A 461,373-nucleotide genomic window follows, 5' to 3' on the forward strand; every position below is an offset into this window, starting at 1 on the left:
CGGCATCCCCAACGAGGTCGCGCAGGTCATGTTCGGCGTCCCAGGGACGGCCTCGCTCCAGCTCCACAACGAGCTGGTGCGCGGCTGGCGGCGAAACTTCTTCATGGTGCTGCGCAACTACTTCTCCTGGCTGCCGGACAAGGCGCTCACCACGGTACTGAAGCCTGACCCCATCGAGGCGGGCAAGACCGAGGACACCTTCATCGAGGACCACGCCGACGACGACGCGGACGGCGACGCGCCCGCGAAGAAGCGCTGAGCCCTCGCGCTCGCGTCAGAGATTGAAGCCCACGTTGCCCACCGAGATGCTGGGTCCGAAGATGAAGGACCAGCGGCTGGAGGGCACCACGCGGTCGGTGCTGGGGTCGCCATTGGTGCGGCGCGTGATGTCGCCTCGGAACTCGCGCGCCACCCACGCCTGCACGCCCACGGACGCGCCGGGGCCAATGGGCACGCGCAAGCCCAGGCCCGTCACCGCGGCCAGCGTGGGCGGGAACTGGATGTCTCCGGACTGCGGCACCAGCCCCAATCCCATCAAGCCCAGCTCCAATCCCACCAGCCGCTCCTGCCCCTCGTTGTTGAGGAAGACGAGCCGCGACAGCACGCCGAAGTTGAGCGTGAGCTGGCCGCTCGGAGACGTCGCGCGGTAGAGGCCCGCGGGGATGGTGGCCATGGTGTACAGGCGCATGAGGCCGCCCTCGATGGTGGCGGTCCACTGCGCGGACGGCAGGCCCGTGCGGTCCGAGGCGCTGAGCGCATAGCGCGACTCGTCCGCCACGTGGGAGACCTGCACGAGGATGCGGTCGTACTGCCCCAGCGCCCCTTGGATGGGAATGGAGCGAGGCTCACCGCGAGGACGCAGGACCATCCGCTGCTCCACGTGGCTCTCGGTCCGCGCCGAGCCGTCCGGCTTGGTGACGTCGACGCGCAGGACAATCTCCTGGATGCCGCGCTCGGGCGTCACGCGCTCGCGGTGCACGACGACGCGGCAGGTGTTGCGCAGCTCGAAGGAGATGCGGTGCGGCCAGCTGGGCGCGAGCACCTTCTCCTGGCCCTGCTTGTCCGCGCAGACGAACTCCACCAACTGCTCCACGGGCGTGGGCACGCTGGCCTCGCGCACCGCGCGCTGCACGCGCTCGCTGACCACCACCAGGTCCGCGGTGGCCAGCTCCGCCGGCAGCGAAGGCAGCCGATATCCGAAGCGCAGGGACACGAAGCCGCTCGCGGTGGGCTCGCCCTGGAGCAGCGTCGTCGAGTCGCGCACCGTGACGGTGTAGACGCCGCTGACTGGACGCGGCACGAAGCGCCCCACCGCGCCCGTGTTGGAGGACACCTTCACCTCCGCGGGGCGATTGGTCGGGATGAAGTCGATGGTGCCCTCGCCCGGCAGCTCCAGCGTGGCGCGCGCATCCGGCAGCGGCTCCGTCTTCGCCGTCTCCGAGGCCACCACGGTCCGGTCGAGCCGTGAGCTGGTCGCGGTGATGGTGACCTGCGGCTCCGAGGTGCCGCTCGTGCGCACCAGCACGTAGACGCCATCCGAGCCCTTCGCCACGCGCTCCACGCGGGCGCGCTCGCCGTTGACCGACCAGAAGAGGGTGCGCGGGTCGTGCGCGCATGAAGCATCGAGCCGCAGCACCAGCGCCGGACTCTCCGCGTCGCGCAGCACCGTGCCCTCCACGGCCGTGAGTCCACAGGCGAGCACGGGGAGGGACTCGGTGACCACCTGCTCCAGCGCATCGCCGCGCGCGAACAGGATGCGCGGTGCGAGCCGCAGGCGCAGCGTCACGTTCGCATCCTCGCCCGGGACGTTGCGCACGCTCACCGCGCCGTCATTCACCTCGCAGCGCGCCAGCCCGCAGTCCACCGAGGCGAGCGCCTCCGAGTGGCTCACCGCCACCGAGCCCGGGCCCTTGGACAGGTCGATGCCGCTCGACTGCACGAGCGGGCGCGTGAGCACCACCCGCCCCGGTCGCAGCCGGAAGACCTGCGGATCCACCACGTTCCCCGCGGCGTCGTAGGTGATGACCTCCGCGCCTCGGCGTCCATGCGGAGGAATCCACGTCAGCACCGCGTCCGTGGGCAGGCCCGGCGTGACGGGCACCACGCACTCACCGGGCCGCACCCCGGAGTCGGGCGGAAGACAGACATCCTGGCCCTCCATCACCCCGTGCGCGCCGGACTCTCCGCGCGGCGTGCCGGACCAGGCCAGGCCCAGGTCCTTGAGGTTCGCGCCTTTCAGCTCCACGCGTCCGTCATCGGGAAAGAACGTGGAGGTGGCTGCGTCGATGCGCGGCAGCGGTCCCGTGGCAATCACAGTCACGGAGTCCTGCGCGGTGGCGCACGCAGCCGCGTCGTCGGCCACCTTCAACTCCAGGCTGCGCGCGCCATCCTCCACCTTCGCGGGCGGTCGCACGCCGTGCCCATCCGGCGTCAGTGCCCAGCCCCCGCGAACAGGACCGCAGACGACACCCTTCGCGGAGACCTCGACGGCACGTCCACCCTCGGGCACCTGAATCACGGGAGCGGCGGCGGCGAGCCCGGCGAACAACAGCCACCCGACGCAGAGAGCACGCACGAAAACCATGCCCTCACTAACGACGAACGGACGCGCCTCGGTCAAGCGCCGCGCACTGCACCGCTGAGCACAGCGTGTTTCACCCGCAGACGCGCGCGCTCGGGGGCCTCAAGGGTTTCCCGTCTCACACAATCCCAGGCCCATCAGCTCGGAGGGTGCGTCCTTGCCCTCGCCCGCAGCGCAGAACGGGCGCACCGCCTCGCGCGCCTCGGCGTCGCGGCCCTGGGCGAGCAGCGCGCGCGCCAGCACCTCATGCAGCTTCAAGGGCAGGCGAGCGCCCGCGAAGAAGTGCTCCAGGACCTCGCGCTCGGCCAGGGCCACGCGAATCTCGCGCTCCGCCCCCGACGCGTCCCCTGCGTCCAGCATCACCGCCGCCTGGAAAAGGTGCGCGCGTGGATCCCTCGGGTAACGGGCCACCAATCCCGGCGCCACCGCGGGCAGGTCATCCGCGGGCGTGGGCATGGACTCCGCGGGGATGAGCGCGTTCTCCAGCCGCGCGAGCGTGTGCACGCGCGCCACCTGCGGCCCGGTCGCCACCAGCGCCACGCACACCAACGCGCCCAACGCACCCACCCACCGCGTCCCCGGCGGCACCGCGTCTTGCTTGCGCCACACCCGCGTGAGCACGAAGCCCACCAAGCCTCCGACCAGCGCTCCGCCCAGGTGCGCCGCGAAGTCCACGTGGTCGCTCGTGCGCGTGGTGGCCAGGGGAATCAGCGAGGGCACCAGGAAGCGCAGCGCGCCCATCTGAAGCTGCACGCGGAGGGGGCCCGCTGGAGCCCGCTGACTGAGCACCAGCACGGCCGCGAGCAAGCCCATGATGGCGCCCGACGCGCCCACCGACACCACGCCCACGGGGTTCACCGCCAAGGACAGCAACCCGCCGCCCACGCCGCCCAGCACGAACACGAGCGCCAGCCAGGCGCGGCCGATCTGCTTCTCCAGCATCCACGCGGAGAACCCCAGACCGATGCCATTGAGCAGCAGGTGGAAGACATCCGCGTGCAGCAGCGGCGCCGTCAAGAGCCGCCACCACTGGCCTTGTTCCCACACGGAGGTCCAGTCCAAGCCCCCCAGGCCCCACAGCGTCTGGACGCTCGGCCCGAGCAGGCCCACGCCCTCTCCCGCGAGGGGAAAGAGGTGCTCCGCGCCGAACACCGCCACGAGGGCCGCGAGCAGCGCCACGGTGAGCACGGGACGTCGCTCGGGAGGCGGCGCCACGACCTCCGGCGTGGACTCCACGCGCGGAGATACCAACAACTTGCGCAGGTAGCTGGGGCGCGGCGCGGAGCGAGGCCAGCCCTCGTTGTGCCAGACGTCACACGCGAACGTGTCGACATACGAGGCGCTCACGCGAGCGCGTGAGAAGAAGCCCGTGCGGTAGCCCTGGAGGCGCTCGCGGTCCGCGGTGGAAGGCGGCTCCTTGCCCACCTCGATGAGATGAAGTCCCAGCGGCAGCTTCGCGCCGTTCACGCGGCCCGTGTACTTGAGGCAGTCGTTCGCCACGCGCGCCACGACCTCCGGCGACACGGTGAAGCGCCGCGACGGATCCCGCTCGCGATCCATGATGCAGACGATGCAGCAGCTCATGCCATCCGAGTACGTGAGCACCGCGTCCGATGCCGTCACCAGCGCCTGGGCCTCGGGCACCGTGCCCGGGTGGTAGCCCTTGTCGGTGAACAGCTTGCGCGTGAGATAGACGGCGAACGACTCCGTCGTCGGGGGCGCGGCGTCTCCGGAGGGCGTGGAGGCTTCGGGGACGGACAAGGCGGGCTCCCAGGGCGGAATCCCCGGCAGCCTGCCCGAAACCCAACGACTCACGCCAGCTTCGCGCCCGCGCGACGCGACCGACTCCGAGCGCTCAGTAGTGCGCCCGCCGAGGCGCCTTGCCCGACGTCAGCACGGTGGTGGACGCGGAGGCCACGCTGTCTCCACTGCCATTGCGACGCTTCAGGCGACGCGCCTTCTCTTCCATGCGCTCGTAGTGCTGCATGATGGCCACGAGGTGCGCGTCCGCCACCTTGCATTGAATGGCGGACACCTCCTGGTGACGGCGTCCCAGCTCCTGCCACATCGCCACCGTGGATTGGTTTCCCAACAGCCGCGTCTCCACCGTGTCGAGCGCCGCGTCCATCTGCTTGCCCTCGCGCTCCAGCGTCGCCATCCGGACGTCCGCGTCCTCAGGAGGCGAGGTGCATCCCAGGGCCGCCGCCACGCTCACCGTCACCGACAACCCGAGCCACATCCGCCGCATGCCCACGTCGCCTCCCTGTGGTGTCTCGCGCCGTCCATCGGCAACCGTCGTTGCGCAAGGTAGGGAGCGACATGGGGGGCGACAACCCAGGCGGCGGGCTCGGGTCCGAGGCCTTTCGACGAGCCGACGTTTGTCCGCGCCCGCGCCGCGAAGTGTTGGGTCGCAGCGCGCGCGGGCCTCGCACGCCAGGGAGGTGTGACTTGTCAGCGAGCGCGGCTCGCCCTACTTGGGCACGGCCTTCAGCGATGCCTTGCCGTCCTTGATGACGACCTTGAACTCGACGGCCTTCGCGTTGTGCTGCTTGAGCAGCTCCGGCACCTGCTTGCGCAGCGTGGCGGCCACGGACTCGAAGGACAGCTTCGACGTGTCCTCCTGGCAGCGGCGCTTCGCGGTGACGTAGGCGTCGTACACGGCACGCAGCTTGTCGTCGCTCATGCCACCGGACCCGGTGGCCGCCGGAGGCCGAGGCGCGGCCGTCGCGGCCACCGGACGTGGCGCGGCACCAGACGCGGGAGGCGCCACCGCGGGAGGCTTCGCGGCCATGCCCGGAGGCGTCGCGGGCGCGCGCGCAGCGGGAGGCACAACCGCCGCGACAGGCGGCACCACGGCCGTGATGGAGGGCATCCCTCGAACAGCGGGAGGCACCGGCGCGGCGGCCACGGGCGCGGGGCGAGCAGGCGCCACCGCGGGAGCCACGGGCGCGGGGACGACGGCGAGCTTCGGCTCGTTGGGAATCACGCGGCCCGCGAGCTCCTCCACCTCCTCGTAGTCGAGGTCAGTGAGCTCCTCGGCCATGTCCGTCGTGCCCTTGCGCGCGGCGGCGCTACCCGGGGCGTCGCCCTTGCGAGCATCGGCGCGACGGCGCGCCTTGAAGACATCGCGGCGGTAGGTGCCCGCCTCCATCTCCTGGAGCGTGCGGGCCCAGAGCCGCTCGTAGGTGAGGTACTTGTTGTGCAGGGACTGCGCGCGGAACTTCGCCGCCGTGCTGCGGATGAAGGCGCCCTTGAGCTTGAGCAGGCGCTTCTTCAGGTCATCGTGCGCGCGCGTGGGCGCCTGCCGCTCGGTGCCCAGGAAGTACTGCTCGTAGGAGTTGCGCAGGGCCGCGAGCAGCGCTTCCAGCGCCTCGCACTCCTGGAGGATGGCCTCGCTGGAGTTGGCGTCCTGCCCCGGCCTGGCGTTTTCGTTCGGCGGCATGTCGTCTCTCGAGTGTCCCCAACCGAAGCGCGGCGATCAACCTCACGCCGCCGAGGGTGTCGGCCCCACGCCGGAAGGCACCGCGCTCGGCGGGCTCCGGCGGGACAGCAGCACCGCACCGAACGTGAACATGCACAGGGAGATGAACTGGCTGGTGGAGATGTTGTACCAGGCCTCCAGGGGCACCGCGTCCGCCAGCCCGCCCAGGTCCAGGGACGCCAGCAGGCCGTGCAGCGTGCCGCGCTCCACGTCGCCTCGGAACAGCTCCACCGTGCTGCGCAGGACCGCGTAGGCCATGAGCCACTGGGCGAAGACCTGCCCGTGGAACCGGCGGAAGCGCCGCGCGTAGAGCAAGGTGATGAACAGCACGAGCTGCCCCACCGACTCGAAGAGCTGCGTGGGGTACACCGGCAGCGTCGTGCCGTGGCTCGCCACCCAGTCCGAGATGCGCACCGCGTCCGGAGTGGCGTGGTGGAGCACCTCTCCCGTGGACTCCACGACATAGCGCGCGTCCGCCGCCTGCGAGCTGTACGCCAGGCTGGTGATTCCGGCCACCCGACCGAACAGGTCCTGCGCGAGCCCCGAGCCCGGGAAGTGCACCACCCAATGCGCGTGGCTGCCCGCCACGTCGCCCCAGCAGCAGCCCGCGGAGAAGCAGCCCAGCCGCCCCAGGCACTGCCCCAGGGACACCGTGGGGATGCACACATCCGCCAGGCGCAGGAAGTCCAGCTGGTGCCTGCGCGCGAAGACGAACGCCGCGAGCCCCGCGCCCATCAGGCCGCCGTAGAACACGAGCCCGCCGCCCAGCGAGAACACCTGCGTCCAGTCGCGGGCGTAGTCCTGCCAGTTGACCAGCACGAACAGGGCACGGCTGCCCAGGAGTCCGCCCACGAGCACCCAGAACGCCATGTCGAGGACCAGCTCGCGCTTCTTCGGGCCCTCGGTATCCACCCAGCCCTTGCCCTCGATGAAGGACACCTTGCGCCACTCGTCCTGCGCCAGCCGCGACGCCACGGTCACCGCCGTGATGAAGCCCGTGGCGAGCAGCACGCCATACGTGTGGATGGGGATGCCCTCGCCGCGACCATCCGGGAACGCCTCGGCCGGCAGCGCGTACTTGAGGCCGAAGTACGCCAGCATTCCGCCCAGGGCCGCATAGGACGCGGCGCGCACCAGGCGGTCCGTGGTCGTGGGCGGGCGCGGGCCCTTCTTCCCCTCCGGAGTGCCCTGCGCGCCGCGCCAGCCGTTGTAGGCAATGGACGCCAGCGTGGCCACGGCCACGGCGTACAGCAGCACCTGCGTCCACAGCGTGGTGAAGGTGAGGCGGAGGAGGACCGGGAGCATGGAGACCTGCCGGAGCGGAGGCGGGGACTCGCGAAGGCTAGCGCCTTCACGCGAAGAAGGGGCGCGGACGGAGGGACGAGGTGCCGGCTGTCCACCCGCGGGCCGAGCGCGAGAGCGTCAGGCCTTGGAGGGCGTTCCCTCGGTGGCCCGGGGCTTCTCCTTGCGCACGATGGCATCCACCAGGAGCATCCCCACGCCCACGCAGATGGCCGAGTCCGCGATGTTGAACGAGGGCCACGCGGCCTTGTCGAACCAGTGCGCTTCCAGGAAGTCGATGACGAAGCCGCGCGCGAGCCGGTCGATGTAGTTGCCCAGCGCGCCGCCCAGCACCAGCGGCAGTCCCCACAGCGCCCAGCGCTCCGTCGGATCCGTTCCGGACAGCTTCCGGAAGTAGAAGACGATGAGGCCCACCGCGCCCAGGATGACGACGTGGAAGAGCGGCCCTCGCGTCTCGCGCGGCAGGCTGCGGAACAGGCCCCACGCCGCGCCGGGGTTCTCCGCGTAACGGATGCGGAAGAAGTTCTCGGAGACCTCGATGTGGCGACTCGGCTGGAAGTGCAAGCCGTTGAAGCCCTGCGGGGGCGGCTCACTGTAGAGGGCCGAGAGGCGCTGACCCAGCGAGTCCAGGCCATCGAAGCGCGTGGTCAGGTCCTGCACGACCAGGTACTTCGTCCACTGGTCGAGCGCGATGACGCCCAGGGTGACGGCGAGAAGGAGGATGTATTTGCGCGGCACGGGGTGCGTTTATAGCACCCCGCCCCACCCGTCACGGGTTGGGGCTTTCCGTCAGCGGCGCGGCGGGAGCGGGCTCGGGGCGGCTCGCCTTGGGCGACTCCAGGAGCAGCAGCGCCACGCCCACGCAGATGGCGGCGTCCGCCACGTTGAAGGTGGGCCAGCGCATCCCCGGCTGGTTGCGCCAATGCCAGTCAATGAAGTCGATGACATAGCCGCGCATCAACCGGTCGATGAAGTTCCCCAGCGCGCCGCCCATCACCAGCGCCAGCGCCGTGCGGGCCAGCCACTGCTTGGGCGTGGTCCGGCGGTACATCACGAAGATGAACGCCAGCGCCGCCAGGCTCACCACGGGGAAGAAGGCCTTGCGCACCGCATCCGGCAGGCCACCGAACATTCCCCAGGCCGCTCCCGGGTTCTCCACGTAACGGAAGTGCCAGTAGTCCTCGATGAGGCGGTACGCCTGGGTCACCCGGCGCCGGCCACCGTCCTGGGGCGGGTCGTTGTCCAGGTTCTGCTCGGTGACGAAGGCGGAGACTCGCGCCAGCCCGCTGTGCCCCTCCAGGGCATCCGTCAGCCGGGAGACGGCCAGATACTTGGTTCCCTGGTCAGCGACGACCACGGCCAGGACCACCAGAATGAGGGTGCGAAGGGAGGCTTTCATGGCGATGGCCCGACCTCTAACCCGTGCCCGGAGGGCTGACAACCCATCCATCCGGCGAGGCTCGTTCTCCCACCGAACAAGCGTTTGGGGCATGGTGCGCCCATGCCGCCTGTTGAGCCGGACGTGAAAGCTCCTGTCTCCGACACCTCCCCACAAACGCTCCCCGCCGCGCCCCCCGCGAAGCCCTCCCTCATGGAGCGCTTCAAGGCCTTGATGGTCGACTACGGCCCGCTGGCCGTGGTGGTGAACTTCGCCATCCTGGGGGTGGTGATGGCCGGCTTCTACGTCGCCTTCCGCTTCGGCTTCCAAGCGGAGAGCTCGGGGGCGAAGGCCGGGACGCTGGCGGCGGCCTATGCGGCGGCGCAGGTGGTGAAGCCGATCCGGCTCGCGGCCGTGTTCGTGCTCACCCCGCTCATCGCGCGCATTCCGCCGGTCGCGCGCTTCCTGGCGCGCAACCGGCACAAGTGGAACTTCTGAAGCTCCCCTTCGCGGCTCGCGGGGAGGGAAGACCTCCAACCCCGCGAGCCCCATCCCGTGACTAGAAGTTCGGAACGCTGAACGTCTTCACGACGCCCATGTGCTGCATGTTGGTGGCGCCGCTGTCGCCCGACTGAACCGGAGCAATCTCCGACAGCGGCGAGTACACGCGGCTGTCGAGCACCAGGCCATTCTTGTAGACGCTGTTCCCGATGACCGTGTCGGTCTTGTACTGGTTCAGGTCCGCGTCCACGAGCACGTGGTCATACGGCTTGCTGCGGCCGAAGTTGGTGCCGCCGTTGTTGTTCTGATCCACGGGGTACGGGCTCGCGGTGACGAGGATGGGCGAGAACGATCCGAACAGCGGCTCGGAGCGATTGTCCGAGTTGAAGTCGCCGCCGACCGTGAGGTAGTCGCCGTCGGGCACGTTGGCCTTGATGAACGTGGTGAGGTTCTTGGCCTCGGTGTTGCGGACGGTCGCGTTCGCCGTGAGCAGGTGCACGCTCACCGCCCAGAGGTCGCGCGGTCCCGGCAGGTCGATGCGCGCCCAAGCGAAGCTCCGGTTGGAGACCTGGGTGTCGACCCAGTTGCCCGAGGCGATGATGGGCCAGCGGCTGATGATGCCGTTGGGGATCTGCGCGCCGCTCTCGCGGAAGTACGAGAAGGACGGGCCGAACGTGGTGTCCACCATCTGGCGAATCGCCGTGGCCGAGTTGTTTCCGTAGTTGAACTCCTGGATGAGGACGACGTCCGGCTTCACGCCCTGCATCAAGCGCATGCCGTGGCCCGGGTCGTAGGACTGGTAGTTCCCGCTCGAGGTGTTCGACGCCATGATGCGGACCTGCGTGTAGGTGGGGACGGTGCCCGCGTCGGAGCCCGTGCCCGCGTCGGTGCTGGTGCCCGCATCGGTGCTGGTGCCTGCGTCCGTCGCCGAACCCGCGTCCGTGCCGGTGCCCGCGTCGAAGTCAGTACCCGCGTCGGTGCCGGTGCCCGCGTCGAAGTCAGTACCCGCGTCCGTCACCGTGCCGGCGTCGAAGTCAGTGCCCGCATCCGTCGTCGTGCCAGCATCCGTCGTCGTGCCAGCGTCCGTGGACGTACCCGCGTCCGTCGTCGTGCCAGCGTCCGTCGTCGTGCCAGCGTCCGTCGTCGTGCCAGCGTCCGTGGACGTGCCCGCGTCCGTCGTCGTGCCAGCATCCGTGGACGTACCCGCGTCCGTCGTCGTGCCAGCGTCCGTGGACGTACCCGCGTCCGTCGTCGTGCCAGCGTCCGTCGTCGTGCCGGCATCCGTGGACGTACCCGCGTCCGTCGTCGTGCCAGCGTCCGTCGTCACGCCTGCATCAATCGTCGTTCCGGCATCGACCTCCGTGCCCGCGTCGACGGTCGTTCCGGCATCGACCTCCGTGCCCGCGTCGACTCCGGTGCCACCGTCCGTGCCCGCCTTGATCCGCTCGCACTCCTCGACGGGCAGGCAGTATCCGTCCTGCGTCGCCTCGTCGCTGCCGCCGCAGCACGCCGTTCCCGGCTGCTGGCACGGCTTCGCGGAGTCACAGATGGCCGCGCAGAACGCGCTGCCAAAGACCTCGATGGGACGGCAGGACCAGTTCGGTCCGCAGACGCCAGCGTCCTGCAGCTCCGGATCACACTCGGCCCAGTCACCCGCATCCAGGCCCGCATCCACTCCGCCATCCGTTCCAGCATCCCGCACCCCAGCGTCGGGGATGTACGGGGGGACGGGGATGCGAACAGGAGGCTGCGAATCAGGGCCACATGCGATCGCGATCGCGATCAGCGCGACGACTCCACCCAAGAGAGCTGATGACTTCTTCAACATGCGCGTGAACCTGAATCCTTGCTCCCGAGGGGGGTAGGAGAGCGGTCTGTTGGCTAGGACACAGCACCAACCGGGCTATTATAGAAGATTTCAGTGCAGCGGTCGTCTGGCCCAGTGCTTTCCAGGCGGATTGGAATCTCGGAAAGCCAGGGACAGTGCGAATAAAATCCGGGTAAAAGCCCACGAGCCCGCAAGCGGCGCCCCGCCGAGCCCGGCGATGCAACCTCAGGAGTCAGCGATCATGAGCGAAGCGGGCGAGGCGAAACGAGCGATCAGCGTGCGGTTCCATGGCGCGTTGAACGACTTCCTGCCGGCGGAGCGGCGCGACGTCACCTTCACCCATGTGTTGCAAGGCAGTCCCTCGGCCAAGGACCTCATCGAGTCGCTGGGGCCGCCGCACCCGGAGGTCGACGTCATCCTGGTGAACGGCGTGGCGGTGGACTTCTCGCACCGCATGGCGGCCGGGATGCACGTCATCGCGGCGCCCGCGTCCTATCCGCTGGAGGTACCCGAGCCCGCGCTTCGAGTCGGTCCTCCGCTGCCGGACATGCCGCGCTTCGTGCTCGACGTGGGCTTGGGGCGACTGGCGGGCTTCCTGCGGATGCTCGGCTTCGACACCCTGTGGCGCAACGACTTCGAGGACGACGAACTCGCGCGCATCTCGCATGACGAGTCGCGCGTCGTGCTCACGCGAGACCTGGGCGTGCTCAAGCGCTCGGAGGTGGTGCTGGGTTACTTCCCGCGCGCGACGGAGCCCTCCGAGCAGCTCGTGGAGGTGGTGCGGCGCTTCGCGCTGACCTCGCGCATGCGCCCCTTCTCCCGCTGCATTCCCTGCAATGGCCCGTTGAACTCCGCCGAGCCCCACGCGGTGAAGGACCAGGTCCCCGAAGGCGTGGCCGAGCGACACACGCGCTTCCAGCAGTGCCCCGACTGCCGCCGCGTGTTCTGGCCCGGCACGCATCACCAACGCATGGAAGCGATCGTGGAGGCCCTGCGCGCGCGGGAGCAGACCGAGCCCCCGCGCAACGCACCCGAGGCTACGCGCGAGCCGGAGCCACCGGGCCCAGCGCGTCCTGGCACTTGAGGCACACCTCGCCCGCGGTCCCCACTGCTTCCGAATAGGTCCAGCAGCGCGGGCACTTGCGCCCGTGCGCCGGCAACACACGCGCCGTCACCCGCGCCCCCTCACCCAAGGCCTGCGTCAGCTCCAGCGCGGTGGCGCCTTCGGCTGGCGCATCCTCCAGCTCGACCTGGCTGGTGATGAAGAGGCTCGGCAGCTCCGCGAGGCTCGCCTGAAGCAGCGCGCGCGCGGAGCCCTCCGCGGTGAGCACCACCCGGGCCTCCAGCGACGCGCCGATGCGCTTGTCGCGACGCGCGGCCTCGAGGACGCCCTGCACCGCCGAGCGCACCGCGAGCAGCTTCCCGTACCGCTCCGCCAGCGCCGCATCCAGGCTCGCCTCCGCGACCGGGAAGTCCGCGAGGAACACGCTCGGCGCAGTCCGTCCGGGCAGCACCTGCCACGCCTCTTCCGCCGTGAAGCTCATCACCGGCGCGAGCAGCCGCAGCAGCACCGAGGCCACCTCGTGCAGCACCGTCTGCGCACCTCGCCGAGCCGGCCCGTCCGTGCGCGACGTGTAGAGGCGATCCTTGAGGATGTCGAAGTACACCGCGGACAGGTCGCCCGCGCAGAAGTCCACCACGGTGGCGTAGACAAGGTGGAACTCGTAGTCCTCGTAGGCCTTGCGCACGCGCGCCACCACCTCGGCGAGCCGGCCTCGCGCCCACTGGTCCAGCGGAGACAGCGCCGAGGCCGCCACCGCGTCCCGCGCCGGGTCGAAGTCGTAGAGGTTGCTCAGCGCGTAGCGAACCGTGTTTCGAATCTTCCGGTAGCCCTCGGACAGGCCCTTGAGGATCTGCTCGGACAGGCGCACGTCGTTGCGGTAGTCGCTCGCCGCCACCCACAGCCGCAGCACCTCGGCGCCGTGCTGCTGGATGATCTTCTCCGGCGCGACGGTGTTGCCCAGGCTCTTGGACATCTTCTCGCCCTTGCCGTCCACCACGAAGCCGTGGGTGAGGCAGGCCTTGTAGGGCGCCACGTCGCGCGTGCCCACCGACACCAGCAGGGACGAGTGGAACCAGCCGCGATGCTGATCACTCCCCTCCAGGAACAGGTCGGCGGGGATGCGCTGCCGGCGCTCCAGCACCGCGGAGAACATGCAGGCCGAGTCGAACCACACGTCGAGGATGTCCGTCTCGCGGCGGAACTCGCCCTTGCCGCAGCTCGGGCAGCGGAAGTCCGCGCCCAGGAAGTCCTTCACTGGCGTGCGGTACCACACGCCCGCGCCTTCCTTCTCCACCGCGTCCGCCACGGCATGCATCAACTCGGGGGACACCACGGCCGCCTCGCAGCCCTCGCAGTACGCGATGGGGATGGGCACGCCCCAGCTCCGCTGTCGGCTGATGCACCAGTCCGGCCGGCCTTCGAGCATGCCGCGGATCCGGCTGTGTCCCCACGCGGGCACCCAGCGCACGCGGTCCACCGCGTCGAGCACCCCCTGCCGATACGTCGTGTCCCCCTGGAGCGGGCGGTCCAGCGGGATGAACCACTGGTACGTCGCGCTCAGGATGACCGGGTTGTGGCAGCGCCAGCAATGCGGGTAGCTGTGCTTGACGGTGTCTTGCTTGTCATTGAGCAGCGCGCCCTTCTCCACCAGCAGGTCGATGACGAGCGGGTTGGCCTCGAAGACGCGCTTGCCCGCGAGCGGCTCGCCCACGCTGTCGTCGTAGCGGCCATCCGGGCGCACGGGGTTGTAGATGTCCAACCCGTACCGGAGGCCCACCTCGTAGTCCTCCTGGCCATGGCCCGGAGCGGTGTGCACCAGGCCCGTGCCGGCCTCCAGCGTGACGTGCTCGCCCAGCACCACGCGCCCGCGCCGCTCGAGGAACGGGTGCTGATACGTCACGTGCTCCAGCTCCTCGCCGCGCGCGTACGCGAGGATGCGCGAGGGGTCCACCAGCGCCGCCGCGGACACGTCACCGCCCGGCAGGGGCACGGTCTTCACCGCCAGCTCGTCCGCCTTCACCTCGGCGAGCACGCGCGGCAGCAGGTCCTTGGCCACGCACAGCACCCGCTCACCGAGCTGGTAGAAGACGTACTCGAACGAGGGGTTCACCGCGATGGCCAGGTTGGCCGGCAGCGTCCACGGCGTGGTCGTCCAGATGACGAACGACACCTCGCGCCCCTCCAGCGAGGGCACGCGATCCGCCAGCGAAGGATCCGCGCGGAAGGCCACGTAGACAGACGGGGACGTGTGCTCGGCGTACTCGACCTCCGCCTCGGCGAGCGCCGTCTGGTCCGTCAGGCACCAGTACACCGGCTTCTTGCGGCGGTAGAGCATCCCGCGTCGCGCGAACGTGGCCAGCTCGCGGATCTCCTGGGCCTCGTAGGAGAAATCGAGCGTCTTGTAGGGCGCGTTCCAGCTCCCGAAGACGCCCAGCCGCTGGAACTCCGCCTTCTGGATCTCCACGAACTCCAGCGCGTATGCCCGGCAGTGCTCCAGGAAGGCGTCCTTCGACAGCGTGCGCTTGTCGATCTTCTTCTCCTTCAGCCGCTTCTCCACCGCCTGCTCGATGGGCAGACCGTGCGTGTCCCAGCCGGGGATGAAGTCGCAGTGGCGCCCCGTCATGTTGCGGAACTTCACCACGATGTCCTTGAGGACCTTGTTGAGCGCGTGGCCCGCGTGCAGGTGGCCGTTCGCGTACGGCGGACCATCGGGGAGGACGAAGGGCTCGGCGCCGGTGTTCTTCTGGAGGATGCGACCCCAGACATCCTGCTCGGCCCACCACCCCAGCATGCGAGGTTCGAGCTGCGCGAGGTTCCCCTTCATGGGGAAGTCGGTGCGAGGCAGGTTGACGGAGTCCTTGTAGTCCTTCTCCTCGGGCGCGTCGCTCATGGGGGGGCCCGTAACATGGGTGCTCCGCGCCTTCAATCCGAGCCAGACCCGACCTATGCTCGCCCGCCCGGAACGCGCGTCACGCGTCCGAGAACCTCCCCACCCCGAGGCCCCATCCATGAGGCGTTTCGCTCTGCTGTTCACCTGTCTCGTCGCGACCCTGCTCCTCGGCAGCCCGGCCCAGGCGGAGCGCCCGCCGTTCGGCGCGGAGCCGCAGGGCATCTCGCAGCAGGAGGAGGACCATGACGACCACGGCGGACACCGCGCGCCGGGCGGCGGGAAGATCACCACCGAGGACGGCCACACCATCAACACGCCGGACGCGCCCGCGTGCGTGAAGAAGTGCGAGTCGGTCACCACCTCGTGCATGGGCAGTTGCAAGCCAGGCAACCAGAAGTGCTACTCGCTCTGCGGCGCCAAGGTGGATAAGTGCATGAAGGCCTGCGAGAAGAAGCACCGCTAGGCCCACGGCCTCACCGAGGCTTCATCCCCTTCGTGTCGAGCTGATACTTCTTCACCAGCCGCTCGATGGACTTGCGATGCAGGCCACTCTCCCGCGCCGCGCGGGAGAGGTTGCCCTCGCAGCGTGACAGCACGGACGTGACGTACTCACGCTCGAAGTTCTCCAGCAGGTGCTCCTTCGCGTCCTTGAAGGACAGGTGCTCGTTGAAGGGCAGCGGCCCCTCGCGCGCCTGTCCTCGGACTCGCGGCGGCAGGTGCGTGGCGAGCACCTCCTCGCCCTCGGAGAAGGTCAGCACGTGTGACAACACGTTGGTCAGCTCGCGGATGTTGCCCGGCCACGAGTAGGCCATCAGCAACCCCAGCGCCTCGGCCGAGAACCGCTTGCGCCCGTGCTTGTCCACCACCTCCGGCTCCTCCAGCGCCCGCTTGAGGATGAGGGAGATGTCATCCCGCCGCTGCCGCAAAGGCGGGAGCTGGATGTTGATGACCGACAGACGGAAGTAGAGGTCCTCGCGGAAGTTGCCCGCGGCGATCTCCTTCACCAGGTCGCGGTTGGTGGCGGCGATGACGCGGCAGTCCACCTGGATGACATCGTTGCCGCCCACGCGCCGCACCTCGCGGTTCTCCAGCGCGCGCAGCAACTTCGGTTGCAGATCCAGGCGCAGCTCGCCCAGCTCGTCCAGGAAGATGGTGCCGCCCTGCGCTCGCTCGAAGGCACCGGGCCGGCTGGACACCGCGCCCGTGAACGAGCCCTTCTCGTGGCCGAACAGCTCGCTCTCGATGAGGTTGGGCGGGATGGCGCCGCAGTCCAGCACCACCATGGACTCCTTCTTGCGCCCGGACAGCTCGTGGATGGCGCGCGCCACCAGCTCCTTCCCCGTGCCCGTCTCGCCCTGGATGATGACCGGGACATCCATGGGGGCAATCTTGCGGATGAGCCCGAAGACGCTCCGCATCTTCGCGCTCTGCCCCACCATGCCGCACAGCTCGCCATCGCGATCCGGCTCGACCGCCACCTCTTCGTCCAGGGGCGCGAAGGTGATGATCGACGAGCCCGCGCGAATCTGCGAACCCGCGGACAGATACGCCCGCTCGATGCGCCGGCCGTCCAGGAAGGTGCCGTTGGTGGAGTGCAGGTCCACCAGCAGGTAGCCACGCTCGGTGTGCTGCACCTCGAAGTGGTGGCGGCTGGCGGTGCGGTCCTCCACGAGCACCAGGTCATTGCCCGGATGGGCGCCGCAGCGCAGGCGCTCCTTGTCACTCACCCGGGAGCGGCCCGCATCCGGCCCGGAGGTCACCACCAGGCGACACTTGTGGAGCTTGACCATGGCCCGGGGGTCCACGATGAGCGTCTCACCGAGCGAGGGAGCATGCGCGAGCTCCTCGTCGACATCGCCGGGGCTGGTGTGGATGTCGTCGGGATGCGGGTCGAGGGGGCTCATCTGCGTCCGAGGATAGCAAAGCGCGCCCACGCGCCATGCGCTCCCGATAGCCCGTGCTAGGCTCCCGCGCCCCGCATGTCCCCCCGCAAAACCCAGCCGAAGCAGGCGCCCCCGTCTCCCGGCGCGCCGGCGCCCGTGCGTGCCTCCGCGCAGCGCCCGCGTCGCGTCCGCTCGAAGAAGACGGTCGCCATCCTCTCCCGCAAGCGCTCGCTGTACTCCACGCGACGGCTGGTGGAGGCCATCAAGGAGCGCGGCCACCGCGCGCTCGTGTTCGATACGCTGCGCTGTTGTCTCCTGCTCGCTCAGGGCCAGCCGCGCATGACGTACCGAGGCGCGGAGGTGCAAGGCGTGGACGTGGTCATTCCGCGCATCGGCGCATCCATCACGCCCTATGGCCTCGCGGTGGTGAACCACTTCGAGATGATGGACGTGCCGGTGCTCAACCCCGCCACCGCCATCGCGCGCAGCCGCGACAAGCTGCGCGCGCTCCAGTTCCTCTCGCGCGCGGGCCTGGACATCCCGCGCACGGTGATGGCCAACGACCGCAGCAACGTGAGCCGGCTGGTGAAGGAGGTCGGCGGACTGCCCCTCATCATCAAGCTCATCCGCGGCACGCAGGGCGTGGGCGTGATGATTGCCCACACGCTCCCCGAGGTGCAGACCATCCTCGACACCTTCTGGGACCTGGGCCAGGAGATCCTCCTCCAGGAGTTCGTCGCGGAGAGCGAGGGCCGCGACGTGCGAGCGCTCGTCGTGGGCGACCGCGTGGTGGGTGCCATGCGACGCAAGGCCAAGAAGGGCGAGTTCCGCTCCAACATCCACCGCGGTGGCGAAGGCCAGGCCATCGACCTGTCACCGGCCTACGTGGAAGCCGCGGTGCGAGCCGCGCGCATCATCGGGTTGGAGGTGGCGGGCGTGGACATGTTGGAAGGACATGCAGGCCCTCGGCTGATGGAGATCAACTCCAGCCCTGGCTTCGAGGGACTCGAGGGCGCCACGCAGCGCGACATCGCGGGCGCCATGGTGGACCACGCCATCGTGTACGCGGAGCGCCGGGCAGGCGAGCTTCGCGCGCGCGAGCGGGGTGGCTGAGACCTCGCGCGTCATGCCTGAGGCATGCGCTGGAGTGGAGAGCAGGCGGGCGGGCAAGTGCGCGCGCACGGTGCCTTGCATGCTCCTCAGGAACTCAGGAATGCCTTTCGTGGCCACGTGTCGTGGGGTGTTGGCATCCGCATCGGGGGCCTTCTAATCTCAGTCCCCTCGATGAAAACGCTGCACAAGCCGCTGCAGATCACCGTCTACCAGGATGTCCTCTGCGCCTGGTGTTACCTCGCCGACCTGCGCCTGGAAGTCCTGCGGCACGAGTTTGGCGACGCCGTGCGCTGGAGCGTGCGGCCCTATCCCCTGCGCGTCCAAGACGTGCTGCCCACGGAGCGCGAGCTGCGCGGGCTGGTGGAAGAGGTGCAGCGCGCGCAGCGAGAGCCCGATGCGTTGGCGCGTCAGCTCTCCGCGGACTTGTGGCAGGGAGGAGATCCTCCGCGCACGAGCGTGCCGGCCTTGGCGGCGCTGGAGGCCGCGCGACTGCAAGGCCCGCAGGCCCGTGCGTTCCTCGCGCGCGCCATGCAGCGAGCGGCGCTGGAGCAGGGCGTCAACGTGTCGCGCTCGGATGTGGTGTTCGAGCTGGCGTCGCGCGTGGGCCTGGCGATGAACGAGTTCTCCGCGGCCTTCCGCTCCGAGGAGACGCGCCGCCTCATCCTCGACGAGCACCGGCTGGCGCAGAGCCGCGGCGTGCGCGGCGTGCCCACGCTCGTGATTGGCGGCCGGTGGATGCTGTGCGGGCTGCGAGACCTGACCGAGTACCGCGAGCACATCCTCGCGTGCCTGGGTCGACTGTCGGCGCCCCGCTCGGGATCTCCCGAGCGGGTGGTGCACTGAGCGGAGCGCCGAGCCGCGCGAGGACTCAGCCCAGGTCCTCGGACTCACGACTGACGGCCAGGTACATGCCCGCGAACAGCACCTGGATGAGCGCCACGGCGGGAATCAGGCCCACGCAGCACGCGAGCAACCCCGCCAGTGAGATGACGACCATCACCATGCAGACGCCCAGCATGCGCAGGCGCTGTCCGTCGGCGTAGCGCCAGCAGCGCTGCAGCACCTCCAACGGAGACGGAGGGTCGTCGCGGAAGGCGAGCTCCGGCTGGATGAGGTACATCGGAATCAGCAGGTACGAGCCCAGGAGGAGGATGGGCACGCTGACCAGGCTCACCACGGCGAGGATCGACCCAGGATTGTCGAACAGCACCGCGGGGTGGCGCAGCGCCTCCACGCCCCCCATGCCCAGCACCACCGCCACGCCCACGCCCGAGAAGAGCAGCAGGGCGGGGATGAACAGCACGAGCACCATCACCACCATCGTCATCGCGTAGGGCACCAGCTTGTTCATCTGGCTGAAGAGGCGCGCCAGATCCACGCTCCGCCCATGCAGCACGTCGAACGCGACCCGCAAGAAGCCGAGCTGCACCAGTCCCTGCACGAGCATCTGGGCGATCATGACGATGAGCGTCAGCACCACGGTCAGCGCGACGCTGTTCGATGCGCCGCCGATCGCCACGACGAGGTTCATGAACACCTGCGCGCCGCCGCTGACGCCCATCAGGATGAGCGCCGCGACGCTGAGCATCCCCCACTCGCGCTGGAAGGCGGCCCAGCACAGCTCCCACAGCGAGCCGATGGTCCAGTTGGAGCGGTTCAGCGGGAACGCCGTGAAGCCCTCGCGATCGCGGCACGCCAGGCACAGGGAGCGCATCCCCCGCTCGGAGCAGATGTCGCACATGAAGTTGCCACACCGACCGCAGGCCCTCGTGGCATCCCGGTCCGGGTGGACCGGACAGGGAGTCCCCGACCCCTGCCCGTAATCACTGCTGTCCGACATGTATCCGCCTCCTGGGCGCGACGCGGCGCGCCCGGCCCTCATATCAGCGGCGCTGTCTGCTCGCCGACAGCGACCAGCCAGGCGGACGGGCGTGAATTTCTCGCTGGGGGAGACGTCGGGAGCCCAGAGGTTGCGAAGACGGACGGTTGCAGGTCCACTCCGCCCCGGGAGAATCATCCATGCGTCGTCTGCTCACCCTGACCTTGCCGCTCGTGCTCCTGCTGGGGACGGGCTGTGTCGTGGACGGTCACTATCACCGGCCCTACGGCTCCTATGAATCCGCCCGGGTGGAGTTCCGATTCTCCGGTGCCCACCCCATCCCCGATTCGTACGGCGGCGGCTGGTGCCCCGAGGGGCATCTCCACATCCACGACTACGAGCCGCCCACCACGTACTACACGTACACCAACGACGTGTATTACTACCGAGGCCCCACGGTCGTCTGGTACTGGGACTACCACCCCATCCCGAGCGGCGGTTACTGCAGCAACCACGGTCGCCACTCGCACGGCTACTACCCGCAGTCCTGGGGCAACACCTACGCCTACGACCGCGGCCGGGGCTACGTGTGGAACAACACCCACGACGCCTCGCCGGGCTACGGCTCCCGCTCCGGTTCCAGCTACACCCCCGCGCCCTCGCGTCCGGCGCCCGAGCCCAGCAGCGGCACCAACTGGGGCCGCCGTCCTCCTCCGGGTGGCACGGGCTACTCCACCAGCCCGCCCCGAGGCTCGCCGTCCCATGACGACCGCGGCTGGGGCAACGACAACCGCGACAACAACAACGGCAACAACGGCGGCGGCCATGGCGGTGGTTGGGGCAACGACAACCGTGACAACAACAACGGCAACGGCCATGGCGGTGGCAACGACAACCGCGACAACAACAACGGCAACAACGGCGGCGGCCATGGCGGGGGTTGGGGCAACGACAACCGTGACAACAACAACGGCACCGGCCATGGCGGTGGCAACGACAACCGCGACAACAACAACGGCAACAACGGCGGCGGGCGCGGTGGCGGCTGGGGCAGCCCGCCTCCGGGCCGAGGCAGCTCGGGCAACAGCGGCGGCGACCGTGGCAACGACGACAATCGCGGCGGTGGGCGCGGTGGCGGCTGGGGCAATGGCGGCAACAGCGGCGGTGGCAACGGTGGCGGCAACGGCAATGGCGGTGGCAACGGTGGCGGCAACGGCAATGGCGGCGGACGCGGTGGCCGAGGCTGGAGTTCGGGCAACAACGGCGGCTCCAACGGGTCCGGTGGCAGTCACTGGTAGCCGTTGAGTGAACGGCGAGCGGGCGAGCATCCTGGTGCCGCCCGTTTCCGTTCAGCGGTAGGTGGGCGCGTTCTCCAGGGGACGAAATCCCCTGCCCCACGGATTGCGACTCCGGCGAGGCGTGAAGATGTTGCCCGCCGATGACTCGCCCCCTCTGGCTGACATGCGGCGCAGTGCTGAGTCTCGGACTCGCGGCGTGCAGTACCACCACCTCCGCGCCGGATCCGGGTGTTCGCACCGAGGACGCCGGGGTGGTGGACCTGGATGACCTCCACATCAACGTGAGCGGCCGTGTCGCGGTGCTGCCCGAGGCGCAGACGCTGCTCCAGGCGCATGGCCAGGCTCCGCTCTCCATCGACGGCGCCCCGCTCACCATCGAAGAGCCCCTTCGCGTGGCGGTGCACGACACGAGCGCCACCGTCGGCGCGGGAACGCTGGCGAGCGACGGCGCCTTCCACGTGACCCACGTGTCCGTGCGCGACATCCATCAGGGGCTCGCCGTCGGCGTGTCCCACGAGGGGCTGGCGCACTGCACGTCCATCATCTTCGACACGGCCTTCACGGGCACCCGGCCGCACACGGACTTGGTGGACGCGCAAGCCTGGGTGCTGCCCACCGCGTTCGTGCAGGCGCTGGACACGGCGATCGGCGAGACCCGCCTGCGCGCCCACACCGAGGGCCGCGCCTCCACGTTGGAGGAGGCGGGCTTCATCATGGGCCGCGTGGTGGACACCAGCGGACACCCCGTGACGGGTGTGCGCGTGGTGCCGGACCGGACCGAGCTGTCGGACCGCGTCTACTACCCGTCCGAGGACCTGAGCACCGTGAACCAGGACGGCACGTCCGGCAGCGGCTTGTTCGTCTATGTCCACACCGCGAAGGGCCTCAGCGCGTTCCACCTGAGCGTGGAGGGCGCGGGCAACTACGTGCCTCGCAACGTGGGCGCGTCCGCCGGGCTGGGCATCGTGCTGACGATGTATCCCGGGCGCTTCCCGCCCCCCTGAGCGTCAGCGCTGGACGAACCAGCGCGGCAACCAGTCCGCTCCCTTCGCGGTGGTGAGGCGCGTCTGTCCGGTGCCGTCCGCGCGCATCAGGTACAGGTCCACCTCCGCGTCGCGCTCGGAGACGAACACCAGGGACTTCCCGTCCGGACTCCACGCGGGCATGTCGTCGCGGTGCGTGCCATCCGTGAGCGCTCGAGGCGCGCCGCCGGATGCAGCCACCACCCAGATGCGACTCTTCCCTTCCGGCAAACGGCTCACGTAGGCCAGCCGCTGACCGTCCGGACTCCAGGCCGCCTCGCGCTCGTCTCCCGCGAAGGCCTCGCCGGAGATGGCGCGCAAGTCCGAGCCATCCGCACGCACGCGGTAGATGCGCTCGCGCTGCTCACGGTTGCTGACGAAGGACAGCCACTGCCCATCCGGACTCCACTGGGGCGTGCGGTCCTCTCGGTAGAACGTGGTGATGCGACGCGGGTTCGTCCCATCCGCGCGCGCCACGTAGATTTCGGGATCGCCTTCGTCGCTGCTGCACGCGTAGGCCACTTCGGCGCCGCTCGGAGAGACGGCCGGCTCGAAGCAGCCCTGGGGCACGTGCGTCAGCGGCAGCTCGGGCGCGTCGGCGCGCGGCGACAGGCGCACCACGTCGCTGAAGCCCTTCGCGTCCGACTCGGCCACCAGCCACGCGCCATCCGGAGACCAGCTCGCGTTGCGCGAGCGCGTCCGCGGCAGGTGCAGCGCAACCTCCGGCCCGCCCTCCAAGGGAAGCACGCGCAGCTGCTGGAAGCTCTGTCCCTGGAGTTCATTGGACGAGATGACCAGCAGCGCGTGCCCGTTCGGCGAGGCCGGCCCGGGGTACTCGTCCTCGGGGCCGTGTGTGAGCTGGCGCTCGACGCCCGAAGGCGTCACCAGCCACACGTCCTTCTGCCCCGCCCGCTCCGAGAGGAACGAAATCACGCCCGGCATGGCGCGCCGCTCGGAGTCAGACAAGGGCCCGGTACCGGACGCCCCGGAGCCACAGCGGCCCGCGGGGCATCCAGCGACCAGCACAGCGAGCGCGGCGAAGCACCGCGCCCATCCAGGCCCGGAACCCGTTCTTCGTTCAAGGCCTGGAGACATCACGTCAGCGGATCCGGATGGCGTCGGCGATGACGACCGAGGAGGCCTCGCCCGTCCACCGGCTCAGCATGACCTTGTTCCAGCCCGCCGGGAAACTCCACGTGCCCAGCGTGTTCCACTGGCTGCCGTTGATCTGCTGGCTCACCTTCACCGTGGCCACCGTGGTGCTGCCGGCCACGATGAGGAAGGGCGCCGCCGCCGAGCGGTTGGTGCCCGCCACCCACCACGCGTCGATGGTCTTCGTCCCCGCCGCCGGCATGTAGAAGTAGAAGTCCGCCGTGTCGGAGATGGCCTGCGTGGACGCGTACCAGTAGCCGCTGCCGTAGTAGCCGGCGCTCGTGCCGTCCACCCAGTTCGCGGACACGTTGATGTAGCCCTTGGCCGTGTCGTTGTTGGCGTTGTTGCTGTCCACCACGATGGTGCTGCTGGTGGTGCCGCAGTAGCTGTTGATCTTGCTGATGTACGAGGACCACGGCCAGTTGGGACCCGGATCCGTGCGCGAAGCCGGCTGCAAACGGCCGTGCGCCACGATGTGGTAGCTGTCCTTGGGGATGGAGTTGTCGCGCGCGATGTCGCACGACAGCTTGGCCGAGGTATCAATCTGCCCGGCCGGGAAGCTCGACTGGCTGGCGAAGCCACCGTGCTCGATGCCGACCGCGAAGTGGTTCACCGACACGCCGTTGAGTCCGCACGACGTGTTGCCGTTGAGCGAGCAGTCATACGTGGCGCCCACGTGCCACGCGCGGTCCGCCTCGCGCACGAGCTGCGACACCTCGCTGCCGGACTCGTTCACGACGTAGTGCGCGCTGACCTGGGAGGCGGAGTTCACCAGCCAGCCCCAGCACCCCGAGTACTCGCCCTCGCACGTGTGGATGACGATCATCGACGGGGAGTAGCCGCTCGGGCGCGCGTTGTAGTTGGGCGATGGGCGCCACACCGCGGCGGCGTAGTTCGGGCCCGCGGCCTGCGCCTTCACCGGCGGCGCCTCGAACTGGGCCTGGACGTCCACCGGCTCCAGCGTGGCCGCCGACGAGCCGTCCTCGTTGATGGCCACCGCGCCCTGCCGCAGCGTCGCGTACAGCCCGCGGTGGATATAGGTCGCCAGGGCCTCGGAGTCGGAGATGCCGCTGAGTCGCGCGGCCACCGGCGCCCAGGCGCCCAGGTCCGAGCGGTCCAGCTTCAGCTCGGTGGCATAGGCGGACAGCAGGGCCGCGCCCGCGCGCAGGTGAGCGCGCGCGTCCGTGCGCACCGCGTCCACGGACTCGCCGGACAGCGACGCCGCCTCGGCCAGCGCATCACCGCGAAGGGCGAGCAGACCATAGGCCGGGGCCATGCCCGGGAACTCCTCGGAGCCCTCCACCATCTGCCAGTGCGTCTGCGTGTAGGAGATGGCCTTGAGCAGCGACTCGGGGACGTTGAACTCCGCGGCGGCCTGCGCGAACAGCGGATCCAACTCGCGCGGGGTGCGCTGAGCCGTGGTGCTGGACGGAGCCGGCGTCTCGGTGGGGGTGGGAGCGGGGGCCTCGGGCTGCGGCTGGGGGCCGCAAGCGGCCAACGCCAACGCCGCGGCGGCCGCCGCGAGGGGGTTGCGAATCGCGTGCATGAGTACTCCTCGAGGGGGAGAGGTGCATCGGCACGCCCCGCTCGCGCGGAGACGTGTCACGCGGTGCGTGAGCAGCATGCGTGCCAGCCCCGTGCGCCGCTCCCACGCGCTCCGGTAGGAGCACGCATGCACCACTTCCCTCGCGAGCCTTCCGCTCCCGCGCGACAAACCAAGCCACGCTCGAGGGCCAACCCCGTGAAATCACGAAGGGCGGGCCTCACCGGGCAAGAAATTCTTACGCGTTAGCAGTACTGGTCCATGGATGTCTCACTGACGCATTTCTGGACACTCAAACTGTAGGCAAATTTTACAGTTTTTACAGCTTTATCAGCGCTTTGTCGCGGGGGTGGCGGACTGGAATCGGGCAGGCAGGCGCGCGAGGGCCGACAGGGGGCGAGGCATCCGCTATGAGGGCGGCATGCGGCTCTTCGGCATTGGCGACACCCACCTTCCCTCCACCCGTCAGAAGGACATGCACCGCTTCGGCTGGACGGACCATCCCTTGCCGCTCCAGCGCGCGTGGGATGAGCGGGTGCGGGCCGAGGACGTGGTCATCGTGGCGGGGGACATCTCCTGGGCCACGCGGACGCACGAAGTGCAGGAGGACCTGGCCTGGCTGGACGCGCGCCCGGGCCGCAAGGTGCTGGTGCGCGGCAACCACGACTACTGGTGGGGAGACTCCGCCTCCAAGCTGCGCAAGGTGCTCGAGCCCTTCCGGACGCTGGAGGGCTTCCTCCACAACAGCGCGGTGGTGATGGGGCCGTGGGTGATTGCCGGCAGCCGGCTGTGGACCGCCCCCGAGGCGCCGCCCATGCCCGGCGGAGAGATGGGCGATGAGCCCTCGGACGCGGGCTACGTGGAGCGGGAGACGCGCCGGCTGGCGACGTCGTTCGAGGACGCGCGCAAGAAGGAGCAAGCGAGCCCCACGCCCCTCATCCGCATCGCGGCCGTGCACTTCCCGCCGCTGTACGCCAACGAGAAGCCCACCGCGTTCAGCGCCCCCATCGAGGCCTTCGCGCCCAAGGTGTGCGTCTACGGTCACCTGCACGCGGGCGGAATTCCCGCGGGCTTCACGGGCGACCACGGGGGCGTGCGCTACGTGCTGGCCTCATGCGACGCCGCGGGCTTCGCGCCCGTGCTGCTGGACGAGGTCTGAGGCCGAGCAGTTGGAAGCAGTGAGGCCAAGCCACCCCGCCGCGAGCACCGTGTGAGCAGCCAGGTCGGACGGCGCGTGCTTTTTCGACACGGCGCTCGGTGTGGCTACACTGCGTGAGGCATTCCGCCAGCGCGCGCGAAGCGCAGGAGTGAGTCATGCCGTCCAACAAGGCCGAACTCGCCGCCCGCCTCGCCGCCGCCCAGCCCGGGGACTCCGTCCGCGGCCTGTTCTTCAAGGCGGTCTTCAACCTGGTGCAGCAGCACGGGGGCCCCTCGGCGCTGGAGCGTGTGCGCGTGGGGGAGCTGGCCAAGGACTACTCGGACCTGCGCACGTACCCGGTGCAGGACTTCCTCGCGCTGCTCTACGCCGCGGCGGACGCGCTGGAGGACACGCTGGGCACCGAGCACGCCGTCTACCACGCGTGCGGAGAAATCAGCATCACGCGCTACTCCACGGGCCCGGGGATGCTCATCTTCGGCATCATCTCACGCGGGGATCCGCAGAAGCTCTTCGCGGGAGCGCAGATGGGCTACAGCGCGGCCGTGACGTACGGCAGCCGCGAGTACCTCACCACCGGAAGCAAGTCCGGCACCCTGCGCGTCCGCCGCGACATGCTGCCGCCCGCGTACCACGAGGGAATCCTGAGCGGCGCCCTCAAGGTGCTCGGGCTGAAGGGCACGGCCAAGGCCAACCCTCAGGGCATCGACCGCGTCGACTACGACATCCAGTGGAGCTAGGTCCGCGTCAGTCCACGCGGGAGAAGGTGACCTCGAGCTGCGCGACCACGCGCTCGCCCACCGCGGCCCAGCAGCTGAAGGACTGATCCGACCCGTTCGCCGCGGTGCGGTTCGCGCCGAACACCACGTCCTGGCCGGCGTACGCGAGGCTGTCCGCGCTCAGCTTGACGTCCTTGGCCACGAAGCGGGCCTCGGGAGCGCCCTCGAGCGCGCGGGCCAGCGCCGTCGCCACCCGCGTCATTCCGCTGGCGACGATGGCCACCGGCATCACCGGGTGCATGGCGAAGTGGCCCTTGCACATCTCCGGGGTGACGGTGCCGAGGTTGGCGCGCAGCGACGCGCCGTCGCGCTGCCAGTCCCGCAGGTCCAGCGGCTTGCTGTACGGGTTCTGCCGCAGCTTCGCCCACTCCTCCGGGGTGCGCTGCACGGTGTCCGCGGGGCGGGGCGCGCTGCGCATCTCCTGCTTCGCGGCGCCGAAGAGGCGGGTGAAGGCGGCGGCGGACAGCACGTTGTAGTCCACCTCCAGCTTGAACAGCGGCGTGCCATCCGCGGCGGACAGGAGCGTGCGCGCCGTGGCGGTGCGCTTGCCCGTGTACTCCGCCTGCGCCAGCGCCCACAGCATGTCCGAGGCGCGCTCCTGGGCGCGCGGCTCCAGCCACTGACCGCGGGCGGCGCACGCCAGGTAGAAGTGCTGCCCGTCCTTGGGCGCCACCAGCGCGGACGCGCACGAGCCGAGGATGGCCAGGTGCCGGCCGGACTCCGCCAGGCTGATGGGCATGGCCTCGGCGTCGGGCGCCAGCTGCACCGGAACGCGGGCCACCACCTCACCCGGCGCCAGCACCGTCACGTCCTTCAGCGCGAAGTACGGGTCGCGCACGCAGATGCGCGGGTACAGCTCCTGCGCGCTCAACACCGTGTACGGCGACACCTGCTGAGCGCCCCACGGCATGGCCGGGAGCGCCGAGGGGGCGACAGGGGCGACGGCGGGGGCGACGTGCTCGAGCATGGGGCTGACCTCGGTTGAGACGCTGGGTGTTGGGGGACACCTGACTGCAGTGTACTGGAGTCTACTTCCGGAGCTACAGAAATTTCTCTGTTCGCTGGAAATATTCTCGAACCAACAGCTCAGAAGTTGCTGCCCGCCGGTATTTTTCTACCGGAATCGGAAATCCAGGGGGAGGTCGCGCACAGATGAGCAGGCAGCGGCGGGAGAAAAACCGCACTTGTCGCACGGTGTCAAGCCCCCCTGGGGTATGACCCACCCAGGGAGCCCTCAAAACATCGCTGGAAAATCAGGCGCTTACAAAAGCGTAAGTGTCCGAAAGCGAACACCCTGATTTCCAGGCGATTCGGCCAGGGGTCAAAGCTCGACCTGGCTGCCCAATTCCACCACGCGGTTGGGTGGAATCCGGAAGTAGGCGGTGGCGCTGCGCGCGTTGCGGCTCATCCAGGCGAAGAGGGCCTCGCGCCACACCGCCATGCCCGGCTTCTTGGTGGGGATGAGCGTCTCGCGGCCCAGGAAGAAGCTGGTGCCCATGAGCTGGAACTGGAGCCCCTTCTCGCGGCAGCGCTTGAGCACGTCCGGAATGCTGGGGTTCTCCATGAAGCCGTACTGGGCCACCACGCGCACGAAGCCCAGCTCCAGAGGCTCCACCTCCACGCGCTCGGGGGCGGGCACGTGGGGGACCTCCTCCGAGAGGATGGTGAGCAGCACCACCTGCTCGTGCAGCACCTTGTTGTGCTTCAGGTTGTGCAGGAGCGCGGGCGGAGTGCCCTCGGCGTTGCCCGTCATGAAGATGGCGGTGCCGGGCACGCGCACGGGCGGGTGGTCCCCGAAGCTCTCCAGCAGCTCGCGCAGGCTGATGGTGGAGGCGCGCAGCTTGTTGGCCAGGATTTCCCGGCCGCGCTTCCACGTGGTCATCAGCGTGAAGATGCAGACGGCCAGGAGCAGGGGGAACCAGCCGCCGTCGGCGATCTTCACCGCGTTGGCACCAAAGAAGGACAGGTCCACCAGCAGGAACACGCCGGCCACCGGAAGGGCCAGGGCCCGGCTCACGCCCCAGCGCTCGCGCGCGACGATGTAGGCCAGCACGGTGGTGATGGCCATGGTCGTCGTCACGGCGATGCCGTACGCGCTGGCCAGTGCGCTCGCCGAGCGGAAGCCCAGCACCAGCGCCACCACGCCCAAGAGCAGCACGCCGTTGAGGCCCGGCAGATAGATTTGCCCCATCTCCTCGGCGGAGGTGTGCACCACCTCCATGCGCGGGCTGTAGCCCAGCTGCATGGCCTGGCGGGTGATGGAGAACGCGCCGGAGATGAGCGCCTGGGACGCAATCACCGTGGCGCCCGTGGCCAGCACCACCAGCGGGTACAGCGCCCAGTCCGGGGCCAGGAGGTAGAACGGGTTGCGAGCCGCGGACGCGTCACGCAGCAGGAGCGCGCCCTGCCCCAGGTAGTTGAGCATCAGCGCGGGCAGCACCAGCGTGAACCACGCGAGCTTGATGGGACGCCAGCCGAAGTGGCCCATGTCCGCGTACAGCGCCTCGCCGCCCGTCACCACCAGGAACACCGAGCCCAGCACCAGGAAGCCGTGGCCGCCGTTGCGGATGAAGAACAGCGCTCCGTGCCAAGGCGACAGCGCGCCCAGCACCACCGGGTTGTGCACCAACTCCTTCACGCCCAGCACCGCCAGCGTGAGGAACCACAGGCACATGAACGGCCCGAACACCGCGCCGATGCCCGCCGTGCCGTGCCGCTGCACCAGGAACAGCACCGCCAGGATGACCAGCGTGATGGGGATGATGTAGGGGTCGAAGACGGGCGTGGCCACGTTGAGGCCCTCGACCGCGCTGAGCACGGAGATGGCCGGGGTGATGAGCCCGTCTCCATAGAGGAGCGCCGCGCCGAAGATGCCCAGCGTCACGAGCACCGGCCGCGCCTTGTGCGCCGCGCCCCGAGGCCGCTGCATCGCCAACGCCATCAGCGCCAGGATGCCGCCCTCGCCCCGGTTGTCCGCCCGCATCACGAAGATGAGGTACTTCACCGACACCACGATGATGAGCGACCAGAAGATGAGGGACAGCACCCCCATCACGTTCTCGGGCGTGGGCACGATGCCGTGCGGCCCCGTGAAGCACTCTCGCAGGGCGTAGAGCGGACTGGTTCCGATGTCTCCATAGACGATGCCCAGGGCCCCGAGGGCGAGCATCGCGATGCGCTTGGAGGTGTCCATGGACGGAGCCACGGCACCCGGTGCTTCCGAGGTAGCGGTCACGGGCCCCGCTTTAGCCGAACGCCATGCCGTCGCAACCCAAGCCGCGAGGCCGCTCTGTGTTTTCCGACGCCAAGGTAGGCAAATGTAACCCCTGCCACGACGTCTCTTCAGGTGCGACACCGGGGAGCAGGCGAAGCGTTGAGGGCGAACAATCCGGAGGGCCGGGTGTTGTCCATCCTTGATGTGCGGGGCGAGCGCCTGCCCCGGGCCGCCGCGTCCGTGCTCCCATGACCCAGGTGGGGGCGTGATGACCATGGCGGCTTCCAGGCTCGGCGAGGGACGGCAGTACGGGGCCCACGCTCCGGAAATCGAGGAGCGCCTGGCCCTGCTGGCCGAGGCGTCTCGAGTCCTGGCCGACGCGAGCCTGGAGTCTCCGGCGGTCATGGAGCGGTTGTGCGGGCTGGTGGTTCCACTGCTGGGCTCGGCGTGTGCGCTGCGGTTGCTCCTGGAGGATGGGCGGTGGCTGCGCACCGTCGCCTCGGCGTCGTGCGTGCCGGAGGTGCGTCCGCTGTTCCAGGCGCTCACCGCGCCGCTGGTGCGCGCGGACGAGGGCGTGGCCGGTGAGGTGATGCGCTCGGGTGAGGCGCTGGGCGTGGAGGACGTCACCGTGGAGGACCTGCGGCGCGTGCTGCCCGGACCCTACCCGGGCGCCATGGACCGCTTCCCTTTTCATCACTTGCTGGTGCTGCCGCTCCGCGCGCGGGGGCACACGTTGGGGACGCTGACGGTGTGGCGCGAGGAGCAGGAGCGCCGCTTCGACGGCGGAGAGCGGCTGCTGCTCCAGGAGCTGGCGGACCGCGCGGCCATGGCGCTGGACGTGGCGCGCGCCTACGCGGCGGAGCGACAGGCGCGACAAGCGGCGGAGGTAGCCGCGGGGCGACTGGCCCGGCTCCAGCACGTCACCGCGGAGCTGTCCGAGGTGCTCACCGCGTCGCGCGTGGCGGAGATCGTCATCGACCAGGGGCTGGAGGCGGTGGGCGCGCGCAACGGTGGCCTCTGGCTGCTGGAGCCGGGCGAGGCCCAGGCGCGGCTCCTGAGGTGCGCGGGCTACGCCCCGGCCATGACGGAGCTGTTCCGCATCGTGCCCCTGAACAAGCGCACGCCCATGCGCGAGTGCCTCCAAGAGCTGCAGCCCGTGTGGCTGGAGGGCCCGGACGAGCTGGCCGCGCGCTTCCCCGAGGTGGATGCCCGCGGTCCCCACTTCGCCCTGCAGCAGTCCCCCTCGTCCGCGTGCCTGCCGCTGGTGGTGGATGGCCGGGCGCTGGGCGCGCTGCTCTTCGCCTTCGCCCTGCCCCACCGCTTCGACGACGACGAGCGGGCCTTCCTCCTGCTCGTGGCGCACCACGCCGCCCAGGCCCTGGCGCGCGCGCGGCTGCTGGAGCAGGAGAAGCGCGCTCGGGCCGCGATGCGGCAGGCGCACCAGACGCTGGAGGCCGTCATCCAGGCGAGCCCGGCGGCCATCATGCTGCTGGACCCGGATGGCATCGTGCGGCTGTGGAACCCCGCCGCGGAGCGCATGCTGGGGTGGACCGCCGAAGAGGTGATTGGCCAGGTGCTGCCCGCAGTGCCCGAGTCCCGCCAGGAGGAGTTCCGCCAGCATCTGGAGCGGGTGACGCAGGGCACGGTGCTCGCGGGCGCGGAGACGGAGCGGCTGCGGCGCGACGGCGGCACCGTGCAGGTGGCGCTGTGGACGGGGCTCGTGCGCCCCGCGAGCGGTCCCCCCCAGTGCCTCAGCGTGGTCGTGGACATCACCGAGCGCCAGCGCGGCGAGGAGATGCAGCGCTTCCTCGCGGAAGCCGGCGGCGTGCTCGCGGGCAGCCTGGAGCAGGAGGAGACGCTGGAGCGCGTGGCCCACCTGGCCGTGCCCGCGCACGCGGAGGCCTGTGGCGTCTTCCTGGCGGATGGGCTGGGCGGCGTGCGCTGCGTCGCCACCGCGTCGACTCCCGAGGCCGCGACCCGCCACGGGCCCACCGGCGACATGCCCGCGCCCGGGCTGACGGTGGTGTCGCGGGTCATCAGCTCGGGCAAGCCGGAGCTGCGCTCGGGGCCCTCCGAGACCGAGGGCCGCTGCGACTATCTCTGCGTGCCCTTGCGCGTGCGCGGCCAGACGATTGGCGCGCTCTCCTTCGTCACCTCGCGGCGCGCGTATGACCCGCAGGACCTAGCGCTGGCGCAGGAGCTGGCGCGTCGGGCGGCGCTCGCCATCGACAACGCGCGCCTGTACCGCGAGGCCCGGCAGGCCATCCGGCTGCGCGAGGAGTTCCTCTCCATCGCGAGCCACGAGCTGAAGACGCCCATCACCGCGCTCCAGATGCAGGTGCAGCGGCTGCTGGCGGGGCTGGGCCACTCGGGCGGCGTGCCGTCTCCGGAGCGGCTGCGCCGGGGCCTGGAGATGGTGGAGCGGCAGGTGAAGCGCCAGACGCAGCTCGTGAACGACCTGCTGGATGTGTCGCGCATCAGCGCGGGCCGACTGGAGCTGCGGCCGGAGCCGCTGGAGCTGGGGGCGCTCGTGCGCGAGGTGGCGGAGCGCTTCGAGCCCGAGCTGGCGCGCACCGACACGCCGCTGGACCTGGTGCTCTCCCCCGAGGCCACCGGCGAGTGGGACCGGCTGCGGCTGGACCAGGTCCTCACCAACCTGCTCTCCAACGCCGTGAAGTACGGCCGAGGCAACCCGGTGCGGGTGGCGCTGGCGTGCTTCCCCAAGAACGTGCGCCTGGAGGTGCGCGACGGAGGCATCGGCATCGCGACCGAGAACCTGTCACGTCTGTTCCACCGCTTCGAGCGCGCCGTGTCCGAGCGCAACTACGGCGGCTTCGGGCTGGGGCTGTGGATTGCCCGCCAGATTGTCGAGGCGATGGGCGGGCGCATCACCGTGCACAGCGAGCTGGGGGTGGGTTCCACCTTCACCGTCGAGCTGCCACGCGGCTGAAGCAAGCAGGCGGGAGTGCGCGGCTGCCTGGACGCGCGCGCCCGCGCGGCTCTAGCGTCCGCGCGACTTCCACCTGTGTCCAAGGACCCTTTCATGATTCGCCGTCTTGCCATCCTGGCGCTGCTGGCATGCGCAGGCTGCCCCTCCACCGAGGAACCCCTCGAACCCGATCCCCTCACCGGCACGGTGCAGGGCACATTGACGCCGTTCCGCTCGGGCTCGGCGGGCGCCGCGGTGGTGTCGCCGCGCCTTCCGGAGTCCGAGCTTCGTGACCTGACGGGCGCCGTGCACCGCGCCGTCGCCGCCCGCGAGGTGACCCACGCCTCGCCGCCGCCCCAGGACTCGCTCATCCCCGGGGAGGTCATCGTCCGCTTCGACGAGGCCAACCTGTCGAAGGACGCGGCGCTCGCGCGAGCGCGCATGCCCGGCTACCGCGCGACGCACCTGGGCTTCATCAGCGAGTACCTCCACGTGCTGCGCTACTCGCCGGACGTGGTGCAGGCCCAGTCCGGCGCGGCGCCCGTGCGCGCGCTGGCGCGGGACGAGCACGAGGGCATCGTGAAGCAGCTCTCGGTGACGCCCGGCGTGCGCTACGCCGAGAGCAACCTGAAGGTGACGTCCTTCTCGGTGCCGGATGACCCCTACTACGCGCGCCAGTGGCACTACGCGAACATGAACCTGCCGGCCGCGTGGGACATCACCACGGGCTCGGACTCCATGGTGGTGGCGGTGGTGGACACCGGCATCACCAAGCACCCGGACCTGGACGCGCGCATGCTGCCGGGCATCGACCTCATCTCCAGCGGCAGCGCCGCCGGCGACGGTGACGGCCCCGACAACGACCCCACGGACATGGGCAACGACGGCCCGAGCGGCAGCTCGTCCTTCCACGGCACGCATGTGGCGGGGACCATTGGCGCCGTGTCCAACAACAAGCTGGGCGTGGCGGGCGTCACCTGGAAGGGCAAGGTGCTCCCCGTGCGCGTGCTGGGCACCAACGGCGGCACGCTGGCGGACATCGCGGCGGGCATGAACTGGGCCACGGGCGGCGTCGTTCCCGGCGTGCGCGTGAACACCACGCCCGCGCGCGTGGTCAACCTGAGCCTCGGCGGCACGGGCTCCGCGCCGCAGTCCGTGCAGGACATCGTCAACACCGCGGTCAACTCGCGCAACGCCATCTTCGTCATCGCCGCGGGCAACGAGAACGTGAACGCCTCGGGCACGTTCCCCTGCAACATGCAGAACGTCATCTGCGTGGGCGCGGTGCGCTTCGACGGCCGGCGCGCCAGCTACTCCAACTTCGGCTCGGTGGTGGATGTCATGGCCACCGGCGGCCAGACGAGCGAGGACCGCAACGGCGACGGCTTCCCGGACGGCGTGCTGTCCACCCTGCCCGACAGCAACAAGCAGCCCTCGTACGGCTTCTACAACGGCACCAGCATGGCCGCGCCGCACGTGGCCGGAATCGTCGCGCTGATGTTGTCCGTCAACCCCGCGCTCACCGCCACGGAGGTGGAGAACATCCTCAAGGACACGGCCGACACGGCCAGCCAGTGCGCCGAGGGCTGTGGCGCGGGGCTCGTCAACGCGCAGGCCGCCGTGCTGCGCGCCAAGGGCGGCGGTGACCCCAATGCTCCGCCCAAGCTCGCCATCGGCACCACGCAGATGTCCTTCACCGGGGGCGGCACGCAGCAGCTCTCCGTGCGCAACACGGGCGGCGGGAAGCTCCAGGTGGGCGTCACCATCGCGGGCACGCAGGCCTCCGCGGTGTCCGTCTCCTCCACCGCGCTGTCCGTGGACGCCTACAAGTCGACCCTGTTGTCCGTCACCGTCAAGCCGGGCTCGCTGCCCGTGGGCGACTACCTGGCGCAGCTCACCCTCACCGCGACGCCAGGCGGCAGCGCCAACGTGCTGGTGAAGTTCAAGGTGGGCAGCCTGCAGGACAAGGACGCGCTCATCGCGTTCGCCTACCAGGACAAGACCGGAGCCTGGCAGGTGGACAAGGAGGCCGTGCTCGCGGTGCCCGCGACGGGCGGCTACCACTACAGCGCCAAGCTCACGCCCCACACGTACTACGCGCTGGCGACCATCGACGAGGACGGCGACGGCGAGCTCTTCGAGGACGGCGAGCGCGTGGGCTACTGGCGCGACGCCACCGAGTTCGAGTCCTTTGACCTGAAGTCGGGCGTCACGGTGCAGGACATCAGCTTCTCGCTCGCGCCGGGCAAGTCTTCCGAGCCCGAGCCCACGTCGCTGGTCGGTCAGCCCTGCACGAAGGACAGCCAGTGCGGAACGGATGGCATCTGCGCCACCAACTACCCGAGCGGCTACTGCACCCTGAGCTGCGTCTCGTCGAGCTGCCCGTCCGGCTCCAAGTGCTACGCCACCAGCGGGGGCACGAACGCGTACTGCTTCGCCACGTGCAGCGGTATCGGCACCCAGGGCTCTTGTCGCACCGGCTACACCTGCGCGCCGGACAGCGCTGGCAACGGCGCCTGCGTCCCGCAGTAGCGCGCTTCAGGGCCTCGGCTCGCTCCGGGTGGGGCGAGCCGGGAGCCCCTCGGCGATGACCGCGCAGCCCCTCTGGCGCGTGGTCGGATCGAGGACGTGACATCGCTCGGGCGCGGCGCAGTCCGCGTCCCGCTCACACGGGCGCAGGCAGTAGCCGCTGCGCTCGTTGCAGGACAGGCCCTTCGAGCAGGCATGGCTCGCGTCGCAGCGGGCACGACACTCGAAGGCCTGGGTCTCCAGGCTCGGCTCGGCGAAGCCCCTCAGACAGGACTGGCCCTCGGCGCAGGGCTCGCCACCGAGACAGTCCGGGCCCACGAAGCGGTGACAGATGGGGATGCCTCCCTCGCTCACCGACTCACAGCGCGTGCCGCGTGGACAGGGCTGCTCGCGACACGATGCCACGCACGCGCCCGTCACGCGGAATGCTCCCGGCGCGCACTCCCATCCCGGAGGACACGCGTCCGGAGCGTGCACCGTGCACGGCGTTCCGCAGCGCTCCCACACGCACGAGAGTCCCGGCTGGCAGGCCTCCTCCGGCGAAGTCTCGGACGAGGTGCAGGACTCGCCCGCGCGGCGCTGACCATCCACCCGACAGCGGCGCACCGCGGCCCCGGAGGCAGACGTTCCCTCGGCGTGGCACACCTGCCCGGTCTCGCAGTCGCGCGCGCGCTCGCACAGGTGGATGCGGCGCTCGCACGCACGATGACCGAAGAGAGGATGCGTCACGCACAGCGCGCCCCCGGGACAGTCCTCGTCGGACGTGCAGTCGTCTCGACACGCGAGCGAGCCCGCGTCATCCGGCTCACAGCTCGCGGGGACATTCGGCAGGCGGACGCCATCGCGGAGCGTGACGTCTCGCGACGGCTGGGCATTGGGGAAGGACTGGAGCAGCGGCTCCGGGAGGACAGGCTGCATGCGCAACGGCGGCGGCGGACGCCCCAGCCAGATGCCTACCCCCACCGCCACGGCGGCGGCGGTGAGGGCGATGCCAATCGACAGCGTGCGAGGATTCACCCGAGCGGCCTCCCCGACGCGACACAGGAACTACAGCGCCAGCAACAGCACCGCGACCTGCTCGGCGATGGGGGCCGCGAGGAAGTCATCCGGCAGCGAGATCTCACTCGCTGGGACGGTGAGGCTGTCGCAGCTCCGGCGCCCTTCGTAGACGCGCCCCGGCTCCTTCGCCTTCAGCGTGTAGGTGCAGTCGCGCACGTACACGCGCAGCGCGTCGGGGGACAGCCGCAGCTCCGCGGGGCGCCCCGCGAAGCCCCCTTCCGCCACCAGCGCCGAGCCGTCGCGCTTCACCTTCAGGTTCACCGGCTGCACGCCCACCACGCCCGTCACGGTGGTGTCGGTGAGGGTGAGGTGCACGTCTCCCAGAACCGTCCGCCCCCGGAGCACGCCCGGCTTGCGTGCGAGCTGGAACTCCGGGCCAGAAATCGCATCCTGCGTCATCACCAGGTTCCAGGCCTCCCGGGCGATGTGCAGCCCGATGGCATCCGGGCGGCTGGCGGCCAACGCCACCCCGGCGCCCACCAGCACTCCCAGGACTCCCACGCCTCGGCGCAACTGCCGCATGACACGCTTCATGGCTGCCCTCCTCTGGGGACGCGAAGCCCTCTACCGCTCAGCGGCCGTCTTTCTTCCCAGGAGCGTCATCCGCTCCCAGGTACTTCTCGAAGAACATCGCGGCCGTCACCTGCGCGTAGTCGCGGTTCTCCTTCTTCTGGAAGCCGTGGCCTTCGTCCGTAGCCAGCAGATACCAAACGTCCGAGCCCTTCGCGCGTACTGCCTGGACGATCTGCTCGGCCTCGGACTGGGGCACGCGCGGGTCGTTGGCGCCCTGCTGGACATAGAGCGCCGCGCGAATCTTCATCACCGAACCCAGCGGGGAGATGCGCTCCTGAACCTGACGCACGGCCGGGTCTCGTTCGTCGCCATACTCCGCGCGTCGCAGGTCCCTCCGGTAGGCCTGCGTGTTCTGGAGGAACGAGGGCAGCGAGGAGATACCCACCACGTCCACCGCCGCGCGCACGCGCTCGGGGAAGAAGGCCACGGTGGCCAGCGTCATGTAGCCACCATACGAGCCGCCGTACACGCCCACCCGCGCGGCATCCAGGTCCTGGCGCGTCCCGATGAAGTCCAGCGTGGCGCCGATGTCCGCCAGGCTCTGCTCGCGCTTCACGCCGTCATCCATGGCGCGGTACGCCTTCCCGTAGCCGTCCGAACCCCGCACGTTGGGCACCAGCACCGCCATGCCCAGCTCGGTCGCCAGCAGTTGGATGAAGGTGTTGAAGCCCGGCACGCTCTGTCCCTCGGGGCCGCCGTGGAAGACGACCACCACCGGCAGCTTCCCGGTGGCACTTCGCGGCTTGTAGAGGAAGGCCGGCACCCGCACGCCGTCCGTGGACGGGTAGCGCACCAGCTCGGGCTCCACGAAGGTCTCCGGGTCCAACCCGCCCACCTCGGAGCGCGTCCACCGCGCCGTCTTGCGCGCGCGCAGGTCCACGGAGAAGACGTCCAAGGGCACGCGCGCGGACATCAGCGAGAAGAACACCGCGTCCGAGCGCGACGCGGGGAACACCACATCGCCCATCACGCCACGCGGCAGCTCCACCGGAGCCAGGGCCTGGGTGCGCGTGTCGAGCAGGTACAGCCGGCTGTAGCCATCCTCGTTGACGTGCACCGCCAGCCGGCGCCCATCCGCGGACAGCGAGACGTCCTTCACGTTCCAGTGCAGCGACGCGGTCAACGCGCGAGGCGCGGCGGTGCCGGGCGCCTGGGCCACGTCCAGCCGGTACAGCTCGGCGAAGTCGCTGTAGCGGTCCGTCACCAGGTACACGGCCTTGCCATCTTGGGAGAACACGGCGCTGTCCACGCTGCCCTTGCCCTCCTTGGGCGTGAGCGGGCGGCGCTCGCCCGTCTTCACGTCCACCACGTGCAGGTCCGCGTCATCCGCGGCGCGGTACTGACGCACGAGCAGCTTCGAGCCATCGCGCGAGAACTCCAGCGGCGTCCAGTTGCCCTCGGCCTCCGTCACGCGCCGGGCCTGCTTGGGGTCCGCCGTGGGCGCGACGTACACGTCCGTGTCCTTGCCGTTGCGGCCCGTGCCGCCGTACGCCAGCCACCGTCCATCCGGCGACACCCGCAGCGACTCGTGCCGGCTCTTGCCGTCGGTCAGTCGCTCGGAGCGCCCCGTGTGGCGATCCAACCGGAACACCTGGAAGAACTCTCCGCCGCCCTGGTCCTGGAGGAAGAAGAGGACCTGCGGATTGCCGGGCAGGAACTTCGCCTGGTTGATGGGCTCGCGCGTGAAGGTGAGCTGCGTGCGCATGCCCAGGGGCTGCTCCACCACGTGCAACTGATTGGTGTCCGCGAAGCGCGTGCTGATGAGCACCTGCTTGCCATCGCCCGACACGTCCAGCAGCGCCGCGGCGCGGGACTCCAGATATTGGCGCGCGCGCTGGGACAGCTCGGGTGAGACGGGCGGGACCTGGCTCACCCACAGGTTGGGCTGGCCAGGGAGCGGCGCAATGCCCGCCACGCCCGAGGGAGACGACGCAGGCGCGGGCGGCGCGGCGAACAGGAAGGCGAGGAGAGGGAGGGCTCCAAGGGTCATCATGATTCCACCAAACCTAGCAGAGCGGCCCCGATGTCCCCGACATGTCCGGTCGCGAGCCTCGAAGTGGACCTCGACGCCGGGACGAGCAAGTGAGCCTGCTCGCCCGCACTCAGCGCCCGGTCACCCGACACGCGACGCACCGCCTTCGCGGGTTCGCGCCCTTGCGGCGTCCACTCGCGCACAACGCCCCGAGTCGCCGGTCAACCCTCCCCATCGGGACACCTTCGGAGACGCGTCACGCCTGCCTAGCGTCCTAGGACCGAGGCACGTCGCGCCCGTGCGCGATGTCCTCCACAAGAGGGGGACAGAGCATGAACCGCACGCGCTGCTGGAAGGCCCTGCTCGTCACGGTACACATGGGATTGATGGTGCTCGCGGCGGGCTGCAACCGGACCGAGGTCGCCGCGCCGGCTCCCGCGCCACCGCCGCCTGTACCAGAGCGCCCGCTCGTCCCCGCCCAGGTTCGCGTGCTCCATGCCTCGCCGGACGCGCCGCCGGTGGATGTCTACGTCGAGGGCAGCACCCGGCCGTTGGCCGTGCGCGTCGCGTATGGCTCCACCACGACCTACGCCACCCTGCCGCCCGGCGACATCACCGTGGAGCTGAGGGCCTCGGGCTCGGCCGCGACCACGCCGCCCCTGCTCACCACGCACGTCACGCTGGAACAGGAAGCGCGCTGGACGGTGGTGGTCGCGGGCCTGTTCGCCGGACATGACCCGGCCTCGGTCTTCCGCGCGCTGTCCCTGCGCGAGCCACCGCGCGACGAGGTCTCCATCGAGCAAGCGCAGGTCCGGCTGGTGAACGCGGGCGTGGACGCGCCGACGCTCGGCTTCGACGTGGGCGACGACGGCACCGTGGACACCGAGCTGCTGGAGCGCTTCGCGAGCACAGGTGATGCGACAGGCAATGTTCCCGCGGGTGAGTCACTCCAGCTCGGCGTGGTGATGGGCGCGAATGGCGAGCGCGTGACGGCGTTCACCCTGCCGCCGCTCGTGGCCGGCACGCAGACGCTCATCGTCGCCACGGGCCTGATGACCGAGCCCGCGCGCGCGGGCAATGGCTTCTCGCTGCTCATGGCAGGACGCGACGGCACGCTCGCCATCCTGCGACAGAATCCCGTGGTGTACGCGGTGCACGCCTCGCCGGATGCGCCGACGATGGAGCTGTTCACCGGAGCGCGAGCCCTCTTCGCCCCGCTGTCCTTTGGAACGATGTCCGGCCCGGTGCAGGTGCCGCCCGGCGAGTACACGCTCGATGCCTTCGGCGTGACGCTGGACCACGTCCGTCCCGCGGGCTCGCCCGCCGCGTCGTCTCGCACGCCGGAGCTGGTGGCCGGTGAGCGCTACCTGCTCGTCGCGTCGGGCTACCTCGCGCCGCCCACGCCGCAGTCCCCGGCCTTCACGCTGCTGCCGTTCGCCGAGGGCTTCTCACACGACTCCAGCAACGTCCTCGTGCGGCTCGTGCACGCGGCGCCGGGCAGCCCCGCCGTGGACGTGGGCCTCGTGGGCCCGGAGCAGCGCGTCCTCCAGGATGCGCCCTTCGTCGATCAATCTTTCGGCGGCGCGTCCGCGGCCTCGGGCCTGCCGCTGCCTCCAGACAGCCTCCTGCTGGGAGTGACGCCCTCCTCCGAGGCCAACCGCTACCCGCGCGCCCGCTTCCACCTGGACTCGGGCACGCGCGTGGGTCAGCGCCTGTTCGCCGTGGCCGCCAATCCACCGGGAGGCGCGGGCGCGTGGAACCTGCGCTTGCTGTTGGTGGATACCGCGCCCACGCCGTGGACGCTCGGCGCGTTGCTCCCGGAGAAGTAGCGACGCGCGACGAAGCCCCGCTCCGCGAGCGCCTGTGGAACAATCCGCGCGCGACACGGCACGACGCATCAGGAGCGGGGCATGAGCGGGACGGAGCAGGAGGGAGTGCGGGGGACGGACGGACAGGTGCGCTGCGGCTGGGCCGGCATCGCCCCCGAGCTGGAGCCGTATCACGACACGGAGTGGGGCTTCCCCGTCGTGGACGACACGCGCCTCTTCGAGAAGCTCTGCCTGGAGGGCTTCCAGTCCGGGTTGAGCTGGCTGACCATCCTCCGCAAGCGCGGGGCCTTCCGCGAGGCCTTCGAGGGCTTCGACTTCGAGAGGGTCGCGCGCTTCACCCCGAAGCGCGTGGAGAAGCTCCTGGGCAACGCCGGCATCATCCGGCACCGGGGCAAGATTGAGTCCGCCATCCACAACGCCAAGCAGGTGCGCGCGCTGCGCGATGAGTTCGGCTCGCTCGCGGCGTACTTCTGGCGCTTCGAGCCCGGGCCTCAAGCGCGGCCTGCGCGCATGACCCGCGCCGTCGCCGCCTCGCTCACGCAGACTCCCGAGTCCCAGGCATTGGCCAAGGACCTCAAGAAGCGCGGCTGGACCTTCGTGGGGCCCACCACCGTGTATGCCTTCATGCAGGCGATGGGGCTCGTGAACGACCACCTGGACGCCTGCTGCGTCCGCGCCGAGGCGGAGCGCCGCCGCGACAAGCTGAAGCGCCCGAAGTGACACTGGCGCCATGTCAAGGCGGACCCGCGTGCTCCGCGGGTTCACCGCCATTCGAGCGGCATCCGGCCGGGGCTTCCCACCGCGCCGGTAGATTCGCGGCATGAACCGAACCCTCGTCCTGCTGAGTCTGCTGTTCACCGCTCCCGCGCTGGCGGAGAGCGCCGAGGAGAAAGCCATCCTCCAGGTCGAGCGCGACTGGTGCGCCGCCGCGCTCCGCAGCGATGCCGCGGCGCTCGAGCAACTCCTGCTCGACGACTACACGCTCACCGGCTCCAACGGCGTCATCACCACCAAGGCCAACGACGTCACCGAGGCGAAGCAGGGAGACCCCAAGTACGAGGTCTTCGAGAACCGGGACATGAAGGTGCGCGTGCACGGCGACACCGCCGTCGTCACCGGGCGCACCCACGTGAAGGGCGTCTCCGGGGGCAAGGCCTTCAGCGCGGTGTTCCAGTTCACCGACACCCTGGTCAAGGTGAAGGGCAAGTGGCGCCCGCTCGCGGGCCACGTGTCGCGCATCACGGATGCGTAGCCAGAGCACGCCGCGCGGCACGCGGTGACACTTTCAAATCGGTCCGGTGTTGCACGGCCCGAGGAACGCCGGCCGGGTGCGTTCCTGGAGCACCTCGGGCCTGCACCCGTGGCGACCCACCGGCATGCGACAGGTATTCAAGGACCCATCCTACGAAGCGGCGTGGCAGCGCTTTCGCTGGCGTGCGCGCGCGCACCTCGGAGCCCTGCTAGGTGGATTCCTCTCGGCCGCGCTGATGGCCTTCACGCGCGGCGCCGTCCTGGGAGGGCCGGGCGCCTGGCTCAAGTACCTGGGCCTCTCGTGGTTCATCACGCTGCCCATCACCTCGCATCGGGTGACGCGCTGGCCGTGCCCGCGCTGCGGACACCCCTTCCATCAGCGGGGCGCCGTGGCCCTCTGCACCACCCCGAGCTGCCTCCACTGCGGGCTGCCCAAGTGGGCCGGCTCCGCCCACGCTCCATCTTCCGGCTGACTTGACACAACCCACCACGCCCCGAAAGACAAGCTCGGGGCGTGGCGCGATGACAGCGATTACTTCTTGCTCGCCTCGACGAAGCCGGCAGAGTCCTCGTAGAAGTGGTACTCGAGGATCTTCCCATCCTTGACCAGGACCTTCAGCGCCCAATCGCTGGCGTAGGGCTTGCCCGTCGAGCGGATGTTGTGCACGAAGGCGCCGCTGGCGTACGCCACGTCACCATCGCCGATGAGGTGCTCCACCGAGAACGCCTTGGTGTCGAAGTTCTTGCCCAGGTTGGTCACGAACTCCTTGGCGCCATCCTTCCCCTTGTAGCTGCCGTGGAGCTGCTCGCCCTTGCGGTCGCCCTTGCGCACCGCGACGATGAGCGCGTCCGGGTGGAAGGAATTGACGACGCCGTCCGCGTCGCCCTTGCCAAACGCGTCAAAGAAACCCTTCAGGACGTCAGCGGAAGTCTTGGTGGTGGTGGCCATGGTCTTGCTCTTCGGGGTGGTTGAGGTTGCGGCGGCGGCGGTCTTGGTAGGCTCCGCAACAGCCTGGGTGGAAAGGGTCAGCGCGAAGACGACAGCGGTCAGGGAAAGACGAGCCTTCATGGTCGGATTTGCTCCCGGGTGTTGTTGGGATGAGCGGCGTCCAACCTATGGACAACCCACGCTACGAACAATGAGCGGAACGCTCGATTTTCAGTCCAAACGTCTCGCGGGCGTGGATGCGTGGCGAGATGGCGTTATGCTCCAGTCCGTTCGTATTCACACGGGGTGAACACTCATGGATGTGCTGGCGAACGTGCTCGGCGTCACGCAGCTGGGCAACACGATGCTGTGCCAGTCGGAGCTGGTGGCGCCCTGGGGATTGGACATCCATGCCCATACCAAGACCGCCGTGCACATCGTCCAGCGCGGGGTCTGCTGGCTCCACCTGGAGGGTGAGGCAGAGCCCATGCGGCTCGTCCCGGGCGACCTCGTGCTGGTGGGCTCGGGCATCCGCCACCACCTCACGCACGCGCCCCACGGGGCCGTGGAGCCCTGGGAGCAGGCCCTGACGAACATGAAGGACCGGCTGGCCGCGCTGCCCGCCTCCGCCAGCGCGGACGCCACCGCGCTCTTGTGCGCCGCCTATGAGTTCGAGCAGGACGGCCAGCACCCGCTCCTGGCGCTGCTGCCCCAGCTCATCCGCCTGCACGTCGACACCTCCGACGAGAGCGGCCAGTTCCACGCGCTGGTGCGGCTCTTGTCGCACGAGTCGGGCCGCAAGCTGCCGGGCTCGGACATCATCATCCCGCGGCTGGTGGACAGTCTGTTCGTCTTCATCGTGCGCGCCTGGCTGGAGAGCCAGCCCGTGGGCGCGGGCGGCTGGTTTGGCGCGCTGAGGGACCCGCAGATTGGCAAGGCCCTGTCCCTCATCCACGAGAGCCCGGAGCTGCCCTGGACGGTGGAGAGCCTCGCGGCGAAGGTCGCCCTGTCTCGGGCTGCCTTCGCGCGACGCTTCGTGGAGCTGGTGGGAGAGCCGCCGCTCAAATACCTGACGCGCTGGCGGATGAGCCTGGCGGCGAAAATCCTCAAGACGACCAGCGAGTCCGTGGATGAGATTGCCACGCGGGTGGGCTACGACTCATCCACGGGCTTCGGCAAAGCCTTTCAGAGACACCTGCGCGTGTCCCCCGGACGCTACCGCGCCACCGCGCCCACGGATGCACGCGGGCGGGTGGCGCAGTTCGCGGAGGGCTAACCTCAGAGCGGCGAGTACTGGAGCCCCAGCGAGACGCTCTTGGACACGCTGGTGCCCAGCCACTGGCGCGCGCCATCCACGCCAATGCGGAGGTTGTAGCCAATCAGGTGATAGGCGAGCGACAGGTCCACGGACTTGAGCACGGAGAGCTGCGGCTGGAGCACGCCGGGCGAGGCCTGCTCCCAGCGCACGCCCACCTGCGTGATTCCAGGCCCCAGCTTCACGGCGGGCACATACGCCCCCGTGACGGCGAACGAGCGCCGGTACGGGCGGTGCTCGTCGTATTGGTAATACGCCGCGTCGAACGTCACAGTGCCGTTGCCGCCGAGCTTCTTCTCCGCGAAGGCATCCGCCGTCACTGCCCACAAGTTACCCACCGCCTGGGGCGCGGCCTGCGCCGCCTCCACCCCGCCCACGAGGAGCGGCAGGACGGTGGACGTGGCGGACACCGGCGCCGTCCACGTGCGGCCGTCATGCTGATACTGCATGGCCACGCCCACCGAGACGACGTCCTTCTCTCCCAGGTAGGAGCTGTTGACGAAGTACCCAGGCTCCTTGTCCAGGAAGCTCATGCTCACGCGGCCCGTGAAGCGCGGCGACTTGCCGCCCCCGTCGAGCTGGTGCGCCATCAGGTGATACTTGAACAGGCCCTGGTTCACCGAGCCCCACACCCCGAGCCCGGTGTCTCGACCGAACGGGCCGTTCTCCCCGCCAATGCGTCGCACGCCGCCGTAGATGCCGGGGTAGTTCCAGATGAGGTTGCGGAACGGACCGCTCAGGTTGAAGCGGTCGAACGGCACCACGAAGCGGCCCACCCAGATTTGCAGCGGGTCCGCCAGCTTGAACATGCCCACCGAGTCCAGCACCCGGGGCTGCGCGCTCTCGAACGTCTGGGCATACGCCACGGCGCTGAAGGCATACGAGAACCACGGGGTGAGCTGGCCGCTCACCCCGGGGACCACCAGGATGGAGTTGAGCGCGTAGTCATCCTGTCGCGCCTGCGGCTTCATCTGGAACAGCGAGTCCACCCGCGCCTGGAACCGGAACACCACGGGCGACGGCGCGGGCGGCCCGGGCGCCACCGGCACCACGGGGGGCGCCGGAGGCACGGGCGTGGGCGCCGGCACCGAGGGGGCTGCCGGCTGCTCCGCGGGACTGGCCTCCTCCGCGAGCGCGCTCGCGGGAGCCACCACGCCCCAGGACAACGCCAAGGGAACCGCCAGGACTCGGACTGCCTGAAGTGTGTTCATGACCAAGCGCGAGGTGCGAAAGGGAAAAGGCAGCCGCTCAGACCGTCTTGAGCTTCATGACCTGGGTGCGGTCATTGAGGCCCTTGGTGAAGTAGGCGCGCGTGTGGTCCTTCTCCATGTGGACACGCAGCGCCTCCCGGTCCTGGAAGATTTCCCAGAGCACGAACGTGCCCGGGCGCTCCAGGTCCTCCAGGATGCGGAACAGGATGCAGCCCGGCTCCTTCACGGTCTCCGCCACCAGCTCCCGCAGCGCGACCCGCATCTCCGCTTCCTTGCCGGGCTTCGCCGTGAGGAACGCCGTCATCTCTACTCGTTCGTCAGCCATCGTCACCGTCTCCAATTCCTAGCGTCCAATGCCCTTCATCGCGGCTTCCGGATAACGCGTCCCCACCACCTGGCTCGCGTCCACGGCCTGGGTGATGCGCGCCACCTCGCTCGCGCTCAACCGGAGCGCGCCCGCCGCGAAGTTGTCCCGCAGGTACTGCTCCCGGCGCGTGCCCGGGATGATGTGGATGTGCTCACCGCGCGCCAGCACCCACGCGAGCGCGAGCTGCGACGGCGTGCACCCGCGCTCGGCGGCGATCTTCTTCAGGTCCTCGAGGAGCGCCGCGTTGCGGTCGAAGTTGTCCCCGGAGAAGCGCGGCATGAACTGCCGCACGTCCCCGCTGCGCTTCAGGTCCCCCGCGTTGAGCGACGCGGTCAGCAAGCCCCGGCTCAGCGGGCTGTACGCCACGAAGGCCACGCCCAGCTCCTGGCACGTCGGCAACAACTCCATCTCCGGGTCGCGCGACAGGAGCGAGTACTCCGTCTCCAGCGCGGCGATGGGATGCACCTTGTGGGCCCTGCGCAGCGTCTCCACGCTGACCTCGGACAACCCCAGCGCGCGCACCTTGCCGGCCTTCACCAGGTCGGCCATGGCCCCCACCGTCTCCTCGATGGGAACCGCCGGGTCCTTGCGGTGCACGTAGTAGAGGTCGATGTAGTCCAAACCCAGACGCGCCAGGCTCCGGTCACACGCCGCCTTCACGTACGCGGGGCTGCCATCCACGCTGCGCGCCAGCCCGCCCGCCGCGTCGCGGACGATGCCGAACTTGGTGGCCAGGAACACGCTCTGCCGCGGCACCGACTTCATGAACCGGCCGAGCAGCTGCTCGTTGGTGCCATTCCCATACATGTCCGACGTGTCCAGGTGCACGTAGCCCAGCTCGTGCGCCAGCGCCAGGATGCGCAGGTTCTCGGCCTCGTCAGACGGACCATAGAACTCACTCATGCCCATGCAGCCGAGCCCCACCCTGGGAAGGTTGGCCTTGCCCAGGGTGCCCAGCGACACCTTGCCCGCAACTCCAGTCATGTGTATTTCCCCTCGCGCGCGCGTCGGGCGCGCAATGGCGCACTCAATACCAGCTCAAGCTTCGCTTCGCACCAGCCGAGGGCGAGGACTTCCCAGCGCGCCAAGCACGAGCGTTCCCAGCGTGGCGGCGCCCGCCGCGGCCATGACGCCTGTCCAACCCCAGCGCTGCCAGACGGAGCCCAGCACGTAGCTGCCCAGGCTTCCTCCCGACAGACAGCTCAACAGATACAGCGAGGAGGCCGCGCCCATCTGCTGCGGTTGGATGGCCGTGGTGACGTCGTAGAACACCGCTGGCTGGCAGGCATACACGCCTGTGTACAGAATCAACACGCCCGCCAGCACCGCGATGACATTCTGGAATGCCACCATGATGCCAAACGCGGCGAGCACCAGGATGACGCCCGTGCGCACCACCACGCTGGCGCCATAGGACTGCGCCAACGCGCCAGCCTTGGGCGCGATGAGCGCGCCGCCCACACCCGCCAGGCTGAGCCAGCCAATCTGCGCCACGGACAGGCCAAACGGAGGAGCGACGAGATAGAAGGTCAGGATGGTGAGCGCGCCCAGGTAGGCGAAGAAGAGCAGGAAGCCCGCCAGGTAGCGCCGGACAATCTGCGGCATGGTCAGCAGCTGGAGCGCGCGCGCGTACTGCCCCGCGAGCGAGGGCTTCTGGCCCGGAATGGGCGCGAGCACCCGCGCCTGGAAGAGCGCCAGCGCCACCAGGACCGCGGGCACGCTGTAGAGCATCATGGCGTGACGCCAGCCAATCAGCCCCGTCAGGATGCCAATGACCGTGCGGCCCACGATGAGGCCCGTCACCGTCGCGCTCAGACACAGGCCCAGGTAGGCCCCCGCCTTCCCCGGCGGCGCGATGCGCGTCATGTACGGGAACATGGGGCTGACCAGCCCCGCGGCGAACGCGCCAATCAGGCCCATGCCCAGGTTGAAGAGGATGTAGCTCCGGGACAGCCCGCACAGCGCCACGCTGGCCGCCAGCCCCAGCGCGCTGAACATGGCCATGCGGGTGAGGTTCACCCGGTCCGTCAGGGGCCCCAACAGGAAGAACGCCACTGCGTACGCGAGGCTGCAGTAGCTGAACGACACGCGCACGTCCGTGATGGGGAGCCCGAAGTCAGCGCCGATCTGCTGGAAGATGGGCTGCACCATGACGATGGAGCCCAACGCCAACAGGATGGCGGAGAACGGCGTGAGCGGCGCCCACTTCGAGTGCTGTTCGGTGGTCATGGGCCCGCGCCTAGCCTCTCGTCTCGAGCTTCTCGAAGGGCACCGGGCCCGACTTGAGCTGGGCATGCACGTCGCCGCCCAGGCCGTGATGGCCAATGGCGCCGCCGTAGTTCATCTGCGAGCTCATCCAGAGCACGATGACGTCGATGAGGCGGTTGGAGTCCTGCCCCGGCGGGAACGGATCCGGGATGCGCGCCGAGTACGTCGCCTTGCCCTGCGCGTCCGCGATGAAGACGTTGGGGATGCCCAGCGGCCCGGGGCGCACCGTGCCCTTCGGGCGAATCTCATGACGGCGCAATCCCATCACCGTGTAGAGGCTGTGAGGAATCATCCCCTCGAACTCGAAGGAGAAGTCCGCGTAGTCCTCCCCCACGTCGATGGTCATCGTCCCCCGGGCCTTGCACCACTGGCTCAAGGTGATGGGCGTGGTGATTTTGCGCCCGTCGATGGGCCGGTAGTCCGGGATGTAGGCCTCGTGCAGCGGGAGCGACGGCCGCACCACGCTGTGCGCGTGAGGGGCCTGGTCCGGCGCGAACACCTGCGAGTAGTTGTTGCAGGGCAGCGGCAGGGAGACCGTGTAGAGCACCTCGTCGCTCGTCGCCAGCTCGTCCGAGGAGATGTGACGGACCACCTTGTACGGGGCCAGCTTGCCGAACTCCGGCAGCGGACTCTGCGGCGACACCACCGCCGAGGTCCACTTCATCGTCAGGTCATCCTGGATGACATTGCCAATGACAATGAAGTTGCCGTCCTTGTCCATGATTTCGCTGGGCGGATAAGGCGGCCCCTGCGTGGTCAGCTTCAGGGCGTGGACGTATTTCTTGGTGGACATGGCTCCCCCTTCAGTTCGCCGCCAGGACGCGCCAGTTGCGCTCGCGGGCCACCTTCAGCATGCCCGGCGAGTCCCCCACCACGACAGGGTTGCCCACCTTCTCCATGAAGCAGATATCCGAGACGTGGTCGCCGTACGCGTAGCAGGAGTCGAGCTTGACCTCGCGCCCCGCGATGTAGCGGGAAATGACCTCCCACTTGCCATCGCCAATCACTTGCTGGAGCAGGCGGCCGGTGTAGATGCCGTCCTTCACCTCCAGCTCCGAGCACAACAGCCGGTCCGCGCCCACGTAGTTGACGATGGGGCCGAGGATGTCCTTGAACGAGCCGGAGACGAGCACCAGCTCCGCGCCGCGCGACTTGTGCTCGCGCTGCTCGGTGAACGCGGACGACACGAAGAGGTCGCCCCGGTCGATGATCTCCTGCATCCAGGTGCGCGCCGCCGCCTGGAGCTCCGCCTGACGGATGCCCGCGAACATCTCGTAGAAGCGCTTGTTGAGCGCCGCGCGGTCCGCGGTGGGCGTGTTGGCCTCGTTGATGGCCTTGAACTCCTTGCGCTTCTCCTCCACCTCCGGCCGGGTCGCGTAGGCCGTGTGATAGAGGAAGTAGTCCATGAACGTGATCATGCTCTTGAAGCGGATCAGCGTCTCATCGACGTCAGAGAAGACGATGTAAGGACTGCTCATGGTGCGGTGCTCCTGATTCAAGCGTCGGATTCGTTGAGCGGAGAGAGGCTGGGCGCCAGCTTCACGAGCGCCAGCCGGGACAGCAGTCCCTCGCGCGCGCTGAGCAACGCCTTGTCGAAGGCGGCGTACTTCACGAAGACCTCCGTGATGCACACGCCCACCTGGAAGAACTCGACCTTGATGTCGAGGAACACCGCCCCCGTCTGGCGCGAGTCACCCCGCTCCTCCACCACCTTCATGGTGATGTCGGTGGGCAGGGGGAAGCCAAACGTGTGGTAGGTGATGTTGTACTCGTTGAGCACGAAGTAGTACGGGCGCCCGAGCTGCTTCAGCCAGAAGCGCTCCGTGGCCGCCAGCAGCATCTGCCGCGACGCCTCGAAGAACACCACCCCCTGGAGGTGGTGACCGGTGACGTGGTCGCTCATCTCCGCGCAGTCGTCATCCAGGACCAGATAGGAGCGGTAGAGATTGGCCGCGTCGTCCTTCTGTGGCGTGGTGATGATGGTGTTGCGGTCGAAGTGCTTGTGCGTGTACTTGCCCGAGCAGCGGTCCCGGATGCGCGCCTCCTGGATGGAGACGCGGTCATGGGCGGCGCTCCTTTGGAGGCGCTCCTCCAGCACGGCCAGCCGCTCCAGGGAGACTCCCTGACCGACAATCAGCGCGAGCGGCCGCTCGATGGCGTTCTTCTCGAGCAACCGCTCCAGGTGGGACACCGTCATCACGCCCGGGTTCTCACCCGCGAACGCGACGAACTTGTCACCCACCACGTGCAGCGGCTGCGGCGCTTCGAGTCCCCGGCGGGTCACCTGCTGGAGTGCACCGCTCGCCCCATCGGCGGTGATGTCTCCAAGTTCCGTCAGGGACGCCGGGTGGCGTGGCTGATCCAGAGTCAACATGGGAGTCCCCCTCCTGTTGTTCAATACTGCGCAGTCTGTTTGCTATGGCCGGCCCCCGGACGCACGCACACCCGTTTATGTCCTCCGCGGGATGACACGGCGCGGAATGGAGGGTGCCGGGGCGCCCGCGTCTCAAATAACAATTCCCAGACATCTTTCTGTAACAACTCATGTCACACGAACGCTGTCTTGCGTCATCGCGCGGATGACATGAACAGGTGCGCGTGATGCGCCGACGAAATGATTGGTATTGGACGCCACGCTTTGAAGACGCCCATGGGGATGGGCTGTCTTTCAAGAAGAGGGGTGAGTCACATGCTTGGGGAAAAGCCTGACGTGCAGTGGGTGCTGGAGCGCCTGGAGTCTCATGGCTCGCGCCCCGCGATGTTCTGGGAAGGCAACGAGGTCACCTACGCCGCGCTCGTCACGCGCGTGAAGGCCTGGCAGGAGACGCTGGCGAAGCACGGCGTGAAGCCAGGCCACTCGGTGGCGCTCCGCGGGGACTACAACCCGGAGACGTGCGCGCTGCTGGTGGCCCTCATCCTTCAAAGGACCATCGCGGTCCCGCTCGCGCCCAGCGTCAAGACGTTGGAGGAGTTCCTGGCCATCGCCGAGTGCGATGCCCTGTTCGAGTTCCAGGGCACCGAGCTGAAGAACGTCCGCCGCCTGGAGCCCCAGACGCACCACTCGCTCATGGCGCACCTGCGGACGCAGGACGTGCCCGGCCTCATCCTGTTCAGCTCGGGCTCCACGGGGAAGAGCAAGGCGTCGCTGCTCGACTTCGAGCGCATGCTGCGCAAGTTCAAGAAGGCCCGCGCCGGCAGCCGCACCCTCACCTTCCTGCTGCTGGACCACATTGGCGGCATCAACACCCTGCTCCACGCGCTGATGTCCGGCGGGACCATCGTGCCGCTCCTGGAGCGCACGCCCCAGGCCGTGTGCGCCGCCATCGCGAAGCACCGCGTGCAGCTGCTGCCCACCACGCCCACCTTCCTCAACATGCTGCTCATGTCAGAGGCGTACCGGCAGCACGACCTGTCCTCGCTGGAGATGATCACCTACGGCACGGAGCCCATGCCCGCGGCCACGCTGAAGCACCTGCATGAGGTGTTTCCCACGCTCAAGCTCAAGCAGACGTATGGCCTGTCCGAGCTGGGCATCCTCCAGACCAAGTCCAAGGACGACGCGTCCCTCTGGGTGAAGGTGGGCGGCGACGGCTACGAGGTGAAGGTCATCGACAACATCCTGTGGATTCGCGCCGAGTCCGCGATGTTGGGCTATCTCAACGCGCCCTCGCCCTTCAACGAAGAGGGCTGGTTCAACACCGGCGACGCGGTGGAGGTGGACGGGGAGTACCTGCGCATCCTCGGCCGCAAGTCGGAGATCATCAACGTGGGCGGGGAGAAGGTGTACCCGGCCGAGGTGGAGAGCGTCATCCTCCAGCTCTCCAACGTGACGGACGTCACCGTGGTGGGGCGTCCCAATCCCATCACCGGCAACGTGGTGTTCGCGCGCGTCACCGTGAAGGAGCCGGAGGACCCGTCCGCGCTCACCAAGCGGCTGCGCCAGTTCTGCCGCGGCCGGCTCGACTCATTCAAGGTCCCGGTGGCGGTGGAGGTGGTGGAAGGCCGCCTGCACGGAGACCGGTTCAAGAAGGCGCGCGTCGGCTGACAGGCATTCCGAGGGGGAAACGGTGTCAACACAGACAGAGAGTCGTTCCAAGGTCGTCATCATCAGCGGGGGCAGCCGGGGCCTCGGCCAGGCGCTCGTGACCCACTGCCTCGAGCGGGGCCACACGGTGGCCACGTTCAGCCGCTCCGAGAGCCCGTTCGTCGCGCAGCTCAAGGCGAAGGACCCCGAGCGCCGCCGCTTCCTCTGGGAGCCGGTGGATGCCACGGACCCGGCCGCCCTGAAGTCCTTCGTGCATCAGGTGGCGGAGACGTATGGGCGGGTGGACGCGCTGGTGAACAACGCGGGGGTGGGAATCGACGGCATCCTCACCACGATGCGCGGCTCGCAAATCGAGCAGGGCATCGACCTCAACCTCAAGTCCGCCATCTATCTCATCCAGGCGTGCGCCAAGCAGATGCTGCTGCACCAGGCGGGCAGCATCATCAACGTGTCGTCCGTGAACGCGGTGCGCGGCCACTCGGGCGTGGCCGTCTACAGCGCGACGAAGGCGGCGCTCGACGGGCTCACCCGCAGCATGGCGCGCGAGCTGGGCCCCAAGCACATCCGCGTCAACTCGGTGGCGCCCGGCTACTTCGAGAGCGAGATGGTCGCGGACCTCACCGCCGAGGCCAAGAACCGCATCATCCGCCGCACCCCGCTGGGACGCCTGGGCACCGCCGACGACATGGCTCACGTCGTGCTGTTCCTGCTCTCGCCCCAGTCGTCCTTCATCACGGGCCAAACCATCGTCGTCGACGGGGGAATCACATGCTGAACCAGCGTCCCAGCGTGCAGGAAATCCAGAAGCTCATCGCGGAGCACATCGGCCAGATTCTCGAGGAGAAGGCCACCCAGGAAGGCAAGAGCAAGGAGGTCGGCCACGCGGACAGGCTCGGCGCCGACCTTGGCCTGTCGTCGCTGGATTTGGCCCAGCTCGTCGCCTCGCTCGAGATGCGGCTGAAGGCAGACCCGTTCCAGGAGCTGGTGCCCATCACCAGCGTGCGCACCGTCGCGGACCTCTGCGGTGCCTACGAGAAGTTCTTCTCCGGTGACACCTCGGATGGGGGCGCGTCCGAGGCCCTGCTCGAAAGCAAGCGTCGCGCCGAGGCGCGCCGCCGGTAACGCACACCGTCCCGCCTCGCGCCACTCCACCCTGGCTCCCGCCGTCGCACGGAAGAACACGTCATGAGCACGTTGGACAACCTGAAGGGCGTTGCAATCATTGGCATGGCGTGCCGGTTCCCGGGGGCCCGGGACCTGAACGCGTTCTGGAAGAACCTGTGCGAGGGACGCGAGTCCATCACCTTCTTCACGCGAGAGGAGCTGGCCGAGGCGGGCGTCCCCGCCCACGTCATGGACACGCCGGGCTTCGTGCCCGCGGCGCCGGCCCTGGAGGGCGTGGACCAGTTCGACGCCGGCTTCTTCAGCTACACGGGGCGCGAGGCCAGCTTCATGGACCCGCAGCAGCGCCTCTTCCTGGAGGTGGCGTGGGAGGCGTTCGAGGACAGCGGCTACCACCCCGAGTCCATCCGCTCCCCGGTGGGCGTGTTCGCCGGCTCCGGCGGCGTGGTGACCAGCTACCTGGCCGCGTACCAGCAGCGCGCGCCCGAGCTGCTGGGCCCCACGGGCAGCGTGCAACACATTGGCAATGACAAGGACTTCGTCGCCACGCGCGTGTCCTACAAGCTGGACTTGAAGGGCCCCAGCATCAACATCCAGACGGCGTGCTCCACGTCGCTGGTGGCGCTGCACCTGGCCTGCCGCAGCGTGCTGGATGGCGAGTGCGACCTGGCGCTGGCGGGCGCGTCCACCATCCGCTTCCCGCACACCAACGGCTACGTCTACCAGAGCGAGGACATCCTCTCGCCGGACGGGCACTGCCGCGCCTTCGACGAGAAGGCCCAGGGCACCATCTTCGGCAGCGGCGTGGCCGCGGTGCTCATCAAGCCGCTGCGCGCGGCCATCGAGGACGGCGACCACGTCTACGCGGTCATCAAGGGCAGCGCCATCAACAACGACGGCGGCCAGAAGGTCAGCTACGGCGCGTCCAGCGTGCCCGGGCAGTCCATGGCCATGCTGGAGGCGATGACGCTGGCGGACGTGTCTCCGGACACGCTGCGCTACGTGGAGTGCCACGCCACCGGCACCACCGTGGGCGACCCGCTGGAGGTCCAGGCCCTCACGCGCGCGTTCCGCACCGGCACCTCGCGCAAGGGCTTCTGCGGCATCGGCTCGGTGAAGACGAACATCGGGCACCTGGAGCAGACGGCCGGCATGGCCGCGCTCATCAAGACGGCGCTCGCGCTGAAGCACCGCCAGCTTCCTCCCACCATCAACTTCGAGAAGGCGAACCCCAAGCTGGGTCTGCCCTCGAGCCCCTTCTACATCCAGACGCGATTGGAGGACTGGGCCGCGTCCGACGAGCACCCCCGGCGCGCGGGCCTCAACGGCCTGGGCCTGGGCGGCACCAACGCCTTCGTCGTCCTGGAGGAGGCCCCGACGCTCCCCGCGCGCGCGCCCGCCGCGGCGGAGCGGCCGCTGCACACGCTGGCCCTCTCCGCGCGCAACGAGACGGCCCTGGCGCAGAGCGCCGAGCGCTTCGTCCGCTACCTGAGCACGCACCCCGACGCGAACCTCGCGGACGTCTGCTTCACCGCGAGCAGCAGCCGCTCGGCCTTCGAGCACCGGCTCGCGGTGTCCGCGCGCTCCACCGAGGAGCTGGCCTCGCGGCTGGCCACGGTGAGCCAGGACACGCTCGCGCCGGGCGTGGCGAAGGGCAACGGCAAGGCGCGCCCGGTGGCCTTCCTCTTCACGGGCCAGGGCGCGCAGTACCCGGGCATGGCCGCGGAGCTGTACCGCACGCAGCCCGTGTTCCGCGACGCGCTGGACGCGTGCGACGCGCTCTCCCGTCCGCACCTGGAGCGCTCGCTGCTCAGCGTGCTGTTCGCCGAGGGCGAGGACGCGAAGCTCGTCAACGAGACGGGCTACACGCAGGTGTCGCTGTTCGCGGTGGAGTACGCGCTGGCGACGCTGTGGCGCTCGTGGGGCGTGAAGCCCGCGGTGGTGATGGGCCACAGCGTGGGCGAGGTGACGGCGGCGTGCGTGGCCGGCAGCATGAGCCTGGCGGACGCGCTCAAGCTCATCTCGCACCGAGGCCGGCTCATGCAGGGCCTGCCTCGCACGGGCGGCATGGCGGCGGTGTTCGCCTCCGAGGCGCAGGTGCTGGAGCTCATCGCGCCCTTCGGTGAGCGGCTGTCCATTGGCGCGAGCAACGCCCCGCGCAGCACCGTCGTCTCGGGAGAGAAGGAGGCGCTCGCGTCCCTCTTCCAGGTGCTCACCCAGCAGGGCATCGACTTCAAGGAGCTGGTCGTCTCGCACGCCTTCCACTCGGCGCTGATGGACCCCATCCTCGACACGCTGGAGACCATCGCGGCGGAGATCCGCTTCACGAAGCCCTCCATCCCCGTGGTGTCCAACGTCACCGGCGCGCTCATGGAGGACGCGCCCACCGCGCGCTACTGGCGCGACCATGCCCGGGGCGCGGTGCGCTTCGCGAACGGCATGCAGACGCTGCGCGACGCGGGGCACACGCTGTTCCTCGAGGTGGGGCCGGGCTCCAGCCTCTTGGGCCTCGGGCGTCAGTGCGTCCCCGACGAGTCCGCGCAGTGGCTCCCCTCGCTCAGCCGCCAGAAGGGCGACTGGGATGTGCTGTCGGAGAGCCTGCGCGCCCTCTACGTGAGCGGGTACACGGTGGACTGGCGCGGCTTCGACCAGCCCTACGCGCGCCGCCGGCTGCCGCTGCCCACCTACCCGTTCCAGCGCAAGCGCTACTGGGTGAAGGAGTCCGCCGCGCCGCTCTCGGCGCGTCAGGACCGGGGCGGTCATCCGCTGCTCGGCGAGCGCCTGCGCTCCACGCTGAAGGAGGCCCAGTTCGAGGCCCACTACAGCCTGGACACGCTCACCTACCTGGATGACCACCGCATCTTCGGCCTGCCCGTGCTGCCCACCACCGCGGCGCTGGAGCTGGTCACCCAAGGCGCGCGCGCGCACTTCGGCGTCGACGCCGTGGCCATGGAGCGCTTCCTGTACGGCGAGGCGCTCGTGCTCCCCGAGGACGGCGCTCGCGTCATCCACCTGGTCATCACGCCGGTGGAGGATGACCGCGCCACGTTCAAGGTCTTCAGCACGGACGAGCGCCCCGGCGCGCCGTGGGTGCAGCACATCGAGGGTGAGCTCAAGCCCCGGCGCGACGCGAACGACAGCGACGTGCGAGACGCCTCGGGACTCGCGGCGGCGCGCGAGCACTGCGCGAGCGCCGTTCCCATCGAGCGCTACTACCCGGCCATCCGGGAGATGGGCTTGGAGTACGGCCCCGCGTTCCGAGGCATCCAGGCGCTGTGGCAGGGCGAGGGCGAGGCGCTGAGCCACGTGCGCCTGCCGGAGCATGTGGCGTCCGAGCCCTACGCGCTCCAGCCCGCGTTCCTCGACGCCTGCCTCCACATCTACCCCGCGTTGGCCGAGGCCTACGGCGACTTCACCGTCCCGCCCGAGGACCCGCGCCGCACCTTCCTGCCGCTCAGCATGGAGCGCTACGTCGTCTACGCGCCGGGCACCCGCGACGCCTGGGTGCACGCGAAGCGCCGCGCCGGCGCCACGCCCGACAGCATGGTGGTGGACCTGCGCCTGCTCGCGGAGGACGGGCGCCTGCTCGCGGTGATGGAGGGCTTGCAGGTCAAGCGCCTCACCCAGGAGGCCATGCAGCCGACGGCCACCACCTCGGGCGACCCGGTGCTGGATGCCATCTACCTGCGGCAGTGGGAGGAGCGGCCCGCGCTCGCGCTGGCGCAGCGCAACCCGGAGGCGCTGCCCAACCGCTGGCTCATCTTCGCGGACCGGGGCGGCGTGGGCCGGGCGTTGGCGGAGCAGCTCCGCGCGCTCGGTGAGAAGTGCCACCTCATCTACCCGGACGTCACGCTGGTGGACGGCGAGCGGCTCAAGCCCATCGCGCCGGACGAGCCCAAGCTCTTCCACCGACTGGTGCGCGACTACTTCGGCGTGCCCGGCATCTCCTACCGCCACGTCGTCTACCTGTGGGGCCTGGACGCGACGCCCGCGGACACGCTGGCGCCCGAGCAGCTCGCCAGCGGCGAGGCGGGCGCGGTGGGCAGCGCGCTGCTGCTCATCCAGGCCGTGTCGGTGGTGAACTCGGTGACGGGCGCCACGCCTCGCGTGTGGTTCGCCACGCGCAACGCGCAGGAGGTGGGCAGCACGCCCGGCGCGGTGGAGGTCGCGCAGTCGCCGCTGTGGGCGCTCGGCGCGGCCATGGCCCTGCGCCACTCGGACCTGTGGGGCGGCCTCGTCGACCTGGACCGCGACGGCGCCGGCGGCGTCAATGCGGACGCGGCGGCGCTGCTCTCGGAGCTGTGGCACTCGGACGGCGAGGACCAGGTGGCGCTGCGCGGCGGCAAGCGCTTCGCGGCCCGGCTCACCCGGACGCAGAAGCCTCGGCCGGAAGCGGGCGCGCGGCTGTTCCGCGCCGACGCCACGTACCTCATCACGGGAGGACTCGGCGCCACCGGCCTGGAGCTGGCCCGGTGGATGGTGGCCCACGGCGGCGCCCGCCACCTGCTGCTCGCGGACGCACAGCCACTCGATGAGGCCCGCACGCGCGCGGTGGACGCGCTGGTGAAGCTGGGCGCGCACGTCAGCGTGTCGCGCGTGGACATCACCCGTGAAGCGGACGCGCAGCGGCTGTTCGCGGAAGCCAAGTCCCTGCCCACGCTCAAGGGCGTCTTCCACTGCGCCACGTCGCGGCAGGAGGACCTCCTGGACATGATTGTCTGGAAGAAGTTCTCCGGCGCGATGGCGCCCAAGGCGATGGGCGCGTGGCTGCTCCACCAGCACACGCTCGCGCTCCCGCTCGACCACTTCGTCCTCTTCTCGTCCGTGCAGAGCTGGATTGGCTCCGACACCGGCACGAACGAGGCGGCGGGGGGCGCGTTCATGGAAGCCCTGTCCACGCTCCGCCGCGCCCAGGGACTGCCGGCCACGGTGGTCCACTGGGGCGCGTGGGAGCTGCCCGGCCGGGCGCTCGCGCAGGCCGAAGCGGCGCGCGGGGTGCAAGCCCTCAAGCCCACCCAGGCATTGGAGGCGCTGGACTACGTGCTGCGCCACGACCTGCCGCGCGCGGCGGTCACCGCCACGGACTGGACCGCGTGGACCCAGCAGTTCCGAGGCGGCGCGCCCACGCTGTACTCCGCGCTGGGCAAGGCCGGCGCGCGCAAGCGCCGCTCGCAGCGAGCGGGAGAGGATCCGCGCCTGCTCCGCCAGCGCATCCAGGCGGCCTCCGAGCCCGAGCGCCGGGGCGTCATCATGGAAGTGGTCCGCAAGCAGGTGACGGACGTGCTGGGCGCCGACGAGCTGGTGGTGGTGGACGCGCCCCTCGTGGGCTTCGGCCTGGACTCGCTCGTGTCGGTGAACCTGGTGAACCGCCTGGAGCCCGCGCTGGGTGTGGCGGTGCCCGTCGCCAAGCTGCTGCAAGGCGCCACCATCCAGAGCCTGGTGGACGAGCTGTTCCCCACGCTGCGCGCCGAAGCGGGACGCGCGGCCTGAGCCCTCGAACGAGACACGCAAGGAGTGAGTGACATGAGTGGAGCTGGGCCCGCCCGGTACCTGTTGCTGAACTACATGAAGGTGGACGCGGCGAACGTGGACACCGTCGCCGCCACCGTGCGGCTGCCGCGCCCCACCGACGCGAGGTTCTCGCGCGCCGTCTATCGCCATGAAGCGGGCGACCGCCTCATGGAGTTCGTGGCCCTGCCGGACCTCTCCGGCCTGGAGGAGCTGCTCACCCACTCCGCGTGGCGCGAGGTGGAGGACGCGGTGCGGCCCCGGCTCGCGCTGGACCATCGCCGGCAGATTCATGCGCTGTGCGACGTGGCGAAGCCCTCGGCGTCAGCGGTCCCGGACGCGGCGCACGTCCAGCTGATCCGCGCGGAGGTGCCGCCGCACGCGCTGGCCGAGTACCGCGCCTGGCGCCGAGACGTGCTGCTCCCCGCGCTGAGCGCGCTGCCCGGGGTGACGGCGTGCGCCGCCTACCAGTCCGTGGTGAGCACCGAGCCGGGGGCGCTGCTCGTCACGCAGAGCCGCACCTCTCCCGCTCAGCTCACGGAGGCGCAGCAGGCCACCGCGCCCAAGGAAGCCCTGCGGCACGCCGCCAGCCACTTCACGCTGGGGGCGGTCCACACCTCCCATTGGGAGAGGCTCTGAGTCGCCATGCGTGGCCCGGAACATCCAGCCACGCAGGCGTGGCGCTCAGGCGGCGACGTGATCCGGTTGCCCGCCCGCGCCCAGCAGGATGGCCGGGCCCGCGCCGCAGCGCTCGCAGTGCAGGTGTTGGGTCATCTCCCGCACGAAGGCCACCAGCGCGCCCACCGCGTCATCGCAGTCCAGCTTGCGGTAGATGCGCGTCCAGTAGAGCTTCACCGTCGGATAGGCAATGCCAAGCTCCGCGGCGATCTCCTTGCTGGTTCTGCCTTTGGAGACGAAGCGCGTGAAGACCTCGCTCTCGCGAGCGCTCAGGCCCTTCTTCTGCGCGTAGGCGATCGCAATGTCGCACAGGCGATCCCTCACGCCCGTCTTACAACAAGGAGTCCTGCGCGTGGTGACGGTGGGCTGTCCCGCCTCGGGCGAGGCGTCGGGGAGGTTCCCGGAAGATTCATCTGGAGCCGTCACTGCGACCTCCTGAAGCGGACCAATGCAAACACGGGAGGATTCAAGGGAGGGAGCAACCCCGTCGCCCGACCACGCCCTGCTGCACCTTGCCTGCCATTCGCGCCATATCCCCCACCCTGACCAGAAGTGAACTATTACCGAAGGTAACGCGGTGCACAAGGCATACACCGCTTTCGCACCTAGAACGTTTAATTCTTTTTTTCATCGTTTTCGGAGTCATTAAATCTCCCGTCGCGATCACGACGCCCCCCCACGGGCGTTCCAACACTGGCTCGCCACTGGCAATCCCGGCGCTTACCTGAACCCTTGTTCTAGCGAAAATGACCAGACAGGTGCACGGGTCATGAAGACCCCGTGCGCCTGCCTTTATAGCTTCAGGATGGCTTGCGCTCGGCGGAGCTGGAGCACGCGCACGTCGGGATCCACCACGACCTGCTCGGGCTTGAAGTCCGAGTGCAGCGTCACCTCGGCCTGCTCATCGGGGCCCAGCACCCGCGTCTCGCGCGCGTCACGGTAGTCGGGCGAGGGTTGGACCGGGCCGGTCACATTCTCGTCGCGCTCGGGGAAGCGCTCGCCCTTCGTCACGGCGATCTCCACGGGCATGCGGCCGGTGCCCGCGTTGCGCACCACCACCGTGGTCACCCACTTCGCGCCATCCGCCGTCACGCGCGGCTCGGACAGGTGATACTCGGGCACCGACACCTGGAAGAACCACTGCTGCGCGAAGGCGTCGAACGCGGCGGCGTCCGGCGCGAAGGGCCGCAGCTCCGCGAGGAAGTCCTGCAGCACGGGGTGGTCCTCGTCGGGGATGTAGTGGCGCAGGAAGGCCTGGAGCCCCGCCTGCATGGCGGGCCGGCCCATCAGGTCCTCCAGCATCCAGAACGTCCACCCGCCCTTGTCATACAGGACGGTGTTGTCGCCCTCGCGCGAGTCATCCAGCTTCACCAGCGGCTGCTCTCCATCCACGCGGCGGTTCTTCCCGTAGCGCTCCTCCAGCCGACGCGCGGTCTCCATCCGCTCGTAGGCGCCCTCCAGCTGTTCAATCAGCCGGAGCGACGAATAGTGGGACATGCCCTCGGACAGCACGTTGCCGCCGGGCCCCTTGCCAGGAATGAGCAGGTTGCCCCACCACTGGTGCGCCGCCTCATGCGCCGTGACGAGCAGCACCGCGTCCGCGCGCGGAGAAGCGCGGGTGAGGAAGCCAATGGACTCCGAGAAGGTGATGTTGGTGGGAAAGCCTTGCGCGTAGGTGGCCAGGCCCGGGAACTCCGAGAGCTTCAATTCCTTCCAGGGATAGGGATAGAACCATTCAGAGTAGTACTTCCGCGCCGCGTCCAGCCCTCGCACCATGCGCGCCACGTTGTAGCCATGCGCGGGGTGATGGAAGACGACGGTGCCGTCGCCCTTCACCTCGCTCCAGCGCCCCGCGACGATGTTGAACATGCTCACCGGGTGGTCGCTCGTCCACACCGTCACGCGGCGCCCGTCCTTCACCTCATCCGAGGCGCGCGTGCCCACCGAGTTGAGCGTGTACTCCGCCGGGCCGCTGAGCTGGATGCGCGTGGTGAAAGGCTTTCCAGTGCCCCACCCCGCCGGCGTCAGCCCCTCGTAGAAGTGGTCCGAGTAGACGCGCGGCTCGTACTGGTTCTCCTTCTTGTCCACGCCCACCGTCTCCAGGTAGCCCACCACCGGCGCGAAGGTCGGGCCCTCGCTGGTGAGCACCACCCCCGAAGGCAGGATGAACTCACTGCGCTCGCCACCGTTGCGCGACACGCCCTGCGGGAAGACGCCGTGGAACTCGAAGCCCACCTTCGTCGTCGCGCCCGTCGCCAGGGGTTGGGCGGGCGTGAAGACATACAGACTGGAGCGGTTCTCCGGCGTCACCTCCTGGCCATCCACCGTCCAGCGCACGTCTTGCCAGTGGTCGCCGCCTGAGAGGGCAAAGCGCTCCAATGGCTGCGCATGCCGGTTGATGAGGGTGTAGGTCCCGCGCGTGCGCAAGGTGCCCGCCACGGGCTCCAGGTCCACGGACAGGTCCACGTCCACGATGGCCGGCTGCGGGGCGTCCTTCCACGTGGCCAGGTTCTTCTGCCAGTACTCCTTCGCGCGCTTCTTCGCCGCGTCGCCCTCGAAGCCCTCGCCCACGCGCAGGCCCAGCAACAACAACACCGCCGCGGGGAACGCCGCGAACGGGACCAGCCGACGCGCACCGCGCAGCAATCCCGAGGGACGCACCTGCTCCAACACGCTCACCGAGTCCCGCGCGCGGCGCGCATCCAGCCGGACCGCCAGCGCGGTGAAGAACACCGCCAGCCCGAGCGCGGCCAACCGGTTGAGCACCACCGCCGGCCGGTCCAGCTCCAGCGGCCCCATGTCCGACCAGCGCACCGTGCTCCACATGGGCCAGTTGGTCACCCACGTCAGCTTCTCGCGCGCCGCACCCAAGCCCGTGAGGCCCAGCGCGCCGAGCGCGAGGCCATAGGCCCCGAAGCGCCCGCCCGCCAGCGCGCGCGCCGCCAGCACGAAGCTGGTCCACAACACGAAGGTGGGCACGAGCAGCAGGCCCCAGACAATCGCGTAGGGAATGAGCGACAGCGACACCGTCCCCTGCACCGCCTGCACGACGACACCCGCGAGCGACAGCGCGCCCAGCATCGCCACGCCCACCACGCTGTTGGCGAGCGCCTTGCCCGCGAGCACCGACAGCGTGCGCACCGGCGTGGCCGAGTGGATGGGTGAGAAGCCACTGGCCGCCTCTCGCTCCAGCGACTCCACCGTGTAGAAGAGGAGCAGCAGGCACACGAGCACCGTCGCGTCGTTCGACATCCGCAGCGCGAAGCGCCCGGGCGTCAGCAGGAGCGGCGTGTCGAACGGGCCCACCGCGCTCAGCGCGGTCACCGCCGTCTGGAACACGATGATGGGCACGAACAGGTACAGGCCCGGCTGGGACAACAGCCCGCGCACCTCCGCGCGCGCGACGTGCCACAGCCCCCGCACGATGCCCGGGGGCCGCACACCCATGCCCAGCGACGCGAGCGGCGCGCCTTCAATCCGCCCCGCCGCGCCATGCCGCGCCGCGCCCGTCAGCGCCTCGGCCTGCGCCAGTCGCGGCACGCGCACCGTCACCTGACCTCGCAGCGCGCGCGCGAAGTGCCGCTGACTCCACGCCACCGCGCCCAGGCCCAGCCCCACGAGCACGAAGCGGCTGATGACGAAGAGGGCGTCCAGGCCCACCGGCTGCGTGTTGTAGAAGTCCACGCCCCGGTCCACCTTGAGCCACGTCTCGGAGAGCCAGCGGAAGCCGGCCGGCTCCAGGGCCATGAGGAAGCGGTTGAGGCGTGGATCCAACCACCCCGGCGACCAGTCCCAGAGGAAGAAGATGCAGAGGAAGAACAGGCCCACCGGCAGGAAGTAGACGAGCACCGGCCGCCGCGTGGCCTCGCCCGTCGCGAACGCCGCGCCTGTCATCAACACGAGGAACGGCAGGCCGAACCACAGCAGCGGGCGCAGGTACGCGGACAGGACGAACGGGCCGCGGAACTCGGCGGCCTCTCCCGCGGGCACCACGTGGTGGAAGAACATCAGGAAGCCCACCGTGGCGCAGAGCGACAGCGCGTAGGCAATCACCACCGCGAGGAACTTGCCCCACACGTACTCGCCCGGCGTGAGCGGCGAGCTGTGGAGCAGCGGCTGCACGCGCGCCTCTTCATCCGAGATGACGCTCATGCCCGCGCCCACGGAGACGAAGAAGGACTGCAGGAGGAAGGTGAGGAAGACGACCATCTGCGAGACGGCGAACTCGCTCGTCGCCCACGCCTTCTTGCCGCCCACCTGGCTGGCGCCCGAGTCGATGGTGACGTTGCCCGAGGACACGCCCCACACCACCAGGAAGGCGAGGAGGATGAGGACCCAATACAGCGGGCGTCGCATCTGATGGCCCAGCTCCGTGCGCAGCACGGTGCCCAGGCGGGAGCGACTCATCGCGCCACCTCCACGGCGGCGGGCGCGGGGGCCGTGGCGGGTGCATCCGCGGGCGCGTCGCGCATGAGCAGGTGGTACGCGTCCTCCAGCGTGGGCGGCACGTGCTCGAAGCCCGCGGGCGCCACCCCCGAGGGCACGTGGATGCGCACGCGGTTGCGCCCCTCGAAGAGGACGGCCTGGGTGATGCGGTGCGCCTGCTGGAACGCGGACATCTCCGCGGGCGGCACCGAGCCCTCGAAGAGGGTGCCCTGGATGGCGGCCTTCGCCTCGGTGGGGCTGGTGATGGCCACCACGCGGCCGGTGCGGATGACGGCGAAGCGCGGGCACAGCATGGCCACGTCCTCGACGATGTGCGTGGACAACAGCACGGTGCGCTCGCTGGCGACCTCCGCGAGCAGCCGGTAGAAGCGCAGGCGCTCCTCGGGGTCCAGGCCCGCGGTGGGCTCGTCCACGATGATGAGCTTGGGGTTGCCCGCCAGCGCCTGCGCGATCCCCAGCCGCTGCCGCATGCCGCCCGAGTACTCCTTCACCTTGCGCTTCGCCGCGAACGTGAGGTTCACGCGCTCCAGCAGCTCGGCGCACAGCTTGGGCAGGCCCTGCGGCGCGGTGACGCCCTTGAGGCGCAGCAGGTACAGCAGCATGTCCTGGCCGGAGAGGTACGGATAGAAGCCGAACTCCTGCGGCAGGTAGCCCAGGTGCGGGCGGAGCTGCTCGGGATGACGCACCAGGTCCATCCCCTCCAGCGTCACCTCACCGGAGGTGGGCTCCAGCAGTCCCGCCAGGATCTTCATCAGCGTGGACTTGCCCGCCCCGTTCGGCCCCAGCAGGCCAAACATCCCCCGCGGTATCTCCAGGTCCACCCCTCGCAGCGCGGCCACGGGCCCCGGATACACCTTCACCAGATTGCGCAAAGTGAGCATGGAGCCCACTACGTCTGGCAGGGCGTTTCATTTCCAACCCAGGAGGATCAGCTCAGCTCCTCCAGGCGGATGCGCACGACCTTGCCCGCCACGGTGGGCAGCGCCTCGATGGCGGCCAGCGCGGCCACCACGTGCTTCTCCTGCGTGCGGTGCGTGAGCAGGAGGATGTCCGCCTGTTGCTCTCCGGCGCGAGGCTCCTTCTGGATCATCGCGGCGATGGAGATGTCACGGTCCGCGAGGATGCGCGTGATGTCCGCCACCACGCCGGGCCGGTCCTGCACGCGCAGGCGCAGGTAGTAGCTGGTGGTCGTCTCGCCCAGGGGGAGGAAGGGCACGTCGGACAGGCGGTCCGGCTGGAACGCCAGGTGCGGCACCCGCTGCTCGGGGTCGGCGGTGTGCATGCGCGTGACGTCCACCAGGTCGGCGATCACCGCGCTCGCGGTGGGCTCGGCGCCCGCGCCGGGGCCGTAGTGCAGCGTCGCGCCCACCGCGTCGCCCTTCACCAGCACCGCGTTCATCGCGCCCTCCACGTTGGCGATGAGGCGCCGCGCGGGGATGAGCGTGGGGTGCACGCGCAGCTCGATGCCCGCGGGCGTGCGGCGGGTGATGCCCAGCAGCTTGATGCGGTAGCCGAACTCCTCCGCGTAGCGGATGTCCTCGCGCGTCAGGTGCGAGATGCCCTCGGCATAGGCGCGGTCGAACTGCATGGGCACGCCGAACGCGATGGACGCCATGATGGTCAGCTTGTGCGCCGCGTCGATTCCCTCCACGTCGAAGGTGGGGTCCGCCTCCGCGTAGCCCAGCGACTGCGCCTCCTTCAGCACCGTCTCGAAGGACGCGCCGCGCGCGCGCATCTCGGAGAGGATGAAGTTGGACGTGCCGTTGATGATGCCGGCGATCCACTCGATGCGATTGGCCGACAGGCCCTCGCGCAGCGCCTTGATGATGGGGATGCCGCCCGCGACGGCCGCCTCGAAGGCCACCATCACGCCCCGGGCATGCGCCGCCGCGAAGATTTCATTGCCGTGCAGCGCGAGCAGCGCCTTGTTCGCCGTCACCACGTGCTTGCCCTGCGCGATGGCGGCCAGGACGTGCGTGCGCGCGGGCTCGATGCCGCCCATCGCCTCCACCACGATGTCCACGTCCGGATGCGCGATGACCACCGCGGGGTCCACCGTCAGCGCCACCCCGGCGGCGCCGCGAGTCCCCACCCGCGCCTTCTCCAGCGTGCGCGTGGCAATCCAGGTGATGCGGATGGGGCGCCCCGCGCGACGGGTGATTTCCTCACCGTTGCGCAGGAGCACATCCCACGTGCCCTTGCCCACCGTGCCAAAGCCCAGCAGGCCCACCTGAAGCGGCTTCATCTGTGTCGAGCTCATCGCGCCGTCATCCTCGCCGATATGGCCTCGCGCGACGAAGGCCCCCACGCTCACGGCGAGCGGGGGCGGGGATACCACCCCTGCGCGAACAGCCGAGCGTAGTAATGCCCCACCAACTTCTGGATGGCGTTCACACACGCCTCGCGGCGGCGGTCCGCCTCCGGCGCATAGGCAGCCAGGTCATTGATGGAGCCCATGCCGCCGTGGAACATGCCCATCAGGCTCACGGCGTACTCGTACTTGGCATATTCCTCGGCTGAGTCGAACACGAGCCGCGCCTGCTCCGCGGTGTCATGGAAGGCCGTGGCCGGCGAGGGGTAGCGCTCCTCGAGCGCGGTGGCGAACGCGCGCATCGTGGTCAGCACGGAGTCCTGCAGCGCGGACTCGTTGGTCGCGGGGGACGACGACATGTCGCCATCATCGCGTGCCCGGGGCACTCCGGTGCAAGGAACTTGAAGGATGTCCGCCACTGGTCGCCCGCCTCCCCCTCCCGGGAGTGTCGCCGGGGGGTGCTCAGAACCCGGGATACATCGTGCTCATGGCGTTACAGGACGGGTGTGAAACAACGGCCGGTCCATCCAGACAAGGATGGACCGGCCGGAGCGTCGGAGCCGCGTGAGCGGGCTCAGTTCACGCTGACAGCGGCCCAGGCCGCGCCCACCGCGGTGTACTGGGTGCTGGGCATGCCGTAGAGGTCCTTGGCCGCGTTGAGCGTGGCCGTGCGCGCCGCCTTGTAGTTCGTCGAAGACGTCATGTAGACGGTCAGCGCGCGGTACCAGATCTTCGCGGCGGCATCGCGGCCGATGCCCGTGACGACCAGACCGTTGCAGGTCGGGCTGGCCGGGCTGCCCGCCGAGCCCTGCGCCAGCAGGTAGAAGAAGTGGTTGGCGACACCGCTGGAGTAGTGCACGTCCAGCCCGCCCACGCTGCTGGACCAGCAGTTGGCCGACGAGCCATCCGTGTTCGGCTTGTACATGTAGCGGAGCGCGTCGCCCGCCTTGTTCGGCGTGTAGATGACCTCGCCGATGAGGTAGTCACCCGGGTCGTTCGCGTTGTTGGCGTAGAACTCCACCATCGAGCCGAAGATGTCGCTGGTGGCCTCGTTCAGGCCGCCGGACTCGCCGGAGTAGGTGAGGTTGGCGGTGCGGCTCGTCACGCCGTGGGACATCTCGTGGCCGGCCACGTCCAGCGCGGTGAGGGGACGGAAGGTGGTGCCGTCGCCGTCGCCGTACGTCATGCAGAAGCAGCTGTCCTGCCAGAACGCGTTGTTGTAGCGGGTGCCGTAGTGCACGCGGCTGTAGCCGGTATTGCCGGCGTTATCGATGCCGTTCCGGCCGTGCACGTTCTTGTAATAGTCATACGTGACCTGCTGGCCGTAGTGCGCGTCCACGCCCGAGGACGCCGCGTCGCTCGTCGTGCCGTTGCCCCACACGTTGTCCGCGTCGGTGAACACCTTCCCGGTCGCGTAGTTCATCGTGTAGAAGCCGTTGCCGCGCGTCACGTCGCGCATCTCGTAACCACCGGTGATGGAGTTCGTCCCGATGCTCACGGTGCCCGAGTTGATGGACTTGCCCGTGCCCACCGCCGCGGCGGTCTCCACGCCGTCCCACGAGCCGCGCAGCTCGCCGGTGCGCGCATCCACCAGCACGTGCAGCTCGCTCGGGGTGCCATCCGGGCGCACGCCCTCGAGCACCACCTCGTAGGCCACCGCCGCCTTCATGTCCGGGCGCGCGTCCACCATCAGCTCCGCGCTGGACGGGCCGCTGCGCTTGCCCACGAAGGCCTTCTCGGCGTACGTCGTCGCCGCCGCCGCATCCAGCACCGGCTTGGTCGACAGGCCCTTGAGCGACACGTCCGAGGCCCACGTCACATCCGAGGCCAGCCCGGCGCCGCGGTTGTGGACCACCACGTCACCGCCCAGCACGCGCAGGCCGCCGAGGGTGCGATCAAACCGCACGTGCTCCGCGCCGGTGTCGTCCACGAAGACGGTGCGCGTCACGAACTTCTCGGAGGCGTCGCCGCTCGCCACCAGGCCCATCGCCCGCGAGGCGATGACGGACTGCTCGGACGCGTCCATGACCTCACGCGAGTCATTGACGGTCGCGTGATTCGAATCACCACAACCCCACAGCGCAAGCGTAGCGACAGCGGCCGGCAGGATTCGCTTCATTCGGTTTGCTCCTCCAGGGGTGAGTCGGCCGGCCTTATATTCATTGATTGCTCGACTTTAATAGATGACACGTTTTTCACGGTAAACAACCCTGGAGTCGGAAGCGCCCCGCTCAAAAGGCAGGCGGGCGTGCCTGGGCAACACCCGAGCCGCGCTCCAGGGCGATACCGACTCGCCCGAGCGTGCCCTCATCGAAGAGTCGACCAATCAACGTCACGCCGTGCGGGACGCGGCGCGGCGGAGCAAAGGATGGCAGGGGGCGTTGCGGGTTGGGCGCCCAGTCGCTGCGCGCGCGGGTGATGTCGACGAAGCCCGTGCGCACGGTCAGCGAGGGATGACCGGTGAAGTTGGAGAGGGTGAGCATTTCGTCGCGCAGCGAGGGCACGAGCAACACGTCCACGTGAGACATGACACGAGCCATCTCCGCGGCCATCTTGCGACGCAGCCGGTCCGCCTGAACGAAGTCCACGGCGGACAGGAAACGCGCCTGGCGAAACAGATTGGGCCACGCATCCGAGACCTGCATGGTCAACGCATCCACGCCGTGAGACAGCGTGAGCTCCTCGAAGGCCGCGGCGGCCTCGGCGAAGGTGATGACCTGGAGGGAGGAGTAAGGCCAGTCCGGCAGGGACACCTCCACGGGCTCCAATCCCTGCCCACGCAGCGTCTCCAGCGCGGCGCGGTCCACCTCGGTGGCGGGGCTCTGCTCCATCCACGCCGGCACGTAGCCCACACGCAGGCCCTTCACCTTCGCGGTGGCGTCGAAGTCGAGCTTGGACGGAACGCTCGCCACATCGCCCGCGTCCGGCCCGGTGAGCGCGGAGAGGACCAGCAACGTGTCCTCCACGCCGCGCGCCATGGGCCCCAGCTTGTCGAGCGACCAGCACAGCGTCATGGCTCCGGTGCGCGGCACGCGGCCATAGGTGGGGCGCAGGCCCGCCACGCCGCAGCGCATGGACGGCGCGATGATGCTCCCGCCCGTCTCGCTGCCCAGCGCGAAGCCCACCAGTCCCGCCGCCGTGGCCGCGCCGGGCCCCGCGCTGCTGCCGGAGGCGCCCTCGTCCAGACACCAGGGGTTCTTCGTCTCGCCGCCGAACCAGATGTCATTGAGCGCGAGCGCGCCCAGGCTGAGCTTCGCGACGAGCACCGCGCCCGCGCGATGCAGTCGCTCGACCACGGTCGCGTCGGTGGTGGGCACCCGGTCGCGGAAGGGCTCGGCGCCGTAGGTCGTGGGGATGCCCGCGGTGTCCACCAGGTCCTTGGCTCCCCAGGGGATGCCATGCAGGGGGCCTCGGTACTTGCCCGCGGCCAGTTCGGCGTCGGCGCGCTTCGCCTGCGCGAGGGCCAGCTCGGGCGTCAGGGTGATGACGCAGCGGAGCTTCGGGTCGAAGCGGCGCAGGCGCTCCAGGTAGATGTTCGTGAGCCGCTCGGAGGACAGCACGCGCGACTCAATCCAACGCGAGAGCTGCGTGACGGGAGCGTGGGCGATGTCCTCGTCACGCGCGGGCAGCGGCGTCGCCACGGCGCGGCTCCGCACGAAGCGGTCGCGCGCGGGGCCCACGTTCGCGTTGCCCATCGCGGGATTCCACTGCGACGCGGGCGCGAGTGACGGCTCCAGCGCCACGTTGCGCGGTCCGGTGCGGCGCTCCAGGAAGGGCGCCATCGACTCGCGCCAGTTGCCCACGGCCTGGGCGCGCTCGGCGGGCGTGTAGCGCACCTGCGCCAGCTTCTCGGCCTCGGCGAGGGTGGCGACGCTCACCTCGGGACCCACGGTGGGTCCCGCGCCGAAGGTGGGCGGCGCCCCCGGCGTGGGCAAGGTACCCGCGTCAGGGGATGCGGCGGCGGGAACCGCGGTGGCTGCGAGCCCCACGGCGGCATGGGTCAGGAACTGCCTGCGCGAGCTGGACATGGGCGTCCTTGCGGAAGAGAGAGCCCGCGAGTCTGCCATGCCCATCCAGGGGCTCAGTCCTGGTGCACGTCCTTGAAGGCCAGCATCTCGGGGAGCCGCTGCTCGCGCGCATCGTCGAAGCCGCACGTGGCATCCCAGCGCGGCGGATTCTCATACGTGCCGAAGAGCATGTCCCACCACGGGATGTCTCCGTAGTTGTTGCGGTGCTTCCCATGCTCATGGTGGATGCGGTGCATCTCCGGGCGTTGGAAGAACCAGCCCACCCACTGCGGCGTGCGCACGTTGGTGTGATAGAAGAACTCGCCCAGCGCGGTGCAGGCCGTGTAGACGGCGCCCGCCGCCGGGCTCAAGCCCAGCACCGTGTAGACGAGCAGTCCGCCGATGATGCTGTTGACCGTCATCTCCAGCGGGTGCTTGTAGAAGCTGGTGATGACCTCCAGCCGCTGCGGGCTGTGATGAATCTGGTGGAACAGCCGCCACAGCACATCGTTCGTGTGCCGCACGCGGTGCCACCAATAGAAGACAAACGTCGCGATGAAGTACGCCACGACTCCGCCCACGACGGGAGACACGTGCGCGGACAGGTGGAACAGGGACCTCGCGGACAGCCACCGCTCCCACGTGAAGCCCGCCAGCACGACCACCGCCACCTGCACCAGGTTGATGGCCACCACACGCAGGTGCCAGCCACGCACGCGAGGCAGCGTCCAGCCACGGAAGACGTGCTCGATGACGAAACAGACCCCGGCGATGGCGACAAGGATGGGCAACATGGAACCCCTCATGGGTTGCGGACCCCGTCATGACGCCCGGGTGCTCGCATCGGTTCCAGCGTATGGCACAGACACTGTCACTTCGCTGCGGCTCACTCCGGGGAGACCCTGGCATGCTCTCGGGCCATGGCACGTCCCTCTGCTCTCTCCGCGCGGCTTGGCTACGTGGACACCCAGGCCACCTTCGTTCAGGCAGCCTTCCTCGCGGCGCATGGCGCCTGCGCTCGAGCGGGAGGGTTCCGCGTCTCGGACGTCCGCTTCTACTTCCTGCTCTTCACCAACTGGGCGGAGCACGACGTCACCCGCCCCTCGCAGGACATCGACCTCACGCAGGTGCGGCGCACGCTGGAGCGCCTGCGCCGCGCGGGCTATGCGGAGGCCAGCACCAGCACGAAGGACCCGCGCGTCGCGCGCGGCCAGCGCTACGTCCTCACCGGAGAGGGCCTCGCGCTGCTCGCGGAGGGCGTCGCCGCGAGGGACCGCGCGCCCTTGGAGGAGGCCCTGTTCGTCGTCTGCTTCGCGGCCAGCTATCGCGACGCGGTGCTCTCCCGCGTGGAGGGCCGAGCCCGCGCGCCGTCGCTCTCGGTCCGCCGCCGCGTGGAGCGCGCGTTGGATCCGCTGCGCCTGGTGCGCGAGGCCCACCGCACCGCGAGCGCCGTGCTGCAAGACCTGGAGGAGCGCGTGAGCACGGGGCTGAAGTACGAGTCGAGGACCCGCGATGCGCTCGCGCGCGGCGTGCCCGAAGCGGACATTGTCCGTGAGCTGGAGGCCGCGGGTTCCTATCAACTCCACCGCGTGAGGCCCCTGGCCGAGCTGCTGCTCGCGCTGCCCGAGGACCTCCGCCACTTCGAGCTGACGCAGGGCATGGGCCTGCGCTCACGACTGCTCTTCGCCCCGCTCGCCGAGCGCGCTCGCGCGGAGCGGGACGTGCTGGCGAGGCTGGAGCGACACCTCGCGAGCTGAACCGAGCGGCTGGGAAGATTCGGCCTCGCGCGCGTTCGGGAGACGCCACCCGAAATCGCGAGGAATGACATGAAGCCTGTCCTGCTGACCGCCGCGCTCGCCGCCGTCCTCTGCACCACATCCGCCCACGCCGACACGTTCCAGGGCTCCGTGCCGCTGCCGGCGCACTACGCCGGCAACATGCCGTCCACCGCGCTGCAAACCCTCACCGCCCAGCCGTACATCGCGCTCGACTGGAGCAGCTACACCGCGCCCGCCGGGCAGAGCCTCTATGCGCGCCTGTGCATGTCCTATACGGACAGCGGCTCTCTCTCCGCGAGCGAGGGCATCTGGGTCGCCATCATCCCGTACCTCTACACGGGCTCGAACGCGCACTACTGGCTCTTCAACAGCACCAGCTCGTCCTCGTCCGTGTCGAAGCAGGCGTGCTCCAACTACAGCGACGGCGGGGCCACGGTGAACGGCTGGATTCCCACCAGCGCGCTGTCCTGCCAGTCCTCGCCGCTGAACGCGAGCTGCACGCTCAAGGCCTACGCGCGCTCGAGCGCCGCCACGCTGCCGGTCACCATCCACTCCGTCTGGCTGGAGGTCGTCTCGCGCTGAGGCTCACGCGGCCGCCGCGCGGCCCTCTTGGAGAAACGCCACCGCGTCTCGCACCACGTCCGGGTGATGCAGGATGCGGTGGTGTCCCAGCCCCGTCGTGCGCGTGATGCGAGCCCCGGGCCACAGGCGCGCGTACACCTCGCCGGCCGCCAGCGGCACCTCGGCGTCTCCCGCGTCGTGGAAGACATGCAGCGGCACGCGCATCCGCGGCGCGAACAACCCCGCGCGGTCCTCCGCGGGGCGATGGCCGAAGCGCTCCACCATCTTCCCCATCAGCCGCGACTCCACGCCCTCCGGCAACCCCACAAAGTCCGCGAACCAGCGCACGGCCGTGGTGGGGTCCGACGGCGGCGCCAGGAACACCGCCCGCTGCACGGACAGACCATCCCGCATGGCCAGCGCCGCCGCGGCCGCGCCAAAGCTGTGCGCCACCACCGCGTGCGGCCCACCCGTCGCCCGCGCCACCGCGGACACCATGTCCTTCATCTCGGGCAAGGAGCTGGTGCGCCCCGATGACTCGCCATGCGCCGGCGCGTCGTACGTCACCACCGAGAAGCCCGCGTCCACCAGCGGCTCCACGAAGGCGGTGAGCTGCCCGCCATAGCCGCTCCACCCGTGCACCAGCAGCACGCGCGGCCCATGGCCCCAGCTCCACACCGCCACCTGCTCGCCGCCCAGTCGCAGGAAGCGGCGGCGCCCCGTCGCCAGCACCGACTCGGCCGTGCGCGAGCGGCGCGGACGCCGAGGCGTGAGGAACACCTGCTCGGCCCAGGACGCCACCCACCCCGGCGCCACCGTGCCGGCACCTTGCACCGCCACCCGCAGCGCCTGGGACATCATTTTAGTGCGAACGTTCGTGCTATTTTCAGCCATGACGTGGGCCTCATGCAGGGAGCCCCAGCGGGCTCCGGGAGCGTCGAAACACGCGCGGCCCTAGGAGGGCCGGGCGCGAACACAGGAGAGCAACACCTCGAAGGCACGCCGGGCGCGCGCCTCACCTCGCGGGTCCCTCAAGAGGCGCGCCGCGTGGTGGTACCCCAGGAACACCGCGTATTCGTCATGGGCGAACTGGTCCACGTCCGTGTCCGCCCGGAAGTGCCCTTCGGCCACCGCGATTCGGGCCGCTTGCGCCAGGCAGTCCAACCAGTCCCGCTGCGTCTGCACCAGCCGGTCTCGCGCCGGCCCGGGCGAGTCATCCAGCTCCACCGCCGCCGCCACGAACAGACAGCCGCCCTCCAGCTCCTCGTCGCGCGCCCAGTTCGTCAGCCAGTTCTCGAACAGGGCCCGCACGCGCGGCTCGCCGCGTGGCTGGGTCAACGCCGGGCGGATGACCCGCTCGGTGAACCGCGCGCTGGCCGCCTCCAGCACCTCCACCTGGAGGGAGACCTTGGAGCGGAAGTGCGCGAACAGGCCGCTCTTGGACAGGTTCAGCTCGTCCGCCAGGCCGCCAATGCTCAAGCCCTGCAATCCCACGCGGCTCGCCACGCGGACCGCCCGCTCGAGAATCGCCTGGTGCGTCAGCTCGCCTTTCCGCATCACGCTCCCTGAGATAAAACGGTCGTGCTTTTTTCGCAAGTCCGTCGCCCCAAGGGGCGGCCGACTCAGCCCTCGGTGTTGCGGAGGAAGTCGGCCACCTGGGCGAAGCGGTCGTCCAGGAAGCGGCGCAGGCCGCCGGTGACGCCGCGCGCGTCCAGGGCCCGGGCCATGCTGCGCAGCCACGCATCGCGCATGGCGACATCCACCGGCACGTGGCCGTGGCGCATGCGCAGGCGCGGATGGCCGTGCTGGGCGGCGTAGTGCTGCGGGCCCCCCAGCCATCCGATGAGGAAGAGGCCGAAGCGCTCGCGCGTGCCGCGGTTCACCCGGCCCGCCTCGTCCAGCTCATGGATGCGGGCGAGCGCGGGCTCGGTCGCATCCATGGCGTCATAGAAGGCCTCGGCCAGCGCGATGACGGCCGCTTCGCCGCCCAGGCGCGCGAAGGGCGTGTCGTCCAGCGTGGGCACCCAGTCATCCGAGGGGGGCAGCTTCAACTCGATGGGCATGGTCTCCTTCAACGTCGGGCCGGGCTGGGCCATTCGCGGCGGCGGAGTGTGCCCCAACCCGGGACATGGGACACGGCCGGAAGCACGGGCTCACTTCGCCCAGCGCTTGGGTCGCTTCTTGAGGGTGTTGAGGCCCAGCCCGTCACAGAAGGCCAGGAAGGCGGACTCCGGGACGCCCTGCCACTCCAGGTCCGCGAGCGACCGCGTGTCCGGCAGCGGCGCATCCGTCACCAAGGTGGCCAGCGTGCGATACAGCCGCGCCTCCTCACGGTGTGCGCGCAGCGTGGCGGCCAGCTTGTCCGCGCCCCGAGGCCGAGCCCCCCACGCCGAGGCGTCATCGGGGATGGACTCCAGGTGGCCATGCGCGGCCAACACCGCCGCCGCGCCCTTCTCTCCGAAGCCCGGCAGGCCCGGGATGCCGTCCGCGTCGTCGCCCATCAGCGCGAGCAGGTCGGGGATGCTCGCGGGCGCCACGCCTGACTTCGCGCGCACCGCGTCCTCGTCCAGCTCCTTCTCCTGCCGGCGGTCTACCTGGACCACCTTCCGCCCGCGGACGCACTGCCCCAGGTCCTTGTCCGGCGTGAGCAGGCGCACCTGCTCCACCTCGCCCGCGAAGCGCGCGGCGGCGGTGGCGAGCGCGTCGTCCGCTTCGTGCTCCTTCATGGACCACACCCGGACGCCCAACACGCGCACCGCGGCTTCGACCAGGTCGAACTGCGAGCGCAGCTCGGGAGGCACGCCCTCGTCGCTCTTGTAGCCCGCGAACAGCGCGTTGCGGAACGAGCGGATGGGGTTGTCGAAGGCCACCGCCACGTGCGTGACGGCCTCGGCCTTGTCGTGCAGGAGCGCCAGCAGCGAGGACATCACGCCCACCGTCGCCTTCACGTCCCGCCCATCCGGAGACACCGTCCCCGGGCGCGGCGAGAAGTGCGCGCGAAACAGCTCATACGTGCCATCCACCAGGTGCAAGCGCATGGGCTCCCCTCTATCGCTCCTCGCGCGCGGCGGCCAGCCAGGAGCGCGCCCGCATGGTGGGACGGCCATGCCCACCCGCCCGGCACGCGAGCGCCTCTGCCCCCGTTGTCAGGCACCCAACGGGGAAGCACCTCTCGTCGTGTGAATGAAGGCGCGGTGCGCTCGCGCGCCCCCTCGCGCCTCGGCCGGAGGTGAACGATGCGACCGAAGCTTTGTGCCAGCTTGCTGTGCCTCACCCTCGCGGGATGCGCCGGCAGTCAGGTGCGCCACGCGACCCAATCGCAGCGCGTCCACGCGGAGGCGTCCCTGCGCGCCGCCGAGGAGTCCGGCGCCGAGCGAATCCCCGAAGCCGCGCGGCACATGACCTACGCGCGCCAGCAACTCACCCGCGCCGAGAAGCTGCTGGGCGAGGGCGAGCAGAAGAGCGCCGCGCTCCAGTTCGACCAGGCCGCGGCGGACGCGGACCTCGCGCTGGCGTTGGCCCGAGCGGTGCCCCTCGAGGAGCAGGCGCGCCGCACCACCGATCAGGTCGAGGCCCTGCGCCGAGGCCAGCAGTAGAGAGCCGAGAGGAGAGCGTCATGTTGCCTTGGAAGCACGGATGGAAGGTCATCGCCGGAGCTCTGGCGCTCACGGCGGTGGGATGTGCCCATGCGCCGGCGCCGCGCGAGCTGGTCGAGGCGCGCTCGGCCTATCAGCGCACCGCCGAGAGCCCCGAGGGCCAGGCACGTCCCAAGGACGTCGCCGCCGCCCGCGAAGCACTCAAGCAAGCCGAGAACGAGTACGCGAAGAGCCAGGACTCGGCGCGCACGCGCTCGCTGTCCTACGTGGCCCTGCGCAAGGCGCAGCTCGCGCAGGTGCGTGGAGGCGCGGAGCTGGCCGCGCAGCAGCAGGCCCAGTCTCAACAGGCGCTGCTGGAGGCGCAGCAGCAACAGCAGCAGCGCACGCAGGCGGAGCTGGACTCCACGCGCCAGCAGCTCGCGGCCGCCGAGAACGCCCGGCAGGAAGCCGAGCGCCAGCGCTCCGAGGCCCACTCGATGGCGCAGACGCAGCAGTCCGCGTCGCAGCAGCAACTGGAGTCCGAGCGTCAGGCCCGCGCCGAGGCGGAGCAGCGCGCCCAGGAGGCGGTCAGCCAGTTGGACAAGCTGTCCAACGTGAAGGTGAAGGAGGAGGCCCGGGGCACCGTGGTGACCCTGTCCGGCAGCGTCCTCTTCGCCTCGGGCCAGACGGACCTGCTGCCCTCCGCGCGCAACCGGCTCGGGGACGTGGCCGGCGCGCTCAAGGAGTCCAGTCGGCCCCTGCTCATCGAGGGCCACACGGACTCGCAGGGCTCGGATGCCTTCAACGAGCAGCTCTCGTTGCACCGCGCCGAGCGCGTGCGCGACTACCTGGTGAGCCAGGGCGTGCCCGCGGATCGCATCGAGGTGCGCGGCCTGGGTGAGTACCAGCCCGTGGCGAGCAACCGCACCGCCGAGGGCCGCGCCAACAACCGCCGCGTGGAGATTGTCGTCGAGCGCGGCGTGGCGAACACGGGCGCGACGCAGTCCGGCGGCGTGGGCGGCAGCGGCGCGAAGGGCGAGCAGCCACCGCACAAGAAGCCGTCCCATGACAAGTCGTCGCACGCGCATCCCTCGCACGAGTCGTCGCATGACGGGTCGTCGCACGAGAGCCCTTCGAGCGAGAGTCCGTCGACTCCGAAGCAAGAGCCCGCCCCCACCTCACCGCAGCCGTGAGGACCTGGACGCTCCGGCCGGACGTTCCCTCCGGCCGGGGCGTCGTCACAGCTCCGGAACAGGAAGACTCCCGGAGCACGTGGACTTCTGTCGCCAGGCGCGCGCCTCGCATCCGGACGCGCTAGCGTTCGCCCAGGTCCGCGCCATGCCGAGCGACAGCCCTCCCCTCTTGCTCACCACCGAGCGCCTCCACGTCACCCAGCTCCCCTCGGATGCGGCGGCGCGCGTGCTGGCGTACTACGACACCAACCGTGAGCACCTGGGCGCGGTGTCCCCCACGCGGCCCGCCACCTTCTTCTCCACGACCTACTGGCGCACGCGGCTCGCGCAGGACCGCGAGGAGTTCCGCCACGACATCTCCTTGCGCCTGTACCTGCTGCCGCGCGAGGCCCCGCCGTCCTCGGCGCCCGTCATCGGCAACATCTCGCTGACCCATATCCGCCGGGGGCCGCTCCAGGCCGCGGACCTGGGCTATGGGCTCGACCGGCACCACACGGGACAAGGCTTCATGACCGAGGCCCTGCGCGCCGTGTGCGACTACGCCTTCAGCGGCATGGGCCTGCACCGCCTTCAAGCCAACCACCTGCCGGAGAACCTCAAGAGCGCCGCGGTGCTGCGACGCATGGGCTTCGCCGTGGAGGGCTACGCGCGGGACTTCCTCCTCATCGACGGGCACTGGCGAGACCACGTGCTCACCTCGCTCGTCGCGCCGCCGGAGCCCGGCCTGCTCGCGGGCCCGTGAGCCCGCGGCCGTCACCCGCGCTTCGTCATGTCGAACAGCGCGCGGGCCTGCGGCCCCAGGAAGCCGTCGAAGTGCGGCGCTCGCTGGGCGATCTCGAAATAGGCATAGGGCCACGCGCGCGTCGCGCCGCCCTGGAGCAGCACGGGCAGCGGGGAGGCGTGCGTGGCCGTCTGCCGCAGCGCCGTGCCGGGCTCCCCCTCGATGTCCGCCTTCATGGGCACGCCGGCCTCGCGCATGCGCCGCTGCCAGACGTCCACGTCATCCACCGAGCCGGTGAAGTGGTTCACCTTGCGCCCGAAGGCCAGGAGCCAGGCGCCGTACTGGCTCTCCCTCTCCAGCTCCAGCAGCGCGGCCTCGGAGGGCGGCGGCGGCGCGTGGAACCAGGCGGCCAGCGCCTCCACGTCCTCGGGCGGAGGCGGATCCTCCGGCAGCGTCGCCAGCAGCTCGCGGGCCCGGGCCGACAGCTCCTCGGACTTCAGCTCGGAGATGAACACCCGCGGCAGCCCTTCCGGGTGGGCCAGATAGATGGCGGACAGGTGCGCGTCCGGGAACGTGTACGCGCCCGCCGCGCGCCAGCCGAGCCGCTCGAACGGCCGGGACATCAGCGCGATGCCGCCTCCCGGGCGAGCCAGCGAGCGCAGCGCGACGTGGTCATTGCGGAAGGTGCCCCCACAGAGCGTCACGAAGGTGCGCGCGTAAGGCACCTCGGAGGCGTAGCGCTCCCACAGCAGGTCCAGCAGACGCGAGGCGGCGGAGGTCGTCATGCGCGGCAGTCTATGCACCGCTCACGCGCTCAAAAATGAGCGGCGGCGCGCGACTCCCGATCCTTGGAGGGGATTTCATCGGAGTCGCGCGCCGCCGAGAGCGACCAGCGAAGACTTATGGCTTCCCGCCGACACCCACCCACTCCCAGTACGCGTTGACATCCGTCAAGCGATCCTGCGGCGGCGCTCGAAAGCGGGCGGGGGAATAGGGTGTGTGGAGGAGAAAAGCCAGACCGTTGCAAGGTCTTTCATCAGAATCACAATGCATCGTCATTAAGTCTATCTAATTTACTCTTTCTTGACCGTAAGATTGCGCCATGGGTGTGTATTGTTCCTACTCGCGCAACCCGCCGTCACTCCAGGACTTTTCTCGGAGCCCCCCCGCCTCGCGCCGGCGCCTCACGTCCTCCCCGTGTTTCCAACGTTTCAGGTCACTGACGCTTTCTCGGAATTGTTGAAAGCCAGTCGCGCCCGAGCGGGTCACCGCGCTCAGTGCAGGTGGTCGGGGAGCATGGGGAGACCGTGGAAGAAGCGGCGCCCGTTCTCGAAGCGGCGGTGAAACGCGGAGCGATCCACCAGGTAGAGCCGGGCCATCTCCTCTTCCCCGTAGGCGCGGAAGAAGACGGCGCGGGCCTCGTCGCAGGCCTCGTCGTAGGCGGCACAGAGCGCCTCCCAGTCCTCGGGGGGCAGCTCGTCCTCGGGCCAGCCCTCGTCTCCGAGGCCATATTCGCGCTCGAGCGCGTCCAGCTCGCGCGCGAGGAAGCGAACGCGCGCGTCCTCGGAGATGGACTCGTCCGCCATGGCGGTGAGCAGGTGGGCCACGAGGAAGAAGCCCGCGTCCGGCGGCACCGAGCCCTCGTCACGGGCTCCGCGAAAGGCGACCAGGAGCTGCGCGTCCATCGCGTCGTCGCCGAGCTCCATGAGGCGCGCGGCCAACCCGCGCCACCGGGCCTCGGTCTCTCGCGCCTCTTGGAGGGACGCCGTCAGGTCGTGTTCTCGCGTCTTCTTCATCATGCCGTGCTCCTGTCGGGGAAACGCCCGAGGCTCCCATTCCGGTCTGACGCGCGGGGCCCTTTCCCTCAACGCGTCAGCACCGAGCTGCGTTCATGGGCCGCGCGCGACCCACTCGGCGCGAAACCCGCGCCGACGGTGGACGCACCAAGGACCCTGGAGCCATGCTCGCGAGCACCGTGCTCGCGACCCTTCGCTCCGTCACCCCCGAGGATTCGCCCTTCTTGTTCGCGCTGTACGCCAGCACCCGCGCGGAGGAACTCGCCGCCTGGGGTTGGGCTCCTGCCCAGTCGGATGCATTCCTGCGCCTGCAATGGCTCGCGCAGCAGCGGGACTGGTCCCTGCGCTTCCCCGGCGCGGAGCACCATGTCGTCCTCCACGACGGACGACCCGCCGGACGATTGCTGGTGTCACGCGCGGAAGACGCGGAAGCGTGGCGGCTGGTGGACGTGTCGCTGCTGCCCGAGCACCGCGGCGCGGGCCTGGGAACCCACCTGCTGAAGTCCCTCCAGGCCGAGGCGGCGCGCGCCGGACGCCCCCTGCACCTGAGCGTGCGCGGGGACAACCCGGCGCGCCGGCTCTATGCGCGGCTCGGCTTCCAGGAGCAACCGAACCCGGAGCCCGGCGACCCCTACGTGGCCATGCGGTGGAGTGCGCCCGCCCCTTGAAACGCGAACGGCCCGCGAGCCATCAGGCACTCGCGGGCCGCATCGCTTCGAGCGGGGACGCTCGGGCTCAGCTCACAGCAGCAGGTCTTCCGGCTCGGGCACCACCGTCGTGAAGATGTAGCCCGCGGAGCCCGCCGTGGCGGCCACGAAGGCCGCGCCGAAGACGGGGTTGCTGCCACCGATGCCGCCGTTGCCACCGCACGCGCCACCGCCGCTGCCCGCCGTGTTGGAGGCGGAGCCCACGCTGTCCGCGCCCGCCGCGCCGGCGTTCACCGTCACCGAGCCCGTGGTGCTGATGGCGTTCGGCGAGATGAGGTGGATGATGCCACCGCCACCGCCACCGCCACCGCCCGCGCCCGCCGTGCCGCCGTTCACGTTGCGACCCGGTGCGCCCGCGCCACCGTTGGCGCGCAGCGCGCCACTCACCGTGAGGTTGCCTCGGGACGCGATGACGATGACGCCACCCGCGCCGCCGCCCGCGCCGCCCGTGTCATTGGCGGTGCTGGCCGGATCCGTCCCCGCGTTGCCGTTGGCGAGGATGGAGCCGCCCACCGAGATGGTGACGTTGCCGCGCGCGGCGATGAACACCGAGCCGCCGCCCTCGCCGCCGTTCATGAAGATGCCGCGATCCCCCGAGCCACCCGCCGCGGCCACCGGGCGGAGCACATGCGAGGCCTGCAGCTTGCCCAGGCCCACGCCCCCCGCGATGGTGGCGGGCGCCGACAGCGACAGGCCTGCCTGCGCGCTACCCGCGCCCGTGTCCTGCGTCCCCGTCGCCACGAGGATGGTGCCGTTCACGAGGACGTCACCCGTGGCGCGCAGCGTGGTGCCGCTCGGCAGGATGAGCGTGCCGTAGATGGTGATGTTCGTGAACTGCAGGTGGTGGCGACCGGCGAGCGTGTCGAAGCCCGCCGCCGTGGTCAGGTCCAGGGTGGAACCCGACCCGACGTTGAGCACGCCGCCCGAGCCATCCCCGTAGACGTTCATTCCGCCCGCGGGGCCCTGGGGGCCAATCGCGCCCGTGGCTCCGGTGGCACCCGTGGCGCCCGTCGCACCGGTGGCGCCCGTCGCGCCCATGGCGCCCTGCACACCCTGGGGCCCCTGCGCGCCGTTGCACACGTAGCGCGTGAACGCGGCGTTCACCTCGCCGGCCTCCAGCGCGCCGTTGCCGTTGGTGTCCGTGCCAATCTGGATCCGCGTGCCACCCGTCGCGCAGTTCGCGCCCGCGGGCTCCACCGCGGTGGCGGACAACGAGTGCAGCCCCGTCGGGCCCTGCGCGCCCGTGGCTCCCGTCGCGCCCGTGGCTCCGGTGGCGCCCTGGATACCCTGGGGGCCCTGCGCGCCGTGGCACACGTAGCGCGTCTGGGGCGCGCTCACCTCGCCGGCATCCAGCGTGCCGTTGCCGTTGGTGTCGAGCCCCACTTCGACCTTCACGCCACCCGTCGCGCAGTTCCCGCCCGCGGGCTCGGGGGTGGTCTTCACCAGCGCGATGTCCCCCTTGTCGCCCTTGTCGCCCTTCGCACCCTGCGCGCCCGTGGCGCCTTGAGCACCCGTGGCACCCGTCGCGCCGGTGTCACCCTTCGCGCCCGTGGCGCCCACGTCGCCCTTGAGGCCCTGGAGTCCCTGCGCGCCCACCGCGCCCGTCGCGCCGGTGTCGCCCTTGGGGCCCTGGATGCCCTGCGCGCCCGTCGCGCCCACCGCGCCGGTGGCGCCCGTGTCTCCCTTGGGGCCCGTGTCGCCCGTGTCGCCCTTGGGGCCCGTGGCGCCCGTGTCTCCCTTGAGGCCTTGCGGGCCCACGCCACCGGTGACGCCCTGCGCGCCGTTGCACACGTAGCGCGTCAGCTCCGCGTCGACTTCCTCATCGTCGAGGATGCCATCCAGGTCCTTGTCGACGCCGACCTCCAGCCTCACGCCGCCCGTGGCGCACGAGAGCCCCGGCAGCTCCGGAGCCGTGCGCGCCACCGCGCCCAAGCCGCGAGGTCCCACCGGGCCCACCGGACCTTCGGGCCCCTGCGGACCACCCGCCTGACCCGCGGGGCCCTGCGGGCCGACATCGCCCTTGTCTCCCTTGTCACCCTTCGCGCCCGGCGCTCCTGCCGCGCCCTGCGCGCCAGCGGGGCCTTGAGCGCCCTGGGCCCCCTGAGGACCCTGCGGCCCCTGAGCGCCCTGCGATCCTTGCGGGCCCGTGGACTCCGAGCATCCGGAGAGGACCAGCAGGGTCGTGAGAGACAAACTGCGGAACATCTTCCAGCCAGAAAGGCTGTGCGCGCGTGCATCGGCCATGAACGACTCCGTGAGTTCGAGATGTGCGGTCAGAGTCGGTCGACACAGCGGGTAGACCGGACCGCGGAATCACGTGCGGGGCCGCGCACACCAACTCAACGACAACGGACAGGAATCTTGCCTCGAAGGGCGATTTTTGACTAGACCATGCTTTTGCGTCCCCACGGGACGCCCAGCCGGATGCGGCCCCTTTCGCCTGGCTTTCGCTGACCCCACACCCCAGGACTCTCCGCTCGCCTCGCGCGAGGACGCTCCCTTTGCGCGCATCGGGAACGCCCGAGTCCTCCGCGTGTGGGCCCGCACGCACTGTCAACCACGCAACACCGCACCCCGAGAGGTAGGCGCTCATGTCGGATCCATTCATCGGTGAAATCCGGATGTTCGGTGGAAACTTCGCCCCGCGCGGCTGGGCGTTCTGCAACGGCCAGCTGCTGTCCATCGCGCAGAACTCCGCGCTGTTCTCCATCCTGGGGACCACCTACGGCGGCAACGGGGTGAGCACGTTCGGACTGCCGGACCTGCGCGGTCGCTCGCCCATGCAGTGGGGCCAGGGGCCGGGCCTGTCGCCGCGCACCCTCGGCGAGCAGGGCGGCTCGGAGACCGTGACGCTCATCTCCAGCCAGATGCCCCAGCACTCCCACCAGCTCGTCGCGAGCGTGCAGGCAGCCGACGCGGCCAACCCCGAAGGCATGTTCGACGCCGTCCAGGTGGATCCGAACACGCAGCAGCCGGTCAACAACTACAACGCCACCGCCGGCACGACGATGAACGCCCAGGCCATTGGCATCGCCGGAGGCAGCCAGCCGCACAACAACATGGAGCCGTTCCTCTGCGTGAGCTTCATCATCGCGCTGCAGGGCGTGTACCCCTCGCGCAACTAGTCCCGCGCGCGCCCGGACGGAGGCGCTCGTGCCTCCGTCCACGGCGCGACATCGCATCACGGCGGGGCTGGCCTCGGCCCCGCGCCATGCACATCCCGAGGGAGCGGGGCGCTACGTCGAGCGGCCCCGGGGCACGGGGATGGTGGCGGAGCACGAGACGACAAGACCGCGGTCCCAGGTGACGCCGCGCACGGTCTACACCGTGTGCTTCACCGCGCTGTCCGTGCTGGTGCTCGTCGCGTTGGTGATGCGCACGCGCATGTCCCTCACGCTGGTGGGGATCGCGGCGCTGCTGTCGCTGGCGCTGGAGCACGGCGTGTCCTGGCTGGAGCGGCACAAGCTGCGGCGCGGGCTCGCCATCGCCGTCGTGCTCACCGCGGCGTTGCTGGTGCTCGCGGCATTGGCGCTCCTGGTGATACCCGCGGCGGTGTCCCAGGTGGACGCGCTCGTGCAGCAGTGGCCCACCCTGTGGAACGAGCTGCGCGAGGCGCGCGCGCTGCGCGTGGTGAACCAGCGGCTGCGCAACCTCGGCTGGGCGCAGCGCCTGGAGCAGGCCACGCCGGAACTCGCGGGCACGCTGCCCTCGCTGCTCGCCCGAGCCATTGGCGGACTCGTGGGCGTGCTGGGCGGCGCGCTCAGCGTGTTCTTCCTCGTGGTCTTCATGCTGTCGTTCGGCGGCGGCCTCTTGCGCCGCGCCCTGGACCTGGCCGGGCCCGAGCACCGCCGGCGCTACGTGCGCGTGATGCGCAACATCTACCGGGCGACGGGCGGCTACCTCTCCGGCATCACGCTCATCTGCACCATCAACGCCACGCTCACCACCACGTTCCTCGCCGTGCTGGGCATGCCCTTCTTCCTTCCCCTGGGCATCGCCAGCGGCTTCTCCAGCCTGGTGCCCTACGCGGGCCCCATCGTCGCGGGGGGCTTCATCACGCTGCTGACGTGGACCACGGGGGGGCTCTTCAAGGCCATCACGGTGCTCGCCTACTTCCTCTTGTACGGACAGCTCGAGGGCAACGTGCTGGCCCCGCTCGTGTTCAAGCGCACCACGCACGTCAACCCGCTGGTGACGCTGCTGGCCGTGCTGTTCTGCGCGGAGCTGGGCGGCGTGGTGGGCGCGGTGGTGGCCGTGCCCGTGGCCGCCACGGCGCAAATCATCGCGCGCGAGGTCCTGCTCTTCCGTCAGGAGCGGCGCGACGCGAGCCTCCAGGCCCCGCCGTGAGCGACGGCCCGCTGCGACTGCTGCTCGCGCATGGCTCGGCGCCGCTGCTGTATGGCGCGCTGGTGCTGGGCGGCCTGGGCCTGCCGCTCCCCGAGGACGTGGTGCACCTGTCCGCGGGCGTGCTCGCGCATCGAGGCGTCATCGCGCTGCCCGTGGCCTACGCGGTGTGCATCGCCGGCGTGCTGAGCGGAGACACCGCGCTGTTCCTGCTGTCGCGCAAGCTGGGCCCAGCGCTGTACACGAACCGCTACACCTGCCGCCTCTTCCCCGCCGAGCGCCGCGCGCGCGTCGAGCAGCTCTACGCGCGCCACGGCTCGCGGATGGTGTTCTTCGGGCGCTTCATGTCCGTGCTGCGGGTGCCGGTGTTCGCCATGGCGGCGGTGGAGGGCATGCCGCTTGGGCACTTCCTGCTGTGGGACGCGCTGGCCCTGTGCATCAACTGCCCCGCGCTGGTGACGCTGGGCTATCTGGGCTCGAGCAGCATCGACCGCCTGGCGCGCGGCGTGGGGAACGTCGAGCACTTCGTCGCGCTGGTCGCTGTCCTGCTCGTGCTGGGGCTGCTGGTCGTGCGCTGGCATCGCGCGCGGCGAGCCAGCGCATCCTCGGCCACGTCACGCGCGGACCTCAGCCCTTCGCGACCTCGCGCAGGCTGTCCTCCACGCCCGCCAGCAACGCGTCGAGCGCGGCGTCGGGGATGTTGAGCGGGGGCGCGATGTACACCGTGTCGCCGAGCGGACGCAGGTACAGCCCGCGTCGCCGCGCCGCCTCGTAGACGCGCCAGCCTCGGTTCGCCAGGTAGCCGCCGCCGCCCATGTCCACCGCGCCCACCATGCCCACCGCGCGCGGCCGGGTCAGTCCGGGAATCTCGCGCGCCATGCGCTCGAAGGCCGCCTGGATGCGCGGGGCCTTGCGCACCACCTGCCCCAGCACGTCCTCGTCGCGGTAGACGGCGAGCACCTCGCGCGCCACCGCCGCGCCCAGCGGGTTTCCGCAGTACGAGTGGCCGTAGTACAGCGCCCGACTCTTCTCTCCGAGGAAGCCCGCGAAGACGCGCTCGGACGCGAGCGTCACCGCGAAGGGCAGCAGCCCGCCGCTCAGCGCCTTGGCCAGACACAGCAGGTCCGGCACCACGCCCGCCAGGTCCACCGCGAAGCGCGCGCCGGTGCGCCCCAAGCCGGTGAAGACCTCGTCCGCGATGAGGAAGGTGTCCACCGCGCGCGTCGCCTCGCGCACCGCGCGCAGGAAGTCCGGCGAGTACATGAGCATGCCGCCCGCGCCCTGGATGACGGGCTCCAGGATGACGCCGGCAATCTCGTCCGGGTGCGCGCGCAGCGCGGCCTCCACCTCGGCGAAGGCGCGCGCCCAGCCGCCCTCTTCCGCGGGCGACGGCACGTGCACCACGTCGAAGAGCAGCGGCCCGAACACGTCTCGGAACACCTTCACGCCGCCCACGCTGGTGGAGCCCACCGTCTCGCCGTGGAAGGCCTCGGTCAGCGTGATGAAGCGCGTGCGGCGCGGGCGCCCGTTCTGCGCCCAGTACTGCGCGGCCATCTTGATGGCCACCTCCACCGCGGTGCTGCCGTTGTCCGAGTAGAAGACCCGCGACAACTTGTGCTCGGCCGGCACGTCCGCGCGGTCCGCGCCCGGAGCGATCGCCGCCAGCTCCGCGCCCAGCCGCGCCGCGGGCTCGTGGGTGATGCCCGCGAGGGACACGTGCGCCAGGCTCGCCGCCTGCTCGGTGAGCGCGCGCACCAGCCGAGGATGGCGGTGCCCCAGCGTCGTCACCCACCACGAGCTGTTCGCATCCAGGTAGCGCTTGCCGTCCGCATCCACGAGGTAGGGGCCTTCCGCGCCCACCACCACCAGCGGATCCGTCTCCGCGATGTACTGCGCCATCGCGGTGTAGGGATGCCAGACGTGCTGCTTGTCCAGGCCAACGATGTTCGCCCGCTCCACGTGCGTGCTCCTCCGGGAAGACGCGCGGATGACGCGCGCGGACGAGCGTTCTGCCCGCCCACCGCACCCCTCGCAACCCTCGCGTGCACGCGCCCCCGCTCCATCGAATGGATTGCCGCACCGCGGCTTATCCCCGGGATGACACGACGCCGCCCGTCAGCGCTGGCGGCCCGTCTCGCGGATGCCACCCGAGCGGGGCGTCCCCACCTTCGTGCGCATCGCTGACACGCCGATGACAGGGTCGATGTTAGCCAGACACTGCCACCGCTCGTGGAGAACTCATGGCCGTCCTCATCTTCTTCGTCAGCCACTGGTTGCTCTGTGTCTTCTTCCAGAGCTTCTTTCAGCACCGCTATGCCGCGCACCGCATGTACAGCATGGGGCCGCGCACCGAGCGCGTGGTGCACCTGTTGACCTATCTGGTCCAGGGCTCGTCGTACCTCTCACCGCGCGCCTACGCCATCCTGCACCGCGAGCACCACGCCTTCTCCGACACGGAGAAGGATCCGCACTCGCCGCACAACTTCCGCGATGTGATGCGGATGATGTGGCACACCAAGAAGCGCTACCACGCGTACGTCCACGAGGAGGAGCAGCCGGAGGCCCGGTTCCTCGGTGGCTATCCCGACTGGAAGCTCATCGACCGCACGCTGGGCATGTCCTGGTGGGCGCCCATCTCGTGGGGCGTGCTGTACTCGCTCTTCTACATCGCGTTCGCCACGTCGCCCTGGATGTTCCTGCTGCTGCCCATCCACTTCCTGATGGGCCCGGTGCACGGCGCCATCGTGAACTGGTGCGGCCACAAGTACGGCTACCGGAACTTCCAGGGCAGCGACAAGTCGCGCAACACCCTGCCGGTGGACTTCCTGTGCATGGGCGAGCTGTTCCAGAACAACCACCACAAGTACGGCAGCAGCCCGAACTTCGCGGCCCGCGTGTTCGAGATCGACCCCACGTGGCAGGTCATGCGCGTGCTGGCGAAGCTGGGCATCATCCGCATCACCACGCCCCAGCGCGCCGTGTACCCCGAGCCTCGCGAGGTCTCCGCCCGCGAGGCCCAGGTGGCCTGAAGCCCGCCCGCTACTTGGCCTTCTGCGACACGAGCGTCTTCCAGTCCGTGGTGAAGAGGGCCCCCAACAGCCGGCCGGGCCCGCTGGTGGGGCTGATGTCGCCGCGCGCCAGGTCGTTCCAGGTCGGCGTCCCCGAGCCCAGGTACGCCACCAACACCTGGATGTCCGAGGGAGGCCGCGAGGCATCCATCAGGTCCGGGTTGAGGTCCTGCCGCGTGCCGCGCGGCGTGGTGGCCGTCACGGTGAGCGGGCGCTTCGTGTTGAGCACCACGACGCCCAGCCCCGTCCCCGCGCGCACGATGGTGAGCCCGTTGTAGGTGCCCAGCACCTCCGGGTGCGTCTCCAACAGTGACGGGTCATTCACCACGACGTTGAGCGAGTCTCCGTCGCCGGGCGTGTAGTACGTGTCATCCGGGAAGTGGCGGGTCGCCTTGTCGTCCAGGCGCAGCGGGAAGGCCATCACGTAGGCCTTGCCGGCGATGCCCTTGTCCATGGGGCCGCCCTTCAACATGCCCAGCGACACGCCCTGGCTCAGGCTCACGCCCCGCACATTCTTGAGCGCCGGGTTGGCCTTCAGCGCCTCCACGATGCGCTCCAGCTTCTTGGCCATCTCGCTGGCGCCCGGCTGCTTGAGGACGCCCGCGCCCGCGCCCACCATCAGCTTCTTGGCGATGTAGCCGCGCGCCTGCGCGGACGGCGTGCTCTCCAACGGCGGCGAGTCCGGGTGCTGGCGCCAATGATCCACGATGTACGCTGCGGTGAAGGGCGTGCCGGACTCCAGCTTGGGGCTCGCCGCGCCCTTTCCCGTCTCGGCCTGCATCGCCATCCGAGGCGTGGCGCCTCCCACGTCCGCCAGGGCCTCGGTGGTTCCCGCGGCCAGCAGCAGCGCGGACAGGGACAGGGTTCGCAACGTCGTCATGGGTTCCTCCGGAGAACCGCCGCGTGAGAGCGGCGGCAGTGTACGAGGTGACACGTCCGCCGGCCGAACAACCCAGGGTCCCCCGGAATGCCCGGCCGCCCGACTCATGACGGCCGAGCCCTCCGGCGCTTCACTCCCCTGCGCCTCAGGGCGTCTGGAGCGGCCCCCGGAACCACGCCGGCTCCGCCGTCACGGAGGTGTTGCCCGCCACCATCCCCCGCGTGAAGAACGGGCTCTCGAAGAAGACGTAGGGGTGGAGCAGCTCGGGCCGGCTCGCCTTCTCCAGCCTCGCGGAAAGTTCGGATGGCAGCGTGAAGTCCAGCGCGTGGAGGTTGTCCTCCAGTTGCGCGAGCGAGCTGGCGCCCACCAGCGTGGAGCCCACGCCGGGCCGAGTGGCCACCCAGTTGAGCGCGACCTGCGCGGGCGTGCGCTCCACCGCGCGCGCAACGGCGAGGACCTCGTCCAGCAGCGCCCACGGCCGGTCCTTCAGGAACTTCTCGGCCACCAGCGGCACGCTCTGCAAGATCGCGTGCGCGCGGCCCTCGCCCTTGGGCTGATTGCCTTCGCGGGTGTACTTGCCGGTGAGAAGGCCGCCGGCCAGCGGACTCCACGGCGTAATGGCGGCGCCCAGCGCGAGCGCGGCGGGGATGTGCTCGCGCTCGATGTTGCGCTCGGCCAGCGAGTACTCCAGCTGCAGCGCCACCACGCGCTCCCAGCCGTTGCGCTCCGCCAGCGTCTGCGCGCGGGCGAAGTACCACGCGGGCACGTCCGACAGGCCGATGTGGCGCACCTTGCCCTCGCGCACGAGCGTGGTGAGCGTCTGCATCACCTCCTCGACGGGCGTCAGACCATCCCAGAGGTGAACCCAGTACAGGTCCACGTAGTCCGTCTTGAGGCGCCGCAGGGACGCCTCCAGTGCGCGGTAGATGTTCTTGCGACCATTGCCTCCCGCGTTCGGGTCGCCCGGCGAGCCATTGGCGGTGAACTTGGTGGCGATGACGGCGCGGTCGCGTCCGCCGTGCTGGGCGAAGTAGTCGCCGATGATGCGCTCGCTCGACCCGGCGGTGTAGCCATCCGCCGTGTCGATGAAGTTCCCGCCCGCCTCCAGGTAGCGCGAGAGGATTTGATGGGCGCGCTCCGCGGGCATCCCCCAGCCGAAGTCAGTGCCAAAGGCCATGGTGCCCAACGACAGCGGGCTGACTCGCAATCCGGATTGGCCAAGCAGGTGATAGCGCGACAGGGATTCGATGGGTCCAGCGGTCATGAGGTGCTCGCATCCAGGTGGCGCCGGGGATGTCCGACGCGAGCCAAGAGATAGGCGAGCCCCCTGGGGCAAACACTCCGGTCCTTGCTCCGCAATTCGAGCGACGCCCGGAGGAATCCCTCTCACTCCGTGCGCATGAGGCCTTCCAGCCGCTCCATCACCTGCATCTTGTAGACCTGCGAACTACATTGGGCGCACTCGCCCTGCGGGATGTCGGTGAGCACCACGCTGCGCTGGGCCACCGTCAATTCCACTTCGATCAACCTGTGCTCGTACGCGCCGGTGCAGGGGCACTTGCCATAGTCGATCTCATTGCCTCGATGGTTCTCCGCCATGACGTTCGGCTATTCTAGCAGATACCGTGGCTCACATCCCCCGTCGCCCTCCCCCGCTCACACTGCGCCCCACCACGCGGCGCGAGGTCCGTCCTCGACGCAACGTCGCGGGAAAGAATGGCCCCTACGTCCCCGGCCAGGAGGAGGATGAGGACGAGGAGGACCTCACCCAAGACCCAGGCATGTCGCTGGGCCATGGCGGCGAGCGCAAGCGCTCCGCCAGCGAGGAAGAAGCCTTCCGCCAGCTCGAGGAGGGCCGCGCCCGCGACCGACAGGGCACCTCGAAGACCGAGCAAGAGAGCGGCAAGACGGGCGGCGTGGGTGGGGAGTCCTCCTCGGGCAGCCGCGCCGCGGCCATGGCCCGGACCATCACCGGCTCGCAGCTGGTGGCCCAGACGGACTTCCAGCCCGCCAGCGTCAACGCCCCCATGAAGGCCGCGCAGGCGCAGCGGCTGGGGACCACCTCCGCCGCCATGGGTGGCATGCCCCAGGCCACGCCCGCGAACACGCGCGCCGCCCCGCGCATGAGCCCGCAGTTCGTGCTCAGCACGTCGAAGCCCGCGGGCACGCACGCCAGCCAGCACCCGCCACTCTCCGCCGAAGAGTCCGCGCCGCACACCGCCGTGGGCAAGGCCCTCGCCGAGGCCACGAAGCTGCTGGCGCCCTTCCTCAAGGAGGTCGACGGCGTCGAACCCCGGAGGAGCGCGGCGGGCGAGACGGTGCTCCTCGTCAAAGCCAACCGCAGCCTCAGTCAGGCCTCGCTGAAGAACATCCCGGAGAAGGTGCAAGGCTTCAAGACGGTGATTCAGCTCACCTTCGCCATGCTGCCCCTGCGCCGCGCCAGCACGCCCGCGCTCTCTCCGCCCGTGGGCTTCGTGGTGAAGAAGTCCACGCCCGTGAACAACAAGTAGGCCATGGGGGCCCTGCGCCCCCGCCATCCCGCCCCGGCCCCTCAAGCCCAGGCAATGTCAGACAGTGAACAGTTGCATCCCGGGCCCATCCAGCCCGGCGGCGACATTTCATCTGCGCTGGAGGCCCGCGCCTTCCGGGTGAACCGGATGTGGGCTGGCGTGCATGTCCATTCCGGGAATCCCCGCGCCGCCATCATGTCTGTGTTAGCTCTGGACTGTCGCACGCTCAGATTGGAGTCCAGACGTCATGAAGGCCACCCAAATCCCGAAGCCCACCCTGACGCACGTTGGAAACACGCAGCTGCGGCCCCGAGCCGATCCCCCCAAGCAGCCGCCCGCCATCATCCCCCCGCACACCAGCTCGACTGGCCACGCGCCCATCCCCGTCAACACCAGCACCTTCAGCCCGGCGGGCACGGTCTCCAGTTCGTCGAAGAAGACCGCGGGCCCGAAGCTGCATGCCCAAGGTCCCGCGCCCGCGCTGGCCCCGAGCACGCGCCCCGTCAAACCGCTGAACATCGACAAGACCGCGTGCCTCACGCACGGCATGAGCCCGGAGTTCGTGAAGGACGCGCTGAGCAACGGGCAGCTCAGCTCCGCGTACAACCGGCTGGGCAAGGAGGGGAAGTACTCGCGCGACGCGGACCGCAACGGCGGTGGCGCACTGGGCGTCTACACCCGCGCCGTGGGCACCGAGCAGAAGGACTGGAAGGCCGAGGGCTACGGGGTGGGCAGCAACGCGGACAAGGTGCAGCTCATCCTCAGCCCCAGCTTCCTCACGAAGCAGGGCCACGCCTTCGAGGCTTCGTCCTCCGGCGGCGGCGGCACCGAGGCCTGGCGCGCGTCCTCCACGGACAACATGGGCCTGGTGCCCGGCGCGGCGAAGAAGGACCAGGTCGGCCTCCCGCAAGGGGATCCGCTCAAGCGGACGAAGCAGCTGTGGGGCAAGCAGACCGAGTCGGGCCGCAATGACAACTTCAACAGCACCGTGGGCGGCCCGGACCTCAAGGTCCAGAACGAGCAGCTCCACTGGGAGAAGATTCCCCTCAAGGACAACCTCAAGGGCATGGTCTGCACGTCCGAAGCGAGCTTCGACAAGATGATGCAGATCCCCGGCTCGAAGCGCAGTCAGCTCAAGATGCCATCGGGCACGGGCATCCAGGCCATGGGCACCGTGTTCGTGGGCGACCAGAAGATCAAGGTCGCCCTGGCGTCACCTGACTCCTCGATGCTGTCCACCCTGCGCCACTCGGGCATCGCCAACGGCAACAACCAGGTGCGCTGAGCGCACCTGCTTCCCGATGCGCTGAGCGCACCTGCTTCCCGATGCGCTGAGCTCAGCGAGCGTCGTCCCTCACCAGCTCGTAGCCGAGGGGGCCCAGCCGGCCCCCACGGCCAACAGGAGCGCATCCGCGCCGAAGCCTCGCTCCGCGTTGACGAAGCGCTCGTAGGCCACGTCCGCGAAGACGTGGAAGCGGCCCGTGCGCAGGCCCAGCCCCAGGCCCGCGCGCCCGCCCACCGCGCCCTGCGGAAGGAAGGCCGTGGCCCCCAGCAACCCATACGGCCGCAGCAGCAGCCCGCCCGAACCTTGAATCCCTGGCAGGAAGAGGCGCCCCTCCGCTCGCACATCCGGCCCCGCCTTCTGGCCCAGCACCGTGAGCGCCGCGCCGTACCCGAAGCCGTCCGGCGCCTCGTGGGGTGCGTGGACCACCTCGGCGGTGACCGCGGGCAACATCCCCGAACCCACCATGTCCCGCTCGCCGCGCAGCCCCACCATGCGCAACGCCCAGCCCCCCTCGGGCGACGGCGACGGCAACGGCGTCGGAGGCGTCTCGAGCGTGGGGGGTGGAGTCACGGGAGTGGGTGGAGGCGTGACGGGGGACGCGGCCGCGCGGGCTTGCGTGCGCTGCTGGCGCAGACGTGAGAAGCGCTCGCGCAGCGTGCTCGACGCGTCCTCCACCGGCAGGGACACCGTGGCGTCCTGCTCCAGCGCGCGCCCGAAGGCCGCGTCGGACTGCTCCATGCGGCCCAGCCCGTATTGCAGCAGGCCCTCCATCAAATCCATCCAGAGGACGTCCTCGGGACCGTTGCCCGGCTGGGCCCGCACCTTCTGGAGCAGCGACAACGCCTTCTCATACTCCAGGTCCCCATAGAGCCGCTCCACGCGGCGCAGCGAGGGATTGCGTGGATGTGGACACGTGGGACACGCCGCCGACTCCGCGACAGCGCTCGACGGCGCGGCGCAGACCAGCAACGCCAGGAGCACCACTCCACCCCGCGAGGCGCCTCGCAGCCAGCGCGCGCTCAGCAGGACCAGCACCGACCCCCAGGCCCAGGGGCTTGGCGGCCCGTTCGTGCTGCCGCAGCCGGCGTAATAGCTGTCAGGCCGTGTCTGGATTTTGAGCGCGGGCGAGCCCTGGCTGACATTGCCCGCGACGTCCGTGGCCGTGGCCGTGAGCGCGTGGGTGCGCGAGTCCACATCCAAGCCCGACTCGACGCTCCACTTTCCATCCGTGGCCGTCGCGGTGCCCGCGAGCTGGCCATCGAAATAGACAGACACCTGGCTGCCCGCCTCCGCGGTGCCCGTGACGGTCGCCAACCCCTTCACCTCATCGCCCTCGGCGGGAGACGTCACCACGGGCGGCGCGGGCGGCTGCGTGTCCAGCGTCCAGGTGCGCCGCTCGGGGGTAGCGTCCACGTTGCCAGTCATGTCGATGGCGCGCGCCGCGAACGTGTGCGCGCCATCCGTGAGCGTTGGGAGCGTGGGCGTCCGTCCACAAGGCACGAAGGCCGCCGAGTCCAGGCTGCACTCGAAGCCCAGCAAGTCACCGTCCGGCGAGTCCAGCGTGAAAGGCCCGGCGCGCACGTTGGTGATGGCGGCGGGCGCGTTCGTGAAGCGCGTCTCCGGCACCGAGTCATCCGCGACGCGCACCGCGCGACTCGCCGACACGCCATTGACCAGGACGGAGAGGACATAAGCGCCCGGCGCGATGCGCGGCACCTGCACCGTGGCGGACGTGTCCGTGAAGCGATCCACCGTGAGCGTCACCCGGGCGCCGGACTCCAGCGCGGTGAGCGCGAACACCGGGACGCCGCTCGGCGAGGAGTTGAAGCTGCCACTGCTCGCCTCGGACAAGCCGCGCAGCAGCTTGCCGGCCACCACCACCGTCGTCCCAGGGGGCAACAGGTCCGGCGCGCTCAGCTCGGGTCGCCACTCCTCCAGCGCGCCTCGGTCATCCAGCAGCTCGGCGTTCGTGGTGAGACCGCCCGTCAGCAGCACCTTGCCCCGAGCCAGCAGCGTCGCCGTGTGATTCACATACACGCCCCCCGCGGCGGGAATCGCGGTCCACACTCCCGTCGCCGGCTCATAGAGGTCCGCCGAGAGCGGCTGCGTCGTCTTGGAGCCACCCGCCACCAGCACGCGGCCCGAGGGCAGCAACGTCGCCGTGGCCCCACGGCGCCCCGCGAACATCGTGTTGGTCGTGGCGGTCCAAGCGCCCGTGACGGGGTCATAGACCTCCGCCTTGGTGAGGAAGGCCGTCCCATCCGAGCCACCCGCCACCAACACCCGCCCCGACGGCAGCAGCGTCACCGTGGCGTCCTGGCGCGGCACAATCATGTCGCCCGTCGCAGTCCACTTGCCCGTGGCCGGGTCATACAGCTCGGCCTTGGTCAGCGTCGCGGTGCCATCCGTGCCGCCCGCCACCAATACCTTGCCGGTGGACAGCAGCACGGCCACGTGCCGAGCCCGGATATTGGGCATCGCCCCCGTGGCGCTCCACGTCCCCGTGGCGAGGTCATACAGCTCCGCCGTGTTGGTGAAGCCGTCCTCGTTCTGGCCTCCCGCCACGAGCACCTTCCCCGGGGGAAGCAGCGTGGCCGAGTGATGTCCCCGGCGCAGGGTCAGTCCCCCCACGGGAACCCAGACACCGGCCTGCGGATCGAACAACTCCGCGGACGGGAGCACGTGCGACCCATCGAAGCCGCCCGCCGCCAACACACGTCCGGAGGGCAACGGCGTGAGCGTGTGGTTCATGCGCGCCACGGACATGGGCGCCGCGCCCGCCCACGTCCCCAGCTCCGAGTCATACAACTCGGTGGTGGCGAGCACGCGGCCATCCAGCGCGGCCACGCCTCCGGCGATGAGCACCTTGCCCGTGGACAGCAGCGTGGACACCTGGGAGTTGCGCGCGCTCGCCAGGGAGCCCGTGGCCCCCCAACGCGGCGGCTCGGGGTCATACAGTTCGTTGGTGGCCAGGGCGCTGTTCGCGTCGAAGCCGCCCACCACCAACACCCGCCCCGACGACAGCAGCGTCGCCGTATGGAAATAGCGCCCCGCGCTCAGCGAGGGCGCCGCGCTCCACGTCCCCGAAGACGGGTCATACAGCTCCGCCGCCGCGACCGCGGGCGTCGGCTGGAATCCCATCAGCCCCCCCGCCACCAGGAGCTTCCCGGAGGGCAGCGCCGTGGCGGACGGATACATGCGCGCCATCGCCATCGAGCCCGTCGCGCTCCAGGTGTTCGACGCGGGGTCATACACCTCGGCGGTGGCCACGACCGTGCTGCCAGAGACGCCGCCCGCAACCAACACCCGGCCCGACGCCAGCACCGTGGCGGACGGGTAGTCACGCAGGGCGGTCATGGTCCCCGCCGCGCTCCACGTTCCCGAGGACGGGTCATACAGCTCCGCGTTGGTGACACCCGCGCCGCTGCCCACCAGCACCTTGCCGGACGGCAGCAACGTGGCCGTGTGGCCCGAGCGCGAATTGACCAGCGAGCGCGCGGCGGACCAGGTGTTGGTGGCTGGGTCGTAGAGCTCCGCCGTGGCCAGCGCGGTGCTCCCCGAGCTGCCCCCCACCACCAACACGCGCCCATCCTTCAACAGCGTGGCCGTGTGTCCGGACCGCGCCACCGACATGGGCCTGGCGGCGCGCCACGTGCCGCTGACCGGGTCATACAGCTCCGCCGTGCCAATGGGCTTCGTCCCATCCTCGCCGCCCGTGACGAGCACCTGCCCGGAGGGCAGCAACGTGGCGCAATGCACGAAGTGCGCGCCCGGCATGGTGCCCGTAGGCGTCCAGACGCCTGTAGCGGGGTCATACAATTCCGCCGTGGCAACAGCTTGCGAGCCATTGGAGCCGCCCGCCACGAGCACCTTCCCCGAGGGCAGCAGGGTGGTCGAATGGGAGTGGCGCGCCGTCCCCAGGGGCTGCACGGAATCCCAGCCAGGCGCGAGCGAGGCAATCGCAGGCAGGACCGCGGGAACCCCACCTGGGTCCGCCGTGACGATTGTCTGTTTCTCAACAGGGGAGGCCGGTGTCGAAGCGCTCTCGCCGCCATGAGTTGGGGGCGTACAGGCCATCACGAGACACAGCCACGACCAGGAAAGGCGAGCAAGAGCGGGGGTCTGCATGGTGTGCTAAGGGGAAGCACCTCCTTTAGAACCCATATCACAGCAAAAGGACTCATGGCGCAGATGGAAATGGGGCGATACCTGCTCACGAGAAAGCTCGCCACGGGCGGCATGGCCGAAGTCTTCCTCGCCAAGACAGCCGGCCCCATGGGCTTCGAAAAACTGTTGGTTGTTAAACGCATCCTCCCCCACCTCGCGGAGGACCCTCAGTTCATCGAGATGTTCCTCTCCGAGGCGAAATTGGTGGCGAAGCTGGACCACCCCAACATCGTCCAGATATTCGACTTCGGACAGGAGGAGGACGCGTACTTCATCGCCATGGAATACGTGGAGGGCCCCAACCTCCGCTCCCTCTTCAAACGGGCGCTTCAACAGGGTCGCCGCATCCCGTTGGAGTTGAGTACGCGCATCGTCGCGCTGGCCTGTGAGGGATTGGCGTATGCCCATGAGCTGTGTGATTCACGCACGGGCGAGCCCCTGAGCATCGTCCACCGAGACATCAGCACGGACAACCTGCTGGTCTCGCGCTCGGGCAACGTGAAGGTGATGGACTTTGGTATCGCGAAGGCCGCCAATGCCAGTCAGCACACCCGCTCGGGAATCCTGAAGGGAAAGCTGGGCTACATGGCGCCCGAGTATCTGATGGGACAGCCCGCCAGCGCGCGCTCGGACCTGTATGCGTTGGGCGTGGTGCTGTATGAGCTGGTCACCGGGCGCAAGCCATTCGAGGGCGAGAGCGATGCGCAGCTCATGCGCGCCGTGCTTCAGGAGCCGTTGATCGACGTGCGGGAGCTGAGCCCGGAGACACCCGAGGCGCTCGCGCTCGTCGTCGACAAGGCGCTCGCGCGCGAGCCCGAGAACCGCTACGCGAGCTGCCACGAATTGCAGGCGGCGCTCGATGACCTGCTCCTCCAATGGGGACGCCGGGTCGGGATGCGCGAGATTGGCAATCAGGTGAAGGAGCTGTTTCCCACGCTCCCCTCCGATGAATCAGCGCCTCCGCCCTCCTCACCGTCCACCCCCTCGGCCCGGGTGAACACGTCGCGCACCCCCCGGCCGGTGTCCTCGGTGAGCGGCGTCGCGTCTCATACCGAGGCCACCCACCAGTCCGCGTCGAAGGCCGCGCCCGAACCCGGGGTCACGGCCGCGCTGCCTCGGCGCTCCACCGCTCGGCCCTGGATGGCGGGGCTCGGCATCGTCGCGGGCCTGGGGATCGCCGCGAGCGCGGGCGCGTGGTGGGCGGGACGTCACCACGCCGAGCCCGCCCCCATCGCCCAGGCCGACCCGCCACGGGCCGTCACGGGCGCCCAGGACACCGCGCCCGCCGCGCCTGGAATACAGCCCCCTGGCCTCCCTCCCGCGCCCGCTGGCAATGGCACCCCAGTCGCTGTCGGCAATGACAACCAGGCGGGGACTCCACCCCCGCCCCCGGGCAATGACACCCACGCCGCGGGCAATCCCACCCAGGTCGCGGCGCAAGCCACGAACACGGGTGAGGCCGCATCCCCCACGGATGCCGACACCGCGGCTCCGAACGCGGGCGCGCAGACCGCCCCTCCTCCCGAGCCCACGGCAACCCAGGCGCTGCTGCGAATCGAGTCACGCCCGTCCGGCCAGGTGCGACTCAATGACCGCGTCGTCGGACGCACACCGCTCGCGCTCTCGGTGGACCCTGGCGTGGTGCGCATCGAGCTGTCGGGCACCGCCAACAAGTCCCGCTTCGACAAGTCCGCCCGGCTTCAGCTCAAGGCGGGCGAGAAGCGCACCCTCTCCTTGAACCCCCAGCAGCTCAACGTGACGCTGCGAGGCCGCCCGGATGACATGACCGTCCTGACCGTGGACGGCCAGCCGCTCCGGGGCCCGCCGCAGGTGACGCTCTACGAAGGGCGCCATCAGCTCACGCTCCGCCACGAGCCCACGAAGCGGACCTACAGCACCGACTGCGAGGTCCGCCCCGGAGACAAGCTCTGCAAGTTCTTCGTGCGGCTGGAGAGCGCCCAGGCCCGGCCCGAGTGAGCCACGGCGGCGGAGGGACGCGCCCCCGAGCGCGTCCCTCTCGACCAGGTCTCAACGCAGGTGCGTGAAGACGCGCGGCGACGCGGGCAGCACCACATCCGAGGTGGGCAGCAGACACGCCACCCGTCCTCCGCTCAGCCACGGCAACCACCCCGAGCGCCACATCACCTGCGAGGACCCGCCCGCCAGGCGCAGCATCGCGGCGGTGCTCACGCCCTGCTGCGCCATGTCTTGCATTGTCACCTGGAGCAACCTGCGCTGCTCGCCGAGCGGGACTCCGTCCTTGAAGGCCATCAGGTCCACCACGCCCATCGACCGGGTCTCTCGCGCCCGCAGCTGGAGGGTGTAGTAATTGACGAGCCCTTGGATGACGCCGTCGCGCTCCAGGACGAAGGTCCTCGGCACATCCCGATACTGCAGCTGATGCGCCAGTCGCTCCGTGGTGTACGAATAGCCAAACGTGACGGGTTTCATCACGTGCTGGATGAGCGCCGTGCACTGCGGCAGGTCCGTGGGACGGTAGAGCCGGATGCCCTCCTTCGTGGCCGCGCGGTAGCCGTGCCGCTGGAAGGGGCGCAGCAGGCGGAAGAAGGCGCGCTCGGAGCGATGAAACGACCAGCGCGTCATCGCCTCCGGCTCGAAGACATGAATCCACAGCCCCATCTCGTCCATGTATCGCGTTTGATGCTGCTTCCCCCAGAAGCCCGCCCCCTCGGAGCCGTGCGCGATACAGCCCAGCGCCAGCCTCGCGCCGCGCTCCCGGTGCCGATGCAACAGCTCGGCGGCGAGCTTGCGCCCAATCCCCAGCCCACGATGGGTCGTGTCCACGCTGGCCCAGCTCGTGAACGTGCCGTCCACCTCCCCCTCGCCCAGGCGGATCCGCGCGCGCTCGCCGAAGATGGTCCCGACGAGCTTCCCGTTCAGGTAAGCCCCTAATAGATAATCCGTACCCGCGTGGCGATTGCCAAAGAGAAGCCAGTCGAAATACCGCTCGTCCCACAGCGCGAGCGGCACCTTCCCCCCGTAGCTGGCCTGCCAGACCCGGTTGGTGAAGCGCGACGCTTCCGCGGCATCCCCCTCGAAGGTACGGACCTCAACCATGGCGCAATTCCAAAGGCGGCGAGCCGGCGGTGTCCGCCGGGTGGGCGCCGAAGAGATGGGTGAACAGCGCTCGCGTGGACGGGATGAGCACATTCCAATCCGGCAGGTGCACCTTCTCCGGCCCCACCAACACCTTGGCGTAGAGCGCCTCATACACGCGCTTGACGGTGCCGGGCCCAATGGCATCCACGTCGAAGGCAGGCACGAGCCCCACCAGCTTGAAGCCATGCCGCTCGGCATTGCGCTGGGTACGAGCGACCTTGAGCGTCGAGTAATACAACGCAACCTCCGCCCCGATGCTGCGCCCCACCACCTCCAGCACGGGGACGCCCAGCTGGCCAATCCCCAAGCCCCGATACGTCGGCTCCACCGCGCCCATGGGCGCGGAAATCTGAAGCCCTCGCGCGTTCTTCTCCAGCGTCAACAGACCAATGATGTCATTGCTCTCCCGCGCCCGGCACACCAGCGCGGTGAGCGGGCGGTCCTCGGACTCGCCCCGCAGGGAGAACTCGCGCTCGTAGAACGCGGGCTCGAGGTGACGGCTCTCCGTCCCCACCCGGATGTCCGGATACCACGCCCGCAGCAGCGCTGTGACCTTCGGGATGTCCTCCCTCGCCAACAGCTCCACGGAGTAGATCTCCGGCACCACCAGCCCCTTCAACATCTCCTCCAGACTTCGCCATTGCATCACGTTCATGGCCGATATCTGTAATCAGCCACGTCATGCCCCACATCTGGCGCACCGAAAAAAGGAGCAGGACTTGTCGATGGCGCGTCAAACGCATCACGAGGAACGTGCCGTGCTCTACAGGCCTTGCTCCTGAACACAGCTCACCCCGCCAATTCGTTGCAAATCATGCCGGCCTGCCTGCCCGCGCCGCGATGACACAGCGCCCCCTGCCGCTCGCTGGCCTGGCATTCCCCCGCCGGCACCCGCACACGGTGGAGGCTCTCAAAGGTGGTTCCCCCTCAACCTTCGGAGGTCCAACGCATCGGCGCGCGGGCTGAAACGGCGCGAAAATCAGGGGTCGGGCGGGACTCGCGGTATCGAAATCGTTTGAAATATGACAGGCTCCGATACGCTGGGCCGGCGCAAGCGTTAGCAGCTTGCCACCGCAAGACTCCCCCCTGGAAAGCGTCTCGACATGACATCACTCCCCTGGCGCCGGACACCCGGTGCCGTCCTCGTCGCGGGCCTGCTGTTCGGGTCCACGGCTCTGGCTCAATCCAGTGTCATCATCGGCACGGTCGTCAACACCGAGACCAAACAGCCAGCCGCGGACGTCGTGGTGACCGCCACCTCACCCAACCTGCAGGGTGAGCAGACCGTGGTGACGGACGCGCAGGGCCTGTACCGCATCCCCCAGCTCCCACCGGGCATGTACACGCTCCGGTTCGAGAAGGAATCGTTCAAGCCGTTCGCCCGCTCCGACGTGCAGTTGCGGCTCAACCGCACCATCCGCGTCAACGTCGAGCTGCTCCCTGACGCGTTCTCCGAGCAGATTGTCATCGAGTCCCGCCCGCCCACCATCGACGTGGGCTCCACGAGCACCGGCGTGAACGTCGGAGACGACTTCATCCGCCGCATCGCGGTGAACCGCCCCGGCGGCAAGGGCGGCGCGACCCGCTCCTTCGACAGCCTGGCCGAGCTGGCGCCGGGCGCGCAGACGGACACCTTCGGCGTGTCCGTGAACGGCGCCACGTCCCCGGAGAACGGCTACCTGGTGGACGGCATCTCCACCGCCGACCCGTCCGTGGGCATCAACGCCAGCCCCATGACCGTGGAGTTCGTGCAGGACGTGAACGTCATCACCGGCGGCTACCTGCCGGAGTTCGGTCGCTCCACGGGTGGCGTCATCACGGCCGCGACCAAGTCCGGCTCCAACGAGTTCCACGGCACGGTGTTCGCCAACCTCACGCCGGGCGCGCTGGAGGGCAAGCGCGAGCTGGTGGTGAGCCAGGGCTCGGCCATCAGCGGCGTCACCAAGCTGCACAACCTGGGCGACTTCGGCGCCACGTTGGGCGGCCCCATCATGAAGGACAAGCTCTGGTTCTTCGCGGGCGTGGCGCCCTCCGTGACGCGCTACGCGCACGAGCGGTCGTTCAACTCGTACAACGTGACGTACGACGACCAGGGCAAGGCGTCCCGCGTGGTGGATGACCGCGGGTTCTTCACCACGACGCGCATCCCCGGCTCCGAGCGCACGTACTTCGCGGACTCGAGCACCGTGCAGTACATGGGCAAGCTGACGTACCTCATCAATCAGGACCACAACCTCTCGCTGAGCGTCTTGGGGACGCCGTCCACCACGGGTGGCGAGGGCAAGCTCCTGGTGGATCCGCAGCAGGGCACCGTCATCCTGACGCGCATGAGCTCGTCGCCCGCGTTCCACACCGCCCTGGTCCAGGACGCCAGCGCCCGGACCCTGTCCGCGGCGTACGCGGGTGCGTTCATGGACAAGAAGCTGCTCGTGGACGCCAACGTGGGTTGGTTCCACCAGGTCTCCTCGCAGCTCCCTTCTGACGGCAGCAAGATTGGCGGCGACGAGGGCATCGCGGGGACGGCGCGCGTGACGTACGCCACGCTCAACAAGTTCCCCCACGCCCTCACCGAGTTCGAGTCCGTCCCGGACGCGGACACGTACTGCGGCACCACGGCGGCCGAGCAGCGGCTGCGCTGCCAGGTGACCAACTACAACATCGGCGGCGGACTGATTTTCGACTCGAAGCTGGACCGCTACCAGGTCAACACCAAGCTGACGTACCTCCTCAACAACTTCACCGGCTCGCACGTCATCAAGGCGGGCGCGGACGCGGAGTTCCTCAGCTACGACAACCAGAAGGCCTATACGGGCGGCGTCCTGCTCCAGGAGGCCGAGGTCGCCACGAACGTGCTGGGCTGGACGGACGCGCGCCGCTTCGGATACCTGCACGCGCCGGATGACCCGCAGGTGTTGATGGTCCGCGAGTCGCACACCCGCAGCAACACCGTGGGCGGCTTCCTCCAGGACAGCTACACCATCGCGAACATGGTGACGGTCAACGCCGGCCTCCGCTACGACGCGCAGTGGCTCTACGGCAGCGACGGCAAGCTGGCCTTCTCCATGGGCAACCAGGTGTCTCCGCGCCTGGGCGTCATCGTGGACCCGATGCGCAACGGCCGGAGCAAGCTGTTCGCCAGCTTCTCGCGCTACTACGAGCAGGTGCCCATCCGCATGCTGGACCGCGGCTACCCGCCCGACCCGCGCTACGTGGCCAACCACTACGCCAAGGACGTCAACCACCCGAACGGCTGCGACCCCTCCACCGTGGAGGGCCAGCGCGCGTGCGTGGACCCCAACAGCCACAACGAGGTGGCGACCCCCGAGTCCTCGCGCGACCCGAGCCGCCTCTACTCGGGCGGCAAGGCCGAGGCCCGGCCGGTGGACCCCGACATCAAGCCCCAGTCCTCGGATGAGCTGGCGCTCGGTGGCGAGTACGAGGTTCTCACGAACACCCGCGTGGGCGTGACGTACACGCACCGGAAGATGAACGCGGTCATCGAGGACATGAGCCGCGACGAGGGCAACACATACTTCCTCGGCAACCCGGGCTTCGGTTTCGCCAAGGACTTCCCGGAGGCGAAGCGCGACTACGACGCCGCCACCGTCTACCTGACCCGGGCGTTCGGCGATGGCTGGCTCGCGCAGGCCAGCTACACGTGGTCGCGGCTGTACGGAAACTACGCGGGCCTCTACCGCCCGGAGACCAACCAGCTCGACCCGAACACCAACGCGGACTTCGACATCATCCCCATCCTCCAGAACCGCACGGGCCTCTTGCCCGCGGACCGCACCCACGCCATCAAGCTGTTCGGCGCCAAGGAGGTGGCACTCACCCAGAAGCTGGTGGCGAACGTGGGCCTGTCCTACCGCGGCAGCTCCGGCACGCCCATCAACTACCTGGGCGCGTACCTGCGCTACGGCCAGGGTGAGACGTTCATCCTCCCGCGCGGCTCGGGTGGCCGCACGCCGTGGATCAACACCATCGACACGAGCCTGGGCCTCACCTACCGGCTGGCCAAGGAGCAGTCCGTGGCGTTCACGGTGGACCTCTTCAACCTGTTCAACTTCCAGGGCGTCACCAGCGTGGACAACACGTACACCACGGCCACCGTGTACCCCGTGGCCAATGGCAAGAAGGACGACCTGCCGGGCAGCGTGCAGAAGGCGCCGGATTCGGACCCCAAGGTGTTCCTCACCAATGACGACGTGAACCCGAACTTCGGCAAGCCCACCCAGTACCAGCCGCCGCGTCAGGTGCGTCTGGGACTCCGGTACTCCTTCTAGGCCCGCCCCATGAGGACCCATCCCATGACCCAGCGATTGATTGCGGCAGTGCCGCTCCTGCTCCTGGCGGGCTGCGACTTCGAGCAGCCCAACTCAGGCTGCATCGTGCAAGACAGCGCCAGTTGGATCCTGAAGTACGACGAGGTGCAGAAGGCCACCGATGACGTGTGCGTCGCCAACAAGCGCTTCGCTCCCGTCGGAGAGCTGGCGGGCATCTTCAAGTACATCGACTTGGAGAAGGGCGGCGACAGCACGCTGGCCATCCGCCCGGATGGCCTGTCGAGCCGCGGCGCGCGCGACAACGTCACCAACCAGCGCGAGCAGACGGCCTTCGGAGACCTGAACCTCCAGCAGGACGCGCAGTACTTCTGCTCGGCCGGCGACTTGTCCGTGGCCAAGGTGGACGCGGTGGCGCGCGAGGCGGTGCCGGGCAAGGACGGCAAGCCGGGCATCTCCGCCGAGGAGCCGAAGAAGCTCGCGTATGCCTTCACCCACGTGAAGGTGTACTCGGCGCCCTCGGCTCCGGGGACGCAGTTCAGCGCGGACCTCGAGTACACGGACAACGGCTGCACCAGCACCTACAAGGTCCGGGGCATGTGGCCGGCGGTGGCGTGCACGCCGGGCTCGGAAGTCCCCGCGCTGAGCTGCGGCCAGGGCTCGGGCGTCAACCCGGACTTCGCCGTGGTGTGTGACCCGACGCTGAAGCTCTGCGTCCTGGAGAAGGACGTCCCGTCGCTGAAGTAGCCGGTCGCGCGGGTGCCCCACCTGTTGGCGTGGGGCACCTGGCGCACCCGCTCGAATGGCCGCTGATGGGCCGGGCGGGTGTGAACGCGTGAGCAGCGGCGAGCCCGCGAGGTCCGCGTTAGGACTGTCCGGTGCCCGCCGCCCCCTCGCTCCGCCTTCGCATCCAGGCCGCCATCACCGACGTCCCCGCCGCGGAGTGGGACGCGCTCCTGGAACCGGACGCTCCGCCCTTCGTGAGACATGCCTGGCTGGCCGCCATGGAGGAGAGCGGCAGCGCCACCGAGGACACGGGCTGGGCTCCGCACCACCTGACGCTGTGGCGAGGCCCCCGGCTGGTCGCGGCGGCGCCCGCGTACCTCAAGTTCCACAGCATGGGCGAGTACATCTACGACTTCGGCTGGGCCAACGCCGCGGCCCGCCTGGGCGTGGAGTACTACCCCAAGCTCATCGTGGGCGGACCGCTGTCTCCCGCCACCGTGCCGCGCCTGCTCATCGCGCCCGGCGAGGACGTGCCCGCGCTGCGCCGCGCCCTGCTGGAGGCGGCCGTGGAGAGCGCGAAGGAGGCGGGGTGCTCCTCGGTCCACGTGCTCTACCCCACCGACGCCGAGGCGGGCTTCCTGGAAGAGGCGGGCCTCGCGCGCCGCATCACCCTCCAGTTCCAGTGGAAGAACCCGGGCTACCAGCACTACGACGACTACCTGTCGCGCTTCGACTCCAAGCGCCGCAACCAGCTCAAGCGCGAGCGTGGCGCCGCCGCCACCCAGGGCATCACCCTGCGCACGGTGCGCGCCGCCGAGCTGGGCCCCGAGCACGCGCGACGCGCCTTCGAGTTCTACGCCTCCACCTGCGAGCGCCACTCCTGGGGGCAGGTGCAGCTCACCCCGGACTTCTTCGCGCGCCTGTTCCGCGCCATGCCTGGCACCGTGGAGATGGTGGAGGCCGTGCGGGAGGGGAAGGTCATCGCGGGCGCCTTCAACCTGGCCACCGCGGAGCGGCTCTACGGCCGGTATTGGGGCTGCGTGGAGGAGCACCCCTTCCTCCACTTCAATGTCTGCCTCTACCACTCGGTGGAGGACTGCATCCGCGCGGGGCGCAAGGTGTTCGAGCCGGGCGCGGGCGGCGAGCACAAGGTGTCCCGAGGGTTCGAGCCCACCGCGGTGCACAGCGCGCACCTCGTGTTCGACCGGCGACTGGACTCCGCCGTGCGCGACTTCGTCCGCCGCGAGCGGCACCAGCTACAACCCGCAGTGGAGGAAGCCGAGCGCATCTGCGGGCTCAAGCCCTGGGCCGGGGCGGCGCGGCCCGAGCCTCGGACGGACTGAAGGCTGCCCGTCCGTCCACCGGGCCACGGCCCGTGCCGCCTGGCCACTCTGAACAAGTTGTGCGGCGGGCCGGAACCTTTAGAGTCTCGTGACATGAAAGCCCCCGAGACGGACGAAGACTTCATCCAGTGGTACGAAGACTGCTGGGCCGACCGCGACGAGGTGGAGTACCCGAAGATGTTCGGCGCCATCCAGGAGAACGTCTTCACCCTCGAACAGACTGGCGCGCTCGAAGCGTGGATGGAGAGCGAGCTGGCCGAGGTGAAGGAGCTGGACCCGAACTGGGCCCCCATGGGCGTGCGCGTGGCGCCGCCGAGCCCCGAGTACCCCTACTGGACCTACGTCACCAGCGGCCTGTCCAACCCCTTCACCGTGGCTCCCGGAGAGGAGTTCCCGGACGACGCGCCCAGCGGCCTGGGCTACGAGATGGTCATCCACACGCCCGAGGAGGCACGCTGGCCGGTGCTGCGGCTGCTGGACATGATGGCCTACAACCTCGTGTGCCTGCGGGCCTTCGCCCTGGGCCACCGCTATCCGGTGGAGGGCACGCTGGACGGCGGCGAGTCCAAGCTGGGGGGCTTCGTGTTCGTGCACGACGCCGAGCGCCCCAGCCACTTCCAGCTCCCCAGCGGCAAGGTGGAGCTGCTGACGCTGGTGGGCGTGACACGCAACGAGATGGCCTTCGCGCGCTCCAACGGCATGAACAAGCTGCTGGAGAAGCTGGCCGCGGCGGGCCCCGCCTACATCACCAAGGCGGACCGCGACGAGCTGAAGCTGTAGTCGCGCCCTGAATCACTCCTCGCGCGCCGGCGGTCTCCAGGCCCCGGCGCGCGGCGGAGCCCCCTCCACCAGCGCGAACAGGGTGACCGGGTCGAAGGGCTTCTCCAGCCGAGGCAGCGGCACGGCCTGAAGGAAGGCCCGCGCCCGCTCGGTGAAGCTGCCGCCCGTCATGAAGACGAAGCGCGACAGCAGCTCCGGGCTGCGGCCCACCAGCGCCGCGTGCACGTCCATCCCCGTCAGGTCGGACATCATCAGGTCGCAGAACACGCGGTCGAACGCGTCGTCCCGCGCGAGCACCGCCAGGGCCTCGCGACCGCTGTGCGCCACCACCACCTCGTGCTGACGGCCCAGCAGCCGGCGCAGCACGCTGGCGAGCTGCGGCTCGTCATCCACCACCAGCACGCGCTTGCGCTGGGGCGCGTCCTCCACGGTTGGCGGCGGCCGAGGGCGCGCCGCGGCCTCGCTGGTGAGCAGACGGACTTGAAAGGTGCTGCCCTGCCCGGGGGTGCTGGTCGCCGTCAGCTCGCCGCGCATGGCGCGCACCTGGCCCAGGCTGATGGACAACCCCAGCCCCGAGCCCTCACCCATGGGGCGCGTGGTGAAGAACGGCTCGAACGCGCGCTGGAGCACCTCGGGCGTCATGCCGTGGCCCGTGTCGGAGACCTCCACCACCACCCAGGCCTCCTCGCGGCGCGTGGTGAGCGTCACACAGTGCCGCGCGGAGTCTCCCTCGGGGATGGCGTGCGCGGCGTTGAGCAGCAGGTGGAGGAACACCTGCCCCAGGCGGGCCTCGTGCGCCATCACCGTGGGCACTTCGCCAAAGGCACGCACCACCTTCGCGCGATGGCGCAGGCGCGGCGTGGCCATGGACAGGCCGAACTCCAGCGCCGCGTGCACGTCCACCGGCACCAGGTGCGGCGCGTCCGCGCGGGCGAAGGTCTGCAGGTCCCGGACGATGACGCGGATCCGCTCGGCGCCCTCGCGGGCCTCGCGCAGTGAGTCCAGCGCTTCTTGAAGCGGCGCGCACCCGACGCGCGCGGGGATGAGCTGGAGGCGCTCCAACTGCTCCAGCTGCTCCAGCGCGAACTGGATGTTGCCGGTGACGTAGGAGAGCGGGTTGTTGATTTCGTGGCCCACGCCCGAGGCGAGCTGCCCCGCCATGGCCAGCTTCTCCGACTGCACCAGCCGCTCGCGCGCGGCGACCAGCTCCTGGGTCCGCTGCTGCACCAGCGCCTCGGCCTCCAGGCGACCCGAGTGCTCGCGGGCGAGCAGCCCGTCGCGCTCGGCCTCCATGCGCTTCTTGTCGGAGATGTCGCGCGCGGTGATGCACAGGTTGCGGCCCGAGGACCACGCGTGCACCTCGTGCCAGCGCTCCGGCGCGGTGCGCAGCTCGAAGAGGGCCGGGGTCCCTTCGTCCGACACCCGACGCAGCTCGCGCTCCAGTCGCGTGCCCTGCAGCTCCGGACAGGCCTCCCACAGCACGCGGCGGAAGAGGACGTCCGCGCCCCGGCCGGTGAGCGCCGCCGCGTTGCGGTTGACGTAGGTGAGCCGCCAATCCGCGTCCACGGTGAAGAACGCGTCCGGCGTGCTCTCCAGCACGTCGCTCACCCAGTCCAGCGTCTCGCGAAGCCCCTCTTCGACGCGCTGCGCGCTGGTGATGTCACGAATCCGCAACAGCACGCCGTCGCGCAGGGGGACCGCGGTGCCGTGCAGCCAGGCCTCGCCCTCCGCGAAGCTGTCTTCTGTTGGACGTCCCGTCTCCACCACCCGGCACAGCAGCTCCATGCGGCCGGCCAGACCGTGCTCGGAGGAGACCTCGCGCAGGCGGCGGCCCCGGAGTGACTCAGGGGCGCGGCCCAGGGCGCGCGCGGCGGTGGGATTGGCCCACAGCCACTCGAAGTCGGAGATGCGTCCGCCACCGTCCCGCACGGCCCGCAGCACCATGCACCCCTCCGGGTCATGGGCCTCGGACTCCTCCAGGGCGCGGAGGAGGACATCCGCCGGAGGCGGAAGCGCCAGCGTGATGTCAGTCGCGAACATCCGCCTCCTCCGGCGGAAAGAACGGGTGGCTGGGTGAGGCTTTCGGCTGGGCTCGACGCGGCGCCCCGAGAAGACAGACGGCCGAAGGGCCCGCATGTCGCCATGAAAGGGCGTCTTTCACAAGTCACCTCGGGCGTTCCGCGGGCCCGGCGTATCGGGTGGGAGGCGGGATGGGCATGTCGCTGTCTGAAACAGCACCGCTGGCGGGGCGGGTGCCTTGCGGCGCGGCGCCCGGAGGCGGACCCTGCGGGCCCAAGCGTCGGGAGAGCGGTGTGGTGCGACAAGTGCTCGTACTCGAGGACGACGACGACCTCCGGGGCATGCTCTGCGACCTGCTGAGGATGTATGGGGTCACGGCCTGCGTGGACGTGAACTCCTTCGAGGCCCTGGTCCAACAGCGAGACGCGGCGCTGGGCTGCGAGCTGGCGCTCCTGGACGTGAACCTGGGCGCGGGCGTGCAGAGCGGACTGGATGCGTTGGACTGGCTCCTCGCGCAGGCCTACCAGGGCCGCGCCGTGTTCCTCACCGGCCACGCTCGCTCGCACCCGCTGGTGCGGCTGGCCTACGAGCAGACCCAGGTGAAGGTGCTCGCCAAGCCGGTGGACTCGAGGGCGCTGCGCGCGCTGCTGGAGGAACCTCGGGGTGCATAGCACGCGGCCCTCCTCGCCCCCCGCGCCCGCGCCGCGAGGGTTGATGACGGTGGAGCAGGAGCGCCGGGCGCGCGCGTGGCGGTCGAGCACCGCGGCCCTCCTGCTGCTCGTGCTCTGCCAGGTGTCCTCGCTCTTCATCGACCTGACGGTGCTGCCCCTCTCGCGCCTGCTGCCGCTCCTGCGCGGCGCGCACATCGCCCTGTGCCTGGGGCTGCTGGGCTGGCTGTATGCGCGGCGGCGGACGCCCACGGGCTTCGTGTCCTCCACGGCCTTCCTGGTCGCCGCGGTGCCGCTCCTGCCTGTGTTCGCGCTGACCGAGCAGGTCCTGGCCCAGCACCACTCCACCTGGGCGCCGCTCATGGGCCACCGGCTGACCCTGCTGAGCATCGGCGTGTTCGCGCCGCTGGGCTTCTGGCCCGGAACCGCGCTCATCGCCGCGTTCGCGACGGAGGCCGTGGCGCTCTGGTACGGGCTCCACCTGTCCGCCCATCTGCCCGCCATGGTGTGGGAGCCGTGGGCCACGCTCGTCTACGCGGCCGCGGGGCTGGCCTTGTTGGGCTCGCGCTTGCGCAGCCGCCGCGCCGAGCACCAGCTGCGGCACGCCCGGGCGGAGGCCGAGTCCCTGGAGCGAATGGCCGCGCTGATTCTCGCCCTGCGCGACGCGGTGAGCACGCCCTTGCAGACCCTGGAGGTGGGCACCGCGCTGCTGCGCCAGCGGGCCCCGGGCTGCGAGGTGACGCTGGACGCCATGGACCGGGCCCTGGACCGGCTGCATCGGCTCACCCAGCAGATGGCCTCGTCGGACCCGCTGGTCGTCTGGCACAAGGGCGAGGAGTCCTTCGACGCGGACACCGTGCTGCGCAACCTGGAAGAGTCGCTCACCCGCGAGCTTCAGCGCCGTCGGAACTAGACTGCGGCGCCATGCGCCCCACCCTCGTCACCGGCCTGTCCTTCGAGCCGCTGCACCTGCCCCTCACCGAGCCCTTCGCCATCGCCACCGGCGCGCAGCACGCGGCGGAGAACGTGCTCGTGCGCTTGACCCTCGCGGACGGCACCGTGGGCCTGGGCGAGGCCGCGCCCTTCACCGCCGTGAGCGGCGAGACGCAGGCCAGCACCCTGGCCGCCCTGGAGTCCGCGCGAGGCGTGCTCGAAGGCAAGGACGCACGGGCCTGGCGCCCGCTGTCCGAGTTCCTGGGCGACGTGCTCGCGCTGGCGCCCGCCGCGCGCTGTGGCCTGGAGACAGCGCTGCTGGACGCGCTCACCCGTCACCACCGCGTCCCGCTCTATGTCTTCCTGGGCGGCGCGGGCACGACGCTGGACATCGACATGACGGTGACGGCCGGGGACGTGGCGCACGCGGTGAACTCCACGCGGGCCATCCTCGCGCGCGGCATCCGCACGCTGAAGGTCAAGGTGGGCGCGCTCTCTCCCGACGAGGACGCGGCGCGGCTGGTGGCCATCCATCAGGAGGCACCTCGGGCGCGGCTGTTCGCGGACGCCAACGGCGGCTACGACGTGTCCGAGGCGCTCGCGTTCCTCAAGGGCCTGGAGCGCGCGGGCATCCCGCTGGCCTTGTTCGAGCAGCCCGTGCCCGCGACCGACGTCGCCGGCATGGCGGAGCTGGCGCGGCGCACCCGCGTGAGCCTGTGCGCGGACGAGTCGGCGCGCTCGGCAAGGGACGTGCTGCGGCTCATCCGCGAGAACGCCTGTCACGCCATCAACATCAAGACGATGAAGTGCGGCGTGGTGGAGGCGATGACCATGTGGAGCCTGGCGCGCGCCGCCGGGCTGGAGCTGATGGTGGGCGGCATGGTGGAGAGCGTGCTGGCCATGAGCACGTCCGCGCACCTGGCGGCGGGCCTGGGTGGCTTCGCCTACGCGGACCTGGACACACCGCTGTTCATCGCGCGCCATCCGTTCCAGGGCGGAGGGCGGTACGAGGGCTCCACGTTGAGCCTGGACCCCGACGCGCCCGGCCACGGCGTCTCGCTGGCTTGAGGCGCGGACGACGGAGCATCGGCCGAGCCGCCGAGTCGGGTGGCAATGCGCGCCCGAGCGGTTAGGGATAGTCCGTGCTGGATGCCCTCGCCGCTCCCTTCCGCCTCGCGCTGGTCGCCGAGGACCCGCTCGCTCGGGGTGCGCTCAGCCGCGCGCTGAGCGACCAGGGAGGCGACCAGGTGGTCCTCGCGACAGGCACGCAGGCGGAGCTGGAGGCGGCGGGCGGTGATGCGCCGGACGCGGTGCTCTGGGACACGGGGCTGCGTCCACCGGAGCGCGAGGGACGCGTGGAGGCGCCGGACCTGGGCGCGCCGGTGCTCGCGCTGGTGACGGACGAGGCCGCGGGCGAAGTGGCGCTGACGGTGGGCGCGCGCGGGCTCCTGTTCCGAGACGCGCCGCCCGCGTCACTCATGGCCGCGCTGCACGCGGTGGCCCGAGGGCTGACGGTGTTCGAGCCCGCCCTCGCGGAGCTGCGAGGCACGCCCCGCGCGAGCGCGGCCCCATCCCCGACGAGCGCGGAGTCGCTCACGCCTCGGGAGCGAGAAGTGTTGGCCCTGCTCGCCGAGGGGTTGTCCAACAAGGCCATCGCTGACCGGCTCGCCATCAGCGAGCACACGGCCAAGTTCCATGTGAACGCCGTGCTGGCCAAGCTGGGCGTGCAGCGGCGCACGGAGGCCGTGGTGCGCGCGGCGCGACTGGGGCTGGTGACGCTGTGAGCACGGGCGCCCCGGGCACGTGCTCGGGTGTTAGGCTCGACCGCGAATGGCGAACCAGGATTGGGTGTCGCGCCTGCTGACCGGGCGTGCGTCGGCGGACAAAGGGCTCAACGTCCACCTCTCCGAGCGCGATGGCGGCGGCCTGCACGACAAGATGCGGCAGGCGTACTGGTGGATCACCAACAACGCCGTCATCTGCCCCTACTACGACATCGAGTTCGGGGGGCGCGCCGCGCTGAAGAACGCCGCGGGTGACGAGGTCCACCTGCCCGAGGACATGAGCTACAGCTCGTTCGTCCTCATCCCGCTGCTCACGCTCTTCACCTGTCGCCGCGCGATGCTCGTGGGCGGCCCCGGGCGCGGCAAGACGACGTCCGCGGTCCTCATGGCGCTGCTGTCCGGCATGAGCCGCGACGAGGTGCACCGCGGCATCCAGCGCGGCCATCCGCAGCTGTCCATCGCGGATCTGCTCGGCGCGCCCCTGCCCTCGGACATGCTCAAGGCCGAGGACATGGCGCAGGTGAAGGTGAGCTGGCGCAAGTGGATTGGCCAGCGCGTGAAAATCATCGACGAGTACAACCGCATCCCCACCAAGACGCAGTCCGCCCTGCTGTCCCTCATGGCCGAGGGCTACGCGGAGATGATGGACCAGTATGTCTATGCGGGGCGCTCGTCCTGGTTCCTCACCGCCAACGACGACCAGGGCGGCGGCACGTTCCAGGTCATCGAGGCGCTCAAGGACCGCATCGACGTCGTCGTGCGCGCGGTGCCGTTCAACTCGCACTTCATCGACACGCTGCTCCAGCGCATCGAGGCGGACCGCTCCCCCGAGGAGATGCTGCCGCGCGAGATTGTCTTCACGCCCGGAGAGCTGGAGAAAATCTACGCCTCCATCCTCGCGGTGGAGGTGCCGCCGGACGTGCTGGAGCGCGTGGCCTTCTTCCTGGGGCAGCTCGACTTCTGTCGCATGGCCTCGCCGCGCTTCGAGTTCAAGCACAAGGACACGCTGAAGCTGGCCGGTCAGACGGTGTCCGCCGTGTGCAACGAGCAGTGCCCGCTCGACAAGAAGGTGCACCTGTGCACGCAGACGGAGAACGGCGTCAGCGTGCGCGCGTACCAGACCATCCTCCACTTCGCGAAGGCGCTCGCCTTCTTCCGAGGCCACGCCACCGTGGAGCTGGAGGACTTCCGGCAGATTGCCCCCTGGGTGCTGCACGAGAAGCTGGTGCCCAACGCGCGCAGCCCGTTCTTCGAGGTGAAGGGCCACCGGCCGCTGCTCCAGGACCGCGTGGCGTGGATCCGCCAGATGTTCGACATGGCCGGGGCGCAGTTCGACGCGCACCTGCCGCTGCGCCGCAAGGTGGATGCGCTGCGCAAGGACCTGGACAAGGGCTTGGCGGGCGTGGACCTGCGCACCACGGAGAAGCGCCTGGCGGCGGTGACGGCGCTGATGAACGAGCTGCTATCGCGCCACGAGCTGTCCGGTCCCATCTACGAGGACCTCATCCACCTCAAGTCCATGTACAGCCGCTATCGCAACTACGCGACGTGGCTGAAAGAGAGCCCGGGCGGGACGCCATGAGCGACTTCGTGCGCGAGCTGGAGGAGAACGCGCGGGCCCGCTTCGTGCGGTGGCATCCGGCGCTGTGGAGCGAGCTATTGCAGGGCCCCGCTCAGGCACTGGGGCAAGCCCTGGTTGCGGCCGGCGTCGGCGAGGACGAGGCCGGGCACCTGATGCGGAGCTATCTCCAGCTCGGCGCCGAGGGCATCGGGCTGGGCTATCTGTACCCCGCGTCCTCGGGGCGGCTGAACGTCTTCACGCTGGCGTGGTCCACCCTGGTGCCTCGACTACTGGCCGCGGTGCCCTCTGCCCGGCGCGCGGACACGCTCGCGCAGCTGTGGAACCTGGGCGAGAACCTGGAGGCCGCGCCACCGTGGGTGCAGCGCGTGTTCTGCCGCGTCTGCCGAGACCTGCCGTCGCTCGATGACATCGAGGCGCGGTTGCGCCACGTGGCCGCGTCCGTCCTGGAGGCCCCGGGCACGCCGCTGCGGCAGTCCGTCCAGGCGCATTGGGTGGACCTGTCTCGCGAGGACGCGCGCTTCCTCCCCGGCGCGATGCACTTCCTGGCCCCCACCGTGGTCTGCGTTCACGACCGCCACCGACTGGCCGCGGCCGGCCGAGACGCCGCGACGCAAGGCGTGTGGCTGACGGAGACGCCGCTCCCGCTGGGCGCCATGGGCTGCAAGGAAGTACCGCCCTCGACGTGTGAGCCCACCGCCGCGCTGGTGAGCCTGGAGCAGCGTGACGCCCGGGCCGGGGAGTGGTTCGCCACGGGAGCCAATGGCTGGCGCACCGTGGCGACGATGCAGACATCGCAGTGGCTGGCGGTGCTCATCCCGGCATGAGCGGGAGCGCCTTCACACCCGAGGAGGTGGAGCGCTGCTGGCGCGAGGCGCTGGCGCTCTGGGACATGCACGTCCAGCTCAGTCCTCCCGCGCCTCACCTGCCCTTCCTCCCCGCGGAGCGAGGCCTGAGCGAGCCGCTCGCGTACATCGACCTGGTGAAGCGTCAGGTGTTCGTGAACTTCGAGCTGCTCGCCACGATGGGCGCGCGAGACAGCTTGACGGCAGTGCTGGCGCACGAGATTGGCCACCACGTGCGCTTCCCTCACACGCTGGGCTGGGACGCGGAGCTGCGCGTGGTGGAGCAGCGCTTGATGCCCGGCCTGAAGCAATCGCTCACCAACCTCTACTTCGACCTCCAGGTGAACGAGTACGTGGGGCGCACGCACGCCCCCGCGCTCTGCGCCGTGTACCAGGGCTTCCTGCGCCGCCCCGGCTCCGCCCCGCCGTCCCCGCTGTTCTGCTTCTACCTCGCCCTCTACGAGGAGCTGTGGGGCCTGCCGCCGGGACACCTGGTGCCTCGCGAGCAATTGGAGCCGATGGAGGCGGCCTATCCCGGCACGCGCGCGGAGGCCCGCGTGTTCGCGCAGACGTTCTATTCGCTGGCGGATCCACGCGAGCAATTCCTCTACTTCTGCGCCACCTTCATCCGCTACCTCGACTCGCTGGATGACGAGGACCCCACGCTTCCGCTGGGCGGGGACATCCCCTTGCCGGACGAGGCGGACCTGGACGCGGCGGTGCAGTCGGGCGGCAGATGGGATGACGCACTGGCCGAGGCCAAGGCGCGAGGCTGGCTGACCGAGTCACACGACACGCGTGACGCGGATCCACTCACCACCATCTCCCGCGCCACGAACCACCTGCCCGGCAAGGGACAAGCAGAGGTGCGCCGCGCGCTGGTCGGTCGTTACTACCGCCGCCTCGTGGACGCGCACGTGCTGCGGCTGCCCAGCGCCCCGACGAATCCCGAGCCGAGCCTGCGCACCACGCCCACCGAATGGGAATACGGCGACGACCCGAGCACCATCGATTGGACGCTGACGGTGCTCTCGCGGGGGCCGCTCGCGGCGGTCTCGCCATTGCGCCGCGAGCTGGAGGTGGACGTGCCGCCCGCCTCGGAGCCCGGCATCCCGGCCGTGGAGCTGTACCTGGACACCAGCGGCTCCATGCCCAATCCCCAGACGCAGCTCAACGCGATGACGCTGGCGGCGCAGGTGCTGTCCGCCTCCGCGCTGCGCAAGCAGGGCCGGGTTCGGGCCGTGGTGTATTCGGACGGACCGCCCCTGGAGTCCGGCTGGATGTACAGCGAGGACACCGCCCGCGAGTTCCTCTTGCAGTTCATCGGTGGGGGCACGCGCTTCCCCATCGAGCGCCTCACGGAGTCCGCGCAACAGACGCCCGATGTGCTGCGCGTGCTCATCTCGGACAGCGACTTCCTGTCGAACATGTCGGACCCCGCCGCGCTGAAGCGGCTCGTGGAGGCGACGCGACGCTCGCGGCTGCTCGTCGCCTTCCTCGCCCTGCCGGACGAGCACGCCGCGCGCAAGCTGTTGGCCCCAGCGCTGGCGGACCGGCGCTTCCGCCTGGTGACGGTGGCGTGGATGTCCGACTTCGGACCCATGGCCGCGGCGCTCTCTCGGGCGCTGTTGGAGACCTGATGGCCTTCTCGATTCCTCGACTTCGTGAGCAGCTCGCCGCGGCGCCCCTCGCGTCCCCCTATCCGCACGAGCTGGCGCTGGCCGTCATCTGCGACGTGTTCCGAGCCGCGAACCAGCGGCCTCCCCGGCGCGAAGCCTTCGTCCAGTTCGAGCGGCATCACGGTCATCCCCTCTGGCGCGAGCAGGTGGGCATGTTGGCCCACGTGCTGGCCTCCACGGCGCTGCGCGAGGAGACGGTGAAGGCGCTCGACGCGACGCGCGCGCCCATGGCGCGCCTGGAGCAGTTCTTCGAGGAGATCCAACCCCTCACCGCGGAGATGGTGCGCGCGAACGCCTTCCGCCAGGAGGAGTTCCTCCGCGTGTGGATCCGCGGGATGGGTGGCGAGATTGAGCACGAGACTCCGGCGACGTCGAAGCAGCGCCTGGAGCAACTCGATTACCGCAAGGCCTTGGCGGACTTCCGCGCGGCCGAGTCCGCCCGAAAGAAAGAAGCCGAGCGCCGCGAGCAGCTCATTCAAGAAGCCGCGAGGCGCGAAGCCGAAGCGCGCGGCTGGCGCGAGTAAGGCAAGGCGCGCGTGTCCACGCACTCCGTCCTCGCGCCGAACCTGGGCGTCGCGCCTCGGGCGAGGATCCGCCGCGACACCGCGACGCAGCGCCCGCACATCCCCTGGGCCGAGGCCGTCGCCCAGGAACTGTCCGCGCTCGCCTCGCTCTCGGATGAGGCCCAGGCCCGCGCGCGCGTGGAGGCTCGACTCGACGGACTGCGACGCGCCCTGCACGACTCGCCCTTTCATGCGCGGCGGCTGCGCGACTTGGGGCTGCATCCCGGCGACCTGCGCGGACTGGACGACCTGAAGCACTTCCCCGTCCTGGAGCGCGCGACGCTCGCGGAGCACTGGGACGCCATTCCAACCTTGCCCACCGAGTCCTCGGAGTGCGTGGTGGTGCGCAGCTCCGGCACCACGGGCGACCCGGTGAACGTCGTGCGCGACCGACGCGACTGCCTGCTCATGTGGGCCGTGCTGCGCTTTCTGCTCGCGCGCGCGGGTGCCCGGCTGTCACCGCGCCCCCGCGTGGTGCTGCTGGACGCGCTGCCCGGTGGGCTGGAGTACTCGGTGCGACTGCCCATCCTGGAGAACGGAGCCTTGCACCGCGTCTCCGTGCTGCGCGCCGACGCGGCCGAGCGCCTGCGCCGCGTGCGTCCCTCCGTGGTGTTCTCCGACCCCGAGGGACTGCGCTGGTGGATTGCCCAGCCAGCGCTGCCTCGGCCCGCGCTCATGCTGACGTCCGCGCAGCATCTGCCCGCCGCGCTGCGGGACACCCTCACGCGCGACCTCGGCGTGCCCGTGCTCAACTACTACGCCACCACTGAGACCGGGCCGCTCGCGTGGGAGTGTCTGCACACGCCTGGGCACTTCCATGTCTTCGCGCCCGATGTCTGGTTGGAGCCGGACTCGGACGACGTGGTGGTGACGCGCCTGCGGCCCAGCGTGTTGCCGCTGTTGCGCTATCGGCCGGGAGACCGCGGCACGGCGCGACGGGATGCGTGCGCGTGCGGCTTCCACGGCTGGACGCTGACGGGCTTCGGCGGACGGGGCGCGTGCCGCTTCCTCGCGCCCACGGGCCGCTCGGTGGATGCGTGGGCCGTGGCCTGGGTGTTCAAGCACCACGCGCTGCGGGCGTTCCGCCTCACGCAGGAAGACTCCGAGGGATTCCTGTTGGAGCTGGCCGGGGCCTCGGCGCAAGAGGCCCGCGCTTTGACGGAGCGACTCGTCGCGGCGCTGCGGAACCTGGGCTGGACCTCACCGCGCGTGGCCGTGCACGCCGTGGACGCTGCGGCGTGGAGCACGCCCGCCAAGCCGCAGCCGTTCCGGTGCCTCGTGCCCGCTCAGGGGCACTGACGCGAATACTGGAGCGGGAGGTCTCGCGTCCCGTCCCGGTCGACGAGCACCACCTTGACCCAGACAATGTGCGCGCGTCCCTGGTTGTCCACCGCGAGCAGCCGCTCACTCGACAGGTTGACCGAGTAGGGCTTCATCCGGGGCGTCACCTGCATCTCGCGCCACGTCCCCTGGGCGTTGGTCATGTACAGGACGAACGTGCCCTGGCTGTCCGCGCCCACCAGGTGCGCCATGCCGAGCCGATCCACCGCGAGCGTCGTCTGCGCGTCCGCGCCCGTGCGGATGCGCGACAGTGACCACGCGCCGTTCCGCCGCGCGCCGTACCAGAGGTCGCCGTCCGAGAACGTCACGTGGGGCACGCCCATGACATCCAGGTCCAGTGACTGCCCATAGCCATAGGCGCGGATCTCCTCATCCACCCACGCGCCCGAAGCATTGGTCAGGTAGTGCAGCCGCGAGTCCTCCAGCGTGCTGTAGACCACGTGGCTGTTGCCCAAGCCGTCCACCCGCAGCACCGCGCCTCGCAAATCGGTGGCGACCCCCAGGTCCGTGGCGGTCCACACGCCGAGCCGGTCGTTCGCGTAGAACAGCTCACCGCCCTGCGCGCTGCTGACGTAGAGGACGTGCGTGACCCCCTGCGCATCCAGGTCGAACGCCATCGCGGTGCCCGTGCCCACGAGGCTGCGCCGCCACTTCCCGCCGGCATAGCTGCCCGCGTACACCAGCGACGGCGCGGTCAGGTCCGTGTCCTCCGCGCGCGCGTCGTAGAGCAGGTGCAACGCATTGGCGGCATCCACCTTCAGCCCCGCCAGGTGCGGCGTGCCACGAAAGCCCGGCTCCTCCACCCACGGGTCCGACGACACGTTGCCCGTCCGGATGCCGCCGGGGCGCGAGTACGCATACAGCCCTTCGTCCCCGGCCCCGAGCGTGAAGCCCGCGGAGATGATGCCTCGCGCCAGCTCCATGCTCTGCCACCCGTTGATGCACGCACCCCAGCTCGACAGGGTCTGCGACCGGCGCTCCAGGCCCGGCGGCACCGGCGCCGCCCAGCCCCCATCCAGCGTGTCGCCCTCCGGGTTGTGCGGGGAGCCACCGCCATTGGGCGGGTACTTCGCGGTCGGCACGTCCAGCGGCTTCACGACGATGGGGTCGCACGCCACCACCCCCGCGGCGGCGGCAAGCAACGCGAGACACAGGCGGGGAACCGACAGTCCCACGGGGTAGCTCCCAGGCATGCGGCGCGGGCCGCGCACCGGCCCGTGTCGGGACAATACGGAAGAATCCTCCCGAGCAGGAGATGCCCCCCGCGACAACCGGGCTTCCCGCCCGTCTCCGGGGCTCCCGCAGAACGCACCGTGAAGAACCCGAGGACTCGGAGGAACACCCGCACATGGAGACTCGCCGGCTGGGGGCCCAGGGGCCCGTCGTCTCGAAGTTGGGATTGGGTTGCATGGGGATGTCCGACTTCTACGCGGGCCGCGACGACGCGGAGTCCGAGGCCACGCTGCGGCGCGCGCTGGAGCGGGGCATCACCTTCTTCGACACCGCGGACGTCTACGGCTCGGGTCGCAACGAGGAGCTGGTGGGCCGCGTGCTGCGCGCACACCGCGCCCACGTCGTCCTGGCCACCAAGTTCGGCCTCGTGCTCGACCCGAACAACCCGCGCACGCGCGGCGTCAACGGCCGGCCCGAGTACGTGCGCCAGTGCTGCGACGCCAGCCTCCAGCGCCTCGGCACCGACGTCATCGACCTCTACTACCTGCACCGCGTGGATCCGCGCACGCCCATCGAGGACACCGTGGGCGCCATGGCGGACCTCGTGAAGCAGGGCAAGGTGCGCCACCTGGGATTGTCGGAGGTGAGCTCGGACACGCTGCGGCGCGCGTGCGCCGTGCATCCCATCGCCGCGCTCCAGACCGAGTACTCGCTGTGGAGCCGCGAGCCCGAGGACGGCGTGCTCCAGACCTGCCGCGAGCTGGGCGTGGGCTTCGTGCCGTACAGCCCGCTCGGCCGCGGCTTCCTCACCGGCCAGTTCAAGCGCGTCGAAGACTTCGCGCCGGATGACTACCGCCGCACCTCGCCTCGCTTCCAGGGCGAGAACTTCCAGCGCAACCTGGCGCTGGTGGAGCACCTGGAGCACCTGGCGCGACAGCGGCGCTGCACGCCCGCGCAGCTCGCACTCGCCTGGGTCCTGGCTCGGGGTGAGGACCTGGTGCCCATCCCCGGCACCAAGCGCCGCGCGTTCCTGGAGGACAACCTGGCCGCGCTGGAGGTGCGGCTGACCCGACAGGACTTGGATGACCTCGAGTCCATCGCACCGCCGGGTGTGGCCTCGGGCGAGCGTTACCCGGAGGCGTTGCTGGGGCTGGTGCAGCCCCAGGGGCCAGGCCAATCGCGCACGCGCTGAGGGCGACCGCCGGTCCAGCACCCGACACCGCCACCCACCTCCGGGCACACCGATGTCGTCTCCTTGGAGACCGCGGCGCGTCTGCTTCCTCGCGTCGCCGTTCGAGTGAACGCCCCAGCAGGGGGGTCCCTGCCGCCCAGGCAGGTCCGTCGCTACGATGGAACCGGGGGGAGGCCATCACCGTGTCCATGCCCGTACATTCCGAGCCCGCAGCTCGAGCGTCTGGCGTTGTCTCGAATGACGATGTCGCACCGCCCAGGGGCCCCGAGGCCCGGGGACAGTCACGCACGGGACTCGCGGTGGTCCAGGTGAAGACGTCCGCGGTCGGACAGTACAGCGTGGCACTGATGGCCTTCGGCATCGCGCTGTTCCTGGAGCGCGTCCTGGGTGTCTTCATGGCCACCCATCCCTTCCTGTTCTTCTACGGGGCCGTCGCCATCGCGGGCTGGTGGGGCGGCTGGGGCCCGGCGCTCATGAACACGGCGCTGTCCCTCATCTCCTTCAGCGCCTTCTTCCCGCTCGGCCACCAGGGCGACTGGGTGCGTCCGTCGGACGTCGTGTCGCTCGGCATCTTCGCGATGCTGGCGCTGCTCGTGACGAAGCTGAACGTGAGCCTGCGGCGCACCAACGCCGAGCGCGCGCTGCTGCTGGAGCGGGAGCGCGCCGCCCGAAGCGAGGCCGAGAACGAGCGCGCCCGCCTCCACTCGCTCTTCATGCAGGCCCCCGCGCACATCGCGCTCTTCCGAGGTCCGCAGCACATCTACGAGCTGTCCAACCCGCCCAACAACGAGCTGCTGGGCCACCGCCAGCTCGTGGGCCGCTCGGTGCGGCAGGCCGTGCCCACCGCCGAGGCCGAGGTCATCGCGTCGCTGCTGGACCGCGTCTACACCTCGGGAGAGCCGTTCATCGGGAGGGAGATGCCCATTCGCGTCCCGCGCCCCGACGGCGGCGAGCACGAGGTCTACTTCAACCTGGTGTACCAACCCACGCGCAACGCGCAGGGGCAGGTGGATGGCATTGCGGGCTTCGGCTTCGACGTCACGGACCTGGCGCAGGCCCGCCAGCGCGCGGAGGCACTCACCGCCGAGCTGCGCCATGGAGAAGAGCGGCTGCGCATGCTGGCCGAGGCGAGCGCCACCCTCGCCTCCTCACTGGACTACGAGGCCACGCTGCACAACATGGCGAAGCTGGCCGTGCCGCGCCTGGCGGACTGGTGCTTCGTGGACGTGGCCATGGCGGACGGCTCGTTCAAGCGGGTGGAGGTCGCGCACGCCGCGCCCGAGGACGCGCCCCTCGCGGAGAAGGTGCGAGGGTTCACCGCCCTGCTGGACGGCAATCCCTTGCATCCGCCCACGCAGGCCCTGCTGCGCGGCGAGGCGCTCCTCATCGAGGACTTCTCGGACGAGCGACTGGAGTCGAGCGGCCACAACGCGGAGCACGTGCGCGTCATGCGCGCCATCCGGCCTCGCTCGTTCGTGGTCGTGCCCTTGATGGTGCGTGAGCGCACCATGGGCATCCTCACGTGCTTCACGACGCACTCGGGCCGGCACTACACGGAGATAGACCTGTCGTTCTTCCGAGAGCTGGCGAGCCGGGCCGCCCTCTCCATGGAGAACGCGCGCCTGTATCGCGAGGCCCAGGAAGCCATCCACCTGCGCGACGAGTTCCTCTCCATCGCGAGCCACGAGCTCAAGACGCCGCTCACGCCCTTGAGCCTCAAGCTGCAATCCCTCTCGCGAGAGCTGGGTCGCACCGCCGGGGTGCTGCCGCGCCCGCTGGTGGAGAGCTACGTGGAGGTGGGCTCGCGACAGGTGAAGAAGCTGTCGGAGCTGGTGAACACGCTGCTGGATGTCTCGCGCATCGCCTCGGGGCGACTGCGGCTGGACGCGGCGGAGGTGGACCTGGCCGCGCTGGTGCGCGAGCTGGTGGGACGGCACGAAGCCCAGGCGGTGCGCATGGGCTCGCCCCTGCAGCTCGAGGGCGCGGACGTGCCCATCCTCGGGTGGTGGGACCGGCTCCGGTTGGAGCAGGTGGTGATGAACCTGGTGGACAACGCCATCAAGTACGGCCAGGGACGGCCCATCCACCTGCGGCTCGCCGAGGGGCCCGAGCGCGCCCGGCTCACGGTGCGCGACGAGGGCATCGGCATCGCGCCCGAGCATCTGCCGCGCATCTTCGGCCGCTTCGAGCGCGCGGTGTCCGACCGGCACTATGGCGGCCTGGGGCTGGGGCTCTACATCACCCGCACGCTCGTGGAGGCCATGAGCGGCACGGTGCAGGTGGAGAGTCGCTTGGGCCGCGGCTCCATCTTCACCGTGGAGCTGCCCCGGGTTCATCACGCACGCGAGTCGTGAGCGCTTACGGCGCCGCGCCACACTTCGCCGCGCCCAGCGTGGGAGCGAAGTACGCGCCGTAGAGGTCCGGCGTGAGCGAGAAGTTGCACGTGTTCGTCGCGACCGGAGACACGTTGGGGTGCGCCTCCAGGTAGCGCGCGATGTAATCACGCACGCCATCGGCGGAGGTCCAGAGCACGCTGCCCTCGCGGAACATGTCGTAGCCGCCGCCACCGCCCGCGCGGTAGTTGTTGATGGCGATGCGGAACACCTGATCGTCGGTGACGTCTTTTCCGTGGAAGCGCAGGTGGGTGAGCCGGGAGCCTGTGGGCCGAGAGAGGTCGTAGCCGTACTCGATGCCCGAGTAGAGGTCCCAGTTGAAGTCCGGCACGGTGGGCGTGGTGGCCTTGGCGTCCTCGGGCTTCGCGGGCAGGTGGTTGCCATCCAGCGTGGCGAAGTAGCGGGCATTCACCTCCAGCGCGCGACGCAGGATGGAGCCATTGATCTCCATCACATACAGCGTGTTGTCGTAGATGTAGATGCTGTACGCGTCGCGCAGGGTGAGGTCACCGGCCGGCAGCGCGCCGTCATTGGTGAAGAGGGCCGCCAGGGACACGTCCACGTCATGGCCGGCCTGATGCGCGGCATCTTCCTGCACGAGGTTGATGAGGTCCGCGAGGGGGCTGTCGACGTATCGCCCGGCGAAGCCTCCGGGGAACGCGGCCGTGGTGTTGCCCACCTTCCGATTCACATACGCGAGGGTGGTGTCATGCGCCGCCTGGGAGAGCCGCTTCACGTCCGCGTCCTCCGCGACCGCCTCCACCGAGAGCAGCTTCGAGTCGTGGCTGTTGACGACCCAGTGGGCATCATTCCAGTTGAGCTTGAGCTGGACCTCGGCGAGATGGCTGCCCCAGCGATTGGGTTGGGTGAGGAGGACCTCGCGCCCGTCCTTGTTGTGCATCAGCATCTTCGGAATGGGCTGATGGGTGTGTCCGGTGAGGAGCACGTCCACGTCGGGCACATCCTGAGCAATCTGGACGGCCTCGTTCTCGCCCGGGAGGTTGCCTCGGTCGTTCCACTTCGTGGGGTCCGCGTAGTCCGCGAGCCACGAGTCCGCGACGCTGGCGCTCCCGGTGGGTTGCTTGTCCGGACCGCTGTGGATGGCCACCACGATGATGTCGGCGCCAGCGGCCTTCATCCGGGGCACATAGGTCTTCGCGGTCTTCAGCGGATCATCGAAGCGCAGGTCCGGAATGTTCTCCGCCCGCTCCCAGGTGGTGACGCCTGGCGTGACGAGGCCGAGGATGCCCACCGTCACGCCGCACACGTTCTGAAGGACATAGGGCGTGAAGGCCTCGGAGCCATCGGCGCTCTTGCGAACGTTGGCGCCGAGGAGGGGGAAGCGGACCTCGCCCTTGAACTTCCCGAGGACGCCGAGCCCGTAGTTGAACTCGTGATTGCCGAGCGCCATGGCGGCATAGCCCAGCTCGTTCATGGCGGTGGCCATGGGGTGCTGGGGCTTGTTGTCGACGAGGGCGTAATACGTGCCGAGCGGCGTGCCCTGGATGGTGTCACCGGTATCGACGAGCAGGGTGCAGTCGGGGTTCTTGGCGCGCTCTTGTTTGACGAGAGCGGCGACCTTGGCCAGGCCACGCTTCGCGTCGGCTTTCCCGGTGAAGTAGTCCCACGCGAAGATGTTGGAGTGCAGGTCGCTCGTCTGGAGGAGGGTGAGCGTCCGGGGCGAGAAATCGGCTGCTTGGGGGATGACGGTGACGGGCGGGGGGCCTTCCGAGTCATTGCACGCGGTGAGGAGGGGACAGACACCGACGAGACAGGAAATCGCGGCACGCACTGCGCGCGCCAGACGGGGGGAATGCATCATGAGACCTCCGAGGATGGTGACTCGGCACCCTACGTGTCCGTCGGGCAGTGTCTCGCCAACACTCGGCGACGCAAGGGTCCCGGTTCCGTCACATCCCCGAGTGTCCGATGTCTGGCTTCATCCCCACGTCCGAGCGTGTGCTTTCAATCGACAGCCAGAACCAACGCCCTCCCGAGTCGAGCGCGCCGCGAAGAAACTCGGCGAACGAGGCCGCGATCCTCGGACAGTATTCAGGGTCGGGAAACGCCTCGCGATATCCATCGCGAATGACATAGCGACCCGCCTCCCGCTGCCCCACGTCGAGCAGGAGTCAGTTGAGTGCGCCGGGCGCCCCAGGCAGGCACGATGAATCAATAAGCAGAGAGTCGAGGATGCGGCGTCCGAGGAAGCTGGGCGTGCGGCGCCCACGGGCCACTGGACCCCAGACATCGCCGGCAGGTCTCCAGCGGCGTCTCTCGCTCCAGATAGCCGAGCATCCGCGCGAGCAACTCCGGGCCGTCCAGTGACACCCCATCCACTTCCGACAACGCAGGCGACTCCGGGTGCTCACGCCGCACCACGGTCTCGACATGCGGAGGCCGCGTGCACAGGTAGAAGCGACCTTGGTGCACCAGATGGCACCGCGTCTTGAGCCAGCAGCGCGCGAAGACCTCGCGCGTCTCGGCGTCCGACGTCGAGGGGCTCTCGGGAGTCAGCTGCTGGAACGCGTCGATGCGCTTCACTGTGAGATAGACGCCGTGCTGTTCGCACCGCTCCGTGATGCGCGCGATGGAGCGCTCCGGTAACAGCCGCGACGAATAGACAGACAGCGTCATCCGGTCGAGCCGCTCGTACACCGCATCCGGCGCGCTCTGCGCGAGGAACCCATTCGTGGTGACGGAGAACTGCTCGCTGATGCCCGAGGCCCGAGCCACGTCGAGCAGCGCGGGAAGGTCCGGATGCAGGAACGGCTCCCCTCCCGTGAACTTGAACACCTGCGGCTTGAGGACTCGGGCCAGCGTCCGCAGGTCCTCACCGAGCCGCTCGGGCGACACGGTCCAGGCCGGCAAGTGGGGAGACAAGGGGCAGCACTGCACGCAGCGCAGGTTGCAGTGCGTGGCGGCATGCGCCTCCAGGGCCCAGGTGAGGATGCGACCGTCGTGGAGGTCGTAATGCACGGCCCCATCCTGCCAGGGTTGCCCCGAGCCTCGCGCGCCTGCACCATCTCCCCGTGTCGCATCCTCTCGGAGAAACGCGCGGGCCCCTCGCTCGACTGCCCTCGTGGCGAGCCACCGAAAGGGCCGAGCCCGGACTCGCCCCCACGTCCGTCGCGGCCCTCCTGCGTCACGACCTGTCCCCCACCGCGAGCCTGTTCCAAGGGATGCAATGCCTCCCGGTCCCACCGCCCGCCATCACGCGCGGCGTGGACACGCCACGCGATGAGGACACCCTGGCTGATGCGCTGCGCACGCTCGGGGAGCAAGCCATTCAAGCCCAGGTCGGCGCGGGCACACGTGATGTGAGCCTCAGCGGTGGAGTCGACAGCGCGGCGCTGTGCGCGATGGCCGCGCGCCACGCACCGGGGCGGATCCGCGCGTGGACCATGGACGTCCACTTCGCCGACACCACCGAGCGCGCCAACGCCCAGCTCATGGCGCGCGTGGCCGGAGTCGAACAGGTGGACGTGCCGATTCCGGATGCGTGCCTGCCCGATCTCTTCGAGCCGGCGGTGCGCGCCAACCCACGCGTCATCCTCAATGCCCGCGCCATCGCCAGCTTCGCGTTCTACGCGGAGGCGAAGCGACTCGGAGTCGGCCCGGTCATGCTCAGTGGCGCGGGCGCGGACGAAGTGATGCTCGGCAATCCCCGAGCACGCGCCAACGCCCGCGCGCAGGTGGATGAGGATCGAAAGCTCGCGGCCCGCGTACTCCGCCATCCCGCACCGGAGTTCGCCCTCGACTCCACGACCATGCCCTGGGACCTCGGGCCGTGGGAGGCGAACCGCTCCGACGAGGTCCGCCACGCCGCCTGGGTCTTGCGAGAGCTGGTCCTGCCTCCCGAGCTGTGCGGCGCCCGAGCCCATGGCCTCACGGTGCGCACACCGTACCTGGACGAAGCCTTCGCTCGCTTCACGCTCGCACTCCCCGCTTCGTTGCTGGTGCGAGGCGACCTGGGCAAGTGGCTCTTCCGGCACGCGGTGCGCACGCTCGTCCCCGACGAGGTCCGGCTCGCGCGCAAGACGCCGCGCTATGCCCAGACCGCCCTCTCCAGTCCCATGCGCCAGCGCTGGCTGGAGCTGTATCGCGAATGGCTCTCTCCCCACCGCCTGGAGCCGCTCCAGGTCATCGACCCCGTCGCGGTGCTCGCGCTCCTGGATGACTATGCGCGGCTCGCTCCCGAGGACACCCGTGCGGCGGCGGTGGATCGCCTGTTGATGCGGCTGGTGTCACTCGCCATGCTCCACGCTCACCCCGAGGCATGTCGCGCATGTCCCGAATCCTGATCGCCACCTCGCCCGAGAAAGGGCACGTCAACCCGATGGTCGGCGTGGCGCAGTGGCTGCGCCGCTTGGGCCACACCGTGGGCTGGCTGTGTCTGCCCGAGCCCGCGCCCCAGCTCGAACACCTCGGTGTCGAGCTGCTCCACCTCCCCACGGCGCGCCCCGCCGCGCCCGCCATCGAGACCGGTGGCGAGGCCCTGGCGAAGCTCGTTCAAGACGAGGCCGCGTTGGGCGCGTGGATCCGTGGGCTGCTGCTCGACGCGGTACCCGCGCTCATTCCTCCCGTGCGCGAGGTGGTGCGCGCCTTCCGTCCCGACGTGATGGCGCTGGATGGAATGCAGTACGCGGCCGTGCTCGCCGCGCACGCGGAAGGCATCCCCTGGGCGGGAGTGTCCTCCGCGCTGACGCTGCTGGAACCAGAGCTGGACCTGGCGCTCTTGCGCAACGTGCGAGCCCTGGCCGCAGACCGTCAGGCCCTGTTCGCCCGCTATGGCTTCGACGCGCGCTTCCGAACCTGTGAGTGCCTGTCACCGAGCCTCAACACCATCTTCGCGACAGAGGACTTCGTCGGCTCGGACGCGCGCGTTCCTCCCGCCACGCACCTCGTGGGCCCCTCGATTCCGCCCGAGGACCGAGGCGATGAAGTGGACTTCCCCTGGCACCGCATGGGCGACAAGCCCGTGGTGTATGCCTCGTTCGGCAGTCAGATTTCGTGGCAGCCCGAGCTGTTCCGTCTCATCGCGGAAGCCGCCGCACCGCTGGGCGTCACGCTGGTCCTCACGGCAGGAGCGCTGGCCGGCACGGACTTCCCCAGCACGCTGCCCGGTGACGTCGTGGCCGTTCCGTATGTGCCACAGCGCCAGCTCCTGCGGCGCACGTCCGTGTTCATCTCGCATGGCGGCGCCAACTCGGTGATGGAGGCGATGACGGCGGGCGTTCCGCTCCTCTTGCTGCCCGTCTGCAATGATCAGCCGGTGCAGGCGCACTTCCTCGAGCAGGCAGGAGCGGGGCGTGTACTCGCCCCCTCCCGAATGACCGTGCACGAGTGCCGAGCCGCGCTCACCCAGCTCATGGCTCCAGAGTCCTCCATCCGGCGCAAGGTGTCCGCCATCTCCAAGGTCTACGGCGCACGCGACGGAGCCCGAGAAGCCGCCGAGCGCATCGCGGGTCTGGTCGAGTGACAGAGCCACGGCCTTGGGTCGCGCGCCGGCATCACCCTCCGGGCGTCACGCCGCTGGAGGTGTGGAACCTGCCCGTGCTGGGACACGAGTTCTGGGAGCTGGCGGGAGCAGTCCGAGTGGACGCGACCCGCCGCGCGGGAGTCCCCGAGCCCACGCTCACCGCGAGACTCGTCGCCACGGTGCAGGCCGCGCTGGAACTCCTCGTCCACCAGCACGCACCGGACGCCGTCTATCTCAGCGGAGGGCTCGCATGTCTGGAGGGCTTCAACGCCGAGCTGGCCCGGGCCACGCAAGCACTCCCCTGCACCGTGCACGTCGCCGAGGCGCCTCGCTTCGCCCCCGTGCACGCAGGGCTCGCCGTGCTGGAATCACTCTCAGCCCGCGCACCACTGTCCGTGGACGTCGGGCAGACCAGCATCAAGTGCGCGAGCCCCCATGTCTCGTGGCTCGTCGAGCGCAGCCCCGCGACCCTGCCCTGGCTGTTCATCGGCATGCCTCGTCCGAAGGATGGGCACCACATCACCGCCGCCACGCGGTTCATCGCGGGCACGATGCGAACGTTCATCGAAACGAACGCCGAAGCGCCGGATGCCCTGTGCCTCGCCCTGCCCTGTCCGCTGGATGAAGCGCTGCTCCCAGGGGGTTGCACCTACGGCTGGGAGGGACACGCCTCACTCGTCTCGGACATCCTCACCCAGGCGAGCCTGCCCGCGAGCGGCGGCACGGTGTGGGTGCTCAACGACGCCGAGCTGGCCGCGGAGTCCGCGCGACGTGATGCGCGCGTGAAGGGCCGCAAGGTGTTGTGCCTCACGCTCGGCTTCGGCCCGGGCGGGGCCCTGCTCGAACGGACGTGACGAACCCTTCGGATGGGGAGGGCCCTGTCCGAACGGGTAGGTCCACGCCCTAGCCTGTCCGCCGATGTGGCGATTCCGCGAGGCCTTTACCTTCTGCCTCGAAAGGAATCTCCCATGTCCGCCGACTCCCTTGTCTCCCTCTCTCAATCCATTGCATCCGTCGTCGAGCGCATCGCGCCGAGCATCGTCCGCGTGGAGGCCCGCCGCCGTCGTGGCGCCACGGGCCTTGTCTTCGGCAACGACGGGCACATCCTCACCACCAGCCATGCCGTCGAGCACGAAGGCCACATCCAGCTCGGCCTCGCCGATGGAAGAACCGTCTCCGCCGAGCTGGTGGGCCGAGACCCGAGCACCGACCTCGCGCTCCTGAAGACCGAGACCTCGGGCCTCACGCCGCTCACGCCCGCGCCGCTCGATGACGTGAAGGTGGGGCACCTCGTCCTCGCCGTGGGACGTCCGGGTCGTACAGCGCGCGCCACGCTCGGCATCGTCAGCGCGTTCGGAGAAGGTTGGCGAACGCACGCTGGAGGGCGCGTGGACCACTACCTGGAAACCGACGCGGACCTTCCGCCCGGCTTCTCGGGTGGCGCGCTCGTGGATGCCCAAGGCCGCTTCCTCGGCCTGCTGACGGCGGCGTTCTCGCGCTCGGCGGCGGTGGTGATTCCGGGCAGCACGCTCACCCGCGTGGCGAATGGTCTCGTGGAGCACGGCGGCATTCGCCGCGGCTACCTCGGCGTGGGAGCCCATCCCGTGCGACTCCCGCAGACGCAGGGAGAGACCGGGCTCATCCTCCTATCGGTCGATCCAGATGGCCCCGCGCACCGCGCCGGTCTGCTGTTGGGCGATGTGCTGTTGAGCCTGGGCGGCCAGTCGCTGCACGGCGTGGAGGACCTGCTCGGCTACCTGGGCGACGAGAAGGTGGGCTCCACCGTGACGGCGAAGGTGCTGCGCGCGGGCGAGGCACGCGACGTGTCCATCACCATTGGCAAGCGCGCGTGAGGAAGGGAGCGCACCGATGAAGTTCCTGCAACAACTCTCCGATGACCTCGAGAGCCTGGTGGCGCGAGCCTCTCCCGCCGTCGTCGGCGTGGAGCACGCGCGAGGCCACGGCACGGGCCTCTTCCTCACGCCGGATGGCTACATCCTCACCAACCGCCACGTGGTGATGCGCAGCCCCCGAAAGCTCCGCGTCCAGCTCTCCACGGGCGAGGAGCGCGGGGCGTCGCTCGTGGGCGTGGACCTTCCCACCGACCTCGCGGTGGTGCGCGCGGAGGGCGATGCCTTCCCCACGTTGCCCCTGGCGGATCCCGAGAAGGTCCGCGTGGGTCAGCTCGTGGTGGCCATCGGCAATCCCTTCCGATTGGAGCAATCCGTGTCGCTCGGCATGGTGAGCGCCATCAACCGCTCCATCACCTTGCCCAACGACGTCATCCTGGAGGGCATGCTTCAGACCGACGCGGCCATCAACCCGGGCAACTCGGGCGGCCCGCTGCTGAACACGCAGGGCCAGGTGGTGGGGCTCAACACGCTGGTGCTCCCGGACGCGCAGGGCATCGGCTTCGCGGTGAGCGCGGCCACCGCCGCGTGGGTGGCCAGCTTGCTGATTCAGCGAGGCAAGGTGGAGCGGAAGTTCCTGGGCATCGCCGCCACGGCGGTCACCTTGGAGTCCGCGCTGGCCAAGGACATCGGCCAGTTGCGCGCGGTGCGCGTGCTTCAGGTCAAACCCGGCGCGCCAGCGGATGACGCGGGACTCCTCGCCGAGGACCTGCTCCTGAGCATCAACGGTCGGCCCGTGCAGAGCGTGGACGACCTCCAGCGCTTGATGGCGCTGTCCACGGACGACGCCGTCCAGCTCGACGTGCTCCGCAAGGGCCGCCGCAAGACGACGGCGGTGCGGGCGCATCCGCGCCTGGAGTCCGCCGCCGCGTAACGAGAGGGACCGCGGCTCCGGCACTCGACCGGAGCCGCGCGTCCTCACACGCGTGCTTCGTCCGCCGAGGGCCGCTCGTCCACGAAGACCTGATCCTCGAAGCACCACAGCCAGTCCTCGCCCGGCTCGAAGGACTGGACCACGGGGTGCTGCGTCGCGCGCCAGTGCTTCGTCGCGTGCTTGTTCTTGGACGAGTCGCAGCACCCCACGTGCCCGCACGACAGACAGCGCCGCAGGTGCACCCAGGTGTCGCCCATCTTGAGGCACTCCTCGCAGCCCTCGGTCCGCGGCTCCGGGTCACCTGCTTGCAGGATGTGCTCGCACATCTCGGCCATGGCCCACCTCCCTCGCGCCACCAACCCGCGCGCGACTACCGTGCACACGGCCCGAGGACACCCCATCCCCTCGGCGGCCAGCCCGGGGCCCCGCCGGCTCCTCGCTCCCAGCGGAATGGCCCGAGCGCCCGCCCGGTCGCCAGCGCGATGGCTGGCGCATGTCGCGCACGCATCCCACGCTGAGCGCATGTCGCGGTCATCCACCGAACAGCGCACCGTCGCGTATGCGAGCAGCCGAGGCCGAGGCGTCCTGCTCGCGAGCATCGTCGGCAGCGGCATGGCCTTCCTCGACTCGACGGCCGTCAACGTGGCCCTGCCCGCGTTGGGGCGCGACCTGGGCGCGGGGATGGCGGGCCTCCAGTGGGCCGTGGATGCGTACCTGCTGACACTCGGCTCGCTCGTCCTCACGGGCGGCGCACTGGGCGACGCGTGGGGCCAGCGCAAGGTCTTCATCCTCGGCCTCATCGCCTTCACGGCCATGTCCGTGCTGTGCGGCCTGGCGCCCAACGCCACGGTGCTCGCAATCGCCCGAGCCGCCCAGGGCATCGGCGCGGCGATGCTCGTCCCCACCAGCCTCGCCTTGCTGCGCACCGCGTTCCCCGCGGTGGACCGGCAGCGCGCCGTCTCCGCGTGGGCGGGCCTGTCTGGCGTCAGCACCGCCGTGGGTCCGCTGCTGGGCGGCTGGTTGGTGGACACGGCCTCCTGGCGCTTCGTGTTCTTCCTCAACCTGCCCGTGTCGCTCCTGGCGCTCTGGGCCGCGCTGCGCTTCGTGCCGGACATCGCCCCCGAGCGGGACGCGCGCACCCTGGACATCCGAGGCGCGGTGACGGCGGCGCTGGGCCTGGGCGGCATCATCTACGCGCTCATCGAGGGCCCCGCGCATGGCTGGACCCCGCTGTCCGTGAGCGCCGCGGTGGGCGGCGTCTTCCTCTTCGGCCTCTTCTTCTTCCTGGAGGCGCGCGAGCCGCATCCCATGCTGCCGCTGTCGCTGTTCCACTCCCGCACGTTCTCGGGCGCCAACCTCACGACGCTCGCGGTGTACTTCGCGCTGGGCGGCGCGCTGTTCCTCGTGGTCATCGCGTTGCAACAGCAGGCGGGTTACTCCGCGCTGGCGGCGGGCGCGTCCATGCTTCCGCTCACGCTGCTCATGATGCTGTTGTCACCGCCGGTGGGACGGCTGGCCGAGCGCATCGGCGCGCGTCCGCTCATGGTGGTGGGTCCGCTGCTGGCCGGCGCGGGGCTCGCGCTGCTCACGCGCATCCACCGAGGCGGGGACTACGTGACGACGGTGCTCCCGGGCGTCGTGGTGCTGGGCATGGGGCTGTCGCTCACGGTGGGACCGCTGACCGCGGTGGTCCTCGGCAGCGTGGAGGACCAGCACGCGGGCGTGGCCTCCGGGGTGAACAACGCGGTGGCGCGCATCGCGGGTCTGCTCGCGGTGGCGCTGTTGCCGATGCTTGGAGGCATCACGGGACAGTCCTCCGAGAACTTCCTGGGAGGGATGCGGCGCGCGCTGTGGATCTCCGCGGCCCTGTGCGCGCTGGGCGCCCTGTGCTCGCAGCTCATGCTGCCCAAGTCGACCGGGAAGGTAGAGCGCCCTCGCCCCAAGGAGAGCCGCGCCCCGGTTCGTCCGCCCCTGGGGCGCACGCCCGCGCCCTCCGGGGGTGGCCGCTCGTAACGCGCGCCCCCGCGACAACATGCCACGCAGGACATGGGGGCAAGCCTCGGTAGCCTTCCGCCGGAATGCCCACGCCCCTGCCGTTGTCCCGCCCGTGCTCATCCTGGAAGCACCTTCCGCCCCTGGGCCTCCTGCTGTCATTGCTGGCCTGTGGCGGCTCGGAGCCCACGGCTCCGGATCCAGGCCCCAATGAGCTGCCCTGCGACGTGAAGGAGGTGCTCGCGAGACGCTGCGCGCAGTGCCACGCCTCGCCGCCCTCGTCGGGCGCACCCGCCCCGCTCCTGTCGCGCGCGGATCTCCAGAAGGCCTCCGCGCTGTATCCGGGCACCACCTGGGGCGAGCGCAGCGTCGTGCGCATGAAGGACACGGGGGCGCCCATGCCGCCCACCTCGGAGCCTCCGCTCACCGCCGAGGAGCGCAGCATCGTCGAGCAATGGGTCCAGGCCGGCATGCCCGCGGGGACCTGCGGGGCGCTGCCCACGGCCCCGGCCGCCACCTCCTGCGGCAGCGGCAGCTTCTGGAAGGACTCGGCCCAGGCCAACGCGACCATGGCCCCAGGGCTCGCGTGCCGTGAGTGCCACCTGCGCCTCGCGCCCGACCGCGCCTACTTCTTCATGGGGACCGTGTTCCCCTCCTTCCACGAGAAGGACGCGTGCAACGCACCTCCGCCCGCCGACGCTCGCGTGGAGCTCCTCGACAGCGCGGGGCGGGTCCAGCTCACGCTCACGCCCAACGCGGCGGGCAACTTCCTCTCCTCGGGACTCCAGCCCGCGTTCTCGATGCCCTATCGGGCGCGCGTCATCGCCCAGGGCCGCGTGCGAGAGATGAACACCCTGCAACGCAGTGGCGACTGCAACACGTGTCACACCGAGCAAGGGAACCACGACGCCCCCGGGCGCATTGTCTGGCCCTGAGCCCAGAAGCCCGCTGCGACAAATGACCGCATCCAGGAAGCCCGGGGCGCTTTGCTAAGCCGGCCTCTATCGGTTCCCACGCCAGGAGGCATGGACACATGAAGCTCCCGCTCGGCACGCTGTTCGCTCTCGCAGGTTCCCTCCTCGCCACGACCGCGCACGCGCACGTGTCCGTCAGCGGCCCAGGCCCCGCCGTCGCGGGCGCGAGCTTCGACGCGGACTTCACGCTCAGCCACGGCTGCAGCGGCGCGGACACCTACCGCGTGCGCATCGCCATCCCCGAGGGCGTCACCTCGGTGCGCCCCTTGGACGCAGTGTTCGGCAAGGCCGTGGTGGAGAAGGACGCCACCACCGGCAACGTGACGGCCGTGACGTGGACCAAGGCGAGCGCGGACGTGCTCCCCGCCGACACGCAGCTCTATCGCTTCACGCTGCGCGCGAAGCTGCCGGGCAAACCCTTCACCACGCTGTACTTCCCCACCACCCAGACCTGCCGCGCGGCGAATGGAGCCGAGACGACGGTGGAGTGGGTGGGCACCTCGGGAGAGCACGACCACGGGGGCAGCGACGCGGGCACCACTCCCGCCGCCGAGCCCGCACCGTCCCTGTTCCTGGTGCCCTCGCGCGTGCCGGGCTGGAACCGCTACACCGTCATGGAGCACGTCCACGACCTCACGGTCTTCAAGGACGCGCTCATCGTCTGGTCAGGCGCCGCGGCCTACAGCTTCAACCCCATCACCCAGGCGCAGATTGAACAGGAGCCCGGCGTCCAGCCGCTGTCGGAGATTCATCCCGGCACGGACATCTGGGTGAAGTACTGAGGCGGGAGACAGCCACGATGCGAACCTGGCACCTCGTCGTCATCACCGCCGGACTGCTCTGCGCCTGCGGGAAGAAGCCCCCCGCGCCGCCCGATTTTCCTGACGCGGGCACCGAGACTCCGTCGGGGTTGGAGCGCCCCGCGACTCGGCTCGAGCGTCCCCCCACGGGCCCTGGGCTGCCGGCGGACTTGAAGCCACCGGCGCCCTGAAGCCGTGAGCGCGTCTCAGCTCTTGTACTTCACCGAGCAGCCATAGGGCTCGGACGTGGGGGCGGCCACCGGCTTGCCGCCCAGCAGCGCGTCCACCGCGCTCTTCACGTAGTTGGTCTTCGTCGCGTTCTTGCCGCGCGGGTCGTCATCGATGGCGCCCGCGTAGCGGACCACGCCCTGCGCGTCGATGACGTACATGTGCGGCGTCGTCTTCGCGCCATACGACTTGCCCACGGTGCCGGCCGTGTCCAGCAGCACCGGGTAGCTCAGCGCCTCCTTCTTCTTCCACTCGGACGCGACCTGCGGCGTGTGCGTGGAGGTGGAGTCCACCGCGAGCCACACGACCTTCTTCGAGTCGAAGCCCTTCACGGTGTCCTGCATCGTCTTGGCCTCGTAGTGCCGCTTCACGAAGGGGCACTCCGGGTTGGTCCACTCGAGGACGACGACCTTGCCCTTGTACTCGGCCAGCGAGTGCTCCTTGCCGGACTCGTCCTTCAGCGTGAAGGCAGGTGCGGGCTTGCCCACTTCAGCGGTGTCAGCGGCGAACACAGGGGCGCCCACGAAGGCCGTGGTGAGCGCGAGAGCGGTGAAGACCTGCTTCATGACGTTCTCTCCTTCAACGAGGGAAGACTGCGACGACAGCGTGAGACCACTTCAGCGCCGCGGGGAGTCGGCGGCGCAGAGCACTCCAGAACCCTTGCGGTCTGGCCCGCATTCCGCCGCGCGCCGCACGGCCTCGATGACGGAGTCGGTGGTGAGCAACTCCGAGAGCACCTCGGGCTTGTCCGGCGAGGAGGGGCTCAGCACCAGGTACATGGGCACGCCCGCGCGACCGTGGTCGGCCAGCTTCGCGGTGATGCGCGCGTCCCGGCGCGTCCAGTCCGCCACGAAGAAGGCCACCCCATACTTCGTGAACGCGGCGCGCACCTCTTCACGAGACAGCACGGTGCGCTCGTTGAACTTGCACGTGAGACACCAGTCCGCGGTGAAGTCGATGAACACCGGCTGCCCGGCCTCCAGCGCCGCGGTCACCGCCGCCTCGTCCCACGGTTGAGCCGCGTGCGCCACGGCCGCGCCCGCCGCGCCTCGCGAGGCCTGCGACTCATCGAAGCGCAGGGCCAGCGCGCCACAGGCCACCAGCAGCACCGCCGCGATGCCCACCGTGCCCAGCTTGCGCACACCCTCCATCAACTGGGCCTGGCCATACAGCCACGTGCCCAACCCGACGACGACGAGGAAGGCCAGGAGGCGCGCCATGCCGTCCACGCCCGCCAGCCCGCCCATGACCCACACGAGCCACACGGTGGTGCCGAGCAGCGCGAACCCGAGCAACTGCTTGGCGCGCTCCATCCACGCGCCCGGCTTGGGCAGTCGCTTGACCAACCCCGGCACCATCACCAGCACACAGAAGGGCAGCGCGAGCCCCAGGCCCAGCGCCAGGAACACGGCCAGCACCGTCGCCGGACCCGCCGCGAAGGCGAAGCCCACCGCGGTCCCCAGCAGCGGCGCCGAGCAGGGCGTCGCCAGCACCACGGCCAGCACGCCCTCGCCCGCGCTGCGCAAGAGGCCGTGGCTCTGGTCCACCTTGCCGGCCAGTGCCGTGCCGTCAGTGCCCAGCGTGAAGAGACCGAAGAGGTTGAGCGCGAACACCACCAGCACCGCGCTCACGCCCGCGACGAAGAGCGGCTCCTGGAACTGGAAGCCCCAGCCCACGCTGTGTCCGCCCGCGCGCACCGCCAGCACCGCGCCCGCCAGCAACATCATCGTGCCGACGATGCCGCCCGCGTACGCCGCCGCATGCGGGGCCACGCGCCCCTTCTCCTCCTGCACCATGCGCGTGAAGCCGTAGGCCTTGAGCGCCAGCACCGGGAACACGCACGGCATCAGGTTGAGCAGCGCGCCACCGAGGAACGCGAACAGCAGCGCCAGCCCCAGCCCGAACGGCGCGGCCTCCGCGGCGGGAGCCACGGCCACGGGCTTCACCTTGCTCATCGCGTCCTGCACCGAGGGCATCTTCAGCGGCGCGGGCGGAGTCGGCGCGACCGCCGCGGCAGCGAACGGCGCCAGCGGAAGGTTCACCTCCACCGCGCGGTAGCCCTGGCTCGCCGTGCCCAACCGCAGCACCCCCGCGAGCCGAGGCTCACCCTTGGGCGCGACGGGAGACGCCTTCCCCTCCAGCTTGAACTGGCCCGCGCCCAGCGACTTCAACGCGACGGTGTCCACGCCGTTGATGCGCTCGGGGACGAAGAAGTCACCCTCCACCGGAGGGAGCGCCTGCGCCGAGCCCACCGTGAGGGTGCCGGTGAACGGCTGGTCCGCGGTCAGCGTCTTCGCATCCAGCGCCAGCGACAGCTTGAGCCCCGCCGCATCCTCGGCCTGGGGCACGCGCGCCTGGGCCGCATCGAAGAGCGAAGCGAACTCCGGGTCAGCCTCCGTGCGCGGACCCACGGGGATGGCGCGCGTGAGCAGGAGCTGTGCGGGGATGCAGTGCACCTTGCACACGAGCGCATCCACCGCGGCCGACAACGTCAGCGAGCCCGTGGCCTGCTTCGAGGCATGCGCGGGCGCGAACAGCAGCACCTCATCGTGGTAGCCGTACGTGGTGATGAACCCGTCCGACGTCCGGAAGGTGGACGGGAAGGGCCAACGCACCGCATCCACCGTGACGCCCGGCGTGTCCCACGCCACGTCCGTGGCCAGCCCCGAGTCTCCTGGATTCTTCCAGTAGATGTGCCAGTCCGGGTCCAAGCGGAAGCGCACGCCCACGCGGAAGTCCCCGCCCGCCTGGACCTGGGTGGAGTCCACCACCAGCGCGGCCTCGACACGCGGATCGCCCTCGTCAGGAGCACCACTGGCCACGGCGGAGGGAGGCAGCGCGGCATTCGCCACCGCCGCCAGGAGCAACGCACCCAGACCACCACTCCACCCGAGCCTCTTGAACCACTGACGCGACATGCGCCTCCCGTTAACCCACTGACGACAGACCCGCCACACTGGAGGGCCCTCCACCGGGGGACCGGTGAACCCTCCGGGCGGGCATGCATTCCCCTCATCGGGACGGGGTCAGGACTCCTCGCCCACCTTCCAAGGAACCATCCCGGACACGGGCGCCGGGGCAGGCCCCACGCGGCTGATGGAGATGCGGGACACCTCCGACTGCGCGCGTCGGATGCCGAGCGGAGGAAGCTGTGAGGCCCGCCGCTCCACCGCGCGCCGCAGCTCCGCCAACCGGTCCACGTGTCGCTGCGCGGGGACCGCGGGAGAGCCCAAGCGGGCGAGCTTGAAGAGCGCACGGTCCGCGCCGTCGAGCGCTCGGTCGGCCGCATCCACCTGCCGCTTGCCGAGCGCCTTCCACGCCGCGGCCTCGCACGCCACCAGGTCGAGTTCGGCGGACACGGCGCGCACGAAGCGCCCCTCTTCGCTGTCTGGCAACAGCCGCGTGACAGGGAGGCTGATGCGACGCGCGTCGTTGTCCTGCGTGTAGGAGGCCGTGACGCTCAGGTTCCACTCGGCGCGCTCCAGCGTGCCGGTGAAGAGGACGCGGCGAGGGAACGCGCGAGACACCGAGCCCAGCGTCGCGCTCATCGCATCGCCCTCCACGCGCGACGGATAGCGATGGCTGCACCGCACCGCGGAGAAGCCCGTGGGGAGCACGTACACGCGCGCATCCGAGACGACCTCACCGAAGAGGTCCGCGCCCACCACGTCCACGGCCAGGGGCAAGCCCTCGGCATCGTCCACGTGCGTGAAGCCCGTGCCGGAGGGGCCCGTGAGCGCCTCGAGAATCTCGGGCAGGTAGTGGCGCCCCAACCCCAGCGCCTGCAGCGACACGCCGGACTCCGCCACCTTGCCGCCCAGCGCGCGGAAGTCAGGCAGCAGCGTGGTGCCCACGGACGGCTCGCCATCGGTGAGCACCAGAAGCTGCGGGCGCGCGCCGGGAACGAGCACACGGCGGACGGCCTCGGCGCCTCGCTCGATGGCCTCGTGCAGCGCGGTGCCTTCGCCGCACTCCAGACGCGCGAGCGCCTGAAGGAAGGCGGCCTTCGCGCCAGGCTCCATGGCGCGCAGGGGCAGCACCTGCTCCGGCTCGGCGTCGAAGGTCAGCAGCCCCAGGTAATCGCGAGGGCCCGCGCGCTCCACGAGCGACCGGGCGGCATCCACCGCCGCGGCCATCGGCGCCCCGCGCATGGAGGCGCTGCGGTCCATGACGAGGTTGACCGCGACAGGCGCGCGCGGGGACTCCGCGTCCGCCTCCAGCACGACGAGCAGGAGCACTTCGCGGCCGGGCTCCGCGTCGCGCTCCACTGCCCAGGCTGTCTGCTTCAATGCACACCCCCGCACGAGGTCGTGAGGCATTCTGCGTGATTGCCGCCAGGCAGAGGGGGGCCTCACCCAGGCGGAAGTCTCATGGCCCACAAGCGCCCGCGAGCGCGGACCCACGGGAGGGGGCACTTCCGCCGAGCATGTCGGGGCTTCGCCCCTGGAGCAAGCGGGCCAGGGGAACCCTCGCGTCGGGCCTCACAGCCCCCGCACCTGGGCCGACCGAGTCCTCGCGAAGGGTTTACGGATTTACTTCATGGCAGCGTCCATGAGGCTCGGGCCCCCGGGACCGTCCGCACAGAGCGGCGGAGCGCCAGGGACCCGCGACTCATCACTCCGCGTCCCAGCCGCCCCAGGCTTCCTCGTCCAGGTGGCCCCAGTCGCCCCGGTCGTCCGCCAGCACCGGGACCACGGTCTCGGATTCGCCATCCTCGCCCAGGTCCAGGTAGATAGACCGCTCATCCAGGTACGTGGTGTCGTCGTGGCCCATGGAGTGCTCCTTGGACGCTCTGCATACACGGAGTGTGCGGCTCTTCGCTCGCATCTCCTCAGGCGTCTTTCCCGCCGGACAAGGAAGCCCCGCGCCATGCGGTGCCATTTACAAACCAGTCCTTGACCGATTTACGGAGCAGGTTGCCCATGCCGCCGCGCGTTGTAAAGCCCCTGCCCCAGGAAAGTGCGGCGAGCGTCAGGAAGCGCACGCCTGCTCACCCGCCGGCGGCCCTGTCCGCGCGACAGGCCCGGCCGCGCGTGGCAGACTCCCGGCCCCGTTCCCAGCCGCGCCGCGCCCGCGCCTCGCTCTGCCCACTCCTGCCTCGCGCGGTGACGGACAGCGGTTTCAGCAGCGTGCTTGATTCGCGAATCACCCCTGTTAGGGTTGACCCGAACTCAAGAATTGCCGCGACGCGGCAACCGGGCCTTTCGCCGCGCGCCCACGAGGTCTCCAAGATTCCATGAGTCCCATCATCACCGGCCTGCTACTCGCCGTCGCCGTCTCACTCTTCATCATCACCATGTCCGGCCGAGCCGGCGTGCTGCTCGCGATGAAGCAGGAGAACCGGCTGGACCAGATTCCCTACCGCGTGGCGCAGCTGGTGCGCTTCGGGTTGGGCCAGAAGCGCATGGTGGACCCGGAGGAGTTCACGCCCGGCCTGTTCCACATCTTCATCTACGCCGCCTTCATGGTGCTGGCGGTCCGTACGGTGATGCTCTTCACCATCGGCTTCTCGTCCACGGCGTTGGAAGTGCTGACGGACTTCAGCCACCCGGTGTGGGCGGACGTCCCGGCGCTCGCTGCGGTGTACCGCGTCTACCTGTTGATCAAGGACGTGGTCGCGGCGCTGGCGCTCCTGGGCGTGGCCTTCTTCGTGTGGACGCGCTGGAAGGTGAAGCCGGACCGCATGTCGCAGTCGTGGGAGGCGTACCTCATCCTCGGATTCATCGCGGGCCTGATGGTGACGGAGTTCGTCTTCGGCGGTGGCCACCTGGTGACGGCGCACGCGGCGCAGGGCGCTCAGGCCCCGGCGCCTTCCCTGGCCTGGTACGAGCCGGTCACCAGCGCGGTGGGCCTGGCGATGATGCCGATGGGTCCCACAGCCGCGCACGCGCTGGGCACGGCGGGCTTCTGGACGCACCTGACCATCATCCTGGCGTTCCTGAACTTCCTGCCGCTGGGCAAGCACTTCCACATCATCACCGGCCTCTTCAACGTCTTCTTCCAGCGCTCCCACTCCACGGGCAAGCTGCCCACGCCCAACCTGGAGAAGGAAGAGTTCGGCGCCGCCACGGTGAAGGACCTCACGTGGAAGCAGGGCCTGGACCTCTACTCCTGCACCGAGTGCGGTCGCTGCCAGACGCACTGCCCCACGTACATCACGGGCAAGCCGCTCACGCACAAGGCCGTCAACCAGGACCTGAAGCACTGGATCTGGGACCACGAGCAGTGGGTGGAAGAGGGCTACCACGACGGCATGAAGCAGCCCCTGCCGGAGATGATTGGCAGTGCGCTGAAGGCCGAGACGGTGTGGGCGTGCACGAGCTGCGGCTGGTGTGAGCAGGCCTGCCCGGTGTTCATCGAGAACGTCCCGCGCCTCATCGACATGCGCCGCTACCAGGTGCAGGTGAAGGCCGAGTTCCCGCCGGAGATCCAGCGCGTGTTCGAGGGCATCGAGCGCCAGGGCAACCCCTGGGGCCTGGGCCAGGACCGCCGCGACGAGTGGGCCGAGGACCTGAACCTGCCCACGTGGGGTGACGGCGGCGGACCGTACGAGTACCTGTTCTTCGTGGGCTGCGCGGGCAGCTACGACGACAAGCAGAAGAAGGTGAGCCGCTCGCTCGTGAAGATCATGCGCGAGGCGGGCGTGACGTTCGCCACGCTCTCCAAGCAGGAGATGTGCAACGGCGACCCGGCGCGCCGCATGGGCAACGAGTACCTGTACCAGACGATGGCCAAGACGAACGTCGAGACGTGGAACTCGATGGGCGTGAAGGCGGTCATCACCCAGTGCCCGCACTGCTTCAACACCATCAAGAACGAGTACCCGGAGTTCGGCGGCGAGTACCGGGTCATCAACCACACGCAGCTCATCAACGAACTGCTGAAGGACAAGCGCATCAAGCTGTCCGCGGTCATGAATACGAAGCTCACGTACCACGACCCCTGCTACCTGGGCCGCCACAACGGCGTGTACGACGCGCCTCGCGAGGTGCTCAACGCCATCCCGGGTCTGGAGGTCGTGGAGATGCAGCGCAGCAAGCGCGAGGGCTTCTGCTGCGGCGCCGGTGGCGGACGGATGTGGATGGAAGAGCACATCGGCACGCGCATCAACCACAACCGCATCAACGAAGTGGCGCTCACGCTCAAGCACGCCGAGGACCCGTCCACGCCGTTCCCCGATGCCACGGACAAGAAGAAGCCGGGCCAGGTGGGCGACTACAAGGAGACGGGTGGCAGCGGCGTGGTCGCGGTGGCCTGCCCGTTCTGCTCGACGATGCTCAACGACGCCGTGAACGACACGGGCCGCGAGCAGATCAAGATCAAGGACATCACCGAGCTGGTCGCCGATGCGATGGAGACGCGCGGCGGCTCCGTGGCGCCCGGAGTGACGGTGAGCGCCAAGCCGGAGTAGTCACGCGTCAGGCGCCGGGGACTCCCCCGGCGCACTGATGACAGGGCCCGGTCCGCCTCCCTCCTGGGAAGCGCCGGGCCCTTCGTGTTTCCCGCGACGAGCGCGAGGGCTCAGGGCTTGCGCTGCTTCTCCGCGCGCAGCGCACGCTCCAGCCGCTTCGTGGGGCCGTCATCGCCCAGCTTCCCCGCGACGTAGGCGCCCGCCGAGGCGAGCTTGCGGCGGAAGCTGTCCGGCGGCACAGCCGGCGGATCCATCGGGATGTGCCCCAGCCCGAGTCCCGACAGGAGCGTGCGAGCCAGGTCCTTCTCATCCGCGCGCGCGTGGGGCAGGAGCAGGCGGCACACCTCGGCGTGGCCGTGGGCAGCGGCCATGATGAGCGGCGTCTCGCCGATGGAGTCCGTGAGGATGGGGTCGGCGCCCGCCTCCAACAGCAGGCCCACCAGCTCCGTCTGCCCCTCGCGAGCGGCCAGCATGAGGGGCGTGCGGCCTTCCAGGTCAAAGGGATTGGGGTCCGCGCCCGCATCGAGCTGGGCCAGCACGGCGGCGCGGTCTCCCGCGCTCACGGCATCGAACAAGGACATCAGCCACCTCCAGCGGCGGGAAGAGCATCGCGCCCCGAAGGCCCCACGCGCCAGGGGCACTCGCCTCCGCGGGCAGGGCCGCCTGTCATCCGAGCGACATGCGCCCTCCGCGCCCCAAGGTCCCTGCCTCGTAGCCTCACGCCGACAGGCAGCGGGCGCCAAGCGTACGCACACCTGGGTGATTCAGTTCCTGGGCAAGTCATCCAGCCACGCGAGCAGGGCAGCCCGCACGGCAGGGTCCGCGAGGAGCCATGCATGGCCCTGACCGGGCACCTCACGCAGCTCCAGCAAGAGGCCCGCGGCGAGCCAGGGCTCCCGCGCCTCGCGCCACAGCGGAGCGCTCCCATCCAACGCACCAATCCAAGACACCAAGGGCACCCGCGCCGTGGCGAGCCCAACAGGCGGGGTGCGCTCATCCGCGCGAGAGATGCGCGGCGAGCCAGCGACCAGCGCCAGACCGCCCACCACGTCGGGACGCGCCGCCCCGAGTTCGAGCGCCATCTGCGCTCCCGCGCTGAAGCCCAGCAGCACGGGCCGGCGCGCATCGACGCCCGGCACCCGCGCCACGTCCGGCACCACGCCGAGCATCAAGCGGTTCGCCTCCGCGCCGCTCCAGCCCTCCACTCGCTCGCGAGGCAGTGTCAGCAAGGCCCAGCCGTGCCGAGCCAACTCATCGCCCCAGGGCTCCACCAGCGCGAGCCCATCGGTCCCCGTCGGGTGCAGCCACACGAGCAACCGATGCGGCCGCGCGGGCGTGGCGCTGTCGGAGACAACGAGGCGATACGGCAACCCGGCGACCGGCGACCCCGTCACGAGCCGCACACCCGGCGGTGGCGAGGGCCGCGGTCCACTCGACGCGCACGCCGCGAGGCCCAGGAGCCCCACGGCGAGGAGGTGCCGCGCCCTCGACCTCAAGCCGTCAGAAGGGCCCGTAGGACGGCTCCGCGGCCGTGGGCACCGCGAGGCTCACCGAGCTGGGCGTGAGGCTCACCGTCGCGCGGTAGATGCTCGGGTCTCCGCCCGCGTCGGAGAAGAGGAAGCCCAGGCCACTGGCGCTCGTCCAGCTCGGGAAGGTCTCCTGCACGGTGGCCGTGGAGTAGTCGGACAGGCGGCGGAGCTGGCCGATGCCCGTGGACGTCAGCGGCCCCACGAAGATGCGCGTGCTGCCCGAGGAGAGCTTCCCATCGAGCGCCACCTGCGTGCCGTCCGACGACACCACCGCGCGGTTCACGATGGACAGCACCTCGTTGCCCAGCGAGCTGAACGTCGCGGGCCCGCCATTGAGCGGCACCCGCGCGAGCTGGTTGAACTGGAAGGTGTTGTTGCCCGCGGGCACCAGCACCGTCGTGCCGTTCGGGAAGAAGGACGGCGCGCCGTAGGAGATGGTGGTGCCCGGGGTGAGCGCCTTGAAGCTGCTGCCATCCACGTTCACCTGCCCCAGCTCGCTGTTGGAGCCCGAGCCCCGGTCGAACACGAAGACGATGGTGCGCGAGTCCGGGCTGAAGGTGGGATAGCGGAAGTTGGTGCAGCCCCTCACGCCACACGCCACGTCGTTGGTCGTGAAGAGGGTCGCCGTCACGCCGCCCGAGGTGGGGACCGTCTGCAGCGACGTGGTGTTGCCCGACTTCTGCACGAAGACGACGCTGCGCCCGTCACGCGACACCGAGGGCTGGAACGCGCCACCGCCGGACGTCAGCCGCTGCGGGCTGTTGGGGTCTCCTTTGTCATCCACCACGTAGACGTTGCGGTCGTTGCGAACGAACGCGAAGCCTCGGGTGAAGAGCACGTCGCCCGCGCCACCGCCGCCTCCTTCGTCCAGGGGCTGGCACGCGCCCAGAAGTCCCACCGCCACCATCCCGCCGAGAATTCGCCGGATGCCACGCATCGCTGTCTCCACTGTCGGCCCTGTTGGCAAAGCGCCCGCACTACAGAGTGCGAAGGCTCCGACGTCAACGCGGACAGCGGATTCAACTTCCCGTGGGAGTCAGCGGTTGAGCTTCTGCAGCTCGTTGCGGCACAGGTTGCAGAGCGACAGCTGCTTGCGGTCACAGTCCTGTGGCGCCTGGGCGAAGAACATCACGCAGCGAAGGTCCTCGCAGTACGACAGGCCCAGCAGGTGACCGGCCTGGTGCACCACCTCCACCTGGAGGCGGCGGCGCAGGTGCTCGCCCTCCGCGCCATGGCGCATGCGGGACAGGCTCACCACCGCGACCTTCGACTCGCGGTCCGCCTCGCCGAGGACGAAGGGCGAGTCCGGGACGAACAGGTCCACGTCCGTCACGCCCATCACCAGGTGCTGCCCCGGCTCCATCAAGGGAGTGAGCCGGCGCATGATGGCGTTGCAGTGGTATTGGCCGCGATCCTTGTTGAAGGCGTAGGTGGGAGCTGGCAGCGCCGCGCGTCCCACCACCGCCGTGACGCCCATGTGCGTCGCCAGCGGGTCCTGCAAGTCCCTCAACAGGGTGGCCGGAGGGCTCCCCACGGAGAGCAGCAGGAGTGTCTTCTGCGGCATCGGCCCACCGTCCTTGTTCCCGATGGGGGACGCTCTACCGCGTCCCCCCGGAGCGGAGTGGCTGGGGCGCAAGGATTCGAACCTTGATAATCAGATTCAAAGTCTGACGTCCTGCCATTAGACGACGCCCCAGCAGGTTCGCACGCGTACCTTCGAGCCGATTGTACGGCATCCCGACGGCCTCGGGAACCCACCCTGACGCGCTCCCCCTCACGCGGAGCGTCCGTCCCGTGAGGAGGAAGCACAGCGGATTTCACTTTTCGTGAAATCCACCCAGCCGGTCAGCCCTTGAGGACCGCCAGCGGGGTGAGCCGCACCCGGGGCACGGCGAGATCTGCAGCGTCCTCCAGCACCTCGGAGATGTCGCGATAGGCCGCCGGGGCCTCCTCCACCAGCGAGTCGAGGCGCCGAGGGTCGAAGACGACGCGACGCAGGGCGTTCTCCAATGCGGCAGGGCGGATGCGCTGGCGGGCCTCGGTGCGGGTGAGGACGCGGCCGGCGCCGTGCGCGCAGGAGCGGTAGGCCCGGGGCTCGCCTCGGCCCGTGACGAGGTAGGAGGCCGTCCCCATCGAGCCGGGGAGGAGGCCCACCGCGCCCTCCTCCAGCCCCACCGCCCCCTTTCGGTGCACCCACAACGCGCGGCCGAAGTGCGTCTCCCGCGCGACGTGGTTGTGGTGCACGTCCACTGTGGAGTCAGGCTCCGGCGCCACCCCGAGCACCTCACCCAGCACCGCGAGCGCCTGGGCCGCGAGGGCCTCCCGATTGGCGCGCGCGAATCGGCAGGCGAGCGCCATGTCCTCGAGGCAGGCGAGCCCCTCGGGGGTGTCCGTCCGGAGCGCCGGGAGTGAGCCCTCGCCCTTCGCGACCGCCGCCTGCTGGTGGTGCGCACCGATGGCGGCGCCCACGCCCCGAGAGCCCGAGTGCACGAGCAGCCACAGGTCGCCCGCGCCGTCGCGGTCCAGCTCGAGGAAGTGGTTGCCCCCGCCGAGCGTGCCCAGGTGTCGCGGCGCGAGCTGCGTCCACGCGCGGCCCAGGCGCTGGGTGGAGAGCGGGGGCGTCCGCAGGTCCGCCGGCAGCTCCTGCTCGCGCCTCCGGTGGACGTCGTCTCCCACGGGGATTCGCGCGCCCAGTCGGGACACGAGGTCCTCCAGGTCCGAGCGCCCGAGCGACGCCGCGGGGAACGCGAAGCGGTACGCGCTCACGCCGCAGCCCAGGTCCCCGCCGAGCGCCCCTGGCACGACGTGGTGCTCGGTGGCGAAGACGGTGCCCACCGCCACCCCGTGTGCCACGTGAACATCGGGCATCGCCGCGATGTGCTCGACGACATAGGGCTGCGCCGCGAGGTGCTGGAGCTGCTTCAGCGCTTTCGGCGGAAGGGCGCGAGCCCACGCGAGGATGGGGACGGCGCTCGACGAGGCATCGAAGACGCGCGGCATCATGACGCGTCTCCTTCCTCGTCGGGCGCATCCTCCTCGTCCGACCAGGGAGCGGTGCCCAGGTAGACGAACCGCAGGTACGGCACGCGCTTGAGGTTGAGGTGGGCGGCTACCTGCGCGCGCAGGTAGCCCTGCGCTCCCTCCAGCGCGTCCTCCACCGAGGACGAAGCATGACGTGTGGCGTGGAGGGTGTAGCCGATGCGGATGAGCCGACCATCCGGGGACAACTCGAAGGACTTCAGCGCGAAGCCCTCGAGGCGTGGGTCGGACAGCTCGGTGCGAAACAGCAGGTCCACCTCGTGGAACAGGGTGGACTGCACGCGCAGGTGACGCGCGGTGAACGGCTGCGACTTCAACAGCGAGGAACCCGAGCGCCGATGCGGCGCGCGGGGACGACGAGGCGTGGAAGGAGACATGAACGGAACGGTTCCCAGACGACAGGGTGCACGCAGACGGCGGCTCCGCGCGGCACACGCTGGCCTGAGGTGGCGACCCCGTTCCCATGCCCGACTCCACCCTGGGAGCCCGGCGAGACGACGGATGACGCCCGGTCAGGCGCGCGACGACGCGCGAGCACACTCCGAGACACCGTTGAAGACACCATCCATGACACACCTCCCGCCGCGCTCATCGGCACGGCTCGCACTGTCGCGGTCGGTCGCCGGACGGCGCGACCGGCCGCGCTGACGAAATTGCCCCTGAATTCCTGACACGGACGCTGTCTCTCGTCCCCGCGCGCCAGGGCCAGCGGCTGTCCACCGGTGACCACTCGCTCTTTCCACCAGCCGACGCGCGGGCCCAGGTGCATTGGCGGACTGCTCGCATCCAGGCAAGCAGTCACTTGGGAGGACCCATGTCCGAGACATTCGACGTCGTGGTCATCGGAGGCGGCCCCACGGGCGAGAACGTCGCGGCCCGAGCCGCCGCGGGCGGACTCTCCGTGGCGCTGGTGGAGCACGAGCTCTACGGCGGCGAGTGCTCCTATTGGGCCTGCGTCCCCAGCAAGGCGCTGCTGCGCCCCACCGAGGCGCTGTGGCTCGCCCAGCACACCCCTGGCGCTCGCGAGGCGCTCAAGGGTCCGCTGGTGGCGAGCGCGGTGCTCGCGCATCGCGATGCCCTGGTGAAGGGCTACGACGACTCCTCACAGGTGAAGTGGGCCGAGAACGCGAACCTCACACCCGTGCGCGGCCATGGACGGCTCGCGGGTCCTCGGCGGGTGAGCGTGGCGAGCAAGGACGGCACGACGCGCGAGCTGGAAGCGCGGCGCGCGGTGGTGCTGGCCACGGGCAGCCAACCGCGCGTGCCGGACATCCCGGGCCTGCGGGCGTCGAAGCCTTGGGACAACCGAGAAGCCACGGCGGCGGCTCGCGCCCCACGGCGACTCCTGGTGCTGGGCGGTGGCGTGGAGGCCGTGGAGCTGGCGCAAGCGTGGCGCGGGTTGGGCTCGGAGGAGGTCACGCTGGTGCAGCGCGGCCCGCGCGTGCTCACGCGCTTCGAGCCCTTCGTGGGAGAGCAGGTCGCCCAGGCCCTGCGGGACTCCGGCGTGCGCGTGGTGCTGGGGACGGAGGCCGCGCGGGTGAGCCGCGCGGGTGACGCGGGCGAATACACGGTGACGCTCACGCACGACGCGGGCGAGGCGCGCGCCGATGCGCTGCTCGTGGCGATGGGCCGCGTGGCCCGTACAGACGACCTGGGTCTGGAGACCGTGGGCCTGAAGCCGGGCGGCTCGGTGGAGGTGGATGATCAACTTCGCGCCCGAGGCGTGGCGGGCGGCTGGCTCTACGCGTGTGGCGACGTGAACGGCCGCAACCTCCTCACGCACATGGGCAAGTACCAGGCGCGGACCGCCGGAGACGTCATCCTCGGCAAGCAGGCAGCGGCCTGGGCGGACGCGCGCGCTGTTCCCCAGGTCGTCTTCACCCATCCCCAGGTCGCGAGCGTAGGACTCACGGAGGCGCAAGCTCGCCGCGCAGGACTGCCCGTGCGCGCGGTGCAGTACGAGCTGGGGAACGTGACGGGCACCGTGCTGCTGGGCGAGGGCTTGAAGGGCACCGCGAAGCTCGTCGTGGACGAGAAGCGCCGCATCATCGTAGGCGCCAGCTTCACCGGCCCCGAGGTGGGCGAGATGCTCCACGCGGCCACCATCGCCGTCGCCGGTCAGGTGTCCCTGGACACGCTGTGGCACGCGGTGCCGTCCTTCCCCACCCTGAGCGAGGTGTGGCTGCGCCTGCTGGAGACCTACGGCCTCTGATTGCGGCCCGGCGCCGCCCATGGAATGACGCCGGCTGCATGAGCGCCGTCACACCCGGGCACGCCCCTCCCTCTCCCCGAGCCTCCCCTACCTCGCGCGACTGGCGAGAGGATCCCAAGTGGGCCCGCTGGGTGGGATGGGGGGTGCTCGCGGTGCTCGCCATCGCGGCGGTGGCGCTGGGGCAGAATCCACGGCGAGGGATCGACTTCCGCGTCTATCTCACCGCCGCGGAGCGCTTCCTCGAGGGCTCGGACCTGTACCGGGTCTCCGACGGCACCATGCCGTTCAAGTACGCCCCCGTCACCGCGCCGCTCTTCATTCCCTTCCAGGTGCTGCCCGCGCGGCTCGCGGTGGCGCTGTGGAATCTCGGATCCGTCCTGGCCCTGCTGGCCGTGGCGCGCCTCACGGCCCGCGCCCAGCCGGCTCCGGGTGAGGCGCCTTCGTGGGCCTGGGCGCCTGTGCTCGCCACGCTCGCGCTCTTCCCTGCCTTCTCCTTCGAACTCTTCTACGGACAGGTGGACGCGGTGCTCCTCCTGTTGCTCGTGCTGGCTGCGGCCCGTGCGGAGCGAGGCGAAGCCTGGGTGCCCGGCGCGGCGTTCGCCGTCGCGTGTCTGCTGAAGCCGCCCGCCGCGCTGCTCGGCCTGTTCTTCCTCTGGCGTCGACAGTGGCGCGTCGTGGGCACCACCGCCGCCGTGGGCAGCCTGCTCGTGCTGCCCACGCTCGCGCGCTACGGCATGACAGGGACGATGTCCCAGCTCCACGCGTGGACCGAGACGCTCGCGCGCACCACGCCGCCCTGGGCCCTGGGACACAATCCCCAAGGGCTGCCCACGTTGCTGCTCTCGCTGGTGCTTCCTGCGGAGTCCGTGCCGCCGCCTCACGCGCTCCCGATCGCGCAGGGCGTGGCGCTCGTGCTCTTCATTGCGGCCATCGCGTGGGCTCGCCCTGGACCCGCGGATCTGCTCGCGATGTGCTGCCTGGGGGTGACGCTGCTGTCGCCCCTGGCCTGGCGCGCCAACTACGTCCTCGCGTGGCCGCTGCTCCGCGGGCTGCTGGAGGGGCGCACGCGAATCGGAGTCGCGCTCGTCGCGCTGGTGGCGCTCACGGGGATGCTTGTCTCGGACACGGCGTTCGGGCCGGACCTCTCGCGACAGGTGCTCCTCTTCCGGCCCTTCGCGCTCGCGTACACGGCGCTGCTACTCGCCACCGTGTGGCAGGTGCATCGCCGTGGCGCTCCCGCCGCCGTGCTCCCCAGTGGAGAGGTGACGCAACTGCCGCGTGGGCTCGCGAGCAGCCGCGTTCCGTAGCGCAGTCCCTCGCGAGTGCTGATCGGCTACGCCTCGGCTTGCGATCGCGAGGCACTCGGCATGCGACCGAGGGGGCTGCACTTCCGCCCGCGATGGACGGGCCCCTGCACGCGGCAAATGGAGCGGTGCTTCATGGCCCAGGCGCGAGGCCCATCCGGGCGCTCGCGCTCCTGGCACTGGGACCTTCGTGGCGCGGCTCTCCGTTGGGCGAGATCAGGCGGACGGGAGCATTCCGTTGGAGGACTCTTCGTGGACCGCGGCGATGACCTCGGCGGAGGCTCCGTCCGAGAACAGCGAGGCGCCATTCAGCGACCGCACCTTGGGCGGACGGCCACGACGACGGGGCGCGTTCTCCTCGGAGCCGATGGACGGCGCGACGGGCTCCGCCGCGAGCGTGCCCTCCGCCTTGCTCGCCTTTCGCATCGGACGCGGCAAGTGGATGCCCTCCAGCTTCTCGCTCAGCGCCGCATCCTCCTCGGCGAAGACGCGCGCATAGGCCAGCGCCCGCTGTCCCTTCTGAAGCAGCGCGTCCTGGCTCTCCTGCAGCCCCTGGCGCGCGGCCTCCAGCGCCGCCTGGGCCCGAGCGACCACCTCGGCACGCTCACGCACCAGCGCCGCGGCATCTCCCAGCACCGCCGTGTCCAGGTCGGGGAAGCGAACCTCGGCCAGGTCCGTGGCGAACAGCTCGAGCAGCGCACGCAGCGCGGGAGAGATGGAGTCGTTGTCGGTCGGATCGAACATGTGGGTGCCTCCTCACAAGGCAGGGGAGCCAGTATCTGCCCAGATGTTCAGTGTCCTTTCAAGGGGGTTCGTTCCGGAGCCTGAAAGTCGGGCCCCGGCGCACGTTCACCAGCGGACCACCAGCGAGAAGTCCGTGAACGGATCCGCGCCGGCCTCCAGCTCGGCCACGAAGCGCTGCCCGGTGGGTCCGCGTGACACCCCGCCCAGCGTCAGCCCCATGCACCAGGACGGCCCCAAGAGGTCGCCGCGGAAAGAGAGCCGCGCGCTCGTGTCCGAGACGCGCTCGTAGTCGCGCTCGCCGAACGTGCACGTGGCCCCCGCGAGCCCCGGCACGTTGGACAGGCCTCGGTGCGGATCATCTCCCGCGATGGCCAACACGAGCTGCCCCACCGCCGAGGAGAACACCCGCTCGGAGGCCGCGCGCGCCACCTGCTCGACCGCGACCGCATAGTCCTGACCGCGCCGCTCCAGCTCGCGCCCCGCCAGGTCGAGCACGCTCAGATACTCCAGCGCGGAACACGACTGGTGAGACTTGAGCTTCGCCAGCCCTCGCGTCATCGCGCGCGCCTCGCGCAGCGTCTCCTCTCCCGCGAGCCGCTCCACTCCCTCCAGCAGCCCCTCGAAGAAGAACCCCATCAGCGTGTGCTCGGGCTGGCACAGCGCCATCCGGGCTTGTACCGCCTGCGCGGAATCCGTCAGTCTCACGGGCTCAGTCTACGCGCACCAGCCCCACATCCCGAACGCCCTCACGGGGCGCCACTTCCACCGCGAGGTAGTGACGACCCACGCCGTCGAAGCGCTCGGGGATGGCACCTCCGCCACCGGAGATGAAGGCCGGAATTCCCGCGTTCGAAAACGAATAGTACGAATGGATGTGGCCATACAGCGTGAGGTCCACGCCCGCTCGCGCGAGCTTGCCCACCAGACCCGCGGCCTCGTTCCGACTGGCGAACCCACCTCCGCGCACGCCCACGGGATCCAACGGAGGGACGTGCATGGCCACCACATGCACCGCATCGCGCGCCTCGTCGAGCCACCCGTCGAGTTGCGCCTCCACGGTGGGGTCCACCGTTCCATTGCCTGAGTCCACCAGACTGAAGTGCACGCCGTGGAAGACGAAGTGCTGGCTGCCTCGGCCTACCAGTTGGTGGTACGCCCGCGCGTCTTGCGTGAACGTCTCGTGGTTGCCCAGTGTGGCGAACAACGGGATGCGCGCGCCGAACTCCAACCGCTGCTGGAACTCTTCCAACTCCTCGCGCTGGCCCCGCTCCGTGAGGTCTCCCGCGAAGAAGATGAAGCGCAGCGAAGGGTCCTCGGACATGCGCGCGTAGACATCGCCCACGCGCGGCAGCGCCTCTTGAACGTCCGCCAACGCCGCGAAGCGGAACGGTGCGTCGGAATCCCAGTCAGGCGGCGCCACCATGAGGCGCGCCACGGTCCCGGGTCGCAATCCCACGCGCCAGACCTTCAGCGTGGGCCGCACCGAGGGGAACGGCTCCACCGGCACCACCCCGCCCCCCTCGTCCGTCGCCGTCAGCTCCGCATCCGGCATCGCATTGTGGACGGTGAGCAACAACCCCGACGGCGCGTCCGCCGACATCGTCACCTTCGTGGAGAAGGCGGGCGCCTGCCCCCACAGCTCCAGGCCACCGGCCGCAACGGCGCGCACCGACGCCAACCCGCCCTCCACCTCCACCGACACGCCGCCGTTCTCCTCTCGCCCCACGTTCGCATCGCGCGTCGCGCGATCCTCCGCGGGACGGACGCAGGCGGTGATCAACAGCGCGGCGAGGACACCATGCTTCAACGCGCCGTTCACGCCTCACCTCCCCATGCGCCACGGAGAAACACTCGCTCCACGTTCGCGGCACGCCCTTCCGCGAGCACGCCTTGATCCACCCCGCCGCTCACGTCTCGCCTCCGAGCGCGTAGAGGAGCGACACTCGACCGACGAGCGCCCCCCCGGCTTGGGCTTCCGCGGCGATGCCCCACGAGTTGGACAGCAACACGCGCCCTCGCACCCCGACCGAGCCGACCACGCCTCCGCCCAACGTGCGCATGCCGCCCACCAAGTCGTCCTTGCGATGGTCGTAGAAGAGCATCGCCTCGCCCCGCAGCGGCCCTCCTCGGCCGAGCCACACGCCGTAGCCGAAGGTGAAGAGCAGTTGCTCATGCAGGTTGTCGTCCGAGGGCGGCCCTGGATAGCTGTAGCCCTGGAAGGACATGCCCAGGCTCGCCTCCGCGAACGACCCTTCCAGTCGCGGGCTCAATCGCGCCATCGCATAGCGCCCGCGCAGCCCCGCCTCGGCGCCGCCCACCGTGAAGCCCTCGGTGGGGAAGCGGTGGTAGAGCGCGAACAGCTCCGCATCCAGCGACGTGCCATCCCCCTGGCCCAGCGTCTGCTCGGGAGCGCCCATCAACCGGTACGCACCGCCCGCGCGCACGCGCGTGTTCCCTTCACCGGGGGCCAGTCGCGCCGTTGCCTCCAAGCGGAACGCGGACACTCGCGCCACTGCGCCCAGCGCGACGAAGTGGTCGTATGGGAACGAGGGGTCGTGCACGTACTGGTAGCCCATCTCCAGCTCCAGCGGCGGCAGTGACGCCGGCACCACACCGGGCTCCACGGCGGGAGCCAGCACCGCGTAGAGGTTCGAGAGCGCCGAGATGGAGAACAGCCCCGCGCCCGCGAGCGTCACCGCGTACAGCGGCCCAATGGTCCGCCGCGATGCCCCCGTCAACACGATGGGCACACCGCCCACCGCGATGAGCCCAAGGCCCGCGCCCTCCAACGCGAACAACCGGCGTCCAGTCTTCGCGTCTCCCGCCAGCCACGGCCCTACGCCATGCAACACCAACCCCGGCACCACCGCGGCCACCGCCGGCAACGACTTGAACCCCGGGCGCTCCGCATGGATCCACCGAGACGGCGGAACGGCGACCTCGGCGGAGGGCTCGGGCGAGGAGGGATCCGAGGAGACCTGCTCCGGAGGCTTCGTGGGCGGAGCCACCAGCGTGCGCGACGCGATGTCCGCCGTGGCCCTCCTCGCGCGCGTCTCACCTGGCACATCGGAGGCGCCCAGCTCCGGCCCCCGAGCCAACAGGTCGAGCGCGGAGAACGCGTCGCTCCCCAGTTCCTGTGCTCGCGCGTCGCGCGCAGACACCAGCAGCGCGAACACCGCCGCCAGGACTGCCCACCGACCCGGGAGGTGGAGCGCCGATGCCATCACCGCTGCCTCGATTCCCGGGAAGGCGCGTCTTCAGTCCGCCCAGCCCGGCATGCGGCCGTACATAACGCCGAGCCCCCTCCAGACCGCATGAAGCGCCGTGAAGAAGTGTGAAGCCCTCCAGCAGCGTGCCTCACGCCTACCTCACGCGGCGTGGATCAGACACCTCCAGGCCCAATGAATCCCAGAGGTTATCGAGCTTCTTCAGATACTTCACGCACCTGAACCAATCATTCCGAGACACGACCGACTCGCTTCGAGAAGCACCCGGGTTCCAGATGACCTCAGGATTTCACGGAGCGTCAGGTGGGCGTCGTGGCGCGGACTTCACCACCGGCAGCGAAAACTTCGCGTGAGATGCGAGCGCTAACGGGACTTTCCGGTGAAGGCGAGTATGCTCCACATCCCTTTTCTTCCCCCGAACCAGCACCCGTGGCGGACCCGAACAGCCCTCAGCCATTTGGCAAGTACGTCCTGCTGTCGAAGATTGCCGCGGGCGGCATGGCCGTCACGTATCGCGCGCGACTGACGGGCGCGGCAGGCGTCACGAAGCCGTGTGTCATCAAGCAGATCCTCCCGCACTTCGTCGACGACACTGACTTCGTCGAGATGTTCATCAGCGAGGCGCGGGTGGCCGCGGGGCTGACGCACGGGAACATCGCGCAGGTCTTCGACTTCGGAGAGGTGGACGGGCAGTACTTCATCGCCATGGAGCTGGTGCACGGCCAGCCCCTGTCGAAGGTGCTGCGGCGCGCTGCTCGCGCGGGGATGGGCTTCTTCCCCATGCCGCTGGCGCTGCACATCGCCAGCAAGCTGTGCGACGGGCTGGACTACGCGCACCGGCACGTGGGCGAGGACGGACGGGCGCTCGGGCTCGTGCACCGCGACGTGTCTCCCGACAACGTCCTCATCTCGTACGAGGGCGAGGTCAAGGTCATCGACTTTGGCATCGCCAAGGCCACCAGCGTGGTGGAGGCGAAGACGTCTCCCGGCACGCTCAAGGGCAAGTACCCGTACTTCTCTCCCGAGCAGGCGCAGGGCCGGCAGGACCTGGATCCGCGCACGGACGTCTACGCCGCGGGCGTCGTCCTCTACGAGATGGTCTGCGGACGCCGCCCGCTGGAGGGCGAGTTCGTCACCGTGTTGCCGCGCATCCTCACGGCGGACTACCTGCCGCCGTCCGCGGTGAATCCCGGCGTCAGCCCGGACCTGGAGACCGTCATCGGACACGCGATGGCGCTCGACCGGGAGTCGCGCTACCAGACCGCGCAGGACCTCAGCGAGTCCCTGAGCGAGCTGCTGTACCGGGACAACACGCGCTTCTCCACCGCGATGCTCAGCCAGCTCATGGCCTTCCTCTTCGCCGAGGAGCTGGCCGCCGAGGGGCGCAAGGTGGAGATCGCCCCGAGCTTCCGCGAGCTGCTCGCGTCGTGGCAGAGCTCCGCGGTGGAGCCGTCGCAAGGACGCGCGAAGCTGCCCTCGTCCGCGGGCGCCGCTCGGCCCTCCAGCGCCAGCATCCCGCGCGCGCCCAGCTCGGCGGGAGTCCGGCCGCCCAGCGCTCCGGGCTCGCGCCCCGGCAGTGACGGCGGCGCCAAGGCCGTCACCAGCAACCCATCCCAGCGCCGCAGCACCACGTCCGGCGTGCGCCGGGTGACGAACCCCAACCTCGCGCGCGGAGAGAACACCGGCACGGGACGGCGCCCGCTCCCGCCCACACCGCCGGAGCTTCCCGCCGAGCCGGACACCGACTCGACGCTGGCGCAGCAGCCCACGGCGATGCCCACGCTGGCCGCTCCGCGCGACACGCCCGTGGAGGTCCCCGCCGTCATAACGGAGACGGCCACCGCGCGCCCCGCCGCGGCCACCGAGATACACGGGACCGAGGTGCATGCGCCGCCCACCGTGCTCCGCCCACCCGTCAGCGCGAAGGCCCACGCGGACAACGCGCGCGAGGTGATTGCCCGCGAGGAGGCCGAGCGCAACACGCAGCGCCAGAAGCAGATGCGCACCCTGAGCCTCGGCATCTTCGGGGCCACCATCACGGTGCTCTTCGTCTGGCTGTTCTGGCGCTTCGTCATCCCTCATGAGGGGGCGACACAGGACCCCGAGACCGTCACCGTCCTGTGGATCACCTCCAAGCCCGAGGGGGCCACCATCCTCCTCAATGGCCAGGAGCGGGGCCGCACGCCGAGCAAGCTCATGGGCGGCGATGTCCATGCACCGCATACGCTCGTGCTCTCGCTCCAGGGATACCAGCCCTGGACCAAGCGCTTCGTGCCCATCAACAGCGAGGTCCATCTCAACGCGGACCTCCAGCGCCTGCCCGCGGAGCCGGCAGCGACGGCCCCCGCGACAACGGGCGCAGGGGATGCCGGCACCGCGCCCCAGCTCGTCGCCCAAGCGGACACCGACGGCGGCCTGGCTTCGAGCGACGGCGGCGCGCCGCTGAGCGACGGTGGCACCGCGGTGGCGGAGGCGACGACCGCCGCGGATGACGGGGGCACGGGCGACTCGCTCGAGGGCAAGAACCGCGAGATGTACGAGGTGGACTACCCCACGCGCCTGCTCGTGCTGCGCCCCATGTTCAACGCGATGCCCGTGCCGGAGTACGCCACGGCCAACATCGACGTGAGCCCCAACGCCGCCTACTCCGTCTGGACGGATGGCAGCGCGGCGCTCGCGGAGGGCGAGGGCACGACGTCCAACGCGCTCGTCTACTTCGCCGAGGGCGATGTCCCCGCCGACAACTCCTTCGGTCTCGTGGGCGCCTCTCCGCGCACCATCAAGGGCGCCAAGCGGCTGCACTTCTTCGTGCTCGACGAGAACGGCCCCGAGGACAACCGCGGCAGCGTGCGCGTGCACCTGCGGCAGTCCGCATATGTGCCGCCGCGCGCGCTCGTGTTCGACGCCGAGAAGAACGCGCTCCAGCTCAAGCCCGAGCACCAGGTCATCCTGCGCGGACTGAACCCGCGCTCCACGTACCTGCTCACCGTGCGCGACGACATCGCGGAGCTTCGCCCCGGCGCCAACGGCCGCGTGCATCAGGTGCTCTGCGTGGAGCGAGGCCCCACGCCCGAGTCCGTGCGGCGCTCCCATCGGCTGTTCGAGACGGGCAAGCGCTACCAGGTGACGGGCGCCGAGGACCTGCGCTGCACCTTCCCCGACTCGCGCGCGAGCGACAACCAGGGCGCCATCGACGTGGACATCGTCGACGTCACCTTGATGAACCGGAAGCAGCGCGCCGAAGCCCTCAAGGGCTCGAGCCGCTCCGAGCGCTGACGCACGACGCAACGCGACAAGCAGATGGACGGGCCCTGGGTGCGCACCTCGCTCCTCGGGCATGCGCGCGCCGCGCGGACGAACTCGCTCGCTGTCCGCCGCGGCGCCGTGGCTACTTTTCTCCTCAGACACCCCCTCCCCGTCCTCGAGCTGGCATCCGCATGGCGACCCGGAGGGGGCGCGCTTGGACGGTTCCTTCCGTAAGGGCCAGCAGGGCCGCGGAACACGGACGGCCCGGCTCAACAAGGACGGGAAAGGCACGTGGGCGCGGCGCCGAGGAGGGCACCGGGCCCACGGGCCTTTTCACGCACAAAGTCTCCCTGCCCTCTCACCGTCCGGGGCCGTTTTCACCCCATCGGATATGACAATCCATTGCTCACGGCTGAATCCCTGTCAGGGGTAGAGTCGGACTCACGAGCGGGCGACTGTCACCCACTGGACACATTTTCGAACTCTGATACTTCAATCAGCGAATTTTCCGCTGTGACTGCTTGCTTGCCCACCGAGCCTCCTTGTCAGCCACCTGATGCGCCTCCGTTTCGTTTGTCGATTCGGGTTCCCGCCGATGTGGCCGTCGCTGCGGCCCTCACCCGACGCTTCGCGCGTGAAGCCGGACTGGCGGCCGCGGGCAGCGCGGAGGTGGCCGTGGTGGTGAGCGAACTGGCCAGCAATCTGATCCGCCACACGCGGGCGGGCGGCACCGTGGACCTCTGGGTGGACGCCGATTGGCTGTGGATCCGCGCCTGGGATGACGGCCCGGGGATGGTGGAGCCCGAGCGACTCTTCGCGGGACGCGACGGCCGGCCAGGTCCACTGCCAGGCGAGAGCCTGGGCGAAGGTGGCGCCGCGGTGCGCCGGCTGACGGACGCGGTGCGCGTCACCAACCGCGTGGGCGGCGGACTCGAAGTCGTGGCCCGCAAGCGATTGACACCTCCGGGTGAGAGGAGACGGTTTTGAACGCAGACGGGCTACACGCGCAGCTGCTGCGCGTGCTTCAGGGCTTCATGTCGGAGACGGCGGCGCGACTGGTGCTTCGCGGCACCTTGGAGCCCCTGAAGCTGTCCGCAAGCTCGCTGCGCGCGGAGGACCTGCCGCGCATCATCGAAGCGCTCGAGCCCGCCTCGCGGCACTTCATGCATCCGGCGCAGCGCCCGCGGCTCGCGGCCGACCTCAAGGGATTGGCGACAGGCGTCCCCGCGGGGCGCAGCAGCATGCCGGGGCACGTCGCGCGGCCCACGCCCAGCTCCCCCGTGGAGGCCACGACGCCCGCGCTCGTGGTTCGTCCCGCCACGCTCACCATCCGCACCGAAGCGGACGCGAGCAGCGCGCGGCTCACGGCGCGCACGCTGTGCGAGGAATTGGGAGGCCGAGGCTTCGAGTGCCAGAAGGTGGCCACCGCGGTGAGCGAGCTGGCGCGCAACCAGCTCTCGTACGCGGGCGGCGGCATCATCCACCTGCATCCCGAGCGCACGCCCAAGCGGATGTTGCGCGTGCGCGCCGAGGACAAGGGCCAGGGCATCCCCAACGTGGAGCTGGTGCTGTCCGGCAACTACCGCAGCAAGACGGGCATGGGCCTGGGGCTGCTCGGCGTGAAGCGCCTGGCGGACCGGTTCGACGTGCGCACCGGCCCCGCCGGAACCCACGTGGAGTTCGAGGTGTGGCTGTGAGGTGGTCCGCCGCCCACCGCTCACGGCCCCGCCAGGGCGAAACGGCGAACGGAGACAGCGCGCTGATCCGCGAGGACGGCGGACACACGCTGCTCGCGGTGGTGGATGCGCTGGGCCACGGGCCGTTGGCGGCGGACGCGGCCCAGGCGGCCTTGCGCTGCCTGGAGCAGGTGTCGCTCACGGCGGGCCTGGCCTCCGTGTTGGAGTCGCTGCACCAGGCGCTGCGCGGGGGCCGAGGCGCCGCGGCCATGCTCGCGCTGTATGACGGACGCACCCTGCGCTGCGGCGGCGTGGGCAACGTGGAGCTGCGCGCGCTGGGCACGAAAATTCCCGTGCTGCCCACACCCGGAATCCTCGGGCAGCATGTGCGCGCGGTGCGCGAGGCCGAGGTCACTCCGGCGCTCGGCGACCGGCTGGTCCTCTTCAGTGACGGCGTGAGTTCGCGGCTGGAGCTGGATATGACGCGCGGGCTGACGCCCGAGGCGGCGTGCGCGCTGTTGCTGGAGCGCTACGGCCGCGAAACCGATGACGCCACCGTGCTGGTGGCGGACGTGGAGAATCCATGAGCTACCCGGACGAGAACCGGCCCTCGGGGCCCTCGCGCGAGACCTCGCGCATCCCCATCATTCCGCTGTGGGGACAGCTCATCGTCCCCCTCCAGGGCGACATCACGGACGCCCAGGCGGCGCAGCTCTGCTCGGACGTGCTGCGCGACATCCAGCGCAGCGGCGCGCGCGGCATGGTGGTGGACATCTCCGGCCTGTGGCTGGTGGACAGCCACCTGTGCGCGGTGCTCGCGCGGCTGGCGAACGCGGCCCGGCTGATGGGCACGCGCACGGTGCTCTCCGGCATGGGCGCGGACGTGGCCCTCACGCTCCAGAGCATGGGCATCCAGTTGGAGGGCGTGGAGACGGCGCTGGGCCTGGAGGAGGGCCTCGCCATGCTCGGCGTCCAGGTGACGGGCGCGCGCACCGCCGAGGCCGAGCGCGAGGCCGCGCAGCAGCTCGCCGACGAGATGCTTGGACTGACCACCCCCGCCCCGATGAAGAGCAGCGCCTGAGGCTTGCGCGATGACGACCTCGCCCACCCCCCCGCCCGACCTGACTGTCCGCCCCGACCGCGTGAGCCGCATCATCGACGTGCTGTCGATGATCTCCGTGGGCCAGTACGACGCCGCACGCACCACGCTGTCCATCCAGGAGCAGGACGAGTTCGCCGCGCTGGAGGAGACGCTCAACGTCTTCGTGCGTGAGCTGGCCGCCACCCGCCGCGAGAACGAAGAAGCCCTCGCGCGCCTGGAGGCGGGACACCGCGAGCTGCAGGAGAAGCTGACCACCATCGAGCAGCAGCGGATGGCCATCCGCGACCTGTCCACGCCCATCATCGAGCTGTGGGACGACATCGTCACGCTGCCCATCGTGGGCGTGGTGGACACGCAGCGCTCGGTGGAGATGACCGAGCGGCTGCTCCACCGCATCGTCCAGACGAAGGCCCGCTGCGTCATCATCGACATCACCGGCGTGGAGGTGGTGGACACGATGACGGCCAACCACTTCATCAAGATGGTGAACGCGGCGCGGCTGCTCGGCGCCTACTGCGTGGTGACGGGCATCAGCCCGCTCATCGCGCAGACGCTGGTGCAGATTGGCGTGGACCTGCGCGAGGTGCGGACGCTCAGCAGCCTCAAGGAAGGCCTGCGCGAGTGCTTCCGCCACCTGAGCGACCGCACCACCGCGCCCACCGCGTCGCGCCGCTGATTCTCCGAGCCCAGACGCTTCGAGCCGCTGACCTTTCGAGCCACGACAACACGGGAGCAAGACATCTTGGGAGCTGAGTGGACCTACGGCCCGCACACGCTGTCGTTCGAGGAACCCGACATCGTGCGGCTCACCCTGGTGGGTGAGCTGTCCGAGAAACACATGCGGGAGATGATTGTCGGGGTGCGGGCCTTCCACGAGGGCAAGCCCGCCATCTACCTGCTGGCGGACGTGCGCCAGGGCACGGGCTTCTCCGCCGAGACCCGCAAGGCCGTCAGCGACGACCCGAGCCTGACGCCCTACGCGGCCACGGTGTTCTTCGGCGCCAGCTTCGCCATGAAGACCATCGCCAACATGATGATGCGCGCCATGGCCCTGCTGGGCCGCGCGGCCTCGGGCGAGATGATGTTCCTCGACTCCGAGGAAGCTGGCCGGGCGTGGCTCGCGGACCACCGGGCCCGCGCTGAGGCGGCTCGCAAGTCCACCTGAGCCGCAAGGTGCCCGCGCGCCAGCGAGTGACTGGCGCGCGCGGCCCTTGGCTCAGATGTCCAGGTTCTGCACGTCCAGCGCGTTGCGCTCGATGAACTCGCGGCGCGGCTCCACCGCCTCGCCCATCAGCAGCGAGAAGATTTCGTCGCTCTCCACCGCGTCCTCCACCCGCACCTGGAGCAGCGTGCGCGTGGCCGGGTTCATGGTGGTGTCCCAGAGCTGCTCCGGGTTCATCTCGCCCAGACCCTTGTAGCGCTGCAGGCCCAGGCCCTTCTGCGCGTCCTTGCGCACCGCCGCCAGCACCTCCTGGACGGAGTAGGCGGTCACCACGCCGGCCTCCACCTTCACCTGGTAGGGCGCCTTGCCCAGCGACGCGAAGACGCCGCGCAGGTTCACCAGCTCCATGTACTCGGGCGAGGACAGGTACGCGTGGTCGAACACGGACTCGCGCATGGCGCCGTTCACGTCCGTGGTCACCACCAGCTTCTTCTTCTGGTTCTCGGGGTCCACGTCCAGGCGGTGCGACAGGCGGGCCAGCACGTCCGGCATGCGGCGCTGGAAGTAGTCGCGCATGACGGTCATCTCGGCCTCGACCGCGGCCTCGTCGACGAGCAGCTCCGCGCTCAGCTTCGTGGCCTGCGCCAGCGCATCCACCACGCGCGCGTCGCGGCGCTTCGCCTGCTTCTCCAGGCGCTCCTCGTAGGTGATGACCTTCTCCAGGAGGGCCTTGAACTCCGCGCCGCCCAGCTCGCCCGCGGGCGTCGCCACGCGCGCGTGCTCGGACGCGGCCTTGAGCAGGTACTCGTTCAGCCCGCGCTCGTCCTTGACGTACAGGTCCTTCTTGTTGCGCGTCACTTTGTAGAGCGGCGGCTGCGCGATGTAGATGTAGCCCTTGTCGATGAGTTCGCGCATCTGCCGGTAGAAGAACGTCAGGAGCAGCGTGCGGATGTGGCTGCCGTCCACGTCGGCGTCCGTCATCAGGATGATGCGGTGGTAGCGCGCCTTCGCCGGGTCGTAGTCCTCCGCCCCGATGCCCGTGCCCAGCGCGGTGATGAGCGTCACGATTTCAGCGCTGGTGAGCATCTTCTCGAAGCGGGCCTTCTCCACGTTCAGGATCTTTCCGCGCAGCGGGAGGATGGCCTGGTTGCGCCGGTCACGTCCCTGCTTCGCGGAGCCGCCTGCGGAGTCGCCCTCCACGATGTACAGCTCGCTCTCCTCCGGGTCGCGGCTCTGGCAGTCCGCCAGCTTGCCGGGGAGTCCGCCGCCATCCAGCACGCCCTTGCGGCGCACCGTCTCGCGCGCCTTGCGGGCCGCGATGCGCGCGCGACACGCGTCGCCAATCTTCGCCACGACCTTCTTGGCGAGGACCGGGTTCTCCTCGAGGAAGGTGGCGAGCTGATCATTCACCATCTGCTCGACCAGGCCCTTCACCTCGCTGTTGCCCAGCTTCGTCTTCGTCTGGCCCTCGAACTGGGGGTTGGCCAGCTTCACGGAGATGACGGCGGACAGGCCTTCACGCGCGTCCTCGCCCGTGGGCGTCTCCTTGAGGTCCTTCCACTGGCCGCTCTTCTCCGCGTAGCTGTTGAGCGTGCGCGTCAGCGCGGACTTGAAGCCAGACAGGTGGCTGCCACCCTCGTGGGTGTTGATGTTGTTGGCGAAGGTGAAGATGCGCTCGTCGTAGCCATCGTTCCACTGCATGGCGATCTCCAGCGACACGCCTTCGCGCTCGGACTGGATGTAGACGGGCTTGTCGTGCAGCGGCGCCTTCGCCTTGTTCAGGTACTCGACGAAGGTGGAGATGCCGCCCTCGAACTTGAAGTCGTGCTCCTTGTTCGTGCGCTCATCCCGGATGGTGATGTGCAGGCCGGCGTTGAGGAACGCCAGCTCGCGCAGACGCTGACTGAGCGTCTCGAAGTTGAAGTCCACCGTCTCCATCACCGTGGAGTCCGGCTTGAAGTGGATGACCGTGCCGAGCTTGTCGGTGGTGCCGACCATGGCGGGCGGAGCCGTGGCCACGCCGCGCGCGTAGCCCTGCTCGTACACCTTGCCGTTGCGCTGGACGCGGACCTTGAACCACTCGGACAGGAAGTTCACGCACGTGACGCCCACGCCGTGCAGACCGCCGGAGACCTTGTACGCGCCGTTGCCGAACTTGCTGCCGGCGTGCAGCTCCGTGAGCACGACCTCCAGCGTGTCCTTGCCCTTGAACTTGGGGTCGGGGTGCGGACCCACCGGGATGCCACGGCCGTTGTCCTGGACGCTCAGCGAACCATCCACGTGGATGACGACGTCGATGTCCGTGCAGTAGCCCGCGAGCGCCTCGTCCACGGAGTTGTCCACGACCTCGTAGACGAGCTTGTGCAGCCCGTAGGTCATGGTGTCGCCGATGTACATGCCCGGGCGCTTGCGTACCGCCTCCAGCCCCTCGAGCTTGGTGATGCTGTCGGTCCCATACTCGACGGGCGGCGGCGTCACAGACGCGCCGGTAGCGGGGGTCTTTTCCATGTGAAGCGAGTCCTCGGAAATGCGCCGTTGAGACAGGGCCGTGCCTACCACCTCGAGGCACACCGAACAAGGCTGACGAGCCCGCGCAAGGCGGCGGAAACATTCGTGAAAGTGGCTCGGCCGCCGACCTGCGCGACCGCCCCGGAACCCGGGGGTTTCAAGCGTCGAAACGCGACGGCGGGAGGCGGTCCTCCAGCGCGGCGATCAACTCTTCATAAACAGCTTTGCGGGCGAACAGATGCCGGGTGACGAGCACCCTTCCCTCCTCTTTCAGGAACAGCCCCAGCACGCCTCCTCGGCGACCGAGCCGGCGCACGGATTCAATCTGGCTCCAGGACAACTCCAGCGGGCTGCCGCTGAAGGGGCGGGCCACGCGCACGCCGGAGGCATCCAGGGTGACGCCCCAGTCCGTCCGGGGGCGCAGCCGGTGGAGGGCGAAGAGGAAGGCGAGCATCAGCCCCGCGCTGACGCCCGCGCGGGCCACGGACTGCAGGCCGCCGCCCGCTCGCGCATCGGCGAGGGCCCAGGCGGACAGCACGGCCAGCACGCACGCGCCCAGGAAGAGGGCGGCGCGGGTGGGCCGAGGGTCGAAGGAGAAGAAACGCGGGCTCGTGCTCATGGCGGGCGGCCACGCACCCTAGCCGTCCATGCGCTCCCCTGCCTGTCCTTTCCGCGCTTCGTGTTCTCCGTCCGGCGACGCAAAGCCTAGGCTCGGCCACCGCATGACGGATGCCGAACTGACCGCGCGACTGCACACCAACCTCCTCGCCTTCAAGCGCCTGCAAGGTGAGCGCGGCCTCCTGCGCCACCTCGCCCTTCCGGGCCTGGAGGCCTTCGCCCTGCCCTCGCACCCCCACGAGGTCCACTTCCAGCAGGTGCTCTTCACCCACGCCGGCGCGCTGGAGGTCCACCTGCCCGCGCTCACCGCGTTCTACCGGGACCTCGGAATCCCCCGCTGGCGCGTCACCGTGCTTCCGGGAGAGCCCGAGGCCGCCCGCCTGCTCGATGCCCAGGGGTACCGTCCGTCGGAGGCCCTGTGCGCCATGGGGCGCGTCCTGGACGACGTGCCCGCGGGGTCCTCGGACGCCCCGGTGGAGGACGTGGACGCGCTCGGGGCCGTGGTGGGGCTCAACGCAGAGGCCTACGGCGAGCACTGGCGCGACATGCTGGCCTCGTGGGAGCGCGCCCCCAGGCCTCCCGTGTACACCGTGGTGGCGCGCGAGGCGGGGCGGGAGCTGGCGTGCGGCGTGGCGCTGGATACCGAGGACACCGCGGGCATCTACCTGGTCGCCACCGCGCCCTCCGCGCGCAAGCGGGGGCTGGCCTCGGCGGTGATGCAGGGGCTGCTCGCGGGTGCGCGGGCCCGGGGTCGCGTGGCGTCCGCCCTGCACTCGACGCCCTCGGGACACCGCGTGTATCAGCGCCTGGGCTACCGCGACCTCGGCCCCTGGTGGCACTGGGTCCCCGGCGGCTGAGCGCGGGCGTTCAGCGCAGGGCTTCGAGTTCCTCCAGGCGCGCGATGACCTCCGCGGGCTGGCGCGCGTCCATCAGCCAGTCCGCCATGCCTCGCCCCGCCAGCCGCGCCACGTGCGCCAGCCGCACCAGGCGCGCGCGGCCGTGCAGTCCATCCAGCAGCGCCACCACCAACCGCAGCGGCTGCCCATCCGGCGTGTCGCGCGGCAGGGGCTGGGCCAAGGTCACCAGCACCGCCGCCGGGGCCGCGCCGGCCGAGTAGCCGTGGGGCGTGGCCACGCCATTGCCCACCGTGCTCGCGGACTCCTCCTCGCGCTGCCGCAGGTGCGCGGCCAGCCGCGCCGAGTCCACGCCCGGGCACGCCGCCGCGAGCCGCCCCGCGACGACGTCCAGCGCGTCATCCCAGCTCTCGCAACCCAGTTGCAGGACGACGCGCTCGGGGGACAGGAGCGAGGAGAGGGCCGGCACGGGCTCATCGCCGCGCGCCTCGCGGACCGGGAACTCGGCGTCCAGGAAGTTCCGCACGCGGGCGAGCTGCGCGGCGGTGAGCCGGCGCCGCGCGATGTCCAGCAGGAGCGTCCCCGCCGCGGGCACTTCCTCCAGGTAGCCCGTCACGTAGGGGCTCACCTTGTTGGCCACGTCCATCAGCAGGGCCGCGGGCACATCCAGCTCGCGGGCAATGGCGGACAGGCGCTCCTGCGTGGGCGGCGCGTCGAGCCCGTTCTCCACGCGGCTCAGGTACGCGCTGGACACGCCGATGCGGCGCGCCAGGTCGCGCAGGGACAACCCCGCGTCGACGCGCAGCAGGCGCAAGGTGGCTCCCATGTGCATGCCTTGGGGGACCTTTCCCATGGGGGAGGACGGCGGGACTCAGCCTCGCGCGGAGGCCACGTCCGGGGTTCGGGTGCTGGTGCTGGCCACGGGGCTCGCGGCGGGCTCGGCGGCCAGGGCGGGCTCCGGCTCGCGCACCATCAGCAGGGAGCCCGGGGCGTCCCGCACGATGCGCTCGCGCTGCAGGCCGAACAGGCGCCCCTCCAGGCCCCACTCGGCGCCCACGCCCACCACCACGAGGTCATAGCCGGCGCGCGCCTCCTCCAGCGCCGCGTCCTCCGGGGACTCGTGGCGCACCACCTTGAACCGCACGCGCGCGCCCTCCTCCCCGGGGAAGAACTCCTCCACCACCGCGCGCGCCTGTCCCTCGCGCTCCGGCGACGTCACGTGCAGCACGGTGACCTCCGCGCCCGAGTGCCGCATCAGCCGCCGCGCCAGCTCCAGCGCCGCCTTGTCGTGCCGGCCCGCCGCGAAGGGCACCAGCACGCGCTTCACGTCGGACAGGCCGCGGTCCACCAGCACCGCCACCGTGCCCGTGGCGCCCTGCATCACCTCATGCACCGTGCCCCCCAGCACCGTCTGGCTGAAGAGGGGCTTGTGCATTCCCAGCAGCAACAGGTCCGCGTGCTTGGCCTCGGCGGTGCGGCAGATGTCCACCGCGGGCTCGGTGGACACGAAGGACAGCGGACGCACCGACAGGCCCAGCGCCTGGGCGCGCCCCAGCAGCGGGGCCAGCGCGCCATCGCCCGCCGGCTCCTGCCGCGTGCGCAGCGGGCGCTCCGGGGACAGGAGGTGCAGCGCGTAGAGCCCGTCCTGCGGCGAGGCCAGGGCCTTGGCCAGCGCGGCCATGCCCGCGCCCACCTGCTCGTGCGACACGCACATGAGGACCGTGAAGCCCGGGGCCTCCGTGGCCACCGAGGGCGTCAGCGACACGCGGTCGCGTGCCAGCTCCTCGGGCGAATACATCCAGCGCAGCAGCGGCGTGGTGATGAAGGTCGTCACCAGCGCCATCAGCACCATCATGGTGAAGAGCGTGGGGGAGATGACGCCCAGGTCCAGGCCCAGGTTGAGCACGATGAGCTCCATCAGGCCCCGCGTGTTCATCAGGATGCCCACCGCGCCCGCCTCGCGCCAACGCAGGCCCGTGAGCCGCGCCGCCACCGCGCTGCCGCCGAACTTGCCCAGACACGCCAGGACGATGATGGCGCCGCAGGTCATCCAGGCCTCGGAGCTGTCGAGCAACCCCACCTGGGTGCGCAGGCCGCTGAAGGCGAAGAACACGGGCAGCAGCAGGACGACGGCCACGTCCTCCAGCTTCTCCAGCAGCGCCGCCGCGAGCCCGCCCTCCTTGGGGATGACCGCGCCGAAGAGGAACGCGCCGAACAGCGCGTGGATGCCGATGAGCTCCGTCACGAACGCGGAGCCGAGCAAGAGCAGGAGCGTGCCCGCGACGATGTTCTGCGTGAGCCCCTCGCGGCTGGCCACCCGGGCGCCCAGGCGCGCCAGGAACGGGCGCACCAGCAGCAGCATGAAGGCGATGTAGAGCAGCGCGAACACCGTGGTGAGCGCCGCGTGCGTCAGGTCCGACGCCCGCACCAGCGAGACGACGAAGGCCAACAGACACCACGCCGTCACGTCGTCCACGGCCGCGCACGCGATGGCGATGGTGCCGACCTTGGACTGCATGAGCCCGCGCTCGGTGAGGATGCGCGCCAGCACCGGGAACGCGGTGATGCTCATGGCCACGCCCGCGAAGAGCACGAAGGACGAGAACGGCACCGTCGGGCTCGACCAGTCCTTGTACAGCCACAGCGCCGCCGCCCCCGCGCCCAGCCCGAACGGCACGATGATGCTCGAGTGGCTGATGGCCACCGAGGCGTGCCCCCGGCCCTTCAAGAGCTTCGGATCCAGCTCCAGCCCGATGAGGAACATGAAGAGCACCAGCCCCACCTGGCTGAGCATCTTCAGGACCGGCAGCGAGTCCGTGGGGAACAGCCAGTTCATCGCGCTCGGGGAGACCCAGCCGAGCAGCGACGGCCCCAGCACGATGCCCGCCACCACCTCGGCGATGACCAGCGGCTGCCCCAACCACCGCGCGCCCCGCCCGATGAGCCGGGAGAGCCCGATGATGACCATGAGCTGCACGATCAGCAGCGCGAGTGCGTTGGAGTGCATCGATCTTCCCTCGCCGGAATGGGTGTTAAGTGAGCGCTTATCAGCCGTTCGCGCGCAGCGTCAACGCGCGCGAACTCGCTCGCCTGCCTCATCCGCGACTCGGGGACCGCGACTGGCGCGGCGCGCCATGCACGCCCGCCGCTCAGCTCCAGGACAGGTCGTACTCGCTGTCGAGCAGCGCGAGCTGGCGTCCGCGCACGGACACGTCGCGCGCGCCCACGGCCTCCAGGACGCCCTGGAGCACCCCCTCATGGTAGGCGGCGGGCATGAAGTCGCGGCGCATGACGAAGCGCGCGCTGCGATCTCCCGTCCACTCCACGTGGCGCTCGCCGTAGCTCACCGCCGCGCGGTAGCCCTCGATGAGGTGCGGCAAGAGCCGGCGCGGGTTGCCCGCCGCCGCCTGCATCAGCTCGCGGCCGAACATGGACGCCAGGTAGTCCACCGTCGCCTGTGTCCCCATTCGCCGGAGCACGCCCTCCCAGCCGTCCAGCTGCGGCCACAGCAGCCGCGCCGCGGTGGAGGTCATCTTCAGGAAGCGCGCCACCGGATACATGTGGAAGGGGTCCAGCTCGCGCGTGCCGCACTCCTCCATGCACCGCTCGGCCACCGCGTCCCCGCCCACGAAGCCCACCACGTCCAGCACACCGAGGAAGAACATGCCCCGTGCGGTGTCCTGCTCACTGGCTGCAAGCCGCCGCAGTTCCATCTCCCAGCCCGACCCACCTCCCACCGCCCGCTCCAACGGCCCGACGTGCATGGTGACCTCCTTGTCGTTGTCGTCGCGACGCGCCGCCCCCCCGCTCCCGGTGGGTCTGCTCGCGTCGCCTCCCCCTCACGCTCGCCGGCACTCCCGCCGACCCGGCGCCCTCACGCCCTTCCGGATAATTACGACTTTGTCGAATAATTCAGTAGAGCCCGGAAGTCATGTATTCCGTTTGAAGAGTGGACGGAGGGGACGTCCGTCTCCGTGGGCACGGGTGGTCAGCGCGGCCACGGAGTCGCGGATGGGGTGGAACTAGGCGGCACCGAGCGCGGCCTGGGCGGCGGCGACGGCACTGCCGGGGGTGGCGTGGCGATGACCCGCCTGGAGCAAGGCGCGCTCGATGGCCCCCACCGTGGTGAGCACGTCCGAGGCGTTCACGCGGTTCATGTGGCCCACGCGGAAGTAGCGCGCCTTGAGTTCCGGGTGGAGTCCGCCGGCCACGACCACGCCCTGGCCGCGCACGCGGGCCACCAGCCCCGCGTCCACGCCCTCGGGATAGTAGACGGCGCTCAAGGTGTGAGCGGCCACGGCCTCCGAGGTGGGCAGCATGCGCAGCCCCAGGGCGCTCCACGCGGCGCGGAAGGCGAGCGCCATGCGACGGTGCCGAGCGAAGCGCGCCTCCATGCCCTCGGCCAGGATGAGGCCCAGGCTGACGTCGAGCGCGCAGACCAGCGAGGTCGGCGGCGTGGCGAAGTAGGCGTTGCGACCCGCCTCGTAGGCTTCCATGACGGGGAGCCACTCCGCCCAGTCCGCGTACACGCTGGCCACGGGCGCCTTGCGCGCGCGCCACGCCTCCAAAGCACGGGGGCTCGCCGTCAAGAGCGCGAGTCCCGGCGGAACACCGAGCGCCTTCTGGCTGGCGGTGAAGTACACGTCCGCGTCCCAGGCGTCCTGGTGGAAGGCCTCGCCCGCGGTGGCGCACACGCCATCCACCACGGACAGCACGCCACGCTGACGGGCCGCGCGCAGCAGCGGCTCCACCGGCGCGAGCACCGCGGTGGACGTGTCCACGTGGGTCACCGACATCAGCTTGAAGCCGCCGCGCGCCAGCGCTGACTCCACGCGCGCGACATCCGGCGCCTCACCCGGCGGAGCGCGCACGTGGGTGACGCGGGCGCCGTGGCGCTCCAGGATGTGCGCCATCCGGTCGCTGAAGTAGCCGGTGTTCACCACCAGCGCGGCGTCGCCGGGCTCGACGAGGTTGGCCGCCGCCAGCTCCATGGCCAGCGTGCCGCTTCCCGCCACCACGAAGGGCTGCGCGCTCGGCGCCAGACACACCTCGCGGAGTCGGCGCAGCGCGCGGCCGAAGGTGGCCACGAAGGTTGGATCCAGGTGTCCGGGCACCGGCGCGCTCAGCGCCTGCAGCACCTCCGGCTCCACTTCCACGGGGCCGGGAATCATCAGCAGATCTCTCACGCCACCACTGTCGCCAACCCGGGCCGCGGCTGTCCACGTCCGCGCGCGACGGTGTGCTGGAAACGACGACGCCGGAGCGACCTGATGGTCACTCCGGCGCCGACTTCACATCAGGCTGCGTGAACGCTGATTAGCGGTACGTCGCCATCAGGCTGTCCGCCCGCGTGACCTGGCCCGCGGTGAACGAGTTCATGCAGTTGTCGTCGGTGTAGTCCATGAAGTTGTAGATGGGGTCCACGCCGCCGCCGGAGCAGGTGTCGCGGCCGGCCGGGCAACCGAAGGCCGCGGAGGCCTCGGGCGCGGTGTCGCTCACGCTGTCACCCGTGCCAGTGCAGCCGCCCTGGAACGTGTGGTACAGGCCCACCCAGTGACCAACCTCGTGGGTCACCGTGTCGCCCTCGTTGTACGGGGCCGCGGTGCCGCCCGGCACGCTGGTGTACAGGAACGCCACGCCGTCCATGCTCGGCTGCGACGCGTAGCTGGAGGGGAAGGTCGCCCAACCCAGCAGGCCGCCACCCAGGTTCGCGGAGTAGAGGTTCAGCGCGTTCTTGCCGCCCTTGCGCAGCGCCGCCTTCATCTTCTTCTCAGCGGCGCCGCCCTGGCTCAGGTTGAACCAGGTGGAGTTGGTGGTGCGGTCCGTGCCCTGGAGCACGAACTTGAACGGGGTGGTGCTGTACGCCGCGTTCAGCACGTTCATCTGCGCGGTGATCTGGGAGTCGGGGATGTCGCCGTTGGCCAGGCCCGTGCCCTTGTTGATGACGTGGAAGTAGACCGGGATGGTCACCGAGCCCACCGCGCGCATCTCGTGCTTCTGGGTGCGCACGAACGCGTCGATGGCCTCGCGCTCATCGGCCGACGGCTCGATGGTGGCGCAGCCACGGTGCGGGGTCTCCTGCTGCGTCGCGGCAGGCTGCTCCGCCGGCTTCTCCTCCGCGGGGGCCGCGTTGTTACAGCCCGCCAGCGCCGTCAGGGCACCGACAACCATCGCGAAACGACCACTGCGACGCGCAACGATACCAAACATTTCCCGACTCCTCGGAAAAGGGGGAGTACGGAAATACCCTTACGTGAATTATCTGTCAACTCCACATTAGTTGGTCTTGTCGCGAATCGCGATTTAGGTCTTCCGACGCTCCAATGATTTACGGATTTGGCGTGACTTCGGTCGGAGCCTGGGCCTCGCCCTCGGTCGTGGGGGAGGCCGGGCTTGCGCCCAGGGTGTTCGTGGGCGGAGTGGGGACGGGCTTCTCGCGGGGCTTGCCGACCTGATCGAGGCTCTCGCGGTTGTCGAGCGAGAAGCGGACCAGCGCCCGGAGGATGCGGTTGCGCTTCACGTTGCCGAGCACCTCGCGGATGTCCTCGTAGATGGTCGGGTCGGAGATGAGACCGCCGACGGTGCCCTCGCCCTTGGCCACCGTGGCGGTCACCTTGCGCAGGTCCGCGGCGGCCCCGCCCAGGTTGGCGAAGAGGTCGCGGGCGTCCCCGTAGATGAGCTGATGCACGGCGCCGTTGGGGCTCTTCTTCGCGTCCTCCAGCAGGCCCGCGAGCTGTCCGGCCGCCTCGCCCAGCTCGTGCAGCGCGGTGGTGCCCTCGCTGCCGTAGATGAGCTGATGCGCGGTGCCATCGCCGCGATGCACCTCGGCGAGGATGGCCTCCACGTGGCCCACCGCGCCGTCCAGCCGCTCCGCCGCGCTCGCGGTGCGAGCCAGCAGGGCGCGCACTTCACGCCCCGAGGCCTTGTCGAAGATGAGCGCGTGCAGCGCGCCGTCGCCCTTCTCCACCTCTTCCAGCACGACGCGCAGGGAGGCCACGCTGCGCGCCAGGTCCCGGCCCATGTCGGGGTTCGAGTAGGCGGCGACCGCTTCCTTCAGCGACTCGCTGATGGCCACGGAGTTCTCCATCACCCGGCTCGCGCTGCGCATGAGCGAGGACAGGTCCCCGCCCTCGGTGGTCTGGAGCACGCCGCCGGGCTGCACCTGCGGCGATTGCGCCGTGCCCATGGAGATGTCCACGGCCTTGTCCCCCAGCACGCCCATGCTGGTGAGGCGCACCACCGAGTCTCCGCGCACGCGCTCGGCGTATCGCGAGGACACCTCCAGCTCCACCTCCAGCCGGGCGTCTCGGATGTCCGGCGCGAAGTTGACCGCCGTGACGTGGCCCACTTCCAGACCGCCGAGCCACACCGGCGACTTGTCGCTCAGGCCATCCACGTGGGTGAAGAAGGCGCGGTAGCGCACCTTGCTCTGGAAGAGGTGCGATTCCTGGCCGATGAAGAACACCACGACACCGGCCACCGCCAGACCCATGGCGACGAACAGCCCCGCGCGCAGGGCCAGCCGGCGTTCCTTCGTCGTGACGGAGGTGAAGAGACTCATGGCATTCCTCGGGCGCCCAGCTCCAGGCGGCGCGCGTCCAGGAAGGCCCGAACCTCCGGCACGGTGGAGCGCCGCATCTCATCCGGCGTCCCCACCGCCACGATGTGGCGATTGGCCAGCATGGCCATCCGGTCCCCCACCGAGAAGGCACTCACCATGTCGTGCGTGACGACGATGGAGGTGCAGCCCAGCCGGGCCTTCATGGAGTTGATCATCTCGTTGATGGTCTGCGTGGTGACGGGGTCCAGGCCCGTGGTGGGCTCGTCCCAGAGGATGACTTCCGGATCCGTGGCGATGGCCCGCGCCAACCCCACGCGCTTCTTCATGCCGCCAGAGAGGTCCGCCGGCATCATCGCCTCGATGCCCGGCAGGTCCACCAGCTCCAGCTTCTCCGCGACGCGGCGGCGCAGCTCCTCGCGGGACAGCTCCGGGAAGTGCTCACGCAGCGGATAGGCCACGTTCTCTCCCACGCTGAGCGAGTCGAACAGCGCCGCGCCCTGGAACACCATGGCCACGTGGCGGCGCACCTGGATGAACTGCTCCTCGGTGAAGTTCGTGACGTCGTGCCCCTCGAAGAGGATGCGGCCCGCGTCCGGGCGCATGAGCCCGATGAGGCACTTGAGCAGCACGCTCTTGCCCACGCCCGAGCCGCCCATCACCACCATCGTCTCCCCGGCGCGCACGTCCAGGTTCACGTCGTCGTAGATGTGCTTGGCGCCAAACGCCTTCACCAGGTTCTCGAAGCGGATGAGCCCCTCGCCCGGCGTGGGCCGGCGGAACTCGAAGGTGGAGGGCGCGTAGCGGCGGGCAGGAGGCATGGCGCGTCAGAAGAAGAGCGTCAGCTTGGTGATGAAGAAGTCCGCCAGACACACCGCGACGGAGGTGATGGCCACCGTCTGCGTGGTGGCGCCGCCCACGCCTTCCGTTCCGCCCTGCACCGTCAGCCCCTTGAAGCACCCCACCAGCCCGATGATGAGGCCGAACACCGCGCCCTTCACGACGCCGGAGATGAAGTCGTTCATCAGCACCGAGTCCAGCGCGCCCTGGAAGAAGAGCTCCAGGGTGATGCCGTACTGCAGCCGCACCACCAGCCCGCCCGCGCACAGGCCCACCACGTCCGCGAACACCGTGAGCACGGGCATCACCAGCAGGCACGCTTGCACGCGCGGCACCACCAGCTTGCGCAGCGGATCCGCGCCCAAGGCGCGAATGGCGTCCACCTGCTCCGTCACCGACATGGCGCCCAGCTCCGCCGCCATGCCGGAGCCGATGCGCGCGCCCACCGTGAGCGCGGTCAGCACCGGCGCCAGTTCGCGGAACAAGGTGAGCACGACCACGCGCCCCACCGTGTACTGCACGCCGAAGCGCGCCAGGAAGTAACCAAACTGCAGCGAGATGACGAGGCCCGCGAACGTCGCGGTGAGCAGCGCGATGGGCAGCGAGCGAACGCCCAGCGACTCCGTATGGTAGACGAGCGCGCTCCAGCTGTACGGCGGGCGCACGGCGCGGCTGAACACCTGCCCCGTCATGCGCGTCAGCTCGCCCAAGGACTCCAGGCTCGCCCGCGCGCGCATGCCCAGCGGCAACCGCGACGCGAGCGAAACTGCGCCAGCCTCGACCTCCGAGTTCATCGCTGGGGCTCCGTGTGGAAGCCCGCGAGCAATGCGTCGAAGTCCGCCATGCGCGCCTCGGCCTGTCCCGGGGGCGCCACGTAGGTGAAGTCGAAGACGCAGCCGTCCTTCTTCAACACCACCAACTCCAACTCCACCGGCACGCCGTCCAGCTTCGCCTCGTAGCGGCTGCGCAAAGCCTCACGCCCGTCCAGCGGAATGGTGCGCTGCGCGAGTTCCTGCCGCTCGGTGAAGCCCATCAGCAGGTGGCGCGTGAGCACGGGCAAGGGCGGGTCATCGTGGCCCTTGCAGGTGGAGTTCACCGACAATACCCGGCCCGTCTCCGCGCGCTCCGCGAAGGCCAGGTCATTGTCATTGAAATAGACCCGCTGCCAATCCTTGGACACCTCGCCCACGCGATAGCGAACGTCTGACTTCTGCAACACGGAGTCCTCGAAGCTCACGTGCCGACAGCCCGTGAGCGAGGCGAGCAGCACGAGCATCCCCAGCGTCCGCGACATGGCACCGTTCTTCGGCAGTCCCGAGTCTCCCGGCCCGACGTCGGAGTCATGGTGCAGCGGCGGCGCAACCGCAAGGAATTCGTGCGCACAAACGTCCACTTCCCCGCCGAGCCCACACGACCTGCGCCCGTCTCCTTCCTCGCCTTACCTCGCGGGAGTGCGCTGCATTCCCACGCGCGCGCCGCGCCGCTCTCCCGCTGCGTCCCCGGTCGGTCACGTTGAGTGGCGGCGCACAGGGAGTCCCGCGCCAGGGATGAACTCCCCATGTTCGTGCCAGGGCGTGGACTCGTGACGCGAGGTGGCGCGCGGCGTCCTGTCAGCGACGCCTGGCTTCGACGGGCGGCGCCCTGTCAGCGACGCCTGGCTTCGACGGGCGGCGCCCTGTCAGCGACGCCTGGCTTCGAAAGGAGGCACATCATGGATGGCGGACTCGCGGTGTTCGGCTTCGGGTTGTTCCTGCTGTCGATCGCCAACCTGTATGCGCGCAGCGCGTTCTGGCTCGCGTGGTCCACGCTGGCGCTGGCACTCATCGCGATGGGCATGGCCTTCAGCGAGTCGAAGCGGCTGCGTGAGTGGTCGCTGGGTATCGCCGTGGCGCTCGGCGTGCTGACCCTGGTGGCGCTGGTGAGCGGGACCGCGTGGTGGCTGACCCTGGCGACGTTCTTGTTCGCCGCGGCCTTCGGCATCCTGTGGGCGGAGTACCGCTTCGCCTACTTCGAGCACGTCTCGCCCACGGAGGCACACGCCTCGGAGCGGCGCTTCCACGTGCACTGGCCCTGGCACCGGCGGCACACCGCCTGAGCGTCAGGGGGGCGTGGCCTCGAGGCCCTCGCGCACCTGGCCCGTGCTCACGGAGAGCCAGAGGGTGTCCTGCGCCGCGGCGGCGTGCACCAGCGACGCATCCGTCGTGGTGAGGAACACCTGCGCGCCACTCTTCGCCAGGTAGTTCATGAGGTACGCGTTGCGCTCGGGGTCCAGCTCGCTCGACACATCGTCGAGCAGGAGCAGCGGCAGGAAGCCCGTGGCGCCCTCCAGGTTTTCGATCTCCGCGATCTTCCACCCGAGCACCAGGGCGCGCTGTTGTCCCTGGCTCGCGTAGGCGCGCGCGCTGCGACCGCCGAGCGTCACCGTGACATCGTCCGCGTGCGGCCCCACCGACGTGAAGCCTCGCTCCAGGTCCCGGCGGATGCGCGCGGTCAGGGCCTCGCGCAGCGCACTGGCGAGCGCGGCCTCGTCCGCTTGGGAGAAGTCTCCGCTCAGGTGCGCCGGGTGATAGCCATACACGGCGGGATCCACGGTGCGACCAATCGACGCGAACGTGGCCTGGGCGCGGGGCGCCAGCTCGGCCATCAGGGCCCGGCGCCTCGCGTAGATGCGCGCGCCAGCCTTCGCGAGTGTCTCGTCGTAGGCCTCCAGGTAGGCGGCCTCCACGGACGGTCCTTCGCGCAGCAGGCGGTTGCGGTTCTTGAGCGCGCGCGCGTACTCGCGGCTCTCGCGGAGGAAGGCGGGGAAGCGGTTGAACACCGCGCGGTCCAGGAACGTGCGCCGCGCCTCCGGCCCGCCCTTGATGACCTCCAGGTCATCCGGCGTGAAGGCCACCACGGACACGCCGCCGAAGTAGTCCTCCAGGCTCGCGGCCTTCTTGCCGTCCACGAAGGCCTGGCGCGTGCCACCGCCGACCTCCACGGAGATCTCCCGCTCGGCGCCCTTGAGGAGGAAGCGGCCCGTCACCCGAGCGTTGGACGCGCCCCACCGCACCAACTCCGACAGCCGTCCCGCGCGCAGGGGCTTGAGGGTGGCCAGAAAGTAGAGCGCCTCCAGCAGGTTCGTCTTGCCCTGCCCGTTCTGACCCACGGCGATGGTCGCGTGGGTGCTGGGGAGGAGCTGCACCTGAGAGAGGTTGCGGAAGTCTTGAAGCTGAAGCCCGAGGAGACGCAAGCCGGCCCACCCTACTGCGATTCGATGCGACAGATGCGCTCGCGTGACAACCCCCGCGCGCGGACCCAGTCCTCCAGTGCGGCGTCCAGGCGCGCGGCCGACGACGCGTCGAACCGCGTGGTGTCCTCCAGTCGCCATCCCCGCGGCACGTTGCCGGAGTATCCGTTCACGGTGGGCACGCCCGACTCCATCGCGGCCCAGATGGCGTCCACCTGATACCGCCAGAACGGCCAGTCCCCGGACGTCGGGGTGTAGATGAAGCTGTCGCAGCCGGAGGGGATGCGCGCGGCGAGCGCTCGAATCGCCGCACGGGAAGCGAAGCGATCGAACGTCGGGCCCGTCAGGCCCTGCTCCAGCAGACAGAGCGCCCCGAGCCCCACCGCCAGCGCCACGCGCCCCGCCTCCCACTGACGCTGAAGGAACAGCGCGAGCCCCACGGATGCGGGCACGAGCAGCCACAACCCCATGCGCGCCACCGCGCGGATCGCCGAGGCGCCGGGCACGACGTGGAAGATGAGCTCCCACGGCATGATGCCGCCCGCGTAGCGCGTGGAAAGCAGGATCGTCACCACGGTGACGAGCATCAGCAAGCGGATCCCTGGGCGGCTGCGTGCCTTCCACAGCCCCACCGCGGCCACTCCCGTGGTGATGAGCCCCAAGCCGAGCCGCTGCTCCCAGGGAACAGGGAGCCGCTGAAAGCGCACGAAGGGGTTGGTCCAGCCATACAGCCAGCTGTCCTGGCCCAGATAGAACCAGCTCCAGAAGCGAGGAATCATCGACTGGGCTTCGGAGAAGTCACGCAGGCCGACCTCGCGAATGACCTGTCGCGAGTGGAGGACCAGCGGCGCGAGCACGGCGAGGCCCACGACGCCGAAGAGCACGAGCGCGGGCGCATGCGTGCGAAGCGCGGACAGCAAGCGGGGGCGCAGGTCGCGCAGACAGAGCGCGACGATGGCCGAGAGGAGCAGGAAGAAGAACAGGAACCAGCCCCAGTAGAAGCCCGCATAGAGCTGCGCCACGCCGGATCCGACGAGCAGGGCGGCCCACGGAATGCCCTGCCGGCGACTCATCTCCGGGCGAAGCAGCGCGAGCACGGCCGCGATGGCCAGGAGGGGATAGAACTGGGCGATGAGCTGAGGATGGTTGGCTTGGTTGATGCGTGACGCGCCGATGGTGAAGAGGATGGCGCCCATCACGGAGGGCCCCAGGCGCAGGCCCAAGGGTCGAGCGAGGCACCACGCCGCGACCAGGAAGTTGAGGGACGCCATGGTCAGACACCACGCTTGCCAGGCGAGGTCTTCATCCAGGCCCACCGCGCGCCAGACCCAATAAGCGGGAGCCACGCCGAGCAACACGTCCGAGTACGCGGCGGCATTGGGCGCCGGGTGGAACATGTTCGGGTCCCAGAAGCTGGCGTCGGCGGGGGCACCGGTGACATGCCGCCAGCCGTGTTCGAGGACGTAGTGGTTGAAGCGGACGTCGCCCTCGTCGCCTTGCATGAGCCGCAGCCCGGAGAAGATGACCGGGTGCTGTGAGACCAGGAGCGCCACTGCCCAACCAGCGACGACGAGCAAGGCGCGACGGGTGTGGGACGAGGAGGACAGGCTCATGACAGCCGGACCGTTAACACAAGGCGGCCCTCACGGTCCCGGGCTACGACAAGCCCTCAAGGACTTCCCGCATCCCCTCTAAGACGAGGGTTCGGCGCGACAATTGGGGCAACGCTCTCGCCCGGGACAAGCAATTCGGTGCTGCCATCAGACATCGCAGGTCCCGCGTCGGGCGACACCGTGCCCCCATCGCCATGGGTCCCCGCGAACCAGGTCGCATCGTCCTCATCGAGGCCATCCACGATCCGTCGGAGAATGCGGCCATCCGTTCCGATGGCGTACTTCGCACCCGAGTCCATCGCCGGGAACCGGCGCCCGCACGCCGCCAGATTCTCCTCGATGAAAATGAAGATGACGTCCCCTTTGCGGATGACCCGGTATGTCTGGGCCTCCATCCGATTCGCGCACGATGCGGCGCGAGTGCCGGGAGGGAACAGGTCGTTCGCCGCGATGACCATGGCACGCAGGACATCTCCGTCGAGCGCATAGGACACACCGGGCTTCCCACGGAGATGGCCTCAGCCTCCGACTCCACAGGAAAGACCACGAACCTGTCATTCACCACGGCCGCGGACAGTGGCTCTGGACGTCGCGCGCAAGCGCTCACACTCGCCATGAGCATGAGGAACAGTCCCCCCAGAGAGCGCGACACGGGTCTATTGGGGCTCAAGGCGATAGGGCCTCTCGTTGATCCAAGTCACGATACCGTGCACATCCAGCTTCCACTGCCCCTGTTGCCGTATCCAAAGCATCATCTCGCGCGTAGCGGGAACGCACTGGTAGAACCCATCGCACGTCGGCGCCGCAGGGTCTTGCGATTTTGAGAAGAACGCGATGATGGAAAGGCGAACCTTTCCATTTCGCGTCTTCACCTCCCAATCATGAACGCCTGCCATGGCCTCGATGAACCGAAGGTCGTTCGCGGAAAGTCGTGTGCCGAATGGATGATTGTGCAACGCGAAGATGTGTTTGAGCCGATCTGCCGAGTACCGCGGGTCATCCACAAACGGAGGGAGCGCACAACTGCGCATTCCGCTGACGAAGTCCCCCGGACCTGACTGGTCCGCCAACATGCTCATCTCATAGAGTTCGCTGGGCGTGTAATACAACCAAGCGCAATACTCTGTCGCTGCACGCCGAGCCACGTCGGGCGATGAGTCTTGTAGATGAACGACCGTAGCGTTCGGCTTCGACAAGATGAGCGGGCATGCTGCATCGAGAGCAGCCGCATAAGACTCGAATGGCCCGAAGTTCTTCATGGGCCCGGAATATGCGCTCCATCTGAATTGGGTCCTGGACGCCAAACTCCCTCAATGGCGGTGGGAGCTGAGCAGCCAAACCCTACCGCCAACAATGCACCCAGGAGGCACAGTCGGGCGACGACACGACATCGTGGATTCACGCCATTGCCAGTAGCACACGGCACCATTGGAACCCCAGGCTGTCCCGGCTATCGCTTCGCCGTGCCCAGTCGGTACACGTAGCCTGTGTGGGTGAAGAGGTAGAGCGTCTCCGTGCCGCTCGGGTCCTTCACTACGTCGATGCTGGCTCCGGTCAGTCCATCCGCGGGCAGACCGGCCGGTGCGTCCAGCGCCTTCCAGCGCAGCAACCCCTGCTTCCCGTCCGAGCGCTTCGAGACCTCCGTCGCCGCGTAGAGCCGATGCTCCGTCAACGCCACCGGCCACCCCGCCAGCGATGCATACCCCACCACCCGCTCTCCCTCCTGCAACGGCTCCGTCAGCGGCAGTCCCGCCGGCAGGCGCAAGACCAATCCATCTCGCAATCCCACGCGCCCATAGCTGACTCCCACTCCGTCCAGACTCCACACCGCCACCGGCTCGCCCGTGCCCAGGGGCAGCGGCGTCAGCGCCCACTTGCCGTCGGCAGCTTGCGTGAACTCGAACAGGCTGCGTCCCGTGGCCAACCACCCGCGCACGCGCGGCGACGCGGTCCCCGTGAAGCTCACCGTCCTATCTCTCGCGAGCGAGCGCACCGGGAAGCCTGGCTCCGGCGTCAACCGTGGCAACAACCCGGGCAACTGCTTGGGCTCCGCCCCCAACGCAGACAGGTCCTGCTCCAACACATACACCTGATCATTCGCGCTGATGACCAGCGAGGCCTTGCCGTTCTCCGACAGGCCCTGCCCCAAGAAAGGCCCCGTGGCCGGCTCTCCACTCGGCGCCAACAAGGGCGGCCCATACCCCACGCCCAACGTCCCCACCCCGGCCCCGTCCCGCTGCAAGCGCACCAGGTGCCCCGAGTCCTCCACCAACCAACCCGACACCCCTTCAATCAACGCCCCCAACCTGCGCGGCTCCGACGCGCCCAGGTCCGAGGGCGGCACCACGGACAAGCCCACTCGCGCTGGCTCGCTCAGGTCCGGGAGATCCAACGCGAAGTAATCCCGCGTCACCGTCAGCAGTCCCCCCGCGAACGGCGCGGCGCCCATCGGCACTCGGTCCAGATACAGCGGACGCAGCGTGGACAACGTGTGCCCACCCCAGAGCTGCCCGTGCGTTCCTCCCAGCCACGCGCCCGTGCCCGAGGTCGTATCCACCGCGCCCGGCCGCACGTCATGGCCCGCGCTCCCGTCCTGGCTCGCGACCTCGGAGAAGTCCACCGGCGCGTCCAATGACTGGCGCTTGCACGTGTCCAGCGGCGACACCACCGAGGACGCCACCACGCGAAACAAGCTCCGAGAGCCCTGCGACGACCGACACAACACCTCGACGCTCATCGTCCCCTCCGACACCGGAGAGAACGTGATCAGCTTCCCATCCGCGCACGGCGCGCAGTCATCCCAGGCGCGCTCGAACACGGGCCCCTGCGCCGTCCGACGCAGCCCCCACGTGCTCAGCACGTCTCGATTCCCCACCGGCCGCCGCACCGCCCACAGCGCGCCGCTCTCGCTGTGGCGCATCAGCCAGTCCTCGCGCGGCGGGCTCTCCGGCCCACCGCTCGAAATGGGGTCCTCCGGGTTCATCACCCGCCACGCGCCGGGGAGCCCTGTCGCGCTCGGCGGCGTGCGCCAGAAGAAGAACTCGGGCGTGACCACCACCGGCACCGTCACCGCGGGGTCCTCGCCTCCATCGCGACGCCCTGGCAGCGTCAACAGCGCCGACGACACCGGCCGCACGTCCATGTACCGCACCAGCCCCGCCGAGCCCGGACACGGCGGCAGCGGCGTGACGCCACACAACACCGGCCCCGCGTCCGCGCCCACATCCAGACTGCCCGGATACGCCTGATACGTGCCCGAGGACAGGTCCACCTCGCCTGCCGAGAAGCCCTTGCCCAACGCGGCCATCACCTCTCGGCCACCCGCGCCCGGAGAGACGCGCAGCGCACGCAGCCCCGTCACTCGGGTGTCCTCTGGACCGAACGTGAGCTGGCCCGCGCTCGCCTCCAGCGTCCCCATCCGCACGCTTCCTTGCGCCGTGAGCAGGGCCACGCGGTCCCCCGCGAACGCGACCGTGTCTCCCAGCTCCGCGTTGGAGAGAACCGACCGAGCCACGCGACCGTTGGTGACGAAGACACCGCCGTCCGTGTAGCCCACCAACACCTGCACACCGCGCGGGTCATACGCCACCACCCGAGCCTCACCGTCGAGCCGCTCCGGATACCGCCGCGCCACCGCGAAGCTCGGCGGCTCGCCCAGCGACACCGACTCGGCGCCGTCCTCCTGACAGCGACTGTCGATGCCACACCGCCACGCGGGAGGACACGCCGTATCCCGCGTCTCCACCGCCTGCGTGAAGTCACACGGATAGGGATTGCCCGCGTCCACCTTCAAGCCGCCCGAGCACGCCACCGCCACCGCGAGCGCGCCCACCGCCACGCCCAGCCCCACCAGTCCCCGCCCCGCGCTCATGGCAGCACCCCCGCCACGCCCAGGCCATTGTGCGAGGGCACCAGGGCCACGCGCGGCCCGCCCTCGGGCGGCGGCATGAAGTGCAGCCCCGCGCCCGCCAGCAACACCCCCACCGCCATCAGCCCCACCGCCAGCGTCTTGTCATTGCCCAGCTTGCGGTCCTGCTCGCGGTAGTACGACAGCGGGCGCAGGTTCTGTCCGTCGCACGAGGTGCCCTTGCCCGGACACAGCTCGTCATTGAGCACCTTCTGTCGCGACAGCGTGATGAGTCCATACACGCCACCGCCCAGCAGCACCGCGCCACCGCTCGTGAGGAGCGAGTAAGGCAAGAGCCGCGACGCGGGCGGCGGCAAGGGAGAGCCGCTCGCCTCCGCCACCACCCAGGGCACCAACTGCCGCAGCGTCTCCGGATCCTTCGCCAACCGCGTGCTGCGTCCCACCGGCAAGCTCTTCACCGTGTCGAGCACCTGGAGCGACAGCTCGTACACGGCCCCGAGCTTGGACAGCGAGCCCGTCATCACGTAGCGCGCGCCCAGCGTGCTGCCCAGGTCCGTGGCGCACGCGGACGGGTCTTCGTCACACGCGCCCAAGAGCTGGCGCTGCCGCTCGGTGCTCAGCACCGTCTGGATGTCCTTGCGCGAGAGGACCTGGAACAAGGCCCGCGCGTTGAGCGTCTGCACCACCGCGTCGGTGAGGGCCGCGGCCTGCGCGGGCTCGGTGCCCTGCGCCGTGAGGTCCGACACCACGAGCCTCGGCTTCTCACCGTCCTTCAAGGGGAGGATGGGCGCCGCGCTGCTCCCCGCGGGCATGCACACCAGGGGGCGCGTCACCTGCGCGGGACACTGAGCGCTGCCCTCGCCCGCAGCCACCGCGCTGAAGCCCCACAGCCCCACGAGAACCACCACGAACTTGCCCAAGGCCCCTCCCACTCAGGTGCTCCAGGAGCGGCCCTCTCCTGGCTTCGACACGGTGTGACGCGACGACAATGTAGCGGAGCGCCCCCGACCCGCGCGAGTCGACTGCTTACGGTCCACGTCCCCCGCGTCGCCATGCGTCCCGCGCCATCGAGCAGCGCTGCCAGTCACGCGGCGAGGCGCGCCATGTCACGAGCACGCGCAGGGCCACGTGTCTCATGGCTCAGACACGAGCGGCGATGCGTTGGATGTGACGCTCAGCCCGGGCGCAGGGCCGCTTGCCTCGCGGCCCTCGCCAGCGCGGGCAGGTCATCTCGCTCGGAGGATTCGGCCTCGGAGGAGACCGGCACTCGCGCGCGCTCCGGCGAGAACAGGCGCGCGGGTGTCCGCGACTGACCTCGCAGCCGGATGAACAGGCGCAGCTGCTCGCGCAGCTCCTCCACCTCGGGACCCTGTTCGTCCCGCGCGCGCCGCGCCGCCGCGTCCAGCCGAGCCCACGCTGCTTCTTCGTTCCACACACCCACGGGCCGCGCCCGAGACAGGGACGCGAGCGCCGCGGCGACTTCGTAGAGGCCCGCCCTTCCTTCCGTGAAGTCCTCACCGGAGGGCAGGCGCGCTTCGGAGGAGGACTCGCGCGCGGCCAGCCAGGACAGCAACGCGGGCACCTCGAACTCGCGCGGCACCACGGGCGAGAGCCACGCCTCCAACACGGCCTGCACCCGCGCGCGCGCCACATCGCACCAGAAGGCCGCGTGCAGCAGCAGCTCCGGACCGCTGCGGGCCACCCGCTGCGGCGCGCGCCGTGCCCGCTTCAAGAGAAAGTCCTTCACCCGACCGCTCACATCGAAGCGCGCCAGTCGCTCCCACAGCGCGGTCAGCGCGGCGTTCGCCAAGGGCAGCGCGCGGGCCAGCTCGTCGGCCTCGGCCGAGGTGAAGGGCAGCGCGCCCTCGGCGACGGGCCGCTTGAAGACGCGCTCGAACACCTCACCCGCGGCGCAGGCCGCGCGCAGCTCCGGCAGGTTGCGTGGCAACAGCTCCACGGCCCGCGCCCACTCGCGCCGACCCAGGAGCGGGCCCGCGTCCAGCACCACCGTCTCCAATCGCAGCAGCGCGCTCCCCAGCGCATCCGCGGGCGCCACGTCCGGCAGGCGCTTCAGCACCGCCTTGCGCACGGCCTCGCGCAGCCGCTCCACCTCTTCCATCAACTTCACGGGCGAGGAGCCGCGCGGCCAACCTTCCGCGGCGGCGCGGCGCTGGAGGGCCACGAGCGCGGCATCGACCTCGGGCTGCGCCGTGGCCACCTCGCGCAACAGCTCCACGTCCGCGCGCAGCCGGTCCTTCCAGAAGAAGGCCTCCAGCAAGCCCTTCAGCGCGCGGTAGCGCAGGCGCGTGGCCTCCAGGAGGTCCGCTCGGTCCTCCAGCCGCGCCCGCAGGTCCTCGGGATGGGTGGCCACGGGCGCATCATAGAGAAGCGCGCCAAGGCTCGCCCCAAACGACACCGGGCGCCTCCGTCGAGTGAACGGAGCGCGCCCGGAAGCTGAACCGCAGGGGACGGTGACGTCCGTCGGCTCACACCCGCATGGGCATGACCACCGCGGTGAAGCTGCGGTCGCCGGGGCCGTGGAGCACGCCCGGGCTGTGCTCGTCACCCAGCTCGAAGCTGACCTCGTCCGTGTCCGTGACGCCCAGCACGTCCATCAGGTAGCGCGCGTTGAAGCCCACCGTGATGTCCGAACCCCGGTACGCCAGCTCCAGCTCGTCCTTGGCCTCGCCCAGGTCCGGGTTGCTGGCGGTGATGATGAGCTTGTTCTGCGCCAGCCCGATGCGCACGGCGTTGCTCTTGTCCGCGGACAACAGCGCGATGCGCTTGAGGCTCTCCAGCAGGCGCGTCTTCGGCACGAGGACGACCTTCTCGCCCTCCTTGGGGATGACGCGCTGGTACTCGGGGAACTGGCCGTCGATGAGCCGCATCACCATGGTGAGGCCCGGCTTCTTGAACAGCGCCGAGTTCTCCGCGAAGCCCAGGTGACACTCGGCGTCGGGCGCCTCGTCCAGCAGGCGCTTGAGCTCCATCAAGCCCTTGCGCGGGATGATGACGCCACTCTTCAGCTTGAAGTCGCCGGGCAGCTCGCGCTCGATGAGCGACAGGCGGTGGCCGTCCGTGGACACCATGCGGACCTTGCCGTTGGTCTGCGGCTCGAAGAAGACGCCGTTGAGGATGTAGCGCGTCTCGTCGCTGGAGATGGCGAACTGCGTCTTCTTGATCATCTCCAGGAGGATGTTCCCGGAGATCTGCACCAGCGGAGCGCTCTCCTCCTTGGGGAGCTTCGGGTACTCCTCCGCCGCCATGCCGACAATCTTGAAGTGGGCCGAGCCGGAGCTGATGTCCACGTAGTTGTTCGCCAGCTTCTTCAGCGTCACCTGCGCATCCGGCAGGTTCTGGACGATGTCGAAGACGTACTTGGCGCTCAGCGTGACGGCGCCGGGCTTGGTGACCTCGGCGGGGTGCTCGGAGACGACACCGATGTCCAGGTCGAACGCCGTGACGGTGACGCCCCCCTTGTTCGCCGTGACGAGCACGTTGGCGAGGATGGGCATCGTCGTCTTGCGCTCCACGATTCCCTGGGCGCGATAGAGGGCCTTCTTCAGCTCGTCGGCGGCGATGCGGAATTCCATCGGGGGTCCTTAACGGGTCGCGGCCCACGGGGTCGCGAGGCGACGCCGGATGTAGCCCGCACGAGGGGGGGCGTCAATCAACGGCGCATGCCCTTCGCCCCTCGTCCCACGCTCGCGACGCCCCCCTCCCCCGCCCCGCCACACTGACTGGACGTTCAGCCCACACACCCAGGAAATACAGGGGGTTCCAGGGCGAGCCGACCCACGGAGGGCAGCCAAGGCCGCCGCGCGCGGACCTCCAGCGGCGGGCGCGGGAAGTCCCCCGGCGAACGGTGTGTCCATGCATCAGGGGTCCAGGCGCCTCGTGGGTTCCCCTCGTGGTTTCCCGAAGGAGGGCTCGGCCACTCCACGGGGGACTGGCCCCCGAGGCGGGGGCAGGTGAGACTGCCGCACTCTTTCCACCGGAGTTGCCATGACCGTCCGCACGATGCTGCTCTCCGCCGTCCTCGCGCTCGGCCTCGCCGCCGGGTGCAGCAAGCCGCCCTCGCCTTCCGCTCACCCCTCGAGCGAGCCGGGCGCAGAGGCCGTCCCCACCGAGGCGAAGCAGCCCGACACGAAGCAACCCGACACCGCGCCGGCGCCCAACGAGCCGGGCACGGCGCCCAGCGCAGGAGGTCCCGAGATGAAGAAGGGTGAGCCCGTGGTCTACATCATCAAGAACAGCGGCGTGCGGTGCATCACCACGCCGTGCCCCTACTACAACGCCTTCCGGGCGGATGATCCGAACGCGGACCCCATCCCCGTGCACGAGCTGGACCTGACCGCGGTGACGGGCGGGCAGCAGGAGCGCCAGGACTCGCTCGTGAACCAGACGACCGCGAAGGACGGCCTGCGCGTGGAGGCCACGCTGGACAAGCGCGAGCACGCGGGCCCCGCCGGCACCGCGACGGTGCTGCGCGCCAGCAAGCTCGTCGGCGGCTGATTCCGCCTCGCGCCGCGGCGGTGTGCAGCGAAGGCGCGGGAGCGAAGCACCGCTCCCGCGTCCGGCTCACAGCCGCAGGCCCACCTGGAACCCGGGCCAGTTCTGCAGCCGGGTGCTCAGGTCCCACTGGGTGTGCACGCGCATCGTGGTGATGGACTGGAAGTCCGGCGTCTCATCCCAGGTGGCGAACACGTTGTAGGTCGGCCCCGCGAACACCGCCAGCCGTGGCAGCACCTGGAAGCCCACCATCGCCCGGACCTGGCCCAGCAGAGGGACGCTGTCCTCGAAGGGCTTGCGCATGGGTGTGACCGCGTGGGCCGCCACGTCCACGTCCACCCAGAAGCGCTCGCTCACGGGGATGTGGCCGCCCAACCCAATGCCCAGGCTGAAGCGGTCGAGTCGATCATCCGGCCCCATGCCCGCGATGAGCGTCGTGTAGAGGTAGCGCCCGCCGAACTTCAGCCCCAGGTTGGTGAGCTGGATGTCGCTGGACCACACCTCCACGTGGAACTGGCCCTCGCGCTCGATGCTCAGCAGTCCGAGCGGCACGCCCGTCATCCGGTCGGAGAGGTTGATGAGGCCCACCTGCGTACCCGTCACGTGCGCGGCCACGTTGATCAACCCGAGCTGGATGCCCGTCACCTCGCTGGCCACGTTGAGCATCGCGACCTGCCCGCCCGTGACGTGCTCCGCGCGGTTGAGCCCCATCGCGGCCTGCACGCCCGTCAGGTCGGCCTTCGTCGAGTTGATGCCGAGGGCCCCTTGGAAGCCCTGCATCGAGCCCTTCACGTGGTTGAAGCCCAAGGCGGCCTGGAAGCCCCACGCGTCCCCGCCCACGTAGTTGAGGACCGAGGCACCCTGGAAGCCCTCGAAGTCCCGGCGCGCCACGTTGACGCCACCCGCGAGCTGCCCCACGACGCCGACGTCATCGCCCGCGTAGTTCACGCCGAACGTGCCCTGGAAGCCTCGCAGCCGCGCACCCGCCACGTTGGTGAACAGGGAGAGCTGCGCGCCGGCCATCTCGCCACTCGCCACATTGACGGCCCCGGCCAGCATCACGCCCTTGGACTCCGCGTCGTACCAGTTGCTCACCAGGCCGATCGCCAGCCCGCCACCGAGCGACGCGCCGCCATTCACCACCCCCAGCGCCAGCCGGTTCTCCACGGGCGCGCTGCCCACGGCCACCGCGTTGGTGCTCACCGAGGGCACCAGGCTCAGGTTGACGGGCAGGCGCACGCGAAGCCCCGCGCTCGCCAGCTCTCCCGCGGGGGCGGGCCCACCGCGCAGCGCGGTCAGCTCGCCCGGCACGCTCACGAAGTCCGCGGGCGCCAGCGGCGTGCGCGCGTTGTCGCGCAACACGAAGGCCGCCTCGGCCACCGTGCCTGACAGCTCCCGCCGCGCCGTGTAGCGCCCGGGCGCGAGCCCCAGCTCGGTGAGGCGACCGGGCGTCTTCTGCACCTCGACCACCAGCGTGCCCGCCGCGTCGCGCACGTACAGCCGGCCCTCCAGCGGCTCGGTGAGCACCAGCCCCGCGGACGTGGCCCGCAGGTCCGTCATCACCAGGTCGCCTGTGCCCGCCAGCTCGATGTCATACGCCGGATGCTGCGCGCCGCCCTGCGTGCGCTCGGTGCGCGCCAGCGTCTCGTGGAAGGCGAACTGGTACGCCTCCGTCAGCGTCACGCGGCCGTCGTGCGTGGCGTCCGCCGCGCCTCGCAGGCCAGACACCAGGTTGTGCGTGAAGTACGAGCCGCCCAGGCGATCCGACTCCTGCGACGCCTCGCTCTCGCTGGAGGACGTGAGGATGGCGTGGCCCTTCACCTGGTTGCCCACGTCCACCAGGAACGCCGGCCGCGCCACGCCGCCCTTGCGCCGCGCGAACGCGCCTGACGCGCACGAGTCCAGCACCGCGATGCGCACGTCCGCCGGCAACGCGTCCAACGCGCGGCGCAGCTCGCCGTAGTCCACGCGCTGGCCCTGCAGCAGCAGGCCCTCTTCGTCCGAGTGGCCGGAGTAGTACAGCAACACCTCCACGCGCAGCGCCCCGGAGTCCCGCGCGCCCTCGGCCAGCCGCCGCACGCGGTCAAAGCCCGCCAGCAGCCCCTGGCGATCCACATCCAGGAGCAGCACCCGGTCCGAGGCCGCCACGCCGCCCAGCTCGCCCAACACCTGCGCGAAGGCGCGCGCGTCCGTGGCCGCGTACTGCAACCGCGTGCGGCCCGGACCTCCGTCGTTCACCCCGACCAACAGCGCGAGCCGGCGCACCGGCTCCGCCTCGGCGGCCGCCGTTGCTGACCACAACGCCACCAGCAGGGCGAGTCCCCTCATTGCGTGGGCTTCTCCAAGAGGAAGGAAGTCTGCTCCAGGCCCTCGGGCAGCGCGAGCGCCCCCGTCCGCGCCTCTGGAGACGCGACCAGCGCGCGTGCCGCGGCCAACACTGGCTCCAGCTCGAACGGCTCCGCGGAGGTGATGAGGAAGAAGCGCTCGAAGCCCGGCGCGTCATCCAACTCATAGGCGCCCGACAGCGAGTGGCGCGCGGAGGGCTCCAGCACCGCGGACGTCTCGCCGCTCTCGGGCAGGTGCCGGGTGACGGCGCCGCGCCCATCCACCGACACGATGAGCCCATGTCCGCGGCCCGCCGCCACGTAGGCGAGCTGCACCACATCACCGGCGACGGCGTGGGCCCCGGTATCCAGGCGCTCGGGGGCGCCGGCGCCCTGCCGGTGCACGACGAGCTGCGGCGTCAGGCCCTTGATGCGGGTGGACTCGGGCACATCCCCCGACATCCCGCGGCCCGCTCCGGCGCCGTCCGGCAGGGCACCCGGCCGCACGAGGACGAACAGGGCCATGGCGGCCAGCACGGGCACCAGCCCGAGGACCGGCCCGAAGCGGAGCAAAGGGCGGGAGGTGTCCCGCCGCGCGGCCTCCACGCGGGCATTGCGCTCGGCCCGGGCCATCACCTCGCGGGCCACGGCCTCGGCGGGCAACTTCTCCAGGGTGGCGCGGTTGTCGGCCTCCAGGGCCGCCAGTCGCGCGGCGCCGTCCGGCTCACGGGCCAGGCGGTCCTTCGCGGCGGCCAGCTCGGCGGGGGGCAGGTCGCCCAGCGCGATTCGCTCCAGCAGCCAATCCGGGGTGCGTTGGGGGGACGTCATGCAGCCTCCAGCTCCAGCTCCTGCAACACGGCGGACAGCGCCCGCAGCCGCTTGCGCACGCCCGAGACGGACAAGCCCACCTCGCGCGCCGTTTCCTCCAACGTCATGCCATCCACCAGGTGGAGCACGGCGATGTCCCGACTGGACGCGGGGACCCGACCAAAGAGCCGGTCGAGCAGGCCCTTCGCGGCGGTCCGGGCCTCGGTGTCCTCGGCCGAGGCGATCCTCAGCACCAGCTCATCCTCACGGTCCTCGGGCCTGCGCTTGGCGCCGCGCAGGCGGTTGAGGCACACCCGGGTGGCAATCTGGTGCAGCAGGCTCGACGGCGCGGTGTCCTTCAGCGCCGACTGGTACCGCAAGAGCTGCACGAAGACGTCGTGCATCGCATCCACGGCCTTCTCCTCGTCCCGCAGGAGGAAACGGCAGCGCCGGAGCACCTGGGGGCCATAGCGGCGGTAGTAGGCCTCCACATCGAGTGACACCGGGCACGCCTCCTGTTCGGCGAGGAAAACACCGGTGCCCAGAAAAACTGTCACCCGCCCTCGGTCGAGGCCGCGTGCCTATCCGTTTTTCGGGCGCCGGACCATTCCAACCCCACGCCCGACCGCTCGCCGCCCCGACCCCCGGGCCATCCCACCGGGAACAGGGGGGAGGCACACATGGAGGGGCCCGGTCCAGGACCGCCCAGCGGGGCGCTCAGCGCCGCATCAGCGCGTTGGCCACCAGGCCCAACAGCTTCACCTGCGCCGGGTCCAACTGGCGCACCCCGCGCAGCAGTCGGCGCACCTCGGGCCGTTCCTGGGCGTGCGGAGGCGGCTCACTCGAACGGGCCAGGGCGCTGGCGCCATGGGACACCAACCCCAGCAGCTCGTCCGCGGAGACTTGCAGCTCGTGACACAGCTTCAGCAGCGTCTGCACGCTCGGCAGCATGCCGCCGCGCTCCAGCCGACCGTAGACTTCGGTCGCGACGTCGATGCGCTCGGCCACGTCGGCCTGCGTCAGCTCCAGGCGGGCCCGGGCGACGCGCGCTGCCGCTCCGATGGTGGTTGCGAGTTTCTTGTCCATGCCTTGCTTGCCGACCCGAAACGTTTGGCCGACGGCATAGGACGTATGGAGGCAGACAGACAGAACTTGCCGGGTTAGCCTCCAGTTATCCACCCATGGGGTTGCCGTTCCCGAGGGAGACTTTCGGAGTCTGGGCGGGCCCGACACCGGCCCTGTTCCGAGACGAGACTCCCTCGAAGACAGCGCAATCACGGGCTCCTGAAAACACGCGGTCGCCGCGGAGTCGTGGCGACCTGTCACGTTGGACCCCGCATTTCCTACGGTGCCGAGGAGTCCTGCCGCCACTGCCTCCCCTCAGGGTTGGCTCGGCTTGGCGGCGAGCCATGACGTGCGCGCATGCGAGGACTTGCAGCGCGCACGCCATGCATTGCGGCGCGGCGGCCCCCAGTGCAACGAAGCGCCGTGGCTACCGCGCGGCCACGGCCGTCTTGAGCGACTCCGAGCCCAGCGCACGCGCCAGCGTGGCGCGCGACGTGGCGAGGTCGTAGTTGGCCTGGACGTGCTGCGCGGCGGCGTTGGTGTAGGCCACCTGCGCGTCGCTCAGCTCGATGATGTTGCCCACGCCGGCCTGATAGCGGCCTTCCGCCAGCCGCAGCCGCTCGCGTGCGTTCACCTGCGCCTCCTCCGCGGCGGAGAGCGCCTCGCGCGAGGCCACCACCGCGAGCCGGGCCTGCTCCACCTGGAGCCGCACCTGCTGCCGCAAGAGGTCGCGCTGGGCCTGGAGGTCCCGCAGCGTGGCGCGCTGCTCGCTCACCTGCGCGCGCGTGAGTCCGCCCTGGAACAACGGCCAGCTCAACGACAGGCCACCCGTCGCGTTGAGGCGGTTGTCCACCACGGGGTCCTCGCCCGTGTCCGCCACGTTGGCGGTGGCGCTCAGGCTGGGCCAGTACCCACCGCCCGTCGCGCGCACGGTCAGCTCCTGCGCTTGAATCTGGCGGTCCCTCGCGGCCACGTCCGAGCGGGCCGCCAGCGCGCGCGTCACCAGCGGCTCCAACGGCTGGTCCTCGCCCTCCACCGGCACCACCGCCACGTCCTGGACGGAGTAGTCCGTGGCGGTCTCCACGCCCATGGCCTGATTGAGCTGGGCCTTGGCGGTGGCGTAGCCGTTCTGCGCGCGGATGTTCGCCACCTGCGCGTTGGCGCGCGCGGTGCGCTGCTGGAGCAAGTCAATCTCCGGCCGACTGCCCACCTGCACCGCGGCGGTCACCTGCCGCAGCCGAGCCTCCTCGCTCTGGAGCGTCTCGCGCGCCACGTCCAGCAGCGCCTTCTGCGTGAGCACGTTGAAGTACGCCGAGCGCACGTCGAGCAGCACGTCCTGGAGCACCTGCTCCTGGTTCTGCGTCTGGGCTTCCGCGCTCTGCTTGGAGGCGTTGTAGCGGCCGGTGGTGCGGCCAAAGTCATACAGGAGCTGGGTGGCCGTCACGCCCGCGCTGAAGCGCCGCGACGTCCCGGTCACCGTGGGGTTGGAGCCCGTGCCCGGCGGGGTCTGCACCACGTTGCGGTTGTTCGTCCCCACCTCGTAGCTGGCGTTGGCGTTCACCTGGGGCAGCAGGCTGGAGCGCGACTGGTCCACCCGCGCCCGCGCCGCGTCGGTGCCCGCCTGGGCCGAGCGGAGCTGGGGCTGGTGCTCGCGCGCCGAGGACTCCGCCTCCTCGAGCGACAGGACCCGGCTCTCCGGAGCCTGGGCGCCGGCGGGAAGGGCCAGCAGCAGCATCAACGGAAGCGCGCGCATCACTCGTACCTCAGGGCATCGATGGGGTCCAGGAGGCTGGCCTTGCGCGCGGGATAGAGCCCGAAGACCACGCCCACCAACCCACTGAACGCGATGGCCGCCAGCGCCACATCCGGGCGCACCAGCATGGGCCAACCGAACTGCGCCGCCAGGAGCCTGGCCACACCCAAGCCCACCGCCGCGCCAATCACACCTCCCAGCACCGCCAGCGTCAGCGCCTCGATGAGGAACTGCGCCAGGATGTCTCGCGGCCGCGCGCCCACCGCCACGCGCACGCCAATCTCACGCGTCCGCTCGGTGACGCTCACCAGCATGATGTTCATGATGCCGATGCCGCCCACCACCAGGGACACCGCGGCGATGGCCGCGAGCAGCAAGCTCATGGTCTGGGTGCTCTCCTGCTGCCCGCTGGCGATCTCCGCGAGGTTGCGAATGTCGAAGTCGTTGACGGCCTCATCTCCCAAGCGGTGCCGCTCGCGCAGCAGCTGCGTGATGTCCTGCTGCGCGCGCGCCGTCTGGTCCGCGGAGTTCGCCTGCACGTAGATGATGCCGGTGATGAACGAGCCCAGGCTCTGCGCCTGCACCTGCCGCCGGTACGTGCTGGCGGGCACGAAGATGGTGTTGTCGAAGTCCTGCCCCACGGGCGACTGGCCCTTCACGCCGGCCACCGCCACCACGAGGAAGGGCGTCTTCTTGATGCGGAGCGTCTGCCCCACGGGGTTCGCGCCCTTGCCGTAGAGCTTCTCCACCACCGTCTGCCCCAGGATGGCCACCTTCGCGCCCGAGTCCGTGTCGGACTGGCTGAAGCGGGCGCCCATCGCCATGGGCCAGTTGCGCACGTCGAAGAACTCCGGCGTGGTGCCCACCACGCTCGTGGTCCAGTTCTGGTCCTCGGAGAAGACCTGGACGTTGGAGCGCAGCTCCGGCGCGGCGCCGCGCACGGAAGGCAGCTGCGTGCGGATGGCCTCCAAATCCTCCCAGGTGATGGTGGGCTGGCTGCCGAAGCCGCCGCGCGCGCCGCCCGACATGGAGGAGCCCGGCATGACGATGAGCATGTTGGTGCCCATCGAGTCGAACACCTTCTGCACGCTCGCGCGCGCGCCGTCCCCAATCGCAACCATGGCGATGACCGCGCCCACGCCGATGATGATGCCCAACGCGGTGAGCACCGAGCGCGTCTTCGCGCGCAAGAGCGCCCGCAGCGCCAGGTGCAGCGTCTCCAGGAGGTTCATGGCCCCACCCCCTCTTCCGCGGTCTCGGCGGGGACGACGGCGGGGCTCGGCGCCTGGTGCTTGTCGGACACGATGCGGCCGTCCTTCACCACCACCACCCGCTGCGTGAACGAGGCCACGTCCGGCTCGTGCGTCACCAGGACGAGCGTGAGCCCCTCCTTCTGGAGCTGCTGGAACAACGCCATCACCTCGATGCTGGTGCGCGAGTCCAGGTTGCCCGTGGGCTCGTCCGCCAGGATGACGCGAGGGCGCCCCACCAGCGCGCGAGCGATGGCCACGCGCTGCTGCTGTCCACCGGAGAGCTGGCGCGGGTGATGATCCAACCGCGACCCCAGCCCCACGCGCTCCAGCGCTTCCTTCGCCCGAGCGCGGCGCTCCTTGCCCGGGACACCCGCGTAGAGCATGGGCAGCTCCACGTTCTCCAGCGCGGTGGTGCGCGCCAAGAGGTTGAAGCTCTGGAACACGAAGCCCAGCGTGCGATTGCGCACGCGCGCGAGCCCGTCCCGGTCCAGCCGCGCCACGTCCCGCCCTTCCAGCAGGTACTCGCCCTGGGTGGGCCGATCCAAGCAGCCCAGGATGTTCATCAGCGTGGACTTGCCCGAACCGCTGGAGCCCATGATGGCGACGAACTCGCCCGGCTCCACCGTGAAGTCCACTCCGCGCAGCGCCCGGACCTCGACATCGCCCGTGCGGTACACCTTGCTCACGCCCCGCAACTGCACGACGGGGGGCGGCCGTCCCTTGCCCGCGTCCATCCGGCTCTCCTTCCCCTCGCCTAGAACGGTCCGCGACGCATGCCCGGCGGTCGTCCGCCACCGAGTCCACCCGGAGGTGCTCCCGTGTTGGTGGGCGAGGCCGTGGCGCCGGGGGTGGTGGAGCCCGTGATGATGGCGTCGCCCGCCTTCAGCTCTCCCTCGACAAGCTCCGTGTACGTGCCGTCCGTCATGCCGGTGCGCACGCGCACGGGCTCGGGGTGGGCCTGCTCGCCCTCGCCGCGCAGCACGTACAGCGCCCGGGTGCCATCCGGAGCACGGTCCGGAGACATGGGCGCGGCCGGCGGCTGGCCCGGCGCGCCCGTGACGGGCACCGGGGGCCGGAAGCGCAGCGCCGCGTTGGGCACGGACAGCGCGTCATGCTTCTCGCCGGTGATGATGGTGGCGTTGGCCGTCATGCCCGGCTTGAGCTTGAGGTCCGGGTTGCTCACGTCGATGACGGCGTCGTACGTGACGACGTTCTGCACCGTCTGCGCCGCGTTGCGAATCTGCCGGATGATGCCGCTGAAGCGCTCACCGGGATAGGCATCCACCGTGAAGGTGGCCTTCATGCCCGGCTCCAGCCGGCCCACGTCGGACTCGGCCACGCTGGTGTCCACCTGCATCTTGCGCAGGTCCTCCGCGATGGTGAACAGCGTGGGCGCCTGGAGCGAAGCGGCCACCGTCTGCCCCACGTCCACGCTGCGCGAAATCACGATGCCGTCGGTGGGTGAGACGATGGTCGTGTACTTCTCGTTGACCTCGGCCTCGTTGAGCGCGGCCTGCGCCTGCGCCAGCGAGCCCTCGGAGGCCATCACCTCGGCCGCCGCGCCCGCCGCGCTGGACTCGGCCGTGTCCAACTCCGACTGCGAGATGAACTGCTGGGCCCGCAGCGCGCGCGAGCGGTCGGCCTGCTTGCGCGCCACGTCCGCCATCACCTTCGCCTTTTGAAGGTTGGCGCGCGCCGCCGTCATGTTCGCCTTCGCCCGAGCCAGCGCCGCCTGCACGAGCTGCGGATCGATGCGGGCGATGACCTGCCCCTTCTTCACCGGCGAGTTGTAGTCGACGTTGATTTCCTGGATGCGGCCGGACACCTGACTGCCGACCTGCACCGTCACCAACGCGGACAAGGTGCCGGTGGCCGTGACCTTCGACACCAGCCGCCGCGGCTCCACCTTCGCCGTCTCGTAGGTCGGGAGCGCCGACTTCGCGGACGCTTGCACGCGCCACCAGCCCACCACGCCCAACCCCACCACGCCCACCGTCACCCAGACCCAACGGGAGATCCGCCGCGCGCGGCCCTCCTCCTCGAAGGAGGCCGGCACCGGCTGCGCCACTTCTCTTGGCATCTCGTTCACGACCTTCATGCTACGGGTGTAGGGCCTGGGGCATTACGGTGAATCTCGCCCGTATTACGAAAGATGACGGGCCTCGGGGCTGGCTGCCTGCCCGGCCTCCTGCGCCACCCCGGGGAGCCTGACGCGCACGAGCGTGCCCTGCCCCGGCCGACTCTCCAGCGTGAGCGTGCCCCCGTGGGCATCCACGATGCGCCGCACCAACGTGAGCCCCAGCCCCACGCCGCCCGTGGTGCGCGCGCGGCTGCGGTCGGTCCGGAAGAACGGCGTGCCAATGCGAGGCAGGTCCTCCGACTCGATGCCGATGCCCTCGTCGGACACCTCCACCACCAGGCCTTCGCCCTCGGGCCTCGCCTGGAGCCGCACCTGCGTGCCCGGCTCGGAGTACTTGCCCGCGTTGTCGAGCAGGTTGTCGAGCACCCGGCGCAGCAGCACGGGGTCCGCCACCAACGACGGCAGTGGCTCCTCCACGCGCACGTCCAGGTGATGACGGCTCCACGAACTCCGGAAGCGCTGCGCGGCCTTGTCCACCAACATCCGAGGCTCCACCCGCTGCACGCGCAGGGGCGGCGAGGCGCCCGTGGACCCTTCCGCGCCCAGCTCCAGCCGCGACGTCGTCAGCACGTCGTCCACCAGTCGCTCCAGGTCGGACAGGTCCTCCGCGATGTCCGCGAGCGACTCGCGCGCCATGGTCGCGTCGCCCTCGGAGGCCAGGTCCAACGCCACGCGGATGCGGGACAGCGGCGTGCGCAGCTCGTGCGACACGTTGGCGAGCAGCTCCTTCTGCGAACGCAAAAGCAAGGTGATGCGCCCGGCCATCTCGTCGAAGGCCTCGGACACTTCACCCAGTTCGTCCTGGCGTCGCAGGCCCGTGCGCACATCCAAGCGTCCCGCGCCGAACGAGCGCGCCGCAGCCGCCAGCTTCAACAGCGGCACCGCCAACGTGCGCGCGAAGAGGACGGACGTGATGGCCGTGCACACCAGCACCAGCCCCACGAAGAAGGGCACGTGCCCATCCGGCGGAGGCGGCGGAGGCCACGACACGCTCGTGTACACCTGCATGGAGCCCGGCCAGGGCCCCAGCGCGGTGAAGGGTCCCGGCGGGCCCGAGACCCTCCCGGGCCGGCTCGCCACGGAATCCAGCTCGTCTCCTCGCAAGGGAGGCGCGGGGATGGGCCGGGTGTTGGCGAGCAGATGGCCATCCACCCGGCGCACCGTCACCTGCACGCCCATGCGCGAACGGGCCCGCTCCAGCGAGGCCTGGAGCGCGGCGGGGTCCTCCGCCTGCCGGGCCCACTCATCGCTGAGATAGGAGACCTCCTCGACGAGGCGCGTCTTCCACGGCTGGTCGCGCAGGAAGTCTCGCGCCACCGCGAGCGTGACGGCGACGAGCACGAGCTGCGCCACACCCACCAGGTAGATGCGCGGCAGCAAGCCCGTGGGGAGTCGAAGCCAGCGACGAAGGCTCACGACTCGTCTCCTGTCGCGAGCATGTAGCCCGCGCCCCGCACGGTCTTCAGCAGGCGCGGGTTGCGCGGGTCCTCCTCCAGCTTCTGGCGCAGGCGGAAGATGTGCACGTCCACCGAGCGGTCGAACACCTCCTCAGCGCTGCCCTTCACCAGGTCGAGGAGCTGCTCGCGGCTGAGCACCCGGCCCGCGCGCTCGGCGAGCACGCGCAGCAGGCTGAACTCATACGTGGTCAGCGCGAGCGCCTTTCCATCCAACGTGGCGCGGAGGCTGCGGGGGTCCAATACCAGACGTCCCACCTGCACCGGCTGACTGGAGGGCCCCACCTTGCCGCGCGCGCGCCGCACCTGCGCGCGGATGCGAGCCAGCAGCTCGCGCGACGAGTAGGGCTTGGGCAGATAGTCATCCGCGCCGGACTCCAGCCCGAGCACGCGGTCCGCCTCCTCGCCTCGGGCGGTGAGCATGATGATGGGCACATCCGTGCGCGTGCGCAGCTCGCGACATACCTCCAGGCCGTCTCGGCCCGGCAACATCAGGTCCAGGAGGATGACGTCGAACGCGTGGCGCGTGGCCTCGAAGAGGGCGTCCGAGCCGTTGTGCGCCACGGTGATGACCAGGCCGTGCTCCTGGAGGTAGCGCGCGGTGAGACGGGCGAGTCGCTCGTCATCCTCCACGAGCAGCACCTGGACAGTGCCCTCGTCGGAAGGGGTGGGGCGTGTCGTCGTCTCCATGGACCATCTCTCCCGCGTGTACTGGCCGTCCTCCGCAAGTTAGCCGCGCTGAAGGCAAGTTGCGGCCCGGAGACGTCGAGGGGGTCCGATCTCCTCTCCGAAGACCAGCACTGGCATGTCCGCCCCCGAGCCGCGCCATGCAACGTCGCACTGGCATGTGTCCGAGAAGCTACCGCCGCATGACGAAATATTACGGCCAGCCAACCCGACATCCTCCGTAACGGGCCGTTCATGGCGAGGACATGACAGCTCGCCAGCGTGCCTGGATGCCATCCCTGGAAGGTCTCGTCAGACTGGGAATGGCTCGCGTCACGAGGAACCGCATGTCTCGCCCGCTGCTGCCGCCCTGGCTCTTGCTGTCACTGCCCCTGCTCGCTTGTTCCCACTCGCCCCCCGCGCAGCCCGCGCCCGAGGCCGAGCGGTGGAGCAGCCCCGCCTTCCGCTCATCGCTCGCGCTGCTGCTGGACCACCGCGCCGAGCTTCAACTGAGCGAGGAGCAGGTCCCTCGCCTGCAGGACCTGGAGCGAGCGCTTCAGGAGAAGAACGGCCCCTTGCGCGACAAGCTCCGCGACCTGCGCCCGAAGCGCGCGGACACCGAGGGCCGACACGGCGGCGGCTTCAGTCCTTCGGGTGGCGGGAGAGGAATGGGCGGCGGCATGGGAGGAGGAATGGGCGGCGGACATGTGGGCGGCAGCCACGTGGGAGGCATGGGCGGCCCGCGCGGCGGCGGCTCCGCCGATGGCGACCGTCCGTCGCGCATGAAGGAAGCCGAGGCCCTCTGGCAGCAGATGGAAGACAACGACACGCAGGCCTATCTGGAAGCGGAGAAGGTGCTCAGCGCGCAGCAGCAGCCCCGGGCGCGTGAGCTGGTGTCGCAGCAGCGCGAGGCCCTGCTCCAGATGCGGGAGCGGATGCGGGAGAATCGCTGATGCTCTGGGCCTGCTTCTGGCTGCTCCCGCCAAAGCCGTCTCCCGCGCCACGCCCGCGCAAGAAGCCCGCGCCGCGTCCGAGCAAGAAGCGGCTCAAGCCTCGCCGTGCGCCGCACTGAGCGCGCGGCGATCCACCTTGCCCGCGGACGTGCGCGGCAGCGCCTCGAGGAGGCGCACCGAGCGCGGCGTCTTGTAGCGAGCCAGCCGTCCCTCACAGAACCCCAGCAGCGCCTCGGATGAGAGCGAGGCGCCCACGCGCGGCACGACGAGCGCGCGAGGCGTCTCACCCCAGCGCGCATCGGGCACACCGATGACCGCCACCTCGGCGACGTCCGGATGGCCGGCGAGCACGCTCTCCACCTCGGAGGGATAGATGTTCTCGCCTCCGGAGATGATGAGGTCCTTGCTCCGCCCCACGATGCGGAACGCGCCGTCCTCATCGCGCGTGGCCAGGTCCCCCGTGCGCAGCCACCCCTCCACGAACGCGCGAGCGGTCTCCTCGGGACGCCGCCAGTACCCCGCGCACAGGTGGGGTCCGCGCAGCAGCAGCTCGCCCACGTCGCCCGGACGAAGCGCACCGTCGACCTTCGCTTCGACGTGGAAGAGCGGCACGCCCACCGCGCCCGGCTTGCGGCGCGCATCCTCCGGCGGCAGCCAGAAGTTGTTGGGCCCCGCCTCCGTGAGCCCATAGCCCGTCTTGAACGCCACGCCTCGGGCGAAGAAGCGCTCGAACACCGGCGCGGGACACGGCGCGCCGCCGCTGATGAGCAACTTCACGCGGGAGAAGTCCACCGCGTCGAAGCGCGCGTGGCGCTGCATCTCGATGAACATGGTGGGCACGCCGAAGACGAGGTTGACCTCGCCGCCCTGGATGGCGTCGAACACCTGCGCCACCTCGAAGCCTCGACACACGAGCGACGCGCCCCCCGCGTACACCAGCGGCGTGGTGAAGACATTCAACCCGCCGGTGTGGAACAGCGGCGCGTTGAGCAGCGCCACGTCCTCGGACGTGAGGCCCCAGCTCACCACGGTGTTGGCTGCGTTGGCGGTGATGGAGCCATGCGTGAGGATGGCTGCCTTTGGCAGACCGGTGCTGCCGCCCGTGTAGCAGAGCACCCACGGCGCATCCGCCTCCAGCGACAGCTCCGGCAGCAAGCCCTGCGACACGCCGTCCCGACTGGAGAACGGAAGCTCTCCCGCGCCCGGCTCACCCAATGACACCCAATGCCGCACGCAGGGCGCCTCGGGCCTCACGGCATCCACCTGCGCGCGGAACTCCGGACCAAACACGAGCACCCACGGCTCCGCGTCCGCGAGCAGCGCCCGCAGCTCCACGGCGCTCAAGCGCCAGTTGAGCGGCTGGAGGATGGCGCCCAGCTTCGCGCAGGCGAAGAGCAGGTCCAGGAACTCCACGCAGTTGTGCGCGAGCACCGCCACGCGCGAGCCTCGCTCCACGCCGAGCTGTCGCAACAGGAGCGCGGTGCGATGCGCGGCGGCATCCCACGCGCGCCATGAGATGCGACGGCCACCGTGAAGCGCGTCGATGAGCGCGGTGCGCTCCGGCGCGAGCAACGCTCGGCGGGCCAGCCAGTCATGGACGATGGGCATGAGCCCAAGGCTAGAGCGAACCGCGCCGACGCGACATGGCCATTTCACGGCGGCCCGCGCCGCGTGAACTCACGGTATCAACACGAGCTTGCCCACCGTGGTGCCGGACTCCAACGCGCGGTGCGCATCCGCCACCTGGTCGAACGGGAACGTCGTCACCCGAGGCGCCACCAGCCGCCCCGCCTCTACCCACCCGAGCAGGCGAGTCATGGCCTCCTGGAGGATGCTTCGCGACTCGAACAGGTACGAGAGATTGAAGGCGAGCACGCTCGTGTTGTCGTTCGTCAGCGTGAGCGGATTGAACCGCGGCGTGCGCAACCAATCCCAAGCGAGCCTGGCGAAGTTCGGTCGCCCGCCCTGGCGCGGCAGCATCGAGTGGAAGCCGTAGATGATGAGCTTCCCCGGCGACGCGAGGTGCCGGTAGCTCTCGCGCAGCGTGGTGGGGCCGTTCGCGTCCAGCACCACGTCATATCCGCGCGGCGCGGCGTGCTGGGCCACCACCCACAAGTCCTCGCGGCTCTTGTCGATGACGACCTCCGCCCCCAGCTCGCGCGCGACCGCCACCTTGTGCGGACCACCCACCACTCCGACCATCCGGCATCCCGCGATGCGGCCAATCTGGAGCAGCGCGCCGCCCACGCCGCCCGCCGCCGAGTGCACCAACACATTCGCGCCCGGCTTCGGATGCGCCAGCTCCCACAGCGCGTAGTACGCGGTGAGGAACACCGCCGGGAAGCCCGCCGCCTGCGCCATCGTCCAGCCCGCCGGCAAGGCGAACACCTGATGTCTGGGGATGCGCACGTGTGTGGCATAGCCATCGAAGCGCGTCACGCCGAACACGCGCATGCCCGGTGACACATCCGTCACATCCGGGCCCACCGCCGCCACCGTCCCGGCCACCTCGAAGCCTGGGGTGATGGGCCACCCCACGTATTCCTTGGCAGAGGAATACAAACCCATGCGGACGACACAGTCCGCGTAGTTCACGCCCACCGCCTCGGTCGCGATGACCACCTCGCCCGGGCCCGGTTCGGGCACGGACATGGACTCAATCAACAGTCGCTCGTGACCGCCTGCTTTGTGAATGACGACCTTTCGCGCGCGCATAGGCTCGCTCTACACTACGCAACGCGCTCGATGAACACTCCAACGGGTTCCGCGCGCGATTCCCCCACCACATCAAGGAGCAACACCATGCGATTGCGACACTCGCTCACCCTCGCTGGCGCCCTGCTGCTCGGCCCTCTGACGGGCTGCGGCACGGAGACGGAAGCCCCTCTCTCCTCTCAGGAGACAGGTGATGTGATTGCGACCCAGGCCGCGGTCACCACCACGGGCTTCACCTCGCACTTCCGCCAGTGGTTGTCAGACAATGGCTATGAGCCCACCTACAACCTCATCCGAGACGACCTCTCGGGCGGCAGCTACGGCGGCAAGTCCAGCGCCAGCGATACCGTGGTGAATCAGCCGGTGATTTTCATTCACGGCAACTCGGACAAGGCGGTGGGCACCGGCACGGCAGGACAGACGGGCTGGAATGCCTCGCTCGATTACTTCCTGGCCAATGGCTACAAGACGAGCGAGCTGTATGCGACGACCTGGGGCCCGGCCAACGCCGCCATGTCCGCATACCAATACCATTCCAAGACAAATGTGATGAAGGTCCGCAAGTTCATCGAGGCGGTGAAGGCATACACCGGCGCCGCCAAGGTGGACATCGTCACGCACTCCATGGGCGTGACGCTGACGCGCAAGGCCATCCTCGGTGGCTGGGCGCATGACGCGGCGGACGGCGGCGATTACTACGTGGGCGCGCCGCTCACGTCCTCGGTGGATACGTTCGTCGGCATCGCGGGCGCGAACCTCGGGCTCACGTCCTGCTACCAGACGGGCCCCGGCACTCCGACGTGCGGCTCCACCAATGGCTTGTACCCGGGCTACCTCTACTTCGGCTTCGTGACCGGGCGCTCCGAGTACCTCAATGACTTGCTCGCCAGCTCGGGCTACGAGGGCACGTACCGATACAGCATCTACTCCACGGCCGATGAAATCATCGGCTACGGCGGCATCGTCTACGGCAGCTACACCTCACGCATCCCCGGGCAGACCGGTGAGAAGGTCTACACCGCGTATCCGTATGGCCACTTCAACAGCAAGGACCTCACCGGGAGCGTCCAGTTGAGCATGGTCAAGAACCACACCATCCCGTAGTCGCAGTGAGCTGGGGTGCATCCCGAAGCCTCGGCCTCGGGATGCACCGCTCACCCTACTCCTGCTTCTCGGGCGTCCCCTGCCGAGCCGGCTCGGTGGGCGCGGACTCCGGCGCCACCGCTCCAACACTCGGCGCAGGGACCGTCTGAAGGAACGCCGTCAGCGCGGCATTGAAGGGACCCGGGCAGTCGAGTTGGAGGATGTGCCCACACCCCGGGAACCCCACCAGCTTCGAGCCGGCGATGCGCGAGTGGCCGTACTCGAAGATGTCTCGCGAGAAGCCACCGTGCATGAACGGGTTGGGAATCAACCGGTCGTTCTCACCGAAGAGGATGAGCGTGGGCGCGGTGATGTGCTGGAGGTTGTCGCGCACGAAGTCATCGTGGGCGAGCCCCGACACCGAGCGGACGTTCGCATAGGCATACGCGTCGAACTCGGGCGCCTTGGAGAGGCGCACGCGCTCCTCGATGAGCCACTCCAGCTCCGGACGCCACTGCTGGAAGTTGGCCTGCCGCACGCTGCCCCAGATGGCGTACTCCGGCGCGCTCTTGATGAACTCCGTGCTCATGACGCGCGCGAACCACGCCTTCTCCTTCGGCGTGAACTTCTCGAAGCCCGCGGGCGACACCAGCACCACCGCCGCCGGCTCGCTCGGGTAGCGAATGGCATACGACAGCACCGTCTGCCCGCCCATGGAGTGGCCCACCAGGATGGGGTGCTCGATGCCCAGTCCCAGGGTCAGCTCGCGCACCGCGTCCGCCATGGCCTCCATGGTGTACGGGAACGTGCCGGGCTTGTCTGACTTGCCGAAGCCCGGCAGGTCCACCGCGATGACGCGGTAGCCCGCCTGACTCAGCACGTCGATCTGCGCGCGCCAGAACTTCAGGTAGCTGCCCAGTCCGTGGACGAGCACCACGGTGCGCGCGCCGGGCGCGGCGGGCATCTCCACGTAGGCCATCTCTGGCACGCGGGTCAGGCCATACGTGGCCGCCGTCTTCGGCAGGGCCACGCGCTTCAGGGGCCAGGGCGTCTTCGTCTCCGGCGACGAGTAGTCCAGGTCCTGGAACGACAAGGCGGGCGCGCTCGCATAGGAGCGGACGCAGCCGGATGCAGAGGCGAGCCCCGCCGCGAGCAGCAGGGCCTTGAGGGCGCGGGAGGTGCTCATGGTCAGAACGCGTACCAGGTGAAGGTGGTGAAGGCGGCGAAGGGGTTCGTCTTCACCGTGGTGGAGCCGTCGTAGAAGCTGCCGCGGAACAGGTAGCCCGCGTGCAGGCCCACCGTCATGAGGTAGCGAATGGTGTAGCGGAGCTCCGCGTTCACCTCGGCGCCAATGAAGCGCCCGCGCCGCACCGCCGGGTCCCAGCGCGGCGGCGTGGCGCCCGAGTTGGCCAGGCCCGTGGCCAGCTTGAGGTTGAGCTTGTTGGGAATCATGTCCCACGCGGCGCTCGCGATGCCGGTGCGCAGGCCATAGCCCTGGTTGGAGATGTCCGTCACCGCGCCCGTGTAGTTGTTCACGGTGCTGGTGAAGGGGAACAGCAGGAGCATCTTGTGGTCGAACCACACCGAGCCCGGCAGGCCGTACTGGTTCAGCGTGAAGGCGCCGGTGTAACGGTCGTCATCCAGGTTGCTGTCGCCGGTGGTGAACATGCCCTCCAGCGACACCACGTCCGCGGGGCCACGGCCCCACTGGTAGAGCAGCTCCAAGTTGGCCGACAGGCCGGAGATATCCACCTTCTTGTTGAAGGTGGTGTCCTCGCGGTCGCTCTTGTAGCTGCCGGCGTTGTACATGACGAAGCCCGAGGCTCCGAAGCGGCCGGTGCGGAAGTCGATGTTGTGGTGGAAGTTGGCGCCCAGCCAGAAGACGCTGCCGGTGGGCCGCTCGATGTTGAAGCGCGGCGTGCCCACGAACGGGTTGAGGCCCGTGGACGAGGGGCCGCTCTTCACGATGCCTTCATAGGCATACGCGTCGCCCTTGGTGTCGTCGCGCAGGAACCAGAAGGACAGGCCCACGTTCGTTCCGGGCTGCACCGGGTACGCATAGTCCGCGGTGAGCAGGTAGATGAACTTGAGGCGCGGGTCGTCCTTGGCCGCCTTGTCCGTCTGCGCGCTGCCCAGCGGCAGCAGGCTCAGCTTGGACAGGCCCTTGTAGTTGCTGAACAGCGTCAGGCCCGTGGCGTCGCTGCCCAGGAACGCCAGCTTGTAGCCCGTGCGGATGATGTCGTTGAGGGGCGTGCGCGTCGGGTCGAAGATGGAGTCGTAGACGGGCTGCGTGCCGATGAGCAGCGTCAGCCGCGCCGGGTTGCGCGTGGGGTACAGCGCGACGTTGACGTTCTTCGTCTGGAGGTTGACCTGGTCGGCGTTGAAGCCGCCACCCTCGTTCTGCTGCGAGGCGTTGGCGGCGCGGCCCCAGAGGTAGTCCACCTCGAACTGCGCGCGGAAGGACGCCAGTCCATCCACGAAGGACGGGCTGTACTCGATGACAGGAATCCAGCGCTGCTCGACGTAGTACGCCGAGCGCCCCTGCTCCACGCGCACCGCGCTGCCGGACAGCGAGCCGATGGGCCCCAGCGACACGCCCTTGAGGCCCGAGGGGTCACCGATGCTGTTCGTCACCGACAGCCGGGTGAAGAAGTAGTTGATGAGGACGAACTCGCGCGGCTTCGCGTCCTCCTCGCGGTCATTCGCATCCAACCAGTCGCCGTAATACAGACCCGGCACCGTGGAGGTCTGCGCCACGGCGGGCCCTGACAGCCCCACCAGTCCGAGCGCCGCCCAGGCCGCGCACCGGCGCAATCCCTTGCGTGCTTCGCCCAACCACCCTCCCGACATACGCACCTCGACCCCGCGCGCGGGGCGCTCCTGGCCTCGGATACCGCCGGGCCGCTCTCACTGACTTCGAGAAGGACCGGGGACATCGCGCCCCGGTCCCGTGCCCGCTCGCGACTAGTTGATGACGTAGACCTGCACGGCGTTGCCGGCGAAGGCCTTGCCCGAGGTGCTCACGGACTTCGCGCCCACCGCGCCGTCCGCGCAGTGCCAGCCGGTGGCCTTGGTCTCGAAGTACAGCTCCATGGAGAGCTTCTTCGCGTCGTCGGTGAAGCGGGCGCGGCCCTCCTGCTTGAAGCTGCCGTAGTCCACCAGGACCTCGAAACAGCTCCCGTCCGTGGCGATGTTGGTGATGGTCACGGCCTTGGAGTCGAACACCAGCGCGTTCTGCGCCGCGTCGTGGTCACAGGTGCTGCCCGGCTGACCCACGCCCGTGGAGTTGCGGATGGTGCCCGGCGTGCTCGTCACGTGGAAGTTGCCGCCGCCCACGCCAATGGAGACCTTCTGGAAACACTGGGACGCCGAGCCCCAGTTGATGTCCTCATCCAGCGACAGGGGATGGCTGGGGATGTTGGCGCCCTCCATCAGGAGCGTCTTGCCCTCCAGGAACGCCAGGATGTTGGCCTGCGTGTCCAGCTTCGGCTTGGTGTCCACCGGCGTCTCGGTCTTGTCATCCCCACAGCCGGCGAGTCCCAGCGTGCACACCATCATCGCGGACCAGAACGTCTTCTTCATGTGAGTGCTCCTCGTAGCTTCCGGCGACAGCGCCGGGGGGTGACAACACAGACACAAACTCAGTGCATGGCCGGCGCGGGGCTCGACTCCACCGCACTTCCGGGCGAGTCCTTCGGGCGCAGCAGGTACACGCCGAGCATCAACACGCCGCCGCCCGCCGCCGTGATGGCGATGACCTCCGACAGCGACAGGTTCGCCTTCTCATGCAGCGCGGCCATGGCCGTGGGCACGCCGGCCGCGAGGAAGGCACCCACGTGGTAGACCAGACCCACGCAGCGCCCGCGCACGTGGGCCGGGAAGATGGACGTGAGCAGCATGGGCGTCACGCCGGTGATGCCCGCGCCCAGCACGCCGCCCGCCAGCGCGCCCAGCCACAGCGCGGACGGCACCATGCCGACGTAGAGCGGGATGAAGGGCAGCGAGCCCAGCACGGGGATGGCCAGCGCCAGTCCCGCGCCGCGCCGTGCCGCCAGGCTGCCGCAGAAGATGGCGCCCACCAGCATCCCGATGTTGAACAGGTACAGCATCGGCGCGAGCTGCTGCTGCGTCATCCCCAACTGCGTCTGGAGCAGCGTGGGGTAGAGGCTGGTGTAGCCGTAGTAGGAGACGAACCCGAAGCCGAGCAGCACCGAGGCCCAGACCAGTCGGACCCCCAGGCCCTGGCGCACCAGCGCCATCAGTGAGGGCTGCGGCTGCTTCGACTCAGCGGCCTTCTTCCAGTCCGGGCTCTCCGGCACCCAGAAGCGGATGGGCAGCACCAGCAGCGCGGGCGCGGCGGCGAGCAGGAACAGCGCGCGCCAACCCCACACCGGCACCACCACGGCCGCGGTCGCGGTGGCCAGCAGGTAACCCACCGCCCAGCTCCCCTGGAGGATGCCGGACGCGATGCCTCGGCTGCGCTCCGGCCAGTTCTCCATGGCCAGCGTGGCGCCGCTCGTCCACTCCGCGCCCATGCCAAAGCCAAACAGCGTGCGCAGCACCAGCACCATGGTGAACGAGTGCGAGAACGCCACCGCGCCATCACACACGGCGAACCACACCACCGAAATCATCAGCGGCAGCTTGCGACCCCACCGGTCCGAGGCCCATCCCGCCACCACGCCACCCACCAGACGCAGCAGCAGCGTGAGGGTGATGGAGAGCGACGTCACCGTCATGGTCGCGCCGAACTCCTTGGCGATGGCCGGCATGACGAGCAGGAAGATGGTGAAGTCGAACGCGTCGAGAATCCAACCGACCCACGCCGCCAGGAAGGACATCCACTGGCCCTTCGTGGGCTCCTTCCACCAGGGCACCTGCGCCGGGCTCTGCGTCGTCATGGGGACTCCTGGTTCGCGCGAGCAGCCGCGGCGATGGCCGCGTCGCGCAGCTCGCGCTTGAGAATCTTTCCGGCCGGGGACACCGGCAGCCGCTCCACCAACTCCACCTGCTTGGGCACCTTGAAGCGGGCCACGCGGCCCCGCAGGTGCTCCAGCAGCGCCTCGGCCGAGGCGGCCTGCCCGGGCTTGAGCACCACGAAGGCGCGCCCCACCTCACCCCACTTCGCGTCGGGCACGCCGACGACGGCGCACTGCTGCACGGCCGAGTGCTCGTAGAGCGCGGACTCCAGCTCCAGCGGGTACACGTTCTCGCCGCCGGAGATGAACATGTCCTTCTTGCGGCCCGCGATGGTGAAGAACCCATCCGCGTCCTGGCTCGCCAGGTCACCGGTGCGCAGCCAGCCATCCGCGCCAATGGCCTCGCGCGTGGCGGCCTCGTCCTCGAAGTAGCCCGAGCACATCGAGGGCCCCTTCAGCCACAGCTCGCCCACCTCGCCCACGGGCACCGTCTGTCCGTGGTCATCCACCAGCTTCGCGTCGACGAAGTAGTTGGGCCGGCCGATGGAGCCCGCCTTGGACACCGCGAACTCGGGGCCCATGCTGAAGATTCCGGGCCCGAACTCGGTCATCCCGAAGCCCTGCTTGAAGGGCACCGCGTGCACCGCTTGCCACGCCTGGAGCAGCGGCACCGGCAGCGGCGCGCCACCGCTGGTCATGAAGCGCACCGAGGAGAAGTCCGTGCTCCGCCAGCGCTGCGAGTCGAGCAGCTGCTGATATTGCGTGGGCACCGCGAAGAAGAACGTCACCTTCTCGCGGGCGATGAGCGCGAGCAGCTCCTCGGGGTCCCATCGCCGCATGATGACGACGGTGCCGCCCACGGTGAGCAGCGGCACCGAGTACACGAGCAGCCCGCCCGTGTGGAACATGGGCGTGTGCGTGAGGGTGACGTCGCCCGGGCGAAGCTCATGCACCAGCGTGTTGAGCGTGTTCCACGCCACCATGCGGTAGGACACCTGCGCGCCCTTGGAGCGCCCCGTGGTGCCGCCCGTGAACAGCAGACAGACGATGTCCTCCGCGTCCACGGTGGGGTTGGACACGGGCGTGGCCGAGGTATGCGCCAGCACCGTCGCGTAGGCGTCCGCGCCCGGCAGGCCCACGGACTCCAGTGCCACCAGCCGCGGCCCACCGACGACGTGCTCGCGCACGTGCGCCACGGCGTCCCGGAAGTCATCGCCGAAGAGCAGCACGCTCGGGCGGACGGAGCGCACCAGGTCCGCCAGCTCGGATGCGTGCAGGCGCCAGTTGTACGGCACGAAGATGGCGCCCAGCTTCCCGCAGGCGAAGAAGGCGTCCAGGTACTCCACGCCGTTGTGCGCCACCAGGCCCACGCGGTCGCCGCGCTTCACGCCGGCCACGTCGCGCAGCCACGCGGCCAAGGCCTCACAGCGCGCGTTCAGGGCGCGGTAGGTGAAGCGGCCCGCGTCACCTCGGGCCACATCCACCACGGCGAGCTGCTCCGGCCAGTAGAGCGCGCCCCGTCCCATCCAGTCTCCGATGAACATGCGCGGCGTCTCCTTCCGGGTGGGGGTGGTGGGTGGGACTCAGGCCGTCCAGCGGTACAGCGCGGAGGCCATGGCGAGTCCGCCGCCGCTGGCACAGAACGCCACCAGGTCGCCGCGCCGGACCTTGCCCTGCAGCACGGCGTCATCGAGCGTCATGGGGATGCAGGCCGAGCCCGTGTAGCCCCACTTGTCCATCGTGTAGTGGGCCTTGGCCATGGGCTGCTGCATCGCCTTCATGGTGGCCTCGATGGTGCGCAGGTTGAGCTGCGTGAAGACGAACAGCTTCACGTCATCCAGCGACTGGTCCGCGCGCTTGAGGAGCTGATCCAACAGCATGGGCCAGCGCTCGGTGTTGAAGGTCGCGGGGAACTTGCGGACGAACTGCACCGCGGGCTTGCCGCCCGTGAGCGCCAGCGACTCCGCGGTGGCCGGGCGGTGCGTGCCGCCCGTGTAGATGCCGAGCGCGTCGTGGTACTCGCCGTTGGCCAGGAGCTTGGCGCCCAGGAAGCCGGGCGTGGTGCCCGCGCCCAGCACCACCGCGCCCGCGCCATCCGCGAACAGGGTGCAGGTCTTCTTGTCCTTCCAGTTGATGTAGCGGCTCATCCCGTAGGCGCCCACCACGAGGATGCGGCGGTAGCTGTCGTCCGCGGCAATCGTCTTGGAGCCCACGTCGAGCGCCGTCACCCAACCGGCGCACGCCGCGTTGATGTCATACGTGCCCGCGTTCGCCGCGCCCAGCTTGGCCTGCACCACGGACGCGGTGCCGGGGCTCAGGTAGTCCGGCGTGTCCGTGGAGACGATGATGAGGTCCAGGTCGCTCGCGGTGACACCCGCGCGCTCCATCGCCTGGCGCGCGGCGGCCACGCACAGGTCGCTGGTCGCCTGGTCGTCCGCCATGTGGCGGCGCTCCTTGATGCCCACGTTCTGCTGGAGCCACTCGTCCACGGACTCGCCGAGAATCTTCTCGACGTCCGCGTTGGTGATGAGCTTCTCGGGGACGTAGCGACCCGTGGAGAGGATCTGCGCGTATCGCATGAGGGTGTTCAGCTCCGGGCGCCGCGCGCCGGACGGCGGGCGGCGGGACGCAAGGTGTTCTTCAACGGCTGCTTCTTCTTCGGCGGAGACTTCTCTTCACGGGCCTGGAGGCCGTGGCGGATGAGGGACATGGCCGTGTCGAGCACGCGCTCGAGGCCCGGGTCCTCCTCCCACATCACCCAGCGCATCCCCAGGAAGTCGCCAATGCCCATCAGGCAGTACGCCAGGGCCTCGGCGTCCATCTTCCGCACTTCGCCGTCGTCCATGGCGCGCGTGAGGCCGCGCACGTAGCCCTTGGCGAAGCGGTCGTAGTAGCGGCGGTAGCAGGCCTCGTCCACGAACTCGGCCTGGCGCACCACGCGGTAGAGGTTCGGGTGCTGGCGCGCGAACTGGAAGAACGCGCGCAATCCCTCGCGCTCGGTGTCCATGCGGTTGGCGCAGGCCGCGGTGGACTCGGCGATGAGCCGCCGCAGCCGCGCGCCCAGCTCGTCCACCACCTCGACGAAGATGGACTGCTTGTCCGGGAAGTACACGTAGAACGTCCCGAGCGCGACCCCACCCTTGCGCGTGATGTCCGCGATGGACGCGCGCTCGTAGCCCTTCTCACCAAAGACCGACTCAGCGGCCTTGAGCAGCTTCTGCCGCGTCCGCTGACCTCGCGGCGTGACGGGAACCCGCTCCTGGGAAGTTGAAGGCCGATTCATGTTTCACCTACCGGTAGCATTCGTTTGACAGCCTTGTCAAAAGACAGACGATGACCTTCCGCGTCAAGGATTCGCACCAACGCGGGGCGTCAGCGACTCACCGTGAGTCGCATGCGGGCGTGGAGGGAGCGTCACGGAATCGTGCTCGGCGGCGTGCGTGGCCTTGCATGTCCGTGCGCGTCGCTCGACGCCTCGGGGCGCTCGGTGGTTCGATGCGCGCCTCGTCCCTGGGAGTCCCGTCACGATGAAGCGTCCGTTTCCCCTGAAGCTCCTGCTGCTCTCCGTGCTGCTCGGCGTGGGCTGCGCCACCGCGCCGCGCGCCGTGCCGGACACCACGCCCGAACCCAAGCAGCGGGCCATGCTGTGGGAGGTGAGGAGCCCCAGCGGCGCCACCGCCTACGTGGTCGGCTCCGTGCACGTCGCCAAGGACGGACAGCTCGAGCTGCCGGGCTCCATGGAGAGCGCCTTCTCGCGCGCGGACACGCTCGTGGTGGAGCTGGACACCACCACGCTCGACAAGACCGAGATGCAGCAGCTCGTGCAGCGCCACGGCATGCTGCCGCGAGGCCAGCGCCTGTCGGAGCACATCGAGCCCGAGACGAACGCGCTGCTCGTCCCCGCGCTCTTGCGCGTGGGCATCCCCCGCTCGACCTTGGAGCCCATGCGGCCGTGGCTCGTGTCACTCACGCTCACCACGGTGGGGCTGATGCGCGCGGGCTATGACGGGAACAAGGGCGTGGACCAGACCTTCTTGAAGCGCGCGCACGCCGCCTCGGACTCGGGGCTGCGCGGCAAGGACATCATCCCGCTGGAGACCGCCGAGCAGCAGGTCATGCTCCTCGCGGGAGTGCCCGAAGCGCTCCAGGACCTGATGCTCCGCGAGCAGTTGCAGAACGACGAAGAGCAGACCACCGCCTACTTCGAGAAGATGATGGGCCTGTGGAATGAAGGGGATGCGACGGGACTGGCCGCGATGATCTTCCCCTCGTCCGCGGATCCGAAGTACCAGCCCGTCTACGAAGAGGTGTACTTCAAGCGCAACGAGCGCATGGCGCATCGGCTCGATGGCCTGCTGCGCGAGCCACCGCGCACGCACTTCGTCGTGGTGGGCGCGGGCCACGTGGTGGGGCCGCGAGGGATTCCCGCGCTGCTCAAGGCGCGGGGCTACGAGGTGCGCCAGCTCGGGCGCGACTGACGAGCTGCCGCGACGGCGGCGGGCGCGCTAAGAAGGCTCCTTCGCGACCTCCCAGGAGCCTTCTGCGTGACGAGCCTCAAAGGAAAGACCCTCTTCATCACCGGCGCGAGCCGGGGCATCGGCAAGGCCATCGCCCTGCGCGCGGCGCGTGATGGCGCGAACATCGCCATCATCGCCAAGACGACCGAGCCGCACCCGAAGCTGCCTGGCACCATCTACACGGCGGCCGAGGAGATTGAGCAGGCGGGAGGCAAGGCCCTGCCCTGCGCCGTGGACATCCGCGACGAGCAGGCCGTGGCCGCCGCCGTGGCGAAGACGGTGGAGACGTTCGGCGGCATCGACATCCTGGTGAACAACGCGAGCGCCATCAGCCTCACGGGCACGCTGGAGACGCCCATGAAGCGCTATGACCTCATGCACGGCATCAACACGCGCGGCACGTTCGTCTGCTCGCAGGCGTGTCTGCCGCACCTGAAGCGCGCCAGCAATCCGCACATCCTCAACAACTCGCCGCCGCTCAACATGGAGCCCCGCTGGTTCGGGCCTCACGTCGCGTACACCATGGCGAAGTTCGGCATGAGCATGTGCGTGCTCGGCATGGCGGAGGAGCTCCAGTCCGACGGCATCGCGGTCAACGCCATCTGGCCGCGCACCGTCATCGCGACCGCCGCCGTGCAGAACCTGCTGGGCGGCGACGAGACCATCCGCGGCTGCCGCAGCCCGGAGATCATGGCGGACGCCGCCTACGCCATCCTCACCAAGCCCAGCCGCGAGTTCACCGGCAACTTCTGCATCGACGAGGACGTGCTGCGCGGCGTGGGCGTCACCAACTTCGACAAGTACCAGATGGTCCCCGGGGCCGAGCTGCTCCCCGACTACTTCATCTGAGCCCCTGCTGAACCGCGGCGCGCTCCGCGCGACCGAAGTCCCTCCCGGATGCCGGGAGGGACCCGTGAGCTGAAGCGCGCGCCGCCGTGCAGTGCCCAGGCGAGCCGCGGGCCCTCGCTCGCTCCATCCGGCCTCCCCGCCAGGTTGCTGGCCCGCCGTCAGTCCACGAGCCCCACGCCGTCCGCCCCCGCCGCCCTTCCACCGCCCGAGGAATTTCACCCGGATTTTATTGCCGGGGACATTTTGCCCGGGTAAATACCGCGAGCCGGACGAACATGAGGCAGCCTACCCACATGGACGCACCCCCACTCCCTGACTGTACGGCCTTCGCTGGGCCGCGCCGCATCGCCTCGGGTGACTTGCTGCGCGTGGCCCTGAGGACGAAGGAGGTCCTCGACCAGGGGGAGCAGGCCCCCGTCCTCATCTTCGATGAGACGACCAGCGAGCCCATCGACGTGGACTTCCGAGGCGCGGCCGATGAGGTGGCGAAACGCCTGACCGAGCGATTCGGCGCGAGGCCCCCACCGGAGCCCCGGCCGGAGACGCCCCGAGGCCCGGGCCGCCCGAAGCTGGGCGTGGTGGCCCGCGAGGTCACCCTGCTCCCCCGCCACTGGGAATGGCTGAGCAGCCAGCCCGGCGGCGCGTCCGTCACCCTCCGCAAGCTGGTGGAGGAAGCCCGGCGCACGAACGCGGGCAAGGACCGGATCCGCCAGGCGCAGGAGGCCACCTACCGCTTCATGCAGGCCATGGCGGGCAACCTCGTGGGCTTCGAGGAAGCCACCCGGGCCCTCTTCGCCAGCAACCCGCAGCGCTTCGACTCCCTCATCCACACCTGGCCCGCAGACATCCAGGTGCATGCCCGCAAGCTCGCGGCGCCTGCGTTCCAGACCACCGCGGCATCGGAGACCCCAACGTGACGCCCTCGTCGCCCCCTACGTGGAAGACGTTCCTCGCCTTCCTCGGCCCCTTGATGTTGAGCAACGTCCTGCAATCCCTCTCGGGCACCCTGAACAATGTCTATCTGGGCCAGATGCTCGGGGTGCAGGCGCTCGCCGCGGTGACGGCGTTCTTCCCGGTCCTGTTCTTCTTCATCTCGTTCATCATCGGCCTGGGCGCGGGCGCCTCGGTGCTCATCGGACAGGCCTACGGCGCGCGCAACCCCGAGCGGGTGAAGGCCATCGCGGGCACGGCGCTGTCGGTCACGCTGGTGGCGGGCTTCGTGGTGGCCCTCTTCGGCGGCGCGTTCACGCACATGCTGCTGACGTCGCTGGGCACGCCAGCCAACATCCTCCCCGACGCCACGGCCTACGCGCGGGTGATGCTGCTGTCCATGCCGGCGATGTTCACGTTCCTGCTCCTCACCGCGATGATGCGCGGCGTGGGGGACACCGTGACGCCCCTGTTCGCGCTCATCCTGGCCACGGTGATTGGCCTGCTCGTGACCCCGGCGCTCATCCGCGGCTGGGCCGGGCTTCCCGCCCTGGGTGTCCGCGCGGGCGCCTATGCCTCCGTCATCAGCACGTTCGTGACGGTCACCTGGCTGGCGTTCTACATGCGCCGGCGCAAGCACCCGCTGGCGCCGGACGCCACCCTCGCGCGCCACATGTGGATCGACTGGAGCATCCTCAAGACGGTGCTGCGCATCGGCGTGCCCAGCGGCGTGCAGATGATCGTGCTCTCGCTGTCGGAGCTGGCCGTGCTGTCGCTGGTCAACCGCTTCGGCTCGGACGCCACGGCGGCCTACGGCGCGGTCACCCAGGTCCTGAGCTACGTGCAGTTCCCGGCCATCTCCATCACCATCACCGTCTCCGTGTTCGGCGCGCAGGCCATTGGCGGCGGCCACGTGGACCGGCTGGGCGGAATCACCCGCACGGGCGTCCTGCTCAACCTGGTCGTCACCGGCGGACTCGTGGCGCTGACCTCGCTCGGCGCGCGCACCATCGTCGGGTTCTTCATCACCAGCCCGGAGGTGGTCGAGATGGCGGTGGGCCTGCTGCACATCGTCCTGTGGAGCTCCGTCATCTTCGGACTGGCCGGCGTGTTCTCCGGCATGATGCGCGCCAGCGGCACGGTGATGGTCCCCACCCTCATCTCCGTGTTCGCCATCCTCGCCGTCGAGGTCCCCGTCGCCTACGTGCTCAGCGGGCGCATGGGCCTCAACGGCATCTGGACGGCGTACCCGGTCGCGTTCGCCACCATGCTCATCCTGCAGGCCACGTACTACCGGATGGTGTGGAGCCGGCGCGCCATCACGCGGCTCGTCTAGCGGGACGCGCTCAACCGAGCAGCGCGGCGATGATGGCGATGAGGGGCGGCCCCGCCTGCATCATCGCCGCGCGCAGGAACCGGCGGTCGCTGCTCAACAGCACCGCCCCCGCGCCCACCATGACGGCCATGGTGAAGAGCACCAGCGTGCGCCCCGGCACCACCGCGCCGGCCAGCACCAGGCCCACGCCCACCAGCGCGCCCACCGCGAGGAAGAGATTGTAGAAGCCCTGGTTGTAGGCCATCCGGCTCAACGTGTCGGCATCCGCCTGCGAGGCAATGCCGAAGCGCTTCCACGTCGCGGGCTTGCGCCACAGCACGCTCTCGAACGCGAAGAAGAGGATGTGGAGCAGGGCGGCAAGCCCCGTCGCGACCAGGGACACGGCGAGAAGGACGGACACGGCGGAATCTCCAGGGTGGCGGAAGTGTATGTGTACCGGTCGATACAGTTTACCGGGACCATGGTTCATCCGGTACGGTCCCGTCAACAGGAGCGAGAATGGCGCGCACGCGCACCTTCAACACGGATGAGGCCGTTCGCGCGGCGCGGGACCTCTTCTGGGAGCGCGGCTACGAGGCGACGTCGCTGGCGGACCTCGAGGACGCCACGGGCCTGGGGCGCTCCAGCCTCTATCAAGCGTTCGGCAGCAAGCGCGGCCTCTACGATGCCGCCGTCGAGCACTACCTCCGGCACGTCATCGCGCCGCTGATTGCTCCGCTCGAGGCGCCGGGCGCCACGCGCCAGGACGTCGCGGAATACTTCCGGACCCTCTCCGAACGACTGTCGCGTCAGCTCGGCCTGGGCGTCGGGCGCGGCTGCCTCATCCTGCAGACGACCAGCGAGCTGGCGGTTCGGGACGCCGCGGCCCGTGAGGTCGGGCGCACGTACCGTGAGCGCCTGCTGGCGGCGTTCATCCATGCCCTCACCCCGCCGCGCGGCGCGGGAACGGACGCGGCGAGGGCCACGCGGGAGCGGCGCGGTCAGCTCCTGGTGGGCGCCGTGACGGCCATCCTGGTCACCACGCGCATCGACCTGAAGGCGGCGCTCGCGCTGTGCCAGGCCACGCTCGCGGAGGTCGACGCCTGGGCCTGAACGGCCGCCGCCCGGACGGGTGAACGAGAGAGCCAGACCTTGCGGCCCTCGCACGCCGAGCCGACCTCAAGGGGAGAACCCCTGCATCTCCCACGAGGGACCGCCATGGCCACCATCGACAACGCCGCCATCCTCCGAGACATCTACCAGGCCTTCAACGACAAGAACGTCCAGCGCGTGGGCGAGCTGTCCCTCCCCGACGCGCGCATCATCCGAGTCCCCTCGGGCGAGTCGCTGAGCGTCTTCGACGACTTCCAGGGCTGGGCCACCGCCTTCCCGGACGGCCAGGTCGAGGTCACCCAGATGGTGGCCCAGGGCGACTGCGTGATGGCGGAGATCATCGGGCGGGGCACGCACCTGGGCCCGCTCAGCAGTCCGCAGGGCCCCATCGCCCCCACCCAGCGCCGCGTGGAGCTGCGATTGGTGGACGTCTACCTCTTCCGAGACGGCAAGGTCACCGGCGGGCGCACGTACTTCGACGCGATGAGCCTGATGCGGCAGCTCGGCCTGCTGCGCGCGCCCGAGGCCCCGGCCCGCGCAACCTCCGAATCGCGCCCCGAGGCCCGACACTGAGCCGCGCCGCGGGAGGGCGTCTCGGTTAGAAACGGATCCATGACCTCCCCTGCAGTCGGCCCGACGCCCTACCAGCTCCGCACCCCTCGTCTGCTCCTGCGCTGCCTGTCCCCTTCGGACGCGGAGGCGCGCAAGGACGCCTTCGACTCCAGCGGCACGCACCTGGATGACCTGTTCCCGCCTCCCCCCGAGGGGCGCATGACGCTGGACGCGCACGCCGCCCTGCTGCGGCGATTCCGCGGGAGCTTCGACCTGGACCAGGACCGCTTCTACGGCGCCTTCGAGCCGACCACGGGCAAGCTCCTGGGCGAGACGGGCGTGCTGCGCCGCGCGGGCATCCGCGCGCTGGAGCTGTCCTACTGGCTGCGCCGCGACGCGGTGGGACAGGGCTACGCCGTGGAGATGGCGCGGGCGATGATGAAGGTCGCCTTCGTGTTCGACCAGGTGAGCCGCATGGACCTCACCTGCGACGTGGCGAACACGCAGAGCGCCGGGGTGGCCCAGCGCCTGGGCTTCACCCTGGAGGGCCGCCTGCGCGACCGGCAGCTCGCGCCCCACCACAAGCGGGGCGACATCCTGTGCTTCACGCTGCTCGCCACCGAGTACGCGAATCAGCCCGCGCACCACCTGCCCATCGAGGCCTTCGACCTCCTGGGCCGCAAGCTCGGCTGAGTCAGGTCGCGGCCACCCGCCAGCGCCAGCCGTTCACATCCTCCAGCCGCGGCACGGAGAGCTGAAGGGTGAGCAGGTCGCCCGCGCGCACCGTCTGCGGCTCCACGCGCAGCAGCATCATTCCCCAGTGCGTGCGCGGCGAGCCGGGCCCGGTGTCGAACGCGTTGTGCTCATCGAACGCGACGCGGAAGTACACGACGAACCCGTCCAGCATCCCGCCCAGCCGGACCTCGCGTCGGTAGGAGAGCGAGGTCGGAAGCTGCTCGGCGTCCAAGGTGTCCAGGTCCACCGACAGCACGGGCGCGGGGGTGCACAGGAGCGCCTCCACCTCGTTCTGCCGGATGAGCTTGCGGAAGTACGAAGGCGGCAGCGACGTGTACCGCGTGCGCAGGCTGGAGAAGTCCACCGGCCCCACCTTCTGCGTCCAGAGGAAGGGCGTGCGGAACTCGGGCCGCAGACAGACGGGCTCGACGAAGAGCTGGAAGCGCGCGGGCAGGATGCGCCCCTTGGGCTTGAGCAGCCGTGTCCGCGCGTCCACCAGGTTCTCCACCAACCGCTCGTTGAAGAGCGCGTCCCCCAGCTGCTCGTGGATGATGACGTCCACCTTCCGGGGCAGCGCCAACCGCTGGCTGTGCATGCGGTGGAAGTGGATGCGGCGCGCCAGGCCATTCGCCTCCGCCACGGCCTGCGCCGCGGCGATGATGGGCGAGTGGTCCACCGCGTGGACCTCGGCGCCTTGGGCGGCGCACAACAGGGCGAGCACCCCGTTGCCCGTTCCCAGGTCCAGCACCGTCTGCCCTGGCGTGACGTGCTCGGTGATGGCCTTTTGGTAGGCCGTCATCCGCACCCGGTCCGCCAGCATCCGGTCGTGCTCGTAATAGTCGGCGAACTCGCGGGCATTGAGCGCCTTGTCATAGGCGTTCCGAACCCCGGGCATCCGCACGAGGCGATCCTTGAGCTCCACCAACACCTTCATCGGGACATCCACCAGGTCGAACATGGTCGCGACTGGTAGGGCCGACGACCGCCGGGCGGAAGGGCTCGCGAGGGCGGCTGCCCATCCGTGAACAAGCCATGTGTCGCCTGACCGCCGTGGCCCCAACGCCCGCCCTCGCCCCCCATCCCCACGCGCGTCCGCCCCGCAGCTGTGGCACTATTCGTTTGAATGCAAACGGGCTTGCCTTTCAGGCAAGGGGCATATAAATTCACTGTCCATCGAGAGAAGCGCCTATAAAAATAAGGTTCATCTCATGGACGAACTCGACTATCGCATCGTGGAACAACTCCAGCGTGACGGCCGCGCCACGCAGCTGGAGCTGTCTCGCGGCGTCGGGTTGTCGCAGCCTGCGGTGGCGGAGCGGATCCGCAAGCTGGAGGAGCGCGGGGTCATCACCGGCTACACGGCGCGGGTGGACGCGACGAAGCTGGGCAAGGACATCACCGCGTTCATCGGGGTGAGCATCGAGCACCCGAAGCACTTCGAGGGCTTCGCGAAGAAGGTGCTCGCGCTGCCCGACGTGCTCGAGGCGCATCGGGTGGCGGGGCAGGACTCGTACATCCTCAAGGTGAAGACGGCGAACACGCGGACGCTGGACACGCTCCTCGTGGAGACCCTCCGCACCATCCCCGGCGTCACCCGAACGAACACCACCATCGTCTTGTCGACCCTCAAAGAGGACACGCATGTGCGCGTCCTTCCCGAGCAGCTGAAAGGAGCCTGAAACATGAGTGCGGACGGTATGAGCGCATCCCTCCCCCCTGTGCCGGGCATCCGGCTGGCCCAGCGCATGTCGCGGATGAAGACGTCTGCGGTGCGCGAGATCCTCAAGGTCGCCGAGCGCCCGGACATCCTGTCGTTCGCGGGCGGGCTGCCCGCGCCCGAGCTCTTCCCGCTGGAGGCCATCGCCGAGGCGCACGCGGAGACGTTCGCCACGGAGGGCCGCGCCGCGCTCCAGTACAGCACCACCGAGGGCTTCCTGCCCCTGCGTGAGTGGATCGCCGCCGACCTCGGCCGGCGGGGTCGCTCGCCGCATCCGGATCAGGTGCTGATGACGAGCGGCTCGCAGCAGGGCATCGACCTGGTCGCCAAGGTGCTGCTGGACCCCGGCGACGTGGTGATGGTGGAGAACCCCAGCTACCTGGCCGCGCTGCAGACCTTCGGCGGCTACGAGGTGGAGTTCGCCACCGTGAACAGCGATGAGCACGGCATGCGCACGGACGACCTGGAGCGCATGGTGCGCGAGCGGCGCCCGAAGCTCGTCTACCTCATCCCCAACTTCCAGAACCCCTCCGGCACCACGCTGTCGCTGGAGCGCCGCAAGGCGCTGGTGCGGCTGGCCCAGGAGCACCGCTTCACGATCCTCGAGGACGACCCGTACGGCGAGCTGCGCTTCCGCGGGGAGCACCTGCCGTCGCTCTTCTCGCTGGATGACCAGGGCGTGGTCGTCTCGCTCGGCACCTTCTCCAAGACGCTGGCCCCGGGCCTGCGGCTGGGCTGGGTGACGGGCCCGCGCGACATCCTCAAGGGGCTCACCATCGCCAAGCAGGCCACGGACCTGCACACGGCCACGCTCGCGCAGCGCGCCACCGCGCGGCTCCTGGCCCGCTTTGACTACGCCGGGCACCTGAGCGCCCTACGCCCCGTCTACGGCGAGCGCGCCACCGCGATGATGACCGCGCTGGAGCGCCACATGCCGGCGGGCACGCGCTGGACGCGCCCCGAGGGCGGCATGTTCCTGTGGGTGGAGCTGCCGCGCGGGCTGGACGCCGCCGCGCTGCTGCCCAAGGCCCTGGACCAGAAGGTCGCCTTCGTCCCCGGCGCGCCCTTCTTCGCCACGCAGCCGCGCACGGAGTTCATGCGCCTCAACTACTCCAACCGCTCGCCCGAGTTCATCGCCGAGGGCATGCGCCGCCTGGGCGCCGTCATCGCCGAGGCGCGCTAGTCCCCTCGGGGCTCACCCCGGCCCCACAACGCGCCGCGTCGTCATTCGCGGCGCGCGGGAGGGGCCGGGGAAGTTGAAGCTTGATTCAGGTTTCAGGTGTCTCCGCGCTGGTCAGCGCGTCGGGGGTTGCGTAGCCTGCGCGCAACTTTTCCGGCGGCGGGCGGGCGCAATGCCTCCGCGTGTCGCCCCACTCGTGGAGAGGCACCGATGCAGCTGAAGGACCTGAAGATCATCGTGACGGGCGGCGCGCAGGGCATGGGCGCGCACTTCGCGGCGCGCATCGCGGAAGCGGGCGGCCAGGTGGCCGTGGGTGACGTGAACGAGGAGCGCCTCGCCGCGCTGCCCGCGGGCATCCACCGCCGCAAGCTGGACGTGTCCAGCGAGGAGGACATCACGTCCTTCGTGCAGTGGGCGCACGGCGCCATGGGCGGCCTCAACGGCCTCATCAACAACGCGGGCATCCTGCGCGACGCGCTGCTCGTGAAGAAGGACCGGACCACCGGCCAGGTGAAGAAGCTCTCCACCGCGGACTGGAACGCCGTCATCGGCGTCAACCTCACCGGCGCCACGCTGATGGTGCGCGAGGTGGTGGCGAAGATGGCCGAGACGGACCAGGGCCCCGGCGTCATCGTCAACATGTCGTCCATCGCGCGGCACGGCAACCGCGGGCAGTCCAACTACGTGTCCGCCAAGGCCGCGCTCGCCGCCAACACCGTCACGTGGTCGCGCGAGTTCGCCCCGTTCCGCATCCGCGTGGGCGCCGTGGCCCCGGGCATGATTGAGACGCCCATGACCCAGGGCATGAACCAGAAGGCCCGCGACGCGCTGGTGGCCAGCATCCCCGTGGGCCGCATCGGCGTGCCCGAGGACATCTGGGTCGCCGTGAAGTTCATCATCGAGTGCGACTACTTCAACGGCCGCACCATCGACGTGGACGGCGGCCTCAACTTCTAGCCGCGCGCGCCATGGACTGGGGCTGTCGGCCACTCGACACAGTCGTGCGACCGACGGCCCAATGGCCAGATGGCGAAGCAATCCCGAACTTCTAGGTTAATCGGGAAGAAGCAGCCCTTCCGTCTGTTCCAAACTGGCGAGAACGACGGGCCTGGCCACTTCCCAAGCAGGGCGGCCACGACACCGCCCACGCGGGTGGTGCGAAGACGCCACCTGGGGTCGCCTTCCGTGACACGGGAAGCGGGGCCCAGACGAGGGGCGCGCGGCGAGGGGCGCCCAACTAGGAGTTGCGATCGAGCGGCATCATCGTGCCGGCTTCGAACTCCGGCGTCCGGCGAAGTTGGTCCAACACGCGCGGAGAACAGCGGAGGTGGAGCATGGGCAAGGAACCGCCCGGCTCGCTGACAGCGCGTACCGCGCCAATGAGCTGATGCGCTTCCAGCCAGCGCATGAAGCTCTCGCGGAAGCGTGCGTGCTCGGCGAGGCCGGCTTGATAGACCTCTGCCCTGGAGCGCGCGGGCACGGGTGAAGACACACGTCCGCGCGGAGCCGGATGCTCCCGGGGCATGACGGTGACGTCTATCCAGTCGGCGGAGACCTCCATGCCCGACGCGCCAGGCAACGGGCGCACTCCTCCCGACATCCCTCCCGGCAAAGGACGGACCGTCGAGGTCGTCCGGGGCGGCATCTCACCAGGCTCGCCCGGCACGCCAGCTTTCCTGCTCATGGCCACATCCTTCCCAGGTCCGGTGCTCCACACGGCACCGGCCCCGGCAGCTACCGCCGTCACCTGAACACAGCCAGGCCCCTCCCCGTTCGGTGGTTCCCCGAGCGAGGGAGCTTGAGCGCATTGGCCAAGATCAAATCCCGCACCTCGAGCGCCGTCAAGTCAGGAGCACGGCACCGGTACAGTGCTGCAATGCCGGCTACATAAGGCGCCGCCATGCTCGTGCCACTCATTCGCTCGTAGAACGCTTGATTGTTGCAGCGGCGCTCGGTGCTGGAATACACGTTCACTCCGTAACCCATGACGTCGGGCACACTTCGCCTACCCACGACGCCGCTGGCCGAGAAAGTGGCCACGTTGCGCTCGAAGTCGACTGCACCGATGGCCAGTGCCTCAGGAAAGGCCGCTGGGTAACCAACCGTGTCGGGTCCACTGTTGCCCGCCGCGACAACGGCCAGGACGTTGCTGTCCTGCAGGCGACGAATCATGGTCTGGAGCGCGCGCAGGTTGAGCTGGTAGTCCGCGTCGCTGATGCCTGGCGGCGGCTGCAGCGGGAAGCCGAGCGACAGGTTGACGACAGCCGGACGCGTGGCGTTCTCCGGACGGCTGAACTGATGCAGCAGCCACTCCATGCCAGCGGCCACGCGGCCAAGGCTGGTGCGGATGGTCTCCGACTCAATGACAGACGCGACGTAGAGGTCCACCTCCGGCGCGACGCCGTGGTGGACACCCGCCGCGATGCCGCACACGTGGGTGCCGTGGCCATCCGGGTCGAAGCCGCGCACGTCCCGCGCGGGGTTGTGAGGTGAGTTGGGGAACAGCGACACGTAGCGGAACTGGATGACCTTGCTGGCGTGCTCGGGGTGGTCCGCGTCCACGCCCGTGTCGAGGATGCCGAGCATCACGCCGGCGCCCCGGATGCCCTGGGCATGAGCCAGGGGAACACCGCACTCCTCGGGCCACTCGCGCTCGGCCAGCGAGCTCATGCCGCGGTTGCGCGGCCCCGTCTGTCCCGCGGACACCGGTCCGGGGAACGACAGGGGAACCACGTCCGGGATGAACTCGAAGTCCTCCGCCAACTCCCCGCGCGCGGCCTTCTCGGCCTCGGGCGAGTAGAAGTGGGCCATGGTGGCGCCGATGAGCGGCATGTACCGGAAGCTGCCCTCCTCCGCGCCCGTCTGCTCCGTCACGGGTGCGCCGGGCAGCGGCACGGTGGTGGCGTCCGCGCCGCGGGTGAGGCGCTTGGGCGCGCCGGCCTTCTTCGACGTCTTGCGCTCATTCTGCCCGCTCACCTGCGGCCGGGGCCCAGGCAGCGAGGCCGAGCGCAGGCCGAGCGCCATCAGCGCGTCCGGCGCCTTCTGCGCCACAGGGAATCGCAGCGCCGTGTTGCGCTGGAGCACCCGTTCGCCCTGCTCCGTGCCCCGTACACCGGGCCGGGCCTGCGACTCGATGGACTCCTTTGGAACCAAGAGAAACGACTTCATGGGTTGTCTGCTCCTTGGACTACCAATCCACGGCGGGAGCGTGGTGTTGAGGGCTCCCGAATGACGACCGCGTCCGCCGGGCATCCGGAGCCTCTCGGCCCCAGCGGTGATGTCGCGGCGGCAGGCACCGCCCTGGCCTCCGCGACCTGGGCCCCGCGGCGACTGTCCTCGCGCCGCGCGCCCTCGTGACCGAGGCCCGGGGACTTCCCGCCCGGCGCCTCACCTGCGCATCCGGCCCTCCTTCCCGCATGACGCGGGCACGACATGTGTTGCGGTCCCCGCCCGGAGCGCTCTCCTGGCGGGGAGGGGCCGGCCCGCGGCGCGGGGGATGGGCCAGAGGCGGCGGACGAGCCTCCGTCGCGGGTTGCGTCCCGCCGCGCGCGCAAGGGCAGTCCCGCATCGGCCGGGGCGAACCGGGCCGAGCTTCCCTCACGCTGTCTCCCGCGCCGTGCGCGCCGGGAGGTGTCTGCTTGCCCATCAGGTCTTCCCCGTCCCGAGCGAGGCCTCCCTCGCATGGTGCGATTGGAACGCAGCCCCCTGACAAAAACTCACGGAATTCCAGCAGTAGACGCCCCTGACCGGGGGTAACGGTCCTATCGGACCTTGCCAGAACGTCCGGAAGTATGAGCGATTCTCCGGGGGAACGAGCAAAGTGCCGGTATCCGCACAGGGGCGGTGTCCTCCAGCGGACCTGGAGGGGCGGGTGGGAAGAAGGCGAACGGGCGCGCTGGGGCCCGAGGAACCGGCCTGGGGACCAAGCTCAAGAAAGAAATGGGGGAAGGGCGAGCCCCGCCAAGTGTTCCCCTAGACCCCAAGGCGGACTAAGGGAGAGGCCTCCGCCTCATTGGAGCACCGACTTGATTCCTTACTGGCATGCCCCGTCGCTCAAGCTGGGGCCCCTCGAGCTGAACCCGTTCAACATCCTCGTGGCCGCGGGCATCCTTCTGGCGGCCCGGCTGCTCGGCAAACAAGCGGAGCGGGAGGGGTTGGATCCCGACCCGCTGGCCGACTTCGCCATGTGGGGCGTGGCCGCGGGCATGCTCTTCGGGCACTGGGTGCACCTGTTCTTCTACCACCCGGAGGAGCTGGCCAAGAGCCCGTTCCAAATCGTGAAGTTCTGGGATGGGTTGTCCTCGTTCGGCGGTCTGCTGGGCGGCATCCTGGCGGCGGTGGTCTTCTTCCGGATCCGCAAGCTGCGCTTCGCGGACTACGCGGACTCGTTCGCGCTCGGCGTGGCACCGGGCTGGGCCGTGGCCCGCCTGGGATGCTTCGCGGTGCATGACCACCCGGGCGTGCTGACGGACTTCTTCCTCGCGGTGCAGTTCCCCTCGGGCAACCGGCACGACCTGGGCCTGTACGACGCCATCGTGCTCTTCTCCATCACCGGCGTGCTCTATGCGCTGCGCAACGCGGGGAAGCTGAAGGGTCGGCTGTTGCCGCTGCTCGCGCTGATGTACGCGGTGTGCCGCTTCGGCTTGGACTTCCTGCGCGCGAGCGACCTGTCGTACGTGGACGGGCGCTACTTCGGGCTGACGCCCGCGCAGTATGGCTCCATCCTGCTGGTCCTCTACGGAGTCTGGGGGCTCGTGCGCAAGCTGGCCCCGAGGGCCGCGCCCACCGCGCCGCCGTCCTCGCCCCGGTCCGTGCAGACCGCGCGCTGACGTTCGCTTCTCCCCGCCGCGCGCCATGAGCCCGCGGCGGGTGCCGCTCCCTTCGTGCCGCGTGGCTCTGCGCGGCGCGCCTCGCTGGATGGACCGGTCTGTCGACGACTGAGTCCCGCGCGGCGCCCCACGACACCTCCGCGTGCGCTGCGACCGAGCACCTCGCGGTGCTCCTCAAGGCCAGCACGTGCGCCGCAACCAAGCACCTCTCGGGGGGCTCGCATGCCTCCGCGCGCATCGCTGCGCCCCTCCTCGTTGCGTCGTTTTCCGAGCCGCGCGCAAAGGGTCTTCGGAGCCCCATGTGCCGAGTGACGTCTCACCCACCGCGTCAGGCGCCCCCGGGCAATGTCAGAGGTAGTCGTAAGATTGCCGCTGTGCCACGGCGGACTTTCCCGCCCCCACGCACGAGGCAATGCACGAATGACCCGACTGCTCACCGCCCTCCTCACCGTCTCGATGCTCGCCGCTTGCGGCCCTGGCTCGGAGGCGCCGTCGCCCGCGCCCGCCGAGGCGGCCCGCGCCACGGACGCGGAGGGCCTCGCGAACCAGGCCGAGGCGTTCGCCCTCGACGCGGCGGATGACGACACGGACGCCACCGCGCAGGCTCGCGGGAGCGATGACTCGCGCCGCGAGGGTTCTGTCCGCCTGAGCACGGGCGTGACGCTGCGCTATGTGGAGCAGGGTGACCGCCATGGGCCTGTGGTCGTGTTTCTCCACGGCTACACGGACTCGCATCACACGTGGGACCTGGACCTGCCGCGCTTCCCTCGCGACTTCCACATCTACGCGCTGGACCAGCGCGGTCACGGCGACTCCGAGCGGCCCACCTGCTGCTATGCCCAGCATGACTTCGCCGCGGACGCAGCGGCGTTCCTCGACGCGATGGGTGTGCGGCGTGCCGTCTTCGTGGGCCACTCGATGGGCAGCTTCATCGCGCAGCAGGTGGCGCTCGACTTCCCCTCGCGCGTGAAGGCCCTGGTGCTGGTGGGCTCGGCGCCCACGGTGGCGGGCAACGAGGTGGCGCTGGGGCTGGAGTCCATCGTGGACGCGCAGACGGATCCGGTGGATCCGCAGTTCATCCACGACTTCCAGGCCAGCACCTTCTACCAGCCCGTGCCCGCGTCGTATCTCGCCACGCTCGTGGCCGAGAGCTCCAAGCTGCCCGCGCGCGTGTGGCAGGCGACGCTGGATGGACTGCTCGCCGAGGACCACACCGCGCGGCTGGGAACCATTCGCGTGCCCACGCTCATCATCGGGGGTGATCAGGACGGCTTCTTCGCGGTCGCGCAGCAGCAGGCGCTCGCGCGCGCGCTTCCGAACGCCACCGCCCTGCTCTACCGCGACACCGGCCACGCGCCCCACGCCGAGCGCCCGCGCCAGTTCGTCCACGACGTGCGGCACTTCCTCCAGCGCGTGCGCTAACCCGCGCTCACACCACGCCGTCACCCGGAGCGGGGGGCTCCGGGCGGCGGCCTCCGTCCGAGCGCGCCAGCAACACCACGGCGGTCAGGATGAGCACGCCGCCCAGGCCCTGCCGGATGTCCAGCCGCTCCCCGAGGAACAGCGCGCCCAGCAGCACCGCCATCACGGGTTCGAGCGTGGACAGCAGCGAGGTGGGCACCGGCCCGATGCGCTCCAGTCCCGCGAAGAAGGTGAGCACCGCCACCACCGTGGACAGCAGGGAGAGGCCCGCCACCGCCAGCCACCCTCGGAGCGTGCCCGGCGGAACGGCCCCGTGCACCAGCACCCAGAGCCCGAAGGCGACTCCCGCCGAGAGCAGCACCACGGTGCTCGCCGCCAGCGGCCCCGCGGGGCCCACCACGCGTGAGCTGGTGATGATGTACGCGGTGTAGATGAACGCGGCCAGCACGCCCAAGGCGATGCCGAGCGGTCGCGCGTCCGTGCCGGGGTTCACGGTCAGCGCCGTGCCGCCCAGCGCCAACCCCACGGCGATCCACTTCAGGCGACTCAGCCGCTCGCGCCCGAGCGCGACCTGCGTGAGGGCCACCAGCGCCGGGAAGAGATACAGGAGGAGCGCCACCAGCCCGGCGGACGCGTATTGCAGGGCGGTGAAGTACACCGCCGCCTCGCTCCCGTAGCCCACGGCGCCCAGCAGCATGAGCCCCCCGAGCACCCGGCCGCGCGGCCACGTCCCTCGCCGCGCGAGCATCACCGCGCTCAGCACCAGGCCCGCGGAGGTGAAGCGGAGGAACAACAGCGTGGGCATGTCCGCACCCGCCGCGTAGGCGAGCCGGCCAAAGAGGCCAATCGCGCCAAAGCAGGCCCCAGACAGGGCCACCAGGAGATAGCCAGCGGTGCGTTTCCCAGCGGTGCGTTCCATGGAAGCGCGCGCACGCTGCTCCAGGCGTGCGCCCGTGTCACGCGTCTCGCCGTGCGGGTGCTACCAGTTCCGCACGGACTGAAGGTCGAACACGTCCGGATAACCGGTGCGGCGCAACAGGTCCGCGGCGACCGCGCTGCGTCCACCCGCGGCGCAGTACACCACCACGCGCGTGCCGGGAGGACCTACCTCGGAGAGCCGCTGCGCCAGCTCCTGCACGGGGATGTTCCGCGCGGGCTCGGGGTGCCCCTGGCGAAATTCGTCGGGAGTGCGCACATCCAACAGCACCGCGCCTTCGGCGACGAGCTGCCGGGCCTTCTGAGAAAGCTCCTGGGGCGTCATGTCATCCATCGTACCCCCGGCCGGGTCCGGGTGGAGGGAGGCCGTGCGGAAAACTGGAGCTGTCGAACACGGGCGCTACAGTTCTGTATCCCTCATGAAACTCGACAAGCACACCCTGCTCGCACAGCTGGCCGAGCGCCTCCAGCAGAGCGACCGGCTCGCCCACCGCGCGGAGGCGGACGCGCGTGAGGCGGCACGCAGCCTGGCCACCGAATCCGAGAAGAAGGAGGACGGTCGCGCGGCCATCGAGTACGGCAGCCTCGCCAGCGGACAGGCGGCCCGGGCGCGTCGCCTTCAAGAGGAGCTGCAAGCGCTGACGGCGTTCGGCGAGGGCTCGATTCCGCGCTTCACGCGCCAGGGGCCGGTGGCACTGGGCGCCATCGTGGACGTGAGCACCGAGGACGACGACGGCTTCGCGGAGCGCACCTTCTTCGTGCTTCCCGCGGGGGCGGGAACGGAGCTGACGGGTCCTGGTGGCGACGGCTTCCTGTCCGTCATCACGCCCGCATCTCCCGTGGGGCGCGCGCTCATGGGGCGGCGCGCGGGAGACACCGTGGAAGTGACGCTGGCCGGCGAGGTGCGTGAATGGACGGTGCTCGAGGTGGCCTGATGTGGAGATGACCTCGCGGAGCGCGCGGCGTGTCGGGAGCCCGACGGATGGCTCCGGGGCAGTGGAACCCCCGAGAGCCGTGGGGCGTGATGCGGCGTGGATGTCCCCCGCCTCCGCACCGAGGTCGCCTGAGTCACACACGCCGCACCGCCCCCTTCCGCTCACCTGGGCGGTGGCCGGCATCGGGCTCTTGTTCGGCGTGCTGATGACGTACGTGCCCTACGAGTTCCGCATCGTCTCGTTCCGGCCGCTGTACCCGTACGTGCGCGTGCTCGGGCTCGTCTACCTCACGGGCAGCATCGCGCTCCTGGGCGTCCTCTTCTATCCGCGGGCCCCGCGCTGGCTGGACTGGAGCGCGCGCGCCGCGCTGGGCGCGGCCATGTCGCTGTACTGGTGGGTCCTCAACGTCCGGACCCACACCTTCACCGGCATCATCCTCTACCCGCTCGCGGTGGTGGGCCTGGGGCTGGAGTCGCTCCCCAGCTTCCAACGGCGCCCGGTGTTCCGAGGCTTCGCGGCCCTCACGGGCGCGGGCTTCGGCGTGGCCATGCTCGCCGCGCCCGAGCACTTCCCGCTCACCGTGTACGCGCACCTCGCGCCGGTGATGTCGCTGGCGGGCGCGCTGTTCGCGCTCGCGGGCCTGGGGCTGCTGCTCCCCTTGGGGCGCGTGCATCCGCGACTGCCTCGCGTGCTCCTGGCCGTGATGGCGGTGCCCTTCTGCCTCCTCGCTTACGCGCTGGGCCGAGGCGAGTCGTGGCTGGGGACGGGCGTGTACACGGTGCTGATGCTCGCGTGCGTGGCGGAGTCGCTCGAGTGGCGCCCGCGCGCGCCGCGCACGGTGGGGTGGAAGCTGCTGCGGGGATTGGCCTTCGCGGGGCTGGTGCCGCTCCTGGCCTTGGGAGGCCTGGCCGCCTACCTCGCCCAGCGCGCCATCGAGCAGCAGGTGCGCGACGACACGCAGCACGCCGCGGCGGGCGAGGCGGACTTCCTCAAGCGCTACCTGGACGACGCGAGAGAGTCGCTCCTGCTGCTGCTCGAGTCCCCGGGCTTCCGCGCCGCGTTCGTCACGCATGAGCGCGCGCGGCTGGAGCCCTACCTGCGCAACCTCCCCGAGCAGGCGCGCGCCTTCGATGCGGCGCTCGCGGTGGGCGCGGATGGTCGCGTGCTGGCGGCATCCGGCACAGGCGCGCCGGACAGCACCCCGCCCTCGCTCTTTCCCCAACTGCCCACGCGTGGGCACCTGCTGTCCTCGCCCTTCTTCGGACGTGGGGGCAAGCCGCTGGTGGCGGTGGCACTGCCCTTTGAGGAAGGCAACCAGGTGCAGGGCCTGCTCGTGGGGTTGTTGTCCCTGGAGCGACTGAGCGAGGCCACCACGCCGGCCTCGCGGCGCTTCCGCGTGCAGGTGCTGGACCGGCGCGGCTTCAAGGTGCTGCGCGACACGGCGCCCGGCGCGGCGCTGCTGGGCGAGGCGCACCTGCCGGACGCGCTGCGCGGCGAGTTGACGCTGAACGGCGGCGGCGTGCTGGAGGCGTTCGACGCGAGCGACCGGCGCATCCTCACCGCCGAGGCGCCCGTGGAGGGCTCTGACTGGAACGTGGTGGTGACGCAGGAGCTGGGCGTGGCCTACGGCGCCGTCACCCACATGAGCGCGGCGGTGGTGGGGCTGGTGCTGCTGGGCGTGCTGCTGACGCTGCTGCTGTCGCAGGTCGTCGCGCGCGACGTCATCCGGCGCCTGTCCACATTGCGCGACGCCACCTCCGCGCTGGCCGCGGGCGACCTGCAGCGGCGCGTGGAGGTGGGCGAGGACGACGAGTTGGGCGAGCTGGCGCGCAGCTTCAACGAGATGGCGGCCCGCACGGGCGCGGCGCAGGAGGACCTGAAGGCGGCGGTGCGGGCGCGAGAGGAGTTCCTCAGCGTGGCCAGCCACGAGCTGCGCACGCCCCTCACGCCGCTCAAGGGCTTCGCGGCCCTCACGCTCCAGCGCCTGGAGAAGTCCGGCGAGTTCCCCGAGCGGGAGCGGCTGCTCAAGGCCCTGCGCTCCATGGCGCGGCAGACCGAGCGGCTGGCGCGGCTGGTGGATGACCTGCTCGACACGGCGCGCATCCAGGGCGGTCGCTTCGACTTGGAGCGACAGCCCATGGACCTGGTGCCGCTGGTGCGCGAGGTGCTGGAGCGCTTCGAGCTGCGCACCGAGAACCACCTGGCCTTCGCGCTGGCGCTCCCGTCCGACGCACTGGAGGGAGAGTGGGACGCGCCGCGGTTGGATCAGGTGCTCACCAACCTGCTCAGCAACGCCGTGCGCTACTCACCGCAAGGCGGCACCGTGCGCGTGTCGCTCGAGGCGGACGCGACGCACGTGGTGATGTGCGTGGAGGACCAGGGCATCGGCATTCCGCCGGAGAGCCTGGCCGGCCTCTTCCGCCCGTTCGCGCGCGCCTCCAACGCCACGGCGCGCCACTACGGCGGATTGGGCCTGGGCCTGTTCATCTGCCACGAAATCGTGGAGCGCCACGGCGGCACCATCTGGGCCGAGAGCCCGGGACCGCAGCAGGGCAGCAGCTTCCGCGTGAGGTTGCCGCGAAGGCCGCCGCCCTCGTCCGCGAAGGCCGCCTGAGTCACTCGCCCTGGGTGGGGCCGGGCGCGGCGTGCGCGGTCAGCCACTCGTCGGGGATGTCCTCACCGCGAGGCAGCTCCAGGATGAACGTGGAGCCCTCGCCCAGCACGCTGGTGGCGCGCACGTTTCCGCCGAAGGCCTCGACAATCTGCCGGGTGATGTAGAGCCCCAGGCCCAGTCCCCCGTAGTGCCGATCCGACACGGCGCGCTCGAAGCGCTCGAAAATTCGCGCCAGGTCCTCGCGCGAGATGCCGATGCCACCGTCGCGCACCGTGAGCCGCGCGAGGCGCCCATCGGACTCCACGCTGAGGGAGATGGGGTTGCCCGCGCCGTACTTCAGCGCGTTGGACAGCAGGTTCGTCACCACCTGCTCCAATCGCAGCCGGTCCCACCGCCCCACCACCGGCACCGGCGCGTGCAGCTCCAGCGTCGTCTCGTGCTGCGCGGCGGAGGGCGCGAAGCGATAGAGAATCTCGGCGGCCACGCTGGCCAGGTCCATCTCCTCCAGCTCCAGCCGCAGCCGGCCCGCGGTGATGCGCGACACGTCGAGCAGGTTGTCCACCAGGCTCGTGAGCCGGCGCACCTGACGCTGCACCACCTCCAGCGTCTCCGCGACGCGCTCGACGGGCAGCGTCTTGCCCTGCGTCGTCAGCACCTCGAGCTGCTTCTGCAGCATCTGCACCTTGAGGCTCAACGGCGTCAGCGGCGTCTTCAGCTCATGACTGGCGATGCCAAGGAACTCGTCGCGCAGGCGCACGGCCTCGCGGGACTCGCGCAGCAGCCTCGCGTTGTCCACGCACAAGGCCGTGCGGTCCGCCAGCTCCTCGGTGAGCTGCTCCTCCTCGGCGCTGAACGCGCGCGCTACGTCCGAGCGCAGCAGCGCGAGCACCCCGATGACACGGCCCCGTGCCACCAGCGGCACGGCCAGGAAACAGTGGGGCCGCAGCGCGGAGAGCATCCGCGCGTGCTCGGCGTCCCGGGCGCCCAGGGTCAGCGCCTCGTCCGACGCGAGCACCGTCCGCTCCGTCGCGATCGCCATCAGCGCGCCCGGCAGGCCGCGGCCGGATGACGCAGGCTCCGGTGGGTAGCGCCGGAGCATCTCGGTCAGCAGGACCTGCTTCGTGGGGTCTACATGCACCGCCGCCGCGACCCGCGCGGTCTCCCCCGGCAGGCCCAGGCACAGCACCGCGGCTTCCGCGAGCGCGGGCACCAGCAGCCGCAGCAAGGGCTCCAAGCGCTCGTCGGTCTCCAGCGTGGCGCCCAGCAGCGCGCCGGCCTCCGCCAGCAGGCGCGAGGTCTCCAGCGGCAGCGGTGACTCCTCATGCGTGCGGAGCAGCACCGCCGCGGTGCGCCCACGCTCGCCCATCACCGGCAGCGCCGAGCCGCGCAGCACCACCCGCCGCCCGTCGGGCCGGCGCAGCTCCCAGCGCCCCTCGGAGACGCGCTCGCCTCGGAGCGCCCGCGCCAGCGGCGAGGCCTCCTCGGCCAAGGGGCCTCCATCCGCGCGCACCCACTCACAGCCCGGGAGCTGACCGCGCTCCAGGCTGGCGGGCGGAGGAATGCCGAAGTGCCGCGAGGCCACCGTGTTGAAGGCCAGCACGCGCCCCGACACCTGCACGAGCACCACGCCCTCCGAGGACTCCTCCACCAGCAGGTGGAGCAGCTCCCCTCGCAGCAAGTCCTCCGCCCCATCGCTCAAGGGGTCGGCGCTCGGGCGATGTTGGGCTGCGACGGAAGACATGAAGGGTTTCCCGCGTGCATCATGGTGGCATCCCCGCCTTGGCGGAAGGAAGACGGCCACCCCGCGGTCCAGCATGCGGGCGCATACTTCCCTCCGCTCGCCCGTTGGGGTGTCAGGCGAGCCCCCTTGCCTGCATGGCGGGGATACAGAATTGTTGTCTGAGCGAAAAACCACATCGGACGCCCCGGTGTCCGGACGGCCCGGCCCCTTCTTCGAGCCACTTCATGCAGACGCCGCCCGACAGGCCCGACTGGGCCGCTAGCAAGCGCCGCTATCGACTCGTCATCGACAACCTGCGCGAAGTCGTCTTCCAAACAGATGCGCGGGGGACGTGGGACTTCCTCAACCCCGCCTGGACGGAGATGACGGGCTTCACGCTGGAGGAGAGCCTGGGTCGCGGCGTGCTCGAGTTCGTGCACCCCGAGGATCGCGAGCGCACGCTGGAGCTGTTCCAGCGGCTCATGGAGCGCCAGCGCGAGCCCAGCCACCACGAGGCGCGTTACCTGACACGTGAGGGCGGCTTCCGGTGGGTGGAGGCCTTCGCGCGGCCCGCGTTGGGTGAGGACGGGTCGTTGCTCGGGCTCGTGGGGACGCTCAACGACATCACCGAGCGCAAGCGAGCCGCGGATGCGTTGGCTCGCCGCGAGCGCTACCTGACCGCGCTGGTGGAGATCCAGCAGCGGCTCCTCGCCGCGGAGCCGGGCGCGGACCTGTACGCGCCGGTGCTGCCCGCGCTCGGACAAGCCTCGGGGGCCAGCCGCGTCTACGTGTTCGAGACGCACCGGGATGACGCGGGCACGCAGCTTTGCAGCCAACGCGCCGAGTGGTGCCTGCCCGGGGTGAAGCCGGAGATCGACAACCCGCTCCTCCAGAACCTGCCGCTGCTGCCAGACCTGGAGCGGTGGCTGGGCCTGCTGGAGCACGGCGAGGTCGTCTCGGGGTTGGTGACGACGTTCCCCGAGGTGGAGCGCGCCTATCTGGAGCCGCAGGGCATCCTGTCCCTGCTGGTGCTGCCCCTGCGCGTGCAGGGCGCGCTCGTGGGCTTCGTGGGCTTCGACAACTGCACGGAGGCGCGGCCGTGGGATCGCCTGGAGGTGGACCTGCTGTTCGCGGCGGGCGGCGCCATCTCCCTGGCGCTGGAGCGGCGCGAGTCCGAGCGGGCGCTGCGAGAGCGCGAGCGGCGCTTCCGACAGCTGGCGGAGAACGCCTCGGACGTCTTGTACTTCTATCGGCGCGAGGCTCCGCGCGGCTTCACCTTCGTGAGCCGGGTGGCGCACGCGAAGCTGGGCCTGGAGCCGGAGGCGCACTACGCGCAGCCCGACCTGTGGCACCAGCACGCGCACCCCGAGGACCGTGAGGCGCTGGCTCGGCTGCTGGAGGTGCCCCAGGACTCGGGAGGCGCGCCCGTGGCGCTGCGCTTCATCCATCCGGACGGACGCACGCTGTGGCTGGAGCACGTGGTCGCGCCGGTGATGGATGCCTCGGGCCATGTGGTGGCCGTGGAGGGATTGGCGCGCGACATCACCGAGCGACGTCAGGCAGAGGAAGCCCTGAAGCGCTCCGAGGCGAGCTTCCGCGTGCTGCTGGAGGGCGTGCCGGATGCGGCGGCCATCGAGCGCGACGGGCGCATCGTGTACGCGAACGCGGCGCTCGTCTCCACGCTGGGCTTCGAGCGCGCGGAGCAGCTCGTGGGCCGAGCGCTGTCGGAGTTCGTGAAGGACGCGCCCGGCAGTCTTCCGCCCGGAGAAGTCGCGGCGCTCACCGGGGAGCGGCGGCTGGTGCGCGAGGATGGGCGCACGCGGCTGGCGGAGGTGGTGTCACTGCCGCTGCGCTTCGACGGCCAGCCCGCGGTGGTCTCCATCGCGCGCGACGTGACGGAGCAGCGGCAGCTCCAGGCACGGCTGACGCTGGCGGATCGACTCGCGTCGGTGGGCACGCTGGCGGCGGGCATCGCGCACGAGATCAACAACCCGCTGGCCTTCGTGCTGTCCAACCTGGGCTTCCTGTCCGAGGAGTTCCGCCACCACCTGCCCCCGGGCGACGGCGCGACGGCGCTGCGCCAGCGCGTGCGCGGCGAGCCCGACCTCGCGGAGTGGCAGGAGGTGCTGGGCGAGGCCTGCGAGGGCGCCGAGCGCGTGCGGCAGATCGTCCGGCAGCTCAAGACGTTCTCGCGCCCGGATGAGGAGCGCATGGCGCCGGTGGACGTGCACGCGGTGCTGGACTCGGTGGCGATGATGGCGGCCAACGAGATTCGCCACCGCGCGCTCTTGCGCAAGGACTACGGCGCCATTCCTCCCGTGATGGCGGACGAGGGACGGCTGTGCCAGGTGTTCCTCAACCTGGTGGTGAACGCGGCGCAGGCCATCCCCGAGGGCATGGTCCACCGGCATGAAATCCGGCTGGTGACGCGCAGCGATTCCCAGCGCGTGGTGGTGGAGGTGCGGGACACGGGCGTGGGCATCCCGCGCGAGGTGCTGGGCCGCATCTTCGACCCCTTCTTCACCACCAAGCCGGTGGGCGTGGGCACGGGCCTGGGGCTGTCCATCTGCCACGGCATCGTCACCGGACTCGGCGGCGACATCACCGTGGAGAGCGAGCTGGGACGAGGCAGCGTGTTCCGCGTCGCGATGCCCATTCCTCGGCCCGAGCGACGCGACGATGACCCCGCGAACGCGCCGCGCGCGACGCCCGCGCCGCTCAAGGGTCGCGTGCTCGTGGTGGATGACGAGCCCGCCGTCGGCCGCGTGCTGCAGCGCCTCTTGCGCGAGCACCACGTGGAGATGGCCACCAGCGGACGGCAGGCGCTGGAGCGGCTGGCGCGAGGGCCGGACTTCGACGCGGTGCTGTGCGACGTGATGATGCCGGACCTGGCGGGGCGCGACGTCTACGAGGCCGTGCGCCGCGAGCACCCGGGCTTCGAGCGGCGCTTCGTGTTCGTCTCGGGCGGCGCGTTCACCGCGGGCGCACGCGAGTTCCTCGCCAGCATCCCCAACGTGCTCCTGGAGAAGCCCTTCGACGAGGCGCGCGTGCGCCGCGCCGTGGAGGAGCTCGTGCGAGACGGCGTCCCCCCGAGGTGAAGTCCCATCCGTCATCGGGAGGACCCTCCCCCCGCTGACGGATGCGAGCGCACGCGGAAACAGGAGAGCGTCCCGGCCGAACGCAGGAACTGCCGAGGCCCCTTCATGAATCGCACGCTGCTGTTGCTGTCCGCCGCGGGACTGCTGACCATCGCCGCGCTGCTCTTGGGTCGAGGTGGACCTGCTGGCACCCCGACGCCGTTGAACCCCATCACCACCGCGCCCGCCGTCGCGCCGGCCACCGGGCCCGACACGACCCACACCGTGGTCCAGCCGGGCGAGGCGCCCACGCAGACGGTGCTGCCGCTGCTCACGGGTGCGCCCGAGGGCGGCGCGCTCACGCTGACGGGCAAGCTGTCCGGCTCCTACGTGAAGGCGGGGGCGAGCGAGGCCTTCGCGTGGTTCGAGCTGACGGCGCGCCAACCGGAGAAGATGAAGCGCGTGCCGGTGAACCTGGCCCTGGTGGTGGACCGCTCGGGCTCCATGTCGGGTCAGAAGCTGGCGGACGCGAAGCGCGCGGCGGCGGAGCTGGTGCGGCAGCTCCAGCCCGGAGACCGCCTGGCCCTGGTGCACTACGGCACGGACGTGAAGGCGCTGCCCAGCAAGGTCATCTCGGAGGCGACGCGCGCGGATCTGCTGTCGGAGATCGCCGCCATCAGGGACGAGGGCTCCACCAACATCAGCGGCGCGCTGACCCTGGCGGCCGCGGCGGTGAAGCCCTTCGCGGAGACCTATCCCGTCAGCCGCGTCATCCTCGTCAGCGACGGCCAGCCCACCGAGGGATTGCTGACCACGCCCCAGCTCCTGGCCGTGGTGCGCCACATGCGCGAGGAGGGCATCACCGTCAGCGCGCTCGGCGTGGGCCGGGACTTCAACGAGGTGCTGATGCGGGGCATGGCCGAGCAGGGCGGCGGCTTCACGGGCTTCATCGACGACTCGGCGCGGCTGGCGGAGATCTTCACGCATGAGCTGGAGCAGGCCACCGGAACGGTGGCGCGGGGCGTGGAGCTGGCGCTGACCCTGCCGCCCTCGGTGCGCGACGTGGAGGTGATGGGGCTGACCGCCACGCGCACCGGCGACCAGGTGCGGGTGCCGCTGTACGACCTGGCCGGCGCGCAGTCCGTGCGCGTGGTGGTGAAGCTCACCCTCGCCACGCAGGTGGCGGAGGGCGCGCCCGCGGTGCCCGTGCTGTCCGCCTCGGCGAACTACGTGGACGTGGCGCGCGACACGAAGGCCAGCTCGGCCCTGACGCTCACGGCGCAGGTGACGACGGATGAGGCCCAGGTCCGCGCCCACCTGGACCGGGATGTGCGCGTGCACGCCATCCGCGCCATGGGTGCCAAGCAGATGCTCCTGGCGGCGGATGAGATGCGCAAGGGCAACCAGCAGCAGGCCATGGGGATGCTGGACAACGTGCGCAAACTATTTGGCAGCTCGTCGGCCGCGCTCGCTGGAGAGCTTGCGGAACTGGACGAGACGCAGGCAGCCTATGGCCAGGCCCAGGATGAAGGGACCCAGCGTCGCGAGCTGCTGAAACTGCAGAAGAAGACGATGAAGAACTTCGGCCAGAGCAACAGCTACTAGGGACAGGTCGCCATGTCGCTCACCCTGCAGGTGCTCCACCGCGAGGAATTCGAGTCGCGGACCTTCCGTGCGCTGGCGGGTGCTGGCGCCATGGGAGTCCTCGCGGCGATCGCCCTCCGGGTGCGCGTGCATGTGGAGCCGGGGTTCTTCGCCGTGGCGGCGGCGGCGCTGGCCGGCGCGCGTCCGAGCGCGGGCTATGCGCTGGCGCTGCGCTCGGCGTTGTTGGTGCTGCCCATCGTCCCGCTGCTGCTGGAGCTTCCCGAGCCGCTGCCGCTGGGACTGGCCGCGGCCATCACCTCCGCGCTGGTGGCGTGGCTGGGCCATGGCCGCGAGGGCGTGGGCACGCCCCTCCAAGTGGGCGCGAGCGCGCTGGCCGCGCTGGTGACGGCGCCGCTGGGGCTGTACGTGCGGCAGGTGCTGGAGGCGCGCTTCCTCTCCGGCACGGGCGTGCTGTCCACGCTGGTGGGCTTCTCGGTGATGGGCCTGTTCTGGTCGGTGGGCACGCTGCCGGCGAACCTGGCCCTGCACGTGGATCCGGTGGCGGCGCGGGGCAGCACGCTGGTGGGCACGCTCGAAGGCGAGGTGCGCGAGCTGGTGGAACGTGCGTTGGGGCTCTATCGCCAGTGCCTGCAGGTCGTGAAGAAGTTGCCCGCGAGCGCCGGGCGCGGAGAACTCCAGAAGGTGCTGGGCGCGCTGGCGCAGGAGGCCTTCTCGCTCGCGGAGTCCCACGCCGCGCTGGAGGCTCAGCTCAACGCCATCTCCCAGGGCGACGTGGACACGCAGGTGCGGGAGCTGCGCGAGCGCGCATCGCAGACGCAGGACGGCCTGGCGCGGCGGCAGCTCGAGCTGGCCGCCTCGTCGTTGGGCGAGGAACTCAACCGACTGGACACCCTGACGCGCCGCCGCGAGCGCATGCTGGCGCAGCTCCACGCCCAGGTGGCGCAGCTGGAGCGCGCCCGCGTCTCCTTCATCGGGGTGCAGGGCAGCGAGCTGGGCGCCAAGGGGGAACAGGCGGCGCAGCTCGCCCGCAAGCTGTCCGCGATGGGCCAGGAGGCCGCCCCGGAGGAGTCGACCCCGGTGCATCAGCCCCCGCAGGGCACGCGCAACGTCTCCTGAACCCCACCCGCGCGGTGGGAAGGCGGACTACCGCACACGCGCGCGCCCACGCTTGCGCGCCGGGGGCTTCCTCGCTCGCCGAGGCGTGTGCAACTCACTGGCGATGCGCTGTTCGATTTCCTCGCGGGTGCGCCGGCTGACCTCCAGCGCCGCCTCGATTTCCTGGCGAACCCGCCCCGCCTGCGCCTCGGCCGCCGCGCGGTACTCCGCGATGTCCCTTCGCACCGCCAGCCGCCCCTGCTCGCGCCCCGCCGGCTCCGCCTCTGCCATCCCGGTCCCCTTGCGAGACCGGGACGCGCTCACCTTCCTTGGCCGCTGGACCTTCGCCTTCGCCCCCATCGCCTACCTCCCCAGGTGTCTGCGTGCCCCTCGAAGGTGGTGGGTGCATGGGCGACACGGAAGCCCACCCGTGGGACGCACTCCCAGCGCGAGGCGCGACACTCCGGCCCGGCGAAAGCAGTGCGGCTTCTCACTGATCCAAGAAAAACGGTATGAAGGCCGTGGACGTCCCAGAGCCAGGGGCGTTCCAGCCTGCTACTTCAGGGCGCCGCCGTCTGCCAACGAAGGGCCGGGGCAGGACGGGTCAGCCCATTCCTGCACCCCTCGCTCCCTGGGGCGCAGCGGCTTCAAGAGAGGACTCCCGTGGCCTTCCTGAACCGGAAGCACAACCTGGACCGGATGACGCTCGGCGATCTGGTCTTCAGCTTCTTCACCTACTACGCCGTCGTCGCCTACATCGCGATCGGCATCACCTGTCTCGTGTTGTCGGTGAAGTGGTTCGAGAACCCGCTGCGCATGCTGGCCGCCGTGGGCGTGGCGAGCGTGGCGTTCCCGTTCGGCTGGTACCTGTCGCACCGGTACATCCTGCACTCGCGCTTCCTCTACAAGACGCCCTTCACGGCGGTGACCTGGAAGCGCATCCACTTCGATCACCACCAGGACCCGAACGACCTGCGCATCCTGTTCGGCGCACTGCACACCACGCTGCCCACCATCGCCGGCGTCATCACGCCGCTCGGCTACCTCATTGGCGGGCGCTCGGGCGCCGTGGCCGCGCTGGGCTGGGCCATGGTCATCACGTGCTTCTACGAGTTCTGCCACTGCGTGCAGCACCTGAACTACACGCCGTCGCTGAAGTTCCTGAAGGACATCAAGAAGCTGCACCTGTCTCACCACTTCCACAACGAGCAGGGCAACTACGGCATCACCAACTACTTCTGGGACCGCCTCTTCGGCACGTACTACGCGAAGGCCTCGGACCTGCCCAAGAGCCCCACCGTCTTCAACCTGGGCTACACGGCCGAGGAGGCCGCCAAGTACCCCTGGGTGGACAAGCTCTCCGGTGGCACCCGCGGTGATGGCCACCCGCGTCGCTTCTGGCAGAACGAGGCCCAGGAGACGTCCGCCGTCACCGGCGAGAACTGAAGTCGCCTCGGTGCCCTGAACCCCAGGGCACCTCCCTGTCGCGAGCGGCCCCGTCCTGCCCGCTCGCGACCCGCCGCACCGGCAGCGCTCCGCCCCCCGCGTCGACGCGCGCCGCCCGCCTCCCCGCTTCCACTCGCCCGGATGTGCCTTGTCTACGAAGCCCTTCGTTGACATCTACGAAGGGGTTCGTATGATGCGACGTCGAAGCTGAGGGAAGGAGGAACCCAACCGATGAGCGAGACGAAGCTGCCCCGCCCCACGGACGCCGAGTTGAGCATCCTGCGGGTGCTGTGGGAGCGTGGCGACAGCACGGTGCGGGAGGTACACGAGGTGCTCAACCGCCACGCGGACGGCACCGGGTACACCACGGTGCTGAAGATGCTGCAGATCATGACGGACAAGGGACTGGTGGAGCGCGACGAGTCCCAGCGCGCGCACGTGTACCGGGCGCACGCCACCGAGCAGCGGACGCAGCGGCAGTTGGTCGCGGACCTCGTGGAGCGCGCGTTCGGCGGCTCGACGGCGAAGCTGGCCATGCAGGCGCTCTCCTCTCGGAAGACATCCCCCGAGGAACTCGCGGAGCTGCGGCGGATGCTGGACGCCATGGAAGGAACCGACGAATGAGTGGCCACGTGTGGGAGTCGCTGGGCTGGGCGTTGCTGCACTCGCTCTGGCAGGGCGCGGTGGTGGCGGTGCTCCTCGCCATGGCGCTCGCGGCGGTGGGCAAGAACGCGGCGCGGGCGCGCTATGGGTTCGCCTGTGCCGCGATGCTGACGATGCTCGCGCTGCCGGCAGTCACCGCGTGGCATCACGCCGCGACGTCGCAGGGGCCCGTGGCGGAGTCACACGTGGCGCCTCGCGCGCGGCACGCCGTCGCCCAGGCTCGGCCGGTGGTGCGCGCAGAGTCCCCCGCGGTGGTGGAAGACGGCGCATGGATGGAGCAGGCGCGCACGCGGGTGGCGGAGAACCTCCCCTGGCTGGTGCTCGCGTGGGTGCTGGGCGTGGCGGTGGGCTCGGCGCGGCTCGCGACGGGCTGGCTCCGCGTGCAGCGGCTGGCGCGCCAGGCGGTGCCGGCGCCCGAGGAGTGGCAGGCGCGGCTCGATGCGCTCTCGCGTCGGATGGGCCTGCGCCGCGCGGTTCGGCTGCTGCAGTCCGCCTCGCTCGACGTGCCCGCCGCGGTGGGCTGGCTGTCCCCGGTGGTGCTGCTGCCCGTGACCACGCTGACGGGGTTGCCCGCGAAGCAGTTGGAGATGGTGCTGGCGCACGAGCTGGCCCACATCCGTCGCCACGACTTCGCGGTGAACCTGGCCCAGGTGCTGGTGGAGACGCTGCTCTTCTACCACCCGGCCATCTGGTGGATGACCCGCGTGGTCCGCGTGGAGCGCGAGAACTGCTGCGATGACATCGCGGTGGCCTCCGGCGGGAACTCCGTCTCCTATGCCCGCGCGCTCACGGCGCTCGAGTCCCTGCGCGTGCTGCCCATGTCGGAGCCGACGCCCGCGCTCTCCGCACTGGGTGGGTCCCTGCCGCAGCGCGTGCGTCGCCTCATCGCCTCGCCCAAGGCGCGCTGCTCGTCGCGCTGGGTGGCCGGTGCGTCCGTCCTCACGCTGGTCAGCAGCCTCGCCGTGGCGGCGCCCCTGACCTCGCTGGTGCTGGGCCAGGCCCCTGTCCCGCCCACGCCGCCGAGCAGCACCCCGCTCCCGTCGGCCACGCGCGCCAACCCCGAGACCGCCGACGCCGCGCGCGGCTTCAGCGTGGCTCCGCCGCCCACGCCGCTCGCGCAGGGCCTCGGTTCGCGCCCCACGCCGCCGCGCGCCCCTCGGCGCCCGGTGGCCGCGGTGACCGCCCCGCCCGCGGCTCCGCTGCCCACCCCGCCGGTGCCGCCGCTGCCCGCGCTGCCAGCCTTCGCCGCCCAGGGGAACCCGCTGCCCACGCCGCAGCCCATGGTCCAAGCCAGCCCGCACCCCACCCCGCATCCCCAGCCGCACCCGGGGCGGGACTCGGATGACGATGGCGACGAGGACAGCGACGAGGACGACCGCACCGAGGTGGGCAAGTCCGAGCTGACGGTCGATCAGCTCATCGAGCTCAAGATCGCGGGCGTCACGCCCGAGCGCGTGAACGAGATGAAGTCCATGGGCTACACCCCCACCGTGAGCGCCCTGGTGGACATGGGCCACGCGGGCATCACCGCCGAGTACGCCCGGGACATGAACACGCGGTTCGGTCGCAAGCTGGACACGGATGACCTGGTCGCGATGCACCACCTCGGCGTCACGCCGGAGTTCATCGCCGCGCTGAAATCCCAGGGCTTCTCGGTGAGTGACCCGGATGAAGTGCAGCAGGCGCGCGCGGTCGGCGTGGACGAAGCCTATATCCGCGGCCTCAAGTCCGCGGGCTACTCGGGCCTGTCGCTCGAGGACCTCGTGCAGCTCCGCGCCGTGGGCGTGGACCCGGCGTACATCGGGGACATGAGCAAGCTGGGCCTGTCCCAGATGGACGCGGACACGCTCGTGCAGATGCGCTCGGTGGGCATCACCCCCGCGTGGCTCACGGCGATGCGCAAGGCGGGCTTCCAGACGAAGGACACGGATGAGCTGGTCCAGCTTCGGGTGCTCAACATCACCCCGGAGTTCGTGCGCGAGCTGAAGGACGCCGGCATGAAGGACCTGTCCGTGGATGAGCTGGTGCAGCTGCGCAACGGCGGCGTGGACGCGGAGTTCATCCGCAAGCTCCGCGGCCCGAAGTAACCCCCCTCCCTCTTCCCTCCTCCCGGTCCGAACGGCCGCGCCTCTCCGGCGCGCGCCGAACGGCCGGGGTCTGCCCGAAACACCGAGGTAAACGCCATGACTCGCCTCTTGTCCCTCTGTCTGCTCGCGGCCACGTGGCTGCTGGCCTCGCCCGCGCTCGCCGAGACGCCGTGGAAAGGCACGTGGAGCGCCACCACCGAACACGCGGGCTCGCTCCACCTGAACCTGCGCCTGTCCGACCACGAGAACTGGGGCAATGACTTCGCCCTCGCGGAGTTCCAGGGCCTGAACACCGCCAACAGCCCCTCCGCCGCGTTCTCCCTGACGCGCGAGGCGGGCACCTTCCGCTTCGACGGGCGCTTCCTCGACGGCACCGGCACGGGCTTCGTCCGCTTCGAGCCGAACGCCGACTACGTCAAGGCCATGAGCGCCCTGGGTTTCTCCAAGCTGACCACCGAGGACCTCGGGCTGTTCGCGCTGACGAACGTCTCCACGCAGCGGGTGAAGGACCTGATGGCGCTCGGCTACAAGGACATGTCACGCGATGACCTGACCCAGGTGGGCATCTTCGAAGTGACGGCCGACTACGCGCGCGCCATCAACAAGGCGGGCTACGAGCACCGGACGCTGTCGCAGCTGGTGCAGAGCCGCATCCACGGCGTCACGCCCGAGCGCATCGCCGAGCTGGCCGCTCTCGGCTTCGTGAAGGTGCCGTGGGACGACCTGCTGGCCATGTCCATCCACGGCGTCACGCCCGAGTTCATCCGCGAGATGCGCGCGATGGGCTTCAAGGAGGCCTCGCACGATGACCTCGTGGCCTTCCGCATCCACGGCGTCACGCCGGCCTTCGTGAAGGAAGTGCGCGCCGAGGGCTTCCCCAACATCGCCGCCGATGACCTGGTGGCCTTCCGCATCCACGGCGTCACCACCGAGTTCATCCAGCAGATGCGCGGCAGCTTCCCCAACATCACGCCCGACCAACTGGTGCAGCTGCGCATCCATGGCGTGGATGAGAACTTCGTGCGCTCGGTGAAGGCAGGCGACAAGGCGAAGAAGAAGCAGTGACGCGCGGCGCTCCGCTCGCCACTCGACACGGGCAGCGTCACCCTCGCGACGACGGAAGCACCGCGAGGGTGCGCGCCCCTCCTCCGGGCCGCCTCCGAGGAACAGCTTGAGACCGTGCCTCCTGGAGGGCCCGTGTCTCCGCATCGCATCACCTGCCTTGCCCTGCTCCTGCTGGGAGCCTGTGCCTCCGCGCCGCCCCCGCGTGCGCCCGTGCGGGATGTCCCGTTCACCTATGGGCGCCAGCCCGAGGACCCCGTGCACGTCGGTCATGGCAGCGCGGGGGTGATGGCGTACTTCGAGCAACTGCGAGGCCCTCGCGGACAACGCGTGGCCTGGCGGCGCGTGGGCTCCTGCTGCGCGTTCCGGCTCACGGGCAAGCTCGCGCCTCGGCATGGCCGATTGGTCGTCTTCGAGGTGACGTACGAGGGACTCGACGAGCCCGTGCTGCTCTACGTGGATCCGTTCCAGGCCCGTGCGACCCAAGCCCCCCGAGGCTTCCAGTTCGCCCCCCAGGCCCCGCCCCGCCCCGCCGGCATCTCGCTGTAGGCCCCGCCGCGTCGCCCCGGGCGCTCCCCGGGCGAACGGGCGAGCGGGAGCACTCGAGCTTGTTTCCTCCGCGCCCGAGTCCCAGCCGACGGGCCCCGCATGACAGGATTCCCCTCCGCTTCGGTCACATCCGTGCAAGGGAGAGGTGCGGCCTCCGCGCCACTGCGGTAAGCGTTTCGCCGCGTCCCGAGTTGAGGAGGAGTCATCGTGTCCGCTGTGAAGAAGAAGCGCTGGCCCTATGTCCTTGGAGGCATCTTCGTCCTCCTCATCGCCGGGGTGGCCATCGTCCTCTGGCGGCTCGATGCCATCCTGCTGAAGACGGCGCGTGACCAGGCGGCCACGTACTCCCAGAAGCTGGGACGGCCCATCGAGATTGGCGACATCTCCACCAAGTTGTTCCCCCACGTGGGCGCGGAGGTGGAGAACGTCACCGTGGGTCCCGCCGAGGGCGAGGACCTGCCGCTCGCGCAGCTCAAGTCCATTGACGTGAGCGTGGCCGTGAGCCCCCTGCTGTCCTCGCGCGGCAAGGACATCCAGGTGCAGAACGCCGAGGTCTCCGGCCTCACCATCAACGTCATCCGGTTGGCGGACGGCACCACCAACGTGCAGCGCCTCCAGCAGCGGCTCGCGGAGCAGCAGCCCAAGGAGGAGCCGAAGCCCGAGGAGCCCTCGCAGCCCACGGACCTGTCCGGCGTGCGCGTGGATCGCGCGGCGCTCACCGACGGCACCATCCGCTTCGTGGACCGCGCAGGCGGCGCGCAGGCGCGCGAGCTGGCCATCCGGGACCTGGACATCGAGGTGAAGGACCTCCGCGTGGGCAAGCCGCTGGAGGTGACGCTGGCCGCCGCGGTGCTCGCCGAGAAGCAGAACCTGCAGATGGTGCTGAAGGCCGCGCCGCTGCCCGCCACGCTGGTGCCCACGCCCGAGCGCGTGACGCTGAAGGCCGAGCACATCGACCTGTCCCCGCTGGGGCCGTTCCTCCCTCCGGACGTGGGCCTCCAGGCCGGCACGCTGGACGCGGACTGGAAGGCGGACCTGGGCGGCGCGGTGCCCGGCGGCTCGGGCCCCACGAAGCTCGTGGGCGTCATCAAGGCGCTCGGGCTTCGCTTCGCGGGCTCGCAGGGCGGCAAGGCGCTGGACGTGGTGCTCGACACGGACGTGACGGGCGACATGACCGCGGGCGACCTCGCGCTCGACAAGCTGAACCTGAACCTGGGCCCCGCGAGCATCTCCGGCAAGGGCCGCGTGAAGGGGATGCTCACGCAGGCGCCGTCGGTGGAGGGCTTCGAGCTGACGGGTCGCAACCTCGACCCCGCCGTGCTCGCCGAGTACTACCCGCCGCTGCGCAAGCAGCTCCAGGGGATGATTGCCGGCCCCATTGGCCTGTCCGTGCGCGGCAGCGGCACGCAGGCCGAGCAGGCCCTGAACGTGGACGTGGACCTGACGCCGGTGCGGCTGCGCGTGCCGGCGCAGCTCACGAAGGAGCCGGGCGGAGCCATGAAGCTGAGCGCGCGGGTGAGCGGCGCGGCGGCCTCGGGCGGAGCGCTGCGCTTCGACGCGAAGGCGGACCTGGGCGGCGTGGACCTGCGGCCGGGCCTGCTGGTGAACAAGGCTCCCGGTCAGCGCATGGAGGTGGCCGCCGCGGGCACGTACCAGCCCACGCGCGACGGGATGAAGGTGGACGTGCCGAAGCTGACGCTCGGCGCGCTCGACGACACGATGACGGGCAGCGCGTCGTTCGCGCTCGCGGGTCAGGGCAAGAAGAAGACGACCACGTTCTCCATGGACCTCAAGAGCCCGCGGCTGGACGCGGACAAGCTCATGATGGGCGAGGAGGCCGTGAGCGCGGCCACGGGTGGCAAGGGTGCGCCGCCTCCGCCTGTCGAGGACCCCGCGCGCTTCAATGGCTACCGCGGTGACATCCGCTTCGCGGTGGGCGCGCTGCGCTACACCAACATGGACATGAGCAACGTGACGGGCGTCGTGAAGATGGTGGACGACCTCATCACGGTGGAGAAGTTCTCCACGGGCATCTACAGCGGCTCGGTGGTGGCGGACGGGACGACGATTCGCCTGGGCCCTCCGGCCGAGCAGCGGCCCTTCGACGCGAAGGTGAAGATGCAGGGCATCGAGGTCGCGCAGGCGCTGGCCGCGCACACGCCCAAGAAGGTCCTCGCGGGCACGTTCAACGGCAACGTGGACCTCAAGGGCACGGGCTACACGCCGAACCAGCTCCAGCAGACGCTGCTGGGCGGCATCAACGGCAACCTCCTGGGCGGCACGTTCATGGGCAAGGACGTGGTGGCCTCCATCTCCGAGCCGCTCGCCAAGGCGCTGCCCTTCGCGGGCAAGGCGCTCAAGAGCAACGACGTCACCTCGCTGGGTGGCGACCTGCCCTTCGGCGTGGAGATCAAGAACGGCGTCGCGCAGCTCAAGAAGCCCATCACCTGGACGCGGCCGGAAGCGGCGATGAGCTTCGACGGCGGCATCCGCCTGGATGGCTCGCTGGACCTGACGGGCGGCGTGACGCTCACGCCCGACACCGTGAAGCAAATCACCCTCGGAAAGGTGACGCCCAGCGCGGGCATCCCCGTGAACCTCAAGCTGACGGGCAAGGCCTGGAGCCCCGAGGTGACCGGCCTGGACGTGAAGCCGGCGGTGGCCATCATCGCGAAGCAGGCGGCCTCCTCGCTGGCGGGCAAGCTGCTGGGCGACAAGGGCAAGCCCGTGCAGGAGGCCATCGACGGCGGCCAGGAGAAGCTCAAGGCGGAGGCCGAGGCCAAGCGCAAGGAGATGGAAGCAAAGGCCGCCGAGGCCGTGCGCCAGGAGCAGGAGAAGGCCAAGCAGCGCGCTGCTGACGAGGCCAAGAAGCGCCTCAAGGGACTCTTCGGCCAGTAGCCCTCGCCGAAAGGGTCGACAAAATATGATGACCGGCATATTCATCCGGTCATGAGCAAGGGCGAGGAGACGCGGCGGCGGATGATTGCCGCCGCCGCGGAGATGCTGGAGCGAGCGGGCTACGCCGGAGCGGGCATCCAGGAGTTGCTCGCCGCGGGCCAGGCTCCTCGCGGCTCGCTCTACTTCCACTTCCCGGGCGGCAAGGAAGAGCTGGCGGTGGCCGCGCTGGAGGCCTCGGCGGCGGAGATGACCGCGCTCCTGCGTGAGCACCTCCGCACGGAGCGAGCCTTGGTGCCCGCGCTGCGCCGGGTGCTGACGTTGCTCGCGGACCGCTCGGAGGCCGCGGGCTTCGAGAAGGGCTGCCCCGTCTCCGCGGTGGTGCTGTCCTCCGGAGCCACCCCCGAGTCCGTGCGGCAGGCCGCGTCCGATGCGCTGCGAGGCTGGCAGGACCTGCTGATAGAGCGCCTGCGCGCCGAGGGCCTGAGCCTCTCCGATGCGCGCCGACGCTCGGGCCTGCTGTTGTCCACGCTGGAGGGCGCCCTGCTGCTCGCGCGGGCGCACCGCTCCCGCGCGCCCCTGGAGGAGTTGTCCAAGGACCTGGAGCGGCTGCTCGCGCTCCCGGACTGAGTCCCACCCGAGGCAAAGCCCGGTTGAGGCTCGCCTCTAAAATATGCAGACCGGTCTACATATGAAAGGAAGCATCATGTCGAACGAGGCAGGAGAAGTCATGGTCGTGGGCGCCACGGGCTTGCTCGGGCGCTGGCTGGTCCCGGAGCTCACGCGGCGCGGGCGCGTCGTCATCGCGGTGATGCGACAGGCGGCGGCGCGCGAGGCGGACTATCGCGCGTGGGTGACGGCGCTCGGAGGGGATGCGACGCGGATCCGCGTGGTGGAGGGGGACCTGGACGCGCCCCGCTTCGGGTGGGACGAGCAGATGGAGCACGCCTGCGCGCGGGTGCGGGACGTGTACCACCTGGGAGCGCGCTTCGCGTGGCACCTGTCTGCCGACGACGCGCGGCGGACGAATGTGGAGGGCACACGCATGGTGGTGGAGCTGGCCTCGCGGCTGCCCGCGCTGCGACGGCTGGTGCTCGTGGGCGGCTATCGCATCGGGCCTCGCCTCAATGAGGAGGGAGCAGTGGTCCCCGCGCCCGAGTCCTCATTCGACCGCCAGGGCGCGTATGAGGCCTCGAAGCACCTCGCGCATCGCGTGGGCTGGGAGACAGCGCAGCGGCTGGGCGTACCCGTCACTGGCGTGCATCCCTCGTCGGTGATTGGCGACAGCCGCACGGGCGTGACGGTCCAACGCCTGGGCCTGGGCGAGACGCTGCATCGCGTCCACGCGGGGCAGATGCCCGTGCTGCTGGGCTCACCGGAGACCTTCGTGCCCGTCATCCCCGTCGACTTCATGGCGAGCTTCCTCGCGGGGACTCCCGAGCACGCGGACACGGCGGGACAGGAGTACACGGTGCTCGACCCGGCGACGCCACCGATGCATGAGCTGGTTCGCTGGGCGGCGGAGCGCTCGGGCCGGCGGGCTCCTCGGCTGAGGCTCCCCGTGGCGTGGGTGCGTTGGCTTCCAGAGCGACTGCTCGGCACCTCCGCGGAGGCGCTCGACTTCATCGACACCGCGCGCTACCCGACGGAGCCCATGCTCGCCCTGGCGGCGCGCATGGGACTCGCGCTGCCTCCGCTGCGTGACGCCCTGAACCGCTGGTTCGATCACCTCCGGAGCGTGGCCTTCCAGCCCGAGGTCGAGACCGCGCTTGCGGCACTGCGCGCCACGGCGGCTGAGCCTCACGCCTCCGCTGCGTGAGGTCTCCATCGCTCGACGCCGAGGGGACTACGGCTCGCCCGCTCCCGCGGCCGCTGGAGGAGGACGCTGTCCGCCGCGGGGACGCATGTCCTGCCACTCGTCGCGGCGCATCTCGGTGTACTTCTGCTGCTGCTCCGAGTTGAGCACGCCGTTGACCTCCGTGTCCGTCTGCTGGCGCAGGTCGCGCAGGCCCTGGCGCAGGTCGCGCGGAGACTTGGTGCCCGCGTTCATCTCGGCCAACAGCGCCTGACGCTTGGTCTCCTCCGCCTGGAGGGTTCGCGTCACTTCGCGCTCCTGGTTGTAGTCGAGCTTCGCGTCAGTGATGAAGGCGCGCACGCGCTGGTCGCGGTCGGACTGCGCCTGCGCGCGCACCTGCTGCATCTGCTGCTGCCACACCTGCCGCTGCTCGGAGCGCGCCTCCTCCTGGACCGAGCGCACCATGTCCTTGAGGTACTGGCGACCGCCTTCCGAGTTCAGCGCCTCGCCCGCGACCATGCCGCGCATCTCCTCGCGCAGCTTCGCCACCTCGTCCACGAGCGCGGCGGGAGCGCCCATCACCACCGCGCCACCGTCGGAGGCGACGACCGGCCGGCGCTCCACTTCCATCAGGCGCCGCGACAACAACTGCACCGTCTCCTCCAGCACCTGCACCCGTTGCTCCAGCGCCTGGACCTGCGGGGGCGGGCGCGTGTCGGCCTGCTGCTCGTGGGGCGCGGGGGCGGGCGCGTCGTGCGAGCCGAAGAGGGAGACGCCGAGCGCCACGGTCGCGATGCCGACGGAAGCGAAGCCAAGGAATCGGTTCATGTTGCCTCCTGACGGGCGACACCGACCGCGTATTTCAAGGCCACCCGAGGAGCCCGGTGTCGCACAGCGCTCGCGCCCATCCAAGCGACGGGCCGGCTGAGAACCGCGGGCCGGCCCCCGCAACACCACTGTGCGCTACCACACGGACGGAGGCCCGGGGACGCCGACGCGCTCGCCCGCCCTGCTAAGCGCCCCAAGAGTCCCCCAACACAGGAGGTCCCCCATGCGCCCCGAGACCGAGCACGTAGCGCCGCAGTCTCCCGCCCCTGACGCGAGCCCGCGGGTGCGCAGCGGCGCCGACCAGCACCGCGTCCTCGTCATCGGCGGCGGCACGGCGGGCATCGCGGTGGCCGCTCGGCTGGCCCTCGCCGGGCAGAAGCGGGTGGCCATCCTGGAGCCCTCCGACCGGCACTACTACCAGCCCCTGTGGACGCTGGTGGGCGCGGGCGAGGCGCGCATCGAGGACTCCGTGCGCGAGGAGCGCTCCCTCATCCCGCGCGGCGTCACGTGGATCCAAGACGCCGCCGAGGAAGTGGACCCCGTGCGCAGGCGAGTCCAGACGCGGGGAGGCAGACAGCTCGGCTACGACTTCCTCGTCGTCGCGCCAGGAATCCAGCTCGACTGGGACCGCGTGGCCGGCCTCCGCGAAGCCCTGCGCACCGACTTCGTGACCAGCAATTACGACCCGGAGCTGGCGCCCAAGACGTGGCACTTGCTCCAGCGCTTCGAGGGCGGCACCGCCTTGTTCACCCATCCCGCCACGCCGGTGAAGTGCGCGGGCGCGCCGCAGAAGGTCATGTATCTGGCCGCTGACCTCTTCCAGCGAAAGGGCCTGCGCGAGCGCACGCGGATCATCTTCGGCTCGGGGGCCAAGGCCATCTTCGGCGTGAAGGCCTATGCCCAGATTCTCGAGGGCGTGGTGAAGCGCTACGACATCGACACGCGCTTCGAGCACAACCTGGTGGCGGTGGATGGCGAGCGACGCGAGGCCACCTTCGAGGTCACCCGCGACGGGAAGACCGAGCGCGCCACGGTGCCCTACGACTTCCTCCACGCCACCCCGCCACAGAGCGCTCCGGCGTTCATCCAGCGAGGACCGCTCGCCTGGCAGGACGGCCCGAACCGAGGCTGGGTGAAGGCAGACAAGTACACGCTCCAACACCCCGACCACCCCGAGGTCTTCGCCCTGGGAGATGCCTCGGACCTCCCCACCAGCCGGACAGGCGCGGCCATTCGCAGACAAGCCCCCGTGCTCGTGGAGAACCTGCGCGCCGTCATGGCGGGCCGTCCACCCCCGGCCCGGTATGACGGCTATGCCTCGTGCCCGCTCACCACGGGCTATGGCCGGCTGCTGCTCGCCGAGTTCGACTATGAGGGCAAGCCCACCCCCAGCCTCCCCTTCATCAACACGCTCCAGGAGCGGCGGGACATGTGGTTCCTGAAGAAATACGGGCTGCCGCGCCTCTACTGGAACTTCATGATGCGCGGGCGAGCCTAGCGAGCGCTCGAAGTTCGAGACTGGCCGTCGTCCCGCCGTGGAATGATGTTCTCCCCGGAGGCCGGCATGCTCTTGCGACAGCTCTTCGATTCGGAGTCCTCGACTTTCACCTACCTGCTCGCCGACGAGACGACTCGGCGGGCCGCGCTCATCGACCCGGTCCTCGAACACGTCGAGCGAGACCTCGCGTTGCTCGCGGAGCTGGGCCTCCAGCTCACGCTCGTGCTGGACACCCACGTGCACGCGGACCACATCACCAGCGCGGGCATGCTGCGCCAACGCACGGGCGCGCGGGTGGTGGCCTCGCGGCGAGGCGCTCCGTGCGCGGACCTGCACGTGGGCCAGGGAGACGTGGTGCACGTGGGCTCACTCGCGGTGCACGTGCTGGAGACGCCGGGCCACACGGATGACAGCCTCAGCTACCTGTGCGGCGACGCGCTGTTCACCGGCGACGCGTTGCTCATCCGCGGCACGGGGCGCACCGACTTCCAGAACGGCGACCCGGGGCAGCTCTACGACAGCATCACGCGGCGCCTCTTCTCACTCCCGGACGACACGCGCGTGTACCCGTGCCACGACTACGCGGGCCACGCGATGAGCACGGTGGGCGAGGAGAAGCGTCACAACCCCCGGCTGGCCGGAAAGTCTCGTGACGAGTTCATCACGTTCATGAACAACCGCCGCATTGCGCCACCCCGCAAGCTGGACATCGCGGTGCCGGCCAACCGCGCCTGCGGACTTCCGCCCGAGTCCCCACACGTCGCGGGTTGAGCACCACCTCGGTCGTTGCATTCAACGGCGAGCGAGCCGAGATTCGGCGGCATGAAGCTCCGCCCCATCACCGAGGTCGCTGCCGAGCTGGGTCTGTCCCCCGAGGACGTGCTTCCGTGGGGACGTGACCGCGCCAAGGTCTCGCTGGACGCGCTCGCGCGCCAGCCTCCGCGAGGTCGGCTCGTCCTCGTGTCCGCCATCAACCCCACGCCTCCGGGCGAGGGCAAGACGACCATGTCCGTGGCGCTGGCCATGGGCCTGCGTCAGCGCGGACGGCGCGCGGTGGCGGCGCTGCGTGAGCCCTCGCTCGGGCCTGTCTTTGGCGTGAAGGGTGGCGGCACGGGCGGCGGCGAGGCCAGCCTGGAGCCCGCGGCGGACATCAACCTGCACTTCACCGGCGACCTGCACGCCATCACCAGCGCGCACAACCTGCTGTCCGCGTTGGTGGACAACTCGGTCTACTACGGCCACCCGGTCGCGATGGAGGGCACCCGCGTGCGCTGGCGCCGCGCGCTGGACATGAACGACCGCTTCCTGCGCAACGTCATCGTGGGGCTCGGCGGCAAGGCGAACGGCGTGCCTCGCGAGACGTCCTTCGACATCACCGCCGCCAGCGAGGTGATGGCCATCCTCGCGCTGTCCGAGGGCCTCAAGGACCTGGAGGCGCGGCTGGGCAACATCGTGGTGGGGCAGCTCGCGGACGGCTCGGCGGTGCGCGCGCGGGACGTGAACGCGGCGGCGGCCATGGTGGCCCTGCTCAAGGACGCGCTCATGCCCAACCTGGTGCAGACGCGCGAGGGTGGGCCCGCGATTGTCCACGCGGGCCCCTTCGGCAACATCGCGCACGGATGCAGCTCCGTGCTGGGCACGCGCCTGGCGCTGGCCTATGCGGACGAGGTGGTGACCGAGGCCGGCTTCGGCTTCGACCTGGGCGCGGAGAAGTTCCTCGACATCAAGTGCCGAGGCGCGGGCGTCTGGCCACGAGGCGTGATGCTGGTGGTGACGCTGCGCGCGCTCAAGCACCACGGCGGCGCGCTCCCGGCGCAGGTGGCCGAGCCAAATCGAGAGGCCCTGCTGCGCGGCTTCGACCACCTGGAGAAGCACCTGGAATCAGTGGCCGCGTTCGGCCTGCCCGCGGTGCTGTGCGTGAACCACTTCCCGCAGGACACCGAGGCGGAGCTGGACGAACTGCGCGCGTTCGCCAAGGCGCGCGGCGTGGGCATCGCGGTGTGCAAGGGCTACGCGCAGGGCGGCGCGGGCTCGGTCGAGCTGGCGGACGCGGTGCTGGCCATGCTCGACGCGACGGACGCGGCGCCGCCCAAGCCTCGCTTCCTGTACTCACTGGAGCAGTCGCCGGAGGAGAAGATTCGCGCCATCGCGCGCAGGGTGTACGGCGCGGACGACGTGGCCTTCACCGCGAGCGCCCGCAAGGACCTGGACGCCGCGCGGGCACTGGGTGGCGCGGGACTCCCGGTGTGCATGGCGAAGACGCACCTGTCGCTGTCGGATGACCCGACGAAGACGGGCCGGCCTCGGGGCTTCACGTTGACGGTGCGCGAGGTGCGGCTGTCCGCGGGCGCGGGCTTCCTGGTGGCACTGACCGGAGACCTCCTCACCATGCCCGGACTGCCGCGCGAGCCCGCGGCGCGGCGCATCATCGTCCACGATGACGGACGCATCACCGGACTGATGCAGGGAGAGTAGTCTCGGCCGCCTCGGGCGCCGGACCGCATGTGTCGGGCGGCCCATGGAGGAGCCATGCATCGGAAGTTCGCGGGAGTCATCGTCACGGCCTCGCTGGGGGCCATGGGTTGCAGTGCACCGGGCGCTACCGCCCACGCGGGCGACACGGGCGCGCTCGAACAGTCAGCGCGCCTGTCGCCCACCGAGGCGCGCGAGCGTCTGCACGCGGCGGACGTGGCCATGTCCGAGGCCAGCGCGAAGTCCGGCTCGGCGCAGGGCTTCGCCTCGTTCCTCGGAGACGAGTCCGTGCTGCTCGTGGAGGGCCAGTACGCACTGAAGGGACGCGAGGCCATCCGCGCGCACCTCACCGCGCACCCGCTGGAGCACGGCGGAACGATTCGATGGACGCCCATGCGCTGGGACGTGAGCGCCGACGGCCAGATTGGCTACTCCGTGGGACAGGCCACGGTGGACCTCAAGGGCGCGGACGGCGCCGCCAAGCAGGAGCACGCGCGCTACATCTCCGCGTGGAAGCAGCAGGCGGATGGCTCGTGGCGGGTCATCGCCACCGTGCGCAATCCCGCCAAGGTCGCGCTCACGCCGCCCGAGGGCTTCGCGTCGTCGCACACCACGGCGTCAGCCGCGCCGCGCACGCTCACCTCGGCCGCCGTGCTCGCCGAGGCCTTCGCGGCGGACTCCGCCTTCTCCACCCTCTCCACCACCGAGGGCATGGGGCACGCCTTCTCCACCTACGCCGCGGAGGACGCGCTGCTCATCGCCGGCGCCACGGGCCTGTTCGGACGCGAGGCCATCACGAAGGCCTACGGCCCTCTCACCAAGGACAAGCTGGACCTGCGCTGGGAGCCCGTGCTCGGCGACGCCGCGACCTCGGGCGACCTCGCCTTCACGGTGGGCCGCGCCAAGGTCGTGGAACCCGGCGCGGACGGCAAGCCGGAGACCGATTTCGTGAAGTACCTCACCATCTGGCGTCGACAGCCGGACGGCACCTGGCGCTACGTCACCGACGGCGGCAACTCGAGCCCGGGCCCCAACGGCCCCTGAGCCTCACGCGTCTCGAATGAAAACGGGCCGCCCCTCCTCGCGAGGGACGGCCCGGGGTGTCTCAGCAGCCCGAGCGCGCCGCTAGACGCGGAACGCCGTGGAGAGCTGCTGGAGCTTGCCGAGGCTGGAGTTGATCTGCGTCACCGCCTCCTCCGCGTTGCTGGTGGCCGCGACCACGTCGCTCATCATCTCGGAGAGCTGCGTGACCACCTCGGTCATCTGCGCGATGCCCGCGTTCTGCTGGGTGACGGAGGCCACGATTTGCCGCGCGGCCTGGCTGCTCTCCTGCACCACCGTGGTGATGTCCTTGAGCGTGTTCGCCGAGGACAGCACCTGCTCGATGCCCTCCTCCATCTTCTGGCTGTCCCCTTCCGCGATGGACACCGTCTGACGGATGGCCTGGTTGATCTCCAGGAGGATCTTGCCGATGCGCTGGGTGCTCTGGAGCGACTGACCGCTGAGCGCGCGCATCTCCTTGGCCACCACCGCGAAGCCGCGGCCCTCTTCCCCCGCGCGCGCCGCCTCGATGGCCGCGTTGAGCGCCAGCACGTTGGACTGGTCCGCCAGGTCCTTCACGCTGCTGATGATTTCGCCGGCGTGCACGGCCTGCTCGGACAGGTGCCCGATGCTGCCCACCAGCGCGCCCACCCGCTGGCGGATCTGCTGGAGCCCCTCGGCGCTCTTCTCGATGGAGACCTGACCGGACGCGCTGAACGCATCCGCCTGCGCCGCCACCTTGAGCACCATCTCCGCGCGGCTCGCCGCCATGTTGGACGTCTGGGCGATCTCCGCGATGGTGGAGCTGGCCTCGGTGAGGCTGCGCGACTGGTTGGTGAGGAAGTTGAGCTGCTCGTGGCTGGCCGAGTTCAACCGGCCCGCCGCGTTCGTCAGCTCCGAGACCACCGCGTGCAACGTCTGCGGCACCTTGGCCAGTCGGTCCATCAGCGTCTGGATGCTGCGGGCCAGGTCGCCCACCTCATCCTGCGAGCGCGCGTCGATGGGCAGGCTCAGGTCACCCTCGCTGGCGATGCGCGTGGCCGTGGCGGTCAGCCGGGCCAGGGGCAGCGTCACCTCGCGCATCATCCAGAAGGTCAGCCCCGCCAGGGACGCGATGCACAGGAGCGACAGCAAGAGCACCCAGCCCTGCGCCGTCGCGTGCGAGGAAGACATCTCCGTGAAGGAGTCGCGGAGCGCGGCGTCGTCGTGCGCCAGCGACTTCTCCAGCAGATCGCGCACCGCCTTGGTCGGCTCCTCCAGCCGCACCAGCATGGCGTCCGCCCCGGCGTCACCGCGCGAGGCCAGCGTCACGGCGTTGGAGGCCACCTCCCAGTACGCGCGGAAGGTCGCCACCTGTTCATTCACCCGCGCGGGGTTCATGCCCGGCAGCGCGCGCGCCGCCTCCAGGTCCTTCTCCAGGAGCTGCGCCTCGTCCCGCAGGGCCTGCACGTGGGCGGCGCTCTTGTCCGCCACGGCGTCCACCACGTCCTGGTGCAACACGGCGAACGCGGATTGGACGCGCTGGCCCTGAGACACCGCGGGTGAGAGCTCCTGCCCGATGCGCTCGTTGAGCCGCCGCGCCGTGGCGCCCTGAACCATCGAGACCACCAGGATGGCCACCAGGAACAGCGTGGCCACCACGGGCAGCACCATCATCTTCTGCTTGAGCATCAGCCGCATCGGGCGTTGTCTCCCCCACACGAGGATTGCCGGGTCCTCCCCGTCCACCGCCCGTCGCGCCAAAGCATGTCGCCTGTCCTTTGAAGCGGGGGCAGATCCGCCGCGCTCGTCAGGATAGCCGGGTCTTCCCCCTGTCGCTCAAGCCCGACACCCACGATTTCAACTGAAACACGAGTCTGTTTCCGCCCAGTGGGGTGAACGCGACCCAATGCCTCGTCAGGTCGGACCTCGGAGGCGGGATGCCAGACGTCTCCCGCTCAACGAATGGGTTGCCATCGCCGTGGATCATTCCAGCGGCGCCTCCGGAGTGGGGGGCCGGAGGCGCGAAGACAGCTCAGTTGCGCTGGATGGCGCTCTTGGGGACGAGGATGACCACGTCCTTGCAGTCCGAATAGATGATGGAGCTCATGTCCTGGTAGTTGTGCGTGGTGCGCCCGTTGTTGCGCACGATGCCCATGTCATTGCCCTTGGACCCGCCGCTGTAATCCCAGCCATGGCGCGTCTGGAAGATGATGGCGCCATCCGGGACCTTCCCCTCGGCGACCAGCTTCTTGTACTGCGCGGCCGAGACGACGTTGGCCTTCGCGTCGCCGTAGTTGCTGTGGATGGTCTGCTGACGCGCGCCCGGGAAGGGAATGGACTCCCAGCCATGGCGCAGCATCTGCGCCATGCCGCCGCGCGGGTTGTTCGGATCATTCCCCGTGGCCGCGGGCGTGTTGGGGATGCCCAGGCGGTGCATGTTGTCGAGCGTCGTCTTCACGCAGTAGCCCGTCTCGCCGTTGCGGAGCGCGGCGGTGGCCAGCTTCTTCAGCGTGGGGTCGTTCGTGTTGATGCGCACGCCGTTGCCCAGCACGGCGCCGGAGTCCTTCGTCTCCTGCGTGGTGGTGCTCTGCGGGGTGACGGTGCCCGGCTTGCTGTGCGTGCCGTGCGCGGCCTTCTTCTCCAGCGCGGCGAGCGTGGCCTTGCCCACGTAGCCCTCGGCGCCCGCGCCCGGCTTGAGGCCCGCGGCCTTCTGGAAGTCCGCCACTGCCTTCTTGGTCACCGGGCCGAACTTGCCGTCCGCCGGGACGCCGAGCATCTGCTGGAGGTGCTTCACGGCCGGGCCCTGCATGCCCTCGTGCAGCGTCTTCTTGCCCTCCTTCACGTCGTGCAGCGAGGGCGCCGGAGTCCACTTGTGCGCCCCCGAGGTCTCGAAGCCGTCCCCCACATGCGCGGGCTTGTTGGGGACGATGCCCGTGTTCGTCCCCGGCCTGGGGGGAACGATGCCCGTGTTCGTCCCCGGGCCCGGCTTGGGAGGGACGATGCCCGTGTTCGTACCCGGCTTGTTCGGGACGATGCCCGTGTTGGTGCCCTGCGTCGCCGCGCCGCCGAAGTGCGGGGCCAGCGCCTGCGCGCGCGCCCACACGTCGTTGGAGTAGTCGTTGCCCGTGGTGCCGACATCCATGTTCTTGATGGTGCGAACGTTGCCGGTGCCCGAGTTGTACGCCGCCACCGCGCCGCGAAGCTGCTGCACCGGGGGCCAGTCCGGGTGCTTCTTCTTCACCTCGTTGAGCATCCCCTTCAGGATTCCGGCCGCCTGCTCGATGTGCTCGGTGCTGTACGGGCCGCCCTGGGGCTTGTGATAGCGCTGATCCACCTGCATCAGCCCAAAGCCATTGCCGTTGTCCCCGCGGCCGGAGCGGTCCAACGCCGCGCCCGCGCGCGACTCGCGGCTGGCAATGGCAGCCAACAGCGCGGGGGGCAGGTCATACTTCTTCGCCGCCGCCTCGATGCCCGCCGTGTACTTCTTCAGTCGGGCCAAATCCGTCTGCGCCATCTTGTGGGACGCGTCCACGCCCGCGCGCAGCCCGTCCTGGCTGGCGGTGCGCTGCGAGGCGCCCGTCGGCTGGTACTGCGAAAGAATGGCATTCGGGTCACGGCCGGTCGCCCGCGCGGCGGTGAGTTGCGTTGCGGTTGTACGCGTCGGCTGAGAATGGACAGACGTGGTGCCACTCATGGAACGCCCCAGGAGCACCCGTCCGCCGGAAACGCGGGCGCCAGTGATTGACATTGCTCCGGCCTCGTCGGGGTTTTCCCTCGGGGGCGATTTAAAGTTGCGAAACCATCTTGTCACGAAAGTCACGAACTCCAGGTCGGACTTCACCCAGCGGCGTCTGCCTTTCCAGTGGCGCTGCGGCTTTTGCGACATGGACAAACAAAGACACCCATTCGTGACTCACGCGGCGCGTCAGGACGGCTCAAAAGCATTGGCACACGGCCGTGACCGCCCTGAAGGCTTGTCCTCTGTCCGATGACAGACACATCAATCGCGACACCCGGAACACCTGTCACGCGGGGTCCCGTGGTATGGGCTGGCGATGACGCGCACCTTCGAGGCGTACGTGGCAGAGGCCGAGGCCGCCTCCGTGGACGGCTGGGACTTCTCCTGGCTGGACGGCCGCGCCACGGAGCAGCGCCCGTCCTGGGGCTACCATCGCCTCCTGGCTGAGCGCCTGCCGCGAGCCTCGGCCGCGCTCGACCTCCAGACGGGGGGCGGCGAAATCCTCGCCCAGGTGCCCACGCTGGCCCGGCTCACGGTGGCCACCGAGTCCTGGCCTCCCAACGTGGCGAAGGCCACGCGCCTCCTGCATCCACGCGGCGTGGCCGTGGTGGTGGACGAGGACAAGCCGCCCCTGCCCTTCGGCGACGCGGCGTTCGACCTCGTCGTCAGCCGCCATCCCGTGAAGACCTGGTGGCACGAGATTGCCCGCGTGCTGCGGCCCGGCGGCACGTACTTGTCCCAGCAAGTGGGGCCCGCCAGCGTCTTCGAGCTGGTCGAATACTTCCTCGGCCCTCAGCCGCCCGAGGTGCGTCGCCGGAGGCATCCCGACGACGCACGCGCGGAGGCGGAGGCCGCGGGGCTGGAGATCATCGACCTCCGCCTGGAGACACTGCGCACCGAGTTCTTCGACATCGGCGCGGTCATCTACTTCCTGCGCAAGGTCATCTGGATGGTGCCGGGATTCACCGTCGCCGCGTACCTGCCTCGGCTGCGGGAGCTGCATGAGCACATCCAGGCCCAGGGCCCCTTCCTCGCGCACACCACGCGCTTCCTGGTGGAGGCGCGCAAGCCCGCGTGAGGCGAGGCGTCACACGGGCGCGACGATGCGCTCGCGCCCCGCGAGCACGATGCACGCGGCCAGCACCTTCGGGCTGAAGCGGTCGCGCTCGCCATCGTCGAAGGCCTGGGCCAGCACCTCCGGATCATCATCCAGGAACAGCGTGGAGCCGACCCGGTCGTACAGGTGGTCCAGCAGGCTCCGGCAGCAGGCGCACTGCCGCGCGCCCTCGAGGGCATGGGAGGCGCGGCGGCGCGCGGTGGACAGCTCTTGCGCGCCCAACAGGCGAACGGCCTTCAGGGCGCACGGGGACTGAGCAGCAGGGACAGCGACGGCGGCGAGCAGGCTCCTCAGGAATGACGGCAGCTCCATGGTGTGACTCCTCCGAGCCGGGCCGTGTGGGCCCCGGGCACCTGCTCTCAAAGGCATCGGACGTGCCATGTCGCCGGGGGGCCAAGGCCGCGATTTCCGGCCCCGTTTCGCCCGGGGTGCCGCGGCCCCCTTTCATCCTGCAAGCCCGCGGGTTGCAGGGCGCAACCTCGGGGCGCTCAGCGCAGCGGGCCGGGATAGTAGGGGGAGATTTCCTGACGGCAGGCGGTGTCGCACTCGGGGAAGCGCGCCAGGAAGGTGGCCTGCTGACGGCAGCGAGGGATGAAGTCCTTGCCCGCATCGGACAGGCACATCAGGCGGAACCCCTGCTGCGTCTCGTGGAAGAGCGCCTTGCGCTGCGCCGGAGCCATGGCCAGGAGCGCGCGGTCCTCACTGCTGTGAAGCCATAGCCACACGCCCACCAGCATCAGCGTCACCACGCCCAGCAGGATGACGCGCGGGCGCCACTTGCTGGGCGGTGGGTCTACGTCTCGTGAGAAGAGGCGGCGCTCTCCAGGGTCATCTCCGTCATCTCCAGGGGGGGTCGAGGTCGTCATCCCAAGCACGCGCATGACTCCTTTCCATCGCAAGGGGAATGCCAGCGCCAGCGCACCGCCCGCGAGGTGTGCAGGACCCATCACGCCGTCACCGCGTTGCAGGTTGCAAGCTCGACGTGCGCGCGCGCGTGCGGCTTGCAGTGCGCTCCGAGGGGAAGCGCCGGGAATCACGCGCGCACGTCGTGACGGCGAGCCGTGGGCGCGGCCTGCCCTTAGGATTGGCCCCATGGAAGTGCGAAGCGACACGGAAGCTGGCGAGCGCCCCATGCGCGTGCTCGTCGTGGATGACGAGCGGAACATCCGCCACACCCTCCGGGTGTGCCTGGAGGGCTTTGGCTGCGAGGTGCGCGAGGCCGCCACGCCCGAGGCCGCCCTCGCCGCCCTGGCCCAGGCGCCCGCCGACCTGGCGTTCGTGGACCTGCGGCTGGGCTCCGCGAGCGGGCTGGACCTGCTGCCTCGGCTGCTGGCCGAATCGCCGGGCCTGGACGTCATCCTCATCACCGCCTACGCGACGTTCGACACGGCCGTGGAGGCGATGAAGCGGGGCGCGCGCGACTACCTGCCCAAGCCCTTCACGCCCGCGCAGATTCGCCACGTGGTGGACCGCGCGCGAGCACACCGCGAGCTGTCCTCGCAGTTGGGCAACCTGGAGGGCCAGCTCGCGCAGTCCGTGCCCGAGGCCACGCTGGAGACCGGCTCCTCCGCGATGCACGCGGCCATCGGGCTCGTGACGCGCGCGGCGAGTTCGGACGCGGCGGTGCTGCTGCGCGGGGAGAGCGGCACGGGCAAGGGCGTGCTCGCCCGGGCGCTGCACTCGTTGAGCACGCGCCGACGGCGCCCCTTCGTCACGGTGAACTGTCCCACGCTGTCCGAGCAGCTCCTGGCCAGCGAGCTGTTCGGCCACGTGCGCGGGGCCTTCACGGGCGCGGTGAAGGACCAGCCGGGGCGCGTGGAGCAGGCCGAGGGCGGCACGCTGTTCCTGGATGAGATCGCGGAGATGAGCCCCGCGCTCCAGGCGCAGTTGCTGCGGTTCCTTCAAGAGAAGCAGTTCGAGCGATTGGGCGAAGGCCGCACGCGCAAGGCGGACGTGCGCGTGGTGGCAGCGACCAACCGCGACCTGGAGAAGGACGTGGCGGAGGGGCGCTTCCGCGAGGACTTGATGTACCGGCTCAATGTCATCGAGGTGAAGCTGCCCGCGCTGCGCGAGCGCCCCGAGGACATCCTGCCGATGGCGCGGCGCTTCGTGGCGTTCTTCGCGCGCGCGGCGCAGCGGCCGGTGCCGGAGCTGTCGCCCGCGACGGAGAAGATGCTGGTGGCGTGGCCGTGGCCGGGCAACGTGCGCGAGCTGCGCAACGCGGTGGAGCGCGCGCTCATCGTCTGGCCCGCGGGCGTGCTGGAGCCGCAGGCGTTCCCGGAGCGCATCGCGGCGGCGAGCGGCTCTGTGGTGGCGGTGGGCGGCGAGCACACGCTGGAGGAGGTGGAGCGCGAGCACATCCTCCGGGTGATGTCCTCGGCGCCCACGCTGGACGAGGCGGCGCGCATCCTGGGAATCGACGCGTCGACGCTGTGGCGCAAGCGGAAGAAGTACGAGGCCGGTCCATCGGCGCCCTGGCCAGCGGGCGAGGAGGACCCGGGCCCCTCGCGCCCGAGCAAGTGATTGCGGCGGCGCGCGGCCGTGCGGACCGTGAAGGCTGGACCTCGCGAGTCACGAGAGGCGGCCCCATGGACATCCTCGAGCTGATGATTCAGCAGCACCACGAGGCGGTCGCGCTGTTCGAGGCCTTCGCCGAAGCCCCGGACGACGAGCGCCCGGAATTGGCCATCCAGCTCGCCGAGGCGCTCACGCTGCACCTCACCATCGAGGAGCGGTGGATCTACCCCATCGCCCGCCGCACCGTGGGCGAGGAGGCGCTCGCCTACGCCGAGGAGGAGCACGACGCGCTCAAGCGCCTCATCCTCGCGATGCTGCGCGCGCGCAATGACCTCCCAGCGCTGGGAGACGCGGTGCGCGAGCTGGAGCAAGCGGTGCGCGAGCACGCGCAACAAGAGGAGCGCGCGGTGCTGCCTCGGCTGGGTGCGCGGGCGACGGAGCAGGGGTTGGGGCTGTCGTGCGCGGACATCGTCAAGCGCGCGGCGGAGTTCCGGCGCGAGGCGTTGAGTGAGCAAGGAGGCGAGCCCTGGGCTTGAGGGCGTGGGGCTCGGCGGGTTGCAATCCTGGCTCGCGCGACTAGATTGGCTGGGCCTCGCGAGAGAATCGCGGGCATGACTCCCGGGTTCCAAGACAGATGACGGTTTCGCTCACAGCCCTGATGAGGCACGCGCCGCGCCGGTACTCCGTGCGCCGGACGCTGCCTGCTCACGGCCGAGCCACCGCCTGGCTTGTCGCCCACGCCCCTCGCCACGCGTAGTTCCTCGGCGGGCGGCGTCCCTCTCACCCTCGTAGCAGCCTGGATTGCGTCCGCAGGGGCGCGTCCGGGCATCGCGCCTTGAGGCCTCCCCGCGTCGGGAGGACTCGGGGCGCGTGGCCACCTTCCCTCACCGGAGACGTACCGACATGACCCGAGACCATCGCCTCATCGTGACCGACATCGACATGGAGCGCCTGGAGCGCGTCGTCGAGCAACATGGCGGCACGCGCAACGCCGCGCCGGTGGAGCAACTGGAAGCGGAGCTGGCCCGCGCCGAGGTGACGCCCTCGGCCAGCATTGCGCCGGACGTGGTGACGATGAACAGCAGCGTCGTCTTCGAGGACGAAGAGACGGGCGAGCAGCGCACGGTGACGCTCGTGTATCCGCAGGACGCGCGCAACGGAGACGGGCGAGTCTCGGTGCTCGCGCCCATCGGGAGCGCGCTGCTGGGCCTGTCGGTGGGGCAGACCATCGAGTGGCCCCTTCCGGGAGACCGAACCAAGCGCCTGCGCATCGTGGCCGTGCCGTATCAGCCCGAGGCCGCGGGCCACTTCCACCTGTAGGTTCGTGGGAACGATGCTGTGACTCCGCCGGACGTGAGCCGGCGGAGGGAGTGTCTCTCTCGTTGTTCGCTCGCCAGCGCCTTGCGAGACTCCGGCGCGTCTCACCGCCGAGCCACCCAGGAGCCAGCCCATGAAGACGGTCATATTCGCCTGCGTGCACAACGCCGGGCGCTCACAGATGGCCGCGGCATTCTTCAACCTCCTGGCCGACCCCGCGAAGGCTCGCGCGGTCTCCGCGGGGACACAGCCCGCGGAGAAGGTCCATCCGGAAGTGCAGGCCGTCATGGCCGAAGCCGGGGTGGATCTCTCGCAGGCCAGGCCGCAGCGATTGACGGATGAGCTGGCGCGAGGAGCAGCAAGGCTCATCACCATGGGCTGCGGCGAGGCCTGCCCGTTCGTCCCCGGACTCCAGCGTGAAGACTGGGGACTGGAAGACCCGAAGGGAAAACCACGGGAGCGAGTGCGAGTGATTCGCGACGACATCCGCGCACGAGTCGCGGCCCTGGTCCTGCGCGAGGACTGGAGCAAAACGGGGCACGTGTTCCGCCCCGCACGTCAGGAAGACCGTGCAGGCATTGAAACAATGCTGCGCACAGCGGGGCTCCCCACCGCAGGGGTAGCGGATCACCTGCCGAACTTCCTCGTGGCGGAGCACGCCGGAGAATTGGTCGCGGCAGCAGGCCTGGAGCATCACGGAACAAGCGCCCTGCTTCGCTCCGTCGTCGTCCGAGCCGACCACCAGGGAACCGGGCTCGGCGCGGCACTGGCCCGAGCCCAACTCGACCTCGCCACGAAGCGAGGCTGCGACGCCGTCTTCCTCCTGACCACCACAGCCGCCAACTACTTCGAGCGTTTCGGCTTCATCCGAACCGACCGAGCCAGCATGCCGGAGGAACTGCACGCCTCAGAAGAACTGCGAGGTGCATGTCCCGCCAGCGCCACCGTCATGAGGCACACGCACTCTGCATGACACACAGGCGGTTGGGATTGCCGTGAGACCTCTCTGGAAGCCTCTCCGAAGCGGGCTCCTTCCATTTGGATCGCAGCCGGCGCCTGCAGCTCATCAACGATTGAGCCAGAACCACGTCCCCCGGGAAGCCAGTGCGCCACGCAGGAACTCGGAGAATGAGTCCGCGATCCGCCGGCAGTAATCGGGGTGCGGGAACGCCTCGTTGTAGCCATCCCGGATGGGGTAGCGACCAGCAGGCTGCTCACTCACATCCAGCAGGATGAAGTTGCTGTCTTGTACTTCCCCCAGTGCGTACCAAGAAGCAGGCCCGGCCCGGTCACTGTCGTCCTGGCGCATGGTGACGCGAGCGCGACGAAGCTCAGCCAAGGGAAAGAAGTAGAAGGCGGGGTCGATGCGGTCGAACAGCCGCGCGCCATCGCAGTGCAGATAGAAGGCACGAAGGTCTGGGTCCAGGCGCCAACCAACCCGAACCTCGAACTCGGCAATCTGCGCCACTGTCGCCGGAGGATTGGGGAAGTGGCTCCGAGAAACCTCCGCCAGCAACTCGGCCATCGGCATGAGTTGGCTCTCCATCAGGACGATGTGCGGCACAGCTCGACGCCGCCGATATCGGGGCAGCCGACTTCTCCAATTTCAGAGCAGTGGTGACGGAAGCGATCGGATCTCATGGGGCGAGTGAACCTCCCGTTCAAGACAGAGCCCATCCTTCCAGTTTCCTCGGTCGGCATTGAGCACCAGTGCTCCGCCAATGCGCTGCAAGACGATGTGCTCCCCATTGAAGAGCAGGACGCCATCGCCCCCATGCTCCAGCAAGAACAAGGCGGCGCGAACCACGACACGATAGCCCTCCTCATACTCGGGGCTATTCGAACTGAGCCGGAAGCCGACTATCATGTCGGGCTTGAAATGGAAGTCCTGCTCAAACAACGAGCGACTCTCCTCATCGAGCGCAACCGCCCAAATGCCCAGAGCGGGGCCGACCAGGCGCACATTGTCTCCCCACGCCAAGCCGAAATGGTCAGCCAGAAGGCGGAGAGCCTGCATCGGTGCCAACTCGGTGCTCCACTTCAGGCCGATGTCCAATCCCATGGCAAGGCTCCCGTTCTTCGTTCCGCGTCGGAATCTACCTGCTTTCAGGTATAGCCCCAACAGCTCAAGGGTAGATGACTGAGAGCCTGCCGTCCTTGATGCCCCAGACCTTCTTCAATCCGTCAATCACATGCTCGGAGAACTGAACCCTGGCCTCCTCGACCGTCACGGGAGTGTCTTCCAAGTTCAAGACGATCCTGTCCGCTTGCCCCGAGTTCACCTTTGAGTCCTTGACGGAATCCCAAATATTCCGAATCCGCCGCCCGCTGGGAGCGTAGCAGTCTGCATATTCGCCATTGATCTTATAGTCGGGCGACTTCCCATTGGGTTTGAGCGACGGGTTCTGCTCCACGTCATATCCATTCTCCGCGAGAATCTCCGCAGACTCATTCTCACGCTGAATGGCCCTGATATTGGCCGGGTCCTTGTCATTTGGCCCTGGAGCGCTCTTCGAGCCTGAGAGTCGGCCTCTCGACTTCACGAGGCCAGATTCGTCACCCCCCACGTGATTGAGCACCACCATCGCTCCGGCGCCAGCTTCCCCTATGACGGTGGCCAACTGCCCAGTCGGAATCATGAGCCGCTCAATCACCATGGCCCCCTCCACAGAAAGGGAGAGAACCGGGACCATCGACTCCGCGCCGCCCACTCCTGAAGCGACCACGGTCGTCGTGCCCTTGGCGACACCGCCACAGGCTGAGAGAGCAGCCACAAGCTTCGCAACGGCTTGAATCTGCTCGCCTCGCGTCATCTCCTGGAAGCGCTCCAGATACTCGGGCGACGAGGCAACCAGAGCCGCTACCCCGGCAGGCAGTTGTTTCAACTCCAGGAAGCTATCTACGGGGTAGGTGAGGAACTTCCCAATCGCCATGGTCAACTCGAAAAAGGCCTCTCCCGCGCCATCCAGTGAACGGCTGATGACGTCCGCGTCGTCGTAGATCTCAGCCAGTGGCCATGTATCGGTGACACGCAGTTGTTCATCCACAGGCAAGAACAAATCACCGTCCACGACATAGAAGCGTCCCAACTCGAAGCGCATGGCGCGGAATGCCCCGTCCCGCCATTCGATTGGTGCAGCACGCTGTTGTGTGCGTCCTGTGTAAACCCACGCGAGGTACCCATCTGGACGAAGTACCACCACTCGCTTCGACTTGAGGCGCTCAACACGCTGATTCAACTCGGCACGTGACACCGCTCCATGTGCCAGGACTTCGCGCAGCAGGAGAATTGCGCCCATCCGAGGAGGGAAATTCCCCATCGTCAGCCGCTTGTTCATGAAAGCCATCACCAGCCGCGCCGACTGATTCGGAGTGAGGGGTCCTTCACCCAAAGGCACCTCGTCCCGAGGCTCCAATCCAGCAAGCAACAGCAATCGCTCGAAGGCGTCACTCTGAGCATCCCGGGTGACACCCGCCCGCGGTGACGAGGCCAAGTCTACTTGCGCGACCTCCGTAAGGATGGAGCGCGAGACCTGATGATGACGCAACCGAGCTGGCTCGCGCGGCATCGACGATGAGGGCACTGAAGGCGATGAGGCGACGCGTGGCGAGTCTTCCTCTCCGCCTGTTCGCAGGGCAAGCACGAAGGCAGGAGGCGAACCGTAGCTCAGTGAGTGACCAGTCCCGGACCGGGGAGCAACAGAAGCACATCCGGTCACGAGCAGGGCCCAGCACAAAACGAGTGGTTCAACGCGCATTGTCCACCCCCACGCCCACCGAAACAAATCTGCCAGGAGTCAAGGGGCCGTCTGCCTTCCGGAAAAGCAACGTACCGCCCTGTCCCTGAACATAGAGTTTCCCAGCGAGTCGCCAGCGAAGTTCCCCCGAGAGCAAGGAGCGACTCTCCGGCTGGCCGAGTCCTGCCGCCAGCGTGGCAATGGCCACCTCGAGACGCCTATCAGCAAGCTGCAGCGAGAGGCGTCCATCTGCGTCCACGCGTCCCCAGGAGAAGATTTCCACCGCAAACGAGAAGCCCAGGTGGCGCTGCAGCAATCCGCCGAGTCGCACGGCATCCCAATCGACATTGGACTCCACGTATGCGGAGTATCCAGCGCGGAACGGCGCTTCCACCAATGACAACCCGGAAGGCCCTGCCGCGACAAAGCGCGCCAACTCGTAGTCTGGACCGAAGAATCCCTGGTGGAAGCCTCCGTGCTGCCTGCGAACTTCGAGACGCAGGCGAGCGTTCAGCGTCGCCGTCTCCACGTCCGCGCCAATACCAGCCACAGCCCCCCATGCGCCACCGTGCCCGGGCCGACCACCCCACCCAGCACATGCAATTCGAAGCCCTGACGCACCAGCAGCACGGCCGCCCCATCCACATGGGCCAGCGACACCTTGGGGGAAGCATCCTCGACGGTCCCCCAGTCATGAACCGCGGACAAGGACAGGGTGTACCTCGACGGCTGTCTCGGCGGACCGAGAAGCACATGCTCGACATCCAGTTCGAACTCGGCCCCGACAAGCCGAGCCCCCAGAACATCCGATGAGAAGGCCTCGACATAGAGAGGCCCGACTGTTCCCGTCAGAAAGCCTCCTGCGGGGTGGTAATCTGGATTGATTCGATTGGAGTAGCGACGCACGAGATGTCCGGACAACAAGCTGTAGCCATCCAACGCACCCAGCCAGAGCCCAAGCGGCGCGGAGTCCGAGCCGATCTTGAGAGCACGCACCCACTGGCCCCAATCAGAGAGGCTGTCCCAGTCCTCCCTCCTGAAGATCCCTGCATGGGGCTCGTCTCCCCACAATCGAAGTCTCACGGGAGCCCCCAGGTTGACCCCGACCCCTGGCCCACCATCAATCACGAGCGTCGGCTCAACCTCAACGAATCCATCGCCCTGAGCAACACGGCTACGCGGCACGAGAACTCGCATCCGTGTGTCCATTCGGACCAGCGCATGCCACCGATCCGTCGAGGAACTGGCTGGCCCCATTGCCAATCCGGGCTGGAGTGGGGATTCGGCCTCGGGAGGTGCGTCTCACAGCACAGGCAGTGGGCCCACCATCTCCGTCGAAGCGCCGACATCCGGCAATCCCTGCCCAGTGGGTGTAGATTCCCCGGCGTCCTCCGCCCAGCCCATTCGCGCAAACAGCAGCAGCCATAGCCCGACAACCTGACTTCGACGAATGAACATATATGCCCTCAGTGACCGGATTGGACACCTCAGCACCGAGAGCCAGCCCTACCAGGACGGTCTGACATGGCTGCGATTTCGTCAGCGAGTAAACACAAACGGGACTGCTCGCCCGAACAATTTCGAGCAAGGTGGAACGCGACCTGGTTCTCGTCCCAGATGAAGTCCGCCGAACTTGCATGATGGCCCCGACAGAAGGGCTCCCATTGGAAATGCGGGACTTGCTGATGGTGCTCAACGCCTTTCGACATCACGGCTACTGCGACCGTCTCTATCACCGCGCAGATCCGCACCGCTGGGTGCTCAACGCCTTTCGGCATCACGGCAACTGCGACGACTGAGCAACGGGCGCGGTCGCACGGCCGTGCGTCTGTGCTCAACGCCTTTCGGCATCACGGCTACTGCGACCAGCCGCGCGGACGGTGAGCGAGACCGACCTCCACTCGTGCTCAACGCCTTTCGGCATCAGGGCCACTGCGACCTGAACTATCGCGCGGGCCTCATTGGACAGAAGACGGGTGCTCAACGCCTTTCGGCATCACAGCTACTGCGACGCTCAACCATCTGTGCGAGAAGGGTAAGAAGCTCTTGTGCTCAACGCCTTTCGGCATCACGGTTACTGCGACTCGGTGCCCATGTGCTCTTCCACGCGCTGGGTAGGTGCTCAACGCCTTTCGGCATCACGGCTACTGCGACCGGACTCGACACACAAGCCCTGCTCGCGCACCTGCTGTGCTCAACGCCTTTCGGCATCACGGCTACTGTGACCCATTCAGCTTGGCATTGGACTCATTGATTATTTGTGCTCAACGCCTTTCGGCATCACGACTACTGCGACAGCTCCAGGAAATGAAGGGTGGGGCGGTAAACTTAGTGCTCAACGCCTTTCGCCATCACGGTGGCGCAGCCATCGCGACGCTGCGCATTGTCACCGTTTCGCGTTCACACTCAGCAACGTGACCGCAGCGGGCTATGGCTGACCCGCGTTCGTTAGCGCTGGGGTTGTTGGGGGTACTGCGGGTTGGGCTATCGCCTTGAGCTTCCCGACGGTGGGTGGATCCACGAGCACGATTCCCGGCAGAGAAGCTACGTCCGGGACATGCTCGGGCGGGTCGTCCTTCTCGCAGTCGAGGAATCGCCGGATGATGTAGGCCTGAAGCTCGGCCTTCGTCGCGCGGTCCGATACGAACCCCAGTTGCCAGTAGATCTTCAGGGCCGCATGGGCGTGCGCCGATGCATTTCGGTGGACCTGCTTGATGTCGTCCGGCTGATCCATCGCCTTGGGCGCCACCGAGAGCACCGCCCCAATCGCTCCAATGACCGCCGTTGCTTTTCGCAGCGACTCCTTGGAGAGAAACCCCGCGAGCGCGCTTCCCAACGCGGCCAGGGTCGCACCGGTGAGGAGCAGGATGTTCGCGTGCCGCTGGGCCTTCTCGGCTCGCCGTGCGTGGGCTTCGATTCGGGCGGTGCAGCGCGCCATCGAGCCCTCCACGACGGCTGCGCGATCCATCGGACCCGCAACCGCGGAAGTCCCTAGCACGACACACACCAGCAGCATCCACGGCCAACCTGCTCGCAACATTGCGCCCCCCTACGTGACTCGCACCAGCCTATGTGACGAGCCACGAGAAGCGCAAAGACGCGCGAGACATCTTCCTCGAGGACTTCGCCCACCTGCGTCAGGACGGCTTCGGGATGGTGAACCAGAAGGTGCTCCCCTGGCCTGGTTCACTCACGACCCCGATGTCTCCTCCGTGGGCCTGCACAATCTCCTTCGCGATGGAGAGCCCCAGGCCCGCACCTCCCGCCGGTGCCCCGGGGGCTCGGTAGAACTTCTCGAAGATTTTCGCCTGCTGCTCCGCCGGGATTCCTTCTCCTGTGTCGCGGACCTCGAAGCGCATGTGCGTTTCCTCGGGCGTCACTCGCACGAGCACTTCGCCTCCGGCCTGCGTGTGCTTCACCGCGTTGCCCACCAGGTTGCCCAACACGAGTTGCATCCGGTCCGCGTCCACGGACACCGTCTCCGCGTCCAGTGACACGTCTCGGAGGAGGTGCACGCCGCGCTCCTCCGCGGTGACTCGCTGCGTGTCCAGGGCCAACTCGACGAGTTCCTCCGTCCGCACCGGCTTCACATCCAACTGGAGCTGGCCACCCTGGATGCGCGAGAGATCCAACAAGTCATCCACAATTCCCTGGAGCCGCTCGCAGTCCTCTCGCGCCGCGAACATCAGGTCCGCCTGCTTCTCCGTCACCGGCCCCACCACTCCCTCCGCCACGAGGTGAATGGCCATCCGCAACGACGTCAGCGGCGTCCGGAACTCGTGCGCCACCGTCGCCACCAGGTCGTTCTTCAGCTCGTCGAAGCGACGCAGCCTCGTCACGTCCTGGAGCAACAACGTCGCGCCCACCACGTCCCCGGTCTCGCCGTAGACGGGGTTGCCTCGCGGCAACAGCCATCGCACCCCGTCCGCGGCCTCCACCCGCACCGCGTCCTCGTAGCCCCGCGGCTGATAGGCCCCGTGCCCACCCACCACGTGCGCCCGGACCCGCTCCAGGATTTCACGCACCTCGGGCACCACTCGGCCCAGCACGTCCCCTCCCCCTTCCAATCGCAGACGCAGGACGTCCTCACCGGCTCGGTTGACGTTCAGCACGTCCCCCTCCGCCCCGAGCACCACCACCGGATCCGGCAGACTGTCGATGGCTGCCTGAGACACCGCCTGCGCCTGCAACAGCTCCCCCAGGCTGCTCTGTCGATATTGGTCCAACCGCTCGGCCAGGGTGTTGATGTCTCGCCCGAGCTGCGCCATCTCGTCGCGCCCGTCCACCACCGCTCGCGCGGCGTAGTCCCCCTGCCCCAGCCGCCGCACCGCTTGCGACAACACCATCACCGGCCGCACCGCCCGGTGCACCAAGGACGTGGAGAAGAAGAGACCGATTCCCAGCGCCCCCACCACCGCGAGCACCATCAGCGTGTTCACCCGCTGGCTCTGCCGACTCAGCAGCTCGCTCTTGCGCACCATCGCGTCCTGGTTCAGGTCCAGGATGGCCGCCGCCGTGCGCTTCGCTTCCTGAAACGCGGGAGACAACGCCTTGAAATACAGGTCATGCGTCCTCGCCGAGTCTGGTGCCTGCAAGAACGCATCGAACTCTGTCCGATAGCGCTCCCACGCCACTCGCATCCGGCGCGTGGCCTCCGCTTCACCGGGCTCGGTGATGTTGCCTTCCTGGACTCGCAGCTCGGACTCCAGGCGCGGACGTTGCTCGGCCTGCTGTGCCACGCCTCGCTCTCGGTCTCCCGCGACGATGAACAGCGCGGCGCTGTCCATCCGCTCCAACTGCTCCGTCATCCGCTGCGTCGCCAGCACGCTGCGGTAGTTGTCCTCCAGGATCTGCTGCCCCGAGCGCCCCACTCGGCCCAGGGTGACGACGGCCATGACCCCGAGCAGCACCAGCGCCAGCGCCAGCGGCGCCTGGGCCAACAACAAGCGGCCTCGCAGCGTCATGACCGGCGCTCCTCGTGCAGCGACTCGAAGGACACCACGTGGATGTCGAAGCCCTCTCCTTCACGCAGGAGCTGCGCGTCCACCGTCAGCCCCAGCATCTGCTTCCACTTCGGCTGGTTCGAGCGCCCGATGATGATGTGCCCCACGCCGTGCGAGCGCGCGAAGTCCAGCAACGCCTCCACGGGATGCTTCGAGCGCAGGCGGACCACCTCCGCGCCCAGCTCCTTCGCCTTATCGATGTTCGCCAGCAAGTGACGCTGAGCCTCCGCGTCGATGAGGTGCGGTGCCTCGCGCGGCGTCTCCACGTAGACGACGAACCAATCCGTGTTCAACCGCCCCGCCATGCGTGAACCGCGTCGCAGGAGCGTCGCCGCGCGCGGCGGGTAGCTCGACAGCGCCACTAGCACTCGGCCCCACGAGCCGCCCTTCTGCTGCGCCTCCTCGCCGTTCTTCGCGTGCTGCCCCGTGGCCCGGTCCAGACTCTCCGCCACCTCGCGCAGCGCCAGCTCGCGCAGCGTGGACAGGTTCTCTCCCTTGAAGAAGCTCTCCAGCGCGCGCGGCACCTTGTCCGCAGCGTAAATCTTTCCCGCCTTCAGGCGCTCGTGCAGGTCCTCCACCGCGAGGTCCAGGTTCACCACCTGGTCCGCGCTCTTCAGGAAGCTGTCGGGAATCGTCTCGCGCACGGTGACGCCCGTGGTGCGCTCGACGAGGTCATTCAAGCTCTCCAGGTGCTGCACGTTGAAGGCGCCAATGACATTGATGCCCGCGTCCAGCAGCTCCTGCACGTCTTGATAGCGTTTGCGATGGCGACACACCGGGAGGTTCGTGTGGGCCAGCTCGTCCACCACCGCGACCTGGGGCTTGCGCGCCAGCACCGCGTCCAGGTCCATCTCCTCCACGGTGACGTCTCGGTAGGTGTAGGGCTTGCGTGGCACCTGCTCCAGGTCTCGCACGAGCGCATCCGTCTCCGCGCGCCCATGCGTCTCCACGAAACCGAGCACCACGTCCACCCCGCGTTTGCGCAGGGCGTGCGCCTCCTCGAGCATCCGATACGTCTTGCCCACGCCCGCCGCGAAGCCGATGTAGAGCTTCAGCCTGCCCCTCCGGCCGCGCTCCACCAGCTCCAAGAAGTCTTCCGCGCGCGTGCGCCGTGTCGTCACCCGAGTGTCCTTTGCGTGGCGCGAGGGCCGTGCCCGGCCCCCGCGCCTACCCTATTTGCCAGCACGCCGCCCGCTCGCGCTACGGCTGCTCCAGCCCCGCCGCGGACGACGCTCCCGCCGGTGCCGCCGCCGCACCCATGGGATGCGCCGGCTCCACGGCCCGGCCGAACTGCCGGTCCAACGCGAGGTTGAGCAGCAGCGCGTTCACCCGAGGCTCACCCAGCACGCCCAGGGTACGCCCCTCCACGTTCGCCTCCACCACCGCCAACACGCGCGCCGGGTCCACGCCTCGCGCGTGCGCCACGCGCGGCACCTGCCACCGCGCCGCCTCGGGCGACAGGTGCGGATCCAACCCCGAGCCCGACGCCGTCACCAACTCCGCCGGAACCGGACCCACCGCATCCGGGTTCTCCTTGCGCAGGCGCTCGGCCTCCGCCACGGCGCGGTCGCGCAGCTTCTGGGACGTGGGGCCCAGGTTGCTGCCCGAGGACGCCGTGGCGTCATACCCGTTGCCCGCCGCCGAGGGACGCGGCTGGAAGTACGCCCCTCGCGTGAAGCCCTGCGCGATGAGCGCGCTGCCCACCTCGCGCCCGCGCTCGTCCACGACCAACGAGCCCTGGGCTTCATGAGGAAACAGCACCTGGGCCACCCCCGTGACAGCCAGGGGATACAGCACGCCCGTGAGCATCAGCGTGACGACGCACGCGCGCAGGGCAATCACCAAAGTGGAAACCATGACGTTCAATTCCTTTCAGGCCAGGCCCACGGCGGTGAGCAATACGTCAATGACCTTGATGCCCACGAACGGGACGATGACGCCGCCCACCCCGTACAACAGCAGGCTGCGCCGCAGGAGCGCCGCCGCTCCGAGCGGGCGATACTTCACGCCGCGGAGCGCCAGCGGGATGAGCGCGATGATGATGAGCGCGTTGAAGATGACCGCCGACAGGATGGCGCTCAGCGGAGAACTCAGCCGCATGACATTGAGCGGAGCAATCTGCGGGAACACCCCCATGAACAGCGCCGGCAGGATGGCGAAGTACTTCGCCACGTCGTTGGCGATGGAGAACGTCGTCAACGTGCCGCGCGTCATCAGGAGCTGCTTGCCCACCTCCACCACCTCGAGCAGCTTGGTGGGGTTCGAGTCGAGGTCCACCATGTTCCCCGCCTCCTTCGCCGCTTGCGTGCCGGTGTTCATCGCCACGCCCACGTCCGCCTGGGCCAGCGCGGGCGCGTCGTTGGTGCCGTCACCCGTCATCGCCACCAGCTTGCCCTTGCCCTGCTCGGTGCGGATGAGCGCGAGCTTCGCCTCGGGCGTCGCCTCGGCCAGGAAGTCATCCACGCCGGCCTCCTTCGCGATGGCCGCCGCGGTGCGCGGGTTGTCGCCCGTGATCATCACCGTGCGGATGCCCATGGCGCGGAAGCGATCGAACCGCTCCTTGATGCCGCCCTTCACCACGTCCTTCAGGTGCACGATGCCCAGCACTCGCGAGCCATCCGACACCGCCAACGGCGTACCGCCCGCGTCACCGATGCGACCAGCCGCCTGCGCCAGCTCGGGCGGCACCTGACCGCCCTGCGCTTGCACGTGCTTCACGATGGCGTCCACCGCGCCCTTGCGGATGCTGCGCGGCTGCGGATCATTCAGGTCACAGCCGCTCATGCGCGTCTGCGCCGTGAACGGCACGAACGTGGCCTGATGCGCCTGAAGCTCGCGCGGGCGCATCTTGTACGTGTCCTTCACCAACGTGACGATGGAGCGCCCCTCGGGCGTCTCGTCCGCCAGGCTCGCGAGCTGCGAGGCCTCGGCCAGCTCCTCGCGACGCACGCCCGGCAACGGCAACAGCTCGGTGGCCATGCGGTTGCCCAGGGTGATGGTGCCCGTCTTGTCGAGCAACAGCGTGTCCACGTCTCCCGCCGCCTCCACCGCGCGGCCGCTCATGGCCAGCACGTTCTTGCGCAGGAGTCGGTCCATGCCCGCGATACCAATCGCGCTCAGCAGGCCGCCAATCGTCGTCGGAATGAGGCACACCAGCAGCGCCACCACCGCCGTGCCCGACAGCGCCACGCCCGAGTAGAGGGCCATGGGCACCAGCGTCACGCACGCCAGCAGGAACACAATCGTCAGGCCCACCAGCAGGATGTGGAGCGCGATTTCGTTGGGCGTCTTCTGCCGCGCCGCGCCCTCCACCAGCCCAATCATCCGGTCGAGGAAGGACTCGCCCGGGTTGACGCTGATGCGCACCACGATGCGGTCCGACAACACCTTGGTGCCACCCGTCACCGCCGAGCGGTCACCGCCCGACTCGCGGATGACCGGCGCGGACTCGCCGGTGATGGCGGACTCGTCCACGCTGGCGATGCCCTCCACCACTTCGCCGTCACCGGGAATCAGGTCCCCCACCTCGCACACCACGAGGTCGCCCTTGCGCAGCGACGGGGCCGGCACGCGCTCCTCGCGGCCGTCCACCAGCCGGCGCGCCAGCGTGTCCTTGCGCATCTTGCGCAGGCTGCTGGCCTGGGCCTTGCCGCGTCCCTCCGCCACGGCCTCGGCGAAGTTGGCGAACAGGACGGTGAACCACAGCCACAGCATCACCGACACCGTGAACCACAGCGGCGCGCCGTCCGGCCGAGGCACCACGAGGTCCTTCACCACCAACACCGTGGTGAGGAGGCTGCCCGCCCACACGACGAACATGACGGGGTTGCGCGCCACGTCTCGCGGGTGGAGCTTCTTGACGCTGTCGAGCAGCGCGGGTTTGAGCAGCGACGAATCAAAGAGCGACGCCGGCTTCGAAGAGGCGGAGCTCATGGTCAGAAAGCCTTTCCAGCCGCGCCGAGGAAGTGCTCGACGATGGGGCCGAGGGAGAGAGCAGGGAAGAACGTCAGCGCGCCCACGATGAGGACGACGCTCACGAGCAACCCCGTGAACAAGGTGCCGTTGGTGGGGAAGGTGCCGGGGCCCGCGGCCACGACCTTCTTGCCCACCATGGAGCCCGCGATGGCCAGCGCCGGAACCATCATCAGGAAGCGACCCGCGAGCATCGCCACCCCCAACGAGATGTTCCAGAAGGGCGTGTTGGCGTTGAGACCCGCGAAGGCACTGCCGTTGTTGGCCGTGCCGCTCGTGAAGGCATACAGGATTTCAGACAGGCCATGCGGGCCCGCGTTGTTGAGCGAGGACAGGCCCTGCGGAATCACCGCCGCCACCGCGCTCAGCCCCAGGATGACCAGCGGGAAGATGAGCACGTACAGCATGGCGAGCTTCATCTCCTTCGCCTCAATCTTCTTCCCCAGGTACTCGGGCGTGCGTCCCACCATGAGCCCCGCGATGAAGACCGCGAGCACCACCATGATGAGGATGCCGTAGAGGCCCGCGCCCACGCCGCCGAAGATGACCTCACCCAGCTGCATGTTCACCAGGGGCACCAGGCCGCCCAGCGCCGTGAAGCTGTCGTGCATCGAGTTCACCGCGCCGCACGAGGCGTCCGTGGTGACGGTGGCGAAGAGGGCCGAGCCGCACACGCCGAAGCGCAGCTCCTTGCCCTCCATGTTGCCGTCCTGCGCGACGCCCGAGGCCACCAGCGCGGGGTTGGCCTGGGACTCGGCGGCGTACGCGGCCGTCACGCCCGCGAAGAAGAGGATGGACATGGCCGCGAACAGGGCCCAGCCCTGCCGCGTGTCTCCCGCCATCTTCCCGTACGTGTACGTGAGCGCCGCGGGGATGGCGAAGATGGAGAGCATCTCCACCAGGTTGGTGAGCGGCGTGGGGTTCTCGAACGGGTGCGCGCTGTTGGCGTTGAAGAAGCCGCCGCCGTTGGTGCCCAGCATCTTGATGGCTTCCTGAGACGCCACCGGGCCCATGGCGAGCGTCTGCTTCACGCCCTCCATGGTCATCAACTCCCGATAGGGCGCGAAGTTCTGGAGCACGCCCTGCGACACCAGGAACAGCGCGTAGACGAAGCAGATGGGCAAGAGCACGTAGAGCGTGGCGCGGATGAGGTCCACCCAGAAGTTGCCCAGCGTCTTCTGTCCCGCGGGGCCGGGCCGGCGGGTGAAGCCTCGCGCCAGGGCCAGCGCCACGCCCGCGCCCACCGCCGCGGAGACGAAGTTGTGCCACGCCAGTCCCATCATCTGGGACAGGTAGCTCATCGTCGACTCGCCCGCGTAGGACTGCCAATTGGTGTTGGCCGTGAAGCTGGCGGCCGTGTTGAAGGCCAGCTCGGGCCCCACCGCCGGCAAGCCCTGCGGGTTGAGCGGCAACACGTGCTGGAGCCGCTGAATGGCATACGTCCCGAGCATGCTGAGCAGGCTGAACGCCAGCATCGCCACGGTGTATTGCGTCCAGGTCTGCTCCTGCCGAGCGTCCGCGCCGCACAGCCGCAGGAGCACGCGCTCCACCGGCCCCAGCACGCGCGGCAGGGGCTGGTGCTCTCCCTCGAACACACGGAAGAGATAGCCGCCCAGCGGCTTCGTCAGCGCCAGCACGAGCGCGAAGAACAACAGAATCTGCAACCAACCCATCAAAGTCATAGCAGGCGCCTAGAAGTGCTCGGGACGGAGCAGGGCGAAGACGAGATAGCCAGCCAACAGCACCGCGAGCGCCGCGCCCGCGACATATTCAAACATCATGACTGTTGCCTCACAGACGCTCGCAGCCGTGGGTATAGGCCCACGTGAGCGCGAAGAAACCGACGGTGACGAGCACCAACACCAGGTCCATGTTCCGTGACTCCGTTTGTTTCAGAAGTAGGCGACGGCGCCCGCCACCACGAGCGTCTCGTGGGGCTTCAAGATGGGCGCGCCGTCGACAGTGGTCTCTCGCCCCGCGAAGACATCCTCCGTCGAGCGGTCGTGCCGCGCCTCCAGCTTGAGGGTGAGGTGTTCGGCGGGCTTCACCTCCAGCGTGAGCGTGCCCTCGGCCAGCGTCTGCGCCGTGCCGCTGAGCAGGCCGTCGCGGTCCCGGTACACCTCGGCGCGCGCGGCCAGCGCCACGGCCTCGGCCAGCTTCACCCGCGCGTTGACGCCCGCCGCGTACCACAGCGCCGCGTCCTGCTCGGGCCGTGCCTGCCGCCCCACGTCCACCGAGGCGGCCACGCTGAGCGCGTCCGTCACCTTGTACGTGGCCACCAGGTCACCGAAGAGGCGCAGCCCTTGCGCGTCGCCGGAGCCCTCGTTGCCGATGAACGTGTTGAACGACGCGGAGAGCCGCTCGCCCGAGTACGCCACCTGCGTGCCCACGGCCTTGCCGTGGTTGTTCTCGCCGATGGTCTGCCAGCCATTGATGAGGTGGAGCTGCGCGCTCCATGCGTCATTGAACTTCCAGGTGCCCTTCACGCCCGTCTGGTAATAGGGCGACAACTCCCCCATCCACGAGCGCGTGTAGGTCCAGTTGAGCTGGGATTGAAAGGACTCCAGCCCGATGTGGCTGGGGTAGATGCCCGCCTCCAGCGTCAGCGCCCCCGTGACGAACGACAGCGAGGCCTGCTGCACGTGGCGCCACACCTCGGGGCCCACGTCCGTGCCCGAAGGCTCGGCCAGGTGCAGCACCTCCATGCCCGTGCCGAAGCCGAGCAGCACCTTGAAGCCCACCGGCTCGGGGGCGAGGCTCACCCCCAGCGAGGCGAGGTTGATGGAGGCCTCGTCGTGGCGCTTGGCGGTGGTGCCCGTGCCGGGGATGAAGTTCGCGGCATCCGCCGGGCGGTTGAAGTTGTAGCCGAAGTAGGTGTCCACCCCGCCCTCCACGGTGAGCCGCGAGAGGGCCGAGGGGGACTCGGTCTGGGACAGCAGGAGACTGGAGAGAAGGGCTGAGAAGTCGAAGGGGGACATGAGCGCTCCGCCCCTTCCCTTGAGCAGCCGCCGTACCAAGCCCCCAGCGGTGTCACCTCAAGGACATCCAGGGGTTGGGCGACAGGCCCCCTCCCCCCGGATTGCAAGCTGCACGACGGGGCCCCTCGAGCCCGTGCGCGCTGAAAGGAGCGCGGCTCAGTCCAGGCCGGCCTTGCCCTCGGACCAGTAAGCCTTGTTCCTCCCCGGCCGAGCGAGCCCCTCCTCGCGCAGCCGGGCGCGCATGGCCTGGATGGCCTGGGCCCGCCCGGTCAGGACCAGGTCCGCCTCCGGCAGCGCCAGGAGCGCGTCGCGGAGCTGCGCAGAGAGCAACTCCAGGTGGCCATCCCCGGCCTCGCGCGGGACGCAGTCCGCATGCTCCACGCCGAGCCGCTGGAGGACATTCGCGCTCGCCACGGGGTCGGATACCTCGAACACGCAGCGAAGCGCCTGGGCGCGCCGGGTGTGGCGCAGCGCATGGGCCACCGCGAAGGACGTCTCGTCCCCGAAGAGCACCGCGCGGGCGGTCAGGCTCGCGCCGTCGATGGAGGAGCGAGGCCCGAGGAATTGGCAGACATCCCCCACCTTCGCCTCACGGCCCCACCGGGCGCCGGGCGAGTCGCCATGGACATACACGAGCAGCCGCGTGGTCCCGGTGGACGCGTCCCACGACAGCGGCGTGTAGGTCCGCATGCCCACCGAGGGCAGGAACACCTGGACCTTGTCCCCTGGCGTCCAGGGCACGCCGACCAGCCCCGCCCCCATGCACGTCAACCGACGAAACCGAGGCGCGAGTTCCTCCACCTCGGTGATGCGCGCGCTGCGAAAGAGAAACCGTCCCAGGACGCTGCCCAAGAGGGCCTTGCCCGATGCCATGCGTGGCTCCTTCCCAAGCCCGCATGGAACGCGCGAAGGCGCCTCCACACCCGTTAACTTTCATGAACCTTCGGTGAAGACGGTCCAAGCCAGCGCGAGGGGCTGACTGGAGAAAACCCTCCTCAAGGACGCCCTGGCGCGTTGCCTCGAAGCCCCCGCATCTACCCATGGGCTCCTGCCGTGACCGAACGGCCGATGCATCTGACTGCGAGCCAACTTCATCCACTTCGGGCCGAAGGCCCCTGCCTGCGGCGTCCCCGTGTCACTCGGCATCACGCAGCGCATGGCCACGTGATGCGAGGACAGGCCCCTTTCGCGATGCGGCGTGGGGCGAACTGAACACTCGCCTGCTGCGTTGGTTTTCACACAGGCGCCGGAGACAGCCTCTGGCTCGGCCGGACACCTTGGCGTACGACTCGGAGACGAGGGATGCGTCCGAGGGCAGCATCAATCCCGGACTCAGCACAGGTACGTGCCTGCATCACCTGGCCGGATGCAGGCTCCGACGGCACGGCGACAGCACGCGCAGCGCCTCTTCGCCACGCCATAGGAAGTCCGGGGCGCTGCCAGTCAACAGACACAACAAGCGCCAGCCCATGCCGTGAACCACGTTGCAGCATTCGCGCGACGAACAATGCCAGTGCCAGGGGGGCACCATGGAAGAAGAGCAGCGGGACGTCGCTACGTTCAATACGGGCGATGTCGCAGTGAACACGCTGAAGGTGGCTCTGCGCGACGTGATCGTCCCGATTGAAATGGACCTCGAGGACGACGCGCTTCAGGACGACGAGGTTCGCCTGACGAGCCTGGGCGGCGCGATGGAGCGCGTGCTCTCAAGGAACTCTCCCGATGTCGAGGCGGACCGCCAGGAGCGGCGCCTCTACTTCCGGTTCCGCGCAGTGCCGCTGGGCGCGTACCGGGTTTGCGTGCGGATCGCCGGCGAGTGGACCGCTGTCTTCCGCGATCTGGTGGTGCGTGGCGAAGGAGCGTTCTCCGGCGGCATGAGGCTGGACACGCAGAGGCCGAGGACGGAACTCGCGCCGCCGGTCGAGGTGGCGGCGGAACCCGTCAACTCCGAGAACGATGAGGACTTGTGGGTGGAGCAGATCGAACTGGCGGAGGAGCCCTGAAATGGCTGACGCAGCGGCAGGGCCCACGCGCATCTCCAAGAGCGCTCCACAGTCCGTGTTCGCGCCCGAAGGAGCAATCATCCGGGTCGTCTGCGATGCAGGTCACCCACTGAGCGGGCTGTTCGTCATCTGGGCGCCCCTCAAAAGCAACGTAGGGGCAGACCCAATCCGGACACAGACGCCAGAGGAAAAGATTCTTGCAGTCGCGGACGCGCACGAGCCGCAGCAGGATCTCTTCTCGCTTGGCATTGTCAATACCGCCGGCTACCTGGAACCCGTGCTATCGGGAAGGAATCCGTAGCACGACATCTTCGTCAAATCCCAGCCGTTCGCATTCAAGCTCGGAGCACAGCGCAGCTATCGCTTTTGCCTTTTACGACATCCCTCGGTAAGGCTCGCACGCCAGGTGACCGCATTCCTGAACGGAAAGGGGCGTCTGGATGTTGCCGCGTGGGGTGGCAAGGATGCGTGGGGAGGGAAAGAGGAACTCGCCCCTGAAGCCTTGGTCCTGACGCGGGAGTTGACCCAATCAGGCGACCCAGATGGCTCGAAGCCCGCAGAAGTGGTTCTCGAAGTGCCGGAGCAGGCGACACCCATCGACTATTTTCCCAAGGGGCATTCCCTCTACAATGGGTGGACACTCTATGCGGACATGCCGGGTCGTACCTGCGATGGCTTCGCCACCCGAGTGGGTCGAATGCAAGTCCATCTGGCCGCGCTCCGATTTCCCATTGGCACGCAGGAGGAGCCCTATCGTCCTTTCGACTCGAAGAAAGGAGGTAACAAGGGAATCTTCGACCTTCGTACTGCGGCAGGACTCACCCGATTCCAAGAGCACGCGCGTGAGGGCAAGGCTTTTCAGATTGCGGAGGCGGTCAGACCTCTGACCCACGGCCAGTTGATCAACTTCTCCTCCCCAGTCCTCGATGAGAACAGCACGGCGCACTCCGGGAAGACCGCGTGGAACTACCTCCTCGGAGAGAATGGGCGGGAGCTACCCAAAGAGCATCGCCTTGAAGGATATGTGCCGGGCTTGCTGGATCTCTCGACCGGAGATGCAATCCAGTACTGGCTCAAGAATGGTTATCGGAAACCAGGGAAGATCCTCCTTGAGGTTCCTGGACATCCAAGGACAAGCATCTTCCTTCGCGAAGACGCCTCGATTCAGCTCGAGACCTGGCGCAAGCTGGTTGCGACCTTTGGCGTCTCCTACGGCCTCCCTTCGGGGCACTCCTTTCGAAACATCAGCACCATCCAGCGTGGCCAAAGTGGCGTGCTCAACAACTCGATCCACAAGACGGGGATGGCTATCGACTTTGCCGTGAATGGCAACCCCAGCGAAGCCAATTTCACCCGACCCGTGACCTCCTGGCCCATCCGGATGGAACAGCGCTTCGAGGACATCACCCGAGATCCAACCGCGTCGCGGCGCAAGCGCCTGGAGGAGGCGAAGCGGGAGCAGCAATCGGCCAGGGCCCAGAGACAAGCGGACCAGCTACTCCGTGCGAAGCACGCGCCCGCTGGGTCCTCCATGCCATCCCCGCCAGCCATGGCGCCTACGACTCCAGAGGAGGCTGCCAGAGGCACCCAAGCGGCAAAACGCAGCGTGGATGCCGCGCGCAAAGTCACCACAGGAGCGCTTGCCCTCGAGAAGCGGAACGCAGCGCTCTTCGCCAAAGCCACGGTGGCCCTCGATGACTTGGTGGCAAAGGACGACGCGTGGCTCCAGGCGCTGGCCCAGGAGATCGAGCTACTTCAGGCGGATATCGATCGGCAGTTGCGAGAGAACGCGCGGACCAAGAACGCCTATCGTATGCGTTGGTGCCTGTACGGACACTCATCGATGGATGCGCTGGGTCCGGGCAGGACCGCGGCGCTCAAGGAACTGGGCGGTGCGTTGGAAGCACTGGGCACCTCACTCGAGGAACAGCTTGCTTCTCACTTCGATGCGTCTCTGAAAGAGCAGGCCACTGCCTGGGTTCGCGACGTGGCCGCGCAGATCTTGCCGTTCGCCCAGATCGGAAAACAGCTCGCTCAAGAACTGAGCACACCCGAGGGCTGTGCGAATGTGGTGGCAAGGTACTTCCGGGATCGGATCCGACCCTTTCTTCCCGATCCTTACGAGGCAGATGGAGGCACCTCGGCGCAACGGGACTTGCTGGCCACCGAGGACCGGCCTGGCGTGATGCCCAAGCTGACCCCCTTCAGCGGTACCGCACGCGCGTACGTCAACATCTCCAGCCTCGGATTCCTCTGTGGCATGCACGGAATTGGCACGGCAGGAACCAGATGGAAGCTGGGCTATCAGTTGCTGAACGCCACGCATGGGTTCTCCAGCATTGCTCGGATGGTCGCCACCGCAGACGACCACCCCGACGCAGAGGAGCAGCCCGTGCTGTTTGCTCGGGGGAACGGTCTCCGATTCAGTCGCGCGCATGCAGAGCTCGACGCCAGCTTCCTGAACGCCTGGGCCACGGTCCTCGAAGACCTGGTTGTGGCGCCCGCCGGAACACCGCCGACAAGGAGGGGCGCGAAGCCTGGGAGGTCGAGATCGATCTCCACCAATGCCCCGCAGCTCACCGTGGCATTGCCTCCACCAGAGCTGAAGGAAGACGCAGGACGGCTCATCGGAAAGCTCAAGGGCGACTTCGCATCCAAACGGTTCTTCGTCGTGAGCGCCGGACAAGAGACTGGCCTGGCGGACCTGGTGACGGCCGGGATGCAAACTGGAAGGGTACTTGGGGCGAGACTGGAGTCCGCCTTCAAGCCATTCGAGGAACGGCTTACTTCTGTCAAGACGGAGGATGCGTCCTCCTCGAAGGGCATGAGACAGCACGCGCGCAAGCGAGATCGCACGTGGCTGGAAGTGACACTCCAACCCGTCTTCGAGAAGCGAGGTCATCCTACGAGTATTTCGGACATCGGCTTCCTCCCGAAGGACCAGGTGCAAGTCAGTGCGCCTGGCTTTCCGCGCACCCTCGAGTGGTGGCACTACCAGAGCAAGTTTGCTCGCGGCGGCTCATGGGAGGAGCAGGTCAACGAAATTGGCTTCTCGGATGTCTACCTCATCACTTCGCCTGATGCGCTCGCATTGGAGGGAGGACCCATGGATGGGCGAGGACTTGGGTATACGGGATCAGAGATGGAGTCGACCCGAGGAGGCATGGCACTCACGACAGATCCCGGCAACGTGTGGCGGCTGCCGCCGCAGGGGTGGTGAGACATGTCCCGAAAACACATTGTCCTGCAAGGAGAGTCGCTCTCGGAGATCTCCCTTCGCTACGGCTTCGCGGACTGGAAACAGGTCTACAACCATGCTGACAACGCCGGCCTGCGGCACCTTCGGCCGGACCCCAACGTGCTGTTCCCCGGCGACGAGGTAGCCATCCCCGCCCTTCAACAAAAGGAACGGCCCGTCGAAACGGGGGCGACGCGTCGATTCACGGTGAAGGCTCCGCCGCGAGTGCTTCGGCTCAAGTTGTTGGATGAGCAGGGGCAGCCGCTGGCGGGTGCGCCCTATGAACTCATCATGCAGGGACAGTCGCCCATGGGTGGAATCGTCCCGGGCAATGGCATCCTGGAACTTTCCATCCCGCTGATTGGCCGTGAGGGACAGTTCACGGTGGGCGATCGCACATTCGTGTTGAAACTCGGACATCGCAACCCGCTGCGTGACAGTCCAGATGGCGGGCTCTCGGGGGCCCGTGTCCGGCTTGAGAATCTGGGCTATGCCGTACCTGGACCCAAGGACACACTGGATGCCGCGATGCGCGTAGCACTCGCCACCTTCCAGGCGGACCATGGCCTCGAGGTCAATGGTGAGTTGAGCGCGGAGACACTCGACAAGCTACACGAGGCCCATGGAAGTTAGACCCTTCGCTTGGACCGGGGAGATTGTGGATGCGCTCATTTCTGATGGCACTCTGGCTCTCACTCGCCTTCGCGTGCTCGGCCTCTGCTGGGGCCACGGAGCCTGCTCCGGTGGCTGGGGTTCCGGAGTCCTCGGGTGGGCGCACCGCGGAGAGTCCGAAGGTCGCGCGCGAGGCTGTCGTCATTCGCGTGGCCAGCAACTCGGGCGAGGCCAGCTCCTGGAAAGCACGATGGGCGCGGATCCTTCTGACGTATGACGAGTTGATCCAGTCCCCTGAAGCGTATCCGAGCATCCTCCGAGGCGAGGAGTTGGGACTTCCTCCTGGCTCATACGCGGTCGTCGCGGGCATCTGTGAGCCGACCGAAGCCGCGCGATTCTTGACGGTGGTTCAAAGCATCTACCCGGACGCCATGGTGAAGGACATCAGGGAGACGACGCCTCTTGCTTGTCCCAACCTCCGAACCCGCGCCAAGGTCCACACCCACAAGTCGCTCGCGAGCAATGGATGGCGGCTGGCGTTCAACGTCTACCTCTCTCAGCCAATGGGGGCGGATGGCTATGCCCAGCGCAAAGAACCTCCTGCCCCAGACTCCGGCTATCTCAAAGTGATCGCCACGCTCTTTGATCCGGACGGCAACTTGAAGCGACGGGAGAAGGACAGCTACGCCTACTTCCCTGACTTGATCAGCCAGCCTCCCGATGTCTGCAAGCTGAAGTTCACCGAGAGACCGGACCGAATCATCGTGAATGCGGTCTGCGACTCAGAGCCAATGCCATGCTCGGGGAACGTATGGCATTGGGTCGAGAAGGTCACCTACCGCATCGTTGGCAACAGCCTGGAGGTCAAGCGCAAGGTGGTTGAGAAGAAGACCGAACCCCTGTGCGACTAACCCCCGGCGCCTTGTCTCGCTTCAGCGCGCGCGGCCTCCGCGATGAGGGCCTGGGTCTGCTCGGCGCTGTCGATCCACGGCCAGAAGCGCTGCGGCTCTCCGAAGTTGTCGAAGAAGAGGTCGCCCAGCGAGCGCACCTCGGACGCGGCGCCCAGGAAGCCTTGCATGTGCGGCGACGCGGGCGACAACAGCAGGTTGGTGAACGCGGTGATGTACTTCCCCTCGCGCTGCCAGAAGCGCTCGGAGGCCTCCCGCATCCAGTCCTCCGTGAAGGGGCGGTCGCCCCACTCGCGGATGGCCTCGAACAGCGCGTGCGCGGCCTTCGAGGCGCAGTTGAGGCCCTGGCCCGCGATGGGGTCGTTGAGGATGACCGCGTCCCCCAATCCCAACACCACCTTCCCCGAGGCGAGCCGACCCACCGGCTTGCGAATCGTGGGCGTGAAGGCTCCCACCAACCACGACGACTCATCCACGATGGACGCGCCCTCCAGCCGCGACTCCAGCCAGGGGGAGAAGTCATGCACCAGCCCGCGCAACCGCGCCATCATCCCCGCCGCGTCCCTGGCGTCCCCGAAGCGGTCCAATCCCTGTCCTGGAATGGCCTCGACCAGGACGCACATCTCGGAGCCCCGGATGCGGTCATGGTAGGGCATGGAGAAGTACTCCCCCTGCCCAGGCGCCAGGACGAACTTGAGCGCCGGAAAAGGCGTGTCGTTCCAGGGGCGCATGCCGCGCACGACCATCGCCGCCAGGTTGCGCGGGGGGCGCGTGTGCAGGCTGCGCTCCGCGTCTCGCTCGAACAGCCCGGGCAAGGAATTGCGGCCCGTCGTCACCACCACCAGGTCGTGACGCGACGCGAGTGACTCCAGGCCCTCCAGGTCCATGGCCTGATAGACCACCGTGCCACCGCGCCGCTCCAGCTCACCGAGCCATCGCGGATACTTGACGCGCAGGTCCAGGGCCATGCCCGGCGCGCGCACCCGCCCATAGACGCGGAGCGCTCGCGTCCCCGGCGCCCCACAGATGTCCAGGTCGCCGCCCTGGGAGTGGTCGCCTTGACCCTCCCAGAAGTTCAATCCCAGCTCGCGCTCGTACTGACAGGCCCGGCCGAACAGATACGTCGTGGCCTGGATTCGCGCGTTGAAAATCTGCTCCGGCGTCCGGTCCGAATAGAGCGTGACTGGATAGCCTTCAGACCGCAGGGCAAACGCGAGCAACAAGCCCGCCTGCCCCGCCCCCACAATGCCAATGTCCCGCATGGCCCCTCATTTCCCGGCTGGTCTCGCGAACTCTACGTCGCGAATCAAGACGCCGAGAACGACCGAGTCTTGGACTCAATCGATTGCGAAGACATTTCCCGCCGGGACAGCATTGGCCGTCCGCCTTGAACCGGGAGTTCCGCTGAGAGGGCGAAGATTCGAGCCGCCTGGATGCGAGCGCGGCGTCGACAGGGAAGCCCCCACATGACGACGCCCGGCACCAGGGAAGGTGCCGGGCGTCAGGCCTCGCCGGAGCGAGGTCAGTGGGACTTCAGTAGGCCACCACGGTGCTCGGCAGCAGGAGCGTGTCGCCCGCGCGCTGCGAGACCACGGACCGGCTCAGGTCGACCTGCACCACCGCGTGACGGCGAGGCGTCAGCAGGGCACGAGTGACCTCGAAGCGGATGGGCGCCGTGCGGACATCGAGCGCGCCAGACGGGCCGCTGACGCCGGACGGGCCATTGGCGCCGTCGAAGCCACCGAACTCGTCCAGGCGGATGACGACCTGGGCGGAGTCCGTGCCGGGCGGCAGGGTGAAGAGGCCGACGAGGAACGCGTGGTCCGTGCGAGCGAGGTCCATCACGGTGGACTTCATCTCCACCGGCAGGGGCGTGCCGTTCGCGGTCACCGTCATGCTGTCCACGTTGATGAACGCGCCCTGGAACTTCTTCGCGCTGGTGCCGAGGATGCGCACCTCGTACTGGTTGTCGTTGAGCTGCACCACCGAGTCGTCATCCCCCACGGGCGAGCTGCCGCCATTCGTGGGAGGAGGGGTGGTGTCCGGCGTGTCCACCGGCGGCTTCGAATCACCGCACCCCGCGAGCGCCAAGCTCCCCAGCACCGCCACCGTCCACTGCTTCCAGTTCTTCATGTCTGTATTCTCCAGAATCCGTTGGGTTGTGATTGAGGCCCGAGTCCTGGACTCAGCGGCTGCTGCCCCGAGGCGCGCTGGCGATGGAGAGGGCATGCCGCGCCCCCGCCGGACCACCGTTGAAGGCCGAGGGCAACGACAGCTTGGAGCCCTGGTCGTTGAGCACACGCAGCTCCTTCAGCCGCGTCTCCATCTCCGCGGGCGTGCCGGAGTCCATGGCCGAGCGGGCGCCGTCGATGCTCTGCTGCGCAGGCGAGCCGAAGAGGCGCGCGTTGCACGTGGCGGTGAGCGTCTGACGACCGAGCTTCACGCGCATGGCGTCCTCGTCGGTGCGCTGACGGCGATCCGCCGTGGTGGCGGAGCTCATCCACAGGACGCCCAGGGCCTCCTCCTTGGTGCCAATCACGCCGAGCTTGCCCAGGTCGATGTCGCCACCCTTCGCGAGGCACGCGGCCACCGCCTGCTCATGCGTCTTGAAGTAGCCCTCGTTGCGGGTGATGGACGGCTGGCCACCGCCCACGGCCGGGGCGAACGCGCACATGGCGAAGTTCTCGTTGCCGTTGAGGCTCACGTCACCCACGGCGACCACCGTGAAGGCGCCCGTGGCGATGTCCACCTTGTAGAGGGTGTTCACCGGGTGGAGGAGGCCCGTCAGGTCACTGCCGTAGATGTAGAAGTTGCCGGCGGTGTCGAAGGCGGCGGCGGGCGCGACGAAGTAGAGCGCCGGCAGACCGGTGAGGGCGTCGTTCGGACCCACGGGACCGAAGTCGGTGGTGTCACCCGTGGCCGGATCGAACGTGGTGAGCCGGTGGGTCACGTGGTTATAGCCATACACCTTGCTGTCGAGCGGGTTGGTCGCGAAGTCGAGGACCTCGGCGATCGTCAGCGTGGGACCCGAGAACGTGACGGTGTTCGTGGTCAGGTTGATGCGCGCGTACTCGGGCAGGATGCCGAAGCCCGGGCCGCTGTAGACCAGGTACGTGCCGTCGGCGAGCACGGTGCCCGCGGGGAACGTGTTGAGCCCCAGCTCGGGGAGCGGCGCCACCGCCGAGGCCACGCCGTCCGCGCCAATCTTGATGAGGTTCTTCAGCGGCAGCGTGTTGTCGATGGCGTAGACGTAGCCATCCAGGTGGTTGAACGCCGCCGCGGAATAGAAGGAGGACGCGGTGGAGAACGGCGTCAGCGCGGCCGTCGTCGTGTCCATCTTGTTGAGCGAGGTGTTGGGCAGGCCCAGACCGCTCATCGAGAAGTACAGCGTGTTGTCACAGGGGAGCGCGTTGGACGCCTTGCACGTCACCTTCACCGAGCTCTGCGCGGTACCGCTGTCCCAGGTGACCGCGAAGGTGTTGGTGAACGAGGAGTCCGGCGAGCCCGGCGTCGTCGGGTCGTCATCCGCGTTGCCCAGCGCAATGCAGTCATCGACGCTGTTGATGACGTACTTGTAATAGCTGATGAGGTTGCCGCCGACCGGGACGGACTGGGGCAGGGTCGGGGTGAAGGTCCAGCCGAACGGCTCCATCAGCGGATCCGTGGCGGTCAACAACTCCGAAGGGAGCGTGGGGTGAGAGTTGAGGGCGACTGTCGTGAAGTCGATGGTCGTCGGATAGGAGGTGATATCGATGGTCTGGTGTCCATTCACCAGCTTCAACACAACGAAGTCATGTGCCTGTGCCGCACCGCCCCCCACCACCACCGCTGCCGCCGTGAGCGCGGCCTTCCATGGCTGCTGCATTTTCGTCGTTCCTCCAGAGAGTAAAGCCTCCCTCAGTGAGAAAGGCCGTGCCCTCCCTGTTCATCCGCCGTGCCACGTCGGAGAAACGCGATTCCTCATCAGGTGCTCAACAGACAACCGTGCACCTGCGTGCACGATTGGGAGTCTCCTGATACAAAGACATCACTCGAATTACACGAGTTGATTTGACATAAAAACCAACATGCACGTTTCGTTCAATCCGAGGCGCAATTGAGCGCTAGTCGACGAAGTGGAGTTCAGGCTCGACGTGGATGTCGGTGCGCAAGCTGTTGGCGATGTAACACTCGCGGTGGGCCTGCTCGACGAGCGCGCGCACCCGCTCCTCACGGGGGCCCTTGGCCAGGACGATGCGGGGCCGCAGGACGATGGAGGTGATGCGCACGGGCTTGTCATCCTCGGGCATCACCGCCTCCGCGTGGTCCTCATAGCGGAGCACGTTGATGCGCGCGCGGGCGGCGACCGCGAGGAAGGCGAGGAGCTGGCAGGACGACGCGGCCACCACCAGGAGTTGCTCGGGGTTGGTGCGCGCGGGGTCGCCTCGGAACGCCGGGTCCGAGCTGAGATCCAAGGACGCGGCCGTGGGAATGGCTCGCGCGACATGTGCGCGGGAATACGACTCGTAGCCCACTCCGGTGGAACCCTCCCACCGACACTCGACCTCGTAACGATGCGTGTGTGCCATCTGAACCTCCTGAACAACAGGCTTAGCTGGTGAACAGCTTGAAGTCTTGAACGTTCTGGGGGGCCCACATGCGAGGACCATGTCGGACACGATGGGCCGCCGCGGGACTGATACTCAGATATTCCAGAAACACAAACATGCCATGCAATTCCGCGCCACGCAGCGCGGCGGACCTCCTGGATAGCCTGCAACGCGGCGGAGCGCGGGTGAAACATTCAGGCGCAACGTGTCTGGATTCCAGAAGCTGGATCCAGCCCTCGGAATCGTCACGGGGAGCGGCAGCGCCACGTGTTTGAAATTGTTGAGCGCGAGGGAGCGCCGTGGTCGTGGCCCTGCCGTTGCTCTGCGAAGCCGCGTGCAAACGCCCCCTCTCGTCCCCCTGTGTCGTGCTCCGCGCTCGCGGGCGTTCTCGCTCGCGGCCTTGCTGGTTTTCCTGCTCCCGGTGGCGTCGCGCGCCACGCCTGGGCTGCGCCATCAGGAGGACCAGCACGGTGACTTCGTGCTGATTGGAAACACGCTCGCGCACGAGTGCGCGGTGGGCACGCCCGCACCGGTGGTGGGGACGGTGGGCACCTGTGGCTCGTCCACCGCGGACACGGCGCCGGACGTGTTCTGGACGCTGGAGGGGAGCACCACGCGCGCGGACCTCACGGTGGCGCCCTCGGCGAGCAGCAGCCAGGCGATGCTCACCCTGCCTCCGGGAGCGCTCATCACCTACGCGCGGTTGTACTGGGGCGCGACCCGCTCGGTCCCCGCCGTGACGGGGACCCTGTCGCCCGATACGCAGGTCACGCTGCGGCGGCCCGGAGGCTTCACGCAGGCGGTGTCCTCGGACGCGGAGCAGGTGCACTCGGCGGACGGCGTGTATGCCTATCAGTCCACGGCGGACGTGACGGCCCTCCTGCAGGCACAGGGGCCCGGCATCTACGGCGTGACGGGCGTGGACGCGGTCGACCTGCGCAACGTCAATGACGCCAACCCGTTCACAGGCTGGTCGCTCATCGTCTTCTACCGGCTGGACAGCGAGCCGCTGCGCAACCTCACCCTGTTCGACGGGCTGGACAAGGTGGTCGCCGGGTCACACACGGACACGGCGCTGTCTGGCTTTCTGGTTCCCCAGACGGGCTTCAGCGCGAAGCTGGGTGTCATTGCCTATGAGGGTGACAACACCATCACGGGGGACCAGCTCGTCTTCAATGGCGTGGCGCTCTCGGACGCGGTTCGGCCCCAGGGGAACTTCTTCAATGGCTCACGCTCGTACCTGGGGCAGCCGGTGAGCAACGCCGGGGACCTGCCTCGGCTGACCGGGACGGCGGGGAGCATGTCTGGGTTGGACCTGGGCGTGGTGGACGTGACGTCGCGCGTGTCGGCCGGGCAGACGTCCGCATCGGTGTCGGCGACGTCCACGGGAGATGGCTACTGGTTGGGCGCGTTCGTCACGTCCATCTCCACGCAGGAGCCGGACTTCAACCACACCGTGAAGTCGGTGCGGACGCTCGCCACGCATCCGGATGGCGGCGCGCGCGCGGGTGACCTGCTCGAGTACACCCTGACGACGCGCAACTCGGGAACCGATACGGGCGTCTCCGTGGTGCTGGTGGATCCGCTGTCTCCGAAGGTCGCGCTGGTGCCGGACTCGCTCCAGGTCGTCGCGGGTGCGAATGCGGGCGTGAAGACAGACATCGCGGGGGATGACTCGGCGGAGTACGACGCCGCGCAGCACCGGATTGTCTTCCGGCTCGGGAGCGGCGCGACGGGGACACAGGGCGGAGTGCTCGCTCCGGGGGAAGGCGCGACGGTGTCGTTCCGCGTGGTCGTCCGGCCCGGAGTGACGGGCCCGGTGGACAATCAGGCGTTCATCACCAGCCAGGGTCTGCTCGGCGCAGCGGCGACCACCGTGGGCTCCGCGCCGGGCGAGGGCCAGGGCGCGAACCCCACCCGCGTGGTCCTGACCTTGCCGCCCGCGCCCGAGGTGACGCAGCCCTCGGAGGGGGCGCTCCTGGGCGGTGACACGCCGACGTTCGCGGGCACCGCGGAGCCAGGGAGCAGCGTGTCCGTCGTGGTGGATGGCACGCAGGTGTGCACGGCCGTGGCGAGCGCCTCCGGGGCGTGGTCGTGCACGTCCACGGTGCCGCTGCTGGATGGGGCGCACTCGGGCAGCGCGACGACACAGGACGCGGCGGGCAACGTGAGTCCGGCGACGGGCTTCGGGTTCGCCACGGACGCCACGGCGCCCTCCGTCACGCTGACCGTCACGCCGTCCGCGAACACGTCGTTCGAGGGGACGGCGGATCCGGGCAGCACCGTGACGCTGGTGATTGACGGCACCGCCCATGGGCCCATCCCCGTGGATGTGCATGGACACTGGACGTTCATCCCGCCCGAGCCCATTCCGGATGGAAGCCACACGGCGACCGCGACCAGCACCGACACGGTGGGCCACACGAGCACGCCCGTGACGGTGCCGTTCGAGGTGGACACGGTGGCGCCCGATACGTTCATCGACGCGGGCCCGGCGCTCACGGGGGCCTCGGCGCAGGCGGTGTTTGACTTCAGCGCCTCGGAGGCCAGCGTCACCTACGTGTGCAGCGTGGATGGGCAGCCGTATGTCCCGTGCGCGGACCCTGCATTCATCTCGGGCCTCGCGGACGGTGGACACACCCTCTCGGTGAGCGCCATCGACGCCACCGGCAATGTCGATCCGACTCCCGCGCGCTACGCGTGGACCGTGGGCGGTGGCACCGGCAACGGCGGAGATGCCGACGGTGGCTCGGGCAATGGGGGTGGCATCGACGGTGGCTCGGGCAATGGCGGCAACCCTGACGGCGGCACGGGGGGCGGCAACACCGACGGTGGCACGGGTAACGGCGGCGACAACGGCAGCTCTGACGGCGGCACGGGGGGCGGCATCGACGGTGGCTCGGGCAACGGCGGCGACACCGATGGTGGCACGGGGGGCGGCATCGACGGTGGCTCGGGCAATGGCGGCGACACTGACGGTGGCTCCGGCAACGGTGGCAACTCTGACGGCGGCACGGGGGGCGGCAACACCGACGGTGGCTCAGGTAACGGCGGCAACTCCGACGGCGGCCCCGGCAACGGTGGCGACACTGACGGTGGCTCGGGCAATGGCAATGGCGGCACCTCCGACGGCGGCCCCGGCACCGGTGGCAACTCCGATGGCGGCAATGGTTCGGGTGGCGGTGATGGCTCGGGCAATCCGGATGGCAGCGGCGATGGCGAGGAGGGAACGCATCTCTTCTCGGTAGCGGGCCATGGCTGCGGCGCCACGGGCCCGAGCGATGCCGCTCCGCTCGCGCTCCTGCTGCTGCTCCTGCCGTGGATGATTCGCCGGAGGGGCGAGGCCCGCTCACTCACGGGCATGGCCGCGGTGCTCGCCGTGCTCGTGGGCTCGACCTCTCGCGCCCAGGACAGTGCATCGCAAGCCATTGATGCGCAGCAGTACAAGCCGGGCCCCGGCGCGTTCGACGTGCTCGGCGTGCAGAGTGCTCAGGTCGCCTCGCACCTGAGCGCCTCGTTCGGGGTCTCCGTCAACTACGCCGACAAACCACTCAGCGTCTTGATGGATGGGCAGTACTCCGCGCAGCTCGTGAAGAATCAACTCACGGCGGACTTCCTGGGCTCTATCTCGCTCGGAGGGCGATTGGAGATGGGTGTCGCCATTCCCATCACGGGCCATGGCTCGCAGCCCGCCGGGAGCGCGGACCCTGGATTGGCCTCGGGGACGTCGGGCGTGGGACTGGGAGACATCCGACTCGTTCCCAAGCTGCGGCTGCTGTCCTCGCGACAGGGATTGCACCTGGCCGTGTCCGCGCCCGTCGTGCTGCCCACCTCGGGCGGCAAGGACTTCCTCGGAGAGAGCGGACCCTCATTCCAACCGCGACTCGTGGGCGAATGGTCACACGAGCGGATCCGCCTGATGGCGAACGCGGGCGTGGTGCTCCGCCGCTCCGAATCACTGCTCAACCTGAAGGTGGGCCACGCGCTGACGTACGCCGTGGGCGCCGAGGTTCCACTCGGTGAGGCGCGACAGCTCCTCGTGGAGGCCTCGCTCGCCGGGAGCATGGGCCTGCAAGCGAACCGCGCCGAGGAGCGTCCCCTGGAGGTGCTCGGCGCGCTGAAGTACCGCTTCGCGAAGGGGCTCGCCGTGCACCTGGGGGCCGGCCCCGGCATCGGTCGTGGATATGGGACGCCCGCGTTCCGCGCCTTCGGCGGACTGACGTGGAGCCCCTCCCGCGACGCACCTCGCGAGGAATGATGGGTTGCATTCCACGTGCGACCTTCTTAGGTTCACCGCCGGTCGGAAAACGGCAGATCGGTTCGGTGAGCCCCGGTCACGTCCACGGTGGACGCACTTGTTCCCCCCATTCGGGGTGAGAACCCACGGCCTATCCAAGGCACACGTGTGCCTTCGTGAGGCTCACCATGAAGCTCAACCACCTGGACCTCCAGGTCCCCGACGTCCAGAGCACCGTTCAGTTCTTCGAGCGCTACTTCAACTTCGAGATGTGCTCGAACCGCTCCTCCCCGGCCGTCGCCATCATGGAGGATCGCCACGGCCTGGTGCTCGTCCTGCAGCGACTGAAGAACCCCGCCGAGAAGTACCCCGAGGGCTTCCACATCGGCTTCATCGTCGAAGACGAAGCGCTCGTGCATGAGGTCCAGGCCAAGGCCCGCGCCGACGGGCACGAGGTCTCCGACATCATCCGCAACAACCGCGGCACGATGCTGTACTTCAAGGCCCCCGGCGACCTCCTCGTCGAAGTGAACTGCCGCCCCCGCGCGGCATAAGGCGGGCCAGCGCGTCGAAGCGGTTCGCCACCCCGCGTGGCGAACCGCCCCTGTCGCGACGTGGCGCACTGCGCGACACGCACGCGCGTTCCAATGGAACGCAGCGCGGGCCGCGTCAAACCTGACGCGAAGCCCCTTGTGAGAGGGAGCCCGGGCGCTCCCGGCCCTCTCACGCCTGACTGGTACAATGATTGCTATCGGACGGCGCATCCCGCTCGGGGACCTCGCGTCTGTCGGCGCGGGGCTCGCGACGCACCCAGGGGGCGCCCGTCATGCCGTCCATTCGCGCCGTCTCCCCGAGCCTGGGGGGAACGCTCGTCGTCTGTCTTGGATTGGCCCACCCCGCCCAGGCCCAGTCCACCGCGACGCTGCCGCCCTTCGTCATGGAGCGGCTGGAGGTGACCGCAGGCGAGGGCCCTCTCGTGGTGGGGGGCGCGAAGCTGCTGGACGCGGGCGCGCTACGGACCTCCTTGGTTGGCCACTACGAGCACAACCCACTCACGCTGCAAGGTGATGGCGAACGTCTGTCATTGATTCGCGAGCGGACGACGGGCGTGCTCGCGCTCGCGTGGGGCGCGCGCTCCTGGCTGGAGCTGGACGCGCACCCTCCCCTCCTGACCCAGCAGGAAGGGGCGGAGCTGAGCACCCGGCGCATCGCGGCCCCCGCTCGCGGCGGATTGGGCGCGCCGCGCCTGGGCACCCGTCTGGGATTGATGAGTCGGGAGCAGGGCGCGGCCGTGGACCTCGCGCTGGACCTGGGTGTGCTGTTGCCCTCGGGCACCGGGCAGGCGCTGGCGCGCTCGGAGGGGGCGAACGTCTCGGGGCGCGTGCTGGTGGGGGGACGACTGGGGGATGTCCTCGCGAGCCTCGCGGCCCGTCGAAAGAGCAAGCCTTCATGACGAAATACCAATGCAGGAAATGCTTTGTCTATTTCTACGCCCTGACCCCGTGCGTCTGGTGTCCGGCCTGCGGGGGCGAGGTCGAGGCCGACGAATACAACCTTCCCCACCGTGAGAAGCCCACCAAGCGCACCTGTGGGGCGTGCCAGGAGTCCTTTCGCTGCGCGCTCCCGGACGACGAGCGGCCGAAGTTCTGCCCCCTGTGCAGTGAGCCCTTCCGGCCCGCGCAGGCGAACTCGATTGTCCCCGTCGCTCCGTTTCCCATTCCCATCACGACGACGACGACCCCTCCGACGACGCCACGGGTGCGTGGCTCGCTCCGGCGGCCGCCCCCAGGCTCCCTCAGTTCGGGCTTCAAGCCGCCGGCCCAGCGACTCACGCCACAGCCTCCGGCGCCCTCGCCCTCCTCGAGCCCTCCTGTGCAGCAGGAGGAGCAGGTCCCGACCCCGACCCCGCCCGCCAAGAAGCCCAAGACCCAGACCACGACCCCGCCGAGTGCTCCGCCCCCCTTGGTCGTCATCCCCCTGACGCCCTGTGCCCAGTTCGCGCAGGGCGTCCTCACGAACCTCTACACGGGCCAATCGCACGGCTCGCGGTACGCGACCCTGTGCGCGTGGTCCCGCGCGAACCGCGCGCAGCGCAACCCGAGCCTCATGCGCTTGCTCTTCCAGGAGTTCGTTCACGCGGCGCAGAACCAGAACGGGCTCCTGGAGAACCTCTTGGATCTCCTGTGCAGTCGGGCCGCGGGGATCCAAAACCAGCTCAACGGACTCATCCACGCCGAGTTCCTCAGACAACCGCCCAGGGACCAGCGCTTCCGCGACACCCTGGTCGTCAACGTGGAGGGTGACTGGCTCAACTGCCTGGCGCTCAACACCATCAACAAGAAGATTGGGAAGGAGCAGACGGCGAGACACGAGGGCAGCTTCCAGGTGGCGGGCTGCACTCACACGATTGTTCAAATCCAAGGGGGCACGACCCGAATCCATCTCGTGTGCAGCCAGGACTACGACCCGTCCTACGGCTGCATCCAGAACGTGATGACTCAGCTCACGCATCACCTCGGGGGGGCCCAGGGCATCGCCAGCCACATGCTCCAGCTCGTGCGTCACCCCGCCCACTTCGTATCAACCCACTTCCCGCCCCAGCCGAACCCTCGGCTCAGAAGCAGGCTCTACAGCCAGCATGGCAATGACGGCGTCGAGTCCTTCACCGCCAACAGCTTCCTCTCCTGCCTGCTGGGATTGCTCCTGGTCGTGGAGCCCTACTACGCCACGGTCCTCTTCGGCTCGTCGCTCGACATGCTGGAGTTGATCGAAGACGGGCTGATGGACTTCGACGACGTGTTCGGCCACTTCGGCGCGTGGCAGGGAGGGCTGTTCCCGCTCTACAACACAGGCGAGCACGAAGGCAGCGCGCGCCTCCTCGCCGACGTCGACATCCAAGGCCTCCATCAGAACGTGCGTCAGCGGTTGTTGCAGCAGCTGCGCCAGGGCTTCGGCCCCGAGACCTGCGCGCTCTACAAGGCCCTCTTCATCCAGGCCCTGCACCGGTTGGCGCTCGATGCACGCGCGCCGCGGGTGCTCCTGTCCGCCCAGTCGTCACAGCCCTCGGGGGGGCCGCCGAGTCCCTCGAGCGATCGAAAGCGCGGCCCTCCTCCCGGAGGCGAGAACAACTTGTTGCTGTGACCTTCGCGTGTCCGCCACACGCGCATTTCCAGACGGAACGAAGGCGCGCGACGGCCGTTCCGCTTGACTCCGAACGGCGCATCACGGATGGGGCACTACCGCCTCGTGTTCCTGGAGACAGAGTCCATGCGCCGTGTCCTTCCGTTGCTTCTCGCCACGCTCGCCTTGGGGATGAGCGCCTGCGAGAAGAAGTCCTCTTCGAGTAACGCCGCGCCCGCGCAGGCCGGCTCGCCAAGCCCCCAGGCGGCCACGCCCGCGCCCGCGGACACGCTGCGCATCGGCGTGCTGGCGAGCCTCACCGGCGGCGAGGCCACCTACGGCATCTCCGCGCGCAACGGCATCATGCTGGCGCTCCAGGAGGCGAACGCGGCGGGCGGCGTCCACGGCAAGAAGCTGGACGCGCGCATCTACGACACGCAGGGGAAGCCGGAGGAGGCGGCGCAGTCCGCGACGCGGCTGCTCACGCAGGACCAGGTGGTGCTCATCCTCGGGGACGTGGGCTCCTCCGCGACGCTGGCGGTGGCGGAGAAGGCGCAGTCCGCGGGCGTGCCCGTCATCACGCCGAGCGCGACGAATCCCTCGGTGACGCAGAAGGGAGACTTCATCTTCCGCGTCTGTTTCATCGACCCGTTCCAGGGCTGGGTGATGGCGAAGTTCGCGCGTGAGCACCTGAAGCTGAACACGGTGGCGGTGCTGCGCGACAACAAGAATGCCTACAGTCTGGGATTGGCGGACACGTTCGTGCGCACGTTCACGGAGCTGGGGGGCAAGGTGGTGGCGGACGAGAGCTATTCCAAGGGAGACACGGACTTCCGCGCGCAGCTCACCGCCATCAAGAAGATGAAGCCCGAGGGTCTCTACATTCCGGGCTACTACAGCGACGCGGGCATCATCGCGCGGCAGGTGCGGGAGCTGGGCCTGACGGTGCCGATGATGGGTGGAGACGGCTGGGGTTCGGACAAGCTGTTCGAGCTGGGAGGCAGCGCGGTGGATGGCAGCTACTTCTCCAGTCACTATTCGCCGGACAATCCCGACGCGCGCACGCAGAAGTTCATCACGGACTACAAGGCGGCGTATGGAAGCGTGCCGGACGCCATCGCGGCGCTGGGCTACGACGCGGCGCGAGTGGCCGTGGAGTCGCTGAAGAAGGCGTCCCCGCCCTCGGGAGCCACGCTGCGCGACACGATTGCCACGACGCACGACTTCCCCGGCGTGACGGGCACGCTGAGCATGGACGCCAACCGCAACCCGGTGAAGCCCGCGGTCATCCTCAAGGTCGGCGAGGGCAAGACGACCTTCGTCACCACCGTGGCGCCCTGAGGCACGGCGGCCCGATGCGCCGTGCCTCGGGCCGTGTCACCAGAGGGGCGCGTCGTTCGTTACCCCCATCCACCGGGAGAGCGTGGAGGCCACCGCGCTCGTCTGGTTTTGCGTCGCGGTCACCGCGCCTCCCGCCACGGTGACCGACAGGTCGCCCGCCTGCGCCGCCTGGAAGTAGAACACCGCCTCGCGCTGCGCGCCTTCCAGCGGCAACGTGGTCACCGCCGCGTCACTGCAGTCGGGCTTCAGGTGGAACGTCACCCCCGCCGCCGCAGTCCCCGTCGCGGACACCGACACCGTGTCCGAGACCAGCGCCGCCAGGTTCCCCACCGTGTCCTGCGCCTGCACCACCAGCCTCGGTGAACACGCCTTCGCCACCACCGAGCGCTCGGGGTTGAGGAACACCAGCTTGCGGTCCGTCCCCACCGACAACACATCCACGTCGAACGTCGAGTCCGGACGCGTCGCGCGCGAATACCCCGGCCCCGTGATTGCGTTCAGGCTGATGACGTTCGCGCTCCCCAGGTCCGCGATGCCCGCCTGATACACATACCCGTTCGTCACGTCTGTCTTGTGGATGCGATTCTCCGTCACCTGGATGCGTGTCATCTCCGCCGGCGGAATCACGTTGCCATGCGCATCCGTCCCGTCCGCTTGCGCGAGGTTGATGCCCACGTCGTTCTCGTCCAGCGTGTTTCCGTCCAGCACCACGTCCTTGCAGAGCGGCGTCCCCGGTCCGTAGTACGCGCCGCCCACCACGAGGATGCCGGACGCGACGTCCAGCCCCGTGTATCCATTCGCCGTCACCGTGTTGCGGTTCACGCGCCCCGTCACGCCGTACCCGAGCTGGATGCCACTGGGCGCGATGAAGGCTTGCGGCCCCACACCCGTCACCGTGTTGTCGGTCAGCGTCGCATCCACCCTCCCCGACACCACGATGCCCGCCTTCTGATACCCAGACACTTGATTGCGCAGCACGTCCACTCGCGCCACCTGCGTCCCGCTCGTGGCGCCGCGCACGTCAATGCCCAGCCCCTCCTGGCAGCCGCTCCGCCCTTCCTTCTGATGGATGTCCCGCACCTGCGTGTCGGTGATGGCGCCGCTCGCCTCCTGCAACTGGATGCCCACGAGGCGATCCACTCCGGAGTCACAGAGGTCCGCGAGCCCACGCGCCGTCACCACCACCTGCCGCACGCTCGCCGAGGCCCCTCGGTTGCGCAGCACCGCGCCCTTCCAGTGCGAGGCCGGCGTCCCGTCCTGCTCCACCGCCGTCAGCGTGAATCCCCCGCCGTCGAACACGTAGCCATCCGGGACGTACACCGTGCCCTCCGTCGTGCAGTCCGCCGTCAGCGTCACCGTGCCTGTCCCCAGCGTCACCGCGCAGGGCCGCTGTGCGCCACATGAACGGCCGCCCCACGTCACCGGGAATGTGCGACTCACCCGCAGCCCCGCCGCGTTCGTCACCGTCACCGCGATGACCGGCAGCGTGTCCGCGGGCACGCACGACAGCTCCGTCCACGTCACCGTGCTCGAGGTCGCCGTGCTCGTCGGCGGCCCAACCGCACCGGTCGTCGCCGTCCACGTGAACGTCAGCGGACGCCCCTGCGGATCCATCGCCGCGACGTCGAACTGGAGCACCTGTCCCGCCACCGCGTCGGTCGAGGACTGCGCCGTGCTCGTGATGCGCGGTGGCTGCCGCTGCACCACGCACACGTCCAGCCCACGCGTCGCCTCGCCGCCGTAGGCATCTCGCATCGTCACCGTGAGCCGGCAGCTGCCGCACGTGTCCGAGCCCGGCATCGCCGTGGGCGTGAAGTGCGGCGTCGCCGCCGTCGCGTCGTCGAAGGTGCCCTCGCACGTGGCCGCCCAGCCATACGTCAGCGCATCCCCATCGTCGTCCGTGGCCGAGGCCTCCAGCGCCGCGGCCTCGTCCACCGGCAGCTCCGCCGAAGGCCGCGAGCCCAGCTCCGTCACCGCCGGCCAGCGGTTGAACACCGCCTGCGGCGAGGGCTCGCCCAACCCCGCCAGACCCACGCTCACCGCGAAGCCCAGCGTCGCCACCGCGCCGTGCGCGTCCGACACCGACAGCGTCACCGTCACGTTGCCCGCGTCCGCCGGTGCCGTCCACGTGGGCGCCGCGACCGCCGCGTCCGAGAACGCGCCCGCCGAGGCCTTCCACGCATACTTCAGCGTCGCCTCCGCGTCGTCCGGGTTCGGGTCATGCGCGCGCGCTCGCAGCGCCACCGTGGCGCCCGGCTTCACCACCGCCTCCGCGGCCACCACCGCGTCGATGACCGGCGCCACGTTCCCCACCGGCGGCTTCGTCGAAGCCACCTGCGGCAGCAGCAACAGCAGCGCGGCGTGATGCGGCGGAAGGTCCACCGCGTCCGCATCCAACGTGGCCAACGCCGAGCCCGCCGCGTCCAGCACCTCCGCGCGCACTCTCGCCGCGCCGGACTGGACGTGCGCCACCGACCCCGCCCACAAGGTGCCCGAGCCGGACAGGTCTCCCTCCACCGCCGCACCCTCCGCGGGCGTCGCGGTGGCCCTCACGCGCGCCACCGCGTCGGAGCGCAGCGAGCGAGGCAACACCACCATCAGCCGCACCGCACCCGAAGGCTCCAGGTCGAAGGAGGGCTCATCCGGGAGCGTACAGCCTCCCGCGAGCACCCACAGCGCTCCGGCAAACAAAGACAACCACCGCGTGTTCGCCTGATTCATCGTCAAGCCCCTCCCTGTCACGTCGATAGGAGCAGGTCCCACGATGCAAAGGAAGACGCTCATGTGTCACGCCGGCTCGTCTTCACGAACGAGCCACGCGTCCGCTGGACGACGTCCTGACGCGCGTGCGTCACCTACCCGGCGATGGCCTGTCTCGCGGCACTTTTCCGAGCCGGCTGCATGCTGTGGTCCCGCGCGTGCGCGCGCCCGAAGAACGCCGTCCCCAGCCCTGGCCCATCCGCATCGCCCACTGGGCCCATGTGCCGCTGCTCGTCATCATGGCGGGCAGCGGGCTCCAAATCCTCGCGGCCTATCCCAGGCTCGGCCCGCGCGGGCAGCCGTTTGACTGGTATCCCTTTCAAGGCGTGACACCGCCCGCGTGGACGCGGCTGGGAGACTGGCTCGCGGGCGCGCGTCACTGGCACTTCGCCTTCGCGTGGTTCCTCGTCCTCAACGGCGCGGTGTATGGGTTCTACCTGGCGCTCAGCGGCGAGTGGCGCCGCCGCGTCTTCCTCCCTCGCCGCGACGCGCGCAACGCGCTCCAGACGCTCGCGTTCTATCTGCGCCTCCGCAAGGAACCGCCCCAGCAGGGGCTCTACAACGGCCTCCAGCGACTGGCGTACTCGGGCGCGCTCCTGCTCGGGCTGTTCGCGGTGCTCTCCGGGCTCGTGCTCTACAAGCCCGTGCAGCTGCGCGGACTCACCGCGCTCTTCGGGGGCTACGACACCGCGCGCGCCGTGCATCTGGTCGTGCTCGCGCTGTTCGTCCTCTTCACGCTCGGACACCTCCTCCTCGTGGCGCTGCATCCGCGCGCCCTCGTCGAGATGGTGACGGGCGGGAGCAAGCCCCGTGCGTGATGCGCGCCTCACTCGACGGCGGCTGCTCGTGGGCGCCTCGGCGCTCGGGCTCGCCGCGTGCGATTCGAAGCGGCCCCAGGCGGGCTTCCTGGGCGCCATGGAGCGCTTCAACCTGCGTGCGCAGACGGCCCTGTTCAACCCGGAGCGGCTGGCGCCCGAGGAGCCCCTCTCCGCGCTCACGCCGCCCGGGCACTTCCCCGCCTACTTCATCTCGCCCCAGGTCCCACAGGCTCCCGTGAACTGGGCACTGAAGGTCGGCGGGCTCGTCGCGCGGCCGAGCGTGCTGACCTCGGAGGACCTGCGCCGACTGCCGCGCACCGACCTGCGCGTGCGCCACCACTGCGTGGAGGGCTGGAGCGCGGTGGCGTCATGGCACGGCGTGCGCGTGCGCGACGTGGCCGAGGCCGTGGGCGCGGACCCTCGCGCGGGCTACGTGGAGTTCCGCTCGTTCGACATGGGCTACGCGTCGTCGTGGGACCGGCCCAGCGCGATGCACGCGCAGACGCTGCTCGCCTACGGGATGAATGGCGAGCCCTTGCCCGCCGCGCACGGCGCGCCGCTGCGCCTCTATTCGGCGGTGAAGCTGGGCTACAAGATGGTGAAGTACCTCACCGAGGTGAACTTCCTGCCCGAGCCCACCGGGGGCTACTGGGAGGACCAGGGCTACGAGTGGTTCGCGGGCGTCTAGAGCCGCGCCGCTCACGCCTTGCTGCTGCGCATCACGCTGCCGCCAAACGGCGTGAAGCCGTTCTTGCGCAGCGCCTCGCGCTCGCCCATCAGCGCGCTCAGCGCCTCGTCGCGCGTGGCGAAGTGGTTCACCGCCGCGCCGTTGATGGCGCCGCTGGTGAGGATGAACATGCGCGTCATCTCGTCACCGCCGAAGCGGTAGGAGCGGTGCGTGTACTTCTCCAGCACCTCGCGGCGCTCGCGGCCGAACGTGCGGCCCGCGGTGAACTTCACCACCAACCCATCCAGGTTGATGAGCAGGTCCACCTTCCCGTTCCGGGTGAAGCGCTGAAACTGCTCCTCCACCTCGCGCCGCCACCGCACGACGTCCGCGTCACTGACGAGGACGCAGTCGGTGAAGCCGGCCGTGACCACGTCGTGCTGGGCGTCGTACTCGAAGGTCATGCTCCAGGCCATCTGCGCTCTCCCACGAACCGCTCGGCCGCGTGTCGCGCCGCTACGCCTGCGCGCTCCCTGCCAGATACGCCCCCAACAGGGCCGCGATTTCCGCCGGACGCTCCACCTGCGGGTAGTGCCCCGGTCCCGGCAGGTACGTCAGGCGCGCGCGACGAATGGGCGCCACCACCGCCTGCTTGAGAAAGGGCGCCGGAAGGAACGCGTCATCCGTGGCCACCACCAGCGTGGGCGCGGAGATGTTCGCGAGCTTCTCGGCGAAGCCACCCGCCGTCCAGGCATCGAAGCCCTGCTCGATGGCGGCCGCGGACACCGTCGCCGAGTCCTTGAGCAGCGCCTCCAATGCCTCGGGCGACAGCTGACGGCACGCCAACCCCAGGATGGTCTGCTGCTTGCCGCGATCGCCCGCCGAGGTGCGGAACAGGCCCGCCGCGTCCGCGGGCAGCGGCAGCCCCGCCGCCGGCACCGAGTTCAAGCACACCAGCCCGTCCACGCGGTCCGCCACCGTGGCGGCGATCCACTGCGCGACCTGACCACCCATGCTGTGGCCCACCACCGTGAAGCGCTTCGCGCCCACGTGGTCCACCACCGCGAGCACGTCCTGCGCATGCTGCGCCAGCGTGTGCCCCGTGGCGGGCCGCCCCGAGCCGCCCGTGCCGCGCAGGTCCGGAATCACCAGCCGCAGCCCCGTCGTCTCCAGGCGCTCCACCATCGCGTCCCAGACCGCGCCCGACACCATCCACCCGTGCACCAGCACCACCACGCGAGGCCCCTCGCCGATGACGCGATAGTGAATGGACGTTCCGTCAGTCGCGGAAATCGTGGGCATGAACGAATCCTTATTTAAGCGGACAGGCTTGGAATTATAAATTTAGCGGGAGCTGTAGCAAGCCATGAATCCTGTCCGTGCGTCCACCGGCTGCGCGGCTCCAACCCGACACGTCGCACGCTAGCTCGCCAGGCGGCGCACCCACCACGCCGCGGCCTCGCGCACCTCGCCGTCGCCGTGGGCCAGCGCCTGGCGCGCGTGAAACAGCGCCTGCGTCGGCGCGTCCTGCGCCACCACGCGCGCATACGTGAGGTGCGTCAGCGCCTCCGTCTCATTCACTTCCAGTGCGGCATCCAGCAACCGCCGCGCGCGCGCCATGCCGTCCCGCTGCCGCGCGTAGAGCAGGACCAGGTCGCACACCGTGGCCATGTCACGCGGGGCGAGCTGCACCGCGCCCTCCAGCAGCCGCTGGGCACCCGCGCCATCGCCCATGGCCGCCCGGAGCCGGGCCAGCGTGCGGCGCACCTCGATGGACAAGGGCGAGCGCGCCAGCGCCGCCTCCAGCACCTCCCGGGCCTCCTCCACCCGGCCCAGCGTCAGCAGCGCCAGCCCCTGCGCGCACGCCGGCAGCGGCTGACCGCTCTCGCGCAGCTCCCCGTCCGGGTTCGCCTTCGCCATGTCCGCGCCTTTCGCAAGAAAAACAAGTTTTTCTCGTCTTAAACGCCTGAAGTTGCTGCGTTTTGCAACTGTCTTGGCGGCCCGAGTCGGTTCAACCCCGCAGGAAAGATGAAATTTTGATGTAATTTCGCGAGGTTACGAACAGGCGCCGTCTCACCGCACCCAGGCGATTCCTCCAAGGGGCGCGGCGAGGCGGGAGGCGTCTGGCAGACTCCGGCGGGTGATGACGGATGAACGGGATGGGATGGGCGGCGCGACGGGTGCGCGACGCACGGTGCACTGCGAGGACGCGCTGAAGTGGCTGGAGGCGAGCCCCGTGCTGGAGGGGTGCTCGGTGGTGGCCTCGCTGCCGGACGTGTCCGAGTTCCCCGCGCTCTCGGTGGCCGAGTGGAAGGAGTGGTTCGTGCGCGCGGCGGGGCTCGTGCTGTCGCGCGTGCCTCCGAACGGCGTGGCGGTGTTCTACCAATCCGACGTGAAGAAGGACGGCGCCTGGGTGGACAAGGGCTACCTGGTGTCTCGCGCGGCGGAGGCGGCGGGCTTCGAGACGCTCTGGCACAAGGTGGTGTGCCGACGGACGCCGGGGACGGTGACGTTCGGGCGGCCGGCGTTCTCGCACCTGCTGTGCTTCTCGCGGGACGTGCGCGTGGACCTGGCGAAGTCCTCCCCGGACGTGCTGCCGGACGCGGGCGAGGTGACGTGGACGCGCGGGATGGGCGTGCGCGCGTGCCAGCTGGCGTGCCGCTTCATCCTGGAGCAGACGACCACGCGCACGGTGGTGGACCCCTTCTGCGGACACGGCACCGCGCTGGCCGTGGCCAACGCGATGGGTCTGGACGCGGTGGGGGTGGAGCTCAGCCGCAAGCGCGTGCGCAAGGCCAAGGCCCTGCGCGCGACCTGGACTCCCGAAGGGCTGGTGCTCTCCGGCACGGGCGCCTCGGGCCCGGAGCCCGAGGACGCCGACTGACGACTCAGGCCGCGGAGGCCGCGCTCACCGAGGCGACGTGCGCCTCCAGGGCCCCGAGGAACGGCTCGAACAGGCGCTCCTCCATGGCCAGCGCCGGCTCCAGCGTGGCGCCCACGGCGGCGAGGCGCGCGACGCATGCGTCCTCCAGGGTGCGGCGGTGGCTCTGCTCTTCCACCACCACGCGGCCCAGCTCCTCACGCACCACGGCGTTGCGGCTGGCGGCCTTGTAGAGCGGGTAGAGCACCATCGCGCGCCGCTCCACCACCGCGGTGGTGAGCAGGTAGTGCAGGTACACGTCCGACGTGCCGGTGAGGGACGTGGCCCACTCGGCCAGCCCGCGGTCCAGCGACTGGAACCACGTGGCCGCCTCGGTCGCGCACAGATGCTCCGTCACCTCGCCGCCCGCCACCGCGCACGCGAGGTTCTTGAAGGTGAAGGCATGGCGCGTCTCGTCCGCCAGGTGCCCGAGCACCTCCAGCGACGGGTGCCGGTCCGCCACGGTGCGCGAAATCTTCCGCGCCCCGATGAACTCCATCAGGGACAAGGTGTTGAGCCACCGCGCCTCGACCTCGGGCGTCTGGGCCAGCTGGCGGAGCACCGCCTGGATTCGGTCACGCATGGGGCGCCCCTCTAGCCCGACCCTGGCCGGGGCGCGAGCCCGGAGCGCGCCGCCCCCCGTGCCTCCCGCTTCTGTCCCCCTGTAGCCCCGCGCGTGCCGTGTGGGGCCATGTCAGGCGTAGGGCGTGCCCCGCGCGCTCGCGCTCATCATGGCCAGCCCGCGCTCGAACAGCTCCACGACCGCGGCGCGGGCCACCTCCGGAGCCTCGCCCTTCGCCATTTGACGGAGCCCCTCGCTGTAGGCGACCCGGATGGCCGCGACCACCTGGGCGGCCAGCAGCCGGGCGATGGGGTCCTCAGGGGGCGCGCCCACCTGTCCGGTCAGCTCCGCCACCAACACCGCCTCCGCCTCCTCGCCCATCTCGCGCAGCCGCGCTCGCAGCGCCGGGCTCTCGGCCACCATGCGCCAGAACCCCGCCACGCCCGCGCTCATCTTCACGAACGCGTGGTCGCTCTCCACCAGCGACCGCGCCAGCGCGCGCAGCACCGCGACCGGCGACGCCCCCTTGCGGCGCTCCTGGAACGCCTGCCGCAACAGCTCGACGCCCTCCTCCTGCCGGTCGAAGAAGAGGTCCTCCTTGCGCGGGAAGTAGTTGAACACGGTCATCTTGGAGACGTTCGCCGCCGCCGCCACCTCGGCCACCGTCACCGCGTCGAAGCCGCGCGCCAGGAACAGCCCCGTCGCCACATCCGAAATCATCTTCCGCGTCTCGCGCCGCTTGCGCGCCCGCAGTCCCTCGTCTTCCGCCATGCCCCGAAGCCTACCCCGAATCAAAACTTGTACTCGGTAAATATTTAGACTAAGTCTTGACTCATGGCGAACGAGACATTCGACGTGGTGGTCGTCGGGGCAGGGCCCACGGGGTTGGTGCTCGCGAGTGAGCTGGCGCTGGGCGGGGCCTCCGTGGTGGTGCTGGAGCGGCTGGAGGCCCTGGACCCCACCATCAAGGCGGGCTCGCTGGGCGTGCTGGCGGCGGAGGCGCTGGAGCGGCGCGGGCTGGGGCCGGCGATGGACGAGCAAGAGCGCCAGATGGGCGAGGCCGTGGCGAAGATGGTCCAGCAGTCGGGCGCCAAGGCGAACCCGCTGGCCCAGGGCTGGAAGAAGATTGGCGGCCACTTCGCGGGGCTGTTCCTCATCGACGCGAGCCGGCAGCGCGAGCCGGAGCGGCGCTTCCGCGGCGTGAACCAGCTGGGCCTGGAGACGATGCTGGGGGCGTACGCCCAAGCGCGCGGCGTGCCGGTGCGGCGGGGGCAGGAGGTGCTGGGCTTCACGCAGGACGACACGGGCGTGACGCTGGAGGTCCGCTCGGCGGAGGGCACGCACACGCTGCGGTGCGCGTGGCTGGTGGGCTGCGACGGCGGGCGCAGCGCGGTGCGCAAGCAGGCCGGCTTCGACTTCCCCGGCACCGAGCCCACGCTCACCGGCCATCAGGCCGTGGTGGAGTTGGATCATCCGGAGAAGCTGCTGCCGCTCGGCTGGCGGCGCACGCCGGTGGGGATGATGGCGTATGGCCCCACGCCCGGCCGCGTCTTCCTGCTCGAGTTCGACGGGCCGCCCGCGGACCGCACCGCGCCCGTCACCCGCGAGGAGATTGAGCGGAGCCTGCGGCACGTGAGCGGCACCGACGTGTGCGTGACGGCGGTGAAGACGGCCACCCGCTTCACCGACAACGCGCGCCTGGTCACCGACTACCGGCGCGGGCGCGTGCTGCTCGCGGGCGACGCGGCGCACGTGCACTCGCCCTTCGGCGGACAGGGGTTGAACCTGGGCGTGATGGACGCGGTGAACCTGGGCTGGAAGCTGGCCGCCACGGTGCGGGGCCACGCGCCAGAGGGGCTCCTGGACTCGTACACCGCCGAGCGCCACCCCGTGGCGGAGCGGGTGCTGGAGAACACGCGCGCGCAGGCCGCGCTGATGCGGCCCGACGCCCAGACGACCGCGCTGCGCGCCGTCATCTCCGGCGTCATGGAGACCGACGAGGGCAACCGCTTCTTCGGGGAGATGATGAGCGGCGTCACGAACCGCTACGCGCTGGGCAGCGAGCATCCCCAGGTGGGGCGGCAGACCTCCAACCGCGTCGCGACGGTGGAGCGCGGCGAGGTGCACCTCCACGCGCTGATGGGCGAGGGCGAGGGCGTGCTGCTCGACGCGGGCGACGGCGCCGCGTCCCAGCTCGCGAGCGCCTGGGCCCCGCGCGTGCGCGCCGTGCGTGTCCAGGGAGAGACGTCCCGGCTGCTGCGCCCGGATGGCTGCATCGCCTGGGCGACAGACGGCGGCGAGCTGACGGGGCTGCACGCGTCCCTGTCGCGCTGGTTCGGCGCGCCCCCCGCGCCGTAGCGCCCGCGCCGAGCGACGGGAAGGGCACTGGCCAACACAGTGCCGCGCCCCGGGTTTGACGGCGCGGACACCGGGCCGCTTTGCTCTCTCCGACAGAGAAAGCGCGGCGCTTCGCGGCGCCGCATTCCATGGAACGGCTGTGCCTGGTGCAGGGGGGTGACCAGCATGAGGCCACAGGAAGGGCTCTTTCATCCGCCCGGGGCCTTCAGTGCCTTGGCCGTGTGGCGGTTGAGCCGCGCCAGCGAGGGGGCCCAGGTGCGGGAGGCGGCCTCGCGCGTGCACGCCGAGCTGCGCGCCGCCGAGGGCGTCCACGCCGTGCTCGCCTTCGACGCGGCCCTGGTGTCTCCGCTCGCCGAGGGCGAACAGGGCGCGCCGCTTTTGCCGCGCCGTGGCGCCCACCTGCGCATCCCTTCCACGCAGGCCCAGGTGCTGCTCCAGCTGGGCGCCGACACCCAGTCCCGCCTGCAGTGGGCGCTGCGCCGCGCGGCCGCGCTCTTCGCCGGCGTGCTCGTCCCCGAGGAGGAGGTGCTGGGCGGCTGTCTCGACGAGACCTGCCAGGCCCCCACCGTCGAGGAGATTCGCCGCGCGGCCATCGTCCCCGCGGGCCCCCTGGCCGGCGCCGCGTGGGTGCTCTACCTGCGCTTCCAGCGCGACTCCATCCGCGCCCGGGCCCGCGCGCTGCGCCTCAGGGGTGACTTGTCTCGCGCGCGTCCCCACGCCGCCGCGCTCCGGCCCGCGCCGCTGCGAGGCGACACTCCCCCGCTGCGCCACCGCCGCGCGCCCGCGCCCGAGTCGTGGCCCCTCATCCGCCGCAGCTTTCCCTTCCACCAAGGCCCCGACGAGGGGCTGGCCTTCGTGGCCGCGTCCTCGGACCCGGCCCGGTTCCGCCGCGCGCTGGACGCCATGCTCGGGCCCGGACTTCCTCCCCCAGGCGCGCCGCCCTACCAGGCCTCGGCGGTGGGCGGCGGCCTCTACCTGGCCCCCCCAAGGCCCTGGTTCTCCGAGGTGACGCACCAGCCCCAGCGGCAGGTGGCGCCATGACGCCCGAGGAAGCGTCCAATGCTCGACGTTCGCGCGGGTGGGCCGATGCGGGATGCCGGACGCGTGCACATCCCTGCGGTCCTGGGGTCCTCGCGCGGTGGAGTCGCGCCCCAGGCTCCGGCGCCCGGCCATGAGCCGCCGCCCCCGCGCCTTCCCCGGGAGTGACCATGAGCGAGGGAACCGTGTACCAAGAGGCGCTGCGCCGGCTGCGGCTCCTGTCGCTGTCGCCGCCCTTCGCGAACCAGGTGCTGGAGGCCCTGGAGTCCGGCCGCCCCGGGCCCCTGCCCCTGCTGTACGAGGCGGGCGCCGAGGCGGGCCTGGCCCTGCCGGTCCTCCAGACGCGCGGCGCGGGCATCTACTTCGGATTCTGCGCGGCCCGACTCGCCGCGCCGGCCGTTCGCTTCGGCGCGCCGCTGTTCGGTGAGGGGCCGCGCGTGCAGTACCTGCTGCAGAACCTGGCCTTCTCCACGCTCGCGCACCCGCAAGCGCGGGTGCCGCAGCATGTGCTGGAAGAGGCCACGCGGCTGCTCGCCTCCGCCGTGGTTCCCCCCGCGCTGAGCACGCCCGTGGAGGCGTGGACGGCGCCGGTGTTCCGCCGGGTGGCGCAAGGGCTCGCGGGCGTGCAGTGGGCGGCGTACCTGCGCCTGCTGTGGGCGGGCACGGCAATGGAAGACACGGCCGAGGCCGCGGGACAGAACCTGGGCATCGCCGCGCACGTGGCGGAGGACATCCGCGCGCGCGCGCCGCGCTTCTACGCCATGCCCGAAGAGGACCAGCGCCAGGTGGCGGCCTGGGGACGCGAGGCCGCCGAGGACCTGCGCCGACACGGCCTGCGCTGTCTGGACGCCGCGCTGCGCAGGCTCGAACCCACGCTGCCGGAGGAGGGCACCCCATGAGGGAATCGAGCGCGTCGCTCGGGGAGGCGTTGCCCCTCGCGCCCAGACCCGGACGGGGTCCTCGGGTGCACGACCACGCGGGGATGGTGGAGGGGCTGCCACCGCCGGGACTGGACGCGGCCACGCTGCGCGGTCTCATCCAAGCCGCGCAGGAGGCCCTGCTCACGGAGTTGGCGCGCGCCATGGGGCCGCTGCCCCACCCCATCGAGCTGCTGGACCTGGGCTGCGTGCGCGGCGGGAGCCCGGTGTACTGGGCGGCGCGCCACGACGCGCAAGTGACGGCGGTGACGAGCGTGCCCTCGCACGTGGACATCGTGCGCCGCCGCGCCCAGGCCACGGGATTGGGGACGCGGGTGCGCACGCTGCTGGGCGAGCCTCGGGAGGTGCTCGGCCGCGCGCGCTTCGACGCGGTGGTGGCCGTGGAGGGAGGTCGCGCCCAGCCACGCGCCGACTGGTTCCGTCAGGCCCGCGCGCTGCTCCACCCGGGCGGCATCCTGGCCGTGGCGGATTGCTTCCAGGGGCCCCGGACAGGAGGCGTGGACGCGGAGCTGGACGAGGCGCGCGCCGCGGGGCTCGAGGTGGAAGCGCGGCGGGATGTGTCCTCGCGCGTGGTGGGCTTCTGGACACTCACCTCGGAGCTGCTCGCTCGCGAGACGGCCTCGGCGAGACACGCGCCGCGCGAGGCCCAACGCGAGCACCTGTCCTTGCAGCAGGGCTTGCTCGACGGGCGGCTCGAGTACGCGCTGCTCGTCCTGCGACGGCGCGACTGAGCCTGCACCCCTGGGGCGAGCCGGGGCCCGCCTGTCCGCTTGGACAGACGCCGGCCGGTGCGCGCCCATTCCGTGGGGCGGGATGGCGAGCGATGGCGCCAGCACCAGCCTATGGGCCAGTCACTCACCCATGGAGGTGTCGCGATGACGGGTTGGTCCAAATGGATGGCGCTGGGCGCGGTGGCGGCGACGATGACCCTCACCGGCTGCAAGAACGACCGGAACAACAACGGCTCCATCTCCTCGAAGGAGCACAGCGGTGGCGGCGTCGGCTCCACCGGCGCCAGCTACAACGAGGAGGGCACGGGTGGCAGCGGCAAGAGCGGCACCCACGGCAAGAAGGGCACCATGGCCGCGGACGCGGGCACCATGGGCATGGACGCGGGCTCCGGCGGCTCCGGCATGCTGGACGAGTCGGGCAGCGGCTCCATGGGCAACGATTCCTCGGGCTCCATGGGCGGCTCCACGGGGAGCAACTCCGGCAGCGGCTCCGACAGCACGCACTAGCGTCCGCGCTCTTCCAGGGGGGCGCTCCCCCTGGAAGAGTGGGCGCGCGGCATCGACTCGAGGTTCCACCGAAGTTCCAGGAAGGGGGGCACATGGCCAAGGCGATTCCCGAGGGATTCCACTCCATCACGCCGTACCTGTCGCTGCGCGATGCCTCGAAGGGCATCGAGTTCTACAAGAACGCGCTGGGCGCGAAGGAGCTGTACCGGCTGCCCACGCCCGACGGGAAGGTGGCGCACGCGGAGCTGCAGGTGGGCGACTCGCGGGTCATGCTCGCCGAGGAGAACCCCACCTGGGGCAACACGAGCGCGAAGGCCCTGGGCGGCACGCCCGTCATGTTGTGTCTCTACACGGAGAACGTGGACGCGCTCGCGGACCGCTTCGTGAAGGCGGGCGGCAAGGTGGTGCGCCCGGTGGAGAACATGTTCTACGGCGACCGGTCCGGCACGTTCGAGGACCCCGAGGGCTACCGCTGGACACTGTCCCAGCACGTCGAGGACGTGGCGCCCGAGGAGATGAAGACGCGCATGGCCAAGATGATGAAGGGCGGGTAGCGCCTCAGCGCCCCATCTGGCGCGGCTGCTATGGTCCTCCGGACAGCACCGGAGGACGGCATGCGAAGGTGGACGGTGGCGGTGGTGGTGGCGCTCGTAGGGCTCGTGCTCGCGTTGGGTCTGCTCGTGCATCGAGCACCGCGCAAGACCAAGCCTCACGACGACGCGGCGCAATCCCAGACATCGGCGCCGCGCACGGCACCGACAGTCCTCGTCCCCACAGACACGCGCCCGAGCCAGGGCACCGCGCACATCCGCGGCATCGTGTTCGACGAGCGAGGTCCCGTGGCCGGCGCGCGAGTCCTCGCCACCCGCGCTGAACCGGGCGAGACGCTGTCCGAGCGCACGTGCGAGCCACCTCCGGATCCGGAGCAAGACGCGGAGCAAGTCTTCGAGAAGACGCCGGTGCCCTGCAGCCAGACGTCTCACCGCGCATTCATCGACCTGGTGCGCCTGCGCGAGGGCGAAGCACCCGTGTACGCGGAGACGGTCTCCGCCCCAGGCGGCACGTTCACGCTCGAAGGGCTCCCGGATGGCATCTTCACGCTCTGGGCCGAGAGCGCGCGCGGCGCCACGGTGCGCTTCGGAGTCTTCACGGGCACGGAGGGATTGGAGTTGCACCTCGGTGGCGCGAGCAACGTGGCGGGGGTCGTGTGGGAAGAGGACTCCTTCACCCCCATTCCCCATGCCCGGGTGACCGCCGTCTCTGACAAAGACACACGCTTCTTCGACGCGGTCGCGGACAAGGAAGGGCGGTTCCAGCTCGGCCCTCTGCCTGACGAGGTGAACATCCTGGTGGTCGTCCACGCCGACGGGTGGAACCCAGCGATCGTCCCACTCCCCATCATCGAGAACTCGCTCTACCCCGTGCGCCTCTCCCGCCCCCGCGTGCTTCACGGTCGCGTGGAGGAGCGCGGAGTGCCCGTCGCCGGGGCCAAGGTCCACCTCGAACTCCAAGGCGACGGCATGGGCGCCGAAACAATGAACACCACCTCGGACGAGCAAGGACGCTTCGTATTCGAGTCGCTGCCCATCGATGCCTACGAGGTCACCGCGAGGCATGCGAAGAGCAGGGGCCGCGCGCTCGGCAGTCTGTCGGAGCCTCAACCCGCCGAGGTGGTGATCTCGCTGGTCGATATGCTCTTCGCGGAGGGCTCGGTGCGCGACGACACCGGGAAGCCCGTGACGGGCGCGACCGTGGCCCTGACCCTGGAGAACGGTCCCTATCTTCGAGTCGAGCGGCAGGTCCACGAAGACGGACACTTCCGCGTCGGCCCCCTGGAACCCGGGACGTACACCGTCAGGGCCAGCGCGCCGGGATATCTCTCGTATCACGACGGGACGTTGAGTCTCGCCGCGGACACGAAGCCGCTCGAACTCGTCCTCCAGCGAGCGAGCCTCATCGAAGGACAGGTGCTCGATGGCGCGAAGCAGCCGGTCGCATCCGTCACCATCGAGGCGTGCCTGATGGGTCCCCGGACGCTCTCCGCGATCGACACGCTGACGTGCGAGCGGGGCATGTCCGATTCGGACGGACACTTCGAGGTGGAGATCTCCAAGCCCGGCGAATACCGCGTCGAGGCCCAAAGCGAGCAGCACCTAAGCGTCCCCGTGACGGTGCGAGGCCCGGCCCAAGGTGTGCTCGTCACGGTGAGGCGCGGGGCTCGCATCTCCGGTGACGTCCTCGACGCGAAGGACCAGCCGCAGGAGAGCGCGTCCATCTCCCTTTGGGAGAACAGCCCCTCGGACGAACCCGTGCCGTTCCCGGTGCGGACGGTGACCGCGGACGCGCAGGGCCACTTCACGCTCCAGGGCCTGCCGGCGGGCCATTACGTCGTGGAGGCCACGCAGACCGAGGGTGGCGTGGAGCGCACCGCGACCCAGAACCTCGACCTGAGCGACGACGCCGAGGCACAGGTGACCGTGCGGTTCGAAGCGGGATGGTCGCTCGCCGGCGTCGTGGTGGATGGCGCCGGACACCCCATTCCGGATGCCCGACTTCGCGCCACCGTGGCGCAGAACGTCCTCCCCTCCTGGAAGCAAGGCATCGTGTCGACCGGCTACCGGGGTGTCGCCATGCCGCTGGGTGCGCGCACGGGGCCCGATGGTCGCTTCGTCCTGCGCCAACTCATGGCGGACGCGTACGACCTGGAGGTCTTGAAGAGTGACTTCGTCTGTCGAGACGCCAATCCCTGCCAGCGCGTGGAGCGCGGTCAGCCTGAGGCTCGCGTCGTCATGGAGCGCGTGGCTCAGGTGCGAGGACGCGTCGAGGGGCCCGACGGCGCGCCCCTCACCCAATTCTGGGTGAACACACAATCCTTCGCGAACAAGACGGGCACCTTCTCGCTCCCCATCAACGAGACCGGGACCGTGCCCTTCACCATCACCGTGCCCAAGCTCGCGCCCTTGTTCCGCTCGGTGGAGGTGCGCCGCGGCGAGGACGTGGACCTGGGCACCTTGCGCATGGAGCACGGCCGGACGTTGAGCGGACGCGTGGTGGATGCGGAGACCTCTCAGCCGCTGGAGGTCGGCTTGCTGATCTCGGCGCTGAGCAGCGACCCCGACTACCCGCAACAGCACCGGCTCCATCACTCCTCCGCGGATGGGACCTTCCGGCTCGAACACATCTCCACCAGTCCCTTCGCCCTGAAGATTGACGAGCACCGCGCGGGGTATCTGCCCAAGGAACTGGTCATCACTTCCGACATCGAGCAACTCACGGTGAGGATGGAGCGAGGAGCGCGCCTCGAGGTCGACGTGCGCGACGCACACGGACAGCCTCTGCCAGCCACAGTCGAGCTCAACGGCGGCGACCTGGGCGACCGACGCATCGGGCCCGAGGATCCGAAAGTGGTCACGGGACTTCCTCCCGGAGCCTACGTGGTGCGCGCGGACGCCGAGTCCCACGCGCACATTCCCAGTCAAACGGTGACGGTGCCCGCGACCGGCAAGGTCTCCATCACCCTGACCGAGCAGGTGAGGGAGGGCGGAGCCACGTTGAAGGTTCACGTGATGGACCGCAACGTGGAGCAACTGTTGTGGGTCCCCGGCATCGTGCCGTTTCCGCTCACCATGCCTGTCATCGACCAGGTGTTCGACCAAGGCACGCGTCCCGACGCCTGGGAGCCCATGGACATCGCCGTGTTCCATCACCTCCCGCCTGGCCCCTCCACGCTCGTCTTCACCTATTCCTGGGGAGACACCTCCCTCTTCGCCAAGGAGGACATCAACCTCCCCGCGGAGGGCACCGTCACCCGCGAGGTGCGCCCCAAGTGGACGGAAGTGCAGAATCCCTAGGACCTGAGGCGCAGTCCGACTCGCCAGGTTCGCGCCATCTGGCGGGTCCTCGACGCCTGTGACCCGCACACTTCCACGGGTTGTCCACCAGCCATCGCACGACGCGGCGGAAAGTCGGGGCCGCGTCGAGTCTCGGTTACGGTGCGAGCCGATGCGTTTCTCCTTCGTCCACGCCGCCGACCTGCACCTGGATACGCCGTTTCGCGGAGTGGCGTCGCAGGCGCCCCTGCTCAACCGCTTCCAGTCCGCCACCTTCCAGGCCCTCACCCGCATCGTCGACTTGTGTCTCCGCGAGCGCGTCGCCTTCCTGCTCCTCGCGGGCGACCTCTTCGACGTGCGCGACCGCTCCGTGCGCGCTCGCCTCGCGCTGCGACGCGAGCTGACTCGCCTGGACACCGCGGGCATCCAGACCTTCATCGTCCACGGGAATCATGATCCGCTCAGCGGCGACACCGGCACGCTGGGACTCCCCGCCTCCGTGAAGGTCTTCGGCCCCGAGTGGGAGGACGTGGAGGTCCGCCGCGAAGGCCGCCGCCTGTGCCGCGTGCAGGGCGTGTCCTATCCAGACGTCGAGGTGCGCGAGAACCTCTCCGCGCGCTTCCGTCGCACCGGCCCCGACTTCTCCGTGGGCCTGCTGCACACCAACCTGGGCGGCGCGGAGGGCCACGCCAACTACGCACCGTGCACGAGCGCGGAGCTGGCCGCGCGCGGACTCGACTACTGGGCCCTGGGCCACGTGCACACGCGCGCCGAGCACCTGCTCGCCGGTGGAGGCGTGGCCGTCTACCCAGGCAACCCGCAGGGCCGACACGTTCACGAGACCGGCGAGCGCGGCTGCGTGCTCGTCGAGGTCGAGGACGGCGCCACCCGCCGCAGCTTCGTGCCCGTGGACCGCGTGCGCTGGCACCGGCTGGAGCTGCCCCTCACGGGCGTGAAGTCGCTCGACGCGCTGCAGGCCCTGGCTCGCGAGCTGGTGGACTCACGCTGCGCCAACGAGCTGGATGGCCACGCGGTGCGACTCACCCTCGTGGGACGCGGCCCGCTGCATCGCGAGCTGGCGCGCCCAGGTGCACTCGCGCAGCTCGAAGTGGACCTGCGCGAGCAGTTCGCCCACGGCCACCCGCCCGTGCTGCTGGAGTCGCTGCGCGATGGCACGCGCCCGGAGCTGGACCTGGACGCGGTGCGCGCCGCGGGCGGCTTCATGGGCACGCTGCTCACCGAGGCCGAGGCCCTGGCGCACGACGAGAACGCGCTGACGGCGCTGTGGCATGACGAGGAGCTGGCCAGCCTGGGGCAGCGGCTCAAGCGGCTGGGCGTGGACACGCTCGAGGCACCGCGCCCGGAGCTGCTCGCGCGCGCGGGCCAGCACGTGGTGGAGCACCTTCACGAGGAGACGCCGTGAAGCCCGGGCTGCGCATCGACGGCTTCCAAGTGCAGGGCTTCGGCCACTTCGCGGGCTTCTCCAGCGCGCTGCGGCCGGGGCTCAACCTCCTCTACGGTCCAAACGAAGCGGGCAAGAGCACCCTGTTGGCCTTCCTGCGCGGCGTGCTGTTCGGCTTCGAGAAGCGCGGCCAGGCGGAGCGCTACGAGCCCGAGTCCGGAGCCTTCGGCGGAGAGCTGCGCCTGGAGACAGGCGCGGGGCCGCTGGTGGTGCGCCGCCTCGCGGGCCGCCGCTCCGAGGGCGAGCTGACGGTGCACGGCCCGGACGGGGACGCGTTGCCTGAGTCCTTCCTGCGCGACGCGCTCACGCATGTCCCGCGCGAACTCTTCTTCGAGGTCTTCGCCTTCCGCCTGGATGAGCTGTCGTCCTTCCAGAACCTCGCCGAGCAGCGCGGTGTCTCCGAGGCCCTCTTCGCCGCGGGCATGCGCGGCGCGCGCCGACTACCGGACGCGGTGGAGCGGCTGCGCAAGGACGTGGACGCGCTCTACGCGCCGCGAGGGCAGAAGCCCGAACTCAACCGCGTGATGCGCGAGCTGGAAGAGGTGCAGCGCCAGCTCCGCGAGGTGGGCGACCGGCCCGCGCGCTACTTCGAACAGCGCGAAGCCCTGGGTGCCCGAAGCGCGGAGCAACAAGCACTGGAGGCCGAGCTGCGCGCCACCGCGCGCGAGGTGGACCGGCTGTCCCGGCTCGACTCGGCGCTGGGGGACCTGACAGAGCTGGCTCGGCACCACGCCGAGCGCGAAGCACTCCCGCCGCTGGAGGGCTTCCCCACCGCGGGCGCGGCCCGTCTGGACGACATCCTCCAGCGCCGCAAGGCGTACCGAGCCCAACAGGCCCAGCTCGCCGAGCGGCTCTCCTTCTGCAGCGGTGAGCTGGCCAGGCTCGCCGCGCCGTGGCCCGTGCGCGAACGCGCGGACTTGCTGCGCGCCGCGCTCGCCGCCTTCTCCGAGCGCTCCGAGCTGATGCGCGGACTGCCCGCCCGCCGCGCCGCGCTCGCCGCCAAGCGTCGGCAGGTGGAGCAGGGCCTGGGCGAGTTGGGGCTCTCGGTGGACGCCGTCGGGCTCCTCGCGCTGGACCTGAGCGCCAGCGCGCGCGGCGAACTGGAGCGTGTGGCCGGCCGCCTGGAAGCCGCGGACACCCGCTGCCGTGAAGCCGAGTCCGCCCGAGCCAGCGCGAGAGAAAGTCGCGAGCGCCTGGAGGACACCGCCGTCCGAGCGGAGACCGAGCACGCCGTGCTGCCCGACGCGCGCCCCGCCCAGGTCCGTCAGCGGCAAGCCGCGGCGGCCCGCTTCCGCACCGCCCGAAGCGACCTGGAGCGGCTGGGCGAACAGCGGTTGGAGCTGCGCCGCCAGATCGACAGCGTGCGCGTGCAAGGCGAGCCCGCGCCGTCACAGTCGCCGCTGCCCGCGTGGCTGGTGGGCGTGGGCATCGCGCTGGCCCTGTTGCTCGCGGCCGTTGCGGGGCTCGTGTCCGGGTGGCTCATGGCGGTGCTGTGCGGTGGCGTCGCGCTCGCGCTGGTGGGGCTGCTGGCCTATGCGCGCCAACGGGTGGAGGCGACCCAGCATGCCCACCGCGAGGCCCACGCGGCTCGTCAGCGCTGGAGACAACAAGAGGAAGAGCGACTGCGCGCGACGCTGGCGACCCTGGCGACGCGGGAGGAACTCATCCTCCGCGAGCTGCTCGGTGCCTCCTCCGACCTGGGTCTGGCGCCGGGCGCATCCCTGGCGGACCTGGCCGCGCGAGACACCGCGCTGCTGGAGGAGCTGCACCAGGCCGAGCGGCGGGAAGCACTCCAGCGCGAGCGCGACGCCCTGCGCACCCAGCGGGACGCGGCCCTGCGCGATGAGCAGCGCGCGGAAGAGTCCTTCCAGCTCGCCGGGGCGCGGAGTCAGGCGCTGCGCGCGGAGCTGGGCGCCTTCCTCGAGGCCCGACGCTTCCCCGCCACCGCCACCGCCTCGACGGCCCGCGCGCTGTGGAGCGACGCCGCCGCGCTCCGGCAGCGGCTCCAGGATGTGATGGCGGATGAGGCCGCGCTCGCCGAGGACGAGGCCACCTGCCACGAAGCCGCCGCGCGCCTCCAGGCCGAGGCCGCTCGCGCGGGCCTGCCACCGGGCGCCGTGGAGGCCGTGGCCGCGCGAATCGCCGCCGCGCTCGACGAGGTGCGCACCCAGACCGCCGAGCAGCGCCAGCGCGAGTCCTCGTACCACGACCTCCTGGCGGACAAGGCCCTGCTGGACCAGCACGTCCGCGATGAGGACGGCGCCCTGGAGCTGCTCCTCGCGAAGGGTGGCTGCGCGGACGAGGAGTCCTTCCGCCGCCGCGCCGGACAGGCCCTGCGCTACGCGGAGCTGACCGCCCGGGTGCGCGAGCTGTCCCAGCGCATCGAGGCGCTCACCGGCCTGGACGACGGCGCGGCCCGCGAGGCCGCGCGAGAGGCGGGCGGCGAGGCCGGCCTGAAGGAGGCCCTGGACTTCCTGCGCGAGCGCCACCGCGTGGGCAGCGAGCGGCTCAAGGCCGTCCTCACCGAGCAGGGCGCGCTGAACAACCAGCTCCAGCAATGGGAGAACGACGAGCAGCTCGCCACGCTGCGCATCCAGGAGGAGTCCCTGCGCGCCCGCGCCTCGGAGCTGGCCACGCGCTACGCGGCGGACCGGCTGGCGCTGGCCCTGCTCGGCCGAGCCCGTCGCCGCTTCGAGGAGGAGCAGCAGCCGCGCGTCATCCAGCTCGCCAGTGAGCTGTTCTCCGAGCTGACCCAGGGACGCTACCGCCGCGTCTTCATGCCCGCGGGCGGAGAGCGGGAGCTGCGCGTGGGCGATGGACAGCGGGACTGGACCGCCGAGCAGCTCTCCCGCGGCACCCGGGAGCAGCTCTTCCTGGCCTTCCGCCTGGCCGCCATCCGTGACTTCGGTGAGAAGAACGGGGCCCTGCCCCTCATCGCGGATGACGTGCTGGTGAACTTCGACCCCGAGCGCGCTCGGGCCGCCGTCCGCCTGTTCGCGCGGCTGGCCGAGCGCCACCAGGTCATCGCCTTCACCTGCCACCCCTGGCTGCGGGCACAGTTCGAAGCGGAAGGGGCCTGCGTGCGGGAGCTGTCCTCCTCGACCGCGCGCTTGGCCGGTACCGGCACCGAACCCTAAAAAAAACACTGGGAGCGCGCCCCCTCGACGCGCTCCCAGTGACATGCGTTTCTCCCCCAGAGAAACGCTCCCCCTCTAGAAGCCGTGCCCCCCGGCACGACTCCATCGCCCCATCAGACGCGATGCGCCCGAATCCTTGAGCGCGGGGACAACCGCCCCACCGCTCCCCCTCTGACTGCACAGACGCTGAGCGTCTGAAACCTTGAGCACCGGAACATCCCTCCGGCACTCCCCCCGCCCCACGGATGCTCCGCACCCGCTTCCTTGGGCACCGGCGGCTCTGCCCCCAGCGCCCCGACCTTTGTCTTGAAGACGCCACCCCGCCGATTCCTTGATTTTGGACATCTTTATTTTTCGCCCGGCCTTCCCAGGACCCAGGCGAAGGGGGCCTCCGGTCCCGGCCGAGCGCCCGAGGGGGGCCGGGCACAGATTCAGCGGGTGCGTTCCGGAGCAGCGCCGCGCACGGGGACCCGCCCCATGAGTCAGGCGTACGCCATCACCGAGACCCTTCAGGAAGGCGGACGGCTCCGCTGGTACCGCGCGACCCGGCTCGCGGACGGGCGCCCGGTGCTGCTGAAGGTGCTGGACCCTCAGCGGGGCCAGCCCGAGGACGTGGAACAGCTCCGTCACGAACAGGCCCTGGCTGAAGCGCTGGACCTCCCGTCGCTCGTGCGTCCGCTGGCCTGGGACAGCTGGCGCGGCATGCCCGCGCTGGTCCTGGAGGACTCGGGCGGGCAGCCCCTGGAGCGACTGCTGGGCGCCCCCGTGCCGCTGGAGCGCGTCCTGGAGCTGGCGGTGCGCATCGCGGCGGCGGTGGCGGCGCTCCACGCGCGGGACGTGCTCCACAAGGACCTCAAGCCCCCCCACATCTTCGTCCACCCGACCACCTCCGAGGTGAAGCTGACCGGGTTGGGGCTCGCCTCGCGGCTGCCGCGCCACCCCGAGCCCGCTCCCGCGCCAAGGCGAGTGGAGGGCTCCCTGCCCTACCTCGCGCCGGAGCAGACGGGGCGCACGCACCGGGCTCCGGACCTCCGCGCCGACCTGTACGCGCTCGGCGTCACGCTCTACCAGCTCCTCACCGGCCGGCTCCCCTTTGAAGCGGGGGACGCGCTGGAGTGGATCCACTGCCACGTGGCGCGCCCGCCGCGCTCGCCCTTCGAACTCGTGCCGGACCTGCCTCGGCCCGTGGGAGAGATTCTCCTCAAGCTCCTGGCGAAGATGCCGGAGGACCGCTACCAGAGCGCGCGCGGGCTGGAGGATGACCTGGCGCGGTGCCTGGAGCAGTGGCGCGCGCATGGACGCATCGAGCCCTTCGCCCTCGACGCGCGGCAGGTGTCCGGCCGGCTCCAACCGCCGCGCAAGCTCTACGGCCGCGACGCGGACGCGGCCACCCTGCACCGCCACCTCCAGCACGTCATCGACACCGGGACGCCCGAGCTGCTCCTCGTGTCCGGCTACTCCGGCATCGGCAAGTCCACGCTGGTGCGGGAGCTGCTCGCGCCCGAGGCACGGGCTCGCGGCGCCTTCGTGTCCGGCAAGTTCGAGCAGTACCAGCGCGACCTCCCCTACGCCACGTTCGTCCAGGCGTTCCGCGAGCGCGTGCTGGAGCTGCTCGCGCAAGGTGAGGAGCGCATCGCGACGTGGGGCGCGCGCCTGCGCGAGGCCCTGGGCATCAACGGCCAGCTCGTCGTCGACGTGATTCCTCAAGTGGAGCTGCTCATCGGGCCGCAGCCTCCCGTGCCCGAGGTGCCCCCCGCCGAGGCGCGCAACCGGTTCCGCACCGTGCTGCGTCGGTTCATCGGCGTCCTCACTCAGGACGGGCAGCCGCTCGTGTTGCTGCTGGATGATCTCCAATGGGCGGACTCCGCGAGCCTCGCGCTCCTCCAGGACCTGCTCACCTCGCCGCACGCGCACCCCCTCTTCATCGTGGGCACGTACCGGGACAACGAGGTGACGCCCCGGCACCCGCTGACCTGGATGCGCGACGAGGCGCGGCGCGAGGGCGCGCGCATCACGAACCTGGACCTCGGTCCGCTCGCGGAGGAGGACGTGGCCGCGCTGCTGGCCGACACGCTGCGCGGCTCGCGCGAGGACGTGGCGCCGCTCGCCGGGCTCGTTCACGAGAAGACCGCGGGCAATCCCTTCTTCACGCTCCAGTTCCTCGCCGCGCTCTACGAGGAGCACCTGCTCGAATTCGACGGGCAGACCCTGGCCTGGCGCTGGGACCTGGAGCGGATCCGCGACAAGGGCTTCACCGACAACGTCGCCGAGTTCATGGCGGACAAGCTGCGGCGACTTCCTCGGGAGACCCAGGAGGCGCTCGGCCCGCTCGCCAACCTGGGGTCGCGCGCGGGACTCGACCTGCTCGCGAGGTTCCTCGAGCGCGACGAGACCCGGACCCGCGCCGCGCTCGAAGAGGCCGTCCGCGCGGGACTCCTTCGTCCGGAGGAAGAGAGCTACGCGTTCGTCCACGACCGCGTGCGCGAGGCAGCCGCGTCACTCGTCCCCGAGGAGCAGCGCCCTGCCCTGCACCTGCGGCTCGGCCGCATGCTGCGCGCGCGCCTGACGCCCGAGTCCCCCACCGAGCAGCGCTTCGCCGCCGCGCATCAGCTCAACCTGGGGCGGCATCTGCTCACCGACCCCGAGGAGCGCGAGGACCTGCGCCGGCTCGACATGCAGGTGGCCGCCCGCGCGAAGGCATCCGTCGCGTATGCCTCCGCGCGCGACCACTTGCGACTGGCCACGGAGCTGCTCCCCGAGGAGGCCTGGGATGCGCATCCCGCGGAGACCTTCGCGCTCTACCTGGAGCGCTCCGAATGCGAATACCTGGCTGGAGACTTCGCGTGCGCGGACGCGCTGTTCCATCTGCTCGTCGACCACGCGCGCACGGACGTGGAGCACGCGCGGATCGCCATCCTGCGCATGCGGCTGTATCAGGTGTCCGGGCGCTACAGCGACGGAGTGGACGTCGCGCTGGAGGCCCTGGCGCGGCTGGGCGTGACGTTCCCCGAGTCGGCATCGGAGCTGCGCGCCGCGACGCAGGCCAAGGTGCAGGCCGTGCCCAACGACTTGCACGGCCGCCGCATCGAGGACCTTGAAGAGGCGCCGGTGGTCACCGACCCACGCGTGCGAGCCATCCTCGACCTGCTGGCGGAGTCCATCCCGTGCGCGTCCATCAGCCGGCCCGAGCTGTTCCCCGTGCTGGCCCTGGAGGCGGTGCGCGTCTCGCTGCGCGAGGGGAACACCGAGGCGTCCTGCTTCGCCTACAGCGCTTACGGTTCGATGCGGGTGTCCCTGTTCCAGGACATCCCCTCGGCCTTCGCGTACTCGGAGATGTCGCTGCGCCTCAATGCGCGGTTCCACGACGTGCGGCGCCGCGGAATGCTCCTGCACCTGCACGGCAACTTCATCCACTCGTGGGGCCGGCCCTTCTCCGCCACGCTGCCCATCGTCGAGGAGGCGTTCCGCTCCTGCCTGGAAGTGGGCGACCTCGTCTTCGCGGGCTACCTGTCCGCCCTCACCGTGTGGCTGCACTGGGAGCTGGGCGAGCCGCTCGACGCGGTGCTGGAGGCTTCGCGCCCGTATGCCGCGTTCGCGCGCGACAGCCACAACGAGCCCATGTACCAGTCCATCCGCGCGCAGCAGCAGTTCGTGGCCGCGCTGCGCGGACGGACGCGGGGCCCCACGCGACTCGATGACGCCACCTTCGACGCCGAGGCGTGCCTCGAAGCGCTCACCCGGGTGAGCGCCCACACCGCGCTCGCGTTCTTCCACGTCATCCACGAACTGACCGCCCTCATCCAGGATGAGCCCGAGGAAGCGCTGGAGGCGGCCCTGCGCGCGGCACCCTGGGCCCGCGCGCTGATGGGTCTGCCCATGGAGGCCACCCACACCTTCGCGCTCGGACTCACGCTCACCTCACCCGCGGCACTCGCCGCCGACGCCGCCCGCCGCCAAGGACTCCCCTCGCTCCAGTCCCTGCTCGACCGGCTCGAATACTGGGCGGAGCACAGCCCGCGGAACTACCGCGCGCCCTACCTGCTGCTGTCCGCCGAGGTCGCGCGCGTCGAGGGCCGAGAGACCGAAGCCGAGCGCCTGTACCCCCAGGCCGCGCTCGCCGCGCGCACCAGCGGCCTCTTGCACCACGAGGCCCTGGCCCACGAGCGCGCCGCCGCCTTCCACCGTGCCCGCGGCGCCGATGCCCTCGCGGACGAAGCCCTGCGCGACGCCCGAGCCGCCTATGTCCGCTGGGGCGCCGAGGGGAAGGTGCGGCGGCTCGACCAGCACCACCCGAGTCTGGCGGAGGTCCGCGCCGCGCCCACCAGCGCCACCGTCGCGGTGTCCAACGAGCAGCTCGACCTGCTCGCGGTGGTGAAGGCTTCGCAGATCATCTCAGGCGTCATCGAGCGAGGCGCGCTGATCCGCACGCTGCTGCGCGTGGTGCTGGAGCAAGGCGGTGCGCAGCGGGGTGTGCTCGTCCTCGCCCAAGGGGAGGACCTGCTCATCGAGGCGGAGGCCACCCTGGAGGACAACCGCGTGGAGACCGCGCTGCACCCCTCGCTCCCGGTGGTGACTTCTCCCACGCTCGTGCCGCCATCGCTCCTGCGATACGCGGCCCTGACCGGGGCGCGGGTGCTGCTGGACGACGCCTCGCGCAGCGACCGGTTCTCCCAAGACCCGTACATCGCGCTGTGTCGGCCTCGCGCGGTGCTGGCGCTGCCCGTGCGCCGGCAGGCCCGCGTGGTGGGACTGCTCTACCTGGAGAACAACCTGCTGACCGGGGCCTTCACGCCCGAGCGCCTCGCCGCCCTGGAGCTGCTCGCGTCCCAGGCGGCCATCTCGCTGGAGAACGCGCAACTGCTCGCGCGAGAGCGGACCTCGCGCGAGGCGGCCGAGGCGGAGCGACAGCGCTCCACCTTCCTCGCCGAGGCGGGCGCGCTGCTGTCCGAGTCGCTCGACGCCGACGAGACGCTCGCGCGCCTGGGACGGCTGAGCGTGCGCTCGCTGGCGGACTGGTGCGTCATCGACCTCGTCATGGAGGGAGGCGGCATCCGCCGACTCGCGGGCGCTCACGCGGACCCGTCCAAGGAACCCCTGCTTCAGGAGCTCCGACGGCGCTACCCACCCCGACGCGACGCGATGCACGTGACCCCCAGCGACCTGCAACGCGACGAGCCCCTCCTGCTCCCGGACCTGTCGGAGGAGTTCCTGCGCGGGACCTCCGACGACGACACGCAGGCGCGGCTCCTCCGCGAGCTGGGCACCCGCAGCGTGCTGGTGGTTCCGCTGATGGCGCGCGGGCAGGACATCGGCGTGCTCACCCTCGCCTCGGGAACACCCGGCCGCTGGTCGCGCGCCGACCAGACCCTCATCCAAGAGGTGGCGCGCCGGGCTGCGGTGGCCATCGACAACGCGCGGCTCCACCAGGAAACCCAGCGAGCCGTCCGCATGCGCGACGAGTTCCTCTCCATGGCGGCCCACGAGCTGCGCACGCCGTTCACGTCCCTGCGACTCCAGCTCCAGAGCCTCCAGCGCGCGGTGGATCAGGAGCGGGTGCACCTGCCGGACACGGAGGGCCGCAAGCTCTCTCGCGCGCTCGCCCAGTCAAACCACCTGGTGGAGCTGGTGAAGACGCTGCTCGACGTGTCGCAGGTCAGCGGCGGGCAGGTCATCGTGGAGCCCGGACCGGTGGACCTCGCGGAGCTGGCGCGAGAGGTGACCCGTCGCTTCGAGGAGGCGTTCGCGCGCGTGGGCTGCCGGCTCGTCCTGCACACCGTCCCCTGCCCAGGCCAGTGGGACGGGCCCCGGCTGGAGCAGGTCCTCACCAACCTGCTCACCAACGCGCTCAAGTTCGGCGCGGGCCGGCCCATCGAGGTCACCGTCGAGGCCGAACCGGGGCTGGCGCGGCTGACGGTGCGGGACCATGGCATCGGCATCGACCGGGAGCGCCAGCCTCGGCTCTTCGAGCGCTACGGGCGCGGGGTGTCCCCCTCCCACTATGGCGGCCTGGGGCTGGGCCTGTACCTGAGCCGCAAGGTGGTGGAGGCGCACGGCGGCAGCATCCACGTCCACAGCCAGCCCGGGGCGGGGGCGACCTTCACCGTGGAGCTGCCTCGCGCCACCGGCCGGGCCCGAGCGGACGGGGCCTGAACCCCCCGGAAACCGACGGGCGCGCACCCACCGCCGCGCCTGTGTTAAATCCGCGACCCATGTCCACGAGCGATGTGCTGAGCGCGGCCGACCTCGAACGACTGGCCCGAGCCGAGGCGCCGGACCTGGCGGACGCGGTGCTCGCGTTCCTCGGTCAGCCCGAGCCGACCTCCGACAAGCCCCTGCCCAAGGGCGCCCTCGACTTCGACAAGCTGCTCCGCCTGCTCTCGCAGGCCCAGGAACGCGCCGACGCCAAGGACCGCCACACCGCCGCCCACGAGGCCTGGCAGCGTTACCTGGCGCAGAAGGACGTGCCCCTGCCGGCGCGCTTCGCCCTGGCGGACCTGCTCGTGTCCCTCTACGAGAAGAACACCGACGCCTCGCGCGCGGCCCTGTTCGAACTCGTCCGGCGCGCGGATCTGCGCTTCGGCCTGTGGGGCGGCCTCAAGCGCATCTACAAGCTGGCCGAGGCCCGCCATGACGCCGAGATGTTCGGCATCCTCGCGTGGCGCTTCGACACCGAGCGCGGCGCGGGCAGCCGTCGCCGCGAGGTGAGCGGCGGCACCCTCACCTACCTCCAGCGGCGCGCGTGGCGTTACCTGCGCCTGCTGGGCGCGGGCGTCCCGGAGCTGTACCCGCAGTTCGCCGTCGAGGTGCTCCGGCACTACACGCCCGAGACGCGGTGGCGCTCGAGCTGGGTGGCGAACCACGTCTGGGCCCACGCCAGCAAGAACTACGCGGCCTCCACCTTCCCCATCGAGCCGCCCAAGGACATGGTGAAGCAGCGCGCGTTCCCGGACGCGTGGAAGCGCTCGCCGGACGCGCTGATGCGACTGCTCGACACGTGCCAGGCGGACCCCGCCGCGAGCTTCGCCATCCAGGGCCTGCGCAAGGACTTCCCCGAGGCGCTGCGCAAGGTGACGCCCGCGTGGTTGGACCGGCTCGCGCGCCGGCCGCTGGGCAGCGCGCACGACTTCCTCGTGGAGACCCTCCAGGGCTCGCCCGAGTTCCACCAGGGCAAGCTGCGCGCGCTCGGCCTGCATGAGGCGGTGCTCGCGCTCCTGCTGTCACCCAGCACGCAGGCCCGCGCCTACGCCATCGAGTACGCCCGCGCGCACGCGCAGGACCTGGCGCCCGAGCGGCTCGCGGAGCTGGTGGCCAAGGGCGCCAACGACGTGAAGGCCTACGCCGCCGCCGCGCTGGAGAAGCACAACCCGCGCGAGCTGGGGCTGGAGCTGTTGGGGCGGCTGCTCATCACCAAGCCCACCGCGGCCTTCGCGGCCAAGGCGCTGGAGCAATCCTTCGACCGCGCCGAGCTGACGCACCCCTTCCTCCAGAGCCTGTTCTACGGCACCAGCGAGCAGCTCGCGTGGGCCAAGGGCTACGTATCCTCCAAGTACGCCGCGGGGGAGATGCCCGCCGCGTTCTGGAAGGACCTCATCGCCGACGCGAAGCGCTCCGCGCAGCCCGCCCAGGTGGAAGACCTGGCGATGAAGACGCTCGCGACCTACAAGCCGGCGGACATCGGTCCCGAGTGGCTGCTGGACAAGGTGGCCCACCCGCGGCTGGGACGTCAGGCCGCGCAGTGGCTCACGCGCGCGGACAGCCTGCCCGGCCTGGATGTGGAGCGGGTAAAGGCGCTCGTCTTCAGCGCCAAGCACCGCGCCACCGCGCTGGCCCTCTTGGGCAACCGCAAGTTCTTCACCCCGCGCCAGCTCACGGTGCCCTGGCTGTTGGCGCTGGCTCGGCGCGCGGACCCCACGCTGCACGACTTCGCCCACCGCTACCTGCTGGAGAACGTGGCGCCGGCGGACTTCAGCGACTCCGGCGACGCGGCCGCGGGCCTGGAGCGCCTCTTCGAGCTGGCCCTGGGCGCCAAGCAGCCCGTGCCGGCGCGCGCCTTCGCGCAGACGTACCTGCGCTGCCACCACCCCATCATCGGACCGGAGCAGCCCGAGGCGAAGTCCTACGACATCAAGCCCAAGGCGCCGCGCAAGGCGTACACGCCGGAGAAGCTGTGGCCGGCGCTGTTCGACGCGCGCGACGACGTGCGCCGCTTCGCCCTGGCCATCACCCGCGCGGAGCTGCGCGCCTGGGGCTGGCACACGCGCGTGTATGAGCTGGCCGAGTCGGACGCCAAGGAAGTGCGCAACCTCGCCTATGACGCCCTCCTGCGCGCGGGCGAGGCGGGCGCGGACGCGCGCTGCACCCTCCAGCCCGAGGAGCTGGACGCGGTGAAGGTGTTCACGCTCACCGAGTCCACCAAGCGCAGCACGCGCGAGGTGGCGGTGGAGCTCATCCGTCGGCACTACGCGCGCCTGGGCGGCGCCGAGCGGCTCGCGTGGCTCATGCAGAGCGCGGACCGCGAGGTGGGCCTCTTCGCCGTGCGGCTGCTCTGGGAGAAGCACCGGCCCATGCACCTGCCGGAGGGCTGGAAGCCCTCGGGGCCGAAGAACGCGCTGCCGGACCGCACGGGCTCGGATCGCTTCGCCAACGTGGAGGCGCTGCGCACCTTCCTGCGGCGCATGCTCTTCGGCCTGCCGCCGGGCCGCGCCAAGGAGGCCCGCGAGGGCGAGGTGCAGCGCCGCCTCTCCGCGAGCGTGGCCAAGCGCCGCGTCATCGAGCTGGTGCGCGACCTGGGCCTGGAGGACGAAGCCTTCGCGCGGGTGGTGGCGCCCGTGCTGAGCGAGTTCACCGGCTCGATTGCGAAGGGCGAGTGGCAGAGCTGCCTCGCCTCGCTGGTGCAGCTGCGCGCCGCGCACCCGGCCGCGCAGCTCGGCGGCGTCTGAGGCCGGTCGCTCGGCTTCAGCGCAGCGCGCGGATGACGCGAGCGGGGTTGCCCGCCGCGAGCACGTAGGGGGGCAGGTCCTTGGTCACCACGCTGCCCGCGCCCACCGTGGTGCCCTCGCCCACGGTGACGCCCGGGACGATGACGGTGCCCCCGCCCACCCACACCTTCGCGCCGATGCGCACGGGCCGGGTGGACTCAGGGCCTTGGATGCGAACGTCGGGGTCCAACGGGTGCGTGGCCGCGTAGACGTGCACGCCCGGGCCGAAGAAGACGTCGTCGCCGATCTCCACGTGGTTGCAGTCCAGGACGACGCACTGGAAGTTCATGTACACGCGCGCGCCCAGGTGCAGGTACGTGCCGTAGTCGCAGAAGAACGGCGGCTCGATATAGACGCCGGGCCCCACGTCTCCGAGCAGCTGCTCCAGCAGGGAGCGCCGCAGCTCGGCCGCTTCCATGTCCGTCTCGTTGTAGGCGCGCAAGAGGCGCCGTGCTCGCACCCGCGCGGCGGTCAGCTCCGGGTCGTTGCCCAGGTAGAGCTCGCCCGCCAGCATCTTCTCGCGCTCGCTCCGCGCCATGACGTGCCTTTCGCGCCGAGGGGCCTTGTGCCCTCGCCGCCACGATGGACACCGACGCGGAGGACGGCAAACAGGCCGCCCGCCTGGAGAGGCGACGGGGAGACACTCGGGCCCGGGACGCGTCCCTCGCCCTTCGATGCGGTTGCTGAAAAAAGGACGGGCCTGTACGCACCCCGCCATGGAATCCGCGGTCGCCGCGCCCGGCGCTGCTCCCGAGCCACGGGAGCTTCGTCTGTTTCAGCTCACGTGGCCCCTGTTCCTCGAGATTCTCCTCTTCATGCTGATGGGCACGGCGGACACGCTGATGCTCAGCGGCATCTCCGACGAGGCCGTGTCCGCTGTCGGCGTCGTCAATCAATACCTCTCGCTCTGCATCCTCATCATGGAGATGGTGAGCAACGGCGCCTCCGTCGTCGTCGCGCAGTACCTGGGCGCCCGCCGCAACGCCGAGGCCGCGCGCATCTCCGCGCTCGCCATCACCTTGAACCTGCTGCTCGGCGTGACGGTCAGCGCCGCGTTCCTGGTGTTCGGCAATGCCTTGCTCGCGCGGATGAACCTGGCGGGACAGGTGCTCGAATATGCCCGCACGTACCTGGGCATCGCGGGCGGCTGCATCTTCCTCCAGGCGCTCATCAACGTCTTCGCGAGCCTGCTGCGCACGTACGGCTTCACGAAGGAGTCCATGTTCGTGTCGCTGGGGATGAACGCGGTGCACATCCTCGGCAACGCGCTCCTCATCTTCGGACTGCTCGGCGCACCGAAACTCGGCGTGGCCGGCGCCGCGGTCTCCACGGTGGTGAGCCGCTCCACCGCGCTGCTCGTCTTCATCTGGATGCTGTACCGGGTGATGGACGTGAAGATGGTCGCGCGCGACTACGTGACGTTCTCGAAGGACTACATCCTCAAGATATTGAAGGTGGGCATCCCCTCGGCGGTGGAGCAGCTCACGTACCACTCGTGCCAGACGGTGTTCCTCTTCTACGTCACGTTCCTCGGGCCCACGGCGCTGGCGTCGCGCCAGTACGCGATGTCCATCTCCCAGTACGTGTTCCTCTTCAGCATCGCGGTGGGCGTGGGCACGTCCATCATCGTGGGACGGCTGGTGGGCGCGCGCCGCACGGAGGACGCGTACCGCCGCGTGCTGGAGAGCCTGAAGTGGAGCGTGGCCATCACCGTAGCGGTGGACGTGCTCGCCATCCTCTTCCGCAAGCCGCTGGTGGGGCTCTTCACGCCGCACGCAGACGTCATCGAGCTCACCTCGCGCGTCATCGTGTTGGGGCTGCTGTTGGAGACGGGGCGCTCGTTCAACCTCGTGCTGGTGAACGCGCTGCGCGCCGCCGGAGACGCGCCCTTCACCGTCTACATGGGCTTCACGTCCATGGTCTGCCTGAGCCTCTCGCTGGGCTACGTCTTCGTCTTCAAGCTGAACCTGGGGCTCGCGGGCGTGTGGCTCGCCGTGGCCGTGGACGAGTGGACGCGCGGCATCACCTTCTGGTTCCGATGGAGGAGCCGGGCCTGGCAGAGCAAGTCCCTGGTGAGCGCGGCCGATCCGGCGCCCTCGCTCGCGGCGGGCTGAGCCACGCGGCTTCAGTGCACGGTGCGGTGAGACTTCGTCCGCGCCGAGCGCTTCAGGCGCGCTTCCAGGTAGTCCTTCAGCACCACGGCGTTGTTGTGCTCGGTGTCGCGCGCGCCGTACAGCAAGGTGACGCGGCCGTGGCGCGCGGCCTCCAGCAGCGGCTCCCAGGCGTCGTGGTGCGCATCCAGCTCGCGGGTGTAGCGGCGCCGGAACTCATCCCAGCGCTCCACGTCGTGCGCGAACCACCGCCGCAGCTCCGTGCTGGGGCCCACGTCGCGAGGCCAGCCATCCAGCCGGAGGTCCGTCTTCTTGACCCCTCGCGGCCACAGCCGATCCACCAGGAAGCGAGTCCCCGTCCGAGCGTCCGCACCCTGCTCGCCATAGACACGCTGGACTTGAATCATCGTCGCCATCCCCCGAGGGGACATGCTGCCCACGCGCGGCACACGTGGGGAGCCGCGAGGGGGACGCTCCAGTCAGGCGCCTCGCCCCGAGGACGCGAACCGCCCGTCCCGCGAGAGGTGCTCACGCGAGACGGGCAACGTAGCGAACGCGGACCGGGGTCACCGCTCAGAGCAGCAGGGCGGAGCTCATGGCCGGCACGGCGAGGCCGTACAGCGACACCGAGCCGCGCTCGTCCAGGTTGGTCAGCGTCATGTCCGAGGACAGGACCCCGTTGCACCACTGGTAATGCATCACGCTGGACGGGTCATACGGCGTCAACGAGCGCCAGTTCGAGTTCTCGAAGCACGTGCCCGACGCGGGGTTGGTGTGCTCATGCCGGAAGCCGAGGATGTGGCCCAGCTCGTGGCGCAGCACGCCCTCGGTCGTCATGTTCGGTGCAATCGTCTGCCAGTTCGGATTGGTGTCGAAGTCGTCGTAGTTGATGACCAGCGTGCGAGCCACGCAGGCGTCGCCGTTCGGGAAGAAGGAGCAGGCCCCGTCGGAGTTCCACGGCACCACCGCGAACATCACGTTGAAGTTGCTGCCGGTGCAGGAGCCATCCTGCGTCGGGTCATCGATGAACGCGACGTTGGCCAGTCGCGCCCACGAGGAGGCCGCCGCGTGCATCTCCTGCCGCACCCGCGCCTGCCGCGAGCCGAACGCGGTGCTCACGCAGTAGCTCAAGTGCGTCACCGTCGGGTCTCGCCACAGGTCATCCACGCCGTTCACCTGGTTGACCATCAGCGATTGTCCCGTCGAGCCGGTGTCCGTGCCCGCGACCTGCTGGTCGTAGTACGCGCGCAGCGCCTCGAGGGAGGCGAGCGGACGGTCCCACTCGACGACGTAGATGTCTCGGCCGTCCACGTGCTTGGTGCTGCGCGCGAGGAAGTCCTCCCAGCTCGGCGCATGGGACGTGGACAGCGTGGGCGGGGTGGGCTCGGCGGGGTCTGCTCCACCACACCCGGCGAGCGCTCCCAGCAACGCCAGGGACGCCAGCCCGCGCCAGGGCGGTCTGAATTGTCGTGTCATCATGATGGCGTCACCTGGGACATCACATCTCGACCAGGATCATCTTGATGTAACAGGTGCCGCTCACGCCCTCGTAGGCGATCTTCATGTTGCGACGCGCGAGCCCACCCGTGAGGATGGTCTTCGAGAGCTGGTCGAACAACGGGTGGGTCTGCGAGATGACCAGTCCGTCGTTGCCGGCGCACTGATTCACGCCATTGCCATCCGGATAGTTCGTGATGCGCGTGCCCGCGCTGTTCTCGAACCACACGACGATGTCACCGGTGTTCGAGACGCGGTACTGGTCCACGAAGCCCCAGACCTGCCAGACGTAGTAGTTGCTGGAGGGGGTGGCGTGACCGATGCCCGGCAGGAGGGCCGAGAGGGCGAGCGCGGCACCCAGGACGTACTTCTGGAACAGCGTCTTCTTCGAGCTCTGCATGGCGAAAGCCTTCCGTTGTTGGTGGATGTGAGTCACCCAGTCCAACGAGAGAGGCCGGGAATCTTCCCGAGCCCCCCGCGCCACGCGTCCTTTCCACCTTCCGCTCCCCGTGGGGCTCGCCTACGCTCCTGCCGCGCTCGACCGCGGAAGCACCCCGCGCGGTCGCTCCGGAAAGACACCATGGCCAACCTCGCCATCGGCAACATCGAGAAGGTTCGTGCACTGGCGGCCAACGCCCGCTTGCTCCTCGTGGGCGGCGCTCGCGCGTCCACCGACAGCCGGCTCATCGCCTACGAGCCCGGCACCAACAAGGTGGTGTGGAGCACGGAGCTGCCCTCGGCGGTGCTCGCGCTGGCGCTCCTGGGCGAGCGTTGGTTCGCGGGTGGCGCGGACGGCACCGTCGTCTTCGGCTCGCTGTCCGACGGCAAGGTGCAGTTCCAGCTCCACGGCGCGCACGCGGGCGGTTGCACCGCGGTGGCCGCGAGCCCGGATGGAAAGCTCCTCGCCACGGCCGGCGTGGACGGCATCGTGCGCGTGTGGGAGGTCGAGTCCACCCGCAAGGTGAAGGAGTGGCGGGCCTCGTCGCAGCCGCTGCGCGCGGTGGCGGTGGACCCCTCGAACACGTACGTGGCCTGCGCGGGTGATGACGGCGTGGTGCGCGCCTTCACCCTGGCCACGGACGCGCGGCGCGACATGCCGGGCCATGAGGGCGGCGTGCGCGCCCTGGCCTTCACGCCTCGCGACGGGCGCCTGGTGTCCGGCGGCGACGACGGCAAGCTGCGCCTCTGGTACCTGGTGGGCGCGGTGGAGTTCGAGGTCCGCGGCGACAAGGACAGCGGCCACGCGGGCTCGGTGCTCGCGCTGCTGTTCCCGCCCACGCCCACCGCCGAGGCGGGTGAAGAGGCCTCGGACCGGGTGTGGTCCGCGGGCAGCGACGGCAAGCTCAAGGTCTGGCGCCTGGATGAGCGCCGCAAGCCGCGCACCTTCGACGTGAGCAGCAAGCCCGTGACGGCCCTCGCCTTCTCGCAGCCGCCCGCCAACTCGCGGCTGGCCAAGCTGGCGCAGGGGCACGTCTTCGCGGGCGGCGATGACCGCAAGGTGGCCCGCTACACGGTGGGCCTGGATGGCAAGCCCACCGACGAGACCGTGACGTACGCGCACGGCTTCGACCTGCTCGCCGAGGCCCCGAAGGGAGGCCGCTCCAAGCGCGAGGCCGCGGTGCGTGAGGCCACCGCGCTGGAGGAGCCCGAGGCGCTGGAGTTCGTCCTGGGGCTCTTGACCTCGGACAACGAGCCCGAGGTGCGCAAGCTGGCCGCGCTGGAGCTGGCCGCGCGAGGCCGCGCCGGGGCTCGCCCCAAGCTGCGCGAGCGACTCAACGACAATCAGCCCGCGGTGCGGCTGGCCGCGCTGGAGGCCCTGGAGAAGCTGGAGACGGAGTCCGTGCTGGGCGCGCCGCGCGCGGCCTTGGACTCGCGCTTCTCGGAGATCCGCACCCTGGGCCTGCGCCGGCTGGCGAAGCTCGGCGGCGCGTCTCCGCTGGTGCCGGGGCTCGTCGCGGGCCGGCTCGCGGACTCGGAGCCCTCGGTGGGGCTGGCGGCGCTGGACGCGCTCGTCGCCGTCTCTCCGTCGGACAGCCTGGAGCCGCTGAAGACGGCCTTCGAGCGGGGCCCCTCGCCCCTCAAGGTGGAGGTGCTCATCCGCGCCGCGGGTGGCGGACTCCTGAGTCACCCGCAGCTCCAGCCGCTGGTGGCGCGCGCGCTGGATGACGCGGACGCGGATGTGCGGCGCGTGGCCTTCACGGTGCGGGCGCTGGAGCGCCGTCCGCTGGCCGCGGCGCTGGAGTCGCGCGATGAGGACTTCGCGCGCGCGGTGCGTGACGTGGCGCGGATGCTGGCCCTGCGCGCCAAGCGCAACGCCGGGGACGCGGACGCGAAGTTCACCACCGAGGCCGAGGTCACCGCCTCGCGAGACGCGCTGCTCGCGGGTGCCCCGACGCAGGGCGCGCTCGCGGAGCCGGACCTCGAGCCGCTGCTCGCCTCCATGGCCTGCCGCACTCCGGACACCGCGCTGCGGGGTGCTCGCGGTCTGGCGCAGGTGGGCGATGCCCGCGCGCTGGGTGCGCTGCTCCAGCTGTCGCGCGAAGGCGACGCATTCATCCGTCGGCAGGCGGCCTCCTCGCTCCAGGCACTGCAGGATCCGCGCGCTCGCGAGCGCCTGGTGTGGATGCTGGACGACACCGACGCGGACGTGCGCGCGGCGGCACTGGACGCGGTGGTGACGCTCGACGTGGAGGCGCCGCTGTCCGCCGCCGAGGCCGCGCTGCGCTCGGGCCACGAGGACGTGCGCGTGCGCGGCCTGGACCGGCTGGTGAAGCTGGGTGCCCAGGCCCAGGGCGCGGAGCCGCTGCTCGGCAACGCGCTGGAGGACGAGTCCGGCAAGGTGCGCGGCGAGGCCTTCCGCACGCTGTGGGCGTGGAACGAGAAGGAGCCCCAGAAGGCGCTGGACCGCGCGCTCACGGGTCGCTTCCCGGACCTGCGCCAGCGCGCCGTGGAGGTGCTCACCGAGCGCGGCGCCGAGAACTGGGCCCTGGAGCGGCTGCGCAAGTCCGTGGAGGACCGCGACGCCACCGTGGCCACCGCCGCCTACGAGTCGTGGGTGAAGCTCGCCGGCAAGGAGAAGCCCGAGCCGCATCTGGCCGCGCTGACGAGCACCCACGCCTCGCTGCGCGCGCTGGCGGCGAAGAACGCCGCGCAGGCGTCCGCCGAGCCCCTGCGCTCGCCGCTGCTGAAGCTGGTGCAGGACGAGCGCGTGGACGTGGCCATCGCCGCGCTGGAGTCGCTGGACAAGCTGATCCCGAGCGAGAACGGGCCGCTGCTGGCCGGGCTCGTGGCGGCGGAGCTGCCGGTGCGCGTGCGGGCCGCGGAGCTGCTGTCCCCGCGCGGCGCCGAGGACATCATCGAGCCGATGCGCGGGTTCATCACCGACAAGGACCTGGAGCGCATCTACCCGCCTGGGTTGCTCAACCCGCTGCGCGTGCGCGCGGCGCGAGCGCTGGCCTCGCTGGGCTCGCGGCGCCTGTTGGGCTTCTTCGCCACCACGCTCATCCCGCATGAGCTGGGCGACCTCCAGGAGCAGGGCGCGCGCGGCCTCGCCACCGCGAGCCGTCGCGGCGACGAGGGGTTCCTGCTGGATGCGCTCGGCCACGCCAACGTGGCGGTGCGTTCATGGGGCGCGGACGGCCTGTCGCGCCTGGGCGATGCGCGCGCGCTGCCGGTGCTCACCGGCAACCTGCGCCATGAGCACCTGCCCATCCGGCTGGGCGCCATCCTCTCCTTCGCGGCGCTGGGGTCCGAGGGCGATGGCGGCCTCCTGCACGGCTTGGAGGACTCCGCGCGCGAGGTGCAGGAGATGGTGTTCGCCATCGTCCTCGCCCGTGACCTGCGCGCCACGCGCCGTGGCGAGCCGCCCGACCTGCTCACCAGCGCGCTGTCCGGAGGCCGTCCCGACGTGCGCTACGCCGCCGCCCGCGCGCTGGAGCTGCGCACGGAGCCGGACGCGTACCGCGCGCACCTGGTGGACGTGCTGTTGCCGCCGCGCCCGGAGAAGGTGGGCGACATGAAGGACTGGCCCTCGGAGGAGGACCGCGCCAAGCGCGTGGTGGGACTCGCCGAGGCCCTCTCCAGCGACCAGCCCGAGCAGCGCTACGCGGCGGCCCAGGTGCTGCTGCTGCGCAACAAGCCGCTCGACTACTTCCGCGAGGCGCAGAAGGTCGCGCGGCCTCGCACGCTGGACGCCCCGTGGAAGCCGGAGACGGCGCCCGGCGCCAGCACCGTGCAGACGGGACAGACGGGCGGCGGCAAGAGCTGGCTGCGCCGCCTCTTCTCCGCGGTGAAGCCTGGCGCGGCGGAGCCCTCGGCCGAGGCCACCGTCGCCGCCGAGCGGCAGCACCTGCGCCGGCTCGCCTTCGGCGCGTACGTGGGCCTCTTGCGGCAGGTGGTCGCGGGGGATGACGAGGGGCACCGCGTGCGCCGCGATGCGGTGGACCGCGTGGTGAAGCTCACCCAGGAAGGCTACGCGGGCACGCCGGCCGCGGTGGCCGCGCTGCTGCGCGCGCTGGAGGATCCGCACCAGCTCGTGCGCAAGGCCGCGCTCGCGGGCATCAAGGAGCTGTTCCCCGCCGGCAGCGATGAGCCGCTGGCGCTGGCCTTGGCCTCGCTGTCGCCGGACGTGGCGCGCGCCGCGCTGGACGAGCTGGCCGAGCGCGGCGACGCGGCCCGGCCCCGAGTGGCCGCCGCGCTCAACTCGCCGCTCGCGGACGTGCGCAAGTACGCGTTCGAGCTCTTGGAGAAGCTCAGCCCGGCGGGCAGCCTGGAGCCGCTGCTGGCGGCGCTGAGCAGCGAGCACGCCGACCTGCGCGTGGGCGTCATCGAGCGACTGGCGGGCGCCAACGACGCGCGCGTCACCGAGGCGCTCGGCCGCGCGATGGCCAGCGAGCACGAGGACCTCCGGCTGCGCGCCGCCGAGCTGCTCGCGTGGCGAAGCGATGACCGCGCCGTGGAGGTGCTGGGCGCCTTCCTGCGCGCCGAGGCCGCGCCGCTGGTGAAGCGCGCGGTGGAGGGACTGGCGCGGTTGGCCACCCCCGCCGCCGTGGCCGCGCTGGGTGCGCGCCTGTCCGTCGCCACGGACGCCAACGAGCGCACCAACCTGGTGAAGGCCCTGGGACGCACGCATCGGGTCGAGGCGCTGGACCTGCTCGCGCGCCGCAGCGTGGACGACGAGGCCCCCGCCGTGCGCCTCGCCTGCGTGGCGGCCGCCATGAAGGTGGCGGGCACGGACCGCGAGAAGACGAAGGACCGCGAGGCGACGAAGCGAGACCCCGAGCTGGCCGTGCGCTTCCTGCGCGTGGCGGTGAAGAGCCTGGACGTGGAGGTGCGCAAGGCCGCCGCCGTCGAGTTGCAGATGGGCAAGGAGGCGGGCCAGGACGCGCTGCTGGTGGGCCTGTTCAACGACCGCGACGCCACCGTGCGCGCGGAGGCCGTGGCGCGCTACTCGAAGCGGGTCATCCACCAGGGCTCGCCGGTGGAGCCGCTGGAGGAGGTCCTGCGCGCCGGCGACCGGCTGGTGATGCTGCCCGCCGCCGAGGGCGTGGCACACAAGGGCCGCGTCAGCGCGCTGCGTCCCCTGCTGCTGTACGCGCGCGCCGGAGAGCCGGGCGACCGGGAGCGGGCGCTGATCGCGCTGGGCACGCTGGGTGACGCGCGCGCCCTCGCGGAGCTGGAGACGGTGGCCGCGGGCGGCACGCCGGAGGCTCCGGCCGAGCCCTCCATGATGGTGGCCGCCATCGAGGGCCTGGGGCGCCTCGCGGGCCGACTGCCCGAAGGCGAGGAGCGCCGCCGGGTCGAGGAGAAGGTCGAGGCCGCCGCGTTGGAGGGCCAGACCGAGGAGATGCAGCGCGCGGGCGTGTGCGGTCTGCGCGCCATCGGCGGCGAGCGCGCCCGGGTGAAGCTGGAGGCCCTGCTGGCGGACGACGGCACGGACGTGGATGTGCGCGTCACGGTGGCCGAGCAGCTCGGGAAGATGGGAGACCTCGCCGCGGAGGCCGCGCTGGCCGCCGCGCTCGATGACGATGAGGACGAGCTGCGCGAGGCGGCCCGCAAGGCGCTGGACGTGCTCTTCCCGCAGGAGCGCACGCGGGTGGAGTTCCTCGCGGTGGCCAGCAAGTACACGGACATCTCCGAGCCGGCCGCGGCCTACCTCTCCGGCGAGGGAGACCCCGCGCTTCTGGTGCCCCGCCTGGCCACCCTGGACAACGCGACGTTGCGGCTGCGGCTGCGCCGAGGCCTCGCGCGACGTGGCGCCCTGCCCATTCCCGAGCTGACCGCGCTCCTGGGCCACGACAAGGCGCAGGCCCGCGAGGAGGCCGCGTGGCTGGTGGGCACCTGGACCGGAGAGACGCGCCCGGCTGGCACGGTGGACACCTCCGCGCTGGCGAAGACGCTGCTCACCACCGAGCGCCGCACCGCCACCGAGTGGGCGGCCACGCCCGCGCCCAAGCGCGCCCCGGTGGCCTCCGCGTGGGAGCGCGTGCTGTGGGCGGCGTCTCGGCTGGGTGTGCGGGAGCTGGTCGGCCCCGCGAGCGCGCTGCTGCGCTCGGGCGAGTCCGTGGCGCCGGCGAACGTGCGACAGGAAGCCGCGCGCGCGCTGGGTCGGCTGGGGGCCGTGAAGGAGCTGGACGCCGTGCGCGCCGCCCTCTCCGACCCCGACGCGCGAGTGCGCGCGGCGGCAGCGGACACGCTGGCGAGGCTCGCGCCCGAGCAGGCGGCGGCGTGGGCGCTGGAAGTGAAGCCCTTCGACCCGGTGGCCCTCGGCCCCACGGGCGCGAAGGTGGCCGCGGAGGCGCTGGCCACGGACGAGGCCCGCCGGCTCGCGCTGCCTGCGCTGCTCGGCGCCAAGCAGACGGAAACCCTGCGCCCGCTCGCGGCCAACGCGAAGCCCGAGGTCCGCCAGGACGCCTGGGCCGCGCTGGGTCGCGTGGGTGGAGACGCGGCGACGGAGCTGCTGCACACCGCCGCCTTCGACAAGTCGCAATCGGTGGAGCTGCGCAAGGCCGCATGGCGCGCCCACAAACGTGCACGCCGTGCCAATGAGCGCGTCCGGAAGGAAGGAACCCCGTCGTGAGCACCGCCACCCCTCGCCATCCCGTCGCGCTCCGCTACGCCACCGCGAGCGACGTGGACGCCACCTCGGACTCCTCGCGCGTGCTGCTGGCCCTGGAGGGCTCGCGCGGTACGGTGGGCCTGCGCGGCCGAGTCCGTGACGCCGCCCTCTTCCGCGACGCGCTGAGCGCCGCCTTCGGCGTCCTCGCCAGCGACCTGCGCTACCGGGGCAAGGACCGGACCGCGTACCTCGCCTACCTGATGAAGCAGGGCAAGCGCGCCACCGCCCAGATTTGGGAGGCGCAGAAGGCCTTCCTCGACAGCGCGCTGGACGGCGAGGAGAAGAAGGACGCGGTGCTGGACCCCGTGCTCACGGTGGATCCAGACCAGGTGTCCCTGGAGGTGTTCTCCCGCGATGAGAGCGCCTACGCCCGGCTCGCCTTCGACAACGCCCTCTTCGAGGGGCGCGAGGCCGCGCACGGCTCCACCTTCCTGGACGTCCCCGGGGACCTCTTGACCAAGGTGGACCGGCTGCGTGCCTATGTCCCCGTGTCGCTGGAGGCCCACGTCGCGCTGCCCGTGCGCGGCGAGGCCCGAGCCCCGCGCAACGTCGACGTCCCGCACGCGTGGCTGCGCGGCTTCCTCCAGGTGCAGTCCGCGGCGACGCTGCCGGCCACCACCTGCGAGCTGGCGCCCATCGACCTCTACAACCTGATGGTCGCGCTGCGCACCCGCAAGGCCAAGAAGGCCCCGCGCGCGCTGCGCTTCGAGCTGGTGCCCGGCGCGCCCCCGCGCCTCGTGCTGGAGCCGTGGGAGCTGGTGCTGGAGTGCCACGGCGGCAAGTACACGGGCACGTCCCCCGCCGTGGTGCGCACCTTCGGCCGTCAGCGCCTCATGGCGCTGGCCCGCCTGCTGCCGCACGCGAAGTCGGTGAAGGTGCAGCTCATGGGCCCGGGCCTGCCGGTGTTCTGGGTCATCGACCTGGGCATGGCCACGCTGACGCTCGGCCTGACGGGCTGGACGGAGAGCGGCTGGTCCAGCGCGGCCGCCTTCGATGTCCTCATGCCTCGCGCGGTGCCGGACGGGCTGGCGGAGAAGCTGCGCAACCGCCTGCGCGCGGAAGGGCCGCTGCCCTTCGACACACTGGCCGCTACCGCGGGCTCGCCCCGAGACGCCGTGCGCGCCGCGCTCCAGTTGGAGTGCCTGCGCGGGCGCGTCCTCTTCGACGTGGCCGGCAACAAGTACCGGCCGCGCGAGCTGATGCCCACGCCCGTGGACGAGGCCACCATCCGCTTCGGCAATGAGCTGGAAGCGCGCGCCCACCGCCTGCTCGGCGACGGCGGCCCCGGCGCGGGCGAGGTGAAGCTCACCAAGGTGCATGAGCTGGTGGGCGAAGGCACCCGCATCCACGGCGAGGTCGTGGACCGCGAGGCCGTGCGCAGCTTCTTCCCCAGCTTCACGCTGGACCTGGAGAGCCGGCTGCGCGACGCGAGCTGCGGCTGCCCGCACTTCCGCCGCTCGGCCCTGCGCGAGGGCCCCTGCGAGCACCTCCTGGCCCTGCGTCTGGCTTATGGCCGCCGCCGCGCCGAGGAAGAGGCGCTGCGCCAGACGCCCGAGGGGCGCCAGCTCATCCGCGCCGAGACGCGACAGTACGTGCGCCGCGACCCGGTCAGCGGACTGGAGCAGGTGTACCGCGTGTCCCTGGATGGGAAGCTGGTGGGGCTGGAGTGGGGCCCGCGCTCGGGCGATGCCCGGCACCAGCGGCTCTGGTTCGACTCGGATTCCGAGGCGCGCACCGCGTATTTCGCGCGCCTGGAGCAATTGATGGCCGACGGCTACATCGACGCGGCCTCGGCCTTGGTGTAAACCTCTCAACAACGGCCCGGCCGCCGACGGGGCGGCTGGAAGGATGGGTGCGACGGACGAAATAGTGAACGCGAGCAGCCGAGAGAGGTCCGGAGCGCATCAGCCTTAGCGCCTCGAGCGCAGGAGCGGCGTTGCGCCGCTCTGGTTGAAATGCAGGACACTCTCCGCAAGGTAGCCTGTTCTTGGCTCTCTCCCTCCTAGGCACTGCGGCCGGGGCGGGAAGCGGAGTCAACGACGCGACCGCCGTTTTCCCGCCCCGGCCGCAGTGCCTAGGAGGGGAGAGCCGGTGAGGCTACCGTGCCCCAGGTGAGATGGTGGTGCTTTCCCGGCCTCCCTCGACTGCTCGCGCAACGTCCGCCGCCCCACCTCACGCCGCCGCGCCCGTCCCTGGTGTCGCAATGACCGCGAAGCTTGAGTCCTTCGTCCCCGCCGCTCCACCGCAGGCCATCGCCACCCCGACTCCCGTCGCGCCCACCGCGAAGGCGTTGGTCCAGCGCGAAGCGCGCCAGGCCGCCCAGGCCGCGGTGCTCGCCCGCTGGAAGGCCATCACCGAGGCCGGCGGCCAGGACGAGTGGGTGCACCAGCAGCTCGTCGCCCGAGGCGCGCTGGCCGAGGAGGTCGACTTCTCTTCGTTGAAGGAGAAGGAGAAGACGGCCTGGAAGGAGAAGAAGAAGGCCGAGGCCACCGAGCGGCGCGCGCTGAAGCAACTGGCCTACGAAGCCTGGAAGGCCACGCACATTGGCCACCTGGGCGCGGGCATCCACTGGAACGAGGAGGGCGGCGCGGACGCGTTCGACATCCCCCACCGCGAGGAGCGGGCCAAGGCCAACGGGCTGCCCGAGTTCACCTCGGCGGAGGACGTGGCCAAGGCGCTGGGCCTCGGCGTGTCCAAGCTGCGCTGGTTTGCCTTCCACCGCGAGGTGGACACCGCCACGCATTACACGAGCTGGCGGATCCCCAAGCGGGACGGCAGCTCGCGCACCATCACCTCGCCCAAGACGGAGCTGAAGGCCGCCCAGCGTTGGGTGCTCTCCAACATCGTCGAGCGGCTGCCCGTGCACGGCGCCGCGCACGGCTTCGTGGCGGGCCGCTCCATCCTCACCAACGCGCTGGCGCACCGAGGCGCGGACGTGGTGGTGAAGGTGGACGTGAAGGACTTCTTCCCGTCCGTGACGTGGCCTCGCGTGAAGGGCCTGCTGCGCAAGGGCGGGCTGCCCGAGAACATCGCCACGCTGCTCGCGCTCCTCGCCACCGAGGCCCCGCGCGAAGCCGTGAGCTTCCGCGGCAAGACGCTCTACGTGGCGCAGGGTCCGCGCGCGCTGCCGCAGGGGGCGCCCACCTCACCGGGCATCACCAACGCGCTGTGCCTGCGCTTGGACAAGCGGCTGTCCGCGCTCTCCCGCAAGCTGAACTTCGTCTACACGCGCTACGCGGATGACCTGACCTTCTCGTGGACGAAGGCCAAGGCGCCCAAGGCCCGGCGGGCGCAGGGCGCTCCGGTGGCGGTGTTGCTCGCGCGCGTGCAGGAAGTGGTGGAGGCTGAGGGCTTCCGCCTGCATCCGGACAAGACGCGCGTGGCCCGCAAGGGCAGCCGTCAGCGCGTCACCGGGCTCGTGGTGAACGATGCCGGCCCGAAGGTCCCCGCCGCGCGCGTCCCGCGAGACGTGGTGCGCCGCCTGCGCGCCGCCTTGCACAACCGTGAGCAGGGCAAGCCGGGCAAGGAAGGCGAGTCACTGGAGCAGCTCCAGGGCATGGCCGCCTTCATCCACATGACGGACCCGGCCAAGGGCCGCGCCTTCATGGAGCGGCTGGAGAAGCTGGCCGCGCGAACGACGACGACGGCGGCGTAGTCACGTCGCCAAGGCCGGAGCCTCCAGCTCCGGCAACGTCCGGCTCGCCCACGCCACCTGGCTGTATTCCCAATCACAGCCATCCTTCGTGAGCGGGACACTGAGTCCCAAGACACACGTGACAATCAATGCCACGGGCACCAGCCCCCGGGCACGCAGCAGAGGCGGATGATTCGCCGGGTCCAGACGGAGTCGAACAACTCGGCCGATGGGCATGACTGTCGACCGTAGCACTGGCACCTCAATGCATTGAGGGCGGGTGTCACGAACCCAAGAGTTGTCACGAATGAACACGCCCACGGGATGACGGTTCGACCCGCCTCGGGCGCGATGGTCCACGTGGCCTCTCGCGGAGAGAGTGTGGCCATGCCCCCATCCCCCCTGATGCGTGTTCCGATTCACGGCACGGCCCTGTGCCTCGCGCTCGTCTTCGTCGCGTGCAGTGGCTCGAAGGAGCCTCCGCATCCCTCCACGTCGGTCCCCATCTCGGAGGCACGCAAGCGCGACAACGGCACGGAGGTCACCATCGAAGGCACCGTCACGGTTCCGCCTGGCGCCTTCACGTCCGCGCTCGGTGATGAGGGCTTCGCTCTCCAGGATGCATCCGGCGGCATCTACGTGAAGATGTCACTGCAACAGACCTTCCACCTGGGCGCGAACGTGCGCGTCACCGGCACGCTCGACGAGCAGAACCAGCTGCGCATCCTTCGCGCGGATCCAACCTCCGTGCAGCTCCTCGAAGGCTCGCAGCAAGCCTCGGCCAAGAGCGTGGACACGGGCAGCGTCAACGAGTCCGTCGAGGGACAGTTCATCCGAATCAGCGGCGCGGTGACACAGGGCTTCCAGAACGACGAGCCCTATGGCTACAGGTTCGCCCTCAACGACGGCACGGGCGAGGTCCAGGTGTTCGCTCACGTCTCCGCGGGATTCGACAAGGCCTCACTGCAAGCCCTCACCGTGGGACAGCGCCTCTCCGTCGTCGGGCTCGCGGCACAGTACGAGGCCGCCTACCACGTCGCGCCGCGACAGCCCTCGGACCTGGGCCCACCGTGAGCTGATACGCGGTGTGAATATCGCGCCCTCGGGGTCGTCATCGGGAGGCTGCCCACCCTCCTACCCGAGGAGCACCCCGTGCGCGCCGTCTCTCTCCATGCGCGGTCCAGCCTCCTGCTGGCCGCGACCCTCCTTCCCCTGGTCACCCAGGCGGAGTCCCCCGAGTCCGACAATCCCTCCGCGCCAGTCGAGTCCGAGGCAGGCCATGGACTCTCGGAGCCCGCCCCACAGCTCGCATCGGACGACAATGAGAGGACTCACGCGCGGGAAGTCTTTGATGAGGAGCGCCCCACCCATCGTGGCAGGACCAAGCTCGATGTCGGCTTCGCCGCGGGCTTCAACAGTCCCTCGGGCATCGTCGGCGGCGAGCTTGAGTTTCGAGCCATCCCCCAGCTGGGTTTGAACCTGGGCGCGGGCATCGGCGCGTGGGGCACGCGCATCAGCCCATCGCTTCGGCTGTACCCACTGGGGGAAGTGGGCGCGAGTCCATTCTTCGAAGCGGGCGCGAGCTTCAACCTCGGGACCGAGGCGTACTCGGAAGAGCATCCTGGGAACCGGAACTACGCGGAGCTGCTGATGACCCCTGCGGCCATCGGGAGCTTCGGCCTTCGCGCCGCGCTCGGGACCAAGGTGTACCTCACGTCGCGAGTGGGCTGGGCCTGGAGACTGCGTGAGGACAACTACCGGATGCGCGATGGCAGCCGCCCCGATGCCTTCACCGAGGACGTCATCGACCTGCTCCAGCACGGCGGATTCCTCACCAGCCTGACGCTCGGCTTCGCGTTCTACTGAGCAGCTTCTGCGCCTCCGCGTGGCTTGCGTGCCTCGGCGGAAACCATTACCTACCGGCCAGTAACTAACTGGCCCATGCCCCGTCCCCGCCGCGTCCTCGACGAGCAGATTCGCGCCACCGCCCGCGAGGTCTTCCTGGAGAAGGGACCGTCCGCGCCGCTGCAGCTCATCGCGCGGCGACTCGGCATCTCGCAGGCCGCGCTGTTGCACCGCGTGGGCACCAAGGAAGCGCTGATGCTGCTGGCGCTCCGCCCCGAGACGCCCTCGGCAGCGGCCCTGCTCGCGCGTGAACCAGCCCGGGCCGGCGACCTGGAGGAGCAGCTCGTCGCCGCGCTGCTGCACCACCGCGACTTCCTCCGAGGACTCATCCCCAACCTCTTCGTGCTGCGCTGCTCCCCGCTCGGGGTCGAGCGCGCGATGCACGCCACGCCACCGCCTCCCGTCGCGCTGCGTCGGCGCCTCGCGTCCTGGCTCGCCCGCGCGCGACGAGACGGACTCACGCCCGTGGACAATCCCAAACACGTGGCCGAAGCGCTCTGCGGCACCGTCGAGGCTCGCTGCTTCAACGCGCACGTGGGAGGCGCTCGCTATACCCCAGGCGATGACGAAGCCATCCTGCGCGAGTTGGTGCGCCTGCTCGTCCCTGTTCGCCGCGCTCCGCGCCCCCTGAAACGGAAAGCCGCATGACGACCGCTGTCGAGCCACGTCAGCCACCCCACGGCCCTGGGCTCGTGTTGCTTCTGGGCGCGCTGACCGCCTTCGCGCCGCTGTCCATCGACATGTACCTGCCCGCGTTCCCGGCCATCGCGCAGGACCTGGGCGCGAGCGCGGGCGCGGTGGAGCGCACGCTCGCGACGTTCTTCGCGGGCCTCGCGCTCGGGCAGCTCGTGACGGGGCCGCTCACGGATCGCTTCGGACGCACGCGCCCGCTCTACCTGGGACTTGCCCTCTATGTGCTGGGCTCGGTGGGCTGTGCGCTCTCGCCCTCGGCCAACGTGCTCGCGGCGTGGCGCTTCGCTCAGGCGCTCGGGGGTTCGGTGGGCATCGTCACCGCGCGCGCCATCGTGCGCGACCTGCACTCCGGCGCGGCGGCGGCGCGGATGATGTCGAGGCTGGTGCTCGTCATGGGCGTGGCGCCCATCCTCGCGCCCCTGTTTGGCGGTTGGGTGCTGCATGCCTTTGGCTGGCGGTTCATCTTCTGGAGCCTCGCCACGGTGGGCGCCGTCGCCCTGCTCGCGGTCATTCTGTCCCTGCCGGAGACCGCGCCGGCCCAGCGCGATTCCGGACTGCCCTTCACGCGCATGCTCGGGCTGCTGCGCGCACCGGACTTCCTCGGGCATGCGCTCACGGTGGCGCTCGCGCAGGCGGGAATGTTCGCGTACATCGGCGGCTCGCCGTTTGTCTTCATCACGCTCCACGGCATCCCGCCCGAGAAGTTCGGCTGGTTCTTCGGGAGCAACGCTGCGGGACTGGTGGCCACTTCGCAGCTCAATCACTTGCTGCTCTCGCGTGCGTCACCGAGTCGCGTGTTGTCGCTCGCCGTTCGCTTCGCCGCGGGCGCGGGCCTGCTCCTCGTGGCCGCCGCGCTCACCGGTGTCGGCGGGGTGTGGGGCATCGCCGTCTCGCTGTTCCTCTTCGTGTCCAGCCTGGGCGCGGTGGTCCCCAACGCGACCGCACTGGCCCTGGAGCACCACGCGAAGCAGGCGGGCGTGGCCTCCGCGATGCTCGGTGCGCTCCAGTTCACGCTGGCGGCCGGAGCATCCACCGTGGTGAGCGCGAGCCACGAAGGAACCGCGCGACCCATGGCCTTCACCGTGGCCGCCGCGGGGCTGCTCGCCTGCGTCGCCCTCGCGTTCGCGCAACGTGGCACGACCGCAACCGCCACGCACTGAACCGCGACGCGACTTCAAGGGGCACGAGGCTCGCGCACTGAACCGCGTCGCGACCTCAAGGGGCACGGGGCTCGCGCCTGAAACGCCATCGTCCCGCGGCGCCTCGCGGGAAGGACTTCACCTCACGCCCCGCCGGCCTGGCGGCGCTACCGCGCGGCCTCGGCGGGCGGCACGGGAGGTAGGAGCGCGGCGTCGAAGAACGCGCGCAGCCGGCGCGGATACTCGTGAGGCTCGGTGGTCTGGAATCCCCCGTGCGACGCACCTGGGATGCGCCACGTCTGGGCATACGGCGCCACCTGCGCGAACAGTTCATCCAAGAGCGGCTGACCTGACTCCTCTGTCCCCGCGACGATAAGGAGCGGGCGAGGCCGGATGTGCTCGACCGATGCCTGGGTCCGCACCTCCTCCAGCGCAATGCCGCGCCGCCAGAAGGGCATCAGCGCCCCCGACTCCGTCACCACCCCGAAGCGGCGAAAGTCATACGCGGCGGCCAGCCGCAACGTGTTGAACGGCGACAACAACACCACCGCCGCCACACCCGTGTCCCGCGCCGCGACCTCCGCCACCGCCGCGGAGCCGATGGAGAACCCGAGCGCTCCCACTCGCGCGGGCTCCACGTCGGGACGCCCTCGCACGTAGGCCAGCGCGGCGCGGATGTCCCTCCGCTCCAGGTCGCCCCAGGTGGAGAACGCTCCCGCGCTCTCGCCATGGGCCCGCAGGTCGAACAGCAGCACGCCGTAGCCCGCGTCTCGCAGCACCCGCGCCTCGGGCAGCAGGTCCGCGCGCGTCTGGGAGAGGCCGTGCGCCAGCACCACCGCCGCGTGGTTTCGCGAGGGGAGGTACCAACCTCGCAGCTCCAGTCCATCCTCGGTCCGCAGCTGGATGTCCTCGGCCTCGGCCAGGTCCGCTGGGCGCACGGCCGTGGGCCTTGGGTAGTGGAAGTACTGCTCGGAGCGCATCATCGCGCGGACGAAGAGCGCCCCCGCGCCCAGCACGCCTGCCGTCAGCACGCTGCCCAGCACAACCCACCACTTCCTCGCCATGGTCTCGCGCCCCCTCGGGCCTGCCGCTCACCCGCGCCGCGAGTCTCCCAGAAAGCCTGGGGTCGTCCAGGCCCTCCCTTGGTGGAAGCCTCGGCGCCGAATAGGCTCGCATGTCACTTCGAGCCGCGCAGCGCCCGGCTGCGTGAGGGACGAGACCTGCGTGGGTGCAGCCAAGACGACGTTCGATGCGGTGGTGGTGGGGTCGGGGGCGTGTGGCGGCTGGGCCGCGAAGCAACTCACCGAAGCGGGGCTCCGAGTCCTCGTGCTCGAAGCAGGACGCGGCCCCCGCGAAGACAAGGTGCTGCGCGTCCTGCATCGGATCCGCCAGAAGCTGGGCTATCGCGTGGAGTCGGATGCGAAGCGGCTCGGCCGGCAACCCATTCAGTCCACCACCTTCGCGTGGCCCTTCCATCCCCACGCCTTCGTGGACGACGTCGACAATCCCTACACCACGCCCGAGTCCCAGCCGTTCGCCTGGATTCGCGCGCGACAGGTGGGCGGTCGCACCTCGGTGGCGAGCCACGGCCGGCAGTTCTACCGGCTGTCGGATCATGACTTCAAAGCAGGCAGCCGCGACGGCCACGGACCCGACTGGCCCTTGAACCTCGCGGAGCTCGCGCCACACTACGAAGTCGTCGAGCGATGGATGGGCATTCGCGGCAACTCCGACGGCCTCGACAGCCTCCCCGACTCGCACTACGCCGCGCCGGTTCCGCTCACGGCCGGAGAGCAGCGCGTGAAGGCGCGCATCGAGCGCCGCTGGCCCGAGCGCCGGGTCATCGCACGCAGGACCGCCGCCGCGCCCTCCACCCTCCCCGCCGCGCTTGGCACGGGCCGCCTCACGCTGCGCACCCACGCGGTGGTGAGTCAGGTGTTGCATGACGCGAAGCTCGGCCGCGCGAGTGGCGTCGTCTTCACGGACGCGCGCACCGGACGCACCGAGGAGGTGCACGCGCGCGTCGTGGTGCTGGCCGCCGGCACCATCGAGTCCACGCGCCTGCTCTTGCACTCGCGCAGCCGCGAGTTCCCCGAGGGACTCGCCAACTCGTCCGGCCAGCTCGGCCGCAACCTGATGGACCACACATACATGCTGGGCACCGAGGCCCGCATGTCATTGTCCCCCGGCGAGCAGCAGACCGAGCAGAGCTGGGCGTACATTCCTCGCTTCCGAAACCTCGCGCGGCAGGAGTCAGACTTCGCGCGCGGCTACGGCGTGCAGATGTTCACCTTCGCGGACCAGGTCCACCTCGTCCCCTTCGGCGAGATGCTGCCTCGCCCGGACAACCGCGTGACGCTCAGCTCCACGGTGAAGGACCGCTGGGGAATCCCCGCCGCGCATATCGAATGCCAGCACTCGGACAACGAGAAGCGCATGGCCGAAGACGCCGTCGCCGCGTGTCTGGAAATGCTCGGGGAAGCGGGCTGCACGGTGGAGCGCGTGGGGCGCACGCTGTCCAAGCCGGGCATGGCCATCCACGAAGTCGGCACGGCGCGCATGGGGACCGACGCGAAGACGTCCGTCCTCAATGCGCACAATCAGAGCTGGGACGTGCCCAACCTGTTCGTCATGGACGGCGCGTGCTTCCCCTCGCAGGGCGCGCAGAACCCCACGTTGACCATGATGGCGCTCGCGGTGCGCGCCAGCGAGCACGTGGTCCGCGAGCTGAAGGCCGGCCGCCTCTGACTCGACCTCCGCGCCCCAGCTGGATGGGGCGCGGATGAGCGGTCGCGCCCGTGGATCCACATGTCTCATGCGTTGCTTCGATGGCCCCTGGGGGAATCGAAGCACGCACAGCCATGTCAGACCGCCACGATACAAGCTTCCCCGACGACGCCATTTGGGATGTCGTCGAAAGGGTTTCCCACACAATGAAGATGTCATTGATTTCTCTCGGGCTGCTGGCCGGGATGACGGGTGTCGGCTGCGCGGGTCTCGACGAGACTGACGCCGTGGCCCCCGCCGTGACGTCGGACGCGACCGCCCAGGCCACTCAAGGCCTGGTCACGCAGGTCACCGGTACCAGCCCCGTCACCTTCGTCGACTTCTCGGGCACTGAAACAAAGCCATACAATCAATCCGCAACCTCGGTGGTGGCCTACACGCGGGACTCGACCACGGGAGCATTCACGGCGTATCCGGGCTCGGGCGCCGCGGACGGAACCATCTCCGTGCCCAACGTCCCATCCGGCCGCATCTACTTGAAGCTGGGCTCGCGCTACCTGGTGAGCAGCGACCGGACGTTCGACCTGGGCTCCACCGAGTGGGGCCGCGACGGCACCTCCGTCTCGGTGCCCACGCCCATGACCATCTCGGCCACCGGCCTGTCTCCCTGGCAGTCGGGAGACTTCCTGGACGTGTATTCGTTGAACTCGGCCGCGTCCGGCTACGTCGGCGGCAATGCCACGGGACGCCCCGTGGCGGGCGCCACGTCCCTGTCCGGGCTGAGCTTCGATTACGCCACCTTGCGCAACCCCGTCCTGCTCGACGCCAGCCTCGGGGACAAGCTCTCGCTGGCGCAGATGCGCTGGCAGACCACCGCCAGTGGCGTGCCCTACCGCGCCATGCACAAGGTGCTGCTCGCGAACGTGACGCAGGTGCCGGGACAGCCCGTCACCGTCAACGGGGCCTTCACGCAGCCTGCTGCGACGGGCACCTTCTCGGTGGATTGGAGACGCTCCGCCTTTGACGCCCTCCACACCCAGGTGAACCCGGACGCGGTCAGCACGTACAACGAGATCTGGATGTCCGCGCGTCCTGCCGCGGTGAGCTCCGCACAGTCGGTCCTCAGCGGGCCGCCCTTGCTCGTGACGCTCAACCCGGATGCGCAGAAGACCGACCTCGTCACGGGGGCCATGGCCTACAACAACCCGCTTCCGGCGACGTGGCAGAAGGTGGCCTTCGCCATCGCGGGCTTCTCGAAGGACTACGTGCTGGGAAGCGCGGCGCCTTACTCCATGAACGTGGAGAGCCGCGTGGAGCAGGACGCGAGCGCCTTCATGGCCGCGCCCGTGGAGCCCCTCATCGGGCCAGTGCAGTCGCCCCAGGTGAACACGCGAGGCGCGTTCCAGAACCTCACGGGCGTGGGAACGGATGCATCGCTGCGCTGGTCGAAGCCGCTGCTTGGCACGGCCACGAACTACGTGGTGAACGTCTACCGGCTCGGCACGAGCAATGGCGCCACCACCGCCACGCGCGTGGCGGTGCTCCACACGGACCTCCAGAGCGTGTACCTGCCGCCGGATGTGCTCCAGGCGGGGCAGACCTACTTCGCTGAGATTCAGAGCTGGTACCAGCCCGGTTCGAACCTGGCCACGAGCCCGTTCAAGCGCGCGCTGCCGCGAGCCCGCGCCAGCGTGCTCACCGGCACCTTCAGCCCGTAGTCGTTGATGTTCCAGGAAGGGAGGGGGCTTGCTCCCTCCCTTCCTCACGAGGCACCTCGCCTCCTCGAGCCCGCGCCGTTGCCCGCCCGAGGGGCATGCGGGCAACGGCGCGTTTGACGCTTCCAGAGGCGACACCCGATAGTGCGCGCCGGCTCCCATGCGCACTCCCTTCTACGCCGCCTGCCCCGTCTGCGAGGCCACCGAGTCCCGCGAGGTCATCTCCTACCGCGAGCTGTCCTTCGGCCGGTGCACGGGCTGCGGCCTCATCTACAAGCGCGAGCAGGTCCCTGGCCTGGGGGATGGCTACGAGGAGAAGTACTTCAAGCACAACCGCGCCAAGTACCTGGGGCGCTGGGACCACCGCGTGCGCAAGTGCGAGCGACAGGTGCTCGCCTGCCTGGAGTACGCGCCGCACGCGAAGGACCTGCTCGACGTGGGGTGCTCGGCCGGCTACGTGCTGGAGGCCGCGCAGCGGTTGGGCCTGAGCGCCACGGGGCTGGACTACTCGCGCTTCACCGTGGACCTCTGCCGCGAGCGGGGTTACCGCGCCGAGTACGGCTCGCTGACGCAAATGCCCTTCCCGGATGCGTCGTTCGACATCATCACGCTCAAGCACACGCTGGAGCACGTGGACCAGCCCATGGGCGGGCTGCGAGAACTCCAGCGCGTGCTGCGCCCCGGTGGCGTGGCCTTCGTCATCGTGCCGGACGCGGCCTATTACAAAATCATCGTGATGCCGCGGCGGGGCCGCTCGTTCCGGCCGGACCGGCGCGGCTGGCAGCACCACGTCTACTTCTACGAGAAGAACCTCGCGGACGCGTGCGCGCGCGCGGGCATGGTGCCCGTGAAAGCGGGCAAGGACATCCTGCGCCGACGACTGGCGAAGGGGCTGCGCGCGCCCTACGAGTACGTCCGCTTCGCGTTGCAGTGGGCCTGGGTCCAGGTCTGCCGCGTCACGCACCTGCGCCGCGAAATCCAGGTCATCGCCCAACGGCCCGCCGCCACCGCGCTGCCCGAGGCCCGCACGCCAGCGCAACCCGCCGCCTGAGCGGGACCCCGCGGGCCGCGCCGCGACGCCTCACGTCTGGGCCGACCCATGGGTCGCGGCCCAGCGATGCATGGTGCACACCTCGCAGCCCATGGCCTGCCCAAGGCCTTCGTGCCGTGCTCTGGTGCGTGGAGACCCGCTGCCCAAAGTCTGGCGGCGAGACAGGAGCCCCATGCACCGCCTTCGTCCCTGGGTCGTGATGTTCGCACTGTATGGCTTTGCGAGCGCCGCCGCCCCCGCGCCCTCGGTGCGCGATCAAATCGACACCTTCGTGCGCGCGGAGCTGGCGAAGCAGCACATCCCCGGCCTCGGCATTGGCGTGGTGAGCCACGGCAAGGTCATCCTCGTGAAGGGCTATGGCTTCGCCAACCTGGAGCACGACGTGCGCGTGGAGCCACGGACGCTCTTCCAGTCCGGCTCCCTGGGCAAACAGTTCACCGCCATGACCGTGATGCTCCAGGTGGAGGCGGGGAAGCTCGCGCTCAGTGACTCGGTGAAGAAGTTCTTCCCGGACGCGCCGGCCTCGTGGGACGGCATCACTGTGCGCCACCTGCTGACGCACACCTCCGGCATCGCGGACCTCGAGGGACTGCTCGACCCTCGGAAGGACTTCACCGACGAGGAGCTGGCGCGCTTCATCTACACCCTGCCCATCGAGTTCCCCGTCGGCACGCGCTGGCACTACAGCAACACCGGCTATGACCTGCTCGGCATCATCGTGAACCGCGTCGCGGGCACCTCGTACCTCAACGTGCTGCGCGACCAGGTCTTCCGGCCCGCGGGGATGACGACGGCGCGAGGCATCAGCGAGGACGACGTCATCCCGCACCGGGCCAGCGGCTACCGGCTGGTGAATGGCGAGGTGAAGAACCAGGAGTGGGTCGCGCCCTCGCTCAACACCACGGCGGACGGCTCGCTCTATGTGTCCGTGCAGGACCTGTTGGCGTGGGACGCGGCCGTGCAGCGACGCGCCATCCTCAAGCCCGAGAGCTGGAAGGAGATCCTCACGCCGGTGCGGCTCGTGAGCGGCGCCACCTATCCGTATGGCTTTGGCTGGGAGGTGAAGGAGCGCGGAGGACAGCCGCTGCATCAGCACACGGGCGCCTGGCAGGGCTTCACCAGCGCGTTCGCGCGCTACCTCGGAGACTCGCTGTCCATCGTCGTCCTGGCCAACTCCTCCGAAGCGCACTCCGGGCTCATCGCGGAGGGCATCGCCGCCATCGTCAACCCCGCGCTCGGCCCGTCACGGCTCTCCCCCATCGAGGACCATGAGCCCCAGGTCACCGCGAGGCTCACCACGCTGCTGGGACAGGTCCGCGCGGGAACGCTCGACGCGAAGGACTTCGCCTACGTGCGCGCGAGCATGGTCCAGGAGATCGCCAAGGCCTATCAGGCGTACTTGAAGCCGTTCCCGCCCGAGGGACCGCTCGTGCTCGCGGAGCGCACCACGGTGGGCGATGACCGCGTCTACACGTACATGGTGGCGTTCGGCCCGAAGACGCTCCGCTACAGCGTGACGCTCACCCCGGACGACCGGATCGCCTCCCTCCGGCTGCGCGAGAAGTAGCCGCGCGCGCCCAGGCCCAACGCCAGCGACAGGAACAACGCCAGCGGGCCCAGCCAGTCTCCCCACGCCAGCGCCAGCGACGTCAGCGGCGCTGTCGCGGGGACACTCAAAGGCAGGCTCGCGCGCTGTTGGTCCTCCACCTCCGCGAGCACCGCGCCCGTGGGGTCGATGAGCGCGGAGATGCCCGAGTTCGTCACGCGCACCTGGGGTCGGCGCGTCTCGATGCTGCGGAAGGCCGCGTGCATCAAGTGCAGCCGAGGCGCGGGCGTGCCGCTGAACCACGAGTCGTTCGACAGCGTCAGCAGCAGCTCCGCGCCTTGCCGGACCTCCGCCGCGACGTAGCTCGGGAAGATGGACTCGTAGCAGATGAGCGGCGCGACCTTGAGCATGCGGCCATCCCGCAGCCGGAACGTCACCGCGCGCGGCCCCGGACCTCGCTTCCAGTAGCCCGTCCACGGCAGCCACGCGCGCAGCGTGGGCGAGTCCACGGACTCGGGCACCCACTCCGTCAGCGGGAACAACATCGTCTTGCGATACGCCGTCTGCGCAAGGCCGCCGTGGCCATCGGGGCCCAGGAACATGGCCGCGTTGAACTCGCGCTCGCCTTCCAGGTCATACGTGCCGAACACCAGCGGCACACCGGCCCGCGTGACGAAGGCGCGAATCTCATCATCGAGCGCCGCGCCGTCATCGCTCTTCGCCACACCGAACGTGGTCGGGTACACCGTCTCCGGCCACACGAGCAGATCCACCGGGCCGCGCTGCAGCACCGCGTCCGATAGCGCGTAGTGCGTGTCCAGGATCATCCGCACCACGTCGTAGGTGCCGCGCTCCGCCGCGAGCTTCTCGTAGTTCGTGATGTTGGCCTGCACCGCGCCCACGCGCAGCCCGGGCCCCGGCGCCACCGCCGCGCGAACCTGACGCAAGCGCACCGCGCCATACGCCAGACATCCGAGCACCACCGCGAGCGCCACCGCCACGGGCCGCACCGCGCGCCGGGCCCCTCCCACTCGCCATCCCTTCAGCGCCGCGAGCACGCACTCATTGACGAGGAGCACCACCAGCGTGAGGCCCGGGACACCCGCCACGTCCGCGCCCTGTCGCAGCCACTCGGAGGGAGAGAGGCCGTGGCCCAGCGTCTCCGCGAAGAGCTTGGGCACCCCCCACTCGGTGCCCAGGTACGCGAACACCGCCACCGCGGGAGGCAGCCACGCGCCGCGCGCATCCTCGCCCACCGCGCGACGCGTCCACAGGCGCGCCAACGCGAAGGTGAGGAATTGAGGCTCCAGCACCGGAGACAGCGCGAGGAACACGGCCCAGCACACCCACGCGGGCGCGCGCGCATACGCGGCGATCGCCTCCGGGAACCACCCGAAGACGGCGGCGTTGAAGCACACGCTCAAGAGCAGCGCGGGTCCCCAGGCCTCACGGGCCGAGCGCGCCGAGTCCACCACCGCGAGCCACGGCACCAGCGCCACCCAGGCCAGCACCACCCACGGGACCTCCATGCGCGAGACGAGCCACAACATCCCAGCGGTCGCCAAGACGGCCAGGAAGGACCACGCCCCCCGCCTCGACAGACTCACGGAGCGTTCCCCGCCTCTTCCTTCGGCAGCTCCAGCATCTGGATGGGCATGCCCGCGGGCGCCATCTCCGCGGGCACCACGCGGTTCTCCGGCAGCGCGAGCGGCTGCCCGTTCGCATCGAGCGGCTTGTAGTCCGGATGGAACATCAAGATGGGCGCCACGCTCTCGCCGTTGTCCGTGGCCTGGTAGTGGCGCATGTAGCCCGGAGGCAGCTCGAAGCCCTCGGGCACGAGGATGCCGCGCTTCAACGGCTTGGTGCCGCGCTGGTACAGCCCCGTGCCCGTGGGGCCCGTGTACGGCGCGGCCTGGGGCGCGGGCGGCTCGCTGGGCGACTCGACGGGAGGGGTCTCGACGCGCGGCGCGGGGCGCGATGGCGGCGGTACGGGCGCGCGCGCCACGTGCGGCGCGGGCTCGGGGAGCGGCTCGACAGTCCGAGGCATCTCCGCGAGGGGAGGTGACGCTTCGACCTCGGGCGTCGAGGACATCAACCAACCGCTCAACACCAGACATGCCACGGTGAAGACGAGCCCACCGCCGACAATCCAGAGCGCCGCGTGGCTCTGTGAGCGCGCGGGCGCGACGCGGGTGACTCCGTCAGAATCGATGCGGCGCTCGGGCGATGGAGACGACGACCGCATGTTCGCTGAGGACCTCCGGGCTGCGTATGCTACGGAGCCCCTTCTTCCGAGGCAATCGACCGCGCCTCGTCACCCGACTGAATGCGCCGCATGAACGCGTCCACCGTGCCCGTCTCCGCCGCGCCCGAAGCCGTCGACTCCGAGTCCTCGCACACAACCTTCGCGGTCCATGCCTACCCCTCCGCGCTGCGATGGCTAAGCATGCTCGCGCAAGGCGTGTCGTTGGGCAGCATCCTCTTCTTCACCGCGCAGTTGCTGGGGGACGTCGTCTCGGGCACGCAGACCGTGCAGCCCGGCCCGGTGGGGCGCGGACTCGTGCTCGGGGGGCTCCTGCCGCTCGCGCTGGTCGTGGCGCTGCGTGCGCTCACGCGCGCCCGCGTGGCCGTGGAGTCCTCACGGCTGGTGCTCACGCTGCGCAGCGGCGAGCGCTTCGAGATTCCCTTCGAGTCCCTCTCCAGCGTCCGCCCCGCCTGGGTGCCCTTGCCCGGTCCGGGCCTCACGCTGCGCCTGCGCACGGGGCGCACCTTCGGCCGCTTCCTGGAGACGCAGGACCCCGCGCCGCTGCTCGACGCGCTCGCGCCCCATGGCACCCTGGGCGCCGCGCGCACGCATCCGCTGGTCCGCTATGCCCAGGCGCGACAGGCGATGTGGCTGCGCCGTCCGCACCAGCTCGCGCTGAAGCACGTGGGCGTGCCGCTCATCATCACCGGCGTCTTCTTCCGCGCGCACCAATACATCGCGTTTGGCGGCTGGCTGGGCGAGTACCAGATGCACGGGCTGGCGGCGTACCTGAAGACCTTCGGGCGCTTCTGGGTGCCCGTGATGCTGAGCCTCGTGCTGTATGCGTGCTTCTGGCGCGTGCTCGCGGAGCTGCTGTCGTTCAGCGCGGCGTGGCTGGGCCCCCGGTGGGCGCGCAACACGCGGCGCGGCGCGGAGTGGCTGTGCCGGCTCGCATACTACGGGGGCCTGCCCGCGCTGCTCCTCGTGCGCTTCTACCTCATGTGAGCCACTTCATCTGAGCCGCTGGAAACGCGAAGGGCCCCCGACCCACACGTGAGTCGGAGGCCCCAGCGCTGCACGTCAACTCACGGCGTGGCCGGGTTGTACGTGGACATCGACCAGCCCATCTTCTCGTGGCCGAACTGGTTCCAGATGGGGTTCTTGCCACCGGCCATCTGCGCGTCCGTGTACGCCGGCGCGGCCGAGCCGGAGCCCGAGCCCGAGAACCAGTTCAGGCTGACGGTGCTGCCCGAGTAGGTCGGGTGCGTGTCATCCGACTGGAGGTAGTCGTAGCTGGTGCTGGCGTTGGCCAGGTGCCCGTTCGAGTCGCGGATGGTGGAGCGCAGCGTGGTGGTGATGCGCGTCACGTAGTCGGCCTCGGACTCGCCCTCGACGTAGCGCAGGCCGTCCACGTCCACCTTGCCGTCGCTGTTCGAGTCGTACTCGGCGCCCATCATCTCCGCGAAGGAGTCCGAGCACTTGAAGCCATACTTCGTGGCCAGGCTGCACGTGCGCCAGTTGCTGCGCGCCAGCAGCGGCAGGAACTTGGCCTGCTTGTTCACCTTCTGGCCCGTGGCCGAGTCGGTGCAGCCCGTCAGCGTGTTATCCGCCGCATAGCCCGGGTAGTAGATGTTGGAGACAATCTTCACCTTGGCGGTGGTCGCGTACTGGTTGATGGCCTGCATGGCCTTCTCCGTGTACGAGGCACACGCGGACAGGGCGCTCTCCAGGCCGCTGTAGTCACAGGTGCCGGTCTGCCCCGCGAACGCGCTGCGCGCCTGGAGGTAGTCATTGCCACACATCTCGAACACGACGGCGCGCGTGTTCGTCGCCTGCATGTACGACTTCTCGGAGACAATCTTGTTGTTGTAGATGTCGTCCGCCTTCGCACCGGACTTCGTGCGGCGCACCACCTCCACGTTGCTGCCCCACGTCTTCGCGGCGTACTCGCCCTGAATCATCGGCGCCGCGCGACGGGCCACGTCAAAGATGCCGCCCTCGTAGCCGGCGTAGATGGAGTCGCCGTACGCGACGATGCGGTACGTGGACGACGCCGAGCGGTTGATGGTCCACGACGTGTTCTGATTGATGGTGCTCGCCATCGCGCTGCCGCTGACGGTGGCGGCCGCGACCATGGCGGCGAGGGACAGCCTGCTGCGCCGAACAGACATGACCTGCTCCTTGTCGTTTCCGACGGAGGGGGTGGGGTGAGGGGCGCGCAGGCTACAGGGGGTTGATTGGAGAATCACCACCGAAACCCGCAAAAGCGACTCAATGTGAAATTCATGACGCAGTGTTCCAGGGATGACGCAAGCGGCCCCGTGATGACGCGTTGTTTCACGCACCGAGGGCCTACACTGCGCCGCGTGGAACTCTCTCGGAGCGCGCGGGCGCTGGCGCAGTGGTTGTCGTTGGGCAGTGTGGTGGGCGGGGTGTGCGGCGTCGCGTCCGCGGTCTTCCTGTACTTGTTGGAGAAGGCCACCGAGTGGCGGGTGGGCCACGAGGAGATGGTCTACCTCTTGCCCGTGGCGGGGCTCGTGCTCGGGGCGCTGTACGGGAAGTGGGGCCACTCCATCCGAGGCGGCAACAACCTGGTCATCGACACGGTGCACGAGGGCGACGCGCAGATTCCGGTGCGCATGGCGCCCATGGTGCTCTTGGGCACGGTGCTGACCCATTTGTTCGGAGGCAGCGCGGGGCGCGAGGGCACCGCGGTGCAGATGGGCGCGAGCCTCGCGGATGCGATCGCGCACCGGCTGCGGGTGACGGTGGAGACGCGGCGCGAGCTGTTGGCGGCGGGCATCGCGGGCGGCTTCGGCTCGGTGTTCGGCACGCCCATCGCGGGGACGGTGTTCGGGCTGGAGGTGGTGTGCGTGGGGCGGCTTGGCTACGAGGCGCTCCTGCCCGCGCTGGTCGCGGCGGTGGTGGGTGACCTGGTGACGCGCGGGCTGGGCATCCACCACACGGCCTATCCCATCCCCGCGGCGCTGCCGCTGACGTGGCCGCTGGTGGGCAAGTGGCTGGTGTTCGCGGTGGCGGTGGCGGGCGTGGCGGTGCTGTTCGTGGAGGGCACGCACCGGATGAAGAAGCTGCTCGAGCGGCGCGTGCCGTGGCTTCCGGTGCGCATGGCGCTGGGCGGGTTGGGCGTGGTGGCCCTGTGGAAGCTGGTGGGCACGGAGGACTACCTGGGGCTGGGCGTGCCCGGCATCCTGCGCGCGTTCCAGGACCCGACGCTGCCGGGGACAGCGTTCGCGTGGAAGCTGGTGTTCACGGTGGTGACGCTGGGCGCGGGGTTCCTGGGCGGCGAGGTGACGCCGCTGTTCTTCATCGGCGCGGCGCTGGGGAACCTGCTGGCGCGGGTGCTGAACCTGCCGGTTGAGATGGGCGCGGCGGTGGGGATGGCGGCGCTGTTCGCCGCGGCGGCCAACACGCCGCTCGCGCTGTCCATCATGGCGGTGGAGCTCTTGGGCGGCACGGTGCTGCCCCACGTGGCCATCGTCGCGGTGGTGGCGTACCTGCTCACGGGCCACCGGGGCATCTATCCCGCGCAGCGCATCGCGAGGTTGAAGCACGGCGGCCCGCTGCTGGAGCGACTCACGCCGCTGCGCGAGCTGTCCACCCAGCCCGCGAAGACCCCCGAGCCCACGAAGCCCGCCGCCGCTCCGGGGCCCTGAGACGCTCGGGGACGTGAGCGACTCGGCGACCACGCGCGGGAGCATCCGCGAGCGGACCGGGCGCGGGGCCTATCGCTTCGCGCGGGCCTTGCGCACCGGGGCCTTCTTCACGACCGCGTCGTCCGGGCCCAGCAGCCGCCCATCCTGCGCATGCAATTGCAGCCGGCGCACGGGCCGCTCGGCGGGCAGGTCCACCAGCACGGAGCGGTCCTCTCCCGGCGCGAAGCAGTGGTCCTCACCCCATTGCCGCAGCCCCACCACGACGTGGAAGAGCCCACGGCCCTTCGGCGTCAACACGTACTCTTGATACGCGCTCCCATCCGACGCGGGCGCGAGCTCCAACACCCCCTCCGCCACGAGTGAGCGCAGCCGAGTCGCCAGGATGTTCTTCGCCAGGCCGAGGCTCTTCTGGAACTCGCCGAAGCGACGAAGCCCATCGAACGCATCCCGCACGATGAGCAGGGACCAGCCGTCGCCCACGGCATCCAGCGCCCGAGCCACGGGACAGGGCGTTCCTTCCAACCGGGTCCGCTTCATCCCTGGAACCTAGCGGCCCCCAATCTGGTTGCAACCTGAAACCACCCTCGCTACTTCTTGACTGGTTTCAAAACGAAACCACATGGCGAGGTGGCGAGGATGCGGCTGGAGCAGCACGGTGCGTTGGGCGAGCAGTCGAGCGGTGTCGCGGAGACGCGCGCGGGCGTGGGGGCCGCGCCTCCGCTGGCTCGCTCGGTCGTGTTGCTGTTCGCGGTGGCGTGTGGGCTGGCGGTGGCGAACGTCTATTACGCCCAGCCGTTGCTCCAGGCGATGGCGCTCGAGTTGGGCATCCCCTCGGCGTCCATCGGGGTCGTCGTCATGGTGACGCAGGCGGGTTATGGGCTCGGGTTGTTGTTGCTGGTGCCGCTGGGGGACGTGGTGGAGCGCAGGCGGCTCATCGTCGGACAGCTCCTGGTGTCGGTGGGGGCGCTGCTCCTGGTGGGGTTCGCGCCCTCCCGTGGATGGCTGCTGGTGGGCATGGCCGTGGTGGGGCTCCTCGCGGTGGTGACGCAGGTGCTCGTGGCCTTCGCGGCGACCCTGGCGTCGCCTGAGCAGCGCGGAACCGTGGTGGGCACGGTGACGAGTGGCGTGGTGCTCGGCATCCTCGTGGCGCGCACGGTGTCGGGCGGGGTCTCGGACCTCGCGGGCTGGCGCGCGGTGTATCTGTTCTCCGCGCTCCTCACCCTGGGGATGGCGGCGGCGCTGTTCCGAGTGCTGCCCCGACACGCCCCGCCCAAGGAGACGCCGTCGTATTCGCGGCTGCTGCGCTCGGTGTTCGACTTGTTCGCCCAGGAGCGCCTGCTTCGAGTTCGAGGCGTGCTCGCGCTGCTGATCTTCGCGGCGTTCAGCACCTTCTGGACATCCCTCGTGCTTCCGCTCAGCGCGCCACCCCTATCCCTGTCACCGACTCAAGTGGGCCTGTTCGGATTGGTGGGAGCCGCGGGAGCGCTGGGGGCCGTGAGAGCGGGGCAGCTCGCGGACCGAGGATGGGGACAGACGACCACGGGGAGTGCCTTGGTGCTCTTGTTGGTGTCGTGGCTGCCCATCGGGCTCCTGGGCCACTCCCTGCAAGCACTGGTGGTGGGAGTCATTCTCTTGGACCTCGCCATCCAAGCCGTGCACGTGACCAACCAGAGCATGCTCTACAGCGTGCGCCCCGAGGCGCGCAGCAGGCTCGTCGCGGGCTACATGGTCTTCTATTCCGTGGGGAGCGGAGCAGGCGCCCTCGCCTCGACACTCGTGTATGCGCGCTGGGGATGGACAGGGGTCTGCGTGCTCGGCGCGAGCTTCAGCGCAGCCGCCCTGGTGTTCTGGGCGCTCACCATCATCGAATCGGCATCGAATAGGCATTAAACAGACATCAATTCACGAACCCCAGAGACAGACTCGCGCTCGGGGATGTTTTTTTGGGTTCCGAGATGACACGTTTCGAAACATCAGACACGCTGTCTCATGCTCTCGTTCGGAATCGGACTGATTGCCGCAAGTGTTCTCGGCACTGCCACCGACGCGCCCATCACCGCGGTCACGGTCTACGGAGACCGTGCTCGCGTGGTGCGAACCGCGACGGTGAATCTCTCGGGGACACAGCATGTGGACTTCCCGCTGCTGACCGCGCCCCTCGACCTGGACTCCGTGCATGTCGAGGCGCGCGGGGCGGACGTGTCCCGCGTAGAGGTGCGCCGCGTGAACATGGGCGCGTTCTCCGAGGAGGCCGCGCGCAAGCTGCTGGCTTCGATGGAGCGCGTGGAGCGATTACAGGTGCGCAACCGGGATGAGACCGACGCCTACCGTGCTCAGCTCGCCGCCATCCGCGGCATCCAACCCACACCCTTGGGCGCCAAGGAGTCGCCGGGGGCCTCCGCATCCACCGCGAGAGGAGACCCGACAGCGTGGAGCACCGCCACGACATTCCTGGGTGACACCACCGCGAAGCTGAATGCCCGGCTGCGCGAACTCGAGCGCCAGGCGGCGACACTGACCGAGGAGGCGAAAGGTCTCCAGCGGCAAGCGGCGGAGTTCGCCCTCGCCCCGAGCCATTCCGCCGTGAAGGTGGCCGCCACGCTCGCGGGCACAGGCTCCGCGGAGCTGCGGCTCGCCTACGTCACCCGGGATGCGCGGTGGACCCCCGCCTACGAGTTGCGGCTGGACCCCGATGGTCAGCGCGTCCGCGTCGCGCTCCAAGCACAGGTCAGTCAGGAGACGAGCGAGGACTGGGAGTCGGCGGCGCTCACGTTGAGCACGGCCAATCCCGCCACCACCCAGCCTTTGCCCAGACTCGCGACCTGGTCGATTGGCTCGACCGAGCGCTTCATCCCCACGCCCGTCTCGACCGGGGCGCCACTTCCGCCCCAGCCCACGACACCTGTTCGTGAGAGCACCCTCAGCGAAGAGGCGGTGCTGAGGCAGGAACTCCTGACCCGCGCGGGGACTTCCGCGGCACCCGGTGCGAAGCCCACCCCTCTCGCTGTCGCCCAAACACCCCGGCCCCCACCCGCCAATCCCCCCGTTGGGGAAGGGAGCTTCGTGGGCACCATCACCAGCGCGGAGTCTCGAAAGCCATTGCGAGACGTAGTCGTCAGCGCAACCTCTTCATCGCTGGAGTCGGAACGAGACACCGTCACAGACACCCAAGGGAGATACTCCCTGGCCCATCTCCCTCCCGGGACCTACACCCTGCGGTTTGAGAGCGAATCCCTCCGTCCCTATGCCAGGGCAGACATCGCGCTCCGCGCGGGCTCATCTCTCATGGTCAACGTGGAGATGCTCCCTGATTCCTTTACTCAGATAGTCGTCACCGCGGTCAGCGCGACCGAGGCGCCAACACCGGGTCCACAGCTTCGCATGGCAGCCCCAGTCGGCACCTGGCAGCCCCCGCTGAATCCCCACTCCCCCGCCGCGCTCGCGGGCGGATATGACCTGACCTTCTCCGCTCGGGCCCGCGAGACGATTCGCAGCGGACAGGGCTCCCGCGCCATCCCGCTGTTCGACGACACGTGGCCCGTGGACGTGCGGCGCGTGGCCTTCCCCGCGCTCTCGTCCGAGACCTACCTGGTCGCGGACCTGAAGGGCCCGGCCACGGGGATCCTTCCGAGCGGAGCAGCCACGCTCGCGGTGGGAGACGACCCCGCGGGAACCGCGCAGCTCGACCTCGTCATGCCAGGACAACCGTTCACGCTGCCCCTGGGCATGGACCGCGCGGTTCGCACTGCCCGAAACGTGCGCGTGGCGCAGTCCGAGAAGGGCTTCCTCGGCAAGGACGAGGTCGCGACCTACGAGGTCTTCATCGAGGTCCCCAATCCCTATCACTCGCCCCTGCGCGTTCGCGTGGTGGACCAGTTGCCGCTCAACACCGATGGCAACGTGCAGGTGGAGTTGCTGCGCAGTGAGCCCGTGGCTCGGCAGGAGTCCAGCACGGGCGTACTGCAATGGGAGATGGTGGTCCCCGCGTCCAGCAAGTCCACGGTCTCCTTCCAATACTCCCTGAGCCGGCCCAAGGGCTGGCGCCTGCAGCAGCTTCCGTGAGGCGCATCCCATGCATGTCCTGCCCCTGACGCTCTGGGCGCTCGTCGCCCCTGCTCAAGTGTCCTCGGTCGTCGTCTATCCCGATCGCGCGCAGGTAACGCGCGTGAAGAACGTGGAGTGCGCCAGCGACACCACGGTTCACTTCGAGGACCTCCCGCTGTCCGCCGAGCCCGACAGCCTGCGCGCCCGCACCACGGCCGGCACGGCGGAAGGACTCACGTATTCCGAAGCACCCAACCCCGAGGCCCTGCACACGGAGTTGACGAAGGCCCAGGCCCGCCGCGACGCGCTCGCGGCGCAGGTGGCCACCTGGGAGGACGCCTCGGCCCGAGCCAAGGACCTGGACAGGCTGGCCCAGGGGTTCTCCCGCGTGGCGGTGACGCGGGCCGTGCAAGAGCTGGACAGCTTCAAGGCGGACACTCGCGGATGGGGCGCCCTGTTCGACCAGGTACTCGCCACGCGAATGAAAGCCATCGAAGAGGGCCGCAAGGCCGAGGAGCAGTTGCAGGACGTGCAGCGACAGCTCACCGAGGTGGCTACGGAAGTCACGCGACTGGAGAAGGAGCGTTCACGTCCCGTCCGCTCCGCCGAAGTCCGTCTGAGCTGCCCACGCGGCACCAAGGCCCAGGTGGAGCTGAGCTATCTGGTGCGCGATGCGAGCTGGACTCCCGCCTATGAGGCTCGCGCCCACGAGGCGGCGGGCGTGGTGGAGCTGACCACGCTCGCCAACGTCCAGCAGTCCACGGGAGAGGATTGGGCGAAGGTGAACCTGGTGCTCTCCACCGCGAGGCCGCGCACCCAGGCCACGCCCCCCACGTTGATGCCGCTCAAGGTAAGCGCGACCCAGCGCCCCCAGGAGAAGGTGTACCTCGTGCGCGGAGACGAGTTCCGCGCGGCAGCGTCCGTGGGGCAGGACGTGACGCAGCTTGGGGCCAGCGGGCTCGACGCGGCGGCCCAGGGGCTCTCCGTGCAGCTCACCGTCCCCGAGTCCGCGCAGGTGCCGGGCAACGGAGACGCCGTGCGCCTGAGCGTGTCGAAGGCACGACTCAAGTCCACATTCTCGCTCCGAGCCGTCCCCAAGCTTCAGCCCGTGTTCTTCCGAGTGGCCCAGCTCACCAACACCGCGCCGCTCCCGTTCCTGCCCGGGCGGGTGGATCTCTACCGAGACTCGGGCTTCATCGGCAGACAGGCGTTGGAGCACGTGCCGCAGGGCACGTCCTTCCTGCTGACGTTTGGCGTGGACGAGTCGGTCCGCATCAGCCGGCGCGTGGTCGAGGAGATGAAGCGTGACGAAGGCTTCCTGTCGAGCCGGCGGAGCTTCCGCTACGGCTACCGCTTCGAGCTGACCAACCTGGGCACGCAGTCCGAGCAAGTGGAGCTGTCCGACCACCTTCCGGTCTCCGAACTCTCGGACGTGAAGGTAGAGGTGGATGAGAAGACGACGCCTGGATATCGGCTCGGCCAGGACGATGGCATCGCGACCTGGACCGTGAAGCTCGGGCCCGGGGAGAAGCGCGACATGCACTTCGCCTTCCGAGTGACCACGCCGTCCAGCTACGACACGAGCGGGATGTGACCCCATCAGGGCGCGCGGAGACTCCGCGCGCCCTGATGTGCATCACTCCGGGAAGTGGATGACGCGGTTGTTCGGACCGACGGCCCAGTAGTCCCAGACGTTCGAGCCATCCGTCCGAGGCACGACCACCAGGTCCCGCAGCTCGCCGCCCGCCGTGTAGCGCGTGTTCCAACCACTCGGAGACATCCAGCGGATCAGGCCTCCCGTGTCAGTCATGTAGACCGAGGCGTCATCCACCGCGCACACGCTGCTGAACTCCACGTTGAGCCCTTGATTCACCGGCGTCCACGTGGTCGCGCCATCCCATTTCAGGACGGAGCCCTTCAGGCCCACGGCGTAGGCATGCGTCGCATCCCAGGCCCAGACCTTGTTGAGCAGCACCTTGTTCGGAAGACCCGCAGCAATGGAATGCGCCGTGGCTGCCGGAGTCGTCTGGGTGATGTCCGTCGAGATGATGGCTGGGTCTGGATCGCCCGCGTTGCCCGTGTACCCGACCGCCAGAAGATGAGCCTGATCGATCCCGTGGATGTCTTGGAACTTTCTGTTTGAGGCAGTCACCTTGGATGCCAACGAGCCACCGGACTTCCACTCGTAGACCTGGCCCTCATCGTTGACGACATAGACCGCCGTGCTGCCTCCGATGACAAAGCCAATGATTCCAGTAAACGTGTGGGTCGAGACCGAGCCCGCCGACAGGATATCGCAGTTGGTAGCGCCAGCCGTGTAAGCCGCAAGCGTTCCGCCAGATCCCGCCACGAACACGGTTCCGTCCGAGGGCCTCACCCAGGCAGCCCTCCAGTCAGTGGTTCCGCACTTCGTATTCCAACTCACGAACTGAGAGGTCGCCGTTGCGCGAACGGCCAGCGCTCCGTTCTGGCCCGCAATCCACACTGGATAGCCCGAAGCCGGAGCCGCCACCGTGTTCCAGGTCGTCCCGGATACGAGCGCAGCATCCGAGACCTGCTGCCATCCCTTGTCTCCACAGACTACCGAGGGACGCGTTTCCTCGTTCGCTCCGTCCGAGCAGTTGTTGTCCCGGTCGTCGCAGATCTCCGTGTTGCCAGGGAAGTTGCGCGGATCCTTGTCATCGCAGTCATTGCTGCTCACCACGTAGCCAGCCGGCTGACCGCCGGGGGGGCACACCTTCTGCGCGTCCGCGGGGTTCGATGACCCGACGGTGTCCCCATCCGCGTCACGGTGATAGGTCACCGGCGCGGGGGCGGTGCACGTCAGCCCATCCTGGTTCGTGTTGCACACCCACGTTCCAGTGCACACGTCGTTATTGCAAACCTTGTCTTTGTCCCCGAATGGCTCGTCGATGCCACCCACGCAGTTGTCATCGACTCCGTTGCACTTCTCGACCGCGAGTGGGTTGACCGCCGCCTTCGTGTCATCACAGTCGAGCCCGTTGCCCTCGGGACGCTTCGCCACGTAGCCCGCGGGCTGCGCGCAATTCACAACCGGGGTAGTCGTAGCGTCGCCGAACCCGTCACCGTCTGCGTCTCGGAACCACTGCTGGCCAAGGCCCTCGTCCTTGACGTTGTTGCAGTTGTCGTCGATCTCGTTGCAGATCTCGGTGGCCCCGGGATGGATGGCCTTTACCCCGTCGTTGCAGTCGAAGCCCTCCACCTTCGCCGCGACATAGCCGGCCGGCGCCGCACACAGATCCACCATCTGGCTGGAGTCGCCGTAGCCGTCTTCGTCGACGTCCTTGTAGTACTTCGTCTTCGGCAGGCCCTCGTCCACGCCATGGCCGCAGTTGTTCACCAGGCCGTCGCAGATCTCCTGTGCTCCCGGGTACGCGTTTGCGCGCGTGTCGTCGCAGTCCGTGCCTCCGCCGCCGTTGCGCGTGGCCACGAAGCCGTCACCGTCCTCATCCGGCGTGATGAGCGGGACATCCCACGACTGCTTGCCCGCGTCCTTGAACGCGAACGACTTCGTGGAGCTGTCCACCGGCGCCCCTTGCGGCATGCCCGCCGCCGTCGCCGTGCAGTCCTTCAGCTCGAACGCCGTGACGTTGATCTCCACGTCACGACCCCAGTCCGCCTTGCGGTAGACCGCCACTGTCACGGGCTTGCTGCTGTCCGAGCGATCGGCCGCGTTCACCCGAACCAGGGCCTCCTTGCCCGAGCCGTCACGCGCTCGCACCACGAAGCAGCCCTTCTTGAAGGACATGTCGTAGGCGATGTTGACGGCGATGGCGGCTTCGTTCGCGGCCGGTTCGCGGTTGCAGGCCAGGAGCAACAACGGGAGCAGGAATAGGGCTTTGCGACGCATGGCGCTGCAGTCTAGCGCATCACCCCATTCCGCCCACCGCTCACCCCACGGGGCATGACAGCCGCGCCCGAGTTCGGAAACCGCTCCCGACCTCGGGCGCCTGCCTGTCCCCTCTTCTCACGCGCAGGTGAAGGACCAGCGGCACCGGTTCGACTGGCACTCGCGGTCGCTCGAGCAGGCCGCGCCTCGGGAGCGCTTGTTCACGCACTTGCCCGAGTTCAGGCCCCACCCACAGAACTGGTTCGCCCCGCATTGCGAATCGCTGTTGCAGAGGCACACCCCCGTGGGGTTCAAGTAGCAGTCCGCGCTACACCGGTCCGTCGTGCACTCCCGGTCCGACTTGCACGTCTGCCCAAGTCCCTTCGAGCGCGGCGTGTAGCACCAACCCACCGCGTTCAGGCACCCACCACACGCCCCCGAGAGGCACTGCCCATCCCGGCTGCACGAGGCCCAGTCCGCCTTCCTCGGCACGCAGTCGTTGTCCCCCGGATTGCCCGGCACCTCGTCCTGGCAGTAACTCGCCGCGCCACAGTCCCCGTCGTCGTTGCACACGCAGCGCCCATCGAACGTGTCGCACAGCACCGACGTGCACTGTTCACTGACGCACTCATCGTCGAAGCGGCAGCCCTGCCCCAGCTCCTTCGAGTCCGGCGCATACGCCTTGCCGCACACCGTGGGATACGCCTTCTCGCGCTCGCTCGGCGCCACCCACGGCGCCACGCCGCTCGTGTCCATGTCGTTCGCCGCGTCCGCCATCCCCGCGCGCGCCGCGCTCGTGCGCTCCCACATGCGGATGAAAGTCTCGGCGGAATTGTTCAACCCGGTCGTGTCCGAACCCAGGTTGCGCAGGTCCTTCAAGAGGTCGGGCAGCAGGCCCACGTGCGCCAGACCCTGCTCATCGAAGGGCGTGCCCAGCCGCGCGGGGCCGTGCTGCTCCTGCGCGTGCTCCTGGGCATCTGCCTCGGCCTGGAAGCCCGCCGAGCACGCGCCGTTCGGACCAAAGCGCGGACGCGTCTGCTGGATGAAGCCGTTGAAGTCCGCGCCGAAGGCCATGGGCACCTTGAGGCCCTGACGACCGAACTCGTACGCCTGCGCGAAGGAGCGGCTGGAGCCCTGGCAGTCGTTGGCGATGTTGGCCTTGGTGTACGTGCGCGTCTCGTCGTGCGCCGTGCGCAGGCCGAACATGCCGCCCGTGCGGCGCAGCATCTGCACCACCCACGCCGGCGTCGTCTTCTCGTTCTCCGCCAGCTTGCCGTTCATCACCTCGCGGAAGTGTCCGTGGCTGATGAAGAGCGGGTAGTAGTTGTTCCGCTCCGCCACCGAGTAGGCGTCCTTCACGCCCTTCTCGGACAGGTGGGCCAGGTCGATGAGCATCCCCTTGTCCATCATCGCCTGCACCAACTGCTGTCCTTCCGTCGTGAGCCCGCGCACGTTGCGGCACTGCGCGTCCACGTCGAAGCCCAGCGTGAAGTTGCCCGCGGTGACGCCGCAGTCCGTGTCGATGTGGCAGTTCTCCAGGAACTGCGCCGCCTGGAAGATGACGTTGTGCAGCGCCGCGCCGCCGAAGCGGTTGTCCAACTGGTGAACGGGCTGCAACGTGCGAACGCCGAGCGCATGGAAGCGATCGAGCTCCGCGCGCCAGTCCTTGCTGCCGAACAGCTTGCTCGTCTCGATGGAGAGCACCATGGCCAGCTTGCCCTGCGAGATGATTCGCCGCGCATCCGCGGGCGACAGGGCGATCTCCACCCAATCATTCGCGGCGTCGAACTGCCGCGCGAGCTGGAGCTGGACCTCCACGTCCGCCATCTCGTCACAGGCCCGCTTGCGGTTCTGCGGCGGCAATGCCTCGCAGAGGAACTGATTGCTGACGGCGGAGACCACCACCAACGACAGCCCGCCCTGATGCGCTTGCTTCAGCCAGCCTTCCCAGGACTGTTGATGCGCGATGGTGTCCCAGCGCGGCCACTCGCTGTTCGGGACGCGGCGACCCATGTGCAGCCCCGTGTCGCCCTGCGTGCCTTCAATCTTCCCGAGGAACTCGGAGGCCACCGCGCCACCCACGCCGAACAGCTGCGACAGGATGGGCACGCCGCGCAGGTCCACTCCGCCCGAGTTGGGACACAAGTTGAGCAGGTTGCTCAGGTCCATCCGAACGCGCGCGTGGTCGCTCTCCGGAAGTCCTCCGTCGCACGTGGTGAGGGCGCCGGTGTAGCTGCCGTGGAACCAGCCGCCGCCGAAGGCCTCCTCCGCGAACATGTGGTGGTGCAGCTCCGCGAAGCCTGGCACGCCGAGCCCCTGCTTCACGGACGCTGGCGCGGGGGGTGGCTCGGGGAGTTCTTCAACAGGGGCGCAGGCCAGGGCACCTGCCATGGCGAACGCCCATGCGGCACGGGGCAGCCCGGTACGACGAGAGAACATGGGACCTCCAGGGGTGGGGAGGTCCACTTAGTGACAGCCAGGACTCCGAGTGCAAGCCGAGGGACGAGAAAATATTGGTCAGACTCTTAATTCCCGGCCTTGAGGAAGAAGCGCACGGGGATGACCAGCTCGGCTTCGACGTAGGGCCAGGAGGTGGGCAGCGGCTCGAAGGGAGCGCAGGCATTCACCATGCGCAGGGCCTCTTCGTCGAGCAGCTCGAAGTCCGAGGACTGTGAGAGGCGTGGCATCGTGGCGAGTGTGCCGTCTCGCCGCACGGTGACTCGGATCTGGGCAATGCCTCGCATGCCCAGTCGCATCGCGGGCTCGGGATAGTGCTGCTCGCGCATCACGCGCCGCGAGAGCCGCAGGGTGTAGTCAACGATGGCCAGCCGACTGTCCGCGCCCTGCGATGATGCGCCCGCTCCTCCTGCTCCCGACGGAGAGGCACCACTGCTCGCCGCGCTGGCCGCGGATCCAACCCGCGCGGACTCCGTCGTTGAACCCGTCTGCGAGCCCGTTGCGTGCGGCGACTCCGACGGGACACCTGACGAGGGCGCGGGATCCGACACACGCAGCGGCTCGGTGGCGACGTGCAATGGCTCAGCGGATGCGATGGGAGTCGGTGCTGTCTCGGGCTGCGTGCTCGCGACGTGCGCGGGTTCGCTGGCTGTGCTGGGCTTTCGCGCGGGAGCAGGCGGTGGACTCGCGACTCGCGCGGGCTTGGGCGATGCGCTGGGCACGGCGGACTTCATCGGCTGACTGGGCGCGTGGGCGGGCGGAGACGCTGGCTGCGTGGCCGTGTCGATGGCTCCGAACCCGGTCCCTGGCGAGCCGAGATCACCTCCGGCCGTCCAGGCGATGTCCACCGCGACCGGAACGTTCAGGACCTCGCGCGGCCGTGGCAGCGCACGCGAAGGACGGAGCGCGAGGAATCCGGCCAACAGGCCATGCAGGCCCAACGACACCCCGACGAAGACGAGCCACCGCCCCGAGCGCACGGGCGCGATGGACTGCGCCCCAGGACGAGGCTCGCTGACGGTCCCCTCCGACGTCATGGGCCTCGCCTGTAGTGCAAAACCGCCTGGATCCGCCACCACCCCGGGTTTCTCCCCCGCACGCCACCCACCCCGACAGAATCCATCTCCGAATCTTCTGAACACCCCTAGAAGATTCAATGACCTAGACCCAAGAATCTGGCCAGAATCCATTCAGCAATCCATTCAGGACTCCATTCAGCAGGTGACGTCGTGAGCGAACTGCTCTCGCTCCTGGTCCAACAGCCCCGCATCCAGGCCGGCGAGCTGGCTCGGCGGCTCGCCGTGTCGCAGCCCACGCTCTCCCGCCTCATCGCCAAGGCCGGCGCGCTCGTCTGCCGCATGGGGAAGGGCCGGGCCACGCGCTACGCGCACACGCGCTCGATTCCCGGGCTCGGCAACAAGGTGCCCGTGCACGGCGTGGACGAGGCCGGCCACATCCACCGTCACGGCGAGCTGCATCTGCTCGCGAACGGCCAGCACTGGTTCGAGCACACCGACGGAACTGGCGAGTACTTCGAGGGCCTCCCGCCCTTCGTCGCCGAGATGGGGCCGCAGGGCTATCTCGGGCAGGACTTCTCGCGGCGCCACCCCGACCTGGAGTTGCCTTCGCGTCCGCTCGACTGGTCCGCGGATCAGCTCCTGCTCGCGCTGGCGCGTCGGGGTGAGGACTGCACGGGCCAGCTCATCCTCGGCGGCGAGTCCTTGAGTCGCTGGCTGGCGAGCGCACCGCTCCCCGTGGATCCCGAGCGCTACTCCGAACTCGCGCGCTCCTCGCTCGCGGTCTCGACAGGCTCCGCGGTGGGCGGCACGCAGCCCAAGTTCACCGCGTTCGTGGACGGCCGGCATGTGCTGGTGAAGTTCGCGGACACCGACCGAGGTGGCGCCGCGAGCCGCTGGCGCGACCTGCTCATCTGCGAGCACCTCGCGCTGGAGACCTTGCGCGCCGCGGGCCACGCCGTGAGCCGCTCACGCTGGATGGACGTTGGCGGCCGCCGGTTCCTCGAGGTCGAGCGCTGCGACCGCGTGGGCGACCGTGGACGGCGTCCGCTGCTCTCCCTGCGCGCGCTCACACACGCCTATGTCGGCCCGGGCCGCGACTGGACCGAGGCCGCACGTCAGCTCGTCGCCGCGCAGCGGCTAAGTGATGCGGATGCGCGAGCCGTGCGCTGGCTCGACATCTTTGGCCAGCTCATCGGGAACACGGATCGCCACCCGGGCAACCTCTCCTTCCACGTGGAGTCCCCGGGACGGTTCCGGCTCGCGCCCGCCTACGACATGCTGCCCATGGTCTTCGCGCCCGTGGGGGCGAGCCTCGTCAAACGCGACTTCGAGCCGCAGCCGCCCTCCGCCGCCACGCTCGATGTCTGGGCCGATGCGGGCCGACACGCCCTGGCCTACTGGACCCGGCTCACGCGCACACCCGACCTGAGCGCTGGGTTCCGCGAGCGCTGTGCTCGCAGCCGTGACGCCGTGGAGTTCCTGCTCGCTCGCGTGCCCGTGCGGTGATCAGGGCCGCGACTGCGCGGTCACCGAGGGCGGCGCATCGGCCGAGGCATGGCGGCGACGCAGCCCGGGCAGCGCCACCTCGAAGCCCTCGGGCAGCATGCGCAGGATGCGCTCGCGTCGGAAGCGCGACTGAGCCAGGCGCTGCTCCAGCTCCGCCTTCTCCACCCGCGCTTCCTTGCTCGGAGTCTCCGCGCGCGCGGCGAGCGTCGCCAGCCGCTCGGACACCGCCTCCACCTCGCGGTCGATGAGCACGGGCTGGATGTTCCGCGCCTCGGCGCGCTTGCGCCCCACCGCGTTGTTCTCAATCCACACCGGCAGGACCTCCACGTCCGCCAACCCCACGGGCGCTCCTTCCGAGGGACGCACCACGGAGACGCGCAGGAGCATCGAGTCCCGCTTGTCCCCTTCCTTGCCCGCCTTGCCCGGCGCGTGGCTGTAGAAGCGCCCTTGGTTCGCCACCAGGTTGCCCAGCGAGTACGCGATGAACGCCTTGCGGCCCGAGGTCGTGGTGTACGCCTCCAGCGGCTGGAGCACATGCGGGTGGTGGCCGATGATGGCGAACGCGCCCGCGTCCAGCAGCGCGCGGCCCAGGGCCCGGTCCTCGGGGTGCGGCGTGTCCGAGTACTCGGTGCCCCAGTGCACCATCACGAACAGCGCGTCGCACTTCGCGGCCGCCGCGCGCACCTGCTCCGTGGCCTCCTCCGTGGTGAGCCCTCGGTGCATGCGGTGCACCGCGTAGGGCACGAAGGCCACGTGCGGGGCCTCCGCGTCCTTCGGGTTGCTGAAGCCATTCAGCCACCGCGTGAAGGACAGGAAGCCCAGCCGCACGCCGTTCACGTCGCGATACACCGGCGCCCACGCGGCGGTGCGCGTCGTCCCCGTGCCCGTGTGCTGGATGCCCGTGGCGTCCAGATGCTTCAGGGTCTCCACCAGTCCCTCGGGGCGCTGGTCCCTCGCGTGGTTGTTGCCCGTGGACACCACCTTCACGCCCGCGCCCGCCAGCGCGCGCACCAGGTCCGAGGGCGCGTTGAACAGCAGCTCCCGCGTGATGGCCTTGCGGTTGTCCGTGACGGGCGTCTCCAGGTTCACCACGCCCACGTCCGCGGTGCGCAGCACGTCCGCCACCGGGCCGAAGAGGTGGTCCCACCCGCCGTGGTTGAGCGACAGCGCCGCGCCTCCCTCGGGAGGAACCGCGCCCAGGCGCGCGTGCTCCTGGGCGACCGTCTTCACCTCACCGTGTGGAATCACGTCCCCGCCGAAAACGAGCTCCACCTGGACAGGAGACGCGGCGCACAGCAGGGGCACGAGCCACAACACGGACGAGGTCACGAACACACTCTAGCCTCGGGCCTCGCCCCCACTGGCATCCGCGTCACCTACTTCGTGCCGAAGAGGCGATCTCCCGCGTCGCCCAGGCCGGGCAGGATATAGCCGTGCTCGTCCAGCCGCTCGTCGATGGCGGCGGTGAAGACATGCACGTCCGGGTGATGTTCGCGCAGGTTGGTCAGTCCCTCGGGACACGCCAGCAGACACACGAAGCGCAGGCTGCCGGGGCGGCTGCGCTTCACGCGCTGGAGCGCCGCCACCGCCGAGTTGCCCGTGGCCAGCATCGGGTCACAGACGATGACGTCGCGGTCCGCCAGGTTCGCCGGAACCTTGTAGTAGTACTCCACCGCGTCGAGCGTCTCGGGGTCGCGGTACAGGCCGATGTGCCCCATGCGCGCCGACGGCACGAGCTGGAGCATCCCGTCCACGATGCCCTGGCCCGCGCGAAGGATGGGCACCAGCACCAGCTTCTTGCCATCCAGCAGCGGCGCCCGCGTCTTCGCCATGGGCGTCTGGATCTCCTCCTCGCGCAGCTTCAGGTCCCGCATCGCCTCGTAGCCGAGCAGGAGCGAGATCTCCTGGAGCAGCGCCCGGAACGACGCGGTGCTCGTGTCCGCGCGCCGCATCAACGTCAGCTTGTGCTTCACCAGCGGGTGGTCCACCACGGTGCAGTTCGGAAATGCCATGCGCCCTCCCTCACTTGGTTTCAGAACACGGTCCCGTCGCTCTCCACGCGGATGGGAGGCACGCCCCCCGCCCGCTTCTCCGCCGCCACCTGGCGGCCCGCCGTCCACGTCCCGCCTTGGAGAACCTTCGCCAGCGGCAGCTCCTCCGCGCTCAAGCCCAGCCGGCCGCGCACCAGCGCCGCCACCCGGTCCAGCAGCGCCACCGTCAACGCGCGCCACTCCACGATGGGCTCGTCCGCCGGTGAGAAGACATCCGTGAAGAGCCGCGTCTCGTAGGGCACCAGCACGCCCAGGTCCACGAAGAGCCCGCCGTTGCGGTACTCGGGCAGCCCCGTGAGCGCGTCCAGCTCCGTCACGCCCACGCCCGCCTCGTTCAGCGGCTCCATCAGAGAGTACGCCAGCCACTGGGACAACTTGTGGAAGGGCACCAGCGCGTCCGCGCTCTCCACGGGCCCCAGGGACGAGTGCGGCCACACATCGCCCAGGTTCACCGCGTCCACCATCACGCGCCCTGGCCAGATGGGGCCCAGCACCTCCAGCACCGTGCCCAGCACCTCCGCGGCGCGCACGCTGCGGCGATGGGCCGCGAGCATGTCGAACATCGCCCCCGGCCGAGGCAGCGCGCGCGACACGCCGTGCAAGAGGTGCAGCCGGCCCTCCAGGCCATGGAGCGGGTTGTCCTCCGTCACCTGGAGACCCTGGCCCAGCGACTCGCGCGTGAGCCGTCCCAGCGCCTCGGCATCGGCGCGCAGCGGGCGGTCCGGGTCGGACGAGAACAGCCCCGACATGAACATGCGCAGGCTGGCCACCGCCAACCCCTCCGAGCGGACATACGTGCCGCCGCCCTGCTCGCGGTAGCGCCACGCCGGCCCGCTACCCGCGTCCAAGAGCACGCTCACCACCACCAGGTCCAGCTTCGCGCGGGCGCGCTCCTCGGGAGACAGCTTCGCCAGCCGCGCCTCCAGCTCCGCGAGCCGAGGCACCCCACCCGCGTCGAAGTGACGCCAGCGGCTGTGCACGGGGATGTCCAGCGTGGGGTAGGCCTCGCGCGTCACCGCCAGCACGCGGTCCACCACCGCGGGCAGGCGCGAGGGCTCCACGCGGAAGTGCGGCAGCCGCCCCGCCAGTCCCAGGTCCAGCATCTGGTGGCAGCGCTCGCGGATGGCGGCGGGGCTGCGCAGCCACGCCACCGTGGGGGACACGTCCGGCCGTGCACGCGGGGTCGTCTCGTCAAGCATCGAGGTCACGCCCCTTCACGCGGGTCAGCTCCTCGGCGTCCGCCACGGGCCCACGCGTGAAGTAGCCCGCGGCCTTCTTCGCCTCCATCTCCACCTTGGCGTCCGCCGGAATCAGCTCGTCGGGGATGGGGACGCGCTCGAGGATCTCGATGCCCGAGCGGGTGATGGCGTCGTGCTTCATGTCGCTCATCGACACGAAGCGGTGGATGCGGGTGATGCCCAGCCAGTGCAGCACGTCTGGCATCAGCTCCTGGAAGCGCATGTCCTGCACGCCCGCCACGCACTCGGTGCGCTGGAAGTACGTGGCCGCCTGGTCTCCGCCCTCCTGTCGCTTGCGCGCGTTGTAGACCAGGAACTTCGTCACCTCGCCCAGCGCGCGCCCCTCCTTGCGCAGGTACACGATGAGGCCCGCGCCGCCACCCTGCGCCGTGCGCACGCACTCCTCGATGCCGTGCGCCAGGTACGGCCGGCACGTGCAGATGTCGCTGCCGAACACGTCCGAGCCGTTGCACTCGTCATGCACGCGCACCGCCAGCGGCACGTTCCGGTCCGCCAGCGACTCGATGTCGCCAAAGACATACAGCGACAGACCGCCGATGGGCGGCAGGAACACGTGCAGGTCCGGGCGCGTAATCAGCTCCGGGAACATGCCGCCCGTGTGCTCGAAGAGGCCGCGGCGCAGCGCGCTCTCCGTCAGCTCGAAGCGCTTGGCGATGCCGGGCAGATACCAGACGGGCTCCACCGCGGCCTTCACCACCTTGATGTCACCGTTGGGCGCCACCAGGTCGCCATCGGCCTTGAGGCGGCCCGCGGCGATGGCGTCGCGTACCTCGGGCAGGTTGATGTGCGCGCGCGTGACGGCGATGGTGGGCCGGAAGTCCACGTCCTGCTCCAGGAACGCGCGGAACACCTGCGGCGCGATGGCGCCCCACGGGTCCAACGACACGATGCGCGAAGCATCGCTCCAGGAGGGGTGAGGCCCAATCTGCGCGGCGGGCGAGGTGTGCGTCAGGTCCGCGCGGTGGTCCGGCGGCAGCTTGCCCGCGGAGACCGCCAGCGCGCGGTAGATGGCATACGCGCCCGAGTGCGTCCCGATGGCGTTGCGTTTCGACGGGTCGCCCAGCGTGGCGACCACGGGCCCTCGACGCAGGGGCTCGGGGTCGCCCCAGTGGATGGCCACACCAGGAGCCTCACCATCCGGATGCGAGGTGAGGCGGATGTGATTCACGGGCTTCTTGTCGGCCATGGGTGCGCCCTCCTTCTCGGGCGCGGGACATGAATGTGCGAGGAAGCGCGACGAGGAGAGGACGGCGTCAGCTCATCCACGAGCCGTCGGTGCGCGCGGTCCACTTGCGCGTCACCTTCTTGAGCTGGGTCCAGAAGTCGAGGCTGGAGGGTCCGGTGATGTCGCCGTGGCCGAACTTCGAGTCGCCCGTGCCGCCAAAGGAGAACGGCTCGCGCGGCACCGGCACGCCCACGTTGATGCCCACCATGCCCGCGCGCGCGCCCTCCACCACCGCCTGCGCCACCGCGCCGTTGGTGGTGAAGACAGACGCCGCGTTCCCATAGGGAGACGCGTTCTCCAACGCCAACGCCGCGGACAGCGTGGGCACGCGGATGATGGACAGCACCGGCCCGAACAGCTCGCGCCGCGCGGCCTCCATCTCCGGCAGCACCCCATCCAGAATCGTGGGCCCCAGCCAGTTGCCGCCCGCCCAGCCCTCCCCCGCGGGGCGCTTGCCTCGCCCGTCCAACAGCACGCGCGCGCCCTCCTCCTTCGCCCGAGCGATGGCCGTCTCCAAGCGGTCCACCGCGCCTCGGTCGATGAGCGCGCCCATGCCCGGCCCCAGCTCCAACCGCGACGCGCGCTGGACGATGTCCTCCACCAGCGGCTGCACATCCCCCACCGCGAGCAGCACGCTCGCCGCCATGCACCGCTGTCCAGCGCAGCCCGTGAACGAGTCCACCACCGCCTGCGGCGTCAGCGAGGGATCCGCGTCCGGCACGACGATGAGGTGGTTCTTCGCGCTGCCCAACGCGAGCACGCGCTTCCCCCGCTTGCCCCCTTCCGCGTACAGGTGCCGCGCCACCGCGGAGGAGCCCACGAAGGCCAGCGCCTGCACGTCCGGATGCGCCACCAGCGCGTCCACGGCCTCGCGCCCGCCGTGCACCACGGAGAACACGCCCGCGGGATAGCCCGCCTCCACCATCAACTCCCCCAGCGCGCACGCCGTCAGCGGCACCTTCTCCGAGGGCTTGAGGATGAAGGCATTGCCCAACGTCACCGCGATGGGGAACAGCCACATCGGGACCATGGCGGGGAAGTTGAAAGGCGTGACGCCCGCCACGATTCCCAATGGCTCACGTCGGAACTCACACGTGACGCCCCGGCTGACCTCCATGTGCCCACCGCTGTCCAGGTTCTGCAACGACAGCGCGAAATCACATACCTCCAGGCCCTTGAGGATTCCGGCGCGGGCCTCGCCCACCGTCTTGCCCGCCTCGGCCGCGGCGAGGTGCGCCAGCCGCCCCGCCTGGGCCTCCAGCAGCGTGCGGAAGCGCAAGAGGTGCTGGGTGCGCTCGCGCAGCGACGTGGCCCGCCACTGCGCCGCCCCGGGCTTCGCGGCCTCCACCGCCTGCGAGACACCGCTGGCAGGCGTCAGCGGCACCCTGCCAATCAGGGCGCCCGTGTAGGGACTGCGGACCTCCAGCGACGTGGCGCCCACCGGCTCCAGCCACTCGCCCCCCACCAGGTTGCGACAGGTGATGATGCTCTCGGGAAACTCGACGAAGGACACGCGCGCACCCCCCTGGTGTTGCGTGACGATGTGCGATTCATCGTAGTCGAGTTCACGGACAGCACCGCAACTCAGGCCAATGACGCGATGTCAGCGAATGGGCCTAACGCTGTGTGCCGTGGGTCAACCGGTGTCGGAAAGACGACCTCGCGGGAGGGGCTTCCGAGAGGCGCGACGCGTCATCCGCGTCGAAGGCGCGCGCGGGCCATGCGACGCATGCGTCGCGTCGCCGGCTTGCCGCGCGGCGGCATCACGCCAGGACAAGCATGCGCTGGTGCCGCTCGGAGAGGGACGCGGTGTCCACGATGACACGCAGCTCGGCGATGGCCGTGGCGTCCGCGGTGTCTGGATTGAGGCCGAGCGTCATCGCCTCCAGGTACAGCTCCAGGGACAGCAGGAAGCGCGAGTCGGCGGTGAGCGGATCGCCCTGCGCCTTCATCAGCTCGCCGTCCTCGCGCACGAGCATCGCGAGCATCTTCACGCGCGTGGGCGTGCCCAGCAGCCGCGAGGTGGACTCGGCGTCCGCCATGAGGAGCGTGCTGTACTCCATGCCCAGCGTGGACAGTGCCGTCTCACGAATGGCCTTGAGCGAGTCACTGAACCGGTGCTCCCGCCGGGCTTTGATGAGGCTGGTGAGCGCCTCGACGAACTGCTCCAGGGTGCGCTCGATGAAGTCCTTGCGGATGGACATGGTCTTTCCAGGCTACTGGGGCCTCATCCCGCGCGCACCTTTCCCACCCGGAAGTATTGCGCGTGAGGCCATCCGGGGCCTCCTTGGCTTTTCTCGGATTCACATCTCCCAAGGAATCCTGCGCCCACGGACGACGCGGGTCTGGTGCTCGGGGTAACGTGCGCGGACCAATCCAGTTGGGGGGAGTCGAGATGAGCCAGAGCGGAGCGAGTGCAGAGAGCGCGCGGGTGCGGTGGTTGGTCGCGGGGGCGTTCGCGTCTCCCGCCACGGGGCGGCGCTTCCACCTCACCTCCGAATCCTTCCCCACCGAGCTGAGCCGCGCCGCGTCGGGACTGCGCGCCACCGTGGTGGACCGGCTGGGCGCCCAGGACACGCGCACCGTGGAGCTGTCGTTCGACAAGCTGCGCGCCTTCCAGCTCTCGGAGGTCATCTCGGCGGTGCCCGAGCTGCGCGCGCTCCAGGGCCTGCGGGATGAGCTGTCCCGGGCGGGCCTGTCTCCCGAGGCGGGCGCGGAGCGCGTGGCTTCCATCGTGGGCGCGGGCAAGCTCTCCGAGGCCGTCGCCGCCGCGCTGCGCGGCACGACGCCGGCCCCGACGCCCACGGCCGTCCCCACCACCACGTCCGGCGCGGAGCTGGTGGAGACGCTGCTGAACCCTGGCGAGCCGCACGCTCCCGCCGCCGCGTCGCGCGCGGTGGATGCGTTCCTGCGCGCCATCACGCCCAAGGGCGCGGCTCCGGGCGCGACGTCGTCGGCCGCGGTGAAGTCGGCGCGCGAGGTCGTCGAGGAGGCGGTGCTCCTCACCGCGAGGGACCTGCTGGCCGCCGAGCCCGTGGCGCGCATGGAGTCCGCGTGGCGCGGGCTCAAGTGGCTCCTGGACCAGTGCCCGCCCGACGCGGGCATGGCGGTGGAGGTGCTGGATGTGGCGGCCGGGGCCCTGACGGAGGCGCTGGAGGCGGCGCTCGCGGCCGAGCCCTTCGAGCGCCCCGACGCGTGCTTCGTCACGGACACCTGCGACGACGCCGCGCGACTCGGACGGATGGCCCTGCTGGGCGAGCACGCGCAGGTGCCCATGGTGGTGGCCGTGTCGCCGAGCCTGCTCGGCCTGCCCCTGGCGGAGCTGTCCACGGGCCTGGAGGAGGCACGCGACGAGGTGCCCGAGTCCTGGCCGGAGCTGCGCCAGGACGAGTCCGGGCGCTGGCTCTGCGTCGCGCTCAACCGCCCGGTGGTGGGCAGCGAGAGCAAGGGCGCGCTCAAGCGCGTCGCGTTCGCCAGCCCCGCCATCGCGGTGGCCTCGCTGCTGGCGGCGAGCTTCCGGGACACCGGCTCCTTCGCGCGCATCCTGGGACAGCCCGGCGGCGTGCGCGCGCCCACCACGTGGGAGGTGCCCGCGGGGCGCGACAAGGGGACGCTCATCCCCACGGAGGTGATGCTGCCCATCCGCGCGCAGGCGCGCCTGGAGGAGCGCGGCATCCTGGGCCTGGGCAGCGGACGCAACGCGGACGCCGTGCTGCTGGCCACCGCGCCCACGGTGTTCGGCGGCGGCTACACGGTGCCGCTGCCCGCGCAGCTCCTCACGGGGCGCATCGTCCGCTTCGCGCAGTGGGTCCGGGACCAGCTCCCCGCGGGCTCCAGTGGCGAGGACGTCTCCGCCATCTTCGCGCAGGCCGCCGAGGTGTTCCTCTTCCGTGGGGCCACGGAGCTGGGACAGCTTCGAGGCGAACTCATCACCACGGGCGACGGCCGCGCCATCCAGGTCACCGCCACCGTCCCGCCCGAGCACGCGGGGACTCGCTTCCAGCTCGCCTTCGCCCTGCCCATGCGCCGCTGAGCGACAGCACTTCGGAGACACGCCGTGCATCACCTGGTCGGACTCCTCCAGGCGGTGCTCCACGGCCATCCCACGTTGGCCCTCGTCATGGTGGCCGCGTGGGTTGTGCTGGGCGCGGTGCATCTCGATTCGCGGCATGGCGGGCGGTAGCGCCTTCCGCGGACGCGCTCACGGCGCATCGACGCCGCCCTGGAACAGGGTGTCGTTGCAGCGCTGGATGCGGGTCCACGTCCGCCAGGCGCCACGCCAGAAGCCATACCTGCGCAGGGCCTGAAGGCCATACATCGAGCACGTGGGCGTGTAGATGCACCGGCGCTTCCACGCATGCGGCACGGCGTGGCGGTACACGAGCACGCAAGCCATCGCGAACAGACACAAGGGATTGAGCCACCACGGCCAGCTCGCGACGGCGGGGCTCGCGGACGTGGGGGCCTTGGATGAGCGGCGAGACGACAGGGCCAGGGCTGAGTAGGGATTGCCTGCCCAGGGCGGCGACTCGCCTCGGCGCGAGGCGGGGTCTGGGCTCATCCTGGCAGGGCCCGCTCGAAGACACAGACGAGCCACGAGCCCTTCGTGGTGCCACAGCCCTGGGTCGACGTCACCGCGCGGTACTCGCTGGAGTGCAGCTTCCAGCCCTGCGCGGCATAGCCATTGAGGAACTTGGCGAAGTCCCCGCAGCGTTTGGGACTCCAGCCCGACTCCTGGGCGCCACAGCCGGGCGCGGGCGGGACGAACGCATCGACGTGATACTCATACATGGGGACGGCTCCTGCGCGGGTGTCTGAGTTGGACATGAAGGATTGCGGACGCTCATTGCTGGGCATGCCTTCATGTTCTCGACTCTCCCCAGGCGCCGTCTGTACCTGGGGAGTGGTATCCCGACCGCGCGGCTCAGCCCTTGAAGGACAGCCGATACGCCTCGAGCGTCACGGACGGCAGCACCATGTCGCCCGCCGGCTCGCGCACGAAGCCGCGGCGCATGTACATGCGGGCCACGCCGTCCGCGCCCTTGCGCACGTGCAGGGAGATGGCGTCCACGTTCCACGAGCGCGCGAGCGCCTCGGCCGCGTCCAGCAGCGGCTTCGCCAGCCCGGTGCCATGGAAGCGCACGAGGGTGGCCAGACCGCGCAGGTCCGCGGTGCGAGGCAGCCACGCCTCGGAGCCCGGAGCGCCGGGCGGGAAGAGGGCCACCGTGCCGATGACCTCTCCGTCCTTCTCGGCCACGAGCACCGACGCGACCTTCCGGCGCGAGGCCACGTCTCGCAGCTCGCGCTTGCGCTCGTCGGTGTAGACGACCTCGGGAAGCTTCTTCGCGTACTGCGTGATGAAGGCCTCGACGAGCATCTCGCCCACCACCCCGTCGTCCTCGGGGCGGGCCTCGCGGATGACCACCTTGTCCAGCACATGAGGGTCCATGCGCGCGCCTCTATCACGCCCGCCGCGAGGGCACCGCCCTCACTGCTACCGAGAAGCCCTCGCGCTCGCCTGGCCGCTCGCTTCCACGAAGGCCGACATAAGGCGTCATCGCTGACCGCGCGTCTCTACCGGCGACGGCGTGGAGACATCCGCACCGGGACGCGCACCCGCGCACGCCGGGTTCCTCGGCTCCACCAGGCCGCGAGGACGAGAAGCCCCGCCAGCATCGCCGTGCCTCCCCCACCACCCACGCTGCATCCACCCGAGGCCGAGGGCGCATCCACCGCGGCCGACGGCACCGTCCCTGTCGGGGCAGGCGTCGACGTCGAGCCTCCCGAGGACGACCCACCCGTCGCGGGCGGCGTCACCGTCGGCGGCGTCCCACCCGACGTGGACCCATCCGTCGCGGGCGGCGTGGACGTGCTCGCGCCCGTCAGCTCCTGGTAGCGCTGGATGAGGCGCAGCCGCGCGGCATCGAACGCGGCGCCGTCATCCGGCACGCGCGACGCAGCGGGGATCAGCTCACGCGCCACCTTCCGCGCGAAGGCCGGGTCTCCCGCGCGACTCACCGCGGTCAGCCACTCGTAGTCCTGCACTCCCTGGCGAATGAGCTTCAACCGGATGGAGGCCACCGGCACGTCCGTGCTCCCACCGATGGCAGCCACCGTGCCCGGGTAGAAGAGCGTCCCATCCCCGTTGCCGTTGAAGCGGTACTGGTCCGTCCACGCCGTCGGGAGCATGCCCACCGTCTGGTAGTACAGCTCGCCCGTGGCGCCCTCGAGGAAGGACACCCACTGCATGGCCCGCGCCTTCGCCGCCGAGCGATCCAACATGTACGACGGCCACCCGGCCCCCGGCTTGTTCTCCGGCGCGTTGGTTCCATATGCACAGCCGTGGCTCATGCAACTCTGATACGCCCACACCTGCCGGCCCGGCCGCGCGAGGAAGTCCGCGTAGGTGCTCCGCTGGTCGCCCACGTAGGGCGCCTCGGTGCCATCCAGGTGATTCACCAGCGGCACCGCCACGTCCACCAGGTTCTCCAGCGAGTGATTGGCCAGCTCGGCGGAGTTCGTCGTCAGCAGCGTCCTCAGTCCCGGCGCGGCCTGACGCACCAGCTCCGCATGCGTGCGCACGTCCTCGAAGCTCGCGCCATAGGGAGGCTCGTCCCCCACCTGCGCATAGGCCCGGTCCAACCAGCCACGCTCTCGCACGTGCGCGGTGAAGTCCGCCAGCGCGGAGGCCGTGAGCGGGCCCACGTACTCCAGCGTGGTCGCCTTCGCGCCCGGCAGTCGCGTGGGCGCGGTGCCATCCAGGAAGGGGCCCCACGTCGCGTCGAAGGAAGCCCAGTCCGGCGCCCACGGCGACCGAGGGAACGGCCCCGACAGCGTGATGCGGTGCTCCAACGCCATGCGCTGATAGCGGGTCAGCAGCGGCTCCAGCTCCGCGGGCGTGCAGTCCGTCCGGCCAAAGTACGCGTTGCACACGTGCGGCGGCCACAAGAGGAAGGCCGAGGCCAGCGCGGGCGTGCTCGGCAAGGCCGCGTCCACCACCGTGAGCCGCGCGGTGACGCGCGACGTGAAGCCACCGTCCGCCGACACCGTCACCACGCCCGTGTAATCCCCAGGGGGTGCGTTCTCCGGCACGCGCACGTCCACCCAGACGGCGCGCGCCTCACCCGCGGGCACATCGAACGGGAAGGCCTTGCGCGCCTCGCCGGCAATCTCATCCCGGTCCGGCACCAGCCCATCCGGCCACGCGCCCACCGGCTCGCCCTTCACCGAGGGCTGCTTCGTGGTGATGTACGCCTCGCGGTACAGCGTCACGTCCGTCCCCGCGATGCGCGCCGGGCCGTCCAGTGACTCCAGGCTCGCGCGCACGCCTCGCAAGCCCGCGTCGCCGCCGTGCAGCGCCACCTGGAACGAAACGAACTCGTTGCGCGCGGCCGTCAGCCGCAGCTCGGGCCGAGCCTGCGCCGAGGCCCCGGGCCTCACCTTCACCATCGCGCTCTCCGCCCACGCGGACGGTGCCGCCGCGAGCGCGGGGACGGAGAGGAACACGGACGCGAGGCCCAGACCGAGGAGTCGATTCACACAGCGCATGGAGGGAGCAACGACCCCCACCGCCACGCGCTTCCCCCGCGCGGCCACCTCGCCCCTGTCCGACGGGACGCAAGGCGGCCGAGCGGCCTCATCCTCACAGCGCGAGCGCGGTGCCCGTCCACTGCTGCGCCCACCAACCCACCACGCCGAGCACGACCACGAGCCCCACGTATTCCACCAGGGTCCGGGTGTCTCCCTCCTCGGGCGCGGGGGTGAGCAGCGCTCGGAAGGTCCCTCCGGCGAGCAGGACCACGAACAGGCTCTCGTGGGTGAGGAACCACGCGGCGCCCACCGCCGCCACGGCCCACCAGCGCTGGCGCCGGGCCAGCGCCCGGAAGCCGCGCCCACCGTCGAGCTGCCAGATGGGCAGCAGGTTGAACAGGTTGAGCCATGCCGCCGCGTGCGCGATGGCGCCCAGGCTCTTCCATCCCGTGGCGAGCGCGGCGGCGAAGATGAGCACCGCCGCGATGCCGCCCCAGATGGGCCCCGCGAGCCCCACCCGCGCATCCTCGCGCGCATCCACCGGGGTCTGCTTGAGGCGAACGACCGCCCCCAGGCCCGGGATGAACATGGGCGCGCTGGCCTGCATCCCGAAGCGCCGGATCGCAACCACGTGTCCCATCTCGTGCACGTAGATGGAAGCGACCAGCCCCACCGCGAAGACCCAGCCCCACTCCCGCCAGTACACGCCCATGGCCAGCAGCATGGAGAACAGCGTGCTCGCCTGCGTCAGCCCGAGCAGCAGCAGCTTCCCCTTGCCCAGCAGGAACAGCAGCACGAACTTGAACTTCCACAGCGCCACGCCGAACGCGCCCAGCCCCGCCAGCGCCTTGGGCATGCCCGCGCGAGAGGACTTGGACTCCGCCGACGCCACGCCCGCGCCACCGCCCGAGACATCCACCTGCCGGCTCAAGGCCTCCACGCGCGCCATCACCTGCGCGTGCTGGCTGGTGCCCGTCGGCAGCAGGTCCAACGCCTGACGCCAGGCCCCCAGCGCCTCCGTCAGGGATTGCCTTGCGGTGGCGGCCTCGGCCTCCGCGGCGAGCCGCTGGAGCGTCCGCGCATGCACCAATCGCAGACACGACGGACAGGTGAGCAGCCGGGGACCCAGTTCAGAGCCACACCCCTCACACCGGGTGGCAACGGCCAACGCCTCATCCAACGGACGACGCCTCCGCGGGAGTGGGGACCGAGGAAGGCGCGCGCGCGGACAGCCGGAAGGGGCCGTCCACCTTCACCTCCAGGCGCTTGTTGCGCCGCCACGCCTCGAACAGCGCGAAGCCGTAGATGAACAGGGACAGCGGGCTGTTGACGCCCACGATGACCGGCGCGCCCAGCGACACGACCGCCGTCACGATGATGCCCAGCACTCCCTGCGCTCCCTCCGCCGTCACTCCCGAGTACACGTCCGGGGCGAGCGAGGCGCAGATGGCCACGTACGTCAGCAGCACCGCGAGCGTCTGGTAGAACCAACCGCCGCGCCCATCCGAGCCGCGCCGCACGGCCACGCCCACCAGCCAGCCCACCGCGACGGCGATGATGCCCAGGTTGTAGCCCGTCAGGTTCACCACGTAGTACAGCACCGCGCCCGCGATCGCCGCGCCCACGCCCAGGCCCGTGGCGCGCAGGGTCCGGCTCGCCGCCGAGCCTCCCTCCAGCGACGCCATCAGCTCACTTCGGCAGGACGGACAGAGCAGGTTGCCGGCGACCTCGAAGTAGGTCTCGGCAATGGCTTTCTTGCACGCCGCGCACTGCGGGGCGGCGACGGGCTCGGAGAACTCGGCGTGCTCGAACTGGAGCGGCGCCTCGGACGAAGGCGGAGGAGCGATAGGTTCGGTCATGTCTGGAACTGGCAGCGGGAAGCCAGTCCCATCAGCCTATCAGCGCCCGCGCCTATTCCGTACGCATGGCTTCCACCGGGTCCAGCTTGGCCGCTCGCGCCGCCGGGTAGATGCCAAAGCTCAGCCCCACGCCACAGCTCATGGCCAGCGACACCGCCACGGCCCAGGTGGGCACCTCCGTGGGAAGCTGGATGACCCAGCGCGCCAGCTGCGACAGGCCCACGCCCAGCGCGACGCCGAGGAAGCCGCCCACCAGCGACAGCACCACCGCCTCCAGCGCGAACTGCCCGAGGATGCGGCGCTTCTTGGCGCCCAGCGCCTTGCGGATGCCAATCTCTCGCGTCCGCTCCGTCACGGCCACCAGCATGATGTTGAGGATGCCAATGCCTCCCACCAGGAGCGACAGCAGGCACACGCCAAAGCTGGCCACGGAGATGACCTGCGAGATGTTGTTGAACATCTGCGTGGTGCTCTCATTGGAGAACACGAAGAAGTCATCCGCATCCATGGGCTTGAGGCCATGGCGCCGCCGCATGAGCAGCGACACCTCGTCCTGCGCCCGCTGGTGCACCTCGCCCGAGCGGGCCTGGATGCTCACCCGCAGCTCGCGCACGCCGAACAGCGGGGCATAGGCAGACAGCGGCATCATCACCTGGTTGTCCTGGCTGCCCCCGCCCATGAAGCCGCCGCGTCGCTTCAGCGTGCCCACGATTTGGAAGGTGCGCCCCTTGATGCGCATCTCGCGCCCCAAGGGGTCCATGCCCGGGAACAGCGTGTCCGCCAGGTCCGCGCCAATCACCGCCACGTGGCGCGCGTCCATCGACTCGGTCTCGGTGAAGATGCGGCCGGTGGCCAGGGTCACCGAGTTCGTCTGGAAGTACTCGGGCGTGCCCGCCCACACGCTCACGTTGGCGCGCGTCTCGCGCATGGAGGTGGACACCTTCTGGCCACCCGTCGAGTCCTCGGCCGCCGCCACCAGCACGGACGGCTGGAGGCGGATGGCGTCCAGGTCCCCGTAGGTGATGCGAGGCCGCCGCGCCAGCTCCGCGGCGGACAGGTCTCCGGCGCCGAAGGGCAGCCGCTGCACCTGGAAGCAGTTGGCGCCCAGCTCGGAGAGCCGGTCATTCACCTCGTTCTTCAGCCCCTCGATGAGGGCCATCATCGACACCACCGTGGTGACGCCGATGACGATGCCCAGCAGCGTGAGGAACGAGCGCATCGGGTGCGCCACGAAGGTGCCAAAGGCCAACCGCACCGTGTCCCACAAAGCCATCCACATCCGGAGTCTCCTTATTCGTGGCGGAGTGCTTCCACCGGATCCAGGTTCGCCGCCCGCGCCGCCGGCCAGATGCCGAACAGCAAGCCCACCAGCGCCGCGAAGCCCACGCCGAACGCCACCGTGAGCGGCTCCACGGCCGCGGCCAGCGGGCTGATGAGCGACACGATGTACGCCAGCCCCAGGCCCACCACCGTCCCGAGCGCGCCGCCCACCGCGGACACGCTCGCCGCCTCCATGAGGAACTGGAGCACGATGGTGCGCTTCTTCGCGCCCAGCGCGCGCCGGACGCCAATCTCGCGCGTCCGCTCGCGCACCGACACGAGCATGATGTTCATGATGCCAATGCCGCCCACCAGCAGCGTGATGAAGCCCACGCCCGTCGCGGCGCCATAGAGCGCGCGGGTGAGCTGCTTGTACATGTTGGCGAGCTGATCCGGCCGGTTGAGCGCGAAGTCATCCGGCACACCGGGCGGCGTGGCGCGCTCGCGGCGCAGCGCGGAGGTGAGCGCGTCCTGCACCTTGGGAAGGTTGTCCGTGCTGTCCACCGCGACGACGATGGCGGGCGAGCGCTTGCTCCCGAAGTGGCTCACGAAGGTGCGGTACGGCACCATCACCACCAGGTCCTGGTTCTCGCCCAGCACCGTGCCCATGGCGGCCAGCGTCCCCACGATGCGGTAGGGGTGGCCATCCACGAGGATGCGGTGGCCCAGCGGGCTGAAGTTGGGGAAGAGGACCTTCACCAGCTCGGCCCCGATGACCGCCACCGAGGCCCGGTTGTCCACGTCCGCGTCGGTGAGGAAGCGACCGTCGGCCATCTCGAAGGAGCCCGCGGCCAGGTACTCCGCCGTGGTGCCAATCACGGTGATGCCCGACAGCTTCCGGTCCAGGAAGTTCGCCTCGCCCCGCGTGAAGAAGATGGGGGCCGCCGCGATCACGTGCTCGGAGGCCGCCATGATGGGCGGCACCAGCTTCACGGACAGGTCCTTGCGGTTGCGGTACTCCCACCAGTCGCCGCCCATCACCCAGGGGAACTTGGACACCTGGAGCGTGTTGGCGCCAATCTTCCCGAGCTGCTGCGCGAACGAGCTGTTCAGCCCTTGGATGATGCCGACGATGGCCAGCAGCGTGCACACGCCCACGCCAATGCCCACCGTGGTCAGCACCGTCCTCAAGCGATTGGAGCGCAGCGAGGACAGCGCGATCCGGCCGCCCTCGTACACGTCGACCCGGAAACCCAAGCGCACACCCTCGCTTTCAGCGCGACCGCCCCACCCCGGAGCGTCTGGGGCAAGGCCGGCCAGCACTCTACGCACAGGTCCCCCGGTGATTGCACGCGCGCCGATATTCCCGGCGGCCCCAGGTTTGGACCCGACGGCCGGGCACTCGGACCCGGGCCTTCCCGCCTGCTCGCGGCGAGGAAGGCCCGAGGCCATGACGCGCTACGGGAGGACCGTCACCGTGTCGCCCTTCAGGCGCACCTTGATGAAGGTCTCGTTCGGGTGACGGTCGTCCTCGTCGATGATGTTCTTCTCATCCACGCCCACCCGCAGGGTGTAGTCGCCGTCCGGCGTATCGGTGATGTCCAACCATTGGCAGGCGATGTCGGCCGTGTAGATGTCCGACCAGCCCGGCGAAATGCCCGTCCCTGGGTCGTAGAGCTGGAAGGGCGGCGCCTCCGAGCAGTAGCGCGTGGTGTCCGTCAGGTAGAAGCCCTGCTTGCGCCCCACCGCCGTGAGGCCCCCCTGCGTGTTGCGCAGCTCGTACCCCGCGAAGCCAACGAGGTGGTCGTGCTGGTGGCACTCATCCCAGACGAAGAGGTCCGGCCTCACGTCGGGCGAGGGCACGATGGCGGCGGCATTGCCCAGGTTGGCGATGGAGGCACTGAAACGCAACAGGCGCCGTTCACCGCCCGCGGGCACGCAGCCCTCGCGCACCTCGCACGAGTCCGCCGCGAAGGTCAGCCGGTTCACGTAGAGCGTGCGCGCAATGACATCCCCATCGATGGTGAGGTCCGGCTTACCGTGCTCTGGATCCAAGGCGAGGCCGCAGCTCTTCGCTCCCGACAGCAGCGGTGGCGGCGCAGCGGGGTCCGGCACACGGCCACCCCCGAAGAGCATCACCCGGCCCGGCGCGAACGAGCCATCCACGCTCTGGGGTGAGCCCACCACCAGGTCGTCATAGCCATCGCCGTTCATGTCTCCCACGGGCGCCAACGAGAAGCGCGGGGCGCCGCGGAAGGTCTCCGACACGAGGTAGTCCGTGCGCGGCCACGCCCAGATGGGGCGCATGTCCGAGGACACCTTCGCCCCTGGCGCGAACAGGTAGATGCGCCCCGCCGCGTCCAGCGTGAAGTCATGGCTCGCACCATCGCCGTTCATGTCTCCCACGGGGTTCATCGTCCCATCCAGGAGGCTGAAGGCGGGGTCCTCCATCACCGACCACACCGGGGCGGACGCGAGGACGCCATCCAGCGAGGACGCCGACGAGGACAGGTGCAGGTCAAAGCTGCCGCCGCCCATGCCCGTCATCAGCTCGGGAAGCCCGTCGCCATCGAGGTCCGGGGCCGTCCCCAACGACTCAGCCGCCACGGTCCAGGCCGGCTGCGCCGTGAGCGGCCCATCACACACCAGCGGGCTCCCCGCGCGGCACCCCAGGTAGAGGACATACCCCTCCGCATTCACCATCAGCAGGTCCTGCGTCCCATCCCCGTTGACGTCCCCTGCCCTGCGCGCAGCCCGCGACTTCGTCAGGATGCGGCTGGACGTGAAGGGCTCCGTCGCGGTGGGCGTGGCGAGGAAGACCTCCACGCCGTTCGCGAGGGGGTTGCTGTTGACGAGGTCATCCAGCCCATCCCCATTCACATCCACCAACGTCGCGCTCACGAACGTGCCGTTGCCCGGCACGCGGAACACCGGCTCGGCGAACACCTTCGACAGGTCCGGCCCACCCACGTACACGGAGACACCGTAGGTGCCCGAGACGAGCACATCCGGATAGGCATCTCCGTTCACATTGCCCACTCGGGACACCCTGGCGTTGCGACCGCTGGTGCGCGGGCTGGTGTTGCGCCACGTCAGCGCCGTGGTCACCGGCGTCTTCGAGAAGTACGACGCCTGCCCCGCGAAGATGGAGATCCGCCCGGGATCCAGCGAGGTCACCGAGCAGGGTGGCGACACGACGATGAGGTCTTTGTGCCCATCCCCGTTCAGGTCCCCCACCGCGACCGATCGCCCGAAGCAGCCGCCGACATGCGCGGGGTTTCCCTCCACCTCCCAGATCGGCGTGTCCGAGAGCACCGGGCCCTCCTCGGGTGGCGGCTTCGGCTCGGGTTCGTCCGAACAGCCTCCCAGACTCAGGGCCCACCACGACAACGACACTCCCGCCAGTGCTCTCGACCAAGACATGGGTACGCCTCCCGCGCTACGCGCCAAGAGCCCGCCCCTCCCTTCGACAAGAGTGCACGGATGCCGGCCCCGCCGTGCTGCGGGCCCATCGCGCTGAACCTTAGCGTCAGCCCGCGTCCCGCGTGAAAACAGATATTCACTTGCTCAACACTTTCCCCGTCCTACCGCCCGCTCCGTCGCATGGCGGCCACACTTTGGAGCGGGCGGAGTGGACTGGGCCTCGGGCCATCCCCAGCTTGTCGTCGCGAGGCGCGTGCTTGCGCCGTGCCCGAGCGAGCCATGGCGCCATCCCCGATGCAGTTCACCCGCGCCCAGAAGGCCTTCACGATGGCGGGCGCGCTGCTGGGCTTGCTGCTCGCGGCGCTCGACCAGACCATCGTGGCCACCGCGGGGCCCGCCATCCAGCAGGACCTGGACATCCCCCCGGCGCTCTACCCGTGGCTCACCACGTCCTATCTGGTGGCCTCGACGATGATGGTGCCCGTGTGGGGCAAGCTGTCGGACCTGATGGGCCGGCGCGCGGTGCTGGTGATGGGCATCTGCGTCTTCCTCATCGGCAGCTTCCTGTGCGGCGTGTCCCAGACGACGCTGGCGCTCGTGCTCTTCCGCGCGGTGCAAGGCTTCGGCAGCGCGGCGCTGTTCACCGCCGCGCTGGCCGTGGTGGCGGACCTCTATCCGCCCCGCGAGCGCGGCAAGTACCAGGGCCTCTTCGGCGCGGTGTTCGGCCTGTCCAGCGTGGTGGGCCCGCTGGTGGGCGGCTTCATCACGGATCAGCTCAGCTGGCACTGGGTCTTCTTCATCAACGTGCCGGTGGGCGCGGTGGCGCTCACGCTCATCTTCCTGCGCATGCCGCCACTCAAGCCCCCAGGCGTGCACGGCGGACGGTTGGACCTGGCGGGCGCGGGCGCGCTGGCGCTCGCGGTGGTGCCCCTGCTGCTCGCGCTCAGCCTGGGACGCGGGGCGGATGCGAACGAGCCGGGCGGCTTCCCCTGGGGCTCACCGCCCATCCTCGGCATGTTCGCCGTGGCCGCGGTGGGAACGGTCCTCTTCGCGTGGCGCGAGCTGCGCGCACCCGAGCCCCTCATCGACCCGCGCCTCTTCCGCCTGCGCACCTTCAGCGCGGCCAACCTCGCCGTGTTCCTGGTGGGCGCGGTGTTCCTCGCCTCCGTCGTCTTCCTGCCGCTGTTCATGGTGAACGTGGTGGGCCTGTCCGCCACGCGCGCGGGCCTCACCATCACCCCGCTGACGCTCGGCGTGATGGCGGGCAACGTGGTGTCCGGACAGCTGGTGGCGCGAGTGGGGCACTACAAGGCGCTCTTGCTGGGCTCGCTGGCGCTGCTGCTCGCGGGCTTCGCGGTGATGGCCTTCACGCTGACGCCAGACTCGGGGCAGGTCGAGGTGACGGTGAAGATGGTGATGGTGGGGCTCGGGCTCGGGCCTTCCATCCCGCTCTACACCGTGGCGGTGCAGAACGCGGTGCCTCCGGAGCGCATTGGCGTGGCCACCTCCGCGTCCACCTTCTTCCGACAGCTCGGGATGACGGTGGGCGTGGCGCTGCTGGGCACGGTGTTCGCCGGCACGCTCGGCGGCGAGCTGAGCGCGCGCACCGAGCACGCCATCGCCGGGGCTCCGGATGACGTGAAGGCCACGGTGGCCCAGGCCGCGCCCCCCGAGCAGCCCTTCCCCGCCGACACCGTGAAGCAGCGGCTGCACGAGGGCTATGCCCAGCAACGCCAGCACGTCGCGGGTCGGCACGGGCCCAGCGCGGACCGCGCCCGCGCCCGCGTGGACGCCGATGAGCAGCGTGCGCTCGACACCGTGGACAAGGTGCAGCGCGCGCGAAAGGAGTCCTTCACCCAAGCCACCCGCGCCATCTACCGCTGCGCCATCCTCGTGGCGCTCGCGGCGCTCCTCGTCACCCTGGCCATGCCCGAGCAGCCCCTGCGCCGCACGCGCGAGCCCGCGCCGCACCAGACCTGACTCCTCGCTGGAACACGCACTCCGTGCTCTCATGGAAAGCCGAGTCCAAGGGACAGGAGGCGCGAACAACATGATGGGTCGACTGCTGGTGCTGTGCTGCGTGCTGTGGAGCCTTCCGGGGCGGGCGGAGCAGAAGGCCGACGAGAAGCCCATCGACCTGGACACCGTCCTGAACCTGCGCCAGCCCGCCACCACCGTCTTCGACGGCCACATCCTCCAGGTGGCGGCCAGCGGCACCGTGCGAGCGTGGCGCATCGCGGACCTCAAGCAGGACCCCGAGTTCGTCCGCGCGCTCAACTCCCACGAGATGATGCTGCTCGCCGCGGACGCGACCACGCTCTACGGCAGCGACTTGAAGGAGGTGTTCCGCTGGAACGCGGCGGAGAAGTCGTGGGCCGTGGTGGGCAGCGTGGCCAAGGTGGACAAGGACCCCATCCAGCAGCTCGTGGCGACGGACGTGGGCCCCGTCCTCTTCCGCGAGCTCACCGTGGAGGACGTGGCGGGCAAGCGCCTCATCAAGATTCCGCCGCCGAAGAAGCAGAAGACCGCCGTGCGGATGCGAGCGCTCGCCCTGCACGCGGTGGGCGGCCAGCTCTGGTTCGGCACGGGCTATGGCGAGTGGGGCGGGGAGTTGGTTGGCGTGAACCTGAAGACGGGCACCTGGAGCCGCTATTGGGATGACCTGCACTACGTGACGGGCATCACCCACGACAGCGCGGGGAAGCTGTGGGTGGGCTGGTCCATGAGCCACTTCAACAGCCGCATGATGCTGCGCAGCCACGGCCCGGACGCGAAGGTCCTCCAGGCGTTCCCTCGGCAGAACGACCACTACCTCCAGCAGATTGCCTGGGACGCGACGACACAGCGGCTCTACTGCGTCGATCAACAGAGTGTCGCGTGGCTCAAGGAGGGCGTGGCCCAGGAGATCGCCCCGCTGGGCGACCTGCCCTTCAGCAACGAGCCCAACGCCGTGGGCGTGGCGCCGGGCGTGTCGGACATGATGGCGCTCGGCGAGGGGCGCGTGCTCATCGTCCCGCCGCTGGGCCGCCCGCGCGTGTTCGCGGGCGGGCGCGTCACCGTCCTCAGCCTCTGAGGCGCTCGCTCAAGTGCCCGAGGCCTTCGCGGAAGGCGCGGGCACGCTCGGCGCCGGCGGCGTGGCGGGGGCCTCGGGACGGGCGAGCGTGCCAGGCGCCTCGGCGAGCGCGTAGGCCACCCACGCCACCGCCGCGGTGCTGCGCGCGAAGTCCTGCGGGTTCACCTTGTCCAGCGTGTCCGCCATGGAGTGGTGCACGTCGAAGTAGCGGCTGCTGTCCACCTTCACGCCCACCATGGGCACGCGCGCGGGGATGAGCGGGCTGATGTCCGCGCCGCCGGCCTCGGCGTCCACGAAGTTGGCCGCGCCCAGCCCCTCGAGCGGAGCCAGCCAGGGCTGCAGCATCGCCTTTGCACCGTCACCCGCGCGCAGGCCGATGCCCAGCGGCCGCCCGCCACCCGAGTCCATCTCCAGCGCGGCCACGTGCTTGGACAGCTCCTTCGCGTGCGCCTCCGCGTAGGCCTTGCCGCCGCGCAGGCCGTTCTCCTCGTTCATGAACAGCACCACGCGCACCGTGCGCCGAGGCGCCTGCGGCAGCTTCGCGATGAGGCGCGCGGCCTCCATCACCATGGTGACGCCCGCGCCGTCGTCGTGCGCGCCGGTGCCCACGTCCCACGAGTCCAGGTGCGCGCCCAGCACCACCACCTCGTCCGGCTTCTCGCGGCCCCGCACCTCGGCCACCACGTTGGACGAGTCCGCGTCCGGCAACTGGGAGCAGCCCAGCGTCAGCTTCACCTTCACGGGCCCACCGGCCAGCAGCCGGTGCAGCAGCGTCGAGTCCTCCACGGACACCGCCGCCGCGGGAATGCGCGCCTCACCGTCCTCGAAGTGCGTGGCGCCCGTGTGCGGCGTGCGCAGCGACGCGGTGGACAGCGAGCGGATCAACATGCCCACCGCGCCCTGCTTCGCCGCCTCCGCCGGCACGCGCGCGCGCAGGCCGGCCGCGCGGCCGTACTCCTCCGCCACGCTCATGTCGTGGTTCACGAAGACAATCTTGCCCTTCACCTTCTCGCCCAGCGCGGCCAGCTCCTCCAGCGAGCGGATCTCCACCACCTCCGCCACCAGTCCCTCGGGAGGCGTGGGCGCGCTGCCACCCAGCGCCAGCAGCTCCAGCGGATGGCCGCGCGTGCGCTCGGAGGCGAGCACCTCGCCGTGGCCCTCGCCGCGCACCCAGTGCGGCACCTTCACCGGCTCCTTCCACGCCTTCACGCCGTCCGCCTGGAACGAGCGCAGGGCCCAGGCCACCGCGGCCTCCGCGCCCTCGCTGCCGGACAGCCGCGGCCCGATTCCATCGGTCAGCTCGGCCAGCCGCGCGTAGGAGTGGCCTTCGGCGAGCGCGGCGCCCACCAGCCGCTCGGCGGCGGACTGTTGGGCGGCGGTCAGCTTCACGGACGTCGCCGCGGGCTTCACCACCGACGCCTCGGTCTTCGCGGCGGGAGTGGCCGAGGTGAGCAGCTGAAGCGCCAGCGAAGCGGGCAGGACAATGAGGGATGCGGACACAGGGGCCTCCAGGGAGGCCGTTACTCTCCGCTCGCGTTTTCTCGCTCGCAAGCACGGCGGTATTCCCGAGCCCGCCCTCGGCCGCGCGTTTCCTCCCCGAGCAGCGGTCCACGAAGACAGCGCGTGGGAGCCGCGAATCGGTCAGCGGGGTCGTTCAGCGGGAGGAAGCCGGAATCCCAGGGGCCACCGCGCGCCGAGAGGGGGAACGCGGCGCGCGGGGCTCAACTGGGACTTCGAAGCAGGGATGCCGCGGTTGGGGGACGCGAACACCTCTGCCCACGCCTTCTGAAACAGGAGACGCGCCGCCAGTCTTGAATGCGTTCGTTTCCAGCGTCAAGGCGTGAAGTGCGATTCATACCCTGGGGCGATCCGTTCTTCCGGGTCTGTTCAATCTTTCCAGCTCGGACAGAGCCTGACGCGGCGGACCGCGTCAGAAACGAAGCGCCCCCCGGGTTCAATCGCAGACGTGGGTGTTCGCGTGGGTGGTGGCGCGAGGGCTCCAGCCCTCGTTGCCGTCCTTCTCGAAGAAGAACCGGGCGCGCTGGCGCTGGCGCGTGCCCACCTCGTTCAGGGTGGCCGCGTCAAAGAGGCGCCCGTTCACCATGGTGAGCCGCACGGACTTGGTATTGCCCAGGTCCTCCAGCGGGTTGCGGTCCATCACGATGAGGTCCGCCAGCTTCCCCACCTCCAGCGAGCCGATGTCCTGGTCCAGCCCCAGGTAGCGCGCGCCGTTGAGCGTGCCCACGCGCAGCGCCTGCAAGGGCTTCATCCCGCCCTGGCCCATCATGGCCAGCTCCCAGTGCGCCGCCAGGCCCTCGCGCTGACCGTGGGCGCCCAGCTGCACGCTCACGCCCGCGTCGTTCAGCTCGCGCGCGCCCCGGGCGGTGGAGAAGTGATTGAACTCGTCGTCCGGCACCATGTTGCGCCGGCGGCTGCGCGCGTCGACGACGCGGCGGGGCACGAAGGACAACAGCCGCTCCTCCTCCCACACGTTCGTCTTCTGGTACCAGTAGTTCTCGCCCATGACGCCGCCGTAGGCCACGCCCAGCGTCGGCGTGTAGCCCACCTGGCTCTGGCTCCAGAGCTGGCGCACGTCGTCGTAGAGGTTCGCCACGGGCAGCGCGTGCTCCACGCCCGTGTGGCCATCCACCACCATGGTGAGGTTGTGCTGGAGCAGCGAGCCGCCCTCGGGCACCACCATCATCTTCAGCTCGCGCGCGGCCTGGAGGACCTTCTGCCGCTGGTCGCGCCGGGGCTGGTTGTAGCTCTTCACGCTGAAGGCCCCCAGGGCCTGCATGCGGCGCAGGTGCGCGCGCGCGTCGTCCAGCGTCTCGATGTTCACGTGGTAGTCCGCGCCGGCCGCGCCATAGAGGATGGTGCCGGTGGAGAAGATGCGCGGCGCGGTGAACAGGCCCGCCTTGCCCATCTCGCTCGCGGAGAAGATGGTCTCCGAGTTGTTGGACGGGTCATGCAGCGTGGTGACGCCGTAGGCCAGCGAGGCCGCGTGCACCCAGCTCTGCTCGGGCATCAGCCCGGACACGCCCATGCTGCCGTGCCAGTGCACATCCACCAGACCGGGCATCAACGTCTTGCCCTTCACGTCCACCACCTTCGCGTCCGCGGGCACGCGCACCTGTCCCACGGGCCCCACCGCCACGATGCGGTTGCCCTTCACCACCACCACGCCCTGCTCCAGCACCTCGTCGCCCTTCATGGTGATGACGCGGCCCCCCACCAGCGCGAGCGTGCCCTCGGGCACGTCCGTCTTCGCCTGGAAGGAGATGTCCACGCCCTGCTCCGCCACGGGCGGCAGCTTCTCGGGCGCGCCCTCCACGAAGGAGAAGGTGTCCTTCAGCGCGCGCGTGAAGAGCTGGGGCCCCAGCGACCAGTGCAGGCGCTGGCTGTCTCCGGACCAGTGCAGGTACTCGCCCGCGTCGCGGCTCACCTTCGCCACCGGCAGGGCCTTGGCGTCCGGGCCCACCGCCGCGTCCTTCGCGCCGCGCGGGAACGGCGTGACGTAGGCGTTGTAGTCCTCGCGGAACGCCACCCAGCGCTCGTCCGGCGACACGCGCATCTCCAGCGCTCCGCCGCTCTTGAGGTGGCTGCGCTCGTGGCTGCCGTCGAGCGCGATGCTCTTCAGCGTGCGCACGTCCTCCTTCTCCTTCTCCTCCACCTCCAGGAAGTAGACGCGGTCCGAGCGCGCGCCGAAGTGCGGCTGCTCGCCATCCCGGGTCAGCTTGCGCGCCGGGCCGCCCGTGGTGGGCAGGACGAACAGGCCCGTCTCGCGGCTCCACTGTCCCGGCATCAAGTAGCCGTCACCCGTGGCGCGGTAGACGATGGCCTTGCCGTCCGGGCTGAAGGCGGGCTCCACGTAGTAGCCCGGGTGCGTCGTCACCACGCGGCCCTCGCCGCCCGTGGCGGACGCCACGCGCACGGTGCCGAGCTGCTCGTCGTCCCACGTCGTGTAGACGATGGAGCGCCCGTCGCGCGAGAACGACGGGTAGAACTCCAGGTGGTCCTCCTGCTTCGTCAGCCGGCGCGGCGTGCCCGAGGGCAGGTCCTTCACGTACAGCTTGCCCAGCGCCTGGTACACGACCTTCTTGCCATCCGGTGACACCTGTACCCAGCGCAGCATCTTCACGGCGAAGCGCTCGGGCGCCACCTTCTGCGGGAAGCGCAGCGCGGAGAAGAGCGTGCGCGTGCCCTTCACGTGGAAGGGGATGTCCGTCACCTGCTTCGACGCCACGTCGATGCGGTGCAGTCCGCCGCCCGCCCAGAAGACGATGGCGCGCGCATCCGGCGTCCACGCCATGGCGGGATAGACGCCGTGGATGGCCCACGTCTCCTGCATGTCCCGGTCGAGCCGGTCATACAGCGGGCGCTCGGCGCCGGAGGCCACGTCGGTGACGTAGAGGACGCTCTGGCCGCGCACGCGGCGCACGAACGCGAGCTGCTTGCCGTCCGGTGACGGCGTGGGCCGGATGGAGCCACCCGGGCCGGTGACGAACGGTTCAATCTCCTTGGTCTCCAGGTCCAGCCGCTGGATGACGTAGATCTCCCCGTTGGGGTCCTTGTTGTATTCGAACGTCTTGCCCGGGGTGACGTCCTGGCTGAAGTAGACGTAGCGCCCGTCTGGACGCGAGAACGCGGGCTCGCCCACGTCCTTCTGCTCGGTGGGGCGCTCGGTGAGCTGCACGCCGTCCCCGCCGGAGCGGTGGTACATCCACATCTCGCCCGCGCCCAGCGAGCGGCGCCCGGTGAAGTGCTTGCGCGCCACGATGAACTGCCCATCCGGGCTCCACGTGGGGCTGTTGAGCAGGCGGAACGTCTCGTGCGTCACCGCGCGCGCGTTCGAGCCATCGCGGTTCACCACCCAGATGTTGTCGCCACCGCCGCGGTCGCTGGTGAAGGCGATGGACTTGCCGTCCGGGCTGTAGCGCGGCTGCATGTCCCACGCGACGCCCGAGGTGAGCGGCCGCGCCTCACCGCCCGCCATGGGCAGCGTGTAGAGGTCGCCCAACAGGTCGAACACCAGCTCGTCTCCGCTGGGGCTGACGTCCACGCTCATCCACGTGCCCTGACGCACGTCGATGCGGGCCTCGCGGGCCTCGGTGGAGGGGAAGCCGGGCGCGTCCACCTTCCACGCGTCCTTCTCCGGGGTCCCCTTCGCGTTGGCCTCGACGGGGGGAACGCCCGCATCGACCTCGGAGGCGCGCGCGGCGGCTCGCGCGGACTCCTTCACGTCGGGAGCGGGAGGCGGCTGCTCCTGGGGTGGGGGCGGGGCGGCGAGCAACGCGCCGGGGACGAGCCAGGCCAGACAAAGAGCAGAGGTCAGTCGTTTCACCGGGACTCCTGAACGCGACGGCGGAATGTCAGATGGAAGTCAGCAGCGGGAAGGCGGGGGGCCGTGAAGCGGGCGCATGAACAGGCCCCCGGGCGGGCTTCTTCCGGGCCATGTAAGGTATCGCGCGCGATGAAGCGGGCGCCAGCGACCGTCACGGACGCGTGGCGGGCCGCTCCACTCCGGAAGCGCCTGCTTCCATGGCGGGGGGAAGACACATGCTGACGCGGCACGACGCCGGGCGGGCTCGCCCATGAAGCTCGCCGTCCTCTTCATCCACGGCGTGGAGGTGGATGACCCGGGCCTGTATGACACCGCCACGCGGCTCCTGCGGGAGCAGTTCGTGGAGCACACCGGCGCGCGCGCCGAGGACGCGCTGGCCATCGAGACCGTCAACTGGGCCGCCTGTCTGGAGGGCGCCGAGCAACGCCTCCTCGCCGCGAACTACCCCGAGCGCATGGACGGCTATTGGCGCCGCCTCCACGAGGGCATGCACGCCGTCAATCAAGGCCACGAGTCCGCGCTGCTGCCGCTCGCCTTCCACCTCATGCGCCCCGCCGCGGGTGGGCCGGGCACGCCGCACTACCCGGGCCTGCGCTGGCTCCTCGTGCACTTCATCGGCGACGCCATCGCCTACCAGCTCAACCCCGCGGACCGCGACGTGTACACGTCCATCCACCAGAGGGTGGCCGAGGCGCTCGGCCGGCTGCGCGAGAAGGCCGGAGACGCCGCGCCCCTCTGCGTCATCGCGCACAGCCTGGGCTCGGTCATCGCGAGCAACTACTTCTATGACCTGCAGCAGCAGCGCCTGGGGCGCGACCTCATCGAGGACTCCGTGCGACAGGCCCAGGGCCCGTCACCGCTGGAGCGCGGCGAGACGCTCAGCCGCCTCTTCACCCTGGGCAACCCCATGGCGCTGTGGAGCCTGCGCTATGCGCACGCATCATTGGACCGGCCGCTCACCGTCCCGGACACCGCGCTCGTCACGCACCATCCGGGGCTCGGCGGCGAGTGGGTGAACTTCCACGACGCGGACGACATCCTCGCCTGGCCGCTGGCGCCGCTGAGTGATGCCTACCGCGCGCAGGTGAAGGACGTGGGCGTTCGCGTCGGCGGGCCGCTCGTGTCGTGGACGCCGCTGGTGCATCCCTTCTACTGGTCCGATGCCGGAGTGATGGGGCCCATCGGGCAATCGCTCGCGCATGCGTGGGCGCGATTGCGGCGCGCCTCCGAGAAGGCTGCCTAGTCGCTCACACCGTCCGGCCGGACACACGTTCACGGTCCGCGCAGGCAAACGCCGCGCGCCGGATGGACGCGAATCTGTTATCGCGCGTCCATGTCTCACTTCACTCTTCCCTCGGACCCAGAGGGACGGCGCGAGCAGTTGTCCGTGCTCTTCAGCGACGCCGTTCCCCACAACCTGGCCCTGGGCCTGCGGCTGGTGGACGTGGGGGATGCCCACGCCACCGTGGTGCTGCCCTACGCGGATTTCCTCGTGGGCAACCCCGAGACGGGCGTGCTCGCGGGCGGCGCGGTGACGACGCTCATCGACGCGACCAGCGGCGCGGCGGTGCTCGCGCGCATCGGCGGCTTCGCGGCGGTCGTCACGCTGGACCTGCGCATCGACTACCTGCGCCCCGCCCTCCCCCGCCGCGAGCTGACCGCCCGCGCCGAGTGCTACAAGCTCACGCGCATGGTCGCCTTCGTGCGCGCGCTCGTGCACCAGGGAGACCCGGATCAGCCCGTGGCCTCCGCGCAGGGAACCTTCATGCGGGTGGAGGAATAGGCCCATGAGCACGCCCCCCCTTCCGCTCGCGGACCTCGTGCGCGAGGTGCGCCAGACGCGCGAGTACCGCCGCCTCACCGACGCCATCCCCTACACGCGCTTCATGGGCATCGGCGTGGAGAACCTCGCCGGCGAGATGCTCTGCCGCATGGCCTACGCCCCGCGCCTCATCGGCAACAGCCTCCTGCCCGCGCTCCACGGCGGCACGCTGGGCGCGCTGCTCGAGTCCGCCGCCATCTTCGAGCTGCTCCTCCAGGCCCAGGCCGAGCGCGTCCCCAAGGTCGTCTCCATCACCGTGGACTTCCTGCGCTCGGGCAAGCCGCAGGACACCTTCGCCAAGGCGCTCATCACCCGCCAGGGCCGCCGCGTGGCCAACGTGCGCGTGGAGGCCTGGCAGGATGACCGCACGCGCCCCATCGCCAGCGCGCACGCCATCTTCCTGCTCGCCGAACTCTGAAGCGCGTCCGCCCCGCGCGTCCCGCGCCTCCCGCACTCTGAGAATCCGAGGCGACCGGACTCGCGGGGCAAAACGAGGATTACCTGTAGACACGGGAAACGTCCGCGCCCCATCGGCGCGGCTCCGCATCCCGTGCGCCAGGGTGAAGACTTTCGTTGTTACAGCACCTATCACTGTTTCTACAGGGTGGGCGGGCGTCGCGGCCGGCCCGCGCGCGCACCGGTTTGCGACGGAGGGGCGAGGCGCCCACTCAGCGGGCGACACGCGCGTGTGCCCCGAGTGCCGGGAGCGCGCTGAATGGTGGACCCTTCGCGGCAACCGTCCTGCACGGCACGTCCCCTGCTTTCCGGCGTCCCCACACCACCCGGAAAGGACGAGCCAATGAGCGAGCGGGAGCTGGTCAAGGTGCGGGCGCTGAAGGAAGCGGCGCATGCCTTGTATGTGCGAGGCCGGTTCTCGAAATGCGCGGAGACCTACGCGCATCTGCTCCAGTTGGCTCCGAAGGATCCCACGGTGCGCGTGCGCCACGCGGAGGCGTGCCGGCGCGCGGGAGACCGTCAGCCGGCCATCGCGTCGTATCGCGAGGCGGCGGAGCTGCTCGTGGCGCTCGGGTGTGACTCCAAGGCGCGCGCGGTGCTCAAGGCCGCGCTCGAGTTGGATCCGCGAGACCCCATCCTGCTGTCGGACCTCCGGCGGCTGAGCCCCGAGGGCCGGAACGTGAATCCGGTGGAGGAGGAGGGCGGCTACAACCAGCTCACCTGCCTCCTGGCGCCGCTGGAGATTGTCGAGACGCCGCCCGCCCCGCCACCGATGGAGGTGCTGAACGCGGCGCGCGAGGCGCCCCGCCCGCTGCCCTCGGCGCCCGCCATCGCGCCCGTGAGCCTGGAGGCGATCCGCCGCACGCCGCCCGTGTCTCCGGCGACCCTGAACACGCCCGTGGCCCAGCGCGTGCGCACGCCCATCAAGCAGCTTCCGAGCCCTCGGGCCCTGCCCGCGCTGAGCGCCGTGCCAGGTGAGCCCGCGGCCACGTCTCCGCGTCGCGAGGCGCCGCGAGCCGCGGGTGCGCCGCCCGTGCTCGTGCCGGCGCAGGGCCGCACGCCGGCCGCGCACGCCGCCACGCCCTCGCCGCGCGCGCCGGGGAGTCCGCAGGGCGCGGGCACGGTCATGACGTTCCAGCCCGAGTTGCGGCGGCTGACGCCCAACGTGGTCGCGCTGCGCGTGTCGCCTCAGGCTCGCTGGGTCATCATCCGCTCGGAGACTCCGCTGGACGTGAGCCGCGCGGAACGGCTTCCCGAGGTTCCAGCCTCCGAGGCGGTGGACGCCCTTCACTGAGGCGGGGGAGGACAAACGCCCTCCGCTGATTCCAGGGAGGGCGCGAGGGGGCAAGCACCCTTCGGTGAGTCAGGAGCGCTCGCGCGCGGCGGAGGGACTCACGCGCGCGAGCGACGCGGGGCTCGAGCCCCACCCTCTACATCGGCACGGACTTCTTCGGATCAATGGCGGGCTTGCGCGGCTCGGTGGCGTTCACCTGGGCCTCGCAATGGCTGCTCTTGCGATTCGGGTGGCAGTGCCGAACGCCGTAGACGTGGTGGCATCCACACGCATCCACGCGCTTCTTCGCGCAGACAGACGGGTTGAACACCGGACCGGCCGCCGGCTCCAACGGCCCCGCGTGCAGCGCCACCGCCAGGAATGCCCCGCTCAGGAATCCCATCGCCCACCCCCTGGATGCTGGTGGGAGAATTGGGAATGCGCACCGGATGCGGCAAGTGTGGCCTTGCTCGACTGCCGCCCATCGCACGCCCTCGCATCGGCACTCGGACATCGCCCTGTCCCCGGGGCTGGGCGCAGCGTCCCGCATCTGTCACAAGGCGGAGGCCGCAGGTCTCAGCCGCGACCCTGTATCGGAGGCCGCAGGTCTCAGCCGCGACCTTGCAGCGGAGGCCGCAGGTCTCAGCCGCGACCTTGCAGCGGAGGCCGCAGGTCTCAGCCGCGACCCTGTATCGGAGGCTGTCAGAGCCGGCGGATGTCCGCGTCGCTCGCGGCTGTTCAACCCTGGGTGGGCAAGGTGCGCCATGAGCTGGAAGCAGATTCTGGAGAAGGTCAGCGAGGGGCACTACGTCCTGCCTCGCACCAAGACGATGCGGGTCCACGCGGACCTCTTCCTCTCGGACAAGCTGCTGTGGGGCGAGGGGCCCGAGTCACCGGGGCTGGAGGACATGGTCTTCGCCCAGGTGGTGAACGCGGCTTCGTTCCCGGGCGTCACGCGCGTCGCGGTGACGCCGGACTGCCACGTGGGCTACGGCGTGCCCATCGGCACGGTGGTGGAGACCGACGGCGTCCTGCTGCCCACCGCCGCGGGCTATGACATCGGCTGCGGCATGGTGCAGCTGCGCACCACGCTCACGCTGGAGGACGTGGCGGATCCCACCAAGCGCCGCCAGTGGATCAACGACGTCACCTCGCGCATCGCCGTGGGCGTGGGCTCCAGCCGGGTGCAGAAGCAGCGGCGCGTCTCGGACGGCACCTTCGCCGACGTGGTGCGCCACGGCGCCAAGGCGCTGGGCCGCGGCTCCTCCGTCACCGAGCGCGACTTCGTCCCCGTCGAGGATGATCGCGTGGACATCCCCGACCGCGCCCGGGACAAGCGCGGGCAGCTGGGCAGCCTGGGCGGCGGCAACCACTTCATGGAGATGCAGGTCGACGAGACGGGCCACGTCTGGGTGATGCTGCACACCGGCAGCCGAGGCTTCGGGTGGAACATCGCCAAGCACTTCTTCGTGGCGGGCGCGGAGCACCTGGGCCTGAAGCAGCGCAGCGAGGACTTCATCTGGCTGGACGCGGACAGCCCGCTGGGCCGCGACTACTGGAACCTGCACAACATGGCGGCCAACTTCGCCGTGGCCAACCGGCTCATCATCGGCGAGGCCGTGTGCGACGCGCTGGAGGACGTCTTCGGCGGCTCGGCCAGCATCTATTACGAAATCAGCCACAACCTCATCCAGCGGGAGGCCGGCAAGTTCGTGGCCCGAAAGGGCGCCACGCGCGCCTTCCCCGGCGGGCACCCCGCGCTCAAGGGCACCCCGTGGGCGGCCACGGGCCACCCCATCCTCATCCCGGGCTCCATGGAGACCGGCAGCGCCATCCTCTTCGCCGAGCCGGGCGCGCAGAAGTCCATCTACTCCGTGAACCACGGGGCGGGGCGCCGGCTGTCCCGCGCCGCCGCGCGACGCGAGCTGCAGCAGGCGGAGACGGACCGTCGCATGGCCGAGGCGGGCATCCTGCTCAACACCCGGACCACCCCGCTGGATGAGTCGGGGCCTTGCTACAAGAACCTCGACGACGTGCTGGAGACGGTGGAGCAGGCGGGCCTCGCGCGGGTGGCCCACCGACTCAAGCCCCTGGCCTGCATCAAGGGGACGGACTGAGCCTGCCCGCCCGCCCTGGGTGGGCCGGTGGGGCCCTGACACCCCAGGGCGTTGGTACCTGGGGCTCGTGAGGCCGCCCAGGGGAGGCTAGAGTGGCGCCCCTCTGGAGTCCCACCGATGAGTCCGTCGTCTCCCGCAGCCCGTATGCCTCCCGCATCGCGCGAGGCCGAACTCACGCGCGCCGAGGCCGACATGTCCGGCTTGGAGTCGCGTCTGGCGGAGCAGCTCGCCCGCGCGCAGCAGGACGCCGCAGCGCTCACCGCGCGGCTGACCCAGGTGCGCACGGCGCTGGCTCGCGCCCAGGCGGAGCCCGGTGCCACGCCGCAGCTCCAGCAATGGAGCGCGTGGCTGCAAGCCTCCAACGTCCCCGAGCTGTCCGTGGAGGCCGAGCGCGAGCGCGCGCTGGAGGCCCGAGAAATCGCCCTCGACAGCCGGCGCCAGGCGGGCCTGGAGTTCCAGTCCGCGCTGCGCGTGCACCAGGAAGGCACCGCGCAGCTCGCCCAGACGCTCTCCGAGGCCGAGGCCGGGCTGAAGCAACTGGCCGATGCGGCCGCCGCCCGCGCGCGCGCGCAGCAGGAGGCCGCCGCCCGCGCGCGTCAGGCAGAGCAGGCCCGCGAGGCCCCTCCCCGCCCGCCGCCGCCCCGCGCGACGCCTCCTGGCGTGGCGCCCGCCGCGCGCCCCGCGCCGATGGCACGGCCGGCCGCCCCGGCAGACAGCCCCGACGCGCGTCGCAACGGGCGGGTGCGGATGCACACGTCCATCGACATGCGGAGCGACTCGAACTTCTTCACCGGCTTCTCCATGGACATCAGCGAGGGCGGCGTCTTCATCGCCACGGTGGAGGCCGTGCCCCGCGGAACCCAGGTCGAGCTGGACTTCACGCTGCCCGGCGGCCGCCCCATGAAGGTGGCCGGCGTGGTCCGCTGGGTGCGCGAGGGGAATGACCGCACGCCCGAGCTGATGCCTGGCGTGGGCGTGCAGTTCACCGGGCTCGCGCCCGAGGTCGCTCGCGTCATCTCCTCGTTCGTCACCACCCGCGACCCCATGTTCTATCCCGATTGAGGCGGCGGCTTCGTTGGGTAGCCAACCCGCGGGCTCGCCGTCGCGAGCCCCGTGCCACTATCCTTCGCAAAGACAGACACGCTAGGGTGTCCCCTTCGTCCGGAGCATGGCCGGCATGACCTCTCCCATCCGGAGCACCGTCTCGGGCAGCGCGCGTCCGCCTCGCTGGGACCCGGGCCGCCGAGCCGAGCCAACCCCGACACCGCCTCCCTCACCCGTGGAGTCCACCCTGGACAAGGTCAATCTGGCAGCGAAGCTCTCCCTCTTCTCCGAGCACTGGTCGCCCAAGGTCGTGGGCGAACTCAATGGGCAGCAGGTGCGTCTGGCCAAGCTGTTCGGGCCCTTCGTGTGGCATCACCACGAGGTGGAGGACGAGCTGTTCCTGGTCCTCCACGGGCACCTGCGCATGGAGTTCCGCGACCGGACGGTGGACGTGATGCCCGGCGAGTTCATCATCGTCCCCCGCGGCGTCGAGCATCGCCCCGTGGCGGAGCAGGAGGTGCACGTGCTCCTCTTCGAGCCGGACACCACCCTCAACACCGGCGACGTGCGCGAGGCGCGGACCGTCGAGCGGCTCGAGCGCCTCTAGGCCACGGGCTCAGTGCGGCGCGGGCAGCTCCGCGTCCACGCCCGCGCGCGGCAGCGGCAGCTCCACGATGAAGGTGGCACCCTCTCCCAACGTGCTCTCCACGCGGACGGTGCCGCCGTGCGCCTCCACGAGCTGGCGCACGATGTAGAGCCCCAGCCCGAAGCCGGTGTTCCTCCCGGCGGACGGCTCACGCTCGAACCGCTCGAAGATGCGCCGCTGCGCGTCCTCGGCGATGCCCAGGCCGTGGTCCTTCACCGACAGCCGCGCCCAGGCGCCGCCCGCGCGCTCCACGCTCAGCAGGATGGGCTTGCCCCGCCCGAACTTCAGCGCGTTGGACAGCAGGTTCGTCACCAGGCGGTCCAGGCGCGGACGATCCCACCGCCCCACCAGCCCCAGCTCCGCGGACAGCTCCAGCCGGGACCCCGCCTCCGCCGCCTGCGCCGAGAAGCGCTCCATGCACTCGTGCGCCACGTCCGCCAGGTCCACCGGCGCCACATCCAGCACCAGCTTCCCCGAGGACAGTCGCGACAGGTCCAGCAGGTTGTGCAGCAGCTGCCCCAGCCGCTGCGCCTGCTTCAGCGCCGCCGCCAGCCCCACCCGCATGCGCTCCGGTGACTCCTGTGCGTCCACCCGCTGGAGCCTCCTGAGCAGCAATTGCAGCGCGTGCAAGGGATTGCCCAGGTCATGCGCCGTCACCCCAATCAGCTCCAGCGCTTGCTGGGCCTCGCGCAGGAGGCGCGCGTTGTCGAGCGCGAGCGCGGCCCGCCCCGCCAGCTCCTCCACCAGCACCTGATCCTCCGGGGTGAACCGGCGGCCGGCGGGCTCCGACAGCAACACGAAGACGCCCCGGGTGCGCTCCTCCACCCGCAGCGGCACCGCCAGATAGGAGCCGATGCCCGCCGCGCACAGCAGCGATCGGTGCTCGGGGGACTCCGCGCTCCGGTCCAGGGTCTCGGGGGGCACCTCGGGCACCAGCTCCGAGCGTCCCGAGCGCAGGACCCGCCAGACGCCGTGGGCCGCATCCTCGCGCGAGGGGTAGCGCCGGGCCGCCTCCCACAGCGCCTCTTGGCTCTCGGGCCGCGCATGCGCCACCGCGCGCGGGACGAGCTGCCCCGAGGGCGTCAGCAGGAACAGGATGCAGCCCTCCGCCACCTCGGGGACCATCATCCGCGTCAGCTCCGCCACCATCAGGTCCGGGTCCGTCGCCTGCTGGAACACCTTCCCCGCCACCGCGAGCAGCCGCTGCATGCGCTCCGCTCGGCGGCGCTCGGTGATGTCGCGCACCAGGAGGGCGAAGCCCTGCATCCGCCCTTCCTCGTCGCGCAGCGCCACCAGGACGACCTCGCCCCAGAAGAGCGTTCCATCCTTGCGCAGCCGGGCCGCCTCGCCGCGCAGCCGCCCGTCTCGCTCGGCGCGCTCCAGGTCCCGCTCCGGCCGCCCCTCCGCCACGGCCTTCTGGGGATAGAACATCGCCACGGGCCGGCCGAGCACCTCCTCCTCCCGCCAGCCGGTGATGCGCGCGGCGCCGGGGTTCCAGCTCGCCACCCGGCCCTGGGCATCCAGCAAGCAGATGGCGTAGTCGCGCACGCTCTCCACCAGGAGCTGGAAGCGCCGGGCGGTGGACGCCGCCTCGCGCCGCAAGGGCGCCAGCCGCCGCATGAGCACCCAGGCCAGCATCGCCGCCGCCGCCGTGCCCAGCACCGCCGCCACCAGCATGAGCGCCAGGGCCTGCCGGTCCGCTTCCATCGCATCCCGGATGCCGCGCGACAGCCGCTCGCTCGCGTGCGTCGTCAGCCGCTGGAGTGCCTGCTCCGTGCGCTCCCGCGCGCGCCCCACCCGCTCGTGGAACAGCGCATCCAGTTGATCGCGGCTGGCCCCCGCGTCGTTGGCCGCCCCCAGCGCCTGGGCCGCGTCCTCGTGCTCCTGCTCGGCCCGCACCGCCGAGCTGAGCAGCGTGGCGGCCGGCTCATCCGCCAGGCGCGGACGAAGACGCTCCTGGAGCACCTGGAAGCGCTGGCGCGCGATGGTCATGTCCCGCTGGAACTGCGCGTCCCCGGACAGCGCGAGCCCCCGCCCGCTGGCCACCTTCTCGCTGAAGGCGCGGTGCAGCCGCTCCACCTCCAGCACGTCGTTGGACAGGTCCAGGATGCGCGCCTTGTGGCTGGCCCGCACCGTCAGCAGCGCGCCCACGGCCGCGCCCGCCAACACGAGCGCCACGACGAGCGAGGCCACGAAGCCCGCCCCCATGCGCTGCGCGAAGGCCCATGGACGCGACACACCGTCCCTCCGGGCCTCTCGTCGGGACGCACGAGGCCCGGGGCCAAGGTGAGGCGCCCGCGGTGGCCCGCCCAGGCGTGCCGACGGGCCTTATCGATGTCGGGAAGTGGGCGACGCCGCCCCGCTCAGGGCTGGCCGCCCGCCGAGGACTCCGACTCGGGCTGGGGCGCCGAGCCCGCTCCGCCCGCGGCCGGAAGGAACGTGCCGGTCTTCGGATCCACGTTCCAGGCGGAGTACTTGTGCTGCTTCACGTCCCGCAGCACGCCGCCCGAGTAGCAGACCGAGTAAATGACGAAGGTGGGGTCCCTGAGCGTGGGCTGTCCGTAGCGGTAGCAGTCCGCGCCATCCACCTTGTCCAGGGTGATGGGATGTCCGAGCACCGCCACCACCTCGCCCTGCGACATGCCCGGCGACACCGTCCGGATGCCATGGGGCGTGAGGACCCGGAAGTTGCGCTCGGCCTGCCGGGAGAGCGCCCAGCCGCCCAGCCCCAGCACGACCACCGCGCCCACCACCACGGCGCGCCGCTTGGAGCTCGGCTTGCGCTCATGGAAGGCCGTGAAGAGGCCATGGGGGGCAGTGGGGCCCGGAGTACCCGCCGCTGCACCATTCGAGGAGATGTCTTGTCCCATCACGTTCCCTGAAATGCCGTCCCGCCATTTTGGATGCAAGCAAGACGCGGTCAGAACCTCGCCAGGAGTCGCGGCTGTTCCCTGGTGCACCAAAGAATGGCGGAGTGTCCGCTCCCTGGGTGAGCGCGCGAGTTTACAATGGCCTTCTGACCGGGCTGGTACACCGTCTTCGTGAGCGTCTCCACGAGGAGCTATTTCATGTCGAAGCGCGGCACGGGCCGTGGCGGCACCCACAAGCCGGCGGAGCGGGACGTGCTGCCCGCCGGGGTCGAGGTCACGGACAGCGAGCTGTTCTTCAACCGAGAGCTCTCCTGGCTGGCCTTCAACGACCGGGTCCTCCAGCTGGCCGAGTCCGCGGACGAGCCCCTGCTGGAGCGGCTGAAGTTCATCTCCATCTACGCGCGGAACCTGGACGAGTTCTTCATGATTCGGGTGGCGCGGCTGCACGAGCAGGCGCGCGGCGGCGTGGCGCGGCTGGTGCCGGACGGGGCCTCCCCGGGCACCACGCTGGACAAGCTGCACGAGGGCATCTTCGAGCAGAGCAAGCGCCACGCGGACTGCTTCGAGCAGGTGCTGCGCCCGGCCCTGGCGGAGAAGGGCCTGCGCATCCTCCCCGTGAAGGAGCTGGACGCCGAGCAGCGCGCGCAAGTGGACCAGCGCTTCCGCGAGCAGATCTTCCCGGTGCTCACCCCGCTGGCCATCGGGCTGGGGCGGCACTTCCCGTACATCTCCAACCTGTCGCTCAGCCTCGCGGTGCTGCTGCGCGACCCGGTGGCGGAGGAGGAGAGCGTCGCGCGGGTGAAGGTGCCCAAGGAGCTGCTGCCGCGCTTCGTGCCGCTCAAGGGCAACATCTTCGTGCCGCTCGAGGACATCATCGCGCACCACCTCAAGGACCTGTTCCCGGGGATGGAGGTGCTGGGCTGGAGCCTGTTCCGCGTCACGCGCGACGCGGACTTCACCGTGTCCGAGGACGCGGAGGACCTGCTCAAGGCCGTGGAGACGGAGCTGCGCCAGCGCCGCTTCGGGGACGTCATCCGCCTGGAGGTGCAGGCGGGGATGCAGCCCAAGCTGCTGGAGCCGCTGGTGGAGGCGCTCGCGCTGGAGCCACGGCAGGTCTACGAGGAGCGCGGCCTGTTGGACCTGGCGGACGTGATGTCCATCGTGGGCACGCCGGGGTTCCCGGAGCTGCGCGACTCGCCGTGGACGCCGGTCACCCAGGCGCGGCTGCGTCCGGACAGCGAGTCCCCGGATGGCGGCGGCACGGTGATGGCGGCCATGCGGCGCGGGGACCTGCTGGTGCACCACCCCTACGAGTCCTTCGCCACGTCGGTGGAGCGCTTCGTGGCGGAGGCCGTGGAGGACCCGGACGTCCTGGCGCTGAAGCAGACGGTGTACCGCACGTCCGACAGCTCGCCCCTGGTGCCCGCGCTGATCCGCGCGACGGAGAATGGCAAACAGGCGGTGTGCATGGTGGAGCTGAAGGCGCGCTTCGACGAGCGCACCAACATCCGCTGGGCCAACGCGCTGGAAGAGGCGGGGGTGCACGTCGTCTACGGAATCCCGAGCCTCAAGACACACGCGAAGGCCATCCTCATCGTCCGGCGCGAGGGCGAGCGGGTGCGGCACTACGTGCACATCGGCACGGGCAACTACAACCCGAAGACGGCGCGCCTCTACACGGACCTGGGGTTGTTCACCACGGATCCGGACATCGGGGCGGACGTGGCGGATGTCTTCAATTTCCTGACGGGCTTCGGGCGGCCCAAGTCCTTCCGCAAGCTCCTGGTGGCGCCGCTGACGATGCGGGAGGGATTGCTGGAGGAGATTCGCCGCACGGTGGCGGCGCACACGCCGGAGCGACCCTCGCGCATCGTGATGAAGATGAACGCGATGGTGGACCCGGGCATCATCCGCGCGCTGTACGACGCCTCGCGGGTGGGGGTGCGGGTGGACCTGAACGTGCGAGGCATCTGCTGCCTGCGTCCGGGGGTGCCCGGGGTGTCGGAGAACATCCGCGTGGTGTCGGACCTGGGGCGGTTCCTGGAGCACTCGCGCATCTACCTGTTCGAGCGGGGCACGGAGGTGCGGTGCCTCATCGGCTCGGCGGACCTGATGCCGCGCAACCTGGACCACCGGGTGGAAATCCTGGCGCCCATCGAGGACCCGGCGCTCCTGGCGCAGGTGAAGGACCTGGTGGACCGCTGCCTGGTGGACAACACGCACGCGTGGGAGCTCGCGCCCACAGGTCAATGGAAGCGCCGCACGCCGCCACCGGGCGGAGAGCGCCGCTGGGCCCAGGGCGAGCTGATGGAGCGCGCCACGCGGATGGTGCAGGTGCAGAGCGGCAGACCCCTGCCGTAGCCCTTAAGGCAACCGACTCCGGAGCCGAAGCCAGTCATTCAGCTCCGGATGCCGCAGCGCCACTCCGGACTCGGAGATAAACGACAAGGTATTGAGCGCGTTCTTGATGCGGCGCAGCGTCAGCAGGGTCTCCACGGGGAGGGAAGGCCAGTTTGGGACCGCCACGAGCCGCCTCGCCTCCTCAAGGAAAATCGTGGCGAGGCTATGGAACCACTGGACGATGAAGTCCGGGTCCAACACCGCGTCGCCCGCCTGAGCGCCAAGTTCGCGAATCATCCAGAGCGCAGACTCATCGCCGAGAGCTGGATGGAATGAAGGTCTCCGCCGGGCGGATGCTGGGCGAGCGTCTCATAGACAAGCAGGGCAACCTGCGCCCAAGGCAAGCTCCGCTCATCACGAGCCCGAGCCGCGGCAGTGAACGCGAATCCATCCCAGTTGAAGTCCTCGTCATCCACGGGCGCGCCCACCTTACTGGGCCGAGCACACGGCCCAACACCGAGCCTGTCCGGAGCATCTGTCAGCTCGAGCTGATCGGTGCCCTCGACGCAATGATGACCCTGAGACACTGGGAGAACGGAACCTGGGCGCTGGATCCGGAGTAGCCGAGGGTCCCCAATCCATACCCACCCGGGACTCCGGTCTGCCTCCCCGAGGGCGGGGACTACATGGCCTGGGCGAACAGGCTTCATGGACTCAAGGACAGGGTGAGGCGTGACGTCTGTTCTTCAGGCCTCGCTTCCTTGCATCCCAGACGGCGAACGTGTTGCCCAGACATTCTTGAAAGCCTATCCACGCTGCCCACCCCCGGACAGTCATCCGGCGAATCGCGCGTCCCCCTCGCTTGGGTGTCCCTCGTCGGAAGTCTGGCCTTCACGCAGCCGAACGGAGCCAGTGGATGAGCACGCGGTCGACCGTCGTCGAAACGAAGGAAGGCAAGGTTCAGGGACTCCAGGACAGAGGCATCTCCCTCTTCAAAGGCATCCCTTACGCCAAGCCCCCCGTAGGCCCCCTGCGCTGGCGCGCCCCCGAACGCGCAACCCCCTGGACCGGCACCCGCGACACCATCGAGTTCGGCCCCTCCTCCCTCCAATCCAGACAAGGCTGCATCGAAGGCGGCGGCGGTGACCCCGGCAAGCTCTCCGAGGACTGCCTCTACCTCAATGTCTATTCCCCCAAGCTCGGCACCAGCGCGAAGCTCCCCGTCGTCGTCTGGATTCACGGCGGCGCCTTCGTCGTCGGCGCCAGCGGCGTGCCGCCCTACCACGGCGTGCCCCTCGCCTCGCGCGAGGTCGTGCTCGTCACCCTCAACTACCGCCTGGGACACCTGGGCTTCTTCGCCCACCCCGCGCTCGAACAAGAGAACCCCGGCGGCCCCGCCAACTTCGGCCTGCTGGACCAGATGCTCGCCCTCGAGTGGGTGCGCGACAACATCGCCGCCTTCGGTGGTGACCCCGGCAACGTCACCCTCATGGGCCAGTCCGCTGGCGCCAAGAGCGTCCTCGCGCTGTTCGCCTCGCCCCTCGTCCGAGGCAAGGGCCTCTTCCACAAGGGCATCTCCATGAGCGCCTACGTGCTCTCCGAGCGCCCCGTGGCCGACGCGAAGCTCAGCGGCATCGCCTTCGCGCGCCGGGCCGGCATCACCGACCCCTTCGTCACCATGGACCAGCTCCGCAAGCTGCCCGCCGAGAACTTCTGGATGCTCCCCGCGGATACCCTCAACGCACCCAACGCCATCTACGGCGACTCGGTGCTCCCCGAGCCCATCCGCACCACGTTCGAGTCCGGCGATCAGCTCAAGCTGCCCCTCATCCTCGGCAGCACGAACGATGACTCCAGCGTGGTGAGCGCGTTCGGCATCGACCCCGCGACCATCCTCGACCGCCTCGGCCCCATCGCCGACTCGATTCGCGAGCTGTACCCCGACGTGGAAGACGACCGCGAGATTGGCCGGCGGATGTGCCGCGACTTCGTCTTCTCCGTGTCACCCCGCCACTACGCCTCGTTCCACTCGCACCACGGCGGGCGCGCGTGGCGCTACCTGTTCGAGTACAGCGCGAAGCTGCTCGCCCCGCGCCGCATCCTCGGCGTGCCACACGGCGAGGACGTGCCCTACTTCCTGGGCACCCCCGAGCTGTGTCCTCCCACCGAGGGCTTCATCTCCGACGAGGACCGCACCCTCACCACGAACCTCGTCGAGGCCGTGGTCCGGTTCGCCCAGCGCAGCGATCCGGGAGCGCTCGGCCGCGTCACGTGGGATGAGCACACCGAGGATCGCGACGTGCTGCTGCGCATCTCCAAGTCCCCCGTGCAGGTGGAGAACTTCGACCAGCCCATCCTCGACGTGGCGCAGATCCTCATCCCCATCATCGACCAGTTCGCCAAGCCGCCACCTCCGGCCCTGCCGAAGTCCCCCACCTCTGCGACGAGCAGCAAGGCCCAGGGACGCGCGCGAGCCACCCCCTAGGCGGAGCGCCGTCGACCGGAAGCGCCGTAGAGCGACTGGAGCGCCGCCCCCACGGCGCCCAGCCGCTGCCTCAGCGCTTCCGGCGCCAGCACCTCCACCGCCGCCCCCACCCCACAGAGCTGCGAGACCGCGATGGCCTCGCGCTCGAAGTCGAGCACCACCTGTCGCTTCCCTCGGAGCGCCGCGTCCAGCCGCGCGGCCTCCGAGGGCGGTCTCAGCGCACGCAGCGCCGCCACGCCGGCCTCCGTGCAGCGCAGGGTGACTTCATACCGGGGACGCTCGGTCGCGAACCGCGCGCACCAGTCCTTCCAGAAGCCATTCAGGTCGAAGTCCGCCGGGCGCGTGAAGCCCTGGGGCCGCCGCCGCGCGCCCTCGATGCGCGAGCCTCGGAACACGCGCGGCCCCTTCTCCGTCCCCGCCACCAGGTACCAACGGTCCGCCTTGATGACGAGCCCGTAGGGGTCCACCGGCCGTCGGGTGCGCGCGCCCTCGAAGTCCTGGTACGTCAACGTCACGCGCTGGTCCTGCCACGCGGCATCGCGCAGCACCCCCAGGTGAGGCACCCGCTCTCGCGTCGTGAACCACCCGGATGCATCCACGAGCAAGCGCTGCCGCGCGTGCTCCAGCGCCGGCTGCTGAAGCGAGGGCAGCGCCGCCGCCAGCTTCACCAACCCCGTGCGCAGCGGACCCGAAAGCCCCAGGTCCTCCAGCGCTCCCGGCGCGCCCACCGAGGCCAGCGCCTGAAGCTCCGGCCGCGTCAGCCCCGTGAGCTGCGTGCGCCAACCCTCCATCAGCGACACGCCACCGCCCGCGCCTCGCGTGGTGGTCACCGGGACACCCGCCGTGGACAGCGCTTCCAGGTCGCGCAGCACCGTGCGCCCGGACACCTGAAGCTCTCGCGCCAAGGCCCCCACGGTGCTCCGGGGGCGGGCTTGCAGCCGCATCAGCAAGTGCACGAGTCGATCGGCGCGCATGGGCGGACTCCTCCGGTCAGGCCCCGAAGCCTCGCCGGGGAAACATGACAATGGATGTCATCTTCACTGAGCCATCTTCGCGGTGGAAAGGAAACATCACCATGAAGCCACTCGAAGGACGGATTGCCCTGGTCGCAGGCGCGACGCGGGGCGCGGGGCGGGGAATCGCCACGATGCTGGGCGAGGCGGGGGCCACCGTGTACTGCACGGGGCGCAGCGTGCGCGGACACCTAGCCAGCGGCAGCCAGCGGCCAGAGACCCTCGAAGAGACGGCCGAGCGCGTGACGGCGCTGGGCGGCAAGGGCATCGCCGTGCGCGTGGACCACTCGGTGGAGGCGGAGGTGGAGGCGCTCGCTCAGCGCATCCGCTCCGAGGCCGGTCACCTGGACGTGCTCGTCAACGACATCTGGGGCGGCGAGTCACTGATGGAGCTGGGCCTGCCCTTCTGGAAGCAGTCCGCGCAGAAGGCGCGGCTCATGTTCGAGCGCGCCGTCTTCACGCACCTCCTCACCAGCCGTCACCTCGTGCCGATGATGGTGGAGCGCAACCAGGGCCTCATCGTCGAGGTGACGGACGGCGACTCGTTCGGGTACCGCGGCGCGGTCGCCTATGACGTCACGAAGATGGCGGTCATCCGCCTAGCGTTCGCGATGTCGCGCGACCTGCGGCGCACGAACGTCACCGCGCTCGCCGTCACCCCGGGCTTCCTCCGCTCGGAGGAGATGCTGGACTGCTTCGGCGTGACGGAGGCCAACTGGCGCGACGGCGCCCGGAAGGACCCCAACTTCATCGCATCCGAGACGCCCGCGTATGTGGGCCGGGCCGTGGCGGCGCTCGCGGCCGACCCGAACGTGAAGGCTCGAGCCGGCCGCGTCGTCGCGTCATGGACCCTGGCCCGTGAGTATGGCTTCACGGACCTGGATGGCACCCAGCCGCACTGGGCCGACCACTTCACGCGGACCTATCGCCAGCCGTACACCGTGGCGGACGACGCGGCATATGCCTCGTGGATGAACGGGGCGATTGAAGTCGTCGCCCCGGACTGGCCTCAATACTGAGCGGCGCTCAGGGACGCCTCAGCCCGCCTCTTCTCGGAGGGACGAGGCGTCTCGGCCCGCGCGCCACGCATAGCCGGTGAACAAGTCCCGGCCGTCCTTCACGGTGAGCAGCACGCGGATGTCCTTGAGCGTGTGCTGGGACACCGTGAGCGGATTGCTGGAGAGCACCACCAGGTCCGCGCGCTTGCCCGGCTCGATGGTGCCCTTCGTGCCCTCTTCCGAGTAGAGGATGGCGTTGCCCACGGTGAGCGCCTTGAGCGCCTCCATCACGGCGATGCGCTGCTCCTCGCCCACCACCACGCCCGTCAGGCTGGTGCGGTTCACCGCCGCGTCCACCAGCAGCATGGGCTCCAGCGGAATCACCGGCGCGTCCGAGTGGATGGACAACGGCATCCCGCGCTTCAGCGTGGACGCCAGCGGGCTGATGCGCAGCGCGCGCGCCGGCCCCAGCGTCTCCTGCATGTGCCAGTCGCCCCAGTAGTACGTGTGCGCGTTGAAGTAGCTGGGGAGGATGCCCAGGTCGCGCATCGCATCCAGTTGGTCCTCGCGCACCGTCTGCGCGTGGATCATCACCGGCCGCAGCGCCTTGGGGCCCTGCAGCGTGCGCGCCTTGCGCACGGCCGAGATCATCATGTCCGCGGCCGCGTCCCCGTTGCAGTGCACCAGGAGCTGGAGCCCCTCCGCGTAGGCCCGGTCGAACCAGCCGTCCAGCTCCTCCTGGCTCACCACCGGCTCGCCCCGGTATGACTCGGGCTTGCCCTCCGGCGGCTTCACGTACGGCTGCGTGAGGTAGGCCGTCTTGCCCTGCGGCGAGCCGTCCGCGGTGATCTTCACGCCGCCCACCTTGAGGCGCCCCACGTAGGTGCCCACGTGCTTGCGCGCCTTGAAGTCGGCCAGCAGTCCTGGCGACGACGACGCGGCGCCTCGGGGCTCGCGGTCACAGTCATGCCGGTGCGGCACGCGCGAGGAGCTGCGCACCGGGTGCTGCACGAGCGTGTCTCCCACCGTGGTCCACTTCGGATACGCGACGATGTCGATGAGCAGCCGATGCTGTCGCGCCGCCTCTTCCAACAGCGCCAGCGAGGCCGGCGATGTCTGTCCTTCCTGCGCGGTGGTGATGCCCCGGCTGGCGTAGTGCCATTGGACATCCTCCAGCGTGGTCAGCTGCTCCTCGGGCGTCTTCGGCGGCAGGTGCGCCAGGAGCCCGAAGACCGCTTGCTCCGTCACCACGCCGGTGGGCTCGCCCTTGTCGTCGCGCCAGATGGAGCCGCCCGGCGGATCCTCCACGCCCTTCACGTAGCCGGCCTGGGTCAACGCCAGGTGGTTGGCCGTGGCCAGGTGCCCGGAGACGTGGATGAGGACCAGCGCGTGCGTGGTGGAGACGCGATCCAGTTCGTCCGCCAGCGGGTGACGCTTCTCCTTGAGCCGAGAGTCGTCATACCCCACCGCCACGATGGTGGAGCCCGGCGGCGGCGCGTGCGCCTCCAGGTGCAGCCGCAGCCGGTCCAGGATGTCCTCCAGGCTCGCGACCTCACCCGCCGGAGGAGGGCTCAAGTCCGGCCAGCCCCAGGTGTCCACCATGGCGCCCAGGTGCGAGTGGCCATCCACGAAGCCCGGCAACATCGTGCGGCCTCGCAGGGACACCACCTCCGTGTTCGGCCCGCGGTGGCGCAGCACCGCGTCACGCGTGCCCACCGCGAGAATCGTGTCGCCCTTCAAGGCCACGGCCTCTGCCGTGGGCTGGGCGTCATTCATCGTCAGGATGGTGCCGCCCTCGAAGATGCGGTCAGCGATGGGGACGGGGGTCTCAGCGGAGGGGCGTTTCGTGGTCATTCAGGGGACTCGGGGCAGAAGTGGAAAACATGCTCCGCCGAGCAAGGTGTCCCGTGAGCGTCACAGCGTCCATCGCCCCCCAGGGTCGCGAAGGGTTGTCTTTGCACTCGTTCAGCGTCCGAGAAACCAAGACAGCCCTTCGGACCGGATGTCTGGAATTCGACGCGCTCAGTAATGGACGGAGAGCGTGACGCCGCTGTAGGCCGAATAGCCTTTCAGGAGAATCCACTGCGTGCCCGCGGGCAGGGTACCCGCCAGGGTGCATGTTTCATTGCTACCCGACAGGTACGGACGGCAGTCATACAGGGTCGGCGTGGGCGCGAATCCGAAGCGCGTGTAGAGGTCCGCGTCTCCCGTGGCGCCGCTGGTGATGCGCACCGTGGCCGAGGTGTTGGCCGGCACGTTCAAGCAGTAGTACTTCTCCGAGCCCGAGGCGCCAGACAGCCCGGTCACCTGCGCGTCATTGGCCAGCGTGGTGCAAGTGACGGGAGGCGGCACGGCGCCCAGCCCCACGGCCTCCCACGCCGCGTCCACGGCGAGCTGCACGGACATGTCGTAGCCCAGGTCCGAGGCCACCTGCTTCAAGAGGATCCGCGCCTGGGCGAAGTTGGTGGAGGCGACGAAGTAGTCGTCGTTGGCGCGATACATGATGCGCGCGGCCTTCTCGATGCCGATGCCCGGCACGTTCACCGTCGACCTGCCTCGCGGGTGCGTGCCGCCGGTGGACAGCAGCTTGAACGCCAGGCTCGGGATGCCCGAGCCGTAATGCGGGTCGATGGTGGGCGAGAAGTCCGGGTAGTAGTCCAGCGAGTCCCCATCCCGCTTGGGGTCCTGCATGTAGCGCAAGGCGTCCCCGGCGATGGGCGGCGTCCAGACAGCCTCGCCAATCTTCCAGATGTCCTCGCCCATGCTCCACGTGCCCGAGGCCAGGCTCTGGCAGGTGGCGGTGAAGATGTCCGAGATGGACTCGTTGAGCGCGCCGGACTCGCCCACGGAGTCGAGGTTGGACGACGTCTCCGTGATGGCGTGGGTGAGCTCGTGCACGACGGGTTCCGCATCCATGCACGGCGAGCTCAGGTTGACCCCGTCGCCGTCGCCACACATCAACTGGGTCCCATCCCAGTAGGCGTTCGCGTAGTTCGTCATGTAGTTCACGGTCGCCACCAGCTTCGCGCCCGAGTTGTCGAAGGAGTCCCGTTGGAAGAGGGTGTTGAAGCAGTTGTAGAACTCACCCAGCTTCGCGAGCGGAACGTCGAGCGTGGGGTCCCACGCGGGAATCCCCTCGACGGCGCACTTGTGCGACTTCCATGAGCAGACCTCGCGCCGGAGCAGGGTGCGAATCTCCGAGCGGCGCCTCACCACCGCGGCGTCCTCCGCGCCCACGTAGACGCGGGCCTTCACCGGCGTCCCGTCTTCCTCCTCGCCCGTCACCCTCACCTCGAAGGCGCGCACCAGCGCGGCCTCGGGCGTGGGCCGCAAGAAGACCTCGCGCGGCGGGCTCGCCTCGCGCGCTCCGGGCGTGGACGTGAGGGCCACCCGCACCGCGGCCTCGGGGGCGATGCGGGCCGCCGCGGGCTCGGGCTCGCCGTCTCGCGCCGAGCCGTTCACCGCGTAGAGCCTCCCCGTCGCGTCGAGGTGGACGCGCAGCGCCTCGCCCACCACGGGGAGGCCCGCCTTCACCTGCGCGTAGCGCACGTGCACGTTGCCCTGCGCGTCCTGCCGCACGTCCTGGGGCACCACGTCCGCCAGCTCGAGCCGGAACACTGGCAGCGCCCGCGCCAGCGCCGGCTCCAGCAGCGCATGGGCCTGCCGCGCCGAGGCGCCCGAGAGCCCTCGTCCCGCGGTGCCCAGGTCTCCCTTCACGAAGGTGGGCACCCCATCCGGGTGCGCGTCCAGGACGTGAGCATCCGGCAGCGCGCTCAACGCCGATGCGAGGCTCTCCGTGTCCGGGGCTGCCTTGGGGGCATCCTCCATCCCACACGCCGAGACACCGAGCGCCAAGCCGGCCCACAACCCATACGTCTTCCGCTGCATGGACTTCCTCCTGGTGACAGGTTCGAGAAGCCCACCCATTTAAACACAATTTACGGCTATTTACCGTCTATCTCGTTCAATGGCAGACAGGGCTCAGGGGCGCGCGGCGTCCTCGCGGCGGTGGGCCTCCACTTCGGAGACCTCCTCCCAGCGAATCCAGCCGGCGCGGGCGGCGTGGCGGGCCGCCGACACGGTGTCATCCACGGAGCGCATCTCGCTGCCCGCCGCGCGGATGTCCTCGGCGATGAGGGCCAGCTCGGCTTCGCGGCGCGGGTGGTGGGGCACCTTGCGGATGTAGACGCAGCGGATGCGGCCCGGGAACTCGCGGACGATGGCGCGGTAGTGCTCGGCGTCCTCCTGACCGCTGTCGCCAATCAGGATGAACGGCATCGCGGGCAGCGTGGTGAGCACGCCGCGAATCTTCTCGCGCTTGTGTCCATGGCCCCCGCCGGGCGCGAAGCCATGACGAGACAGGCCCCAGTCGCGCAGCAGCAGCGGGCCCGCCGGGATGCGGTGCAGCGCGAAGAACTCGTCCAGGTGCTCGTAGAGGTTCCACGGGCTGCTGGAGACATAGAACAGCGGGTTGCCCGCCGATCCCGAGGCCCCCGCCTGCAGCGCCGCGTAGAAGGCGTCCACGCCGGGGAAGGGCAGCCGCACGCGGTGGTCGCTGAGGAACAGCGCGTGCGCGCGTTGGAACACGTCGGTGACGCCCGTGACGATGACGGTGTCGTCGATGTCGCTGATGATGCCCAGCTCCGCGCTCGGGCCCGCCACATTCACCGGGGCGAGCACGCGCGGGACGTTCTCCGGCTCGGGAGAGAGCAGCTCCAGCTCCACGTTGTGCCAGCCCGAGCGCACGCCCTCGGGCGGAGGCACCCACAGCTCCAGGAAGCCCTCTTCGTCCGTGACGCCTTCCCAGCGATGCTCACCCCAGCGCACCGCCACGCGCGCCCCGGGCACCTCGCGCGTCATGTACCGCTTGTAGGAGGCCACGGCGCTGCTCCACACCGTGTGGCGCTCCTGGCGCGGACTCACCTTCCGGTCCTCCAACACGCGCGCCTTGATGACCACCTGCTGGTGCGAGCCGTAGCCCCGGTACGGCAGGATGCGCAGCGGCGGAGCAATGCCCAGCCAGCGCCGGACCGCGCGGCTCAGCGCGTCGTAGCGAGCGTCCACCTGGACGGCGAAGCGAAAGAGCAGGGGCAGCAGATCGGCCATGGGGGGAGAGCAGCGAAGCGGGTCGCGGCCTCGAACTGTAGAGGAACTGCGTGGGCCCGTGGCGCCCGTTCACGCGTCCAGGGGGCGCTTCCTCCACCCCTCGTCCCCGATTTCCCACCCCTGGTCGGAACCTGCACGCGCCGTGAGTGCCGCCTGAAATAGGACCGGAGGGAGTCATTCAGAGGAGTCTCTCATGCACGTCTGTCATGTCCTCGTTGCCCTCGCGCTCTCGCTGGCCACCCCCGCGCTCGCGGCGGACCCTGTCCCCGCGGCCCCTCCTCCGCGGCCCTCCTCTCCCGCGGAGGTCGCCGCTCGGCACCGCGAGAAGCTGTCTCCGTTCCAGGTCCTCGTGGGCAGCTGGCGGGGCGAGGGGTGGATCGACCTGGGGCCCCGCGCGGGGGGACGCAAGACTTTCCAGGTTTCCGAATCCGTTCAGCCGCACCTCGAGGGGACCGTGCTCACGCTGGAGGGCGTGGGCACCAGTCGCGCGGCCCCCACGGCCCCCGAGGTCACCACGCATCAAGCCCTCGGGATACTCTCGTGGGACGAGGCCGCGGGCCACCTGCGCTTCAGTGCTTATCGGCTCGGCAACGGTGTCGTGGACACCGAGATGAAGCTGCTGGGTGAGGGAGTCTTCCAGTGGGGCTTCGAGATACCTCAGGGATGGATCCGCTACACCCTGACGGTGCACGACGGGGTGTGGGCGGAGAAGGGGGAGCTCTCGCGGGATGGCGGCAAGAGCTTCGCTCCGTTCCTCGAGATGACGGTGCGGCGCACGAAATGAAGCCCGGGGGCCGCTGGGCGCTGTTCGCGGGGGGCACGTTGCTGCTCGCGGGGATCGTCACGGCGCTCGTGGCCCTCCCCGCGCCCGCCTCGCCCTCCGAGGTCGCGCACATCTTCGCGCTCAGCGTCTTCTATGGCATCTGCATCGGCTTTCCGTTGATGGGCGTGATGCCCACGGTGAGTCGGCGTGCCGCACACCGGCCGCCCGCGTGGGGCCTGCTCGCGTGTCTGGTCGCATGCGCGGCCATCACCGCCGTCATGACGACGGTGGCCACCCTGACGTTGGTGGGCCTGGAGGTCTTTCCTGTCCACGGACTCGAGCGACATGTGTTCGTGGGCGGCGGCATGGGATGCGTGTTGAGTCTGCCAGCGGGTGGCGGCGCGTTCGCCTATGCCCGGATGATGGAGCGCCTCCGCGCCTGGAACACGCGCGTGCGCGAGGCCGAGGCGCGGCGCGAGCGCGCCGAGTGGTTGGAATCCGAGGCGCGCTTCGACTCGCTCTCCGCGCGCCTGCGGCCACACTTCCTCTTCAATGCGCTCAACTCCATCGCCACGCTCGTTCGCGAGGACCCCAAGGCCGCGGAGGCGATGGTGGAGCGACTGGCCTCCGTGCTGCGCTCCTCGCTGGATTCAGGGGTGGGACGTCAGGTGTCGCTCCAGCGAGAGCTGGACCTCGTGTCCGACTACCTGGAGCTGGAGCGGGCGCGGATGGGAGCGAGGCTGCGCTACTCGCTGGAAGTGCCTCCAGGGCTCGACCAGCTCGCGGTGCCGCCCTTCGCCGTGCAGACGCTGGTGGAGAATGCCGTGAAGTACGCCGTGTCCCCGCGACGCGCGGGCGGCAGCATCTTTGTGTCGGTGAGCGCGGACGCCACGCGCGTGCATCTGGAAGTGCGGGACGATGGCCCCGGCATCACCGGGCTTCCTCCGGAGGGGCACGGGCTCGACATGCTGATGCGGCGGCTGACTTCAACCTACGGGCCGGAGGCAGCGGGACTGTCCATTTCGCCGGGCGAGGGCGGGGTTGGCGCGTGCGTGCGCGTGTGGCTGCCACGCGCGGAGGTTGCTTGAGCACTCCAGCGGGGCTCCTTCGCGCGGTGCTCGTGGATGACGAGCCGCTCGCGCTGCGTCGCCTTCAGCGCATGCTGGAGGAGACGGGCCGAGTGAATGTGGTGGCTTCCTACACCGACCCCGTGGAGGCGCTGAGCGCGCTGCGCGCCGTGCCTCCGGACGCGCTGTTCATCGACGTGTCGATGCCGGAGATGAACGGCTTCGAGTTGGTGAAGGCGCTGCCGCACCCTCCGCTCGTGGTGTTCACCACGGCGTTCGACGCGTACGCGCTCCAGGCGTTCGAGGTGGACTCCGTGGACTATCTGCTCAAGCCCGTGAGCGCGCGCGGCCTGGAGCGAGCCCTGGACAAGCTGGCGCGGATGCATTCGGGGCTCGTGCAAGAGCAGCGGCGAGCCCTGGAGTCAGCGCCCGCGTCCCCTTCACCCCTGACGCGGCTGACTTCGAGGACGGGCACGCGAACCCACGTGGTGGACCTCGACGAAGTGACACACCTGTACTCGGAAGACCGGCTCGTCTGCGCGGTGCGGGCGGGGCACAGCTATGTGGTGGACCTGGCGCTCGCGGAGCTGGAGCGCCGCCTGGACCCGGCGCGCTGGCTGCGCATCCACCGGGCCACGCTCGTGCGCCTCGAGGAGGTCGCGGAGGTGCTGGGCGGATACGGCAACGCACGCGTGCGCCTGAAGGATGGGACGACGCTCGCCGTCGCGCGTGACCGCTTGAGCGAACTCCGCGAGCGCCTGGGCGGTATGGCCAGCGGACGAGGATCCGCGGCCCGTCGCACGGAGTGACGGGTCCACCCGTCTCATCCTTCGCGCGGTGAATCCTGCTCAAACCCTCACGGACTGGAGCGCGGTATCGGCGCGCGCTTGACTTCACCGTCCCGCGGGGATTCTGGAATCGAAGCACGCCCGGAAATGTCAGACCGATACGATATCCATCTCCCTGCGCGGCGCCATTCCGGGCGTCGCCGAAAGGGCTTCCTTCACAATGAATATGTCATTGATTCCCCTCGGGCTGTTGGTCGGGATGACGGGGGTCGGCTGCGCGGGGCTCGACGAGACCGAGGCTGTGGGCTCCTCCGTGTCGACGGATGGGACCTCACAGACCACTCAAAGCCTGCTCACCCAAGTCACCGGCACCAGTCCGGTCAATTTCATCGCCACGTCTGGCAATGAGACAAAGCCATACAATCAGTCCACCACGTCGGTGGTGGCATACACGCGGGATTCAACCACCGGGGCGTTCACGGCCTATCCAGGCACCGGCGCCGCGGACGGCACCATCTCCGTGCCGAACGTCCCTTCCGGCCGCATCTACCTGAAGCTGGGCTCGCGCTACCTGGTGAGCACCGACCGCTCGTTCGACCTGGGCTCCACGGAGTGGGGCCGCGATGGCACCTTCGTCTCGCTGCCCACTCCCGTGACGGTGTCCGCCACCGGCATGTCTCCCTGGCAGTCGGGGGACTTCCTGGACATGTATTCGTTGAACCCGGGCGCGTTCGGCTACGTCGACAACAACGCCACGGGGCGACCCCTGACAGGCGCCACGTCGCTCTCCGGGCTGAGCTTCGATTACGCCAACATGCTCAACCCGGTGCTGCTCGACAGCAGCCTCGGGGATGTGTTCTCGCTGGCGCAGATGCGGTGGCAGACGAGCGCGAATGGCGTGCCCTACCGCGCGATGCACAAGGTGCTCAACGCGAGCGTGACGCAGGTGGCGGGCCAGCCCGTCTCCGTCAGCGGGACCTTCACCCAGCCCGTCGCGACCGGGACGTTTGGTGTGGACTGGAGGCGCTCGGCTTTCGAGGCCCTTCGCACCCAGGTGAACCCGGACGCGGTCAGCACGTTCAATGAAATCTGGATGTCCGCGCGGCCGGCCGCGCTGGGTTCGGCGCTGGCGTCCATCAGCGGGCCGCCACTGCTCGTGAAGCTCAATCCGGATGCGCTGCGGACCGACATCGTCACGGGGAGCATGACGTACAACAACCCGCTCCCGGCGACGTGGCAGAAGGTGGCGCTCGCCTCCGCGGGCTTCACGAAGAGCTACGCGCTGGGAACCGCGGCGCCTTACGTCATGGGCGTGGACATCCGCGTGGATCAGGAGGCGAGCGCCTTCACCGCGGCGCCCGTGGAGCCCCTCATCGGGCCGGTGCAGTCGCCCCAGGTGAACACGCGCGGAGCGTTCCAGAATCTCACGGGCGTGGGGACCGATGCTTCGCTGCGCTGGTCGAAGCCGCTGATCGGCACGGCCACGAACTACGTGGTGAACATCTACCGGCTCGGCGCGGACAACGGTGCCACCACCGTGACGCGCGTGGCGACGCTGCACACGGATCTCCAGAGCGTGTACCTGCCCCCGGACGTGCTGCAGGCGGGCCAGACGTACTTCGCGGAAATCCAGAGCTGGTACCAGCCCGGATCCAACCTCGCAACGAGCCCGTTCAAGCGCGCGCTGCCTCGAGCCCGCGCCAGCGTGCTCACCGGAACGTTTAGCCCGTAGGCGTTGAAGACCTGGGAAGGGAGGGAGTCCGCGCCCTCCCTTCCTCATGAGCCGCATCGCTTCAGTGAAGCTCGAGTTTGAAGGTCGCCCACCACCGCCGCGCGGATGAGTGGGCGCACCCTCACCTGCTCACACGAGCGGGTGTCCGCCGTCCACGTGCAGCACCGAGCCGGTGGTGAAGCCGTTCTCCATGAGGAACAGCACCCCGTGCGCCACGTCCCCCGGCGTCCCCACCCGGCCCACGGGCAGGCGCCGCGCCATGGCGTCGAACCGCTCGGCCTTCGCGTCACCCGCGAGCCGGTCCCAGATGGGCGTGTCCACCCAGCCCGGCGACACCAGGTTGACGCGCAGGGGCGCCAGCTCCACCGCCAGCGCTCGGGCGAGCCCCTCCAGCGCGCCGTTCACCGCCGCCACCAGCGCGCCCCTCGGCGCGGGCCGCTGCGCCGCGATGCCGCCCGTCAACGTGAACGAGCCACCCACCTCCATCCGCCCCGCCGCGTGCTTGGCCAACAGCAGCGACGACGTGAACTTCGAGTCGATGAAGCTCCGCGCGCCCGCGAGGTCCAGCTCGCGCACCGGCTGGTAAGCTCGCGTCACGTCCGCCGCAGTGGTGACCAGGTGCCGGAAGGAGCCCACCCGGGCGAAGAGGCGCTCCACGTCCTCCTCCCGCGTGATGTCCGCCTCGCATGCTTGAATGCCCTTCGCCTCGCCGCCCAGCTCCGCCACCACCGCGTCCAGCTTCGCCCGCGAGCGCCCCACGATGACCGCCTGCATGCCCCGGCGCAGCACCTCCCGCGCCACCCCGAGCCCGATGCCTGAACCGCCTCCCACGATGACCACTTTCATGTGCTGCCTCCCGCCTGGGGCCTCGCGCTGACTCCTTGGCGCGGGCCTGATAGATGCGGGCACCGTTCCATGGCGCGCGTGTGCGTCGGAAACGGGAAGTTCCGTTCACCCCCATCGGCGTTTCCGAAGGAAGGGTCGTGAAGCTCAGACAGTTGGAGACGTTTCGCACCGTCGCTCGCACGCTCAACTTCCGCCGCGCGGCCGAGCAACTCCACTACGCCCAGTCCAGCATCACCGAGCAGATTCAAGGACTGGAGTCCGACCTGGACGTGGCCCTGTTCGACCGGACCGGCCGCGTGCTGCGCCTCACCGAGGCCGGCGCCCGCCTGCTGTCCTACGCGGACCAGATGCTCGCGCTCGCCGAGGAGGCCCGCACCGCGCTGCAGGAGCACGACTCCGAACTCTCGGGGACGCTCACCGTCTGGGCCCCGGAGACGCTCTGCGCGCGGCGCCTGCCTGGGCTGCTCACCGCCTTCCACGCCCACCACCCTCGCGTCCGCCTGGTGGTGAGCCCCAAGGGCCGCGCCGAGGTCCTCCAGGGCCTGCGCGGCCAGGAGATCGACCTGGGCATCTTCCTGGGCGAGGTGCCCGCGGGCATCGCGGTCCACTGCGAGCAGCTCGCCACCGAGCCCCTGTGCCTCGTCGCCCCGCCCGGCCACGCGCTCACCCAGCGCGACCGCGTCCTCGCGGACGACCTGCGCCCCTGGCCCTTCATCTCCACGGAGCTGGGCTGCGCCTACCGCGACCTCTTCGAGCGCGCCTGGGCCGAGGCCGAGGGCAAGCCGTCCGTCGTCGCGGAGGTGGGCAGCATCACCGCCGTCGCGCGCTGCGTGGCCTCGGGCATGGGGCTGGCCGTGCTCCCTCACGTGGCCGTGAGCGACGAGGTGTCCCGCGGCGAGCTGGTGCCCCTGCCCTGGCCGTCGCTGACGGACGCGGGCATCTGGTTCGCGTGGAGCGGACGGCGCCTGTCCCCCGCCGCCGCCGCGTTCCTGCGCACCGTCCGAGAGGAGCCCTGGGGCCACGCCGCCTGAGCGCGCGGCCTCAGTCCCGCCGGCCCAGCGTGCGGTCCAGGTTGTACGCGGCGCTGATGAGCGACAGGTGCGTCAGCGCCTGCGGGAAGTTGCCGAGCGCCTCACCGGACGGCCCCGTCTGCTCGGCGTACAGCCCCACGTGGTTGGCATAGCCCAGCATCCGCTCGAACGTGAGCCGCGCCTCCTCCAGCAGGTCCGGCCGCGCCACGCTCGCGCGCGTCATCGCCTCCACCAGCCAGAAGCTACAGAGGTTGAAGGTGCCCTCGCGGCCCGCAATCCCATCCAACGTCGCGTCCACGTCGTAGCGGTACACCAGCCCGTCCGAGACCAGGCCGCCCTCGGACGGCGGGCGCCGCATGGCATCCACCGTGGAGATCATCCGCGGATCCACCGGCGACGAGAAGAACACGAGCGGCATGAGCAGGTTCGCCGCGTCCAGTGAGTCCCGGCCATAGGCCTGGATGAAGGCCTGCCGGCTCGAACTCCAGCCGTTGGCCATGATGTCCTCGAAGATGGCGTCGCGAACGGCCAGCCAGCGCGGCCGAGGCGCGGGGAAGCTGCGCTTGTCCGCCAGACGGATGGCCCGGTCCACCGCCACCCAACACATCAGCTTCGAGTACACGAAGTGCCGCCGCCCGCCGCGCACCTCCCAGATGCCCTCGTCTGGCTGCTGCCAGTGGTCGCACACCCAATCCACCAGCCGCCGCAGGTGCCTCCAGAAGTCATACGAGATGGGCGCGGCGTACTTGTTGGAGAGGTACACCGAGTCCATCAGCTCGCCGTAGATGTCGAGCTGGAGCTGGTCCGCCGCCGCGTTGCCGATGCGCACGGGCTGCGCGCCGCCGTAGCCGCACAGGTGCGACAGCTCCTCCTCGTCGGGCACCTGGCTGCCATTCACGGCGAACATCAGAGGGAGCGGCCCGTCCCCGTGCTCCGCGCAGCGAGACTCCACCCAGTGCATGAAGGCGGCGGCCTCCTGCCGGAAGCCGATGCGAATGAACGCGTAGATGGTGAAGGCCGCGTCGCGCAGCCAGCAGAAGCGATAGTCCCAGTTGCGCGTGCCGCCGGGGAACTCGGGGAGGCTGCACGTGGGCGCGGCGACGATGGCCCCCGAGGGCGCGTAGGTCATCAGCTTCAGCGCCAGCGCCGAGCGCTGCACCGTCTCGCGCCAGCGCCCCGTGTACTGACAGCCCGCGAGCCAGTGGCGCCAGTAGAGCACCGTGTCGCGGAAGAGGTGCTCGGAGGACTCGTGGTCATGCACCTGGTGCTCGCAGGACGCGGACGCGCCCTCGCGCAAGGTGAAGACCGCGGACTGGTTCGCCTGCAAGGCGAAGCGCGACACCAGCCCGTTGCCCTCGCGCGCCATGGGCATGGAGCCCGTGAGCGTCATCCGCAGCGAGTCCGTCACGAAGGTGGCGCCGCCGGGGATGAGCTGCGTCTGGTGCGGCGTGCGGCCGTAGTTGAACGCGGGGAAGCACTCCATCACGAAGGACATCTCGCCGCGCACCACGCGCACGCGACGGAGCACCACGCGGCCCTCCTCCTCCGCGCTGCGGCCCATGGGCATGAAGTCGATGATCTCCGCCACGCCGTCCGGCGAGTAGAAGCGGGTCACCAGCACGTTCGTGTCGGGCCAGTAGAACTGCTTGTTGTGCACGCCGTTCGGCTCGGGGGCGATGCGCCAATGGCCACCCTTCTCCGGGTCCAACAGCGCCGCGAAGAGGCTGGGACTGTCGAAGTGGGGGAAGCACAACCAGTCGATGGTGCCCTCGGTCCCCACCAGGGCCACCGTCCGCAGGTCTCCGATGACGCCGTGATTCTCGATGGGCACCGACTTGCGTGCCCGCGCTCCATCCGTGGGGCTCACCGCGCGGCCTCCTGAAAGGAGATGACGTGCTTGATGCCGCCCAGCCGTCCCTCCACCACCTGGGAGAATGCTTCCGGTGGATGGCGCGCGGTGATGAGCCGCTCCAGCCCGCCTGGCCACCGGGCGCGGAAGCGCTCCAGGTTCTCCAGCGCGCGCGTGAAGTCCTCGCTGCCGGCGTTCACCGTGCCCAGCACCACCTGGTTCCACAGCACGAGCTGACGCAGCACCTCCTCGCCCGCCAGGTGCAGGTGCTCCTTGCGGCCGGGCACGCCCGTGAGGATGAGCACGCCGTTGGGGCCCAGCGCGCGCAGCGTGTCGAAGGCCACGGTGCTCGAGCCCGTGGCCTCGTAGATGACGTCCACGGGCCCCGCCTTCGCCTTGAGCTCCTCCACCGTGACGCGCTGGGAGGAGAGGTACGGTGCGCCCATCGCCTCGGCGGCCGCGGCCTTCACGTTGGGCGGCGGGCTGCGCGAGTACACCGTGGTCGCGTAGCCCAGGCTCATCAGCGCCATCGCGCCGAGCTGCCCCACGGGCCCCGCCCCCAGCACCACCGCGTTCCCAGGCGTCTGCTTGAAGGGCAGCCGAGCCTGGATGCGCGCCGTCTCGCGCAGGGCCTTCTCCGCGATGGTGAGCGGCTCGGTGAGCACCGCCACGCCGCGCAGCGAGTCCTCGGCGCGGTGCAGGTACATCATGTCCTCGACGAAGAACTCGGCGCAGAAGCCGTGCGCGCCCTGGATGCCGCGCTCGGTGTAGTCGCCGGTGACGCAGAAGTCCGGATGCTCGTAGCGACACGCGGGGCAGTGCGCGTGCGGACACGGCCGACGCACCCGAGGCACCACCAGGTCTCCGGGGCGGAAGTCGCGCACGTGCGCGCCCACCTCCACCACCTGTCCCAGGCACTCATGTCCGAGCACGAGGTGGCTCTCGCCCGGGGGCGGCGCGCCGTGCAGCCCTTGGAGGATGTCCTTGTCCGTGCCGCACACGCCCACCTCCAGCGTGCGCACGCGGACCTCGGTGGGAGAGTGGAGCCGAGGCTCCGGAGCATCGATGACGCGAACCTCGCGCGAGGGGTAGGCGATGGCGACGGCCTTCATCCATGGACTCCGGGCAGGGGAGTGGAAAGGCCCAGTCGATGCCCGAAGCTCCGAGCGCATGCACCGCCCCCACGGGCCGAGGGCCCGGTGGTGAACACGCTCACGCGCGCGGGTGCCCAGGGGTCAACGCCAAAAGCGCTGCCGTCGCCGCGCGCTCGGGTCTATAGACAGGCCCGTGAGTCCCTCGGTCCCCTCCCGCTCCGCGTCGTTCACGCCCTCGCGACCCAGCCGCGCCACGGCCATTGGCGCGGGGGCCTTCCTGCTGCTCGCCCTGCCCTTCCTGGTGCTGGGCCTGTGGTTGCTGGATGGGAAGTCTCGCGTGGAGCTTCACTGCGAGCCCTCGGGCGGACCGTGCGTCCTGTCTCGCTCCGGCTGGCTCACCCGCGAGGAGGTGGGGCGCTATCCCCGCGCGGAAATCCAAGGCGTGAAGCTGGACCGGACGCGCAGCGCTCGCCGCGCCCGTCAGCCCATCTTCCGCCCCGCGCTGGAGACGACCTCCGGGCCCCAGCCCCTGGCCACGCAGTGGCTGGAGGATGAGGCCGAGGCGCTGCGGTTCGTGGACGCGGCGCGCGCGTACCTCGCCTCCCCCACGCCCTCGGCCGAGGGCATCGTGCGCGATGACCGGCGCCCCAACCTGCGCGTGGGCGGGGCCTTCACGGGCGTGGGCCTGGTGCTGCTGGGCATCTGTGGTGGGTTGCTCGCCCGCACCCGCGCCCATCGGCGCGCGGAGGCCCGGGCGCCTTGAGCCTGGGGTGGACCGCGACGCGCGCCACGTCCCCGTGCTACCCCGTGGCCATGTCCGCTCCCCACCCCGCCCGTCCGACTCCCGCCGCGGCGCCCGACTCCGAGACGCGCGCCGCCGACTCTGAGCCGCGCGCCGCCGACTCCGAGACGCGCGCCGCCGACTCCGAGCCGCGCGCCGCCGCGTTCACCTGGCGCTCGGAGAGCGAGGAGCCCGCGCCCACCCGACTGGCCCCGGTGGATGACCGCCTGCGCGCGGACACGGCGCTCAAGCGGGTGCGGCGCGGCGAGTTCCTGCTGTACCAGGGGGACTTCCACAACGCCCGGCAGCTCCTCGGCGCGCTGGGGCGCCGCCTCCCGCAGCCGCCTCCCACGCGCACCCCCCTGGAGGCCTTCCGCGCGGAGCGGCGCGCGCGTCAGCTCGAACACGACACGCTCTCCCGCATCGTCGTCGCGCTCGACCGCGACTACCGCCTCGCCCTCGCTCGCGCGCCGGACGTGGCGAGCGCCTGCCATCAGGTCTGGGGCGAGCCCGAGGCGGACACCACCGTCGTCCCCCTCAAGCAGCTCTTGGGCATGCTCGGCGCGGCGGAGTGGCGCCGCAAGGGATTGGCCGTGCCGGGGCTCTCCGGGCTGCTGCACCCGCACTACGGCGTCTACCTGCCCACGCGCACCGACTACGTGGAGCTGCTGCTCGCGCTGCCCGCCCCGAAGGGACTGCGCGTGTTCGACGTGGGCACCGGCACGGGCGTGCTCTCGCTCCTGCTCCTCCAGCGCGGCGCGGCCTCCGCCGTGGCCACCGACTGCGACAGCCGCGCGGTGGCCTGCGCCCGCGAGAACGCGGAGCGCCTGGGGTTCGCCTCCCGCTTCCAGGTGACCCAGGCCGACCTCTTCCCTCCCGGTCAGGCGGACCGGGTGGTGTGCAATCCTCCGTGGATCCCCGAGCCGCCCAAGAACCGGGTGGACCGCGCCGTCTTCGACGAGGACAGCCAGTTCCTCCGGCGCTTCCTGGAGGGGCTCCCGGATGCGCTCGCGCCCGGCGGCGAGGGGCTGCTCCTCCTGTCGGACCTCGCCGTGCTGCTCGGCCTGCGCCCATCCGGCTGGCTGGCCGAGGAGTTCGCCCGATGCGGGCTGGTGGTGAAGGCGAGCCACTCCACCCCGGCGCGCCACGGCAAGGCGAAGGACCGCGAGGACCCGCTGCACGCCGCGCGCTCGCGCGAGGTCACCACGCTCTACCGGCTGGTGCCCGACCCAGCGCGATGCCGCCCGCCCGCCTGACCGCCCCCGCGTGACAGCGCGGCGGGGCGTGCCCAGCTTGAACCCGATGGTCCGCGCCCTGCTCGCCCGCTGGAGGAAATGGCGGAGTTCGCTGCGTCTGCTCCAGCCGGCGCACGTGGACCCCGGTCGCGCCAAGATTTCCATTGCCCAGCTCGGTCATCGCTACGCCAACAAGGTGGTGGCGCTCCACGACGTGAACCTCAACGTCCGGACCGGCGAGTTCGTCTGCCTGCTCGGCCCCTCGGGCTGCGGCAAGTCCACGCTGCTCTTCGCGCTGGCGGGCCACGTGGAGCCCACCGGCGGCACCGTCTCCATCGACGGCCAGCGCATCCACGGCCCCGGGCCGGACCGCCTGCTCATGTTCCAGGAGGCGGCGCTGTTCCCGTGGCTCACCGTGCGCGGCAACATCACCTTCGCCCTGGCCGCGCGAGGCATCCCGCGCGAGGAGCGCCGCACCCGCGCCGACACCTTCATCCGCCGCGTGCAGCTCACCGGCTTCGAGGACTCGCTGCCGCACCAGCTCTCCGGCGGCATGAAGATGCGCGCCAGCCTGGCCCGCGCGCTCGCGGTGGATCCGGCTGTTCTCCTCATGGACGAGCCCTTCGGCTCGCTGGACGCCCAGACGCGCGTGCACATGCAGGAGCTGCTGCAGTCCATCTGGATGCGCACCGGGAAGACGGTCGTCTTCGTCACGCACGACGTGCAGGAGGCGCTGATGCTGGGCACGCGCGTGGTGCTGATGGCGCCTCGGCCAGGGCGCGTGGTGCGCGACCTGGAGGTGCACCTGCCCATGCCTCGCTCGCTGGAGGACGCCCGGCTGACGGAGATGGCGCGGCACATCCGCCGGCTCCTGCGCCACTTCGAGGTCCCCGACGCGGAACTCCCCTCACCCCCGCCCCGCCGCGCCTTGCCCGCGCGCGGGCTGCTGCGTCCCAGTCCCCTACCGTCAAGGTGAGCGCCATGAAGAAATGGGCACAGAAGCTGGGCATGGTGGCGCTGCTGCTGGCCCTGTGGGAGGGCCTGTCGCGCTCGGGCATCTGGTCGCCCCATCTCTTCCCCGGCCCCATGAAGGTCGCGCAGAGCCTGGTCGCCATGGCCAAGGACGGAAGGCTCGGCTCGGCCACGCTGCGCTCGCTGGGGCGGCTGAGCCGCGCGTATCTCCTGTCCGTGGCCATTGGCATTCCCCTGGGGCTGCTCACCGCGCGGGTGGCCTTCTTCCGCAACGCGGTGAAGCCCGTGGTGATGGGGCTGCAGGCCCTGCCCTCCATCTGCTGGCTGCCGCTGGCGCTCTTGTGGTTCGGCCTGACGGACGCGGCCATCCTCTTCGTCGTGGTGATGGGCAGCGTGCTGAGCATCGCCATCGCCACGGAGGACGCGGTCAACGGGTTGGACCCGCAGCTGTCTCGCGTGGCCAGCACGTTGGGCGTGCGCGGCCCGCGCTTCTACTTCGGCGTGCTGCTGCCCGGCGCGCTGCCCGGCATCGTCACGGGGCTCAAGCTCGGGTGGAGCTTCGCGTGGCGCGCGCTGCTCGCGGGCGAGCTGCTCTTCGTCTCGGGCGGCCTGGGCCAGCTGCTCACCATGGGCCGCGAGCTGATGGACGTGCCGCAGGTGATGGCGGTCATGGTGGCCATCATCGTCATTGGCATCGCCGTGGACCGCGTCCTCTTCCAGACAGTGGAGACGCGGCTGCGGCGGCGCTGGGGCCTCACCGCCACGGTGTGAGCCGCCCAACGCTCCCGCGCCGCGGGCGTTGAAAACAACCCGAGCCCATCGCCACGTTGGGAGCGTATGCGCCTGCCTCGCTCCTCCTCGCGCCCGCTGCTCCTGCTGTGCCTCGCCGTGCTGTCACTCGCGGGCTGCAAGCGCGAGGCATCCAAGTCCAGCGCCGACACACCGCTGCGCCTGGGCTTCTTCCCCAACATCACGCACGGTCAGGCGTTGGTGGGGGACGCGGAGGGCGTCTTCGCCGCGCAGCCCGGCGTGGGTCGGCTGGAGGTGAAGCAGTTCAACGCGGGACCCGCCGCCATGGAGGCCCTGGTGGGCGGCTCGCTGGATGTCTCGTACGTGGGGCCGGGACCCGCCATCAACACGTACCTCAAGGCGGGCAAGGACCTGCGCATCATCGCGGGCGCGGTGAACGGCGGCGCGGTGCTGGTGGTGAAGTCCGTCCGGACGCCCGCCGAGCTGAAGGGCAAGAAGCTGGCGACGCCGCAGCTCGGCAACACCCAGGACATCGCGCTGAGGCACTGGCTGAAGGCCCAGGGGCTGAGCATCGCGGCGGACCAGGGCGGCGACGTGCAGGTGGTGCCCATCAGCAACGCGGACATCCTGGGCCAGTACCTCCAAGGCGCCATCGAGGGCGCGTGGGTGCCGGAGCCCTGGGGCGCGCGCATGCTCGCCGAGGGAGGGGGCCACATCCTCGTGAACGAGAAGGACCTGTGGCCCGAGGGGCGCTTCCCCACCACCGTGCTGGTGACGACGCGCAAGCTGCTGGAGACGCAGCGCCCGCGGCTGCTCGCGCTCGTCCGCGCGCACGTGCAGCTCACCGAGCGCTGGAAGGCGAACCCCACCGCGTTCGCCACCTCCGTCAACGCGGCCTTCGGTCGCATCACCCACAAGCCGCTGACGGGGCCCGTGCTGCAGGATGCCTTCTCACGGCTCCAGCCCAGCCTGGACCCCGTGCCCTCCGCGCTGAAGGAGTCCGCGCGCCACGCCCACGCGTTGGGCTTCATTCCCAGCGACGACATCGCGGGGCTCGTGGACCTGAGCCTGCTCGACGAGGTGCGTGGCGCAACGAAGCCCTGACCTGCTCACTCAGGGCTGTGGCACCTCACCCGCCAGCGAGAGGGCGACGTTGTCCGTCTTGTTCTCCACCTGGTAGGTGGCCACCACCTCCTGTCCCTTGTCCGGCTGCTTCTTCATCTGCAGCGCGCTCAGGTCCAAGGGCACCACCACGCCCTCGCGGTCCACGTAGAGCGTCTGGCCATGCTGGTCCACCACGCGCCCGGAGATGCGCTTCATGCGCGCCTCGTCCGGATGGATGGGGCGCGAGTGGATCCCCGCGCCGCTGGTGGGCCCGAAGTCCACCTCGGGAATCGCCCCCGCGCGGTTGCTGGGCGCCTCGCCGACGTTGTCACCGCCGGACTCGTTGGCCATTCCGCGCTGCGTGGAGGAGATGGGGTCATGGGCTCCCGCGGCCAAGGGGAGCATCAACAGCGTCAACGAAGGCGCGGCCAGGGCCACCTTGCGCCATCGTCGGGGAGTTCTGCGGGTCGTCATCACACGCTCCGGCGTCAGGGGGGTTCATCACCCCGTCTCACTTCACGCCAAAGCTAGGCCCTGTCCGAAAGCTCAACTCCGTCCAGGCGCTCGTGCGAATCCCGGACGGAAAGCGCGGCACGCGGGTGTTCATCCTGGAAGAGAGAGCGCCCGCGCGCACCGGAACGCAGTAGGGTGGGTGGCGCGAGCCCGGCCACCGCCGACGCATTCCCCGGGCCTCCTCAATTTCGCCGCCCACGCGCGGCATCACGCATCGAGGCCCCCTTTGGACGGACGTACCGAACACCGCATCGCACTATTCCTCGACTTCGAAAACCTCGTCACCAACACCGGCATCAGCGCCAGCAGCTTCGACTTGCAGCCCTCGCTCGATCGATTGCTGGAGAAGGGGAAGGTCGTCTTCCGTCGCGCCTACTGCGACTGGTCCCGCTTCTCCGAGGCCAAGGCGCGGCTGCACGACGTGGGCGTCGAGTTGGTGGACGTGCCGCCCTCCACGCGCGCCGGGAAGAACGGCGCGGACATGCGCCTGGTCATCGACGCGCTGGAGCTGTGCTACGCGCGCGAGCAGATCGACACCTTCGTCATCGCCTCCGGTGACAGCGACTTCTGCCCGCTCGCGTACAAGCTGCGTGAGAACGGCCGCACCGTCATCGGGCTCGCGGTGAAGGAGTCCAGCTCCCGGCTCTTCGTCAGCGCGTGCGACGAGTTCATCTACCTGCGCCCCAAGCAGAGCCGTAGCGACAAGGAGAAGGAGAAAGAGAAGGACAAGGAGAAGGGCGGAGGCCGGCACGCCGAGGAGCGTGGCGAGAAGGGCAAGCGCGGCCGGCACGGCCACGAGGCCAAGGGCAACGGCAAGGCCGAGGCCGCACCGGCCAGCCCGAGCCGCTCGAAGTCCGAGGTGCCCGCCATCGCTCGCGAGGTGGTGCAGAGCCTGCTGGCCCGCGCGACGGGCTCGCTCAATCCCTCGCTCATCAAGGAAGCCATCGTCCGCAAGGAGCCGGACTTCGACGAGCGCGACCACGGCTTCTCCACCTTCACCCGCATGCTGGCCGCCATGGAGCAGGAGGGCCTGTTGCGCCGCATCCAGCAGGGCCGCCAGTGGTACGTGGTGGGGCCCGACGCGGACGTCGCCCCCGCGCAGCCCAGCAAGGGCCGAGGCGCCCCCGCGCGCGCCGTGCCGCAGGACGAGCCCGACGACGAGCTGGAGTCCTATCCGGATCCCGACGACGAGGGCCTGTAGCCTCCTCCCGACGACGAGGGCACCCGGCCCTCGTCAGCCAGCGCGCGGGGTGGTGGACTCGAACAGGTGCTCGAGGAACTCGGGCAGCAGGCGCGCGGACATCACCCACAGCTTACCCTCGCCCAGGTCCGCGAGCGCCGCGCGCTCCACGTACTCCACGCACTCGGCTTCCACGTAGTGGACGAACACCTTGCGGTTGCGCGCGCGGTACCAGTCCGCCGCGCGCGCCAGCAGGGCGAGCAGCGCGTCCTGCACCTCGGGCCGCGCGTCGTCCTCCAGGGACACCAGCCGCACGCCGTCCAGCACGTTGAAGAGGTTGAGCCCGGGCTGCGCCGTCTCCACCACGGCCAGCGCCACGGCCCTGCCTCCGTGCCGCGCCACCAGCAGCTCCCGCTCGCGCCCCAGGCCCGCGCTGTCCCAGTCCCGCCGCGTCGCCTCCAGGTCGAAGCGCTCCGGCACCAGGTCCAGGGCCTCGCGGTACGCCTCGGGCCGCGTGCTGGCCACGTGCGCGAAGAAGCGCGCGCGCTCGTCCTCGGTGGGTGTGCCCACGTCGATTCCCACCGGCACGACCCAGGCCGCGTTCACCTCGGCCTCCATCAGCCGGAAGGGCACCAGGCACGTCTGGCCCGTCTGCTGGTACCACGTGGCGAACTCGAACTTCGTGTAGCGCACCCAGCGCACGTTCGCTTCGCAGAAGGCGAAGAACCACTTCACCTCCGGGTCCACCTGCGTGGGCTCATAGCCGCGCAGGTAGATGTCGCGCAGCGCCTCTCGGGCGGTGGTGCGCAGCCCCGCGGGGGGATGCCGCGCGAGCTGGTGCGCCATCCAGCTCCCCGCGTAGGGCTTCATCACGGAGAGCGTCGCCTCGGCCACGCCCGCCTCCGCGGGCCGCACCACGCGGTAGCCCAGGTCGGGCCGCTCGGCGAGCTTGTCCTGCGTCTCGCTGAACTTCTCGCGCAGCCCCACGAAGTCCGAGGGCTGTTTGCCCGGCAGCCGGAAGTAGCCCGAGTGCTCGAACAGCTTCCACGTGGCGGAGTTCCAGTCCCCCGCCGCCTCCGTGCTCGGGTGCATCTGGACTTCCACCAGCGCCCGCCACGCCCGCGCGCCCTCGGTGTCCAAGGGCCGCACGGACAGGCCGCATCGCCGGCCGGACGCCATGCTGGAGATGTTGCGCACCTCCGCGCGCAGCCGCACCGGCGCGCGACCATCCAGCGACACCTCCACCACCGGCAGCTTCAGCCCCGGGTACATCAAGTCCTCGCCCGGCTCGGTCAGGAAGGACAGGCCCTCATACGAGACATCCAGGAGCGCGCGCCGCACGTGCACCTGCGGCCAGAGCGGATGGTCGAAGCCGAGCACGCAGGTGGGACTGGCCAGCGTGCGCCTCAGCCAGCGGTGCCGAAAGCGCACCACTTCCTTGGGCGTGGGCATCACCACCAGCCCGCTCTCCTCGCGCCACTCGCGCACCGTCAGGTGCACCACGCTGCTATAGCCAAACACCTCCAGCGAGAAGGGCCGGCGCGGAACCTCGCCGTGGAAGCGCCAGATGAGCTTCCCGTCCAGCGCGTCGAACGCGGCCGCGGTGATGTCCACGCGGTGGCCGTCCTCCGTGCGCGCCACGCCGCGCGCCTGCCGCGACGCCAGCGCCTCACAGATGCGCGCCACGCGATCCGCCCGGTCGATCCGCTCGCGCCACACCGGCCGCGTCTCGGGCGTCAGCAACAGCCCGTGGTCCCGCAGCGACTCCAGCACCCCCACGATGCGCCGCCCCGCATCCAGCGGGGGTGCCACGAAGCGCAGGCTCACCTCCGGCCGCGCGTCGTGCACGCCCATCACCTCCGCCTCCAGCAGCGTGGCCCAGCGCTCGCCATGGCCCACCACCACGGAGGCCGGCTGTCCCGGACGTGGCACTGCTCGGGACTCGAGTCGGAGCGTCAGGTGCTCCAGTGAGAGCTGCACCAGACGCCCGGGCGAGTCCCCCCCGCCGAACGACGCCACTGCGTTGAGTTCCGTCCCGACCCGGTAACCGAGGAGGGATTCGCGGCTGGGCATCCCGTCCAACGTGTCGACGTGCATGGGGGCTCCGTGGGGTGCGAGGTGACTCTTAAGACTTCATGGCGGAAGGATTCTTTTCCCCGGTTTCAGGCACTCCAGGGAACACAAGTTCACACAGAGTGGACACGATTCACCACGACTGCATTGAGACCTGCGTACATGCGTCTTTCCGCTACGTTTCGAGTGTCACGGATTGGCCGCTTGGCCCCTCGGACTTCCTACTCATGGACAGCCGAGTTCCAGAAACGTCACAGAGTCGCTCCCCTTCCACCTCGGGTCTCCGCCCACCCGCCCACGCCCCCACCCGCGACGCGATGCGCGGTGCGCGACACTGAAAGAGGGGTGACGAGCACGGCGAGCGTCCCTCGCTCCGAGCGCCGTTCCCCCAGCGGCGTCCTCTATATAAGGCACGCTCGCGCGCGAGCGCATGGCGCGCGGCGAGGCGCGTACCGCGTCCACGGGGAACAGTTTTCCCGTCCCGAGGACGGGTTCTTTGTGTCTGGCAGTGAAGACCTGGGAGGGAGGGCAATGCCTACCCACCTGGGACATTGGATGTCCAAACCGCGCCAGCCGTGAAGGGGTGAACACTTCAGGTGGGATGACTCGCTGCGCGCGGCGCGTTATTCCGGGCGCGATGCCGCTCTCCACCCTCTGCCTCCGCTGTGGCCTGTGCTGTGACGGGACCCTCTTCACCACCGTCGCGGTGCGTCCCTCCGAGGTGGAGCCCCTGCGCCAGCGAGGCGTGCCGCTCGTCGAGCGGGCTGACGGCTCGCCGGCCCTCGCGCAGCACTGCGCCGCGCTGGAGGGTCGCCACTGCACCGTCTATGCGGAGCGCCCCGAGAGCTGCCGCCGCTATCGCTGCCACCTGCTGACCGCGCTCGCGGAGGGCGAGGTGTCACTCGACGAGGCGCTCGGCGTGGTGGACCAGGCGCACGCACTCGTGGATGCGGTGGCCCACGCGCTCCCACCTCCCCAGGCGGGCGAGCCCCGCGCGGTGATGCAGCGCGCGCGGCAGGCGGGGCGCGCGGCGGGCACCGCGGCGCTGTCTGCCGAAGCGCAGGAGGCGCGCGATCGCGCGGACGCCTTCCTCGTCCGTCGCTTCCAGGGGCGCTTCGGCCACGGCGGCTGACGTCACTCCGCCAGCGCCAGCTCCACGCGGCCGAGCGGCTCGTCCGTGGACACCACCTTCACCTTCACCGGCATGCCCACGGTGAACGTGCGCGACTTGCCCACCAGGGAGATTTCGCGCGCGTCCGGACGGTAGGGGCCTTGGGGCAGTCCCTCCGCGGGCACCATGCCCTCCACCAACATGCCGTCGAGCTGCACCACCATGCCGAACGGCTTCACGCGCACCACGCGCGCGGGGAACTGCTGGCCCAGGCGGCTCGCCATCCACCGCGCCTCCAGGGCGTGGTGTCTGTCCGTCTCGGCGCGCGCCGCCGCGCGGGCCCGCTGGTTGATGTGCTGCGCGAGCTGCTCCAGCGCGGGGTCCTCGTGCACGAAGTCGCGCCGGCCGTGCAGGTAGCCCTTGATGGTCCGGTGCACCGCGAGGTCCGCGTACCGGCGGATGGGCGACGTGAAGTGCAGGTAGAGCGGCGCCGCGAGCCCGAAGTGCCGCCCCGGCTTCACCGTGTAGTACGAGTACCCCAGCGAGCGGCGCAGCACCGAGCGCAGCGCGGCCTCCGCCTGGGAGCCGGCGATCTGTCGGTCGAACGCGGCCAGGGCCAGGGGCGTCAGCTCCGCGCCGAACCCCGCCGCGAAGCCCGAGTGCAGCGCGAAGGCGTTGAGGTCACTCACCCGCTGCGGATCCGGCTGCTCGTGCACGCGGTACACGGTGGGCGAGCCGCGCGTCATGAGCCACACGGCGATGGCCTCGTTCGCCGCCACCATGAAGCGCTCAATCATCCCGTGCGCGGAGGTGGGCGGCTCGTTCTTGAGTCCAGACACCGCGCCCGTGGCCACGTCGAACGTGAAGCGCGCCTCCTCGCGCGCCAGCTCCATGCCGCCGCGCGCCGCGCGCGCCACCGCCAGCCGCGCCGCCGCCAGCCGGAACCACGGCATCACGTCGCGCACGGGGGCCATGGGCTCGGACACCTCGCCCGAGTCCAGGAAGGCGGCCACCTCGTCGTAGTTCAGCCGCGCCCAGGAGCGGATGAGGCTCTCGTACACGTCCGCCGCGGTGACGCGGCCATCCGGGTCGATGCGCAGCTCCACCGTGAGGCAGCGCCGCTCCTCATGAGGCACCAGGCTCAGCCAGTGCGCGGACAGCGTCTCGGGCAGCATCGGCAGGACGCGGCCCGCCAGGTACACGCTGGTGGCGCGCGCTCGCGCCTCGGCGTCCAGCGCCGAGCCCTCCTTCACGTACTCGCTCACGTCCGCGATGGACACCAGCAGGCGCAGCGCCCCATCCGGCCCGGCGGGCAACACGGAGATGGCATCGTCGATGTCGCGCGTGGACGGCGCATCCACCGTGACGGTGGGGATGGCGCGCAGGTCGCGGCGCGCGCCCAGGGCATGGGGCTGCGTGTGCGCGCTCTTGGCCTCGTCCTCGGCCGCGGAGGAGAAGTCGCGGCGCAGGCCGTGCCGGACGATGACGCGCTCCAGCGAGCGGTCCTCACCGGGCGCGACCTTGTAGCGCAGCGTCACCTTGCCCTCGGCGATGTGCGCCACCACCGCGTCGCCGGACTGCACCTCCGCGCCTTCGGTCTCCAGGAGCCAATCCGAGTTGGCCACCTCGCGGTCGATGCGCAGGTACGCCGCGCCCTTGCGCAGCACCACCTCGCCATAGACCTCCGTGCGCGTGCGCTCGACGAGCGACAGGCCGCTCGCGGTCCATCGCCCATCCGCGCCCGCGGTCGCCGTGGCGGACACGACATCGCCCGCGAAGAGGACGTTGAGTTCCGGGGGCGGAATGAAGGCGGACAGCACCTCCGTGGAGCCAGGGAGGTTCACGGTGAGGAAGCCGAAGCCGCGGGGGTGCACGTCGACGCGGCCGGTGACAGCGCGCGTGGAACCGGAAGGAATCTCCATGGGCTCCCTTCCTAGCGCAGAACGCGGGCCCTTCGTCACCGCTCCCCTCACTGGAAGCCCGGGGGCCTTCCTTCCGTCGAGGCCTTCAGTTTCGCGTTGGGATTCAGCTCGAAGACGAGCCCGAACTGCCAGAGGTTGACGCGCTCGAGGAACAGGATGTTGTAGGAGTCCTGCCCGTGCACGTAGCGCGCGAAGAGGCCGAAGCCCGCGCCCCAGCGAGGGTTCGCGGCCACCTCCAACGCCAGCGTGGCGCGCTGCCGAGGTGTCTCTCCGTATGGGCAGGAGAGCAGGGCCTCCGCGCGGAAGCGGTGCTGGTGCCACAAGCGCTCGCCCACCCACGACAGACCCCAGTGCCCGTTGCCATAGACGGCGCGCTGCTCACCGGAGATGCCACCCGGACCCACGGCGGCATTGAACTCCCAATAGGCACGGCCCCCCATGAGCCAGGCGTTGTCCAGGTTCGGCGACACGTCCATGGCCAGCAGCGCCCACAGCTCCAAGCGCAGGAGGTTGGTGGAGAAGCTGCCGGTGAGTTCGTTGAGCGGGAGCTGCCCCTCCGTGGGCGAGCAGTTCGGGTCCGTCCCCGTCTGGTTGCCGTAGAAGCAGCCATCCTGCCCATTGGAGTAGTGGCCGATGATGACGTGGCCCGCGAGCGCCAGACCTCGCGTGGGCGCGCGCTCGTCCGAGGCGCCGGGCAGCAGCCGCAGGTGCGCCACCTGGAAGGTGATTTTGGGGAGGAAGGACGGCGGGATGACGGGGCTGCTGTCCGTGTTCAGCATCCGCAGCCGGATGGCGGGGGTGAGCACGAGGGACAGGAAGTACTCACCGCCCTTGCCGTGGAAGTCGCCGAGGTGGAGCTGGGGCAGGTAGAGGTTGGGCGCGATCTGCGACTCGAACAGCAGGGGCGTGGGCGAGTCGGGATCTCCCGCGCGGTGAATCTTGCTGGGCGAGACGAAGAGGTAGCTGCGGTCCATGAAGAGGGTCGCGGGCGCGTCGTATTCCACCTCCCACCCCGAGCCCCACGCCGGGCTCGCGCCGCTGATGACGAGCCCAAGCCCGAGGGCGTAGGCGCACGCGCGCCATGTCTTGCTTTGACTCAGAGGCCCCATCGGGTCCCCGTATAGACCGCGGTCTGGCGGGGCTCTGGGTGAACGGTGCGTGCCCGTTCGAAACTGAGAACCCTCCGTGAATTCGCTCACACCCTGGCGTCGGAGGACACGGTTCACTGGCGGGCAGATGTCTCCATCAGGCTCGACAGTGCGCGAGGCCGCGTGATGGCTTGCGCGCATGAGCAATCCATCGCGACAGGTCGACCTCGTGCTTCGAGGCTCCCTGGAGGATGTGGCGCAGGCCGAGGACGCCGTGCGAGATCTCTGCGAGGACTCGGGCTACGGCAGACATTCCTTTGGGATGTGTCTGGCCGTCAGCGAGTGCGTCATCAATGCCATCCGCCACGGCAATGCCTTTGACCCGGGCAAGCAGGTCCGGCTGAGCATGACCCTGGCGGGCTCACGGCTGACGGTGTGCGTGGCCGATGAGGGCAAGGGCTTCTCGCCCGAGTCCTTGGCGGATCCACTCGTCACGGGAAGCACCTTTCAGGATGCGGGGCGAGGCGTCCTCCTCATGAAGACGCTGATGGACGATGTCGCCTTCGCGTTTCGGAGCGGCGCGGGCTTCGAGGTCCAGATGTACAAGGACCTCGCGCCGTAGCCCTCACGTGCGGGTGATGGACACGCCGCCGTCCACCAGCATCGCCGTGCCCGTCACGAAGGACGCCTCGTCGGAGAGCAGGAACAGCGCCGAGCGGGCCAGCTCCTCGGGCGTCCCCACGCGCTTCAGGGCGTGCAGTCCGGTGACGAACTGCTTGGCTTCCGCCGTGGCGTTCACCGCTTGGAACATGGGCGTCTCCACCGCGCCCGGAAGCAGCGCGTTCACGCGGATGCCCCGAGGCCCGTACTCCGCCGCCAGCGCCTGCGTCAGGCCCACCAGCCCCGACTTGCTCGCGGCGTAGGCCGCCGTGCCCGGGAAGGCGAACGTGTAGCCGACGAAGGTGGAGGTGAAGAGGATGGACCCCGAGCCCTGCTTCAGCATGGGCCCGAGTTGATGCTTGGCGCCCAGGAACGCGGAGGTGAGGTTCACCGCCAGCGCCTCGTTGAAGCCCTGCTCGGACACGTCCGTGCTCGGCCCGCCCTCGCCGATGATGCCGGCGTTGTTGAAGGCGACATCCAACTTCCCGAACCGCTCCACCGCCAGCGCCACCAGCGCGCGGGCGTAGTCCTCCGAGCGGACATCACCGGCCAGGGCGACCGCCTCGCCACCCGCCGCGGAGATCTCCTTCACCAGCGCGTCCAGCTCCTCCTTGCGGCGAGCGCCCACCACCAGCTTCGCCCCCTCGGCCGCGAACAGCGTCGCCGCCGCCCGCCCGATGCCCGCGCTCGCGCCCGTGATGATGCCGACCTTCCCATTCAAGCGACCCATGACCGTCTCTCCCGCGATTCGCCTCGGCGAGGTGCCGGGCTGATGGGACAGAGATACGTCTCAGCATTCATGGGAGAAAGGCCCGAAAGATGGTCTACTCATTCAGTTTTCATGAATGATGGAGGAGCCCGTCCGTGGATCGCCTGCGCGCCTTCGAGGTCTTCGCTTCCGTCGTCCAGCGCGGCAGCTTCACCCGGGCAGCGGACGCGCTCGGGACGTCGCCCGCCAACGTCACCCGCTATGTGAACGAGTTGGAGCGACACCTGGGCACGCGGCTGCTGCAACGCACGTCGCGACGGCTGTCGCTGACGGAGAGCGGCAAGGCGCTGTACGAGCGGGCGAGCGCCATCCTGGAAGAGGTGACGGAAGCCGAGGCGCTGGCCTCCGCGAGCACAGTGCAGGTGCGCGGGCGGCTGCGCCTCAACGCGCCGTTGAGCTTCGGCATCCTGCACCTCGCGCCGCTGTGGCCTCGTTTCCTCGCGCGACATCCAGACGTCGAGTTGGACGTGTCGCTGTCGGACCGGGTCGTCGACATGGTCGAGGAGGGGTACGACCTGGCCATCCGCATCTCGCGCGGTGGCGCGGGGAATCACATCGCCCGTCGGCTCGCGGTGTCACACAACCGGGTGTGCGCCGCGCCGGCGTATCTGGCTCGGCACGGGATGCCCCGTCATCCGGACGACCTGACGGCGCATGTCTGTGTTTCCTACAGCCAGTCCTCCATGGCGGAGGAGTGGCCGCTCACGGACAAGGCGGGACAGACTCATGTGGCGCGGGTGCGCAGCGTGATGCAGAGCAACAACGGCGACACCGTGCGGGCCGCGGGGCTGGCCGGGCTGGGGTTGATATGGCAGCCCGACTTCCTGATTGGCGAGGACCTGCGTACCGGAAGACTGCTCCACGTCCTGCCGGAGTACGCATTGCCAGACATCGACATCCTGGCCATCTACCCCACGCGCCGGCACCTCACGGCCAAGGTGCGGTTGATGGTCGACTTCCTCGTCGAGCAGTTCAAGGGCCCCCTGCCCTGGGGCTCCGTCTCCTTGGCGGATTGAGGTGGCCCGTTCGGGTCGCCGCGAGAAGTGCGCTATGTCCAGCGCACCGGAACGCGGTTCGCTCGGAGCACACGCATGCATCAAGTCAGTCTGGGGCCCGTGAAGTTCGCGGATGGCTTCAACTTCTCCTTCCCCACCACCTGCTGCGCCAACTGCGGCACGCGCGAGGCGCTGCGCCAGCAACCCCAAGACACGCGCAAGTCCACGTACCTCCTGGTGGGAGGAACCGAGCTGACCTTCAAGCTGCCCCTGACTGTCTGCGCGGACTGCGAGCCTTCCTTGAAGCGCCGGCCGTTGACCCTGGCGAACAAGATTCTGATTGGGCTCGTCGTCTCGGCGGCGGTCGCGACCGGCATCCTCATCTTCGCGGACTCAGGGAACCTGGAGATGCCCTTCCTCGCGGACAACCTGATTCTCGTTTCGCTGTTCGCGGGAGGAGGGCTGAGCGCGTTGTACTTCCTGCGCCATCGGCCGCAGCCTCGGCAGAGCAGCTATTACCAGCCGGTGTTGATTCAGCAATTGAACCGCCGCTTCCTCGACGGCGCCATCGAGGGCATCGTCTTCGCGTTCACCCATCCGGCCTACCAGGAGGCCTTCGAGCAGCTCAACCGCTCCGCGGTGCAAGCAGGCTTCGTGAAGGCCGTGGCCAGCTCCACGGGGCGCGTCCCCTCCTCCGCGTAACGCGCGAACCTCGGTGGCGGCGCAGCCTTAATGAGCGTATCGCTCGTCGGGCTGCGTCACTGGATCGAATGACACTCCCAGGTTTCCGACCCGTTCGAGCGCGTCCTTGATGTCTTCCGACACGATGAACGCCACCTTGAACTTCTTCAGCCGGAAGACCTGAGCGCCCTCGGTCTTCGCTGGGTCGATTTGCAGTCCGTAGATCCAGTTGTACTCCCCTGGGTACTCAGGGGGGTGCTTGTCCTGCTCATAGTGATGCACCTCGCTGCACCGTGCCTCGTCGATGGCATCAATCACCTTGGTTGCATTGACGACGAAGTACGGTTCAGGCACCCCTTCGATCGTCACCGGGAAGAGCTGCACATCGTCAGGTGCGAGCGTCTTGAAGACCTTCGCAACGGCTTCGCTGACGATGGGCGTTTCTTCAATGACAGAGAACACAAAGGTTCGCTCGGTGCCAGGATGCGAGACCTGGGCCTTGAGTGCTCCTGGGTCAGGAAGAACGCGACCATCGACAAACAGCCAAGGCTCGTCAAAAGCCTCACCAGAACCTCGGGTCGGCGTCACCAGCAGCCACTGGGGCACATCTCCAAGAACCACCGAGTAGAAATCGCGTTCCACCTCAACCCCCTTCCTTCACGATGAAGCTCCGCATGTCAGAGCCTTGAGTCAGAAGCTCATCGGCAATCGTCGCAAGCTCCTTCAGCAGACTGGCCCGGCAGGTTTCCGTCGTTTGGCAGCGTGCAACAGAACGATTGAGGCGCCGAAGCACTTCTTGATGATACAGCTTTGGATGAGGCCCCTCGTGCCCATTGATTCTCACCTTGTTCGCGACATCTTCGAGGCTCATCCCTGCCTTCTTGAAGACGTCCTCGCATCTCGGAGTCCACGGGCCACCCGTCGCACTGGAGACGAGGTTCTTATCCGTGCAGATGTGATGAACGGGCCCCTCCTCATCTCCAGGGATGCGCCCCTCCGAGTACATAGCGAGGGCCGCCACAGCGCCCGGAGCCAACACCACATTCAGCACGCCCGCGGCCGGCATGGCGATGGACGCCACCCCGCCATTCATGGCCGCTCCCAGTTGAAATCCCGCCTCGGCCTGGACTCGAAGCGCAGCCTGGGGGAACCCGGGGAGCCTCGGGCCCTGGGACGCCATCGCGCTCTTGCCACCCAAGGCCGCCATGACGACCAGCACGAGGACTCGCGTCCCGTTCGTCCCCAACACCTTTCCAAACCGATGCCCGATGTCCTGCAACGCGATGACGCTCGTCGCCTTCTCCGCGTCGTCCCACAGGCGCACGAAGCCTCGGCCCATCTCCCAGACCGGCACGATTCCCAGATAGGCCACCAGCGCCGCCGTCAATGCCACCGCGATGACCTTGGTGACTGGCTCGGGCAAGGCCATCGTCAGGAGCACGGTCAACGCGGCTGAGGTCACCATGGCCTTGAGCGCCGTGGGGTTCAGCGCCTTCCCAACCTCCACTTCCACGCTCTCCCACACGGTATCGAGCGCGAAGGATAGCGCCATCAACGTCCGGTCCTTCCGCGAGAACGTCAGCCCCGTCCCACCCACCAGGGTCAAACACTCGTCGCCGTCAGGGCAGATCCGCGAGGACAGCGACTCCGGAGACGCCCCGGCCCCCGAATCCGCGAGTCCCTTCGAGGATGCGAGCAACGTCCGGGAACGCACCCACCCCTGCCGGTCCGCCGCATCGGCTTCGCGGAACGCAACATCCATCCGCAAGTCGAGGATGAGTCGAGTGAGGGCCGACTTGAACTCCTCTTCGCTCACTTCGACTGGATCGACCTCCACGGACTCGTGGACCACCTGCCTGCCGCCTCCAACGTCAACGTGGACGACACGAGCCGTCGCACACGCTTCCATGAAGAGCAATAACGCGACGAGGCCAACCCATCGCATAACTCCCCCCGACACAGCGCAGTCTTCAAGTCATGTTCACAGCCATCCTCTCTCTTGAATCATCCGCCCTCAACATGACGCCTCGACTCACCCGCCGCAGGGTTTGATAGACAACCCTCGGGTGGAGGCCAGCCTCCCGCCGCCGCACCCATTCGAGCGCGGCGGCGGATTGCGTTTCACGCGTCAATCATTGTCAGTCACAGACACGGTGCCGCTCGCGGTACCCAGCGTGTAAGCCGTCCCAGCGGGGATCGTCACCACGACGGTCTCCGTGGACTCCTTCACCGTGTCATCCAGCGGCGTCACCGGTACCGTCACCGTCGCCACGCCCGCGGGCAACGTCAGCGGCGCGCTGATGGCCACGTAGTCCGTGCCCGGCGTGGCCGTCCCCGTCACCGTGAGCGGGATGCTCAAGTCCGTCGAGGGCGCGGGCACCGACGTCACCGTGAACAGGCCGCCGTTCGTCCCCGGCTCGGATGCCGAGCTGTCCGTCACCGAGAGCCGCAGCTCCGGCTTCTCGTCGTCATAGAGATACACGGTGCTCGCCACGGTGGGCGTCAGTTGGTAGGCCGCGTCCGCCACCAGCGTCAGCGTCACCGTCTCGCGACCTTCCACCAGCGCGTCATCCACCGGCTGCACCGTCAGCGTCGCCGATGCAGACCCCGCCGGGATGACCACCGACGTGGGCAGCGCTTGATAGTCGCTCCCCGCCGTCGCCGTGCTGCTGACCGACACGAGGACCGTCAGCGGATCCGTCGTGGGCCCCGTGCGCGTCACGGTGAACACACCCGGGTCCGAGGGCTCGGCGGCCGTGCCATCCGTCGCCGAGAGCGTGATGACCGGCATCTCGTCATCCAACAGGTACGCCGTGGCCGACGCGGAGGTGTGCACTTGATAAGCCGCGTCCTCCTGCAACGTCATTACCGCCGTCTCCCGGCCCTCCACCAACGCGTCATCCAGCGGCGTCAGTACCACCGACGCGGACACCAACCCCGCGCCAATCGTCACCGTGCCGGGCAGGTCCGTGTAGTCCGTCCCCGCCGTGGCCGTGCCGCTCATCGCATAGCGCACCGTCAGCGGGGCCGTGGTGGGCCCCGTGCGCGTCACGGTGAACTTCGCCGTATCCGTGCCCGGCTCGGATGCCACCGAGTCCGTCAGGGCCACCGTGACAACGGACTGCTCGTTGTCCAGGAGCGTGACGGTGCCGCTCGCCACGGTGCCCACTTTGTACGTGGCGTCCGGCACGAGCGTCAGCACCACCGTCTCCTTGCCCTCCACCAGCGCATCATCCACCGGCAGCACGTCCACGTTCACGGACGTCACTCCCGCGCCCAGCGTCACCGTGCCGGACAGCGGCGCGAAGTCCACGCCGTTCGCCGCGGTGCCCGTGAGCGTGTACCCCACCGTCAGCACCTGTCCCGCCACGCCACCCGAGCGGCTGATGAGGAACCGGCCCGTGTCCGTGCCCGGCTCGGAGGAAGTGGCATCGCTGACGCCAACGCTGACGGTGGGCGCCAGCACGTTCACCGTCACCGTCGACGACGAGGTCACCACCCCCGTGCCGTCATACGCCTTCGCGACAAAGCCATAGCTGCCCGCCACCAGCCCCGTCACCGTGAAGCGGTAGGGCTCCGTCGCGGACTCCGCCACCTTCACCCCGCCCTGGTACAGCTCCACCTTCGCGATGGGGCCCTCCACATCGGAGGCCGCCACCTCGAGGGTCACCGTCCCCGGCGCTGGAATGGACACGCCATTCACCGGCGACGTGATGCGGGACGTGGGCGCGTCGTTGACCGGCGTGATGTTGAAAGTCACCACGGCGAGCGGCGAGTCCTCCGTCCCATCATTCGCCAGGAACGTGAAGCTGTCCGAGCCGAAGAAGTTCGCCTCGGGTCGATACAGCGGGCTGGGCAGCGGCCCCGACAGCGAACCGTGCAAGGGCGCATCCACCACCGTCAGCGAGAGCGGATCTCCATCCGCGTCGAACGCCGTGAGCGCCACGGCCTTGGTGCTGTCCTCCGTCAGCGTCAGGCTTTGACTGGTGGCCAGCGGCTTCGCGTTGAGCACCACGTTGAACACCTGGGCCGTGCTGCCGCCCACGCCATCCGAGACCACCGCGCGCACCGAGTGCGGACCCACGACGGTGGGCGCGTAGGTAAACCCAGACGTGCTCTCCGGCACCGACACCCCGTCCACACTCCACGCATACGACAGGGATTGTCCGTCCTCATCCGAGGCATTCACCTGCAACGCCACGCTCCCGCCCGGTGGCAGCTTCACGCGTCCCACGGGACTGGCGCTGGAGATGAGGGGACGATGATTCGTGGGCGTGTAATCCGCGTGGACATACCCCGTGGTCATGTCCACCGTCATGGGCGTCTCCGTGCTGGCCACCGTCGTTCCGCCCGTGGAGCTGTCCACCAGCTTGAAGGACTTCACCACCGCCGGGTCACCCGTCGTCCGGTCATACAGCTTCACGTAGAAGCTGCGAGGCGCGAGCGAAGCCGGCACCAGGTCCGTGAAGTCGAACACCAGCGGGCCATCCACCGCCGCGGTGGTGGAGCCGTTGAAGGAACGCGGCCCACCCGCATAGGTGAACGCCGTCGAGTTCCACACCGTCGGCACGCCCGACGCTGGATCCGACACGCCCAGCGAGAACATGAGCTGATCTCGCTTCGCGTGGTTCACGGTCAGCTCGGCCACGTAGGTGGGCGTGTACGCGGGGCGAACGGCGAGGTGATAGACCACGTCGCTCTGGAGCGCGGCCACGCGGCCCGCGCTGGGCCCGCCCGTGACGGCGGAGACCCAGCGCAGCGCGTCGTACGCCAGCCACGTGAAGCCGCCCTCGTTCCAGCCCGTGCCCCACGAGTTGGCGATGCGCAGCGCGCCCTTCTCACCTGGATCCACCACGTTGTTCTTGTTGACGTCGGTCCAGATGTCGTCGTCGTAGCCGACGATGGTCATGGCGTGGGAGCCCACGTATCCATTCAACCAATACGCCACCGACTTGCCGACATAGGCATTGTCGTTCGGCGTGGAGGGATCATCCTTGATGGTCATGCTCTGCCATGAAGAAATGAACGTGCCATAGACGAGCACGTAGCCGTTGGTGAGCAGCTCCTTCACCTGCTGGAGCCCCGTCGGCGTGCTCACCTGATAAATCATCTGCACCGGATTCGTCCGGTACGGCAGCGCCCCGCGCCACACGGCCGGATCCAACGGCCACGCCGTGTAGTTGGAGTCGTACGGAAGCGTGGCCCAGGACGTCGCGCCCTGGTTCCGCAGCAACGTGTAGGCGGAGGAGAAGTAGCTGCCCAGGTCCTCGCCATTGTTGATGAAGTTGTACGTCCACTTCGGGGAGAACAGCCGGCTGTTGTCCACGCTGTGCTTCGCGTCCCAGCCATTCGCCAACGCCGTATTGTGACTGAGTTGGTAATACGTCGTCGCCCACGCGACGCACGAGCCAATCGAGCCCTGGCTCCGAATGGGCGGGAAGAAGTCCAACGCGCTGTTGTCGACATGCGTCGGCAGCGCGCTCGCGGAGAAGGCCGTGAGGGTATCGGGCGCCTTCGCGTCCCCCACCACCGTCTCCTGCCCCAGCGCCGCGGCCGGCACCGAGAGCGCGCGCAGCCCCCGGGCCTGGCGCTGCGCGTTCATGCGCTCCCACGCCACGCGGTTGGGAAGGACCTGGTGAATCTCCTGCCCCTGCGCCCGCAGCCGAGCCACTTCCTCGGCATCCATGGGCTTCAGGCCCGTCGCATGGGATTGCGCTCGAGCGATACCCACGCTCCACAGGAGCGCTCCGCCGAGCAACACTGTCTGCAAACCTTTTCCTGGTGACACAGCCATCCTCCGCTGAGCCCCGCGGTCCGCGGGGTCGAGAAGCGGCGCCCGAAAGGCAAGCTTCGGGCCATGGATGGAATCAGGGTGAAACGCAGTGAGCGCGCTCACCGGACGGCACGGAAGCGAGGTCAGCGCTCCCCAACTCGTGGGGAGCACTCCTCAAGCTTCACGCGCCACGAGCCGGGCTCCACCGTGCGCGTGGAGCCCGGGGCTTGCGTCAGAGCGCGCCGGACGCGGCCGGCGTCTCCGGGGTGACCGCTTCGGGTTCCGACGTCTCCAGGTGGGCCAGCTCGTGCTCGCCACGGTCCACCGGGTTGCGGCCCGCGCGCCGGGCGCGGAACCAGAGCACCACGTCATCCAGCAGCGAGTAGATGACCGGCGTGGCGAGCAGCGTGAGCAGCAGCGACAGCGACTGGCCACCCACCACGATGCCGGCCGTGGCGCGGTTGAAGCCGGCGCCAATGCCTTGCGACGTGACGAGCGGCACCATGCCGGCCACGAAGGCCACCGTCGTCATGAGGATGGGGCGCAGACGGTCGCGGTTCGCTTCCAGGATGGCCTCGGCGCGAGGCATGCCCTTGGCGCGCAGGTTGTTGGTGTGGTCCACCTGAAGGATGGAGTTCTTCTTCACCACGCCAAACAACACCAACAGGCCAAGCGCGGACTGGAGGTTGAACGTCTGTCCCAGCATGAGCAGGGACAAGAGCGCGAAGGGCACCGTCAGCGGCAGCGACACGAGGATGGTCAGCGGGTGCAGCCAGCTTTCGAACTGCGCCGCCAGGATGAGGTACATGAAGATGAAGGACAGGGCGAACGCCGTGATGAAGGAGACGGCGGTGCGTCCCATCTCGCGCGAGCGGCCCGTGGGCTGCGCCGCGTAGCCCGGCGGCAGGTTCTGCGCCTTCATGATCTTCTCCAGGCTCCCGGACACCACGCTCTCACCCATGCCCGGCTGCACGTTGGAGGAGATGGTCACCTGCCGGCGGCGGTTGAGGCGGCTGATCTCCGACGGGCCCGTGCCCTGCGTCAGCTCCACCACGTCTCGCAGCGGCACCGTGCCCAGCTTGCTGGAGGGCACCGTCATGAGACTGATGGCCTCCACCCGGCTGCGGTCCGTCTCCTGCGCGCGGATGCGGACGTCATAGTCCTCGCCGCCGTCCTGGTACGTGGACACCTCCAGACCGCCCACCAGCAACCGCAAGGCATTGGAGATGTCGGAGACCTGCACGCCCAGGTCCGCCGCCTTGTCGCGCAGCACGTGCACCCGCACCTCGGGCTTGCCGAGCACCAGGCTGGAGTCCACGTCCACCGCGCCCGGCGTCTTGCGCAGCTCCGTCACCACGCGCTGGCTGTACTCGGCCAGCTTGCTCAGGTCCGGGCCGTTGAGGATGTACTGCACGGACTTGGACGACGAGCCCGAGTTGAACGCGCTCACGTCCGACACGTCGATGCGCAGCTCCTTGGGCTGCTTGGCCACGATGTCCCGACGCGTGCGGGCCGCGAGCTGCTGCTGCGTCTGCACGCGGGCCGCCGGCTCCACCAGCCGCACGTACACCTTGGCCACGTTGGGCGTGCGCTGCGCGTTGTCTCCAATGGTGACCAGGGTGTGCAGCACGCCCGGCAGCCGGCGCGTCTCGCGGGCGATGCGCTCCGCGGTGACGAGCGTGGACTGGAGGCTGGTGCCCTCGGGAGCGCGGACGTTGATCTCGAAGTTGGCCTCGTCGTTGGGCGGCAGGAAGCTGGTGGGCACCGACTTGAACAGCGGCACGCACGAGCCCAGCGCCGCCACGCACGCAATCACCACCACCCAGCGCTGGCGCATCACATAGCGCAGCATGGCCATGTAGACGTCCTCGATGGGCTGGTAGAACCGGTCCACCAGCTTCTGGAGCACCGTCTTCTTCGCGTGGCCGCTCTCCGGCGCGGGGTCCAGCCAGCGCGCCGCCAGCATGGGCGTGAGCGTGAAGGACACGAACAGGGACACGCCAATGGCGAACGCCATGGTGAGGCCGAAGCCCTTGAGGAAGCGCCCCACGATGCCGTTCATGAAGGCCACCGGCAGGAACACCGCCATGAGGCTCAGCGTGGTGGCGAGCACCGCCAGGCCAATGTCTCGCGTGGCGAGGATGGAGGCCGGGAAGGGCTTGAGCTTCTTCTCCTCGATGAACCGGACGATGTTCTCCAGCACCACGATGGCGTCGTCGATGACGATGCCCACCGCCAGGGCCAGCGCCAGCAGCGTGATGATGTTGAGCGTGAACCCCTGGATCCACATCAGCGCGAACGTGCCGATGATGGAGATGGGGATGGCGAGCGCCGCGATGATGGTGGAGCGCACGTTGCCCAGGAACAGCAGCACCACGAGCGCGGAGAACAGCGCGCCGAGCATCAGGTGCTCCTTCACCGCGCTCACCTGCGTCTGGATGGTGCCGGACGTGTCGCGCACCACCTCCAGCTTGTAGCCGGTGGGCAACAGCTGCTCGACCTTCTTGAGGCGCTCGCGCACCGCCTTCACCACCGCCACGGTGTTCTCACCGCTCTGCTTGCGCACGGACATGACCACCGTGGGCTCGCCGTCCAGCCGCGCCGCGGTCTGCTCCTCCTCCTGGCCGTCCTCCACGCGCGCCACGTCCTGCACGCGCAAGGGGTGACCGGCGACGTTGCGGATGACGATGCGGCTCAGCGCCTCCACGGACTCCACGCGGCCCTGCACGCGCAGGGTCAGGTCACGCGGGCCCGTCTGGATGGTGCCGCCCGGGGCCTCCAGGTTCTGGCTGGCCAGGGCGCGCTGCACGTCCGCCGCGGTGACGCCGTGCGAGCGCAGCGCCTCGGTGTCCAACCAGACGTTCACCTGCCGCTGACGTCCACCGATGATGGCCAGCTCACCCACGCCTGGGACGTTCTCGATCTCGCGCTTGATGCGCTTGTCGGCCAGCTCGGTGGCCTCGCGGATGCTGCCCGTCTTGGGGCTCTTGAGCGAGATGTAGAGGATGGGCGAGGCGTCTGGATCCAGCTTGGTGATGATGGGCTGGTCGATGTCCTTCGGCAGGTTGGGCAGCGCGGTGGACACGTGGTCGCGCACGTCCTGCGCCGCCACGTCGATGTTCTTGTCCAACACGAAGGTGATGAACACCTGGCTCACGCCGTTGCTGGACGTGGAGCGCATCTCGTCGATGCCCGAGATGGTGTTGACCGCCTCTTCAATCTTCTCGGTGATTTCGGACTCGACGACCTCCGGCGAGGCGCCGTCGAGCCGCGTGGTGACGGTGACGACGGGGAAGTCAATCTTGGGAAAGGCATCCACGCCCAGGTTGAAGTACCCGGCGATGCCCACGACGACGATGGCAATCATCAGCACCGACGCGAACACGGCGCGGCGCACGGCGAGATTGGCGAGCCATTGCATGGCGAATGCTCCTGGTGAAGGCGAAGGGGCGCGCGGTCAGTTGACCGGCGTGCCGTCCTTCACCTGGGCTCCGGGTTGATTGACCACGTGCTCGCCGTTCTTCAGACCGTCGAGCACCGCCACCATGCCGTCGCGCTCCGGCCCGGTCTGCACCACTCTCTCCTCGATGTGCCCGTCCACCACCGTGAAGAGCCGGTGCGTGGTGCCCTCGGTGACGAGCGACGAGCGCGGCACGGTGGGCAGCGGCTGGTCGGTGAGCTGCAGGTGCGCGGTGGCGAACATGCCCGGCCGCAGCTTGTGGTCCGTGTTGGGCACCACCGCCTCCACCACCAGGTCGCGCGTGTTGGCGCGCACGGACGGGCCGATGTACTTCACCGTCCCGGTGAAGCTCTGCCCGGGGAAGGCCACCACGTCGAAGGCCACCTGCTGGCCGTCCTGGAGCTGGCCCAGGTCCGCCTCGCCCACGGTGAGCTGCAGGCGCAGGGGCTCCAGCTCCACCACGCTGGCGACCTTGGTGTTGGGCTGCACGTACTCGCCCACGCTCACGAAGCGCTCGCCCACCATGCCGGCGAAGGGCGCGCGGACGATGGAGTCATTGAGCGTCTTCTGGGCCAGGTCCGCCCGAGCGCGCGCCGCATCCGCGCTGCCGGTGGCCGCCTTGCACTGGGTGGAGATGCGGTCCCACTCGTCGCGGCTGATGGCGCCCTTGTCGAGCAGCTTCTGGTAGCGGTCGCACTGCGCCTGGGCCAGCTCCTGCTGGGCCGTGACGTTGCCCAGGTTGGCGCGCGCCTCGGCCTGGGACAGCACGGCCCCGCGCGTGTCGAGCTGCACGAGCGGCGTGCCGGCCTTCACGAAGGCGCCGCGCTCGACGAACGTCTTGATGACGAGCCCGGTGGCGTTGGCGGCCACGTCCGACTGCTGGTTGGACACGAGCGAGCCGGTGAGCGCGAGCGCGCGCGGCATGGGACGGGACTCCACGGTGAGGGTGTCCACGTGGATGGCGGGCGGCGGCGGCGCGGCGGGCGGCTCGGCCTGCTGACGCGAGCAGGCGGTGAGGGACAGCACGGCGAGCACGCAGACCCGGGAGACGGGGGCGTTCATGGGATTCCTTTCGAAGAGAGGCTTCGGAGAGGGCTTCAGGAGCCGCTGGGAGAAGGGTGGGTGGAGAAGGGGTCCTGGCCGGCGGCCAGACGAAGCTGCAGGCGGGCGTTGGCGAGCTCCGCGTCGGCCTGGATGCGGGACACCTCGGCGCTGAAGGCGTCGCGCTGGGCCTGGAGCAAATCGAGCTGCGTGGTGGCACCCACCTGGTAGCGGTCCAGCGCCAGCTCCGAGGCGTGGTTGCTCGCCTGGACCTGCGCGCGGGCCGAGCGGCTCTTGGCGATGTTCGCGTTCACCTGGCTCCACGCGCGGTGGATGGCGTCATGCGTGGCGCGGCGGGTGCGCTCCTCGCGCGCCTTGGCCACCGAGGCGGCCGCGTCCTGCACGCGGATGTTGGCGAAGGTCGTGTAGTCCAGCGCCCAGTTCAGGTTGAGGAGCGCCTGGTACTGAGCGCCGTGCCCGGAGAAGCCCGCCGCGTTGGTGAAGCGCTCGGTGACGCTGCCGGACAGCGTGGGCAAGAGCGTGAGCCGCTGGGCCCGCGCCTGCTTCTCGGCGGCCTCGGTGAGGGACAGCGACGCGGCCAGCAGGGGCAGCTCGGCGTCCTGCGGGACGAAGGTCTCCAGCGATGGCTCCGTGTGCAGGTCATCCTGCACGGCGGCCGAGGCCAGGTTCTCCAGCTCCGGCGTCAGGCCCGTCAGCGACTGGAGCGTGCGCGCCGACAGCGTCAGCGCCAGCTCCGCCGAGGCGAGCTGCTGCACCTGCCGCTCCACCTCCGCCTTCGCCCGGTCCACGTCCAGCGCGGCGGCCGTGCCCGCGCCGAAGCGGGCCTCCGTCAGCCGCAGGCTCTCGCGCGACACGTCCAGCGCGCGCCGCGAGGCATCCACCAGCGCGCCGTTGGCGACCAGCTGGTAGTACCCCTGCGTCACGTTGGCCTCCACCTGGAGGAAGGTGGCGCGCGTCTGGTGCTCGGCCGCCGTGGCGCCGGTGCGAGCCGCCCCGATGCGCTGGAAGCGGGCCAGGTCCACCAGCGGGACGTTCAACGTGATGGCGGCGTCCAGCTGGTTCAGCGGCGTTATCACCGCGTGGACCGGCGGCGCGTTGGGGTCCATCTTGAGGTCCAGCTCCGTGGCGTACTGGTTGCGCGTGTAGGTGCCGCGCGCGGACAGCCCCGGCAGCGCGCCGCCCAGCACCGCGTCCGCCTGCGCCTGCTGCTGCGCCAGGGTGGCCCGAGCCTCCAGGTTGTCCGGACTGCCCTCGTGCGCGGCCCGCACGAAGGCATCCAGCGGCTGGAGCGCGAAGGCACTCCCAGACAAGGACAGCGTCGCGAGCGCGAACGCCCTGATAATTGAGTTCATACTC

At 69.9% G+C, this 461,373-nt stretch carries 367 protein-coding genes, 1 tRNA gene and 3 pseudogenes (2 of these 371 running past the window's edge); 178 read left to right on the plus strand and 193 right to left on the minus strand.

Features of this window, described 5'->3' with window-relative positions:
• Nucleotides 1–259, plus strand: partial view of a hypothetical protein gene (locus JGU66_06385; GenBank protein ID MBJ6760384.1) — the 3' end only. Its footprint begins 2,006 nt before the window's first position; the window shows 259 of its 2,265 coding nt (coding positions 2,007–2,265); its start codon lies off the left edge, out of view; its stop codon occupies nt 257–259.
• Nucleotides 260–274: 15 nt separating this feature from the next.
• Here the strand turns inward: JGU66_06385 and JGU66_06390 are convergent, their stop codons facing one another.
• The 7 genes from JGU66_06390 to lspA (JGU66_06420) all read right to left on the minus strand — a co-directional run bounded on the left by JGU66_06390 (nt 275) and on the right by lspA (JGU66_06420) (nt 8,763).
• Nucleotides 275–2,584, minus strand: coding sequence for a hypothetical protein (locus tag JGU66_06390; GenBank protein ID MBJ6760385.1), 2,310 nt, complete (start codon nt 2,582–2,584; stop codon nt 275–277).
• Between the two features lie 99 nt (nt 2,585–2,683).
• Entirely contained in the window at nt 2,684–4,342 is a 1,659-nt protein-coding gene (locus tag JGU66_06395; protein ID MBJ6760386.1) for a rhomboid family intramembrane serine protease, read from the minus strand.
• Between the two features lie 94 nt (nt 4,343–4,436).
• Entirely contained in the window at nt 4,437–4,835 is a 399-nt protein-coding gene (locus tag JGU66_06400) for a hypothetical protein (GenBank protein ID MBJ6760387.1), read from the minus strand.
• A 216-nt stretch (nt 4,836–5,051) separates the two neighbouring features.
• Nucleotides 5,052–6,023, minus strand: a complete 972-nt coding sequence (locus JGU66_06405) for a hypothetical protein (protein MBJ6760388.1) — start codon at nt 6,021–6,023, stop codon at nt 5,052–5,054.
• 42 nt (nt 6,024–6,065) lie between these two features.
• Nucleotides 6,066–7,367 carry a prolipoprotein diacylglyceryl transferase gene (locus tag JGU66_06410; protein ID MBJ6760389.1) on the minus strand — a complete coding sequence of 434 codons (1,302 nt, stop codon included), beginning with the start codon at nt 7,365–7,367 and terminating at the stop codon, nt 6,066–6,068.
• A gap of 117 nt (nt 7,368–7,484) precedes the next feature.
• Nucleotides 7,485–8,102 (minus strand): signal peptidase II, encoded by a 618-nt coding sequence (lspA, locus tag JGU66_06415; GenBank protein MBJ6760390.1) that lies wholly within the window; start codon nt 8,100–8,102, stop codon nt 7,485–7,487.
• Nucleotides 8,103–8,133: 31 nt separating this feature from the next.
• On the minus strand, nt 8,134–8,763 hold the full coding sequence (gene lspA, locus JGU66_06420) for a signal peptidase II (protein MBJ6760391.1): 630 nt from the start codon (nt 8,761–8,763) through the stop codon (nt 8,134–8,136).
• A gap of 102 nt (nt 8,764–8,865) precedes the next feature.
• On the opposite strand from lspA (JGU66_06420), the gene JGU66_06425 reads away from it, so the two are divergent.
• Entirely contained in the window at nt 8,866–9,240 is a 375-nt protein-coding gene (locus tag JGU66_06425) for a hypothetical protein (GenBank protein ID MBJ6760392.1), read from the plus strand.
• A gap of 61 nt (nt 9,241–9,301) precedes the next feature.
• Here the strand turns inward: JGU66_06425 and JGU66_06430 are convergent.
• Nucleotides 9,302–10,492: pseudogene (locus JGU66_06430) on the minus strand (endonuclease).
• A gap of 820 nt (nt 10,493–11,312) precedes the next feature.
• Here JGU66_06430 and JGU66_06435 point away from each other — a divergent pair.
• Nucleotides 11,313–12,155 (plus strand): twitching motility protein PilT, encoded by an 843-nt coding sequence (locus JGU66_06435; protein ID MBJ6760393.1) that lies wholly within the window; start codon nt 11,313–11,315, stop codon nt 12,153–12,155.
• Here JGU66_06435 and ileS read toward each other — a convergent pair.
• Nucleotides 12,109–15,024, minus strand: a complete 2,916-nt coding sequence (gene ileS / locus JGU66_06440) for an isoleucine--tRNA ligase (protein MBJ6760394.1) — start codon at nt 15,022–15,024, stop codon at nt 12,109–12,111. The two genes, JGU66_06435 and ileS, sit on opposite strands and share 47 nt — an antisense overlap.
• A 118-nt stretch (nt 15,025–15,142) precedes the next feature.
• Here ileS and JGU66_06445 point away from each other — a divergent pair, with 118 nt between their 5' ends.
• Nucleotides 15,143–15,487 carry a hypothetical protein gene (locus JGU66_06445; GenBank protein ID MBJ6760395.1) on the plus strand — a complete coding sequence of 115 codons (345 nt, stop codon included), beginning with the start codon at nt 15,143–15,145 and terminating at the stop codon, nt 15,485–15,487.
• Nucleotides 15,488–15,497: 10 nt separating this feature from the next.
• Here JGU66_06445 and JGU66_06450 read toward each other — a convergent pair whose 3' ends face one another.
• Nucleotides 15,498–16,928 carry a sigma 54-dependent Fis family transcriptional regulator gene (locus JGU66_06450; protein MBJ6760396.1) on the minus strand — a complete coding sequence of 477 codons (1,431 nt, stop codon included), beginning with the start codon at nt 16,926–16,928 and terminating at the stop codon, nt 15,498–15,500.
• A gap of 75 nt (nt 16,929–17,003) precedes the next feature.
• Here JGU66_06450 and JGU66_06455 point away from each other — a divergent pair, with 75 nt between their 5' ends.
• Entirely contained in the window at nt 17,004–18,020 is a 1,017-nt protein-coding gene (locus JGU66_06455) for a RimK family alpha-L-glutamate ligase (protein MBJ6760397.1), read from the plus strand.
• A gap of 171 nt (nt 18,021–18,191) precedes the next feature.
• Nucleotides 18,192–18,863: a DsbA family protein gene (locus JGU66_06460; GenBank protein MBJ6760398.1), complete on the plus strand. Its 672-nt coding sequence runs from the start codon at nt 18,192–18,194 to the stop codon at nt 18,861–18,863.
• A 25-nt stretch (nt 18,864–18,888) separates the two neighbouring features.
• Here the strand turns inward: JGU66_06460 and JGU66_06465 are convergent, their stop codons facing one another.
• Nucleotides 18,889–19,734, minus strand: a complete 846-nt coding sequence (locus JGU66_06465) for a hypothetical protein (protein ID MBJ6760399.1) — start codon at nt 19,732–19,734, stop codon at nt 18,889–18,891.
• 305 nt (nt 19,735–20,039) lie between these two features.
• Between JGU66_06465 and JGU66_06470 the strand changes: the two genes are divergently transcribed.
• The gene (locus JGU66_06470; protein ID MBJ6760400.1) at nt 20,040–21,137 is read left to right on the plus strand and encodes a hypothetical protein; all 1,098 of its coding nucleotides are present in this window, start codon (nt 20,040–20,042) and stop codon (nt 21,135–21,137) included.
• Nucleotides 21,138–21,277: 140 nt separating this feature from the next.
• Entirely contained in the window at nt 21,278–22,141 is an 864-nt protein-coding gene (locus tag JGU66_06475) for a carboxypeptidase regulatory-like domain-containing protein (protein ID MBJ6760401.1), read from the plus strand.
• A gap of 3 nt (nt 22,142–22,144) precedes the next feature.
• On the opposite strand, the gene JGU66_06480 is transcribed toward JGU66_06475, so the two are convergent.
• Together JGU66_06480 and JGU66_06485 are read right to left on the minus strand one after the other, a co-directional pair.
• On the minus strand, nt 22,145–23,254 hold the full coding sequence (locus JGU66_06480) for a PD40 domain-containing protein (protein MBJ6760402.1): 1,110 nt from the start codon (nt 23,252–23,254) through the stop codon (nt 22,145–22,147).
• Between the two features lie 4 nt (nt 23,255–23,258).
• Nucleotides 23,259–24,857 carry an N-acetylmuramoyl-L-alanine amidase gene (locus JGU66_06485; protein MBJ6760403.1) on the minus strand — a complete coding sequence of 533 codons (1,599 nt, stop codon included), beginning with the start codon at nt 24,855–24,857 and terminating at the stop codon, nt 23,259–23,261.
• A 418-nt stretch (nt 24,858–25,275) separates the two neighbouring features.
• Between JGU66_06485 and JGU66_06490 the strand changes: the two genes are divergently transcribed.
• Both JGU66_06490 and JGU66_06495 read left to right on the plus strand, forming a co-directional pair.
• Nucleotides 25,276–26,013, plus strand: coding sequence for a metallophosphoesterase (locus tag JGU66_06490; protein MBJ6760404.1), 738 nt, complete (start codon nt 25,276–25,278; stop codon nt 26,011–26,013).
• A 155-nt stretch (nt 26,014–26,168) separates the two neighbouring features.
• Nucleotides 26,169–26,750 carry a DUF2378 family protein gene (locus tag JGU66_06495; protein ID MBJ6760405.1) on the plus strand — a complete coding sequence of 194 codons (582 nt, stop codon included), beginning with the start codon at nt 26,169–26,171 and terminating at the stop codon, nt 26,748–26,750.
• Between the two features lie 7 nt (nt 26,751–26,757).
• On the opposite strand, the gene JGU66_06500 is transcribed toward JGU66_06495, so the two are convergent.
• Nucleotides 26,758–27,756, minus strand: coding sequence for a hypothetical protein (locus JGU66_06500; GenBank protein ID MBJ6760406.1), 999 nt, complete (start codon nt 27,754–27,756; stop codon nt 26,758–26,760).
• A gap of 354 nt (nt 27,757–28,110) precedes the next feature.
• Complete coding sequence (locus tag JGU66_06505; GenBank protein ID MBJ6760407.1) at nt 28,111–29,982, minus strand: potassium transporter Kup; 1,872 nt, start codon at nt 29,980–29,982, stop codon at nt 28,111–28,113.
• A gap of 289 nt (nt 29,983–30,271) precedes the next feature.
• On the opposite strand from JGU66_06505, the gene JGU66_06510 reads away from it, so the two are divergent.
• Together JGU66_06510 and JGU66_06515 are read left to right on the plus strand one after the other, a co-directional pair.
• Complete coding sequence (locus JGU66_06510; protein ID MBJ6760408.1) at nt 30,272–32,953, plus strand: GAF domain-containing protein; 2,682 nt, start codon at nt 30,272–30,274, stop codon at nt 32,951–32,953.
• Nucleotides 32,954–33,046: 93 nt separating this feature from the next.
• Complete coding sequence (locus JGU66_06515; protein ID MBJ6760409.1) at nt 33,047–35,464, plus strand: S8 family peptidase; 2,418 nt, start codon at nt 33,047–33,049, stop codon at nt 35,462–35,464.
• Nucleotides 35,465–35,470: 6 nt separating this feature from the next.
• Here JGU66_06515 and JGU66_06520 read toward each other — a convergent pair whose 3' ends face one another.
• Genes JGU66_06520 through JGU66_06530 form a run of 3 tightly spaced genes read right to left on the minus strand, consistent with a single transcriptional unit; the run spans nt 35,471 to nt 39,086 of the window.
• Entirely contained in the window at nt 35,471–36,478 is a 1,008-nt protein-coding gene (locus tag JGU66_06520) for a hypothetical protein (protein ID MBJ6760410.1), read from the minus strand.
• 30 nt (nt 36,479–36,508) lie between these two features.
• Nucleotides 36,509–37,054 (minus strand): hypothetical protein, encoded by a 546-nt coding sequence (locus JGU66_06525; GenBank protein MBJ6760411.1) that lies wholly within the window; start codon nt 37,052–37,054, stop codon nt 36,509–36,511.
• Nucleotides 37,055–37,091: 37 nt separating this feature from the next.
• Complete coding sequence (locus JGU66_06530; protein ID MBJ6760412.1) at nt 37,092–39,086, minus strand: S9 family peptidase; 1,995 nt, start codon at nt 39,084–39,086, stop codon at nt 37,092–37,094.
• 311 nt (nt 39,087–39,397) lie between these two features.
• Between JGU66_06530 and JGU66_06535 the strand changes: the two genes are divergently transcribed.
• From JGU66_06535 to JGU66_06550, 4 genes are all read left to right on the plus strand, one after another.
• Nucleotides 39,398–40,894, plus strand: coding sequence for a DUF4397 domain-containing protein (locus JGU66_06535; protein MBJ6760413.1), 1,497 nt, complete (start codon nt 39,398–39,400; stop codon nt 40,892–40,894).
• Nucleotides 40,895–40,975: 81 nt separating this feature from the next.
• Entirely contained in the window at nt 40,976–41,614 is a 639-nt protein-coding gene (locus JGU66_06540) for a DNA-3-methyladenine glycosylase I (GenBank protein MBJ6760414.1), read from the plus strand.
• A gap of 100 nt (nt 41,615–41,714) precedes the next feature.
• On the plus strand, nt 41,715–42,146 hold the full coding sequence (locus tag JGU66_06545; protein ID MBJ6760415.1) for a nuclear transport factor 2 family protein: 432 nt from the start codon (nt 41,715–41,717) through the stop codon (nt 42,144–42,146).
• Nucleotides 42,147–42,222: 76 nt separating this feature from the next.
• The gene (locus tag JGU66_06550) at nt 42,223–42,618 is read left to right on the plus strand and encodes a hypothetical protein (GenBank protein MBJ6760416.1); all 396 of its coding nucleotides are present in this window, start codon (nt 42,223–42,225) and stop codon (nt 42,616–42,618) included.
• A gap of 59 nt (nt 42,619–42,677) precedes the next feature.
• Here the strand turns inward: JGU66_06550 and JGU66_06555 are convergent, their stop codons facing one another.
• Entirely contained in the window at nt 42,678–43,094 is a 417-nt protein-coding gene (locus tag JGU66_06555; protein ID MBJ6760417.1) for a nuclear transport factor 2 family protein, read from the minus strand.
• Between the two features lie 295 nt (nt 43,095–43,389).
• Between JGU66_06555 and JGU66_06560 the strand changes: the two genes are divergently transcribed.
• Nucleotides 43,390–44,349 carry an AraC family transcriptional regulator gene (locus tag JGU66_06560; GenBank protein ID MBJ6760418.1) on the plus strand — a complete coding sequence of 320 codons (960 nt, stop codon included), beginning with the start codon at nt 43,390–43,392 and terminating at the stop codon, nt 44,347–44,349.
• A gap of 2 nt (nt 44,350–44,351) precedes the next feature.
• Here the strand turns inward: JGU66_06560 and JGU66_06565 are convergent, their stop codons facing one another.
• From JGU66_06565 to JGU66_06595, 7 genes are all read right to left on the minus strand, one after another.
• The gene (locus JGU66_06565; protein MBJ6760419.1) at nt 44,352–45,560 is read right to left on the minus strand and encodes a hypothetical protein; all 1,209 of its coding nucleotides are present in this window, start codon (nt 45,558–45,560) and stop codon (nt 44,352–44,354) included.
• Nucleotides 45,561–45,636: 76 nt separating this feature from the next.
• The gene (locus JGU66_06570; protein MBJ6760420.1) at nt 45,637–45,924 is read right to left on the minus strand and encodes an antibiotic biosynthesis monooxygenase; all 288 of its coding nucleotides are present in this window, start codon (nt 45,922–45,924) and stop codon (nt 45,637–45,639) included.
• Between the two features lie 18 nt (nt 45,925–45,942).
• On the minus strand, nt 45,943–46,950 hold the full coding sequence (locus JGU66_06575; protein ID MBJ6760421.1) for an aldo/keto reductase: 1,008 nt from the start codon (nt 46,948–46,950) through the stop codon (nt 45,943–45,945).
• Between the two features lie 54 nt (nt 46,951–47,004).
• Nucleotides 47,005–48,195, minus strand: coding sequence for an MFS transporter (locus tag JGU66_06580; GenBank protein MBJ6760422.1), 1,191 nt, complete (start codon nt 48,193–48,195; stop codon nt 47,005–47,007).
• 10 nt (nt 48,196–48,205) lie between these two features.
• Nucleotides 48,206–49,027, minus strand: coding sequence for a hypothetical protein (locus tag JGU66_06585; protein ID MBJ6760423.1), 822 nt, complete (start codon nt 49,025–49,027; stop codon nt 48,206–48,208).
• A 10-nt stretch (nt 49,028–49,037) separates the two neighbouring features.
• Nucleotides 49,038–49,712, minus strand: coding sequence for an HAD-IB family hydrolase (locus tag JGU66_06590; protein ID MBJ6760424.1), 675 nt, complete (start codon nt 49,710–49,712; stop codon nt 49,038–49,040).
• A gap of 17 nt (nt 49,713–49,729) precedes the next feature.
• Nucleotides 49,730–50,608, minus strand: coding sequence for a hypothetical protein (locus tag JGU66_06595; protein ID MBJ6760425.1), 879 nt, complete (start codon nt 50,606–50,608; stop codon nt 49,730–49,732).
• A 345-nt stretch (nt 50,609–50,953) separates the two neighbouring features.
• Here JGU66_06595 and JGU66_06600 point away from each other — a divergent pair, with 345 nt between their 5' ends.
• The 5 genes from JGU66_06600 to JGU66_06620 all read left to right on the plus strand — a co-directional run bounded on the left by JGU66_06600 (nt 50,954) and on the right by JGU66_06620 (nt 59,548).
• Nucleotides 50,954–52,279, plus strand: coding sequence for an AMP-binding protein (locus tag JGU66_06600; protein ID MBJ6760426.1), 1,326 nt, complete (start codon nt 50,954–50,956; stop codon nt 52,277–52,279).
• Between the two features lie 22 nt (nt 52,280–52,301).
• Entirely contained in the window at nt 52,302–53,054 is a 753-nt protein-coding gene (locus tag JGU66_06605) for an SDR family oxidoreductase (protein MBJ6760427.1), read from the plus strand.
• Nucleotides 53,048–53,401, plus strand: a complete 354-nt coding sequence (locus JGU66_06610) for a hypothetical protein (GenBank protein ID MBJ6760428.1) — start codon at nt 53,048–53,050, stop codon at nt 53,399–53,401. The genes JGU66_06605 and JGU66_06610 overlap by 7 nt, the downstream gene beginning before the upstream one ends.
• 63 nt (nt 53,402–53,464) lie before the next feature.
• A complete protein-coding gene (locus tag JGU66_06615; GenBank protein MBJ6760429.1) occupies nt 53,465–58,891 on the plus strand; it encodes a polyketide synthase dehydratase domain-containing protein in 5,427 nt (1,808 codons plus the stop codon).
• A gap of 33 nt (nt 58,892–58,924) precedes the next feature.
• Nucleotides 58,925–59,548, plus strand: coding sequence for a hypothetical protein (locus tag JGU66_06620; GenBank protein ID MBJ6760430.1), 624 nt, complete (start codon nt 58,925–58,927; stop codon nt 59,546–59,548).
• 45 nt (nt 59,549–59,593) lie between these two features.
• Here the strand turns inward: JGU66_06620 and JGU66_06625 are convergent, their stop codons facing one another.
• The 8 genes from JGU66_06625 to JGU66_06660 all read right to left on the minus strand — a co-directional run bounded on the left by JGU66_06625 (nt 59,594) and on the right by JGU66_06660 (nt 71,145).
• Complete coding sequence (locus JGU66_06625; protein ID MBJ6760431.1) at nt 59,594–60,013, minus strand: response regulator transcription factor; 420 nt, start codon at nt 60,011–60,013, stop codon at nt 59,594–59,596.
• Nucleotides 60,014–60,379: 366 nt separating this feature from the next.
• Nucleotides 60,380–63,994, minus strand: coding sequence for a hypothetical protein (locus JGU66_06630; GenBank protein MBJ6760432.1), 3,615 nt, complete (start codon nt 63,992–63,994; stop codon nt 60,380–60,382).
• A complete protein-coding gene (locus tag JGU66_06635; protein MBJ6760433.1) occupies nt 63,991–64,914 on the minus strand; it encodes an ABC transporter ATP-binding protein in 924 nt (307 codons plus the stop codon). Before JGU66_06635 ends, JGU66_06630 begins: the two co-directional genes overlap by 4 nt.
• A 47-nt stretch (nt 64,915–64,961) precedes the next feature.
• Nucleotides 64,962–66,293 (minus strand): homoserine dehydrogenase, encoded by a 1,332-nt coding sequence (locus JGU66_06640; GenBank protein MBJ6760434.1) that lies wholly within the window; start codon nt 66,291–66,293, stop codon nt 64,962–64,964.
• Nucleotides 66,294–66,343: 50 nt separating this feature from the next.
• Nucleotides 66,344–66,703, minus strand: coding sequence for a hypothetical protein (locus JGU66_06645; protein ID MBJ6760435.1), 360 nt, complete (start codon nt 66,701–66,703; stop codon nt 66,344–66,346).
• A gap of 215 nt (nt 66,704–66,918) precedes the next feature.
• Complete coding sequence (locus JGU66_06650) at nt 66,919–68,463, minus strand: M4 family metallopeptidase (protein ID MBJ6760436.1); 1,545 nt, start codon at nt 68,461–68,463, stop codon at nt 66,919–66,921.
• A gap of 112 nt (nt 68,464–68,575) precedes the next feature.
• Nucleotides 68,576–70,372 (minus strand): amidase, encoded by a 1,797-nt coding sequence (locus tag JGU66_06655; protein MBJ6760437.1) that lies wholly within the window; start codon nt 70,370–70,372, stop codon nt 68,576–68,578.
• A 53-nt stretch (nt 70,373–70,425) separates the two neighbouring features.
• Complete coding sequence (locus JGU66_06660; GenBank protein ID MBJ6760438.1) at nt 70,426–71,145, minus strand: sterol desaturase family protein; 720 nt, start codon at nt 71,143–71,145, stop codon at nt 70,426–70,428.
• 126 nt (nt 71,146–71,271) lie between these two features.
• Between JGU66_06660 and JGU66_06665 the strand changes: the two genes are divergently transcribed.
• Nucleotides 71,272–72,108 carry a hypothetical protein gene (locus JGU66_06665; GenBank protein ID MBJ6760439.1) on the plus strand — a complete coding sequence of 279 codons (837 nt, stop codon included), beginning with the start codon at nt 71,272–71,274 and terminating at the stop codon, nt 72,106–72,108.
• Nucleotides 72,109–72,177: 69 nt separating this feature from the next.
• Nucleotides 72,178–72,711 carry a hypothetical protein gene (locus tag JGU66_06670; GenBank protein ID MBJ6760440.1) on the plus strand — a complete coding sequence of 178 codons (534 nt, stop codon included), beginning with the start codon at nt 72,178–72,180 and terminating at the stop codon, nt 72,709–72,711.
• Between the two features lie 3 nt (nt 72,712–72,714).
• Here JGU66_06670 and JGU66_06675 read toward each other — a convergent pair whose 3' ends face one another.
• The 4 genes from JGU66_06675 to JGU66_06690 form a co-directional block, all read right to left on the minus strand.
• On the minus strand, nt 72,715–73,584 hold the full coding sequence (locus JGU66_06675) for an alpha/beta hydrolase (GenBank protein MBJ6760441.1): 870 nt from the start codon (nt 73,582–73,584) through the stop codon (nt 72,715–72,717).
• 60 nt (nt 73,585–73,644) lie between these two features.
• Nucleotides 73,645–74,247, minus strand: coding sequence for a TetR/AcrR family transcriptional regulator (locus tag JGU66_06680; protein ID MBJ6760442.1), 603 nt, complete (start codon nt 74,245–74,247; stop codon nt 73,645–73,647).
• A 65-nt stretch (nt 74,248–74,312) separates the two neighbouring features.
• On the minus strand, nt 74,313–74,753 hold the full coding sequence (locus JGU66_06685) for a group II truncated hemoglobin (GenBank protein ID MBJ6760443.1): 441 nt from the start codon (nt 74,751–74,753) through the stop codon (nt 74,313–74,315).
• 90 nt (nt 74,754–74,843) lie between these two features.
• On the minus strand, nt 74,844–75,728 hold the full coding sequence (locus tag JGU66_06690) for a flap endonuclease (protein ID MBJ6760444.1): 885 nt from the start codon (nt 75,726–75,728) through the stop codon (nt 74,844–74,846).
• 198 nt (nt 75,729–75,926) lie between these two features.
• On the opposite strand from JGU66_06690, the gene JGU66_06695 reads away from it, so the two are divergent.
• The 3 genes from JGU66_06695 (at nt 75,927) to JGU66_06705 (ending at nt 78,200) form a co-directional block, all read left to right on the plus strand.
• Nucleotides 75,927–76,286, plus strand: coding sequence for a DUF4398 domain-containing protein (locus JGU66_06695; protein ID MBJ6760445.1), 360 nt, complete (start codon nt 75,927–75,929; stop codon nt 76,284–76,286).
• 20 nt (nt 76,287–76,306) lie between these two features.
• Nucleotides 76,307–77,458 carry a DUF4398 and OmpA-like domain-containing protein gene (locus tag JGU66_06700; GenBank protein MBJ6760446.1) on the plus strand — a complete coding sequence of 384 codons (1,152 nt, stop codon included), beginning with the start codon at nt 76,307–76,309 and terminating at the stop codon, nt 77,456–77,458.
• Nucleotides 77,459–77,603: 145 nt separating this feature from the next.
• Complete coding sequence (locus tag JGU66_06705; GenBank protein ID MBJ6760447.1) at nt 77,604–78,200, plus strand: GNAT family N-acetyltransferase; 597 nt, start codon at nt 77,604–77,606, stop codon at nt 78,198–78,200.
• 11 nt (nt 78,201–78,211) lie between these two features.
• On the opposite strand, the gene JGU66_06710 is transcribed toward JGU66_06705, so the two are convergent.
• Both JGU66_06710 and JGU66_06715 read right to left on the minus strand, forming a co-directional pair.
• Nucleotides 78,212–78,964 carry a DUF1338 domain-containing protein gene (locus JGU66_06710; GenBank protein ID MBJ6760448.1) on the minus strand — a complete coding sequence of 251 codons (753 nt, stop codon included), beginning with the start codon at nt 78,962–78,964 and terminating at the stop codon, nt 78,212–78,214.
• 489 nt (nt 78,965–79,453) lie between these two features.
• Nucleotides 79,454–79,975 (minus strand): hypothetical protein, encoded by a 522-nt coding sequence (locus JGU66_06715; GenBank protein MBJ6760449.1) that lies wholly within the window; start codon nt 79,973–79,975, stop codon nt 79,454–79,456.
• A gap of 164 nt (nt 79,976–80,139) precedes the next feature.
• On the opposite strand from JGU66_06715, the gene JGU66_06720 reads away from it, so the two are divergent.
• Nucleotides 80,140–80,643, plus strand: a complete 504-nt coding sequence (locus tag JGU66_06720; GenBank protein ID MBJ6760450.1) for a GNAT family N-acetyltransferase — start codon at nt 80,140–80,142, stop codon at nt 80,641–80,643.
• A 72-nt stretch (nt 80,644–80,715) separates the two neighbouring features.
• Here the strand turns inward: JGU66_06720 and JGU66_06725 are convergent, their stop codons facing one another.
• On the minus strand, nt 80,716–82,926 hold the full coding sequence (locus tag JGU66_06725; GenBank protein ID MBJ6760451.1) for a collagen-like protein: 2,211 nt from the start codon (nt 82,924–82,926) through the stop codon (nt 80,716–80,718).
• A 347-nt stretch (nt 82,927–83,273) separates the two neighbouring features.
• On the opposite strand from JGU66_06725, the gene JGU66_06730 reads away from it, so the two are divergent.
• The 3 genes from JGU66_06730 to JGU66_06740 all read left to right on the plus strand — a co-directional run bounded on the left by JGU66_06730 (nt 83,274) and on the right by JGU66_06740 (nt 85,730).
• The gene (locus JGU66_06730; protein ID MBJ6760452.1) at nt 83,274–83,807 is read left to right on the plus strand and encodes a phage tail protein; all 534 of its coding nucleotides are present in this window, start codon (nt 83,274–83,276) and stop codon (nt 83,805–83,807) included.
• Nucleotides 83,808–83,946: 139 nt separating this feature from the next.
• Entirely contained in the window at nt 83,947–85,029 is a 1,083-nt protein-coding gene (locus JGU66_06735; protein MBJ6760453.1) for an AI-2E family transporter, read from the plus strand.
• Nucleotides 85,026–85,730, plus strand: coding sequence for a DedA family protein (locus tag JGU66_06740; protein ID MBJ6760454.1), 705 nt, complete (start codon nt 85,026–85,028; stop codon nt 85,728–85,730). The genes JGU66_06735 and JGU66_06740 overlap by 4 nt, the downstream gene beginning before the upstream one ends.
• Here JGU66_06740 and bioA read toward each other — a convergent pair.
• Entirely contained in the window at nt 85,654–86,985 is a 1,332-nt protein-coding gene (gene bioA / locus JGU66_06745; protein MBJ6760455.1) for an adenosylmethionine--8-amino-7-oxononanoate transaminase, read from the minus strand. The genes JGU66_06740 and bioA overlap by 77 nt on opposite strands.
• A 281-nt stretch (nt 86,986–87,266) precedes the next feature.
• Between bioA and JGU66_06750 the strand changes: the two genes are divergently transcribed.
• Complete coding sequence (locus tag JGU66_06750) at nt 87,267–88,055, plus strand: acyl-CoA desaturase (protein MBJ6760456.1); 789 nt, start codon at nt 87,267–87,269, stop codon at nt 88,053–88,055.
• A 10-nt stretch (nt 88,056–88,065) separates the two neighbouring features.
• On the opposite strand, the gene JGU66_06755 is transcribed toward JGU66_06750, so the two are convergent.
• From JGU66_06755 to JGU66_06765, 3 genes are all read right to left on the minus strand, one after another.
• Complete coding sequence (locus tag JGU66_06755) at nt 88,066–88,974, minus strand: hypothetical protein (protein ID MBJ6760457.1); 909 nt, start codon at nt 88,972–88,974, stop codon at nt 88,066–88,068.
• A 145-nt stretch (nt 88,975–89,119) separates the two neighbouring features.
• Nucleotides 89,120–90,238 carry an aldo/keto reductase gene (locus JGU66_06760; GenBank protein MBJ6760458.1) on the minus strand — a complete coding sequence of 373 codons (1,119 nt, stop codon included), beginning with the start codon at nt 90,236–90,238 and terminating at the stop codon, nt 89,120–89,122.
• 122 nt (nt 90,239–90,360) lie between these two features.
• The gene (locus JGU66_06765) at nt 90,361–90,573 is read right to left on the minus strand and encodes a hypothetical protein (GenBank protein ID MBJ6760459.1); all 213 of its coding nucleotides are present in this window, start codon (nt 90,571–90,573) and stop codon (nt 90,361–90,363) included.
• A gap of 26 nt (nt 90,574–90,599) precedes the next feature.
• On the opposite strand from JGU66_06765, the gene JGU66_06770 reads away from it, so the two are divergent.
• Nucleotides 90,600–91,484, plus strand: coding sequence for a hypothetical protein (locus JGU66_06770; GenBank protein MBJ6760460.1), 885 nt, complete (start codon nt 90,600–90,602; stop codon nt 91,482–91,484).
• 247 nt (nt 91,485–91,731) lie between these two features.
• On the plus strand, nt 91,732–92,769 hold the full coding sequence (locus JGU66_06775; protein MBJ6760461.1) for a hypothetical protein: 1,038 nt from the start codon (nt 91,732–91,734) through the stop codon (nt 92,767–92,769).
• A 69-nt stretch (nt 92,770–92,838) separates the two neighbouring features.
• Here the strand turns inward: JGU66_06775 and JGU66_06780 are convergent, their stop codons facing one another.
• On the minus strand, nt 92,839–96,699 hold the full coding sequence (locus JGU66_06780; GenBank protein MBJ6760462.1) for a hypothetical protein: 3,861 nt from the start codon (nt 96,697–96,699) through the stop codon (nt 92,839–92,841).
• Between the two features lie 252 nt (nt 96,700–96,951).
• Here JGU66_06780 and JGU66_06785 point away from each other — a divergent pair, with 252 nt between their 5' ends.
• Nucleotides 96,952–98,913, plus strand: coding sequence for a protein kinase (locus tag JGU66_06785; protein MBJ6760463.1), 1,962 nt, complete (start codon nt 96,952–96,954; stop codon nt 98,911–98,913).
• Nucleotides 98,914–98,964: 51 nt separating this feature from the next.
• Here the strand turns inward: JGU66_06785 and JGU66_06790 are convergent, their stop codons facing one another.
• Together JGU66_06790 and JGU66_06795 are read right to left on the minus strand one after the other, a co-directional pair.
• On the minus strand, nt 98,965–100,014 hold the full coding sequence (locus tag JGU66_06790; protein MBJ6760464.1) for a GNAT family N-acetyltransferase: 1,050 nt from the start codon (nt 100,012–100,014) through the stop codon (nt 98,965–98,967).
• On the minus strand, nt 100,007–100,702 hold the full coding sequence (locus JGU66_06795; GenBank protein ID MBJ6760465.1) for a hypothetical protein: 696 nt from the start codon (nt 100,700–100,702) through the stop codon (nt 100,007–100,009). The genes JGU66_06790 and JGU66_06795 overlap by 8 nt, the downstream gene beginning before the upstream one ends.
• 457 nt (nt 100,703–101,159) lie before the next feature.
• On the opposite strand from JGU66_06795, the gene JGU66_06800 reads away from it, so the two are divergent.
• From JGU66_06800 to JGU66_06815, 4 genes are all read left to right on the plus strand, one after another.
• Nucleotides 101,160–104,342, plus strand: coding sequence for a TonB-dependent receptor (locus JGU66_06800; protein ID MBJ6760466.1), 3,183 nt, complete (start codon nt 101,160–101,162; stop codon nt 104,340–104,342).
• Between the two features lie 24 nt (nt 104,343–104,366).
• Complete coding sequence (locus JGU66_06805) at nt 104,367–105,086, plus strand: hypothetical protein (GenBank protein MBJ6760467.1); 720 nt, start codon at nt 104,367–104,369, stop codon at nt 105,084–105,086.
• A gap of 131 nt (nt 105,087–105,217) precedes the next feature.
• Nucleotides 105,218–106,408, plus strand: a complete 1,191-nt coding sequence (locus tag JGU66_06810; protein ID MBJ6760468.1) for an N-acetyltransferase — start codon at nt 105,218–105,220, stop codon at nt 106,406–106,408.
• A 93-nt stretch (nt 106,409–106,501) separates the two neighbouring features.
• A complete protein-coding gene (locus JGU66_06815; protein ID MBJ6760469.1) occupies nt 106,502–107,188 on the plus strand; it encodes a suppressor of fused domain protein in 687 nt (228 codons plus the stop codon).
• Between the two features lie 12 nt (nt 107,189–107,200).
• On the opposite strand, the gene JGU66_06820 is transcribed toward JGU66_06815, so the two are convergent.
• Nucleotides 107,201–109,228, minus strand: a complete 2,028-nt coding sequence (locus JGU66_06820) for a PAS domain-containing protein (GenBank protein MBJ6760470.1) — start codon at nt 109,226–109,228, stop codon at nt 107,201–107,203.
• Between the two features lie 275 nt (nt 109,229–109,503).
• Between JGU66_06820 and JGU66_06825 the strand changes: the two genes are divergently transcribed.
• From JGU66_06825 to JGU66_06865, 9 genes are all read left to right on the plus strand, one after another.
• The gene (locus JGU66_06825; protein ID MBJ6760471.1) at nt 109,504–109,878 is read left to right on the plus strand and encodes a response regulator; all 375 of its coding nucleotides are present in this window, start codon (nt 109,504–109,506) and stop codon (nt 109,876–109,878) included.
• Nucleotides 109,879–110,071: 193 nt separating this feature from the next.
• The gene (locus JGU66_06830) at nt 110,072–110,788 is read left to right on the plus strand and encodes a hypothetical protein (protein ID MBJ6760472.1); all 717 of its coding nucleotides are present in this window, start codon (nt 110,072–110,074) and stop codon (nt 110,786–110,788) included.
• Nucleotides 110,789–110,799: 11 nt separating this feature from the next.
• Nucleotides 110,800–111,876, plus strand: coding sequence for a dipeptide epimerase (locus JGU66_06835; protein MBJ6760473.1), 1,077 nt, complete (start codon nt 110,800–110,802; stop codon nt 111,874–111,876).
• A gap of 74 nt (nt 111,877–111,950) precedes the next feature.
• A complete protein-coding gene (locus JGU66_06840) occupies nt 111,951–112,592 on the plus strand; it encodes a response regulator transcription factor (protein ID MBJ6760474.1) in 642 nt (213 codons plus the stop codon).
• A gap of 46 nt (nt 112,593–112,638) precedes the next feature.
• Nucleotides 112,639–114,174, plus strand: coding sequence for an AAA family ATPase (locus JGU66_06845; GenBank protein ID MBJ6760475.1), 1,536 nt, complete (start codon nt 112,639–112,641; stop codon nt 114,172–114,174).
• Nucleotides 114,171–114,998: a hypothetical protein gene (locus tag JGU66_06850; protein ID MBJ6760476.1), complete on the plus strand. Its 828-nt coding sequence runs from the start codon at nt 114,171–114,173 to the stop codon at nt 114,996–114,998. Before JGU66_06845 ends, JGU66_06850 begins: the two co-directional genes overlap by 4 nt.
• Nucleotides 114,995–116,656: a M48 family metalloprotease gene (locus JGU66_06855; GenBank protein MBJ6760477.1), complete on the plus strand. Its 1,662-nt coding sequence runs from the start codon at nt 114,995–114,997 to the stop codon at nt 116,654–116,656. Before JGU66_06850 ends, JGU66_06855 begins: the two co-directional genes overlap by 4 nt.
• Nucleotides 116,656–117,219: a hypothetical protein gene (locus tag JGU66_06860; protein ID MBJ6760478.1), complete on the plus strand. Its 564-nt coding sequence runs from the start codon at nt 116,656–116,658 to the stop codon at nt 117,217–117,219. The genes JGU66_06855 and JGU66_06860 overlap by 1 nt, the downstream gene beginning before the upstream one ends.
• Before the next feature lie 12 nt (nt 117,220–117,231).
• Nucleotides 117,232–118,557, plus strand: coding sequence for a coenzyme synthetase (locus tag JGU66_06865; protein MBJ6760479.1), 1,326 nt, complete (start codon nt 117,232–117,234; stop codon nt 118,555–118,557).
• On the opposite strand, the gene JGU66_06870 is transcribed toward JGU66_06865, so the two are convergent.
• Complete coding sequence (locus JGU66_06870; GenBank protein MBJ6760480.1) at nt 118,545–119,774, minus strand: hypothetical protein; 1,230 nt, start codon at nt 119,772–119,774, stop codon at nt 118,545–118,547. The two genes, JGU66_06865 and JGU66_06870, sit on opposite strands and share 13 nt — an antisense overlap.
• Nucleotides 119,775–119,947: 173 nt before the next feature.
• On the opposite strand from JGU66_06870, the gene JGU66_06875 reads away from it, so the two are divergent.
• Together JGU66_06875 and JGU66_06880 are read left to right on the plus strand one after the other, a co-directional pair.
• Complete coding sequence (locus JGU66_06875; protein MBJ6760481.1) at nt 119,948–120,964, plus strand: aldo/keto reductase; 1,017 nt, start codon at nt 119,948–119,950, stop codon at nt 120,962–120,964.
• Nucleotides 120,965–121,152: 188 nt separating this feature from the next.
• Nucleotides 121,153–123,318: a GAF domain-containing protein gene (locus JGU66_06880; protein ID MBJ6760482.1), complete on the plus strand. Its 2,166-nt coding sequence runs from the start codon at nt 121,153–121,155 to the stop codon at nt 123,316–123,318.
• Between the two features lie 4 nt (nt 123,319–123,322).
• Here JGU66_06880 and JGU66_06885 read toward each other — a convergent pair whose 3' ends face one another.
• Nucleotides 123,323–125,176, minus strand: a complete 1,854-nt coding sequence (locus tag JGU66_06885; protein MBJ6760483.1) for a 5'-nucleotidase C-terminal domain-containing protein — start codon at nt 125,174–125,176, stop codon at nt 123,323–123,325.
• Between the two features lie 353 nt (nt 125,177–125,529).
• Entirely contained in the window at nt 125,530–126,336 is an 807-nt protein-coding gene (locus JGU66_06890; GenBank protein MBJ6760484.1) for a radical SAM protein, read from the minus strand.
• 203 nt (nt 126,337–126,539) lie between these two features.
• Here JGU66_06890 and JGU66_06895 point away from each other — a divergent pair, with 203 nt between their 5' ends.
• The 5 genes from JGU66_06895 (at nt 126,540) to JGU66_06915 (ending at nt 131,623) form a co-directional block, all read left to right on the plus strand.
• Nucleotides 126,540–127,661: an asparagine synthase C-terminal domain-containing protein gene (locus JGU66_06895; protein ID MBJ6760485.1), complete on the plus strand. Its 1,122-nt coding sequence runs from the start codon at nt 126,540–126,542 to the stop codon at nt 127,659–127,661.
• The gene (locus JGU66_06900; protein ID MBJ6760486.1) at nt 127,646–128,839 is read left to right on the plus strand and encodes a glycosyltransferase; all 1,194 of its coding nucleotides are present in this window, start codon (nt 127,646–127,648) and stop codon (nt 128,837–128,839) included. Before JGU66_06895 ends, JGU66_06900 begins: the two co-directional genes overlap by 16 nt.
• A gap of 53 nt (nt 128,840–128,892) precedes the next feature.
• Nucleotides 128,893–129,693, plus strand: a complete 801-nt coding sequence (locus JGU66_06905) for an ROK family protein (protein ID MBJ6760487.1) — start codon at nt 128,893–128,895, stop codon at nt 129,691–129,693.
• Between the two features lie 114 nt (nt 129,694–129,807).
• On the plus strand, nt 129,808–130,692 hold the full coding sequence (locus JGU66_06910; GenBank protein MBJ6760488.1) for a serine protease: 885 nt from the start codon (nt 129,808–129,810) through the stop codon (nt 130,690–130,692).
• A gap of 16 nt (nt 130,693–130,708) precedes the next feature.
• Complete coding sequence (locus JGU66_06915) at nt 130,709–131,623, plus strand: trypsin-like peptidase domain-containing protein (protein MBJ6760489.1); 915 nt, start codon at nt 130,709–130,711, stop codon at nt 131,621–131,623.
• Nucleotides 131,624–131,667: 44 nt separating this feature from the next.
• Here JGU66_06915 and JGU66_06920 read toward each other — a convergent pair whose 3' ends face one another.
• Nucleotides 131,668–131,958 (minus strand): UBP-type zinc finger domain-containing protein, encoded by a 291-nt coding sequence (locus JGU66_06920; protein ID MBJ6760490.1) that lies wholly within the window; start codon nt 131,956–131,958, stop codon nt 131,668–131,670.
• 187 nt (nt 131,959–132,145) lie between these two features.
• Between JGU66_06920 and JGU66_06925 the strand changes: the two genes are divergently transcribed.
• The 4 genes from JGU66_06925 (at nt 132,146) to JGU66_06940 (ending at nt 135,580) form a co-directional block, all read left to right on the plus strand.
• Nucleotides 132,146–133,636, plus strand: coding sequence for an MFS transporter (locus tag JGU66_06925; GenBank protein ID MBJ6760491.1), 1,491 nt, complete (start codon nt 132,146–132,148; stop codon nt 133,634–133,636).
• A gap of 65 nt (nt 133,637–133,701) precedes the next feature.
• Nucleotides 133,702–134,550: a hypothetical protein gene (locus JGU66_06930; protein ID MBJ6760492.1), complete on the plus strand. Its 849-nt coding sequence runs from the start codon at nt 133,702–133,704 to the stop codon at nt 134,548–134,550.
• A 98-nt stretch (nt 134,551–134,648) separates the two neighbouring features.
• Nucleotides 134,649–135,371, plus strand: coding sequence for a YcnI family protein (locus JGU66_06935; GenBank protein MBJ6760493.1), 723 nt, complete (start codon nt 134,649–134,651; stop codon nt 135,369–135,371).
• Nucleotides 135,372–135,388: 17 nt separating this feature from the next.
• Nucleotides 135,389–135,580: a hypothetical protein gene (locus tag JGU66_06940; protein ID MBJ6760494.1), complete on the plus strand. Its 192-nt coding sequence runs from the start codon at nt 135,389–135,391 to the stop codon at nt 135,578–135,580.
• Between the two features lie 15 nt (nt 135,581–135,595).
• Here JGU66_06940 and JGU66_06945 read toward each other — a convergent pair whose 3' ends face one another.
• The 5 genes from JGU66_06945 to JGU66_06965 all read right to left on the minus strand — a co-directional run bounded on the left by JGU66_06945 (nt 135,596) and on the right by JGU66_06965 (nt 140,601).
• Entirely contained in the window at nt 135,596–136,183 is a 588-nt protein-coding gene (locus JGU66_06945) for a thioredoxin family protein (GenBank protein MBJ6760495.1), read from the minus strand.
• Between the two features lie 51 nt (nt 136,184–136,234).
• A complete protein-coding gene (locus JGU66_06950; GenBank protein ID MBJ6760496.1) occupies nt 136,235–138,535 on the minus strand; it encodes a thioredoxin family protein in 2,301 nt (766 codons plus the stop codon).
• A gap of 108 nt (nt 138,536–138,643) precedes the next feature.
• On the minus strand, nt 138,644–139,906 hold the full coding sequence (locus JGU66_06955; GenBank protein MBJ6760497.1) for a VWA domain-containing protein: 1,263 nt from the start codon (nt 139,904–139,906) through the stop codon (nt 138,644–138,646).
• Nucleotides 139,907–140,231: 325 nt separating this feature from the next.
• Nucleotides 140,232–140,390, minus strand: coding sequence for a hypothetical protein (locus tag JGU66_06960; GenBank protein ID MBJ6760498.1), 159 nt, complete (start codon nt 140,388–140,390; stop codon nt 140,232–140,234).
• 58 nt (nt 140,391–140,448) lie between these two features.
• The gene (locus JGU66_06965; GenBank protein MBJ6760499.1) at nt 140,449–140,601 is read right to left on the minus strand and encodes a hypothetical protein; all 153 of its coding nucleotides are present in this window, start codon (nt 140,599–140,601) and stop codon (nt 140,449–140,451) included.
• Between the two features lie 252 nt (nt 140,602–140,853).
• On the opposite strand from JGU66_06965, the gene JGU66_06970 reads away from it, so the two are divergent.
• Nucleotides 140,854–143,028 carry a (Fe-S)-binding protein gene (locus JGU66_06970; GenBank protein ID MBJ6760500.1) on the plus strand — a complete coding sequence of 725 codons (2,175 nt, stop codon included), beginning with the start codon at nt 140,854–140,856 and terminating at the stop codon, nt 143,026–143,028.
• A 110-nt stretch (nt 143,029–143,138) separates the two neighbouring features.
• Here the strand turns inward: JGU66_06970 and JGU66_06975 are convergent, their stop codons facing one another.
• The 7 genes from JGU66_06975 to JGU66_07005 all read right to left on the minus strand — a co-directional run bounded on the left by JGU66_06975 (nt 143,139) and on the right by JGU66_07005 (nt 147,973).
• Nucleotides 143,139–143,609, minus strand: a complete 471-nt coding sequence (locus JGU66_06975) for an ankyrin repeat domain-containing protein (GenBank protein MBJ6760501.1) — start codon at nt 143,607–143,609, stop codon at nt 143,139–143,141.
• A 183-nt stretch (nt 143,610–143,792) separates the two neighbouring features.
• A complete protein-coding gene (locus JGU66_06980) occupies nt 143,793–144,422 on the minus strand; it encodes a hypothetical protein (GenBank protein MBJ6760502.1) in 630 nt (209 codons plus the stop codon).
• 106 nt (nt 144,423–144,528) lie between these two features.
• Nucleotides 144,529–145,494 (minus strand): PD40 domain-containing protein, encoded by a 966-nt coding sequence (locus JGU66_06985; protein ID MBJ6760503.1) that lies wholly within the window; start codon nt 145,492–145,494, stop codon nt 144,529–144,531.
• A 99-nt stretch (nt 145,495–145,593) separates the two neighbouring features.
• Nucleotides 145,594–146,121, minus strand: a complete 528-nt coding sequence (locus JGU66_06990) for a non-proteolytic archaemetzincin-like protein (GenBank protein ID MBJ6760504.1) — start codon at nt 146,119–146,121, stop codon at nt 145,594–145,596.
• Between the two features lie 58 nt (nt 146,122–146,179).
• A tRNA-Gln gene (locus tag JGU66_06995) sits at nt 146,180–146,253 on the minus strand.
• 149 nt (nt 146,254–146,402) lie between these two features.
• Entirely contained in the window at nt 146,403–147,560 is a 1,158-nt protein-coding gene (locus JGU66_07000) for an RtcB family protein (protein ID MBJ6760505.1), read from the minus strand.
• Entirely contained in the window at nt 147,557–147,973 is a 417-nt protein-coding gene (locus JGU66_07005) for a ribosome-binding factor A (GenBank protein MBJ6760506.1), read from the minus strand. Before JGU66_07005 ends, JGU66_07000 begins: the two co-directional genes overlap by 4 nt.
• A gap of 437 nt (nt 147,974–148,410) precedes the next feature.
• On the opposite strand from JGU66_07005, the gene JGU66_07010 reads away from it, so the two are divergent.
• Nucleotides 148,411–149,808, plus strand: a complete 1,398-nt coding sequence (locus JGU66_07010; GenBank protein ID MBJ6760507.1) for an NAD(P)/FAD-dependent oxidoreductase — start codon at nt 148,411–148,413, stop codon at nt 149,806–149,808.
• A gap of 38 nt (nt 149,809–149,846) precedes the next feature.
• Complete coding sequence (locus JGU66_07015) at nt 149,847–151,115, plus strand: DUF2029 domain-containing protein (protein ID MBJ6760508.1); 1,269 nt, start codon at nt 149,847–149,849, stop codon at nt 151,113–151,115.
• Nucleotides 151,116–151,328: 213 nt separating this feature from the next.
• Here JGU66_07015 and JGU66_07020 read toward each other — a convergent pair whose 3' ends face one another.
• The 4 genes from JGU66_07020 to JGU66_07035 all read right to left on the minus strand — a co-directional run bounded on the left by JGU66_07020 (nt 151,329) and on the right by JGU66_07035 (nt 155,080).
• On the minus strand, nt 151,329–151,856 hold the full coding sequence (locus JGU66_07020) for a hypothetical protein (protein ID MBJ6760509.1): 528 nt from the start codon (nt 151,854–151,856) through the stop codon (nt 151,329–151,331).
• 105 nt (nt 151,857–151,961) lie between these two features.
• Nucleotides 151,962–152,561, minus strand: coding sequence for a DUF2378 family protein (locus JGU66_07025; GenBank protein MBJ6760510.1), 600 nt, complete (start codon nt 152,559–152,561; stop codon nt 151,962–151,964).
• Nucleotides 152,562–152,565: 4 nt separating this feature from the next.
• The gene (locus tag JGU66_07030; GenBank protein ID MBJ6760511.1) at nt 152,566–153,675 is read right to left on the minus strand and encodes a metallophosphoesterase; all 1,110 of its coding nucleotides are present in this window, start codon (nt 153,673–153,675) and stop codon (nt 152,566–152,568) included.
• An 88-nt stretch (nt 153,676–153,763) separates the two neighbouring features.
• Complete coding sequence (locus JGU66_07035) at nt 153,764–155,080, minus strand: hypothetical protein (GenBank protein ID MBJ6760512.1); 1,317 nt, start codon at nt 155,078–155,080, stop codon at nt 153,764–153,766.
• Nucleotides 155,081–155,437: 357 nt separating this feature from the next.
• Here JGU66_07035 and JGU66_07040 point away from each other — a divergent pair, with 357 nt between their 5' ends.
• The 7 genes from JGU66_07040 (at nt 155,438) to JGU66_07070 (ending at nt 162,272) form a co-directional block, all read left to right on the plus strand.
• Nucleotides 155,438–158,359, plus strand: a complete 2,922-nt coding sequence (locus tag JGU66_07040; protein MBJ6760513.1) for a protein kinase — start codon at nt 155,438–155,440, stop codon at nt 158,357–158,359.
• A gap of 495 nt (nt 158,360–158,854) precedes the next feature.
• On the plus strand, nt 158,855–159,316 hold the full coding sequence (locus JGU66_07045) for an ATP-binding protein (protein MBJ6760514.1): 462 nt from the start codon (nt 158,855–158,857) through the stop codon (nt 159,314–159,316).
• Nucleotides 159,313–160,026 (plus strand): serine/threonine protein kinase, encoded by a 714-nt coding sequence (locus JGU66_07050; protein ID MBJ6760515.1) that lies wholly within the window; start codon nt 159,313–159,315, stop codon nt 160,024–160,026. Before JGU66_07045 ends, JGU66_07050 begins: the two co-directional genes overlap by 4 nt.
• Nucleotides 160,023–160,592 (plus strand): SpoIIE family protein phosphatase, encoded by a 570-nt coding sequence (locus JGU66_07055; GenBank protein ID MBJ6760516.1) that lies wholly within the window; start codon nt 160,023–160,025, stop codon nt 160,590–160,592. The genes JGU66_07050 and JGU66_07055 overlap by 4 nt, the downstream gene beginning before the upstream one ends.
• The gene (locus JGU66_07060; protein ID MBJ6760517.1) at nt 160,589–161,086 is read left to right on the plus strand and encodes an STAS domain-containing protein; all 498 of its coding nucleotides are present in this window, start codon (nt 160,589–160,591) and stop codon (nt 161,084–161,086) included. The genes JGU66_07055 and JGU66_07060 overlap by 4 nt, the downstream gene beginning before the upstream one ends.
• A gap of 10 nt (nt 161,087–161,096) precedes the next feature.
• Nucleotides 161,097–161,783: an STAS domain-containing protein gene (locus JGU66_07065; protein ID MBJ6760518.1), complete on the plus strand. Its 687-nt coding sequence runs from the start codon at nt 161,097–161,099 to the stop codon at nt 161,781–161,783.
• Nucleotides 161,784–161,945: 162 nt separating this feature from the next.
• Entirely contained in the window at nt 161,946–162,272 is a 327-nt protein-coding gene (locus tag JGU66_07070) for an STAS/SEC14 domain-containing protein (GenBank protein MBJ6760519.1), read from the plus strand.
• 51 nt (nt 162,273–162,323) lie between these two features.
• Here the strand turns inward: JGU66_07070 and gyrB are convergent, their stop codons facing one another.
• A complete protein-coding gene (gene gyrB / locus JGU66_07075; protein MBJ6760520.1) occupies nt 162,324–164,777 on the minus strand; it encodes a DNA topoisomerase (ATP-hydrolyzing) subunit B in 2,454 nt (817 codons plus the stop codon).
• Nucleotides 164,778–164,934: 157 nt separating this feature from the next.
• Nucleotides 164,935–165,396, minus strand: coding sequence for a hypothetical protein (locus JGU66_07080; protein MBJ6760521.1), 462 nt, complete (start codon nt 165,394–165,396; stop codon nt 164,935–164,937).
• 103 nt (nt 165,397–165,499) lie between these two features.
• On the opposite strand from JGU66_07080, the gene JGU66_07085 reads away from it, so the two are divergent.
• Nucleotides 165,500–166,252: a GNAT family N-acetyltransferase gene (locus tag JGU66_07085; protein MBJ6760522.1), complete on the plus strand. Its 753-nt coding sequence runs from the start codon at nt 165,500–165,502 to the stop codon at nt 166,250–166,252.
• 10 nt (nt 166,253–166,262) lie between these two features.
• On the opposite strand, the gene JGU66_07090 is transcribed toward JGU66_07085, so the two are convergent.
• The 9 genes from JGU66_07090 to JGU66_07130 form a co-directional block, all read right to left on the minus strand.
• Nucleotides 166,263–167,081 carry a PTS sugar transporter subunit IIA gene (locus JGU66_07090; GenBank protein MBJ6760523.1) on the minus strand — a complete coding sequence of 273 codons (819 nt, stop codon included), beginning with the start codon at nt 167,079–167,081 and terminating at the stop codon, nt 166,263–166,265.
• 39 nt (nt 167,082–167,120) lie between these two features.
• Nucleotides 167,121–169,256, minus strand: a complete 2,136-nt coding sequence (locus JGU66_07095; GenBank protein MBJ6760524.1) for a cation:proton antiporter — start codon at nt 169,254–169,256, stop codon at nt 167,121–167,123.
• Between the two features lie 142 nt (nt 169,257–169,398).
• Nucleotides 169,399–170,013 carry a TIGR02265 family protein gene (locus tag JGU66_07100; GenBank protein MBJ6760525.1) on the minus strand — a complete coding sequence of 205 codons (615 nt, stop codon included), beginning with the start codon at nt 170,011–170,013 and terminating at the stop codon, nt 169,399–169,401.
• A 258-nt stretch (nt 170,014–170,271) separates the two neighbouring features.
• Nucleotides 170,272–171,420, minus strand: coding sequence for an alanine--glyoxylate aminotransferase family protein (locus JGU66_07105; GenBank protein ID MBJ6760526.1), 1,149 nt, complete (start codon nt 171,418–171,420; stop codon nt 170,272–170,274).
• Between the two features lie 145 nt (nt 171,421–171,565).
• The gene (locus JGU66_07110; protein MBJ6760527.1) at nt 171,566–172,459 is read right to left on the minus strand and encodes a zinc metalloprotease; all 894 of its coding nucleotides are present in this window, start codon (nt 172,457–172,459) and stop codon (nt 171,566–171,568) included.
• A gap of 118 nt (nt 172,460–172,577) precedes the next feature.
• A complete protein-coding gene (locus JGU66_07115) occupies nt 172,578–173,810 on the minus strand; it encodes an MCE family protein (protein MBJ6760528.1) in 1,233 nt (410 codons plus the stop codon).
• Nucleotides 173,807–174,628: an ABC transporter ATP-binding protein gene (locus JGU66_07120; GenBank protein ID MBJ6760529.1), complete on the minus strand. Its 822-nt coding sequence runs from the start codon at nt 174,626–174,628 to the stop codon at nt 173,807–173,809. Before JGU66_07120 ends, JGU66_07115 begins: the two co-directional genes overlap by 4 nt.
• A gap of 6 nt (nt 174,629–174,634) precedes the next feature.
• Nucleotides 174,635–175,441, minus strand: coding sequence for an ABC transporter permease (locus tag JGU66_07125; GenBank protein ID MBJ6760530.1), 807 nt, complete (start codon nt 175,439–175,441; stop codon nt 174,635–174,637).
• On the minus strand, nt 175,438–175,941 hold the full coding sequence (locus JGU66_07130; protein ID MBJ6760531.1) for a hypothetical protein: 504 nt from the start codon (nt 175,939–175,941) through the stop codon (nt 175,438–175,440). The genes JGU66_07125 and JGU66_07130 overlap by 4 nt, the downstream gene beginning before the upstream one ends.
• A 417-nt stretch (nt 175,942–176,358) precedes the next feature.
• Between JGU66_07130 and JGU66_07135 the strand changes: the two genes are divergently transcribed.
• Nucleotides 176,359–176,742, plus strand: a complete 384-nt coding sequence (locus tag JGU66_07135; protein ID MBJ6760532.1) for a hypothetical protein — start codon at nt 176,359–176,361, stop codon at nt 176,740–176,742.
• A 3-nt stretch (nt 176,743–176,745) separates the two neighbouring features.
• On the opposite strand, the gene JGU66_07140 is transcribed toward JGU66_07135, so the two are convergent.
• The 7 genes from JGU66_07140 to JGU66_07170 all read right to left on the minus strand — a co-directional run bounded on the left by JGU66_07140 (nt 176,746) and on the right by JGU66_07170 (nt 186,950).
• Nucleotides 176,746–177,879, minus strand: coding sequence for a DNA replication/repair protein RecF (locus JGU66_07140; protein MBJ6760533.1), 1,134 nt, complete (start codon nt 177,877–177,879; stop codon nt 176,746–176,748).
• 11 nt (nt 177,880–177,890) lie between these two features.
• Nucleotides 177,891–179,489 carry a hypothetical protein gene (locus tag JGU66_07145; GenBank protein MBJ6760534.1) on the minus strand — a complete coding sequence of 533 codons (1,599 nt, stop codon included), beginning with the start codon at nt 179,487–179,489 and terminating at the stop codon, nt 177,891–177,893.
• A 56-nt stretch (nt 179,490–179,545) separates the two neighbouring features.
• Complete coding sequence (locus JGU66_07150) at nt 179,546–179,947, minus strand: hypothetical protein (protein MBJ6760535.1); 402 nt, start codon at nt 179,945–179,947, stop codon at nt 179,546–179,548.
• A 992-nt stretch (nt 179,948–180,939) separates the two neighbouring features.
• Nucleotides 180,940–183,360: a hypothetical protein gene (locus JGU66_07155; GenBank protein MBJ6760536.1), complete on the minus strand. Its 2,421-nt coding sequence runs from the start codon at nt 183,358–183,360 to the stop codon at nt 180,940–180,942.
• On the minus strand, nt 183,357–184,277 hold the full coding sequence (locus JGU66_07160; protein ID MBJ6760537.1) for a hypothetical protein: 921 nt from the start codon (nt 184,275–184,277) through the stop codon (nt 183,357–183,359). Before JGU66_07160 ends, JGU66_07155 begins: the two co-directional genes overlap by 4 nt.
• Before the next feature lie 254 nt (nt 184,278–184,531).
• Complete coding sequence (locus tag JGU66_07165) at nt 184,532–185,728, minus strand: hypothetical protein (protein MBJ6760538.1); 1,197 nt, start codon at nt 185,726–185,728, stop codon at nt 184,532–184,534.
• A gap of 115 nt (nt 185,729–185,843) precedes the next feature.
• Nucleotides 185,844–186,950 (minus strand): DNA polymerase III subunit beta, encoded by a 1,107-nt coding sequence (locus JGU66_07170; GenBank protein MBJ6760539.1) that lies wholly within the window; start codon nt 186,948–186,950, stop codon nt 185,844–185,846.
• A 412-nt stretch (nt 186,951–187,362) separates the two neighbouring features.
• Between JGU66_07170 and JGU66_07175 the strand changes: the two genes are divergently transcribed.
• On the plus strand, nt 187,363–187,872 hold the full coding sequence (locus JGU66_07175) for a hypothetical protein (protein ID MBJ6760540.1): 510 nt from the start codon (nt 187,363–187,365) through the stop codon (nt 187,870–187,872).
• Between the two features lie 66 nt (nt 187,873–187,938).
• Here the strand turns inward: JGU66_07175 and JGU66_07180 are convergent, their stop codons facing one another.
• The 10 genes from JGU66_07180 to JGU66_07225 all read right to left on the minus strand — a co-directional run bounded on the left by JGU66_07180 (nt 187,939) and on the right by JGU66_07225 (nt 199,355).
• The gene (locus tag JGU66_07180) at nt 187,939–190,197 is read right to left on the minus strand and encodes a caspase family protein (protein MBJ6760541.1); all 2,259 of its coding nucleotides are present in this window, start codon (nt 190,195–190,197) and stop codon (nt 187,939–187,941) included.
• A complete protein-coding gene (locus JGU66_07185; GenBank protein MBJ6760542.1) occupies nt 190,194–191,021 on the minus strand; it encodes an ActD-like protein in 828 nt (275 codons plus the stop codon). Before JGU66_07185 ends, JGU66_07180 begins: the two co-directional genes overlap by 4 nt.
• Nucleotides 191,018–191,503 carry a sigma-70 family RNA polymerase sigma factor gene (locus JGU66_07190; protein ID MBJ6760543.1) on the minus strand — a complete coding sequence of 162 codons (486 nt, stop codon included), beginning with the start codon at nt 191,501–191,503 and terminating at the stop codon, nt 191,018–191,020. Before JGU66_07190 ends, JGU66_07185 begins: the two co-directional genes overlap by 4 nt.
• Nucleotides 191,504–191,717: 214 nt before the next feature.
• Complete coding sequence (locus tag JGU66_07195; protein MBJ6760544.1) at nt 191,718–192,086, minus strand: helix-turn-helix transcriptional regulator; 369 nt, start codon at nt 192,084–192,086, stop codon at nt 191,718–191,720.
• A 406-nt stretch (nt 192,087–192,492) separates the two neighbouring features.
• A complete protein-coding gene (locus JGU66_07200; protein MBJ6760545.1) occupies nt 192,493–193,818 on the minus strand; it encodes a TolC family protein in 1,326 nt (441 codons plus the stop codon).
• The gene (locus JGU66_07205; GenBank protein MBJ6760546.1) at nt 193,818–195,050 is read right to left on the minus strand and encodes an ABC transporter permease; all 1,233 of its coding nucleotides are present in this window, start codon (nt 195,048–195,050) and stop codon (nt 193,818–193,820) included. The genes JGU66_07200 and JGU66_07205 overlap by 1 nt, the downstream gene beginning before the upstream one ends.
• A complete protein-coding gene (locus JGU66_07210; GenBank protein ID MBJ6760547.1) occupies nt 195,047–195,805 on the minus strand; it encodes an ABC transporter ATP-binding protein in 759 nt (252 codons plus the stop codon). The genes JGU66_07205 and JGU66_07210 overlap by 4 nt, the downstream gene beginning before the upstream one ends.
• A gap of 20 nt (nt 195,806–195,825) precedes the next feature.
• Nucleotides 195,826–197,169: an efflux RND transporter periplasmic adaptor subunit gene (locus tag JGU66_07215; protein ID MBJ6760548.1), complete on the minus strand. Its 1,344-nt coding sequence runs from the start codon at nt 197,167–197,169 to the stop codon at nt 195,826–195,828.
• A gap of 45 nt (nt 197,170–197,214) precedes the next feature.
• The gene (locus JGU66_07220; protein MBJ6760549.1) at nt 197,215–198,627 is read right to left on the minus strand and encodes a HAMP domain-containing histidine kinase; all 1,413 of its coding nucleotides are present in this window, start codon (nt 198,625–198,627) and stop codon (nt 197,215–197,217) included.
• Entirely contained in the window at nt 198,624–199,355 is a 732-nt protein-coding gene (locus JGU66_07225; GenBank protein MBJ6760550.1) for a response regulator transcription factor, read from the minus strand. Before JGU66_07225 ends, JGU66_07220 begins: the two co-directional genes overlap by 4 nt.
• A 323-nt stretch (nt 199,356–199,678) precedes the next feature.
• On the opposite strand from JGU66_07225, the gene JGU66_07230 reads away from it, so the two are divergent.
• A complete protein-coding gene (locus JGU66_07230) occupies nt 199,679–200,284 on the plus strand; it encodes a hypothetical protein (GenBank protein MBJ6760551.1) in 606 nt (201 codons plus the stop codon).
• A 93-nt stretch (nt 200,285–200,377) separates the two neighbouring features.
• Here JGU66_07230 and JGU66_07235 read toward each other — a convergent pair whose 3' ends face one another.
• Nucleotides 200,378–201,892, minus strand: a complete 1,515-nt coding sequence (locus tag JGU66_07235) for a long-chain fatty acid--CoA ligase (GenBank protein MBJ6760552.1) — start codon at nt 201,890–201,892, stop codon at nt 200,378–200,380.
• Between the two features lie 69 nt (nt 201,893–201,961).
• The gene (locus JGU66_07240) at nt 201,962–202,999 is read right to left on the minus strand and encodes a zinc-binding dehydrogenase (GenBank protein MBJ6760553.1); all 1,038 of its coding nucleotides are present in this window, start codon (nt 202,997–202,999) and stop codon (nt 201,962–201,964) included.
• A gap of 87 nt (nt 203,000–203,086) precedes the next feature.
• Between JGU66_07240 and JGU66_07245 the strand changes: the two genes are divergently transcribed.
• Nucleotides 203,087–204,103, plus strand: a complete 1,017-nt coding sequence (locus JGU66_07245; protein MBJ6760554.1) for a lipase — start codon at nt 203,087–203,089, stop codon at nt 204,101–204,103.
• Between the two features lie 55 nt (nt 204,104–204,158).
• Here JGU66_07245 and JGU66_07250 read toward each other — a convergent pair whose 3' ends face one another.
• The 7 genes from JGU66_07250 to JGU66_07280 form a co-directional block, all read right to left on the minus strand.
• Entirely contained in the window at nt 204,159–205,268 is a 1,110-nt protein-coding gene (locus JGU66_07250; protein MBJ6760555.1) for an alpha/beta hydrolase, read from the minus strand.
• 2 nt (nt 205,269–205,270) lie between these two features.
• Entirely contained in the window at nt 205,271–206,932 is a 1,662-nt protein-coding gene (locus JGU66_07255) for a hypothetical protein (protein ID MBJ6760556.1), read from the minus strand.
• Nucleotides 206,933–207,046: 114 nt separating this feature from the next.
• Nucleotides 207,047–207,664 carry a hypothetical protein gene (locus JGU66_07260; GenBank protein MBJ6760557.1) on the minus strand — a complete coding sequence of 206 codons (618 nt, stop codon included), beginning with the start codon at nt 207,662–207,664 and terminating at the stop codon, nt 207,047–207,049.
• 59 nt (nt 207,665–207,723) lie between these two features.
• Nucleotides 207,724–208,983, minus strand: coding sequence for an MFS transporter (locus JGU66_07265; GenBank protein MBJ6760558.1), 1,260 nt, complete (start codon nt 208,981–208,983; stop codon nt 207,724–207,726).
• A complete protein-coding gene (locus JGU66_07270) occupies nt 208,980–210,545 on the minus strand; it encodes a long-chain fatty acid--CoA ligase (GenBank protein ID MBJ6760559.1) in 1,566 nt (521 codons plus the stop codon). The genes JGU66_07265 and JGU66_07270 overlap by 4 nt, the downstream gene beginning before the upstream one ends.
• A gap of 39 nt (nt 210,546–210,584) precedes the next feature.
• Nucleotides 210,585–211,580 (minus strand): ketoacyl-ACP synthase III, encoded by a 996-nt coding sequence (locus JGU66_07275; protein MBJ6760560.1) that lies wholly within the window; start codon nt 211,578–211,580, stop codon nt 210,585–210,587.
• 8 nt (nt 211,581–211,588) lie between these two features.
• Entirely contained in the window at nt 211,589–212,284 is a 696-nt protein-coding gene (locus JGU66_07280; GenBank protein ID MBJ6760561.1) for a TetR/AcrR family transcriptional regulator, read from the minus strand.
• Nucleotides 212,285–212,528: 244 nt separating this feature from the next.
• Here JGU66_07280 and JGU66_07285 point away from each other — a divergent pair, with 244 nt between their 5' ends.
• From JGU66_07285 to JGU66_07300, 4 genes are all read left to right on the plus strand, one after another.
• Complete coding sequence (locus tag JGU66_07285) at nt 212,529–213,479, plus strand: TraB/GumN family protein (protein MBJ6760562.1); 951 nt, start codon at nt 212,529–212,531, stop codon at nt 213,477–213,479.
• A 66-nt stretch (nt 213,480–213,545) separates the two neighbouring features.
• Entirely contained in the window at nt 213,546–214,367 is an 822-nt protein-coding gene (locus JGU66_07290) for an NAD(P)-dependent oxidoreductase (GenBank protein MBJ6760563.1), read from the plus strand.
• Nucleotides 214,368–214,660: 293 nt separating this feature from the next.
• Complete coding sequence (locus tag JGU66_07295; GenBank protein MBJ6760564.1) at nt 214,661–215,284, plus strand: DUF2239 family protein; 624 nt, start codon at nt 214,661–214,663, stop codon at nt 215,282–215,284.
• On the plus strand, nt 215,281–216,633 hold the full coding sequence (locus JGU66_07300) for an MATE family efflux transporter (protein MBJ6760565.1): 1,353 nt from the start codon (nt 215,281–215,283) through the stop codon (nt 216,631–216,633). Before JGU66_07295 ends, JGU66_07300 begins: the two co-directional genes overlap by 4 nt.
• Nucleotides 216,634–216,643: 10 nt before the next feature.
• Here JGU66_07300 and JGU66_07305 read toward each other — a convergent pair whose 3' ends face one another.
• Nucleotides 216,644–217,102, minus strand: coding sequence for a DUF1304 domain-containing protein (locus JGU66_07305; GenBank protein ID MBJ6760566.1), 459 nt, complete (start codon nt 217,100–217,102; stop codon nt 216,644–216,646).
• A gap of 29 nt (nt 217,103–217,131) precedes the next feature.
• On the opposite strand from JGU66_07305, the gene JGU66_07310 reads away from it, so the two are divergent.
• The 3 genes from JGU66_07310 to JGU66_07320 all read left to right on the plus strand — a co-directional run bounded on the left by JGU66_07310 (nt 217,132) and on the right by JGU66_07320 (nt 218,970).
• A complete protein-coding gene (locus tag JGU66_07310; GenBank protein ID MBJ6760567.1) occupies nt 217,132–217,725 on the plus strand; it encodes a TetR/AcrR family transcriptional regulator in 594 nt (197 codons plus the stop codon).
• A gap of 105 nt (nt 217,726–217,830) precedes the next feature.
• Nucleotides 217,831–218,298: an ester cyclase gene (locus tag JGU66_07315; protein ID MBJ6760568.1), complete on the plus strand. Its 468-nt coding sequence runs from the start codon at nt 217,831–217,833 to the stop codon at nt 218,296–218,298.
• Nucleotides 218,299–218,337: 39 nt separating this feature from the next.
• Nucleotides 218,338–218,970: a GNAT family N-acetyltransferase gene (locus tag JGU66_07320; protein ID MBJ6760569.1), complete on the plus strand. Its 633-nt coding sequence runs from the start codon at nt 218,338–218,340 to the stop codon at nt 218,968–218,970.
• 1 nt (nt 218,971) lies between these two features.
• Here the strand turns inward: JGU66_07320 and JGU66_07325 are convergent, their stop codons facing one another.
• A complete protein-coding gene (locus tag JGU66_07325) occupies nt 218,972–219,970 on the minus strand; it encodes a methyltransferase domain-containing protein (GenBank protein MBJ6760570.1) in 999 nt (332 codons plus the stop codon).
• A gap of 250 nt (nt 219,971–220,220) precedes the next feature.
• Here JGU66_07325 and JGU66_07330 point away from each other — a divergent pair, with 250 nt between their 5' ends.
• The 3 genes from JGU66_07330 (at nt 220,221) to JGU66_07340 (ending at nt 222,866) form a co-directional block, all read left to right on the plus strand.
• Nucleotides 220,221–220,691 (plus strand): Lrp/AsnC family transcriptional regulator, encoded by a 471-nt coding sequence (locus JGU66_07330; GenBank protein ID MBJ6760571.1) that lies wholly within the window; start codon nt 220,221–220,223, stop codon nt 220,689–220,691.
• Nucleotides 220,692–220,694: 3 nt separating this feature from the next.
• Nucleotides 220,695–221,912: a PLP-dependent aminotransferase family protein gene (locus JGU66_07335; GenBank protein MBJ6760572.1), complete on the plus strand. Its 1,218-nt coding sequence runs from the start codon at nt 220,695–220,697 to the stop codon at nt 221,910–221,912.
• Nucleotides 221,913–222,119: 207 nt separating this feature from the next.
• A complete protein-coding gene (locus tag JGU66_07340; protein MBJ6760573.1) occupies nt 222,120–222,866 on the plus strand; it encodes an SDR family oxidoreductase in 747 nt (248 codons plus the stop codon).
• 280 nt (nt 222,867–223,146) lie between these two features.
• Here the strand turns inward: JGU66_07340 and JGU66_07345 are convergent, their stop codons facing one another.
• Together JGU66_07345 and JGU66_07350 are read right to left on the minus strand one after the other, a co-directional pair.
• Nucleotides 223,147–223,593, minus strand: a complete 447-nt coding sequence (locus tag JGU66_07345; protein MBJ6760574.1) for a hypothetical protein — start codon at nt 223,591–223,593, stop codon at nt 223,147–223,149.
• Between the two features lie 59 nt (nt 223,594–223,652).
• Nucleotides 223,653–225,077 (minus strand): S8 family serine peptidase, encoded by a 1,425-nt coding sequence (locus tag JGU66_07350; protein ID MBJ6760575.1) that lies wholly within the window; start codon nt 225,075–225,077, stop codon nt 223,653–223,655.
• 857 nt (nt 225,078–225,934) lie between these two features.
• On the opposite strand from JGU66_07350, the gene JGU66_07355 reads away from it, so the two are divergent.
• Together JGU66_07355 and JGU66_07360 are read left to right on the plus strand one after the other, a co-directional pair.
• Nucleotides 225,935–226,738, plus strand: a complete 804-nt coding sequence (locus JGU66_07355) for a prolipoprotein diacylglyceryl transferase (GenBank protein ID MBJ6760576.1) — start codon at nt 225,935–225,937, stop codon at nt 226,736–226,738.
• A 420-nt stretch (nt 226,739–227,158) separates the two neighbouring features.
• Nucleotides 227,159–228,160, plus strand: a complete 1,002-nt coding sequence (locus JGU66_07360; GenBank protein MBJ6760577.1) for an alpha/beta hydrolase — start codon at nt 227,159–227,161, stop codon at nt 228,158–228,160.
• 7 nt (nt 228,161–228,167) lie between these two features.
• Here JGU66_07360 and JGU66_07365 read toward each other — a convergent pair whose 3' ends face one another.
• A complete protein-coding gene (locus JGU66_07365) occupies nt 228,168–229,079 on the minus strand; it encodes an EamA family transporter (protein MBJ6760578.1) in 912 nt (303 codons plus the stop codon).
• Nucleotides 229,080–229,139: 60 nt separating this feature from the next.
• Nucleotides 229,140–229,421: a rhodanese-like domain-containing protein gene (locus JGU66_07370; GenBank protein MBJ6760579.1), complete on the minus strand. Its 282-nt coding sequence runs from the start codon at nt 229,419–229,421 to the stop codon at nt 229,140–229,142.
• Nucleotides 229,422–229,515: 94 nt separating this feature from the next.
• Here JGU66_07370 and JGU66_07375 point away from each other — a divergent pair, with 94 nt between their 5' ends.
• Nucleotides 229,516–230,031 carry a GreA/GreB family elongation factor gene (locus JGU66_07375; protein MBJ6760580.1) on the plus strand — a complete coding sequence of 172 codons (516 nt, stop codon included), beginning with the start codon at nt 229,516–229,518 and terminating at the stop codon, nt 230,029–230,031.
• Between the two features lie 100 nt (nt 230,032–230,131).
• Nucleotides 230,132–232,645: a HAMP domain-containing protein gene (locus JGU66_07380; GenBank protein ID MBJ6760581.1), complete on the plus strand. Its 2,514-nt coding sequence runs from the start codon at nt 230,132–230,134 to the stop codon at nt 232,643–232,645.
• Between the two features lies 1 nt (nt 232,646).
• On the opposite strand, the gene JGU66_07385 is transcribed toward JGU66_07380, so the two are convergent.
• The gene (locus JGU66_07385; GenBank protein ID MBJ6760582.1) at nt 232,647–234,386 is read right to left on the minus strand and encodes a GAF domain-containing protein; all 1,740 of its coding nucleotides are present in this window, start codon (nt 234,384–234,386) and stop codon (nt 232,647–232,649) included.
• 224 nt (nt 234,387–234,610) lie between these two features.
• On the opposite strand from JGU66_07385, the gene JGU66_07390 reads away from it, so the two are divergent.
• From JGU66_07390 to JGU66_07400, 3 genes are all read left to right on the plus strand, one after another.
• Complete coding sequence (locus JGU66_07390) at nt 234,611–237,463, plus strand: PAS domain S-box protein (protein MBJ6760583.1); 2,853 nt, start codon at nt 234,611–234,613, stop codon at nt 237,461–237,463.
• A gap of 105 nt (nt 237,464–237,568) precedes the next feature.
• Nucleotides 237,569–239,047, plus strand: a complete 1,479-nt coding sequence (locus JGU66_07395; protein ID MBJ6760584.1) for a VWA domain-containing protein — start codon at nt 237,569–237,571, stop codon at nt 239,045–239,047.
• 12 nt (nt 239,048–239,059) lie between these two features.
• Entirely contained in the window at nt 239,060–240,163 is a 1,104-nt protein-coding gene (locus JGU66_07400; protein ID MBJ6760585.1) for a hypothetical protein, read from the plus strand.
• Nucleotides 240,164–240,190: 27 nt separating this feature from the next.
• Here JGU66_07400 and JGU66_07405 read toward each other — a convergent pair whose 3' ends face one another.
• Nucleotides 240,191–240,433, minus strand: a complete 243-nt coding sequence (locus JGU66_07405) for a hypothetical protein (GenBank protein ID MBJ6760586.1) — start codon at nt 240,431–240,433, stop codon at nt 240,191–240,193.
• A gap of 408 nt (nt 240,434–240,841) precedes the next feature.
• On the opposite strand from JGU66_07405, the gene JGU66_07410 reads away from it, so the two are divergent.
• The 8 genes from JGU66_07410 (at nt 240,842) to JGU66_07445 (ending at nt 250,663) form a co-directional block, all read left to right on the plus strand.
• Nucleotides 240,842–241,588, plus strand: coding sequence for a sterol desaturase family protein (locus tag JGU66_07410; GenBank protein ID MBJ6760587.1), 747 nt, complete (start codon nt 240,842–240,844; stop codon nt 241,586–241,588).
• A 231-nt stretch (nt 241,589–241,819) separates the two neighbouring features.
• Complete coding sequence (locus JGU66_07415; GenBank protein ID MBJ6760588.1) at nt 241,820–242,212, plus strand: BlaI/MecI/CopY family transcriptional regulator; 393 nt, start codon at nt 241,820–241,822, stop codon at nt 242,210–242,212.
• Entirely contained in the window at nt 242,209–244,338 is a 2,130-nt protein-coding gene (locus tag JGU66_07420; protein MBJ6760589.1) for a M56 family metallopeptidase, read from the plus strand. Before JGU66_07415 ends, JGU66_07420 begins: the two co-directional genes overlap by 4 nt.
• A gap of 96 nt (nt 244,339–244,434) precedes the next feature.
• A complete protein-coding gene (locus JGU66_07425) occupies nt 244,435–245,403 on the plus strand; it encodes a 4-hydroxy-3-methylbut-2-enyl diphosphate reductase (protein MBJ6760590.1) in 969 nt (322 codons plus the stop codon).
• Between the two features lie 132 nt (nt 245,404–245,535).
• Nucleotides 245,536–245,949 (plus strand): fibril protein, encoded by a 414-nt coding sequence (locus tag JGU66_07430; protein MBJ6760591.1) that lies wholly within the window; start codon nt 245,536–245,538, stop codon nt 245,947–245,949.
• 207 nt (nt 245,950–246,156) lie between these two features.
• A complete protein-coding gene (locus JGU66_07435; protein ID MBJ6760592.1) occupies nt 246,157–248,847 on the plus strand; it encodes an AsmA family protein in 2,691 nt (896 codons plus the stop codon).
• A gap of 51 nt (nt 248,848–248,898) precedes the next feature.
• Nucleotides 248,899–249,474 (plus strand): TetR family transcriptional regulator, encoded by a 576-nt coding sequence (locus JGU66_07440; protein ID MBJ6760593.1) that lies wholly within the window; start codon nt 248,899–248,901, stop codon nt 249,472–249,474.
• Nucleotides 249,475–249,550: 76 nt separating this feature from the next.
• A complete protein-coding gene (locus tag JGU66_07445) occupies nt 249,551–250,663 on the plus strand; it encodes an SDR family oxidoreductase (protein ID MBJ6760594.1) in 1,113 nt (370 codons plus the stop codon).
• Nucleotides 250,664–250,690: 27 nt separating this feature from the next.
• Here JGU66_07445 and JGU66_07450 read toward each other — a convergent pair whose 3' ends face one another.
• Entirely contained in the window at nt 250,691–251,467 is a 777-nt protein-coding gene (locus tag JGU66_07450; GenBank protein ID MBJ6760595.1) for a hypothetical protein, read from the minus strand.
• A 223-nt stretch (nt 251,468–251,690) separates the two neighbouring features.
• Between JGU66_07450 and JGU66_07455 the strand changes: the two genes are divergently transcribed.
• From JGU66_07455 to JGU66_07470, 4 genes are all read left to right on the plus strand, one after another.
• Nucleotides 251,691–252,965 (plus strand): NAD(P)/FAD-dependent oxidoreductase, encoded by a 1,275-nt coding sequence (locus tag JGU66_07455; GenBank protein ID MBJ6760596.1) that lies wholly within the window; start codon nt 251,691–251,693, stop codon nt 252,963–252,965.
• A gap of 66 nt (nt 252,966–253,031) precedes the next feature.
• Entirely contained in the window at nt 253,032–253,736 is a 705-nt protein-coding gene (locus JGU66_07460; protein MBJ6760597.1) for an MBL fold metallo-hydrolase, read from the plus strand.
• A gap of 51 nt (nt 253,737–253,787) precedes the next feature.
• A complete protein-coding gene (locus JGU66_07465) occupies nt 253,788–255,440 on the plus strand; it encodes a formate--tetrahydrofolate ligase (GenBank protein ID MBJ6760598.1) in 1,653 nt (550 codons plus the stop codon).
• 54 nt (nt 255,441–255,494) lie between these two features.
• The gene (locus JGU66_07470; protein ID MBJ6760599.1) at nt 255,495–256,481 is read left to right on the plus strand and encodes a DUF4440 domain-containing protein; all 987 of its coding nucleotides are present in this window, start codon (nt 255,495–255,497) and stop codon (nt 256,479–256,481) included.
• A gap of 81 nt (nt 256,482–256,562) precedes the next feature.
• On the opposite strand, the gene JGU66_07475 is transcribed toward JGU66_07470, so the two are convergent.
• Both JGU66_07475 and JGU66_07480 read right to left on the minus strand, forming a co-directional pair.
• Nucleotides 256,563–258,158: a HAMP domain-containing protein gene (locus tag JGU66_07475; protein ID MBJ6760600.1), complete on the minus strand. Its 1,596-nt coding sequence runs from the start codon at nt 258,156–258,158 to the stop codon at nt 256,563–256,565.
• Nucleotides 258,159–258,492: 334 nt separating this feature from the next.
• A complete protein-coding gene (locus tag JGU66_07480) occupies nt 258,493–260,154 on the minus strand; it encodes a peptidoglycan-binding protein (GenBank protein MBJ6760601.1) in 1,662 nt (553 codons plus the stop codon).
• A gap of 361 nt (nt 260,155–260,515) precedes the next feature.
• On the opposite strand from JGU66_07480, the gene JGU66_07485 reads away from it, so the two are divergent.
• Nucleotides 260,516–261,277, plus strand: a complete 762-nt coding sequence (locus tag JGU66_07485) for a class I SAM-dependent methyltransferase (GenBank protein ID MBJ6760602.1) — start codon at nt 260,516–260,518, stop codon at nt 261,275–261,277.
• A 9-nt stretch (nt 261,278–261,286) separates the two neighbouring features.
• Here the strand turns inward: JGU66_07485 and JGU66_07490 are convergent, their stop codons facing one another.
• Together JGU66_07490 and JGU66_07495 are read right to left on the minus strand one after the other, a co-directional pair.
• Nucleotides 261,287–261,628 carry a hypothetical protein gene (locus tag JGU66_07490; protein MBJ6760603.1) on the minus strand — a complete coding sequence of 114 codons (342 nt, stop codon included), beginning with the start codon at nt 261,626–261,628 and terminating at the stop codon, nt 261,287–261,289.
• 176 nt (nt 261,629–261,804) lie between these two features.
• The gene (locus tag JGU66_07495) at nt 261,805–262,197 is read right to left on the minus strand and encodes a hypothetical protein (protein MBJ6760604.1); all 393 of its coding nucleotides are present in this window, start codon (nt 262,195–262,197) and stop codon (nt 261,805–261,807) included.
• Between the two features lie 250 nt (nt 262,198–262,447).
• On the opposite strand from JGU66_07495, the gene JGU66_07500 reads away from it, so the two are divergent.
• From JGU66_07500 to JGU66_07515, 4 genes are all read left to right on the plus strand, one after another.
• Nucleotides 262,448–263,839, plus strand: a complete 1,392-nt coding sequence (locus tag JGU66_07500) for a sigma-54-dependent Fis family transcriptional regulator (protein ID MBJ6760605.1) — start codon at nt 262,448–262,450, stop codon at nt 263,837–263,839.
• The gene (locus JGU66_07505; protein MBJ6760606.1) at nt 263,749–264,369 is read left to right on the plus strand and encodes a hemerythrin domain-containing protein; all 621 of its coding nucleotides are present in this window, start codon (nt 263,749–263,751) and stop codon (nt 264,367–264,369) included. The genes JGU66_07500 and JGU66_07505 overlap by 91 nt, the downstream gene beginning before the upstream one ends.
• Nucleotides 264,370–264,736: 367 nt before the next feature.
• The gene (rnk, locus tag JGU66_07510) at nt 264,737–265,153 is read left to right on the plus strand and encodes a nucleoside diphosphate kinase regulator (protein ID MBJ6760607.1); all 417 of its coding nucleotides are present in this window, start codon (nt 264,737–264,739) and stop codon (nt 265,151–265,153) included.
• Nucleotides 265,154–265,283: 130 nt separating this feature from the next.
• Nucleotides 265,284–266,123, plus strand: a complete 840-nt coding sequence (locus JGU66_07515) for a GNAT family N-acetyltransferase (protein ID MBJ6760608.1) — start codon at nt 265,284–265,286, stop codon at nt 266,121–266,123.
• A 93-nt stretch (nt 266,124–266,216) separates the two neighbouring features.
• Here JGU66_07515 and JGU66_07520 read toward each other — a convergent pair whose 3' ends face one another.
• The 13 genes and pseudogenes from JGU66_07520 to JGU66_07580 all read right to left on the minus strand — a co-directional run bounded on the left by JGU66_07520 (nt 266,217) and on the right by JGU66_07580 (nt 281,713).
• On the minus strand, nt 266,217–266,681 hold the full coding sequence (locus JGU66_07520) for an SMI1/KNR4 family protein (protein ID MBJ6760609.1): 465 nt from the start codon (nt 266,679–266,681) through the stop codon (nt 266,217–266,219).
• 75 nt (nt 266,682–266,756) lie between these two features.
• On the minus strand, nt 266,757–267,212 hold the full coding sequence (locus JGU66_07525; GenBank protein MBJ6760610.1) for a hypothetical protein: 456 nt from the start codon (nt 267,210–267,212) through the stop codon (nt 266,757–266,759).
• A gap of 64 nt (nt 267,213–267,276) precedes the next feature.
• Nucleotides 267,277–268,488, minus strand: a complete 1,212-nt coding sequence (locus JGU66_07530; GenBank protein MBJ6760611.1) for a hypothetical protein — start codon at nt 268,486–268,488, stop codon at nt 267,277–267,279.
• Nucleotides 268,489–268,897: 409 nt separating this feature from the next.
• Nucleotides 268,898–270,144: pseudogene (locus tag JGU66_07535) on the minus strand (hypothetical protein).
• Nucleotides 270,145–271,315: 1,171 nt separating this feature from the next.
• Nucleotides 271,316–271,855 (minus strand): hypothetical protein, encoded by a 540-nt coding sequence (locus JGU66_07540; GenBank protein ID MBJ6760612.1) that lies wholly within the window; start codon nt 271,853–271,855, stop codon nt 271,316–271,318.
• A gap of 169 nt (nt 271,856–272,024) precedes the next feature.
• Nucleotides 272,025–273,851: a HAMP domain-containing protein gene (locus tag JGU66_07545; protein ID MBJ6760613.1), complete on the minus strand. Its 1,827-nt coding sequence runs from the start codon at nt 273,849–273,851 to the stop codon at nt 272,025–272,027.
• Entirely contained in the window at nt 273,848–275,011 is a 1,164-nt protein-coding gene (locus JGU66_07550) for a universal stress protein (GenBank protein MBJ6760614.1), read from the minus strand. The genes JGU66_07545 and JGU66_07550 overlap by 4 nt, the downstream gene beginning before the upstream one ends.
• Before the next feature lie 79 nt (nt 275,012–275,090).
• Entirely contained in the window at nt 275,091–275,747 is a 657-nt protein-coding gene (gene kdpC, locus JGU66_07555; protein ID MBJ6760615.1) for a potassium-transporting ATPase subunit KdpC, read from the minus strand.
• A gap of 15 nt (nt 275,748–275,762) precedes the next feature.
• Nucleotides 275,763–277,823, minus strand: a complete 2,061-nt coding sequence (gene kdpB, locus JGU66_07560) for a potassium-transporting ATPase subunit KdpB (GenBank protein ID MBJ6760616.1) — start codon at nt 277,821–277,823, stop codon at nt 275,763–275,765.
• A 2-nt stretch (nt 277,824–277,825) separates the two neighbouring features.
• The gene (gene kdpA, locus JGU66_07565) at nt 277,826–279,544 is read right to left on the minus strand and encodes a potassium-transporting ATPase subunit KdpA (protein ID MBJ6760617.1); all 1,719 of its coding nucleotides are present in this window, start codon (nt 279,542–279,544) and stop codon (nt 277,826–277,828) included.
• Between the two features lie 9 nt (nt 279,545–279,553).
• The gene (kdpF, locus tag JGU66_07570) at nt 279,554–279,643 is read right to left on the minus strand and encodes a K(+)-transporting ATPase subunit F (protein ID MBJ6760618.1); all 90 of its coding nucleotides are present in this window, start codon (nt 279,641–279,643) and stop codon (nt 279,554–279,556) included.
• 111 nt (nt 279,644–279,754) lie between these two features.
• Nucleotides 279,755–280,840, minus strand: a complete 1,086-nt coding sequence (locus JGU66_07575) for a porin (protein MBJ6760619.1) — start codon at nt 280,838–280,840, stop codon at nt 279,755–279,757.
• Between the two features lie 156 nt (nt 280,841–280,996).
• Nucleotides 280,997–281,713 (minus strand): siderophore-interacting protein, encoded by a 717-nt coding sequence (locus JGU66_07580; protein MBJ6760620.1) that lies wholly within the window; start codon nt 281,711–281,713, stop codon nt 280,997–280,999.
• Between the two features lie 656 nt (nt 281,714–282,369).
• On the opposite strand from JGU66_07580, the gene JGU66_07585 reads away from it, so the two are divergent.
• The 4 genes from JGU66_07585 to JGU66_07600 all read left to right on the plus strand — a co-directional run bounded on the left by JGU66_07585 (nt 282,370) and on the right by JGU66_07600 (nt 287,604).
• Nucleotides 282,370–282,843 carry a hypothetical protein gene (locus tag JGU66_07585; protein ID MBJ6760621.1) on the plus strand — a complete coding sequence of 158 codons (474 nt, stop codon included), beginning with the start codon at nt 282,370–282,372 and terminating at the stop codon, nt 282,841–282,843.
• 406 nt (nt 282,844–283,249) lie between these two features.
• A complete protein-coding gene (locus tag JGU66_07590) occupies nt 283,250–286,063 on the plus strand; it encodes a hypothetical protein (GenBank protein ID MBJ6760622.1) in 2,814 nt (937 codons plus the stop codon).
• Nucleotides 286,064–286,066: 3 nt separating this feature from the next.
• A complete protein-coding gene (locus tag JGU66_07595; protein ID MBJ6760623.1) occupies nt 286,067–286,714 on the plus strand; it encodes a peptidoglycan-binding protein in 648 nt (215 codons plus the stop codon).
• A 44-nt stretch (nt 286,715–286,758) separates the two neighbouring features.
• Nucleotides 286,759–287,604, plus strand: a complete 846-nt coding sequence (locus tag JGU66_07600) for a hypothetical protein (protein ID MBJ6760624.1) — start codon at nt 286,759–286,761, stop codon at nt 287,602–287,604.
• On the opposite strand, the gene JGU66_07605 is transcribed toward JGU66_07600, so the two are convergent.
• From JGU66_07605 to JGU66_07620, 4 genes are all read right to left on the minus strand, one after another.
• Nucleotides 287,601–288,863: an oxidoreductase gene (locus tag JGU66_07605; GenBank protein ID MBJ6760625.1), complete on the minus strand. Its 1,263-nt coding sequence runs from the start codon at nt 288,861–288,863 to the stop codon at nt 287,601–287,603. The two genes, JGU66_07600 and JGU66_07605, sit on opposite strands and share 4 nt — an antisense overlap.
• A 271-nt stretch (nt 288,864–289,134) precedes the next feature.
• A complete protein-coding gene (locus JGU66_07610) occupies nt 289,135–289,734 on the minus strand; it encodes a hypothetical protein (GenBank protein ID MBJ6760626.1) in 600 nt (199 codons plus the stop codon).
• A 52-nt stretch (nt 289,735–289,786) separates the two neighbouring features.
• Nucleotides 289,787–291,466 carry a hypothetical protein gene (locus tag JGU66_07615; GenBank protein MBJ6760627.1) on the minus strand — a complete coding sequence of 560 codons (1,680 nt, stop codon included), beginning with the start codon at nt 291,464–291,466 and terminating at the stop codon, nt 289,787–289,789.
• Between the two features lie 238 nt (nt 291,467–291,704).
• The gene (locus tag JGU66_07620; protein MBJ6760628.1) at nt 291,705–292,169 is read right to left on the minus strand and encodes an OsmC family protein; all 465 of its coding nucleotides are present in this window, start codon (nt 292,167–292,169) and stop codon (nt 291,705–291,707) included.
• A 355-nt stretch (nt 292,170–292,524) separates the two neighbouring features.
• On the opposite strand from JGU66_07620, the gene JGU66_07625 reads away from it, so the two are divergent.
• The 5 genes from JGU66_07625 (at nt 292,525) to JGU66_07645 (ending at nt 300,888) form a co-directional block, all read left to right on the plus strand.
• Nucleotides 292,525–296,448 carry a DUF11 domain-containing protein gene (locus JGU66_07625; protein MBJ6760629.1) on the plus strand — a complete coding sequence of 1,308 codons (3,924 nt, stop codon included), beginning with the start codon at nt 292,525–292,527 and terminating at the stop codon, nt 296,446–296,448.
• A 167-nt stretch (nt 296,449–296,615) separates the two neighbouring features.
• Nucleotides 296,616–296,981, plus strand: coding sequence for a VOC family protein (locus JGU66_07630; GenBank protein ID MBJ6760630.1), 366 nt, complete (start codon nt 296,616–296,618; stop codon nt 296,979–296,981).
• 272 nt (nt 296,982–297,253) lie between these two features.
• Nucleotides 297,254–297,880, plus strand: a complete 627-nt coding sequence (locus JGU66_07635; protein MBJ6760631.1) for a hypothetical protein — start codon at nt 297,254–297,256, stop codon at nt 297,878–297,880.
• Nucleotides 297,881–298,299: 419 nt separating this feature from the next.
• Entirely contained in the window at nt 298,300–299,568 is a 1,269-nt protein-coding gene (locus JGU66_07640) for a hypothetical protein (protein MBJ6760632.1), read from the plus strand.
• A gap of 126 nt (nt 299,569–299,694) precedes the next feature.
• Nucleotides 299,695–300,888 (plus strand): ABC transporter substrate-binding protein, encoded by a 1,194-nt coding sequence (locus JGU66_07645; GenBank protein ID MBJ6760633.1) that lies wholly within the window; start codon nt 299,695–299,697, stop codon nt 300,886–300,888.
• Nucleotides 300,889–300,924: 36 nt separating this feature from the next.
• On the opposite strand, the gene JGU66_07650 is transcribed toward JGU66_07645, so the two are convergent.
• Complete coding sequence (locus JGU66_07650; protein ID MBJ6760634.1) at nt 300,925–303,609, minus strand: right-handed parallel beta-helix repeat-containing protein; 2,685 nt, start codon at nt 303,607–303,609, stop codon at nt 300,925–300,927.
• 197 nt (nt 303,610–303,806) lie between these two features.
• Here JGU66_07650 and JGU66_07655 point away from each other — a divergent pair, with 197 nt between their 5' ends.
• Together JGU66_07655 and JGU66_07660 are read left to right on the plus strand one after the other, a co-directional pair.
• Complete coding sequence (locus JGU66_07655) at nt 303,807–304,466, plus strand: cytochrome b/b6 domain-containing protein (protein ID MBJ6760635.1); 660 nt, start codon at nt 303,807–303,809, stop codon at nt 304,464–304,466.
• A 97-nt stretch (nt 304,467–304,563) separates the two neighbouring features.
• Nucleotides 304,564–305,154, plus strand: coding sequence for a molybdopterin-dependent oxidoreductase (locus tag JGU66_07660; protein ID MBJ6760636.1), 591 nt, complete (start codon nt 304,564–304,566; stop codon nt 305,152–305,154).
• A gap of 11 nt (nt 305,155–305,165) precedes the next feature.
• Here the strand turns inward: JGU66_07660 and JGU66_07665 are convergent, their stop codons facing one another.
• The 3 genes from JGU66_07665 to JGU66_07675 all read right to left on the minus strand — a co-directional run bounded on the left by JGU66_07665 (nt 305,166) and on the right by JGU66_07675 (nt 307,053).
• Nucleotides 305,166–305,609 (minus strand): hypothetical protein, encoded by a 444-nt coding sequence (locus JGU66_07665; protein ID MBJ6760637.1) that lies wholly within the window; start codon nt 305,607–305,609, stop codon nt 305,166–305,168.
• Nucleotides 305,610–305,649: 40 nt separating this feature from the next.
• Nucleotides 305,650–306,435 carry an alpha/beta hydrolase gene (locus JGU66_07670; protein MBJ6760638.1) on the minus strand — a complete coding sequence of 262 codons (786 nt, stop codon included), beginning with the start codon at nt 306,433–306,435 and terminating at the stop codon, nt 305,650–305,652.
• A 120-nt stretch (nt 306,436–306,555) separates the two neighbouring features.
• Nucleotides 306,556–307,053 (minus strand): tetratricopeptide repeat protein, encoded by a 498-nt coding sequence (locus JGU66_07675; GenBank protein MBJ6760639.1) that lies wholly within the window; start codon nt 307,051–307,053, stop codon nt 306,556–306,558.
• A 223-nt stretch (nt 307,054–307,276) separates the two neighbouring features.
• Between JGU66_07675 and JGU66_07680 the strand changes: the two genes are divergently transcribed.
• Nucleotides 307,277–308,017: an SAM-dependent methyltransferase gene (locus JGU66_07680; protein MBJ6760640.1), complete on the plus strand. Its 741-nt coding sequence runs from the start codon at nt 307,277–307,279 to the stop codon at nt 308,015–308,017.
• Nucleotides 308,018–308,021: 4 nt separating this feature from the next.
• Here the strand turns inward: JGU66_07680 and JGU66_07685 are convergent, their stop codons facing one another.
• Nucleotides 308,022–308,636 carry a hypothetical protein gene (locus JGU66_07685; GenBank protein MBJ6760641.1) on the minus strand — a complete coding sequence of 205 codons (615 nt, stop codon included), beginning with the start codon at nt 308,634–308,636 and terminating at the stop codon, nt 308,022–308,024.
• Nucleotides 308,637–308,747: 111 nt separating this feature from the next.
• Nucleotides 308,748–309,386, minus strand: a complete 639-nt coding sequence (locus tag JGU66_07690; protein MBJ6760642.1) for a TetR family transcriptional regulator — start codon at nt 309,384–309,386, stop codon at nt 308,748–308,750.
• A 63-nt stretch (nt 309,387–309,449) separates the two neighbouring features.
• Here JGU66_07690 and JGU66_07695 point away from each other — a divergent pair, with 63 nt between their 5' ends.
• The 11 genes from JGU66_07695 (at nt 309,450) to JGU66_07745 (ending at nt 331,555) form a co-directional block, all read left to right on the plus strand.
• Nucleotides 309,450–310,973, plus strand: coding sequence for an FAD-dependent monooxygenase (locus JGU66_07695; GenBank protein MBJ6760643.1), 1,524 nt, complete (start codon nt 309,450–309,452; stop codon nt 310,971–310,973).
• A 165-nt stretch (nt 310,974–311,138) separates the two neighbouring features.
• Nucleotides 311,139–312,014, plus strand: coding sequence for a hypothetical protein (locus tag JGU66_07700; protein ID MBJ6760644.1), 876 nt, complete (start codon nt 311,139–311,141; stop codon nt 312,012–312,014).
• 167 nt (nt 312,015–312,181) lie between these two features.
• On the plus strand, nt 312,182–312,910 hold the full coding sequence (locus JGU66_07705) for a hypothetical protein (protein ID MBJ6760645.1): 729 nt from the start codon (nt 312,182–312,184) through the stop codon (nt 312,908–312,910).
• Complete coding sequence (locus JGU66_07710; GenBank protein MBJ6760646.1) at nt 312,907–313,680, plus strand: methyltransferase domain-containing protein; 774 nt, start codon at nt 312,907–312,909, stop codon at nt 313,678–313,680. Before JGU66_07705 ends, JGU66_07710 begins: the two co-directional genes overlap by 4 nt.
• Nucleotides 313,681–313,824: 144 nt before the next feature.
• Nucleotides 313,825–314,187 carry a hypothetical protein gene (locus tag JGU66_07715; GenBank protein ID MBJ6760647.1) on the plus strand — a complete coding sequence of 121 codons (363 nt, stop codon included), beginning with the start codon at nt 313,825–313,827 and terminating at the stop codon, nt 314,185–314,187.
• A 92-nt stretch (nt 314,188–314,279) separates the two neighbouring features.
• Entirely contained in the window at nt 314,280–314,741 is a 462-nt protein-coding gene (locus JGU66_07720; protein ID MBJ6760648.1) for a VOC family protein, read from the plus strand.
• Between the two features lie 60 nt (nt 314,742–314,801).
• A complete protein-coding gene (locus tag JGU66_07725; protein MBJ6760649.1) occupies nt 314,802–318,038 on the plus strand; it encodes a carboxypeptidase regulatory-like domain-containing protein in 3,237 nt (1,078 codons plus the stop codon).
• A gap of 151 nt (nt 318,039–318,189) precedes the next feature.
• Nucleotides 318,190–319,440 carry a DNA repair exonuclease gene (locus JGU66_07730; GenBank protein ID MBJ6760650.1) on the plus strand — a complete coding sequence of 417 codons (1,251 nt, stop codon included), beginning with the start codon at nt 318,190–318,192 and terminating at the stop codon, nt 319,438–319,440.
• Nucleotides 319,437–322,616, plus strand: a complete 3,180-nt coding sequence (locus JGU66_07735; GenBank protein MBJ6760651.1) for an AAA family ATPase — start codon at nt 319,437–319,439, stop codon at nt 322,614–322,616. The genes JGU66_07730 and JGU66_07735 overlap by 4 nt, the downstream gene beginning before the upstream one ends.
• 477 nt (nt 322,617–323,093) lie before the next feature.
• Entirely contained in the window at nt 323,094–328,766 is a 5,673-nt protein-coding gene (locus JGU66_07740) for an AAA family ATPase (GenBank protein ID MBJ6760652.1), read from the plus strand.
• Between the two features lie 59 nt (nt 328,767–328,825).
• A complete protein-coding gene (locus tag JGU66_07745; protein MBJ6760653.1) occupies nt 328,826–331,555 on the plus strand; it encodes a hypothetical protein in 2,730 nt (909 codons plus the stop codon).
• A gap of 16 nt (nt 331,556–331,571) precedes the next feature.
• On the opposite strand, the gene JGU66_07750 is transcribed toward JGU66_07745, so the two are convergent.
• Nucleotides 331,572–332,132: a sugar O-acetyltransferase gene (locus tag JGU66_07750; GenBank protein ID MBJ6760654.1), complete on the minus strand. Its 561-nt coding sequence runs from the start codon at nt 332,130–332,132 to the stop codon at nt 331,572–331,574.
• A gap of 178 nt (nt 332,133–332,310) precedes the next feature.
• On the opposite strand from JGU66_07750, the gene JGU66_07755 reads away from it, so the two are divergent.
• Nucleotides 332,311–333,708, plus strand: coding sequence for an MATE family efflux transporter (locus JGU66_07755; GenBank protein MBJ6760655.1), 1,398 nt, complete (start codon nt 332,311–332,313; stop codon nt 333,706–333,708).
• A gap of 11 nt (nt 333,709–333,719) precedes the next feature.
• Here JGU66_07755 and JGU66_07760 read toward each other — a convergent pair whose 3' ends face one another.
• The 3 genes from JGU66_07760 to JGU66_07770 all read right to left on the minus strand — a co-directional run bounded on the left by JGU66_07760 (nt 333,720) and on the right by JGU66_07770 (nt 335,602).
• Nucleotides 333,720–334,112, minus strand: a complete 393-nt coding sequence (locus JGU66_07760; GenBank protein MBJ6760656.1) for a DUF488 family protein — start codon at nt 334,110–334,112, stop codon at nt 333,720–333,722.
• Between the two features lie 166 nt (nt 334,113–334,278).
• Nucleotides 334,279–335,184, minus strand: coding sequence for a hypothetical protein (locus JGU66_07765; GenBank protein MBJ6760657.1), 906 nt, complete (start codon nt 335,182–335,184; stop codon nt 334,279–334,281).
• A gap of 19 nt (nt 335,185–335,203) precedes the next feature.
• Nucleotides 335,204–335,602 carry a hypothetical protein gene (locus tag JGU66_07770; GenBank protein MBJ6760658.1) on the minus strand — a complete coding sequence of 133 codons (399 nt, stop codon included), beginning with the start codon at nt 335,600–335,602 and terminating at the stop codon, nt 335,204–335,206.
• Between the two features lie 180 nt (nt 335,603–335,782).
• On the opposite strand from JGU66_07770, the gene JGU66_07775 reads away from it, so the two are divergent.
• The 7 genes from JGU66_07775 (at nt 335,783) to JGU66_07805 (ending at nt 349,711) form a co-directional block, all read left to right on the plus strand.
• Nucleotides 335,783–342,280, plus strand: a complete 6,498-nt coding sequence (locus JGU66_07775; GenBank protein MBJ6760659.1) for a HEAT repeat domain-containing protein — start codon at nt 335,783–335,785, stop codon at nt 342,278–342,280.
• Nucleotides 342,277–344,124, plus strand: a complete 1,848-nt coding sequence (locus JGU66_07780; protein ID MBJ6760660.1) for an SWIM zinc finger family protein — start codon at nt 342,277–342,279, stop codon at nt 344,122–344,124. The genes JGU66_07775 and JGU66_07780 overlap by 4 nt, the downstream gene beginning before the upstream one ends.
• Nucleotides 344,125–344,522: 398 nt before the next feature.
• Nucleotides 344,523–345,974 carry an RNA-directed DNA polymerase gene (locus tag JGU66_07785; GenBank protein ID MBJ6760661.1) on the plus strand — a complete coding sequence of 484 codons (1,452 nt, stop codon included), beginning with the start codon at nt 344,523–344,525 and terminating at the stop codon, nt 345,972–345,974.
• Nucleotides 345,975–346,340: 366 nt separating this feature from the next.
• Nucleotides 346,341–347,027, plus strand: a complete 687-nt coding sequence (locus JGU66_07790) for a DNA-binding protein (protein ID MBJ6760662.1) — start codon at nt 346,341–346,343, stop codon at nt 347,025–347,027.
• A 78-nt stretch (nt 347,028–347,105) separates the two neighbouring features.
• The gene (locus tag JGU66_07795) at nt 347,106–347,819 is read left to right on the plus strand and encodes a hypothetical protein (GenBank protein MBJ6760663.1); all 714 of its coding nucleotides are present in this window, start codon (nt 347,106–347,108) and stop codon (nt 347,817–347,819) included.
• Between the two features lie 75 nt (nt 347,820–347,894).
• The gene (locus JGU66_07800) at nt 347,895–348,506 is read left to right on the plus strand and encodes a TetR/AcrR family transcriptional regulator (protein ID MBJ6760664.1); all 612 of its coding nucleotides are present in this window, start codon (nt 347,895–347,897) and stop codon (nt 348,504–348,506) included.
• Nucleotides 348,503–349,711, plus strand: a complete 1,209-nt coding sequence (locus tag JGU66_07805; protein ID MBJ6760665.1) for a multidrug effflux MFS transporter — start codon at nt 348,503–348,505, stop codon at nt 349,709–349,711. The genes JGU66_07800 and JGU66_07805 overlap by 4 nt, the downstream gene beginning before the upstream one ends.
• A gap of 146 nt (nt 349,712–349,857) precedes the next feature.
• On the opposite strand, the gene JGU66_07810 is transcribed toward JGU66_07805, so the two are convergent.
• On the minus strand, nt 349,858–350,754 hold the full coding sequence (locus JGU66_07810) for an alpha/beta fold hydrolase (GenBank protein ID MBJ6760666.1): 897 nt from the start codon (nt 350,752–350,754) through the stop codon (nt 349,858–349,860).
• A gap of 160 nt (nt 350,755–350,914) precedes the next feature.
• Here JGU66_07810 and JGU66_07815 point away from each other — a divergent pair, with 160 nt between their 5' ends.
• The 4 genes from JGU66_07815 to JGU66_07830 all read left to right on the plus strand — a co-directional run bounded on the left by JGU66_07815 (nt 350,915) and on the right by JGU66_07830 (nt 356,750).
• A complete protein-coding gene (locus JGU66_07815) occupies nt 350,915–352,438 on the plus strand; it encodes a GMC family oxidoreductase (GenBank protein MBJ6760667.1) in 1,524 nt (507 codons plus the stop codon).
• 185 nt (nt 352,439–352,623) lie between these two features.
• On the plus strand, nt 352,624–354,135 hold the full coding sequence (locus JGU66_07820) for an ABC transporter substrate-binding protein (protein MBJ6760668.1): 1,512 nt from the start codon (nt 352,624–352,626) through the stop codon (nt 354,133–354,135).
• A 157-nt stretch (nt 354,136–354,292) separates the two neighbouring features.
• Nucleotides 354,293–355,183, plus strand: coding sequence for a class I SAM-dependent methyltransferase (locus tag JGU66_07825; GenBank protein ID MBJ6760669.1), 891 nt, complete (start codon nt 354,293–354,295; stop codon nt 355,181–355,183).
• 172 nt (nt 355,184–355,355) lie between these two features.
• A complete protein-coding gene (locus JGU66_07830) occupies nt 355,356–356,750 on the plus strand; it encodes a beta-lactamase family protein (protein MBJ6760670.1) in 1,395 nt (464 codons plus the stop codon).
• On the opposite strand, the gene lnt is transcribed toward JGU66_07830, so the two are convergent.
• Nucleotides 356,690–358,279 (minus strand): apolipoprotein N-acyltransferase, encoded by a 1,590-nt coding sequence (gene lnt / locus JGU66_07835; protein MBJ6760671.1) that lies wholly within the window; start codon nt 358,277–358,279, stop codon nt 356,690–356,692. The genes JGU66_07830 and lnt overlap by 61 nt on opposite strands.
• Before the next feature lie 53 nt (nt 358,280–358,332).
• Nucleotides 358,333–358,974, minus strand: coding sequence for a hypothetical protein (locus JGU66_07840; protein MBJ6760672.1), 642 nt, complete (start codon nt 358,972–358,974; stop codon nt 358,333–358,335).
• Here JGU66_07840 and JGU66_07845 point away from each other — a divergent pair.
• Nucleotides 358,973–359,979, plus strand: a pseudogene (locus JGU66_07845) (hypothetical protein). The gene JGU66_07840 and the pseudogene JGU66_07845 sit on opposite strands and share 2 nt — an antisense overlap.
• An 80-nt stretch (nt 359,980–360,059) precedes the next feature.
• Here the strand turns inward: JGU66_07845 and JGU66_07850 are convergent.
• Entirely contained in the window at nt 360,060–361,145 is a 1,086-nt protein-coding gene (locus tag JGU66_07850) for an SGNH/GDSL hydrolase family protein (protein ID MBJ6760673.1), read from the minus strand.
• A gap of 195 nt (nt 361,146–361,340) precedes the next feature.
• Between JGU66_07850 and JGU66_07855 the strand changes: the two genes are divergently transcribed.
• Nucleotides 361,341–362,648: a chloride channel protein gene (locus JGU66_07855; GenBank protein MBJ6760674.1), complete on the plus strand. Its 1,308-nt coding sequence runs from the start codon at nt 361,341–361,343 to the stop codon at nt 362,646–362,648.
• A gap of 69 nt (nt 362,649–362,717) precedes the next feature.
• Here the strand turns inward: JGU66_07855 and JGU66_07860 are convergent, their stop codons facing one another.
• On the minus strand, nt 362,718–363,185 hold the full coding sequence (locus JGU66_07860; GenBank protein MBJ6760675.1) for a helix-turn-helix transcriptional regulator: 468 nt from the start codon (nt 363,183–363,185) through the stop codon (nt 362,718–362,720).
• A 99-nt stretch (nt 363,186–363,284) separates the two neighbouring features.
• Here JGU66_07860 and JGU66_07865 point away from each other — a divergent pair, with 99 nt between their 5' ends.
• From JGU66_07865 to JGU66_07875, 3 genes are all read left to right on the plus strand, one after another.
• Nucleotides 363,285–364,538 carry an MFS transporter gene (locus JGU66_07865; protein ID MBJ6760676.1) on the plus strand — a complete coding sequence of 418 codons (1,254 nt, stop codon included), beginning with the start codon at nt 363,285–363,287 and terminating at the stop codon, nt 364,536–364,538.
• Between the two features lie 99 nt (nt 364,539–364,637).
• Complete coding sequence (locus JGU66_07870) at nt 364,638–366,710, plus strand: mucoidy inhibitor MuiA family protein (protein ID MBJ6760677.1); 2,073 nt, start codon at nt 364,638–364,640, stop codon at nt 366,708–366,710.
• A gap of 10 nt (nt 366,711–366,720) precedes the next feature.
• Complete coding sequence (locus JGU66_07875) at nt 366,721–368,286, plus strand: mucoidy inhibitor MuiA family protein (GenBank protein MBJ6760678.1); 1,566 nt, start codon at nt 366,721–366,723, stop codon at nt 368,284–368,286.
• Between the two features lie 42 nt (nt 368,287–368,328).
• Here JGU66_07875 and JGU66_07880 read toward each other — a convergent pair whose 3' ends face one another.
• From JGU66_07880 to JGU66_07890, 3 genes are all read right to left on the minus strand, one after another.
• Nucleotides 368,329–370,563: a putative metal-binding motif-containing protein gene (locus JGU66_07880; protein MBJ6760679.1), complete on the minus strand. Its 2,235-nt coding sequence runs from the start codon at nt 370,561–370,563 to the stop codon at nt 368,329–368,331.
• A gap of 117 nt (nt 370,564–370,680) precedes the next feature.
• Nucleotides 370,681–372,981 (minus strand): membrane dipeptidase, encoded by a 2,301-nt coding sequence (locus JGU66_07885; protein MBJ6760680.1) that lies wholly within the window; start codon nt 372,979–372,981, stop codon nt 370,681–370,683.
• A gap of 86 nt (nt 372,982–373,067) precedes the next feature.
• A complete protein-coding gene (locus tag JGU66_07890; protein ID MBJ6760681.1) occupies nt 373,068–374,036 on the minus strand; it encodes a TonB family protein in 969 nt (322 codons plus the stop codon).
• A 192-nt stretch (nt 374,037–374,228) separates the two neighbouring features.
• On the opposite strand from JGU66_07890, the gene yjjJ reads away from it, so the two are divergent.
• Nucleotides 374,229–375,524, plus strand: a complete 1,296-nt coding sequence (yjjJ, locus tag JGU66_07895) for a type II toxin-antitoxin system HipA family toxin YjjJ (protein MBJ6760682.1) — start codon at nt 374,229–374,231, stop codon at nt 375,522–375,524.
• Here yjjJ and JGU66_07900 read toward each other — a convergent pair whose 3' ends face one another.
• The 6 genes from JGU66_07900 to JGU66_07925 all read right to left on the minus strand — a co-directional run bounded on the left by JGU66_07900 (nt 375,525) and on the right by JGU66_07925 (nt 382,263).
• On the minus strand, nt 375,525–376,853 hold the full coding sequence (locus tag JGU66_07900) for a CapA family protein (GenBank protein MBJ6760683.1): 1,329 nt from the start codon (nt 376,851–376,853) through the stop codon (nt 375,525–375,527).
• Nucleotides 376,854–376,900: 47 nt separating this feature from the next.
• A complete protein-coding gene (gene upp / locus JGU66_07905) occupies nt 376,901–377,536 on the minus strand; it encodes a uracil phosphoribosyltransferase (GenBank protein ID MBJ6760684.1) in 636 nt (211 codons plus the stop codon).
• A gap of 20 nt (nt 377,537–377,556) precedes the next feature.
• The gene (locus tag JGU66_07910) at nt 377,557–378,774 is read right to left on the minus strand and encodes a URC4/urg3 family protein (protein MBJ6760685.1); all 1,218 of its coding nucleotides are present in this window, start codon (nt 378,772–378,774) and stop codon (nt 377,557–377,559) included.
• On the minus strand, nt 378,767–380,020 hold the full coding sequence (locus JGU66_07915; GenBank protein ID MBJ6760686.1) for a GTP cyclohydrolase II: 1,254 nt from the start codon (nt 380,018–380,020) through the stop codon (nt 378,767–378,769). Before JGU66_07915 ends, JGU66_07910 begins: the two co-directional genes overlap by 8 nt.
• Nucleotides 380,021–380,087: 67 nt before the next feature.
• Complete coding sequence (locus tag JGU66_07920; GenBank protein MBJ6760687.1) at nt 380,088–381,572, minus strand: CoA-acylating methylmalonate-semialdehyde dehydrogenase; 1,485 nt, start codon at nt 381,570–381,572, stop codon at nt 380,088–380,090.
• Nucleotides 381,573–381,822: 250 nt separating this feature from the next.
• A complete protein-coding gene (locus JGU66_07925; protein ID MBJ6760688.1) occupies nt 381,823–382,263 on the minus strand; it encodes a hypothetical protein in 441 nt (146 codons plus the stop codon).
• Between the two features lie 191 nt (nt 382,264–382,454).
• On the opposite strand from JGU66_07925, the gene JGU66_07930 reads away from it, so the two are divergent.
• Complete coding sequence (locus tag JGU66_07930; protein MBJ6760689.1) at nt 382,455–384,092, plus strand: type VI secretion system contractile sheath large subunit; 1,638 nt, start codon at nt 382,455–382,457, stop codon at nt 384,090–384,092.
• A gap of 168 nt (nt 384,093–384,260) precedes the next feature.
• Here JGU66_07930 and yidD read toward each other — a convergent pair whose 3' ends face one another.
• The 9 genes from yidD to JGU66_07975 form a co-directional block, all read right to left on the minus strand.
• Complete coding sequence (gene yidD, locus JGU66_07935; GenBank protein MBJ6760690.1) at nt 384,261–384,620, minus strand: membrane protein insertion efficiency factor YidD; 360 nt, start codon at nt 384,618–384,620, stop codon at nt 384,261–384,263.
• Nucleotides 384,617–384,850: a DUF4177 domain-containing protein gene (locus tag JGU66_07940; protein MBJ6760691.1), complete on the minus strand. Its 234-nt coding sequence runs from the start codon at nt 384,848–384,850 to the stop codon at nt 384,617–384,619. The genes yidD and JGU66_07940 overlap by 4 nt, the downstream gene beginning before the upstream one ends.
• Nucleotides 384,851–384,983: 133 nt before the next feature.
• Nucleotides 384,984–385,508 (minus strand): GNAT family N-acetyltransferase, encoded by a 525-nt coding sequence (locus tag JGU66_07945; GenBank protein ID MBJ6760692.1) that lies wholly within the window; start codon nt 385,506–385,508, stop codon nt 384,984–384,986.
• Nucleotides 385,509–385,633: 125 nt separating this feature from the next.
• Nucleotides 385,634–387,607: a DUF4091 domain-containing protein gene (locus JGU66_07950; protein ID MBJ6760693.1), complete on the minus strand. Its 1,974-nt coding sequence runs from the start codon at nt 387,605–387,607 to the stop codon at nt 385,634–385,636.
• Nucleotides 387,608–387,701: 94 nt separating this feature from the next.
• Complete coding sequence (locus tag JGU66_07955; GenBank protein ID MBJ6760694.1) at nt 387,702–388,757, minus strand: site-2 protease family protein; 1,056 nt, start codon at nt 388,755–388,757, stop codon at nt 387,702–387,704.
• 4 nt (nt 388,758–388,761) lie between these two features.
• Entirely contained in the window at nt 388,762–389,448 is a 687-nt protein-coding gene (locus JGU66_07960) for a hypothetical protein (protein MBJ6760695.1), read from the minus strand.
• Between the two features lie 52 nt (nt 389,449–389,500).
• Nucleotides 389,501–390,721: an ABC transporter permease gene (locus JGU66_07965; GenBank protein MBJ6760696.1), complete on the minus strand. Its 1,221-nt coding sequence runs from the start codon at nt 390,719–390,721 to the stop codon at nt 389,501–389,503.
• A gap of 17 nt (nt 390,722–390,738) precedes the next feature.
• Complete coding sequence (locus JGU66_07970) at nt 390,739–391,965, minus strand: ABC transporter permease (GenBank protein ID MBJ6760697.1); 1,227 nt, start codon at nt 391,963–391,965, stop codon at nt 390,739–390,741.
• Nucleotides 391,966–392,166: 201 nt separating this feature from the next.
• Complete coding sequence (locus JGU66_07975; protein MBJ6760698.1) at nt 392,167–394,131, minus strand: FG-GAP repeat protein; 1,965 nt, start codon at nt 394,129–394,131, stop codon at nt 392,167–392,169.
• A gap of 279 nt (nt 394,132–394,410) precedes the next feature.
• On the opposite strand from JGU66_07975, the gene JGU66_07980 reads away from it, so the two are divergent.
• Nucleotides 394,411–396,111 (plus strand): MFS transporter, encoded by a 1,701-nt coding sequence (locus tag JGU66_07980; GenBank protein MBJ6760699.1) that lies wholly within the window; start codon nt 394,411–394,413, stop codon nt 396,109–396,111.
• A 70-nt stretch (nt 396,112–396,181) separates the two neighbouring features.
• Nucleotides 396,182–397,204 (plus strand): hypothetical protein, encoded by a 1,023-nt coding sequence (locus JGU66_07985; protein MBJ6760700.1) that lies wholly within the window; start codon nt 396,182–396,184, stop codon nt 397,202–397,204.
• 9 nt (nt 397,205–397,213) lie between these two features.
• On the opposite strand, the gene JGU66_07990 is transcribed toward JGU66_07985, so the two are convergent.
• Together JGU66_07990 and JGU66_07995 are read right to left on the minus strand one after the other, a co-directional pair.
• Nucleotides 397,214–398,704: a M20/M25/M40 family metallo-hydrolase gene (locus JGU66_07990; protein ID MBJ6760701.1), complete on the minus strand. Its 1,491-nt coding sequence runs from the start codon at nt 398,702–398,704 to the stop codon at nt 397,214–397,216.
• Between the two features lie 454 nt (nt 398,705–399,158).
• A complete protein-coding gene (locus tag JGU66_07995) occupies nt 399,159–402,548 on the minus strand; it encodes a PD40 domain-containing protein (protein MBJ6760702.1) in 3,390 nt (1,129 codons plus the stop codon).
• A gap of 250 nt (nt 402,549–402,798) precedes the next feature.
• Between JGU66_07995 and JGU66_08000 the strand changes: the two genes are divergently transcribed.
• From JGU66_08000 to JGU66_08015, 4 genes are all read left to right on the plus strand, one after another.
• On the plus strand, nt 402,799–403,791 hold the full coding sequence (locus tag JGU66_08000) for a hypothetical protein (GenBank protein ID MBJ6760703.1): 993 nt from the start codon (nt 402,799–402,801) through the stop codon (nt 403,789–403,791).
• Nucleotides 403,792–403,881: 90 nt separating this feature from the next.
• Nucleotides 403,882–404,331, plus strand: coding sequence for a PaaI family thioesterase (locus tag JGU66_08005; protein ID MBJ6760704.1), 450 nt, complete (start codon nt 403,882–403,884; stop codon nt 404,329–404,331).
• A 4-nt stretch (nt 404,332–404,335) separates the two neighbouring features.
• On the plus strand, nt 404,336–404,788 hold the full coding sequence (locus JGU66_08010) for a PaaI family thioesterase (GenBank protein ID MBJ6760705.1): 453 nt from the start codon (nt 404,336–404,338) through the stop codon (nt 404,786–404,788).
• Between the two features lie 381 nt (nt 404,789–405,169).
• Nucleotides 405,170–406,120, plus strand: a complete 951-nt coding sequence (locus tag JGU66_08015) for a hypothetical protein (GenBank protein ID MBJ6760706.1) — start codon at nt 405,170–405,172, stop codon at nt 406,118–406,120.
• Nucleotides 406,121–406,256: 136 nt separating this feature from the next.
• On the opposite strand, the gene JGU66_08020 is transcribed toward JGU66_08015, so the two are convergent.
• Nucleotides 406,257–406,502 (minus strand): hypothetical protein, encoded by a 246-nt coding sequence (locus tag JGU66_08020; GenBank protein MBJ6760707.1) that lies wholly within the window; start codon nt 406,500–406,502, stop codon nt 406,257–406,259.
• A gap of 361 nt (nt 406,503–406,863) precedes the next feature.
• On the opposite strand from JGU66_08020, the gene JGU66_08025 reads away from it, so the two are divergent.
• From JGU66_08025 to JGU66_08035, 3 genes are all read left to right on the plus strand, one after another.
• Nucleotides 406,864–408,216 carry an RtcB family protein gene (locus JGU66_08025; protein MBJ6760708.1) on the plus strand — a complete coding sequence of 451 codons (1,353 nt, stop codon included), beginning with the start codon at nt 406,864–406,866 and terminating at the stop codon, nt 408,214–408,216.
• A 117-nt stretch (nt 408,217–408,333) separates the two neighbouring features.
• The gene (locus JGU66_08030; protein MBJ6760709.1) at nt 408,334–409,278 is read left to right on the plus strand and encodes a TIGR02266 family protein; all 945 of its coding nucleotides are present in this window, start codon (nt 408,334–408,336) and stop codon (nt 409,276–409,278) included.
• Nucleotides 409,279–409,393: 115 nt separating this feature from the next.
• On the plus strand, nt 409,394–409,867 hold the full coding sequence (locus tag JGU66_08035) for a cupin domain-containing protein (protein ID MBJ6760710.1): 474 nt from the start codon (nt 409,394–409,396) through the stop codon (nt 409,865–409,867).
• A gap of 9 nt (nt 409,868–409,876) precedes the next feature.
• Here JGU66_08035 and JGU66_08040 read toward each other — a convergent pair whose 3' ends face one another.
• Nucleotides 409,877–412,144, minus strand: a complete 2,268-nt coding sequence (locus JGU66_08040) for a PAS domain S-box protein (GenBank protein MBJ6760711.1) — start codon at nt 412,142–412,144, stop codon at nt 409,877–409,879.
• Between the two features lie 125 nt (nt 412,145–412,269).
• A complete protein-coding gene (locus tag JGU66_08045) occupies nt 412,270–412,776 on the minus strand; it encodes a hypothetical protein (protein MBJ6760712.1) in 507 nt (168 codons plus the stop codon).
• A gap of 198 nt (nt 412,777–412,974) precedes the next feature.
• On the opposite strand from JGU66_08045, the gene ppk1 reads away from it, so the two are divergent.
• Nucleotides 412,975–415,137, plus strand: a complete 2,163-nt coding sequence (gene ppk1 / locus JGU66_08050) for a polyphosphate kinase 1 (GenBank protein MBJ6760713.1) — start codon at nt 412,975–412,977, stop codon at nt 415,135–415,137.
• A gap of 3 nt (nt 415,138–415,140) precedes the next feature.
• Here the strand turns inward: ppk1 and JGU66_08055 are convergent, their stop codons facing one another.
• Nucleotides 415,141–415,413, minus strand: coding sequence for a hypothetical protein (locus tag JGU66_08055; protein ID MBJ6760714.1), 273 nt, complete (start codon nt 415,411–415,413; stop codon nt 415,141–415,143).
• A gap of 35 nt (nt 415,414–415,448) precedes the next feature.
• On the opposite strand from JGU66_08055, the gene JGU66_08060 reads away from it, so the two are divergent.
• The gene (locus tag JGU66_08060) at nt 415,449–415,739 is read left to right on the plus strand and encodes a hypothetical protein (protein MBJ6760715.1); all 291 of its coding nucleotides are present in this window, start codon (nt 415,449–415,451) and stop codon (nt 415,737–415,739) included.
• A gap of 293 nt (nt 415,740–416,032) precedes the next feature.
• Nucleotides 416,033–417,601 carry a carboxylesterase/lipase family protein gene (locus JGU66_08065; protein ID MBJ6760716.1) on the plus strand — a complete coding sequence of 523 codons (1,569 nt, stop codon included), beginning with the start codon at nt 416,033–416,035 and terminating at the stop codon, nt 417,599–417,601.
• Here the strand turns inward: JGU66_08065 and JGU66_08070 are convergent.
• A complete protein-coding gene (locus JGU66_08070; GenBank protein MBJ6760717.1) occupies nt 417,598–418,575 on the minus strand; it encodes a WYL domain-containing protein in 978 nt (325 codons plus the stop codon). The two genes, JGU66_08065 and JGU66_08070, sit on opposite strands and share 4 nt — an antisense overlap.
• 101 nt (nt 418,576–418,676) lie before the next feature.
• On the opposite strand from JGU66_08070, the gene JGU66_08075 reads away from it, so the two are divergent.
• Nucleotides 418,677–419,633, plus strand: a complete 957-nt coding sequence (locus JGU66_08075) for an SDR family NAD(P)-dependent oxidoreductase (GenBank protein ID MBJ6760718.1) — start codon at nt 418,677–418,679, stop codon at nt 419,631–419,633.
• 18 nt (nt 419,634–419,651) lie between these two features.
• Here the strand turns inward: JGU66_08075 and JGU66_08080 are convergent, their stop codons facing one another.
• The 3 genes from JGU66_08080 to JGU66_08090 form a co-directional block, all read right to left on the minus strand.
• Nucleotides 419,652–421,466: an amidohydrolase gene (locus tag JGU66_08080; GenBank protein ID MBJ6760719.1), complete on the minus strand. Its 1,815-nt coding sequence runs from the start codon at nt 421,464–421,466 to the stop codon at nt 419,652–419,654.
• 168 nt (nt 421,467–421,634) lie between these two features.
• Nucleotides 421,635–423,500: a M4 family metallopeptidase gene (locus JGU66_08085; protein ID MBJ6760720.1), complete on the minus strand. Its 1,866-nt coding sequence runs from the start codon at nt 423,498–423,500 to the stop codon at nt 421,635–421,637.
• A 93-nt stretch (nt 423,501–423,593) separates the two neighbouring features.
• Nucleotides 423,594–424,718 (minus strand): DUF2183 domain-containing protein, encoded by a 1,125-nt coding sequence (locus tag JGU66_08090; protein ID MBJ6760721.1) that lies wholly within the window; start codon nt 424,716–424,718, stop codon nt 423,594–423,596.
• A 193-nt stretch (nt 424,719–424,911) separates the two neighbouring features.
• On the opposite strand from JGU66_08090, the gene JGU66_08095 reads away from it, so the two are divergent.
• The 4 genes from JGU66_08095 to JGU66_08110 all read left to right on the plus strand — a co-directional run bounded on the left by JGU66_08095 (nt 424,912) and on the right by JGU66_08110 (nt 429,068).
• The gene (locus tag JGU66_08095) at nt 424,912–425,502 is read left to right on the plus strand and encodes a hypothetical protein (protein ID MBJ6760722.1); all 591 of its coding nucleotides are present in this window, start codon (nt 424,912–424,914) and stop codon (nt 425,500–425,502) included.
• A complete protein-coding gene (locus JGU66_08100; GenBank protein MBJ6760723.1) occupies nt 425,499–426,569 on the plus strand; it encodes a histidine kinase in 1,071 nt (356 codons plus the stop codon). Before JGU66_08095 ends, JGU66_08100 begins: the two co-directional genes overlap by 4 nt.
• Nucleotides 426,566–427,357, plus strand: a complete 792-nt coding sequence (locus JGU66_08105) for a response regulator (protein ID MBJ6760724.1) — start codon at nt 426,566–426,568, stop codon at nt 427,355–427,357. The genes JGU66_08100 and JGU66_08105 overlap by 4 nt, the downstream gene beginning before the upstream one ends.
• A 199-nt stretch (nt 427,358–427,556) precedes the next feature.
• On the plus strand, nt 427,557–429,068 hold the full coding sequence (locus JGU66_08110) for an ABC transporter substrate-binding protein (protein MBJ6760725.1): 1,512 nt from the start codon (nt 427,557–427,559) through the stop codon (nt 429,066–429,068).
• A gap of 129 nt (nt 429,069–429,197) precedes the next feature.
• Here the strand turns inward: JGU66_08110 and JGU66_08115 are convergent, their stop codons facing one another.
• Nucleotides 429,198–429,914, minus strand: coding sequence for an SDR family oxidoreductase (locus JGU66_08115; protein ID MBJ6760726.1), 717 nt, complete (start codon nt 429,912–429,914; stop codon nt 429,198–429,200).
• A gap of 137 nt (nt 429,915–430,051) precedes the next feature.
• Between JGU66_08115 and JGU66_08120 the strand changes: the two genes are divergently transcribed.
• Nucleotides 430,052–430,945, plus strand: a complete 894-nt coding sequence (locus JGU66_08120) for a LysR family transcriptional regulator (protein ID MBJ6760727.1) — start codon at nt 430,052–430,054, stop codon at nt 430,943–430,945.
• 10 nt (nt 430,946–430,955) lie between these two features.
• On the opposite strand, the gene JGU66_08125 is transcribed toward JGU66_08120, so the two are convergent.
• Nucleotides 430,956–432,776 (minus strand): glycoside hydrolase family 15 protein, encoded by a 1,821-nt coding sequence (locus JGU66_08125; GenBank protein MBJ6760728.1) that lies wholly within the window; start codon nt 432,774–432,776, stop codon nt 430,956–430,958.
• 32 nt (nt 432,777–432,808) lie between these two features.
• The gene (locus JGU66_08130; GenBank protein ID MBJ6760729.1) at nt 432,809–433,906 is read right to left on the minus strand and encodes a glucose 1-dehydrogenase; all 1,098 of its coding nucleotides are present in this window, start codon (nt 433,904–433,906) and stop codon (nt 432,809–432,811) included.
• 175 nt (nt 433,907–434,081) lie between these two features.
• Between JGU66_08130 and JGU66_08135 the strand changes: the two genes are divergently transcribed.
• The 5 genes from JGU66_08135 (at nt 434,082) to JGU66_08155 (ending at nt 438,730) form a co-directional block, all read left to right on the plus strand.
• Nucleotides 434,082–434,651 carry a hypothetical protein gene (locus JGU66_08135; GenBank protein ID MBJ6760730.1) on the plus strand — a complete coding sequence of 190 codons (570 nt, stop codon included), beginning with the start codon at nt 434,082–434,084 and terminating at the stop codon, nt 434,649–434,651.
• 50 nt (nt 434,652–434,701) lie between these two features.
• Nucleotides 434,702–435,925: a class I SAM-dependent methyltransferase gene (locus tag JGU66_08140; GenBank protein ID MBJ6760731.1), complete on the plus strand. Its 1,224-nt coding sequence runs from the start codon at nt 434,702–434,704 to the stop codon at nt 435,923–435,925.
• A 46-nt stretch (nt 435,926–435,971) separates the two neighbouring features.
• The gene (locus JGU66_08145; protein ID MBJ6760732.1) at nt 435,972–436,880 is read left to right on the plus strand and encodes an ABC transporter ATP-binding protein; all 909 of its coding nucleotides are present in this window, start codon (nt 435,972–435,974) and stop codon (nt 436,878–436,880) included.
• Nucleotides 436,881–436,885: 5 nt separating this feature from the next.
• Nucleotides 436,886–437,647, plus strand: a complete 762-nt coding sequence (locus JGU66_08150; protein MBJ6760733.1) for an ABC transporter permease — start codon at nt 436,886–436,888, stop codon at nt 437,645–437,647.
• 66 nt (nt 437,648–437,713) lie between these two features.
• Nucleotides 437,714–438,730 (plus strand): ABC transporter substrate-binding protein, encoded by a 1,017-nt coding sequence (locus JGU66_08155; protein MBJ6760734.1) that lies wholly within the window; start codon nt 437,714–437,716, stop codon nt 438,728–438,730.
• Nucleotides 438,731–438,739: 9 nt separating this feature from the next.
• On the opposite strand, the gene JGU66_08160 is transcribed toward JGU66_08155, so the two are convergent.
• The gene (locus tag JGU66_08160) at nt 438,740–439,147 is read right to left on the minus strand and encodes a hypothetical protein (GenBank protein MBJ6760735.1); all 408 of its coding nucleotides are present in this window, start codon (nt 439,145–439,147) and stop codon (nt 438,740–438,742) included.
• Between JGU66_08160 and JGU66_08165 the strand changes: the two genes are divergently transcribed.
• Entirely contained in the window at nt 439,101–440,444 is a 1,344-nt protein-coding gene (locus JGU66_08165; GenBank protein MBJ6760736.1) for an NYN domain-containing protein, read from the plus strand. The two genes, JGU66_08160 and JGU66_08165, sit on opposite strands and share 47 nt — an antisense overlap.
• A gap of 33 nt (nt 440,445–440,477) precedes the next feature.
• On the opposite strand, the gene JGU66_08170 is transcribed toward JGU66_08165, so the two are convergent.
• Entirely contained in the window at nt 440,478–442,520 is a 2,043-nt protein-coding gene (locus JGU66_08170; GenBank protein ID MBJ6760737.1) for a PilZ domain-containing protein, read from the minus strand.
• Between the two features lie 613 nt (nt 442,521–443,133).
• Between JGU66_08170 and JGU66_08175 the strand changes: the two genes are divergently transcribed.
• A complete protein-coding gene (locus tag JGU66_08175) occupies nt 443,134–443,628 on the plus strand; it encodes a YkgJ family cysteine cluster protein (GenBank protein ID MBJ6760738.1) in 495 nt (164 codons plus the stop codon).
• 2 nt (nt 443,629–443,630) lie between these two features.
• Here JGU66_08175 and JGU66_08180 read toward each other — a convergent pair whose 3' ends face one another.
• On the minus strand, nt 443,631–445,529 hold the full coding sequence (locus JGU66_08180) for a VacB/RNase II family 3'-5' exoribonuclease (GenBank protein ID MBJ6760739.1): 1,899 nt from the start codon (nt 445,527–445,529) through the stop codon (nt 443,631–443,633).
• 47 nt (nt 445,530–445,576) lie between these two features.
• Nucleotides 445,577–446,638: a hypothetical protein gene (locus JGU66_08185; protein MBJ6760740.1), complete on the minus strand. Its 1,062-nt coding sequence runs from the start codon at nt 446,636–446,638 to the stop codon at nt 445,577–445,579.
• Nucleotides 446,639–446,816: 178 nt separating this feature from the next.
• Between JGU66_08185 and JGU66_08190 the strand changes: the two genes are divergently transcribed.
• Complete coding sequence (locus JGU66_08190) at nt 446,817–447,239, plus strand: ATP-binding protein (protein ID MBJ6760741.1); 423 nt, start codon at nt 446,817–446,819, stop codon at nt 447,237–447,239.
• A 3-nt stretch (nt 447,240–447,242) separates the two neighbouring features.
• Here JGU66_08190 and JGU66_08195 read toward each other — a convergent pair whose 3' ends face one another.
• Nucleotides 447,243–448,007: an SDR family oxidoreductase gene (locus JGU66_08195; GenBank protein ID MBJ6760742.1), complete on the minus strand. Its 765-nt coding sequence runs from the start codon at nt 448,005–448,007 to the stop codon at nt 447,243–447,245.
• Nucleotides 448,008–448,141: 134 nt separating this feature from the next.
• On the opposite strand from JGU66_08195, the gene JGU66_08200 reads away from it, so the two are divergent.
• Complete coding sequence (locus JGU66_08200; protein MBJ6760743.1) at nt 448,142–449,062, plus strand: LysR family transcriptional regulator; 921 nt, start codon at nt 448,142–448,144, stop codon at nt 449,060–449,062.
• A gap of 75 nt (nt 449,063–449,137) precedes the next feature.
• A complete protein-coding gene (locus JGU66_08205) occupies nt 449,138–449,743 on the plus strand; it encodes a hypothetical protein (protein MBJ6760744.1) in 606 nt (201 codons plus the stop codon).
• A gap of 27 nt (nt 449,744–449,770) precedes the next feature.
• Here the strand turns inward: JGU66_08205 and JGU66_08210 are convergent, their stop codons facing one another.
• The 6 genes from JGU66_08210 to JGU66_08235 all read right to left on the minus strand — a co-directional run.
• Nucleotides 449,771–450,364 carry a hypothetical protein gene (locus tag JGU66_08210; GenBank protein MBJ6760745.1) on the minus strand — a complete coding sequence of 198 codons (594 nt, stop codon included), beginning with the start codon at nt 450,362–450,364 and terminating at the stop codon, nt 449,771–449,773.
• Between the two features lies 1 nt (nt 450,365).
• A complete protein-coding gene (locus JGU66_08215; protein ID MBJ6760746.1) occupies nt 450,366–451,667 on the minus strand; it encodes an AHH domain-containing protein in 1,302 nt (433 codons plus the stop codon).
• Between the two features lie 183 nt (nt 451,668–451,850).
• Nucleotides 451,851–455,492 (minus strand): PKD domain-containing protein, encoded by a 3,642-nt coding sequence (locus JGU66_08220; protein MBJ6760747.1) that lies wholly within the window; start codon nt 455,490–455,492, stop codon nt 451,851–451,853.
• 235 nt (nt 455,493–455,727) lie between these two features.
• Nucleotides 455,728–458,916, minus strand: a complete 3,189-nt coding sequence (locus tag JGU66_08225) for an efflux RND transporter permease subunit (protein ID MBJ6760748.1) — start codon at nt 458,914–458,916, stop codon at nt 455,728–455,730.
• 36 nt (nt 458,917–458,952) lie between these two features.
• Nucleotides 458,953–460,017 carry an efflux RND transporter periplasmic adaptor subunit gene (locus tag JGU66_08230; protein ID MBJ6760749.1) on the minus strand — a complete coding sequence of 355 codons (1,065 nt, stop codon included), beginning with the start codon at nt 460,015–460,017 and terminating at the stop codon, nt 458,953–458,955.
• A 35-nt stretch (nt 460,018–460,052) separates the two neighbouring features.
• Nucleotides 460,053–461,373: the 3' portion of a TolC family protein gene (locus JGU66_08235; GenBank protein ID MBJ6760750.1), read on the minus strand. It continues 2 nt past the right edge of the window; 1,321 of the gene's 1,323 nt are visible here — the last part of the coding sequence; the start codon is cut by the window's right edge — 1 of its three bases falls inside, at nt 461,373; the stop codon is at nt 460,053–460,055.

The sequence above is a fragment of the Myxococcaceae bacterium JPH2 genome (assembly GCA_016458225.1).
Taxonomy (GTDB): Bacteria; Myxococcota; Myxococcia; order Myxococcales; family Myxococcaceae; genus Citreicoccus.

Coding starts and splice junctions, on each gene's coding strand:
- JGU66_07645 (MBJ6760633.1), top strand. CDS start 299,695: ATGCGCCGTGTCCTTCCGTTGCTTCTCGCCACGCTCGCCTTGGGGATG.
- lspA (MBJ6760391.1), bottom strand. CDS start 8,763: ATGAAAGCCTCCCTTCGCACCCTCATTCTGGTGGTCCTGGCCGTGGTC.
- JGU66_07665 (MBJ6760637.1), bottom strand. CDS start 305,609: ATGGCCTGGAGCATGACCTTCGAGTACGACGCCCAGCACGACGTGGTC.
- JGU66_06755 (MBJ6760457.1), bottom strand. CDS start 88,974: ATGACGACGTTGCGAACCCTGTCCCTGTCCGCGCTGCTGCTGGCCGCG.
- JGU66_06535 (MBJ6760413.1), top strand. CDS start 39,398: ATGAACCGCACGCGCTGCTGGAAGGCCCTGCTCGTCACGGTACACATG.
- JGU66_07745 (MBJ6760653.1), top strand. CDS start 328,826: ATGTCCACGAGCGATGTGCTGAGCGCGGCCGACCTCGAACGACTGGCC.
- JGU66_07040 (MBJ6760513.1), top strand. CDS start 155,438: ATGCGAGCGCTAACGGGACTTTCCGGTGAAGGCGAGTATGCTCCACAT.
- JGU66_06880 (MBJ6760482.1), top strand. CDS start 121,153: ATGCCCGTACATTCCGAGCCCGCAGCTCGAGCGTCTGGCGTTGTCTCG.
- JGU66_06390 (MBJ6760385.1), bottom strand. CDS start 2,584: ATGGTTTTCGTGCGTGCTCTCTGCGTCGGGTGGCTGTTGTTCGCCGGG.
- JGU66_06570 (MBJ6760420.1), bottom strand. CDS start 45,924: ATGGCTGACGAACGAGTAGAGATGACGGCGTTCCTCACGGCGAAGCCC.
- JGU66_07705 (MBJ6760645.1), top strand. CDS start 312,182: ATGAGCGAGGGAACCGTGTACCAAGAGGCGCTGCGCCGGCTGCGGCTC.
- JGU66_06500 (MBJ6760406.1), bottom strand. CDS start 27,756: ATGCTCGAGCACGTCGCCCCCGCCGTCGCCCCTGTCGCCCCCTCGGCG.
- JGU66_07700 (MBJ6760644.1), top strand. CDS start 311,139: ATGAGGCCACAGGAAGGGCTCTTTCATCCGCCCGGGGCCTTCAGTGCC.
- JGU66_06820 (MBJ6760470.1), bottom strand. CDS start 109,228: ATGTTCGCGACTGACATCACGCTGGCGCTTCCGCCTCCGGCGGATGTC.
- JGU66_07360 (MBJ6760577.1), top strand. CDS start 227,159: ATGACCCGACTGCTCACCGCCCTCCTCACCGTCTCGATGCTCGCCGCT.
- JGU66_06450 (MBJ6760396.1), bottom strand. CDS start 16,928: ATGAGCCCCCTCGACCCGCATCCCGACGACATCCACACCAGCCCCGGC.
- JGU66_06515 (MBJ6760409.1), top strand. CDS start 33,047: ATGATTCGCCGTCTTGCCATCCTGGCGCTGCTGGCATGCGCAGGCTGC.
- JGU66_07710 (MBJ6760646.1), top strand. CDS start 312,907: ATGAGGGAATCGAGCGCGTCGCTCGGGGAGGCGTTGCCCCTCGCGCCC.
- JGU66_07455 (MBJ6760596.1), top strand. CDS start 251,691: ATGCGCCCCGAGACCGAGCACGTAGCGCCGCAGTCTCCCGCCCCTGAC.
- JGU66_06645 (MBJ6760435.1), bottom strand. CDS start 66,703: ATGTCGTCGTCCCCCGCGACCAACGAGTCCGCGCTGCAGGACTCCGTG.
- JGU66_07350 (MBJ6760575.1), bottom strand. CDS start 225,077: ATGAAGTCGTTTCTCTTGGTTCCAAAGGAGTCCATCGAGTCGCAGGCC.
- JGU66_07105 (MBJ6760526.1), bottom strand. CDS start 171,420: ATGATTCCCGGCCCCGTGGAAGTGGAGCCGGAGGTGCTGCAGGCGCTG.
- JGU66_07425 (MBJ6760590.1), top strand. CDS start 244,435: ATGACTCGCCTCTTGTCCCTCTGTCTGCTCGCGGCCACGTGGCTGCTG.
- JGU66_06590 (MBJ6760424.1), bottom strand. CDS start 49,712: ATGAGCAGTCCTTACATCGTCTTCTCTGACGTCGATGAGACGCTGATC.
- JGU66_07860 (MBJ6760675.1), bottom strand. CDS start 363,185: ATGAAGCGGACCCGGTTGGAAGGAACGCCCTGTCCCGTGGCTCGGGCG.
- JGU66_06970 (MBJ6760500.1), top strand. CDS start 140,854: ATGAGTCCCATCATCACCGGCCTGCTACTCGCCGTCGCCGTCTCACTC.
- JGU66_06540 (MBJ6760414.1), top strand. CDS start 40,976: ATGAGCGGGACGGAGCAGGAGGGAGTGCGGGGGACGGACGGACAGGTG.
- JGU66_06490 (MBJ6760404.1), top strand. CDS start 25,276: ATGCGGCTCTTCGGCATTGGCGACACCCACCTTCCCTCCACCCGTCAG.
- JGU66_06925 (MBJ6760491.1), top strand. CDS start 132,146: ATGTCGCGGTCATCCACCGAACAGCGCACCGTCGCGTATGCGAGCAGC.
- JGU66_07110 (MBJ6760527.1), bottom strand. CDS start 172,459: ATGTTTGGTATCGTTGCGCGTCGCAGTGGTCGTTTCGCGATGGTTGTC.
- JGU66_06700 (MBJ6760446.1), top strand. CDS start 76,307: ATGTTGCCTTGGAAGCACGGATGGAAGGTCATCGCCGGAGCTCTGGCG.
- JGU66_06950 (MBJ6760496.1), bottom strand. CDS start 138,535: ATGTCGCGTCAGTGGTTCAAGAGGCTCGGGTGGAGTGGTGGTCTGGGT.
- JGU66_07675 (MBJ6760639.1), bottom strand. CDS start 307,053: ATGGCGAAGGCGAACCCGGACGGGGAGCTGCGCGAGAGCGGTCAGCCG.
- JGU66_07405 (MBJ6760586.1), bottom strand. CDS start 240,433: ATGGCAGAGGCGGAGCCGGCGGGGCGCGAGCAGGGGCGGCTGGCGGTG.
- JGU66_07960 (MBJ6760695.1), bottom strand. CDS start 389,448: ATGACCGAACCTATCGCTCCTCCGCCTTCGTCCGAGGCGCCGCTCCAG.
- JGU66_06985 (MBJ6760503.1), bottom strand. CDS start 145,494: ATGCGTGGCATCCGGCGAATTCTCGGCGGGATGGTGGCGGTGGGACTT.
- JGU66_08155 (MBJ6760734.1), top strand. CDS start 437,714: ATGCGCCTGCCTCGCTCCTCCTCGCGCCCGCTGCTCCTGCTGTGCCTC.
- JGU66_07545 (MBJ6760613.1), bottom strand. CDS start 273,851: ATGACGCTGCGAGGCCGCTTGTTGTTGGCCCAGGCGCCGCTGGCGCTG.
- JGU66_08115 (MBJ6760726.1), bottom strand. CDS start 429,914: ATGAAAGTGGTCATCGTGGGAGGCGGTTCAGGCATCGGGCTCGGGGTG.
- JGU66_07585 (MBJ6760621.1), top strand. CDS start 282,370: ATGGAAGAAGAGCAGCGGGACGTCGCTACGTTCAATACGGGCGATGTC.
- JGU66_07630 (MBJ6760630.1), top strand. CDS start 296,616: ATGAAGCTCAACCACCTGGACCTCCAGGTCCCCGACGTCCAGAGCACC.
- kdpF (MBJ6760618.1), bottom strand. CDS start 279,643: ATGATGTTTGAATATGTCGCGGGCGCGGCGCTCGCGGTGCTGTTGGCT.
- JGU66_07315 (MBJ6760568.1), top strand. CDS start 217,831: ATGGCCACCATCGACAACGCCGCCATCCTCCGAGACATCTACCAGGCC.
- JGU66_06795 (MBJ6760465.1), bottom strand. CDS start 100,702: ATGCAATGGCGAAGTCTGGAGGAGATGTTGAAGGGGCTGGTGGTGCCG.
- JGU66_06785 (MBJ6760463.1), top strand. CDS start 96,952: ATGGCGCAGATGGAAATGGGGCGATACCTGCTCACGAGAAAGCTCGCC.
- JGU66_07670 (MBJ6760638.1), bottom strand. CDS start 306,435: ATGCCCACGATTTCCGCGACTGACGGAACGTCCATTCACTATCGCGTC.
- JGU66_07100 (MBJ6760525.1), bottom strand. CDS start 170,013: ATGCACGTCGGGCCGTTGGAGCGGGCGGTGGGAGGTGGGTCGGGCTGG.
- JGU66_07830 (MBJ6760670.1), top strand. CDS start 355,356: ATGCACCGCCTTCGTCCCTGGGTCGTGATGTTCGCACTGTATGGCTTT.
- JGU66_08145 (MBJ6760732.1), top strand. CDS start 435,972: ATGGTCCGCGCCCTGCTCGCCCGCTGGAGGAAATGGCGGAGTTCGCTG.
- JGU66_07330 (MBJ6760571.1), top strand. CDS start 220,221: ATGGACGAACTCGACTATCGCATCGTGGAACAACTCCAGCGTGACGGC.
- JGU66_07335 (MBJ6760572.1), top strand. CDS start 220,695: ATGAGTGCGGACGGTATGAGCGCATCCCTCCCCCCTGTGCCGGGCATC.
- JGU66_06410 (MBJ6760389.1), bottom strand. CDS start 7,367: ATGCTCCCGGTCCTCCTCCGCCTCACCTTCACCACGCTGTGGACGCAG.
- JGU66_07070 (MBJ6760519.1), top strand. CDS start 161,946: ATGCGGGAGATGATTGTCGGGGTGCGGGCCTTCCACGAGGGCAAGCCC.
- JGU66_07490 (MBJ6760603.1), bottom strand. CDS start 261,628: ATGGAGCTGCCGTCATTCCTGAGGAGCCTGCTCGCCGCCGTCGCTGTC.
- JGU66_07095 (MBJ6760524.1), bottom strand. CDS start 169,256: ATGCACTCCAACGCACTCGCGCTGCTGATCGTGCAGCTCATGGTCATC.
- JGU66_07950 (MBJ6760693.1), bottom strand. CDS start 387,607: ATGCGCTGTGTGAATCGACTCCTCGGTCTGGGCCTCGCGTCCGTGTTC.
- JGU66_07150 (MBJ6760535.1), bottom strand. CDS start 179,947: ATGGTCATCGCGGCGAACGACCTGTTCCCTCCCGGCACTCGCGCCGCA.
- JGU66_07515 (MBJ6760608.1), top strand. CDS start 265,284: ATGAAGACGGTCATATTCGCCTGCGTGCACAACGCCGGGCGCTCACAG.
- JGU66_07195 (MBJ6760544.1), bottom strand. CDS start 192,086: ATGGACAAGAAACTCGCAACCACCATCGGAGCGGCAGCGCGCGTCGCC.
- JGU66_07375 (MBJ6760580.1), top strand. CDS start 229,516: ATGAAACTCGACAAGCACACCCTGCTCGCACAGCTGGCCGAGCGCCTC.
- JGU66_08080 (MBJ6760719.1), bottom strand. CDS start 421,466: ATGACCACGAAACGCCCCTCCGCTGAGACCCCCGTCCCCATCGCTGAC.
- JGU66_07965 (MBJ6760696.1), bottom strand. CDS start 390,721: ATGGCTTTGTGGGACACGGTGCGGTTGGCCTTTGGCACCTTCGTGGCG.
- JGU66_08190 (MBJ6760741.1), top strand. CDS start 446,817: ATGAGCAATCCATCGCGACAGGTCGACCTCGTGCTTCGAGGCTCCCTG.
- JGU66_07260 (MBJ6760557.1), bottom strand. CDS start 207,664: ATGAAGAAGACGTTCTGGTCCGCGATGATGGTGTGCACGCTGGGACTC.
- JGU66_07885 (MBJ6760680.1), bottom strand. CDS start 372,981: ATGTTCTCTCGTCGTACCGGGCTGCCCCGTGCCGCATGGGCGTTCGCC.
- JGU66_07740 (MBJ6760652.1), top strand. CDS start 323,094: ATGAGTCAGGCGTACGCCATCACCGAGACCCTTCAGGAAGGCGGACGG.
- JGU66_07730 (MBJ6760650.1), top strand. CDS start 318,190: ATGCGTTTCTCCTTCGTCCACGCCGCCGACCTGCACCTGGATACGCCG.
- JGU66_06975 (MBJ6760501.1), bottom strand. CDS start 143,609: ATGTCCTTGTTCGATGCCGTGAGCGCGGGAGACCGCGCCGCCGTGCTG.
- JGU66_07005 (MBJ6760506.1), bottom strand. CDS start 147,973: ATGTCTCCTTCCACGCCTCGTCGTCCCCGCGCGCCGCATCGGCGCTCG.
- JGU66_07890 (MBJ6760681.1), bottom strand. CDS start 374,036: ATGACGTCGGAGGGGACCGTCAGCGAGCCTCGTCCTGGGGCGCAGTCC.
- JGU66_06680 (MBJ6760442.1), bottom strand. CDS start 74,247: ATGCGGAAAGGCGAGCTGACGCACCAGGCGATTCTCGAGCGGGCGGTC.
- JGU66_06580 (MBJ6760422.1), bottom strand. CDS start 48,195: ATGACCACCGAACAGCACTCGAAGTGGGCGCCGCTCACGCCGTTCTCC.
- JGU66_08100 (MBJ6760723.1), top strand. CDS start 425,499: ATGAAGCCCGGGGGCCGCTGGGCGCTGTTCGCGGGGGGCACGTTGCTG.
- JGU66_07695 (MBJ6760643.1), top strand. CDS start 309,450: ATGGCGAACGAGACATTCGACGTGGTGGTCGTCGGGGCAGGGCCCACG.
- JGU66_06615 (MBJ6760429.1), top strand. CDS start 53,465: ATGAGCACGTTGGACAACCTGAAGGGCGTTGCAATCATTGGCATGGCG.
- JGU66_07380 (MBJ6760581.1), top strand. CDS start 230,132: ATGTCCCCCGCCTCCGCACCGAGGTCGCCTGAGTCACACACGCCGCAC.
- JGU66_06455 (MBJ6760397.1), top strand. CDS start 17,004: ATGTCCCCCCGCAAAACCCAGCCGAAGCAGGCGCCCCCGTCTCCCGGC.
- JGU66_06835 (MBJ6760473.1), top strand. CDS start 110,800: ATGCGCCCCACCCTCGTCACCGGCCTGTCCTTCGAGCCGCTGCACCTG.
- JGU66_06660 (MBJ6760438.1), bottom strand. CDS start 71,145: ATGTTGCCCATCCTTGTCGCCATCGCCGGGGTCTGTTTCGTCATCGAG.
- JGU66_07785 (MBJ6760661.1), top strand. CDS start 344,523: ATGACCGCGAAGCTTGAGTCCTTCGTCCCCGCCGCTCCACCGCAGGCC.
- JGU66_06505 (MBJ6760407.1), bottom strand. CDS start 29,982: ATGGACACCTCCAAGCGCATCGCGATGCTCGCCCTCGGGGCCCTGGGC.
- JGU66_06885 (MBJ6760483.1), bottom strand. CDS start 125,176: ATGCATTCCCCCCGTCTGGCGCGCGCAGTGCGTGCCGCGATTTCCTGT.
- JGU66_08170 (MBJ6760737.1), bottom strand. CDS start 442,520: ATGCACGTCGACACGTTGGACGGGATGCCCAGCCGCGAATCCCTCCTC.
- JGU66_07910 (MBJ6760685.1), bottom strand. CDS start 378,774: ATGCTTGACGAGACGACCCCGCGTGCACGGCCGGACGTGTCCCCCACG.
- JGU66_07085 (MBJ6760522.1), top strand. CDS start 165,500: ATGACGGATGCCGAACTGACCGCGCGACTGCACACCAACCTCCTCGCC.
- JGU66_07170 (MBJ6760539.1), bottom strand. CDS start 186,950: ATGGAATTCCGCATCGCCGCCGACGAGCTGAAGAAGGCCCTCTATCGC.
- JGU66_07635 (MBJ6760631.1), top strand. CDS start 297,254: ATGCCGTCCATTCGCGCCGTCTCCCCGAGCCTGGGGGGAACGCTCGTC.
- JGU66_06930 (MBJ6760492.1), top strand. CDS start 133,702: ATGCCCACGCCCCTGCCGTTGTCCCGCCCGTGCTCATCCTGGAAGCAC.
- JGU66_07800 (MBJ6760664.1), top strand. CDS start 347,895: ATGCCCCGTCCCCGCCGCGTCCTCGACGAGCAGATTCGCGCCACCGCC.
- JGU66_06900 (MBJ6760486.1), top strand. CDS start 127,646: ATGTCCCGAATCCTGATCGCCACCTCGCCCGAGAAAGGGCACGTCAAC.
- JGU66_07235 (MBJ6760552.1), bottom strand. CDS start 201,892: ATGCCCATCGTCCATGACTGGCTGGCCCGCCGAGCGTTGCTCGCGCCG.
- JGU66_07925 (MBJ6760688.1), bottom strand. CDS start 382,263: ATGTCCATCCGCAAGGACTTCATCGAGCGCACCCTGGAGCAGTTCGTC.
- JGU66_06595 (MBJ6760425.1), bottom strand. CDS start 50,608: ATGTTGACTCTGGATCAGCCACGCCACCCGGCGTCCCTGACGGAACTT.
- JGU66_06560 (MBJ6760418.1), top strand. CDS start 43,390: ATGGATGTGCTGGCGAACGTGCTCGGCGTCACGCAGCTGGGCAACACG.
- JGU66_07215 (MBJ6760548.1), bottom strand. CDS start 197,169: ATGAAGGTCGTGAACGAGATGCCAAGAGAAGTGGCGCAGCCGGTGCCG.
- JGU66_07250 (MBJ6760555.1), bottom strand. CDS start 205,268: ATGAGCACCTCCCGCGCCCTCAAGGCCCTGCTGCTCGCGGCGGGGCTC.
- JGU66_07750 (MBJ6760654.1), bottom strand. CDS start 332,132: ATGGCGCGGAGCGAGCGCGAGAAGATGCTGGCGGGCGAGCTCTACCTG.
- JGU66_08090 (MBJ6760721.1), bottom strand. CDS start 424,718: ATGGCCGATCTGCTGCCCCTGCTCTTTCGCTTCGCCGTCCAGGTGGAC.
- JGU66_07880 (MBJ6760679.1), bottom strand. CDS start 370,563: ATGCGTCGCAAAGCCCTATTCCTGCTCCCGTTGTTGCTCCTGGCCTGC.
- JGU66_06720 (MBJ6760450.1), top strand. CDS start 80,140: ATGCTCGCGAGCACCGTGCTCGCGACCCTTCGCTCCGTCACCCCCGAG.
- JGU66_07010 (MBJ6760507.1), top strand. CDS start 148,411: ATGTCCGAGACATTCGACGTCGTGGTCATCGGAGGCGGCCCCACGGGC.
- JGU66_07370 (MBJ6760579.1), bottom strand. CDS start 229,421: ATGACGCCCCAGGAGCTTTCTCAGAAGGCCCGGCAGCTCGTCGCCGAA.
- JGU66_06525 (MBJ6760411.1), bottom strand. CDS start 37,054: ATGAAGCGTGTCATGCGGCAGTTGCGCCGAGGCGTGGGAGTCCTGGGA.
- JGU66_06630 (MBJ6760432.1), bottom strand. CDS start 63,994: ATGAGTCGCTCCCGCCTGGGCACCGTGCTGCGCACGGAGCTGGGCCAT.
- JGU66_06910 (MBJ6760488.1), top strand. CDS start 129,808: ATGTCCGCCGACTCCCTTGTCTCCCTCTCTCAATCCATTGCATCCGTC.
- JGU66_07940 (MBJ6760691.1), bottom strand. CDS start 384,850: ATGTATGAGTATCACGTCGATGCGTTCGTCCCGCCCGCGCCCGGCTGT.
- JGU66_06465 (MBJ6760399.1), bottom strand. CDS start 19,734: ATGCGCTCCCTGTGCCTGGCGTGCCGCGATCGCGAGGGCTTCACGGCG.
- JGU66_08015 (MBJ6760706.1), top strand. CDS start 405,170: ATGAGCGAGCGGGAGCTGGTCAAGGTGCGGGCGCTGAAGGAAGCGGCG.
- JGU66_07615 (MBJ6760627.1), bottom strand. CDS start 291,466: ATGCAGCAGCCATGGAAGGCCGCGCTCACGGCGGCAGCGGTGGTGGTG.
- JGU66_06485 (MBJ6760403.1), bottom strand. CDS start 24,857: ATGCACGCGATTCGCAACCCCCTCGCGGCGGCCGCCGCGGCGTTGGCG.
- lnt (MBJ6760671.1), bottom strand. CDS start 358,279: ATGTTGTGGCTCGTCTCGCGCATGGAGGTCCCGTGGGTGGTGCTGGCC.
- JGU66_07690 (MBJ6760642.1), bottom strand. CDS start 309,386: ATGGCGGAAGACGAGGGACTGCGGGCGCGCAAGCGGCGCGAGACGCGG.
- JGU66_07420 (MBJ6760589.1), top strand. CDS start 242,209: ATGAGTGGCCACGTGTGGGAGTCGCTGGGCTGGGCGTTGCTGCACTCG.
- JGU66_07755 (MBJ6760655.1), top strand. CDS start 332,311: ATGGAATCCGCGGTCGCCGCGCCCGGCGCTGCTCCCGAGCCACGGGAG.
- JGU66_07685 (MBJ6760641.1), bottom strand. CDS start 308,636: ATGCGTGACCGAATCCAGGCGGTGCTCCGCCAGCTGGCCCAGACGCCC.
- JGU66_07115 (MBJ6760528.1), bottom strand. CDS start 173,810: ATGAGTCTCTTCACCTCCGTCACGACGAAGGAACGCCGGCTGGCCCTG.
- JGU66_07145 (MBJ6760534.1), bottom strand. CDS start 179,489: ATGAGCCTGTCCTCCTCGTCCCACACCCGTCGCGCCTTGCTCGTCGTC.
- JGU66_08185 (MBJ6760740.1), bottom strand. CDS start 446,638: ATGGGGCCTCTGAGTCAAAGCAAGACATGGCGCGCGTGCGCCTACGCC.
- JGU66_08150 (MBJ6760733.1), top strand. CDS start 436,886: ATGAAGAAATGGGCACAGAAGCTGGGCATGGTGGCGCTGCTGCTGGCC.
- JGU66_06710 (MBJ6760448.1), bottom strand. CDS start 78,964: ATGACGACCTCCGCCGCCTCGCGTCTGCTGGACCTGCTGTGGGAGCGC.
- JGU66_07255 (MBJ6760556.1), bottom strand. CDS start 206,932: ATGTCGGGAGGGTGGTTGGGCGAAGCACGCAAGGGATTGCGCCGGTGC.
- JGU66_07320 (MBJ6760569.1), top strand. CDS start 218,338: ATGACCTCCCCTGCAGTCGGCCCGACGCCCTACCAGCTCCGCACCCCT.
- JGU66_08000 (MBJ6760703.1), top strand. CDS start 402,799: ATGAAGCTCGCCGTCCTCTTCATCCACGGCGTGGAGGTGGATGACCCG.
- JGU66_07415 (MBJ6760588.1), top strand. CDS start 241,820: ATGAGCGAGACGAAGCTGCCCCGCCCCACGGACGCCGAGTTGAGCATC.
- JGU66_07340 (MBJ6760573.1), top strand. CDS start 222,120: ATGCAGCTGAAGGACCTGAAGATCATCGTGACGGGCGGCGCGCAGGGC.
- JGU66_07790 (MBJ6760662.1), top strand. CDS start 346,341: ATGCCCCCATCCCCCCTGATGCGTGTTCCGATTCACGGCACGGCCCTG.
- JGU66_06405 (MBJ6760388.1), bottom strand. CDS start 6,023: ATGCCGCCGAACGAAAACGCCAGGCCGGGGCAGGACGCCAACTCCAGC.
- JGU66_06610 (MBJ6760428.1), top strand. CDS start 53,048: ATGCTGAACCAGCGTCCCAGCGTGCAGGAAATCCAGAAGCTCATCGCG.
- JGU66_07620 (MBJ6760628.1), bottom strand. CDS start 292,169: ATGGCACACACGCATCGTTACGAGGTCGAGTGTCGGTGGGAGGGTTCC.
- kdpB (MBJ6760616.1), bottom strand. CDS start 277,823: ATGAGCTCCGCCTCTTCGAAGCCGGCGTCGCTCTTTGATTCGTCGCTG.
- JGU66_06845 (MBJ6760475.1), top strand. CDS start 112,639: ATGGCGAACCAGGATTGGGTGTCGCGCCTGCTGACCGGGCGTGCGTCG.
- JGU66_06460 (MBJ6760398.1), top strand. CDS start 18,192: ATGAAAACGCTGCACAAGCCGCTGCAGATCACCGTCTACCAGGATGTC.
- yidD (MBJ6760690.1), bottom strand. CDS start 384,620: ATGAGCCCAGACCCCGCCTCGCGCCGAGGCGAGTCGCCGCCCTGGGCA.
- JGU66_07775 (MBJ6760659.1), top strand. CDS start 335,783: ATGGCCAACCTCGCCATCGGCAACATCGAGAAGGTTCGTGCACTGGCG.
- JGU66_06495 (MBJ6760405.1), top strand. CDS start 26,169: ATGCCGTCCAACAAGGCCGAACTCGCCGCCCGCCTCGCCGCCGCCCAG.
- JGU66_07200 (MBJ6760545.1), bottom strand. CDS start 193,818: ATGCGCGCGCTTCCGTTGATGCTGCTGCTGGCCCTTCCCGCCGGCGCC.
- JGU66_07035 (MBJ6760512.1), bottom strand. CDS start 155,080: ATGGCATCGGCGCTCCACCTCCCGGGTCGGTGGGCAGTCCTGGCGGCG.
- JGU66_08035 (MBJ6760710.1), top strand. CDS start 409,394: ATGACCTCTCCCATCCGGAGCACCGTCTCGGGCAGCGCGCGTCCGCCT.
- JGU66_07495 (MBJ6760604.1), bottom strand. CDS start 262,197: ATGCGCGTGCTTGGGATGACGACCTCGACCCCCCCTGGAGATGACGGA.
- JGU66_06990 (MBJ6760504.1), bottom strand. CDS start 146,121: ATGCCGCAGAAGACACTCCTGCTGCTCTCCGTGGGGAGCCCTCCGGCC.
- JGU66_06555 (MBJ6760417.1), bottom strand. CDS start 43,094: ATGGCCACCACCACCAAGACTTCCGCTGACGTCCTGAAGGGTTTCTTT.
- JGU66_06475 (MBJ6760401.1), top strand. CDS start 21,278: ATGACTCGCCCCCTCTGGCTGACATGCGGCGCAGTGCTGAGTCTCGGA.
- JGU66_06860 (MBJ6760478.1), top strand. CDS start 116,656: ATGGCCTTCTCGATTCCTCGACTTCGTGAGCAGCTCGCCGCGGCGCCC.
- JGU66_07605 (MBJ6760625.1), bottom strand. CDS start 288,863: ATGCGGGACATTGGCATTGTGGGGGCGGGGCAGGCGGGCTTGTTGCTC.
- JGU66_06760 (MBJ6760458.1), bottom strand. CDS start 90,238: ATGACCGCTGGACCCATCGAATCCCTGTCGCGCTATCACCTGCTTGGC.
- JGU66_06790 (MBJ6760464.1), bottom strand. CDS start 100,014: ATGGTTGAGGTCCGTACCTTCGAGGGGGATGCCGCGGAAGCGTCGCGC.
- JGU66_07365 (MBJ6760578.1), bottom strand. CDS start 229,079: ATGGAACGCACCGCTGGGAAACGCACCGCTGGCTATCTCCTGGTGGCC.
- JGU66_08065 (MBJ6760716.1), top strand. CDS start 416,033: ATGAGCACGCGGTCGACCGTCGTCGAAACGAAGGAAGGCAAGGTTCAG.
- JGU66_06775 (MBJ6760461.1), top strand. CDS start 91,732: ATGAAGGCCACCCAAATCCCGAAGCCCACCCTGACGCACGTTGGAAAC.
- JGU66_08225 (MBJ6760748.1), bottom strand. CDS start 458,916: ATGCAATGGCTCGCCAATCTCGCCGTGCGCCGCGCCGTGTTCGCGTCG.
- JGU66_06665 (MBJ6760439.1), top strand. CDS start 71,272: ATGGCACGTCCCTCTGCTCTCTCCGCGCGGCTTGGCTACGTGGACACC.
- JGU66_07285 (MBJ6760562.1), top strand. CDS start 212,529: ATGAAGCGTCCGTTTCCCCTGAAGCTCCTGCTGCTCTCCGTGCTGCTC.
- JGU66_07155 (MBJ6760536.1), bottom strand. CDS start 183,360: ATGAGCGCGGGGCGGGGACTGGTGGGGCTGGGCGTGGCGGTGGGCGCG.
- JGU66_06940 (MBJ6760494.1), top strand. CDS start 135,389: ATGCGAACCTGGCACCTCGTCGTCATCACCGCCGGACTGCTCTGCGCC.
- JGU66_06585 (MBJ6760423.1), bottom strand. CDS start 49,027: ATGTCCACCAAGAAATACGTCCACGCCCTGAAGCTGACCACGCAGGGG.
- JGU66_06670 (MBJ6760440.1), top strand. CDS start 72,178: ATGAAGCCTGTCCTGCTGACCGCCGCGCTCGCCGCCGTCCTCTGCACC.
- JGU66_06735 (MBJ6760453.1), top strand. CDS start 83,947: ATGGTGGCGGAGCACGAGACGACAAGACCGCGGTCCCAGGTGACGCCG.
- JGU66_07265 (MBJ6760558.1), bottom strand. CDS start 208,983: ATGACGACGCAGAGCCCGGCGCAGGTGCCCTGGTGGAAGGAGCCCACG.
- JGU66_06685 (MBJ6760443.1), bottom strand. CDS start 74,753: ATGCCCATCGAGTTGAAGCTGCCCCCCTCGGATGACTGGGTGCCCACG.
- JGU66_07915 (MBJ6760686.1), bottom strand. CDS start 380,020: ATGGCCGACAAGAAGCCCGTGAATCACATCCGCCTCACCTCGCATCCG.
- JGU66_07875 (MBJ6760678.1), top strand. CDS start 366,721: ATGCATGTCCTGCCCCTGACGCTCTGGGCGCTCGTCGCCCCTGCTCAA.
- JGU66_06530 (MBJ6760412.1), bottom strand. CDS start 39,086: ATGATGACCCTTGGAGCCCTCCCTCTCCTCGCCTTCCTGTTCGCCGCG.
- JGU66_06915 (MBJ6760489.1), top strand. CDS start 130,709: ATGAAGTTCCTGCAACAACTCTCCGATGACCTCGAGAGCCTGGTGGCG.
- JGU66_07275 (MBJ6760560.1), bottom strand. CDS start 211,580: ATGCGATACGCGCAGATCCTCTCCACGGGTCGCTACGTCCCCGAGAAG.
- JGU66_08010 (MBJ6760705.1), top strand. CDS start 404,336: ATGAGCACGCCCCCCCTTCCGCTCGCGGACCTCGTGCGCGAGGTGCGC.
- JGU66_06935 (MBJ6760493.1), top strand. CDS start 134,649: ATGAAGCTCCCGCTCGGCACGCTGTTCGCTCTCGCAGGTTCCCTCCTC.
- JGU66_07080 (MBJ6760521.1), bottom strand. CDS start 165,396: ATGAGCACGAGCCCGCGTTTCTTCTCCTTCGACCCTCGGCCCACCCGC.
- JGU66_07870 (MBJ6760677.1), top strand. CDS start 364,638: ATGCTCTCGTTCGGAATCGGACTGATTGCCGCAAGTGTTCTCGGCACT.
- JGU66_07240 (MBJ6760553.1), bottom strand. CDS start 202,999: ATGCGCGCGCGAAAGGTCGTCATTCACAAAGCAGGCGGTCACGAGCGA.
- JGU66_08060 (MBJ6760715.1), top strand. CDS start 415,449: ATGAAGGTCTCCGCCGGGCGGATGCTGGGCGAGCGTCTCATAGACAAG.
- JGU66_07440 (MBJ6760593.1), top strand. CDS start 248,899: ATGAGCAAGGGCGAGGAGACGCGGCGGCGGATGATTGCCGCCGCCGCG.
- JGU66_08095 (MBJ6760722.1), top strand. CDS start 424,912: ATGCACGTCTGTCATGTCCTCGTTGCCCTCGCGCTCTCGCTGGCCACC.
- ppk1 (MBJ6760713.1), top strand. CDS start 412,975: ATGTCGAAGCGCGGCACGGGCCGTGGCGGCACCCACAAGCCGGCGGAG.
- JGU66_07280 (MBJ6760561.1), bottom strand. CDS start 212,284: ATGAATCGGCCTTCAACTTCCCAGGAGCGGGTTCCCGTCACGCCGCGA.
- JGU66_06715 (MBJ6760449.1), bottom strand. CDS start 79,975: ATGAAGAAGACGCGAGAACACGACCTGACGGCGTCCCTCCAAGAGGCG.
- JGU66_06805 (MBJ6760467.1), top strand. CDS start 104,367: ATGACCCAGCGATTGATTGCGGCAGTGCCGCTCCTGCTCCTGGCGGGC.
- JGU66_08180 (MBJ6760739.1), bottom strand. CDS start 445,529: ATGGAGATTCCTTCCGGTTCCACGCGCGCTGTCACCGGCCGCGTCGAC.
- rnk (MBJ6760607.1), top strand. CDS start 264,737: ATGACCCGAGACCATCGCCTCATCGTGACCGACATCGACATGGAGCGC.
- JGU66_08110 (MBJ6760725.1), top strand. CDS start 427,557: ATGAATATGTCATTGATTCCCCTCGGGCTGTTGGTCGGGATGACGGGG.
- JGU66_06800 (MBJ6760466.1), top strand. CDS start 101,160: ATGACATCACTCCCCTGGCGCCGGACACCCGGTGCCGTCCTCGTCGCG.
- JGU66_07805 (MBJ6760665.1), top strand. CDS start 348,503: ATGACGACCGCTGTCGAGCCACGTCAGCCACCCCACGGCCCTGGGCTC.
- JGU66_06640 (MBJ6760434.1), bottom strand. CDS start 66,293: ATGAGCTCGACACAGATGAAGCCGCTTCAGGTGGGCCTGCTGGGCTTT.
- JGU66_07985 (MBJ6760700.1), top strand. CDS start 396,182: ATGATGGGTCGACTGCTGGTGCTGTGCTGCGTGCTGTGGAGCCTTCCG.
- JGU66_07500 (MBJ6760605.1), top strand. CDS start 262,448: ATGCGCGTGCTCGTCGTGGATGACGAGCGGAACATCCGCCACACCCTC.
- JGU66_06875 (MBJ6760481.1), top strand. CDS start 119,948: ATGGAGACTCGCCGGCTGGGGGCCCAGGGGCCCGTCGTCTCGAAGTTG.
- JGU66_07865 (MBJ6760676.1), top strand. CDS start 363,285: ATGCGGCTGGAGCAGCACGGTGCGTTGGGCGAGCAGTCGAGCGGTGTC.
- JGU66_07820 (MBJ6760668.1), top strand. CDS start 352,624: ATGAAGATGTCATTGATTTCTCTCGGGCTGCTGGCCGGGATGACGGGT.
- JGU66_07980 (MBJ6760699.1), top strand. CDS start 394,411: ATGGCGCCATCCCCGATGCAGTTCACCCGCGCCCAGAAGGCCTTCACG.
- JGU66_07295 (MBJ6760564.1), top strand. CDS start 214,661: ATGGACGCACCCCCACTCCCTGACTGTACGGCCTTCGCTGGGCCGCGC.
- JGU66_06730 (MBJ6760452.1), top strand. CDS start 83,274: ATGTCGGATCCATTCATCGGTGAAATCCGGATGTTCGGTGGAAACTTC.
- JGU66_07345 (MBJ6760574.1), bottom strand. CDS start 223,593: ATGAGCAGGAAAGCTGGCGTGCCGGGCGAGCCTGGTGAGATGCCGCCC.
- JGU66_07395 (MBJ6760584.1), top strand. CDS start 237,569: ATGAATCGCACGCTGCTGTTGCTGTCCGCCGCGGGACTGCTGACCATC.
- JGU66_07060 (MBJ6760517.1), top strand. CDS start 160,589: ATGAGCTACCCGGACGAGAACCGGCCCTCGGGGCCCTCGCGCGAGACC.
- JGU66_07445 (MBJ6760594.1), top strand. CDS start 249,551: ATGTCGAACGAGGCAGGAGAAGTCATGGTCGTGGGCGCCACGGGCTTG.
- JGU66_06545 (MBJ6760415.1), top strand. CDS start 41,715: ATGAACCGAACCCTCGTCCTGCTGAGTCTGCTGTTCACCGCTCCCGCG.
- JGU66_07270 (MBJ6760559.1), bottom strand. CDS start 210,545: ATGTTCATCGGAGACTGGATGGGACGGGGCGCGCTCTACTGGCCGGAG.
- JGU66_07015 (MBJ6760508.1), top strand. CDS start 149,847: ATGAGCGCCGTCACACCCGGGCACGCCCCTCCCTCTCCCCGAGCCTCC.
- JGU66_06470 (MBJ6760400.1), top strand. CDS start 20,040: ATGCGTCGTCTGCTCACCCTGACCTTGCCGCTCGTGCTCCTGCTGGGG.
- JGU66_08230 (MBJ6760749.1), bottom strand. CDS start 460,017: ATGAACGCCCCCGTCTCCCGGGTCTGCGTGCTCGCCGTGCTGTCCCTC.
- JGU66_06435 (MBJ6760393.1), top strand. CDS start 11,313: ATGAGCGAAGCGGGCGAGGCGAAACGAGCGATCAGCGTGCGGTTCCAT.
- JGU66_07065 (MBJ6760518.1), top strand. CDS start 161,097: ATGACGACCTCGCCCACCCCCCCGCCCGACCTGACTGTCCGCCCCGAC.
- JGU66_07020 (MBJ6760509.1), bottom strand. CDS start 151,856: ATGTTCGATCCGACCGACAACGACTCCATCTCTCCCGCGCTGCGTGCG.
- JGU66_08020 (MBJ6760707.1), bottom strand. CDS start 406,502: ATGGGATTCCTGAGCGGGGCATTCCTGGCGGTGGCGCTGCACGCGGGG.
- JGU66_08055 (MBJ6760714.1), bottom strand. CDS start 415,413: ATGATTCGCGAACTTGGCGCTCAGGCGGGCGACGCGGTGTTGGACCCG.
- JGU66_08165 (MBJ6760736.1), top strand. CDS start 439,101: ATGGGGTCATGGGCTCCCGCGGCCAAGGGGAGCATCAACAGCGTCAAC.
- JGU66_06750 (MBJ6760456.1), top strand. CDS start 87,267: ATGGCCGTCCTCATCTTCTTCGTCAGCCACTGGTTGCTCTGTGTCTTC.
- JGU66_07975 (MBJ6760698.1), bottom strand. CDS start 394,131: ATGTCTTGGTCGAGAGCACTGGCGGGAGTGTCGTTGTCGTGGTGGGCC.
- JGU66_07410 (MBJ6760587.1), top strand. CDS start 240,842: ATGACGCTCGGCGATCTGGTCTTCAGCTTCTTCACCTACTACGCCGTC.
- JGU66_08005 (MBJ6760704.1), top strand. CDS start 403,882: ATGTCTCACTTCACTCTTCCCTCGGACCCAGAGGGACGGCGCGAGCAG.
- JGU66_08195 (MBJ6760742.1), bottom strand. CDS start 448,007: ATGGGTCGCTTGAATGGGAAGGTCGGCATCATCACGGGCGCGAGCGCG.
- JGU66_07485 (MBJ6760602.1), top strand. CDS start 260,516: ATGACGCGCACCTTCGAGGCGTACGTGGCAGAGGCCGAGGCCGCCTCC.
- JGU66_07120 (MBJ6760529.1), bottom strand. CDS start 174,628: ATGCCTCCTGCCCGCCGCTACGCGCCCTCCACCTTCGAGTTCCGCCGG.
- JGU66_07580 (MBJ6760620.1), bottom strand. CDS start 281,713: ATGGCATCGGGCAAGGCCCTCTTGGGCAGCGTCCTGGGACGGTTTCTC.
- JGU66_07450 (MBJ6760595.1), bottom strand. CDS start 251,467: ATGAACCGATTCCTTGGCTTCGCTTCCGTCGGCATCGCGACCGTGGCG.
- JGU66_06765 (MBJ6760459.1), bottom strand. CDS start 90,573: ATGGCGGAGAACCATCGAGGCAATGAGATCGACTATGGCAAGTGCCCC.
- JGU66_07540 (MBJ6760612.1), bottom strand. CDS start 271,855: ATGGATCGCGCAGCCGTCGTGGAGGGCTCGATGGCGCGCTGCACCGCC.
- JGU66_07595 (MBJ6760623.1), top strand. CDS start 286,067: ATGTCCCGAAAACACATTGTCCTGCAAGGAGAGTCGCTCTCGGAGATC.
- JGU66_06575 (MBJ6760421.1), bottom strand. CDS start 46,950: ATGACTGGAGTTGCGGGCAAGGTGTCGCTGGGCACCCTGGGCAAGGCC.
- JGU66_06895 (MBJ6760485.1), top strand. CDS start 126,540: ATGCAATGCCTCCCGGTCCCACCGCCCGCCATCACGCGCGGCGTGGAC.
- JGU66_06815 (MBJ6760469.1), top strand. CDS start 106,502: ATGAAAGCCCCCGAGACGGACGAAGACTTCATCCAGTGGTACGAAGAC.
- JGU66_08130 (MBJ6760729.1), bottom strand. CDS start 433,906: ATGAAGGCCGTCGCCATCGCCTACCCCTCGCGCGAGGTTCGCGTCATC.
- JGU66_06675 (MBJ6760441.1), bottom strand. CDS start 73,584: ATGGCTGAAAATAGCACGAACGTTCGCACTAAAATGATGTCCCAGGCG.
- JGU66_07770 (MBJ6760658.1), bottom strand. CDS start 335,602: ATGCAGAGCTCGAAGAAGACGCTGTTCCAGAAGTACGTCCTGGGTGCC.
- JGU66_06425 (MBJ6760392.1), top strand. CDS start 8,866: ATGCCGCCTGTTGAGCCGGACGTGAAAGCTCCTGTCTCCGACACCTCC.
- JGU66_08070 (MBJ6760717.1), bottom strand. CDS start 418,575: ATGCGCGCCGATCGACTCGTGCACTTGCTGATGCGGCTGCAAGCCCGC.
- JGU66_07850 (MBJ6760673.1), bottom strand. CDS start 361,145: ATGTCTGTTCGGCGCAGCAGGCTGTCCCTCGCCGCCATGGTCGCGGCC.
- JGU66_07130 (MBJ6760531.1), bottom strand. CDS start 175,941: ATGTCGCGGACGCTGGGGATGCTCGTGCTGCTCGCCTCGCTCACGGGC.
- JGU66_08205 (MBJ6760744.1), top strand. CDS start 449,138: ATGCATCAAGTCAGTCTGGGGCCCGTGAAGTTCGCGGATGGCTTCAAC.
- kdpC (MBJ6760615.1), bottom strand. CDS start 275,747: ATGGTTTCCACTTTGGTGATTGCCCTGCGCGCGTGCGTCGTCACGCTG.
- JGU66_07760 (MBJ6760656.1), bottom strand. CDS start 334,112: ATGATTCAAGTCCAGCGTGTCTATGGCGAGCAGGGTGCGGACGCTCGG.
- JGU66_07400 (MBJ6760585.1), top strand. CDS start 239,060: ATGTCGCTCACCCTGCAGGTGCTCCACCGCGAGGAATTCGAGTCGCGG.
- JGU66_07525 (MBJ6760610.1), bottom strand. CDS start 267,212: ATGGGATTGGACATCGGCCTGAAGTGGAGCACCGAGTTGGCACCGATG.
- JGU66_06690 (MBJ6760444.1), bottom strand. CDS start 75,728: ATGCGCTTGCACCTGGTGGATGGCACGTATGAGCTGTTTCGCGCGCAC.
- JGU66_06960 (MBJ6760498.1), bottom strand. CDS start 140,390: ATGGGCCACGACGACACCACGTACCTGGATGAGCGGTCTATCTACCTG.
- JGU66_07680 (MBJ6760640.1), top strand. CDS start 307,277: ATGACGGATGAACGGGATGGGATGGGCGGCGCGACGGGTGCGCGACGC.
- JGU66_07720 (MBJ6760648.1), top strand. CDS start 314,280: ATGGCCAAGGCGATTCCCGAGGGATTCCACTCCATCACGCCGTACCTG.
- JGU66_06945 (MBJ6760495.1), bottom strand. CDS start 136,183: ATGAAGCAGGTCTTCACCGCTCTCGCGCTCACCACGGCCTTCGTGGGC.
- JGU66_07650 (MBJ6760634.1), bottom strand. CDS start 303,609: ATGAATCAGGCGAACACGCGGTGGTTGTCTTTGTTTGCCGGAGCGCTG.
- JGU66_06510 (MBJ6760408.1), top strand. CDS start 30,272: ATGACCATGGCGGCTTCCAGGCTCGGCGAGGGACGGCAGTACGGGGCC.
- JGU66_06695 (MBJ6760445.1), top strand. CDS start 75,927: ATGCGACCGAAGCTTTGTGCCAGCTTGCTGTGCCTCACCCTCGCGGGA.
- JGU66_08075 (MBJ6760718.1), top strand. CDS start 418,677: ATGAAGCCACTCGAAGGACGGATTGCCCTGGTCGCAGGCGCGACGCGG.
- JGU66_07460 (MBJ6760597.1), top strand. CDS start 253,032: ATGCTCTTGCGACAGCTCTTCGATTCGGAGTCCTCGACTTTCACCTAC.
- JGU66_07475 (MBJ6760600.1), bottom strand. CDS start 258,158: ATGCGGCTGATGCTCAAGCAGAAGATGATGGTGCTGCCCGTGGTGGCC.
- JGU66_07310 (MBJ6760567.1), top strand. CDS start 217,132: ATGGCGCGCACGCGCACCTTCAACACGGATGAGGCCGTTCGCGCGGCG.
- JGU66_07325 (MBJ6760570.1), bottom strand. CDS start 219,970: ATGTTCGACCTGGTGGATGTCCCGATGAAGGTGTTGGTGGAGCTCAAG.
- JGU66_06445 (MBJ6760395.1), top strand. CDS start 15,143: ATGAGGCGTTTCGCTCTGCTGTTCACCTGTCTCGTCGCGACCCTGCTC.
- JGU66_06650 (MBJ6760436.1), bottom strand. CDS start 68,463: ATGAAGCGAATCCTGCCGGCCGCTGTCGCTACGCTTGCGCTGTGGGGT.
- JGU66_08045 (MBJ6760712.1), bottom strand. CDS start 412,776: ATGGGACAAGACATCTCCTCGAATGGTGCAGCGGCGGGTACTCCGGGC.
- JGU66_07180 (MBJ6760541.1), bottom strand. CDS start 190,197: ATGAGGGGACTCGCCCTGCTGGTGGCGTTGTGGTCAGCAACGGCGGCC.
- JGU66_07575 (MBJ6760619.1), bottom strand. CDS start 280,840: ATGTCCCCCTTCGACTTCTCAGCCCTTCTCTCCAGTCTCCTGCTGTCC.
- JGU66_06635 (MBJ6760433.1), bottom strand. CDS start 64,914: ATGCTCACTTTGCGCAATCTGGTGAAGGTGTATCCGGGGCCCGTGGCC.
- JGU66_06725 (MBJ6760451.1), bottom strand. CDS start 82,926: ATGGCCGATGCACGCGCGCACAGCCTTTCTGGCTGGAAGATGTTCCGC.
- JGU66_06620 (MBJ6760430.1), top strand. CDS start 58,925: ATGAGTGGAGCTGGGCCCGCCCGGTACCTGTTGCTGAACTACATGAAG.
- JGU66_06850 (MBJ6760476.1), top strand. CDS start 114,171: ATGAGCGACTTCGTGCGCGAGCTGGAGGAGAACGCGCGGGCCCGCTTC.
- JGU66_07725 (MBJ6760649.1), top strand. CDS start 314,802: ATGCGAAGGTGGACGGTGGCGGTGGTGGTGGCGCTCGTAGGGCTCGTG.
- JGU66_07210 (MBJ6760547.1), bottom strand. CDS start 195,805: ATGGACGCGGGCAAGGGACGGCCGCCCCCCGTCGTGCAGTTGCGGGGC.
- JGU66_07230 (MBJ6760551.1), top strand. CDS start 199,679: ATGTCTCGCCCGCTGCTGCCGCCCTGGCTCTTGCTGTCACTGCCCCTG.
- JGU66_07810 (MBJ6760666.1), bottom strand. CDS start 350,754: ATGGCGAGGAAGTGGTGGGTTGTGCTGGGCAGCGTGCTGACGGCAGGC.
- JGU66_07185 (MBJ6760542.1), bottom strand. CDS start 191,021: ATGACGTCCCCCCAACGCACCCCGGATTGGCTGCTGGAGCGAATCGCG.
- JGU66_07000 (MBJ6760505.1), bottom strand. CDS start 147,560: ATGATGCCGCGCGTCTTCGATGCCTCGTCGAGCGCCGTCCCCATCCTC.
- JGU66_07660 (MBJ6760636.1), top strand. CDS start 304,564: ATGGAGCGCTTCAACCTGCGTGCGCAGACGGCCCTGTTCAACCCGGAG.
- JGU66_07245 (MBJ6760554.1), top strand. CDS start 203,087: ATGCGATTGCGACACTCGCTCACCCTCGCTGGCGCCCTGCTGCTCGGC.
- upp (MBJ6760684.1), bottom strand. CDS start 377,536: ATGGCATTTCCGAACTGCACCGTGGTGGACCACCCGCTGGTGAAGCAC.
- JGU66_08215 (MBJ6760746.1), bottom strand. CDS start 451,667: ATGCGATGGGTTGGCCTCGTCGCGTTATTGCTCTTCATGGAAGCGTGT.
- JGU66_06920 (MBJ6760490.1), bottom strand. CDS start 131,958: ATGGCCGAGATGTGCGAGCACATCCTGCAAGCAGGTGACCCGGAGCCG.
- JGU66_07765 (MBJ6760657.1), bottom strand. CDS start 335,184: ATGATGACACGACAATTCAGACCGCCCTGGCGCGGGCTGGCGTCCCTG.
- JGU66_06655 (MBJ6760437.1), bottom strand. CDS start 70,372: ATGTCCAGCTCGCGCAGGCAGTTCCTGACCCATGCCGCCGTGGGGCTC.
- JGU66_07930 (MBJ6760689.1), top strand. CDS start 382,455: ATGAGCCAGAGCGGAGCGAGTGCAGAGAGCGCGCGGGTGCGGTGGTTG.
- JGU66_08030 (MBJ6760709.1), top strand. CDS start 408,334: ATGAGTCCGTCGTCTCCCGCAGCCCGTATGCCTCCCGCATCGCGCGAG.
- JGU66_08175 (MBJ6760738.1), top strand. CDS start 443,134: ATGCCGCTCTCCACCCTCTGCCTCCGCTGTGGCCTGTGCTGTGACGGG.
- JGU66_07125 (MBJ6760530.1), bottom strand. CDS start 175,441: ATGAACTCGGAGGTCGAGGCTGGCGCAGTTTCGCTCGCGTCGCGGTTG.
- JGU66_07840 (MBJ6760672.1), bottom strand. CDS start 358,974: ATGCGGTCGTCGTCTCCATCGCCCGAGCGCCGCATCGATTCTGACGGA.
- JGU66_06480 (MBJ6760402.1), bottom strand. CDS start 23,254: ATGTCTCCAGGCCTTGAACGAAGAACGGGTTCCGGGCCTGGATGGGCG.
- JGU66_07610 (MBJ6760626.1), bottom strand. CDS start 289,734: ATGAAGAACTGGAAGCAGTGGACGGTGGCGGTGCTGGGGAGCTTGGCG.
- JGU66_07385 (MBJ6760582.1), bottom strand. CDS start 234,386: ATGTCTTCCGTCGCAGCCCAACATCGCCCGAGCGCCGACCCCTTGAGC.
- JGU66_08085 (MBJ6760720.1), bottom strand. CDS start 423,500: ATGCAGCGGAAGACGTATGGGTTGTGGGCCGGCTTGGCGCTCGGTGTC.
- JGU66_07135 (MBJ6760532.1), top strand. CDS start 176,359: ATGGATGGCGGACTCGCGGTGTTCGGCTTCGGGTTGTTCCTGCTGTCG.
- JGU66_07390 (MBJ6760583.1), top strand. CDS start 234,611: ATGCAGACGCCGCCCGACAGGCCCGACTGGGCCGCTAGCAAGCGCCGC.
- JGU66_06855 (MBJ6760477.1), top strand. CDS start 114,995: ATGAGCGGGAGCGCCTTCACACCCGAGGAGGTGGAGCGCTGCTGGCGC.
- JGU66_07530 (MBJ6760611.1), bottom strand. CDS start 268,488: ATGAACAAGCGGCTGACGATGGGGAATTTCCCTCCTCGGATGGGCGCA.
- JGU66_07470 (MBJ6760599.1), top strand. CDS start 255,495: ATGCATCGGAAGTTCGCGGGAGTCATCGTCACGGCCTCGCTGGGGGCC.
- JGU66_07945 (MBJ6760692.1), bottom strand. CDS start 385,508: ATGGACCCTCATGTGCTGGACAAGGTGGTCATCCGCGAGGCCCGCCCC.
- JGU66_07090 (MBJ6760523.1), bottom strand. CDS start 167,081: ATGCACATGGGAGCCACCTTGCGCCTGCTGCGCGTCGACGCGGGGTTG.
- JGU66_07600 (MBJ6760624.1), top strand. CDS start 286,759: ATGGCACTCTGGCTCTCACTCGCCTTCGCGTGCTCGGCCTCTGCTGGG.
- JGU66_07825 (MBJ6760669.1), top strand. CDS start 354,293: ATGCGCACTCCCTTCTACGCCGCCTGCCCCGTCTGCGAGGCCACCGAG.
- JGU66_07715 (MBJ6760647.1), top strand. CDS start 313,825: ATGACGGGTTGGTCCAAATGGATGGCGCTGGGCGCGGTGGCGGCGACG.
- ileS (MBJ6760394.1), bottom strand. CDS start 15,024: ATGAGCGACGCGCCCGAGGAGAAGGACTACAAGGACTCCGTCAACCTG.
- JGU66_08025 (MBJ6760708.1), top strand. CDS start 406,864: ATGAGCTGGAAGCAGATTCTGGAGAAGGTCAGCGAGGGGCACTACGTC.
- JGU66_06705 (MBJ6760447.1), top strand. CDS start 77,604: ATGCCGAGCGACAGCCCTCCCCTCTTGCTCACCACCGAGCGCCTCCAC.
- JGU66_07175 (MBJ6760540.1), top strand. CDS start 187,363: ATGACCGTCCGCACGATGCTGCTCTCCGCCGTCCTCGCGCTCGGCCTC.
- JGU66_07480 (MBJ6760601.1), bottom strand. CDS start 260,154: ATGAGTGGCACCACGTCTGTCCATTCTCAGCCGACGCGTACAACCGCA.
- JGU66_08140 (MBJ6760731.1), top strand. CDS start 434,702: ATGTCCGCTCCCCACCCCGCCCGTCCGACTCCCGCCGCGGCGCCCGAC.
- JGU66_07225 (MBJ6760550.1), bottom strand. CDS start 199,355: ATGGAGACGACGACACGCCCCACCCCTTCCGACGAGGGCACTGTCCAG.
- gyrB (MBJ6760520.1), bottom strand. CDS start 164,777: ATGGAAAAGACCCCCGCTACCGGCGCGTCTGTGACGCCGCCGCCCGTC.
- JGU66_07520 (MBJ6760609.1), bottom strand. CDS start 266,681: ATGCCGATGGCCGAGTTGCTGGCGGAGGTTTCTCGGAGCCACTTCCCC.
- kdpA (MBJ6760617.1), bottom strand. CDS start 279,544: ATGACTTTGATGGGTTGGTTGCAGATTCTGTTGTTCTTCGCGCTCGTG.
- JGU66_07205 (MBJ6760546.1), bottom strand. CDS start 195,050: ATGAACCTCCTGGAGACGCTGCACCTGGCGCTGCGGGCGCTCTTGCGC.
- JGU66_07305 (MBJ6760566.1), bottom strand. CDS start 217,102: ATGAACCATGGTCCCGGTAAACTGTATCGACCGGTACACATACACTTC.
- JGU66_07465 (MBJ6760598.1), top strand. CDS start 253,788: ATGAAGCTCCGCCCCATCACCGAGGTCGCTGCCGAGCTGGGTCTGTCC.